This window comes from Populibacterium corticicola (assembly GCF_042683685.1).
Classification (GTDB): Bacteria; Actinomycetota; Actinomycetes; order Actinomycetales; family Cellulomonadaceae; genus Timonella; species Timonella corticicola.
In genome coordinates this window covers 288358-749730 of sequence record NZ_JBHUOP010000001.1, presented here as the reverse complement: position 1 = coordinate 749730, position 461373 = coordinate 288358, and the positions used below count along the sequence as shown (strand labels likewise).

The window sequence follows — 461373 nt, the reverse complement described above, 5'->3', positions numbered from 1 at the left end:
CCGTTGTGCACAGGCCATGCGCGCATCGGAACGTCCTGTGCTACGTTTACGCATTGAGCAAGTACTTTATGGTGGTGCTTTTATGCGACGTATGCTCTAGATACATCGATCGCATGGACTGATAATCGTGGTGTAACAGTTGGACAGAACAGGAGGAAGGGTGAGTACCGATTTTGGTGAGCAACTCGCTTTCTCCGGTTTGGAATCCGTCGGACGCAAGAAACGTAGTTCCCGCAATTCGACTGCGGGTGCCGTCAAGATCGCTGAGCAGTTGCCTGTCGCCTCGGTGGTCGTGGAGAGACTTCCCATCCACCTAGACCAATATTTTGACTATCTTGTGCCAGCGAAGTTTGCTGATGCAGCCGTGCCAGGCGCCTTGGTGAAGGTGCCGTTCGGAGGGCAGCAGCTTGACGGGTATATCGTCGCCCGCACCGAAAGTTCCAGTCACACCGGCAGGCTCATGCCTCTTAAATCCGTGGTATCGCGGGTTTCTCTGCTTTCCGACGATTCCCTGGCTTTCTATCGTCGGGTCGCCGACTATTATGGCGGGTCTTTGGCAGACGTTATCCGCCTTGCGATACCGCCGCGTCATGCCGCGACGGAGAAAGCCTTCATCGAACGCTTCCACGCTGATACTGAACCCGAAGGAGACGCTGAGGGGATCGTCGGCAATGAAGTAGACGCAGAGAACCCGGCCAGCAGTGACATAACAGATGAGTCAGAAACCGCGAGCGCCGCTGGCGCGACGAGCGGTGCGGGGCTTGTCGACTGGTCGGACCTGTGGGATGACTATCTGGCGGGGCGCGCCTATCTTGATCATTTGACGGCTGCGTGTGCGGTTCAGGCGGGCGACGGTGAGCCGGTGAGTGCGCCGCGGGCGGTGTGGACGTCGCTGCCGGGATGGGGTGCACCGGGCTTGGTGTCTGCCGCTGGGGTGGAGGAGATGGACCTGAGTTCCGTGCCGCATTGGGCGGCGGCGATTGCGTCGTTGGCGCTGCTAACACGGGCAGCCGGGAAGCGGATGCTCGTTGTGGTGCCGAGTGCGAAGGAGGTTAATCGGGTTTGTGATGCGCTGCTGCTTGCGGGTTTTGTGAGCGGTCATTCGCCTGAGGGTGCAGCCTCGTTTGTGACGTTGACGCATGAACTTTCGGCTGCGAAGCGTTACGGGAACTATCTGGTCGCTGGCGGTGGTTTGGTTGACGTGGTGGTTGGGACGCGTGCTGCTGCGTTTGCGCCGCTGCCTGAGGTCGGGTTGCTGGTGTGCTGGGATGATGGTGACGAGTCCCATCAGGACTTGCATGCTCCTTATCCTCATTCCCGTGAGGTGCTTTCGCTGCGGAGCGAGCAGTATGGCTCCGCGCTGGTTATTGGTGGTTTGGGTCGTACGCTGCATGCGCAGTCATTGCTTGCCTCGGGTTGGGCGGGGGAGATCGTTGCTCCGCGTGAGGTGTTGCGGGTTCGTGCGCCGCACGTCGTTGAGTTCGGTGAACACGAGATCGCGCAGGACAGCGGCGGTAAGAATGGTCGTTTGCCGCAGCGGGTGTGGCGGGATATTCGGGCCGGGCTGGATCGTGGGCCGGTACTGATTCAGGTGCCCCGCGCCGGATACGTGCCATATGTTGCGTGTGCTCGATGTCGAGAGGCCGCAAAGTGCACGCACTGTCACGGACCGTTGGGGCTTGACTCTGCTGGAGGTGCGCCACAGTGCCGCTGGTGCGGTGCACTCAGCGGCGCGTGGGAGTGCGATGCCTGTGGGTTTACCGGGTTGCGTGCGATGCGGATCGGGGCGGAGCGTACGGCTGAGGAACTTGGGCGTGCGTTCCCTGGTGTTCCGGTGATCTATTCTGCGGCTCGCGCTCGTGAAGGGGTGGTTGAGACGATTCGGTCGCGTCCTTCGCTTGTCATCGCTACACCGGGGGCGGAACCGTATGTTCCTGGTGGATACGTGCTCGGCGTTTTGTTGGATGCCCACGTGAGTTCCGCAGGCTCGGGTCTATATGCGCATCAGGAGGCGTTGGAGCGGTGGCAGCAGGCGGCAGGGCTCGTCCGGTCCCGTCATCAGGGTGGGCGGGTTTACCTTGTTGGTGTTGGCGCGGCCTTGCCCACGCAGGCTCTTGTACGGTGGGACGCTCCTGGTATGGCCGAGCGTGAACTCGCGGAACGTCAGGAACTCCATCTGCCGCCATCGTGGCGCGTTGCTTCGATCTCGGGGGATAGGCTTTCAGTTGCCCAATTCCTTGATGCGTTGACTTTGCCTGATGAAGCTGAGGTACTTGGCCCTGTTGTGGTGGATGACCCTGACGGTCAAACCCTAGATGACCTGCCATATGTTCGGGCGATCCTGCGCGTTCCCGTGCGACTCGGACGCGAACTTGCGCGGGCTATCAACGCCATGTCCCGCATAGCGAGCGCCAAACGCCTTGGCCAGCGAATCTCGATCGTGCTTGACCCGAAGGAACTCCTCTAACTGGAACTCCTCGTGCCGAAGGGGTGGGGAGCAATCGGTGCTACTGAGTCATAAACGGTTGGAACGCACCGTACGAAACAGCGGAACCTCGCGCGGCACGAGCAGTCGGGCGACGGCTACCGCTCGGGTTTGTGTGCGGCGTGCTGAGATGTGCTACCTGTGAAAGCCCAGCCTAGGGTATTGTTTTGGGGAGCAGTATCCATTTCTGAGCGGCTGTCGATGTCCATCTAGGGGCGAGGCTGTTCACGTGAGTGAGGTTTCCCATCGTGACTAAGGCGTCGCAGATTACACCTGCAAGTGGCAGTTCTTTGACTATCGCGCCAGGTTCGATTGTTTTGGTCCGTGATGAGGAGTGGCTGGTTACGGCAACGGAACCGACAGCATCCAACAAACTGCTGGTTCGGGTCCAGGGTTTGAGTGAGTTGGTCAGGGACACTACGGCGGTCTTTTATGAGTCTCTCGACGACATTGAGGTTGTCGATCCGCGAAAGACGCGGGTGATTGCGGATGGCTCGTCGCATTACAAGGACACGCGCTTGTGGTTGGAGGCGAACCGCCGTAAGACTCCGGTGCCGTTGGCTGATACTCGCTTGACTGTTTCGACACGGATGCTTGCGGACACCCTGAAGTATCAGGAAGCCGCAGTCCTTAGGGCGCTGGACCCGGATCTGCTGAAGCCGCGTATCTTGCTAGCTGACGCTGTTGGCCTTGGTAAGACGATCGAGATCGGGATGATCCTTTCGGAACTGGTGCGCCGTGGCCGTGGTGAGCGCGTTTTGGTGGTGACGCCGCGTCACGTGTTGGAGCAGATGCAGCATGAGTTGTGGTCTAGGTTCTCGTTGCCGTTTGTGCGCCTAGATTCGGTGGGTATTCAGAAGGTTCGCCAGAATCTTCCTGCTAACCGGAATCCGTTTACGTTTTATAAGCGGGCGATTATTTCGATTGATACGTTGAAGTCAGACCGGTATGTGACGGCGTTGCGTAAGCAGCGGTGGGATGCTGTGGTGATTGATGAGGCGCATAACCTGACAAACTCGGCCACATTAAATAACCGTCTCGCCCGTACCCTCGCACGCAACACTGATGCGCTGATTTTGGCTTCGGCGACCCCACACAATGGCCGTAAGGACTCGTTTGCGGAGATTGTTCGCTTGCTTGATCCGACGGCTGTTTCCGCTGATGGTGAGATTGATATGGAGCGGGCGCAGCGGCTGATTATTCGCCGGCACAGGCATTCACCTGAGGTTGCTGGGCAGGTTGGTGCGGAGTGGGCGGAGCGCAAAGAGCCTAACAACATTTTGGTCCCAGCGTCTCCGAGTGAGCGCGCCGTCTCACGCGAGTTGGCGCAGGTCTGGCTGGGTGCGGGGCAACCGCCGAGCGGTTCCAACGCGTTGTTCCCGTGGACGCTTGCCAAAGCGTTCCTTTCGTCTCCTGCCGCGCTTGAGGAGTCAATCGACAACCGCCTGAAACTCACCAAGTCCGAACCCGAACGCCAGTCACTGACAACACTGCGCGGACTTAATTCTCAGATTTTCGACGATTCGGCTAAGTATGACCGTCTGGTCACCTACCTGCGTGATGAGGTGGGTGTGGGTGGTACGAAAACTGAGCGTGCGGTTATTTTTGCGGAGCGCGTTCCAACGTTGCGTTGGCTTGCGGAGAAACTGCCTAAGGATTTGAAACTTAAGCCAGAGAACGTGGCTATTTTGCACGGCGGTTTAAGCGATGAGGAGCAGCAGCGAATTGTTGATTCCTTTAAGCAGGAACAATCGTCTCTTCGCGTTCTGGTAACGGGCGATGTGGCATCCGAAGGTGTGAACCTACACGCGCAGTGCCACAACCTCGTTCACTACGACATCCCATTCTCGCTCATCCGTATTGAGCAGCGTAATGGACGTATTGACCGCTACGGTCAGCGCACCCCACCGCAGATCACCACGCTCCTGCTGGATTCCGGGGAGGATGAGTTCTCCGGCGACATCCGTGTGCTCCAGATTCTTGTAGAGAAGGAGCATGAGGCGCACAAGGTCCTTGGCGAAGCGGGCAGCCTTATGGGCGAGTACCTTGAGACGCGCGAGGAGGACGCGATCCGTGACGTGCTCGCAGGCAAGAAGAAGCTCGACGACGTCGTGTCCACGCCCGAGCAGGTCCTCACGAGCAGCGACGACCCTGTGGCGGCTTTGTTGGCAAAGTTCGCGCTAGACGAGGACACGATTGGCACCCTCCTCGGCGGCAAGAACAGTGAAAATGGCAAAACCAGCCAAAATCCTGTAATAGCCAACAACACCGGGCAAGCACCAACCAACAGCACTCAAACACCCCAAGATCACACCGACCTGTTCGCTTCAGACATGGAGTTCTTGGATGAAGCGTTGACGTGCATCTACTCGCACCCGGAGCAAGCACCTAAGCATGGCGGTGGCGGTATTAGTTGGAGGAAGCACCCGGACTATGGGGTTGCGAGTTTTGTGCCGCCTAAGGATTTCCGCACGCGGTTGAATGTGCTGCCGCAGTCCTACCTTAAGGACCGCAGGGTGGCAGACGAGTTCGTCCTTGCTACAACAAAGCAGCGCGGCACCATGAGCCTGCGTGACGCGCTAGCGGACACCGAAGAAACCTCTTGGCCAGCGGCGCACTTCTTGGGTCCGCTGCATCCGGTGTTGGATTGGGCTTGTGACAATGTGATGTCTAAGTTGGACCGTTCGCAGGTGTTTGTGGCGCAGACGGGTGTTGATCAGCCGTTGGTGGCGTTGCATGGCCTGTTGACCAACCGTGCGGGGCAGGTTGTTTCTTCGATTTACGTGTCGGCGGAGTTCTTCTCTAAGGATGACGGCACGGTGAATCTGGATTTTTGCGCACCCACGGTCCATGAGTCGTTGTCGGATTTGCTGTCGCGTGCGGGCCTTGCCCAGCAGGTACCGAACTTGGGCGCACTACCCGAGGCACACAGGTTGTCTGCGTTGATGTCTCCGGCGATTGATCATGTTGAGCGTTCTGTTCAGATGGTTGTTGGTGCGGCGCATAAGGAAGCGCAGCGCAGGGTTGATGCGTGGGTTGGTCGTTTGGATTCGTGGCAGGCGAGTGCGGATGGTTTGGCCCGTCGCCGTGAGTTGACTGAGCGCCGGGAGGCGGTTGCGCAGGAGCGGGCGTTGGTTGAGCAGATGGCACCGGATCGGTTATTGGTGCGGCCGTTGTTTGTGGTGGTTCCGCAGGGTTTTGATTGTGTCGCGGCGGGATTGCCGACGATTACAACTGGTGAGCCCGCAACGTCACCTTCCGGAGTTGGAATGAATGTAGTTCGTAACAAAATAGAGTCTGGGGTGGCCTGATCATGGTGGCGCAGAATGTTTCGGACGCGATTGTTGTTGGCGAGGAATGGATTTCGGAGCATTTCTTCACGTCTGATGGTGTGAAGGGGACGTTCCAGGCTCTGGTGTTGGATCGCCGGAAGCAGTGGGACGCGGACGATAAGTCCGGTGTTGCCTCTCCACTGAAGCAGTTGACGGGTCAGCGCGCAGCGTTGGAGCAGCGGTTCACCGGTTTGTATCGGAGCGATGCCGGCGAGGAGAAACTCTCGGCGGAGCAGCAGATTGCCGACGCACGTGCCCTATACAACGATCTTGCCGCGATCCTAGGCTTCGGTTCGGCCGGACTCGAACTGCGCGCGGAAGGTCCGGTGACCTTCGCGAGCCACGCTGGCGTGCAGGGTGCTCCGCTGGCTCTGGTTTACGGTGTCGCGTGCGAGGCACTTGAAGACGTGCTGGCTAAGCGCTCCACAAGCCCCAACACCGCCAGCGCAACAAGCGCCACAACAAGTGCAGACACCCCAGAACCCGAATCCCACACCCTCCTCGAACCCTTCGTCACCGAGGACGCCGAGTTCTTCTCCATTGCCCGCACGCTCTCGTACCTATTTGCCCAGCCGGACGACGTTGCACCACGCTATGCTCTGGTGTTCGCGGGCCGTCACATGGTTGTGGCGGAGCGTGAGCGCTGGCCGTTGGGGCGCTACCTAGCGGTGGACGTCCAGGCAGTGCTGGAACGCAATAACGCCAAGAAGGGCGGCGAGATCGACAGGGCACTGACGTGTTTGTCGGCGCAGTCCTTGGCACCTAATGCTGATGGGTCGATCTGGTGGGATGAGGTTCTTGAAGCGTCGGTGAAGCACACGGTTGGCGTGTCGCAGGATTTACGTGATGGCGTGCGTGAATCCATTGAAATCATCGGTAACGAGGTTGTGGCCCGCCGCGCAGCGCAAGGCTTGGACCCGCTGCCGCAGGATCAGGCGCAGGTTTTGGCCAAGCAGGCACTGCGCTACCTGTACCGGATCTTGTTCCTGCTGTATTCGGAGGCGTCCCCTGAGTTGGGCGTGCTTCCGGTGGGGGCGCCCGAGTATGAGCAGGGGTACTCGTTGGACCGCTTACGCGAACTTTGTCAGGTGGAGCTGACCAGTCCACGGGCACTCGATGGTACGCACCTGTTTGATTCGTTGCAGGTTTTGTATGGCCTGGTTTCGGGCGCCCGCGCCACGGATCAAGCAAGCCAAGAAGCCACAGACCAAACACAAGCAGCCCAAACAACCACCGAAGCAGCAGACCACGGCCCAGCCTTCCTAGAGGAACTCACCTTCCAGGACTTGCGCGCTGACCTGTTCACTGCGCAGGCGACGGCCCAGATTGATGCGGTGAAGTTGGGTAACCAGTGTTTGCAGCAGGTGTTGCAGCGGTTGCTGCTGTCTAAGGCTGCTTCGGGTAGGGATCGTGGCTTTATCTCGTATGCGCAGTTGGGTATCAACCAGTTGGGTGCCGTATATGAGGGCCTGATGAGTTATTCGGGCTTCTTTGCGGAGACGGACCTGTTTGAGGTTGCTAAGGATGGCGATTCTTCGAAGGGTTCGTGGGTGGTTCCGGTGGACCGCGCGGCGGGTATTGCGGTGAAGGATTTTGTGCAGATTACCGACGCTTCTTCGGGGGAGCGTAGGCGGGTGCTGCACCAGCGTGGTTCGTTTGTGTTTAGGCTTTCGGGGCGTGCGCGCCAGCAGTCGGCGTCGTATTACACGCCTGAGGTTTTGACGCGGTTCACGGTGTCTCAGGCGCTTGAGGAACTGTTGGATCAGGACGGGCAGAGGACGTCGGCTCACGAGGTTTTGGGTTTGAGTGTATGTGAGCCTGCGCTTGGTTCGGGTGCGTTCGTGATTGAGGCTACGTCTCAGTTGGCGCAGGAGTATCTGGTGCGCCGGCAGGACGAACTGGGCGTGCGCATTGACCCCGACAGGTATGCGATCGAGTTACAGAAGGTGAAGGCGTACATTGCGCTGCACCAGGTGTATGGGGTGGACCTGAACGCTACTGCGGTGGAGCTTGCCGAGATTTCGCTGTGGTTGGACACGATGGTTGCGGGGCTTCAGGCTCCGTGGTTCGGTTTGCACTTGCGGCGCGGTAACTCGCTCATTGGTGCGCGCCGTTCGGTGTTTAGCCGCGCCGAGGTTGAGAAGAAGGCACACCTTTCGCAAACCCCAACGGACGTGCCGATGACCGTGCTCGCGCAGGAAATGGCGCAGGATAAGGTTGGCAATGCGACGGGTGGAAAAGTGTTCCACTTCCTGCTGCCGCACGAGGGTTGGGGCGCGGCTTCGGACTCGAAGGAAGCCAAGTCACTTGCTCCCGATGAGGCCAAGGCGCTCAAATTGTGGCGGAACTCGGTCAAGGGTAAACCGTCCAAGGCTCAGATCGACCGGCTCGTGAACCTCTCGAGGCGAGTCGAGGTGCTGTGGCAGTTCACGCTGCGCCGCCTCGAAATTGCTGAGCGTGGTATCCGCCGAAACATCAACGTGTGGGGCTTCAACGGAGCGCCCGAACAAGAGAACGAGCAGGCGGCCGATCAGTCACTTGACCAAGTATCTGACCAGGCAATTAACAAGGCGGTTGATCAGGTTCCGGGCCAGTCAGCACAGCAGGTCATCGATGATGCGGCCGTGCAGGCTGCCGAGGCTCTCCAGTTCGAGGGCGGCGTGGATCGCGCCCAGATCGAGGCGTACCTTGGCGACGCAAACAGTGCATACCTGCGCTTGCGCCTGGTCATGAACGCGTGGAACGCCCTGTGGTTCTGGCCGCTGGTAGGCGTTCCGGAGAACAGCGCGGGGGAGAGCATTACCCCGCCAAGCGTGGACCAGTGGATCGACGGCCTCGAGTCCATCCTCGGGGTGCACTCCGAATGGAAGTCAACAAAGAAACTCGACACGATACAGGACCAATCGTTTGTGTCTCTGGCCACGTGGAAGGAACTCGACGAGGCCGAGGAACTCGACCTGTCGTTCGCCGGAGCCGCCAAGGTTCAAAACGCGGCGGAGAAGCACGAGTGGCTGACCGTTGTGGAGCAGATCGCTAAAGAGCAGGGCTTCTTCCACTGGGAACTCGACTTCGCCACCGTGTTCGCGCGCGGCGGGTTCGACCTGCAGGTGGGTAACCCGCCGTGGGTCCGGCCAACGATTGACGAGCACGCTCTCCTTGCTGAGGGAGACCCGTGGTTCCAACTCGCTAACAAGCCTTCACAGAAAGACGTTGCGGAGAAGCGAGAAGCAGTGCTCGCACAGGAGGGCATGCTCGAACTGGTGGTAAAGGGCATCCAAGACGTGGTGTGTACGGCCGAGTTCGTGGGGTCGCGCGCCCAGTACCCCGCATTGCAAGGACTCCAACCCGATCTGTACCGGTGCTTCATGCAACGCGTGTGGCAGCACCAGTCCAAACGAGGCATGACCGGACTCATCCACCCAGAGTCACACTTTACGGACGAGAAAGCCGGACCGTTACGGCGCGTAACATATCCAAGGCTTCGCAGGCACTGGCAGTTCGTAAATGAGTTGTCCCTATTTGAAATTGCCCATCTCTTCCGATTCGGCGTACATGTTTACGGCAAGAACCGTGAATCCGTAGACTTTATCGGAGCAAACTCCATCTACCATCCGAACACCATTGAGCAGTCGTTTCTTCACGATGGAACAGGGCTGGCACCTTCATTTAAGACGGAGGCAGGGGGATGGGACCTGACGCCGCACGCAGCTAGACTTGTTCAAGTTGATGACGATACTCTCGCGCTCTGGCGAGAACTTCTTGATGATGAATGTGAAGTCCGCCAAACACGCATGGTGTATCTTCCAAACCGTAATCTTGATAGCGTTCTGGTGAAGATTGCAGGTAACAAAAGAGTTTCCGTTCTGCAACCTGAATTCTCTGCTGGATGGCACGAGAAGAGCGACCGAACGAAGGGCTTCTTTGAGGTTGGCTGGGGTAAGGCCGAGCAATGGAAGCAGGTCATCCTGCAGGGGCCGAATCTCCATGTTGGAGTTCCACTCTATAAGTCCCCAAACAAAGGATTAAAGAGCCACCTCGATTGGTCAAGCGTTGACCTCGAAACGTTGGCTGTAGATGAACTGCCGTACACGGCGTACAAGCCGGTTCCCGGTAAGGCTGACTACGATTCGGCGTACACCCACTGGGGTAACAGTGGCGAGATCCCAGCCCGCGATCACTACCGCATTGCGTGGCGGGCAATGGCTGCTAACCATGGTGAACGTACCTTGATTCCTACACTAATTCCGCCAGGAGCGGCTCACATTCATGGGGTCACCAGCATGGGGCTTCCTAGCCGACCCAGTTCCACATTGATAGCTATTGCTGGGTTTATGTCTTCGCTAATATCGGACTTCGCAATCCGAACGGCACCAAAAGCCGTCGTCTATGGCAGTGCAGTTTCACGACTGCCATTTATTGCCGAGCACCCGCTCTCACGCGAGTTAGAGTTGCGGGAGGCGCGGTTGAACTGCCTGACCGACGCTTACGCGGACCTCTGGAACGATGCCTTCGATGCGTCGTGGCAGGAGATGGAGTGGGCCCCGCACCGCGAGTACATCGGTAAGGTTGCGCTCGGCAACGTTGACCCTAAGTGGTCGGGTGCGTCGCCGCTGCGGAACGCGTTGGCGCGCAGGCAGGCCCTCGTGGAGATAGACGCCCTTGTCGCGCTCATGCTGGGACTGACCGCAGATGAGCTCTGCACGGTGTACCGCACCCAGTTCGCGGTGCTGTACGGGTACGAGAAGAAGAATCTGTATGACGCGCACGGCCGCCTCGTGCCCAACGAGGTCGCAGCGGCCTACCGAAAGAAGGGCGAGTCTCTTTCCGAGGAGGAGCGCACGTTCCCGCGCACCGAGGACGACTGCGACGAAGCGTTCGAGCGCACCGGCCACCGCCCTTCGCGCTACACGTATCACTTCCCGTTCCAGACCAACGACCGCGAGGCGGACATGCGCGCCGCCTACGCCTTCTTCGCCAATAAGCTCGCCCACCTCGAAGGAACGAACTGATGGATTGGTCTGATTTAGTTGTAAGCGTGATTACGCTGCTTTTGTCTGCGTTGATTGCGTTCTTGGTGAGCAAGGAAGAACAGCGGCGTGAAAAGCAGCGAGCTAGTCGACCGCTTTATCTCAACGCTTTGACTGCAGCCAAAGAGCATGTTGATTGGTATGACGAGTGTCTTCGCAGACATAAGGTGAGTGCAGCGCCTGTCGATGAGGATATTGCCAAAGAACGAAGCGCTAGGCTGCGAAGTGAGCTCCGTCTGCTTCTTCCAGAAGCGGAAGTTTTTATGTCGAAGCCTGCGTACGAAGCGTTCGGAAAGATATTTGATGGTAATCGTGAAGCCCTGACCCCTAACGGGCTAGAGAGTCTCAACAAGGATTACAGCGCGTTTCTAAACTGCGTTCGTAAAGAGCTGAAAGGGATTCGATGAGTCTGTGTCACAGTATCTTCAGCCGCTCGGAGGTCAGGATCTAGCATGGAATTTTGGATTGGATCAGTTGGCGTCCCTCTTATTGTCGGAGCGGTGGGTGCCGGGGCAGGAACTTGGGCTGAGCGGCGCAGGGTTAAGCATGATGTCGTAGAGGTTCGTCGTGACGTGTACGCACGCGCCATGAAAGTTGCAATCGAGGCTCGCTTATTAGTGATTGATCTGGAAGATGCCGGTGCAACTTCCAAATGGCAACGTGATGCAGATTTCTTTGTGGAACGCGCTGCTCGGACACATACGCGGTTAGCGGACATATATGCCGAGATCGAGCTTGTGGCAACGGCTAAGACTCGAAACTTATTTGATGACTTCTTTAAATTGTTCAGTCTCGGGATAGATGACTTTGGCAGGAAAAATGATGATCTCTATAAGCAGTTAGTTAAGAGTTTCAGAAAAGATCTTGGTAAGAGCTACAAGGGGTTGAAGTAGACCAATGGCGGAGTTGCTTCCCACGCTGCAGGCACGTGCGATTCGTGAATCAATTGCCGATTATCTGGCAACCACGTTTGCGCTCACCGACCCGGGTGCCCGGGTCAGCCTCGAAGAGTTCCTCAAGGACCGCGAGCGCGGCCTGTTCAAGGGCCCGTTTCTGCGGTTGCGCATGCCGTTTTCGGCGGCCGAGGCAGGCTGGGAAGACACCCTTGACCTGAGCCCAGAGTTTCCGCCGTATGGGCATCAGGCGCGGGCTTTTGCTCGTCTGACCACCAAACCCATTGGCTCGGGCTCGGACGATGGCGCCAACGACTTCGACGCCAATGACACAGGCGCGTCCCAGTGGCGCACTCCGCAGCCAACCTTGGTGGTCACGGGAACCGGTTCCGGTAAGACGGAGGCGTTCCTGTACCCGATCCTCGATCATGTGCGCAGGGTTCGGCTAAGCCAAGAATCCGGCAGCGAGACAGGAGATCGGGCTGGAAATGCTGCTGCACATGCTACCGGGAATGGCCGGGGGATCAAGGCGCTGATTCTGTACCCGATGAACGCCCTAGCTAATGACCAAGCCAAACGTATCGTGGAGATGGTGGCGAATACCCCAGCCCTTAAGGGCACAACAGTGGGCCTCTACACTGGCCAAGGTGCGGGTGCCGCGCAGAGCATTGCTGCGGGAACCACCGCGGGCGGCTTACTCATGACGGACCGGCACGATCTGCGGAAGAACCTGCCGGACATTCTGCTCACCAACTACAAGATGCTCGATCAGTTGCTGCTGCGCCCCGAGGACCAGGTGCTGTGGAAGGAATCGGCAGACTCGCTGCAGTATCTGGTGCTCGACGAATTCCACACGTACGACGGCGCTCAAGGAACCGACGTTGCCATGCTGCTGCGCAGGCTCGGCCTAGCGCTGAAGTCGTACAGCACGGACACCTTGGTTGGCCCAGACGGCATTGATGCCTCTGACAACTCGGACGGCTCTGGCAACGCAGACTCACCGTTTAAGGACAGCCCGCTGGGCAAGGTTGTTCCCGTGGCGACCTCGGCAACGCTGGGGGACAAGGGTGATCCCTCGCGGATGCTGTCGTTTGCGCGCACGGTGTTTGGTGTGGAGTTTGATGAAACCTCGGTAGTCACCGAATCGCGCACGGCCCTTTCCGAGTGGCACACGCCCGGATCCGTCACGCTCTCGGATGGGCACACGGCAACTGCTGTCCCTGTGAGCGAACTCGATCAGTGGGCGCTGTTCGACGACCTACACGAGTACTCCCGGCAAGCCGCCAGCAACACCGACTCAAGCAGTGCATCTGAGAACAGCGACAGCTCGACCACTAGCACCGACTCCTACACCCGTGAGTTGGCCGCGAGAGTCCTATCCCACCTGTTCACGCTCAGCGGGCCCACCGGAACGCTCGAACGCGACGACGCGGCCAGGGCCCTCGCCAGCGCGAGCGCCCCTCAGCTGCTGGCGCTTGAAAAAGCCAGCAGTATCGTCGCCAATTTGGCAGAACGCAGCGAAGCCGCAGCGTCCCTCGAAGACCTCGCCGATATCCTGCCACGCCCGCGGCCCCGCGGCGTAGAAGCCGCAACCCGGCGCACCCGCGACCAAATCTACTTAGCCGACCCGCGCACCGACATCCTCGAATACGTCATTGGCGCACTCAGCTACATCCGCGCCAACGCCGGACGTGGCGCTCTGACCGTAGAAGTGCACATGTGGGTGCGCGAACTCTCCCGCATCGAACGCATGGTGGCCATCCGCCCCGCATTTCGGTGGTTCGACGACGGCACCCTCCAAGCACCCGAGGACGACACCGAACCCGGATACTCACTACCCGCAATCTACTGTCGCCACTGCGGGCGATCCGGATGGATGGCCTCGCTAGCGCCCACCGGGACCGACCTTGACGCAGCCGACGAAAAAATCCGGGAACGGTATGCGCAGCGCGACAACCGCATCCGTGCGCTCATGTACGCGCAGCGGGAAGCCGACCTCGCCGCCGACCTTGCCGAAGCAGACTCCGGCGAAGAGGTCACCAACCTCCATTGGTTCCACACCGACGTACGCAGAATCTCGGCGCAAGTGCCCGACCCGGACGACCCCAAACTCAGCGAAGGCATCATCCTGCCCGTCCTCGCATTCATGGGCAACGACGCCTCCGAAAAAGCCGTGGACTACACGTGCCCGAACTGCGACCGCAAAGACGGCATCCGGCCACTCGGATCACGCATCGCCACACTCCTGTCGGTGACACTGTCCACCATGTTCGGTGACCAGTACATAGACGCCCTCGAAAAGAAAGCACTGATCTTCACCGACTCAGTGCAAGACGCCGCACACCGCGCAGGATTCGTCCAAGCACGATCCCACGCTCTGACCCTCCGCGCAGCGCTCAACCAGGCGATCACGCCTTCTGCGCAGACGCTTGAGGAACTCGTGGATCGGGTACTCTCCCAGGCGGAGGATTCTGCGCACGAACGCTACCGGCTCGTGCCGCCAGACTGCACCGAGCGCGCCGCATACGAACGCTACTGGAACGTGGCGCAGGGGAAGTCCGTGCCTTCGGGTGCGAGGGCTACCGTGCGCAAACGCCTGATTTTCGACGCATCCCTCGAGTTCGGTCTGCAACACACCCTTGGGCGGACCCTAGAACTCACGGCAACGGCGCAAGCACACGTTCGCGTGCCTGCTGGGGTATCCCTAGTAGAGATTGGCCGTGTGGCGTTGGAAGGGTACGGGCAGGTGCAAACCCTGTCTGAATCGTCTGCATCTTCTGCTGACTCCACCGCCGCTTTCAGTGACGAGCAGATCCTTAGGTGGATCACCGGGATCCTCGAACGCATGCGCTCTGAGGGAGCCATCTGGCATGACTGGCTGAGTAAGTACATTGCTAGCGACGGTATGCGCATCTGGATTTGGGGCAAGCGCAACAAGCAGCAGGGCATGCCAGCGTTCCCTCGCGGGCGTTCCGGCTTCGGGTTCCCGCGGGCTGGCTCACCTATTGCCGGTGAGACGGACTTTGTGTCCATTAACGCCGCGCAGGGCTGGTACGGGATCTGGACGTCGCGGGCGTTGAAGCTTGCCGGGGCCAACGCCGGAAACCTCGCCGCGAAACTGTTCAAGTTGCTGGCCCAACATGATGTGGTGCAATCGTGGGCGACCGATTCCGGTGGGACCGTGTACGGGCTGCGGCCTGAACAGATCATCATCAGTTCCATCACCGGTGCTGCTCTGACTGGCGAGCCGCGCTTTGCGCAGTGCGAGGTATGCAGCACGCTGATCCCGGGGACCGCTGAGGTTGTGTCGGTTCTAGCCGGTGGCCCGTGCTTCCTCGTGCGCTGCACCGGAACCCTGGCCGCGAGCGCCGGCAAGGACAACTTCTACCGCAACCTATATCAGTCGGCGGACATGCGCCGAATCATTGCGCGGGAGCACTCCTCAATGTTGGATGATGCGACCCGGTTGAAATATGAGAACGGGTTTAAGGCGTCGAGTTCGCGGGTAGGGGACCCGAACGTGCTTGTGGCTACGCCGACCCTCGAAATGGGTATCGATATTGGTGACCTGTCTGCCGTGATGTTGGCGTCGATGCCGCGCACGGTTGCCTCATACATTCAGCGGGTTGGTCGTGCTGGGCGTCAGACCGGTAATGCGTTGGACCTCGCGTACGTACGGGGTCGTGGTAATGATCTGGCCAAGCTTGAAGATCCGTTGAGCGTAATCAATGGTTCGGTGCGGGCGCCCGCCACGTATCTTGGCGCTGAAGAGATTTTGCGGCGCCAGTATTTGGCCAGCGTGATTGACCAGATTGCGCGCCAAGGCACGCTTGACATTCCGAACCTTGCGGAGACGGTGTTTGGAAGCTCCGCCTCGGGGCGTTCGTTCCTAACCTCGGTGGTGAGGTACGCCGAGAACAACGCTTCGCAGTTGATCGAGCAGTTCCTCGGACAGTTCGACGCCGAATCAATCCCACACTTTGAGCAGGCGGCCGAAGAACTCACCGCTTGGGCCACGCCAGCGCCAGATGGCTCTGCCCAAGCCGGGGCGGGCGAAGGTGAGGAGACCGCGCTTCGTGGGGGATTGTCGCAAATCAGGACACAGCCGGGGGCCGGCGAAGGTGAGGGGACAGCGATAGTGGGGGGAACGTCAGACCTCGCACGAGACGTGTACGGAGGCGCGGCGCGCTGGAAAGCGCGCAAAGACGCAATCAAACACCGGCTCGACGCCATCGCAGAGGTCAAGCCCGAGATCGAATACCGTTCCACGCTGCTCAACGCGAGCGAGGACGACGTTGCCGCGCACCGCTCGCTCATCGGTGAACAGATGCTGCTCATTCGCCAACGCGAGGACATGAGAACGCAGTACTGGATTGCCGCCCTCGAGGAATACGGGCTGCTGCCCAACTACACACTCATCGACGACTCCGTGGACCTCGACATCACGATTCGGTGGCGCGACGAAAACGATGGCTACCAGAGCGACGAACTAACTTTGACCCGAGGTGCATCGCGAGCGATCCGCGAGTTTGTGCCCGGCGCGCACTTCTACGCACGCGGGTACCACACCGAGATTCAAGCGATTGACCTCGGCTCGAACTCCAGCGAAGTGCACGAACACGCGTTCTGCGACAAGTGCGGATACAGCGAGCAGATCCTCGAAGGGGTAGCCAAAAGCCACACCTGCCCACGCTGCGGCTCCAGCGGAATCGGAGACACTGGGCAGATCCTCAAAACCATCGAACTCAAACGAGTGTCCGCCGAAATCTCCCGAGATGAAGCACTCATCTCCGACTCCACCGACGACCGCGAGCAACCGTTCTTTACCGTGCGCACCCTCGCAGACATCAACGCGAGCGCCGAGAACCTCGTCACCCAGTGGTACATCACCGACCACGAGTTTGGGGTGCGATACCTGCGGCGTATCACGTTGACCGAACTCAACCTTGGCCGGTCTGGACAGAACTCGCCGGAGATGGCACTCGGTGGAAACACCGAGCGGACGCCGCTGTTCTCGGTGTGCTCGTACTGCGGGAAGCTTGATCGGTCCGCCAACCGGAACAGCCCACGCGACCACCGGGCCTGGTGCATCCACCGCACCGCGCACGAGGAACACAACACCACGCTCGCAATCACACGGACCCTCAACACCCAGGGAATCGTGCTGCGCCTCCCACACGAGTACACGCACGCCGAAGACACCGCCGTGCCATCGCTCACCGCAGCCATACTGCTCGGGCTGCGCGAACACATCGGGGGAGAGCCCGATCACCTCGGCGTCATTGAAACCGTTGACCCGCACTACACCGACGGGTCCACGAACCGGCGGGCGCTGCTCGTGCACGACCTCGTGCCCGGTGGAACCGGGTATCTTGCGGATCTGGCCAACCCCGTGGTGCTTCGGTCTATTCTGCTCAAGGCGTATGACGTGCTTGTGGGATGCTCGTGCGACCCCAACCAGCTCATGGCCTGCGCGAACTGCCTGCTGCCATACACAACCCCGGCCTTTGCGCCGCGCACCTCGCGGGTTACTGCGCTGCGGCTGCTTCAGGACCTGCTCAACTCCACCACTGCCCAAACCAGTGACGAGCAACCTGATCCTTCGGCGCAATGGCAAGTCACCAAAGACATCACCATCAACACCACGCTCGAATCACACCTCGAAGGTCAGTTCCGCAAAAAGCTCAGTGACATGATCACCGGGCGTGGCGGCACAATCAGCGAATCGCACACCCCGGGCGGAACCCAACTCAACATCTCCCTGCCGGGAGCGAGTGTCACGTGGAAGCTCAAGCCACAGGTCAACCTCGGGTTCACCCAGCCTGACTTCGTGCTCGAATCGAACAACCCGAACATAAAAAAGATAGCCATCTACACTGACGGCTACGCGTTCCACGCGACTAGTTCACACAACAATCTGGCAGATGACGCGGCCAAGCGAAACAGCCTACGCGCTCTCGGCTTCCTTGTGCTGTCCGTGACCAGCAGCGACCTAGCTGATAAGCCTATGCCTTACCTGCCCGCCTGGTACGACGAGACTCGATTCTCACTCCTCTCTAGCCGAACCGGAGCCGAATCCCACGATTACAACGTGTTTAACGGTGGCGTGCTTGAGATGATCTGGCACTACATCGAAAAGGCACAGGCCAAGACCCTATCCGGAGCAGGGGCGACAGTACCTCTACTGCTTATGCTGGAGTCGCGCCAATACGCCGAAGCAGGCCTCGCAGTGCCCAGCGTGGAACACCTTGCGGCGTTCGCCAAAGCGCATGAAAATATCCAACTCACCAAAGAAACGTTCGAGGCCGCACTCGCCGAGGTTCAATTCGGGGCCGGAAACGACACCCTCATAGCGTTTCAAGAACAGGGCAACCTCTACCTCGCAGCGATCACACTTGACGGGCTGAAGCCCCTGAACAAGGTCCTCCTCGTGCACGACGACACCCCCGGCGGGCTCGCCCAAACCGGGCACCGCGAAGCATGGGAGGCGTGGCTGCGGGCAGCGAACATGTTGACCTGGGGCGATTTCAATGACGTCGAGTTTCAGTTCGCTACGGCCACAACCGTGCAGGACGCAGGTTCGGCTGGTGCTGCTTCTGGCTTCGCTGGGGCTGTCGGGTCCGGGATGCCGGGCTCACCCGTTGAGCAGCACTGGGACGCTGGAACCACCGGGAAGGGCACCGAAGGCTCCCCAGTCGAAACACACTGGGACCTCAGCTCAACCGACTACGAACCAGAAGAACGCAAGGTGCTGCTGGAACTGTGGGAGATCGTCGGCAATAAAGCAGGCCTTGCACAGGCCGTCCATGCTGAGTTTGAACTCGGGGCCGAAGAAGACGGCACACCAATCTCGCTCGCGTGGCCGAGCCTACGCATCGGCTACCTCATCGACGCGCAACCGGGCGACATAGGCGCCCTGCAAGCGGCCGGTTGGACTGTCTATTGTGGTCAGATTGATGAACTCGCAGGCGCGCTCGAAAACGCGCTAGCCAACTAACGCGAATAGGACGGATATGAACATGCAACCTATGGTTCAACTCGACAAAGACTGGCTTACCGGGATCGACGCCAGTAACCACAAGATCGCAAAAGACTTCCTTGGCAAACTGCTTTCGGACCCGACAGCGCCCGGGCTACACGTTGAGCCGATGAAAAACCCGATGGACTCGCGTGTGCGTACCGCGCGCGTGAATGATTCGCTGCGGGCCATCCTGTTTAAGGTCACCTCAGGTGATGCCATATTCTTCTACGTGTACCGCGTATACACGCATGACAAAGCCAACAGTATTGCGCCAAAGACCACGTTCGGCGTGAACTCCGTGACCGGTGTGCCCGAGTTTGCGCAGATCGATAAGACGGTGACGGAGCTGCCTGGTGTTGGTTCTGTTTCTGCTGGTTCTGGGGCTGGCGGCGCTGGTACTTCTGTTCCCGACGCGCCACCCTTCCTAGGTGCGTGGGGGAGCACGGCTGAGTTGTTGGTTGAGCAATTGGGTTTTGCCGCAGACACCGCCGCGCTCGCCATGAAATGCACTAGCGACGACGAGATCATCGACCTGGCCGCACTCATCTCGGGCGTGCACAGCGAGATGCTACTGACGCTTGCGACCGGGAAGCCAATTTCCGAGGTGCGGATCGAATACGGCCTTGATGAGGCCAAGAAATTCATTACTCAACTTGAGGAAGAATCAGAGACCGGGACTGTCGATCTTACGTCCGACGAGGTCATCGTTGAGGCAACTAAGCGTGCCCTCGCGAAAGCACAGTTCAAGCTCATCGACGGTCAAAAAGAGCTCCAAGAAATCCTCGAACAGGGCGACTTCGGGGCGTGGCGGACGTTCCTGCACCCGACGCAGCGCCGATATGTAGAGACCGACTACAACGGCTCCGGGCGTCTAAGTGGAGGTGCAGGAACAGGAAAGACCGTGGTGCTGCTGCACCGTGCGGCGCGTTTGGCTCGTGCTAACCCTTCCGCGCAGATTGTGTTGACTACGTTCAACAAGACCTTGGCGCAGAACCTGCGGGAAAACTTGGCGGTGCTTGATGGCTCGTTGGAGGTCCACGAGAAGCTCGGCGCACCTGGGGTTTACGTGCGGGGCGTGGATGCGCTTGCGGCCGCGATCCTGAAGAACGCTGACTCGGCTAAGTTGAACGAGGTTGCGCAGGGGTTGCTCGGGCGTAACTACACCACCGCCACTCAGTTCCAATCCGATAACACGTGGCAAATCGCCGCAGACGGCATGCCCGAAGGTACCGATCCGCGCGTAGCCAACCCCACATTCCTCAAAGCAGAATACGAAAACGTTATCCTGCCGCGCGGCATCACCAGCCAAGGCGAATACCGCAGCGTTAGGCGGCCCGGACGCGGCGTAGCGCTCAACCGTAACGGGCGCGACAACCTCTGGGGCGCGATCCAGGCGTACAAGGCCAACTCTGGCGAAAACCTCAGTTTCCCCGAACGAGTCGCGCTTGCAACGGCGTACTTGCGGTTGGGTTCGGCTGCCTCTGGTGTTGCCGGTTCTGGTGTAGCCGGGGCGGGCACCGCTGGTGGTGCGGCCGCCATGGAATCGGGCACCGCTGGAACTGGTGTGGCTGTTGGTGCTGGGGTGGGCGTCGTCGATCATATTCTTGTGGACGAGGGCCAGGACTTCTCCGCAGTGCACTGGGCGCTGATCCGCGCTTTGGCTGTGCCAAGCGCGAATGACATTTACATCGCCGAAGACGCCAACCAGCGTATTTACGCACCAAAGATCGTGCTCAGCCACCACGGCATCAACATCGTAGGACGCTCCCGCCGGCTCAACCTCAACTACCGGACCACCCAAGAAAACCTCACCTACGCGCTGGGCGTGCTTGAAGGTGGGGAGTACGAGGACCTCGAAGGTGGAGCGGTCGAGACCGGGCAGATCATTTCTGCCCGAAAGGGTCCAGTCCCGCAGATGTTCAAGGAAAGCCACCTGGGTGCGGCAGTGGAGAAGGTCGCATCAATTATTGGGCAGTGGCGCTTGGATGATGGGGAGAAACTTGCGTCCATCGCTGTACTTTTGCCTAAGAAGAACCTCGCCGACAAACTCGAAACCACGCTCGCCACCCACGGCATCGACGCCAAATACATCGACAACAACGCCGAAACCGACCCCAGCGTCGTCCAACTGATGACCATGCACCGATCCAAAGGCATGGAATTCTCGCGCGTCATCCTGTTTAGGCAAGGGGAGTCGCTATCTGCTCAGGCTTTGATGAGTAAGGGGCTTTCGCCCGAGGAAGAGAAAGAACAACTGTTGCGGAACCGGTCCCTCGTCTACGTGGCGTCCACTCGAGCGCGAGACGAGCTAGTGATCGTTGAATAACTCTTTGATTGGAGCATGATGACTGAGCAGCCAAATATCGACCCGGTAGAACCCAGCCGATAAGGTCACTGGGCTGGTTGTCTCATCGCAGAGGAATCGTCTTACCCTTGCCAGATCAGCACGTCTACGCGTGCGAAGGGCTTCATGCCCGATAGTACTCATGCCGATATTGGCAGCGACCGTGTAAGAGTCAAGAGAACAAGGTGGCATAACCGTGTGGGACGCATTAACAGCCATAGGCACCGTAGGGGCCGTGGTCGTAGCATTAACCTTGAACTTCAATGAACGCCATCAGCGTAACTTTCAATACATTAAAGGGCGGGGAGATCGCGTTCAGTTGGCCCGTGGGGAAAGCAACCCGTCGTTAGACAACCGTGTCACACAGTGGCTGAACATTTACAACCTGTCCGATCAGCCAATCTTCGAGGTCGAAGCGTACCGGAACGAGATCTCACAATACACACAGGACTATGCCGGCTACGAGTGGGTGACCGTGGTTCCAGTGATACCGCCGTACGGGTATGCACGTATCGACATTGACAACGGCGTCGGGAATATTGTGGACGAAGTCAGGTTCAAAGACTTTGAGGGCAGCGTCTGGGAAGTCGATTGGAAAGCATACAGGCCCGCCCTCAAAAGTAGAGGGATCTATTACGAGGACCGTCCTACTACTTTGACTCAGCGATTAGGAGCGCTTGTGAGTGCGTCCACACTTCGTAGCTGGGTAACGCTCCGCAATTTCAAGTCTCTTGGCGGCTTACTCGCGTTCTTTTTGGCTGCTGTCGCCCTGTTCTTTGCTGGGTTCCTCACAGGAAATGGCATCTGACTCAGGCTCCACACCATCCTCCGACTTTTTCGAGATGCACTCAGCAAACTCACTGCAGAAATGCTGGGCATCAACTACCTGCTGAACACGAGTGGAACTCCCTCAGAACACCTTATGCGAGTGCGACTCTACGAATACAAGTCGGGACGCCGAACCCGGCTCCCAAGCGACGTAAAGTGTGGAAGCTACTCGCAACCGCTTACGCATCCCGATAGCATCATTGCAGGGTACGGGCCTCATCACTTAACAAAGATCACCGGCATGCCGAAGAGAACACCCTTAAGCCCGAGACAAGGCGAACCCCTAACTGTGGAAGCACCTGAGGACGTTCGATGGGACGAGTACTTCACTCAAGAAACGATCCACCAATGGATGATGAACGGCGCAATCCCGGAGGCTGGTCTATAGCAGTGGAGACAGCATCTCAATCATGGCTAGTTAGCGGAGGCACCTGATGTCATAGAGTTCGTAAGTGATTCTCCGTGCGAGGACAGCCATACCCCTATTTAGGTAGATTTGCACCGTTCTTGATTACCGATCGCGCACGTTCATAACTGGAGTTATCTACATCTATGTCTGCGATCGGTTCGCGGGCAAAAACGCATTGGAGCGCATCAAAGACGGCCTCAATCGTGAAGGCAAGGTGACTGAAAGTGTAGGTCTCGAGTTGCACGTTTTGGTCCAAGCCCTCCAGTCCCATTGTGAACCGCGAGAGCGGTCGTTCGAGTACGTGCACTGATGCCGACAGGAACCGCCATTGGTTTAGCCCTTCTTCGCCTAAGGAAGGTAAGCAGGTGCGAACGTTGACGCGATCAAAAGCGTTGGTGCCTGGGCGAAACTTGTTTAAGTAAGCGCCCTTCTTTGTGGTGATCTGTTCCATTCCGGAAGCGACTGCTAGTTCTTTGGTAACCCGCGATTCGGAGAGGAGCTCGTTTACTGTCTCTTCACAACGAGCCAGCTCCTCCTGAAAGCTGATCTCCGTTGGGTCATTTTTCATCAGTGTTTTGGCAGAATGCAGGTCCCTTCGTGCGTCGACTAGTTGCTCATCGAGGTCGGCGAGTTTGATGTTCACGGCACGTGTTCGAAGAGTCTGGTAGTCCGTGTCGGTGTCGAGCAAATACACCACATGCGCTGCTGCATCTAGAACTATGCGAGCGTAGGCAAGTAGTGTCCTCCTGTGAACCTGCTCGTGTGTTGAGTCCATGCAATGCAGGAAGGTTCTGAGGTGATGTAGCAACGCGAACAGGTACGAGTGCTGCACTTCGAATGTAACTTTACGGTCGACTTTTCTTTGCGGCGCCGTGGATTTCTTCCTCCATAGGCCCACGTCTCGAGGGAGTCTCGGGTAGTTGAAACTACCCTCTGAAGGCATCGAATCGAGGTAACGCGACAACGCGGATTGCATGGGCAGTAGATGCGGAACTAGATCAGCGAGTTGAGGCCGTGCTTGCGCTTCCACTCGAGCTCTAGCCGCTCCCTCCCGTATGGACAGAACGATCTCTTCACCTGTCATTCCTTCAAAAATGTTCGTCATTTCCAAAGAATATGGCATTGGGTGCCCACTGGGTGTTATATCTATCGGCAAAATACAACGGGCGATCACGTGTGACAAGGTGCATCCCACCCTCTTGGCGGGGCATCCGATACGTCGGGGCATGAGTGCCTTTTGTATGAGTCCTTGCCGATGCTGGCCGACGTCCAAACTGGAACAATCTAGTAGCCTAAAGGGATGGTAACAGCAGCGGTGACGCCTGAATCACGGGTTCTAAAGGCGCTTCTGGAGGAACACTCCGATGGGTTCCACGCGCTCCTTACCAAGTACGCGGCAACAAATCCAAAACTCTTCGGCTCGGTTGCTCGCGGCACCGCTCACGCGGGTAGCGACATAGACATACTGGTCGAGATGGACCCTGCCGACGGCAACATTCTCATGCGCGCTTCAGGCCTTATGGAAGAAACTCGCGAACTCTTCGGCCGTGAAGACATTGATGTTTTCCCGATCCAACTCCTCAAGACGTCAATAGCTCAGTCCGTCCACCGCGATGCAGTTTCCCTATGAGCAGGAACCCCGAACAGCGGATTGTCCGGATCTGACCGCGGCACGGAGGCGTGGGACCTCACGTGAGGTCGGACTTAAGCCACGGAAGTATGGGCAAGCACACCATCAACCCAGTGCGCCTAACCTAAACAACCAAATAGAATGGTTCATATGCGTTTATTGTTTGCCGGTACCCCTGATGTAGCTGTCCCCGCGTTGCGGGCGCTTCACGAGTCTGACCACGAAGTTGTGGCCGTGCTGACGCGCGCTGACGCGAAGCAGGGAAGGGGCCGCAAACTTGTGCCCAGCCCGGTCAAACAGGCAGCCGAAGAACTCGGTATCCCCGTGATCACGGAACGCCCACGGTCCGAAGGATTCGTGGAACTGATCAAGGAACTCCAGGTTGATTGTGCGGCGGTGGTCGCATACGGCGAAATTCTGCCCAAGTCTGTTCTGGACGTGATCGAACACGGTTGGATCAACCTTCACTTCTCGCTCCTTCCCGCATGGCGCGGTGCAGCCCCAGTACAGCGGGCAATCATGGCCGGTGATGAGGTGACCGGTGCGTCAACGTTCCGCATCGAAGAGGGACTAGACACCGGCCCGGTCTACGGCACAATGACCGAGACAATCCGCCGTACCGATACTTCCGGTGAACTCCTCGGCCGACTTGCCGAATCTGGGTCCGGACTCCTCGTGGGAACAATGGACGCCATCGCAGACGGAAGCATCGTTCCAGTGCCACAACCCAATGACGGGGTCAGCCACGCAGCGAAGATTCTCGTAGCGGACGCACTCGTGGATTGGACTCGTCCGACCCACATTGTTGACCGCACGATTCGCGGCGCATCCCCAGCACCCGGCGCATGGACCATGCTCTCGGACGGTAGCCGCCTAGGCATCGGCCCACTCGCCAGCGCCCCACGCGGTGTTGAACTGCCGGAGAACCTAACGCCCGGCCAACTGTCAGTGACAAAGAAGCACGTTTTTGTGGGAACCGGCTCGGGCACAGCAGTCCTCAGCCAGGTCACCCCTGTGGGCAAGAAACCCATGAACGCAGCCGACTGGGCACGTGGTGCTCGCCTCGAACCAGATACGATCCTCGGGCAGTCTGACGGCAGCTCACACCAAGGAGAACAGTGAACGACAACTCCGCGCGCGGTGAGCGCCACAACCGTAACGACCGCGATCGCCCGCGCCAAGATCGCGCGAACCGCGACCGGCCAAACCAGGACCGTCGCAACGATTCCGGCAACGGTCGCTCTGGCTATGACCGTAACGACCGTGACAATGACCGGCGTAACCACAACGATCGTCGTAACGCTGAAGGTCGGGAACGCTCCGCGACTCGTGCCCGTGGCGAATACAACCGCACGGCACTGGCTCCGAGCGCACGCCGTAGGGGCGCGGACCTGCCACGCCAGATCGCCTTTGACGTGTTGCAGCAGGTAGCGGAATCTGACGCATACGCGAACCTCGTTCTACCTCCGGCGCTCAACAGGGCCGGAATACGGGGACGTGACGCAGGGTTCGCGACCGAACTCGCGTACGGCACGTTGCGTATGCAGGGCCGCTACGACGCGATCATCGCCCAGTGCACTGACCGTGGCCTCGACAAGATTGACCCACCGGTGTTGTCGCTGGCTCGGATGGGTGCGCACCAACTTTTGGGGATGCGCGTCCCGAGCCACGCCGCTGTTTCGGAGACGGTGGGTCTTGCCCGCCAAGAGGTTGGTGCCGGTGCAGCCCAGTTCCTGAACGCTATCCTGCGCCGCGTATCCGAGCGTCCCCTCGACGAATGGCTCGACCTCATCAGCGCCGAAGCCGAATCCCCAACGGCCGCCCTAGCCAAAATCCACTCCCACCCACTGTGGATCACCCGCGCCCTCAAGGAATCGCTCGTAGGTAACGGCCGCCCAGCGGAAGAAATCGAGTCTCTCCTCCAGGCCGATAACAAGGCACCCCGTGTGACTCTCGTGGCCCGCCCGGGCCTGTGCGATCGCGACCAACTCGCCAAGTATGAGCAGGGCGAGCCCGGGGACCTAACCCCAACGGCGTTCATCCTCGACGGCAGCGACCCAGCGAATATCCGCGAGGTTCGTGACGGCGAAGCAGGCGTTCAGGACGAAGGCTCGCAACTCGTCACCCTCGCTTTCGCTGACACACCGGTCGAAGGCAACGACAAACGTTGGCTCGACATGTGCGCCGGACCGGGCGGAAAGGCCGCCCTGCTGGGTGCCCTCGCTGCGCAGCGAGGTGCCCGACTCGTCGCCAATGAGGTGCAGCCACACCGCGCTGACCTGGTCGACAAATCCACCAAAGCCATCCCGGCCCGCGCGATTGAGCGCATCCAGGTGTGGGACGGACGCGAGATCGGTGATCTCGAACCGGACGCATACGACCGCGTGATGCTTGACGCTCCGTGCACCGGGCTCGGCGCGCTGCGCCGTCGCCCTGAATCACGCTGGCGCCGCACGGTCGCGGACCTCACGCAACTGACGGGACTGCAGCGCGAACTGCTTGCCTCGGCCCTCAAGACCGTGCGGGTTGGGGGAGTGGTCGGGTATGTGACCTGCTCACCGCACCTCGCGGAGACGCGGTTCATTGTCGACGATGTCCTCAAGTCGCTGCCCGAAGGTTCCGTCGAGCGCATTGATGCTCGCGAGCTCGTGCGCGATATTGCGGGCGAGTATGCCGAGTTTGATGGCGACCGGCTGGACGTTCAGTTGTGGCCGCACGTGCACGGCACGGACGCGATGCACCTGACGTTGCTGCGTCGGCTTGCGTAGATAGACGCGACACACGCCGCGCCCAGCCAAGAGCTCTGACGCACAGGTCACAAAGGCACAGCGCACAACGCGCGCCCAGCGTAGACTACACGCGACACCCCAACCCGAACCCGAAGAAGGATGAGCATGACCGCCCAGATCGCCCCCAGTATTCTCTCGGCTGACTTCACCAACCTCGAACGCGACCTCGGTAAGATCGCGACCGCGGATTGGGCGCATGTGGACGTCATGGACAACCACTTCGTGCCCAACCTGACCATCGGGTTGCCGGTTGTGGAGCGTATCCGTCAGGTGTCGCCGGTGCCGATTGACGTGCACCTCATGATCGAGGACCCGGACCGTTGGGCGCCGGGGTTTGCCGAGGTGGGGGCGCAGTCGGTGACGTTCCATGCGGAAGCCGCGACCGCTCCGGTGCGGTTGGCGCGCGAGTTGCGCCGCTTGGGTGCTCGCGCTGGGATGGCGTTGCGTCCGGCGACCCCGGTTGAGCCATACATTGACCTACTCAGCGAGATCGACATGCTGCTGATCATGACCGTGGAGCCGGGCTTTGGCGGGCAGTCGTTCATCGAGGGGACGCTCCCCAAGATTCAGCGTGCTCGCAAGGCGCTCAGCGAACAGAACCTTGACGTGTGGATTCAGGTCGATGGGGGAGTTTCGCGTTCCACGATTGAGCGTGCCGCCGAGGCTGGCGCGAACGTGTTCGTGGCCGGTTCCGCGGTGTATGGTGCCGACGACATTCCAAGCGAGATCGACGTGTTGCGGCAGATGGCGGCAGCGCATACGCACTGACGTTTTCCCTTGGATTTGCGACGAGCCGGGCCAGTTGGTTCGGCTCGTCCCGTGGGGGTCTGGCTGGCTGCGGATAGCCTCCGCAACTCGATGGGGCCTTTTTGGTCCGGATATATCTGATTTATCTGTGCACCCGGACTAAAAAGAGCCCATCGAGCGTGAGTAAGCCGTCATGTGGAATGAGTAGACACCTGCCAGCATGGGAACGTTCAAGAAATGGACGAGGAGCCCAGTAGATGAAACGCAACCGGTAGGATTATGCAGTGAAGTCATTTGAAGAGTTGTTTGAGGAACTCCAGCAAAAAGCCGTAGACCGCCCAGAGGGATCTGGCACGGTCAAGGAACTCGACGCCGGGGTTCACTTCATCGGGAAGAAAATCGTTGAAGAAGCTGCGGAGGTCTGGATGGCCTCCGAATACCAGTCGGACGAGGAAGCCGCGGAAGAGATCTCGCAACTGCTTTACCATACCCAGGTCATGATGGTCGCCAAGGGGATATCCCTGGCTGACGTGTACAAGTACCTCTGACCCGACGTAAAGACTGACAGGACCACTCATGCTACGCGTAGCAGTACCAAACAAGGGCTCACTTTCGGAGCCAGCAGTCGCGATGCTCAAGGAGGCGGGATACCGCCAGCGCCGCGATTCTCGTGAACTCGTTCTCTCCGACCCTGAGAACGGTGTTGAATTCTTCTTCCTGCGCCCACGCGATGTCGCCGTGTATGTGGGGGCCGGAACCGTGGACGCTGGAATCACCGGACGCGACCTACTCCTAGATTCGGGTGCGAACGCTGAGGAACATCTGGCGCTCGAGTTCGCTCGTTCGACGTTCCGGTTCGCCGCACCGAACGGCACCATCACCGACATCAAGAAGATCGGTGGTTTGCGGGTTGCGACCTCGTACAACACTCTCGTCGCGGACTACCTCGAAGCTCAGGGCGTTACCCCTGCTGCGGTCGTGCACCTTGACGGAGCGGTTGAATCGTCCGTGCAGCTTGGCGTTGCGGACATCATCGCGGACGTCGTCGAGACCGGGACCACGCTCAAGGCTGCTGGCCTTGCAGTGTTCGGTGAGCCGATTCTCGTGTCCGAGGCCGTGCTGATCCGACGTAAGGGCGTCGAGGTTCCCGTTGGTCTTGAGACCCTGACCCGTCGACTTCAAGGTGTGCTGACAGCGCACAAGTATGTGCTCATGGACTACGACGTTCCCGCTGCGCTCGTGCAAAAGGCTGTCGCTGTCACCCCGGGCCTTGAGTCACCAACGGTGTCACCACTGCACGACACCGAATGGGTTGCTGTCCGGGCGATGGTTCCAAAGAACCAGACCAACAAGGTGATGGACGAACTCTACGAGATCGGTGCCCGCGCGATTCTCGTCACCGGCATCATGGCGTGCCGCCTCTAACTGTTCTTTCAAGTCAGGGTACGGTTCCCTCTGCTTAACCTAGAAAGTTCTTAGGCTAACCAGAGAAAACCGTACTCTGAGAAACTAAAAAGGCTTGACCCGTCCTTTCGGACGGGCCAAGCCTTTTGTCGTTCTACTGCACCGATGCGGTTTAACAGCACCGAACACTGCTCAACTTAACTCGGCTACGTGTAGGCACCGACTGCTCAACGTGTAGGAATTACTTCACTGTGCGGCTAAGAGAACCGCACAGTGAAGTCAAAACCAACACATTCACTTCGAGCAGCCAGTGTTTGCCTGAGGATCAGCGGTTACCGCGACCACCAAAACGTGGCTTCGAACCACGGTCGTATCCGCCGCGACCACCGCGGTCTTCACCATAGCCACCGCGTCCGCCACGACGCTCATCGCCGTAACCTCCGCGACCTCCACGGTCATGTCCACCACGGCCAGCACGATCATTGTCGCGTCCACGACGGTCATCCCGTCCGCCACGGTCTTCGTAACGTCCGCCCGAGCGTGGTGCTGGACCGCCCTCGTCCTCACGGATACGCAGGGCACGTCCACCCACACGAGCGTTGGAGATGCGCTCGAGCGTGTCTGCGCTCAGGGGAGCGGTGATGTCCACGAGGGAGAAGGTGTTGAAGATGTCGATGCGACCTACGTCGCGGCCGGAAATACCACCCTCGTTGGCGAGTGCGCCAACGATTCCGCGTGGTTCAGCGCCATCCTTGTGGCCGACTGCGATACGGTAGCGGGTGCCTTCTGTTGGGCGGGAGGAGCGCTCACGGCGTTCTCCCCGTTCGAAGCGGTCGCCACGATCTCCGCGGTCACGGTCGCGTCCACCACGACGGTCGCCGCGGTCATCCTTGAAACGGGATTCGCGTTCTTCGCGGTTCTTCTTGGCACGGCGGTCTTCGGCTGCCTGCTGCTCGTACTCTTCCTGCTCTTGGCGAGCACGTGGCCCGTCGTCACCGACCGCGATCGCTGCGAGGGCGGAAGCCACAGCCACAGCGTCGGTTCCGGTGTTCTCAACGTATTCAGCAATGAGTTGGCTGTACATGTCGAGACGTCCAGCGGTGATGCGCTGTTCAAGGGACTCAAGCATCTTCTTGGTCTTGTGCTCGGACACGTCTGCTGGGGATGGGATCGCAACCTCTTCAAGCTTGGTGCGGATCGTGCGTTCGATGAACTTGAGCTTGTTGCGCTCGCTCGGAGTGATAAACGACAGTGCGCGGCCGGTACGACCTGCGCGGCCGGTACGACCAATACGGTGTACGTAGGCCTCAGGCTCACCGGGGATGTCAAAGTTCACGACCAGGCCGATGCGGTCCACGTCGAGACCACGTGCTGCAACGTCGGTTGCCACGAGGACATCGAGCTGACCCGAGCGCAGGCGCTCAACGATCTTCTCGCGGTCCTTTTGGGCAACGTCACCGGAGATGGTTGCTGCCGAGATACCGCGTTCAACGAGTGCGGAGCCAACCTCTTCCGCAGCACCACGGGTGCGGCAGAACACGATTGCGGCTTCGACGTCAGCGGTGGCGAGCACGCGGAAGAGCGAGCCTGCCTTGTGACGGAATGGCACGATTGCGTATTCCTGCGATACCGAGGTGACGGTCGAGGACTGGCGAGCCACGGCGATCTCAACTGGATCCTTGAGGTGCTGGTTGGCAACCCGACGGATCTGTGGTGGCATCGTCGCGGAGAAGAGTGCGACCTGACGCTCGGTGGGTGCTTCTGAGAAGACCCGTTCAACGTCCTCGGCGAAGCCCATGCGGAGCATTTCATCTGCTTCGTCGAGGACGAGGAAGCGGATGTTATTCAGGTCAAGGGTGCCTCGTTCGAGGTGGTCGATAACGCGGCCGGGCGTTCCCACGACAACCTGCACGCCGGACTTCAGGGCGCGGATCTGTGGTGGGTATGGGGAGCCACCGTATACGGCGAGTACCTCGAGGCCGTCGATGTGCTGTGCGAAGGATTCGATTGCTTCCGAGACCTGGATTGCGAGTTCGCGGGTTGGCGCAAGCACGAGCGCCTGAACGTTGCGTTCGCTTGGGTCGAGGGCTGCAAGCATGGGCAGACCAAAAGCAGCGGTCTTTCCGGTACCGGTCTGGGCGATGCCGGTGATGTCGCGGCCTGCGAGAAGTTCTGGGATTGCACGTTCCTGGATTGAGGAGGGAGTGACGAATCCGAGCGACTTAACGGCGGCGAGGAGGTTTTCGGGTAGTCCGAGGTCGTCGAAGGTGACGGTTGGCTCGGACGGGGTTTCTGAAGTTACATTCTCGTGTGCTTCAGCAGAAGTCATCTGTGGTTTTTACCATTCCTAAGTGCGGGCAGGGCTGAATAAGGGCACACAACACGTGGCTTGCCGTAGCAAGCCAACACACCTTTGCCTGACCTGGGTCATGCGACGTACAGATTTGCAGCGCCTTCTGCGCTGCCAGACGTCGCATCCCGAACACACACTGGGAAAGCTTCGCACCGGAACCTGTTGTCCGGCTGCCACTCCTGGTTGTGAGTAGGAGGAGTGGGGAAGTTTCGTAAACACACGCACAAGCGGGAGTTACGACGTTCTGCGTCGTTGTCCATTCTATTCGAGTGGGCAATCGAATGCGCGTTGCGTGGCGGTGAGTTCTAACACAGGTGGGAGGATAGGATATATGCAGGATAAACGTGTTGCGGCGGGCGTTTACCGCCACGGCCGATAAGTGTGCATGCAACACTCGGCGGATACGACAGGGGTGGAAGCGGTAGTGAAGCTGACCAAGGAGGATCTGACGATCCCGAATCTCATCAGTGCCTTCCGATTGCTGTTGATTCCGGTGTTCGCGGTCCTTGCGTCTTTAGAGCATGATCTGGCCGCGCTGATTGTTGTTGCTGTGTCTTCGATCTCCGACTGGGCTGACGGGTATATCGCTCGACGGTTCAATCAGGTGTCCGAACTCGGTAAGTCGCTTGACCCAATCGCCGACCGTTGCTTCATTCTCGTCACGTTTGTGGTTCTTGTGGTGCGCGAGGAGATTCCGATCTGGTTGCTGCTCCTTGTGGTGGGGCGTGATCTGGTGATGGCCATCTTGGTCTCGCTCGTTGCCCGCTCAGGACACCGTCCAATGGCTGTCACTTATGTGGGTAAGGCTGCGACACTGTGTTTGCTGGTTGCGATGCCGTTGTTCCTGCTTGCGACTCTGACGGCTGACGCCAGTACGTTCTCGGATGTTGCACGTGTGCTGGCGTGGATTTTCGCGCTGATCGGTGTCGTCCTGTATTGGGCCTCGGCCATCCAGTATTTACGTCGTGGCGTTACGTTGCTGCGTGTGCGGCCTGAAGTGGACAACGTTTGATGAACCTGAGGAAGACGCTCCGGGATCTGTTTGGAGAACATCCCGTGTCCAATGCCCCGAAAGACGCGTCCATGACGCTTCTCTACGAGGTGATGCATCGCCCGCTTGATCCCAGTTATGCGGCCGCGGCAGAGAAACGCCGACAGGTTGAGGCTGCCGGTGGGAGACTCGGGGCTTCGCCCCTGTGGCGGGTTACGTCTTTGTTGTTGGCAGTCGGGCTCGGATTCACGACGATCACCGGAGTCATGTCATTGCGTGGCCGTGCGGAGGTGGCAGCGGGAGCGCGTGTGCTGCTGCGGGACCAGATCGTTGAGCGCACGGAGCAGATGCACGCCTACGAACAGTCAATCGTTGAGAAATCTGACATGAGGGATCAACTGCAAGAGAGCCTGTTGCAGTACTCGTCGATAGAGAACGATGTGCGTGTGTTGCGTGACCGGGTGCGTACCGGGTCGGTCGCGGTTGAGGGACCCGGGTTGGTCGTCACCATCAAGGACGGGCCCAACGTTGAGTCCAGCCGAGACAACCGGGTACGAGATGTGGATGTTCGCGCAGTCGTGTCGGCACTGTGGGGGTCCGGTGCCGAATCCATTTCAGTGAATGGCAAGCGTCTGACCCCAACCAGCGCCATCCGAAGTGCTGGAGACGCGATTTTGGTGGATCTGACCGGTTTGTCGTCGCCGTACAGGATTGAGGCGATTGGCGATCCACAGCAGATGGAAACCGAGTTTGTGAAAAATCCGATTACCACGGACCTGCTGGAACTCGAGTCACGGTACGGCATCTCGACTCAGGTCGCGCGAGCCGATACGCTCAAACTCGCAGCAGGAAATGCCCGCACACTTATTTATGCACGTACCCTCGGGGACGATTCGTCACTGAGCTCAGATGAGAAAAGCCAAGGTAAGGGAATACGATGATTCCGGTTATAGGACTAGTTATTGGCATTGTGGCTGGCTTTCTGCTTGAACCCACCGTGCCCGTGTACCTTCAACCGTATCTACCGATTGCTGTTGTCGCTGCCCTCGACGCGCTATTTGGTGGCTTGCGCGCACTGCTTGACGGAATCTTCGACGACCGCGTCTTCCTCGTTTCATTTCTCTCGAACGTTCTCGTCGCCGGATTCATTGTGTTCCTGGGCGACCAGCTAGGCGTGGGCAGCCAACTGTCCACTGGAGTTGTGGTGGTACTCGGCATCCGTATCTTCTCGAACGTAGCCGCAATTCGGCGCCACATCTTCAAGGCGTGATGGCCACAGATGTCTAAAGAACAAGAGTCACACGAATCGGAATCCACGGTTCCTGAGCCTGTCGTCGAGCCAATTCCGCAGTTTGACACCGTGCCCTCCCACGGGCGACACACGCAGGAACTTGCGGACGCAGCAGACGAGTCACTGACGGACTCGAGCAGCAGTGGCCGTGCACGACACATCGCCCAGGATGCCTCACCAGACGATCCGCATTCCGTCCCAGAATATCCAGCAGCCTCGAACGAGAGCCTGGCTGAGCCTGACACTGCCACCACAGATGAACCGCAAGCGAGCCCAGTAACTGCTATGCCGGACGACACTGCGCCAGCGGTGGCAGAGCAGGATGAGAACCACGAAGTTGAGGAAACCCTCTCAACCCCGGTGCTCGTCGACAATGACGAACTGCCAGACACGCCACCACCCGCAGACGAGCGAGTCGGTCCGGCCCTCGCTGAGCCACGCCAGCGGGCGCTGACTCCAAAGCGACGCCTACTGATTGCGCTTACGCCCCGCCTGACACGTGCCCAGGTCCTGACCGCATTGTTACTTGGACTGCTCGGGTTTGCGATCGTCGTTCAGTTGCAACTGTCCCAGAAGGACGAACTGGCAGGGTTACGTCAATCGGAACTCATTAACCTTCTTGACGAGGTCACACGGCGAACAGACGTGCTCGAAACTGAGGAACGACGCCTGACCGACCTCGTGAACGAACTCCAAAGTGGACGCAACTCTCAGGAAACTGCTCAACGTGCCGCAGAACAAAATGCCGAGGTACAGGGAATTCTCTCTGGACGACTCCCTGCGGTAGGCCCGGGCGTACGCATCACAATCCACGAGGGCGACATGCCAGTGCGCTCCCAAGTGCTCTTCAACGTACTCGAGGAACTGCGCAACGCTGGAGCAGAGGCCATCGAAGTCAATGGTGTACGCCTGATCGCCTCCAGTTACTTCTCCGAGGACGGCGATCTGGTCCAAGTTGATGGTATTCTCATCACCTCCCCATTCGTCTGGGTGGCCATCGGAGATCCTGACACGATTCAACCCGCTCTGGAAATCCCCGGCGGGGCAATGCCTCAAGTACGTTCCGCAGACGCCACCGCAGAGGTTGAGCGGCTTGATGAAGCCGAAGTCGCTGCCACGACAGAGCCAAGCGAACCACGCTTCGCGCGCCCGGATACCAGCGACCAGTAGGGCAAACTACCCACGCCTATGTGACATTTTGGGTCCATAATCAGTATGCTAGGTTGTCAGTAATCCCAGCACTGCGCACTGCGTTCACCCGGGACGACAAATGCAGCGATAAACTGGCATTGAAACCTGTGGAGGTCATCATGAATGAGAACTTTGGCGACGCTAAGGTACCCGAAAACGCGGACAAGTTGACCGAGACCACGCTCACATTTGCTTCGCTCGCAGCACTCGACGAAGCCTACAATGTAGCCGCAGCCAGTCCTGAAGTCCGCGATGCAGTCAAGGCACTGCCACTTGGCTCCGCGCTGCTCGTTGTGCGACTCGGTTCAGGGGAGGGGGAACGCTTCCTCCTTGACGCAGAGCGCATCGTCGCGGGCCGCTCCGAGTACGCCGACGTGTTCCTCAACGATGTCACAGTGTCCCGCAAGCACGCCGAGTTCGCCCGCGTTGGCAACGACTACGAGGTGCGCGACCTCGGTTCGCTGAACGGCACCTACATCAACCGTGACCGGATCGACAGTTACGTCCTCAAGCCGGGTGATGAGATCCAAATCGGCAAGTACCGGATGATCTACTACCAGAGCCCACTGGCACGTCTTTCCTGACACGGACCCACACGAGTGAATCAACCCGTACGACACACTCCACGTTCTGATGGGTGCTCATCAGGACCGAGTTCGCAGGAACACCCTCGGTCGCCTTGGCCGCAGGGTGTTTCTCGTGTGCCCACCATGCGGATCTCCGATGTGCTCTCCGCACTCAAGACCGAGTTCCCGGCAATCACCCACTCAAAACTCCGGTTCCTTGAGGAACAGGGATTCATCCACCCCGTACGAACCAATTCGGGGTACCGTCAATACTGCGCCGCCGACCTTGAACGCCTACGCTATGTACTGACTGAGCAGCGTGATCGCTATCTTCCGCTCAAGGTCATCAAAACCCAACTTGATGATCTAGACAATGGCGCCTTGGAAAGTGACACCCCTCTTGGACCACGCGTCGCTACTCAGGATGGGTTCACGCCCGCACAGGCGATGCTGCGTCACCTGTCTGATATCGCCTCAGCCGCAAATGTTGAGTCGAAGTTCGTTGAAGAACTCTATGAGGCAGGAATCCTACGCGAACACATAGCGGCGAATACTGACGCAGACCGCGTCGCGTTCGCGGAACACGATGTTGAAATCGTGCGCTTGGCCTGCGCTCTAGCCGAGTTTGGCATCGACTGGCGGCACCTGCGATCAATGCGGGCCGGTGCCGACCGTGCCGTGGCGCTCGTCGATCAATCCGTGGCTCATCTCGCAGGGAGGTCCAGCTCAAGCTCACGCGCACAAGCAGCCAACGCACGTACGGAACTGGCGGAACTGCTTGCGCGGCTGCACACAGTATGGCTGCGGGACGGCATCGCCGAACTGAACTGAAACTTTAGGCTTCCTCAAGAGTTTCACCCGGCAGCGTAATGGGGAGAACTATCGATTTTGGTGCGACACGCACTCAAAAACCTCCCAGGGTCGTTGACCATAGGGGTCTTGGGTTCTAGCGTATTTAAAAGAAGCAGTTGCACCACCAGCCCTTGCAGTCCCAACTGCAAGGAGCGGCTTTCAGCCACAATAGGCAACCAACCCTAGGCGGAGGAATCCATGAGCGATCGCACACCAAGTGATGCGCGATTTGTAGCACCTTTGCGTTCCCAGGGAACCCTCTTTGGTGACGGCATCGAGGACCAGGATTCCCAGACTGGATACCGCGGACCCACCGCATGCCGCGCGGCAGGCATCACCTACCGTCAACTTGACTACTGGGCACGGACTGGCCTGGTCGCACCAACCATTCGACCAGCCACCGGATCAGGAACGCACCGTCTCTACAGTTTCCGTGACATCCTCGTGCTCAAGGTTGTCAAACGCCTGCTCGACACGGGCGTGTCACTGCAGCAGATCCGTACCGCCGTGGAGGCACTGCGCGAACGAGGTATTTCCGATCTCGCACAGATCACCCTTATGAGCGACGGCGCCTCAGTGTACGAGTGCACCTCCACGGATGAGGTCATCGACCTGGTACAGGGCGGACAAGGTGTGTTCGGTATAGCTGTTGGCCGCGTCTGGCGCGAAGTGGAAGGCACACTGGCCACCCTTCCAGCCGAACGAATCGACGCACTCGAAGAGGTACCGGCCGCACCGGAGGATGAACTGGCTCGGCGACGTCGCGCCCGCAACGCAGGCTGACATTAACTGCTTCAGGGTCGTGGGCAGGGGAGCAGAGTTCCCAATGCTCTGAACTTATAGTTGAGGGGCGGAACCAGATTGGTTCCGCCCCTCAACTGTAAGTTCGTCTATCGGTGCACACCGCATTATTGTTTTCGTTCAGAGTCCAACTCTGGCTGAAACTGCACAAATTCGTCACTGCCACCAAACGGCGCATTGCCGACCGGAGCCTGCGTCACCGGAATATCATCCACAACCGGGAAATCACCGATTGCTTCAGCCGTTGACTCGGGAACGGAGATATCTTCAACGACCGTTGGCTCTGACACCACGGAGTCGTCATCGTTTGACGGGCTGTCCTGTTCTTGAACGGCCTGCTGCCCCTCTTCGAAGGCACGCTTTAGCTCTTCGCCTTCAGCCTCCTCTTGAACGATCTCGTGATCACGAGCAATCGAACGCATCGCGCGTGCGAGAACCGCATCGAATCGATCTGCGAGATCACGGGCAGCACGGCTCGGCCAAGCATGGATAGGGGAGCCGGCCCCCTGCGCCTGCTGCAAGGCGGAACGCTCCGGAATGTAGGTCGACAGGATCAACGGCCCAAACATACCCGTCAGTTCCTCTTGCCGGTAAGCCTGCTCCGAAGAACGCGTACGAACACGGTTGACCAACACCCCAAGAGGTTTGAGTTGTGGGGCAGATTCACTCTTGATCTGGTCAATGGCCTGGAATGCGCGAGCGGCTGCCGTGACAGAGAACAGTCCAAGTTCAGTGACAACCAGCGCACGGTCACACGAGGTAAGCCCTTGCCGTGTTAACCCGCCCAACGAGGGTGGGCAATCGATCAAGATGACATCGTATCGGTCCTCCAAGAACTCCAGCGCATGCTTGAGCCTGGTAAGACGGTGCGAATACGACGGCCCATCATGGCGGGCAGACTCGTTGGAGCCCACAAGTACGTGTAGAAGTTCCGAATTCCACGGAGATGACGCGATCGCAGACTCGACAACGAAGGATGAAGGATTATCCAAGACCGCAGCCACATCGTTGTCGGCCGCGCCAGATACCCCCAAAGCCAAGGTCGTGTCCGCCTGCGGGTCGAGGTCCACAACGAGGGTACGCATTCCAGCGTAAATCGCCGCTGACGCTAAACCGAGCGTTACGGACGTCTTACCAACGCCACCTTTGAGACTACAGATACCTAGAATCGCCACACATCATACTTTAGCGGCATATTCACAGAACTTTTCACATATACGCCCATTTCGAGGCATCGAATTGCCCGAATTGTCCAGCATGGGAGAAGATCTCACCCTGGTTACAGTAGCGGCGACAGGGGAGCGAGGAGCACCTCGCCCACCTTATTGAGCAGGGGGCGATTCTCCCATTCGTCGAGGTCAAGACGCCGACAGTTGCTCAGGTCAGACTCGAATACCCGTTCCATCGTGGCAGCTAGATCGGTGTCATAGATAGACAGGTTGATCTCGTAGTTTCCCTGGAGTGAAAGGCGGTCGATATTGGCCGTGCCGATCGTGGTCCACACCCCATCAACCGTGCAGGTCTTGGCGTGCACCATCGCGTTTTTGAACAGCCAGATGGTGATTCCACCGCGCAGCATCTTGGAGTACTGTCCGCGTGAAAGCCAGTCGGTCAGCACGTGATTGGATGCCTCCGGAACGATGATGCGGACATCCACGCCACGAGCTGCCGCGGCAAGTAGCTCATCCAGGAACACTGCATCGGGAATGAAGTAGGCCTGCGTGAGATAAATGTGGTGGCTTGCGCGACGGAACGCCTCCAGATAGATGTTGCGTACCGGATAGACCTGACGGATCGGAGCATTGGCTGCGGTCTGGATGCGGGGGAGCCAATCTGGTGTGTGCACCGGCTCAATGTGGGGCAGGCGGCCCTTACGATTGTGATTCCAGAAGTTCACGAATGCACTCACCAGTTCCCACACCCCAGGACCTGTTACACGCATGTGCGTGTCGCGCCACTGAGTTGCATACGTGGAACCGATGTTGAATCCACCAACGAATCCGACTTCCTCATCCACCACGAGAATCTTGCGGTGGTCGCGTCCCGTGTACTTCAGGTCCAATGTCAGGATCTGTGGACGAAACAGGGGATAGGCAAGCACGTGGATCCCCTCAGGGAAGTCGAAGAACGACTTCTGCACCACGAGGTTCGCGAAAGAATCGTAAATCAGATAGACATCCACACCACGGTGATAGGCGTCGATCACAGCGTCCTTGAACCGCCGGCCGTACTCATCGCCCTTCCAGATGTAACTTTCAAGATAGACCGAGGACTTGGCGTTGTTGATCGCTTCGAGCATGTCCTTGAACACATCCTCGCCGTACGTGTACACAGTGGTACTCGTATTGCCGATCTCCACATGTTGAGGTTCAAGGTGAGGGAACTTCGTCTTACGCTGAATATTGCGCTTTTGATAGTGGTCGACGGCGACCACGGTCGCAGCGGCACTCAACGTGGTGGCGGCCCCCAGGAATACCGACCTGGTGAACAGTTTCTTGACGTCTTTGTATGCGCGGGATACGAGTTCATTCACAGGCCCAAGCCTATGTGTAACCGCGTGATCTTTCACGCAGGGGGAGCAGGAGTCTCGGGTGTAGTTTCGTTCGCCCGACGGGCCAGACGTTCCCTGATCTCGCGATTGGTCGTGTACACATGGACACAACTCAACCCGCCAACCACAGACAGCAGCAACAGGGCAAGCATCTTCCAGTGCCAAAAGACCGAATAGTGCTCCCATGAGTTAATGCCCGACTCCTGCCACGGAGCGAACGAGACACGTTGCGCCAGATAGACGACGATTCCAGGAAGCACACCGGAGAGGATGACGATGATGCGGGGTATGTAGCGTACCGAGAGTCGCTCTGTGCGCCAGTGTCTGTCACCCTGCATGAAGTAGACCACAAGGGCTGCGATCACCATAAGTGCCGCTAAACCGTAGCCGGTGCTGAAGCTTGCGAGGCCCTCGGGGATCGGGAAGCCACTGCTTTGGATGGCGTCCCATGTCTTCGCCGGAACAGTCGCGGGTGAATCCTCGGCTAGCTGGGGAAAATTTTCTACAAGTAGCCCGGGCGTTCGCAGCCGGATGAGTATTTCAGTGTCGGCTCGCAAGAATCCGTGGATCATGTACGCAATGACGACAACTGCTGACATGCCGAGTGTCCAGTAGGCCTTCGTATGGTTCTCGGGGTCATAAAGGTTGCGCGCCATTACGTCTGCCGATCTACTCAGCGAACTTCCGTTCGCAAAATCATGGTGTTACCGCGCATTTCATGCGGAGAAAGCGGTTCTGACTAGAGGATACATCCGGTCGCAGGGAAGTGGGATGAATCGCGGAGATCAGGCTCAATCTGATCTTATTTTGTCATAACGTACATTATCGGATTTTGTGATAAACAGCGAGAACCTGCCTTTTCGCGGTGAATCACTGTGCGAGCACGATCTTGAGGCGTTATGACTTAACGCTTGCTTCACTGCTGACCAACCCTGAATGCAGTCACCCCACCAACCTCGGGCGGTTTGTGGGTTTCCTCGCCATACTGTGCTCACTTGTTGCCACAGAGTGCCGGAGAAAACCACAGAACGATCCATGCAACCCACTCCAGCCATGCGTGAGCGCACGCTGAGTATGGCCAAGCGCCAGGCACATACCGGAACGTTGATATACATACTGGAGCGTTAGATTCGTAACTAAGTCACATCCAACGGGGAATCTCAGCCCGTGACGCCTAGTTATCTAGTAGAATCCAGTGGGAACAAACGCGCCCTGAAGCGCGTTTGTACAAAGACTTCCGGCGGTTTGGCTGCCGGATCGATTCATCAGATCGAGTTCCACGGCGCGGCCATGGAACATTTGGAGGCATACATGGCAGATCGTTCCCTTCGCGGAATGAGCATCGGCTCGAAGAGCATGGAAACCGACGAGAACGTCGATTTCGCTCCACGCCTCGAGACTCGCTACCAGTGCCCAAACGGCCACACCATCATCTTGCCATTCTCCACCGAGGCTGAGGTTCCGGTTGTCTGGGAATGCCGCTGTGGTGAAGAAGCGCTGCTGCAGGATGCCGAGAAGCCTGAAGAGGTTCCCGGAAAAGCCGTACGTACCCACTGGGACATGCTTCTAGAGCGCCGCACTGTCAAGGAACTTCAGGAGCTTCTCGACGAGCGTCTTGAGCTGCTGCGTTCGGGCCGCCTACGCCGTGGGTCGGGTTCATTCTGATTCGTTCACGCCGAGGCACTGACGTGGGGTGGCTCCCCTGCGTAGATGGCCTGGACGTAAATGCTGTTCAGTACAACTGTTGTGTACATGTTTGGATAGCGACCACGTTGAACATCTAGTGCGGGTGGCTGACAGTGAATAATGCACTGTCAGCCACCCGCACTTTTTGTTTGCACATACATATATGGATTGGCGCTTCATCGCGTGTACCTGACCAATCTTCTTGCGAGATATCTCGATGGGCTGTTTTTGTTCCGGGTGCATGATGTTTGGATGTGCACTCGGACGAACTTTGCCCCATCGGTTGGCGTGCGCACTCGTGGGTTAGCGGCGGAAGATCTGAGTGAGTTGGCGGCCACGCTTCTGGAAACCCCACACCGTGACGCGACCAAGAGCCTCTTTGACGATGGACCCGCTCATCTTGGAAACACCGTGAACCCGCTCAACAAAGGTGATGGGAACCTCAGCCACCACTCCCCCTGCCTCGATCACGTTTCGTGACATGTCCACCTGGAAGCAGTATCCGTGAGAGGCGACATTTCCCAGATCGAGCGCTTGAAGCATCCGGGAACGAAATGCACGGAACCCAGCGGTCGCATCATTGATACCGAGGCCGAGCATGACCTTGACGTAGATGTTTCCGCCACGGGATAGAAACTCACGGTGCTTTGGCCAATTCTCAACTGACCCTCCCGGAACCCAACGTGAGCCGATTGCGAGATCGATCGACTCGTCGTCAAGCGCCGCGAGCAACCGTGGAAAATCCTGTGGGCGGTGTGAACCATCAGCATCCATCTCACAAATGACGTCGTACCCGCGGGCTAAAGCCCAGTCGAACCCAGCAAGATACGCGGCGCCGAGGCCGTCCTTTGCGGTCCTGTGCAACACCTGTACTCGCTCATCGGAAGCAGACAGTTGCTCGGCCCACTCCCCTGTGCCGTCAGGGCTGTTGTCATCTACGACCAGCAACTCTACATCTGGGGCTGATTCAAAAAGACCCTTCACCGTGATGGGTAACGATTCGCGTTCGTTGTACGTGGGAATAACCACGAGCACGCGCCCAAGTGGGTGGGACGACGACATTGTGCCTCCGCTTAAGATACTTCGCGGCGATTACGCGAAAACAATCCAGTGACTAGCAGCAACACACTACCAGCCCACGAAATCCAGACGGGAATCTCGCCCAAGAATACCGCTGGCGTTCGGCTGTCGCGTAGGACCAGTTCCTGCATCATCTGTTCGGCTGAGAAGTGGCCGGTCCGTTCGAGTTCGGCACCTGTGGGCGTGTAGATCGCTGAGACACCAACCGTTGATACGTGCACCACGGCCCGACCGGTTTCGATGGCCCGAAGGCGTGACATCGCAAGTTGCTGGATTGACTCGTTTGTCGGGCCGAACGAGGCGTTGTTGGTCTGCACGAACAGGATCTCTGCTCCGTTTGTGATGGAGTCGTGGATGACCTGGTCGATTCCCACCTCGAAGCAGATGATGGGTCCCACTGTCACGTCGCGCTCGAGGCGAGCGATGGGCACGTCGAGTGCCGCAGGTTCAGTTCCGGCGAACATGTCCGTGCTGATGCGGTCCACGTCTGGGTAGAGCCTCCGGAAGAAGTTGCGATTCGGGATGTACTCGCCAAATGGTACGGGACGCTGCTTGGCATACGAGCCGATAACTCCCTGACCGTGTTGCCAGAGCAGTGAGAGGTTAATCCTGCCACCTGTCGCTGGGTATTCCTGGGCACCCACGAGGATTGGAGTTCCGACAGCCGCCGAGGCTGAGTCTATGAGAGCAGCGGCCGCTGCATCCACCTGCGGATCGATATCCGAGGCGTTTTCGGGCCAGACCACCACGTCGAGGAGATCGCTGTTTTCTCGCTCGGCCAGTGCAAGTGTTCCCGCGACGTGGTTGTCGAGCACCTCTTGCCGGTTGGCGAAGGCATCGGCGCCAGGCTTGGACACGTTTCCTTGAACCGCTCCAACGTGCAGTGTTCCCGTTTGAGCCTTGTTGCTGAGTGGGATGAATATCGCCGCAAGGATGACGACAACACCCACAAAAGCGCTAGAACCAAGCCGCCACATATCCAGTTGCAACAGGGCGAGTACAGCAACCGCTGTCAAAAAACCGATAAAGGCGACGATAAACGTTATGAGCGGTATTCCGGCAAGCCAGGCATACGATGCGAGAGGAGACGTCGACTGGGAGAACCCGAGTCTCCCCCAGGGGAACCCACCCCACGGAAAGTAGCCACGCAAGGATTCGGCGCCGAGCCATAACAGCGCGAAAGCAGCCGCAGAACGCAGTGAGTTTCGTGCAATCCAATCGTTGCGACGCACGATGCTCCATGCAGAGGCAAACAGGCCGATGAAGAGGGCTTGAAAGGCAGACAGGGCAATCCACGGCAGGTTACCGCCCACGGCGTACTGAGCCCACATGATGTGCGGGAGGAAGAATCCGAACCCCCAGACGGTCCCGACAAGGAAGTTCCACCAAGCTCCATCGCGCAGCGTCGCAAGGGACAGACCTGCGATTGCCACGAACGCGAGTGCCCAGACATCGGTCCCGGGAAATGCAAGTTCAAGGAGGACACCACTCGCTGCGGCGAGGATGACAGACAACCATCGAGGGATACGGCGGGAGTTCACCTGACCAAGGTTACCGTCATGTTCTGTAAGGTCAGTGAAGCGACTGCTGCGTGTGCCACACGCATAATAAAAGCCCACGTGTCCTTCGTACCGGTGCATTGCGTACCGTTTTCTACTGAACACGTGGGCTGCGCCCTGTTGGAGTATCTCCTTCGACAGCATGCTGCTTGTAGAAAGGGATGCTCAGCGATGCAGAGTTAGTGACTAACCTAACGCAAGATAACGAAAAGGTGAACGGGCCGTTGTCCACAAATTTGGTTTAAGTGGCGTGGTCTGCGCGAATAGGAGGAAATGGGTCGGGTGAAATGGGATGACCGTCCACTAAGAGAGATCATCCCATGTCAGCGTGAGTAATCCATTCAGTCCTCTTCACGTGCCGAACATGTCAAACCAGGGAAGCTAGAGAGTGTTGTACAGGAAGACACCCTCGCGGAGCGTGGCCACGCACTGTGGGCGTTGCCCACGAGAAATCGCCTCTTGTTCGAGGATGGGTAGCAGCGGTGAACCCGAACGGGCATCGGTGGTCCAACTTGAGCGGCCGTCATTCTCGGCCTGAACACCGAGTTCATCGGCGCGCCACAGGGCAAGGTGTGCGGGCGCTCCGACTCGTAACTCCCCCGCCATGAAGTTGGGTTCGCCGCCTACCCGCCATCCGCCACGCGTGTGAGCCTTGAACGCGGCGCGTGCGGAGATACGGAAATCGCGATTGTTGTGGAACAGTGCCGCGGCTACGGCACCCCATGGGTCGAGCGCCGTGACGGGGGTATCGGAACCAAAGGCCATCGGTACACCGGCCCTTGAAAAGTCTCGGATGGGGGTGGTGCGCGCCCGGCGGGACGCCCCCAGGCGCTGCTCGTACAGGTCGCCCTCGCCACCCCAGTAGGCATCAAATGCGGGTTGAACCGAGACTGCAAAGCCAAGTTCCACGAGCGCAGCAATACTCTCGGAATCAACGAGCTCCACATGTTCGAGCCGGTGTCCGCCACGACGCATTGCACTCAGCATGCCGGGCTCTGTAGCGAGTCTGCGCGCCGCAGCCAACACGGTGTCCAGCGCGCGATCCCCGATGACGTGGAAGCCAGCCGTGATGCCTTTTGAGGAACAGATCAACAGGTGAGTGTAGATCTGTTCCTCACTCAGATGTAGCGTTCCGCTAGTTGATGGAGCGTCAGCATAGGGTTCCCGCATGGCAGCGCTACGCGACCCAATGGAACCATCCGCAGAAAGATCTCCAGCCAGCCCACGCAGGCCCGGAACCTGCTGCTGAATCTGCGCCAACTCGTCGTCGGTGGACACCAACTCGCCGCGATACCCAACCACGAGTGGCAACCCGCTCGACGAATCGGTGGTGAGTTCGATCAGGCGGGCAAGGCCCTCGCGAGTGTCGATACCAATCGCGCTGTTTTCGTGAACCGCGACGAACCCGAGGCTCGCAGCCCGGGCCAGGATGCTGCGGTAGATGTCGTCGCGTTCTTCAGCCGACACATCGCGGATGTGGTCACGCACCGCAGTGTGGGACCGATTGATCAATCGTCCGTCAGACAGTGCGGACTCGTCGAGTCCTGCTGCCCGCAGCAATGCCGTTGAGCAGACCGCCGAGTGCAGATCGGCCCGGGGCACATACAGTGGCACGTCGCCGAACGTTGTGTCCAGATCGTGCACCGTCACGCCGGGTCCCGACCACCCCGAATCGTCGTATCCAGTCGTGCTCAGCGCGCGAGCCTGCCCCACACCACCGGCGGACAGCCGGTCTCGAATGAGGTCTAGGACGGCCTCGCGCGACGTACCACCGGCAGACGGTGACACGTCGACCGCCCGATACGCCAATTCGGTTTCCAGGAGGTGCACATGCGCATCCACGAAACCAGGCGCGATGAGTGCCCCGTCCACGTCGATGACTTTCTCAGCGCGGGAGGCGAAGCTGGTTGACGTGTCATCGTCGCCAATCCACGCGATCACGCCGTCCTCAATGAAGAGCGCGGTCGCGAACGGATCGGTTGGCGAGTGCACAAACCCGTTACGGAACAGAATCGAGTGTGGCGTGTCGGACACAGAAACTCCTGATGACGGCTGGTTTAGATGGATGAATAGGCGACGACGCCACGTTTGATTGCGTCGATTGCATTGGTCGCGGTTGTCCGCAGACGCTGGCTTGGGGCAACCCCAGCAATCTGGTCCAGGGCATCAAGGATCTGCTTCGCCCACCGCACGAAGTCACCGGCAGTCAAATCCGCATCGGAGAGGACCGAGTCGAGCGAACGCCCCCGGGTCCACTTGTGCACCGCCTCGATCAACCCGGTGTCGAGGTCGCCGGTCTCCTTGACCTTGTAGGCATCTTCGAGGTCGGTGAGCCGCGACCATTCACGAATCATCTCGTCAAGCACTCGCGCGAGTTTTCCTTGCGGCCCACCTGGGATGCGCGGATCGGGTTCATCATCGCGGCGCGACTGATAAACGACGAGCGACACAGCCGCCGCTAGCTGCGGCGCCTCGAGTTCGTCCCACAGTCCCTTTTCGATGCACCTGGCGACGAGCAGATCATTTTCTGCGTAGATGCGCGAGAGTGCGTGGCCGGGTTCGGTGACATGCAAGTCACCGTGTTCGTCTCGGTGCAGGTATTCGAGTTCGAGGAGGACCTTGCAGATCCGGTCGAACGTTTTACCGATGGACCCTGTGCGGTTGTTGATCTTGTGCAGAAGGGTCTCTTGCTCGCGCATGAGTTTGGTCCACCGCTCACCCCAGCGGGCGTGGGCCTCACGGTCTGGGCAGGCATGGCACGGATGTTCGCGCAGGTCCCGGCGTAGTTCCTGGAGTACGATATCGTCTGCTGAACTGCTGCGCCGTTTTGGACCCGAGTAGGGATTATCGGGCACAGGCGTCAGACCGTCACCGTTGCGGAGCGCGGCTCTCAACTTAGCGGTGAGGTCCTTGCGTTCTGCCGGTTTTCGCGGATTGAACTGCTGGCCAATCCGCAGTGAGCCGATCACCTCGAATCCGCCATGCAGGTCAGCGAGGGACACCATCCGAACCTTACCCTGCTCGGTGAGCACGGCGGGGCGCGGGCCGTCGGCACCCGTGTCCTTGCCCCGGTCAACGACCACCGCGTAGCCCGCCGAACGCCCGGAAGAAACCTCCACCACGTCGCCGCGGCGCAGTTTGGTCAGTCGATAGATCAGCTCGGTGCGTGCTGCGTTCTTGTTCTCCCCCGCAAGTTTGCGCTCTCGCTCCGAGATTTTGCGACGAAGTTGCATGTAACTCGGGAAATCACCGAGTTCGCACTGCATGGCCTGTTCATAGCCTTCTAGGGCTTCGCGATTCGCGCTTGCCGCACGGGCCAAGCCAACGACACCACGGTCGGCCTGGAACTGCGCGAACGAGGATTCAAGGATTTCCCTGGCCTGTTTTTGACCGTAGCCGTCTACGAGGTTGATGGCCATGTTGTAGGTTGGCTTGAAACTCGATTTGAGTGGGTACAGGCGTTTTGATGCTAGACCGGACAGAGCAACAGGGTCGAGTCCCGGGTGGTCAACGACCACCGCATGACCCTCGACGTCGATTCCGCGGCGTCCAGCACGTCCCGTTAACTGGGTGTACTCACCCGGTGTCAGGTCAACATGTGAGGTGCCATCCCATTTGACCAGTTTCTCCATGACCACCGTGCGGGCGGGCATGTTGATCCCAAGCGCAAGGGTTTCGGTGGCGAACACGGCTTTGATGAGTCCACGCGAGAACAGTTCCTCGACTGTTTCCTTGAACAGTGGCAGCATGCCCGCATGGTGCGCAGCGATACCTCGGGTCAGGCCCTCAATCCACGACCAGAACCCCAACACGTTGAGGTCCTCGGCTGGAACGTTGGTGCAGCGAGACTCCGCGATGATCCGAATCTGCTCGGCTTCCTGCTCCGTGGTCAAGCTAATGCCGGTGGCCAAACACTGTGCAACAGCGGCATCGCAGCCTGCGCGCGAGAAGATGAAGTAGATCGCGGGCAACAGGTTTGCCTCTTCAAGCTCCTTGATGACCGCGAACCGTGGCGGGCCACGCCGCCCGGTACGCTGCGAGGAACCGTGCTTACCACGGCCGCCCCATGACCCGCGGTTGTGTAGGGAGTCACTTCCACGCCGCATGACGTTGAGCAGGTCGGGGTTAATCGGTGGGTTCACGCCCGGGTCAGTCGGATCAACCGTGTGCGCATACAGGTCCAGAATGCCGCCGGGGTGGTCTCCCCTACCTTGAACGATGACATGCTGCCACAACGGTACGGGGCGGCGTTCGGAGACGATCACCTTGGTGTCACCACGTACGGCCTCCAACCAGTCGCCGAACTCTTCCGCGTTCGACACCGTTGCACTCAGCGACACGAGGCGCACCGACTGGTCCAAGTGGATGATGACTTCCTCCCACACCGCGCCCCGGAACCGGTCGGCCAGGTAGTGAACCTCGTCCATGACCACGTACCCGAGCGTGTCCAGGGTTGAGGACTGCGCATAGATCATGTTGCGCAATACCTCGGTGGTCATCACCACGATGGATGCTTCACCGTTGATGGTGGAGTCCCCGGTCAACAGGCCAACCGAATCGGCACCGTAGCGGCGCACGAGGTCATTGTATTTCTGGTTGGACAGCGCCTTGATAGGGGTCGTGTAGAAGGCCTTCTTACCAGTGGCAAGGGCCAAATGCGTGGCGAACTCCCCCACTATCGTCTTCCCGGCACCGGTGGGCGCCGCAACGAGAACGGAACTACCACCCTCAAGCGCTGCACAGGCCTCAAGTTGGAAGGGATCGAGTGGGAAATCGAAGTTCGCCTCGAACGCTTCAAGGTGTGGCGTATGGAGTGTGGCGCGTTCCTTGAAAGCCGCATACCTTTCGGCTGGTGATGGCTCTGTGCTCTGGGGGCGGGATGATGGAGAGGTGCGGAGCGCTGCGCGTTTCTGTTCGCGAACCCTCGAGCGTTTCGGAGACATGCCTTAAGCCTATCGAAGGACCCTGCCCAGCCCACGCTTATTTGCATCTACGGGAGAAACGTCACGTTACGGGGCGTTCCGCTCAACCAGAGGCCAGACTTGTTGCTCCTCGCTGACCTTGACGAAGAAGGAACGCCAATCATCGGCGCGATTTCCGAATCTGTGTTTCACATCGGTGCCTAATCACCGGGTAGGAGAAAAAACACTCAGGTGAGAACCCGCAGCACGCCTGGGTCCACCGTGATTCGCACAGGGACGGGACTGATGACCTCACCGTCAGCCATAGCAACTGGTGGGAACTGAGCCCTATCACTTGGACCAATGATGACCTCGGTGACTTCGCGAGTCGAGACAGCAGGCTCCTCCAGGTGTTTACCGGAGTAGAGTTTCGGAAAGATCCGCATGATCTGCGGGACACTCAAGGCGTCGGCGAGCATGAGATTGAGTTTGCCGTCGGTGAGGGAAGCGTGCGGGGCAATGGGGATACCGCCACCAAAGTAGGGAGCATTGCTGATTGCGGCGAGTGTGCCCGTCATCTCGATGGTCTCGCCCTCGATGGTGATGGAGTATCCGTACGGTTTGTACTTGTTGAGGCAAGAAACCACTGCGCGCAGGTATTTGAGGTGCCCTTTGGGCCACGAGTAGGTGTTTGCTTGGAGATTCACTGCGGCATCAAACCCTAGTGAGAGCGTTCCAGCGAACCAGCGTCGCGTGGACTGCGAATGGCGCACATCCTGAGGGGATTTCGCCCGCAATACGCGCGCTGGAGACAGTTCTTGCAGGTGTGGCTCTACAACGCCTGCATCGTAGGCGGTGATTGAACCCGCCTCAAGGGCTTGGGCAATGACCTCGATGGAGGCTCGGACATCGTTGATGGGGAGATTGATTGCGCGAGCGAAGTCGTTTCCAGAACCGACGGCGATGATACCGAGTGGAGTGGATGTTTTTGCGGTGGCGTTGACGCCGAGGTTGACCATGCCGTCACCACCAACCACGACGAGGGCGTCGAGGCCGTCGAGACTCGCAGCGCGTGCTTTTGCGTGCGCATCGATAGCCGAGGTGCCGGACAGGTCAGTGAAGTTGATGTTGTAGCGTGTGAACTCGCGTATGACCTGTTTTCCGGCGTGTTCTCCTTTGCCAAGCCCTGCGGTGGGATTGATGACGAGGCCGATATGGGGGTGGGTTTCGGATACGGCCATGTCAGTAGTCTTGTAGTTCCTTATCGAGTGCGTCCATGCGACGCTTTTCAAGCCGATCATGGATGCTTGCCACACCAACGGCGATGAAGTAGAGACCCACGATTGGCAGGGCAACCAGAATCATGGTCAGGGCGTCCGGGGTTGGCGTCATCATTGCGGAGAATGTAAAGGCAAGCACAACGGCCCAGCGCCAGCCCTTGAGCATTGTGTGTGCGGACATCATGCCGAGGAAATTCAATGCCACCAGGAGAACGGGCATCGCACAGGCCAGGCCGAACGCGATGAGTAGGCGCATGACGAAACTCAGGTAAACGTCTGCTGAAATCAGTTGCGAGGCAGTCTCTGGAACGAATCCCACCATGATGCGTACAGCTCGGGGCATAACCCACCAGGCGAAGTACGCTCCCCCGAGAAACAGCGGAATCGCTGCGCCAAGGAACCCGTAGGTGTAGGCGCGTTCTTTCTTGGTGAGGCCCGGTGTGATGAACGACCAGAACTGGAACATCCAGAACGGGCTGGAGATGAAGAAGCCGATGAAGAACGAAATCTTCAAACGGAAGTCAAGCCCGGTGGCGATACCCGCGAAGTTGATGTTCGCGTCGAGTCCGGTGTCTTTGGAAGCTTGGATGAGCGGTTCCTGGAGGGCGTTGAATACCGGCGTGAACAGGAACCATCCGCCGATGGCACAGGCAACGATAACGATGGCGGCATAGAAAAGCCGCCGCTTGAGTTCGTTGAAGTGTTCCAGGAGCGTCATTCGACTCCTGGCCTCACGTCGTTCTTGGGCGCGGCGGGCTTTCGTCGATCTGCGGATCTCTTTCGCCGAACGCTTTTTGTCGTTCGAGGAAGTTGACACGGTTATGCGTTGTCTTTGCGTTTCGTGTCGGCGGTGTCAGCGCTGGAAACCGATTCGGCGGGGTTTGACTGTGCGGGAGCATCGTCATCCGTGAGTTCCTTGATCTCCTTCTTGAAGATCTTCATCGACTGGCCAACGCTGCGGGCAATGTCTGGGAGTTTCTTCGACCCGAAGACCAACAGAATCACGACAATCAGCAGAACCCAGTGCCATACGCTTCTCATACCAGGCATTATTCAAACTCCAAACTTCGGTGCGTCATTACATCCTAAGCGTGTGCCGCGTCAGGTAAAAACCCGGCCTAGCCGCATGGAACTATCGAACCGCTTCGACGCCGGTTAGTCAACTACCCACACAGTCAAATGTGGCGACCTGTACGAAGTGATTGGTAGTTGGCGAACCGACTAGTCACCGTAGTACGCAGCCCACCGACGATACGTCTTCTCGCGTGATTCCTGCTTACGCTGTGCCCGGTCCGCAGCGCGATCCTGCCGTTCGCCGCGTAGTTGGGCGGCTCGTTCCGGTCCCCCATACACATCCGTGTCTCGCGGCTCGCTCAGCAGTCCGCGCTGCATCAGATCCTCGGCGCTGGGAGCCTGCGCCAACGCTGCACTGATCTGTTCCGTGGCACACGCCCCTGCACGCAGTGTGTTGCGGGCACGAAGCCACAGCAACCAGGTGAGACTCGCAAGCATCGCGAGTGCGCTAATGATCGCGACAGCCCAAAAGGCAACGTTCAACATGCTAGTCTCCTTGGCTTTCCTGTAGGTCACCGTACTGCACTAATGCGCGTGCCGCACTGTCCGCCACGAGGTTCGCGTACTCGGGTGGAGACACGCTCACCACATGTCCAGCATGTGCGAGCAAGAACTCCACAAGCCATTGTGGACGCGATACGTCCACGGTCAGTTCGACCAACCCGGAAGGCGCCTCTGACAACCGCTCGTGGGGAACCTCATCAACCAGCCAGCGCCCGTGTGGGTGAAGAGTCAGAACAACGGTGTTCCCAGAACGCGGAACTCGCGCCTGCCCTGGCTCGTGCCCCTTCTCGTGCTGGTACGAGTCTCCCGTCAGGAGAGTGGCCGATCCCATGCGGTCGAGTCGGAACACGCGTGGCCCATCCGCTGTGCGGCAGAACCCCTGAGCGTAGAGATGACCCGACTGGTTGAAGATTGACCACAGCTCAACCACGCGTTCGGCGGTTTCTCCTGAAGCATTCACGTAGGTGAATCGCACGGGCGTGCTTGTCTCAATGCCCCCTCGTAGCACCGCGAGCGCGGAGCCTGCCCCGTCACGGGAGAGTTGCACGTCGAGGGCTCGTGAGTTTTCGCCGAGGTTGAGTGTGAGTTTGGAGATGAGGCGTTCGACTGTGGTGGAGCTTGCGCCAAGGTCGCTTTCGTCTGAGGCGGTGATAATGCCTCGCAGTGCGTTGAGCGCGGCGAGTAGTGCGATTGATTCTTTGATGCCCAGTCGGAGGGGTTGTTCGAGTCCGCGCGCGGCGGTGAGTCGGACGACGCCTTGGTCGAGGGCGAATGCGTCGAAGTCGATGAGGTCGTCGGCCATGTATCCGGGGGTTCCGGTGACCCAGAGTAGGTCGATGTCTGCGCGGATCTGTTTGGCGGTGACGTTGAAGTGTGCTGCGAGTTCGTCGATTGTGGCTTCGCCGTTGTGGGAGAGGTATCCGACGAGTGCGAGGAGGCGTGCGGTGCGGGTTGCGGCTGTTTCGGGGGTGCGTTTTTTGCGCGCGGTGGGGGTTGGTTCAGTCATTGTGTGCCTCCTTCGTGGCTGAAGGGTTGCCTGTGCGTGGAGAGCTGTTGAGCGTGGCTGCGGCGCGTAGTCGTGCGATCACCTGGGTGCGTAGTTCGGGTGGTGCGCAGACCAGTACGGCGTCTGCTTGCCCGGCCAATTCGTCGGCAAGTTCCGTCAGGTCGTGGAAGGTGAGGGTTATGGCGTCGTAACCGCGCGGTACTACGTGGTTGGATTCGCGTCCGCGTAGGCGTAAGGCTCCGCCGCGTCCTGCTCGCAGGGCGAGCTGTGCGGTCTGTGTTTCTGTCTCGGTTGCTGCGAGTAGCGCGGAGAAATCGATGTCTTGTGGGATGTCGTATGCGGCTGGTGCGCCAATGCGTTTCACATTGCCGACGATCCGGTTGAGTTTGAAGGTTCGTTGCGCTTGGCGGGTGGTGTCCCAGGCGACGACGTACCAGCCGCTGCCGCGGGCGAGGACGGACCAGGGTTCGACTTCGCGGTTGGTTTGTTCGCCTGTGTGTCCTGTTCGGTAGTCGAACTGGACGCGTTGGCGCCCGGTTACCGCTTCGAGTAGGGGTTCGAGTGCTGGGCTGTCCGTCCCTACGCGTGGGTCAAACCCGATGAGTACGGAACTGTCCGTGGAGGCGGCCGTGGACTTGAGTTTGGTGAGTCCCAGTTGGGAGTCTGATTCGAGCGCGGTGTCGCGCCACAACTGCGTGGCGAGCGACAGTAGACCGATTTCGGCGGGGTCGAGTTCGAGTTCGCCGAGTGTGTACTGGTCTTTGTCGATTCGGTATCCGGTTTCCTCGGCGTGTGAGGTGGCGGATTCGACTGTCACGATGGGCACGCCAAGTTCCCGCAGTGTGTCCTTGTCGCGTTCGAACATGCGCTCGGCTGCTTTGGGGTCGCTGTTGCGGTCGTATCCGGCAACGGTTGCCTGTATTTCGCGCCGCGACATGGGGGTGGTCGCGTTCATGAGTGCGATCACCAGGTTGAGGAGGCGTTCTGCAGGGGGCGTGGCGTTTTTCATCACCTCCAACCCTATTCCAGTACCTTTGGTTATGTGATTACTTGGCGTGTAGGAAAAGTTGTGTCTCTTGGTCGGTCGTGGACGGGTGCGCAGGAACTTGAGGTGATTGGTGCTCCTGACTGGCAGGCGAAGGCACTCGCCTACCCGCAGTTGATCGGTGAGGTCGAGGTGGGCTCACTGGTCGTGTTGAACACGAGTGCGCTTGATCGTGGGCTTGGTACCGGTGGTTATGCGATGGTCGCAGCCGTGCTTCCCGACGATTCGACAGGTACCTCGGGGGCACCTGCGTCGGGGCCGGGTCATCTTGTGAAGGCGCGGTACACCCCTACTCAGGCGATGGTGCTAGGGGTTGATGAGCAGGAATCGCAGTTCCATTCGGTTCTTGAGGATGCGGACTCGATTGATGGCATGCCGGTCATTACCGCTGATCTGCATTCGTCGTTGCCCGCGATCTTGATTGGGCTCCGTGTTTCTGCCGCCGTGCTCGGGATGGGGGAACCCAAGGTTGCCTACGTCATGTCCGATGGTGGGGCGCTACCTGCGTGGTTCTCGATGTCTGTGGCGCAGATGCGCGATTCTGGCTGGCTTGCCGCTACGATCTCGGTTGGTCAGGCCTACGGCGGTGACTATGAGGCGGTCAACGTGTACTCGGGTCTGCTTGCCGCACGTCATGTCGTTAGGGCCGACATTGCAGTGGTGATCCAAGGCCCGGGAAATCTTGGCACGGGCACGAGGTGGGGTTTCTCCGGTGTCGCGGTTGGTGAGGCCATGAACGCGGCCTCGATTCTTGGCGGACGTGCCATCGGTTCGCTGCGCGTCTCCGGCTCGGACCACCGCGAACGCCACCAGGGAGTATCCCACCACTCGCGCACGGCTCTTGGCCGAGTCGCGACCTCCCCGGGAATTGTAGTGGCCCCCCAGTTCGATACCGCTCAAGGTTGGTTTGCTGACCTCGCCGTCCCTGAGGCGCTGGAAAGCAACGAGGGTCTGGCTGCGCTCATCTCGTCGCAAATCGACGACCTGCGTGTCAGCGCACCCTGGCATGAGTATGTGTCCGTTCCCGTCAGCGACCACCTGCACGGCGCGCTCGCCGCAAGCCCTGTGCGCCTGTCGACGATGGGGCGCGGCTACGACCGCGACCCCCTTGCCTTCCTGACCGCCGCTGCCGCTGGTGCGTATGCGGTCAGCCTGCTGCGATAGTTCGGGGACCCGATGAAAAACCTGGTGCCTTTCTCGTGGCGGTATGTGGCCCTGGCTGGCGTGTGCGTGCTGGTTGCGCTCATCGGGGTCACGGGTTATCGGGGCATTTCGGTGCAGTTGCCCGACCTGCAGGCAGACTTTGAGATGCTGACCTTTGAGGAGTCTGAGGGGGTAGTCGAGGAACAGTCTGCCCAACCCGATCTGCCTCCAAACCCTGAGGGCAACAACCTCGTGTACTTACTCATCACAGGGTTGCTGCTGTTCGTTCTGGTGTTGTTCTTGGCCACTGCGATCCGCACGGGAAAGAACTTCCTGGCAAACCGACGCCTCTACGAACCCGTTGAGCGAGCCGAGGCCGACAGCGACCCCGATGACGCGCTCACCGAAGTGCTCATCCCAGAGGTTACTCGGGCGCTCGATCACGCCTTGTCCGCCCTAGACGGCTCGCTACCACCTCGCAACGCCATCGTGGAAGCCTGGCGCAGTCTTGAACTCGCCGTCGAAGCAGTGGGCTTTGAACGTGTCAACTCGGATACCGCAACCGACTTCGTCACCAGAGCACTGCGCGATCTCCCCCTTGACTTCGCCGCACTCGACGGATTCCTGAGGCTCTATCACCTTGCCCGGTTCACAGAGCATGAGATGTTCCCCGAGCAAAAGAGGAAAGCTCACGGATACCTCACCACGTTGCGCGAGAACCTCGACAACATTCGCTACACGCACTCGCCCAACGCCCTCACCCAGTCACGTGTGCCCAGCCAGCCCAGTGCGGAGGTCTGACGCGTGAAAGCCTTCCTACTCTCAGGCTGGGTGCTACTCGCAGCCGCGTGCGTCATAGCCAGTTTTGCGCTCAGCGCAACCCGCATGATGCCGCTCTACGATGCGGTGACAGTTGTGGCGCTCATCTACGCATGCTTCGCGCTGTACAAACTGCTACCTGCGGGGTTCACACTAGCCTGGCCACGCAAATCCGCAGAGAGCCGCTCCGGCGCCCGCGATGAGATCTCACAGCTTGCCTGGCTCCTGTTTGGCCGCGACCGCAACGTGTCCTACGGAGGCATGAAGCACGTGCGCGAGTCAGCGGAAACGGTGTTCATGTCTGTGGGCATTGATCTGAACCGCGAAGCGGATCTTGCCTACGTACAGCAACGCGTGGGCGGCAAGACCGTTGCCGCCCTCACACGCATCGACCGCACCCTCAACCAAAGCGAGCTGCGCCGACTCGTGGAGTTTCTCGACGACATCGAAAACGTGCTGCAGCAACATCCGCTCCCCCACCGCCCAACCACCGCCGAACCTGCCCTCAGCTCACACCAAGGAGACAGCCCATGAGCGAAGCCACGACATCAACAACGCCCCAACCACTATCGGTCAAGGACATCTCGGGTCTTGCAGGACAGGTACTCGACTCCGTGGGCAAGGCTGTGGTTGGCATGCACGAACCACTGCGACTCGCAATGGCCGCGATCCTGAGCCAAGGCCACATCCTGTTCGAGGACGTGCCCGGTCTGGGAAAGACCCTTGCGGCTCGCTCACTTGCGCAGGCGCTTGGCCTCGACTTCGCTCGCCTCCAATGCACCCCTGACCTCTTGCCCGCAGACATCACCGGCTCGTCCATCTTCGACCCAGCCACCCGCACGTTTGAAGTCCGCAGGGGCCCGGTCTTCACCGGACTGTTCCTCGCCGACGAGATCAACCGCACCGCACCAAAAACCCAGTCCGCGCTCCTCGAGGCCATGGCGGAAGGACAGGTATCGATTGAGGGCGTCACCTACCCCCTGCCCACGCCATTCCACGTCATGGCCACCTCGAACCCCGTCGAGTTCGAGGGAACCTATCCCCTGCCAGAGGCTCAACTCGACCGATTCATGGTGCGACTCTCCGTTGGTTATCTGGACGCACCGGACGAGACGCAGGTACTCAAACGCCGCCTTGAACGGCAACGCGAATGGGCCTCAGTTCCGCAGATCACGACTGCCGAACAGGTGTACCAGATGCAGCGCGGCACAGAAGCGGTACACGTCGATGAAGACGTCGTGCGTTACTGCGTAGACCTGGCACACGCCACACGCCACCATGCATCCCTCGATGTGGGCGTCTCCCCACGCGGCACCCAGGCACTGCTGCTCCTTGCCCGCGCCTACGCAGTGATCGGTGGCCGCGACTATGTCCTCCCAGAAGACGTCAAAGCAGTCGCCATCGCTGCCCTCGCCCACCGCATCACGCTCACTCCAACCGCTTGGGCCTCAGGAATTGATCCGCGCCGGCTGATCGAGGAACTGCTCTCCGTCGTGCCCGCACCACAATCTGTGGCCCGCTAAACTCATGACGCTCAATCCCGAACACTCGCCAACTGTGCCTAGCGTGACAGGCGAAGGGAATCCAAGCGACAGCTCGCCACACGCCTGGCATCTACCGCTCGTGATTGTCTGCGCCTTTCTCATGCTGTTGGCCATCATGACGGGCAATCCATCACTCGCATTTCTTGCGCTGGCAGGACTCGTAACAACCGGTTTTGGATACGTGGCACGCCAGAGCGGCACGTTTCATTACCGGTTCGCAGTCCGCTCAGCAACAGGGCGCGCAGAACCAAACATCGCCTACGCAACAGCGATACTCACTCCGCCTGAGCATGGTGCACGCGCGATCGTTGAGGTGACCTTTCCCGGTACCACCCCGCTGTTGCTGCAGGTCGACGTTTCACGCAAGCGCGACATCGAGTTCTCGGTCAAGACATTGCGCACCGGGCCACGCCAACAGTTTGGGGTGCGAGTACTTCCGCTTGGGCCTAGCGGCGACTGGTTTGGCGTCTGGTCGCAGTCCACACTCCCCAACACGCTCGTGCTCGCTCCCACCACCGTCCTGACTCACATCCCCACCTCAACGGTCACCCGGGGCCTGACTGGGCCACGTACCGCCCGCAGAGCCGGAGAAGGAACCGAGTTCCGCGATCTCGGACCAATGAACTGGGGAGATTCACAGCGACGAATCGACTGGAAAGCCTCGGCCCGCGACACATCAGGGCTCGAACAACTCCAAGTCCGTCGAACCCACGCCCAGTCCGAGGCCACCACCATCGTCATCGTCGACTCACGTGACGAGATCGGCCCAGAGGTCATCACCTGGGGTGCGTTGAACGAGATCCGTGCGGACCACCACACCTCACTCGACCTGGCCCGCGCGGCAGCCGTCTCAATCGCACAGGCGGCAATCGCGAGCGGAGACCGCGTGGGATTTGAGGATCTGGCTCGTCCAAGACGTCCCATCAACCCAGGAACAGGCCCGCGGCACCTGCAACGGATTCGGCACGCCATTTCCCTGACAGCGCCGCAAGGTTCCGTCCCCGAACGAGTCCGCGCCCCGATGGTGCCGAGCGGAAGTTTCGTCTACCTCATATCGACCTTCCTCGATGACGCACCCTCCACAACGGCACTGTCTCTTGTCGCTCACGGACACCAGGTCATAGCGGTAGACGTACTGCCGCGACTCTCGCTCTGGGAACTCTCAGACCGCCAACGCCTCGCCCTGCGCCTGGTCATGGTCAAACGCGATGCCCGCCTCCGCATGGTCAAAGGTATGGGAATCGACGTGATGCAGTGGACATCCGAGAACGTCTCCCGCGCGCTGGCAGGGCGTGCGATCAGTGACCGGAGGAAACGATGAGCCGCTTCACCGACTGGACCACTGCTCGACAGCGCCACAGCGTGCCCAGAATCTCGTCCGAGGGAATCAGACACATCCACGCGCGCTGGATCTTGGGTGTACAGCTTGTCGTCGCCACCGCCTGTGTGCTCGTGGCAACCTTCGACATCTATCCACCTGCCTGGTGGGTGGTACTCATCGCAACCGTCATGTGCGCCGTGACGGTGGCACGCGGCTACTCACCGCTCATGGTGTACCTCGCCCTCACCGCGACAGCGCTGACGGCATTCGCCTTTGACCAAGATGGCGTCTCCCCCCTGACAATGGCCCTCACAGTCTGCGTGGTACTCCTGTTGCGCACCAATTCACTGCTGCTCTACTCCAAGCCAGCCACGCGCTTCGAACTCGCAATCATCGCCCGAGAACTGCTATGGGTGGCGATGATCTCCGCAGGCCTCGTACTCATCGCCATGATCGCCAACCTTGTCGAGGGTGCGGCTGAGGCAGCTTCACTCGCAGTCGCGACCCTCGCCACCATAGTGCTCGTAATGGCCGTGGCTCTGGGCGCTCGGAGCCCCGGCCAACCCGAACGCAAGAAGCTCAACACCGTAGAAACACTCGGACCGGTAGACGAATGACCACCTACCCATCCACAATCGCAGGCGGACTCTCCCACGAGATCGTCATCAAGAAGTCACGCTTCATCGCACATGCCCAGCACGTAAAAAGCATTGCCGAAGCAGACGCCTTCATCGCCAGCATCAAAACCCAGTACTGGGACGCACGCCACAACTGCACCGCACTGATCGTCGGTGAAACAGCCAATTCCCAACGCTCCAACGACGACGGCGAACCATCGGGAACAGCCGGGATCCCCATGCTCGAAGTACTTCGCCACCGCAACCTGACCGACCTGGCCGTTGTGGTCACCCGCTACTTCGGCGGGGTCCTCCTCGGTGCAGGAGGGCTGGTACGCGCCTACTCGTCGGCAGTCAGCGAAACCCTCGACCAGGCTCACATAGTCCACCGCAGACTACTCAACACCTACTCCATCTCGACCTTCTACGACGACGCAGGCCGAATAGAGCACTTCCTCCGCGACTGGCTCAGCCACAATGCCGGCGCATTCGGCGCACCCAACTACACCCACCGCGTCGAATTCCGAGTCAGCATCGAACCTCAGCAAGAAGCCGAACTCTCGGCAGGACTCGCAGCGCTCACCGCCGGAGCCTGCCAACTCAGGCTCGAAGGCTCCCACATCGTGGACGTGCCCGCCTAGCGTCCTGCTCCTTTTTCCGCGGGAGACATAGAATCAACGGCGCAGGACACTAGATGTACTCCCAACGCCCATGCACCCGCTGCAAAGTTTGAGCGCGAGTCACCTCAATAAACGACGAAATCTCATTGTGCGCCTGGGCGCTCGCGGTCCGGGCGTGGACGGGGTCATCTGCAGTAAAACGAAGAATCAGTTGCGGTACCCCGCGCGTGATCCTCAGGTCGAATGACTCCACGTTCACGTGCTTGCGCAGTGCATCGGCTGACCGAGGCAAGATCTGTTCGGGCGACACATCACCAAGCAGGTTAGCGACGCTGAGAATCAAACGATACGAAGGCATACGTTCTACACTAGCGGGATTTCGCTCGCCAATGGCTCAGGTTGCGAAGCCGAACCAGTGGGTTGCGGGCGAATACTGCACAGGTGGAAAGTTTCGGTTTCCCACTGTGAGCACCGACACGCGCGCAGCGGGAATGAAGCAGGCCTCCAGAAAGTTGTGCACAATAAGTACATGCAAATGCATTAAAAATGGAGGACTCATGCAGTTCGGAATCTTTACCGTCGGCGACGTGACAACCGACCCCACCAACGGCACCACCCCAACAGAGAACGAGCGTATCAAGGCGACCGTAGCCATCGCGAGCAAAGCCGAAGAGGTGGGACTCGATGTGTTCGCAACCGGTGAGCACCACAACCCACCATTCGCGGCACCCGCAAACCCGCCCGTGCTACTTGCCTACCTTGCAGCACAGACCGAGAAGATCGTGCTCTCGACCTCCACCACACTCATCACCACCAACGACCCAGTGCGCCTTGCTGAAGATTACGCATACCTCCAACACTTGGCCGATGGGCGCATGGACCTCATGCTTGGGCGAGGAAACACCGGCCCCGTCTATCCGTGGTTCGGTAAAGACATCCGCCAAGGCGTCGAACTCGCAGTCGAAAACTACGCGCTTCTACGCAAACTGTGGGATGAAGACGTTGTGAACTGGAAGGGAAATTTCCGTACCCCGCTCCAAGGCTTCACGTCCACCCCACGACCGCTCGATGGAGTCGCTCCCTTCGTCTGGCACGGTTCGATCCGCACCCCTGAGATTGCCGAACAGGCCGCCTATTACGGCGATGGGTTCTTCCACAACAATATCTTCTGGCCGATCAGCCACACCAAGCAGATGGTTGCTCTGTATCGCCGCCGCTTTGAGCACTACGGCCACGGTGCGGCAGACCAGGCGATTGTCGGGCTTGGTGGACAGGTGTTCATGGCGAAGAACTCCCAAGATGCAGTCCGCCAGTTCCGTCCCTACTTCGACAGTGCGCCTGTTTACGGACACGGCCCAACACTTGAGGACTTCACCGAGCAGACACCGTTGACCGTGGGCAGCCCACAGCAGGTCATCGACCGTTATGCCACAATGCGCGATCACGTGGGAGACTATCAGCGTCAACTGTTCCTCATGGACCACGCGGGTCTACCTCTGGGCACTGTGCTCGACCAGATTGAGATGCTGGGCAGCGAGGTCGTGCCGGTACTCCGCAAAGAGTTTGCAACCGGACGCCCAGCACATGTCCCAGATGCGCCAACACACGCGAACCGTGTCGCGGCGAAGGGTGGCAGCACAGACTCAACGGTCTACGCTGCAGCAGATGACGTAACCGGAGCCTCACCGACCCATTAACGGAGCACAGATGAGCGACCCCAAACATACCTCGATGGCGTGGGAGGCACTGTTCCGCGCTCAGGTAGAGATCATGCGCAGGCTTGAGGCCGATGACCTCATGCCCGACCTGACACTCAAGGAATACGATGTCCTCTACACCCTGCGCCTTGCAGGAGGTGACGGACTACGACTCAAGGAACTCAATAAAGGGGTCCTGATGCATCAGTCAGCGCTATCGCGGCTTGTCGAGCGTCTCGAACTTCGTGGACTCGTTGCACGGCGAACCGCCCCGGATGACCGCCGAGGCACGCTCATCACTCTGACCGCTGAGGGAATCCGACTACAGCGTGAAATGGGCCGCCGCCACGTCGCGCAGATCGATCACTACGTTGGCTCAGCGCTCAGCCCTCGCGAACTCGAACAACTGCGCGTTCTGACCGAAAAACTCAAGAACGCCCAAGAGGCCATCCCCCGCTTCAACACGCGTGAAGCACGTTGAAATTCTCGATCCCACAAGGACACTGACATGAAACTCATTGCTCTCTCCGCAGGCCTTAGCCAGCCCTCATCCACAAGACTCCTTGCAGATCGCATGAGCGCCGCAACAGGGGCAGCCTTGCGGTCCGCCGGACACGACATCGAGATCACGCCCGTCGAACTGCGCGACTATGCCCACGACATCGTGGACAACATGCTCACCGGGTTCGGTTCTCCTCGCCTTGAGGAACTCAAAGCCCAGCTTGTGGCCGCAGATGGAGTCGTGGCAACCACGCCGATCTTCTCCCAATCCTTTTCCGGGCTGTTCAAGTCCTTCCTGGACGTGATTGATCAGAAGTCACTGGTCAACAAACCCGTGTATCTTGGGGCGACGGCGGGAACGGCCCGACACTCGCTTGCGCTCGAGTTCGCGGTACGTCCCGTATTCGCCTATCTCAAGGCACTCGTCTCCCCTACCGCTGTGTTTGCGGCCTCCGAGGACTGGGGTGGGGCAGATGGGATTTCCGACGAGTTGGATGCGCGGATTGCCCGTGGTGCGCAAGAGTTCGCAACGCTTTTGGTGGGTTCCGCACTCGAAGCCACACGCGAACTCGATGACCTGCAGACACCCGATTTTGAGGACCTGCTTCGCGCGGGTGGCGTCGAGTTCTAGGGATTTTCCACGATCAGCAGCCCAACCACCAGAGGGAGAACTCACCAGTTCCGTGATGTGGTCTACATTTTCCCGGCCAACACGCACCATTTGGGACCAAAGGCCTTGGGTTTCGTCTCGTTAATTGAGATACTTGAGGTGCTTCCACACCCCAGGAAGTGCACAAGGTCAATGAGGATCGTGCTTGATGCGGCCCGTGACCTGAGCGACACAATTGCTCGATGAGAGGTAGGTGACGTGCCATGATCACATGGATGTATCGGGACGACAAATCACGCAAGTGGTGGGCGAATAGAGCTCATCGCCGCGACATGTTGTTCACGGAAGTCCGCACGCCGTTGATGCTGCGGTAAACCCTCTCTCGAGATTTCCTCCATAATGCGTCTAAGGGCCGGTAATTGCGTTTACCGGCCCTTTGTTTGCCCTGGCAACCGCCTCGATGGGCTGCTTTTAGTCCGAGTGCCCATAAAAAATTGGCGCATGCGGACTATTTTCGACCCATCGAATTCCAAGAAGTTGCCCTCGATCCGCAGTACCGACCCTGCTTGTTATTGGTGTGCATTACTGGTGCTAACTGCGCTTGAACAATGATGACTTCGCGATCCTCGCAATGTCCGCATCGATTGAGTACTTCGGCCCACCCTGAGGGGATTGAGTCAGTTGATCTGCTGCGCCATTGCCGCTCGAATCTTCAGGAAGAGCCCCATGTTCATCCCCGTGAGCACCGGTCTCAGGCTCTTCGCTGGAACGTGGTGCTCTCGCTGTGAGCGCAGCGGTGGACTGCGCTGGTTTAGTCTTCGTCCCCCATCCCTTGAGCCCGCTAAGTGCATCGCGCTCTCGTAGTCGACGGAGGCGATCTCCTTGCGATACCGCAGCACTTGGTGTCAAGTCTTCACTGTGAACCGATGATGCTGACGGTTGAACGGTGGTTCGTGCGGTGTCTGGTTGCGGTGCTGCAATGGTTGCCGGGTCGATGTATTCGCCGAGTTCAAGTTCAAGTACTTTGAGGATCGCAAAAGCATTTCCTAGCGAGACGTCGCTATGCCCCTGCTCAAAACGTGACAGCCACTGGCGCGTTGTCCCTGCGCGTTCGGCTACATCACTTTGGCTGAGACCAAGTTGCTGCCTGCGGGTGCGGACAAGCACTCCGAGTTCTTTAGGCTGAGTAATCTTCATTGCACTGCCTTCCGTGGGGCTTTTACGCAGTGTAACGTGAACGTTCCATCGTTGTACGGTTGTGGCACCCGCATGTCGCGTTGTTCATCCGCCCAATACGACGGGCTGCCGCACTGGAACTTAAGCGATCTGGCTTAACACGATCGCGAGTATGGCAACACCAAACACGAGGTTTGGCCGCTAGAACGCACCTTTTGTGGTGTCCAATACCTGTCATACTTTGAAGCATGGAAAAGACGCTGTATCAATCCCGCACCCATCCTAAGATGTTGCTTGGGGCCTTGATCATCCAGATCCTGCTGTTGGCCCTGCACGGCGCGGTGTGGGCCGTGTGGCCAGATGAGATTGGGTGGGCGTGGTTAAGCCAGTGGGGCGCCCCTATTGCGCATGGAATTATCGTGTGCCTTGAAATCTGGTTCTTTGTCATCCCACTCATTAAGTGGTGGAACACTAAATTCACCCTGACGAGCGAGCGGGTACGAGCCGAATGGGGCGTGTTCTATAAGCACTCCCGCGAAATCCGTTTGGATCGTATCTCTTCAGTGAGCGAAGAACGCGGCATAGTCGACCGCTTCTTTGGAGTGGGCACCCTGAACTTCTATGATGCTGCTGCTGGCGCCCAGCCTGAAACATCAGGCGCTTGGAACGAGCAAACCAGCAGTTACGGAGTCCGCTTCCGTGACGTTCCCCGGATACGCCAAGTACGTAAACTCATTGATGAAGTCCGCTACCCCACCCCTGATCTCGAAGCATAAATTCTGCACAAGAATAAGGAAAGCCCTCATGGTCGAGAAACTGGAGTGGCAGTCGGCAGGCATCATAAATGAGCCCGTGTTGTATTTTTAGTGGCCTGAAGAAGTTACTCGGAGTTTCCGAGCAACTGAATCTACAGGTATGCATGTACTTACCGTCAGCATAGCGCGCATACGGCTGCTCTAAACGAGGGTCAGAGGCGAAAACGTGTGGATGGGACTCGGGATTTGGGGCGCGTTCTAGCGGCTGTTGGGGTATTGGTATGCGCTGTCACTCTTAAGTGTGAAAAGTGCTGGTGACTCCACCCGTTGTGGGGTATGCAATGAAGTCCTAGTCAAAAAAGGTAAGACCAAGGCGGTAACCCAACGTTGGGTATGGCACCTGTGGTGCCTCAAGCGTGCGTAAGCGCCCTGATGTCACCTGAGCAGCACAACTAGACACCTTCATCGCGGGCATCTTGGTAACCGCACTCAGTGCGAACTCGACACGGGCAGCGGGCGAGGATTTCGACACAGTCACGCCTGGTGCTGGAAAGTTGAGCCAGTCTTCGGTATCACGGGTGAGGTCTACGACCAGATCCAACTTGATGAGACCTATCTTACTCAGGCAGGGGTTCGTCCCGCTGGTGTGGGTTCAAACGCTTCTTGGTGGTGGACCCACGATCGACTTGGTAAGGTCTATCAGCCCCACCCTCTACGACACCGGCCTCAACGCAGAAGAAGGACTCTGGGCGAGAAAAGGCTGGGCAGGACGCCCCCAATGACATGTCCGAACCATCCACACGTTTTCGTCGCTAACCCACTAGTTGACTGTGCACAATGGTGAAGTCATCATCGTCCTCAATGCAACAAGGAACCAATGAGACAAGAGAAAAGTCGGGACACCGTGATGATGTCCCGACTTTCCTTTGGTCGGGCTAGCGGGATTTGAACCCGCGACCTTCCGCCCCCCAGACGGACGCGCTACCAAGCTGCGCTATAGCCCGAAGTTCACCGCATATGGTGAACAACCTCAAAGATCTTACCCCAGATGAGGGTCCAAAATAAAAACGGCTAGTCTGCGATACCCGTTTCGGTCACGGTTGCGCCATCTGGTACGGGCACGTCTGAGCCTGATTCGGCGGAAAGACGCCCATCCCCCACGACACGCACGTCATGGCCAAACACCCACGGCCCATCAACCGTCAGCGAAGAAGCCTGCGACAGCAGTGGAGCGCCCGCAGGGAATCGCTCCTCGAAGTCACCGATGAGTTTGAAGTAGTCGGTGTCCAGGGTGATGAGTGGCTCGGCTCCCTGCGGCACGAGACGGTAGTCGTCGCTCAACTCGTACACGTCTGAGCGAAGCAACAGCAGGTCGTTCGTGGTCTTGACCGGAAGGAACCGGGTGCGGTCAATAACGAGGGCCTGAGCACCCTCGAACAGTTCAATGGCTGCACCCATCGCGAACTCAAGCTGCACAACCGCCGTAGAGTCAGGGTCCGATGGGTTCACGGTCTTGTGGTTCTGGATGAGTGGCAGCGGCAAAACACCCTCGTGCTTGACAAGGAGTTCTTTCAATGCGGAGATCCGGATCCAGAGGGTGTTTGCGTTGAAGTACTTGTGCTTCGAGATGTCCGCTGCGGCGTCCTCATCATCCGCGTGGGTTTGCGCAGTCTCGCGGAGGATCAACTGGCCATCGCGGACCACAACGTGGCCACCCTTACGGTCGGCAGGCGTACGCTGCACGGTCTCAGCAACAAACGGGGCACCAGACTGGGCGAACCATTCAGCAATATCCGCAGACGGGTAGGCTCCCAGGTTGTCCGCGTTGGAGATGTTCAGGAACTCATATCCAGCCGATTCAAGAGAATCCAGCACACCCGAGGTTTGCAGCACCGTATACACGTCACCGTGGCCAGGAGGACACCACTCAAGTTCTGGGTTCTCGGGATACTCCACCGGATGCAAATCGGAAACCCGAAGTTTCGGTTCCTGGTTCTGCACGACCGTCAACGGCAGGCCAGAGACAGGCAGATCCTCATACTTACTCAGAGCATCACGCGTGTCGCGATCGGTCCGGAAACTGTTCATGAACAGGATCGGCAGTGGAACCCCGTGCTCGGCACGGGCAGCACGAACCTGATGGGCAATGATGTCCAAGAATGACAGTCCATCACGCACGGGTAGCAGAGACTTCGCGGACTGCATCCCCATCGAGGTTCCGAGCCCACCATTGAGTTTGAGCATCGCGGTCCGCGCAAGCGCGGACTCCCCCACCCGACCATCGCCAGAACCGGAAGCCGATGAATCAGCCGCCGACTCGTCGGAAATCGAATCCAAATGAACTACGTCAACCAGCGGGTCAATCTCGGACTCGCGGATGAACGATTCCTTACCCTCAGCCACAATCCCGTAAAACCGGGTGAACACGTTGATCGCGACGTCTGGAACGCCAGCCGCACGCATCTTTTTTTGGGCGCTTAACAGTCCAGCAGGGGTGTTCACTATTGAGTCCTTATCTCAGATCAGCGGCGACGCTTCTCGCGCACGCGCACCGAAAGTTCGATGGGGGAACCTTCAAAACCAAACTCTTCGCGCAACCGGCGCTCGATGAAGCGGCGGTATCCGGCCTCAATAAAGCCTGTTGCGAAGATAACGAAACGCGGTGGACGAGTCGAAGCCTGGGTCGCAAACAAAATGCGCGGCTGCTTACCGGAACGCACGGGGTGCGGGTTCGCCGCGACCAACTCACCAAGGAACGAGTTCAAACGCCCGGTTGGGATACGGGTGTCCCACGACTCCAAGGCCCTTTCGAGCGCCGGAACCAACTTCTCCACGTGCCAACCGGTGCGCGCAGAAACGTTGACGCGTGGTGCCCAGGTCATCTGCTTGAGGTCCTTTTCGATCTCGCGCTCAAGGAACGGGCGGCGATCCTCATCCATGAGGTCCCACTTGTTGAATGCAATGACAACGGCACGTCCAGAGTCGATCACCTGAGAAACCACGCGCTGGTCCTGTTCGGTCAGCGTGGTCGAGGCATCAAGCAGAACCACGGCAACCTCCGACTTCTCGATAGCGGCGCGCGTGCGCAAAGATGCGTAGAAGTCAGCGCCCTTGGTCTGGTGCACTCGACGGCGAATACCCGCGGTGTCCACAAAGATCCACTGCCTGCCCTTGAGTTCAATCAACTCGTCAACAGGGTCGCGGGTGGTTCCCGCAAACTCATCAACAACCACGCGCTGTTCCCGAGCTACCTTGTTCAGCAGCGAGGACTTACCCACGTTTGGACGTCCCACCAGCGCAATACGGCGCGGACCGGTTGGACGCGCTACCCCATGCTCGGATTTCTCCGGCAGGATCTTCATCGCTGCTTCGAGCAGGTCACCCGTGCCACGTCCGTGCAATGCGGAAACAGGATACGGTTCGCCCAAACCAAGGCCCCACAGTTCGGAGGCTTCAAGTTCTTGGCGCTGCGAGTCAACCTTGTTGGCGCACAGGACAACCGGCTTCTTCGACTTACGGATAAGGCGGACAACCTGTTCATCGGTAGCGGTCGCGCCAACGGTTGCATCAACGACAAAGAGGATCGCGTCAGCGAGTTGGATTGCAAGTTCAGCCTGTTCCGCGACGCGGGCGTCAATACCCAGAACATCGGCTTCCCAACCACCGGTATCCACGAGGGTGAAGTCACGTCCGGCCCACTCGGCTGGATACGAGACGCGGTCACGGGTCACGCCAGGCTTGTCTTCAACGACAGCCTCGCGGCGACCAAGGATACGGTTCACGAGCGTGGATTTACCAACGTTCGGACGACCAATGATCGCCAGAACCGGCAGAGCCTCCTGAGGTGCGTTATCGAATCCGTCCTCGAATTCCCCGCTCAGGAGCGAAATGTCTTCGTCTGCGAGCTCGTAGTCCTCGAGACCCGCACGCAGGGCACGTTCGCGCTCTACATCCAAGTTGTCGTCGTGCTCGGGAAATTCAGAATTCGTCATAATCCTATTGTTCCAGTAGTTGCCGCGTTTTACCGGAAAATGAGGTACCTAAGTGGCAGATCACACGTTTGCGCTGTAGGAGCCCTCGGTACCATCGTCGGTGGGCATGACGATCCCGTACTTTTGCTGGGCCTCCATCAGCAGTTCACTCATCGCGGTGCGCACTCGGTCCGTCATATCCGCTATATCGCGGCGAGTGGGCTCACCATTACAGGAACTGGGCACAGTAACGGGAGCGCCGTAAAGAACCACGATCCGGGTTCGTAGTCGAGGCAATGCATGCACAGACTTGCCGGTCACTCGGGTACCCAGCACAGCAACGGGAACCACGGGCGCACCCGTGTGCAACGATAGCCACCCAACCCCGGGGTGTAGTCGAGCCACGTCTCCCCTGCCGCGCCTACCCTCAGGAAAGATACCGACGCAACCATCGCGCATCAGAACACCGCGACCGGCGGACAACGCGGAACGGCCACCACCAGGCAGCACTGGAATCTGACCGCAGGCGCGCAACACCCACCCAACGGGTCCCCTAAAGAACGCACCTTTCACAAGGAAATGGGTGGGGCGCGGCACGAAACCCATCATGAGCGGACCATCAATCAGCCCAGCGTGGTTTGCTGCCACGATAACCCGGCCATCAGCGGGTACGTTTTCCGCTCCGTATACCTCGACATGCCACAGTGTGCCGCACAGGATCCGGCCAACATGGCGCGCCCAGCGCGGAGTCCACGCAGCAGGCATCCAGTCCCCCGGTTCAGTGTGTGACAACGCTCAATCCTTAAGCAGTGGCCTGTTCGATTGCGGCGAGCACGGCACGAACGGTCTGTTCGAAATCAAGGTCAGAGGAGTCGATGGTGATCACGCCGTCTGAGGCAACCTGGAACTGGGAAACCGTGGAGTCGTCGGCGTCGCGGCGTAGGACCTCATCTTTGGTTGCCTCGACAGCGGCGGCGTCCGCTGTTCCGTGAACGTCCTTGGCGCGACGAGCGAGGCGCGCCTCCTCGCTTGCGGTCAGCAGGATGCGTGCGTCTGCGTCAGGGGCGACAACCGTTGTGATGTCACGGCCTTCCGCCACGATTCCGTTTCCGCCGGAGAACCCGCCGTTGCGTTCAGCATCAATCCGGCTACGCTGCAGGGCGCGCAGGATGTCGCGTACTTCCAGGTTTGTCGCCACCTGCGAGACCTTGGTCGAGATTGAGGATTCCCGGATGATTTCGGTGATGTCCACGTCGTCCATGCGGATGACCTGGTTGTCAGGGTCAACGCTCTGGGAAAGGGGCATCGTGTCCACAACAGCGGTCACTGAGTCAGCGTCAGCGAGGTCCACTCCCTCACGCAGGCACCACCAGGTTGCTGCACGGTACATCGCGCCGGTGTCAAGGTAAGCCAAACCCAGGCGGCGGGCGACCTCCTTGGACACAGAGGACTTACCGGAGCCCGATGGGCCATCAATGGCAATGGTCAGTGGCGTGGTGGTCACGAACTATCCTTTCAAACCTATTTTATGTATGCCCGTCCTTCAGAGGACCTGGCACGTGAGGGAGTACCGCTTGGACTACATTCCCACGATCTTCATGAGCGATCCGAGCTCGATCTTGCCGAGTACCCGGTAGCGTCCCTGCTTGAGGTCACCGATCTTGATGGGACCGATCTGGGTGCGCACAAGACGGGTCACCGGATGACCAACCTCCTCGAACATGCGGCGCACGATGCGGTTACGTCCGCTGTGCAACTGCACCTCGATGAGGGATTCCATTGGGGTGGAGTCGATGAGTTTGAAGCGATCGAGTTCCGCCCAACCGTCCTCAAGCTCGAAGCCCTTGAGCATCTTGGAGCCCACGCCGTTTGGCACGCGTCCCTTAACGGTGACCATGTAGGTCTTGGTGATCTCGAAGCGTGGGTGGGACAGACGGTTGGCCAACTCGCCATCGTTGGTGAGTAGGATGATGCCCTCGGACTCGTAGTCGAGCCGACCAACGTGGAACAGGCGCTCTGGCCGGTTCGACACGAGGTCCGCAAGGGTTCGACGCTCTTCGGGGTCGGTCATGGCCGAAACAACCTTTGCAGGCTTGTTCAGGACGAGCGTGATCTTGGACTTGTCCGTCTGGATGGGCAGGCCATCAACAGCGATTGAGTTGACCGCTGGATCCACGCGCACGCCGAGTTCCAGCACGATCTGTCCGTCAACCTCGACTCGGCCCTCGGCGATCAGGTTCTCGCACACGCGGCGCGAACCAACGCCTGCATCCGCGAGTACCTTTTGCAGGCGAATGCCGTCGGCGACGTGGACATCGTGGTTGGCCTGCTGCGGTGCGGCTTGTGGCCGCTTGCGTCCGCCGCGAGTGGAACCCATGGTTTCTCCTTGTACTACGTGTGAACTTCTGCCGTTCACGGTTGTTCTGGGGCCTGCCCTGGATCGTTACTCAACGGGTCTGCGACCGGTTCGCGCGGGCGCGATATCTGGTGCGACACGAGTTCTTCGAGCTCCGCTGACTCTTCGATCGGCGGTAGTGCAGGTGCGAGCAGAGGTAGGTCGTCGAGCGACTCAATGCCCATCCGCTCCATAAAGTATCGCGTAGTTTTGTACAGGGTGGCACCAGTTGGGCCGTCAAAACCGGTTTCTGTGATCAAATCGCGTGCCAGGAGGGTGCGGACAACGCCGTCAACGTTGACGCCACGGATCATGGCGATCTGACCGCGGGTCACTGGTTGGCGGTAGGCGATGACCGCGAGGGTTTCGAGTGCCGCCTGCGACAGTCGCGCCATTCGGCCCGCTGTGACGAATTTGCCGACGATCTGGTCGTGTTCGGGTGCACTATAGATGCGCCAGCCCGAGCCGGTTTCCCGTAGGACGAAGCCTCGCGTTCGACTACCGGTCTCGCCGCGGTAGTCTTTCACCAGTTCCTGCAACCCCTCTGCAACGTCAGACTCATCCAGTTCCAACGCGGTCGCGAGTTCGGTCACGGTGACCGGTTCGTCGACCACCATGAGCACGGCCTCGAGTTGCGCAAGCAACTCGTGCGATGTGCTCACTGCGTAACCGCCTCATCACGCGAGGCGGCAACGGCACCTGAGTACTCGTCGGAAAACCGTGGCACATAGCCGCTCTCCCCCACAAACCGCAGGTGCATGTCGCCGAGCGGGTCCGGCTGGGAGAACTCGAGAACTGCATCGCGGTAGAACTCGAGCATGATCAAGAATCGGATGACCACCTGTAGATTGTCAGTTGCGTCTGCGGTGAGGTCTTCGAACGTGGCGTCGGGCGTATGGCTGAAAAATTCCAGAACGTACGGGATTTCATCGGCCATCGAGATCCGCGGATTATGCAGGTGCGTTGTGCGCACCATGGGCGGCGCCACCGGCTCGGCGAGGCCGAGCGCCCGCTGTGCCAACGCGTGGAGTCTCGTAGGGGTCATGTTCCACACGAGCGGTGGCAGTACCTCCGCAAACCGCGGTTCCAGCGGAACCGCTCGCGGCACAAAACGCGTCTGTCGTTCCATGCGTGCTTCGAACACTGCGGCAAGTTCTTTGAACGCCCGGTATTGCAGGAGCTTTGCGAACAGCAGATCGCGCGCCTCAAGTAATTCGAGCGCATCTTCGTCATCGGTTTCCGGCTGGGGAAGCAGTCGAGCCGCCTTCAGATCCAGCAGCGTAGCAGCCACCAGCAGGAATTCGGACGCGATTCCCAAATTTTTCGACGAGTCCCCACCGATGTGGGCCTCTCCCGTGTCGTTGTCGTCCTGCGCTGCGCGCAGATACGCAATAAACTCGTCCGTGACCTGTGCTAAGGCGATCTCGGTGATATCGAGTTTATGTTTTGCGATCAGGGAAAGCAGTAGATCAAACGGGCCCGAGAAGTTTTCGAGGTGGACGTGGAAGCCATCACTTGACTCAATGTCGTGATCGCCCTCCGTGGAGGGTTCCCACAGTTCCGGCGGAGCCAGCGTCATGTCAGGCAGCGTCTCCGCGTGCAATGAGTTCGCGCGCAAGTTGTCGATAAGCTTGGGCGCCCGCGTGGGTCGGCGCGTAACTCGTGATCGGTTCCGCAGCGACTGAGGCATCTGGGAACTTCACCGTGCGGCCGATGATGGTGTGCATGAGGGTGTCGCCGAAAGCCTCGTACACACGGGCAATGACCTCACGCGAGTGGAGCGTGCGCGAGTCAAACATCGTGGCGACGATCCCATCGACCTCAAGGCGGGGATTCAATCGGTCGCGCACCTTCTCTATCGTTTCGACGAGCAGGGCGACACCGCGTAGCGCAAAGAACTCACATTCGAGCGGAATCAACACGCCGTGGGCAGCTGTCAAGGCGTTCACGGTGAGCAACCCGAGCGATGGCTGGCAGTCCACCAGAATCACGTCGTACTCGTCGATGACTGGGCGCAATACCCGGGCGAGGATCGACTCGCGTGCCACCTCACCGACGAGCTGTACCTCTGCCGCCGATAGGTCAATGTTCGCTGGCATGACGTCCAGGTTGGGCACCGAGGTGCCCACGATAACGTCGTGCACATCCACCGTGCGGTCGATGAGCGTGTTGTAGACCGTCAGCACGAGTTCGTGGGTAGGCACGCCCAAACCGACCGAAGCCGCACCCTGGGGGTCAAAGTCGACGATAAGCACCTTGCGGCCATACTCGGCGAGCGACGCGGCCAGGTTGATCGTTGTTGTGGTCTTGCCAACGCCACCCTTTTGATTGCACATGGCAATAATGCGGGCGGGACCGTGCACCGAAAGTGGCGCGGGTACGGGGAACTCCGGGATCTCTCGTCCCACGGGGTCCGTTTTCAGCTCGGTCGGGCCAATCCCAAACAACGAATCGTTAGTCACCGTTTCACGTTACAACATTCGCTGGTCAAAACCGCGCAACCATGCAGATCGTGCCGTGTGATTGTGAACCGTTTTCACCTGCGTTTAGTCCTACTGGCCATGCCCGTTGGTCACGAACTACGTTCGTTACGCTCCGGTAGGGGTCCGCTCCGCGAAACCCCTACACTCCGCTGCACTACTTTGTCCGTAGCAAGTGCGAGTTTGTGGCGCGCGGGTGCGAGGTCATGAACACTTCGCGCAGTGCATCCTGGGTGATGTGCGTGTAGATCTGGGTAGTGGTCACCGAGGCATGCCCGAGCAGTTCTTGAACCACGCGCACGTCAGCACCACCGTTCAGGAGATGGGTGGCGAATGAGTGACGTAGCGTGTGCGGGGAAATGTCGAAAACATTGGCCAATCCGCAACGCTCAGCCGACACTTTGATGATGCCGTAGGCGCTTTGCCGGGTAAGACGGCGACCGCGCGAGTTCACAAAGAGAGCTGGTGTTCCGCTTCCCCTCTCCATCAATACGGGGCGGGCACGCACGAGATAGGCGTCGATTGCTGATTGAGCGTACGTGCCAACCGGGACGATACGTTGCTTGTTGCCCTTGCCCAACAAGCGCACCACGGACTGCTCGCGAACATCCTGCATTGCATCCACATCGAGATCTATCACCTCGGAGACTCTGGCGCCCGTGGAGTAGAGCAGTTCGAGAAGTGCCCGGTCACGCATTCCGGCAGGGGTTTCTGGGTCGGGTGCCTCAAGAAGTTGTTGAACATGCTCAATGGTGAGCGTCTTGGGAAGCCGTTGCCCTGCTTTCGGCGGTTTGAGTCCAACTGTTGGATCGTCGTTGCGGACGCGTTCGTCCTCAAGGAACCGGTGGAAACCACGAATACTTGCAAGCAGTCGCGCCACCGAGGCAGGACTGAGCGGAGGTGCCTTCGGTTTCGTTGCAGGCTCACGCACCTGCGTCAACAGGCGTTCAACGTCCTGCCGTTGGACGCTCGTGACCGTGAGACCGGCACCTGCTAGGAACTCACCGTACCGAATGAGGTCACGCTCGTAGGAACTGACGGTATTGCGTGCGCGGCCTCGCTCGATGAGCAGGTGGTCCAGATAGGTGCGTAGATGGCGGGCGTACTCGCGATCTAACCCCTCCGGCGTAGACACTGGTCCAAGTCCTAGAACGGCAGGAAGACGTCTACTGCCAGCACTACGAACAGTAGCGTCAGATACGTGATTGAACCGTGGAACACCTTCATCTCACCGATCTTGCGGGTTTGCCCTGCGGCGGCCTTGCGGTACATCGCGATGATCGACCAGAGGAACCACACGCCCAAGACAAGTGCGGCAATCGGATAGATCGGGGTGAGTTTGTCCTGCTCGAAGAAGTACACGCCAAGGGAACTAGCAATCATGGCCACGGTGTAGAGAATCATCTCCACCGCAACACGCTTGTCGTTCGCAACAACAGGAAGCATCGGGACGCCAGCGTTTGCGTAGTCACGCTTGAACTTCATGGACAGCGGCCAGTAGTGCGGAGGGGTCCAGAAGAAGATGACGAGGAACAGCATGAGTGCGCCCCAACTCAATCCCTCAGTGACAGCTGACCAACCGATAAAGACCGGCATGCAACCTGCGAGGCCACCCCACACGATGTTCTGAGCAGTGCGACGCTTCAGAATGATTGTGTAACCGACAACGTAGATCGCAATCGCACCGGCGGTGAGTACCGCGGACTGCCAGTTCACGAGGAAATAGAACCAGGCCAGAGAAACGATCGATAGAACCCAACCGAAGACGAGCGCTTCACGGGGGGTCACGTCGCCAGTCACGAGCGGACGACGCTTGGTGCGGTTCATGACCTCATCGATGTCGCGGTCGATGTAGCAGTTCAGAACTCCAGCGCCGCCAGCCGCGATCGCTCCACCGATCATTGTGAGGAGCACAAGCAACAGGTCTGGAAGCCCACCCTGGGCGAGAACCATTGACGGGAAGGTGGTCACGAGGAGAAGTTCAATGACGCGTGGTTTAGTCAATGCGATATATGCACCGACCTTACGGCGTGTCTTCGCAAGCCGATTCTCGGTCGGTTTTCGCGATGCGCCCTCACGCGCATTCGCAGGGTCGGCGGCTCCTGCCATCTGCGAGTCCTCGATGGCTGGTTCAGTGTTTTGCACGCGTCCTGTGTTCCATTCTCAAACCTGTTCGGCCGGATGCCAGCGGCAGCGGACGGCAATCATCATGATCAACCATTGCGCGCGGCGCCACGAGTCGATCGGATGGTCGCTCACAAGAATGCCAATATTCTCGCGATGCGGCGGGGGGATCCGAACATCTGTCCACTACATCTTAGTTGCCGCGACTGAGAAGCGGCCGATGAACATGTGTGAGATTGGTCGAAAGTCCTATATGTGAGCGTTAACATTTCACAGTCTCTCGGGCTATCATGTAAGTGCGAGCACTTAGCGGTCGCACGGCAGCGCAGCCAGGGCTGAAATCCATTCAAGCGCTCGAACCGTGAGCACCGCCGCAGAATATAAAATCAGATTTGTTATTCTGGTGCCGTTGAAACGACTGAACTTGAAGGCCCTTGCGCACTAAGCGTTGCGGCTGGTTTACGCAATGAGTTCCGGCCTGTCGCCGGAAGGAATGAGGATCGGTGAACGCTTTCACCCCTGCAGTTAAGACATTCGAGTGGTCGGAGTTGGATGACCGCGCCGTAAAGTCCATCAAGGCTCTCGCCGCAGACGCAGTAGAGAAGGTCGGCAACGGCCACCCAGGAACCGCGATCTCGCTGGCACCCGCAGCCTACCTCCTGTTCCAGAAGGTCATGCGCCATGACCCAAGTGACCCAAACTGGGTAGGACGCGACCGATTCGTATTGTCGGCTGGACACTCCTCGCTGACCATCTACCTACAGTTGTTCCTCGCAGGTTACGGCCTCGAGATGGAAGACATCGCAGCGCTGCGTACGTGGGGTTCGAAGACTCCAGGTCACCCGGAGTTCGGGCACACCGCAGGTGTCGAAATCACGACCGGTCCCCTAGGCTCCGGTCTGGCGTCCGCAGTCGGTATGGCTATGGCAGCACGCCGTGAGCGCGGCCTGTTTGACCCAGAGACCGCTGACGGAGAATCTGTTTTCGACCACAACGTCTACGTGATCGCAGGCGACGGTGACCTCCAGGAGGGTGTCACCTCCGAGGCTTCCTCCCTCGCTGGCCACCAGGAACTTGGCAATCTTGTGGTCATCTACGACCAGAACCACATCTCAATCGAAGACGACACCGACGTGTCCTACTCAGAGGACGTTCTCAAGCGTTACGAGGCGTACGGCTGGCACGTACAACGCGTTGACTGGACCAATGGTGGCGCGCAATACTCCGAAGACGTAGAGGCTCTGCACGCGGCAATCCAGGCGGCAAACGAGGCCACAGACAAGCCTTCTATCATTGCGCTTCGCACCATCATCGGTTGGCCTTCGCCAAAGAAGCAGAACACCGGTGGTATCCACGGTTCTGCTCTGGGCGGCGAAGAGGTTGCTGGTCTGAAGGCTGCCCTTGGCCTCGACCCGGAGAAGTCCTTCGAGATTGACGCTGAGATCCTCGAATACACCCGCGCTGTTGCATCCCGTCAGGCTGAGGAACGTTCCGCCTGGGATGCCGCGTTCGAGGCATGGAAAGCCGCCAACCCAGATAACTTCGCACTGCTTGAGCGTATTACCAAGCGTGAGCTTCCAGAAGGCTGGGACTCGGTTCTCCCCGTGTTCGAGGCGGGCTCTGCTGTTGCGACTCGTGCTGCTTCCGGAAAGGTACTGGCTGCTCTCGCACCGGTACTTCCAGAACTCTGGGGTGGTTCGGCAGACCTTGCAGGTTCGAACAACACCACCATGGCCGGCGAGCCGTCGTTCATCCCTGAGCACCGCTCAACCGCAGTATGGAAGGGCAACAAGTACGGCCGTACCCTTCACTTCGGTATCCGCGAGCACGCCATGGGTGCGATCCTGAACGGAATCGTCCTGCACGGTGGCACTCGTGCCTACGGTGGAACGTTCCTCGTATTCTCGGACTACATGCGTCCGTCCGTTCGCTTGGCTGCGCTCATGGAGATCCCATCGATCTTCGTGTGGACGCACGACTCGATCGGTGTCGGTGAAGACGGTCCTACCCACCAGCCAATCGAACACCTTGTTGCGCTCCGTGCGATTCCCGGTCTCGATGTTGTCCGCCCAGGTGATGCTAACGAGGTTGCCCAGGCGTGGAAGACCATCATTGAAACCACGAACCGCCCAGCCGGTATCATCCTGACCCGTCAGAACATCCCAACATTCGAGCGTGGCGCAGGTGCTGCCACCGCCACCGAGTTCGCCTCTGCCGAGTTCGTGGCGAAGGGTGGTTACACCCTCATCGATGCTGATGGTACTCCAGATGTCATTCTGATCGGTACGGGTTCTGAGGTTCAGCTCGCAGTTGCTGCTCGTGAGCAGCTTGCTGCCGAGGGCATTCAGGCTCGTGTCGTCTCGATGCCTTCGGTTGAGTGGTTCAACGCTCAGTCCGACGAGTACAGGGAATCCGTGCTTCCTTCCGCTGTGAAGGCTCGTGTTTCCGTTGAGGCCGGGTTGGCGTTGGGTTGGCGTGAGTTTGTTGGTGACGCTGGTCGTTCGATCTCGATCGAGCACTACGGCGCATCGGCTGACGCAAACACGCTGTTCCGCGAGTTTGGCTTCACTGCCGAGGCTGTCGCCTCAGCGGCAAAGGACTCGATCGCGGCAGCTAAGGCCTGATAGGTCATCAGCTTCTCTTGACGACGAATAAACAGGGTGGGCCGGTTCGTAACCGAACCGGCCCACCCTGTTGTATATGACACGCCAGTCTTGATCGAAGAACTTTATGATGCATCCGCGGCGGAGCAAAATTCACCAGGCTCAGTTCTGGTCGGTTTTTACTTGTGGTTTCACCAGGAGTGGGATGGACTCGGCTATCGGCAACTGCTCGAAGGTCTCTGTCGTGGTGGCTGTCCCTGGGATCGTTTGCCAGGTAACTCCACCATCGGTTGAATAACGCCCTGTCCACGAGGTGGTCAACCCAATGTCGTAGTAGGTGGATTTCTTGTACGTGTAGTCCACCCTCCCGGAAAACCCTGGACGGGCGGCAGGTAATAGTGGACCACTGCTCTCCCCGTTACCGTAGTCCCACATATATGACGATGGGGTTGCCTCCACCAGTACGTGTGTACCTAGTATGTCGGTGGATAGCACTTGTGGTGTGTTCTCAGAGTAGAACCGGACCGGTAGGTTCACGTAGTAGTACTCCACATCGGGGTGGACCGTGATCCCTGAGCCCTTGAGGGGCAGGCGTTGGAAATCCTCAAGACTGACCGTAACTACTGGCGTATTGTTCTCGATGGGGTCTTGGGGGCAATACCCTGGCACATACCTACGCGATAACTCCTCACCGCTGGCAAGATCATAGGTGATCACGGTGTGGTTTTGAACCACAAAATCATCTGGACACGTTAACCGCATCGTTGCGATTTGGCCTTCACAACTGCCCGGTTCAAGTCCGGCAGGACACCCAGGAACCCGCTCAACCCGCGTCGTAGGCGACCTACTAGACTCGCTTGTGCTGACAGCATCTGGCCCGTTACTCGTATTTGTACGCGCAATGCTCTCTTGCACAGAACTGCTCACAGTAGCGCTTCCGCCCACGAACTGCGCCATCAGTTCAGTATCCGCGTTAGCTTCTGTTGTCGTGAGTACTACAAAAGTGACCAGTTCGAAAATCATATCCGGCTCATTTCGCCGAACTCTTCGACTAGCCAGTAGTTCCCAAGCCGATAGATGACTATCGCTCCGTTGAAGACAAGTGATTCGGTCTCTTTGACAAGACCGTCACGGTTCCACGTCTCATATTTATCCGCATGAAAATTGATATCAAATGCGAAGACCGCTCCTTCATTCTCTAGAAGAACTGGCTCATTCTCATATGTTGAATGGAATCCTAGGTGCCATTGGTTGAGTTCTTCAACCGTTGTAGTGGCTTCGATGAATCCTTGGCAGGCAGTGCATTCGGGGCCGGAGATGGTTTGTAGAAGTTCGGTGTTTCCGGTTGCTGCGGTGTAGTTCAGTACCTCGAGGAAGTAGTATGCGAACGCTCGTGCTCCGTTTTCGCTGAGTTCGTTAGCGGTAGAGGGTTGGATGGGTTGAGCGATCATGCGTGGGTCTGGGCGTTTAAGGACTTCGGGCTCGTCTTCCACAAGCTCGCCTGGCGTAACAGTGGTATCGGTGGCTGGTGGTGGAGTGAAGTACTCGACCGGCTCATTGGAGCATGCTGCTGTTGACGTCACCAAGGCCAGACCCAACAACACTGTGAGGAGTCGGCTGGGACGGGTGAGGCATTGCCGGTGCTGATGGCGTGAAGGCGTGGGGTGGTTGTTCGAGGTCACGTCCACTATCCCACCAATATCCACCCGTAGGTTGGAATGGGAGCATCTATCCTGTGGACAAACGTCACTGCCGTCCAGGCTGGTGTACTTGCGAGTGGGATGAGTTCCACTCACGGCAGAAGAAACTGAAGGACAAGGTGAGGTGGGGCTGGAAAATACAGGCTCGTCGGCAATATGTGCGAACTACACGCTGCTGGCCGCGAGTACTGTCCTGTGTGACAAGAAAAGCCAGATAGTTGCAGGTCGTAGAGATTTGGTGATGTGATTCTCATCAACTTGCAGTGCGGGAGATCACGAGCCGCCAATTCTCGCTACATAACCTGTGGCCGGAATATGACCACAGTCAACGTGCGTTATGCGAGGCGGATAAGATTCAACAGAGGTATGCCCGCAACCTGACGTGGCCTTGCATTCGTGCAGACCGCGCCTCATCTACCAAGAATGGTGACTACCAACGTGCCTTCATCGACGCATGGAACAGTGAAGAACCCGCTCCGGGATCCCCGCGACATCCGTCTCCCCCGTATTGCTGGGCCCAGTGGCCTCGTGATTTTCGGTGTGACCGGTGACCTCGCGAAGAAGAAACTCATTCCTGCGGTCTATGACCTCGCAAATCGCGGTCTGTTGCCTCCGGGATTCGCACTGACCGGGTTTGGCCGCCGTGACTGGAGCGATGAGGACTTCGCGCAGTACTGTCGCGATGCGGTCGAGCAGTTTGCGCGTACCAAGTTCCGTGAGTCTGTGTGGGCGGAGTTCTCCGGTGGCATCCGATTCGTCCAGGGTACGTTCGATGACCCTGAGGCATTCGCCCGCCTGTCCAAGACGGTCAAGGATCTCGACGAACACCGAGGAACCGGCGGTAACCACGCTTTCTACCTGTCCGTTCCCCCGAGCGCATTCCCCGTGGTGTGCAAGCAACTCGCAAACTCGGGTCTTTCCACATCCGAAGAGGGTGCTTGGCGTCGCGTGGTGATCGAGAAGCCGTTCGGACACAACCTGGAAAGCGCGCGCGAACTCAACGACGTGGTCTCCGAGGTGTTCCCTCCAGAATCCGTGTTCCGGATCGACCACTATCTGGGTAAGGAAACCGTTCAAAATATCCTGGCGTTACGTTTCGCCAACCAGATGTACGAACCCCTGTGGAACTCGAACTATGTAGATCACGTACAGATCACCATGGCCGAGGACATCGGTATCGGCTCGCGTGCCGGCTATTACGACGGCATTGGCGCGGCCCGCGATGTCATTCAAAACCACCTCCTGCAACTCCTCGCGTTCACTGCCATGGAAGAGCCTGCATCCTTCGCCGCAGAGCACCTGATCGCTGAGAAGATCAAGGTACTCTCCGCCGCACGCGTCCCTGATGACATCGACGCTCACACGGCACGCGGCCAGTATCTTGCAGGCTGGCAGGGCGGTGAGGAGGTCAACGGATATTTCGATGAGGACGGTATCTCCTCCGATTCAATCACTGAGACGTATGCGGCCATCCGTGTGGACATCGCAAACCGCCGATGGGCCGGTGTTCCGTTCTATCTGCGTGCCGGAAAGCGTCTGGGACGACGCGTCACGGAGATCGCGGTCGTGTTCAAGAAGGCACCCCACCTGCCATTCGAGACAACCGACACCTCCAAGCTCGGTCAAAATGCGGTAGTGATCCGGGTGCAGCCAGACGAGGGGGTCACCCTGCGGTTGGGGGCAAAGGTTCCCGGCACCGCGATGGAGGTTCGCGATGTCACGATGGACTTTGGATATGGTCACGCCTTCACCCAGTCCTCCCCCGAAGCCTACGAGCGACTCATTCTCGACGTGCTCCTCGGGGATCCACCGCTATTCCCACGGCACGAGGAAGTTGAGTTGTCCTGGCAAATCCTCGACCCGATCACCGAACACTGGGAATCCCACGGCAAGCCAGACACCTACCGCGCCGGTACCTGGGGTCCAGCAAGCGCTGACGAAATGCTCGCACGTGACGGCCGCACCTGGCGCCGTCCATAACCTTCGAGGAATGACGAACACATGATTATCGATATTCCAGACACCACAGCGAGCAAGGTTGCACGCAAACTGGTCAAGGTCCGCGAAGACGGTGGACAGATCGCACTGGGCCGTGTCCTCAACCTCGTGATTCTCGCCCAACCGGATGAGATCGAATCCTCGATCGAGGCAGCCAATGCGGCATCCGCGGAGCATCCGTGCCGCATCATCGTCGTCTCAGACGTCGGCGCATCAGATTCTGACGTGTTGAACGCCCAGATTCGCGTTGGCGGCGACGCAGGGGCCTCTGAGGTCATCGTGTTCAGCGCAGCAACCGAGGTCGTCGCACACACGGACACCCTGATTATGCCGTTGCTGCTGCCAGACGCACCGATCGTTGCCTGGTGGCCAAGCGTAGTGCCCGATTCCCCTGCCAATGAGCCCATCGGTTCCATGGCGCATACCCGCCTCACCGACTCGGTGAACTCAGACAACCCTCAGGCCAACATCCGCAAACTGAGGGAAAACCACGTTCCTGGCGACGTTGACCTGGCGTGGACTCGCGCAACTGTATGGCGTGGACTCGTGGCAACGGCCTTGGACCAGCCTCCGTTCGACCCTGTCACTGCGGTAGAGATTGCCGGGGACGCGGCTCACCCCTCACTCGATCTCCTTGGCGCCTGGCTTGCGAACGCCCTTGATGTGCCCGTGACACTCCAGCCGATTGAAGGCGCACTGGGTCTCACGAAGGTTCTACTCAAGCGTGACTCCGGGGACATCGAGTTCACCCGCAATGATGGCAAGCGCGCGACGCTCCGCCAGCCCAACATGCCTGAGCAGCACATCAATCTACCCATCCGTAGCCTTGAGGACTGCCTTGCCGAGGAACTACGCCGCCTGCACCCGGACATGTTCTACTCCGAGGTGCTTCTCAAGGGACTCCCTAAGGTCGTGATCGTGTGAGTGAACGTCTCGTAGTTGTGCACCCGACACCACAGATCCTTGCACAGGCTGTGGCGGTACGGCTCCTGACCGAAATTCTGGACCGCCAGTCCGTGTCCTCGCCCGTACATGTTGCCCTCACAGGCGGCACCGTGGGTATTGCCACGCTCGCGGAGGCTGCCAAATCGTCGCTGGTGGAAGCAATCGACTGGAGCAACGTCCACCTGTGGTGGGGCGATGAACGCTTCCTGCCGCAGGGCGACAAGGACCGCAACGAGGTCCAGGCACGTGACGCGTGGCTCGACTCACTCGACGGCCTGCCCGAGGAGAACATCCACTTCATGCCACGTGCAGTTGACGGGTACACCGTCGAGCAGGCCGCTGCTGATTACGCCCAGGAGTTGAAAGCACATGCATCCGAGGAGGCGGATGTACCGCACTTCGCTGTCGTGCTTCTCGGTATGGGACCAGACGCGCACATTGCCTCGCTGTTCCCACATCACGCTGACGCGGAGCAGAACGACGCTCCCGCGATTCCAGTTCGAAACTCCCCCAAGCCTCCTCCGCTACGGGTGTCGCTCACCTTTGACGCGATCCAGAGCGCTGACGAGGTCTGGGTTATCGCCGCGGGTGCTGAGAAGGCCCCAGCCGTTGCTCAAGGACTAGCTGGCGCTCCACGCTCTGAAGCCCCTGTAAGCGCCGCACAGGGGCGCTCACGGACCCTCTGGCTCCTCGATGCAGCCGCTGCCACCGTGTAGCGGGAACCCAAACAGCAAATGGCCCGATGTTCATGATGAACACCGGGCCATTTTCGTCCACATCGTCTCGATCCCTCAAAAGAGTCTACGACTGTACGACGAAAGTCTTATAGAACTACCTCAACCGCTTGGACAGGGTTACAGAACCTTTTGCAGCAAGCCCAAAAGGATCACTGCAGCACCCCATACGAGTGCCATGCCAATGGTCAACTTATTCAGGTTGCTCTGCGCGTTACCGGCGTTACCGATGGATGTCGAGACACCGCCACCAAACATGTCGGAAAGACCGCCACCCTTGCCCTTGTGCATGAGAATGAGCAGAACCAACAAGAGGCTCGTCACCACGAGGATTACTTGAAGGGTGATCTGGAGGATTACCACGAGTGTCATTCCTTAAGTGTTAGCCCCAAGAGTGTCGGGGCGTCGAAATCGTCAGCACACGAGTGCCAGCCATTAGATTAATCGAAAATAGCATGTAAACGCCACACGGCCCGCCGTCTACCAAGATGTAGACAGCGGGCGCGTGACTTTGAGATGCGTCAGGCGGCCGGGCCCTGGAAGTTCACGATCTTTGCGAACTCTTCTGGGTCGAGGCTTGCGCCACCGACGAGAGCGCCGTCGACGTCCTGTTCCGCCATGAGCTCGACGATCGAGGAGGACTTGACCGAGCCACCGTACAGAACGCGAACAGCATCCGCGACCTCCGCGGAGTACAGTTCAGCGAGGCGGGCACGGATTGCTGCTGCGACCTCCTGTGCGTCTGCGGGGGTTGCAACCTCACCGGTTCCGATAGCCCATACTGGCTCGTATGCGATGACGACCTTTGCCGCGTCCTCGGCCGAGATACCCTCAAGCGCACCGTCGACCTGTGCGAGGGTGAAGGGCACCTGCTCGCCGGCCTTACGAACCTCAAGCGGTTCGCCAACGCAGATCACTGGGACGACGCCGTGAGCGATTGCGTTCTTGGACTTGGCGTTGACGAGCGCGTCGTCCTCACCGTGGTACTGACGGCGCTCGGAGTGGCCGATCGCAACGTACTTCACGCCAAGGTTCGCGAGGAACACTGGGGAGATTTCTCCGGTGTATGCGCCCGAAACCTGTGCGGAGACGTCCTGCGCTCCGTACGAGATCGACAGTTTGTCCGAGTCCACGAGGGTCTGAACGGAACGGATGTCGGTGAACGGAACCAGCACGGTGGCCTCGACCGCGTCGAAGTCGTGCTTTGCGTCCTTGAGAGCCCATGCGAGCTTCTGAACGGTGTGAATTGCCTCGTTGTGGTCGAGGTTCATCTTCCAGTTACCCGCGATGAGCGGGGTACGTGCGTTTGCCACGTTGTCTACCTATCTGTGTCTTTGTTGCTCAGGCGTCGAGGACTGCGATGCCTGGGAGTTCCTTACCCTCAAGGAACTCGAGGCTTGCGCCACCACCGGTTGAGATGTGGCTGAAGCCAGCCTCGTCGAAGCCGAGGATGCGTACAGCGGCAGCGGAGTCGCCACCACCGACAACGGAGAAAGCACCGTTGGCCGTTGCGTCTACGATACCCTGTGCGACTGCGCGGGTTCCGGCGGAGAATGCCTCAAACTCGAACACACCGGCTGGGCCGTTCCAGACGATGGTCTTGGAGTCAGCAAGCTTGGAGGCGAAGAGCTTCTGGGATTCTGGTCCGATGTCGAGACCCATCTGGCCCTCTGGGATGGCGTCTGCGGCAACAACGGTTGCTGGTGCGTCTGCCTTGAACTCAGGCGCCACAACGATGTCGACTGGGAGAACGATTTCTACACCGTTCTTTTCAGCGGTCTCGAGGTAACCCTTAACGGTGTCGATCTGGTCTTCTTCGAGGAGCGAGTTACCTACCGAGTAGCCCTTTGCTGCAAGGAAGGTGAAGAGCATTCCGCCACCGATGAGCAGGCGGTCTGCCTTGCCTAGGAGGTTCCCAATGACGCCGAGCTTGTCGGAGACCTTGGAGCCACCGAGTACCACGGTGTATGGGCGTGCTGGGTTGTCGGTTGCCTTCTTGAGGGACTCGACCTCCTTGAGCACGAGGGTTCCAACTGCCGCAGGAACTGCCTTTGCGATGTCGTATACGGACGCCTGCTTGCGGTGGACAACGCCGAAGCCGTCGGAGACAAAGAAGTCAGCGAGCTCTGCAAGGTCTGCTGCGAGCGAGGCGCGCTCTTCGTCAACCTTGGAGGTCTCACGTGCGTCGAAGCGAATGTTTTCGAGGAGGGCTACTTCGCCGTCTCCGAGAGCGGCAACGGTTGCCTTTGCCGACTCGCCCACGGTGTCCTGCGCCAAGGTGACCTTGGCACCGAGCAGTTCTTCTAGGCGGGTTGCCACTGGTGCGAGTGAGTACTTGGCTTCTGGAGCACCCTTTGGACGTCCGAGGTGCGCGGTGATGATGATCTTGGCGCCAGCTTCTACCAAAACCTTGAGGGTTGGCAGTGCTGCACGGATGCGGCCGTCATCAGTGATGGTCTGGCCGTCGAGTGGAACGTTGAAGTCAGAGCGGACGAGTACGCGCTTGCCGCGAAGATCGCCGAGATCTGCAATGGTCTTCATAGGACTCTCCTGAAAAAGATGAGGTTTGTGGGCACAAGAACGCCCGCGTGTGTGACTCGCCGGGTTGGCTTATCACTCACGCGGGCGATCTCATGATGTTTTCGGGATCAACCCGTGATGTTCGCGGATGCGAACTCGATCAGAGGCTCTCGCCAACCTGAACGGTGAGGTCTACGAGACGCGAGGAGTATCCCCACTCGTTGTCGTACCACGAAACAACCTTGACCTGGTCGCCGATAACCTTGGTGAGGCCAGCGTCGAAGATCGAGGATGCTGGGTCGGTCACGATGTCCGAGGAAACGATTGGGTCCTCGGTGTACTTGAGGATGCCCTTGAGTGCGCCTTCAGCAGCTTCCTTGATTGCTGCGTTGACCTCTGCAACCGTTACCTCGCGGGAAGCGGTGAAGGTCAGGTCGGTTGCAGAACCGGTTGGGGTTGGAACGCGGAGTGCGTATCCGTCAAGCTTGCCCTTGAGCTGTGGCAGAACGAGGGAAACAGCCTTTGCAGCACCGGTCGAGGTAGGAACGATGTTGATTGCGGCTGCACGTGCGCGGCGGAGGTCCTTGTGTGGGCCGTCCTGCAGGTTCTGGTCACCGGTGTATGCGTGGATGGTGGTCATGAGGCCACGCTCGATGCCGAACTTCTCGTCCAGAACCTTAGCCATTGGTGCGAGGCAGTTGGTGGTGCAGGATGCGTTCGAGATGATGTGGTGCTTCGCTGGGTCGTACTGGTCGTTGTTCACGCCGACGACGAAGGTTGCGTCTTCGTTGCTTGCTGGTGCGGAGATGATGACCTTCTTCGCACCTGCATCGATGTGTGCCTGTGCCTTGGTTGCATCAGTGAAGAAACCAGTGGACTCGATGACGATGTCAGCGCCGAGCTCACCCCATGGGAGGTCTGCTGGGTTGCGCTCTGCGAGTGCGCGGATCTTCTTGCCGTCTACGGTGATCGAGTCGTCGTCGTACGATACTTCCTGCTTCAGGACACCGAGAACGGAGTCGTACTTGAGCAGGTGCGCAAGGGTCTTGTTGTCGGTAAGGTCGTTGACACCAACGATTTCGATGTCTGCGCCCGACTCCAGGATTGCGCGGAAGAAGTTACGGCCGATACGGCCGAAGCCGTTGATTCCGACGCGGGTGGTCACAATGCCCTCCTCTGGCGCGCCGGGTTCTCCGACGCACACTCATTTAGTGTTTTCTGGACGAGCCACACTCAGACCACTGTCAGTAATCTTCGTGGTGTGTGCTCGCGGCTTCTGATTCATCCCGCCGCATCAAACTGACGCGCAACGGTTCATCTGACAGGTAAAATCCTATACCGTTTTTCTGAGTTTCGTGAGGACGATGGTCCCTCAAAGCAGATTTTTTACGGACCGCGTCATAAAACTCCGAGATGGGGCGGAAAATGGTGGAGTTTTTGCCGTTTCTTCACCCATGTCAGGCTGTGAGACGCTGACCACAATGCCCAAATCGTGGCACGGCACATCGTGCTATATCCGCGTGAAACCATCGGGGCACTTCAGCCGCTGCTTGGCGCAGAATGCTCAGACGTCGAGCAGATCCGATGACAGTCCAGCCTCGGTGTCCGGGATGCCCAGTTCTTTTGCTTTTTTGTCTGCGGTGGCAAGGAGACGGCGGATCCGGCCAGCCACGGCGTCCTTGGTGAGTGGTGGGTCAGCGAGTTGGCCGAGTTCCTCCAGGGAGGCTTGCTTGTGAGCGAGGCGCAGTTCCCCTGCCTCACGCAAATGCTCAGGCAAGTCATCGCCAAGAATCTCAAAAGCGCGTTCGACGCGCGCACCAGCCGCAACGGCGGCGCGGGCGGAGCGGCGCAGGTTGGCGTCATCAAAATTGGCGAGCCGATTTGCCGTGCCGCGGACCTCGCGTCGCTGGCGTCGCTCCTCCCACACCTCGAGGACGTCCTTGGCACCGATACGCTGCAAGAGTTGGCTGATCGCCTCGCCGTCGCGGATGACCACACGGTCGACACCGCGCACTTCGCGCGCTTTCGCAGTGATTCCCAGGCGACGAGCAGCACCTACCAGCGCGAGGGCGGCCTCCGGTCCGGGGCAGGTTATCTCGATTGCCGACGAGCGGCCTGGCTCTGTGAGCGACCCGTGCGCGAGGAATGCCCCGCGCCAGGCAGCCTCCGCCTCGGCAACGCCCGCGGAGACGATCTGCGGTGGCAGGCCTCGTACCGGACGCCCACGTGAATCGAGGAGGCCTGTCTGGCGTGCCAGCGATTCACCATCCTTGACTACCCGCACAACGTACCGGGCACCGCGACGCAGGCCACCACCGGACACGGTGATGAGTTCGCTCTGGTGTCCATACACCTCGGCGATGGTGGTGCGTAGCCGGTTCGCGGCCACGGCCGTATCGAGTTCAGCCTCAATGACAATCCGGCCCGAGATGATGTGCAGCCCACCAGCGAACCTCAACATCGCAGAAACCTCAGCCTTGCGGCAGTTGGTCTTGTCCACTTTGAGGCGGGCCAGTTCATCTTTAACTTGAGCGGTAAGTGCCATACAGCAATCTTGCCACTGAAGTGGACATCGCGTGACGGGTTAGGACGAGATTAGTCCCACATCACCCAGGAAATCGTCAAAAACATCCCGATACGCGGCAGCCAGACGCAATGAGTCGTGCCGTGCCGTGCCGTCACCCACCCGGACCTGCCGGAACAGCACTCGTGCACCCAGCCTGCCCGCCTCGTCGACAAGCAGATCCGTATCGTCGACCGACGACGGATCAGCCAAGACCGCGTCGATTCGGAGGTTGGGTGCGTGACGGCGTAACGCGGACAGATGATCGGCGGCACTCATCCCGAGCGTCTCAGACACCGAGGTGCCCAGGTTCATCGTCACGCACTTACGCGCGCTCGTGTCATGCAGTGCGTGGGAGATCTCTGGGACCAAGAGGTGCGGCATCACGGAACTAAACCACGACCCAGGCCCCAACACGATCCAGTCAGCGTCCATGATCGCCTCCACCGCCTCCGGACAGGCAGGCGGATTGTGCGGGACCAAACGGAGCTGCTCAACATGGCCTGCTGTCGAAGCGACCAACGACTGACCATGCACGGTGAACTGCTGATCACCCACCAGCATGTCCGCCTCGATCTCAAGCGGAACAGCAGCCATCGGCAAGACCCTGCCGCGCGACCGCAGCAGGCGCCCGACCCAGTCGAGTCCGCTGACCTTGTCATCGAGAAGTTCCCACAACGCAACGATCAACAGATTGCCCACGGCATGGTTGTTCAAGCTGCCCTGCGAGGAAAACCGGTGTTGCAACAGGTCACGCCACGTGCGACCCCACTCCGAGTCATCACACAGAGCCGCTAGCGCCATACGCAGGTCACCCGGCGGCAGAACGTCCAGTTCCTGGCGCAATCTGCCCGATGAACCACCATCATCCGCTACCGTTACAACGGCAGTCAGATGCTCCGTCATCAACCGCAACGCGGAAAGGGACGCAGCCAGACCATGCCCGCCGCCCAACGCGACAACAGACGGATGCACGCTCACTCCTTACCCAGATCACGAGCCGCAACCGCAACCCGAAAACCACGTTCCCGCAGTCGACGCCCGATCTCCTCAGACACCGCGACCGACCGGTGTTTGCCACCAGTGCAGCCAACGGCAACCGTGGCATAGCGCTTCTCCTCATTCAGATAACCCGCAAACACCGGTTCAAGCGCAGCAATGTAGCGTTCGATGAACTCGTGTGCGCCCTCAAGTCCAAGCACATAGTCACTCACCGGTCTGTCACGCCCAGTCAGATGCCGCAACTCATCGATCCAATACGGGTTCTTCAACCAGCGCATGTCCACCACATGATCCGCGTCCAACGGAATCCCGTACTTGAAGCCGAACGAGATCACATTGATCCGTAGCGAGTCTTCCTGATCCGTCGTGATGGTCGCACGAACCTCACGCGCTAGGTCATGCACGTTCAAGTTCGAGGTGTCGATGAAATAGTCCGCACGAGCTCGAAGGACCGCGAGCTGTGACCGCTCCGTTATGATGCCGTCAAGAATACGGCCATCGCCCTGTAATGGGTGGGGCCTGCGCACCTGCTCGAATCGACGCACCAGGACCTCATCCGAGGCGTCCAGGAACAACACCCGGAAAACCACATTCGCCTGTTTGAAGTTCTGCAGCACATCGTATAGATCCTGGAAGAACTCCCGCCCACGCACATCGACGACGGCGGCCAGACGGTAGATCGTCGATCCGGTGTGCGTCATCATTCCAACAAGTGGGATAAGCATCTTGGGCGGCAGGTTATCGACCACATACCAGTCCAAGTCTTCCAGCACCTCAACGGCTTTCGACTTTCCCGCTCCAGACATGCCGGTAACGATCAGGACCTCGGAAAACTGCGATTGAGGTCCATGCGCTGCTGCGTCCACGGCCGGGATACCTTGCGGGACGGTAAAGGGGTTGGGCTCATGCGTCATGACACAAGCATGCCAAACTATCCGCCCTGTACTCCTGAGCAACGCTCGGCGCGGCTCAGGTTGCCCGAGGTTCAACCGCTCCTGCAAGGAGTTGAGTTGATATGGAATGCATCTCGGAGGAACTGGAGGGCTACTCGAGATCTGCGGCTTCGCTTGCTTCGGGGACGCTGTCTGCACCCACCGGAACAGGTTTGTCTTTCCCCACGTGCAGCGCGTCGAACACATTTTGCGCCGTTTTCTGCGCGAACCCTGGCACCGCGGCTATGTCTTGGACCGTGGCCTTCTTGAGGTTCTTGACCGAACCAAAATGCTTGAGCAGTGCCTTCTGCTTGGCTGGCCCCAAACCCTTAATGCCATCGAGCGCGGAGTTCACCATACCTGCGGAACGGCGTTTGCGGTGCGCGGTGATGGCAAAACGGTGTGCTTCATCGCGCAGGCGTTGAAGCATGTACAGGCCCTCCGAACTGCGTTTCAGGATCACCGGATAGTCATCGTCTGGTAGCCACACCTCTTCAAGGCGTTTCGCCAGACCGCACAGTGCCACATCCGTGATGCCGAGATCACCCAGTGCCCTGTGCGCCGCAGCAACCTGTGGCTGGCCACCGTCGACCACCACGAGACTGGGGGCGTAGGCGAACCGCTTCGGGTCCTGGGCCAGTGCCTCGTCCTCGTCCATGGAAATCTCGCCGCTGGATACGATCAGTTCGTCCTCTGAGGCCCGTTCCTGGTCTTTGAGGTAGCGCTTGAACCTGCGGTGGATGACCTCGTACATCGCTGCCGTGTCGTCGCGTGCTCCCTCCCCTTCAGGGCCGCGCACGTTGAACAGGCGGTACTGGTTCTTCTTGGCCAAGCCATCCTCGAAAACCACCATCGAGGCGCTCTGATAGGTGCCCTGATTGTGGGAGACGTCGTAACACTCGATACGTAGCGGCGCAGAGTCGAGTCCGAGGGCTTCCTGGATCTCTCTGAGGCCCTGCGAACGGGTGGTCAGATCCGATGACCGTCGCGTGCGATGCAAGGCCAGCGCCTGCTGCGCATTGGTCAAAACCGTTTTGGCGAGTTCGGCCTTCTCGCCGCGCTGCGGCACCTTCACGGTCACCGCGCTCCCCCGGATATCGGAAAGCCAGGTGGTGATCTCGGCGAGGTCTTCGGGGAGGACTGGTACCAGAACCTCACGTGGAACGGCTGATTGGCGCTGCTTCACATCCTCATGCTGCACGCCCGCGGGTGCCTCCGAATAGACCTGCTGCAACAGGCGCTCAACGAGTTCGGCATCGCTCAGGTCTTCGACCTTTTCTACGATCCAGCCACGTTGCCCTCGGATACGCCCACCGCGCACATGGAACACCTGCACGGCAGCTTCGAGCTCATCGGAGTGCAGCGCAAAGATATCGGCGTCGGTCGCATCTGACAGCACGACCGCGTTGCGCTCAAGTGTGCGCTTGAGCGCATTGACGTCGTCTCGAAGCCGAGCAGCCGTCTCGAAGTCGAGTTCCGCAGCCGCAGCGCGCATGCGCTCCTCGATCTTCTTGATGAAGCGTCCCGTGTCGCCTGCTACGAAGTCACAGAAGTCCTCCGCCAGTTGACGGTGGTCTTCCTCGCTGATCCGTCCGACGCACGGCGCGGAACACTTATCAATGTATCCGAGCAGACAGGGCCGTCCCGAACGTTGGGCGCGGTTGTACACGCCACTCGAACAAGTGCGTATAGGAAACACGCGTAACAGTTGATCCAGGGTCTCGCGGATCGCCCACGCATGCCCGAACGGGCCAAAATAGCGGTTGCCTGCCTTCTTGGCACCGCGCATCACCTGCGCCCGAGGCACCACCTCGGACATCGTGACCATGAGATACGGGTAGGACTTGTCATCCTTGTACTTGACGTTGAATCGCGGATCGAACTCCTTGATCCACGAGTACTCGAGCGAGAGCGCCTCAACCTCGGTGTTGACCACAGTCCACTCCACGGCGCTTGCCGTGGTGACCATGGTTTGTGTCCGTGGATGCAGCACAGAGAGGTCTTGGAAGTAATTGGACAGGCGCGAACGCAGGTTCTTGGCCTTGCCCACATAGATGACCCGACCGTCTTTGTCACGGAACCGATAGACGCCCGGGTTGGTTGGGATCTCCCCGGGCGCTGGACGGTAGGTTGACGGGTCTGCCATTTAGGATGCCTTCTTGACCCTGGTAGCACGAGATGAGGCCGTCTTTTTCTTCAGGGGACGCGCTGCTCCAACCTCTGGAACCATCTCGCCAAGCGGCACCACGCCATCCTTGTCCAGAATCTCCCTGAGGAACCTTCCCGTGTGCGAGGCGGCAACCTGGGCGACCTGTTCTGGAGTACCCTCGGCAACCACAGTCCCACCTCCGGAACCGCCCTCAGGCCCCATGTCGATGACCCAGTCGGAATTCTTGATGACATCGAGGTTGTGCTCGATAACGAGAACAGTGTTGCCCTTGTCCACGAGCCCTTGCAGGACCAGCAGCAACTTACGAATGTCCTCAAAGTGCAAGCCGGTCGTAGGCTCATCCAGCACGTAGATAGCCCGGCCAGAAGTACGCTTTTGCAGTTCTGACGCCAGTTTCACGCGCTGCGCCTCACCACCGGACAGGGTGGTGGCAGGTTGGCCAAGTTTCACGTATCCAAGACCGACGTCCACGAGGGTGTGGAGGTGACGTGCGATGCTTGGAACAGCGGAGAAGAACTCAGCTGCCTCCTCGATCGGCATTTCAAGGACTTCCTGGACGTTCTTGCCCTTGAAGTGCACCTCAAGCGTCTCGCGGTTGTAGCGTGCGCCGTGACAGACCTCGCAGGGAACATAAACGTCCGGCAGGAAGTTCATCTCAATCTTGAGGGTTCCATCACCAGAACATGCCTCGCAGCGTCCGCCCTTCACATTGAACGAGAAGCGGCCAGGCCCGTAACCGCGCACCTTTGCCTCGTTCGTCTCGGCAAACAGCTTACGGATGTTGTCCCACACGCCGGTGTAGGTGGCTGGGTTCGACCGTGGCGTACGACCAATGGGGCCTTGGTCAACGTGCACGACCTTATCGAGTTGCTCAAGTCCTTCCACGCGACGGTGGAGACCTGGGACCCGACGTGCGCCGTTGAGCTTGTTCGCCATGACCGTGTAGAGAATCGAGTTCACGAGCGTGGACTTACCGGAGCCCGAAACGCCGGTCACTGAGGTGAGTACACCCAATGGGAAGTCAACGGACACGTTTTGCAGGTTGTTTTCGCGCGCTTCGACAACCTTGACCTGGCGTGCAGGATTCACTTGTCGGCGAGCGTCTGGCAACTCGATCTTCCGAGCGCCAGTGATGTACTGACCGGTCAGAGATTCCTTGTTCTTTAACAGTTGCTTATACGTGCCGGAGTGGACCACCTTACCGCCGTGCTCTCCAGCGCCCGGGCCGATGTCAACGATCCAGTCTGCCGTGCGGATGGTGTCTTCATCGTGTTCAACCACGATGAGGGTGTTACCCAAGTCCCGCAAACGCGTGAGCGTATCGATCAGGCGGCGGTTGTCTCGCTGGTGCAGACCGATCGACGGCTCGTCCAGTACGTACAACACGCCAACGAGTCCCGAGCCGATCTGCGTGGCAAGGCGAATGCGCTGCGCCTCACCGCCGGACAGGGTTCCTGCTGCGCGTGACAGTGTCAGGTAGTCGAGTCCCACGTCGAGCAGGAAGCCCAGGCGGTCCTGGATTTCCTTGAGAACGGCGGCAGCGATCTTGGCCTCACGCTCGGTGAGTTCCAAGGCGTCAAGGAATGGCTTGCACTCCTTGATCGACATCTCCGAGATTTCCGCGATGGATTTGCCACCGACCTTCACCGCAAGCACCTCGGGCTTGAGGCGGGTGCCCTTACAGGTTGGGCATGGGACCTCGCGCATGAAGGCTTCGTACTTGTCCTTTGACCACTCCGAGTCGGTTTCCTCGTGACGCCGTTTGATCGTCGCGATGACACCCTCGAAGCCGGTTGTATAGGCGCGGTCACGCCCCCAACGGTTGCGATATTTGACCTGGACCTTAAAGTCCTTGCCGTGCAGGATGGCCTTTCGCACGTTGGCGGGCAGATCTTTCCACGGGGTGTTGAGAGAGAAGTCAAGTTCCTCAGCGAGTGCCATCAACACGCGGTCATAGTACTCCGAGGAGGAACCCGCCCACGGCGCGATGGCGCCCTCGTTGATCGACTTCTCATCGTCCGGGATGACCAGATCCGGATCCACCTCAAGGCGAACACCGATACCCGTGCACTGAGAGCAGGCACCGTAGGGTGCGTTGAAGGAGAACGTGCGTGGCTCGATCTCATCGAGTGTTAGTTCATGGTCGTTCGGGCAGGCACGCTTTTCTGAGAAGCGACGTTCCCGTTCAGGATCGTCGGCTGGAAGATCAACGAATTCAACTATAACGAGACCGTCCGCAGCGGTGAGAGCGGTTTCAATCGAGTCGGTCAGGCGCTGTTTGATCGTCGGTTTGATTGCCAGGCGGTCAACCACGACCTCAATGGTGTGCTTGATCTGCTTTTCGAGTGTCGGCGGGGACGACAACTGGTGGATCTCACCGTCAACGCGGGCCCGAGCGAATCCCTTGCTCTGTAGTTCGGCGAAGAGTTCCTGGTACTCCCCCTTGCGTCCGCGTACGACGGGTGCGAGAACCTGAAAGCGGGTGCCCTCCTCTAGCGCCATGAGGCGGTCCACGATTTGCTGCGGTGTCTGGGCGGTGATTCGCTCGTGACAGACGGGGCAGAACTGGGTTCCGGCACGTGCAAAGAGCAGACGCAGGTAGTCGTGTACCTCGGTGATGGTGCCCACGGTCGAGCGGGGGTTGCGGTTTGTGGACTTCTGGTCGATCGAAACCGCCGGCGAAAGCCCTTCGATGAAGTCCACATCCGGTTTATCCATCTGTCCAAGGAACTGTCTCGCGTACGCGGACAGGGATTCGACATAGCGTCGCTGCCCCTCAGCGAAGATGGTGTCAAAGGCGAGCGAGGATTTACCGGAGCCGGATAGGCCCGTGAACACGATCAGTTGGTCTCTCGGAAGATCAATACTGATGTTCTTCAGGTTGTGTTCGCGGGCACCCTGGACAATTAAGCGATCAGTCACCGTGTCATTCTATGCGACAACCGGCCATATCGTACATATGTTCGAAGCGTGTTGTGCGTTCGATTTTTAACACCACCCCTTGCCCAGCCACATACTCGTGCAGGTGGACGACGGATTTACGCCGATGGATCACGAGACGTTTCATCGTCAGGGAAGCGCTCTGTGGTTAGATTCACGTATGAACACCTACGCGATCACCTATGTTTACTCATCTGATACGGCGGCGCTTGACGAGCACCGCCCAGCACACCGTGCGTACCTCGGCGCTCTCGCTGTGGCTGGCTCGATTCTTGCCTCGGGGCCTGTGAGTCAAGGCGATATGTCGGGCGCCTTGATCATCGTGCGCGCTGAGAATACCGATGCGGCGCTTGAGTTGTTGTCACAGGATCCATTCTGGCTGCAAGGACTGGTAGTGGACCGCGCAGTGGTCGAGTGGAAGATTGTGATTGGCAAATGGGCGCAGTCTTAAACTGCCCGTAGTGCTTGATTGTGCGTCTCGGCTCGGTGTGCGTTTGCTTGGTGACGATCCGGCTACGTTCCAGCATCTAGCTGGTATGCGTAGATAGTCAGCGTGATGGACGGAGGGCTGGGTGAACTCGCGTGAAGCGATGTCACCCAGCCCTCCGTATCTATGGTGCCGAGAGCCTCTCTAGTTCTGAGATGCTTCTAGTGCCGCAGTACTGTGCGCCCACCAACGGCCCTATTCCCAACGACTGTAAGCCTCAGGAGTCGATGAGTTCTTTCTCCCGATCGTCCTTGCGTGACTTGATAAGGGATGCAATCGTGGTCACGATCAACGTTCCAAAGATGACGAGCATCGAGGTGGTCGTACTAATCTCTGGAGCGCCAAGAACAGGCTGACCACCGTTGATGAACGAGAGTTCGTTGACGTGCAGCGCGTGCAATACCAACTTGACTCCGATAAAGCCGAGGATCACGGCGAGACCGTAGTTGAGGTACACGAGTCGCTCGAGCAGGCCGTCCACGAGGAAGAATAGTTGACGCAGGCCAAGCAGCGAGAACGCGTTGGCGGCAAACACGATGTATGCGTCTTGGGTGATACCGAAGATTGCTGGGATCGAGTCGACGGCGAAGAGCAGGTCAGCAGAACCGATCGCTACCATCACGATCAGCATGGGCGTGACCATGCGGCGGCCGTCAACCTTCACGAAGACCTTGTCGCCCACGTAGTCATCGGTGAGTGGGAGTACCTTGCGCAGTTGGCGAATCAACGCGTTTTCCTTGTACTCCTCGTCTTCCTGCGGCATTGCCTGGTGAATCGCGGTCCAGATCAGGAATGCCCCGAAGATGTAGAACACCCACGAGTAGTTCTCGATAACCGCTGCGCCGAGCAGGATGAAGAAGGTGCGGAAGATCAGCGCGACGACGATTCCGAAGAGCAGGACCTTCTGTTGGTCCTCACGAGGCACCCGGAATGCGGTCATGATGAGGATGAACACGAAAAGGTTATCGAGTGACAACGACTTTTCGGTGACGTAGCCGGTGAAGTACTCGACTCCGGCGGTCGATCCCATGACGCCCCAGATGATAAATCCGAAGACGATCGCGATCGCAACGTAGACGGCAGACCAAATCCCAGCTTCTTTGAGGCTGGGAGCGTGTGGTTTGCGGACGTGACCGACAAAGTCGACGGTCAGCATGACGATGATAAGGGTTACTGTCACGATCCACAGGATCATGTGTTGGGTATCTAGCAATAGAACCTCCGGTACATAGTTCGGGCACCGAAGGTCTCTCCCGCCTTAACGCGCATACCGATTCACCGCGTGGTGATGGACTGTTAAGGCTTGCAATACCGGGTCAGTCGTCGGGACTGCCGTGATGACGGAGTTGCAATTGGTGGGATACTCCCCTTCAAACAAATTCAATTATCCAACACACAGCGCATAAACGTTATTCCGAATGGCTGTAATTGTGTGCGACCTCGGTCACTCCCATTCAAGGTCAGGCGGGAGTGACCGGAGACTACTTAGTGGCCTCGTTGATCTGACGCAGTTCCTTCTTCAGGTCTGAGATCTCATCGCGCAGGCGCCCTGCCAACTCGAACTGCAGTTCCGCAGCAGCCTCATGCATCTGCTCGGTCAACTGCTTGATGAGTTCACCGAGATCAGTGGTTGCGGACACAGTGAACGCCTTCTCAACCGCAGAATCGGCAGCTTTGCGGTCCAGCGCCTTTCGATATCCGCCGGACAGCAGTTCTTGGGTGTCGATGTCCTCGCGAGCCAGCATGTCCGTGACGTCTGCGATCTTCTTGCGCAGTGGCTGGGGGTCAATACCGCGTTCGGTGTTGTAGGCGATCTGCTTGTCGCGGCGGCGTTCAGTCTCCTCAATCGCTTGGGCCATCGCCGGGGTGATCGAGTCGGCGTACATGTGCACCTCACCGGAAACGTTACGTGCGGCACGGCCGATAGTCTGAATCAGGGAGCGCGGGGAACGGAGGAAGCCCTGCTTATCGGCATCAAGAATGGCTACGAGCGATACCTCTGGCAGGTCGAGCCCTTCGCGCAGCAGGTTGATTCCCACCAGTACGTCGTATTCGCCGAGGCGTAGTTCGCGCAGTAATTCCACCCGGCGCAGAGTGTCGATGTCTGAGTGTAGGTAGCGTACGCGCACTCCCTTGTCCAAGAAGTAGTCGGTCAGGTCCTCGGCCATCTTCTTGGTCAGGGTGGTCACCAGAACGCGTTCGTCCTTTTCAACGCGTGTGTTGATCTCGTGGAGCAGATCGTCGATCTGTCCTTTGGTGGGCTTCACGGTGACCTGTGGGTCCACGAGTCCGGTTGGCCGAATGATCTGTTCAACGGTTCCATCCGAAAGCGCGAGCTCGTAGTCTCCCGGGGTTGCCGACAGGTAGACGGTCTGACCGATACGTTCGACGAACTCCTCCCACCTCAGCGGACGGTTGTCCATCGCGCTTGGCAACCGGAACCCGTGTTCGACCAGGCTGCGCTTGCGGGACATGTCTCCCTCGAACATGGCTCCGATCTGGGGAACGGTCACGTGGGACTCGTCAATGATGAGCAGGAAGTCATCTGGGAAGTAGTCGAGCAGCGTGTGCGGGGCGGTGCCCGCATCACGGCCATCGATGTGACGGGAATAGTTCTCAATACCCGAGCAGGAACCAACCTGCCGCATCATTTCAATGTCGTAGGTGGTGCGCATGCGCAGACGCTGGGCTTCGAGGAGTTTGTTCTGGCGTTCGAGTTCAGCCAGGCGCTCTTGCAGTTCCGTCTCAATCGAGTTGATTGCGCGCTCCATGCGCTCTGGGCCTGCGACATAGTGGGTGGCCGGGAAGATATGGATCGTCTCAACCTGGGTGACTATCTCACCCGTCAGCGGGTGCAGCGTGTAGATCGCGTCAATCTCATCGCCAAAGAACTCCAGCCGGATGGCCAGTTCCTCGTACACGGGAATGATCTCGACGGTGTCCCCCTTGACGCGGAACGTCCCGCGGGTAAACGCCAGGTCATTGCGGCTGTACTGCATCATGACGAACTGACGGAGCAACTCGTCGCGGTCGATCTCGTCGCCCACATCGATCTGCACCATGCGCTCGACGTATTCCTGAGGGGTACCAAGACCGTAGATGCAGGACACCGATGCGACCACAACGACGTCGCGTCGGGTGAGCAGCGAGTTGGTGGCCGAGTGTCGCAACCGCTCGACCTCCTCATTGATTGAGGAGTCCTTCTCGATGTAGGTGTCCGTTTGCGCGATATACGCTTCGGGCTGGTAGTAGTCGTAATACGAGACGAAGTACTCAACGGCGTTGTTGGGCAGCAACTCGCGGAACTCGGTTGCCAGCTGCGCTGCAAGGGTCTTGTTGGGAGCCATGATCAGCGTTGGACGCTGCACCTCCTCGATCAGCCAGGCGCTGGTTGCCGATTTACCGGTACCGGTGGCACCGAGCAGCACGATGTCTTTTTCACCGGCACGCAGGCGTGCGGCCAGGTCCGCGATTGCGGTTGGCTGATCACCTGAGGGCTGGAATTCAGAAACAACTTCGAACTGGGTGTTTGCCCGCTGGATCTCTAAGTCAGGACGCATGTTTCTAAACTATCGCGCCCCACTGACATTTAGCGCATCGCGGATTGGGTTCAACTGGCTGCGCACTCCTACCCCACCTTGAGCATTTCCGGTGCGTGACATGGACGTAAAACCCTCGTATAGGACCCACATCTAGGACCTTTTTCACTACTTTTCTCGTTTTTATCCTGTTTAACTGTCCGTATGCCTCCGCTGATGCCTGCACAACACACACCGGGAAACACCCCTGAGTTGCGTCCCGACCAGTTTGAACGTTATGCACGGCATCTCACGCTGCCGCAGGTAGGTATTGCCGGTCAGCAGGATCTCCTTGCTTCTCGAGTGCTCGTGGTCGGTGCGGGTGGATTGGGCGCTCCGGTACTGACGTACTTGGCTGCTGCGGGGGTTGGCAGCATCACGGTCATTGACGACGACACCGTGTCGCTCTCCAACCTGCAGCGTCAGGTGTTGTTCACGACCGCTGATGTTGATCAGCCCAAGGCAGAGGTTGCACATCGGGCCTTGAGCACACAGAACCCGGATGTCACAGTGCGTGCGATCAACGAGCGCTTAACCGCCGCGAATGCCGATGAACTCGTTGCCGCCGCAGATATTGTGATCGATGGGACGGATAACTTCGACACGCGTTACCTCCTCAACGATGCCTGCGTTGCTGTAGGTGTTCCGTATGTATGGGCTGCGATCTATCAGTTCGACGCGCAGGTGTCCGTGTTCGGATACAACGATGGTCCCTGCTATCGCTGTCTGTTTCCTCGTCCACCGCTGCCCGGCACGGTTCCGTCGTGCGCCTCGGGCGGTGTCATCGGTGTTCTACCCGGCATGGTGGGCACGCTCCAGGCGATGGAAGCCGTCAAAATCCTATTGGGAATCGGCATGCCGCTCTCGGGCAGGATCGCTGTACTCGATGCGCTCTCCACGGGTTGGCAGTATCTGCCGCTGGCAAAGAACCCTGAATGCCCCACCTGCAGTGTTCCCATTGGCGACGAGTCAGATGCCTTCCAGCAGCCCGTCGCTGTGGGTGGATGTGCATCCAGCATCCGCGGTGCGGATGCGGACACTGAGCGCGACGGCATGGCGCTGGGTGGCGAGGTGGAAGATCCGCTTGACCGGGTCGTCGCCAATCTGCCTGAGAACACGCTCTTACTCGATGTCAGAACTCGAGCTGAGCATAGCGAATACGCCATTCCCGCATCGCTCAACATTCCCCTTGATGAACTCCTCGCGGAGCCCGCCAAGGTGCCGCAGGCACCGGCAACGTTGGTGTACTGCGCCTCGGGAAAGCGTTCCGCAATTGCGGTCGCCGCCCTGACAGCATCCAACAGAAAACAGGTAAGTCACCTCACAGGTGGTCTTGCCGCCCTCACAGAGAGAAATCACCAGTGAAAACCACTCGTATCATCAATGCGCGGCGCGTCGCTGTTGCCCTGCTCGTCGCGCTGACTCTGGGAGCCACCACAGTGGGGTGTTCCTCATCGGCCGATGAACCCAGGGAAATAACGGTCTTTGCCGCCGCATCCCTGCGCGCCTCATTTGAGGAACTGGGGCAGAGCTTTGAGACGAACGAGGGCGTCAAGGTCAACTTCAACTTCGGCAACTCGCACGCACTCGCCGTGGGCATCGCCGAGGGCAACGCGGGAGACGTGTTCGCCAGCGCGGATCTTGCCGCAATGGACGATGCAAACATCACCGACTTCGAACAATTCGCAACCAACGAACTCACCGTCGCGGTCCGCACCGACACCACAGATGCGCCCACGACCCGCGAGGAACTTGAGAGCGTGGGCATCGCCCAGTGCGTCGAAACCGCACCGTGTGGCATCCTCGCCCGCGAATTCGCCGCCACCAACAACCTCGACCTAGACATCCGCACCGAAGGGTCAGACGTATCGAACACCTTCGCGGCGCTGCTGACCGATCAGGTCGATGCCGCCCTCGTCTACTCAACCGATGCCACAGGCAATGTAGACACCGTGATCGCTGATATCCCTGACCTCACGTTCCCCGCGACCACATATGGAATCGCACCTACAAGCGACGTGGCCACGGCGCAAGAATTCGTCGACTTCGTGCTGAGCGCAGAGGGCCAGGCGGTTCTTGCCAACTACGGTTTCGGAGAAGCACAGAAGTAATGCGAACTGTGCCGCGCACCCCGAGCACGCCGCGCAGTAAAAACACGCGGCGTGGTTCGACCGCGCTGCCGCGCTGGGCAGGGCTCAGCGCGGCAGTCGCCTGCATGTTTCTCGCCGTACCGCTCCTCGCGCTGCTTGTCCGCGTACCGCTAGCACGAGTACCTCAGGTGCTCGCCCAACCGTCCGTGCGTGATGCGCTCACGCTTTCACTGACCACAGCCGTTACCGCGGCTCTGATCGCAACGGTGATTGGCGTGCCAACGGCCTGGTGGCTGGCGCACAATACGCGTCGAATCGGCGGTTTCGTGCGCACAGTCGTTTCCGTGCCGCTCGTGCTTCCCCCGGTCGTTACCGGGGTTGCGCTACTGTACACATTTGGCCGACGCTCCTGGATCGGTACCTGGTTCGAGGCCTTTGGCATACAGATTCCCTACAGCGTTGCGGCAATCGTGATAGCTCAGACATTTGTTGCCATGCCATTCCTGGTCACCAACATGGAATCCGCGTTCACAACGCTCGGTGGCAAACACTTCGAAGCCGCACTGACCTACGGAATGTCCCCGCTCCGGGCGTTCTTCTCGGTTGTGCTGCCAGCAGTCAAGCCCGCGGCGATCGCCTCCATCGCCCTTGGCTTCGCGCGCGCCCTCGGCGAGTTCGGGGCAACCCTCACCTTTGCCGGAGCCGTTAAGGGACACACCCAAACCCTGCCCACCGCCATCAATGAGTTTCTCGGATACGACCTCGACGCCGCGCTCACCGCATCCGCTACTATGCTGCTCATTTCCTGCATCATCCTTGGAGTATTGCGAATGCGCACAAGGGACCAGGCTCTATGACACTGAACTGCACAATCACCGGAAACGCCGCACGGAACCTCCCACTAGACATCTCCTTAAACGTGGAACCAGGAATGCGGGTCGCCCTCGTGGGCCCAAACGGTTGCGGAAAGACCTCGACCCTACGAATTCTCGCAGGATTGGATGCCGCTGAGCACGGCACCACCATCAGTCTCAACAACCGCACGCTCCTCACCGACACCGCACGAACCTCGGTTCACGCCTGGCAGCGCGGCATACCCATGGTGTTCCCAGAACCACGACTTGTTCCCTCATTTACCGTGCACCGCAGCGTCGAACAGGTCGCCAAACTCAAGCGCACGCGCACCGCAGCACACAACATCACACAGGAACTCCTACGCGCATTCGATATAGAACATCTGCGTGACCGCCGTGTTCGAACACTGTCATCTGGACAAACCGCACGCGTCTCACTCGCCCGCGCACTAGCCTGCGAAGGCGGAGCGCTCCTACTCGATGAACCGTTTGCGAATCTGGACAGTGGTTCCGCCTCAGAGTCTCGTCGCCTACTGAGCAGATATGCCACCGAGCACGACCTCCCCCTCATATTCACCAGCCACCAGGTGCTCGACGTATTTGCGCTTGCCACCCACATCGCGGTGCTGGAAGCGGGAGAACTAGTGCAGTTCGCATCAGTCAGTGAAGTCGCTTCTCTCCCCCGCTCACATTTTGCCGCAGAGTTCCTTGGACTCAACCTCATTCCAGTTGCCGCAAACACTGACTCTCACGCCGCGATCATTGCGATGGACGCCTCCGCCCCCACGCCATGCGAGGTGCACCTCGATTACGCACCCTCCGCCAGCCGGTTTGTGTCCTGCGCTCCCACCGACGTAACCCTTGAACTGCCCACCAGTTCACCATCCGATTTGGTCTCAACACGCAATCACTGGACCATGCAGGTCAGCCACATCGAGGTCATGGGTTCCCTCGCCAGAGTCGAACTCGAAGGTCTGTTCCCACTTCGTGCTGATATCACCACTCGGTCCGTTGCCCACCTTGCACTCCAGCCAGGAACAACGGTGAGGGCAAGCATCAAGGCAACTGCACTACGCCTCTACGGAGCCTAAATATGGCGCATCAACACATTCGCCCAACCATGGCCCTCATCGTCGTTGCAGGCGGGGCAAGCCAACGAATGGGAGGAACCGACAAAGCCCTCCTGCAGGTGGACGGAAAGTCCTACCTCCAACACGTCATCAGCGAGGCAGCACCACACTGCGTGGAGACCGTGATAGTTGGCCCGCGCCGTGACCTTGACCCAGGCAACGCGGTGAACTGGACCGTGGAGGACCCGCCGGGCTCAGGCCCACTCGCAGGACTCGCAGCCGGATTCGCCGCGCTTCGCAGCCAAGCCACGCACTGCGCTGTCTTAAGTTGCGATGCCCCATTTGCCGGTCGTGCACTGCCCAGGCTCCTTGCACACTTGATCTCCCTACGCGAGAAGAGAAAACCCTGCGATGCCGTTCTGGCGCAGGACGGTGCAGGCTACCCGCAACCCCTCATCGCCGTCTACGACCGACCCGCCGCCGACTACGCGCTGAAACGACTACGCGCTGACAACCGCATCGAGAACTCACCACTTCGATTGCTGAGACAATCACTGAGAACCGCCACACTCGAGATCAGTGACCTCGAAAGCCTGGATGTTGACACCACGGCGGACCGTGACACGCTCGAACGATTGCTCCACTCCCAAAACATGGAAACCCAACGCACACAGAAAGCAGGACAATGAACGTCACCGTAGCCCAGTGGGCGCAACGACTTGCCACCACCCTTGAACTCGGTACGGAAACAGCTCTCGAACCCGAAATCGTCGAGTTGCTAGACCTCACCCGCGAGGTCGCGCACAACGTCGCCCGCCCCGCCGGCCCAATCTCCACGTACTACGTCGGGCTTGCCGTTGGCCTGTCAGGCGGCGACAACAACAAGGCACGCGAGATCATCGCGGCGATCCGTGAACTCGTGCCAGCCCCAACAAGCGAGTCATGATGAACACCGGTCAATACACGGTGACGTTCACCTACTACGCTGCGGTACGGGCAGCGGCACAGGGAATCCACACCGAAACCTTCACGGCCGCCTCCATAGCCGACGCCCGGACACAGGCCATCAACCAGCACGGCTCCGAGTTCGAACAGGTTGTGGCACGCAGTTCCTACCTCTTGGACGGACTACGCCAAGACGGTCGAGACTTCGAACTTCCACTCACCAGGAACGTCGCCGTAGATGTTCTACCGCCATTCGCAGGTGGGTAGACACTGGCGGACAAAACGGCCTAACCGCCAATCGCAGACATGCCACGCTCCGGCTGAATAAAACCGGGATCGTTGATACCGTGCCCGGGCAGTTTGGCTGCCACAGCGACGCCAAGCATCCGGGCAAGATCCTCATCGGTGGCACCCGAACGGATCGCATCGCGCAGATCCAGTTCGTCACGGGCAAACAAACAGTTACGCACCTGCCCATCGGAGGTGAGCCGGATACGATCGCAGGCTCCGCAGAACGGGCGAGTCACAGAGGCGATGATCCCAACGGTTGCGGATGTGCCGTTCACGTACCATCGTTCAGCCGGAGCAGCTCCCCGCGCCGGAACCGGCTCAAGGGTGAAGTGCGCAGACAACTGAGTAAAGATTTCGTCAGCTGTGATCATGCGCTCGCGGGTCCACGTGTGTCCGGCGTCAAGTGGCATCTGCTCGATGAAACGCAGTTCGTAGCCCCGTTCGAGCGCAAAGTTAAGCAGTCGCGGAGCCTCGTCGTCGTTCACGTCCCGCATCAGCACCGTATTGATCTTCGTTCCCGTGAAACCTGCCGCATCGGCAGCATCAAGCCCACGCAGCACGTCACCTAACCGCGAGCGCCTGGTAAGTTCTGCGAATCGGGCATCGTCGAGGGTGTCGAGTGAGACATTGAGTCTGGTGAGCCCTGCGTCACGCAGTCCCCCCGCGAGTAGGTGTAGGCGTAGACCGTTTGTGGTCATTGAGATTTCGGGGGTGGCGTTAAGTGATGCTAGTCGTCGTGTTATTGCGAGCACGTCCTTGTGGAGCAGTGGTTCGCCTCCGGTGAGTCGGATCTCGTCGATTCCGTGTTCGGTTGCCACCCGGGCGATGCGTACGAGTTCGTCAACGGTGAGCTGTTGGGTTTTGGCGAGCCATTCCATGCCTTCTTCGGGCATGCAGTAGGTGCATCGTAGGTTGCATTTATCTGTCAGTGAGATGCGTAGGTCTCGGTGTCTGCGTCCGTAGGTGTCCACTAGTAGTTGGTCGCCGCGCACGCTAGGTGATGGCGCCGTGGTCATAGGGACCCTACCCATTCTTGGGTTCCGTCGTCGAAGAATTGGTTTTTCCAGATGGGTAGTCGGGTTTTGATTTCCTCGACGAGCTGAGCGCAGCAGCCGAAGGCTTCGGCGCGGTGGGCGGAGGCGACTGCTGCGGCCAGCGCGATGTGCCCGACTTCTAGGGCGCCGACCCGGTGGCTGACTGCGATCCGTACGCCGGGGAACTGTAGGGCCAGGTCGTCGGCAATCTCGGTGAGTGTCTTCGCGGCCTGCGGGTGTCCCTCGTATTCGAGTCTGGTTACTCCAGCGCGTGAGTCGTGGTTGCGAACGACACCACCGAATGAGACGACTGCGCCCATGCGCGGGTCCGCCACGAGGTTCTCGTGGTGGGTCACGTTCAGTTCGTCCGTGGTGATGGAGGTGAGGACCACGACGGATTCTTCAGTCATATAACGTTCCTTCAGTGATCGGTATCCGCCAGTTGGGCGTATAGGTGTTCTCGGACGGTGTCGAGTATGGCGAGGCCGTCGCGTACTGCGTTTGGGGAACCTGGCAGGGTGATGATGGCGGTGCGGCCCATGAGGCCGGCGATTGATCGGCTCAGCAGTGCCCCGGGCGCTGTTCCGGTTCCGCTGGCTTGGATGGCGTGCGTTAACGCTGGCAGGGTTGTGTCTAGCAGTGGGGCTACGGCTTGCGGGGTCATGTCACGGCTGGTGATTCCGGTTCCGCCGGTGGTGATGATCAGCCACGCGCCTGCGGCGCGTAGTTCGTTGATGGCGGTGCGTATGTGTGTGATGTCGTCTGGTGTCAGCAGATTTTCGACGAGGTGGCCCCATCGCTGCACGTGTTGCGTGATTGCGGGGCCAGTAAGGTCCTGGCGGGTGCCCGCGTAGGAACGGTCAGACACGGTCACCACGCCGACCAGTGGTGTGCTGGACGCTGGCAAGGCACTGGACATAGACGAGGTGCTGGAAGTGGGTGGGGTGTTGGAAGTCGCCGATTCGTCGGCAATGGGCACGCCATCATCTGAGCGCGTCCACGAACCCGAACGTCCGCCCGCCTTATGATCCACCCGCGCATATGCAATATGCGCGCCGCGATCGACTGCCTTAATCATGTCAACGATGTTGAGTGCCGCAGTTGTGGCTGCGGTGAGGGCTTCCATTTCGATTCCGGTGCGGTCGGTTGTGGTCACACGTGTTTGGGTGTGTACGCCCTCGTCTTGGACCGTGATGTCAACCTTCACGCCGGTGATGGAAATCGGGTGGCACAGTGGGATGAGGTCTGGGGTCTTTTTCACACTTGCGATTGCGGCGACGCGTGCCACTGCGAGAGCATCGCCTTTTTTGAGTTCACCGCTGCGTAGGAGTCGAACTGCTTCGGCGTTGCATGCCACGAAGGAACTCGCGTGAGCGATACGTTCCGTGATTTCTTTGCGGGCGACGTCAACCATGTGTACGTGTCCCGCAGTTGTCACGTGCGTGAGGCGATTGGAGGCGTTATCCAATTTACTTTTCTCCTCGTTCGTTGGCAGTATTGGTGATTGTGACAAGCGAATTTCCCCTCATCGAGCCTACGTGGCATATCGCTCATCAAACCGCACATACTGTTGCGGCTGCGTTACATTCGCGCCGTGTTCCGGTTGCAGATGGCGTGGGTCAGGTCTTAGCCACTGATGTGCGTTCACTCATTGATCTTCCTTACGACACTACATCGGCGATGGATGGTTGGGCGGTTGGCGGTAGTCAGGGGCCGTGGCGGGTGGTGGATGGGGCTGCTCTAGCGGGGCACGTCTCGCAGGTTACGCTCACACCTAAGGACGCTGTTCTCATCGCGACGGGCGGGGTTGTTCCTAGCGGGACGTTTGGTGTCATCCGCCGCGAGTTTACGGAGGTCTTTGGTGACGGTGCAGATAGTTTCGTGCGTGCCACCCACGAATCTGAGCCGTTCGCGAATTCTCATGTGCGTCCTTGTGGTGATGAGGCGCGGCGGGACGAGATTTTGGTGCCCGCTGGAACCCGTTTGTCTCCCGCTCATACCGCTCTTGCAGCTATGGCAGGCCATGACACTCTTGAAGTACGGTGCGCCGCCTCGTGTGAAATCCTTGTGCTTGGCGACGAAGTTCTACGGTCCGGTATTCCACGTTCCGGTCAGGTGCGTGATGCGTTTGAACCGCAGTTCGCGGCCTATGCCGCTCTGCTTGGTCTAGAGGTGAGCGGGTTCCGTTTTATCCCTGACACCCTCGAAGCCACAACGCAAGCGTTGGCCACTTCTTCCGCGAGGGTAGTTATTTCGACCGGTGGCACGGCCGCCGGTCCAAAAGATTTCCTCCACACTGCCCTTGAAACGGTTGGGGCGCAGATGGTTATCGACTCGATTGCTATGCGGCCGGGGCACCCTAATCTTCTTGCCAGACGAGGCGATCAGTTCTTTGTTGGCTTGCCAGGAAACCCCCTTTCTGCGTCTTTGGGTGGGATGCTCACGCTGGTTCGTCCTTTGGCCTGTGGACTGTTAGGGATGGAACTGCCGGAACTCACCAGCGCTTTAACCAGTACGTCGATCAAGGCTCCCGCGCACGACACCCGCCTAGTTCCTGTCACGAGTCAGAACCGGTCGGGGACGTTCTTCGTCACGGAGTTGCCCTGGTTGAACTCTGGGATGATGCGTGGACTGGCAAACGCCGACGCCGTTGCAGTCATTCCACCCGGTGGCGTTGGTGAACGAGAGGTGGTTGAGGTGCTGGCCCTTGCGTGGTAGGGCTGCACCTCAATCCAAGATCACCGCTTGACAGGCTGCTTAAGAGTCGGGGAGACATCCGGCTCAAACCTGCGGCGGTACACCACAAACGGTCGTGTCATATACATGATCGGGATCGACCACACGTGCACCAACCTGGTGAACGGCCACACCGCAAGCATCAGGCAGGCAAGCACGATGTGCAGTTGATACCAGAACGGTGCCCCCGAGACGAGTGAGCTGTCCGGTTGTAGGATGAACAACTGCCGGAACCACACCGAGATGGTTCCGCGATACTCATAGCCCTCGCCAAACACGTTGATGGCCACGGTCTGCCACATTCCCACAAAGATCTCCGCTGTGAGCAGGACATAGAGCACATAGTCCCATCCAGTGGTGACCACCTTGATGCGCTCTGAATACCAGAACCTACGAATCAACAAAATGACGAGCCCGACGCTCAAGAAGATTCCGGCAACTGTTCCGGCAGCAACGGCGACCACGTGATAGGTGTGATCGGAGATACCGACGAATCGGGTCCACGAGGGCGGGATCAACAACCCTCCGACGTGGCCGAGAATGGCGAACAGCGCTCCAAAGTGGAACAGCGGCGATCCCAGACGAAGCCACCGATTTTCGAGTACCTGGCTGGTACGCGTGGTCCATCCGTACTGGTCGTGGCGGTAGCGCCAGATATGGCCCACGATAAAGATGGCTAGGCACACGTACGGGAAAACAACATAGAGGAAAGTGTTCATTGGGGTTCTCGTCTCTCCGAGCAGGTGTAGGCAGGCGGACCAAACGGGACATTCGCATCGGCTTGGCCATATCCAGCAAGGGGTGATTCGAGGCCGATGGAATCCTGCGGTGGGCCAGCGCTGATCAGTTGCCTAGCCTCATCGAGTTGCTTCTGCGTAATTGGGCCGAGTAGCACATCCACCGCATCGAACAACAGCGAGTACGCGGTCTTCCGCTTGCGCAGTGCCGTACGGATCACCTCAAGCCCGCTGCGGTGCATACGGAGCAGCCCTTCCCCCACACCTGGACCCGTTGTTGCCGCGAATTCGAGAACCATCGGCAGATAGTCCGGGAGTTCGTTTTCTGGCGGTGTGAATCCGTAGGCACGGTATCGCTGCTTGAACATCAGCAACGACATGCCCCGTTGCCGGGTGTCTCCGTGCAGATAGTACGTCAGGAACAACGAGCAATTACGCCGCAGATCAAAGGTTTCCACATAGTGGCGGCGGGCCTCACTCGGCTCGACGTGGGAGAACTGCCCCCAAAATTTTTGAACCAACGTGGCTGCGGCAGACTGCGGAAGAGCAGCCACCGCTTGAGCCAGATCGGCGCGTAAACTATCGAACTCCTCATCCGGGTAGCCCAGCAAAACCGAGATGAGCGCAAGGACATCAGCGCGTCCCGGGACCTCCACCAGATCCCTGCGCTTCGAACGCCGAAACAGTGGGATAGCAACCGGTTTTCGCCCGGTAGTTGGTGCGCTCACTGTGGCCTCCTACGTTGCAGTGTGAGGGAAACCTTTCCGCCACGCGTAGCAGCCGCACTCATACCAGGTCCACCAGGACCGTCCAACGAGCAACCCGACGCCCACGAGGCCATTTCAGCAGCACGCTCGGTGTGAGCCTTCGGGATCACGTACCGATCACTCATCTTTGCGATGGCAAGAAGCCGATACATCTCTTCGATGTCTTCGCCGCTCATACCGATCTTCTCGATGATGTCGGTACTGATTTTCCCACCCACAGTCCGATTACGCATGTATGTACGCATTCCGGCCAACTTCATCAAGACACCGGCCACCACGTCAACGTCTCCGGCAGAGAAGATCGAGGCAAGATACTGCATCGGTATACGCAGGGAAGCAATCGTGTGGAACACCTCGTCGGCACTCGTGTTGTCAGACCCCAGTTCCTCGGTCACATCCAGCACGGGAGACAGCGGCGGCACATACCAGACCATCGGCATCGTGCGGTACTCAGGGTGCAACGGAAGCGCAATCTTGTACTTGTGGATGAGCTTGTAGATCGGCGATTCCTGAGCGGCTTTCAACCAGTCCTCCGGGATTCCCTCCGCCCGGGCCGCGGCCAGAACCTCCGGGTCAAACGGGTCGAGAATGATGTTGCGTTGAGCATCAAGCAGCTCCGAATCATCCTTCACTGAAGCCGCCGCCTCCACGCCATCCGCGTCATAGAGCACAATGCCGATGTAACGCAGTCGTCCCACGCAGGTCTCAGCGCACACCGTCGGCATGCCCGCCTCAATACGGGGGAAGCAGAAAGTACACTTTTCCGCTTTTCCAGTCTGGTGGTTGATGTACACCTTTTTGTACGGGCAGGCCGAGACACACATCCGCCAACCACGGCATTTGTCCTGGTCCACAAGGACGATACCGTCTTCAACCCGCTTGTACATTGCCGAGGACGGGCACGCAGAGACGCAGGCCGGATTCAGGCAGTGTTCGCAGATCCGCGGTAGGTGGAACATGAAGGTCTGCTCAAAGGACATCTTGACCTTGTCCGCCATCCCCTTGAGGTTCGGGTCCAAGTGAGCGATCTCTGGCGAACCGGCTAGGTCATCATCCCAGTTGGCACCCCACTCGATCTTCATATCCTTGCCCGTAATAGCTGACTTTGGACGGGCCACCGGAACATCATCACCCGCAGGGGCAGTAACCAACTGATCGAAATCGTAGGTGGCTGGCTCATAATAGTCATCGAGCGAAGGCAGATCAGGGTTCGCAAAGATATTCGCGAGCCTGCGCAGCCTACCACCAGAACGCAGCCGGAGTTTGCCCTTACGGTCAAGTTCCCAACCACCACGCCACCGGTCCTGATCCTCATACCCACGCGGGTAGCCCAGACCTGGCTTAGTTTCCACGTTGTTGAACCAGACGTACTCGACACCATCGCGGTTCGTCCACGTCTGCTTACACGTCACGGAACAGGTGTGACACCCAATGCACTTGTCGAGGTTCATGACCATCGCAACTTGACTCATGACACGCATCAGTACTGGACCTCCTGTGACCGGCGGCGGATAACGGTGAGTTCGTCACGCTGGTTACCCGTCGGGCCGTAGTAGTTGAACGCATAGGTGAACTGTCCATAGCCACCAAGGAAATGCGAGGGTTTCATCATGATCATGGTGAGCGCGTTGTGGATGCCTCCGCGCTTACCCGAGGTCTCGGTCTTGGGCACGTCAATGTTCCGGTCCTTGGAGTGGTACATGTACGCCGTGCCCTGCGGCATACGGTGACTGACCACCGCACGGCACGTCACGACACCGTTGCGGTTGACCGCCTCAATCCATTCGTTGTCCTTGATACCGGCCTCCGCCGCATCTTCGACAGACATCCAGATCACCGGACCACCGCGAGAGAGGCCAAGCATGTACGGGTTGTCCTGGTACTGCGAGTGAATGGACCACTTTGAGTGCGGGGTAAGATACCGGACGGTAACCCCCGTGCCCTTGCCGTCCGTGAATCCCTGATCACCGTAGTGGCGAGCCATGTCCAATGGCGGACGGTATACGGGCAGTTGCTCGCCGAGCGCCTGCATCCAGTCGTGATCGACAAAGTAGTGTTGACGGCCCGTGATGGTGTGCCACGGCTTTTCCTTTTCAAGGTTGATCGTGAACGGCGAGTACCTACGCCCACCCTTCTCCGAACCGGACCATTCATACGTGGTGAACACGGGCTGCGGCCCACTCAACGCCTGAGCAAACGTGATTTTACGTTCCTCGTTCTCCTCGGCAAGGTCATGCATCTTTTTGCCGACCCGCTTCTCCAACTCCTTGAACCCCGCAACAGAGACCTCACCGTTGGTTGCTCCGGACAGGGCGAGGATTGCCTCGCAGAAGTGATAGGCGGATTCAAGGCGCGGACGCCCCTTGGCTACGCCTTCACGCTGAACACCGTTGAGTTTAGCCAGATGTTCAATGGCCGACTCCGGCACTATCGTCACACCCTTGACTGTCGTGCCTGCAGTAGAGATCAGCGGACCGACGGCGCGCATCTTCTCACCGATCTTGGTGTAGTCGCGCTCAATCGTGACCAGACGCGGCATCGTCACACCCGGAATAGGGTCAACCTCACCGGTCTTCCAGTCCTGCACGACACCATGAGGTTGAGCCATCTCATCCGGAGTATCGTGCGTGAGCGGTGCAGCAACAACATCCGTGCGCGTCCCAAGGTGCACCTTGGACATCTCCGAAACCTTATCCGCAATCACAAGGAACGCGTCATAGTCAGTACGCGACTCCCACGCCGGAGTAATCGCCGCATTGAGCGCATGCACAAACGGGTGCATATCCGTAGTGGAAAGATCTTGTTTCTCATACCACGTGGCAGCAGGAAGAACGATGTCAGAGAACAACGCCGAACCGGTCATCCTAAAATCAATCGTGGTCAGAAGATCCAACTTCCCACGGGCTGCATTCTCCCGCCACGTAATGTCCTTGGGGCGCATCTCGTGCGGAGTTTCCATACCCCGCACGGCATCCGTTGTTCCAAGCAGGTGCCGCAAGAAGTACTCGTTACCCTTCGCCGAGTTGCCGATCAGGTTTGACCGCCACAGCGTGAGCACTCGCGGGAAGTTTTCAGGGGCGTCAGGGTCCTCAATCGCGAACTTCAGCTTGCCCTCGCGCAACTGATCCACCACATAGTCCGCAACGGGCTGACCCAACGCTGCCGCCTCGTCGCAAATCTGCAACGGATTACGGTCAAAACCGGGATGCCCCGGAGTCCAGCCAAGCCGCTGGGCCTGGGCAAGACAATCCGCAAACGACGTGCGCCCAAGCCGCTTGCCCGAAGCAGGAGACATCAGTTCGGCAGCGTCAAACCCGTCGTACCGCCACTGATCTGTGGCCACATACCAAAAAGCCGTACCAGCCATGTGGCGGGTTGGCCGCTGCCAGTCCAACGCAAAGGACATGTGCTGCTGCCCCGTCACCGGGCGCGCTTTTTCCTGTCCCACATAGTGCGCCCACCCGCCACCGTTCTTTCCCTGGCAGCCAGTCAACGTCAATAACGAAATGAACGTACGGTAGATCGTGTCCGAGTGGTACCAGTGATTCGTACCCGCACCCATGACGATCATCGAGCGTCCCTGCGTCAACTCCGCGTTACGAGCAAACTCCCGGGCGATACGCGCACACTGCTCCTGTGGCACCCCCGACATCTCCTCTTGCCATGCCGGAGTACCCACAACGCTTGCGTCATCATATCCAAGCGCCCACTGCCCAGGCAGCCCGTCGCGTCCTACCCCGTAGTTCGCGAGCATCAGGTCATACACGGTGGTGACCGTTATCCCAGCCACGTCCACGGCAGGCACACCGCGGTTCATGACCGTACCGCCCTCAGTCTCCCCCTCATCGAATCGAGGCAAAACAACCTCAACCCCACGAGATGCAACACCTTCGAAGCTGTCCTCATACAGGGAGAGAACCGGGTCCTGTCCCTCAAGGTCCAGGTTCCATCGGCCCTTACCCTCATCCGTCCAGCGGTCCGCAAGCGTCCCATTGGGCACCGTAATCTTGCCGGTAACCGAGTCAAGATACACCGGACGGAACTCTGATCGAGTACCCGTTGCACCGGTCACACCGGCCTCCGGCAGATCAGCGGCAGTCAGGAACTTCCCCACCGTGAACACGCCGTCTTCACCCGGCTCAAGGCGCACCAAGAACGGGAGGTCTGTGAACTGCTTCGAATACTGCTCAAAGTACGGCACGGTCCGGTCCCGGTAGAACTCCGCCAGGATGACGTGCCCCATTGCGAGCGCCAACGCGCCGTCAGTACCAGGAGCAGGTGCCAGCCAGTCATCCGCGAACTTCACGTTCTCCGCATAGTCCGGGGACACGGCAACAACCTTTGTGCCCTTGTACCTGGTCTCAGTTAAGAAGTGAGCATCCGGTGTGCGGGTAATCGGGATGTTTGACCCCCACATGATCATGTAACTGCTGTTCCACCAGTCCCCCGACTCCGGTACGTCAGTCTGATCACCCCAGATCTGCGGTGACGCGGGAGGTAGATCCGCATACCAGTCGTAGAAACTTAAGAGTGTGCCACCAATCATGGACAAGAATCGGGTTCCGACCCCGAACGAGGCCATCGACATCGCAGGGATAGGAGTGAAGCCAACACACCTATCTGGGCCGTACTTCTTGGTGGTGTACACGTGGGCGGCGGCAATCATCTCAGTCGCCAGTTCCCAATCGGCGCGGACAAACCCACCCTTACCGCGCGCCTGCTTGTACATGGTGGCCTTTAACGGGGACTCAACCAAGGACTCCCACGCATCAACCGGGTCGCTGTGTTCTCGCTTTGCTGCCTGGTACATCTCCAACAGCACTCCGCGAATGTAGGGGTACTTCACGCGCCCCGGCGAGTACGTGTACCACGAGAACGATGCACCACGCGGACAGCCGCGCGGCTCGTACTCTGGAGAATCAGGGCCGGTCGTTGGGTAGTCTGTACCCTGATGTTCCCACGTAATCAAGCCGTCCTTGACGTAAACATCCCAGGCGCATGAGCCCGTGCAGTTCACTCCGTGAGTTGAGCGGACAACCTTGTCATGGGACCAGCGATTACGGTAGAACTCATCCCATTCAGAAGAGTTGGTTTCAATGAGGGCGTGCGTGTTGTCGAAAACCTCGGTGTGTGGGAGCAGGCTGCGAGTCCGCATGAGTTTCTTCACGAGCGGTGTCATACCCTCTTGTTCAGAAGCATTCATGAGTTTGCTCTCCTTAAGTGGTTGCGGGCGAGTACGCGTACATGTCTACGCGCTTGGGGGCTGGGTCTTAGGTCCGGCATGTGTTTACCGAACCATGGCTAAGTTGGTCATAGAAACGAAAAATCTTGGGAGTAATCTCTGCCTGTGGTGCTCGCGCCATGCGGGATAATTCGCGCCAAAGGAGACAACGATGACTAACGCGCTGAACACCTACGGGTTTGACGGCACCACAGGAAAGAGCAACTATGGGGGTCGGCGCACCCACATCATTCAGTTGCTCCGGGACACCCGCGAACCGCTTACGGTCTCCGAAGTCGCCGCTGACGCAGGCGTGCACATCAACACGGCGCGGTTTCATCTGGAATCGCTTGTTGACGCGGGTTTGGCTGAACGTCGCCAGCAGCCACGTTCTACCCCTGGCCGCCCCAAAGTGCTGTACGTTGGGATCTTGCCCAACCAAACCCATGAGCGAGCGCAGGGCTTTCGGCTGCTCGCCGAAACCTTGACGTTCAGTTTTGCCAGCATGTGCGAACGGCCTGTACGCACCCTCCACGAAATCGGTATGGCCTGGGGTGTGCGTCTCGCCGCTCTGGGCACCGCCGAAAACCTCAGCGAACGAGACGCACTCAACGCGGTTATCGCTAAGCTCGATGCGCTGTGGTACGCACCCGAAATCTTGGTAGCAGACTCGCGCAGCAGGCTCACCAACCTGCACGGAGAACGCCCCACGGAGTTGCACGGCTACGATTTCGCGATGCGCGACAAACAGCGAGCGATCGTGCTCAATCATGCCCCTTTCGGCAGGACCAAAGACACGCACACAGTCAGTGTTGGGGCACTCAACGCAGGCATGATCAACGGGATGCTCCACCAGTTCAACGCGAGCATTCGGGTCGACACGTTCTTTCAGATCTACGGTAAAGACCATGGCGTTGCTCGCCTCCTTTCGGTGGATGTGGATATGTGGGTACCCGAACTCAAAGTTGAGGTGCTGGGTCAGTAACTAGCTTTTCGCTTCCGCACCAGGCCGTGCGTAGAAGTGCCACGAGGTTGCAGCACAAGCGAGTGCATAGATGATCACAATGGAGAAGACCATCTCGCGGGATAGATAGCTGAAGGCAATGGAGAACAGGAACGGGCCAAAAGCGGCAATACCCGCAGTCCACCCGATAACTCCCCCAGCTTGACGGGCGTTGAAAATCATAGGCATCTGCTTGAAGGTCGAAGCGTTTCCAATACCGGCGAAAAAGAAAATCATGAGCATACCGGTCATGAACACCGCGAAACTGGGACCATCCGCACCGGCACTAACCTGTCCATACAAGACCACGCCAGCGGATACGGCCATTCCTACGCCTGCCACAAACGTCCAGATACCGCCTCCAAAGCGGTCACACAGTGGACCCCACGACATTCGCACCAACGAGCCAACCAGAGCACCAAGGAACACCCACTTGATGTATTCAGGGCCGAACTGGGATTTGAGTAGCATGCCGAAAGTTCCAGCGAGACCGGAGAAAATACCGAAGGTCAGCACATACTGCATGGTCATAAGCCAGGTGTGCTTATTGTTGAAGATATCGAACTGCTGTTTGATGTTCGACTTCATAGGGACCGACTTCAACATGGTCCACGCAAGAATGAATCCGATGACAGCAAATGGGATGAAGATCAAACCTGGGTTTTGCAGCCATACTTCCTGCTCACCCGATGTCGTGCGGGAAATCTGACCGGCAATGCCGAACATCGAGAAGCCGATCGCCCACGGCACAACAAACTGCACGATTGAGACACCGAAGTTACCGATGCCCGCCTGCAGCCCCAGCGCCGTACCCTGCCTAGATTTCGGGAAGAAGTACGATGTCGATGGCATGTACCCCGAGAAGACGCCACCTCCGATACCTGCGGCCAGCGCGAGTGCCAGAAGCAGACCATAGGCTGGCTGCTGCGGCAGTGTAACCACCCAGGTCCATCCCAGGAATGGGATAAGCATGAGCAAGGTTGATAGGACGAGCATCTTCCTGGTGCCGACCATCGGTGGCAGAGTCATCCACACCAGTCGCAGGATTCCGCCCGACAGACCTGGCATCGCGAGCAGCCAGTACGACTGGGTGTCGCTGAGGTTCCACCCGGTCAAAGTGCCAAGGGTTGGCACCAGAGCACCTGGAAGGTACCAGATGATGAACGCAAGGACGAGGTTGAACGTTGTAACCCACAGGGTGGACCATGCGACTTTGCTGTTCCAACTGTGGGGGCAGTTTGGGTCCCAGTTCTCAAGATCTTTGCGGAATGCTTGTCGAAATCCAACGGGTGTAGTCGCGGTCGTATCAGTAGTGACCATTGTGCGGCTCCATAAATCAGTGCGAGTGATGTTGGAACTACACATTAGATCCGGCTTTTCCCACTGCACGGGGCCCTTGGTCCCAAGCCCCTGAACTGGGATTTTGCCACCAAAACGGCGTTTGTGGTTACCGAGATATTTGTTTTGATTTTATTGTTGAACCGGCTTGCACACCCTCTCAGAGGCACTAGTGTTTGCGGGATTCAACGTGCACTGTCAGAAAATTAGGACTACCTAAGCGCCCATATTTCTTGCGAATCTATGGCATGCGTTCACAGCGGATACGCGCACGCAGAAGTCATAAAAATTTTCTAGATTTCAGCCACAATCGCCTGCCATATCGTACGCACTGCCCGATCTAGGCCCTCAAGGGTGCCGTCGTTCACAACCAGATAATCGGCAATGGCTCGCCGTTCCTCATCACTGGCCTGCTTATCAATTCGAGCGAGGGCCTGCTCGCGAGTCATTCCCCGATGTTCAATCATGCGTGCGATTCTCTGTTCGAGCGGCGCCTCAACCACGATGACGGCATCGAAATCATGCTGTTGTGTTGTCTCTACCAACAACGGAATATCATGGACGACGATCCTGCCGCCTTCCTCCGCGCGGGCATCAGCTTCCAGCGCGAGCCGCCTGACCTCGGGATGTACGATCGAGTTCAACTGTTCGAGTTTCTGCGTGTCAGCAAAAACGATCGCACCGAGAGCCGTCCTATCAAGCGAGTCATCGTCGTCAATGACGCCACTGCCAAAGGCCGCCGCGATACGTTCCAAGCCAACGGAACCAGGCGCAACCGCCTCCCGCGCAAGCACATCATGATCAACCACGAGCGCGCCAAGGGATGAAAGTACCTCTGAAACCGCTGACTTCCCCGAGGCGATGCCACCTGTCAACCCAATTCGAATCATAGACTCCATACTGCTACTCCCAGACCTCACACGCAAAAACACTATCGTTGAACGCTATCTGGATGTTCAAAAGTAATCAGATCACCTATGTGATGCCATCTTTGCATAGCCATCTGGCCACGGATGCGAGTGTGCTTTCAAGGTTTCCGTCGCGTCCTTGTAGCTCAGCCTTCGCACCACCGCGATTGGTGACATTCCGGCATGAATGAGCTGAGATACGTCGAAAAGACTGAGATAGCTCGTGTCATCCGTTTCAAACGGCTAACAAAGAATCTCCCATTTCGCAGCCTGGTCACGCGCCCCTTTCCCAAGTACACCTCGTTGGTCGCAAGCCTCATGGTGTGGGTCTGGAGTTAGGGTGTGTCACGGGTGGGTGGAATCTCATCAAGAGAAAGCCCGTGAACTGGGCTATTCCATCTCCCCATACGACGATCCCGCACTTAAACCTCTAGTTCACCCGTCTACTGGTGGGCATACCTCACACCTTTCGGATATGTCTTATGTACACGGAAAGTCCTAGTGGAACAGGTGATAAAGGAACGTGATATCGCGTCAGGCTCTAGTGAGCATGTCGCGCTTTTGGACTGGCTGACGGCAGCCTAAACCGTGGAGTAATCAATGAAACTTGTACTGAAAATCACGGCCCTTATGGTCGCTGTATTGACGTTGATCTTGTTTGTGTGGCCCTCAGCCAGGTGGGCTGGCATAGTGATCATGGCAGTCATTTTCGTGGCGACAATTGCTGCTGTGTCGCTGCGTGGCAGGTGTGTTCCGTGGGAACGCTGTAAGACATGTCGGCAGTGGCGTGCCATGGGGTTTAAGTACTCTCACAAGCAGATTATCGCCGGAACAGACCGACTTCTTGACGAACTATTCAAGTAACAGTTCACGCCGAGCATGCCCCTCACCTAAATAATCAGATGACTAACACGAAGGGCCGTGTCACGCGAGCTAATCGAGACTCATCCCGTGCAGCACAAGCACTGCGTCGTAGCAAACGATTCATACACGAAACCCCAGATACACAACCGCCCATGATTAATCTGCCACGGTGTGCGATCTTATGTATGCACAAAAAAGGAGGGGCCAGCAACTGCTGGCCCCTCCGCCTTCCACCCTAACGGGCAGGCTCCCCGCGTTTCAAATACGCGAAATTCGCCAAAGCTATCAACGCCGAAACACCAACAGCCCCATACACAATCTTGGAACCAGTCGATCCTTCACCTAACACCGAATCGACAAGGTTGTAATCGAAGAAACCGACCAAACCCCAGTTCACGCCACCAACAATTGTCAAGACCGTGGCAACTCCTACAAGAGCACGCATGACATAACCTCCCTCCACGCTCACTCCAGACACCACAACATCTATGTGGTGGTGTCGCTAGCTTTGCGTTTGATCCACAACACCACCACCGTGATGGCGAACAAGACCAAACCGATGAACCCGAGCCACAAAAGCCCTTCGATCACAAACCCGAGGATCGAGAGCACAGCCCATGCAATGAGAAGAAAAACGATGAATCCGACCATGTCTTTGACGTTATGCGCCCCACAGTGTCCACGCATCTGGAACACAGAAAATCACCCAAAGCATGGCCTCCGCTCGCTAGCCTATTCTTGCCCGGCATCAGCCCCAGAAAATCCACCGCCATTGCACTCCTACATGGGTCTCATTGTGGACGCTACCGATCCGTCACAAGGCTTATTAAGTCTCCATAAACTGTGTCGTATGCGATTCTTTAGATGCGCCAGTTGGTGCAAAACGCCCCATTACGTGGTTTAAAAGCATATATAGAACTCGCAACCTTGCTAAGCGCAACATAGACTTCATAGCGCACCTTCGCGCCCACGAACCATCGACCCACAGGCCGTAGTCCCCCAAGGAGAGCACCCATGTCCATGAACGCCGGTGGCGGTGGCCGTGGAGGTGGTGGAAGCTACTTCCGCACCTTCCAGCAGGACTCCTCTGTCAAAGAGCACAAACTACGTGAGGGCACGGTCAAGCGTATCCTCACGTTTGCGAGACCCTACAAGGGGAAACTCACGGTGTTCCTGACGCTCATCGCGTTCGCGGCAGCCATTTCGGCTGCACAGCCGATGCTGTTCCGGCTCATTATCGACGATGGCATCACCGCAGCCAACCGCAACGTTGTCATCATGGTCGCGCTGGTAATCGCCGGACTTGCGCTCGTGAACGCTGCGCTGTCGATCTTTGAACGCCGGGTCTCCGCGCAGATCGGTGAGGGAATCATCTTCGATCTACGCACTGCGATCTTCGATCACGTGCAGTCGATGCCCATCGCGTTCTTCGCACGAACCAAGACCGGCGCGCTCGTACAGCGGCTCAATGGTGACGTTCTTGGTGCACAGCAGGCTTTCACCACCACGCTTTCGCAGGTTGTTTCCAACGTTTTGACCGTCACGTTCGTGCTCGTCGCCATGTTCACGATGTCCTGGAAACTTACGCTTCTGGCCCTCTTGCTCCTGCCAGCCTTCGTGTTCCCCGCGAAATGGATGGGACCACGACTTGCACACATCACGCGACAGAGTTACGACCTCAACGCCGACGCCGCACAGACCATGAACGAGCGGTTCAACGTCTCCGGCGCATACCTGGCAAAGACCTACGGAAACCCACAGGGCGAGCTCAAGAAATTTGCGAGCCAAGCCGGGCAGGTGCGCGACATCGGTGTGAAGACCGCGATGTACCAGGTGGTCTTCCGCGTCACCCTCACAACCATCTCGGCAATCGCCATTGCGGCCGTGTACGGGCTCGGTGGTCTTCAAGCGATCTCTGGGGAACTCTCCGTGGGTGTGGTGGTTGCGCTTGCCGCCTACCTTGGCCAACTCTACGCACCGCTGACCGCGCTCTCGAACGTACACGTCACCGTCATGACCGCACTCGTGTCGTTTGAGCGGGTACTTGAGGTCCTTGACCTTGATCCGATGATCAAGGAACTGCCACAGCCACGAGACCTGCACCCTGCTGTCCGGGCGAATGGGGCATCCATTGAGTTTGAAAACGTGACGTTCCGCTATCCTCGGGCCGCAGACGTATCGCTTGCCTCGCTCGAAAGTGTGTCCACCCTGGTCAACGATCCAGCAACGGACACGCTCAAGCACCTGAGCTTCACCATCCAGCCCAGGCATACCACGGCAATCGTGGGACCGTCTGGAGCAGGCAAGACCACGATCTCCCACCTTGTCACCCGCATGTACGACCCAACGCATGGTGTGGTCAGAGTTGCCGGGGTAGACCTGAAAACCGCTTCATTCGACTCGGTGCGCGCCACAATCGGTGTGGTTATGCAGGATGCGCATATGTTCCACGAGTCAATCGCCGACAATCTACGCTATGCCAAACCTGATGCCACCGACACGGAACTCATCACGGCACTTCGCTCCGCTCACATCTGGCCGATGGTCAGCACCCTGCCGGACGGAATGGACACCGTGATCGGCGACCGTGGGTATCGTATGTCCGGTGGTGAGCGCCAGCGCTTGGCTATCGCACGCTTGCTACTCAAATCCCCCGACGTGGTGGTGCTCGATGAGGCGACGGCCCACCTGGATTCCGAGTCTGAAGCCGCGATCGCCGCAGCATTCGATGAAGCGCTCTCGGGGCGTACGGCTATCGTCATTGCACACCGGCTCTCCACCATCCGTAATGCCGACAGCATCCTCGTGATCGAGGCGGGGGAGCTCGTGGAACAGGGCACGCACGAGGAGTTGTTGACGCGCGGCGGACTCTACGCTGAGTTGTATCGTACGCAGTTCGCCGAACAGCAGGAGGGCTAGTACTCGCGGCCCATCGCTGCGGCTTCTTCAAGGCTTAGTTCGGCCCTATCCCCGGTGCAGGTGAGTACAGCCGCTCGCAGGCCTGTTACAACGTCCTCCAGTGTCATCTTGGAGTCGACTGCGTACACATCCGGTACGTGAATGAACCCCGCCTGGGTCGAGCCGTCAGCGGTGACACGCAGCGCGTGGTACATGACCGCGTTGCACACGTAGGTTCCCGCGCTATAGGACAAGGAGGCCGCAACATCGGTGCCCCGGATCGCAGCGACGATCTCCTTGACGGGCAGAGTGCTGAAGTAGGCTGCTACCCCACCGGTCGCAAGTTCCTGATCGACTGGCTGCTCGCCACTGTTGTCGGCGATACGGGCATCGGCCAGATTGACCGCAACCCGTTCAACAGTAATGTCGTAGCGACCGGCGGCAAGACCAACGCTCAGCACAATGTCAGGTTGGATACGCGCTATGGCCGCACACACCAACTCCCCCGCACCCACGAACTCGACTGGTAATTCCAGTACCTCCAAGGAGATTCCCTCGATACCTTCCTGCGCTAGCGTGCGCACCGCATCTATTGAGGGGTTGTGGGCTGCTCCGTCGAAGGGTTCAAATCCGGTCAGCAGAACTTTATGGCGCATAGACACGATGATACGCCGAAGGCCGACTGGAAAATACAGTCGGCCTTCGAGTCAATCCACTAGCATCCGCACGGGATGCGGGTCAGATCAGTTTCCGGTGAGCTTCTCACGCAGTGCTGCGAGAGCCTCGTCGGATGCGAGGGTACCTTCAGCGGCGACCTCTTCAACCGGAGCGGACGAGTAGGAAGCTGGTGCTTCTTCCTCGGCTGCGTCGCCAGCGGCGGCTGCTGCTTCGGCGTCTGCCTTAGCGGCTTCTGCAACCTGCTTGCGGTGTGCTTCCCAGCGTGCGTGTGCCTTGGCGTATTCGTTCTCCCAAGCCTCGCGCTGTGCCTCGAAGCCCTCGAGCCACTCTTCGGTCTCTGGGTCGAAGCCCTCTGGGTACTTGTAGTTACCCTGCTCGTCGTACTCAGCGGCCATGCCGTAGAGTGCTGGGTCGAACTCTTCGGACTCTGGGTCAACACCCTCGTTTGCCTGCTTCAACGACAGCGAGATGCGGCGACGCTCAAGGTCGATGTCGATGACCTTGACGAATGCGTCGTCGCCAACGTTGACAACCTGCTCTGGCAGGTCAACGTGGCGAACAGCGAGTTCGGAGATGTGCACGAGACCCTCGATGCCGTCCTCAACGCGAACGAATGCACCGAATGGAACGAGCTTGGTGACCTTACCTGGTACAACCTGTCCGATCGCGTGGGTGCGAGCGAAGGTCTGCCATGGGTCTTCCTGGGTTGCCTTGAGGGACAGCGATACACGCTCGCGGTCGAAGTCAACGTCGAGAACCTCAACAGTAACTTCCTGACCAACCTCAACGACCTCACCTGGGTGGTCGATGTGCTTCCAGGAGAGCTCGGAAACGTGGACGAGACCGTCTACGCCGCCAAGGTCAACGAATGCACCGAAGTTGACGATGGAGGAAACAACACCTGGGCGTACCTGACCCTTTTGGAGGGTCTGGAGGAAGGTGGAGCGAACCTCGGACTGGGTCTGCTCGAGCCATGCGCGGCGGGACAGAACAACGTTGTTGCGGTTCTTGTCGAGCTCGATGATCTTGGCCTCGATCTCCTTGCCAACGTATGGCATGAGGTCGCGGACACGACGCATCTCCACGAGGGATGCTGGGAGGAAGCCGCGAAGACCGATGTCGAGGATAAGACCACCCTTGACAACCTCGATGACGGTACCGGTAACGACGCCGTCCTCTTCCTTGATCTTCTCGATGGTGCCCCAGGCGCGCTCGTACTGTGCGCGCTTCTTGGACAGGATCAGACGACCTTCCTTGTCCTCCTTCTGGAGAACGAGTGCCTCGACGGCGTCGCCTACGTTTACAACCTCGCCTGGGTCTACATCATGCTTGATGGAGAGTTCGCGAGATGGGATGACACCTTCGGTCTTGTAGCCGATGTCGAGGAGTACCTCGTCGCGGTCAACCTTGACAATGGTGCCCTCAACGATGTCGCCATCGTTGAAGTACTTGATGGTTGCGTCAACTGCAGCGAGGAATTCTTCCTCGGTACCAATGTCGTTGATAGCGACCTGAGGGGTGTTGTTGCTCATTGAGTCTAATGCTCCGATGCGGACAAAAAGTAGTGCGGATAGATGAATGATGTCGAGAAAAATGAGCGCGACAAACGCAAATTGAATCAAAACACCATGTTCTAGCCTACCTGCGCACCCGAAACAGGGTCAAACAGTTAAGGCCCTCGCGTGGGCGGATTGACTGTGAATCCGCCCACGTTCGAGGGCCTTCGTCCGCTTATGCGGGAGCGCCTGCGATTAAGCCAGCGCCTTCGCCACGCGAAGCAACTCGTCTGGGACGGTCTTGAGCTTGCCTGCGATTTCCTCAAGTGGCACAAGCACGATCTCGTCGTTACGGAGGGCGGTCATCACGTTGGTCTGTCCCTGGGTGATTGCGTCTACTGCGGCAACACCGAAGCGGGAACCGAGGATACGGTCGGTTGGGGTTGGCGTACCACCGCGCTGCACGTGTCCGAGAACGGTGAGGCGGGTGTCGAACCCGGTGCGTTCCTGGATTTCCTTCGATACCCGCTCACCGATGGCACCGGCGATGATCTCGCCGTACTGTCCGAGTTGGACCTCAAAGTCCATTGCGCTTCCCTTTGCGGGTGCGGCACCTTCCGCAACCACGATGATCGAGAAGTTTGCGTGAGCCTTGTGACGATGCCTCAGGAACTTCACGATCTTTTCGATGTCGAATGGCTCCTCAGGCGTCAGCACAACCTCGGCTCCACCGGCGATACCGGCAGCGGATGCGATCCATCCGGCGTGGCGCCCCATGACCTCCACAACCATGACGCGGTTGTGGGACTCCGCGGTGGTGTGGATGCGGTCGATGGCCTCGGTCGCGATGTTCACTGCCGTGTGGTAGCCGATGGAGAGGTCTGTTCCGTAGACGTCGTTGTCGATCGTCTTGGGGATCGCGACGATCTTGATGCCCTCCTCAGCGACCTTCTGCGCCGCGTTGAGGGTTCCGTCACCACCGATGCAGATGAGAGCCTCGATGCGCTCGGCCTCGAGGGTGGCCATAACCTGTTCCATACCGCCTGCGGAGTGCGGGTGGAAGCGTGCGGTTCCGAGCATGGTGCCACCCTGTGGCAGGATGTTGCGGATGTTGGCGCGGTCCAACTGGACCACATCACCATCAACCACGCCCTTCCAGCCATTACGGAAACCGATGATCTGGTGACCGTACTCGCCGAGTCCCTGCTTAACTACCGCTCGAATTGCGGCGTTGAGTCCTGGGCAGTCCCCTCCACCTGTGAGCAGGCCGATGCGCATTCATAACTCCCTGAGTAAGTGGCGCGGGCGCCACGTGAGACGTTTCGTACCGAAAATGAACCCTATCGGCGGATTCTTCCAGCGGTTTTACCTTACCTTCTCATCGTGAATGTCAGGTAAAACTTAAGTCCTGCTCACCTAGAATCGAAGCGACGAAGCGTTGATTCGCCCAGTGCGGACCCCACCTAAAACTTCCCAGGAGCACCCATGAGTCATGGACGAATTGGTTATGAGGATATTCCCGAACCCGCTGCATCTGCGGCTGCACAGTCGTGGTGGGATGCCAATGCCGCAGAGTACCTCGAAGAGAACGGGGATTTTCTGGGGGATGCCGAGTTCGTGTGGGGTCCCGAAGGACTACGCGAATCACAGGCGCAACTGCTTGGACCAACTGACCGACTCGTCGGAAAGCAGATTCTGGAAATTGGTTCCGGGGCAGGCCAGTGTTCGCGTTGGTTGGCGCGCCGCGGCGCGCGTGTCGTGGCGAGCGATCTGTCGCATGCGATGCTGGTGGCTGGTCGTCAGATAGACGAAACTGCTGGCACGCGGGTGCCAGTTGTCCAGTGTGATGCGCGGACATTGCCGTTCGCGGACAGAAGCTTCGATGCCGCGTTCACGTCATTTGGGGCGATTCCCTTTGTGCCCGACGCGCGTAGGATTCACACGGAGATCTTTCGCGTGCTTGCGCCAGGTGGGCGCTGGGTGTGTTCGGTGACCCACCCGGCGCGGTGGATGTTCCCCGATGACCCGACTCGCCACGGCACGACCATCACGCGTTCCTATTTCGCACGTGATCCGTACGTTGAGTTCGATGCCGCGGGCCGGGTTGAGTACGCCGAATATCACCGCACGATTGGCGATCACGTCCGAGATATTGCGGCATCGGGCCTGCGCATCGTTGATGTGGTTGAGCCGGAGTGGCCGCACGAGAACACGAACGTGTGGGGTGGCTGGGGGCCGGAGCGCGGAGCGCTCCTCCCTGGAACCGCCATTTTTGTGTGCGATAAGCCTGCCTAGTTTCCTGCTTGCCGACGATCCGATGGTGAACGTCGAAGCGCGCCGCACCCAGCGTGGGTGCGGCGCGCTTCGCGCTTCGCGCCTCAAGGCCTCTCCAGGACTCAGGGCGGGCTCAAGTTATCAGTGACCGGCCTCGTGCCAGTTCCTGCCCCGTCCCACGGACACAGAGAGCGGAACCGAGAGTTCCATCGCACCCGACATCTCCTCGCGCAGGATGGCCTCGACCTCTTCGATCTCGCCGGAGGCAGCCTCGATGAGGAGTTCGTCATGGATCTGTAGGAGTAGACGCGACTCGAGGTTCTCCTCACGCAGGCGCTTGTCCACCCGGATCATGGCGATCTTGATGATGTCGGCTGCGCTTCCCTGGATCGGTGCGTTGAGAGCAACGCGCTCGGCGTTCTCACGGCGTTGCCGGTTGTCGCTCGTCAGGTCGGGGAGGTAACGACGGCGTCCCAGAATCGTTTCGGTGTAGCCGTCCACCCGAGCCTGCTCGACCACCTCGTGAAGGTACCTGCTCACGCCCCCAAAGCGTTCGAAGTAGTCCTCCATGAGCGTGCGTGCTTCAGACACCGACACCTTGAGCTGTTTGGACAGTCCAAAATCTGTGAGGCCGTAGGCCAGGCCATAGCTCATCGCCTTGACCTTTGATCGCATCTCGGGTGTGACCTCGTCGGTGGACACGTTGAACACACGGGAGCCGACGTAGTTGTGCAGGTCCTCCCCAGCCTTGAAGGCCGCGATCAGACTGTCGTCACCAGACAGGTGCGCCATGATGCGCATTTCGATCTGCGAGTAGTCTGCCGTGATGAGGGTTTCATATCCCTCGCCCACGATGAATGCCTCACGGATACGGCGGCCCATCTCTGAACGCACGGGAATGTTCTGCAGGTTCGGATCAGTCGAGCTCAGACGACCCGTTGCCGCTACGGTCTGTTGGAAGGTCGTGTGTATACGGTCATCCGGCGTGACCGACTTCAGCAGAGTCTCAACGGTCTGCTTGAGTTTCGTGACGTCGCGGTACGACAGCAGATGCTTGAGGAATGGATGCTGGGTCTTCTCGAACAGGTCTGAGAGCGCCGCGGCGTCCGTGGTGTAACCGGTCTTCGTCTTCCTGGTCTTGGGCATGTCCAGTTGGTCGAACAGGACCTCTTGGAGTTGCTTCGGCGAACCAAGGTTGACCTTCCGGCCAATGGCCTCGTACGCCTCGTTTGCCGCTGTTTCTGCTTCCTGAGCGAAGAAGCCCTCCAAGCCACGCAGGTGCTGAGTGTCGATGGCAACGCCGTCGTGCTCCATCGAAGCCAGCACGTCCGCGAGCGGAAGTTCCAAGTCCTCGATCAGCGAGAGCGAATTACGTTCCCGCAGTTCAGTTCGCAGGAGCGCCTCAAGTTTCAACACTGCCGATGCCTGAAGAGCGAGCCGTTGGTTTTGGCTGTCGTCTTCAAGACCCAGATCGAACTCTCCCTGACCCGAAGTCTCGGTTGGAGCGAGAGAGGTGAAGAGGTAGCGCTCCGCAAGCACGTCAAGGCCATAGGTACGCTGGTCTGGGTGCGCCAGATAGGCGCCCAACTCCACATCGAACCGGACGCCCCTGATTCCACCGGAAAAGCGGTTCAAGGCGTGCCATACGCCCTTCACGTTGTGGACGACCTTGGGAGCCTGTTGGTTGGCGAGCCAGTCACGCAGCGCAACCGTGTTGGCGTCCGAGAGTTCATCGAGCCGTGCAACGCCCACACGATCTCCAGTGCTTCCGAGCGCGACGGTCCAGGCCGACCCGCCGTACGGGGTCTGCGTGCCCTCAACCACGACGGACACGGGGTCAGGTCCAGCCGCGTCGAGCCAGTCCAACACAGTGTGCTCAGAGTCAAAGATTGTGACATCGAGTTCGATATCGGGCGTCTGAACCGCTGAGCCCTCAACCTCACCAGCGGGCATCAACTTGAACAGGCGCTCACGTAGCGTGCGAAACTCGAGGACGTCGAAGATCTCGTTCATCGCCTCGCGGTCCCACGGAGCCATGCCCAGGTCCAGCACCCCGATTGCCAAATCAACGTCGGTCAGCAGTCGGTTGATCTGACGATTGCGGCGAACCTGATCAAGGTGCGCGCGAAGATTGTCGCCAACCTTGCCCTTGATCGTGTCGGCACCATCCAGGATCGCCTCAAGCGAACCGAACTGAGTGATCCACTTAGCGGCGGTCTTGGGGCCGACGCCGGGGACTCCGGGAATGTTGTCTGCGGTCTCCCCCGTCAGCGCTGCAAGGTCAGGATAGTTCTCTGGTCTAACCCCGTATTTCTCCTCAACCGCTTCCGGTGTGTAACGCTTGAGTTCCGAAACGCCCTTGACCGGATAGAGCACGGTCACATGTTCGTTGACCAACTGGAATGCGTCGCGGTCGCCGGAACACACGAGAACCTCCATGTCGTTCGCGGTCGCCTCGGCAGCCCAGGTTGCAAGGATGTCGTCGGCCTCGAACATGTCCTTGTCGAGGAACTTGATGTTCATAGACGCAAGCACATCCTTGAGGAGCGGCACCTGTCCCTTGAACTCCTCAGGGGTGGCGTCTCGACCACCCTTGTATTCGGGATATTCATCGGTCCTGAAGGTATGCGAACCAGCGTCGAAAGCCACACCGATATGGGTTGGCTTCTCCTGCGTGATCAGAGAGACAAGCATATTGATGAAACCGTGCACCGCATTGGTGTGAGCGCCACCTGACGTGACAAATTTGTCCGCCGGCAGCGCGAAAAAGGCTCGGAAGGCCATCGAATGGCCATCGATAATTAAGAGACGGGGTCGCGCAAACTCGTTCACACCTGCAAACCTATCTTGTATGGAATCAAACGACACGTTGAACACTGCCGGTTTTTCACTTCAGGGTACGCTCATTGAGCGCATGGGGATCGAACTAACCAAGGTTACCCCTGCCCTCACCACAGGTCGCATGCCCGTTGAGGGCAATACGCAGCCTGCTGGCCTGCTGCATGGAGGCGCGAGCGTGGTCCTCGCTGAAACATTGGGGTCCATTGCCGCGCAAGCGCATGCCGGCCCGGGAAAGGCTGCTGTGGGAATCGAGATCAATGCAACACATCACGCAGGCATCCGAGAAGGGGTTGTGTATGGGGAATCGCGGGCGATTCACCTTGGCCGTAGCACTGCCAGTTTCGAAATCATCATTTCCGACGAGTCGGGCCGTCGCATCTGCACCTCACGCCTCACCTGCATGATTATCGAGGCACGCTAGACGCGATTTCTACTCTCCGGCTGCAGCTTGCGCTGGCTGCTGGCGTTGCTCATCGACGGCAACTCTGTCAGCCGCGTAGGCAGCTTGGAAGGCACGCAGGTCGAGTGGGCCGCTGTTGGTTTCAATGCGTGCGCGACGACGACGTGCAATCAGGTCATCAAGCATCCGACTACCAGAACGGCGCTTCGAACGCTTGAACTCGGAATCAACATTGCGCACAAGGGCCGCCACCGAGACAACGCGGTGAGCACCCGCAGGAGCGAAGCCCAAACGCACCAAGAAGCGTTGCAGGCCACGGGAACCCGGTAGCGGAAGCGAATAGACCTCGACGGCACCAGTCTCAACTGCTTTGTGTGCCACGGCGTTGAGGAGGTGGTGACCTACACCTCGACGGCGGGCTTTCTCGGCAACGTAGATCGCTTCAAGATAAACCGTGGGAACCTCGACGAATGGGCCCGGTGTCACCGTACGAATGAGGGCGAATCCCGCAATCTCGTCGTCGATCTGTGCCACCAAGACGTGACCCTCAGGAAGTTGCGCGTATACGCCAAGGTGACGCTCAAGCCGGTCGGACTCTCCCACACAGATCTGCGTGCCCAATGCGGACTCATCACGGGCGCGGGCGCACAGTTCAGCGACTTCCTTGAGGTCGGCAGGAACGACGTCGCGAACATCAACGTGAATAAGCATGCTCACTCCCTTATGCAGCAGAAATCTGCGGAAAAATTCCGAGTTGTGCTCCCCCACGCTATACCCCGATGAAAGAGGTACTGAGGATCATCAAACCTCGAATTTCCCGCACACGCAAGAGCCGATTCGTTATCAAACCGAAACATTACCCAAAGTTGGAGAATGTTTGGCTAAACGACAGCCGCTAGCGCCGCTGACTACTTGTCGCCCACCTGGTCGATAACCGCGTCAGCAACCTCACGCATGGTGAGACGACGATCCATCGAGGTCTTCTGAATCCAACGGAACGACTCAGGCTCCGACAGACCCATCTTTGACATCAGCAGACCCTTTGCACGGTCCACACGTTTACGGGTCTCAAAACGCTCAGCAAGGTCCGCGACCTCGGATTCAAGGGCAGTGATCTGCTTGTACCGTGAGATTGCAATCTCCACTGCCGGCAGAAGATCTGCTGGGCTGAACGGCTTCACAACATAGGCCATTGCACCTGCATCGCGTGCGCGCTCAACCAACTCAGTCTGCGAGAAAGCCGTCAGAAGCACCACAGGGGCAACATGAGCCTTACCGATTCGCTCCGCCGCGCTGATACCGTCCAACTCAGGCATCTTCACGTCCATGACGACGACATCTGGCTTTAACTCAACAGCAAGCTTGACCGCGGTCTCGCCGTCACCGGCCTCGCCGACAACGTCATATCCCGCCTCACGCAGAGTCTCCACAACGTCCATGCGGATCAGCGCTTCGTCTTCAGCGACAACCGCACGGCGCACTGGGCGGGCCTTGGTTTCCTCTTGCTCGGCAGGGATATCAGTCATATCGCTCAGGTCGATAGCACCTGAAACACCATCGGCTGCAGCGTCGTTCTCTTCTGGCTTCTCGTTCATCTTGGTCACGACCTCATTCTAGTGGGTTCACATGAACTTTCGCCCACATTTCCCTCCAAGTATGCCGGTTGAAACACAGGTCACACCTTCGACATGGAGAATCAATTTCGCGCGACGTGGGATGACGTGTAATCTATTTCTCGGACGAAACGCATGTTCCATGCACGTTATGTGCGCTGAACATGGGCTTCGGGTCTGGCCCCTGTGGTGGAATTGGCAGACACGCTTGACTCAAAATCAAGTGCCGAGAGGCGTGTGGGTTCGAGTCCCACCGGGGGCACCACCTCAAAACCCTCCATGAACCGCATGACGTTGCGGATCATGGAGGGTTTTGCTTTGCCCAAAATCGGCTTCTAGGAGCATTCTAGAAGCAGAAGGTTCGTAACTGACAGAAGCTTTCAAGCATCCGCTGTTGCCGTTCTGTCGGCGGTGTTACGGTCTTTTATCGCAACACCGCCGACAGGGGCGCAACATTGTTACCCCAACCCCGAACGCTGGGACTGGTCGTAACAGCGCAAAACAGCCATATCGTCGTAAATCCTCCGCGAAACTGACCAACACGGGTCACCAATGCGACCATCGGCGCTCCAGTGTGCCCCACATCTACAGTCACATCGCACCGCCTATGGTCACATTCATAACCGAGGGCATAAAAAGTCAGGGCCGCTCCCCTTCGCGGGAGTGGCCCTGACTGACGTTCAGTGAAGAACTAGACTCAGATGTCGTCACCGATACGGTGTACGAGGATCGAGTTGGTGGTACCGGAAACGCCTACTGGAGCACCGGAGACAACGACCACGAGGTCGCCGGTCTCTGCGAGACCCTGTGCCTGGAGCTGAGCGTCAACGATGCGTACCATCTCATCGGTCGAGGCAACCGAGTCAACCTGTTGCGCAGTGATGCCCCATGCGAGAGCGAGCTGCTTCTCAACAGCGGTGCTTGGAGTCATCGCGATGTGCGACAACGGGGAACGCAGGCGGGAGAAGCGGCGAGCCGAGTCACCGGACTGGGTGAAGGTCACGACGTACTTAACACCGAGGGTTTCACCGATCTCAGCAGCCGCACGGGTGATTGCACCACCGCGGGTGTGAGGGGTCGAACCGAGAGGTGCAATACGCTCGCGGCCGAGTTCCTCGGTGGCCTCAACGATCTTGGCCATGGTCTCAACGGCCTCGATAGCGAAGTCACCAACGGAGGTCTCACCGGAGAGCATAACTGCGTCAGCACCATCAAGGATTGCGTTGGCGCAGTCCGAAGCCTCTGCACGGGTTGGGCGTGGGCTGGTGATCATGGACTCGAGCACCTGGGTTGCCACGATGACTGGCTTAGCGTTACGGCGAGCAAGCTCAACTGCACGCTTCTGAACCAGTGGCACCTGCTCAAGTGGAAGCTCGACACCAAGGTCGCCACGGGCAACCATGATTGCGTCGAATGCGTCAACGATCTCAGCGAGGTTCTCGACGGCCTGTGGCTTCTCGACCTTTGCAACGACTGGAAGGATACGTCCCTCTTCCTCCATGACGCGGCGTACGTCGTCGTAGTCCTTAGCGGTACGAACGAACGACAACGCGATGATGTCGGCGCCGAGCTTGACTGCCCAGCGGAGGTCTGCCTCGTCCTTGTCGGACATTGCAGGAACGGAAACGTTTGCACCTGGCAGGTTCAGACCCTTGTTGTTCGAGATTGGGCCAGGAACCTCACACTTGGTGACAACCTTGGTGTCGGTAACCTCGATAACGCGAACGGTGACCTTACCGTCGTCGATCAGGATTGCGTCGCCAACCTTGGCGTCGTTTGGCAGGCCCTTGTGGGTGGTGGAGCAGATCTCCTGGTTACCCTTGATGTCATCGGTGGTGATGGTGAAGACGTCACCAACCTCGAGGAAGTACTTGCGGTCTTCCTCGAACTTGCCAAGACGGATCTTTGGTCCCTGGAGGTCTACGAGGACTGCAACGTTGCGCCCAGCGTCCTTGGCCGCCTGACGGATGTTACGGTAAACGGCCTCGTGTTCTTCGAATCCACCGTGGGAACGGTTGATTCGTGCGACATCCATACCAGCGGCAACGAGACGTGCCATGTTTTCTGGTGAGGAGGTCGACGGTCCGATGGTGCAAACGATCTTTGCTTTGCGCATAGCTCCAGCCTATTGCTTGTCTGATTACAGCTCTGGGGACAAAATGATCCCTGTCATTCCCATTGTATCCATCTATCTGACAGGAACATATGGGACCTAGGGGCGCAAGGCGTTGGTGTTGGCCGTCACAGGGCGCGGCAACTGGGTTGTGTCCTGCAAATAGGCATCGACACTCGCGGCTGCGGCGCGCCCTTCAGCGATCGCCCATACGATGAGGGACTGACCGCGTCCGGCATCTCCTGCCACAAAAACCCCTGGCAACTGCGTGGAAAAGTCGTCGCGGCGCGCGAACGCACCACGATTCGTGATTTCCGCGCCGCTTTGCGTGGTCAGGGCTGATGTCTCTGGACCGACAAACCCCATTGCGATGAGTACGAGGTCTGCGGCGATCTCGCGTTCCGTGCCTTGCTGAGGAACACGCCGACCGTCTGGCAGGTACTCGGTAGTCGCAACCTTGAGAGCTTTGACGCGACCGGAATCATCGCCAACAAACTCAACAGTTGAGGCTAGGTAGGCCCGTTCCCCTCCTTCGGCGTGCGAACTCGACACCTCGAAGAGAACCGGGTGAGTTGGCCAAGGCTGATTCTCTGGCCGCTCAAGTGGGGGTTGCTTACCAATGGCAAGAGTCGTGACACTTGCTGCCTGCTGCCTCAGAGCTGTTCCAACGCAGTCCGAGCCAGTGTCACCACCACCGATAACAATAACGTGTTTTCCGTCCGCAAGTATCTGATTCTCGGGCGCGTCTCCGTTTGAGGCGTGGTTCGCTTGGGTGAGATAGTCCATCGCGTAGTGGACGCCATCAAGTTCACGTCCAGGGATGGGCAGGCCACGGGGCACGGTGGCACCGGTTGCCACAACGACAGCATCGAATCGTGAGCGTAGCTCTTCCCAGGTGATGTCCTCACCGATGCTGACACCGGTGCGGAAACGGGTGCCCTCGGCCTGCATTTGTTCGATACGGCGGTCGATGTGCCACTTCTCGAGTTTGAAGTCTGGGATGCCGAAGCGCAGGAGCCCACCGATCAGGGGGTCGCGCTCGTATACGACCACGGTGTGACCGGCGCGAGTCAGTTGCTGGGCGGCGGCGAGACCTGCTGGGCCGGAACCTACGACAGCCACGGTCTTGTCGGTGAGACGTTCGGGTACCTGTGGGACAACGTATCCACGGTCGAATGCCTCGTCGATAATCGAGACCTCGATGTTCTTGATGGTGACGGCAGGTTGGTTGATGCCGAGCACACAGCTGGTCTCACAGGGCGCCGGGCATACACGTCCGGTGAACTCAGGGAAGTTGTTGGTCGCATGCAGACGCTGGGCTGCGAGCTGCCACTGGTCTTTGTAGACCAGGTCGTTCCAGTCTGGGATCAGGTTACCGAGTGGGCAGCCCTGGTTGCAGAATGGGATACCGCAGTCCATGCAACGCGAGGCCTGGACCTTGACGTAGGCGGAGCCTGCAACACGTTGCTCTTGGACGTCTTTGAAGTCAAGGAGTCGAACCTCCACTGGGCGATACTTGGGGAGTTCCCGTTCACGCACCTTCAAGAATCCGCGTGGATCAGCCACGTGACACCTCCAAAATCTGTTCCCAAGCACCTGGCGTTGCCAGGTCGATTCCTTGTTCCTCTGCGTCGTGCAGTGCTGCCCTGATGCGCGCGTATTCGGCGGGTAGAACGCGTGTGAAGCGTGCGAGTGCTGCCGGGATGTCTGCAAGCAATGACCTTGCGGTGTATGAACCGGTTGCGTCCGCATGGCGCTGGAGCAACTCGGTCACTCGGGCGATATCCTGCTCGTCGAGTCCTGCGAGCAGGAACTCGCCAGCATCCATCGAGTCGGTGTTGATCGCCTTGTGGTCCAGGTCGAGCACATAGGCGACACCACCCGACATGCCCGCCGCGAAATTGCGTCCGGTCGGCCCGATGATCAGGACCTCTCCCCCGGTCATGTATTCGAGTGCGTGGTCTCCAACGCCTTCGACTACGAGGGTTGCGCCCGAGTTACGAACGGCGAAACGTTCTCCGGCTTTACCGGAGAGCAGAATCTCCCCGGAGGTCGCGCCGTATCCGATCACGTTTCCTGCGATCACGTTCTCGTGCGGGTCGAACTGAGTGTTCACGTATGGCCGTACGGTGATTCGTCCACCCGACAGCCCCTTGCCCACGTAGTCGTTGGCATCGCCGGTCAGGTTCAGGGCAATACCGCGTGGGATGAATGCTCCGAACGAGTTTCCTGCGGTTCCCGTCAGGTTCACGGTGATGGTGTCATCTGGTAGGCCTTCGCCACGGTACCTCTTGGTCACCTCATATCCGAGCATCGTTCCAACCGTGCGGTTGACGTTGCGGATCGGGGTGTCGATGACGACCGGGGTGCCGGATTCGAGTGCAGGCTGCGCTGCTGTGATCAGCGAGTTATCGAGTGCCTTTTCAAGTCCGTGCTGCTGCCCCTTGGCCCTCTTGACATCGGAGCCTGGAACCGGCGAGATCTGCTCAAGCACATGCTTGAGGTCAATGCCCTGCGCCTTCCAGTGGTCAACTGCCTTGCGGGCGTTGAGCACTTCAACATGCCCGATGGCTTCCTCAAGCGTGCGGAACCCAAGTTCCGCCAAGTACTCGCGGACCTCCTGCGCGATGAACTCGAAGAAGTTGACCACGAACTCGGGCTTCCCGGTGAAGCGGGAGCGCAGTTCCGGGTTCTGGGTCGCGACGCCCACCGGGCATGTGTCGAGGTGGCAGACCCGCATCATGATGCAGCCTGAGACCACCATTGGGGCGGTTGCGAAACCAAACTCCTCTGCACCGAGTAGCGCACCGATGACAACGTCTCGGCCGGTCTTGAGTTGACCATCTACCTGCACGGTGATGCGGTCGCGCAGGTCGTTGAGGATCAGGGTCTGTTGGGTTTCGGCAAGCCCGATCTCCCACGGGGTTCCAGCGTGCTTGAGTGAGTTCAGCGGGCTTGCTCCGGTTCCACCGTCGTGTCCCGAGATCAGGACCACGTCGGCGTGTGCCTTCGACACACCTGCGGCGACTGTTCCCACACCGAACTCGGACACGAGCTTGACGTGGATACGTGCGCGTGGGTTTGAGTTCTTGGCATCATGGATGAGCTGCGCCAGGTCCTCAATCGAATAGATGTCGTGGTGCGGCGGTGGCGAGATCAGGCCAACGCCCGGGGTTGAGTGTCGGGTCTGCGCGATCCACGGGTACATCTTGTGTCCCGGGAGTTGACCACCCTCACCGGGCTTGGCGCCCTGCGCGAGTTTGATCTGGATGTCGTCTGCATTCACGAGGTATTCGGAGGTGACACCAAAGCGACCAGACGCAATCTGCTTGACCTTGGAGCGGCGCTCAGGGTCGTACAGACGCTCCGGCAGCTCGCCACCCTCACCGGTGTTGGAACGGCCACCCAGACGGTTCATCGCAATGGCAAGGGTCTCGTGGGTCTCCTGCGAGATCGATCCGTATGACATTGCGCCGGTGTTGAACCGCTTCACGATCTCGGAGATCGGCTCGACCTCATCGATGCTGATGGGTTCGCGTCCCGAGTCGAATTCGAGTAGTCCGCGCAGGGTCATCAGGCGCTGCGACTGATCGTTGACGCGCTGGGTGTACTGGCGGAAGATGTCGAACCGGCGGGTCCGGGTGGAGTGCTGCAGTTTGAACACGGTTTCTGGGTCGAAGAGGTGTTCCTCGCCATCACGACGCCACTTGTATTCACCGCCGCTTGGCAGCGGCTGGTCCTGAAGCAGATTGCCGGAGATCGGGTACGCGTCGAGGTGGCGTGCCGCCACCTCCTGAGCGATAACGTCCAGGTCCACACCGTCGAGCCGGCTCGTGGTTCCGGTGAAGTACTTTTCGACGAGTCCCCGGCTCAGCCCCAGCGCCTCGAATACCTGTGCACCTCGGTAGGAGGACAGCGTGGAGATACCCATCTTGCTCATGATCTTGAGCACGCCCTTGCCGAGCGCCTTGATGAGGTTGCTGACCGCCTTCTCGGGGCTGACGGACACCAGCCCCTTGTGGGCCAGGTCCTCAACCGTCTCCATTGCCAGGTAAGGGTTGACTGCAGCCGCACCGTAACCGACGAGCAGTGCAACGTGGTGCACCTCGCGCACGTCGCCAGCCTCGACAACGAGCGAGACCTGGGTGCGAGTGTGCTTGCGCAGTAGGTGCTGGTGCACGGCAGAGAGCAGGAGGAGCGATGGGATCGGGGCATACTCGGAGTATGAGTTGCGGTCCGAGAGGATGATGAAGCTCGTGCCGTTGGAGATCGCTTCGTCGACCTCGTGGAAGATTTCACTGAGGCGTTCTTCAAGGGCCTGTGCCCCACGGTCAACCCGGTACAGACCGCGGATCACGATGGACTTGAACTTGACCTCGTTCGGGGAGATCTTGTCGATGTGCACGATCTTGGCAAGTTCATCGTTCGACAGAACCGGGAAGTCCAACACAACCTTACGGGCGTGGTCTGGGGTATCGAGAAGAAGGTTCGGTTCAGGACCGATTGCCCCACCGATAGAGGTGACCAGGCGTTCACGAATCGAGTCCAGTGGTGGGTTTGTCACCTGCGCGAACATCTGCGTGAAGTAGTCGAACATGAGCTTCGGACGGTTCGACAGCACCGCGATAGGGGTGTCGGTGCCCATCGCGCCGATTGGTTCGGCACCTTCCTCGGCCATTGGGCCGAGCAGCATCTTGAGTTCTTCCTCGGTGTATCCGAAGGCACGCTGACGGCGCTCAACCGACGCGGACGAGTGGGTGATGTGTTCACGATCAGGGAGTTCCGACAGGTATACGGAATTGTCGCGAACCCACTGTTCATAGGGCTGCGCGTTTGCGAGGGACTGCTTGACCTCATCATCTGAGATCAACCGCTGGTTCTCGGTGTCCACGAGGAACATCTTGCCCGGTTCAAGGCGGCCCTTCTGGACAACCTTCTCAGGGGCGATGTCGAGCACACCAGCCTCGGAGCCTAGAACCACTAGGCCGTCATCGGTCACCCAGTAGCGGCCTGGGCGTAGACCGTTGCGGTCAAGCACGGCGCCGATCAACGACCCATCGGTGAAGGTGAGGCACGCTGGACCGTCCCACGGTTCGATGAGGTTTGCGTGGTACTCGTAGAACGCCTTCTTGGCAGGCGACATCGTGGCATGGTTCTCCCATGCCTCGGGAACCATCATCATGACTGCGTGTGGCAGTTCACGACCCGACAAGTGCAGCAGTTCAAGAACCTCATCGAGCGAGGCGGAGTCGGACGCACCCTGCGAGCAGATCGGCAGCAGCGGACCGAAGTCGCCGATCAGTTCGGACTCAAGTTTGCCCTGGCGTGCAGCCATCCAGTTCCGGTTACCGCGAACAGTGTTGATCTCACCGTTGTGCGCGATCATACGGAACGGCTGAGCCAGCGGCCACGACGGGAAGGTGTTCGTGGAGAATCGGGAGTGAACGAGGGCGATCCTGGAGGTGAAACCCTCTTGCGAAAGGTCAGGGAAGAATGGACGCAACTGCTCAACCGTGAGCATGCCCTTATAGGTGATCGTGCGCGATGACAGCGATGCGAAGAAGAGTTCCAACTCGTTCTCGGCACGCTTCCGCAGACGGTAGGTCAAGCGGTCAAGTTCGATACCCGCACGCGACTCATCGGCGCTTGCCACAAACAGTTGTTCAAAGCGGGGCATCGCAGCCTCGGCAGAAGGCCCAACCAAACCACGGGTGATGGGAAGTTCACGCCAGCCGAGAACCTTGAGGCCCTCCTGTTCAGCGATCTCGCTGACTCGCTGCCTGGCCGACTCATATTCGTCATCAGCAACCGGGAGGAACGCGATACCAGCGGCGTATCGGCCAGCCACAGGCAGAGAGAACGAAACCTGCGAGCGGAAGAACTCGTCGGGAATCTGCACCAAAATACCGGCTCCATCACCGGTGTTCTCCTCAGCGCCCACCGCTCCACGGTGGTCAAGGTTCACAAGAGCGGTGAGCCCAGCCTCCACAATGTCGTGACCTGGCGTTCCACGCAGCGTCGCCACGAACGCGACACCACACGCGTCGTGCTCGGACTTTGGGTCGTACAGGCCGACTGCGTCAGGCCGGGTACCCCACAGCGATGAAACCATCGGTAGGTCACGGGACATTGGAGCGTCCATGGCGGCTGCCTTTCTCTCACGTTCACAGCGCCAAGCCACCAGTGGGTCTCGAATCTCCCCGTCGGTCAAGCGTGGAGAGAACCGTTGCGGGCTCAGCGCACACCACTGGAACTGTTCCCAGTGGTTATATGAGATTAGGCCTCTCGTGTATCACTCAAGTTACGCACAATTCCGCTATTTTTCGCCCAAGTTTTTTCTATGTTTCGGGAGTTTTACGTGATTATGGTGTTGCGAAAATCTTTGCTCCCGACATAGCCCGCAAAAAAGGCGGGTTACCACGCAAAACGCGTGGCAACCCGCCCATGTTGAGGCGTGATCAGGCCTCAGCGTCGAGGGGCTCTTGTGTTTCGTCCTCGTGCTTCTCGTTAATCTGATTGTTACGTTTTCCGGCGACTACGAAGCCCACCAGACCGACGATGAAGATGATGATCGAGGTCCAGATGTTCAAACGCAGACCCAAGATCAACTCCGCGTCATCGATACGCAGCGCCTCGATCCACAGCCTACCCATCGTGTACAGCATGACGTACAGCCACATGACCTGACCCGGCTTGAAATCGCGCTTCTTGTCGAGCCACAGGATTACCGCGGCCGCAGCAAGGCACCAGAGCAGTTCGTAGAGGAAGGTCGGGTGGAACAGAGTGCCGGACTCGAAGCCAGCGGGCAGGTGACGGTCATCGATCTCGAGGCCCCACGGCAACGTGGTTGGACCACCAAAGAGCTCCTGGTTGAACCAGTTGCCAAGGCGTCCGATTGCCTGTGCGATGAGCAGTCCGGGGGCGATGGCGTCCGCGTAGGCGGAGAAACGCAGCCCAACACGCTTACAGCCAATCCAGGCACCCACAGCACCCAGAGCAATGGCCCCCCAGATGCCGAGGCCACCCTCCCAGATGTACAGGGCCTTGATGGGGTCCCCACCCTCGCCGAAGTATGCGCGCGGGCTAGAGATGACGTGATACAGACGGCCACCGATGATACCGAAGATCACGGCGATGAACGATACATCGAACACCTGTTCCGCCGTACCGCCACGGTGGACGATCCGCTTGGCAGTGAGCCAACCCGCGACCACGATACCGAGGATGATGCACAGGGCATATGCCCTCAGTGGGAATGGACCGAGGTACCACACGCTCTGGGAAGGGCTGGGAATCGAGGCCCATACCGTAGGGTTCAACAACTTAAACTGCCTTACTTATCGTGCTTCGCGGATACCGGCGGAAAGCGAACGGGCAACGTCCTGCATCGCGGTGATGCGGTCATCGAGTGGGCCATCCTGTGACAGTGGGCGCACGAAGGCCGATCCCACGATCACTCCATCAGCGTAACGTCCGACATCGCGTGCTTGTTCCGGTTTGGAAACGCCAAGCCCAACGCATACATACGGTGCGCCAGCGGCGCGGGTGCGCTCAACGAGTACCTCTGCGGCCTCGCCGAGTGACGTACGTTCGCCAGTCACGCCCATGGTTGACGCCGCGTACACAAACCCACGCGACGCATCAGCGGTAAGTTTCAAACGGGCATCCGTTGATGAGGGCGCTACGAGGAAGACCTTGTCCAACTCGAACTCGTCAGCAACGTCGATCCACTCCTGCGCCGCATCGGGCGTCAGGTCCGGCGTGATCAGACCAGCGCCACCAGCCGCTTTAAGGTCACGGGCAAACTCACGCAAACCGTAACGGTAGATCGGGTTGAAATACGTCATCACAAGAATTGGCGCACCAAGATCGCGGATCGCCTCAATCACCGTGAACACGTCACGAGTACGCACGCCATTTTCAAGTGCTTCTTGAACAGCCACCTGGATGGTCTCGCCGTCCATGACCGGGTCCGAGTACGGGATACCTAGTTCAAGGATATCCGCGCCCGCCTCGATCAGAGCGCGGGCAGCAGCGATAGATCCCTCAACCGAGGGATAGCCCACCGGCAGATACCCAATCAACGCTGCGCGGTTTTCCGTCTCGCGCAACTCCAGGAGCTTGTCCGATACCGCACTCATCCGATTGCCCCTTCCGAACCCAAATCTGCATCAGCATCCACCAGATCGAACCAGCGAGCAGCCGTAGCCACATCCTTGTCGCCACGGCCTGACAGGTTCACCAGGATGACCTCATCGGCACGTCCAGCCTCAGCGGCCTCACGTCCGAGTTGCAGCGCGCCAGCCAAAGCGTGCGCCGACTCAATCGCCGGAATGATGCCCTCAGTACGCGACAGCAGGCGCAGCGCCTCCATCGCCTCGGCATCGGTGATCCCGCGATACTCCGCACGACCGATCGCAGCCAAGTGAGCGTGCTGCGGCCCCACTCCCGGATAGTCCAGACCAGCCGAGATCGAGTGCGACTCAACTGTTTGACCATCCTCGTCCTGAAGCAGGTAGGACCGAGTTCCGTGTAGAACACCAGGGGCTCCACCGGTAATCGTGGAAGCGTGCCGACCGGTCTCGATCCCGTCGCCACCGGCCTCCAAACCGACCAACCGGACCGACTCGTCGTCAAGGAAGGCGTCAAAGATGCCGATCGCATTCGAGCCGCCACCAACGCACGCGGCAACCACATCCGGTAGACGTCCGATCTCAGCGAGCATCTGCTCGCGCGCCTCGACGCCGATGATGCGCTGGAAGTCACGCACCATCGCTGGGAACGGGTGTGGTCCAGCGGCGGTTCCGAACACGTAGTTGGTGGTCTCAACGTTTGTGACCCAGTCGCGCAGGGCCTCGTTGATTGCGTCCTTGAGCGTACGCGATCCCGTGGTCACCGGAATGACCTCTGCGCCGAGCAGGCGCATGCGCGCGACATTCAACGCCTGACGTTTGGTGTCTTCCTCACCCATGTACACGACACAGTCAAGATCGAACAGCGCAGCGGCAGTCGCCGTGGCAACGCCATGCTGGCCAGCCCCAGTCTCCGCGATGACTCGCCTCTTGCCCACGAGTTTGGTCAGCAGTGCTTGTCCAAGCACGTTGTTGATCTTGTGCGAGCCCGTGTGGTTGAGGTCCTCGCGTTTCAAGAAGATGCGTGCTCCCCCGGCATGCTCCGCAAACCGTGGTGCCTCGGTGATGATTGATGGGCGCCCCGAGTAGGACTTGTGCAACCGCAGCAACTCCTCGTTGAACGCGGGGTCGACCTTAGCCGCGTTGTAGGTCGCCTCGAGCTCGTCGAGCGCCGCGATGAGCGCCTCCGGCATGTAGCGGCCACCGAACTCACCGAAGAATGGTCCGGGTAGGCTCTGCAGCGAAGCTGTCATTGCACACTCCAAATGGTTGTAACTCTTGTCTTGCTTGTCCGCGCTGTGGCGGGTGGCAAACTCATCCGGTTGAGGTTGAGCAAGCGATGACACCGTGCGTCACTGGTGACGGAAAGATCGAAGGGATGGATGAGAGCCAGCCGCTACCAGGTCAGCGACCGCCGAACGCGGCTCGGTTCCCGTCACGAGGGCCTCACCGACGAGCACCGCGTCCGCGCCATGCCGAACATACTCGACCACATCGTGTGGACCACGCACACCGGACTCCGCCACGCGCACGCACCCTGCAGGGATGGACGGCGCAACCTCAGCGAAGGTGTCGCGGTTAACCTCAAGGGTCTTGAGGTTGCGGGAATTGATACCGATCAACTTGGCACCGGCAGCCACGGCCCGCTCGACCTCCTGGACCGTGTGAACCTCAACGAGTGCGGTCATGCCAAGGGATTCAATGCGTTCGATGAGCGATTCCAGAACAGTCTGCTCAAGCGCCGCAACGATCAGCAGCACCACATCGGCACCGTACGCACGGGCCTCCCACACCTGGTACGGGGTGACCACGAAGTCCTTGCGGAGAATCGGAATGTCCACGGCGGCGCGAACGGCCTTGAGGTCGGCGAGACTACCGCCAAACCGACGTTCCTCCGTCAAAACCGACACAACGGCCGCGCCGCCCAGTTCGTATTCGCGAGCCAGCACCGCCGGGTCTGGAATGTCGGCCAACTCACCCTTGCTCGGGCTCTTGCGCTTGACCTCTGCGATAACGCCGATCGCCTCCGGGTCGCTCAGCCGCCCCATGCACTCCTTGGCGCTTGGCTGACGTGCCGCCATCTCCTTGAGTTCAGCCAACGACGTGCGGGCCTCACGCACTGCCAGGTCTTCGCGCACCCCGGCAATGATGTCGTCTAGCACGGTCATACGTGTTTAACCTCCAGGAAATGAGCGCGTTTGGTTCCCACCGCTCATAAGCTTTTTCTTACGTGTCCTAGGCCATAGTAGACAGGTTCCACATGGCAAGAAGTTCGGCTGCCGCCCCTTGAGACACCTGCGGCGACATAGGTTGAGACGATTTCTGTGCCGCTTCACCGCGCACTGCCCGAAGAACTCCACACACAATAAAACAAAATGCCTCCGACAACGGTTGTCGAAGGCATTCGTTCGGCTACATCAACGGCGCAACGCCGCGTGCGGTTGCCCCTTGCCTGCAAGCGACAGGACCAGACCGCCAACAGCGCCGATCACGACGACGGCGACTCCGACGATGATGAGTGCGGTTGACTCCAACGGCATGCCCACACCGATCAGGATGCTTCCGACCATTCCGAAAATGGTCAGGAACCAGGCAGCGGTTGTGTGACCGTGGTTGTGCGGTGGCGCATTGTCTGGAAGCTCTACGCCCTGTGGCGCAAGGATGCTTGGAGCGTTTGCCGCGTCCTTAGCTGACATGATTCTCCCTTTCGAAGGTCGTTCCACACCTAGCGTACAAGGTTTTTGCACGACATACGGACTTTCGACCCATGTCTCGCGCGTGATGTCTGCTGTACAAGATGCTTTGCTGACGCTATCGGTCGGTTGGGTCAATTCCCTCGGTCAGGGAGTCCCACAGTACGCGCTCATCGGTGAGTTCCTCCCCCGCGGGCCGCCCTGCTTGGGGTGTGGTCTGCGGTGCATGTGCATCCGTATCCGTTGCACTCCCGCGAGCCGGTGCGTCATATTTGGTGCTCCCCTGTGCCCAGTTGCCCGCCTGGGTCAGAGCGAACACCCCACTGACGACGAGCAGTACGCCACCGGCGATGGTCGCGTAGGGCCACGGCAGGGTGATGAGGTTCTCGGGAACCGCATCAGCGCCCGTCGCCTCCGCATACACGCCCGCAAAGCGGGCAATGGGGTCAGCCAGCACCAAGATCGCCGCGAAGGCAATCAACGCCCCGGCTAGCATGGTTGCGCTCAGCGCGATGTAACTGCCGATTCGTTTGCTGATGCTGAGGAACAGTGCCGAGGCTATCGCAACCAGTCCCGCAGCGGTGAGACCCGGCGACATGCCCTGACCAGAGGCTTGAACACTTATCTCCTGCGCCAATACTGACTGCGTGGACACCTGAAACCAGGTGAGGTTCGCAGTCGAAATGACGATGATCGCCAGCACAAGGATCGACAGGACCACGTGCCTGCGACCGATGCTCCGACGCGTGGCAGTTACGGATGCGTTCATAGAGTCAGTCTACTTACGTCGCGCAGAGAGCTTGTGAGCCGTCGCAATTGCCCGGAGCACGGCGGCCGCTTTGTTGCGGGTCTCCCAGTATTCCGGCTCCTCCTGCGAATCGGCCACGATACCGCCGCCCGCCTGAACGCTCGCGCGGCCGTTCTTCATGTATGCGGTACGAATCGCGATGGCCATGTCCATGTTTCCATCGAAGCCAAAGTACCCAAGAGTTCCACCGTACACACCACGCGACGCCTGCTCATACTCGTCGATGAGGGCAACCGCACGGTTCTTGGGAGCGCCCGACAGGGTTCCTGCAGGGAAGGTTGCGGTGAACACGTCAAGCGCGGTCTTGCCCTGACGCAGTCTCCCGATAACGGTCGAACACATGTGCATGATGTGGCTGAAGCGTTTGATCGCCATGAACTCAACCACCTCAACGCTGCCCGGTTCGCATACCTTGACCAGGTCATTGCGGGAAAGGTCCACGAGCATGATGTGCTCTGCGACTTCCTTTGGGTCCTCACGCACGTCCTTACCGTTGAGAATGTCCTCTTCGAGGGTCTCTCCGCGTGGGCGCGAGCCTGCGATCGGATAGGTCGTGACTTTGCCCTCCACGATCTTGACCAGGGTTTCCGGGCTTGAGCCGACCACCGAGTAGCCTTCGCCCTTGTGGTCGGTCAGTTCGAAGTAGTACATGTACGGGCTTGGATTGACTGTGCGTAGCACGCGGTACACATCGAGCGGGGTGGCGTGCGTTTCCACATCGAATCGCTGGGACAGTACGATCTGGAAGACCTCCCCGTTACGGATCGCTTCCTTGCCCCGCGCAATCATCTCGGAGTACTGCTCACGGGTAGTCCGGAACTCAATGTCCGGTTCTGCCACCGAGTCGTCGAGAATCCGCGGTACTGAACCAAATCCGGCCGCTATACCCGCTTCAAGTGTCTCTTCCATTGCGTCAAGACGGACAACGGCATCCGCATACGCTTCGTCAACGTGCTCGTCAGTGTTGTTGAAGTTGATGGCATTTGCGATCAACCAGATCGACCCATCAACGTGGTCCACAACGGCCAGGTCGGATGCCAGGCACAGGCTCATGTCCGGGGCATCAATCTCAATGGGGGCATTCGATGGCAGGGTTGGCTCCCACTGCCTAATGATGTCCCAGCCCATCGAACCGACGAGGCCACCCGTGAAGGGAGGCAAGCCCTCGATGGCCTCGGTGTGCAGTGCACGCAACGCGGCATCGAGCACTTCAAGCGGCTTGCCCGAGGTTGGAATACCCGCAGGTACGTCACCGTGCCAGACTACGTCATCGTCTACGGCGGTAAGCGTCGCACGAGAGTTCACGCCGATGAATGAGTACCGCGACCATGTTCCATCGATCTCAGCGGATTCAAGGAGAAAGGTGCCGCGTCGACCTCCCGCAAGTGCCCGATAGATTCCCAGGGGGGTGACATCGTCGGCGAGGATCTTACGCACAACCGGGACGACACGGCGCTGGGCAGCGATTTCACGGAAGTTTTCCAGCGCAGGCCAGGTCTTGCCCCACGAGAACTGCGATCCACCACTTGGCAGCTTGGTCTGCATCTCGATGGTCATACCTACGCCTCGCTTTCGTGTGCTGCGGCGTCAACTGCGCCGGTGAAGTGTTCTTCGATGACATGCGCTGGAAGTGTGCCGCCGGTGTCAAAGCAGGTCCGCTCTCCCGTGTGGCAGGCGGCACCAACCTGATCGACCTTGATCAGCAGCGCATCGCCATCGCAGTCGATGGCCACTTCCTTAACAAACTGATAGTGACCGGAGGTGTCGCCCTTACGCCAGTATTCCTGCCGGGATCTTGAGTAGAAGGTGACACGGCCTTCCGCCAGGGTGCGGCGCAACGCCTCGTCGTCCATGAAGCCAAGCATGAGCACGTCTTTGGTGTCGTGCTGCTGGATGATTGCGGCAAACAGCCCGTTGACATCCCGTTTGAGTCGCTGAGCGATCTGCGGGTCAAGGGATGGAGCCAAGGATTCGTTCGTACCAGTCACGCAGATATTTTCCCATGGTGGACAGCCAACAAGACAATCTGTCCACCGTGCGACCCAACACGCCTCGTACTCTATGTGGTGGTGGGTCCAGCCTGTGCGGGTTGGACCCGCCACCACATCCGCGCGGTCACACCTGCGAATTGGTTTGAGCGAGCCATGCGGAGAACATCGCGGCGTAGCGTCCCTCCCGAGCGATCAGGTCATCATGAGACCCAAGTTCAACGACGCGACCTCGATCCATGACCACCACCACATCACTGTTTTGTGCAGTCGAGAGCCTGTGCGCGATCGTCACGGTGGATTTGTTCTCCATGAGAGCATCGAGTGCCCGCGAGATAGCGACCTCGGTTGCCGGGTCAACGGCGGACGTGACCTCATCCATCACAAGCAGATCCGCTTCGCACACATACGCTCGAGCCAGCGCAACAAGTTGACGCTCGCCAGCCGAAAGCCTCTCGCCTCGTTGCCCCACCTCGGAATCGAGGCCTGCCGGGAAGTTGGCCAGCCACGGATCAAGGCCGAGTGCGCTCACGGCGCCCTCAACCCTCGTGGCGATCTCCGCCTCGCTGTACTCCCCCGACGCAATGAGCGGGTAGGAGATGTTTGCCCGTAGTGAGGTCGCGAACAGGAACCCCTCCTGTGGCACGAGCAAGACTCGCCGACGCAGGTCATGTTCGCTGTGGTCACGCAGGTCGATGCCATCAAGCAGCACGCGTCCCTGGACTGGGTCGACAAACCGAGTAATCAGTTTGGCCAGCGTGGTCTTACCGGAGCCAGTCTCGCCCACGACCGCAACGCGCTGGCCGGGAGCAATATTCAGGTCCACGCTATCGAGCACCTTTGGACCGCCAGGATAGTTGTAGTCCAGCTTCTCGACGACCAGATGGGACGGTCCCGAAGGAATCGTCGTGGTGGACGCGTCTTTGAAGGGAACGTCAATCTCGGTCTCCAGAATCGCAAGCACGCGACGCCATCCGGCCACCGCGTTCTGCATTTCGTTGAGGACCTCGGTTGCCAACTGGACCGGGCCAGTGAACAACTGGACCAGGAACAGGAACGCGACGAGTTGTCCCGGGGTGATCTCTCCCGCCACCCCAAGATATGCGCCACCGATGACAACGACCACAAGCACGAGGTTCGCCGCGAAGACTCCGGCTGAAAAGGAGATCGCGACCTTCTTCATCGCATCGATGCCGCTGACGCGGTGTTCTTCCACGGCAGTGTTGATCTTCGCCTCGGTGCGCGGACCGATGCCGTAGGCCGTCACGGTGGAAGCGCCGACAACGGACTCCGACACGGCTCCGAGCAGGGCACCCATCTTGGCGCGCACCGCTGTAAAGCCACGGTTCACGGCACGCTGCGCGGGCTGCAACAGGATCACAAACGGGATGAACGTAACCCACACCAGGAGGGTGAGCTGCCACGAGAACCAGAACATCACCACTGTTGCCGCAACGAGTTGGAGAATCGAGGTGAGCAGCATGATGCCACCCCACTGCACGAACATCGAGATCGTGTCGACGTCCGAGGTCACACGGGAGACCAACGAACCCTTGCGTTCGGAGTTCTGGGTGAGCACGGTCAACTGGTGGATGTGCGAGAAAGCCCGTTCACGCAACCGCGCAAGACCAGTCTCGGCGGCTTTGATCAGACGGACGTTCATGAATGCAGTGCATAGCCCTGACGCAAGAACAGCGCCCAACGCAACCAAACACACAAGCAGGATGCGCTCGAGGTTGATTCCAGCGGGGTCAACCGCGGTGTCAACAGCCTGCTGTACCGCGAGGGGAACCGTGATCTTGCCCGCCGCTGCGAGCACGGCGAACAGCAGCGTCCACCCAATCCCCTGCACGATCTCAGGTGTGACCTGAACACCCCGCCGAATCGTCGCAAATACGCCCAGATCGGAAGCTGACTGAATCTGAGTTTCCCTATCAGCCATCAATCTCCTCCTGATCGTAGGCATTCACCACATCGGCGTAGGTGGGCAGGGCCGCAAGCAGTTGTTCGTGCGTGCCTTCCCCGGTAATGCGACCGTCCTCGAGGAACACGATGCGATCCGCAAGGATCGCCGTGGCAGCTCGATATGCAACCATCACCACGGTCGTGGCACCCGAGCGCGCGATACCCGCCAAGATTGCCTGCTCTACCTGTGGGTCGAGCGCCGAGGTCGCGTCATCGAGGACCAGAACACTTGGCTTTCGGATAACCGCACGTGCAATCGCAAGGCGCTGACGCTGTCCGCCGGAAAGATTCGAACCCTGCTCCCCCAAACGCGTGTCAAGGCCATCGGGAAGGTCGCGCACGAAAACCTCGAGTTGCGCAACCCGCAACGCCTCCCACACGTCCTCATCGCCAAAGCGCGGGTCATCTAGGTCAGTGAGCGTGACATTGGCGCGAACCGTGTCCTCAAACACGAATGACCCCTGCGACACAAACGCAACCGAATCGCTCAGTTCCTGACGCGTCAGCGTGCGTACGTCATCCTGTCCGATCAGCACACGGCCACTCGTCGGGTCCCACAAGCGCGCAATCATAGACACGAGTGAGGTCTTTCCCGAACCAGTACGCCCCATCAGCACTGTGGTCTGACCCGTTGGCGCAGTGAAGCTTACGCCGCGGGCAATCTCCACGCTTTGGTCCTCATCCGCAACCGAGTAGGTGACGTTGTCGAATCGGACCGATGACTCGCCTGAGGTTCGTACGCCGTTGCCGGGGGTGAGGGAGCTACGCAAGTCAACCACGTCCGCCACGCGGCTGTACCCGACCACACTGCGCGGCATATCAGCCAACACCCAACCAAACGAACGAGCCGGAACGGACAGCAAGGTCAGCAGATACGATGCCGTCACGACGTCCCCTGCAGTCACGTCACCGGATTGCAGCCGCATGATGCCCACGGCGATAACCAGGAGCGTCCCAATACTTGGAAGCGCGTCGATCACGGGGTCGAAAACCGCTCGGATCAGACCAACGCGAGCATTCGCGTTCTGCAGAGCCGTCGTACTGCGAGTGAAACGACGCACCTCCTCGTCACGAGAGCCAAGCGCCTTGACCAAAGTCGCGCCCTCGAAGCTCTCGTGTGCGACGTTTGACACCTCGCCACGCAGTTCCTGCGAAAGCGTCACCGCGGGGGTCATGTAGTTCTGGAAGAACAGGTTCGCGATGATCATGATCGGCAGAATCACGAACGCCGCGAGTGCAAGCCACGGGTCGACCAGGACCAGCATTATCCCGGACACGATGAACATCACGACCGAGCCAAGCATGTACGGCATCGGATTGAACACGGTCGTGGCCGCTTCCGCATCCGAGCTCACGTTGGACAGCAACTCACCAGTTGAGTGTTGCTTGTGCCAGGACGGCGCGAGCGTGGTGAACTTGTGGCTCAATGCCCTGCGGTGATGCCCCTGCAACCCGTACGTGCCATAGGCAGCGAAAATCCGACGCCCGGCAACTGATACCGCTAGGCCAAGCACGATGAGAAAAAGCACGAGTGCACCGATCCAGATATCACGCACATTGCGTGATCCCTCAAGGATCGGGATGATGTAGTCCCCTGTGAGCCAGCCAATCACACGGGAGATGCCCACGGTGAGCGCACCGAAGAGGGCGGAAGAACAAATTGCCAAAGTATAGATCTTTGGCTCTGCCTTCAAACTGCGGCCAACCATCGCAAGCGACTTGCGCAGTTGGCCACCAGGTAGTGCATAGGTTTCGTTCTCCCCAAGAAATGCCTTGGAGGATCCAGTCACTATTGTCTAACCTCTATTCCCTGCGCCGCCATGTCTTCCTTGACCTGCGCAATTGTTAACTTTCCAAAGTGAAACACGCTCGCTGCCAGTACGGCATCGGCTCCGGCCTTGGCCGCAGCGGTGAAGTCCCCTGCAACGCTCGCGCCCCCTGATGCGATCAGCGGGATCGTCACCTCACGGCGCACGGCACCGAACATTTCAAGGTCGTAGCCGTTATAGGTACCGTCTGCGTCCATCGAGTTGAGCAGGATTTCTCCCGCCCCGAGTTGCTGAGCCTTGACCGCCCACTCGACCGCGTCGATTCCAGTGCCTCGCTTGCCACCGTGAGTCGTGATCTCGTAACCGGACGGAGTGTGGGTGTCTCCTGTGACTCTACGGGCATCCACTGACAAAACAAGAACCTGGGATCCAAAACGCTCCGCGATCTCATTGATCAGTTCCGGGCGGGCGATTGCCGCCGTGTTGACTCCGACCTTGTCTGCCCCCGCACGTAGTAGCCGGTCCACATCGTCAGTGGTGCGCACCCCTCCGCCAACCGTCAACGGAATGAACACTTCCTCGGCTGTCCGGCGTACCACGTCATACGTGGTCTCTCGGTTTCCCGATGAAGCAGTCACGTCAAGGAAGGTGAGTTCATCCGCACCCTGCTGACCGTAGCGTCGAGCCAGTTCAACCGGGTCGCCCGCATCCCTGAGATTCTCAAAGTTGACGCCTTTAACCACTCGGCCTGCATCAACATCAAGGCATGGAATAACGCGGACTGCGACAGACATCTGGGGAATCCTTCACGTTGAGATAGCGACGCCAACACCCGTGCACCACGGCGTTGGAGGTCTAGGAGTTTCGGTATACACGTACCGTACCGGTGATGACGCATACGTGCTGGCTTGTCCATGCCGGCTTAGCGCAGGGCGGAATTCCACGGCCAGGTCAAGCCTTCGGATTGATCGCCTTGCTTTCTTGGGAGATGTCTATGCCTTCGGACTTGAGGCCGCCACAATATCCACCACGTAGACGAGGGTGGTCTTGGCGAGTTTGTGTTCCGAGTCCGCGAATCCAAGTTCCGGCGGCACGATCACCAGCAGTTGTGATCCAATGGGCGCTCCGATGAGCGCTTGTTCAAGCCCCGTGATGATCTGTTCAGCGCCTAGTTTGACGGTCACAGGTCCCACGTCCTCGACCCAGGTGGAGTCGAACACCTCGGCATCTTTCCACTTTGCGGCCGTGTATTGCAGAACCACCTGTGAGTTGGCGTCGACCTGTTCAGAGGAACCCGAGCGAAGCTGCTGCACAACGAGTTGGGTTGGCTTTATCACGTCTTCGCCGATAGCGACCTCGGGTTCACCAGACCGTCCATAGGAGACCGAAGGGTACTCTTCGGACTGCTCGCGAGGTTCCCCGGTCGACTGCGCAGGCAGAACGTCAATCACGATAACGCTGGTCTGGTTGTCTTCCTGAGTGACCTGCAAGAGCCTGGAACCGGTCGGTTTGTTGACAATCAGTGAGTACAGTTCGGGGCCAAGGCTCGCCGCTTCCACCCGATATGGCACGGGTACCGCTTCAAAGTCGTTGCGCAGAACATCCCCCTTGACAGGATCTTCGGCATAGAAACGCAGAAGAACCCAGTCACCGTCCTCGACCATGTCCCCGCTGCCCTCCCACACAGCCTCGGAATGAGGTTCGATGTACACGAACGGCGTATCGTATTCAACCGTTGGGGCCTCGTCGGCGGTTCCCGTGACGGTAACGTGCGTCGCTTCAAGACTTGTCACCTCATCGACCGGATCGCCTGCGCAGCCCGCGAGTACGAGAGCGCTCACAAGCGCCACAACGAATACGCGTGCCTTGGTCGGGGAGTGATGCATGAAGTTGTGAGACATTCGGGTCCGTTCACATGGAGGCGATGAGTGCTTCTACTCGTTCATCAACGTTCGCGAACGGGTCCTTGCACAGGAGCGTGCGCTGCGACTGGTCGTTGAGTTTGAGGTGCACCCAGTCCACCGTGTAGTCGCGTTTCTTCTCTTGGGCAGCTCGCACAAAATCGCCGCGGAGTTTGGCGCGGGTGGTTTGCGGTGGGTTCTGCTCGGAGAAGGTTATCGCATCTTCGGTGACAACGGTTTTGACCAAGCCGCGCTGTTCCAGCTTGGTCATGAGCCCATCCGTCCGCGAAACATCATGGTAGGCAAGGTTGAGTCGCGCGATCCGAGGATCGTCGAGCCCGCAATCCAACTTGTTTTGGTAGCGCTGGATGAGTCTGAGTTTGATAGCCCAGTCGAGTTCGGTGTCGATGCCGGAGAGGTCCTGCGTGTCAACCGCGGTGATGGCTCGTTCCCACAGGTCGAATACCTGATCATCGTGCGGCCCCTTGCGATCGCTGTTCTCCACGAAGGCGCGTGCCTTCGCAAGGTATTCGCTTTGGAGTTGTGCAGCGGTCAGTGTGCGGCCGTTGGACAGCGTCACTGTCGCTTTGCCCGTGATGTCGTGGCTGACTTCCCGGATTGCCCGCATCGGGTTGTCCAGCATGAAGTCACGGATCGGGATTCCAGCTTCGATCATGCGCAACACGATGTCGGTGGCACCAACCTTCAACAGGTTGGTGGGTTGTGCCATCGAGGAGTCTCCGACGATAACGTGCAGTCGGCGGTAGTACTCGGCGTCCGCATGCGGTTCATCGCGGGTATTGATGATGGGCCGGGATCGGGTTGTCGCGCTTGAGACGGCTTCCCACATGTGGTCGGCTCGCTGCGAGAAGCAGTATTTGGGGCCGCCGCTGGTCTCCATGATGTGTCCCGCCCCCACCATGACTTGGCGGGTGATCAGGAACGGAACGAGGATGTCAGCGAGGCGATTGAAGTCGCCCTTGCGCCGCACCAGGTAGTTTTCGTGGCAGCCGAATGAGTTGCCCTCCGAGTCCACGTTGTTCTTGAACAGGTGGATCTTTCCCTCGGTACCCTCCTCGTCGAGTCGCCGTTGGGCGTCGATGACGAGGTCCTCAACGATGCGTTCGCCGCCCTTGTCGAAGGCGATGAGTTGAAGCACGTCGTCGCATTCGGCGGTCGCGTACTCGGGGTGAGATCCCACGTCCAGGTACAACCGCGACCCGTTACGCAGGAACACGTTGGAGGAACGCCCCCATGCGACGACCTTCTTGAACAGGGCACGCGCGATCTCGTCCGCAGAGATGCCTTCGCCGTCCGGGGTTGCGCAGGTGATTCCAAATTCAGTTTCGAGCCCAAAGATACGGCGGGTGCTCACGTATTAACCCCTAGCAACTGGTTGATTGAGGATGGCGTCAGACGGCGGAATTTTCGGCGTGGGCGCGCGCGGTCAAGGACCGCTGCTTCTAGGTCCAGGCCTGTCAGCCGCTTGGTTTCAGGTTTTATTGCCGACGAGTCGGTGGGCGCTCCTGCTGCGTCCGGCTGCTGGGTGGTTGCGCTCAGGTGGTTTTCCTGAGCGAGAACCTCCGTCATGAGCTGGAAGACCTCGGCAAGGCTCATGTGGGAACGCCAGTTCTCCTCCATGGCCTCCCGCAGCACTGCAGCGTTACCGCCGATCACGATGTATCCGGGAAGTTCCACGACAGAGCCGTCGAATGTAAGGCGATACAGTAGGTCCTCTTCCTCACTGGCTCCGACCTCTGCGACGACAAGTTCGACCTCAAAGGGTTTTGACTCGTTCGTGAACGCGGTACCAAGCGTCTGCGCGTAGGCGTTTGCAAGCCCGCGGGCTGTCACGTCCGAGCGGTCATAGGTGTACCCGCGCATATCCGCGTAGCGAATCCCCGCGACCCTTAGGCTCTCAAACTCGTTGTACTTCCCCACCGCGGCAAACCCGATACGGTCGTAGATTTCGGAGAACTTGTGCAGTGCGCGTGACGGGTTCTCTGTCACGAAGGCGATTCCACCGTCATACTGTGCTACGAGTACTGAACGACCGCGCGCGATGCCCTTACGTGCAAAGTCTGCGCGGTCCGCCATGAGTTGCTCTGGCGAAACATAGAACGGTTGCACAGCCATCATTCATCACCGCCGCGTGAGTCCGAATCATTACGCGGCCCTGCCGTGTTCCCGGTGGATCGCTCCCCTGGCTCAAGCACCACAATCGACTTCAATTCGTTAGACCGCTGAGAAATCACCGCATCCGCATGAGCGGTCAGTTCCTGAGCGCTCACGTACTCGAATCCCTGTTCGCTCACTCGCGCCACGATGGGCCAGATCTTACGCACGGAGTCGGGTCCAGAAGTCGCTGAGTCATCGTCTGCGGCATCCCACAGTGCCTCAACGCTCACCCGGACAGCCTCAGAGGCCGTTAGGTCAGGACGCCACAACTTTTTGAGTGCCCCGCGCGCAAACACGGAACCGGAACCGACACAGTGATACGCGGTCTCCTCATAGCGTCCGCCTGTCACGTCATACGAGAAGATCCGCCCCTGCTGCTTTGCGTGGTCGAAACCGACGAACAGTGGCAACACCGTCAGACCCTGCATCGCCATTGGCAGATTTCCGCGCAACATGGACCCGAGCCGATTCGCTTTCCCGTCAAGGGAAAGCGAATCGCCCTCGATCTTCTCGTAGTGTTCCAACTCAAGTTGAAACAAGCGCACCAACTCAATAGCAAGGCCAGCCGTACCCGCAATACCAATCGCGGACGACTCGTCGGCAGGAAAGACCTTCTCCATCTGCCGCGATGCGATCATGGATCCGACGGTCGCCCGACGGTCGCCAGCCATAACCACGCCGCCCGGGAACTGCACGGCGACAATCGTGGTTCCGTGCGGAATCTGCGGCATGGTTCCAGCCTCACCCAGTCTCAGATCGAGTATGTGTGGAGCGCTGGCGCGTACGTGTTCAAGGAACGAGGTATCCGTTCCAGAGATGCTATGTGGACCGCTCAGCGGTGGCATAACCTACTGTCCGCCCTTTTGAACGAAACCCTTCACAAAGCTCTCGGCGTTCACCTCAAGTACGTCATCAATCTCATCGAGGAGGTCGTCCACCGCAAAGTCCTGAGCCTGCGCGGAAGTTGGGGTGTCTGGTGTCGGCGTCTCTTCCTCAACCTCGTTGGACGTCGCATGCTGCTGCTCTTGGCCTGGCATAATTCCTCCTTAAGTTTTGCCGAGGCTATCCGGTCTTCCCATCAGCCCAGCACTACTCTGCTAGTTCAATCTAACCTCACCGTGCGCTGCTATGCGTCACAATCTGCGCACATAGAAGCTAAAATCCACAAAATCCGCCATCGGCGAAGCAGTTCGTTACCTTCCCGCAATCGTCTGACTCTCGAAACACCCATGACGAGAAGAGGCGTGGTCGCTCACTCGCCGAGGAGAGAACTCAAGAATCCTTCGGGATCATCTTGGTGGCGTTCGAACAACTCGCCTACATGACCCTGTGTGCCCTTCCACGGATCGAGCATGGAGATGCGCTGCAACGTTGGCCGTCCGGGAATATCAAAAATCACCGAGTCCCAACTCGCACCGGTCACATGTGGCCCGAACAACGCCATTGCCTCGCCCCGGAAATAGGCCCTCGTGTCAGCGGGTGGATGCGCAACAGCATTTGTGATCTCGTGTTCTCCCACAAGACGGTCAATCACACCGGCATCAAGCAGTTTCCGGCTCAGCGAGCGTTCTGGACGAACGTCTGACCACTGAATATCCATCGCCACGAGCTTTGGATGGTCCCACGCGATCTGGTGCCTGTTGCGCATCGATTCCAGTAGTCGGTACTTGGCCACCCATTCAACGTCCCGTGCACACGACATCGGATCGCGTTCAAGCCGGTTCAATACGTCCTCCCAGCGCGCCAGCACATCCTGCGTCTGCTCTGGAATGGGATCGACCTCAGCTACGCGGGCCTGCATCTCACGCACGACAGCAAGGTACTCGCGCTGAATGCTGATCGCGGTCATCTCACCGTTCAGGATGGTCCAGATCGGTTCGGAGCATGTAAGATCGCGGCTGACTGCGCTCACCTCGGCAACCGGGTCGCCGAGCATCAGCAGTTCCAGGCGCTCTGCCAAGTCTGGGTGGTCCTCAAGATGTTCCACAACCCATAGCACCAGGTTCGTGGTACCGATCTTGAGGTATGTCGTGGTCTCCATGAGGTTCGCATCGCCGATGATGACGTGTAGTCGACGCCACCTCTCACGCGTGGCGTGCGGTTCATCGCGGGTGTTGATGATCGGGCGACGCAACGTGGTTTCAAGACCGACCTCAGCCTCCATGAAGTCTGCACGCTGCGAGATCTGGAAGCCTGACTGCTGGCTGTGCTGCCCAAGGCCCACCCGCCCCGAACCGGTGAATATCTGGCGGGTCACGAAGAATGGCGTCAGCACAGTCACGAGCGTTGAAAACGGTACTTTCCGCTTGACCAGATAGTTCTCATGCGTTCCATAGCTTGAGCCCTTTGAATCCGTGTTGTTCTTGTACAACTGGATGTCGAGACCCATCGTGCGTTGTAGTTCGCGGTGCGCGGTGAGCATGACCCGTTCTCCCGCAACATCCCAGATCACTGCATCGCGCGGATTCGTGACCTCGGGTGATGAGTACTCCGGGTGCGCGTGGTCTACGTAAAGACGTGCACCGTTGGTCAGAATCGCATTCGCGGCGCTTGGGTCGTCGTAGACTGGGCCGTCTGGACGGGTGACATCCTGCGCATCAAGCGTGGGCTCATCGCCCGAAGGCGCTGGAACGTTCGGGTTATCGGTCAGCAGGGATGGGTGCGCCGAGGCGCGCTCCAACTTGAAACCACGCGCATCGTTGAGTGGATCCTCGTCAAGGTAATCCCAGCGGGCGTTTCCCCGCGCGTTCGCACTGATCGCACGGTAGGCCGTCACGACCTGGCTCGACATGAGCATTGGGTTTGCTCGCGGGTTGCCGTTCTGCAGGACCCCGTATTCGGTTTCAATTCCAACGATGCGCTGTACAGTCACATCTCTACCCTATGTGCTGCACCGATACGGTCGCAGGAACGTTTACGGTGTGGACTACAGGTAGGGGCCGGTGTTTGGTGCGGTGCTGATCGCCTTGACCGGGTCTGCTGAGGAGTTCGATGATTTGGTCTGAACGATCGTGCGGATAAACACGATGCGTTCGCCCTTCTTACCGGAGATACGCGCCCAGTCGTCGGGATTGGTCGTGTTGGGCAGATCTTCGTTTTCCTTGAACTCGTCGTTGCATGCCGCGATCAGGTGTTCGACTCGCAGGCCCCTGTTGCCTGTGGTCAGCAGGTCCTTGATCGCCTGCTTCTTGGCTCGGTCCACGATGTTCTGGATCATCGCGCCGGAGTTGAAGTCCTTGAAGTACAGGATCTCCTTGTCACCGGAGGCGTAGGTGACCTCAAGGAACTGGTTCTCCTCGCCCGTTGCATACATGTGCTCGACGGTCGCCTGGATCATCGCGTCAAGGGTCGCCTGCACATTTCCATCATGCTGTTTGAGGTCGTCCGCATGGATCGGCAGGTTGGCGGTCAGGTACTTGCCAAAGATCTCCCTGGCCCCCTCGGCGTCGGGGCGCTCAACCTTGATCTTCACGTCGAGTCGCCCTGGTCGCAGGATAGCCGGGTCAATCATGTCCTCACGGTTTGAGGCACCGATGATGATCACGTTGTCGAGTTTCTCAACGCCATCGATCTCGGCAAGAAGTTGAGGCACGATCGTGGTCTCCACGTCTGATGACAGTCCCGTACCACGAGTGCGGAAAAGGGACTCCATCTCGTCAAAGAAAACAACGACCGGGTTGCCCTGCGCTGCCTTCTCGCGTGCACGTCCGAAGATCAGGCGGATGTGACGCTCCGTCTCACCGACAAACTTGTTCAGCAGTTCTGGACCCTTGATATTCAGGAAGTAGCTCTTGGCGTCCTTGGCGTCTAGCCCGCCACGCACTGCTGCAGCCTCGGCGAGCGAGTTGGCGACAGCCTTCGCGATGAGTGTCTTTCCACAGCCCGGAGGACCATAGAGCAGGATGCCCTTCGGTGCTTTGAGACCATGCTCGCGGTACAGCTCGGGGTGCGAAAACGGAAGCTCGATTGCGTCCTTTATGTGCTCGATCTGAGAACTCAGCCCACCAATGTCTTCGTATCTGACATCGGGAACCTCCTCAAGGACCAGTTCCGAGACCTCAGACTTCTCGATCCGTTCGAACGCAAAGCCTGCCTTGAGATCGATGAGAACCGTATCGCCCACGCGCACGTTCGGCGTGCCATCCTCAAGAAGCGAACTCGCCAGGCGCAGTACGCGCTCATCATCGCCCTTACCGGTGATAAGGACGCGGTCATCGTCAACGAACTCCTTGATAGCCGCAAGTTCACCTGTGCGCTCGAATCCAACGACCTCGACGATCGCCATAGCCTCGTTGAGCCGCACCTCTTGGCCGGGCTGGGCACGGTGCAGTTTGGCGGTTTCGAGTGAGGTCAAGCGCAGTTTCCGGCCCGCGGCCATGACCTCTGCGGTGCCATCGTCAAACTTCTTGAGGAAGATCGCGTAGGTGCTTGGCGGCTTAGCGAGGTCCTCGAGTTGTTTCTGCAGTTCAACGATCTTGCCGCGGGCGTCCATGAGGATCTGGGCAAGCCGCTCATTTTGGGCGGAAAGGGTGGCGATCTGCTTCTGCTCCGGGCTTGGTGTGCCGTGCGGTGGGCCACCTGCTGGATTGTGGATTGGATCGGAAGACATCGAACTCCCCTTTCCTGCGCGTTTACTTGAGTTTAGGTTTTCATACTTCACGCATTCATGCCCGCATAGCACGCCACATGGACACGTATCCAACCCCATCGTTTGCTAGGGCACGGAGGCGCACCCTCGTTCAATGCTGGAAGATGACGCACGCTGGAACGCAACCGACTCGTCGCCAACCTCAATCAAATCCGTCCAACTCGGTGGGCTGAAAAACGTCCGGCAGCGTGTAAAAAAGTCATGCACCCGGAACGAAAACACCCCACCGACATTCCAACCGGAACTGCCTGGACACGACGAAACAGGCTGGGCCAGTTGGAAATCCAACCGACCCAGCCTGACATAACACGACTAGAGACTAAGCGTCATCATCCTGGCCGGAATCCTCGCCAGTATGCTCAACCAACTCATCGCGATGGGCGGTCACATCACGACGGACCTTGCGAACCTTCTTATCCGATGGGATGCGCTCCCCCAGGTCCTCTTCAGACCACTGCTCGTCCACGGGGTAGGCGCCCTTCGCGGGACGACGCTTTCGCACAATCGCCTCAACGCCGTCCGCAAGGCGGCGGGTCATGATGAGGAAGCCGGTGTGGCCAACCATGCGGTGCTGGGGACGAACCGCAAGCCCTTCGAGGTGCCAGTTACGGACCAACTGCTCCCACGCGACCGGCTCTGTGAAACGACCATCCTCGCGCAGGTCCTCGGCAACCCGCGAAAGCTGCGTTGCCGTCGCAACATAACAGATCAGCACGCCACCTGGAGTGAGTGCCTTGGCGACCGCATCAATGTTCTCCCACGGTGCGAGCATGTCCAGCACAACGCGATCCACCGAACCAGGCTCGGCAACCGTTGGCAGCACATCCGCGAGATCGCCAATCGACAGGTCCCACGAGGGGTGCGGTCCACCGAAGAAGATCTCGATGTTCGCACGCGCAATATCCGCAAAGTCCTCGCGACGCTCGATCGAGTGCACCTGGCCCTGGTCGCCCACGGCCTGGAGGAGTGAAAGAGTCAGAGCACCCGAACCGACGCCAGCCTCGATCACACGCGCACCCGGGAAGATGTCCGCCATCGCGACGATCTGAGCGGCGTCCTTCGGATACACCACAGCGGCACCACGCGGCATCGACAGCACGTAGTCGTGCATGAGCGGGCGCATCAACTGATACTCGATGCCCGAGCTCGTGACAATGTTCGTGCCCTCGGGCTTACCGATGATGTCGTTGTGGCGATAGAAGCCGCGGTGCGTGTGGAACTCCTCGCCTGGCGTCAAGGTGATGGTGTGGAGGCGTCCCCGGTTATCGGTCAGTTGGACACGGTCACCCTCGCGGAAAGGTCCACGGCGCCTATACGCACCGGTCGGTTCAGCAGACTCGGCCGATTCTGGCAGATGTTGATTCACGGATCTCGATTTCTTAACTTGTGTCACGGCGTTTTGTTAACGCTCTAGTGTATGTGGTCCAGGCGAACTGGCTGTTCCCCAACTTGTTGCTTGACTATCCAAGACCTGAGGCGCGCACGAGCTCCGCAGTCCAGACAACGCCCTTGAGACCGGACTGATCTGCGAGCACGTAGAGTCTGCGGACGCCATGCGGAGTGCGCAGTTCCTCGAAGAGATGCTGCGCACTCACGTCTGTCGGTTGGATCGTTCCCTCGGGGAACGGCACGATCACGCTAGCCAGTTGGGTCTGTTCTACGACCGCCGCCGGTACCGCGTAGAGTGCCTCAGGGTCGGCGTATGCATAAGGGCGGCCAGAGTCATCAGCGACGAGTACCGCTGCGTTGGTGCGCACCAGTTCAGGACCGATCTGCGCAAGCGTGGTATCCGCCGATGTGACAAGGGCAGGCCGAACAAGTTCGGCAAGGTTCACGCGTTCGACCTGTTCGAGGTGTCGCGCGTACTGAAGTGCACCACGAGCACCAGACCAGACCACCCATACGAGCAGAACCGACCACATCAGGTATATCGTCTGCGGGGTGCGACCTTGGAGCATTGGCCAGCCGATCGTGTACAGGGCAAAGCCGATTGCCACGATCTGGCCACTGCGCGCCGCAATCTTCATACCCGTGACACGTTTCTTGCTGAACTGCCACACGATCGCGGACAGCGCATTGCCACCATCGAGCGGGAGGCCCGGTACCAGGTTGAACAGTCCAAGGAACAGGTTCATCATTCCCGCGTTCTTGACCACCACGTACGCAAGGGCAGCGCTAGAGGAGGACACGGGGATCAGTTCGGCGCCGAACCACATCGCGAAGTAGAGCGCAATGTTGGCGAGAGGCCCAGCAACCGATACCAGGAAGGAATGCCACGGCTGGCGGAACTCGTTCTTGAACCCGGCGTGACCGCCCAGAAAGGTCAGGCCGATTTCACGCGCCTCAACCTTGAACCTGCGAGCCACCACAACGTGTGCGACCTCGTGCAGGAACACCGAGATCACGAGCAATACCGCAAGGGTCACCGAGCACAGCACGGCAACCGGGAAAGAACCCGCATAGGTCTGGAACGAGCTGAAGTACAGTGCACTAAACACCGCAATGAGCACGAGCACGCCGGGACGCACATTGATGGGCGCACCTGCGATGCGGCCGATTGTCCATGACGTGGGTTCCATGGGTGCTACCTTACCGTTTCGTATTCTCTTGGCACGTCCCGAAGTCCTGGGACAGCCCTCGCTGCGGTCCACGCCACAGCATTTTCTTCCCGTCCGGGCACAGTGGTCACCTAGGCTTAAGGTATGTCCTCGACTCGCCGCGCCCCCGCATTGTCGCCGTCCCGTGCGAACGACTATTCGCAGTGCCCGCTCATGTTTCGGTTCCGCACGATCGATAGGTTGCCGGAGCCACCCAGCAAGGCGGCTACCAAGGGAACGCTCGTGCACTGGGTGCTGGAACACCTGTACAACGCACCGATTGGCCGCCGTTCTCCCGAGGCCGCGCACGCGCTTGTACCAAACGCGCTCACCGCGGTTCAGGCCCGTACGCCCGATCTGGACACGATGTTCGAATCTGAGGCAGACAAGAAGCAGTGGCTCGCTGAGGCCGGAAAACTGATTGACCGCTATTTCACGCTCGAGGATCCCAACCGCCTTGAGCCGGCAGAACGTGAGGTCAATATCTCCGCGCTGCTCGACGGCACGATGCGTATCAAGGGAATCATTGACCGTGTTGACATAGCTCCGAGCGGAGCGGTCCGACTGGTCGACTACAAGACCGGCAAGGCTCCCCGCCCGCAGTATTCCGCGTCCGCGGCGTTCCAGATGCGCTTTTACGCGGTTGCAATGCGTGAGGCACGAGGTGTTACCCCCGCGATGCTGCAATTGAACTACCTCGGCGACAGTCAAGTGCTCCGCAACGAACCAACCGAGGCGGACCTCGATCAGGCGAAAGGCAAAATCATTTCCATCTGGGATGACATCCGCCGCAACGCCGAACGCGATGAGTGGCGTCCTAGAACATCGAAGTTGTGCGGATGGTGCTCGTTTCAGAGCATCTGCCCGTCGTTCGGCGGCACGCCGCCCGAACTCGAGCAGGGTGCTAGCGCGAAGGTTTGGTTGGAACCGCCCACGCTTTTTGATCGCTCGATGAGCGAGATTGCCGACGATCCGGCCAGTTAGCCCCGCCACCTACGTCCCGGTTCGTCAGGATTCGGTGTCGAGAATCCATCATGTATTCGGCCGTTGGCAGCACTTAAGCGCTAAGTGTTACCAACGAGGGTTGGCTGGTATCACTTAGCGCACTCCTCGAGAGTAGTGAGCGCTTCTCAGCCCACCCCGGCTACCCACGTCGTGGAACCGGGCAGGTGGGGAGAGACTCGTCGGCAATCAGAGATTCAGGAGTTGAAGTCGACCAAGCCACCGCGCATAACGACATCCAACACAAACGGCGTGAGTTGGTCCAGCGACTTGATCCGACTCAAGCCGGGCGCAGACTCGACCGGCGTGATCGCTTCAATGCCAATCGTGCGCGCACCCGAGGCAAGAGCCGCGGTGATCCCTGTTCTGGAGTCTTCCACCGCAATGCACTGGGTGGCATCCACGCCAAGTGCACGGGCTGCCTGAAGATAAGGGTCAGGGTGCGGTTTGCCGCGTTCGACCACATCGCCGGAGACCACGACCTCGAACGTACCGGGAGCTGCCGTATCTGCGAATGCGTGAGCCACAGGACCATACGAGCTGGTCACAAGCGCACATGGAATACCCAATGCCCGCACCCACGCAAGCGTCTCCGCAGCATGTTCCCGCCACGGCACCTCCCTGCGCAACTGCGTACTCACTCGTTCCACCAAAAACGCCACGACGTCTTCAGGACTGCCTGGGGCACCGGCAGCGATCAACACGTGCGCCGCGTCCATCAGATCGAATCCCACGAGAGTCAGCGCCTGCTCGTGGGTCCAGATGCCTCCGCCGGACTCGACAACCTCGTATTCCGCAGCCTGCCAAAACGGCTCGGAATCAATCAACGTGCCATCCATATCAAACAGGATCGCTTGAGGTAGATGGAGTTTTTCTTCCCTGTAAGGCATAGATGACATAACCGAAGCTTTCTAGGAGAACCAACCACCCATATTACGGAGCCATGTCATCTTGGGCTAAATTCGGTGCCGTTTATCAGCGCTCGGTGAACGTCCGGCACAAGCTCTCCCCCGGAGACTAGGCTTAAAGGATGGATATGCCCCGTCACCCCGACTCACCGAACACTGAACCAACTGAAGTCGCTCAACGCTTCGACGAAGGCACCGTCATGATCGCAGCGTTCGCGGGATGGAACGATGCGGGTAGTGCGGCAACGAATGCTCTCCAGCACATCTCAGACACTTTTGACGCGCGCCTGTACGACGAGATCGACCCAGAACCCTACGTAGACTTTCAGGTGAATCGTCCCTCGGTCGTGGCTACCGAAGCGGGTAGGCACATTCTGTGGCCGGCAACCCGCGTTGAGGTAATCACTCACTCCACGCTGCGCCGAAAACTGGTACTTGTGCACGGGATTGAACCCAACATGCGCTGGCGCACCTACTATCAGGAGATCCTGCGTATCGCCGATGAACTGGATTGCAGCGGTATCGTGTTGCTCGGTGCTCTTCTCGCGGATGTTCCACACACCTCGAAGGCCCCAGCCACCGTGACCAGTTCCAACACATTCATGCAAGAGCATCTGGGGGTCGAGGAAAGCGATTACGAAGGCCCTGCAGGTATCACGAGCGTGCTTGGACACTACGCTGAGCTTGATGGCGTCCCTGCGGTGAGCGCCTGGGCATTCGTTCCTCATTATGTGCCGCATCCTCCTGCGATTCCTGCGGAGATTGCTCTGCTGGATGCCGTTGAGGACATCGTTGGCGAGGCAATCCCGCGCGGTGAGTTGGAAGACGAGATGTCCGCCTGGCTACGTGGCGTTGATGCTTTTGTTGAGTCTGAGCCAGATCTGGCCGAATACATTCAACAACTCGTGACGGACGATACGATCACTGAGATTTCCGGGGAGAAGATCGCGCAGGAGTTTGAGAGGTTTCTGCGGCGTCGCGGTCCAGGTTCCACCGGTTCTGCCGGTTCTCCCGGCGATCTGGGCTGATTGCCGACGACACCCTCGTTCGTATAGCCCGTTACGCATGGTTGTCTGGCGGGTTGGTAGGCCACTTTGATGGCCTGTTTCGGTGAGTAGTTCGCCTCTGGGTAGAGGAGAGGGGCCATGCACTGTTGCGCTTGGCCCCTCTCTCATCTAGATGATGGTTACATGCGGATACCGAGGAGAGCGTTCACGGCACGCGACATCACGCCCGGTGCCCCCTCAACGAATTCGGTGCTCTCTTCGCCTTCGAGAGTCAAGCGTGACCACTCATCCACCGCACCAAGCGCCTCAGGGGTGTTCAAGTCCTCGCGTAGCGCAGCACGCATTGCCCTCAACGTGTCGTCATAGGCAGGGCCACCATTTCCTGAGAACGCCTCAAGCCACAGTTCGAACCGTTCCTGCGCCTGCCGGAGTAGTTCATCGGTCCACTCCCATTCGCTGCGGTAATGCTGTGATAGCAACGCCAACCTGATCACCATGGGTTCGACGCCCCGTTTGATCAGCTCTGAGACCAGCACGAGGTTACCGAGCGATTTGCTCATCTTCTCGCCCTGATACGACACAAGGCCAGCATGTACAGCAAGACGAGGTCCCGCCTGGCTGTCCCCCGTCAGAACACGCGTATGGGAGGCGCTCATCTCGTGGTGCGGGAACAGCAGATCCGCACCGCCACCGACAACGGAACATCGCGCTCCAAGCGCCTCTACTGCGATGACCGCACATTCAATATGCCAGCCTGGACGTCCCTGACCAATCGAACCGCCATCCCAAGCAGGTTCACCGTGCCGGGCCGCACGCCACAGCAACGGGTCCAGAGGGCTTCGCTTGCCCTCACGTTCGGGATCGCCCCCACGCTCAGCAAAGAACGCGAGCCGCTCCTCCGGGCTGATTGGCGCGAGAGAACCAAACCTTGAGTCGACAGACAGGTCTGCATACACGTCTGCTGCCGAGTCGCTGACAGCAGAACCATCGGTGACCGGCACCAGGTAGGCGCCATCCTCTGCCAGCATTCTTTGGACCGCGGCGGTAACCTGCGGGATCGTCTCCACAGCACCGAGATAGGTTTCTGGAGGGATTACCCCCAAAGCAGTCATATCCCGCGCGAACAGGTTGATCTGTGAGGCCGCAAGTTCCTGCCAGTCCGTACCCGTGGCGTTGGCTCGCTCAAGTAGAGGGTCATCCACATCGGTCACGTTGGAGGCATAGGAAACGGTCTTCCCCGCATCCCGCAAAGCACGATTCAGCAGGTCAAAAGCAACATAGGTTGCGGCATGGCCGATATGGGTCGCGTCGTATGGAGTAATACCGCACACGTACAGCGAGGCGTTCTGCCCGAACGTGACCTCCACGTTCTGCCGCGTCGTCGAGTCAAATACCCGAACCGTGTCGAGCGAACCAGGAATCTGCGGGATTTGGGGGGCTGGCCAAGTAATCACAACTCAACGATAGCCAAGATCAGCCGCATATCCGAACCGAGATGTTCCCTGTGCTCGACCCAGATCAGACAGATGGACCCATCGGTTGAAGTACGCCAGCAAGGAGCAGCATGACCACTGCCCCAGCCAAGAACAGTCGATACATCACAAACGGCTTGTAGCTGAAGGTCGAAACGATCTTGAGGAATGCGATGATTACGAAGTATCCGACGACAAACGCAACGAGCGTGGCAATGAGGGTCGGCCACATGCCTGCCGCGCCTTCAGCCGCTGGCTTACTCACGGAACCGTACAGCTTGTAGAAGCCCGAACCCATCACGGCAGGGATCGCCAACAGGAAGGAGTACCTGGCTGCAGCCTCACGGGTGTAGCCCAAGAGCAGTCCTGCGGTGATCGTGCCACCGGAACGGGACACACCTGGAATCAGGGCCATGGCCTGAGCGAAACCGAAGATGACCGCATCCTTGACGGACAGTTCGTTGAGCGGCTTCTTGTGCGCGCCACGTTTATCAGCCCAACCGAGCAGCAGCGCGAAGACAGCGAGCATGAGCGCCGTCAGATAGAGGTTACGGAACACGGACTCGATGCGGTCCTCAAGTAGCAGCCCCAACACCACGATGGGGATAGACCCCAGAGCGATGAACCAGGCCATCGCCGCATCACGGTCGTGTGCACCCATGCGGGCTTTCCAGTCAGTCCCGTGCGCTCCGCGCAGCGATTGCCACCACTTGATACAGATGTTTTTGATGTCTCTGCGGAAATATAGAAGCACAGCCGCTTCCGTACCGATCTGGGTAATGGCGGTGAACGCGGCACCCGGGTCTGCGTTGCCGATCAACTCGCCGACTATTCGCAGGTGTGCGGAGGAGGAAATCGGGAGGAACTCTGTCAAACCCTGCACGAGACCAAGGATTATTGCTTCGAATGCGTTCACAGATCAGTAGCCTACCCGCATTGCAGCGCTGATGGTGGGTTCCCGTATGGGGTGTTCGAGCTTTTCACCAAACAAACACGCAGAGAAGACGATGGGGTTCGAAGCATCTGCTTCGAACCCCATCGATATTTCCTAAACTTTATGTGACGAGAGGATCAGTCCTCGAACTCCTCGTCGTCGTCCTCATCATCCTCACCATCAAAATCATCGTCATCTTCGATGTTGGAGAATGGCAAGAGCTCTCCGTGGGTCATGGCGAGCGCCTCGTCGTACACCTCGAAGGCGTCATCGAGGATGTCAAAAGCATCATCGACCTTTGGGTCATCGTCGCCACGGCGGGTGACCACAGCCGAGTAGTGGGCTTCAAGAGCAGCGATGAAGCGGTCTAGCGCTGCACGAGGATCTACAGTCATGCCTCAAACGTTATCGCTCTTCCAACGATTTTGCACCATCATTTGGTCCCCAGATTTTCAGCCCTAGGGAAACGAACCCTACAATCCGGACAATTGCGCTGAAACCTCGCCCCAGATAGGAGTAATGTGTTGGTTCACACGTGAGCGGCCCCACACGATCACGTGCAGCACAACCCACGCGAAGGGAAGATTCACTCAATGCCAGCACACAGCCTAGAAGCCCGCCGCGCGGCAGACCTTCACTATCTCAAGGCCCGACGCAAGCGGGAACCACACTACGAATATCGCACGGTTGTTGTACCTCGAGGCACCTCGAAAACGCAGACCCGTGCGCTGCTCGTGCAGGAGGCGGAGGTTGGCAAGTGGGAATTGGCACGTACCGTGATCTATGAGGGCGGGACAACCAAGTATTGGCTGCGCCGCCGCATCATAGCTGTGGGTGTCTAGTTTTTATTTCACGTCCTGGTCCCTCGACCGTGAGAGTGCTCAGGCGTTTGCCAGCAGGCGATCAAGCACTTTAACGCCAAAGAGCAAAGCCGAGACGGGCACGCGCTCGTCAACGCCGTGGAACATTGCTGGGAAGTCCATGTCAGCAGGTAGTTGCAGCGGTGCGAAGCCGTAGCCTGCGATCCCCAGCACTGACAGCGATTTGTTGTCCGTTCCGCCCGACAACATGTATGGCAAAACCTTTGCTCCTGGGTCTTCAGCGAGTACCGCCGCTGACATTTTGTCCACGAGGGTGCCACTGAACGGAACCTCAAGGGCGGGTGCCACATGGATCGGCTCGATGCGCACACCGGGACCGGCCAGTTCGTCCAGAGTGGCCCGGCCCTCGGCCTCGTATCCGGGGAGGAACCTCGCGTCAATGACTCCCTCGGCAACGCGCGGAATCACGTTTGCCTTGTAACCCGCGGCAAGTTGAGTGGGGTTCGTTGAGTTACGTACCGTTGCGCCCACGAAGCGGGCTGCAGGCCCCATCGCGTCGATCAGGGCGTCAATGAGTTCAGGGTTCTCCGGCTCGTACGGCAACCCGGTCATCTCCGAGACACCTCGGAGCAGGGCATCCACTGTCGGTGTGGTCTGGTAGGGCCACTTGTGCTGACCAATGCGTGCGATAGCGGCAGCGACCTTGGTGACTGCATTGTCCTCGGCCACCTGGGAACCGTGGCCAGCCCTACCCTCTGCGATCAACCTGAGCCACGATAGCGACTTCTCTGCGGTTTGCAGCAGGTATGCACGCTGACCGTTGATCATCGTGGAGTAGCCGCCCACCTCGGAGATGGCCTCGGTTGCGCCGTCAAAGATCTCGCGCATGTTGCTGACCGCATAGTGAGCACCATACTCACCGCCCGCCTCCTCATCGGCGAAGAAGGCAACGATCACGTCACGTGCTGGTTTGCGTCCCTCTCGGACCATCTGGCGCACGACCGCGAGCATCATCGCGACCATGTCCTTCATGTCAACCGCGCCACGACCCCACAACATGCCGTCGATGAGTTCACCTGCGAACGGGTCAACCGACCATTCATCGGCCTGTGCCGGAACAACGTCGAGGTGTCCGTGCAGCACGAGCGCATCACGGGTCGGGTCAGTTCCTTCCAACCGCACCACAACGTTTGCGCGCCCCGGAGCCGACTCGAAGTATTGCGGGTCCAGCCCAACTTCAGTGAGCAGTTCCATCACATACTCGGCAGCCTTACGCTCCCCCGGCCCCTCGTTGTTGCCGAAGTTCGAGGTGTCAAAACGCAGCAACTCCTGGCAGATCTTGGCTACCTCATCGGCTGCGGTGATGGTGTTGTGTTCCGTGCTCATGTTGGTTCCCTTACCCGAATTACCTGCCACCCAACGGTGACGTCAGTTCTAACCTACCCCGGTGCGTGCGGGTGGACGTATATGCGTCCACCCGCACGCCACCCAGCGTCCGCACCTGAAAAGGTGAGGCGCTGGGCATACTCGCCTGCTCGTCGGCAATAAAAACCGTCGGCCAGCGGAGCCTACTATCAGACCGCCACGTTCAAACCACGCCGTGCGATAAGCGGCTCGATAATCTGCGGGCGACCGCGGAACTGCTCAAACACCTTGAGCGAATCCGCGCTGCCACCACGGCTGAGCAAAGTGCGCCGGAAATAGTCGCCGTTCTCCCGCTTCAAACCGCCGTTCTCCTCGAACCACGTGACCGTGTCGGCGTCAAGCACCTCGGACCAGATGTACGAGTAGTACCCGGCCGAGTAGCCGCCACCGAAAATGTGGTTGTAGTAGGTGGTGCGGTAGCGCGGCGGCACGACATCCAGGTCAACCCCTGCGCGAGCAAGCGCGGCCTGCTCAAATGCAACGACCTCGTCCACGCTCGACGGGACCTCGTCCTCGGTGATCTGGTGCCACGCCTGGTCGAGCAGGGCAGCAGACAGATACTCGGTGGTCGAGAAACCCTCATTGAACTGGCGCGAGGCGTTCAGCGTGTCGATCCACTGCGTTGGCATCGGCTCGCCTGTCTGGAAGTGAACCGCGTACTGCGCAAGGATCTGCGGCTCCCACGCCCACATCTCATTGACCTGGCTTGGGAACTCCACGAAGTCGCGCGCGACCTCGGTGCCCGAGTGCGATGGGTAGTGCACGTGCGAGAACAGGCCGTGCAAGGCGTGCCCGAACTCGTGGAACAGGGTAATGACCTCATCCCAGGTCAGCAGCGTTGGCTGGCCCTCGGGTGCCTTCGGGATGTTGAGGTTGTTCACCACAACCGCGCGGTATCCCGTCAGACCCGACTGGTCCACCAGGTTGTTCATCCACGCTCCACCGCGCTTCGACTCACGCGTGAAGAAGTCAGCCAGGAACAGGCCGAGACCCGACCCGTCCTCGTTGAACACCTCGAACACGCGCACGTCATCGTGGTAGCCCTTGAGCTCTGGGCGTTCCACGAACGAGATGCCGTACAGTTTGTTCGCGGCAGCGAAAATACCCTCGTTCACCACGCGCTCGAGTTCAAGGTATGGGCGCAGCAGCGAATCGTCGAGCGAGTACTTTTCGAGGCGCACCTTCTCCGCGTAGTACTGCCAGTCCCACGGCTCAAGTTTCGCGGTGTCACCGCCAAGGTCTTGGCGCAGCGCGCGCTCCAGTTCGACGGCCTCCGCGCGTGCATTCGCTACTGCGGCAGGAGTCAGATCAGCGAGAATCTTGTTCACTGCCTCGGTGGTCTTAGCGGTCGCGTCCTCCGCGATATACGCGGCGTGGTGTTCGTAACCGAGCAGTTTCGCGGCACGGGCACGCAACTTCACCGTCTCAAGGATGGTTGCCCGGGTATCGTTCTCGCCGCCCGTTGCACCACGGTTGATCGAGGAGTTGTACACCCGTTCGCGCACGTCACGTCGTGCGAAGCCTGAAAGCGCTGCCTGTTGGGTTGGCAGTTGCAGTTCCACGAGGTATTCACCCTCGCGGCCACGGTTCTTGGCGGCCGCCGCTGCGGCATCAATCGCGTCCTGCGGCAAACCTTCAAGGTCATCTGCGTTGGCGAAGAAAACACTCGCCTCGTTCGCGCCCGCCAGCAACTTACGACCAAACTGCGATTCCAGTTCAGTCAGGCGGGCGTTGATGGTGCGCAGTTCCTCCTGCGCCGCATCATCCAAGTCGATACCTGCGCGCTTGAAGTCCTTGAGTAGATTGGTCAACAGCCAACGGGATGCCTCGTCCGCCGGTTCCTCGCCCGCATCGATCCGCTGTTGCAACGACACAAATCGCTCGTAGAGTGCCTTGTTCATGAAGATCGCGTCGTGGTGCGCGGCGAGTTCTGGGGACAACTCCTCATCGATGTCCTCAAGTTCACTCGAAGCATCAGAGCTGATCTTGTTGTAGAAAACCGTGAGTGCTCGCCCAAGGACCTCGCCGCCAAGATCGAACGGCACAAGGGTGTTCGCCACCGACGCAGGCGCGTCATTGGCGATGATCGCGTCGATTTCCGCGAGTTCCTGCGCCATTCCAAAGCGGATAGCAGGCAGGTAGTGCTCGTTTGTGATGAGCGAAAAGTCGGGAAGGAAGTACGGAAGGGTGGAGGCTTGCGCAAATGGGTTGTTTGCGCCAAGCTCTGGTTGCACGTTTGACATGACTTCATTCATATCGCACATTTGCGGTTTGTCCACGGTAAAACACTTTTGTGGTTGCGCTCCCCACCGCTATCGGGCTTTGGAGGCGGGTTAGGTGTGGTCTGGGTTATCGCACTTCTATTGCACTGATTGGCGACGATCCCTCACGCCGCGATCTCAATCTCACGTTCCGTGTCCCACGGCTGGGTCCAGCCCGCCTGATCAAACACCGAATTGAGCAGGAGCCCAGTGAAACCCCACACGATACGCTCCCGGCCGAAAGTGTTGAACCGGAAGGCTGGGCCTTTGAACGTTATGCCCGCACGATGCATGACCGTGACACCGCGTGCGAGTGGATCGAGCAGTTGCGCGACGGGAACTCGGTACACCTCGGTCGTTTCCTGAAGATCGGCGACAGGGTCTTGCGGGGTGTGCCACCAGCCGAGCACCGGAGTCACCAGGTTGTTGGATACCGGAAGCGCGAGTTGCTGGAGAGAGCCGAGCACCTCGACTCCCCCGATGTCGATTCCCGTTTCTTCTGCGGTTTCACGCAGGGCTGCCGCTTCTGGTCCACGATCGGTTGGGTCAATCCCGCCGCCTGGGAAAGCGATTTGTCCAGGATGGTGGCGCAAGGTGTCGGAACGCTTGGTCAGTAGTACCTCAAGCCCTTGACCGCGATTTGACTCGTGTCCTTCGATTCCATTGAACAGGATCATGACCGCTGATTTACGTTGCCCTGTTGTGCGGGCTTCGCGGGTTGGGTCGTCGAGGTTTAAATTGAGCCCGGCCTTGAGTACCCGCTCAAGATCCTGCTTCGCTTCCATACCTGTCCAGTTCCTAACACTCTTGGCTTCTCACACGAGCACCTACAACGATGCTCCGTTATGTTCTCTTCCCATCAGTATGGCAGCGGTGTAGATCACAGCCTGGCGTGAGCGAACCACCTTGCTGATCAAGTACTATGGATGAGTTGCCACGGCACAAGCCAACACAACACCTGTCCGGGTGGCGGAATGGCAGACGCGCTAGCTTGAGGTGCTAGTGCCCGCATTAGGGCGTGGGGGTTCAAGTCCCCCTCCGGACACCACAACACATAAAGGCTCCCCACCAAACGGTCGGGAGCCTTTTACCTACCCCAAATCGTGCATCTCTAATCATTCGGCACATTCCCTCCACCGCCCCTATCTCCATCTTCGCTCTTTGCACCGGTCCGTGGGTTTTTCGTGGGTCTGTAGCAACAGATGACACATGCCCACGAAAAACCCACGGAGCGAAAGCCCTCCAGCAGACACAACACTGTCCGCTCATCGCCCGCATCCTGGGGCGTAGATCACAGCCTGGTGTGAGCGAACCACCTTGCTGATCAAGTACTATGGATGAGTTGCCACGGCATAACGCCGATACAACACCTGTCCGGGTGGCGGAATGGCAGACGCGCTAGCTTGAGGTGCTAGTGCCCGTATTAGGGCGTGGGGGTTCAAGTCCCCCTCCGGACACCACACAACAAAGGCTCCCCACCAAACGGTCGGGAGCCTTTTATTTGCTTTCGTGCGCCCACCACGCGAACTACAAGCCAGGGGCCATAATTACTTCACTCCAACACCTCACGAAGAGGCAACATGGTAATGTTCCGGAGTTAGGGCGTTTTTCTTAGGTATTAATTCCGGAAAATCACCATGTTGTGTTTGACGACGAGTTAGCCGCTTCCCACTCCCCTACTCGGTGGGCTGTTTTTGTTCCGGATGCATGGTATTTAGATGTGCACCCGGACGTTTTTCGGCCCATCGAGCACGAGGGCAACCCTAAACATATGGTCAACTGCACAGTTTGCGTCCCTTGCGTCGCCAAATGAACCGCCGGAACGCAAGAAATGCAGGGACCCGAGGACTCGTCGCCAATAATGAAAGTCAACCAACATTGACCACAGATCAGAAGTCAACTAAAGTTGACGTCATGGAAAATGTTACTCGTACCGCAATTGACGCGGATGGAACAGGCGTTCCACTCGCCGAACTGCGTCAAATCCGAGAACGACAGCGAGAACTCGCCCGAGAAGAGGCACGGTTGGTTCGCACTGCACGCGCCCAAAACTACTCATGGGTAGCAATCGCGGCTGCCCTTGAGGTCTCCAAGCAGGCCGTGCACAAGAAGTACGGTAGAAAATGAGTCAGAAAGGAATGAATCAGCCTGCTGACCCATCCATTGAGTGGCATGATTGCGCGGCATAAACAATAGATTTCATGGCAGTTCCCACGGCGCACAAGGCAAGCGGCACAGATCACAGCCTGGCGTGAGCGAACCACCTTGCTGATCAAGTACTATGGATGAGTTGCCACGGCATAACGCCGATACAACACCTGTCCGGGTGGCGGAATGGCAGACGCGCTAGCTTGAGGTGCTAGTGCCCGTATTAGGGCGTGGGGGTTCAAGTCCCCCTCCGGACACCACACAACAAAGGCTCCCCACCAAACGGTCGGGAGCCTTTCGCATGTCGGTCAAAGGATATCCGCGACCCTGGTAGCGATCGGGGAACTCGGGAATCCGCGGCGCGAGAACCACACGATCACGGCGGTGACGGCAAACAGGGCGGCCGCAAGCAGCGGAACAAATTCGAGCCCTGCACCAGCCAACACCCAGCCACCGATGATCGCACCAACGCTGATACCAATGTTGGAGGTTGCATTCACCCAGGCGCCAGTCATGTCCGGGGAGACCACCGCAGTGCGCACTCCACCGGTGGAGAAGAACGGCGGTGCCCCACCAAATGCCGCAGTCCATAGGAGCGCGAAGAACAGGGCGAGCCATAGGTTATTGATAGCAAGTGCAAAACCAACCAGGCCAACAATGAACACGACAAGGGTGACAAGCAGTGCGGCACGCGGGCGCACATCAAGGAATCGTCCAACAACAGCCAGTCCGATAAGCCCCGCACCTCCGAAGATGAGCAGTACAAGCGAGACGTACTCTTTGGCGACAGCTGCATGTTCGAGCAGCGGATTGATGTAGGTGTAGGCCGAATAATGCGCCAAGAAGACGGCCAGGTTAACCACGAGCACAGAAATGAATGGAACAGATCTATTCCACTTTTCCGCACGGCCAGAACTAGTAGTTTCCTGGGTGCCAACCTTCGTTTGAGCACTTCCAAACGACATCACATTCGGCACACTCGGCAGCCAGCGCCACACCGCCAAGGTCAACACCACCGCGACCGCGGCAACGATGCCAAATGACACCCGCCAGCTAAACGCGACCCCCAAAGCCGTGGCTGCAGGGACGCCAAGAACAAATCCCAGCGATACACCCGACGTCACAATCGCCATACCTTTGCCAAGGTCTGCGGGACGCAACAACCGCGCTGGATAGCCAATGGCAACAGCAAAGAACAAGGCATGCGCCGCCCCACCAAGAGCCCGGCCCACTGCCACAAGCCAAAAGTAAGGCGAGACGCTCACCACGATGCTCGATAGCGTGAAGGCCGCGAGGGTTGCCAACAGCACCGTCTTTCGTTCAAAACGTTTGGTCAAGATCGTCAACGGAACCGACAGGACTGCAACCATCGTGGCGTAGACCGTCACGATGATTCCCACCTCCGCGACTGACTTGCCAAAGTCTTCGGCCAGAAGAAGCAACAGACCAACAGGCATAAGCTCAGTGGTGATAGCAATGAAAATTGAGACTCCCAGCGCCACAAGAGCGGGTAGGACTTCGCGCAAAGGCCGTCCTTCTGGGGCCTGAGCAGGGGTGTTGCTCATGCGCTCAGTTGTCCATATTCGCTCAGTACCGCTTGGCTGAATAGCGGCCAGGCATCAACGGCCCATTCGCCAAAGTTCCGGTCAGTCAGTGCGACACACGCTAGTGCGGCGTCCGGGTCAACCCACAGGAATGTGCCGGACTGACCAAAGTGCCCGAATGTTTTGGGGCTATTGCCAGAAGCGGTCCAGTGCGGGGTCTTGGAGTCTTTGATCTCGAATCCAAGGCCCCAGTCGTTTGGCTTCTGCCGCCCGTAACCAGGGAGCAGCCCATCTACTCCAGGGAACTGCACCGACGTTGCCTCGTTCCAGGTGCTTGAGTGAACAAGCGTTGGCTTAAGCATCTCTGTGGCAAACAGGCCAAGGTCGTGTGCTGTCGAACGTCCGCCAGCCGCAGCGCTTGCGCTGATGTCCGTATTGGTCATGCCCAATGGTTCAAAAACTGCCTCGCGGGCGTATTGACCAAATTCGATCCCAGAGGCCTGCGCCACGTGATCCGCTAGTACCTCGAATCCAGTGTTGGAATACATGCGGCGCTGGCCTGGATTCCCACGAGTGACGTGCGAGTCGAACTCATAGCCCGCAGTGTGCGCAAGGAGATGTCTCACCGTGCTGCTCTGTGGTCCGGCGGGTTCATCGAGGTCTATCGCGCCTTCTTCGATTGCGATCAGCACCGCATATGCGGCGAGTGGTTTGGTCACCGAGGCGAGCGCATACTGCCGGTGCAGATCACCGTACTGCGTAAGGACACCGGACGGAGCGATGACTGCTGCGCTTGCGTTGTCTACAGGCCACTGAGCGAAGAGTTCTTGTGCACGCATACCTAGACACTACGACAACAGTGCTCTAGTTGGTGGGGCGTGCCCGCCGTGGAACATAGTTACTTCCGTCACCAGCAGGGTTAGGCGATACCTGGTCCGAGGGTGCGTCCTGTGCTCGTGTCGGAATCGGTGCGGTGATCCGCTCTAGGTTCACCCGCGTCTGATCGATTTCGGGGTCACCGGTGAGCAGAATGTTCTGGGCTGCCCGCGCCAGGTCGGAACGGTTTGCCTCATTGTAGAGGCGAGCCTTGGCGGACACTCGCGTAGGCGAGGTGGGTGTTGGTCCGGTTGCGTTTCTGCTTGGCGACGACCCTTCAAACGACCCCGTTGGTGGGACCGGCTGAGCGGCGGCGTTTGCCGCGCGCGTGGCACGCGTCTCCTGCACTGGCTGCTGGTGCGACTCGGTGTGCGTGGGTTGTCCGGGAACGGGGAGGCTTCCAAGGTTCACGGTCGGCGCGGGAGGGCCTGCATTGAAACCGGTAGCGGCTGTTCCCTCAGCCTCATCATAGATGTGCGAGTGTGGTGTCCTAGAGCGTCGAGTTGACTGTCCGCTGCCTGCTGCCGCGACCGCACCGTTTCCGGTTGAGGATGCAGACGGAGCGGACAACGCGGAACGGGTTGACACTGCAGAAACAGCAGATGCTGCGGTCAAGGCACGGATCGCAGCCCTGGTCTGTGGTTGATCGGCTGAGGGATGGGAGGCAGTGTACTCGACAGTGATCCCCGATGGTTCTCTCACTATCGCTGCAGGAGCCGCCTGAGGTGAAGATATGGAACGCCTTGAGGCAGCGGGCGCCTGATAACGTTCCAGGTCGCGTAGGGTGGGCGGATCGGACTCCACGACAGCGTTCTGCACTGCAGCGATTCCACCGATTTCGATCTGCTCCTGCAATGAGCGCAGGGACCGTTCAACGGATTGCAACGCAAGTTGCACCAGGCCTTGGACGGCTGGCGGCAATGGGCGAAGTGGCTGCGGCAGGTCACCGATGTCCAGTCCACGCAGTTGCGAGATTGTGTGGGTGACACGGATGCCCCCGTACTGGGTCATGATGACGGTGAGTGGATTGAGTGCGCTTTGCATGTGGTCTGCGAAAACGGCGATGTCCCTGTCACTGCGTCCAGCTACTGCCGCTTGAGCGAGTTCAACGCAGATGGAGGGCAAGACTCCAGCAAGGGCGGAGTGCCAGGTGTTCCCACCGTGACCAAGCACAAGGGAACCCTTGGTCTCGCCGGAGAATCCCCAGTTGAACGTTGTTGCCTTTTCGGCTGGCAGTGCGTTGTTGATGTGCTCGATGCGGTGTTTGATCTCCGCTGCATTTGCAGCCCTGTCTTTGAATCCCACAACGTTATCGAATGTGGCAATCGTGGCGAGTTCGTTGATGCTGAACACGTGGCGTGTGGTTGCCGGATTGTTGTAGACCCACAACGGAATCGGGGTCGCGATGCTTGCCTGCTCATAGAGGTAAAGCACCTCGTGTGAAAGCAGCGGCTGATAGGCCATGGGTTGCAGCAGTGCTCCAGCGGCTCCAGCGGCAGCGGCCTCCTCAAGGTTCATGGCGATCTCTGCGGTGGTGAGTGCACCCACCCCAGCGATGATGGGGATTCGATTCCCTGTTATCTGTGCAGCCGTGGCAATGACGCGTTTTCGCATGGATCGCGGCATGTAGGCTGCGCCGCCCACTGATCCGAGGACGGCTACCGCGTCGACTCCGGCGTTCACGGCGTTGTCAACGAGCGTTTCTAGCGTGCCTTCAAGAAGGCGTCCGGAAGCGCTACGTGGGGTTTGCACGTAGGCAACAAGTGGTCCTAGCACTGGCATTCGTCCAGACTACTCGCGTTTTGATTGGCTACAGAAGGCGACCCGTGGGGCATCAGTGAAAATCCCGTGAAGTCGTTTTTACTTGGAGGGATAGGGCGGAGAAATGCTCTGCCACAAGGTTTGTCGCGCCGTCTGCCTGCTCCACTCTACCGCGTACTATGGCCGCTGGCACTGTTCGTAGCAGTCTTCGATATTTATTCCACAATCCGACGGAGCACACGACGTTGACTATTCCTGTCTCATCCTCAAGGGACAGAAAGGTAATGCCCTGAGCGGTTCCGGGGCGTTGGCGGTGGGTGATAACACCAGCAGTGGTTATTCGTCGTTCCTTTTCACCGGTATTGACTTGGTAAGCGCTGAGAATGTTTTGCGAAGTCAACTGCTCGCGTACGAGTTCGGTGGGATAGATCCCGGGGTTGATTCCGGTGGACCATTGGTCAGCTTTGGCGCGTTCGACAACGCTCATTTCAGGTAGTGGTGGTGCTTCTACACCCAGGGACAGTCCTTCGAGTGTGTCTGGTTTTTCTTGGGTGAGGACTCCTGCCGCCCACAGTGCTTCCCTGCGGCTCACCCCGAGGACATCGAAAGCGCCAGCTGTTGCGAGCGCTTCAAACTGTTCGGCTCGCAGTTCGGTGCGACGGGCAAAGTCACGCAGGTCCGTGAACGGCCGTGCAGCCAAGATTTTTTCGGCTTCTTTCTCCCCTATTGTCCGCACGCTTGTCAGGCCAAGTCTGACGGCCAGATGCGTGGGCACAGGGACAGGAACCCCGTGTCGCGGCTTAGCCGATTCCTTTTTATTACCGACGATTCGATCGTTCTCCCCCACCTCACCTTGCGTATTGTCTGGGTTGGGTTCGACGGATGCATGGACTTCAGATACGTGAATACAGACTGGGAGGATGTTAAGCCCGTGTCGACGAGCATCGTTCATGAGGCTTTGCGGTGAATAGAAACCCATCGGTTGCGCGCCGAGCAGGCCTGCGAAGAAGGCTGCCGGGTGATAGGCCTTCAGCCAGGAACTTGCGTATACGAGCATCGCAAAGGAGAAAGCGTGAGATTCGGGGAACCCAAAATCAGAGAATGACTCAAGCTTTTGGTAGATTTCTTGAGCTACCTCCCTGCTGATTCCGTTGGCTGCCATACCATCGAAGAGTCGATCTCGCAGGGCTCGCATGCGTTCCCTTGAACGTTTGGCTCCCATGGCTCGGCGAAGTTGATCTGCCTCTGCCGCCGTGAAGCTTGCGGTGTCGATGGCCATTTGCATGAGTTGCTCTTGGAACAGTGGCACACCCAGGGTTTTACTCAGCGATTTTTCGAGTAGCGGATGTAAGTAGGTGACTTCCTGGATGCCACGTTTGCGCTGAATGTAGGGGTGCACCGAGCCACCTTGGATTGGTCCGGGGCGGATGAGCGCTACTTCCACAACTATGTCGTAGAACTCTTCAGGTTTGAGCCGGGGCAAAGTGGCGATCTGGGCTCGTGATTCCACTTGGAACACCCCGACCGTGTCTGCTGCTTGCAGTAGCTCATACACTTTTGGGTCTTCTTGAGGGATGGTGTGCAGCGTATGGGTTTGGCCTTCAACCCGTTCGATGTGCTCGAAGGCGAGCCGGAGTGCAGTGAGCATCCCAAGACCTAGCAGGTCGAACTTGACGAGTCCGGCATCTGCGCAGTCGTCTTTGTCCCATTGCAGGACCGTACGACCTTCCATGCGAGCCCATTCCACTGGACACACTTCGATGACTGGGCGGTCACACAACACCATGCCTCCGGGGTGAATGCCTAGATGACGCGGTAGTTTCCGTAACTGTTCCGCAAGGCTCAGTACATCGTGCGGGATATCGTCGCGACCATCACGTGGAAAGTTTTCAAGTTCCTTGGCAGTTGGTGAGAATCCATCCCTGCGCGCCTCTGTGTCCACGTCCGTTTCCATCTCGCTCAAGGAATTGTGTTCTGACGTTTCTTCTTCCGCCCGATCACCGTCAGACACTCTAGAACCTTGCGAATCCGGGGCTGAAGAGTTCGGCAGGCCTGGTACGCGGTGTTCGGTCAGTGAGCCCCACCGGTCCATGCCCTTCGACCAAGCATTCTGCTGACCCACGTCGTATCCGAGGACTCGCGCAGCGTCACGCACGGCAGAACGGGACCTGTACGAGATAACGTTTGCGACCAGAGCTGCATGCTCGCGGTCATAGCGTTCGTAAACGTATTGGATGGCTTCTTCGCGCCTACGTGATTCGATGTCCACGTCAATGTCCGGTGGCCCGTCTCGTTCGGGTGCCAGGAATCGCTCGAACAATAGTCCATGTCGAACCGCGTCCACAGCGGTGATGCCGAGTGCGTAGCAGACTGCAGAGTTGGCTGCTGATCCTCTCCCCTGCGCGAGGATTCCGTTGCGTCGGCAAAAGTCCACGATGTCGTAGACGATGAGGAAGTATCCGGGAAAGTTGAGGCCTTCGATGATCCGTAACTCGTGCGTGATCTTCTCGTAGGCTTCACGACTGTTCGGGTCGTCCGGGCTGCCATACCGTTCACGTGCTCCACGCATGGTCAGTTCACGCAGCCAGGTTGCTTCCGTATGACCGTCTGGGACTGGATACGGCGGCAGGTTTGGTGCCACGAGCGCGAGGTCGAACGCGTATTCACGTCCGAGATCCGCAGCCATTGTTACGGCGTGTGGGTGGGCGCGATGCAAATACATCATCTCTTGACCGGAACGCAGGTGACGTGCCGAGGTTGCTTCGAGCCATCCATCCATTTCTTCCAGCGTGCAGTTAGCTCGTAGTGCTGCGAGCGCTTGTCCGAGTGGTGCTGAGGCGGGCGTGGCGTAGTGGGCGTTTGTGGTGGCTACGAGTGGGATGTTAAGTGTGCTGGCGATGAGGGCTAGGCGTTCGTTCCTTTCGTCGCAGTGGGATGTTCCTTCCCAGGTGATCTCTATGGCGATGTTGTCTTTTCCGAAGATTTCTTTGAGCTGGCACGCGTAGGCGTGTGCAGCTTTGTGGCCTTTGGTTTCCAGGAGCGTGCGAAGGCGTCCCTTGCGACATCCGGTGAGGATGTGCCAGTTGTTTTTGGCTGCTGCTGCGAGGCTTTCGAGGGTGTGGTTGGCTTTGCCTTTTTCTCCGGTCTCTAGGTGTGCGCGGGCGATGGTTGCGGAGAGCGCTCGATAGCCTGTGGGGTTTTTGGTGAGGATGATGAGGTGGTCGCTTTGTGGGTCTTTGGTTCCGATTGGTTGTTCTAGGGTGCCGTGGGTTGTCGGTAGGTGGAGTTCGGCTCCGAAGTTGGTGGCCAGTCCGACTGTGCGGGCGGCTCGGGCGTAGTCGACGACTCCGTAGAGGCCATTGTGGTCTGTGAGTGCGAGTGAGGTGAGTTCTAGGCGCGCTGCTTCTGTTGCGAGTTCGGTGGGGGTGCTGGCTCCGTCGAGGAAGCTGAAGGCTGAGTGGGCGTGGAGTTCACTGTATGGGGGTGGGTTAGTCATAGATTCCCTCGCAGTACCATGTGCCGTTTGTGTAGGTGACGAGGAGTGGTTTGTGGTGTTCGGGGATGAGTTGGAGGTAGATGGATCGTTGTGGGGTGCGGCGCCACCATCCTGTGGTGATGGGCCAGGGGCCTGCCCAGTCGTGGATGTGCAGTGGTTGGGTTTGCGTGTCACTCCAGATGAGTGTGTGGGGTGGTTCGGACATTGTGGTGCGGTTGGTGAAGGTGATGTCGTGTCCGCTTGGGCCGTGCAGTTCGATGTGGCATGGCGGGTTGAGCAGCAGGGTGGGTGCTGGTGATGGGAGTGCGCCGGGCCAGGGTGCGGGTTCTGGTGGGGTTACGCGCGTTTCTTGTTCTTCCCAAGGTCGGTGTGTGGTGCGCCCAGTGTAGGTGCGTCCGCCGGTGTGTTCGATGGTGTGGACGTGTTGGGGGCCGATGAGGCTGGCGATGCGTTCTGCTGCGCGCTGGGCACGGAGGTCCCCTCCGGAGGATGTGCCCCAGAGGGATTCTTGGTGGGTGGCTGCTCCGATGATGTCGTGTGCGGTGAGTTGCAGCCGGGTGAGGGCGCTGGTGCGTTTGGTTGCGGTGTCGTCGTATTGTTCGGGTTCTGTGTGTGGTTCGTCCCGGGCTTGAGCACCTTCTCCTATCTGTCCGTTTCGGGAGGAGGAACCCGGTCCATGAAGTAACTCGCGCTCAGCTTGTTGGGCGCGTCGTTTGCGTACTGCTGCTTGTTCGCGCAGTGCACTGTTGGTGAGCCATCCTTCGAGTTGCCAGCGCACACGTTGGGTGAGTCGTTCTGGGCTCATGGCACCGAGTGCCGTGTCATCCATGCGCCAGTTTCGGCTGAGTTCGGTTCCGTCGCTCATGCGGGCTTCGATGGTGATGCGCCCGCAGGTTGCGGACGCGTTGATGAGTTCGTTGTGGATCTGTTCTGCTAGGCGACGAGCATAGAAGGCGGCTTCGTCGACTCGCGTTGCCGGATGGTCGAGTGAGGTGTGCACTGTGATCTCGGGGATATTGCGTGTATCTAGTGGAGTGTAGAGGTCTTTGCCGTGTGCGAGTTCGTGGATTCGTAGCCCGTCCGCTCCGAATCGGGTGTGTACGAGGTCGCGTGGGAGCTTCGCGATATCCCCGAAGGTTCGGATGCCCAGTCTGTCCCACAGTGCTACGAGTTCACGGATACGAGTGCGTTCGCTCGTGGATGCGAGTGCGTGGAGTGCATCGATGAGGGGTCGGGCTGACAGGAATGTTTGGCTCTCCCCCGCAGGGATCGGACGCATGGCTCGTGCGGACAAGATTGCGGCTAGTAGTCCTTCGGCAAAACCGACGTGAGCTTCGCATTGGGCTTGTTCTGCGATGAGGTCAACGATTTTGTCTGCGAGCGCGTCTTCGCTTGTGAAGTAGCGGGTGGGCCCTGTTGCGCCGAAGGTGATGAGTCCTGGGCGCAGGATGTCGAGGTATGGGATGAGGGTTTCGACCTCGTGGGCGATGTATTCGAATTCTTTGGCTTCGAGTGGTTCGTTGGCGTGGAGGACTTCTATGTCTGGGAGGAGTTCTTGGGCGTGGCGTAGGGGCATTCCGGTGCGAATGCCTGCTGTGCGGGCATAGCCGGATGCGACATGGACGCGTTTGTTGGCGATGAGGATGGCGGGTGTGGTTGCGGGGAGTTTGTTGACTGCGAGGGCAACGACGAGTGGCCAGTCTGGGATCCAGATGGTTCCGGTTCGGCTGCTCATATTACGTGTTCCAGGGGTGTGGTGTGGAGGGTGAGTTTCGGTGCGTGACTGATGCCTGGCGTTGGGTCTGTTGCAGCACTGCCAATGGAGGTGCTGCTGCCAGAGGCGTTGGCGTTGGCGCCGACGAACCTGCCGTTATGGGTGGTGAGCGTTGCAGTGGTGTTGCCATACTTGTTGGCGGCGTCCACGTTGTAGGTGCAGGAGGTGAGTCGGCCTAACCCATTTTTGGTTCCGGCCCATTGCTCGCGTGTGGTGTCGACGTAGGTGCGTGCGCCGGGCCAAGGACGCCCCGTGATGATGTGGGTTCCACGTTCTTTGGCTCGGGCAGCAAGCGTGCGTTGTTCTGCCGGGGTGAGGATTGTGTGCGGCCCGAGCAGGATGAGGTCGGTTCCGTCGATGAGCGTGGCGATGATCTGTGGGGTGTGGTCCGCGGGGTGTGGCACGACGAGTAGTTTGCTGAGGTCTACGCCAAGGTCGTGTGCTGCACTGTAGTTGAGCTCTGGTGCACCGACGATTCCAGCCCAGCCTCCTGCTTGAGTGTGTTGCACGAGTAGGGCTAGTGCCGTGTGGGTTGAGCCATGAGCTACGGTGATCGCACCTCGGTGTAGGCCGTTCGGGAAGAGCGCTGTGAGTGTTGGGTGCACAGGAATGGGTATGCGGTCTTCACGGGTCATGACCCGACCTGCGCTTGGATACTCTTCACTAACGTCCACGGAGTTCGACTGATTCAGTGCATGCTGGCTGTTCCCCGGGGCCAGGAACTCACGGTCCTGCGCGCGAGTGACGGCACGCAGTCCCTGTTTGGTTTCAGCTGCTGCGAGCGCCGCTTTGGCGGCGCGCAGCCGATCTCCATGTGCCCCTGGCCCTAGGGGGTGATTCTTCTGGGACGTGCCTGATCGTCGCGAATCAGCAAGGTTTTCTTCAGTGCGCGAGGCGTCTATTTCCACCGATATTGGGAGACTCATTTCAGACACCGCTTTTCGAACATGTGTTCGATTCTAATGATGCGTGGGGTGTCTGACAAACCTAGGGATAACGGTGCCAGGTCAGCACGAAATCGGGCCGCACGCTTCTCGACACCACTGCAGACCAGGAGCCTCCACCCGCGGTAACCAGCGCTTCCCCTAATCCACCGGGTCACGATGTGAATAGGTTCGTCGCTCCTGGACAACCGGCACTAGGGTGGTTTTATGTCTTTCGCAACACCTTCTTTGTCGCTTGGTCAGGTTCGTTGGGTGGGTGCGCTTGAGCATCCTGAGTTGCTCGGCCCGGTTGTGCATGAGCAATTACGCGCGTGGCAGACGGAGCACCCGAAACTGGTCCAACAGGTCATGGCCTGCGAGATTGATCCTGAGCTTTCGGATACCGCCGTCATGTCGGAGCATTACGACATTCCCATGGACACCTCGGTGAACTGTGTACTCGTTGCGGGTAAACGCGAGGGTGTGGAGCGCACCGCAGCCGTTGCGGTTCGGGCAAGCACCCGTGCGGACATCAACGGCACGATCAAACGCATGTTGGATGTGCGGAAGGCCTCGTTCGTCCCGATGGATCGCGCGGTTGAGGAATCATCGATGGAATATGGTGGCATCACCCCCATCGGCTTGCCCGAGAACTGGCGTTTTGTGGTGGATGGTTCGATTGATTCCGATGCGTGGATCGTGATCGGTTCGGGTATCCGCGCCTCAAAGATCGCGGTTCCGGGATCCGTTTTGGTGGCACTGACTGGCGCTGAGGTCATTGAAGGGCTTGGCCGATGATTACCGTACGTCCTGCACTGCCTGGCGACGAGTCGGCAATCGCCTATCTCGCCGCCCGCACATTCCCGCTCGCAAGCCCCGCTGGCACGAGCCAGGAGGACATTGATGCGTTTATCGTCGGTAATCTGAGCGCCGCGCATTTCGCGGCGCATATAGCCGCGCCAGCCACGCACGTTATTGTGGCGGTACGTGAGCTGATTGCCGACGATTCCCCAGCTTCCAGCCCCGTATCGCCCACAGCGGTGGCCGGGTTGAGCCCTGACCTTGCTGTTGTTGAACGCGATGGCAGGTTGGAGGAAGTTGTGGGGTACGGGCTGCTTGCGGGCGGCGATCACGGTGTGCCGGACGAGTCGTTTGGGGTTCAGGGTTCGCCGAGTATTTATCTGTCCAAGTTTTATGTGGATGCTCAGATGCACGGCGGGAGTGTCTCTGCGCCGCTCATGGAGGCCGTGCGCGCTGCCGTGCAGCAGGAGTTCTCAGCCTCAAGCGTGTGGCTTGCGGTGAACCAACTCAATGTTCGCGCCGCCAAGTTCTACGAGAAGTCTGGATTCCAGAGGGTTGGCACCAAAACCATGCAGGTTGGTTCACGCCTGTTCGCTGACTATGTCTATGAACTAACCCTGTAGTTGCCGTTCGCAAGGGTATACACTGCTGGAAATCAGAGAGGTCTACCATGAAGAACTGGTCCCCCAAACGCATGCTCCGCTTCGGTATCGCAGGCATTATCGTTGGACTCGCGATGTTCTTACTCGGCGTATTCCAGCCATGGGTGACCTGCCCCGACGAGCCTCTGCCTGTGGGATGCCCAGCACCCACCGAATCAGCAGTTCTCATGATCGTTGGCTTTCTCATTGCAGCACCCAGTTTCTTCGCCGCTGCAATCATTGCCCTACGCAAGCCACACAACAGTGAATAAAACTTGGATCCACAGGTATCACCTGATCATTTGTAGGTGAGGGGTGGAAGTTTCTCGCCCCTCGTTTTCTTGGCGATGAAGGCGAGGATGTGGTCTGCCTGTGACATGAACGGGTTATCTGTGACCATGTACGTCCAGGTGGATGATGGCCTACGCAGCCCAAGGTCAGCAAGCGAATCTGCGTTTGCTGGCGCAGCGTCCAATACCTCCCGAACAGCATCGCGTGCACGCGCCCCAAGCGTCAAAAAATCCTGGATTGCCACACGGTTGAACTCGTCCAACGGATTCAGTCGGCCCAGCACGCGCAAATGGATGCCCTCAAGCGTCGCAGTCAACAGATTCACGTGCCCCGACCATGCTCGGTCTAACTGGTGCAGTACAACCTCGACAGCAAGTGTCCGGTCCGGCTCATCGCGCCAACGAGCACCCTGTTCAGGACCGTTCAGCCACACCTGATCCAAATACTCGTCAAACGCCTCTTCCTCAACCAAGATGCGTTCGCGGGTCTTCAAGAAAATCTCACTGTGCGCATCAACAATCTTGTTGTATTTACGAGTCGTGCGATGCAACTGCGATAACTTACCCTCGGCGACACGCTGCGCATGCCCGTACAGATGCAGGAACCTCGGGTCAGTTATCCGCCCATCGTCTGCAACACTGATCGGCGGCTCATTGATCTCGATGTGCCGAGAAACAACCGCATCCTCAAGACTCGTGAAAAACACAGAAGTACCAGGATCACCCTGACGCCCAGAACGACCACGCAATTGCCGATCCAACCGAGTCGATTCGTACCTACTCAACCCCACAACCAGCAGACCACCCGCGTCACGGGCCTGCTGATCGAGTTGAATGTCCACGCCACGGCCAGCCATCTGCGTCGACACAGTCACCGCACCAAAACGACCAGCACGCGCAATGACCTCAGCTTCCTGCGCATCATTCCTAGCATTCAACACCGAAGCAGTCACGCCCCGCTCAGCAAGCAATTGGGCGAAACGTTCCGACTCCCCCACGTTCGCAGTGCCAACCAGCACGGGACGACCCACCTGATGAGCCGCACAAACAAACTCGGCTGCCGACTCGTCGCGAAGCACAACCGTTGAGAATAATCGGTCCGGCTCATCAACACGAACACACCGGCGATGCGTGGGAACCATCCCGGTACGCAACTGCAGGTCATCATGGAGGCGCTCCGCCGCCTCGCGGGCGGTACCACTCATACCCGTGAGTGACAGATAACTGCGAGCGACGCTCTCCACCAAGATCTGATCCAACACCTCAGACTGTCGTGTGACCACCAAACCTTCTTTGCGCTCAACGGCCGCGTGCAAGCCGTCGGGCCAACGCTGCCGGTCGGAGACCCGGCCACGAGCGTCGTTAATCAGTTGAATCTGGCCATCCACAATGATGTAGTGCACGTCCCGTTCAACCAAGGCTCGAGCATGCAGGGCAACATTCGCTGCGGTCAACAACTCAAACCGCTCCGGCGCATACAGGTCAGACACACCCAACGTCTGCTCAACCTTGGCGAGCCCTCCGTCCGTGAACGAAACGCCACGACGTTCACCGTCCACCTCAAAGTCAGCGCCCTCAACGAGTTCACCAACCACGGCGGTCAGTGCTGCCTCTTCTGGAGCAGGATCGGCCTCACCAGCCAGGACCAGAGGCACCATCGCATCGTCTAGAAGCACCGCGTCGATCTCATCAAACACTGCCGCGTCCAATTGAGGGAGCATCCGCGAAGTGCCCGGTGTGCGCTGACGATCCCGCAACATGTCGAACCCCACCTGATGGACCGTTGCATACACAACGTCACAGCCATACACCTGGGTCCGCTCACTCCGCGACATAGACTCAGCAACCGCGCCCGACTGCATATCGAACACCTCGAAGAAAACCGACCCATGGGCCGCATCCCTCGCTGCGAGATATTCGTTCGCAGACAACACGTGGACCTGGCGTCCCATTACGCCGAGACCCGCAGCAACGATGAACCCGACAAGGGTTTTCCCCTCACCGGTCGCCATATCCACAACCCTGCCACGTAGCATGCTCGCCGCTGCAAGTAGTTGCTCCTCGAAGGGGTCAAGACCAAGAGTTCGATATGCTGCCTCGCTAGCAAGCGCGAGATACCTCACCAGATCCCTGTCTTTTTCCAGGCTCGTTGAGGTGAGACTGGTTGCGGCTTGCTGAAGTTTCCTGTCGCTCAGTGCACGGAACTGCTCACGAGTCTTCATTGCTTCGTGAACTAATGGAACAAAACGCCGTAAGTTCTCCGCGCCTGGTTCCTGCCGTATCTGCTGAGCCCACAACACTGGACGTTCCCACCACGACACGGATTTCATCTTCAAAACTCCTGACCAGGATGATCGGCACCTTGGCTCCAGCCTATGACGAAATGGGAGGGTATCCGCGTTGTTACACATATCCAAGGTGGTGTGGCGGCTCAAGTCTCACGCGCGGGCTGAACCGGTACGCTTGAATACACTGATGTCCGGTTCTCTTGCCGCGCTACTCGCCCGTGCTGGTCGATCACAACGGAAGGTCCCCATGTCCCGCGATGAAGCAAACTTTTGGAATCTGATCCATGCCGAACGACGGAGACTGCTCGCACTACTCGAAACCCTCACCGATGATCAGTGGGCATATCCCTCACTCTGTGGCCGCTGGACCGTTGAGCAGGTCACCGCACACCTGACCGCAGCAGCCCACACAGGGACACTTGCGTGGATTTTCAGCATCGTTCGAGCAGGGTTCAACCCGGCGAAACACAATGATCGTTTACTCTCTCGCTACCTCGGGGAGACACCGGATCACACCCTGAACGAATACCGCGCAAGCGTTGAACTCACCGTGTCCCCTACCAAGGATTATGCGGCGTTCCTTGGCGAAACCATCGTGCACGGCCAAGACATCGCACAACCCTTAGGGCTCAATCTAACTCCTGATCCAACAGCTCTACTTGAGGTCGCACAGTTCTTCGCCGCTAAAGACTTTGCAGTGAACAGTAAAACCCTCGTCTCAGGATTGCGCCTTCACGCGACGGATGCAGATTTTATGACCGGCACCGGACCCTTAGTCGAAGGACCGCTACTAGCGCTTGTCATGGTCATGGCTGGACGCGAACGGTACCTAGATCACTTAACAGGAGACGGACTCAGTGAGCTGGGTGCGAGGCTGCGCAAGTAGAGGCACACGCGCGTCACATGCGAGTTGCGTAGAAAACCACGGCACTCGCTGCGGCCACGTTCAGAGAGTCGACTCCCCCGGCCATCGGAATCTTCACGACTCGCTGAGCGGCCTTGATCGCTCGCTCGGAGAGGCCGTGCCCCTCATTTCCGAAGATCACAGCCATTTTCTCGTGCTCCTCAGCCACAAAATCATCGAGTGTGATCGCATTGTCAGACAGCGCAAGAGCACCCGACACATACCCTGCATCGTGCAGCGGCCCGAGGGCTTCTGGCAGATTACCGATCCGCGTCCACGGAACCTGGAACACCGTCCCCATCGACACGCGCACCGCGCGCCGGTATAGCGGGTCCGCTGATGTCGGCGTGATCAGCACCGCGTCAACGCCGAGTCCCGCAGCGCCACGGAAGGCCGCTCCGATGTTCGTGTGGTCAACCACACCATCGAAGATTGCAACACGTCGGGCGCCTTGGCCGTCTCGCAGCGAGGCGAGCAGTTCACGCGCATCGGGCAGAGGCGGGCGGTGCATCGAGGCCAACGAGCCGCGGTGCACGTTGAATCCGGTGAGTTCTTCCAGCAGTGCGTCAGTGCCCGCAAATACGGGCACGTCAGGGAACTGCTCGATTACGTCGCTCAGCGATTCGACCCATTTGTGCGAGACCAGCAGCGACCGCGGCGTGTGTCCTGCGGCGATGGCCCGCCGCAGCACGATCGCGGATTCCGCGATATACAGCCCTTTTTCGGGTTCGCTTTTGGACCGCAGTTTCACGTCTGTGAGGTTGGTGTAGTCCGTGAGCCGGTCGTCGCTGAGGTCAGTTATCTCGATGAGCACGCTATATTCTCTCAAACCCCGTGCCTATTTCCGACGAGCCGGTCAGTCCCAGCCCACCTCACGCCTTGTTCACCCCCAGCTCACTTTGTTTACAGACGATCTGTTTCTTCCCACCCCTAACCCACGTATGCTCGGCCGGATCAGGTTCCAATGTTTCGGTGCTGTCGGCACTGTCCCCATTATTTATGGCAACACCGCCGACACAGCCGCAACATCGCCTCTGTATCCGGCGGTGTTGGTTTCGTCGCCAAGCCAGAAAAACTACGCCCTATCAGGCGTTCGCAGCAACTAGCCCATCCACTTCCCTGCTAACGCTAGGCAGCACAACGTCGGCCGCATACGCCTGATCGAAGAAATCACGCTCGTACTCGCACGAGGCCAGGAACGCATCGTACATGCGTGCGATCAGCCCTTCGTCGCCTCGCATGGCAGCCCGTTCAACATGGTGGGCCACGATCGCGCGGGCAGACAAGGTCGAGGTTTCAAATCTCGGGTCGCTGTATGCGGCCAACCAGTTGCGATACGGGTGATCCACTCGATTGTGTTCACGGTTCAGCCGGTCTCCCACGTCCTGATACACCCAGTAGCACGGCAGTACTGCGGCGATAAGCTCCTCGTATCGTCTGGCTCGCCCCGCGTTGAGGAAGTGTCTGGTATATGCCCGCGTGATCGCGGATGGCTCGATGTCTTCCACCTCAACTCCACGGGACACTAACCATGAGTCGTGTAGTTGTCGTTCCGCAATGAGGCAGGTATGCGCGCCCTGCATCCAGAATCGTTGCTCGGTGAGTGTCGGGGCAAGGTCTGCGGCCAACGCAAGCGCTTTTGAATATTCCCTCAGGTAGAGTGCGTCCTGTTGGAGGTAGTAGGCAAACCGTTCATCTGGGAGCGTACCCGTACCGAGTTCCATCACGAAACGCAATTCATCGATTTGAGCGCGCACACGAGTGCTGGCTTCCCACCACCCGGCGAGCGTTTGCCGAGGGTCGCGCCCTGCCAGCAATATCCGGGCAGGAGCGGTGACCGCTTCGTCGGTAATGTGTGCCGTGTGGTGGATCGGGCCGTTGCCCTTGCCAAAGGCAAGGGCATCCGCCTGTGCAATTGTGTGTTGCAGCCATGCGCGCGCTTCGGTGAAGGCTGCACCGAGTCCTGCCGGCTGGAAGGCCAGTTTTGTCGCGATTGCCGACGATAGGGCGCAGCCCGTCCCATGAGTTCGGTGGGTGGGTACTCGCGTGTGACTGGTGCGCTCGATGATAGTTCCGGATGACGAAATGATGGCGTCTTGTACGGGGTTCTCACCTAGGTGCCCACCTTTGACCACGACGTGTACGTCCAGTTCCTTTGCGAGATGGAGGCCCTGTTCAATAGCTTCAGCAAAGGTGTTGGCTTCCGGCTGCGCTGTGAGTGTGGCAAGCTCACTCGTGTTGGGGGTGACCACTGTGGCGAGTTTGATGAGGTTTTTAAGCGCATCTAGAGCACGTGGGTCAAAGAGTGAATCGCCGCTCGTAGCAACCATGACTGGGTCGATCACGATAGGCGGTTGGCAGGAAGGATCAAATTCTTCGATCCAGGAGTGAACGGTTTCGATAGCCGTGGTGGAACCAAGCATGCCGATTTTGATCGCGTTGATATGCGTGTCGTTGCGAACGGAATCTAGTTGAGCGCACAGAAGTTGGGCGTCCACCTGCTCGAAGGTACTGACGCCCTGGGTGTTTTGTGCGACCACGGCGGTGATTGCTGAGACGGCATAGCCGCCGAGTGTCGTGATGGTTTTGCAGTCGGCTTGCAGTCCAGCGCCCGAGGTTGGGTCGGTTCCTGCAATGGTGAGAACTACTGGAAATGTCATGGGGTACTCCATGCGGTCTGAAGTTCACGGGCGGCTAGGAATGGGTTGGATGCGGCGCAAATTGCTGAGACAATCGCCATTCCTGCGGCTCCGGCGCGTTTGATGGGTGAGGTGTCGCCAGCAGCGAGTCCACCAATCGCGACAACGGGTATGCGGCTGTGCGCGGTGAGTTCGGCTAGGCGGTCAAAACCGATTCCGGGTGGCGCATCATGCTTGGTTGAGGTGTCGTGGACGGGGCCAATGCCAAAGTAGTCAGCGGCGTGTTGCAGACGCTCGATGGTCTGTTTCTCCCTGGCTGAAACACCGATGATCGCTGTGGGGCCAAGCCTGTCCCTCAGCTCGATGGGGTCTGCGTCATGCAGGCCGACGTGTACTCCGGCAACGTGCAAGCCTGTCGCCAGCGCCTGTTCAAACACATCGACCCGGTCATTGATGATGAGGGGAACTCTGCGACCAATCGCCATATACACGGATTCGATCTCACGCAGGAACTCAGAATCGGTTGCATCCTTCATACGCAGTTGAACGCACGTAGCTCCGCCGCACACTGCATCCGATACCGTCTGGGCAACCGACCGTCCCGCTCGTTGGCACTGCTCACGATCGGTCACCAAATACGTTGCCAACTGTCGGGCGTCGATCCGCGGAGTGAGGGTCGCTGTCATGAGTTCTCTGGGTTTTTGGCTGCCATATCATCTGCGACGGTCACCCGTCCGTGCGCGGCGAAGGCCCCTCCATCGGCTGCAGCAAGCGCATCAACAAAGTGCACCGCGAAAGTCCCTGGCCCTGATGCCTGACGTTCGGCGTATTCGGCAGCCACTCCATACACACTGTGGGCAAGCACGGCGGCAAGGAACGGGTCTGTTCGAAGAATGCCAAGGTATGCGGCCACGACAGCTCCGAGGGCGCAACCTCCTCCCGTCACCTTCGTCAGCAGTTCGGAGCCGTTGTCCACGCATACGACCCGGTCAGTCCTCGGAGTCCCCACCTGTGCGATGCTCTCAGAATGCCCAGCCTGAACAATCAAGTCCCGTTCCCCCGACACGCACACAACTGCACCAGTATGTCGGCTCAACGAGAGGGCAGCATCAAAGGCCTCCTCGATATGCGCGGTTGAATCAGTTCCACGTCCGCCAACGCCTTGACCAGCCAGCGCCACGATTTCGGAGGCGTTGCCTCGGATTGCAGTTGGCCGGAACTCAAGCAGGTCACTGGCAAGAGCTGTACGAACCGGAAGGGCACCAACCGCTACCGGGTCGAGCACCCACGGTGTTCCACCCTGTTGAGCAGAGTGCGCAGCCTCAACCATCGCTTCGCGTCGGTTAGCGTACGGCGTCCCCACATTAATCAACACGCCGCTGGCGATCCGGGCGAACGGTCCCGCCTCGTCGGCAATGTCAACCATTGCCGGGGAACCGCCCGCAGCCAGGACAACGTTTGCGGTGAACTGCATGACCACGGCGTTGGTCAAGCATTGGACCAGCGGTGTTTTTGCGCGGACGGTATCAACCATGCCGCTCAGGGTGCTGATTTCGGGTAGGACAAAGTCAGGTAAAAGTATGCGCGGCATCTTCGCGACATCCCTTCGCTAGTACTAACTAGAGCAGGTTCAACGGGTGTGATCTCAGCCCAGTGCGGGCACCCCGTGTCAACGCCTCCACCCTAACGCTGCCCGCTCCCCAAAAGCGAGCGTCGTTTTGAACTGCGAGACTCATGGGGACATCTGCCTCACCTGATCCATGCCGCGCGCTTCTCTCCTCCTCCCCCCCCCGAGCACACCTACTCTGATCGGATGTTGCGCCGAACTCAGCCTTTTACCCACGAACTCAGCTCGGAGCGGGCTGAGTTCGTGGGTAAAAGGCTGAGTTCGATCCCGATGTGGATCAGGAAACTTTCTGCGACTCGTACCCATCGCGGCGTCGCCGGAACTCGCGTTCCTGCAGATTCGCGCCACCCGAACAAAAAAGGGACCGAACACCATTGGTGTTCGGTCCCTTGGAGCTAGAGACTAGCTAAACGTCACTGCTGCGTTGGCGGCAGATCTGCTGGTGGTTCCTGATAGACAGGTGGGTGCGGAGGCAGTGGAGCCTGCCCGGCAACAGCACCTGGATCTGCTGGAACGCCGGAACGAGTACCCGCGGAACTGGCGTCTGCGGATGCAGCCTCAGCCTGACGACGAGCCTCGGCAAGAGCCTCAGTCGGGTCAGTCAAACCTGCGGAACGCTCCATGCGCTCACGACGCTCACGACGGCTTTCTGCTGCCTCCTTGCTTGCGGCAAGAGCATCGAGGTCAACGCTCGGTGGCTGAACACCGGTGAAACCGCTGGCAATACCGCTGAGTGCAGCGGTGAATTCCGCTGGAACAACCCACATCTTCGACGACGATCCGTTTGCGATCTCTGGAAGCATCTGTAGGTACTGGTATGCGAGGAGCTTCGGGTCAGCGTCACCCTCGTGGATTGCGTCGAAGACCTGGAGGATAGCGCGTGCTTCACCTTCAGCCTTGAGGATCGCGGACTGTGCCTCACCTTCAGCGCGAAGGATCTGTGCCTGCTTCTCACCTTCAGCGGTAAGAATCTGGGACTGCTTGACACCCTCAGCGGTCAGGATAGCCGCACGACGGTCACGCTCTGCACGCATCTGCTGTTCCATCGAACCCTGAACCGATGCCGGTGGGTCAATCGCCTTGAGTTCGACACGGTTGACGCGGATACCCCAACGACCGGTGGCCTCATCGAGAACACCACGAAGCTGACCGTTGATCTGGTCACGCGAGGTCAGAGTCTGCTCAAGGTCCATCGAACCGATGACGTTACGCAGGGTGGTAACGGTCAACTGCTCGATAGCGGTGATGTAGTTCGCGATCTCGTAGACTGCGGACTTCGGGTCGGTGACCTGGAAGTAGATAACCGAGTCGATCGACACCACGAGGTTGTCGGAGGTGATCACCGGTTGTGGCGGGAAGGAGACGACCTGCTCACGAAGGTCCACTCCAGCGCGTACACGGTCCACGAATGGAACGAGGAAGTGCATACCTGCGTCCATGGTGCGCGAGTAGCGACCCAGACGCTCAACGATGAGTGCAACCGTTTGAGGAACAATACGAACGGACTTGAACAGCAACGTGATCACGAAGATCGCCAGGACGGCAATCACGATCACGATCAGGATGGTTCCACCATCCACAGTTGTTTCATTAGGCACTATAAGCCTCTCTTTCTCTTGGTTGCGAGATCCCGCGCCTTGCCGGCACGAGTGTTAAGCAATTAGACGCCGGGGGCCGGATCAACGACCGCAGTCGCGCCGTCAATCTGGACGACAACTACGTTCGCGCCTTCCACGATAGGCGCGCCGGACAGGGAACGCGCAGTCCACACTTCACCGTTGAACTTCACGCGGCCTGAGACTCCGTCAACGTGGGTGACGGCGATACCGGATTGTCCGACATAGCTGGCAGCGTTCGTCTCCGATCCACTTTGCCAGAAACGTAACTTCTCCAACGCCCATTTTCGGACGAAAACCAGCAACAGTATGGAGACAACAGCCCATATAAGAACTTGTGACAGAATCGATTCAACACCCAGCGCTGCAGCGATGCCTGCGGCCAGAGCACCACCGGCAAGCATGAGGAGCACGAGGTCGAGCGTCACGATTTGAACGATGACGAGCACAATCGCAATGATTAGCCAGATCCACCAAGCCATTAAAAGCTCCTTAAAGATTTGGGTTTGTTTGTGTCAATTTACCTGAAATGCGGGCAATAGCCTAGTGATTTTTCCGGCCAGCCTCGAACAGTTTGAGACATCACCCACTTGCTTCGTCCACGCTGGTGCGACTGTCATAAAAAGTGCCCCGAACCTACAGATCCGGGGCACTTCACAAACATCAGGTCATCCTCGCGGTACGTTTAGGCGCGCTGCGGCGCGTGCACTCCAGCGGTCACTGTCCTTGGTTACCTTCAACGGCAGTCCAAAGGCACCAGACAGGTTCTCGTCCGTGAGAGTTTCATCGATTGGCCCTGCGGCGTATGCGCCACCGTCCTTCAGAAGCAGCAGGTGCGTAAACCCTGGGGGGATTTCCTCCACGTGGTGGGTGACAAGCACGAGAACAGGCGCGGCCTCATACTCGGCAAGTTCGCTGAGCGCTGCGATCAGTTCCTCACGTCCACCAAGGTCGAGTCCGGCACCTGGCTCATCAAGCAGAAGAAGTTCCGGGTCAGTCATAAGTGCGCGGGCGATCTGCGTCCGCTTGCGTTCGCCTTCAGACAGGGTGCCGTAGTGGCGGTTCTTCAATTCCGATACGCCGAACGCAGCCATGAGGTCTTGAGCACGCTCAACGTCGAAGTCATCGTACTCTTCGTTCCAACGTCCGGTGCGCCCGTATGCTGCGGTCAACACGACATCCTGAACACGCTCATCACCGGGGATGCGTTCGGCCAGTGCGGCGCTTGCCAGTCCGACGCGCGGACGTAGTTCGAACACGTCCACTTTGCCCATTTGCTCGCCGAGTACCTTAACGGTTCCGCTGGTGGGGTGCATACGCGTGGATGCCAGTTGCATCAGCGTCGTCTTTCCCGCACCGTTACGCCCGAGGACGATCCAGCGCTCCCCTTCCTCAACCCGCCACGACAGGTCGTTCACAATGTTTTTCGTTCCGCGGCGAACATTTACATTTTCGAGGTCAAGCACCGAAGTCATGTCATAAACTCTAATCCGATTTGTTGTCCCGTGGCACCTGCCGCACGGACCTAATGAAGGTTTGAGTTTGTGAGTTCTTCCACAGGCGGCTTGCCCCGCCCGTTTCGTAGCAGCGATCCACGCGCGATCCTGCCCCGTTCCGTGTCATTGGCGCTCTGGCTGCCTCGCGCTGCAGGTGGGTATTGCTCCCCTGAAGTCGCTGTCGCACGTGTCCAACACGAGGATGAGCCGCACACCGTGAGCGTTCAGATCGATTCCGAGGAGAAGGTCATCTCGCTCATCGAGTTTGTGCGTTCACTGTCCGGTTCACTCATTTCCGCGGGGTGCGCTTTCCCTGTGCCTGGTGACATCGCCTCAGCTCCATATTTCGCCGCCCACGAAGGCGTTGAGGCCGAAGAGCTTGTGCTGCTGCGGTTACGGGAACGCGATGGAACCCAGCGGAATATTGCGCTGATTCCACAGATTGACCGGTTTGGGAACCACATCGAGGAAGGTTACCTTGTGCGCTGGCGACGCGTGGAGGTCAGCTCGTGGGAGTACCAAATCCTTGCAAGCGCCGGTTCAATCGCCGAGGCATCCCGTGAGGTCCGCAGTGGGCTCATCACCATCGCCGAGGAACTGATGAACCTGGACGTCGCAAAACCGTCCGATCGGTACGGTGATCTGGTCGATCTGCTCCGAGACTCCGTGGACATCACCACATTTGTTCCCGACGACACCCCAGCCCGTGTGGTCAGTCTCCTTGAGTTGTCGGCTAGGCTACGCGCGATAGTTGATATTGCGCGCTTCGATGACGGCGGCGCACTCTCCAGCGCAGTCGCTGACCGGCGGCTGGCGCTGCTGCGACAGGTGGACGCGACCGCTCGCCGTGCAATGGAAGCGGCCGCGCTCACCTCGCCACTCGTCACCGACTAGGAACATACCCCTGCCCTATCTACTTGGTGGCAGTTGATGCTTCTAAACTTTGAGCGGTGTGTGGGTTTACTCGCCAAAATGTGCCTAAACCCGCCACACGTTGGCGAGTAAACCCACACACTGGCGGAGAAAACTCGGCAGGAACTCGCTACACCACGCCCCTGCCTACGCTTCTCTACCCTGTTCTCTGCCCAGGGCTTTGAGACCCACGGTGCATCCAACAATCCCCACCAGGAACAGGATCTTGAGTGGGCTTGCTGTTTCGGTTCCAGTGATGATCGCGTAGGTCACCGTGAGCACGGCACCTAGCCCAGTCCACACCGCGTAGGCGGTACCAATCGAAATCTCATGCATCGCGATGGCCAGTCCGATCATCGAGACAGCAACGGCGAGAATAAACACAATGGTCGGTGCTGGTTTGGTAAATCCGTCTGACAGTCCAAGCGCAGTAGCCCAGACCGCCTCGAACACGGCGCTGACAATCAGGACAGCCCATGCAGCATTCGGGCTCATACGCGCATCCTGCAGGTTCTTGAGGCCGATCATGCGACCACCTTCAAGCCAATGACGCAGGCGACAATGCCCAGCAGGAGAAGTATCCGCGCAGTTGTAGCCTTTTCCTCGCCGCGAATCATCGCAATGGCGACCGTGAGCACCGCCCCGATTCCCACCCAGACCGCATATGCGGTTCCCGTGGGAATCTCTCGCATCGCATAGGCAAGCCCGGCCATCGAGGCAATCATCGCGATAAAGAACACGATGGTGGGAGCAGTTTTCTTGAATTTCTCTGATGCGCCCAATGCGGTGGCCCACACAGCCTCCAGCATTCCCGACGCAATGAGCACTAGCCAGTGCATGTTGGGTTCCTTTGGCCAGTCTTTTCGCTCACCGGGTACTGATCCGTCGTCCGGGGCCTCGTGTTGAGTGCCTACGTTCAAGGCTAGCAACGAATCTGAATCCCTGCCGGTGACCTTGACCACCACGTATGGCAGATCGATACAGCACGCGCCGCGAGCAGGATGTCTTCCTGCTCGCGGCGCGGTGGACTAACTACGCTGGAAGGCGGCTAACGGTCAGGACGCCGCAGACTCGTCGAGAATCTGGCGATACAAGGCCATCGTGCGCTCCCCGATCGCCTCCCACGAGAAGTGGTCCTCAACTCGCTTGCGTGCGGCGAGGCCCATCTCGGCTGCGCGTGCCGGATCGGCTAGAACCCTGTTCAGGGTGTCAGACAGATCGGCAACAAACTTGTCGGGGTCAATCGGGGTTCCGGTGCCGTCCTGAACCTGCTCGATGGGCACAAGATAACCGGTGACGCCATCGTCGATCACCTCGGGGATGCCACCGGTTGCGCTGCCAACGACTGGCAGGCCACAGGCCATAGCCTCAAGGTTGACGATGCCGAGAGGTTCGTAAATCGATGGGCAGACAAACACCGTCGAGGCAGCGAGAACGGCCACGAGTTCCTCCCGTGGAAGCATCTCCTCAATCCAGATGACACCACTGCGACGTTTACCCAACTCGGCAAAGGCGTCAGAAACTTCCTTGGCGATCTCTGGGGTGTCTGGGGCGCCCGCGCACATGATGAGTTGCACGTCCGCGGGCAGGTTCTCTGCTGCACGCAACAGGTACGGCAAACCCTTTTGGCGGGTGATTCGGCCAACAAAAACGACAGCGCGGCGCTCGGGGTCAATGCCAAGCCTGCGCACCACACCGTCCGCGGTCTCAGCCGCCTTGCCCATAGGACGCTGCCAACCCGACAGGTCGATACCGTTGTGGATCACATGAACCTTTGCCGGGTCCACGTTTGGGTACGAACGCAAGATGTCATCCCGCATACCACCCGAAACCGCGATAATGCCCGCAGCGGCCTCGTATGCGGTCTTCTCAATCCAACTCGAGACCGCATAGCCGCCGCCAAGTTGCTCCGCCTTCCACGGACGGAGCGGTTCAAGTGAATGCGCGGACAGCACATGCGGGACACCGTGCAGCAGCGAGGCAACATGACCGGCGAAGTTCGCGTACCACGTGTGCGAGTGCACCACATCGGCACCAGCAACCTTGTCCGCGATCTGCAGGTCCACGCCCATCGTCGCGAGCGTCGGATTTGCGCCTGCGAGTTCACTCGGAATGGAGTATCCCGTTACGCCCTCCATGCCCAGGTCATCTCGCGGCCCGTCAAAGCAATGTACCCGCACATCAGCGTGCTCACGCAGCACTGCAGAAAGCTCAGCGGCATGAACACCGGCACCCCCGTAGATAAACGGTGGGTATTCTCTAGTCAAAAGATCGATTCGCACACAGACACGGTACAACTTTTTATGCGAATTGCGTCACAACGACATAGAGTTCAGTCATGGCTAATCCAAAAGTTCTCGCGATTGTCCTCGCCGGTGGTGAAGGTAAGCGCCTGATGCCTCTCACGAAGCATCGCGCTAAGCCGGCTGTGCCTTTCGGTGGCATCTACCGCCTCGTTGACTTCGCCCTATCGAATCTCGTCAACTCGAACTACCTGCACATCGTCGTGCTCACGCAATACAAATCCCACTCGCTGGACCGTCACATCTCAAAGACCTGGCGCATGTCACCTCTGCTCGGTAATTTCGTGTCCTCGGTGCCTGCGCAACAGCGTGTGGGTAAGCGGTGGTATCTCGGTTCCGCGGACGCAATCTACCAGTGCCTGAACATCATTGAGGATGAACGTCCTGACATCGTGGTTGTGGTCGGCGCTGACCACGTCTACCGCATGGACTTCTCCCAGATGGTGGACGCACACATAGCATCCGGCGCCGAGATCACAGTCGCCGGTATCCGCCAGCCCATTGAACTCGCGCCGGAGTTCGGTGTCATAGACATCGACTCTGAGAATCCGAACCGAATCCGCGCGTTCCTAGAGAAGCCACAGAATCCTGTCGGTCTTCCGGATGCCCCACACGAGGTTCTCGCTTCAATGGGTAACTACGTCATGAACACGGACGCACTGGTGGAGGCCGTGTCCAGGGATGCTGACAACGATGATTCCAAGCACGACATGGGTGGGGACATCGTCCCTTACTTCGTGAACCGTGGAACCGCTGGCTTCTACGATTTCAAGGACAACGATGTCCCAGGATCGACCGACCGTGACCGTAACTACTGGCGCGACGTGGGTACCATCGAGTCCTACTATGAGGCAAACAAGGACCTTATCGCGGTCAACCCCGTGTTCAACATGTACAACGACGAGTGGCCACTGTACACGGGTTACACCGGTTTACCGCCTGCCAAGTTCGTGCACGCTGGTCCGGGTCGTCTCGGTCACGCCGCTGACTCGATTGTTTCACCCGGCGTAGTGATTTCTGGGGCGACCGTGGTTGGTTCGATTCTGTCTCCGGGTGTGCGGTTGCACTCGTGGTCGTCTGTGTCTGACTCTGTGCTCATGGATGACGTGGTTGTACACCGGCACGCGCAGGTGCACCGCGCAATCCTGGACAAGAACGTTGTGGTCAAAGAACGCGCCCGCATTGGAATTGATTCCGACGAGGATCGCCGCCGCGGTTTCACCGTCACTGAAGAGGGAATCACCGTGGTCCCGAAGGGCACCATCGTCGAGTAGGTTGCAGTAATCACTCCAAAAACGGGTGGGCACTCCAATATGGAGTGCCCACCCGTTTTTTCGCGCCATCCAGATGATCCTGCAAATTGCCGACGATACGGTTTACTCCTGTCTGCTCCGCGTCTTCCAGCACGGTTCAGTGAGGCGTATTTGCGCCCAGCATCTTCCAGCGGCATCGAACAAGAAAGAGTGCGTTTTCGGGAACTCAGGTTCAACTTCAACGAGAGCGCATTGTGAGCAAGGTTCTAGTCGCTCTCGCCCTGGCTACAGAGCCTGCTCGATGATGCGCTGACCCAAATACTCACCCTCGCGGCAACCCGGTAGGATCGCGCACACTGCCGAACCAATGGGAACCGTCCATTCGTTGAGCGCGTCAAGGTCAGCCAACCGCTGCTGGATCGGCATGTACTGATCCACGATACTTGCCTGGTACGACAAGAACACCAGACCGGTATTGTGCGCCTGACCAGACTCGGGAGCATTGTCATAGTTGTATGACCTTCGAAATATTCGCTCATTCGAGTTTTCCGAACGCGCCCGGCGCACATGCGAGTACGGTGCAATCTTCTCGAAGCCCAGCGGACCGCGCGCATCGAAGTCCGGTTCATCATGCTCATGGACTCCAGAAAGCGGCGCACCTGAGTCGATCCTGCGCCCTATCACGTCTTCGCGGGCCACACGGTCAACCTCTTCCCAGGTGTCCAGGATCATCATAATTCGTCTGATGACGAGCGTACTTCCGCCATTCCACACGCCTGCGTTCTCCATGAACACCTGGGGGTTGTCCTGGGTGACCGCCGGATTGACCGTGCCATCCACCTGCCCCATCAGATTGCGCGGAGTCTCACCCTCAGGCCGTGAATGCCGTGCCCCACTGAATCCGTCCTGCAGCCAGCGCAGGCTGGCCCACGAGCGTAGTTGACTCACGAACAACCTGCGGGAGTTGGACAGCGCAATCTGGTCGTCTCCGCAGATCTGGATGATCAGGTCTCCCCCGCACCAACGTTCCTGCAGTTGGTCAATCCGATATGCAGGCAGATCCTGTAACCAGTGGGGTTTTCGCTCAGGCATGCCGAACCGATCAAAGAAATGCGGTCCAACACCGACCGTCACGGTCAGTCCCGCTGGATACTGCGCGAGTTCTCGATCGTTATCCGCCAAGCCACCTTTCCCGGCCATGAGGCGTTCCGCGTCCTGCGTCAGCACCCGAAGCATACGTTGTGCGTCTTGTGGAGTTTGGCCCTCACGAACAGTGAAAGCCATCATGAGTAGATTAGCTTGGTGCCGGGACACAATCCCCGGCTGGACTACGCCATGGAACTCCGCAGTCTCAGAGCCAAACACGTTGAACGTGGGTTTCGCCTCCTGCACGCTTGGCGCGGCAGTGCGCCGCTCGGTCAGAAAACCGAGCGACGCACCCACTGCGGTGGTGGCTCCTACGATCAGCCCTGATTTCAGAAGCATCCGCCGCCCAACGAGAACATCGCGTGAGGCATCTTGCGGGTCATTGGGCTGTGGATCAGTGGTCGGAGTCATGATCCTCATGACCGTGTTCTCCCTGCTTCGCGGTTTCCTCGTGCGCGTATTCCTCCTGCGCACCAGAGAACTCCCGCACGGTCGCTGGAACCACGAGTTCCTCACCCGAAGCGAAACCGAGCGTGATGTCAACGACATCGCCCGCGACGAAGTCCGCGGACAACTCCATGAGCATGATGTGTTCTCCGCCCGGTTCCAGGATGCGTTCGCCCTGCGCGGGGATCTCGAATCCGCCATCTACCTTGCGCATGATCGTTGCTCCGTGGTCATCGGCAACGGTCTCGTGCAACTCGATCAGTTCAGCGCCTTCCACAGTCGCTGAAACCAATTCCACTGGGTCGTCCGTGCTGTTTTTGAGCGTCATGAACGCTGCCGTCATAGCATGCGTGTCGCCTGCGCCTGCGGCCTTGATCCAAGGATCAACCGCAGTGATTGCCTGACCGCGACTGGCCTCTCTGTGGGTTTCCTGGCTCGAAGCGTTGTCTTTGGCAGCTTCTGTGTTGCCGCCGCAGGCAGTCGCAGTGAAGGCCAGTGTCGCGGCACACAGGATCATGCCAGCGAGTCGTACGGAGTTGCGCATGGGCGCGCCAAAGTTGGTTGTGATGTTCATTTTTCCTCTGTGTGTGAGTTGTCGAAGGCTCGTGAGCGCGGCGCGGCTTACGGGCGCGCACGCGTAGCCCTACCTATTGATAGGAGGGCTGGGAACCGGAATTTCAGACGAATAGAGGAAGAGGTGGCCCGCGGCGTGGATGGAAACGGGAGAACAGACGCGAGCACAAGGAGGAAACGACGGTCGTGCCGCTGCGCATAGGCCGATATATTGGCACGACGGCGATGAGTTGCTGCGGTACGAATACCACCAGGAGACCGCTGAGGGCGCTCAGGAAATCATCGATCCGATGCAGAATCATGCTGAGTGCGATCGCAGATACGATGTGAGTTGCGAGCATTGCAGGAGTCAGATGGCCATGCACGCTGGCTTGGCCAATCTGCATCAGACCTGCGGACTCAAGATGGACCTGGTGAGCACCATGTAGGTCACCGCTCAGCGTGAAACTGGGAACCCCGAGTGAAAAGTGTGCGATGGCCTGGGCCATCACCGCAACGCCGATGGTCACGATGCGGCGATTCAACCGCGCTGCAACCGCCGCACATGGCATCAGGAGGACTACGGTGACAAGAAGCCCTGTAAGCGTGGGCAGGCTCTGCGCCACAAGTGCATGAGCGCTCATGGCGAGCGTGGCCAAGACTAGCCACATCGCTGCAAAACGCTGAATCATGCCTCTACCCTAGCGTGTTGTCGCCCTAGCGATGCGCGTCGATCACTTCAAGCGCACGCAGCATTGATCCGGTCACTGCGTAGTCGGCTTGTTCAGCCACGATGGGCTTGGCGTTGAAGGCGATGCCTATTCCAGCGGCATGGATCATGTCGAGGTCATTTGCTCCATCGCCGAGAGCTACGGTTCGGTTCATTGGGATTGCGAGCTTCGCCGCATTGGAGCGCAGAAACTGTTCTTTAAACGCCCGATCCACGACCTGCCCACTGGTGCGTCCGGTCAGGACACCGTTGTCCACCTCGAGAGCGTTGGCGTGGAAGCGAGTGACGTTGACCTCGGCGGCGAGTCCAGCGACGATCTCCTCAAATCCTCCGGAGACAAGGGCTACCTCCCAGCCGCGTTCTTGACAGGCACCAATGAATTCCTGGGCACCGTCAGAGAACGTTATTCGCGAGCGCACGGATTGGAGTTGCTCGGTGGTAACGCCTTTGAGAGTTGCCACGCGTTGCTCAAGTGACTGCGCGAAGTCGAGTTCCCCTCTCATCGCGGCCTCGGTGACCGCTGCAACCTGCTCCAGTGTCCCGGCATGCTGAGCTATCAGTTCGATGACTTCCTGCTGGATCAGGGTCGAGTCGACATCCATGACGATCAGTCTGCGTGCGGCGGGATCAGTTGTGTATGCAGTCACCGGAATAGGTTATCGCGCTAGGTGGTGGCTCGAGCGCGCGTCCACACCCTGAACCCTGCCCCAAGACGACAGGCACAAAACTATTGAGATGCCTCGTACAGTTCGTCTTCTGAGGGTTGCGGGCCGCGCGCGTCAAAGTGTGCGCAGATGATGGTGGCCACGCACAGGCCGATACCGATAATCCCCATGGGGTTGGAGAAACCGATGGCCAGACCGATCTGTCCTGGCGTGTCCCCTGTCGCCACGGCGTGCAGGGTACCGTCGATCCGGTCAGGAATCAGGAATCCAAGCAGAGTGAAGCACAACCAGGCACCGCTCATCACGATGAGGGTCCTGGGCTGTGTTGGATGGCCGCTGCGCGTGGTCCGTGAGATATTGCGTGCGATCAGAAGATGCAGTGTGATGATGGGCAGACCCAGTAGCAAAATGTACAGCCCTGTGAACGACCCGAGCAGACCAAACAGTCCACGGCCAAAGACAACCCACGCGGCAGACAACAGGCCAGCACCGCCGAACAGCAGATACGGATGCTTGATGTTCATGACCTGGAATGGAACCCTAGACCTGCGGGCGAGCGCTCAGCGTCAGACGCGCGGTTGCCTCAGCCCAGGCGCTCCAAGGCAGTGTGGATTCGAGGACGGCGAAGGCGCTGGTCTGTAGCCCGAAGCGAACTTTGTTGTATGCCTCTAGGTCCGAATCAGGCCCGCCAAGGTGTGCGGCGAGACCGGACATGGTGGGCTCGTGTCCCACGATCAAGGCGGTGGAACACGAGCCGTCAAGTTCACCGATCATGGACAGGACGTCCTGTGGATGCGCCAGATACAACGCATCGGTGATCTCAGCGAATGAAGCCTCTACGTCAAGACCGTTAGAAAGCAGTTCCCAGGTCTGTCGGGTGCGTAACGCTCCCGATACCATGACTCGATCTGGGGTCACGCCCAGTTCGACCAGGAGTGGCCCGGCGGCGTTCGCCTGCCTACGCCCGTTAAGGGCTAGGGGCCGCATCTCGTCTGACACGGAGCCTGCTGGCTCGGCCTTTGCATGCCGCATAAGCACGAGTCGGCGCGTTTCATTCGCTGAATTCACATCACTGTCCCATCGCGTGGACGCCTCCGTCCACGTGGACGATTTCGGCGGTCGTTGCTGGGAACCAGTCTGACAGCAGGGCGGCTACCGCGCGAGCGGCAGGCTCTGGATCAGTCTGATCCCACCCGAGCGGGGCGCGCTCAGGCCAGGACCCCTCCATCTGTTCGAAGCCTGGAATGGACTTCGCAGCGGTGGTTCGGATTGGTCCCGCAGATACGAGGTTAACCCGAATCTTGTCTGGACCGAGATCACGGGCGAGATAACGCGCCGTGGATTCGAATGCGGCCTTTGCCACACCCATCCAGTCATAAACAGGCCATGCGAACTGTGCATCGAAGGTCAGACCAACCACCGAACCACCGTTCCTCATGAGTGGTTTTGTGGCTACTGCCAGCGACTTTAGCGAGAACGCGGAGACTTCGAGAGCAGTCGCGACATCTGCCCATTCGCCGGCCAGGAAGTTGCCGCCCATAACGGACTGAGGGGCGAATCCGATGGAGTGAACTACCCCATCGAGAGAATCAACGTGTTCCAAGACACGTGCTTCCAACTGTGCGAGGTCGTCCTCGTTGGTGACGTCCAGTTGCAGAACCTCGGGGGTAACGGGCAAACGCTTGGCGATGGCTGCGGTCAATCGAGCCTGGCGGCCAAACGAGGTCAGGATGACCTGAGCGCCTTCCTGCTGCGCGAGTTTTGCAACGTGAAATGCGATTGAGCCATCGGTGAGCACACCGGTGACGAGGATTTTCTTGCCTTCGAGCAGACCCATGCTGTTTTCCTTAAGTCTTTTACAGGGAGATGGATAGAGATTGTGAGGCTCAGTGGCCCATGCCGAGTCCGCCATCAACGGGCACGACAGCACCTGAGATGTATCCGGACTCGTTGGATGCAAGGAATGCGACCGCGGCTGCCACTTCTTCAGGCTGCGCGAAGCGAGCAGCGGGGATGGATGCCTTGTACTTCTTTTGCGTGTCCTCTGGGAGCGCAGCAGTCATTGCGGTCTCGATGAAGCCTGGCGCAACGACGTTCGCGGTGATGCCTCGTGCACCGATCTCACGGGTGATGGAGCGGGCGAGGCCAACGAGTCCCGCCTTGGAGGCAGCGTAGTTGGCCTGGCCCGGACCGCCGTACAGGCCAATGACGGAGGAGATCATGACGATGCGACCAAAGCGAGCCTTGATCATGCCTTTGGATGCGCGGCGCACGCAGCGAAACGTTCCGCCCAGGTTGACGTCGAGAACGGACTCGAACTCATCATCGCTCATGCGCATGAGCAACTGGTCCTTGGTGATTCCTGCGTTTGCCACGAGCACCTCCACCGGACCGAGTTCCGCTTCGATCCTGCTGAATGCCTCATCGACTTGCTCGGTTGAGGTCATGTCACCGTGGACACCGAATACGCCATCGGGCAGGTCTCCACTGCGGTAGATTGTGGCGACTCTGTCGCCCTGGGCCACGAATCGCTCGGCGATAGCGCGCCCAATCCCCCGGTTCGCTCCGGTTACTAGAACAACTCGTCCGGTTGTCTCTGCCACAGTTACGCCTCTTTCGTCTTTCACCGTTAACCAGCGTCTCGCGTACAACTACGCCTCGCTCAAGCCAGCCCCGGCGCGCATGTATCTCCATCATCGCGTTCCGGGCATAAGCACGCCAGTTTCAACAGGCTATAGGATGAATCCCACTACGACATCACACGAATCGCCCTCCACTACCCCGCCAGATTTGTGAGATGCCTACAAACTTCACTTGAAGTCTCCACCTCGTATTGGACCGCTGCGGCCCCGTTCCCATCCACCAAGTGCGCAGAACGCAGCCCGGCCACCCACACACTTCACGGGAACCTGACAACTGGCCGGATCGTCGTCAATGAGTAGGGCGCGCATAGCGCCCACCCATCGTTATCGCACCGAAACACGGCGGCGGCGTAGACTGGATGAGGAAATTTCGCCGCGATCACTGGAGATATTTGTGATTGACCTGCTCGCCACGCCAGACCCCGTGGACTCACTGATCTGTTCGGGCAAGGGATGCCGGGCTGACGCCGCGTGGGGGCTGCTGTGGAACAACCCGAAGATCCACACCCCGCAGCGCCGGAAGGTGTGGCTTGCCTGCGATGACCACCTCGACCATCTGAACACGTTCCTCAGCGCGCGCGGTTTCCTCAAGGATGTCGTGCCAGTCTCAGAACTCGAAACCAAGGACGTGTAAGTGGGCATCGTGCCAAACGAGCAGATGCCGGAACTGCGCCAACCTACATCGGATGCTGCAGACCGTAAGCCACTCAGCACGCTTCAGTGGATCGGTGTCGCACTACTCGTAGCGCTGGCCGTAGTCGGATGCATCACAGCCGGTCGCTGGCAGTTTTCACGGTATGAACACCGTGAGGAGGCCATCAACACGGTCAAAGCAAACTACGAATCTGTTCCCGTCCCACTGGAGGCGCTCCTCTCGAGCCCAGATGCGGAACTCGAGCCAAGCCAGCCCTGGACCCGTGTGGAAGCCACAGGACGCTATGCCCCGCAGTACACTGCGCTGCTCCGTAACCGGCCGATCAACTCAACGCCCAGCGTCCATGTTCTCGTACCATTCGTGACCAACTCAGGGCACACGCTGCTGGTAAATCGTGGGTGGAGTGCACAGGACACGGACTTTGAACGTCCTTCCGTGCTACCTGATCCACCTGCCGGTGAGGTCACGATTGTTGTCCACCTGCGTCCATCAGAACCGAAACCCACGCGCGGCGCTCCGGTTGGGCAGGTGCAGATGATCCACGTTCCAGACGCGTTTGCGGCAGGACTCGAGTGGGGTTCCGGTACGGCTGGCGACCTGCCTGGGCAATACGAGAACGTGTACGGTTCACTCGATTCAGAATCCCCTGCGGCAACCGATTTCATCAATCCTCCGCCACGTCCCTCCACCGACCCCAAGAACCATCTGAGTTACGCACTGCAATGGTGGGTGTTTGCGATCGGCGCAGTCGCAGGGTTTGGTGTGCTGATCATTCGGGAGACCCGGTCGCGGCGTGCTCCGAACGCACAGAGTAATCCATTTGCGGAGCTCAATCGTCTTGAGCGCTCGTCCGGTGAGGGATCTTCCGCGACCTCCCGGCGCAGGAAGCAGGAACCAACCGAGGAGGACTACGAGGACTCGCTGTTCGAATAGTTCCCAGACTGGCGACGATTCCCCTGCCTGATCCGTCATCTCACGCTGTTGGGCCAGGCACTTTAGATGCGGCACATGGCCAGCCGGTAACCTTAAGCGAGCGTGATCAGATCACGGTAGTCATCCGACCACAGGTCCTCGTCACCGTCCGGCAGCAGAAGCACACGATCTGGGTGCAGGGCTTCCACCGCCCCCTCGTCGTGGGTGACCATGATGACCGCACCCTCATAGGTGGATAGTGCACCAAGGATCTCCGCGCGTGAAGCGGGGTCGAGGTTATTGGTTGGTTCGTCGAGCAGCAGCACGTTGGCGGAGGACACCACGAGCGTTGCGAGCGCGAGACGGGTCTTCTCACCACCAGACAGCACATGCGTGGGCTTGTCCGCGTCCTCCCCCGAGAACAGGAACGAGCCGAGGGTGGAACGCACCTCTGTATCCGTGAGGTCCGGTGCCGCGTGACGTAGATTCTCAACCACCGTGACCGATAGATCGAGTGTGTCGTGTTCCTGCGCATAGTAGCCAAGTTTGAGTCCGTGCCCTGGAACGACCTCGCCAGAGTCCGCCGATTCCACTCCGGCGAGTAGCCGCAGCAGCGTGGTCTTGCCCGCGCCGTTGAATCCGAGGATCACAACGCGTGCGCCACGGTCGATCGCGAGGTCCACACCAATGAACACCTCTTGCGACCCATACGACTTGGACAGCCCGTTGGCGGTGAGCGGAACCTTGCCACACGGAGCTGGCGTTGGGAAACGCAACTTCGCAACCTTCTCGGCTACACGTGGCCCTTCAAGTCCTTCGAGCATCTTCTCGGCACGCTTGATCATGTTTTGCGCGGCCACTGCTTTGCTCGCCTTGGCACGCATCTTGTCGGCCTGAGCCATGAGGGCCGATGCCTTCTTCTCGGCATTGGCGCGTTCCCTGCGGCGACGCTTCTCATCAGTTTCACGTTGCAGCAGATAGTCATCCCAGCCAAGGTTGTACTGGTCCATCTCGCCCCGGGTGGCATCGAGGAAGTACACCTTGTTCACGATGGCGCGCATGAACTCGTTGTCGTGCGAGATCACGATCAGCCCACCCTCGTAGGCACGTAGGTAGTCGCGCAGCCATGCGATCGAGTCAACGTCAAGGTGGTTTGTCGGCTCGTCGAGCATCAGGGTCTCCCCACCCGAGAACAGGATGCGCGCTAGCTCTACCCGACGGCGCTGGCCACCGGAGAGTTCACCGAGTTTGTGATCGAGCACATCCTTGTCCAACCCAAGGTTTGCCGCGATCCTCAGCGCTTCCGCTTCGGCACCATATCCTCCGGCAGCAATGAAACGCGCCTCGACCTTTGGGTAGCGTTCAAGTGCCCGCTCCATAACCTTCATGTCTTCCGAAGCCATCTCCGCTTCGGTCTTCGCCATGAGCTTGGCGAGTTTGTCGAGTTCCCGGATCGACAGGATGTGGTCCTTCGCGCTCATCTGTGGGTCTGATGGGCGTGGATCCTGCGGCAGATACCCCAGGATGCCCGAGACCGAAGTTGTGCCTGCGGTCGGTAGTGTTTCTCCTGCCAACACCTTGGTCAAGGTGGTTTTCCCCGCGCCGTTACGGCCCACGAGACCAATCCTGTCGCCCTTGCCAACCTTGAATGAGACGGGGTTGAGCAGAGTGCGTGCGCCGATTCGAATTTCGACACCCTGAGCGCTAATCAATGTGATTCCTTAGTGCAAGCCATACAAATCTGCGGGGAAAAGTTCTCGGCAGACACAAACGGGTTCAAGTTTACCGGTGGCCTAGGCTCAAAGTCTCCGTATTTTGTCCACTTAGGTCAGCATCACGTGTGAGAACGCACGCATCCACCTCACCCGTTGCAGCCTACCTACCCTTAGGGAAACCCGTGAACTCTACTGTGCCCACTGAAGATGCCGCCCCTGTTTCGACGGTTGGCCCGCGCCGCGCCACCGCTTCAGCAGGCAGGCTTGGCCAGGATATTGCTCTCGTTGCCTCGTTCGCCGCTCTGATCGCCGTGTGTGCCCTCATGCCCGCAATCATGGTTGCCGGTGTTCCCACTCCGATCACGCTGCAGACCTTCGGGGTCATGCTTGCGGGACTGGTCTTAGGATCACGACGCGGTGCGCTGGCCGTGCTGCTGTACCTGGCTATCGGTGCTGCGGGCGCTCCCGTCTTCGCGTCAGGTGCCAGCGGACTCGCTCCCTTCGTGGGTCCGACCTCCGGCTACCTGATCGGTTTCCCTCTGCTCGCATTCGGGGTTGGCTGGGGTGTACGGGCTATTCTTGCCCTTGGTGAGCAGGGTGCTGCGCTCAAAGGCTTCCGAATTGTGGTGACCGTTTCCCTGTCGCTACTGATTTCCTTGGTCACCGTGCACGCTCTGGGTATCACGGGTATGGCACTGCGGGTGCCGATGGCGCTTCAGGACGCCTTCATCGCGGACCTGATCTTCCTACCGGGAGACATCATCAAAACCACTGCCGCAGTGCTGGTAGCCAGCGCGGTTCTGCGAGCTTTCCCGGTTCTGCGAGAACTGCGCTAGTTCGCGTGCGCATTGAGTTTGATGGGGTTGTCGTTGAAGCCGATGGAACCCGAATTCTAGGGCCGCTTTCACTGACGCTCTCAGAGCGGAGGGTTGCGGTCCTCGGCGAGAACGGCTCTGGAAAGTCAACGTTCTTACGCTGTCTCAACGGGTTGGTAACCCCGTCTTACGGGTTTGTACGGGTGGGCGGTTTCGATACTGTCGACGAGCCGGCCACGATCCGTTCCCACGTCTCGTTGGTCCTGGCGAACCCCGATTCGCAGATCTTGATGCCCACAATCGGTGAGGATATTGACCTGTCATTGGCTACCGCACACAGGCTGCGTCACAAGAGACCGGACAGCAGGCCCATTCCCCGCGATGCGCGGCAAGTTCTCGGCGACTTCGGCATCCGCCTTGAACCTGATAGGGCTGTTTCCACACTTTCCGGAGGGCAAAAACAACTGGTAGGCATCGCCTCCGTGCTGGCGACCAAACCTCAGTTACTGCTGTGTGACGAGCCGACAACCCGCCTTGATCTGGGGTGGCGCGCGGCGATCTCGCGGTTGCTCCTCGAATTGCCTGTCCCCACGGTTATCGCTACGCATGACCTGGAGCTAGCCAGCCAGTGCGAACGTGCGCTCGTCATCCATGATGGTGTTGTCGCCTGGGATGGCAACCCCGCTGAGGCCATCGATTTCTATTCCGACCTGATGTCCCGGCGCAGAACAGTGCAGTATGGCTGAGCCTGCGCAACCGTACTTGGGTGCGGGGACATATCGAGGTACTTCACCAGGCTCTTCCACAGCAGTGATTGGCGCATATCTTCAACGTCCAACCTGGTTGCATCGGATACCAGTGGCGGTCAAGCTGTTCGTGCTGCTCTCCGTGTCGTTGACAGTGTCGCTGCTACGGGTCTGGCCTGTCTCAGGTGTGGCACTCTTGCTTGGCGCTCTTGCGCTGTGCACGTTACGCCCCACAAGGCCCGCCGTACAGGGACTTCTCACCGCCTGTTGCGTTGTTGTTCCCATGTTTGGCTACCACCTGTTCACCGGGAACATTGCGGCAGCAGTGGTATCTGCTCTGACGTTTCCCACGCTGATCGTGTGGGCAACGCTCGTATCGGCGACAACTACCGTGACCCAGGTGATGGGGCTCCTCGAGAGAATGCTGAGTAGGTGCGGTCTTCGCCGATATGCGGCACGGTGTGCCCTGTGCGTGGGCATCACACTGCGGTCGATACCCATCGTCCACGAGGTAGTGCAAGAAACAATCGATGTGTTGCGCAGTCGGTCCGTCCGACCATACCCGTGGCGAGTGTTCCTTCCCGCCTGCATCGGCGTAGTACGCTGCGCCCTCGAAACCGGTGAGGCGATTACCGCCCGTGGCTTGCTCGACGCTCCAGCACTATCCGGTGGTCCAATCCTCGACGACTCTCCGCTTCACGATTCTTCTGCAGGGACTCACGGCCCTACGTCCAACATCGACACCAACTAGTCTGCGTGAGACTCGGGAACCTGCGGGCGAGTATCTTCTGAGGGTTCTGTGGAGGCTTCGGGTGTCTTTCTACGGAACAAGACCATCCTGAGACTAGGCGCGCACCCGCAGGTTATCTCGCGTTATTCTGCTCGTATGACTTTTCAAGACGGTGGCAATTTCGAGTCTGGACGCATCAAGCGCCGTTCGGGTGGCGGCAAGGCGGTGGCCGGTGGTGGTTTGGGACTCATCGTGCTGTTCCTGATCAGCCAGTGGGCTGGCGTGGATCTCACCCAACTCGCTCCCCTGTTAGACGGTGGTTCCTCCACGTCAACGCAGGAGGAGGTGGCGGTTACCGGATGTGACACGGCCTCAGACGCCAACGAAAACGATCTGTGCCGTTATGACTGGACCGTGCAGTCGCTCGATGCTTTCTGGAGCCAGGAACTCGAACGCCAGACCGGTACCACGTTCACCGAACCAGGTGCGGCCACATTCTCCGGCACCGTGTCCACCGGTTGTGGCAGCGCCTCCTCGGCTTCGGGACCGTTCTACTGCCCAGCCGACCAGACCATCTACATCGACACTGGCTTCTACAAGACCCTGCGCACCGACTTCAACACAACGGGTGGTCCGCTTGCGCAGATGTATATCACCGCGCACGAGTACGGCCACCACATTGAGAACATCACAGGTGTTCTCGGCTCAGCCAACCGTCGAGATTCGGGTGCGGACTCCGATTCCGTCAAGGTGGAGCTCATGGCCGATTGTCTGGCCGGAATGTGGGCAGGTAACGCTGCTACCACGCCAAACCCTGCTACGGGTCAGCCGGATCTGAAACCGATCACTAAGGCACAGCTCAAGGATGCTCTCGATGCCGCGGCTGCCGTGGGCGATGACCGGATTCAGGAGGCCGCCTACGGCGAGGTGGATGAGCACTCGTTTACGCACGGCTCCTCAGAGCAACGCCAAGAGTGGTTCCTCACCGGATATAACGGCGGGGACTTCAACGCCTGCAACACCTTCACCACTGGGAACTAGGGAGTGTAGTGGAGGGTTGGGAACCTCGCGAAGCAGGTACCTACCGTAACGAAGCGGGTGCATCTTCCCTACGGCCAACCTGAGAGTCCAAGCCCCCTGCCTCACGCCATGCCTCTTTAACCCCTTTAAGTCGGTGGAACTTTTTTGTTCCGGGTACGCAACTATTGTGGGTGCAGGTGGATCAAAAAGGCCCCATCGACCACCAACTAAACGCAACAAAGGCGGTGGGCCCGAAACATGTGTTTCGGGCCCACCGCCTTCATTCATACTGATCGACGCCTCATCGGACGCTCAGATCAGGACTCCTTCTTGGGCTTGAAGTCAACGCCAGCTTCCTTGCGTTGCTCCGGGGTAATTGGAGCCGGAGCCTGCGTGAGCGGATCGAAACCGCCGCCGGACTTCGGGAACGCAATGACGTCGCGAATCGACTCGGACTTCGACAGCAGCGAGACGATACGGTCCCAACCGAACGCGATTCCACCGTGAGGTGGCGCACCGAACTTGAAGGCGTCAAGCAGGAAGCCGAACTTCTCCTGCGCTTCTTCCTCGCCGATACCCATGACCTTGAAGACACGCTCCTGCACGTCACGGCGATGGATACGGATCGATCCGCCACCGATCTCGTTACCGTTGCACACGATGTCGTATGCATAAGCGAGGGCTTCGCCGGGGTTCTCTTCGAAGTTGTCGAGCCACTCCGGGGTTGGACTCGTGAATGCATGGTGCACTGCGGTCCACGCCGAGTTTCCGAGGTCAACGTCGTCGTCCTGGCCAGTTGGCTTGAACAGCGGTGCGTCAACGACCCACACGAACGACCAGGCGTCCTCGTCGATCAGACCCGCGCGAGCACCGATCTCGTTACGCACGGCGCCAAGCAGTCCACGGCACTCATCGGTCTTGCCGGCAGCGAAGAAGATGCAGTCACCAGGTTGAGCCCCGGTTGCCGCGGCAAGTCCGTCGCGCTCAGCATCGGTGATGTTCTTGGCAACAGGGCCGCCAAGCTCGCCGGTCTCCGAGATCGTGACATATGCCAGACCCTTAGCGCCACGCTGCTTAGCCCAGTCCTGCCACGCATCGAATGCGCGACGTGGCTGCGAAGCACCGCCAGGCATGACGATCGCGCCAACGTACTCGTTCTGGAACACGCGGAATGGAGTGTCCTTGAAGTACTCTGCGAGCTCGGTGATTTCGAGGTCAAAGCGCAGGTCTGGCTTGTCCGAACCGTACTTGCGCATCGAATCCGCGTAGGTGATCCGCTGGATTGGTCCTTCGAGGTCCACGTCGATCAGCTTCCAGATCGCCTTGAGCAACTGCTCGGAAAGAGCGATCACATCGTCCTGCTCCACAAAGCTCATCTCGATGTCGAGCTGGGTGAACTCAGGCTGACGGTCCGCGCGGAAGTCCTCATCGCGGTAGCAGCGAGCCATCTGGTAGTAACGCTCCATGCCCGAAACCATCAGCAACTGCTTGAACAACTGCGGAGACTGCGGGAGTGCGTACCACGAACCCGGTGCCAGACGCGCTGGGACGAGGAAGTCACGCGCCCCTTCAGGGGTTGAACGGGTCAGCGTTGGAGTTTCAATCTCCACGAAGTCGTTGTCTTCCAGCACGGCACGAGCCGCCTGGGAAACCTTGGAACGCAACCGGATGGTCGACGCAGGCTTCGGACGACGCAGGTCCAAGTAACGGTGCTTCAGGCGAGCTTCCTCACCGATAACCTCGGTACCGTCCAACGCGGTAGACACCTGGAACGGCAGCGGAGCCGACTCGTTCAGGACTACAACCTCGGAGGTGATAACTTCGATCGCACCAGTGGCAAGGTTCGCATTGTCGTTACCGTCAGGGCGTGCTGCAACTTCTCCAGTCACCTGAAGAACGAACTCGGAGCGCAGCGGGTGCGCAACTTCCTCATCGCGGATAACGACCTGAGCAATACCGGAGGCATCGCGCAAGTCGATAAAGGCAACTCCACCGTGATCACGGCGGCGGTCTACCCATCCGGTCAGAGTTACAGTCTGGCCGATGTGCTCAGCTCGCAAAGAGCCGGCGTTGTGAGTGCGCAGCACGGTCTTCCCTTCTACGTGTCGCAAGTTTTTGTCTACCGAACGCTTATGTCCGCTAGACGCACTTCGTTCAAGTCTAGTCGTTAAACAGTGCGCAGATCGCCTAAATTACGCCTGCGCGAAAACCGTGGGTGTGAGGTCTGCGGCATCCTGAGGAACCCACGCGTTCGGATCGGCATCGACCTGCTCCCCCGAACGAATGTCCTTGACTTGGTGAGCAACAAACTCGCCGGCCTGGTTAGTACCCTCTGGGAACCACACGAACGGGATGCCTCGACGATCAGCGAACTTGATCTGCTTCCCAAACTTCGCTGCACTCGGAGCCACATCCGTGGCGATACCGCGAGCCCGCAAGGCCGCAGCGACGCGATCCGACGCGGCACGGTGTTCCTCGTCCAAGACGGCCACCAACACTGCGGTGGGAACCGAACGCGACGCAGTCACGATTCCCTTCGAGAGCAGCCGCGAGACCAAACGCGATACACCGATGGACAGGCCAACGCCCGGGTAGGTGTTCTTACCGTCCGAGGCTAGCGTGTCATAGCGTCCACCAGAACATATCGACCCCAAGTCCTCGTGCCCGATCAAGACCGACTCGTACACGCAGCCCGTGTAGTAGTCCAGACCACGCGCGATCTTCAGGTTCGCCTCAATCGTTCCGGGAGCCCGTACCGCAGCCGCATTCAACAGGGCCTCGAGTTCGTTCAACCCCTGCTCCAGCAACTCGTGCGCCACACCGTTACCTTCAGCAAGCGCACGGACCTGTCCGATCACGGAAGCATCGGTACCCGAAATCCCAGCGAGATCCAGACACAACTGAGCCTGCTGCTGGGACGCGCCCGTCTCGTCGACAAGCAATTCGCGGACCTTGTCCGCGCCAATCTTGTCCAACTTGTCGATATTGCGCAGAACACCCTCAATGTCATTCAGGCCAAGCCCACGGTAGAAGCCCTCGGACACCCGGCGATTGTTCACCAGAATCTTGAACTCCGGCACGCCCAGCGAACGCAGTCTGCCGAACGCCTCAGCCATCACCAACGGCAACTCGACCTCAAAGTGATACGGGAGCTCCCCCGCACCAACCACATCGATGTCCGCCTGATAGAACTCGCGGAACCGGCCATCCTGAGGGCGCTCACCGCGCCACACCTTCTGAATCTGATACCGCTTGAAAGGGAAAGCAAGGTGACCCGCGTTCTCCAGAACATACCGGGCAAACGGAACCGTCAGGTCAAAGTGCAGGCCCAACTGCTTGTCCCGCGACTGCTCCTCGCCCTCCGCCGCCTGCAAGCGGTTCAGCAGATAAACCTCCTTGGAGGTCTCCCCCTTGCTCAGCAACTGCTCCAACGGCTCGACCGCGCGCGTCTCAATGCTTGCAAACCCATGAAGTTCAAAGGTCTCCTGGACGATCTTGAGGATCTGCTGCTCCACAATGCGTTGCGCCGGGAGCCATTCTGGGAAGCCTGAAAGAGGAGTTGGTTTAGCCATAACTCAGTATTTTTCCACGAAGTGCGCGCGGGACCCGCATCAAAAAGAGTTTTGTTCACCACGTGACACGTTAAACCCACGCAAACCCAGACGTCTGTGAGTTTCCTGCCCATAATCGCTTCCAAAATGACCATGAGCGGGCGAAATTTCACCCATAAGGCAAAAATATGATTTCGATTCGGCAATATTGTGATGAAACAGCGGTCTCCGCCTCCGTTTGGCTCTACAGTTAGTAGAGTCGCGCCAACACGCGCATGAGCGCTTGCAACGAACACTTCGCCGCAAGCAGTCGCTGACGGATACCTTCACGCACTTGGGTATCCGCCACTACCTATAAGGAGTTAAGTGCCAATGACTGAGAACCCACAACCACAAGCCGCCGCCAACGATGGCGACGCAGAGGTTGCAGCAGAGCAGACAAACGTAGTGGAGTCCGCCGCACCGGAGCAGTCCGCGGCACCAACTCCGGTAAAGCCAAAGCCAACGGCGATCAAGCCCGCGGCTCCGGTGGCACCGGCTCCCGTACCCACCGCAGCCGAAGCCGCAGCAATCGCCGCTGCCTCGGCGTTTGGTCGCGTTGACGCAGACGGAACCGTTTACGTCACCGATGGTGGGACAGAACGCGTGGTCGGGCAGTTCCCAGACGCAACGGCAGAAGAGGCACTTAACCTCTACATTCGCCGCTACCTTGACCTCGATGCAAAGATCGGCCTGTTCGAGACCCGTCTGACCACGACCGAACTGCCAATCAAGGAAATCGACTCAACGCTCAAGAAGCTACAGGAGGAGACCTCAGAACCAGCCGCAGTCGGCGACCTCCCTCTCCTGCGCAACCGAGTCGCAGCACTAGAAGAGGTAGCCAAGACCCGGCGCGCTGAAATCGAGCAGGCCCGTGTCGCTGCCAAGGCTGTGGCACTTGAGTCACGGACCGCAATCGTTGAGGCGGCAGAGAAGATCGCGGCAACCGACCCGCAGAAGATCCAGTGGCGTCCAGCCGGTGAAGAACTACGGGGCCTGCTCGAGAAGTGGAAGGAAGCGCAACGCTCAGGACCACGGCTCGACAAGCCAGTCGAAGACGCACTGTGGAAGCGATTCAGCCACGCTCGCACGACTTTTGACCGCGAGCGTCGCCACTTCTTCGCTGAACTTGAGAAGCAGAATGCGGCGGCCAAAGCTGCCAAAGAAGCCCTCGTTGCAGAGGCCGAGGCCCTTTCGACCTCGACCGACTGGGGTGCGACCGCAGCAGCTTACCGAGACCTCATGGCGCGTTGGAAGCAGGCAGGCCGCGCAAACCGCAAGGATGACGATGCTCTATGGACACGTTTCCGTGGCGCACAGGATGTGTTCTTTGCTGCCCGCGAGCAGGCAAACGCCGCTGTGGATGCCGAGTACGCGGCAAACCTCACCATCAAGGAACAACTGGCCGCAAAGGCTGAGGCGATCCTCCCGGTGACCGACATCGTGGCGGCAAAGAACGCTCTGCGCGAGATCCAAGACGAATGGGAACAGGTCGGACACGTTCCACGTAACGACATGAACCGCATTGAGGGTCGCCTGCGGGCAGTCGAGAACGCTATCCGCGACGCCGAGCAGGAGAAGTGGGAGCGCACAAACCCAGAGACCCGTGCACGCGCTGAAGGTGCACTCGCCCAGCTCGAGGCCGCAATCGAGGGACTTGAGTCGGAACTCGCTGCCGCTCAGTCAGCAGGCAACGACCGCAAGGCCAAGGAACTCACCGAGTCCATCGCGGCACGCCGTGCCTGGCTCGAACAGGTCGCCAAGGCTGCTGAAGAAGCCCGAGGCTGATTCCTTCCCAGGAGGCGATGGCACCAGTTATCCACAGTTGGTGCCATCGCCTCCTTTTTGCTGCTCAATTACGGAAGACTTAGAGAACGCCAGTTAACCCACTGGTCCAGACCTGCACAGCGCCAGACACACTTCCGCGAGAGAACAATGAGCAGCATCTTCCACCTTGATACCAGCCTTCGGCCACTCCCCTGGAGCATCAGACATCCCGGTGCCGAGAAATCATGGGCTCAGATCAAAAAATGCATGAGCGTGAATACCTCGGGTGCACGCGAGCCAGAAAGTTGGGAGGTTCCGCTCTACACGCCAGAGGATGTCGGTGGGCGCATCAACTACCGTGCCATGATCGCACGTACCGAACTACGCGAGGTGGCATCAGGGCTTGCCTGCGCCCACGAAGAACCGGACTCATTCGAACTGCGGATCGCAATCGCGCTACAGCGCACCCGAGGCATGGGAGTAGTCGCACGTGAGGGCGCACGCTGGGTTTACGAAGGTGGACCACAACCCACTCGCTTCACGGTGTACTACCAGCGCTACGAACCTCGTCCACAGGGAAAACACCTTCGTGGACTCGTACGCCGAGTACACCCAAAGCAGGTCCTACACTACGGAAGGCTGCGGATCACCAGCCCAGAATACACATCAGAGGATCTTGGACTGAACTATCCGATCTTGGTGCCGGTAATACGGTAGACATCGAAGACACCCTCAATACGACGTACCGCATTGAGTACCGACTGAAGATGCGATGGCTCTGCCATCTCGAACGCGAAACGTGAGATAGCCAAACGATCCGAGGATGTGGACACGCTCGCCGACAGGATGTTCACGTGCGAATCCGAAAGGACGCGCGTTACATCCGATAGCAGTCGAGCACGGTCAATCGCCTCAACCTGAATCTGCACGAGGAACATTGTGTTGGCGCCGCTGGTCCACTCCACCTCGACCATGCGTTCCGGCTGCTGACGCAACTGTTCAACATTGATGCAGTCCTCTTGGTGCACAGAGACACCCTGACCGCGGGTAATGAAACCAACAATCTTGTCGCCTGGAACCGGCGTACAGCACTTGGCGAGTTTGACCCAGATGTCGTCGACGCCCTTGACTACTACGCCGGGGTCCCCGGAGCGGGTACGTCGCGGACTCTTGCCAGGTAGCGCGACCTCAGCGAGGTCTTCCTGATTGGCATCGGAGCCACCCATCGTCTGCACAAGCTTTGAGACAACGTTGGCCGCGGAGACCTGTCCCTCGCCCACAGCGGCATACAGTGCCGAGACATCGGCATAGCGCATGTCATTGGCTGTTGCGAGAATAGCCTCCTGCGAAAGCAGGCGTTGAAACGGCAGGTTCTGCTTACGCATAGCCTTGGCGATCTGCTCGCGACCCGTTTCAATTGCCTCCTCACGGCGTTCCTTCTGGAACCACTGACGGATCTTGTTCCGGGCGCGGCCGCTCTTGACAAAGGCGAGCCAGTCACGCGAAGGACCAGCAGATTGCGCCTTTGAGGTCAGAATGTCAACGACGTCGCCGTTTTCGAGTTTTGAGTCGAGCGGCACCAAACGTCCGTTGACGCGAGCGCCCATCGTACGGTGGCCAACCTCGGTGTGCACTGAGTACGCGAAGTCAACGGGGGTTGAGCCTTGAGGTAGTGCCTGCACATCACCCTTGGGAGTGAACACGAAGACCTCGTTGCCGCCGATCTCGTATCGCAGAGAGTCCAAGAACTCTGATGGATCCGAGGTCTCGCGCTGCCATTCAACCAGTTGGCGCAGCCACTGCATGTCATTGGCACCACCGGAAGGAGCGCTTGGTCCTTCCTTATACTTCCAGTGCGCCGCGACACCGTACTCTGCTCGGCGGTGCATCGCGTGGGTACGGATCTGGATCTCGACGGGTTTTCCGTTGGGACCGATGACGGTAGTGTGCAGGGACTGGTACATGTTGAACTTGGGCATCGCGATGTAGTCCTTGATGCGCCCAGGCACCGGATTCCAGCGCGAATGGATCGCACCAAGAACCGAGTAACAGTCTCCAACCGTATCCACCAGAATGCGGGTACCCACCAGGTCGTAGATGTCCGCGAACTCATGACCACGCACGATCATCTTCTGGTAGATCGAGTAGTAGTGCTTTGGCCGGCCCGTCACCGTCGCTTTGATCCTCGCCGCCTTCAGGTCAGCAATGATCTGCTCACGAACAACGCTCAAGAACTCTTCACGGGCGGGAGCGCGCTCCGCGACGAGATGAACGATCTCCTCATACACCTTCGGGTAAAGGGTTTGAAACGAGAGATCCTCGAGTTCCCACTTGATGGTGTTCATGCCGAGACGGTGAGCGAGTGGAGCGTAAATCTCAAGGGTCTCGCGAGCCTTCTTAGAGGCAGAGGCCTGCGGCACGAATTTCCAGGTGCGTGCGTTGTGCAGGCGGTCAGCAAGTTTGATCATGAGCACGCGGATGTCTTTGGCCATCGCGATGACCATCTTGCGGACGGTCTCTGACTGGGCAGCGTCCCCGTACTGGACCTTGTCCAATTTGGTGACCCCATCGACCAACAGGGCGATCTCCTCACCGTAGTCTTTGGTGAGTTGCGCAAGCGAATACGGGGTGTCCTCAACCGTGTCGTGCAGCAGTGCAGCCGCTAGGGTTGGAGGCGTCATGCCCAGTTCGGCAAGGATCGTGGCGACAGCCACCGGGTGGGTGATGTATGGATCGCCGCTTTTGCGCATCTGCCCACGGTGCGCTCGCTCCGCTGTGGAGTAAGCGCGCTCGATAATCGCGACATCGGCCTTGGGATGGTTCTTCTTCAGCGCGGAGAGAAGCGGTTCAAGCGCGGGAGTACCCACCGCGTGACGTGCCCCAAATCTTCCGAAGCGAGAACGCACACGTCCAGCACCGCTGACCGGGACGGTTGAAGAGTCAACGGTTTCAGTCACCGATGGAACAGGCGTCGATTCGGGAGTCTGAGTGGCCGTAGCACCCCCGGACGTGCTTGAGGGAGGCACCGCTGTCTTCTCGTTTTCCCCAGACATAAGTGCCTCCCTCAATCAAGATCTTTCAAGTTCACAGGCCAACACCTTACAGCCCGCGAATATTCCTAGGATCCCAATTCTAGGACTATACGGCCAGCAACGCTGACACGGCTCGCCCTTCCAGAACCTTTCGCCCACCCAGGCCATCAAGTTCCATCACAAAGATTAGGTCGGTGACCTGCGCTCCGTTATGTTCAAGAAGAGCTGCACCGGCCTGCGCGGTACCTCCGGTTGCGAGCACGTCATCGAGCAGAACCACCCGCGATCCTTCCGGCACAGTGCCGTCCCGAAGTTCAACGGTCGCCTGTCCATATTCCAGATCGTAGGTGTAGGACTTCACGGGTGGGGGAAGTTTTCCCGCCTTCCGGATTGGAACAAATCCAATTCCGAGATGGTGTGCGAGTGCCGCACCGAACATGAAACCGCGCGCCTCCATCCCGGCGATGAAGTCAGTATCGTCCGGCACCAAACCGGCCAGCCCTTCGATCGTGCGACTGAAGGCTGTCGGGTCGGCAAGCAACGGCGTGATGTCCCGGAACGTGATACCCGAGCTCGGATAGTCGGGTAGATCCCGAATGAACGGACGGATCTCAGCGGCCAAGGTGCTCGACTCTTGCGAGGTCATGTCAGTCTCCGCTCCTACTTGCGCTTCCGCTTCGGCTGCGCCCGATTGCCAAGATGCTGACCCGCCGTTACCTTACCGGTCGCTACCGCAACCTGAGCTGGGGTCTGCGGATCCGAGCCGACTGGGGTGGTGTGGCCGCTCGCACGGATGGCAAGGACTTCCTCGGTGTGCTGCGCGATTTTTGGATCACGCATGCGTAGCGACACTTCAAGCGGTGTGGCCAGGAAGATGGAGGACAGGGCGCCCACCGCCATACCGATAAACAGGGATAGCGCGATGTCACGCAGCGTGCCTGCTCCGAGCAGGAAGGCACCGATGAACAGAATTCCACCAACCGGCAATAGGCTCGTCAGCGACGTGGTGATCGAGCGAACCAGGGTCTGGTTCACCGCCAGGTTCGCCTGTTCACCGTAGGTGTGCAGGTGCTGCTCCGTGATGTTTTCGGTGTTCTCACGGACCTTGTCAAACACCACGACAGTGTCATAGATCGAGTACCCGAGAATGGTCAGCAGGCCGATCACGGTTGCCGGTGAGACTTCCCAGCCGACCAGCGCGTACAACCCGACCGTCACAATCAGATCGTGGAACAGCGCGATGATTGCAGCGGCTGCCATACGCCACGCACGGAAGTACAGCGACATCACGACCATGACGATCAGTAGGAAGACGACTAGACCGGTGGCTGCCTTCTTCGATACGTCCTGGCCCCAGGTCGGCCCGACGAAGGAGCTTGCAACGTCATCATCACTGACGTCGTAGGCATCGGCGAGGGCAGCGCGAGCCGCTGTCACCTCCTCATCGTTCAACTGTGCAGTCTGCACACGGATGCTAGATGATCCAAGCGCTGACACGCGGGGCACCTCGTCCGCCTTCACAGACTGAATCGCATCGATTGCGGGGTGCTGGTCAGTTGTCGAGGCGTTGGTCACGGTGAACTGCGATCCGCCACGGAACTCAATACCGAGGTTGATGCCTCGCACACCGATGACCGCGATACTCAGCACAACCGCAACAAGCGCGATGATGTAGTACCGACGGCGTCCACCAACGATGTTGTAGGACTTGTCGCCCGTGTAGAGGTCGTGCCCCCACTTTGCCCAGTTCCTTGCCATCAGGCTTCTCCATCCTTGCGCGCGGACTGCGATGCGGTCTCGGTGTTGGCGGCGGCGCGTTCGGCTGCCTTACGCTGTGCGAGCGTCATGCGTGTGCCGTCCTCGTTGTACTGGACTGGGGCTGACTTCTTTGCGGGAACAGCCACACGTCCGCGGCCCACATACCGCGGACCGTCGAGTCCAAGGCTGGAGTGGTGGAACCCGGACCACTTGTGGGCCTGGCCGAAGAACTTCGTGCGTGCAAGCAGACGCATGACCGGGTAGGTGAAGAAGAACACGACAACCAGGTCAATCAATGTGGTCAGACCCAGTGTGAACGCGAATCCACGCACGCCACCAACTGCCAAGAAGTACAGTACGACGGCGGCAATGATGTTCACTGCATCGGATGCAAGGATTGTCCGTCGTGCGCGATCCCAACCAACCTCGACCGCGCTTTCAAGGTTTCGGCCATCACGTAATTCATCGCGAATACGTTCGAAGTAGACGATGAACGAGTCCGCGGTGATACCGATAGCGACGATGATACCGGCGACACCGGGTAGCGAGAGCCTATAGCCCTGCAGCCAGGACAGCAGCATGAGCGACAGCAGCGTGAGAGCGGCGGCGATGGCAAGGGATGCAACGGTCACTGTGCCGAGGAAACGGTAGAGCACAAACATCGAGACCACGACGAGCAGCAGACCGATCAAACCGGCCAACAGGCCCTTCGCCAACTGCTCGGAACCGAGGGTTGCGGAGATTGTCTCCTCGCTCTGAACCTCGAAGGTCAGCGGCAGAGCACCGAAGTTCAACTGCGAGGCCAACTGATTGGCGGACTCGTTTGTGAAGTTTCCAGAGATCTCTGCCTGTCCATCAAGGATTGGGTTGCTCACGCTTGGTGCGGAGATGACAAGGTTGTCGAGCACCATCGCGAACATGTTCGGCGCGCTGGCCGTTGGGTTGGACAACCACGTGCTGTAGTCGGGAAGACTGGAGAGACGGGTGGTCACTTCCGCGAACCTGTCGCCACCCTCCTTGTTGAACTTGAGGTCGACCTTCCAGCCACCGATTGGCTGTCCCTGCTGGTTAAGTTGCATACCCGACGAGGCTGATGCGATGTCAGAGCCGGGAATTTCCATTGGACCGAGGATGTACTTGGCCTCACCATCCATGTCACAGGCGATGACGGGATTCTCTGGGTCTTTGAGACCACCGCCGCCGGTAAGGTTAGCAGGGTCGGTGCAGTCGAGTGCATAGAACTCTTCGAGCAACTCATCGGTGATCCAGGCTAAATCGGAGGCGTCCTGGGGTTCTGACTGTTCAACGGCGTCTTGGGTGTCCGTTCCGTCCTGTTCCTCTGCCGAGGCGTCTTCGGTCTCTACCGCGTCAGAGGTGGATTCGTCTTCAGCGTTTCCGCTTTCTTCAACTGAGTTGTCGTCTGATGGTGCCGAGTCTTCGCCTTCTGGCGATGTAGCCTCATCGGTTGGCTCTTCTACATCAACGTCAGCATCGCTCTCGGGGTCTTCAATATCCACTGCTTCTGGGGAGTCAAAGTAGAGAACGGGACGGAACTGCATTTGCGCGGCTTCACGGACAAGGTCGAGCGTGGCTTGGCTTGGTCGACCGGGTAGGGCGACAACGATGTTTTGACCGCCCTGGCTGGTGATCTCCGCCTCCGCAACACCAGAGGAGTCGACGCGCTGGCGAATGATCTCGATCGCCTGATTGATGTCCTCTGCGCTGACAGACTCGTTGTTGGTGGTGACCGCCTGGAGGATGACCTGTGTTCCACCCTCGAGGTCAAGGGCGAGTTTCGGGGTCCAGGTGGCGTCTGACCACTTGGTTCCCGCAAAGACCGATCCGAGCATGACCAGCATGACAACGAATAGACCGATGAGCGAGCGCCAACGGCCTCGTGTCTTCGTGTTGGTGGTAGCCAACTTTGTCTCTTCTCATAAATGTGGCCCTCAGTTGGAGGGCCACGGTCCGTAAAGTTCCGTACATGCGCAACGCGCCACAGAAATGCTACCTCTGTCGCGCGCTGCATTCATATTCCGAGAGCCGGTTTACTTGTTTTCGTCGGTTTTGTCTTCCCTGGTGGACTTCGAGTCGTTGAAGCCTGCTGCCGGGTCGTCACCTGGTTTGGTGATGAGCGAGGAAATGTTGTCAGGAACCACAAAGCCGGTTGTGGCAGATCCCTGAGGGGCATCCTCGGGGCTTGCCGCAGTCTCCACTGTTCCAACTGCAGGGCTTGCCTCGTATGGCTTGGCAATCGCGGCGGCTACCCACTTGGTGCGTGCGCCATCCTCTGATTCGAGGGTGACCAGGTCGCCGTCAACCGATACGACGGTTCCCACGTACCCCGATGCAGTCATGACCTGCAGCCCTGGCTGAAGAGATTCACGCAGGTCAGCCATCTCTTTCTGGCGTTTGCGCGCATTGCGCCCGGTGAACCAGAACATACCGACGACCAGGACCAGCATGATAATCAAAATCGGATCTGGCATTAAAACACACCTAACTTTCTGTCTGAGGACCTTTAGCGTGAACGTGCAGGAGGACGCGCAAGTTCCCATTATCGCGCAAACCCTGAGAACCGCGCAGTGAGGTCAGAGCCGCTGAGACTCCTGTGTCAGAAAACTTAGGTGGTCGTATCCGCCGGTGGTACGAGCCCAAGGTGTCGCCACGTTTCAAGAGTCGCAACACGGCCCCGTGGAGTTCGACCCATCAATCCCTCGCGGACAAGGAAGGGTTCGGCGACTGTCTCAACGGTCTCGGGTTCCTCACCCACCGTGATGGCCAGGGTGGACAACCCGACCGGTCCTCCCCCGAACCGGGTGCACAGTGCGGTGAGGACGGCGCGGTCAAGGCGGTCAAGGCCGCGTGGGTCCACCTCGTACACCTCAAGTGCGGCACGTGCGGCGGCGAGGTTGAGTTTGCCGTCTCCACGAACTTGCGCCCAGTCACGGACACGGCGCAGTAGACGGTTGGCGATGCGGGGTGTGCCGCGGGAACGCGAGGCGATCTCTGAGGCGGCTTCCGGCTCGATGTCCACCCCAAGCAGACCAGCCGATCGTGTCACGACCCGCACGAGATCGGTTGCCTCGTAGAAATCGAGGTGTCCGGTGAACCCGAAGCGATCGCGGAGCGGTGCGGGCAACAGCCCTGCACGGGTGGTCGCTCCCACTGCGGTGAAGCGTGGCAAAGACAACGGAATCGCGCTGGCACCCGCGCCCTTGCCCACAACTACATCGACACGAAAATCCTCCATGGCAACGTAGAGAAGTTCCTCGGCGGGACGGGCAAGACGGTGAATCTCATCAATGAACAGCACCTCGCCCTCGTCAAGCGACGAGAGCACGGCAGCGAGGTCACCGGCGTGTTGAATCGCGGGTCCAGAGGTCACGCGCAGTGATACGCCGAGTTCGGCGGCGATAATCATCGCGAGTGTTGTCTTCCCAAGTCCGGGTGGACCAGAGAGCAGCACGTGATCCGGTGCTGCGCCGCGACCTTTCGCCGCGTCGAGCACGAGCGAGAGTTGGTCTCGCACGACCCGTTGACCCACGAAGTCATCGAGTGATCGAGGGCGCAATGCGGCTTCGGCGGCCCGCTCGATGTCGGAAGCACCTGAGGAGGTCAGTCGGTCAAACCCGGATGCATCGAACTCCGAGGAGCCAACCGCGTATCCCTCGGCCCCGGTCTGCTCTGGGTCGAGCTGATCAGCCATGTTGTCCACCTAGCACTTTAAGAGCGCCACGCAGGGTTGCGGGCACAGCGGTTGCGACAACAACCGTCTCGCCACGATCCTTGAGCACAACGGCGACGGCGTCTTCTGCGGCTTTGACGCTCCACCCCAATGACACGAGAGCCTCGATGACCTGTGCGCGTTCATCAGTGACAGCCTCCGGAGCAGGCCCTCCCACATCGGCTATGGTGACCGGTGCGTGCATTTTTCCCTGCAGTTCCAGCAGGATACGCTGCGCGACCTTGGGTCCGATACCAGGGACGCGGGTCAGAACATTCACGTCCTGTGAGTTCACGGCAGAGCGAATGGTGTCGGCTGAGTGAGCGGCGAGCATGGCGAGGGCGAGACGTGGTCCAACGCCCGAAACCGTGGTGACGATCTCAAAGACCTCGCGCTCATCGGCGTCTTTGAAGCCGTAAAGCGTCATAGAGTCTTCGCGCACGACCATCTGCGTTGCAAGAGTCGCCTTCTCCCCGGTCCGCAGACTCATAAGCGTGTTCGGGGTCGCATGGACAAGGTATCCCACGCCGTTGACGTCGAGTACCGCGGAGTTGAGCCGTACCGTCGCAACGGTTCCGGTGAGCGAAGCAATCATCTAATGAACTCGAATCAGCCTTTTAGAACGTTTGTACGAATGACACTATCAAGTTTCCCGCTGGTTCTTGCGGCACGCCACACGCTATTCCAGCCGCCCTTCCAAGGCGTCCATTTCCGACGAACAGTCCAGTTCGTCGTCAATCAAACGTCCCAGCCGTCCCCAGCCACGTAATGCCGCACGAGAACTAGCGGACGCCGCGCGCCTTGCGCGCCGCCTGCTCGGCGGCTGCCCACTGCCGTTGAGCGGGCGTCATCTGGTAGCGTTCGGCCTTGTCGAGCATTCCGGCAGGCCGCCATAGCTGCGTGATGGCGATGGCCAGGGCATCTGCGGCATCCGCTGGCTTTGGGAGCTCGCCCAGGCCAAGGATGTTCGCCACCATCTTCTGTACCTGAGCCTTTTCAGCACCGCCGCTCCCGGTGACTGCTGCTTTGACCTCGGATGGCGTGTGCATCGCGACGGGCAGACCCCGCTTCGCTGCCGCGACCATCGCCAGTCCGGCGACTTGGGCGGTACCCATCACGGTCGAGACGTTGTTCTGCGCGAACACCCGCTCGATTGCGACAACGTCAGGGACATGGGCATCGAGCCACTGGTCGAGTTCCTGTGAAATCGTGAGTAGCCGCATGTCAACGGTGAGTTCTGGCGAGGAACGCAGGACGCCGACAGCCACGAGCGATGCGCGTCGACCGGGTGCGGAATCGACAATGCCGATTCCGCACCGGGTCAATCCCGGGTCTACCCCCAGTACGCGCATGGGTATTTCTTAGTCTTCTGCTTCGAGCTGAGTGGCAACGTCCTGCGGCACGTTGTAGTTTGCGTAGACGTTCTGGACATCATCGGAATCTTCAAGTGCGTCAATCAGGCGGAACACCTTCTTCGCGCCGTCAACGTCAACGTCGATTCGAGTCGCGGGATACCAGATAGACTCGTCGTCGTTTTCGATACCGGCTTCCCTGAGGGCTTCGCGTACTGCCACAGTGTCGCTTGGCTCGCAGATGATCTCGAAGCTCTCACCCTCATCGGTGATCTCTTCAGCGCCTGCGTCAAGCACGACCATCATGAGGTCGTCCTCGGTCATATCGCCCTTTGGCACGATGAACTGGCCTTTGCGGGAGAACATGTATGCGACCGAACCTGGGTCTGCCATCTGTCCGCCGGAACGGGTGAAGGCAACACGTACGTCTGCGGCGGAACGGTTCTTGTTGTCGGTGAGGCACTCTACGAGTACGGCGATTCCGCCCGGTGCGTAGCCCTCGTACATGATGGTCTGATAATCAGCGCCACCCTCAATGAGTCCAGCGCCACGCTTGATCGCCCGGTCGATATTGTCGTTGGGAACCGAAGTCTTCTTGGCCTTGGTAACAGCAAGATCGAGGGCTGGGTTTCCGCTGATGTCAGCACCGCCCAAACGCGCCGCTACTTCAATGTTCTTGATGAGCTTGGCAAAGGATTTGGCACGCTTTGCGTCGATTGCCGCTTTCTTGTGCTTGGTAGTGGCCCATTTGGAGTGACCTGACATGGACGTGGACTCCTTGTTGTGTTGACGTCGGTGGCTGGTGTGGGCGGTCTAACACCGGTCCAGTTTTAGGCTCGCCCCAACCCCATTTGGTTCAAGGGGCTGTTGAGCTTCGGCATGTCCCGCCAACACAATTGCTTAGAATTTTACCGGTTCTTGGGGCGTGCGGTTGCACTTTAGGCTCGCGGCTCACTGTGATGCGTGTGTGCTTGCACTTAATCTTGAGCCAAACTGGCCTGATCAACCTCAAGTCCCAGAGTGATAAGAGTGCCATCCCAGCCATTTTTTAGGTTGGCGACGAGCCGAGCCAATTCGCGCGGGAAAACCTCAATCTCAGCGTGATCGAGTTCGTCGATGGTGAGCCAACGCAGGTCGTCGACGAAGCTCTTCTCGAGTTCCGTCCAGCCAGCGCGTGACAGGGCTGCGCTTGAATGGATGCGCGCGAGATAGAACTCCTCGTGCTGCAGCACATGCTCAGCGTCAAAGTCGAAGATGGCTGAACGTTGCAGGACCGGACCGATGAGAGCCGACGGATGGATATTGAGGCCCGTTTCTTCACATGCTTCTCGTGCCGCAGCGGTGCGCGAGGTCTCACCGGGCTCTAAACCACCACCAATGGTGAACCACCACTGACGTTCCGGGCGATCAGCATCATGACCTTTGACAAGCAGAATACGGTCTAACTCATCAAGGATAAGAACCCGTGCTGCATGCCGTTCACGTGGCCGAGGGCTCACGATACGCCGCCCAGCGGAAGGGTCGCGTTCGGTTGCTTGAGCCCTGCGGGCCATCCGTCATCGAATTCGACGGTGTGCGGCATGGGTGCATAACCCGCGATCCGGAACAGACGAATCCAACGCTTCGAACGCACACGCTGTGCCTGCAGGACTGATTCGTTGTGGAATCGCCGCGCAATCTGCACTCGATACCAGGCACCAGAGATCGCCTCGAGCAGTTCGGCTGCGTAGGGGTCTTGATAGAGTCCCGCAGTATCCTCTGGTGACTCTAGGATCTCCTCCACGACTGCGGTCAGAGCACTCTCGCGCGCCTCGCGTTCAGTCCCAAGGCCCGCATCGAGCGCCTGCAAGACGGCAAGCCGGGGCGCTGGTTCGGAGGCCGTGCGCTGCCTGTGCGCGACAACGAGTTCCGAGAGATCTGGCACAGCGGTGAGCAGTTCCTGATCGCCGTCTGCGTCGGTTCCCATGACCGCCTTTGAGGTCTCCGCAAGTAGAACAGAACTCACGGGATCAAGCACGGCCGAGCTCGCGAGTTCGTGAGTGGCCGAGGCGCGGCGCAACAACTGTGAGTCGAGCGCTAGACGAGAGGAGACCACCTTGCGGTGGAGCCGGTCAAGTCGGCGCGCTGTCACGAGCGCGAACCATACGACGAGGGCGACGACGGCAATGACGATGATGGCGACTTCAGACCACAGCATCAGCTGGCCTCCCTGACCTGTTGGGACGAATCCACTTCGACCTGTCCAAGCGCGGCAGAGGCAGAGAGAACCATCTCGTACACGGTCAAAACCTTAGCCGTCACCTGCGACCAGTCGAACTGCTGCACAAACTCGGTTGCGGCAGCAGCCTTTGCAGCGCGCGCTTCGGGGTTCTCAAGGGCGAGAATGATCTGACGTGCCAGATCGTCGCCGTCACCGTTGGTGAACATGAAGCCTGCACGCCCGTAGTCGAGCACCCGTTCAAAGGCACCAAGATTGGATGCCACGACGACTGCCCCAGCGCTCATCGCTTCAACGAGCACGATACCAAAGCTCTCACCGCCCGTTTGCGGAGCTATGTACAGGTCAACGGAAGAGAGCAGCGCGGCCTTCTCCTCGTCGGAAATCCCACCCAGGAACTCCACGCTGGACGCCAACTCACCGAGCGTTTCGAGGGCGAGGGCCTTGCCCTCATCCCCCCGTCCCGCGACAAGGAAGCGAGCTCCAGGGAATCGTTTGAGCACACCCGGTATTGCGGCTGTGAGAACCTGCAACCCCTTGCGCGGTTCGTCAAGACGACCGAGGAACGCGATCGTGGGTGCTTCTTTGGTTCCCGTCCAACGGTCATCAGGTTGCGCAGACGCGAAAGCGTCCACATACACGCCGTTGGGGATGACAATTGCATCGCCGCCGAGGTGATCGATCAGCGTGCGGCGCGCATCCTCGGAGACAGCGATGCGGGCGGAAAACTTCTCAAGCGACGGACGAACCATCGGATACACAAACTGCAGGGCCCGCGAGCGAATCAAGGCGGTATGAAAAGTGCCCACAATCGGACCGCGGGCGTTCCACAGCGCAAGCATCGACAGCGATGGCGTCATCGGCTCGTGAAGGTGCAGGATATCGAATTGCCCCTCCTTGAGCCAGCGACGTACTCGCCCGGCTGCACGGGGACCAAAGGTCAGCCGCGCAACCGAACCGTTGTACTTAATGGGCAGCGCCTTGCCACCGGAAGTGATGTAATCGGGAATCTCAGTGCCCTCGTCGGCTGGCGCGAGCACAGACACGTGATGCCCCTGCTCCATGAGCGCTTCAGCCAGGTCGCGGATATGGAACTGCACACCGCCCGGTGCGTCGAATGAGTACGGGCAGACGATTCCAACGCGCAGTTTGCGCCTATCCATGAGATTCCTTCGCTAGCGTGCGGGCATAACGTTCTGGGTCGAGGTCTTCTATGAAAACCTTTTGCAGCATGTGCCAGTCCTGTGGGTGAGCGTGAATGGTCTGCGCGAGTGCATCGACCCAGCCCTGCGTTGCGGCCGCGACCTGCTCGGTTTTTGGAAGCGTCCGGTCTACCTCCACCTCAGGATGGAAAGTGATGACGATACCCCACGGGCTACCTGCATGTCTGCGCCGCTCCCCCGTGATTCTCTCGTAGTGAATGCTCGCCGGGATGAGCGGGGTCTTCGAGCCGACAGCGAGAGCAGCAGGACCAGCGGCGACCCGAGCTCGACGTCCAAACAGGTCAACCTCGATACCGGAAGCCGAGAGATCACGGTCCGCGAGAAGACAGATCAAGCGTCCCGGCCCATTGGCGGCCCTCAGCAGTTCCCGAAACACGCCAGAGTCACCAGCCGCAAGAATGGTCATGCCGAGAGCTTCCCGGAAGGTAACGAAGTCTTGGAACACCTCTTCCGGCTTAAGCCGTTCAGCCACGGTCAACACCGGGTTGAGGTGAGCGGAGGCCCACACCCCAGCGAGGTCCCAGTTACCCTGATGCGACAGTGCAAGGACAGGGCTCTTACCCGCCGCGATTGCAGCGACGACAGGCCCGTCATTCACGGCTCTCACGCGATGTCTCACCTGTTCCTCACTGGCGTGGGTGAGTACGAAGGCCTCACCGAAATAGCGCAGATAGGAACGCATTGCAGGACGCGAGAGGGCACGTACCTGCTTTGGTGTGAGGTCTGGACGGACCCGCTGGAGGTTCTTTTCCAGTTGGTGCACGCCACCGTTATGCAACAGCCAGGTCACATCGGCCGCAACGTTGAGCAAGCCTCGCAGGATAGGGCCAGGGATCTTATAGGCGTGCTTCCATGCAAAGCCGAACGCGTTGAAGGCCATCAGTTTGCCCCTTTGGATGCAACGTATGACTGCTTGCGCACATGCAGCATCCGCTGAACGAACGTGGCGAACGAACCGGCAACGACCAGCCACAGCGCAATGATCAGGATCAGGTCCTGGGCGAACAAACCTGCCGCACAGGTAGCGAGCAGGCCAATCAGGAGACGCTCGGAGCGTTCGACAAAGCCGACGTTCCCGTCAAGGCCAAGGCCTTCGGCCCGCGCGCGGGCGTACGAAACAAAGAAAGCGAAACTCAACGTTGCCAGGGCTGCCAATAGCCCCGCAGTGGAATTCGGGCCATCAACCTGGAAGACAAAGTAAAGTGCGAGCCCCCCGAAGATCGCGGCATCAGCGAGGCGGTCGAGCGTCGAGTCAAGATAGGCCCCCCACACCCCCTCGCGCCCCTGCATACGGGCCATCGTTCCGTCGAGTGAATCAGTGAAGACGAACAGACCGATAAGCAGCGACCCTGTCACGAGGTGTCCGGTTGGGAAGGCCCACAGAGCAGCGACCACAACCGCGATCGTCCCTGCGATGGTCACAGCGTCCGGGCCGACTCCGATTTTCAGCAGGAATCTCGCGAGCGGAGAAAACAACTTCCCCATTGCTCCACGCAGGTGACTGAGCACTACCGTCTCTCCCATCGATCGCGTGCCGGACTCGGCACCACTCTATCTTGCCTTATCCCACTGACGCCGAAACGCAAAGGACAGCCCAGCGCCCCAATTTCAGGGTTGAAAACGGCCAAAATCATTCTGTGGGATGACACCGCGGCATGGAGTTCACGGCGATGGTTGCACGCCCACACCCACCCAACCACGATGGGGCTGGGTTCTCATTGAACCCAGCCCCATCGTCGTCAATAAAGAGCCCCGGATCGACGACGTTCCCTCGGCACCCTGCGCCAACACGGTTACTCCCACACGTCCGCGAGTTGCACCCTCGTATTCGCAAGCAGCGCAGGCATGGCCTTGGTCTGCCCGATGATCGGAAAGAAGTTCGAGTCCCCGATCCATCGCGGAACCACATGCTGGTGCAGGTGCGCGGCGATTCCAGCACCACCGGCCTCGCCCTGATTCATACCGATGTTGAAACCACTCGGACTCATAGCGCGTTGCAAGGCGTGCATGGCCCGCTGCGTCAACTCCCCCATCTCCACCATGACCGCGTTCGAGATCTCGCTGTACATCGAGACATGCTCGAAGGGCACAATCATCAGATGCCCCGAGTTGTAGGGGTAGAGGTTCAACACAACATAGGCGAGATCACCCCGCGCAACCACGAGTCCGTCCTCGTCGCTCTTGGATGGGATGACACAGAACGGACACTGATCCTGCGAGGAGTCCTTGGGCTTGTTCTCGCCGCCCACATAGGCCATGCGGTGAGGTGTCCACAGGCGGTTTAGTCCATCCGGCTCGCCAACGTATCGTCCCGATTCCTGCACACCGTCCACGTGGGCCTCCTTGCTTGCTGCTTGTTGAGCGTCTCTTCAATTGTCGCAGGGTGTGACTCACTTCTGCGGCACTTTCTTGCCTCTACTTCCGGCGGGGAACAGATTCCCCAACATGATGCCGTTACCCACCCGAAAACTGACGTAATCACCCATCTTTTATCGCTAGTTTCGTCGGTTTTTGGGTGGGTAGCCTCAAGATAGTCGTCAGTTTTCAGGTGGGAAGCAAAAAGGTGGGGTCCGGCGTATGCCGAACCCCACCTGATGTACGACTAGACCTGTTCGCGCGTTTCGATCGCCTTCACGATCCGTGCGATGGCATCCGCAACCGGAATGCCGTTCTCCTGGCTTCCGTCACGGAAGCGGAACGATACCGCACCGGCTTCCGCATCCTCGCCACCAGCGATGATAGTGAATGGAACCTTGGACTTCGAAGCGTTACGGATCTTCTTGGGGAAACGCTCCGATCCGTCATCCAACTGAGCACGCACGCCCGCAGCCTTGAGTTGACGCACAACGTCAGCGAGGTAGTCGTTGAACGGCTCTGCAACCGGAATAGCAGTCACCTGGACCGGCGCGAGCCACACCGGGAAGTTGCCCGCGTAGTGCTCCACCAGGATGCCGAAGAACCGTTCGATCGAACCGAACAGTGCGCGGTGAATCATGACTGGACGCTGACGCGAACCATCAGCGGCGGTGTACTCGAGTTCGAACAGCTCTGGCTCGAAGAAGTCCAACTGGATGGTCGAGAGTTGCCAGGTACGGCCGATCGCATCCTTCGCCTGAACCGAGATCTTAGGGCCATAGAACGCAGCACCACCTGGATCGGCTATCAAATCAAGGCCAGATTCGGTGGCGACTTGACGCAGCACCTCGGTAGCCTCTTCCCAGGTTTCGTCGTCACCCACGGATTTCTCCGGGTCACGAGTCGACAGTTCAAGGTAGAAGTCGTTCAGACCGTAATCGCGCAGCAGATCAAGCACGAACGTGAGCAATGAACTCAGTTCCTCACGCATCTGCTCGCGAGTGGTGTAAATGTGGGCGTCGTCCTGAGTGAACCCGCGCGCACGGGTCAAGCCATGGACCACACCGGACTTCTCGTAGCGATACACAGTACCGAACTCGAACAAACGCAGCGGCAGTTCACGGTATGAGCGACCGCGGGAACGATACACCAGGTTGTGCATCGGGCAGTTCATCGGCTTGAGGTAGTAATCCTGGCCCGCACGCTTGATGTTGCCATCCTCGTCGCGTTCCTCGTCAAGGTGCATTGGAGGGTACATTCCGTCCGCATACCAGTCGAGGTGGCGCGAGGTCTCAAACAGGTTCTTCTTGGTGATGTGCGGGGTCGACACAAACGAATACCCGGCCTGGACGTGGCGCTTGCGCGAGTACTCTTCCATCTCCATACGAACCATCGCACCGTTCGGGTGGAACACCGGCAGGCCCGAACCGAGTTCATCTGGAAACGAGAACAGGTCCATCTCCGCACCAAGGCGACGGTGGTCACGGCGCTCCGCCTCAGCCAGACGATCAAGGTGAGCAGTCAGTTCGTCCTTGGTTGGCCACGCCGTACCGTACACACGCTGCAGCATCGGGTTCTTCTCGCTGCCACGCCAATACGCAGCAGCCGAACGCATGAGCTTGAAGCCATTACCGATCAGCTTGGTGCTCGGCAGGTGTGGACCGCGGCAAAGATCCTGCCACGCCACCTCGCCGTTTCGCTTCACGTTCTCGTAAATGGTGAGTTCACCCGCACCAACCTCGACCGAAGCGCCTTCGCCAGCGTTCTCCGAGTTGCCCTTCAAGCCAATGAGTTCGATCTTGTACGGCTCGTGCGCGAGTTCCTGTTGACCCTGCTCATCGGTGATGACGCGGCGACGGAAGGTCTGCCCCTCCTTGATGATGCGCATCATCTGCTTTTCAAGGTTCTTCAGGTCTTCTGGGGTGAAGGGATTCTCAACGTCGAAATCGTAGTAGAAGCCGTCACGGATTGGCGGGCCAATGCCCAATTTCGCGTCTGGGTTGACGTTCTGCACCGCCTGAGCAAGAACGTGCGCCGCAGAGTGACGCAACACGTCAAGGCCGTCTGGCTCGGAGATGAGCACGCCCTCAACGACATCGCCGTCTTCGGGTACGTGGAACAGGTCCTTGAGTTCACCGTTGACGCGAAGAACCACAACATCGCGCTGCTGCGAGAACAACTCGGTGCCGGTAGTTCCCTGCGTCACCGTAGTCTCCTGTCCATCCAGGCTGAATGTGACTTGCGGTGGCGATACAGAGACGTCCGACACGATCGTGTCCTCCTATGAGAAGTAGAAAAGGGAATGTCGCCTGATGCGACATTCCCTTATTCTATCGACTCATTCATGTTTTCCAGGCACACCAGCCGTGAGTTGCACCAACAACCCCGACCTGCCGGTTATCTCACCGAAGGGTGAGAAGCGGACAGTCATGCACCCAAGGCGCGCCGACAGCAAAACCTGGAAGAATCGTCGAAAAGCAGATTAGTCGTTGAGTTTCTTAGCCTGCTCCGCGAGTTGATCGACCTTCTCATCAATATTGTCCGGGGTGACCTTCTTGATGGCGTCAGCGACCTGATCGATACGCTCGTCGGTCAACTGCTCTTTTGCCTTCTCAATAAGGCCATCTTTGTCGTTGCCGCCAAGAGCGTCTTTTGCCTTGTTAACGAGGTCGTCGAGTCCCATGTGTTTCTCCATTCAGTCCAAGGTGCACGCAACACGTATGCACCACCAAAAGTTATCTCACTCCGTACGCGATTTCGGCAGGTCAGTGAGGTGAATTTTGCGATGTGCTCAGGTTCAACTTCCCAACTCGATCGACATCTTGAGGCACGTGCGTAGATACAGGAGGCCCATTCTGTGCCGCAACTCACAACAATGGGGGGATCTCCCCAAAGCCTTCGGTTGCCCTGCGGACTTTCGTTAGTAAGTATTACTTATGTAAGTGTAAGTATTACTTACTCCAGGATTGAGTCACTTACCTCGAGCTGGTTTTGCCACCCCCACCGTCTCAATGATGAGCGGAGGCACGTGACTAAGAACATTGAAGCAATCAACGTTCTTCCTTTGACGGTCATACCGGTCGCTCTCTCTGCGAGGGCTCCAGACCGGTTGTCAACGCGATCTACGTCCGTAGCGCCCGCGCTACTCACAACAGAAAGCAGTAACCCGTGAACATCAAATCCATGAAGTCCGCTGTGGCGGCAACCGCAGGCCTGCTCATCGCAGCGCCTCTGTTCCTGGCTGCACCAGCAGCCGCACACGGGTGGGTCACCGACCCACCAAGCCGCCAGGACAACTGTGCCAAGGGCGCCACATCCTTCGACTGTGGCTCCATCAAGTACGAGCCGCAGAGCGTTGAGGCACCCAAGGGCTCGCTCCAGTGCTCCGGTGGCTCCGGCTTCGACATTCTCGATGACGAGTCTCGTCCATGGCCAACGAAACAGGTCGGTTCATCCGTCAACATCCAGTGGAAACTCACCGCCGCGCACAACACCAGCACGTGGGAGTACTTCGTCGACGGACAACTCCACCAGGTCTACGAGCAGAACGGCCGTCCAGCGTCCGACATCTCGCACACTCTCACCAATCTCCCTGCGGGCAAGCACACTATCCTCGCTCGCTGGAACGTTGCCGACACTCCGATGGCGTTCTACAACTGCATCGACGTCCAGGTCGGCCCTGGCGGCGGTGACAACGGTGGAGGTGACGACGGCAACCCAGGTGGCGGCGACGACAACACCGGCGTTCCAGCCTACGATCCAGCAGCGGTCTACCTCGGCGGAGACCGTGTGACACACAACGGACGCCTGTGGGAAGCCAAGTGGTGGACCCAGGGTGCCGCACCGGGAACCACTGGCGAATGGGGACAGTGGGCTGATCTAGGTCCACTCAACTAACAGGCCAACATCTCGGTAAGTCCTGAGAGGTTGGGCCCGCTTCGGCGGGTCCAACCTCTTTCTCTTGCCACCCGGGAGGCCAGCCATCCAATGAACACTGCACCGCCACAGACGGGTACCTTAACCCACACAGTCTCTTTCCCCAGAGTGCACAAACCTCATGGGTAGATTGCATCCACACAACAGTTTGCCAGCGTAAACATCGGAAAAAGGGGAGACGAACGGCACGATAAGTCTCCTCAACCCGGTACCAACTACCCGCTTCACACTGTTGCGCTGAATGCTTTTTGTTAGCAAGCATTACTAACCGAAGTGCTCTCGTCTTCCCCTCCCTCACAGATGCCCGTCTCCCCCACCGGCTTCGCGCCGGACAGGCACAGCAATGGCAGTCCGCAAGGTCAACCCGTTGCACGACATCACTATGCCGTTCGAACCAGCACGGCATAAACGATCGTCGGCCACAAGCCGACAATGCGATCTACATCAGTAGCACTCGTGCTACACACACTAGAAAGCAGTAAGTATCTGTGAACATCACATCCAAGAAGTCCATTCTGGCGGCACTGACAGGATTCCTCATCGCCGCCCCGATGATCATTGCTGCCCCCGCAGCCGCGCATGGCTGGGTCACCGACCCACCAAGCCGCCAGGACAACTGCGCCAAGGGTGCCACTTCCTTCGACTGTGGCGACATCAAGTACGAGCCGCAGAGCGTTGAAGCACCCAAGGGCTCGCTCCAGTGCTCCGGCGGCTCCGGCTACGACATCCTGGACGACGACACAAAGCCATGGCCTGCCAAGAACGTAGGCTCGTCGATCAACGTGCAGTGGAAGCTCACCGCCGCGCACAACACCAGCACGTGGGAGTACTTCGTTGACGGACAACTCCACCAAACATACGAACAGAACGGCCGTCCAGCGTCCGACATCTCGCACACTCTCACCAACTTGCCTGCAGGAAAGCACACTATCCTCGCTCGCTGGAACGTTGCCGACACTCCGATGGCGTTCTACAACTGCATCGACATCAATGTAACCGGCGGAAACGACGGTGACACCACCCCGGGTGATGGTGACAACGGATCAACTCCCGGCAATGACGACACCAACCCAGGTGGAGACAACGGCTCCACCCCTGGTGACGGCGACAGCGGCAGCGCTACGTGCGCACCGGCATACGACCCGGCAGCGGTCTACACCTCTGGAGACCAGGTGAGCTACAAGGGTCACCTATGGCAGGCCAAATGGTGGACCCAGGGTGCCGCTCCCGACACGACAGGCCCGTGGGGCCAGTGGGTTGACCTTGGACCATGCGAAGACTCACCGACGACTCCCGGGGACGGTGACACCACTCCGGGTGATGGTGACAACGGATCAACTCCCGGCGATGACGACACCAACCCAGGTGGAGACAACGGCTCCACCCCTGGAGCAACCGAAGATCGCATTGTCGGCTACTTCACCAACTGGGGTGTTTACCAGCGTAACTACCATGTGAAGAACATCAAGACCTCCGGTTCGGCCGACAAGCTCACGCACATCCTCTACGCATTCGGTAACGTAAAGAACGGTGAGTGCGTCATTGGTGACGCATATGCTGACTATGAGAAGGCATACACGGCTGCCGAGTCGATTGACGGAGTTGCCGACACCTGGGACCAACCACTCCGTGGAAACTTCAACCAACTTCGCAAGTTGAAGGCCGAATACCCCAACATCAAGGTTCTGTGGTCGTTCGGTGGCTGGACTTGGTCCGGTGGTTTCAGTGAGGCCTCAAAGAACCCCGAGAAATTCGCGAAGTCCTGCCGCGACCTCGTTGAGGACCCACGCTGGTCCGATGTATTCGATGGCATCGACATCGACTGGGAGTACCCAAACGCTTGCGGTGAAACTTGCGACGACTCTGGTTTCGACTCGTACCGCAAACTCCTCCAAGCACTCCGCGCTGAGTTCGGCGACGACATTGTCACCTCGGCCATCGCGGCTGACGCAACCCCTGGTGGAAAGATCGAAGCCGCGGACTACGCGGGCGGTGCAGAGTATCTCGACTTCATCATGCCCATGACGTACGACTACTTCGGCGCGTGGAACAAGAATGGCCCGACAGCACCGCACTCGCCGCTGACCGGGTATGACGGAATCCCTCAACAGGGCTTTGACACCACGACCACCATCAACAAGCTGACTTCGTTGGGTATCCCATCCGAGAAGATCCTGCTTGGCGTTGGATTCTATGGACGCGGTTGGACGGGCGTAACCCAGGCTGCTCCAGGCGGTAGCGCCACTGGAGCCGCCCAGGGTTCCGATGAGGCCGGCATTGAGGACTATAAGGTTCTCAAGACCAAGTGCCCTGTTACCGGCTCCATTGCCGGAACGTCTTACGGCTTCTGCAACGGTGAGTGGTGGAACTATGACACGCCTGCTGACATCACCAACAAGGCGAAGTTCGCAAGCGACAAGAACCTTGGTGGAGCATTCTTCTGGGAACTCTCGGGAGACACTGCGAATGGTGAACTCATCAGCGCAATCCACAATGGTCTCAAGTGACATCTGAAACCGTCTGAAGGCTTGTTGTCCACGCATGCGTGGACAACAAGCCTTCTGTTCTATCCGGAGACCGACAAACGGAACGAGTCTGGGCGGATGGGGTTTCGTCGCCAATCAGCAAAAAGACCAAGACCCACATCGCTGGGGCGCAAACCACACAGATCGTTGGGAATCTGCCGCAGGTCTGGATCATCCACATGCTCTAGGCCATGTTCATCCCAGATATGGAAAAGGCCCGTGTATTAATGCACGGGCCTTTTAACTGGAGCGGATGACGGGATTCGAACCCGCGACCCTCACCTTGGCAAGGTGATGCTCTACCCCTGAGCCACATCCGCAGACTGCGCTTCAAACGCCTCAATCAATCTACTAGGTTTCGGACACCAGTCCAAAACACAAGCACCTGGCAAGATGCCTGCAAGGCATCATTTCAACGCACAAACCGCTATTTTCCGCTGGTCTTGAACACTACAGATTGACATGGTGACCTCCATCACCGAGGCACTATTGAGAACTCTTCTCATTATGATGTAAGGTCGTATCGATCGTGTCGGACATTCTTGTCCCTCACTAACGATAATGATTCCTATTCTACAAGGGAGAGTTGTGGGAAAGAAAAACACCACTCGTCGCGCAGGCTCCGCCTTGGCCGTCCTCATCGCAATCGCCTTGAGCGCCTCCGCCTGCTCCGGCACCAGCCCTGAACAAGTCGAAGCCAACACCAACGACCCGGCACCAACCACTACCGAGCCTGCACCGGAACAAACCACCACCGCTCGAGAAGAATCGGCAACCCTCAAGGCCAGACTCGCAGTCACCTATGACGGCGGCATCAAGATCTACGACGCCGCAACCCTCGACGAGGTCGCGGACATCGAGGCCGCAGGTTTCCTTCGGCTCAACGACACGGGGACAGGGCGGCACCTAGCCGTCTCAGGCCCACAGGGCTTCTCAACGCTCGACCTTGGGACCTGGGCAGAAGCACACGGCGATCACTCCCACTATTACGTTCAGGAACCCAGTCTCAGCGATGTCGTGCTTGAGGCAGGTGCGCCTGGACACGTGATCAACCATGCTGGACTCGTCGCCTTCTTCGATGACGCGAGCGGAACGACAACCGCATTCGAACCGTCAGAATTTGGTGACGGCGACCCTGAGTTCACCTACACCGCTGCTGCACCGCACCACGGCCTCACCGTGCCCCTAGGCGGTGGGCGCATCGTCACCACTGAAGGCACCTCTGACCAGCGCAACACCGTCAAGGTCGCAACCATTGACGGCGAGACCCTCGCAGAGACCAACGAATGCCCCAATGTTCACGGAGAAGCAACCGCCGCAGATGACATCGTGAGCGTTGGCTGTGGTGACGGGACAGTCATTCTCAACGGCACCGACATCACGAAGGTGAAAAGCCCCGATGTGGACGGACGAATCGGCACCCAGAGCGGTTCACACGCGTCACACATCGTTCTTGGCGACTACAAGACCGAAGCTGAAGCAGAATCTGGAGAAGTGAAGCGCGTCAGCCTTCTCGACACCGTTTCCAAGTCGCTCAAGATCGTTGAGTTGCCTGCGAGTTACACCTTCCGATCCTTCGCTCGTGACGCCGATAGCACTCCCCTTGTTCTGGGCACTGACGGAGCAATCCACGTACTCGATATCGAGTCTGGAACGGTGGCGAAGTCCATTCCGGTAATACCAGCATGGGAGGCACCCGAGGATTGGCAGGCACCACGTCCAACCATCTTCGCGCTCGACGGCTCCGTCTACGTCACCTCGCCGGGCGAAAAGAAGATCTATGCGGTCGACATCGAAACCGAGCGCGTGTGGAAGGAAGCCGAGATTGATGTCGTGCCGAATGAACTGAGCGGTGTCTCCGGTCAGGCAGCGGACAGCGAGGACGCGGACCACGGTCATGATCACTCAGAGGAAGAGGGCGACGACCACGACCACGACCACGACCACGACCACGACCACGACCACGACCACGACCACGACCACGACCACGACCACGACCACGACCACGACCACGACCACGAGGATGATAACGAGTAGGGTCCTAACCATCCCTCTGAACGGCGGTTTCACCGTTCCAGTTGCGTCCTTCCGTCAGGATTGAAAAGGTTGAAAGCAGCCCCTCGGGGCTGCTTTTGATCATCCGGTACAGGAGGAAAGATGACGGCACCACACGAGCACGACAGTGTCTCTGACCCCGCACACAGCGACGAGACTGGACACGATTGGTCCGATGAGGGTGGAGCGCTTCCCGATGGTCCCGCAACACTGGGAGCCCATACTCGCGGAGGGCCTCACCCACCGAACCGCAATCATGTGCACGGAGGACTCGTCGACCCGCGGACGGCATTTCCCAAAATCGAACCTCCCGAGCAACAACAGCCAGAACCGGGTCTCGATCAGAAACTCGAACCACGGGCCTACCGAGGCGAACACACCTATCGAGGTTCCGGCAGGCTACGTGGGCGCAACGCACTAATCACCGGTGCCGACTCTGGGATTGGCGCTGCTGTGGCCATCGCATTCGCACGTGAGGGCGCCAACGTTGCGTTGGCGTACCTACCCGCTGAGCAACCCGATGCAGTGGAGATCGACAAGATCCTGGACGAGACAGGCGTAAAGGTCCTACATCTTCCCGGTGACCTCGCGGATGTCTCCTACCGCAACACACTCGTGCACAAAACGCTTGGGGCATTTGGCGGTCTCGACATCCTCGTAAACAATGCGGGGAAGCAGTTGAGTGTTGAGGACATAGACGAACTGTCTGATGAGCAGATTGAGCAGACGTTCGCGGTGAACGTGTTTGCGACCTTTGCACTGTCAAGGGATGCGGCTCGCGTGATGGAGCCAGGTTCAACGATCATCAACACCACGTCGATTCAGGCGTATTCACCGTCGCCGCACCTGTTGGATTACGCCTCCACGAAGGCCGCGATCAACAATTTCACCAAGGGCCTTGCCGCGCAGTTGGGTCCGAAGGGTATTCGCGTGAACGCCGTGGCGCCGGGACCGATTTGGACGCCGTTGCAACCTTCGCACGGTCAGCCGCCGGAGAAGTTGACGTCATTCGGTCACGACACCTGGCTTGGCCGCGCAGGCCAGCCTGCCGAGTTGGCACCGACTTACGTGTTCCTGGCATCGAACGAGTCCAGTTATATTCTCGGCGAGACCTTGAACGTCAACGGCGGTCGCGCAACTCCGTAGCGTTCTTATGCTTGTGGCCCCATCGCTTGAGCGGTGGGGCCACTTTTTGTACGTTTTCATTGACGACGACACCGCAGCTAGGACACGCCCTCACCTACCAGCGCGAGGACTCGTGAAACTACCGTTCCCCTATGCCCGCTGAATCAATCGTCGAACGGTGCTAGGCAAGTTCATTCAGCGTGGCACGCGATGCTCTGAGCCACTCGTCAAGTTCGTCTGTTTCCTCCCATAACTCATAGAGTTCGGAGTGTTCTGCATCTGAGAGTGTGCGTTGCACCTGCTCGCGTATGAATCCAATTGCCTCTGGTGTGAAGTGTTGCGCAACGGTCGAGAGTTCAAGTTCTTCAACCGGCGATGGTTGACCCTTGCGAATCGCCACGGCTATTTCAGCCAGCGCCAACGCCATCTGTCCGCCGTCTACTTCTAGGTAGTTTTTGTCTTCGAAAGCCCACTGGATTTCGTCAAAACTGAAGTTTCCGTGTCGTAGGTCTGCGATCAGATCCAATGCGCCGTCATTCTCGAATGCACCGTTTCCCCATGCTCCCATAAGCAGAAGTTACCACGTCTCATTTCCCTCTGAACATGGGTCGCGCTCATCTCGGTGGTGCCAAAAGAGCCCGGGTGCGCGCACAAAAACTAGGTACCCGGAACAATTCCACCCCACCGATAGGTGGTGAGGTTCTCGCGACAGCACGCCGCAAATCATATTAGGGCCTGACAGTTGTCGCAGAAACACAGAAAACCCCTGAATCATCAGGGGTTTTACTCTGTGCGCGATACTGGGATCGAACCAGTGACCTCTTCCGTGTCAGGGAAGCGCGCTACCGCTGCGCCAATCGCGCAAGAACTTGAGTGAAGTTCTTGGAGGTGGAAACGGGATTCGAACCCGTGTGGACGGCTTTGCAGGCCGCTGCCTATCCTCTCGGCCATTCCACCGTGAGAGATGAACTGGCCTACCAGTGTTTCTCCGAGCGGATGACGGGATTCGAACCCGCGACCCTCACCTTGGCAAGGTGATGCTCTACCCCTGAGCCACATCCGCATGTGTTGTGTAGGAGAACCTACACGGCAAACAAAAGGCACTCTGTGAAGAGCGCCAAGGCACGTTTGCCTGTGCGCGATACTGGGATCGAACCAGTGACCTCTTCCGTGTCAGGGAAGCGCGCTACCGCTGCGCCAATCGCGCAAGAACTCATAAAAGATCTGTGAGTCTTGGAGGTGGAGACGGGATTCGAACCCGTGTGGACGGCTTTGCAGGCCGCTGCCTATCCTCTCGGCCACTCCACCATGAGGCTGGAACTGAGTGTTCAGCACCTTGTCTCCGAGCGGATGACGGGATTCGAACCCGCGACCCTCACCTTGGCAAGGTGATGCTCTACCCCTGAGCCACATCCGCATTTCGCTGCCGAGCCATACAGGATTAACCCGTTGCTCGCGGCGACATGTAAAACCTTAATACGACTGACCTCGTATTTCCAAATCGCGTTGAACCGCTCTGGACCGTATAACTGCTCGAGGTATGAGGCAGTTACAACCGTTCGGTGCCCCAATCACCTCGCCCACTCCCTACCCACAAAACAGTTTCAACGCTCAAGCACTTGCGTGTGGACACCGGCTATGGTTGATGCCACTTGTTGGGTAGTTTTGTATGCGTGCATGGTGAGGTTCAGTTTCGTGGGTTGAGCAGTGGGTCGGTCGCGGAGTTCGCTTCGGGCTCGGCGCTGCTGTCCCGTCTGCAGGCTGGCGGTCAGTGGTTTGTGATTGCGGATTTTGAGGGGCGGCTACGCGGCTGGCGCTTTGAGGACGTGACCTCAGCACCGCGAGATCTCCCAGCCACACCGGCATGGCGCGGCCCAGACGCTGATGCCTGGGTTTCCTCGCACACCGCCGAACAGTATCAACAGGCAGTGGCGCGCACGCGTGAGCATGTTGCTGATGGCACGGTCTATCAGGCGAATATCTGCAGGGTCCTGAGTGCTTCACTGGACAAACCGCACAGCCCTGCGGCTCTCACGGACATTTTTGCGCACGGCAATCCGGCACCGTTCCTCGGGTACATCCGAGTCACGAGCACCGTCCCGGAAGAACAGGTCTGGCTGGCTTCTGCCTCACCTGAACTGTTCATTCGCATTTCGCCTGACGCGGGCGGCGCACTGATCGAGTCAAGCCCCATCAAGGGCACGGCGGTGAATCGTGATGGCCTCACGGACAAGGACACCGCCGAGAACGTCATGATCACTGACCTTGTCCGCAACGATGTGTCGCCCGTCTGCGAGCCTGGGACGGTCGCGGTAAGGAACTTCCTCAATGTCGAAGAGCATCCGGGTCTCGTGCATCTTGTCTCAACGGTTGAGGGGCGTGTCTCCCCCGAAACGTTCGCGTCTGACGATTTCTGGCAGCGAGTATTCGACGCCACATTCCCGCCGGGTTCTGTGTCCGGAGCACCCAAGTCGAGTGCGCTGCGCATCATCTCCGAGTTGGAGTCTCATCCGCGTGGCCCGTACTGCGGCGGTTTCGGCTGGGTCGATGGCGACACCGGTCGGGCAGAGTTGGCGGTTGGTATCCGTTCGTTCTGGTGGGAACGGCACTGCGCGTCGTGCGGCGGCCCCGCCCTACATTTCGGCACGGGCGCTGGCATCACATGGGGTTCTGACCCCGTACGCGAGTGGGAGGAAACGCAGTTGAAGGCTTCGCGCTTGATCGCGCTCGCTTCGGGAGGTTCCGTATGACAGTCACGTGGGTTGATGGTTTCATTGCCGACGAGCCCTCACCATCCCCCTCGCCTCTCGACCCAGGGCTGCTGGTTGGGGACGGACTGTTTGAGACGCTCGCTGTTTATGGCGGTGTCCCCTTTGCGCTCACCGAACATGTGGAGCGGCTGGAATCGTCGATGGCTGCGCTCGGGTTCGAAAGTCTTGACCGCAAGCACGTCAGCGAAGGTATTGCGGCGGTTGTTGCACGCGCGGGTGATTCGATCACAGGTGTTGGGCGACTGCGCATAACCGTGTGGCGGACTGGACGTGCGCTGGGTGGTGGGGGCTCGTCGCCAATGTCGATGTCTGTGACATTGTCCGCAGGAAGCGGCCCCGCGCTGGGTCTTGTGAATACGAGCGAAGCGACCGTGTTGACGTCGCGGTTTGTGCGTAATGAGCGTTCGGCGCTTACCGGGCATAAGTCGACGTCCTATGCCGAGAACGCGTATGCACTGCGCGAGGCTGTCGCGGTGGGAGCAACCGAGGCGTTGCTGTTCAATACCTCGGGCGATGTGGCGGAGGGAACCATGACCAATGTCGTGGTTGACCTTGGCGATGGGCTGGTCACTCCTGCCCTATCCTCGGGGTGTTTGCCAGGTGTGACGCGGCGCCTCGTACTTGACTGGGCCGCCGAGGCGGGACTTGCGCTGCGCGAAGCCGAACCAGGCGAACTGACTCGGGGTATCGTCGGCAAGCCAATCGCGCTGCTCGGAACGCTGCGGAACGTGCAGCAGGTGAGCCGCTGGGACGGAATCAACCTGCCACACAGCGAGGCATTGCTGGAGCTTGCCCGCGTCTTTGCGGGCAACATGCACCACGCACTGAGGGCATAATCACGCAGTCTGGCATCACCTTGACCGCACTTGAGAAATTGGAGAACCCCGATGACGCACACAGCGATAGTGGTTGGCGGCGGTATCGCCGGTTTAGCGGCAGCGGCATCGTTAGCCCAGCAGGGCTGGCAGGTGACCGTTCTCGAACAAGCACCTGAACTCAAAGAAGTCGGTGCAGGTGTCTCCATGTCCCGCAATGCCGTAGCGGCGTTCTGCGGTCTTGGTTTCACCGAAGATCAACTACTGTCTCTCGGGTTTCAAACACGTGCCGCGGGAACCTGGACCTCCACCGGGCAGCCGATTCTCACGATCCCCGACTCTTCATCGACCACGACAAACATCAGCCTCATTGGAATCCATCGTGGCAGGCTCCACGCAGCGCTCCTACAACGTTGCCGTGACCTCGATGTAGAGATTGTCACCGGAACCCCAGTGAACTCAGTAGAACCTGGAGAGCCCGACGGAGCCCTCGCGGTGGTGGCAGGTCGCACCGCTGACCTCGTCGTTGGGGCAGACGGAATGCGCAGTGCGTTGCGGAATGTCTTGTCCCCACAGTCCCGTACCCTCTATAGCGGGTATTCCAGTTGGCGCGCGATAATCCCACGCCTCCCGGGAGAAACCACACTGCAACAGTTCTGGGGACCCCACGCCGAGTTCGGTGTGATGCCCGTGTCCGAGGAACAAACCTACTGGTACGGATACATCAAACTGCCGGAAGGAACCACTTTCCTTGACGAACTGGCAGCGGCCCGTAGGCGATTCGCGGGATGGGCACCATCCGTTCAAGGGTTGCTTGAACGCACGGATCCCTCCGCGCTGATGCGTCACGATGTCCATCGTCTCCCAGGTGGCTTGCCCAGTTACGCGAGTGGTCGAGTTGTCATGATTGGCGACGCCGCCCACGGTTTTCTGCCCACGATGGGCCAGGGTGCGGCAACAGCTTTGGAAGACGGTCTGTGTGTCGGTTTGCTGGTTGGCCATCCCGTTGCCGCAGGAGGCTCCCTTCGGCTAGCGCTTGACCAGTTTGATCGGGAGCGCCGTCCACGCTGCCGCACTCTTGGTCGCGCGGCATTCATGTCTGGGCAAGCCGGAGCACACTTGGGTGGAGGCTGGCTACAAACCGTGCGTAACTCGCTCATGCGTCTAACGCCTGCCAGCCTTGTCAGCCGGGGCGCAGACGCCGCAATGGGCTGGACGCCTCCCGCTCCGGCCGCACCACGCAACTAGCTTAGCTTTGGAGATATCCATGACGGCACTCATCACCTACATCGACGCTTGGGTAGCGAACGACGTGGAGCGAATCACGAACGCGGTCAACTCCGATTGCGTCATCATAGAGTGCTACGGCCCGCGCTATGTGGGCCGTGAGCGGGTCAAACAGTGGGCTGAGACTTGGCTTGACGCGGGTGGAATCGTGCACCAGTAGGAAGTGCACGACCACATCGTTACAGGTGACCGGGAGGTGTCCACGTGGACTTTCGAATGCACGTGGCAAGGAGTCCGGTCCTCATTTGATGGCGTTACTGTCGCTCGAGTATGCAACGGTCGAATCATTGAACTCCGCGAGTATCAGACCAATGGTGACATCTACGACTGGACGGGCACCTGGCGCTAACCCACGCTAATTCAGTCTCGTTGATGAGTGGAGCGCCACGATGCCGCCACCCCGCAAACGAGCCGACAGTACCGGAACCTAGGCGATGTTGCGGTTGTTTATCGTCACGCCGCCGACATCAGCGCAAGACTGAGCGCCGCCCTCTGAGGCGTCCTTGAGTGACGGTGCTGGATAGTCAAGAAATGGTAAAAACAGCCGCACGTGTGCACCTAGTCGATTTTCGCAAGCAGCACTTGAGGGAAATACATCTTGAACAGTATGTTTACTGTGGGCGATGCGGGTATCGAACCCACGACCTCTTCCGTGTGAAGGAAGCGCGCTACCACTGCGCCAATCGCCCGTTAGGCCATAATCACCACGATCATATGAGGTGGCGTGGCCGATATTTAAGAATACTACTCCCCACTGACACGTAAGCCTAATGCTTAAGTCCCATCTCGTCGAAAAACGGGAAGCTGTTCAGAAAACAACCGGACAAAACTAGTGGATTGACGTATCTGGGCTACCTACCCGCCATCCATAGAATGGCACTTCTAACCCAGCATGAGTTGGCCCACATACAAAGGGACCTGCAGTTACACCGTCTTGTTCGGTCAGCGGCAGGACGCGCAGTAGTTGCCAGTCAGTGCCGGTTCGCCGAGCCCGGAAAGTCAAGGCATCGTTCCTCCAACTAACTCGAATACTGACGCGGGTGTTGCCCCATTCTGGAGCTTGTGCGGAAGACCAGTCGGAGGTTCCGCGGGTGACAACGGCCCCAAGTTGTGGGGCACCGTCAGCAAACTCGACACCAGCCTTCACCCAGTGTTCGTTCGATACCCGTACGTAAAGGCCAGCTTGATCGAATTCGCCCGTGAAGTTGGTACCGAAATCAACTTCCATGGATGTTCCTGGGGCGAAAGTAACACCCAACGCATGTTCGCTTTCGTGCACAAACCCGTAGGCCGTATGCCGCCATGCGTCGCTACCTTCAACTGCGGTGACATGCAAAACTCCATCATCGGTGATGTGCGTGATCGCAGGCTCATTAGTCCATGTTCCTTCAGACCAGTTAATGCGTGTGTTTTGTAGTTCAGGATCGTTCATACGCTCGATCATATCCTCGCTTCACATAAATAACGTGCGCTGCCCCACGCTCCTTCCCTACTGTTGACGAGCACAGAAAGGAAGGAAAATGGTTTTCCCAGTGACTCTTTCGGGCACATCCACGCTGATGTGGGCCCGTGAGAGTGAAATCGAGCCAGAAGCACTGGCTCAGTTGCGTAACATTTCGGCGCTGCCGTGGGTACATGGCGTTCGCGTGATGCCGGATGTGCACCTCGGAAAGGGCGCAACCATCGGATCGGTAATCGCGATGAAGGACGCCGTCTCCCCAAACGCAGTGGGCGTGGACATCGGCTGCGGCATGATAGGTGTGCTCACATCGTTGACTGCAACAGATCTTCCCGACGATTTGGCCGGGTTGCGTCACGACATCGAGCGGGCAATCCCCACCGGATGGCATGGACACCGCGACCCGCTCGACGCGGGTGCTGACCTGTGGCAGGAATTTGATTCGCTGCACGCAGGCGTGCAGCGCAATGAGTCGAAGATCCGTAAGCAACTAGGTTCGCTTGGCGGTGGCAACCACTTTGTTGAGGTGTGCCTCGACGACAATGACCGGGTGTGGCTGCAGCTTCACTCAGGTTCGCGTGCAGTGGGCAAGATGATCGCCGAATGGCACGTGTCCAAGGCTAAGGACCTCGAGCACAACCTCACCCTGCCGGACCGTGACCTGGCTGTGTTCTTGTCTGGAACGTCCGAGATGGATGCGTACATGCATGACCTTCAGTGGGCGCAACGTTATGCGGCACAGTCTCGTGCCCAGATGATGCGTTTGCTTCAGGATGTAGTGCGCCGCCACTTCGCGGACTTGGACCCGACGTTTGAGCAAGTCGCTAACGTGCACCACAACTATGTTCAGCACGAGAACGTCGATGGCCAAGACCTGATTGTCACGCGTAAGGGAGCGATCCGCGCAACTGAAGGAATGTACGGCCTGATCCCAGGTTCTATGGGAACGGGTTCGTACATTGTGAAGGGACTGGGAAACCCGTTGTCCTACTACTCCGCATCCCACGGCGCTGGCCGAAAGATGTCGCGTAACGCTGCGAAGCGCACGTACACCACGGCTGACCTTGCGGCTCAGACTGCCGGTGTTGAATGCCGTAAGGACGAGGGCGTGCTCGACGAAATCCCAGGTGCGTACAAGAACCTGGAGGACGTGATTGCCGCGCAAACGGACCTCATTGAGGTCGTGGTGCGACTGCGCACGATCCTGTGCGTCAAGGGCTGAGCGTACTGTTTCGTCGCTACGCTCAGTAGACCTGACGCACGCTTATAGGGCGTGACCCGAACCTGGTGTTTCATCCACCATTGGTTCAGATCACGCCCTACACTTATGCTCAGAACTGCTCCACAGACTCGCCCGCTGACAAGACAACGAGGTCACGATGTCAAAGAAACCTAAGAAGTCAAAGAAATCCGCGAAACTCAACAAGAAGTCCGCTGCGGGCAAGGCAGCGAAGAACACCAAGAAGCTCAAGCACGCCCAGAAAACCGCAGGACGTGCCACGAAGTTCAAAGAGACGATCCAAGAAACCACCGTGTTCACGCAGGGTGTGGCGCTCGCGGACATTGATGCTTCGAGCACACCCGGTTGGAAGCACGGACGTAAGGAGGCCGAATCTCTTCTCGCTGAGACGGGTCGCCAGCTCTCCGAACTTCAGGAACGTTTGTTCGCGGATGGTCGCAGCGGTGGGTCTCGTTCTATTCTGCTGATCTTGCAGGGCATGGATACGGCCGGAAAGGGCGGGATCGTACGCCACGTGATCGGGCTCGTGGACCCGCAGGGCGTACAGCATGCTTCATTTGGCAAACCCACTGCCGAGGAACTTGAACACCACTTCCTCTGGCGCATCAAGAACAAAACTCCACGTCCGGGACACATTGGCGTGTTCGATCGCTCCCACTATGAGGACGTGCTCGTTGCGCGAGTCAACGAACTAGCCCCGCTGGAGGAGATTGAAGGTCGCTACGACGACATCCTCCAGTTCGAACGCGAACTCGCCGATTCTGGCACCACGATCATCAAGGTGCTGCTACACATCAACCCTGATGAGCAGAAAGCCCGGCTTGGTGAACGCCTAAGCCGTCCCGATAAGTACTGGAAGTACGATCCGAGCGACATTGATGGGCGTCTTATGTGGCCGGATTATCAAGAAGCTTTCGAGATCATGCTGGAACGCACCTCAACTGAGACTGCGCCGTGGCATATCATTCCCGCAAACAACAAGTGGTTTGCTCGCCTCGCGGTCTCCCAACTGCTGTTGCATGCCCTCGAAGACCTCAATCTCGAATGGCCTCCGCCTAGTTTCGACATCGAGGAAGAAAAACGTCGGCTCGCAGAGGCCTGACGCATCCCCGCATAGTGGTGTTCCGGAGTCAACAACCACAAAAAACCACCCTCACACCGGAAAACCACCATGAGAGGGCATCGATTGGATACTTCAGTGAACACCGCACCCGAGTTACCGGTCTGGTCTCAAACAACCTCCGAGGGCTTTCGCCGCACCGAGGTTTCCACCGTCATTGGCCACGGCGAACAGTGCTGGGAGCAGGCAACTCACGATGTGTTGCGCTGGGCGATCAAGACTCGTAGCGGCTTTCAGGTGAGCAACTCAAGCAAGGTTTCACCAGGAACGCAGTTGACGGTGACGGCACGAGTCGCAGGTATCACGGTCGTCGAACCAATCACGGTGGTTCGAGTTGTTGAAGAACCTGACCGTGTTGGATTCTCGTACCGCACCCGTCCCGGGCATCCGGTCACTGGTGAAGAGGCGTTCATCGTGCACAGGACGGACACTGATGTGATCCTCACAGTCCGTTCGCTCACGGCACCGTCAGACACCCAACCGTGGCGTGCGATCTATCCTTTTCTGCGCATCGTCCAGATTGTTGCTCGTAACCGGTATCTTCGCGCCCTACGTTAAGGCCAACCGCCTACAGCGAGTCAGTTGTTAGGGCGCTACGAGCCAAGCGCCCGAATCAGCGGCACAGCCAACGCTCTCGTAGTCAACCCCCATAGCTGATCCACCGCCAATCAAAATGGTGCCCAGCGAATAGGTTTCACCCGCAGTGACGCTAGCAGAACCCGGCATTGTGCTGGGAGCCGGGGAATCGTCGGCAATCAGAACAGAAAAACCTACGCGACCTCGCGGCCTACGAGCAGACGGCCCTCCTGAGCCAGCGCACCCAAACGCGACAGCGCCCGGAAGTACTTCTTGCGATACCCGCCGTTGAGCATCGTCTCGGAGAACAAGCAGTCCAGGCCCGAACCGCCCAAAAGCACCGGAACCTCACGGTCATACAGGCGGTCCACAAGCACCACGAAACGCAAGCCTGTGGACTGGTCCTCAATCGGATGCACGCCGGTCAACCCAACCAGGGCAATGCCGTCGAGCATCGCACCGTACTGGCTCGGGTGCACGAACGCCAGATGACGCAGCACCTCATCGAACCCATCAACCGTGGTCAGGCCGTCAACCGAAACGCCCTCGGCCAGATCGAGCACATCTTCATCGGGCAGGCCAGGCATGGAACTTGGAACCGAACGACGCCGGTAGTCCTCGCCATCAACGCGCAGCACCTCAAACCGGGCTGCGAGCGCCTGGATTTCGCGCAGGAAGTCTTCGGCAGCGAACCTGCCTTCACCGAGGGAGTCGGGCAGGGTGTTCGAGGTCGCGGCGATCGCCACTCCCCTGTCTGCGAGCTCACGCAGGAGCCGGGACATCAGGACAGTGTCACCCGGATCGTCGAGCTCGAACTCGTCGATACATACGAGTACTTTTTCGGCGAGCGCCTCAACCGTTTTGGCGAATCCTAGCGCGCCGACCAGGTTGGTGTATTCGACGAATGTTCCGTACGCGGTGCGTTCGATTCCAACCTCGTGTGCGAGGGATGCGAGGAGGTGGGTTTTTCCGACTCCGAAGCCGCCATCCATGTAGATGGCTGGGGCTTTTTTGGAGTTTTGGAGGAATTTGGTGAGCCAGCCTTTTGAGCCGCTGATCTGCTTGGCGGCTTCGCGCAGGCGCTCGCGGGTGGTTTCTTGGCTGGGGTATTGCGAGTTGGCACGGTAGGTGTCGAATCGCGCTGTGTGGAAGTGTCGTGGGGGCACGAACTCTGCGAGCAGACGGTCGGCGGAGACGTGCGGTGTGATGTCGGCCAGTTGTTGTGCGTGGCCGATGCGGGACTTGGGACTCACAAGCCACCATCTTACAGCGGGTTGGGTGGTCTGATTATTTGGTGATAATTACGGCTTCGAGTCTTGGGGCTCCAAAACCTGTGTCGATGATTTCGAAGGTTCCGTCGGTATAGCAGACGACTTCACCAGCGAAGTCGAGTTCTTTGAAGGTTGGGTCGCATTCTGTGATCGCGACTGGTTCGGGCGCTTTGATGTGGTCCACAAAGAACACGCTGATGGTTGCGGCACCTGCGGTGACCGCGAGTATGGCGGCAATCAGGAGGCGCGCTTTGGTGGGCATGCGGTTTTCTGCTTTCCGACGAGCTGGGTCGTTATTCCGTCATCTTACGCTCTGCTACTGGTCAGGGACGGATACAGTTCATGTTTAGCCGGTGACGATGTTGATTTCGGTGCTGGCTGCTGCGTCTTGAACTGATCCGAGGTCGATGACGTTGGTGATTCCTGCATCTTCCATGAGTTGTTTGGATTGGGCGGATCGGTTGCCGGAGCGGCAGTACACGGCATACTGCGTATTCTGGTCGAGGCTGTCGAGTTCAGCGGCGAGTTGTCCGGCGTTGTAGTCGAGTAGCGTTGCGCCTTCGAGGTGTCCTTCGGCATATTCTGCTGGCGTGCGGACGTCTATGATGATCGTGTCTTCGGTGAGGGCCACGTTCTGGGTGGGATCGTTTGAGCATCCCGTGAATGCGAGAAGTGTGAGTGCCGCGAGTGCGGCAATGGTGGCTTTACGCATGTGGTGTGTCCTTGTGGGTGTGGTTGATTGGGCAGACCTCGCCCGGGCAGTGTTGCGGTGCTGTCCTACTGAAAAGTCGTTGTAGTTGGCATCCCGCGCAGATACCGAACGAGGCTTCGATAAACAGCAGGGTGAGGCACACTCCGCACAGCGCCATGACGGCTGCGAGCGGCAGGTTGAGCGTTCCCATGGCGAGGCAACTGGTGACCGCAAGGACGATACCCAGCCCCCAGGCGAATCCCTTTTGCGGTGCACCGACCCATTCGGGGGCTTGGCCGCGCACGATGAGTCCACCAAGGGCCAGCGACGGTGACCAGCGGTCACTGACAATCACTCGGATAAGCATGTCGATCAGGAAGAACATTCCAAAGGGTCGCAGTGGCACGCTCGAGCCAGTGTTGAAGGCGGACACTGCCGCGAATGCCCCTCCGAGAAACAGTAGGCCCGCGGCTGCACGTACCGTCCGTTCGTTGATGACTGGGACACCGTATCCGTCCCGCCACTCGCCTATCGTTGGGCGTTCTTGCGCCCGGTTAACGCTCAGTTGATTCATGAGCAGGTGCAGCGATCCGTCTCAGCCACGCCGTACAGGGCGTCCTCGATGTGCTGGCCGCAGCCGGTCCAGGTCGCCTTTCCACAGTTACCGCAGGTTACTCGAGCGCACATGGCGTGGTCCTTTCCTTGAGGGTAGGTGAGCCTGCCGCTCACAACCTCAAGAATAATACCCCTGGGGGTATATTTCAAACCAAACTATCCGTCGCTGGATGGGTAGATATTTTCAGTGGTGGCTGTTAGGCGCGAACAGGGTAACCAGCATGCTCGATCGTGGCTCGAACAAGTTCGTCCATCGAGTCGAGGAATGGCTCCTCATCAAGGAGATCATGGTCAACAGCGGCAACAGATAGTTCTGTGCATCCCAATACAACAACCGATGCCCCACGGTCCACGAGACGAGCCGCCACCCTACGCAATGCATCGGGATCAGCCGGCAGGCCAGCCTTTACCTGCTCATAGATCACGGAGTTCACAACAGCCTGGTCCTCATCGTCCGGCGTGATGATGTCAACCCCATGCGCACCGAACGCATCGTGATAGACGTGAGACTGGGCAGTTCCCTCGGTTGCGAGCAAACCAACTCTGCCAGCGTGTGGGGCTCGGCGCAGGGCAGCGGAAACGGTGACGTCAATGATCGATAGAAAATCACCGTCAATCGCATCGATCACCTGCTGCGTGAAGAAGTGCGCTGTATTGCATGGCATGACCAGAAAGGACACACCGAATTTCTCGAGTTTCTTGGCGTCCGCCGCAAGAACTGGACCAGGATCCTCGGTGGATCTCCCCAAAATATAGTCAGTTCGATCCGGGATGGTCGAGTGATTCAGCACGACGAGGTCTAGGTGGTCTTGATCCCGTTCAGCAGCGGTTCTCTGCACAACACGTTGTAGAAAATATGCGGTCGCCAGCGGTCCAACGCCGCCGATAACGCCTACAGGTAAACCAGTATCTCCGTGCTTCACATCCACCATCCTATTCCCACCGCCCCACCAGATGCCCAAGCACCACGAGGTCTTTACACAAAACGTCAAAACACGCCGGACTGGAGCGGTAACATGGCGAGCGGACTTGAGCATCAGCGCCGTCCACCACCACAACGAAGGGAATTGCGGCATCATGCCATTCGCGGATCAGGACTTCATCCCGGTTGTCTTGGGTACAGGACTCAACGCATACGGGATCGCCCGTTCCCTGCACGAGGCCTTCGGCGTACGCACCCTCGCGTTGGGTAGGTTTCCCCTCCCCGAAACCTCGCACTCCGCGATCATCGAGGTACGCACCTCCCCCAAACTCGATGATGAACACCTTGTTGCCGCACTCACGGAAGTCGCCGCACAATACCCCGGCAAGAAGCTCCTGCTCCTACCCACCATCGAGGCGTACACCAACGCAGTCATCCGCCACCGCGTCGAGCTGGAACGTTCCTTCATCATCCCTGTTGTCGATTCGCAACTCGCGCAGGAATTGGTGAACAAGGCTGAGTTCTATCAGACCTGCGCACGCCTGGGCATCGATCACCCTCGATCCGTCATCATTGATGAATCAGGCGCTCAGGATGCTCACCTTGGCGAGAACCTGCCGTTCACCTACCCGGTCATTCTCAAGCCCTCAGACACCGAACTGTATCCGAGCCTAAAGTTCGAAGGCCAGAAAAAGATCTACCTGGTCAGCAGTCCCGCCGAGGTTCGGCAGACCGCGCAGTTGATTTACGCAGGCGGTTACACCGGCGATCTGATCCTTCAGGAATACCTGGCCGGGGACGAGAGGGTCATGCGAGTCGCCAACACATACAGCGACCACCGAGGAAATACCCGATTCGTCTCGATCGCGCAGATCGTGTTGGGTGAACACAACCCCAAACTCGTAGGCAATATGAACGCCGTGGTCACGATTGATGAGCCGGAGTTAGCCGCGACGCTCACCCGCCTACTCGACTCGCTTGGATATGTGGGAGCCGCAAACTTCGACATCATGTTCGACCGCGCCACGCAGTCCAACAAACTCCTTGAACTCAATGTGCGCCAGGGAGCAGCCAGTTACTACGCGACTGCGAGTGGCCACAATCTTCCCGCACAGTACGTGCGTGACCTCATTTACGGTGAAGAACTCCCCTACACGGTCACGACCACACCAGTCTTGTGGCGAAACGCCCCGCTATCAGTGATCCGTCGATTCGTCCCCACACCGCTCAGGGGTCTGGTCAAGACCGGCCGCCGCAATCGCACCGCACACACCCTGTGGTACCGCAAGGACCTAAACCCCAAGCGGATCATCGCGAACCTCAAGCATGAACTGCGCACTGGCCGCAACGTGATCGCAAACGAGAAGTTCCGCATCAACAAGTAGTCCACCCGGAACGCTGTGTAACTGTGTAGGTTTTACTTCAGGGCGCGAGTGAAAACTCGCGCCCTGAAGCACTTTCGGACGCGTTCACTTCATGGTCCGATTGACGACGAGTTGGTTGCGCTGGCCCGACAACGTCACATTGGCCTAGTAGCCTGTGCGCGGTGACGAGCTAGCGGTGTTGACCCGTATGGCAGCCACCAGATGGTGGGTTCAGGAAGCCAGGAACCGGCGCACGAGTTGCACGATCTCCAGCGCACGCTGCTCAGAAACGTTGGTCGGCAGATTCACGACCCTCGCAATAGCGTCCTCTGACACTCGTAGCTCCGAAGAGCCAGGCGCATAGTTGTATGCCTGCGGATCGTGGGCACCAGGGAACAACGCCGGACGATACCACCGTCCCGCTGGAACTCCCGCACGGCTCAGATCGGTGATCATCTCCTCTGCCTGCTGGGCGCTCGACACATAGAACGGGAATCGCACGAATGCCCCACCCCGAGAAACCGCTGCAGGAATGGTGACGACACCCTCAAGTTCCCGGACATACACCTGAACCGCACTCTCGCGCTGAGATTCGATGTCAGCCACCGACTCCAACGCCGCGACGGCCTGCTGCGCCACCCACGGCGATATACCGACCGGTTGCCCCTGCCGCCCACGGCTCTCCTGTTCGGAGATCGGTGGATCAAACAACCCAGCGTTCACGAGCATCGTGCGCAACCCACGCCCAAGGCCCCCCGGGACTCTGGTGAGGATACGCAACTGGTTCCGGTAACTCTTCGCGGCGAACGCCTGCTTACCGCTAGGCGCGGGTAGACCAGTCAGCGCCGAAACCATCGCGGCGCGCACTTCAGTGGTGTATCCCTCATCGCGGGTATGTGGGTTCAGCCAGATCGCACCACCAAACTTTGTGGGTAAAAGCTTCTCCACCCCAAACGAGTGCACCGACACATCGGCCACAGGCCGACCGTCCACACCGCGAGCAAACCGCCCAACGGCGTGTGCGGAATCCTCGACGACAATCAGCCCATTGGTACGCGCAACCTCGCCGAGAACCCTGGCAGACTCGTCGTCAATCACACCGAATGTGTTCTGAATGACCGCGGCGCGGTCATCGACCCCCACACCAAACGCCGTGGGCGCGAGCGCAAACGTATCGGGGTCGATCTCGCTATAGCGGGGCGTCAACCCCGCGGCCAAAATCGGGTTGACCGCAGTCGCACACGTGAAGATCTGGGTCGCCACATTTCCCGGACCCACGGTAGCCCGCACCGCAGAGAACACTGCTTCCATGCCATACCGGGCCTTAAACACAAGGAACCAGTCCTCAGCCGACGTACCAGAACGGCTCGCCAGAAGATCCTTCAGGGCAGCGGACGCGCTCACGAACACACCTCTCAGTTGAGAAACAACCTTCGCGCAGAACAGGACGTCACAGCGCGTCGAACGTCTCGCAGGTCTCAAAACGGTAATGTCGCGCGAGTCGCCCTCCTCAGACTACCAATGCTGGTTAATCTAGCCATATGACCAGCCCGCACGTAGAGCTCCCTGCCGCCTTCCATGCGGCATTGCGTGCGCTACGCCCAGACGTCATCCCCCGCCACCTCACCCTTGAGGAGATCCGGGCACCGCGCTCGCTTACCCCGTATTCCGCAGCGCTGGCGGGAGAAATCACGCAATCACGCAATGAACCTGGCATCCTCGCGGACGGTTCGTTGACGCTGCTGTACACCGAGGAATTTCAGAAAGACTGGGGCGGACACTTCCGATTCGCAGTGATCGTGCGCACAACCATCGATGAGGTCATGGGACAAGACCCTCTCATCTATGAGGTGACCCGTGCTTGGGTCCGTGACTCACTGTCAAGCACCAACGCCCAGTACAGTCACCTGCGAGGAACCGTCACCGTGCTCAACCAGGAGTCGTTCGACGAGACCACCAACTCCGAAGCCACGAGCACACTTGAGTTGCGCGCATCGTGGACCCCAGATGCGCTCGATCCCGACGCGATATACTTGGAATTCAAACGCCACCTCGAGTCCTGGATGAATCTGCTGTTTACCACCGCAGGTTCGCCAATGCTGTTTGTCCAGCGATAACCGCCATGGGCACAACGGCAGGTACACGAACTCGGGACACCTGAACCAGAACGTACATGAGTATCAGTCCTCCCACCGACATCACCATGCTCACTGAGCCACGCGACGGAGCCGCACAACTCGTCGCCAATCAGATGGGCTACCATAACGCACTTGTGCGGCTCGCCCAGGGCACCGGGGCTTTCGCTGTCGACGCGGAACGCGCGTCGGGCTTTCGGTACGGCAACCGCAACTACCTGGTGCAGGTGCGGCGCGAAGGCGCCGGGACGTTCCTGTTCGACCCCACGGGGATCGAAGACTTCACGGAACTCAACGCCATCATGCAATCCGATACCTGGATTTTTCACGCCGCGACGCAGGATCTCATCCCGCTGGCCGACCAGGGTTTAACTCCTCCGGCAATCTTCGACACCGAAGTCGCGGCGCGCCTGCTCGGTATTGAGCGCGTGAACCTTGCCAACGTCACCTCGCACTTCCTCGGGTTGACCCTCGCCAAGGAGCATTCCCACCAGGACTGGTCCACCCGGCCGCTTCCCGATAGCTGGTTGACGTATGCCGCGCTCGACGTGGAACTGCTTACTGAACTCGCTGAGCACGAAATCGAACAGCTCAAGGAGGAGGGCAAGTACGAATGGGCGCTTGAGGAGTTTGAGCACCTGCGTGTGGCCCCCGTTACGGTCCGCGTTGATCCGTGGCGCCGTACCTCCGGAATCCAGACGATCCGGGACCGCCGCAAACTCGCTGTTCTACGGGAGTTGTGGAGCGAGCGGGAGAAGATCGCCCGAGCTCGGGACATCTCCCCTTCGCGTATTCTTCCTGATCGCGGTATTGTTCAGGCGGCGACCGTTGTGCCTCGTTCTGTTGGGGCATTACTGTCGTTGCACGACTTCGGTGGAACCACCAACCGTAGGCGTGCCCACCAGTGGGAGCGCGCAATCCAACGCGCGCTCGCGCTACCCGCTGAGGAACTGCCCCCACTGCGGCTCCCCACCGCGCCGAAGGCTCCACCCATCAACCGGTGGGAGGAGAAGTCCCCCCTCGCTCTCAAGCGCTACGAACCCGCCAAGGAATTTGTGGACTCGCTTGCCGAGCGGTTCAACATGCCGGTCGAGAACGTGCTGCAGCCCAAACTGCTGCGCCAACTGGTGTGGGACTCCACGAATCGTGCAATCAATGTGCGGCAGTACCTGAGCGAGAACGGTGCCCGCGAGTGGCAGATCACACTCGTGGACAAGCACCTGCAAGAACTCATAACTCCTTAAGGACAGGAACCACTTCGTGTACACGATCACCCCAGTTACGCAGTCGCTCACCTGGAACGAACAGGTTGAAAGCCTCGGCGGACACCCGCTACAAAAGTGGGGTTGGGGTGAACTCAAGTCCGCACACAACTGGTCCGCCACGAGGCTCACGGTCACGATTGACGACGAGTTGGTTGCGCTGGCACAGGTCCTGCACCGTTCGTTGCCCGCACCCTTCAAGTCTCTGTCGCATGTTCCGCGTGGCCCGGTCTTTGCCGCTTCCCTCGATGCGGCTGGCCGCACGGCGGCCACCGACGCGATTGTGGCGTGGGTGAAGAAGAACGTCGGTGGTGTGGGAATCACCATTGAAACCGACCTCGATGCGGTTGATTCGGTTGCTGTGACTGGAGCGAAGCCCAGCCCTAATCCGATTTTGTACCCGACAACGCTCATCTTGGACACCCGCCTGCCTGCTGACGAACTGCTGGGTGCCTGCTCGAAGAGCACCCGCTACGACATCCGTAAGGGCGCGAAGAACAACCTGGACATTCGCCGGGTAGTGACCGATGAAGAACTTGAACAGGTGCTGCGCACCTATCGTGAGAATGCGGCGCGGGCCGGTTTTGCGATCCACTCCGATGGCTACTACCGCGACATCCACCACCTACTCGGTGAGGACTCGTTCATCGCCGCGTGCTTTGCAGACGGGGAAGTCGCATCGTTTGTGTGGCTCGCTCGTTCTGGACAAACCTGGTTTGAACTATATGCCTCGGCGAACGACACCGGACGCAGACTGCGTGCAAACGCACCCGTGAAGTGGTTCGCAATCCAGGCCGCCAAGGAGGCCGGAGCGCCGCGCTACGACATGAACGGTCTGCTCAACGACGGCATCTCCGAGTTCAAGCGGTCGTTTTCGAAGCACGAGAACCAGTTGCAGCCATCGGTTGACGTAGCGTTCTCATTCCTGCACGGAGCATGGAACACATTGCTTCCATCTGCGAAGGCTGTGCTGCGTAAGCTCCGCCGCTAGTCGTCGTCTTCAGCGCGTTTACGCTGGTGCGCGCGAAACTTCAAGACAATAAATACAGCAACGATGCCGACAATCACTCCAGCAATCATTCCGATACTTTCACTGGTCGTGTCCGGAGTGACTTGAATGACCCCGTAGTCTCCGAATACCGGGTGGCCCATGCGCAGTTGATAAAATCTCGCGCCTAGGAGAACCGCGACCGTAGCAAGGTAGCCGATCAGAGAAGCAATCTTGCGGTTGCGTGCACTACGATCCGTAAGTCCATAGATCGAAACGCCATGTGCAGCCGCATAGCCAATCGTCAGATAGCTTTGCAAGCCCCCAAGTAGGATCGCACCGAGGGCCACGTACCAAAAACCGAACAGTGCGAAACCGGCTCCAGCAATCGTGAGTGTGCCCGAACTGACGACAAGCGCAAATGTGTGACCCTTCATGATGACGTTGGCTTCTCGCTCATCGCCCATCGAAGGGTCGTCGAACCCCGAGACTCGATCAGCAAAAGCGATCATCAGGTCTTTCAAACTCTTATCCGACATGATTTAGCCGTCCCCCTGCTTCAGCGGGAAAAGATGCTCCACGGTATCCTCCAGTTCGCGGGCGATGCGCAATGCGAGATAGACGCTCGGTGCGTAGTCGCCTCGCTCAATCGAGATAATCGTCTGACGCGACACGCCCACCGCCTTGGCGAGTTCCGCCTGGGTAAGGCCGCGCGACTTACGGGTTTCGCGCACTTGCACGACCCCTGCGAGCGCGTCAGCCATACGACCTCCAGATCCAGCGAAAACGAACCCTACCAATGTAAAGGTTTGTTGACACTTTGCGCCAGTGCCACGCGCACGAACTGAAACCAAAACAGAACTTCCCACAGTGCGCGATTTACTAGAACCGCCAGTATCATGTAACTTGTATGACGTTGATCACCCGCAGATCATGAGGACGACGCTGTCCTCAATTCAAGGAGCAGTTCATGACCACACGCTCGTCGCACTACTCAACCCGGAACGTAGTGTTTGTCGATGGGGTACGCACCCCCTTTGGTAAAGCCAAACCAGATGGCTACTACGCCCACACCAGAGCAGATGACCTCGCAGTCAAAACGCTGCGCGAACTTCTGCGCCGCTACCCCGAGCTTCCACCAGAACGAATCGACGACGTTGCAATCGCCGCCACCACCCAGCAGGGCGATCAGGGTCTGACGCTTGGCCGTACTGTGGCACTTCTGGCTGGACTTCCCCAGTCCGTTCCCGGTTTTGCGATAGACCGCATGTGCGCCGGAGCGATGACAGCAGTCACCACGGCTGCGGGATCCATCGGCATCGGCCAGCAGGACATCGTCGCCGCTGGAGGCGTCGAACACATGGGTGGTCACCCGATGGGATTCGACGCTGACCCCAACCCTCGTTTCCTGTCCGAGAAGATCGTGGCTCCTGACGCACTCAACATGGGAGTCACCGCAGAAAACCTACACGACCGTCTTCCTCACCTGACCAAAGAGCGAGCAGACGCCTACGCAGTGGCTTCACAGAACAAGTACGCGCAGGCCCTCGCGGATGGCAATATTTCACCAGACCTTGTTCCGGTTGCCACCCGGAACCCTGAATCTGGATGGGGCCTGGCAACCACCGATGAACTCGCCCGTCCGGGCACCACGGTGGAGGGCATCGCCAACCTCAAGACTCCGTTCCGCCCAGGTGGCCGCGTCACCGCTGGTAACGCCTCCCCGCTCACCGATGGCGCGACCATGTCCCTCATCGCGGGCGAAGACACCGCTCGGGAACTTGGACTACCCATTGGGATGCGCTTGGTCTCGTTCGCTTATGCGGGCGTCGAGCCCGAGATCATGGGATACGGTCCCGTCCCCTCCACGCAAAAGGCTCTCGAACGAGCAGGCCTCAGCATCGACGATATCGGCCTGTTTGAAATCAACGAAGCGTTTGCCGTGCAGGTGCTGTCCTTCCTCGACTTCTTCGGAATCGCCGATGACGATCCTCGTGTCAATCAGTACGGTGGCGCCATCGCGATGGGACACCCACTCGCGTCCTCCGGTGTTCGCCTCATGATCCAACTCGCCCGCCAGTTCGCTGCCAACCCGCAGGTCCGTTACGGCATGACCACGATGTGCATCGGCTTGGGTATGGGCGGCACCGTGATCTGGGAGAACCCACACCACCCCGATTTCGCACCATCCCCATCGCACCCAGTTGGAGCAGACGCATGAGCACCTTTGAAGAAGTAGTGACCCAGGCGTACGTCAACGACGTCACCCTGCCCGACGGCAAGATTCTCGCACTGGTCACGATTGATAACGGCTTCGACCACACCAAGCCAACAACGCTTGGGCCGAAGTCCATGGCGAACATCGAGGCGGCGCTGCGGGAGGTTTCTGAGCGTGCAGATCGTGGTGAGATCGTCGCCGCCGCTGTGACCGGTAAGCCGTACTACCTTGCGGCGGGGGCCGACCTCAAGGCCGTCACCACGGTCTCGAACAACGAACAGGCTCGTGAGCTCGGAGTTTCGGGACACCGCACCTATGCGCTCCTCGCGGACATGTCGGTGCCAACCTTTGGTTTCATCAACGGTGCCGCCATTGGCGGTGGCTTCGAGATCGCTCTGAACTGCACGTACCGCACCATCGCCTCGGATGCGAACGCTGCTGCGCTGCCGGAGGTTTCCCTCGGCTTGATTCCTGGCTGGGGCGGCGCCTACTGGGTGCCACGGCTTGCAGGCTTGCAAGCAGCGATCGATGTCATGCTGACACGCCCTGCAGCGAATAAGCCGTTCAAGCCTGCTGAGATAGCAAAACTTGGCCTAGCCGACGTACTGCTTGATTCGGCTGACTTCCTTGAGCAGTCCATCGTGTGGGCCGCTCAGGTTTTGGCAGGTGAAGTATCCGTGTCCCGGCCAGAACTTCCATCGTCCAGCGAATGGCAGGCCACTGTTGCTGCGGCACGCAGGCAGGTTGACGCCCTCGTACACGGCTCGCGCCCAGCACCGTACAAGCTCCTTGAGTTGCTTGAACTAGGACCGGATGTCACCCGCGACGAAGCGTTTGCGGCGGAAGACCAAGCACTCGAAGAACTCATCATGTCCGAGGAGTTCCGGGCATCGATCTACACATTCCACGCAGTCAACGCGGCCAAGCGTCCGACCGGTGCTCCAGACCCTAAGTTGGCTCAGCCAGTGACTCGCGTGGGAATCATCGGTGCTGGACTCATGGCCGCGCAGATGGCTCTGCTGTTCAGCCAGCGCCTCGGCGTTCCCGTCATCATGCGCGATCTTGACCAAGAGCGTGTGGACAAGGGCTTGGAGTACGTGCGCACGACAGTTGAGAAACTGGTGAGTGCGGGCAAGATCTCTCAGCCTGCTGCGGCGAAGATCCTCGGTGGCATTCATGGCACCACGGACCTGGATGACTTCGCTGGCTGCGACTTCGTGATCGAGGCGGTCACTGAGATCCTTGGCCTCAAGAAGAAGGTGTTCGCGGAGGTTGAGGCCGTCATCGATCCATCGACTGTCCTCGCCACGAACACCTCCGCGCTGTCCATCACGGATATGGCTGCCGACCTCAAGCATCCAGAACGCGTGGTCGGGTTGCACTTCTTCAACCCTGTCGCGCAGATGCCGCTCGTCGAGGTCATCCACGCGGAGAAGACATCCACGGAGGCCCTTGCCACGGCGTTCAAGGTTGCTAAGAACCTGCGTAAAACCGCGGTTCTGTCCGCAGACCGTCCTGGGTTTGTGGTCAACCGTCTCCTCATTTTGCTCATGGGCAAGGTGGTCGAGGCCATCGAAAAGGGTACCGACCCGGTTGTCGCCGACCGCGCGTTGCGCCCACTCGGACTCCCGATGGGTCCGTTCGCGCTGTTCGACCTGGTTGGTCCGGCGGTGGGTCTGCACGTGCTGACCTCGCTGCGCGAGGATCTCGGTGACAGGTTCCCGCAATCCCCTGGTTTGCAGCAGATTGTCGACGAGTCGGTCAAGGTTTCGCTGCCACCTGCGGCTAAGGGCATCCCGGCTGAGGTGGACCCTGGGATCGCGAAGTATTTTGGTTCGCAGACCCCGCAGGATCAAAAGGTCGCACTCACCGAGGCCGAGGTTCTTGATGAGGTGCTGACTGCTCTGACCACTGAAATCGGCCTGATGCTCGATGAAAAGGTTGTGGAAACCGCAACCCAAATCGATGTGTGCATGATTCTCGGTGCGGGCTGGGCTTTCGCCGCGGGCGGCATCACACCGTATCTCGACCGGACCGGCTACTCCGAGAAGGTTCTCGGCAAACGGTTCCATGCTTTGGGCGTCGCCAACGTTCCCGCCTAAACCCGCTCCCCACCTGAAAACTGACGAGACCACCCACTTTTTGTGGGTGGTCTCGTCAGTTTTCAGGTGGGGAGCAAAATGCCTAGTCACAAGATCTGACCGTCCCCTATGATCAGGGAGGACAAACCATACAAGAAGGAGTAAAACATGGCTGATATAGCCGGCGTATTAGTTGGATTGATCTGGGTCGCCATTGCCGTCGGTGGTCTCGTACTGTTCATCTGGGCACTCGTAGACGTACTCAAAACCAACTTCCGCAACGACACCCACAAGATCCTCTGGATCCTCGTGGTTCTCCTCGCAACGTTCATTGGCCCGGTCCTGTGGCTGGTCTGGGGACGCAAGAACGCCTGACCCGCACGTAGCGAAAGTGACCTGTCATGCTCAACGTAAATCTTGAAGACGTCTTCGCTGGGGACCTTGGAATCTTCCTCTTCATCATCCCAATAGTCTGTTTCCTCCTCATGGTGGCAGCACTGGTCTCTATCGCAAAGGCCCCGATCACCGTGCCCAACGCACGATTACTCTGGTTCCTCATAGTGCTCGTGGCTAACTTCATCGGCGCGATCCTCTGGTTCGTGTGGGGTCATTCACACCCCAACGATCTGGCACCCCAGCAGCACCAGCCGCGTAACGACTAGTTCGGGGACTTCCGATAAGAACGTACAAAAGCGTGGGACCCACAACTTAGTTGTGGGTCCCACGCCCTTTCCCAACCCGGACACGCAGAGGAATGCGATGACAGATCACCTGCCGGATCGTCGGAAATCTAAGAACTACTAGTAGACGTCGAGACCCTTCTCACGGAACTGGTCGCGCACCCGCTCAACGACCTCCTTCGACGGAGGCTGGACATCGTCGAGCTCGTACTTCATACCCAAGTTGGCCCACTTGTCACGCCCCATCTGATGGAACGGAAGCACCTCGACACGGGCCACGGCACCCTTCCAGCGAGCAACGATGTTTGCCACATTGGCCACGTTCTCAACCGAGTCCGTCAGGCCTGGCACGACCACGAAACGGATCCAGATCTCTTTGCCCTTAGCCGCGAGCCGGTCACCGAAATCGATCGTGGGTTGCAGAACTCGGCCCGTGACCTTCTTGTAGGTCTGCTCATCACCCGACTTCACATCAAGCAGAACCATGTCGATGTCATCGAGCATCTCATCGGTGCACGAAGCACCCAAGAAACCGGAGGTGTCGATGCAGGTGTGAATACCCATCTCCTTGGCACCGTGCAGGATACGCGCAGCGAACTTCGGTTGCATGAGCACCTCACCACCCGAAAGAGTGAGACCGCCTCCCGAGGCCTTGAAGACCGTGCGGTACCGCCTGATCTTCTTTAAGATCTCGTCCGAGGTGACGGGTTCGCCGTCCTTCATCTTCATGGTGTCGGGGTTGTGGCAGTACAGGCACCGCAGCGGACATCCGGCCAAGAACACCGTCATTCGGGTTCCAGGACCATCCACCGCCGTCACAAGTTCCCACGAGTGGACGGAACCGAGTGTGCCCTGGCGCATCTGCTCAATACGCTCGGAGTGGGTCACATCAGCCTCAACGACACCCGAAAGACCAGCACCCTTCGTGCGATTCTCAGGAGCCTCGAACCCGGTGTCTCCGACTACATCGTCTTCGTTGGCCGCGCGGCACGTCAGCACCGGCATCCCTAGTTCAATCGTGTTGCTCATGATTCCTTTATCCCCTCTGGTGTATCCACCGCTGTCGCGTGACCCATTGCTCTGTGGGTGATGCGGCAAAATGTTGATGCAGGGTCGTCGGCAGCACGACTACCAGGCGCAACGCCGACGGCCCGACATCGTAGCCGAGTCAGGCAGACTCGTGGAAGGTGCGGGACAGCACGTCAAGCTGCTGCTCGCGGGTCAGACGGACGAAGTTCACGGCGTAACCGGAAACACGAACCGTCAGGTTTGGGTAGTTCTCTGGGTTCTCCATGGCATCTACAAGGGTGTCCTTGTTGAGAACGTTGACGTTGGCGTGGAAGAGACCCTTCTCTCCACCCTGGCTCTCCTTCGAGGCCAGCATTGCCTGGCGACGCTCTTCAAAGGTCTGTGCGCTCATTGTTCTTCCTTCGATCGTTGTCTAAAAACCTGTGTTGTGTGTCCTGCGGGGCCTCAAGACTCAAAAGCCCCGCAGGTTCACGCTGCGTTACCGTGACTCAGCCGCGGAAGCCGAATCCGGAGTCCAGAACACCAACCAGGTTGGTGACCTGCTCATCCTTTGTGCGTCCCATACCCGAAGGGGTGATGGTGTTGGTCAGCGAGATACCGTCCAGTGCGGAGTCGTATGGCAGCTTTGCTACCGACAGCATTGATGCGACCATGCCGTGCGTGTCGCGGCCATTCTCAGGGTTTGCACCCGGAGCGAATGGGGTTCCGGCCTGGTGTCCGCATGGGAACGATCCGGTTGCCTTGCCGTAGACCACGTTGGAGGTGATGGTCAGAACCGACTGGGTTGGCACTGCGTCGCGGTACATCGGGATGGCCTTGATCTTCTCCATCACGGTGTGGACAACGGTTGCTGCGATCTCGTCAACGCTGTCGTCGTCGTTTCCGTAGAGCGGGAACTCGCCTTCGGTGATGTAGTCGACGATCAGTCCGGTCTCGTCGCGTACCGGGGTGACCTTCGCGTACTTGATCGCGGAGAGCGAGTCAGCCACGATCGACAGACCGGCGATTCCACAACCCATCGTGCGAACGATCTCTGGGTCGTGCAGCGCCATCTCGACCGACTCGTAGGCGTACTTGTCGTGTGCGTAGTGGATGATGTTGAGCGCTTCAACATAGGTTCCCACCACCCAGTCGAGCATGTTCTCGTACTTTTCCCAGACCTCGTCGAAGTCCAGTGGGCCGTCGCCCTCAACGGGTGCGTAGCCGTTCACGATCTGCTTGCCGGACATTTCGTCGCGGCCACCGTTGAGCGCGTACAGCAGAGCCTTGGCGGAGTTGACGCGAGCTCCGAAGAACTGCATCTGCTTGCCCACCTTCATTGGGGACACGCAGCAGGCGATTGCCGCGTCGTCACCCCAGTGGTCACGGATCTGTTCATCGGACTCGTACTGGATCGAGGAGGTTTCGATCGAGATTGCCGCGCACAAGTCCTTGTATCCCTGTGGCAGGTTCTCATCCCAGAAGATCGTGATGTTTGGCTCGGGTGCTGGACCAAGATTGCGCAACGTCTGCAGGAGTCGGTGCGAGGTCTTGGTGACTAGGGTGCGGCCGTCTTCACCGATTCCAGCGTCGGACCAGGTTGCCCAGTATGGGTCACCGGAGAAGATCTGGTCGTAGTCGATGGTGCGCAGGAAGCGAACGATACGCAGTTTGATCACGAGGTGGTCGATGATCTCCTGCGCCTCTGTCTCAGTGAGGGTGCCTTCCGCGAAGTCACGCTCCGAGTAGATGTCGAAGAACGAGGACAACCGGCCAATCGACATTGCCGCGCCGTCCTGCGACTTCACCGATGCAAGGTAACCGAAGTAGGTCCACTGTACGGCTTCCTTGAAGTTACCGGCGGGGCGGGACAGGTCGAATCCGTAGAACTCACCGAGGCGCTTGAGCTTCTTGAGCGACTTGATCTGTTCCGAGTGCTCCTCACGGAAACGTGCCCAGTGCTCGGTGAATGGCTGGTCAGCAACCGAGTCCTTGTCCTTCATCTTCTCGGCGATGAGGAAGTCCAGTCCGTAGAGCGCCACGCGACGGTAGTCACCGATGATGCGGCCGCGACCGTAAGCGTCCGGCAGGCCGGTGATGATGTGGCTCGAACGTGCCGCACGGATACGTGGGGTGTAGATGTCGAAGACCGCGTCGTTGTGGGTCTTGCGGTACTGGGTGAAGATCCGCTTGACCTCGGGGTCTGGCTCCTTGCCGGCTTCCTTGATTGCGGTCTCCACCATGCGCCATCCGCCATTCGGCATCATTGCGCGCTTGAGCGGAACGTCGGTTTGGAGGCCAACGCAGACATCGTCGTCCCCGCTAATGTATCCGGCTGGGAATGCGTCGATGTCGGCTGGGATCTTGGTGTCCACGTCGTAGACGCGCTGCTTGCGCTCTACCGACAGGTACTCCTTCTCGAGGGTGTCCCAGACCCGCAACGTCTTTTCGGTCGGGCCCGCCAGGAAGCTCGCGTCCCCTTCGTAAGGGGTGTAGTTGCGCTGGATGAAGTCGCGCACGTCGACGGCCTCGGTCCATGGGCCGGTTTCAAAACCACGCCATTGTTGGGTGGTGGCGTTCTCGGTGGTAGTCATCGCCATTTCCTCTTTTTCTGATCTGTTTCGATCTTGGTTCAAGCCTAGAAAAGAAATGATGGGATGAGTTGGGACCTCGGTCCCGAAGGGGGATTTTGGAGCGTCTACTGGGTCACATCTTTAGTTTTTACCTGCTTTAAAGCAGGTTTTATTGTCGACGAGTCGGACAGCACCAGCCGCCGCTCGCGCAACATGAACTTCTGTTAGCGCAGATAGCAGTCCAAGTTGAACTTACTTTTCCCTTTGAACCCAATAAACCTTCATGACATTTTTGGGAATTTGTTCAGCATGAAAAATTGGTTCTGGAATTCCGGGTGAAAACACATCCCTCGTGTCGCAGGATGCCTTGAAGTCCAGAATCTTGACATCAAGATTCATGCGACAAAAGTCCCTAGATTCCCATCCTTAACTATGCATACCACGCCCTCACCCCACCGCCTCCCGCTCGATGGGCCGAAATCGGTCCGGATACACACGCAAACACTATGCATCCGGACCAATTTCAACCCATCGACTTTAGGTGCGCGACGTGACTTGGCCGAACGTCTGGGTGTCACGCAACGGTGGCTGTCCGAACTCGAGGCAGGCAAGGGAAAGCAAGCCAACGAACGATACTTCAAGGTTCTACACCTACTCGGCGTACGGGTGATGGGGATAGTCGATGACCACTGAAGCGCTCGAAGTCCGCCTCTCAGTGGTAGAGATTGGCAGCCTCACAACAGGCGGTGGGCTCTCTTGGCACTTCCCCGTCACTGGCTGAGTTCCTGGTCAATCAGGCCATCACCTGTTACGCGGTGCTCCCGACTGGGTGGGGCCGCTGCCACCAGCGCTCACCTACCGCAAGTAAACTCGCGTACTCGACGCAGCAACCTGCGTTCGAGGACTCAGCGTTCGAGAACGGAGTGCGCAATCTGCTCGGCGGTCAAACCGTACTCTTCTACGACCTGGGCACGTGATGCGTGGTCGAGGAATTCGGTGGGCAGACCAAAGGTTTGCACCGGAACGTGGTGTCCCACGGATGCAAGGTCCTCAGCAAGAAGCGCACCAACGCCGCCCTTAGCCAAGCCATCCTCTAGGGTGACAATACGGTCGTACGCGCCCGCCTCGTCGACAAGCGACTGCGAGGTGGGGAGCACCCACACCGGCGAGACAACGGTGACGCGGAAGCCCTGCCCGGCGACTTTCTCGGCTGCGGTCAGCGCGGTCGGAACCATAGCGCCAACAGCAACGAACAGGATGCTCTGCGCGCTCTCATTCTCAACCCCGAACCGGCCCACAACATCGAGATCGCCAACGGTTTCGAGAGCCGGGATCGGCTCCCCCATCGCGCCCTTCGGATAGCGGACAACGGTCGGGGCGTCAGAGACTTCAACGGCTTCGTTGAGCGCTTGGCGCAGGGTGTCCTCGTCGCGCGGTGCCGCAAGCTGCAGCCCTGGCACGATTCGCATGAGCGCCATGTCCCACATACCGTTGTGGCTCGCGCCGTCGTCACCGGTGATACCTGCGCGGTCGAGCATGAACGTGACGCCCGCCTTGTGCAGGGCAACATCCATGAGGACCTGGTCGAAGGCTCGGTTCAGGAAGGTGGCATAGAGCGCCACCACGGGGTGTAACCCGGAGAATGCCATACCCGCCGCAGAGGTTGCAGCGTGCTGCTCCGCGATACCCACGTCAAAGGTCCGGTGCGGGAATGCCCGCTGGAACGGTGCCAACCCAACAGGCTCGAGCATCGCCGCCGTGATGGCCACGACATCGTGACGCTTGCGACCGATCTTCACAATCTCGTCAGCGAAAACAGAGGTCCAACCAAAACGAGAGGGAGCCACTGGCAAGCCAGTCTCGGGATGGATCTGTCCCACTGCATGGAAGCGGTCTGCGATGTCCTGCTCGGCGGGTTTGTATCCGCGGCCCTTCTCCGTGATCGCATGTACGAGGACTGGGCCGTTGAACTGCTTCGCCAGGTTGAGAGCATGCTCGACCTGCTCAAGGTCATGCCCGTCCACGGGGCCGATGTACTTGATGCCAAGATCCTCAAACCAGCCTTGTGGGCGGATGATGTTCTTGACGCCCTTCTTGAAGCCGTGCAGTCCGTCATAGAGCATTTGTCCGGGGACGCCGAACCTCGGGAGCGTCTTCTTGCCCCACGAAAGCATGCCCTCATATTGACGGGACGTGCGCAGAGCGTCAAGGTGCCGCGCCAACCCGCCGATGGTTGGCGAATACGAACGTCCGTTGTCGTTCACAATCACCACGAGACGGCGATCATCGTTCTCCGACACGTTGTTCAGCGCTTCCCAGGCCATGCCGCCGGTCAGCGCACCGTCTCCGATCACGGCGACCGCGTGGCGGTCATCCGCTCCCTGAAGCGCGTTGGCTTTGGCGATTCCATCCGCCCACGAGATCGCGGTCGACGCGTGCGAGTTTTCGACGACATCGTGTTCAGACTCAGTGCGTGACGGGTAGCCAGACAGGCCACCCTTCTTGCGCAGGTCGGTGAAGTCAGTGCGCCCGGTCAGGAGTTTGTGCACATAGGACTGGTGTCCGGTGTCGAAGATGAAGGTGTCTTTAGGCGAGTTGAACACGCGATGCATCGCGATGCTGAGTTCGACGACTCCCAGATTCGGCCCGAGGTGCCCGCCTGTCTTGGACACGGAGTGTACGAGGTACTCGCGAATCTCCTGGGCAAGCTGCACTGCCTGCTCACGAGATAGCTTTTTCACGTCCTCTGGGGAGTTCACGTGCTCAAGCAAGCTCAAAATCCTGCCCCTCTCAAAGCGCACCGTTGCTGGTACACCCTTGTGCACCGAAACCCTTAACACTCAACTTTAGGATGCTGCACCCTCAAGTGACGAACCGAACGTACCGCCTCACCCAACTCGTTGCGCAAAATCGCTTTACTTCACACAACTCTCCCCCATTTAGACATGCTCCGCACTCGCTGAGCCTCTGCCCGAGCGCCTTTTGACGGCCCGCGTTAGTCTCGGATCAGAACGTACAGCTTGATGAGAGGAATCGGTTATGACAGGTTCACACCGCGGTGATGCCCTTCGACCTTCTGTTCTGGCACAGGTGGGAGTGCTGGTGTTGCTGGTCGCGATACCTTTGGGCATTGGGTTTGCGGGGTCGATGGTCACTGTCGATAACGTGGACGGCTGGTATGCGAACGCAGACAAAGCGCCGTGGACCCCTCCGAACGAGGTGTTTGGCCCCACGTGGAGTGCCCTCTACATCATCATGGGCGTTGCGTCATGGCTGGTATGGCGTTTGTATCGTAGCGAAGAGGTCCGTAGGCCGCTGGGCCTGTATGCAACTCAGTTGATTCTCAATGGGCTGTGGACTCCGGTGTTCTTTGGCCTGTATCCATCGCTTGGTTCAGCAGCGCTGTGGGTTGCATGCGCGATTATGGCGGCTTTGATTGTTGCCCTATTGGCGACGATCCGGTCCTTTAAGCCCGTATCTTCCGTTGCTGCATGGCTGCTTGTGCCCTATCTGCTCTGGCTGGTGTATGCCTCGACACTGAACGTGTACGCGGCAATCTTCAATTGAACGGTTTCGTTTATCTGGGGTGTTGTAGGCGCTGCATAGCATGGTCGGTGTGAGCACGGTAGCCACTAGACTTGTCGGGTGCCTCGAACCTTCCTGATCTCCCACTCGGACCTGCCCGAAATCTCCGCTGCGATAGCCGAGCAGTTCCCTGACCTACCCCGCGAGTATTCGGTTGAGGGGTTCGGTTGGGACAACCTCATGGTTCGTGTTGGTACCGATCATGTTGCTCGGCTACCCAGACGCCCTGAAGCGATCAGCGCAATAGAGTTCGAGTTGGCGTGGCTTGAACAGGCTGCACAGTCACTGACCGTTCCGGTGCCTCATATCGTAGGAAAGGGCTCGCCATTTTCTGATTATTCAGTGCCCTGGACCATTAACACGTGGACTGCGGGGATTCGCGGTTTGAGTGTGCCGCCTGAACAGCGTCGATCTTCCGCTGCGGAACTGGGCCGACAGTTGGCTCTCCTACATCGCCCTGCCCCACGCGATGCACCGGAGAAACCTCATCGAGGCGGCACCTTGGCGCAGCGCACCTATCTGACGCAGCCACAGATTGAACGCCTACCCGGGCAATATTCTGCGGTTGTTCCAGTCTGGGAACAAGGGCTTGCGACACGACCCTATGGCGGCACTCCCCTGTGGCTGCACGGGGACATTCACCCGGGAAACTACCTCTTGCAGGATGACCACACGCTTGCGGGAATCATTGACTTCGGCGACGTATGTCAGGGTGATCCAGCCTTTGATCTAGCGACAGCTTGGGTGTCGTTCGATGCCGCTGGCCGCGAAGATTTCTTCGGAGCCTACTTTGAGTCCTGCCGCGAAGAAACACGCCTAGACCAAGACCTCGTACCTCGCGCAAAGGGTTGGGCCGCATCCGCCTACGTTATTGCCGTACTCAGTTCAGATCTCTCCACGCCGGACTTTGTCGACATGGCGCAGTGGACAATGGGCCAGCTGCTTCACGAGCCCTAACCACTCATTAAGACGCCACTCCAAGCCACATCTGCGGTGAACGTGTAGAAAATTTCTTGTGTGTGAGTATCAGCAACCCTCACACACAAGTGATTTCTACACACTCAGACCTCAGCACTGCCAGAAACGCGCCGCGTTCTCAGCGGACTAGAACCTCAACGGGCGTCGAGGTGTTCCTTGGTAAACCGATACGACTTCTCGATGATCTGACGCAGCACATCCACATCAACGTCCGCGAGCTTATTGATGTACAGGCACGCCTTGGACAGCTTGTGCTTGCCCAAGTTTGCGATCAGATCATCAAACCCCTCGAACTCATCCGTGTTGTAGACGACCAGATTGGCGGAACGCGGCGAAAACGCAGCAGCAGGGGCATCGCCCTCGCGACCTGAGGCGTACACGTAATGGTAGGAATCGAAGCCAATGATGCTCGGACCCCACATCACGGGTTCGTGCCCGGTGATCTCCTTGAACAGGTCGAGTAGCACCCAAGCGTCTTCGCGTCGGCGGGCGTTGGCCACCTGTTCGATGAATGCTTCGGCGGACACATCGGTAGGTTGCATCTTGTTCTCGCTCATGCGTCACACAGTAACACCGGCCATTCCCACACGACTGGCAAGCCAAGGACAACAGTCCTGACCGTGTCCTGGCACCGCACACGCACACTGCACCACCCGGGCACGCGGGATGCGACTGGCGGGTAACCGTATCGTCGGCAAGCAGCTCTCTTGCCTACTACATCATTCGGACGAGAGCCGCCGCTGCCGCACCCACCAACAGGACAACCAAGAACGGCGCCCGCAACATCAGTGCGATCAGTGCCGCAACGAGCGCGGCAAGGCGTGCATCTATTGCGAGAGAACCTGAGTCTGCAAAAGTATTTGTTGCCACGAGCGCCGCAAGCATCCCGATCGTCACGAAGTTGGCCGTTGTCACGACCTTGGGATTGTCAAAGATGGATTCGGGTAGCAGATAGCCCAGCAACTTCACCCCAAATGAAATGACGCTGGCGAGAATGACCCACATCCACAAATCGGTACTCAACACGTCACCCACGCCATTCGGCCCGAACCTTGCTCCACGACGCCCTCACACTCCACACTGCTCACGATTCAGTGCCCTCCTCCGGCTTCGAGGCACGGCCAGAAAGATGACGTGAGGCTAGCCGCCACCCCGCAACGGCAGACACACCCGCCGCAATAATGATCGGAACACCCGCTGGAACGATCGGTATCAAAAGCACAGTCACCAGTGCGCCAAGCACGGCAATAGCTGCGTGATCTCGTGTCTTCAGCCGCGGCCACAGCAACGCTGCAAAAGCCGCGACCGCTGCCCCATCCAGACCCCACGCCGCCGGATCGAGTGTGGCACCCAACTGTGTGCCGACAAACGTGAAAAGGTTCCACAGCAGTAAAATCGCCAGGCCTGTCACCCAGAAGGCGCGACGCTGCTCCGCTGGGTCTGACTGCAGCGAGGCCATCCCTGCCGACTCGTCGATAGTCACCTGCGCAGCAACATACTTGCGCACACCACCCGGCCCGATCAGCGCATTCATTTGCGCGCCGTAAATTCCGTTACGTACGAACAGCAAAGAAGCAGCGGCAGTAGCCGCCGCTCCCGTACCTCCGGTTGCGATCACGCCGATGAAAGCGAACTGCGAGCCACCCGAGAACATCACCAGACTCAACACCATCGCCTGCCATGTGTTCAGCCCTGAAGCAACGGCGAGCGCACCAAACGAAATCCCGTACAGACCAGTGGCAAACGATAACGACAAACTCGTCACTACCGCCGGGGTGAATCTGTCTCGCATGTCTCGACCATAACTCACCGTGCGATGCCACAGCCGAACCGTCCACCCCAGCGGACATTCAACCAAAGGAGAGCCCCGCACCTTTTGGTGCAGGGCTCTCCGATCGTTCTTGCTTCAGTGGCTAAACAGCAACTGACAAACAGTGGTTAACCGATCTCAGTCAACGAGCGAACGAAGCACGTACTGCAGGATTCCACCGTTGCGGTAGTAGTCTGCTTCACCCGGGGTGTCGATGCGGACGACAGCATCGAACGCAACGATCGATCCGTCGGCCTTGGTCGCGGTGACCTTGACTGTTGATGGGGTGGTTCCCTCGTTCAACTCGGTGATGCCTTCGATATCGAACACCTCGGTGCCGTCCAGGCCGAGCGAGTCAGCGGACTCACCCTGTGGGAACTGGAGTGGCAGCACGCCCATGCCGATCAGGTTTGAACGGTGGATACGCTCGAAGGACTCAGTGATGACGGCCTTCACGCCGAGCAGTGCGGTTCCCTTTGCCGCCCAGTCACGGGACGAACCTGAACCGTATTCCTTACCACCAAGAACAACCAGTGGGATTCCAGCGTTCTGGTAGTCCTGCGACGCATCGTAGATAAACGACTGCTCGCCAGTCAGGAAGTTGAAGGTGTAGCCACCCTCAACGTCTTCCAGGAGTTGGTTACGCAGGCGAATGTTCGCGAAGGTTCCGCGGATCATGACCTCGTGGTTTCCACGGCGCGAACCGTAGGAGTTGAAGTCGCGGCGCTCTACACCGTTTTCGGTGAGGTACTGAGCGGCTGGGGTGCCTGGCTTGATCGCACCAGCGGGGCTGATGTGGTCGGTTGTGACCGAGTCGCCGAGCTTGGCGAGTACGCGTGCACCGTTGATGTCACCCACTGGTGCTGGGGTGAGGCCCATGCCTTCGAAGTATGGGGGCTTACGCACGTAGGTGGATTCGCCGTCCCACGAGAAGGTGTTTCCAACGGGGGTTGGCAGTTCCTGCCAGCGCTTGTCACCAGCGAATACGTCCGCATAGTCGGCCTCGAACATCTCGCGGTCGATGGTGGCATCGATGGTTTCCTGGACCTCGTCTGGTGTTGGCCAGATGTCCTTGAGGAATACGTCGTTCCCCTCGGAGTCGGTTCCGAGTGGCTCGGTGTCAAAGTCGAACTCCATGGTCCCGGCGAGCGCGTAGGCCACAACGAGTGGCGGCGATGCCAGGTAGTTCATCTTGACGTCAGGGTTGATACGACCCTCGAAGTTACGGTTACCGGAGAGCACCGAGACTACGGAGAGGTCGTACTCGTTGACGGCAGCCGAGACCTTCTCATCGAGAGGACCGGAGTTACCGATACAGGTTGCGCAACCATATCCGACGAGGTGGAATCCTAGGTCCTCAAGGTATGGCCACAGGCCAGCCTTCTCGTAGTAGTTGGTGACGACCTGGGAGCCTGGTGCCATCGAGGTCTTGACCCATGGCTTTGCCCTGAGGCCCTTTTCGGATGCCTTCTTGGCCAGGATACCTGCGGCCATCATGACCGATGGGTTCGAGGTGTTGGTGCATGAGGTGATCGAGGCGATTGCGACAGCACCGTTGAACAGCTCGAACTCTTTACCTTCGGTATCGGTCACTGCAACGCGCTCGCGCGAGTCGGCGTTACCCGATACGTAGTTCTTGAGGTCGTGCTCGAACTGGCTCTTTGCGTTGCCGAGCTCAATGCGGTCCTGTGGACGCTTTGGTCCGGCGATGGACGGCACGACGGTCGCGAGGTCGAGTTCGAGGTATTCGGAGAACGAGGGCTCGAAGGTTGGGTCAAGCCACAGACCCTGTTCCTTGGCGTATGCCTCGACGAGTGCGAGCTGGTCTTCGGAGCGACCGGTCAGACGCAGGTAGTCGATCGTGACAGAGTCGATTGGGAAGATCGCCGCGGTCGAACCGAACTCTGGGCTCATGTTACCGATGGTGGCACGGTTTGCCAGTGGCACCGAGGCAACACCTTCACCGTAGAACTCAACGAACTTTCCAACGACACCATGCTGACGGAGCATCTGGGTGATGGTCAACACGACGTCGGTTGCGGTCACGCCGGATGGGATCGAACCCTTGAGCTTGAAACCGACAACGCGTGGGATGAGCATCGACACTGGCTGGCCGAGCATTGCTGCTTCTGCCTCGATACCACCAACACCCCAACCGAGTACACCGAGGCCGTTGACCATGGTGGTGTGGGAGTCGGTTCCAACACAGGTGTCTGGGTATGCACGCACGACACCGCCTACCTCGCGGGTCATCACAGTGCGGGCAAGGTATTCAATATTGACCTGGTGGACGATACCGGTTCCCGGTGGGACTACCTTGAAGTCGTCGAATGCGGTCTGGCCCCAGCGGAGGAACTGGTACCGCTCGCGGTTGCGCTCGTATTCGAGTTCCACGTTGCGCTCGAATGCGTCGCGGCGTCCTGCCACGTCGATTTGCACGGAGTGGTCGATAACGAGTTCGGCTGGTGCGAGCGGGTTGATACGCTCTGGATCTCCGCCGAGTTCTGCGACTGCTTCACGCATGGTGGCAAGGTCTACAACACAGGGCACACCGGTGAAGTCCTGCATGATGACACGGGCCGGGGTGAACTGGATTTCAGTGTTGGGCTGGGCGTTTGGGTCCCAGTTGGCGAGAGCCTGAATGTGCTCTTCGGTGATGTTCGCACCATCTTCGGTACGCAGCAGGTTCTCTGCAAGAACCTTGAGGCTGTATGGAAGCTTCTCTAGACCTGGCACTGCCGAAAGGCGGAAGATCTCGTACGAGGTACCGTTGACCTCGAGGTTTCCCTTCGCACCAAACGTGTCGACGTTGCTCACGGACACTCCTTATCGTGTTGGCGAGTTGCTGGCTTGTCGGCTTGTGTCACCGAGAACCACTGCTGGGGGCGAGACTCGCGCACCGCGCAAGCCTCGTGTCGCTGACCCCCTCGTCGCCCCGTCAAGAGGCCGGGATCAGTTTTCACATTCACACCCATCATACACTAAGTATCTTGACGTCAAGATAAATCACGGACGCGTTGCGTAAAGCCCAGTCACGATAGCGGGCGCAGTAGCGCCCGAGGTCACAGCATTTATTCGTGGCGATAGTTGGTGAAGGCTTGGATGGTTTCCCAGGCGTGTGGCGCATATGACTTAAACACTGTGATACGCCCGTTGGTGGTCAGGTGCACACTGAGCACGCCGTGGTTGAGGTCGTAGCCCCAGCGCGAGCCGTTCGCCGCGATGTCCGGGTCGAATGGCTCGTAGAAGCATTCGATCAGATCGTCAGGCCGCACGACTTTGAACATCTGAATCTGTGGTCCGTCCGGCAGCGCGCCTTTGAACAGGGTGGGCATACCCACTTCGGGGTCGATTCCGTAGGTGCGGACTTCGGGTTGCTCTGCGTGCGTCACGATTATGCCCCTATTTCTGCTTGGCGACGATCCGGCAAGCCCCAGCCTCGGCGCACCTTCCGTCCACCTTACGCAAGGCGGACCCTGCGCCCACCGCCCTTTAGTCCCGACTCTCAATAGTGGAACAGACCCAACGCCACCGATCCAGATTAGGGGTATAGGTTTTGTCTGGTGTGTGAGTGGTCTGGCCACTCACACACCAGACAAAACCTATACCCCTAACCACTAAAGAGTGAAGTCTAGCGGGTCAGCAGCGCCACGCACTCCACATGGTGGGTCATTGGGAACATAGCACCCAGATATAGGCGCTGATTAGGGGTTATTTTCTGGAATTTGGTGGCCTGCTGTGCGCCACTGATGCGCCAAGCCTTCCCACGCGCCACGCACAGGATCATGCAGTTCAGGAGACAAATGCGCGTACCGTTCCGTTGTCTGAATACTCGCGTGCCGCAGTTGGCGCTTGACCTCATACAACGGTACACCGGCTTGAACGAGCCACGACGCGCACGTATGCCGACACACGTGCGGATGATAGGGAGAAACCTTTGCTGCTAGCAGAACGTCATCCCAATCACGCCGCCAGTTTCCACCAGACAGATTCCGTGCCTGGCGCCGAGTGGTGAAGAGCCTGCCGGTGGTCCTCTCCCCTACGAGCTCACGAATCTCTGCGATGACCCACGATGGGCATGGAACCTCACCGACAGATGCATCATTCTTGGGGTAGTCCTTATCCTTGCCGCCCTGTGTCAGCGTGTGAGTGATTGATACGGTGTTGCGGTCGAAGTCGATGTCCTCGATGTTCAATGCGGCGGCTTCACCCCAGCGCAGGCCACTCCACACCATGACACTAGTCATTACTGCCATGGCTTCCCAGCCACGCTTGCGCATCTCTTTGACTATCGCGACGACCTCGTGCGGTTCGAACCATTCCGGCGGGCCGTTGACCCCTGCTGGTGGTTGAACCTTGCGTGCGACGTTTTTGTCCACATACTCGTTGTCTACCGCGGCTTCGATACCTGCCTTAAGTAGGTTGAGTGCGCGGCGGATCGCGGCATGGCCGATGCCCGCGTCGATGCGTTCTTTCACCCACGCCTCAACCTCCACCTTTGTGAGGTCGTCGAGTTCGATGTCTTGGAAGGTGTTTTTGAGGTGGAGCCGCCACGAGCCTTCATTGGCCCGTTCTGTTTCTGCTTCCACGCGGTGGACTGGCAGCCAGGTGTCGAACCACTGCCCTACCGTCATATGGGTTTTGCGTGGGTCTCGCCATTTACCGCGTGCGATAGCGGCTTCGGTGTCTGTCGCCCATTTCTTGACAACGGTTTTGAGTGGGTCTGTTCGAGTGATTTTGCGCCCGTCAGTGGTACGGACTGTTGCCTGCCATTTACCTGATGGGAGTTTACGGAAGTATGCCATCAGATCGCTTCCTGCCTGCCGATGAGTTGGAGATATGGCGTCGGCGGTGCAGTCTTCCATGCGTCGATGATGTAAGAGGCGACACCGAGTTCTTTGGCGAGGGCTCCGGTGTGGTGTCCGACGAGTTGTTCAGCGACAGCGTATTCGAGTGGGCTGATGAGCAGGCGTGCAGCGTACAGGTTGGCGCGTTCTTCACGCAGCTGCTTGATGTGTGGGTTATCGGTCCAGGCGTCCCCGTGGTGTGCGTGGCCGAGTTCGTGTGCAAGCGTGGAGCGTTGCAGCACCTCGGACATGCGGGGGTTGAGTCTGATGAGGCGTGCACCATGCACGTATTCGCCTCGACGTTTACCGAGATTACGCCATACGACTCGCACGTCTTCGTTGTGTGCGAGTGCTAGAAGTCTGTCCAATAGAGTCCATCCGAGTCTGCTGTGCCGCGGCAGTTCTGATGGGGACTATTACACATCAACACTCTGACATTGCTACGCGTTCTTCTTCGAGTCACCGTTGTCTTTATCTTTACTTCTATCTTTTTGGGGAAACAGTGACCGTGTGATCACCACGAGTATGCCAATAACTTCGATGACGCAGGCAGATAGCCACGCGATCATGACTTCAGGATGGATACTGAAGTCCCGACCATCTAGGTACCTCCAGAAAAAGTAATTTGAACAGGCAAGTTGCAATACAACGAAGAAGATCGCCCACTTTGCGACCGTACGTCGTAATTGCAAGATCTGACTACGCTTAGCCAAGCGAAGTTGCTCAAGCCTTTCGCCCTCAGTTAGTTCAGTTTCGAAACTGAAAGCGAGCGGATCTTTCCTGTTAACGGCACCTAAAGCGCGCCTTTTCGAGGCCTTCCACAACTGAACGAGAAATAATCCATGCCACCATTTGGCGAGTTTCTGCCGCTTGGTAAGTTTTGCCGGCTGCTTATGCAGAGCGGTGCTCCTGGCCCAACGACGTGCAGCCTCATCAGCGTTCGCTCTAACGAGCTTATAAACGACGCGGAGCGAATCCGGGTCGTTCTCAACCACAACAGGCTCGTCGGCAGGTTCTGTTGCTTCAGACTCTTTGGTCTCTTCCGTCAATTAGGAAGCCCCAGGTTTGAGAGTCTATATGACATTGCAGCCTCCGAGACATCGAACGTGCTAGCCAATTCGGGCAGTGTTTCGCCCTGGGCAACTAGAGTCTGAAGTGGTCCACCAGGCATAAGTAACGCTGCTGCGAACTTATTTGCCCACCGCTCCTTAGGATCGGTACCCAGATTAGCATGTCCATCTTCACGGTTAAGCGAATCGAAGCACTCGTTCCCTTGAAGCGTTTCGTAGAAGTAATGCCCCAGTTCGTGAGCCAGCGTGAAGCGCTGGCGCACCGGACTGTGCCGATGATTGATGTAAACCTTTGCCTGATCGTCAGGAGTCTTCTTCTCAATGAATCCTGATTTTTTGTCAGGCATGACAGCGAGATAGACATCGATGCCCATTTGCTCAGCGATGTCGTACGGGTCGATGGGAGGGACAAACGCACCTTCATCATCGACTATGAGGGTTTTTAGGATTGCTTCGGCTGCACGTGTAGCTGAAGCGATTCGCCGTGGGACTGCGGGTGTTTTGGCTACTGTTGGAGTTTCTACCTTGACCAAGATGTCACCTCCTGAATTATGGGGTGCAGTGAGACTGCATGTAGTGGAGTCACTACTAACGCTACTAGTTAAAGTACTTGTACTCATAGTACATACTCCATCGGCATGCGTACGGTAGTTATTCAGTCCGCGAACTGTGTTTCCGATGACTTTGTTAAACGATCGTCTAGAACGGATCGTTACGGTGGAGGGAAATATTCCACAAGAGCACGTTCAGATGCGTTTGCGCTGTTCAGGGCGGTTGTGAAAGTCGTCAATCATCGTAGGTTGACGATACCCGTACGGGTTTGCGGTTTCGCATGGGGAGAAGTCTCTTTGGATGGACGCAAAAGTTAACCCCATAGGGTTGATTACAGTAAATCAACCCTATGGGGTTAACAAGTGCTCGTACGCTGATTTCATTGCCGGTCCCAGACGCCGCATCCCTGCGTACGGAAATCCTGGCCGGTCTTCAACACCACCGATGGACGGATTACCGCTTCTGGGCTTTCTTCGCTTTCGCGTTCGCAGCTTTGAGTGCGCTCTTCGCTGCCTTCTTCTTCGCGGCAGCCTTGGCCTTCTTCTTAGCCTGAGCGTTCGCTTTCTTCTTCACCGACTTGGTGAGCTTCTTCTCCGCAAGCTGCTTAGCTTTGGCTTTTGCTTCCTTGCGTTCGCTCTTGATGGCCTGGGTTAGTGCCGCACTTTGTGCTGCATCCTGCGCATTCTCCTGCGCATCTTCTCGAGCAAGTTCTAGCGTCCAGCCTGTGCCCGAAGCGGTGCGTGTTGCAGATGCTGTCGCCTCATAGTCGCGCACCGTCACGGTCTTCTTCACCGTGTGAGTCGCGGTAGCCTTCGCAGACCGCTTCGCACTGAACTTACGTTTGCTCTTCTTCACCGTCTTCTTAACGGTGGCCTTCTGCGTGGACTTCGCAGTGTACCTAGCCGTATAAGAGGCGTCTACCCCATAACTGTATTCAGTGGCTTTTGCCGTTGCTGAAGCAGTGTACTTGTAAGGGGCCGCGACTACCTTGGAGCCAGACCACTTGAATTTGTAATCACGCTGGTCACTGTACCCTTTGAACCATCTACAACCGTCAGAGAAGTACACTGAGCACTTCCATTGGCTTACCTCGCCGACTGTTACCGTAAGTGTGTACTCGCCATGCGGAAGGTTGGTTGGAGTACGCGCTGTAACGTTTATGTTCCAGGCTCCAGCGTTGGCTTTGACGATGCTGTCCAACTGCTTCTCGCCGCCAGGACCACGCAGTGAAAGTTCTAGATTGTCGGTGCCTTCTAGTGTGTCTTTTTTGTCGTAGTGGTCGCTGAGAGCAATGTGCAGACCAGGCCCACAGAATTCTGGATCCTCCCACTCCTCGCATGCTTGAGGTGCGACGGTGAGCTTCATGTCACCAGTGGCAGCGGCGGCAGGACCACCAACAGCAATCATCGTTGACGAGGCTAGGGCCACAGAAACCAGAATCCCAATCCATCGCCTCATTGCAGATGTTCCTCTACTCACGGTTCCATCTCCCGTTGTTCGTCTTCGTCCTCGTGTGACCAGCCGTCTGCGTCGTCGGCTACGAGGTCGTACTCATCTTGGGAGCCGTAGTGTTCGTCCTCTGGCTGCTCAAACTCTATATCGGCAGCCTCGAACCCAGGCATGAGCGTCTCAGCGCGCTGATCTGTGGTTTTTTCAGCTAGGAGTGCGTCGGCAGTCTCGACTCGCTTTCTGAGCTCGTTGACACGCAACTGAATACCAGAGACAAGTTGCTCCGTTGACTCCGAGCTGACTTCTAACTGTGCACGTGCGTCCCGCTCGGATTCTTCTTGCAGTCGCGACGACTTCACCATCTTTTGTTGTTCAACAAGCGTCGCTTGCCCTCCTCCAAGCAAGGCGTAAAGACTTTGGCTGCCCCAACCAAGAGCTTTTTCCAGGTTGACCAAGGTTGCAGGTCCATAGTTCGTACGGCGCCCATTCTCTAAGTCCCCTATGACGCGCGGAGTGACACCGACCGCTTCTGCTAGATCTTTCGCAGTGAGATAGCCACAGGCGATTCGCCTGCGAACAATCTCTTGTCCTAGGCGCTTCCAGTCATCTTCCGTATATACGTTCACACCTTCAATGGTTACAGGAACTTGCAGGAACGACAACATTCACCCAGTTCCCGTTTCACCTGCATCAAGCGGAAACACAGCATTGAAATTACGTTCCTGTGCTTCTCTCCTCACCTGCACAAACGAACTGATTCCGCTCTGTTTCCTATCAAGGCTTGACATGGTTCCTTTTTGTTTCCTATTGTTGTCACATGAGAACGAAACAAGGAGAAATGAAGCGGATCGGCGCGACGATTCGCGCTCTACGTGAAGCACATGGTTGGCGGTTAGGAAAGTTCGCTACCGCTATCGAGGTGTCGCATTCCTACCTCGCGAACATCGAAGCGGGACGCAAGCCGCTGACTCCAGAACTGGCGCGACGTGTTGCAGACAGGTTGCAGGTTCCACTGGCCGCGATCACGACCGAGTACACGCTCGAGGAGATCGCGGGATGAGCCAGACAGCGCAGCACAGTGAACTGCTGTCAGTCGTGAAGGTCGCGGAGATTTTGGGCTGCTCGAAGTCCCACGTCTACCGCCTCATCGCAGACAGGCAACTACCCAGTCTGAACATCGGGCTTGGCACACGAGCGAAAACCCGTATCCCCCGCGTCAACGTCGAGAAGTACATCGACGAACGCCTCACTACCCCAACAAAAAAGTGAAGGCCCTCGCCTGCAAGCAACAGAGCCTTCACTTCACAAAGAACACAACGTCCTTGAAAGGAAACCTTACCAAATGACCACCCCAACACACCCGAAAAGCCCAGTCGACGAACTCATCGATGAGCTCGACCTGCTCGCCGTCGCAATCAGCGTCGGAGTCCTTTCCACCACCAGACCAGAACCCGCCGGCAGGCACCGCGGCGACCGCGTACCCACCGTCCACAACACGCTCATCCTCATCACCCGTCTGCACGGACACGACTGCCATCTGCCAGCGGTCTACAACGAGACCGTGGGCAGCTACCAAATCCTTGTAGACCGTGCCAACAGCATCGACGGCTGCCACTGGGTAGGCCCAGACGAAATCCAGGCATTCACGCCCGCACAGGTGGTGCCCGCATGAGCACCTACACCCTGTATCCCACAAACGTCCACATCGACGCGAAAACCGGGCAGCAAGTCGCCGCAAACGGAACCCGCTCACACATCAAGCTCATCGGCTTCCACGACGGCACCGACCCGTTGCACAGCCCTGTTGTGCTGACGTTCCCGCAATTCCAAGCAGCACCTTCTCTCGCCATCGGTTTGTTCCCGGTCTTCCAAGACGGGTACGGCGACAAGTCCACCCAGTCGGCACCCGTCAGCGACGTGCGACAGCCAACACCACCGCACATCGTGCACATCACCAACCCGCGAGTACCCATCACCAAACTCGCCAAAGGCTACGAGGCCCGCTGCCACCACTGCGAATGGACCATGGCGGGCACGATCCGCGCCTACCTCGATGAGCAGGCCAAGTATCACCGTCACCAGCATCGAACAGCCCCAGCCCATGCAGCCAGCCACTCGTGACCTGTTTGAGGACATCGACTGGATGCTCGAGACCGGTGAAGCACCACACCGCATCGCTGACCGTGTAGGCCGCAACCCCGAAGCAATCGCACGGCTTGCGGCCCGTCACGGGCGAACCGACATCGCCCGCACATTTCAAGCTCTCTACGAATCCATCAGGCGCCACGCCACACCAGCAAGGAAGAAGGAACCAGCATGACCACCCCAACCGCAACAGAGCAGGCTCCAGAAGCATCGGAAGCGACTATTCGCCGCGAACAACTCGTGCGTGAAGCCGTCAAACTCCAAGCCGAGCAAGAAGCGATCAAGGAACGCCTTGACACGATCAAGACGATCCTCGTCACCGATCTTGGCTCCGGAACCCACGAGGTCGGTGAGCACAAGGTGCAAGTGCGTGAAGGCACCCGCCGACTGTCCTCCACACGGCTCACCAAAGCCTACCCAGCAGATCAGTACCCGCAGTTGTACAAGACCGCCATTGACACCGCAGCGGTGAAAGCGAACTTCGCTCCCGTCGCGCTCGAGGACTTCTACGACGTGGGTGCAGCGACGGTGACGTTTAAGTGAGCCGCACCTTCACGCCTGAGTACATCCATCGCACCCATGCCCCTTTCTTGGGCTTGGATCCGGTGGCGTCACTCAAGCAGGCACGCCACGTCATCGAACATGCGATCACCCACCAGCCCCGCTCTCTACAAAAGCGCATCGGCCCCAGCGAACTGGGCACGCCGTGCGATCACTGTCTGGCAGCGAAGCTCGCGGGATGGCAGCAAACCGAACGTGGCGTGCCATGGCTCCCCTACATCGGAACCTCTGTGCACGAAAAGTTGGAGGCCGTCTTCGTTGAACGCAACTTCCAGCTCGAAGCAGAAGGCAAACCCCTGCGATACCTCATGGAACAGAAAACCATGGTCGGCACAGTTGGCGGGCAAGAGATTTGGGGATCCACAGACCTCGTGGACCTTGAAGCCGGGATGACCGTGGACTGGAAGATCGTCGGAGCGTCCACCCTCAAGCAAGCCAAATCTGGGCCGTCCCCGGTCTACCACGCTCAAGCGGACCTGTACGCCAAGGGCTGGAACGACGCCGGGATCCGCATCGACCACGTCGCTATCGCCTACCTGCCCAGGAACGCCGTCTCACTCGATCAAGCGGTCTGGTGGACTGCCCCTCACGACCGAGCCCGCGCCGAACACGTCCTTCAGCGGGCAAACAACCTCGCACTCAACCTCACGGTCCTCGAATCCATCTCAATTGAGGCCCGCGACACCTGGATCACCGCACTCACGCGTGACTCCCACTGCTATGACTGCGCCCGCTTTCCGGACGCACCACCTGCAAGGCCGAGGGACACATTCTTCGACCTTCCCACCCAGTAAAGGAACAAGATACCATGACCGCTTTCAACGACATCGACGCCCTCTTCGCGTCCGGTGCACCCTCGTTCTTCACCAAGGAAACTCCAGTAGGTGGCTCCATCTCTGGACCTATCGTCTCCGCGTCACCGATCCAAGCCACCGACTTCGCCACCAAGCAACTAGAGACGTGGGACGACGGACGACCCAAGATGCTCCTAGCTGTCACCGTTGCCTCGAATCTGCACACCACACCAGATGACAACGGCCACCGCACGATCTACATCAAGACGTGGGGTGAACAGGCTAAAGCGTTCAAGATGGCTGTACAAAACGCGTGCGGCCCTACTGCATCAGCATCCCAAGCCCTGGCAGTCGGGAACCTTTTCGCAGCCCAGTACACCGGTGAGATTCCGTCCCAGAAGGGCTCTCCCACGAAGTTGTACGCCTACCAGATCCAGCCGGTCAACGCTGGTATCGACCAGAGCTTTGGTGGGCAGCAGCAGTACACCCAGCCGCCCGTCCAGCAGCAGCCGCAGCAGTTTGGGCAGAACCAGGGTCCAGCGCCCTCGTGGGCGACCGGACAGCCACAGCAGCCGACACCACCAGCCCCATCGGCTCCGCAGCAGGGCTACCCACAACAGCCGGGACAGTTCCAACAGGTACCTGCCGCTCCTGCACCCATCCAGCAGGCTCCATTACCCCAAGCGCCACAGCCTGCCCAGCCAGTCCAGCAGGCGCCGGTCGCTCAGCCAGTCCAGCAGCAGCCAGCACCAGCCCCACCGCAGCAGGCAGCTGCGAACCCGGCTGACGTAGCCCGCAGCCTCATCGCAGTCGGCCAGCCAGACGAGCTGATCGCACAAGCAACCGGCCTTGACGTGGCTGTCATCGCCCAACTACGGGCAGCAGCCTAACCCCAAACCGTGGTGGGGACACGCTTCCCTGGTGTCCCCACTCAACAAAGTCCACGCCACCATGCGGTGCAGCCCGATCACGTCAGGGCCGTGGGCACCATCCCAAACCACCAGACACATCACCTGAAGGGAAGCACGTTGTCACACCGCCCGAACAACCTCAGCTTTATCAATCCAACGTGCCAACAAACTAAAAGCGGCCAACTGCTCCAATGCCTCGTTTTCAGTGAGTTCTGGGAGAACGTCGTGGTTCGACGGATTCCTAATTCCACGAAAAAGACCTTGGGCCAGGAAGCCAGCTCCTTCGTGGAGGTTTTTGAAGGTATCCCCTCCATCATCCGGTGTAAGTCGGAGTCTAGGTTTGCGTTCTTCTGGATGTTTCAGAGAAAAGCTCTCTTGGATGAGGTTCCATTCACTCTTATCTCTACGATCCACCTTTTGTTGGGTCCTGTTACTCACCACACGAGCCGCAGCGCTGACCGCATCGCGGAAATGTCCACTCGCCCATTGGCTTCTGGCCGCGTCCCAGACCCACTGATGCAACGTACTCGCAGAGAGTTGCGGGGCTTCTGGTTCCAACAATCTTTCAATCATTTCCTGTTTCTCAAGCCATTTAATGGCTCTCCGACAACCACGGCGTTGCAGTTCAAACGGTGGCGAGTTGGAGTCGGTCAATTCCCCCTTTTGCCAAGACGGCAGCGCACGGTCAAGCAACAACTCTACGATCTGAACTTCTGCTTCGATTTCTTCGTAGTCGAACTGGAAGAACCAATCTCCTCCATCACCCCATTCGTCCTCCATCCACTTAGATTTGCTTATCTCCAGAAACTCTTTGAGTTCCTTAACAATTCCTTGTTTCCGCTGGTCTTCCACGGAAAAACCTCCTGTTTCTTCCCTTCAGTCTTGCACCCATTTGGAGTTTACCGGTGACCCGCACTGCTTTCGACACAGCCCTCGAACTCCACGCACACGGCTATTCCGTCCTACCTATCCGCACTGACGGCTCCAAAGCCCCAGCCATCAGCACCTGGAAGCAGTACACCCAGCACGCCGCAGACGAAACCACCCTCCAGGCATGGTTCACCGACCCCGCCGGCTACGACCTCGGCATCGTCCAAGGCACCGTCTCCGGACACGCGGAACTCACCGAGATTGAAGGCCGCGCCTCCGACCACATGCCCGAACTGCGCGACCTCGCCATCGCATCCGGACTCGAAAACATCTGGACCAAAGTCACCACCGGATGGGTCGAACAATCGCCCTCTGGTGGCTTGCACTTCCACTACCGCCTCACGGGCATGGACGTGCCCGGAAACACCAAACTCGCACGCCGTCCATCGACGCCAGAAGAACTCGCAGCCAACCCCAAAACGAAAATCCAAGTTCTTGCCGAGACCCGCGGCGAAGGCGGACAAGTCGTCGCCTGGCCCTCACGCCACCACACCAGCGGCAAACCTTGGGTGCGCATCCTCGGCGGCCCAGCAACCGCACCAGTCTTGACCCCGGAAGAACGCGACGCCTTCCACTCCGTCCTACGCACCCTCGACACACCCGCCATCAAACCCGCCCCACAGCCCATCCAGGCACCCACCGACAGCGAATGGATCGGCGGCGTCACCCCCGGCGACGACTTCGAAGCGAAAACCTCCTGGGCAGACATCCTCACACCCGCAGGCTGGACATTCCTGTACACAGACGGATCCGGAACAAGCTACTGGCGCCGCCCCGGCAAAAACCAAGGCATCTCCGCCACCACCGGACACGCAGACGACCGCAACCGCCTCTACGTCTTCACAAGCTCAACCGAGTTCGACCAGGAAGTGCCCTACACCAAACTCGGCGCCCACGCACTCCTCAACTTTGGCGGCGACCACAGTGCTGCCGCCAAAGCGCTCTACGCCAAAGGCTACGGACAACGAGCCGAACAACAACGCATCACCGGCCCAGACCCCATCTTCGACGACATCTTGAACGGAACACACTCATGGACGACTTCAACGAACCCTGCTGCACCCACTGCACAATCTGCGACCACCGCACCATCGACACAGAATGCTGCCAATACTGCATCTACTGCGAACACTGTCGCCGCGATCACAACCTATGAGCGCGGACCAGCCACCTACACCGAAACCGACGACGGCAACGCCCTACGCTTCATCGACACCCACAAAGAACACATCCGCTACGTCCCACAACGCGGCGAATGGCTCACCTGGAACGGCCACACCTGGCAATGGGACGAAGCAGGCCACGTCTTCGAACTCGCCCGCGACATAGCCCGCAACCTCCCCACACACGACAAAGAAGCCACCAAACACCGCAAAGGCTCCCTCTCCGCATCAGGACTCGGAGCCATGGTCAAAATCGCACGCTCAGACGCCCGCACCGTCGCACACCTCACCGACCTAGACGCCAACCCCTACGAACTCAACACCCCCAGTGGTGTCGTCAACCTACGCACCGGACAGATCACCCCACCATCCCCAAAACTCCTACACACCCGCACCACCACCGTCCCCATCGACCCCACACTCCCAACACCACGCTGGACCAGCTTCCTCGCAGACACCTTCGCCGGCGACCCAGAACTAACCACCTACATCCAACGACTCCTCGGCGTCTCCCTCGTCGGAAAAGTCCTCGAACAAATGCTGCCATTCGCCTTCGGATCCGGAGCCAACGGTAAAAGTGTCCTGTTCGAAACCGTCCAGAAAATCGCAGGCATCGGCCCCAACGGCTACGCCGCCACCATCCCAGCAGACCTCCTCGTCCAACGAGCCCGCGAAGACCACCCAGCCACCATCGCCCAACTCTCCGGAGTCCGCATCGCCATCGGCGGAGAACTCGAACAAGGCGCACGATTCGCCGAAGCCAAAGTCAAAGCCCTCACCGGTGGAGACCCCATCAACGCCCGCTTCATGGCCCAAAACCCCTTCACATTCGTCCCAACCCACACCCTGTGGCTCCACGCCAACCACCGCCCCGAGGTCAAAGCAGGAGGCCCCGCATTCTGGCGGCGAATCAAACAGATCCCATTCATCCACACCGTCCCCGAAGACAAGCGCATCGAAGGACTCGAAGACATCCTGCTCACCGAAGAAGGCCCCGGCATTCTCGCCTGGCTCGTCCACGGCGCAGCAGACTACTTCACCCTCGGCCTGACAACACCCGCCTCGGTCGTCGCAGCCACCGAAGAGTACAAGCAGGAGACCGACACCATCGCCCAATTCGTTGAAGACAGATGCGAACTCGGTTCCCCGAACGCACAACACATGCATGTGCAGATCGCGAAACTCCGGGCAGTCTACGAGTCCTGGTGCCGTGAAGAGGGTGTCGAGCCGGCCACTGCTAAGGCTCTGTCCATGCAATTGAAATCCCGATTCGGTATCGAAACAAGCCGCTCAATGAATGCTCGGTTTTACGACGGAATCAGGCTCGTAGATATGACAGATAGCGGAAACGATCTGTCATCGGACTCATCAGATCTGTCATTACCGGAACCGCCAGCGGACGAAGAATGGTGGCAATCATGACCGATCAGCTAACTGACCTAGCACAGGCGAGAACCTGTCACACAATCTGTCATGGATGTAACCGCAGGTCAGAGCAATGCCATGACAGGTATGACAGATATGACAGATTTTTACACCCTACGCGCACACGCGCCCGTGCATGCGCGCACATGCACACGCACAAAACCACAAGGTCGCAAAAACCTGTCATATCTGTCATTGCGTCATTTCGAGGAACCAGACCCCAACCATGAACACACTCTTCGACCACCCATCCACGCCATTCTGGCTCCAACTCATCGAAATCAAGTTGGGTGCCAACCCAGCACTCTCCACTCACCTACGCCCCACCCGCTGCCGCACCTGCCACGCCTGGACCCTCGAAGGCTACGACTCACACACCCTCGCCGCACACGTCCACATTCATCCAGCCCTGTGCACCACACACGACGAAACCGCCGCAATCATCTTGAACATCCCCACCTACAAGCTGACCGGCACACCCGGCAACTGGCAGCTCACACCCCGCTACCATCCCGGCCTCGGCGTCGAAGCCCCAACAGCAAACGCCGACACCACACCGGTAGTCCACGCACACCGATGCGGCCTACCAATCGCACAAAAACCACTCCCACAACCAGCCATCCGCACAACCGACTTCAACCAACCACCACCCTTCTAAGGAGCCCGACATGCCACGTATCGCCTACGAGGACTGGAACCCCTCGCAACAATCACTCAACATCGTCCAAATCGCTAGCGCTATCTGCGCCGAATACGCCCAACAGGGCTACGACCTCACCCTGCGCCAGCTCTACTACCAGTTCGTCGCCCGCGACTACCTACCAAACAACCAGCGCAGCTACAAAAACCTTGGCGCAGTCATCGACCGTGCTCGCAAAGCCGGGCTGCTCGACTGGGACTACATCACCGATCGCACCCGCAACCTCAGCGGCCTGTACACCTACACCGACCCATCAGACCTCATCGAGCAATCGGTCAACGACTACCACGTTGACCTTTGGCAACACCAAGACCAACGCATCGAGGTATGGGTCGAAAAAGAAGCACTCGCCGGAGTAATCGCCCGTTCCGCACTCAAGTTGGGTGTCAACTACTTCTCCTGCCGCGGCTACGTCTCCCAATCCGAACTCCACCAAGCCGCCCTACGCCACCGTGCATACGAAGACTCTGGACAGGAAGTCACGGTCATTCACCTCGGGGACCACGACCCGAGCGGTATCGACATGACCCGCGACATCGCGGATCGCCTAGCACTGTTCGGGGCCTCAACAACGGTCAAACGAATTGCCCTCAACCGCGACCAGATAGACGAGTTCAACCCGCCACCAAACCCTGCAAAACTCACCGATTCACGAGCACGTAACTACATCAACGAGTTCGGGAAATCCTCGTGGGAACTCGACGCACTCAACCCCGACACCCTGGCTGGTCTCATCGAAAACGAGATCCTCACACACATGGATGCTGACCTGTTCAACCTTCGCACCAGGTATCGAGAAGAGGGACGCAACGCCCTGCAGGCGGTCTCAGACAACTGGCACACAGTCAAAGACTTCGCGGAAGGAATCTAAGTCCATGTTCGAAATACTCGCTCTCGCAGCACTCCTCCACCTCGGCGGATCAGACGCCCCAACCCCATACACCGTCGATCCCTCAGGTATCACACTGCCCGCAGGCCGCACATTCGACGCCTACGACGTACAAGACGCCAACATTCGCACCACCACAGGCGACACCATCAACATCCACTTCGAACCAGGAAAATCCCACGCCCTCGCAGGATCCACCACCATCACGTGGACTCAGTTAGGCCTCCAGCCCGGTGACTGCATCGCCTGGATTCAACTCCACGGCTTCAACGAGCACTACGGCGAAGGCGGACAGGAACCCGTCTGCATCCCCACGCCCGAACCAGAACCGTGGGAACCACCCTACGAATGCCCCCTCAACGAAGACGGCATCCCGCTATCGCCTCGCGGTTGCGACTGGCCCATCGAAATCTGCAACTGGGACAACTGCACCGGCGTCGAACCACCCGAACCCGAAACAACCGAAACTCCCGAAGACTCCGACACCCCTGAAATCCCTGAACAACCCGTGATCGACATCCACACCCCACACACCACCGAACAACCTGTCCTCGAAGTCGCCACAGACACCATCACCATCCAAGAACCACCAACAAGCGAACTAGCCAACACCGGCACCACAACGAGCGCCCTCGCCATCCTCATGGCCGCCAGCATCACCACAGGACTCACCCTCACCACCCACAACCACAGGAGCCAGAAATGAAGATACTGGCCATCGACCCCGGCAACACCCACTCCGGCTGGGTCATCATCGACGCCAAAACCCACCAGCCACTCCAATTCGGCAAAAGCCCCAACCACGAAGTACTCAACCACTGCTACGGCGACCTCAACTGGGATCTCGCCGTCATCGAAATGATCGCCAGCTACGGCATGGCAGTCGGCCGAGAAGTCTTCGACACCTGCGTCTGGATCGGACGCTACCTCCAGGCCATCCACGACACCACAAAAGGCCTACCCACCCTCACCTACCGTCGCGAAGTAAAACTCCACCACTGCCACACCAGCAAAGCCAAAGACGCCAACATCACCCAAGCCCTCATCGACCGCTACGCCTACGGACAACCCAACCGCGGCAAAGGCACCAAAGCATCCCCCGGCTGGTTCCACGGCTTCCACGCCGACATCTGGCAAGCCTACGCACTCGCCACCCACCACGCCGACACCCTCAACGCACAGTTCACCGCGGACACTCTCGCGGACGTCCAGCCAGTTGTCCACGCGCAGGAGACGCGGACCGCCTAAGGGTGAGTCCGAATCAACAACGAATTGAAGGAGTAGACCATGAGCGCAGAGAAGTTTAACCGCCTGAAGGACCGTCTAATTGCGGCTACAGGGAGTCCCGGGCTCACGTCATACCACGACAATGCCGTGCATATGACGCTTGGGGAGTGGGAGCGGTTGATAACCCGCATCGAAGAACTCGAAGCCACAATCCAGCGGGTACAGCACCTACACAAGCCTGCTCCGCCGTATCTACTCAACGTCCCCGCAGTGTGCGCTGAATGCTCTGACGACGAGCACGAAGTGCCATACCCCTGCCCACCCATCCAAGCTCTCGGATATCCGTCGTGAATGTCCTGAGCACATACAGGTGATACAGACCGGGTAACAAACCGCGGTCTAGGAGTTATCGGAACAGTGAAGCCGCAAAAGCGCCGACGCTCATCACAGCAACGAGAAAGGAGCCTGCGACTAATGATGTCCACGCAGTGAGCAACCGGTCAGCACGCTGATAGGCGGCCAACTCCGCAGGTGACTCGTCAAGCATCTGGGCTACGAGCTTGCGTTGACGACGACGCTTGAAAAAACGCCATTCCGGATGCTCAGTAAGCAACTCGTCAATCATCCAGTAAGTGTCCGCATCTTGGGTTTCACGGAAATCTCGAGCAACGATCCGCCACTGCCCCCACGAACCGTACGCGACCATCCACGCACCCGCGCAACCTGAAATTCCAACAACGATGTCAAAAGCGTTCATGGCGTCAACGTACAGCCTGCATACGACACACGAAAAAGGCGGGCTGTGATGCGCCAACATCACAACCCGCCCCAGCGTCAATCCCCACAAGCGTGAACAACCGACACCTTTTCTCACTTTGGAATCTACCACGCCAGCAGGGAGCCAACCATGAAACAGCCCGCAACCGAAACCCTCTACCAAGCCGCGAAAGAACTGACCAACCTGTACCCGCGCCTGTCCGCGCTCGTCCTCGAAACCCACACCAACCCCATAGACCACGACACAAAAACACCGCACAAACGCGCCTACCTCGAACCCTGGAACACACCCGCCGGCGAACTCAAACACGACATCCACACCCAAGCCCGCCGCTACGAAACCGCCCTCAACATCGCCCTCTTCAACAAAGCCACCTATCGTGGCGCTAGTGACGAGCTCACAATCGCGGCGTTCAACCGCCTCGCAGTCCTCATCGACCACGCCCACGCTCAAAACCACGCATCCCTTGATGTCACCGACGCCGCTAAGCTACTCACTACGTGGCCACGCAAGATCAGGCTCGCCCTCGACGAACCACTCCCCGGTGAAGAACCCTGGACCAAAGCGCCCGGCAACCTGCTCTGCCCACACTGCGACAACCGTCTCGAACTCCAACCAGGATGGAAAGACCACCCAGACACCGCCGACGTAATCTGCCGCCACTGCAAGGATGACAATGGTGAATGGTTGAGGTGGAAGCCAGACACATGGGTAGGCATACTCCAAGACGCCTAGCGCGTTAACGCAGGTAGTGAGTACGATAAGCGCATGTTCAAGTCTTGGTATTGCTGGTTTCCTGTTTCGCCAGATGTATGTGTTGGTTGGCCGCGCACAACTGGTGACTGGACAGTCACGTGGGAATTCATTGCGGCACTCAGCGCTGCGATAGCGCTTTTCTTGGGGACCAACATCGCTAACATCATCGTTTACCAGAAGTATGGGAGCAGCCTGTTCAAAATCGTAATCCGATGGAAAAAAATTGGGTCCATTGGAGGTCGCCGTGAGAACAACGCCACCGTTTACTCGAATGGACGTGCTTTCCGGATTGTAAACAATCAAGATGCTGACCTATACGTCACCTTCACCATGAAACAAGGAGGCGAAACAAATACTCACGTTCGAGTCTTTCGGCATTCTGTTTGGGTTGTTGACTTGGATAAGGACAACTTTGTGATCACTGCTATTAGCCTCTACTCAGAAGGCGATGGTCCCGGTCGGAGAAAACTGGAGTTCACAATTTCGATTGACCCTGAGACTCGAAGGCCTCCCAAGGACGACTAGCTCTCGTGAGAGTGATGTGGTTTAATAGAAGCACTTGAACGCTGCCCGAAAACAGGCAGACGCAGAAAGCCACGATGACACTCTGTCTCGTGGCTTTTCTCATGCCCCAAAACACCCACGGCCAGGTGCCCACGGTAGACAACACACGCACTAGGCAGGTGACATCATGCCACCCGCCAACAAACGCTGGACCGACATCCACGACAGCGAACTCGCCACCCTCCACGCCGAAAATCTCGGCGTCCGCGCCATCGCCGAACGCATGGGCTTCGGCCGCACCACAATCTCCACAAACGCCAAACGCCTCGGACTCACCTTCGACCGCCGCCAAACCAGAGCAGCCACCGCAGCCATCCAAGCCGACGCAAAAGCCAAACGAGCCGCCCTCGAACTCAAACTCCTCGAAGACGCCGAACGCCTCCGCTCCCAACTCTGGCAACCACACACCTACATCGACCACGGCGGCAAAGACTACGTCAAAGTCACCTGGACTCAAGAAGAACCCTCTCCGTCGGACAAACTCAAACTCATGCAAGCCGCGTCCGCCGCCCTCGACCGGTCCATCAAGATCACGCAACTCGACTCTGATAACGGTGCAGCCGGAGCAATCAGCATGCTTGAAGGCCTCGCCAAGCAACTCGGCGTCACCGGGCCGCAAGACGACGAGACACCGTAACCCACAACCAAGGAAGCATCATGCAGACACCCAGCATCGGACGCATCGTCCACTACCACTCTTACGGCACGCCAAACGGCGAATACTTGCCAGAACCACGAGCCGCAATCATCACCGCAGTCTACGAAGACACTCCAGACCTCACCGACCCTGACGTGCTGCATGTAGGCCTCGCAGTACTCAACCCAACCGGGATGTTCTTCAACCAGCTCGTGCCGTACTCGGAGACCCCGAAGCCTGGACACTGGTCCTGGCCACCCCGCGTCTAGCACCATCCGCAGGAGGCCCTGATGACCGCCGCCACAGGGCTCTCCGAGAAGCAACTCACGTTCATGCGGGAATCCAACGCCCGCGTCAACATCCTCGAAGGCGCGATCCGTAGCGGAAAAACCATCGTCTCCCTGCTCAGATGGTTCATCTTCCTCGCCACCGCACCCTACGGCGGCGAACTGGTCATGGTCGGACGCACCCGTGACGCCCTGTTCCGCAACGTCATCAAACCCATGCAAGACCCAGCACTTTTCGGGCCACTCGCGGACCTCGTGATCTACACCAACGGCGCACCCACCGCTAACATCCTCGGCCGCACCGTCCACATCATCGGAGCCTCCGACGCGAAAGCCGAGAAGATCATTCGCGGTATGACCGTTGCGGGTGCGTACGTTGATGAGATCACCGTCATCCCAGAAGAGTTCTTCACACAGTTATTGGGGCGCATGTCCGTCAAGGGCGCCCAACTGTTCGGGTCCACAAACCCCGACAGCCCAGCACACTGGCTGAAAAAGAAGTTCCTGGACAAGATCGGCAAACGCAAGAACGGACGCCTCGTCCTTCCAGGCTGGAAACGCTGGTCATTCACCCTTGATGACAACCCGTCACTGTCTGAGGACTACAAAAACTCGATCAAGGCCGAGTTCACGGGCTTGTGGTACCGCCGCTTCATCCAAGGCCACTGGGTCGCTGCAGAAGGCTCCATCTACGATTCGTGGAACCCAGAACAACACGTCCTACCCGCCGACCAGTTGCCGCCCATCGCAGACCTTGTCGCTGTCGGCCTGGACTACGGAACCACCAACCCAACCCACGCCATCGCTCTGGCGATCACCGCAGAACCAGTGCCACGTCTCCTCGTCATCGATGAATGGCGGTACGTCGCGGGTGAAGGTGGAGCCCGCTGGACAGACGCCCAACTCTCCAAGGGCCTACGTGACTGGCTCCAAGAGCTACGAGCCACAACCCACCTGGAGCCACGCTGGATCTTCCTCGACCCAGCCGCAGCCAGTTTCCGGACACAACTCATCCACGACAAAGTCCGAGGCATCACCAACGCCGACAACACAGTCGGCTACGGCATCCGCACCATCGCATCACTCCTGTCTACAGGCCGTCTCATCATCTCGTCCTCATGCGAACACCTCATCGATGAGATTCCGGGCTATGCCTGGGACCCCAAAGCCACCGAGAAGGGCGAGGACAAGCCCATCAAGGTCGCAGATCATGGGCTCGACGGGCTTCGCTACGCCATCACCACGTCTGAACGCTACTGGCGCTCACAACTCGCACTCGCCGCATAACCACATAAGGAGGCACGACTCATGGCTGTTTGGCCTCCCAAACCCTTCGACCAGATGCTCGCCAACATCGAAGAACACGACCTGTGGTACGTCGGAGACCCTGACAAGCTTGCAGCCTACTACCAAGGCAGCAGGGCTTCGCACCGGGTGCGCCCATCCCAGCATGCCGGTGGCGTTGTCGGTGCGGTCGCACGCTTCTTTTGGGGACGGCCTACGCCCGCCGGTCAGCAGCGCACCCGCAAACACATTCCACTCGCCGCAGATATTGCCACCGCATCCGCAGACTTGCTGTTCTCTGAGCCGCCGCGCATCCTGCTCCCTAAAACGAGCGAGGACACCGAGCACCCAGCACAGGCGCGCCTGGAGGAGATCATCAACTCCCCTGCGGTCCATGCCGGCCTGTTGGAAGCCGCCGAGTATGCCAGCCCTCACGGTGGCGTGTACTTGCGGATTGTGTGGGACAAAGACGTGGCCGAGCATCCGTTTTGGACGGCTGTCGCTGCCGATGGTGCGATCCCGCGGTTCCGGTTCGGTCGCCTGCGTGAAGTCACCTTCTGGACGGTCATCAAAACTGAAGGCCAACAGGTTTGGCGACACCTTGAAACCCACACACCTGGTTTCATCCGCCACGAAGTGTTCGAAGGCTCCGCCACCGAACTCGGGCAGCCGCGCCCTCTCGCTGACTTCGACGCCACAGCGTGGGCCGTCGATCTCGTGGATGCTGATTCACGCATCGCAACCGGAACCGACCTGCTCACGGCAGCGTATGTACCGAACATGCTGCCGCAACGCAGATGGCGCAAAATCCTTGAACTCGCGCCACTCGGACGCTCCGACTACGACGGCATTCACGACCTGTTCGACGCCCTCGACGAGACATGGTCGTCATGGATGCGCGATATCCGTCTCGCCAAAGCCCGCGTGTTCGTCGATCAGAACTACCTCGAGAACAACGGCCCGGGCCAAGGCGCTTCCTTCGACGACGACCAAGAACTGTTCACCGCAATCCCACCAGGCGCAGGCTCCTACGCCAGCGACAAGCCACTCGACCTGAACCAGTTCGATATCCGCGTCGAAGAACACAATCAAACCATCCACGACATCACACGCCTCATCCTCCGCGCTGCCGGAATCTCGCCAGCCTCGTTTGGTGACGAAACCGTTGGTGAGCGCGGGCAAGAGACCGCGACGCAGGTCAAGTCCAAGCAGCAGCTCTCGAAGCGGACGCGGGACAAGAAGATCCGGTACTGGAAGGCTGCCCTCACACCCCTCATTCAAGCCCTTCTTGAGGTCGATAACGTTGTGTTTGGGCCAAACAAGTACGACGGCAAGCGCCCGGAAGTGCGGTTCACGGAAGACCCTCAAGTCGATATTCGTGAACTCGCCGAGACCGTGCAACTCCTGCACAACGCGAACGCGATCTCCACGGAGTTGAAGGTTCGGATGCTGCACCCTGACTGGGACAAAACCAAGGTCGATGAGGAAGTCGAGCGCATCCAGGCGGAAGCCGCGTTTGCAGATCCTTTCATTGATCGCGGATAACAACGATGAGTGCCGTTGACCGTGACCTCATCGAACAGGTGCTTGCGATCATCCGGGCTGCTGAGCTCGCGATCTTCCGCCGGATTTCCCAACGCCTGACACCTGTTGAGGAGAGCACGGATTGGGCGGTCGAGAAGCTCGCACAACTGGGCATATTGCAGCGTGAGATTACTAGCGAGTTGAACGCGATGAACGCCGACCTCGCAGTCGCAGTACGACAAGCGGTCACGGACGCCTACACTGCCGGTGGTGCAGCAATCAACCCGTCGGTGCCGCTCATTCCCTCACAGCCGGCAGCCCTCACCGCCTTGGCTCACGACATCGTCGGCAAAACCGTTGCACTCTCCCCTGTTGTGCTCCGCTCCACGGTGGACGCCTACCGGCAAGCAGCATCCGCACACCTCGGCAAACTGATCCTTAGTGTCCAGACCCGCCGTGAAACCTCCCAAGACATCCTCAACACCCTTCTAGGACAGGGTGTCACTGGTTTCACCGACAAAAGCGGACGCAACTGGCGGCTCGACTCCTACGTAGAGATGGCAACCCGTTCAGGACTAGGCAACGCCTACCTGAACGGACGCGTAGACACCCTCCAGGCAGGCGGCTACGACCTGGTCTACGTCATCCCCGGGCCGACAGCCTGCCCTAGCTGTGACATGTGGATCGGGAAGATACTGTCCCTGTCCGGTGACACACCTTCCACGGATGAGATACCCGTTGCGGCGTCGTTGGCTGAGGCGCGTTCATCCGGGCACCTGTTCGGCCCAAACTGCCGGTGTGTACTGGCTGCCTACCAGCACGGCCACACAGACCTGCCAACCGAACATGCGGACCCTGCCGGATATATCGCGGAGCAGAAGCAGCGGCGCTTAGAGCGGGCTGTGCGGGATGCGAAGCGTGAGGAAGCCCTCGCGCTGACTCCCGCAGCCAAGCGTGCCGCACATAGGGCAGTCATGGACAGACAAGCCGCAGTTCGTGCACATATCGCAGACAACCCGGTCCTCAAACGTCAGTACGCCCGCGAACAACTCGCGATCACACCTGAACGGCCTCGCGCCGTGGTGCCGCCCTACACCGATCGTGAAGCGTGGAAGAAACGCCAGCAGGCCATCACGAGCGTGGACTTCCACGGCGAAGTACTCGAACCCCACGAGGTCCGGTTTGTGGAACGTATGCAGGCTCGTGGAGAGCGTCTGACATGGATTCCACGACCACCCGCAACAACTGGCGGGTTTGCATCATCCAACGACTTCATTTGGGATTCACACGAAGCCTTGGTCATGGAACTCAAAGGCACTAAGCCCAAATACCAGTCAGTGAAGAACAACATCCGAACGGCAGTACTCAAAGCGCAAAAGCACTCAGTGGTGAAAGAGAACTTCATCATCGACATTGGCGATGAAACGCTACCGGACAAGGTCCGTGGCCAGTTGGCTGACTACAACCGCCTCGTGGAAACCGCTCAGATCAAGAGCCTGTGGGTGCTTTCCGAAGACGGCACGAAACTCGAGCAGATTACGCTCCGGTGACGCAACGATGGGACCCTCGGCCCGGATGTTCTACCGGCCTGTTATTTCAAGGCTGATCCAGGATTAGGTCCCATCTGCTCACCAGTCTACGCCGTAAGTCGTCGGCGCACCAGAGAACAAGACCTCCGGAAACGCTGTGCAGCGTACTTGGAGTCGAAGCTGCAATAGTTACCGCGAAAAGAGCAGCAAAGCGCACTAGTTTCGCTCCTTGATCGTTTTTTCCAAGGCTGTTGCAATCCGGTTGAGCGGAGAATTGTTTTCCCTGAGACCTTTAACCGCTCTTTCCACGTCAGCGAGTGATCCTTCTTTCGCGAAGACGGCCTCTTTAAAGTCCAGCGAACTGAGGTTGTATTCCACCGGTTTTTCAGGCCCGAAAGGTCCATCATAGGAGATCTTTATCTTATGTTGTGCCAGTTTTCCCTCGGCATACAACTCTGATCCGACACCTACAAACCACCTCATCTCTCGGCCCGGTGGCATCGAAGTTACACCACTGGAGAACAAGGGTATTTCGTCTGTGCCGTCATGCTGAGAGGCTCGTTTTGTTCGTCTCATTTGAGGCTCACACTCTACGCGGATGTTCTCAGCAATCGTTGGACCCTCGTTCTTGAGAACTAACTGAACTGCCTGCCCATTTTGCGGGTTGACACGGAAATCCACCCAGACAAACGGGCGCTGAGCGTCTTTCTGTATCTCTGCTTGAAGTCTTGTCTGTTCTCGTTGAATCTTGGTTTGCTGCTTCATTGATTTGACTTGCAGGAAAGCCGGGATTAGCCCACCTAGCGATATCGACGCAGCAACTACTGCCACCCATGCCGTGGCATCCATCTCTCACCTCCACCTTCGTACAGGTCCTCTTTGCGGCCTGCATAAACACACCCAACCACGACCCACTGACATTCAAACGCAGTGGGTCTTTTTGATACCCATCACCCGATAACGCCCAGGAGGCTGAATCATGCACCTCGCACAACCACACACGACCACGATCACTCCCGGCTACGAGCACCCACGCTGGTCTCGCATCCGCTTCAACGGCGCCGCGCCAGCCGCAGACGGCACCACCACACCACCTGCTGGCGGTACTGGCACAGAAGTACAACAGCCAACGCCGCCTGCGCCGTCTCCAGCGACTGTCGCCGCACAGCAGGCCAAGCAGGAAAGCAAGGATCTGTGGGACGATCCCGCGAAGGCAAAAGCCGAGATTGAACGTCTCCGCGCCGAGAACGCCAAAGACCGCACCACCGCGAAGCAGAACGCCGCTACTGAAGCGAAGAACGGTCTCATCCAAGAACTTGGCAAGGCGTTGGGTCTCGTCAAGGACGGCGACACCACGCCCACTCCTGAAGAGCTGACTGCACAGCTTGCGGAAAAGACCAGTGAAGCGACCGCGACGCAGCGTGAACTCGCCGTCTACCGCACAGCCGGACAGGTTCCCGGCGCGGACGTGAACGCACTCCTGGACTCACGTACCTTCCTTGACTCCATCAAGGACATCAAGCCAGACGACACCGCAGCTTTGAAGGCTGCTGTCGAGAAGGCGATCACAGACAATCCACGACTCAAGACCGCCCAGGCGGCGGGAAAGAGTGGTGGCGACCTGACCGGCGGGACCGGAGAAGGCACCGTCACGGCCGAGCAATTCAAGGCCATGACACCCACAGAGAAGAACACACTGTTCACCTCAAATCCAACCCTCTACCGCCAACTAGCCGGACGATAACCGGCAGATAGAAAGGGCAACCTCATGGCAACAACCCTGCGGGCCGACCTCTACGCCCCAGAAGTATGGGAAGACGTTGCACACGCGTCTTTCGAAGACAAAGCAATCATCGGCTCTTCCGATGCTGTCGTCGCAAACGACGAACTCGTTGGCGAACCCGGTGAAACCGTCACCTTCCCGAAGTGGATGGCGCTCTCCGAGATGGAAGACATCGCGGAAACTGACGCCATCGTTCCAGAAAAGCTCACACAGAGCTCATCCGAGGCGACCATCAAGGAAGCTGCAAAGGGTGTAGAAATCAGCGACAAGGCAAAGCTTGTCGGTTTTGGAAACGCTCAGGACGAAGCGATCACCCAGTTCGGTATCCTCTCAGCACGAAAGGTCGATAAGGACCTCATCAACGCGGCTGTCACCACCGTTGCAGGTGGCATCACTCGTGCAGACGGCGGTGCCGCCCAGGACTCCAAGCCATTCGAACACACCATCACAGGCGGCAAGATCACCTGGGATGGACTTGTGGACGGCATCGAGAAGTTCGGTGACGACTTCGAACCATCGGAGTTCTCCGGCTTGTACATCCGAGCTGAACAGCGTTCTCAGATCATGAAGGATGACACGTTCATCCGCGCATCCGAACTTGCTTCTGGTGGCGCAGGCACTGTTGTGCGGCGCGGATTCATTGGTGAGGTTGCTGGCCTGCCTGTGTACGTGACGAACCGTCTCGCGCTGGGCAAGTCCTTGATCTTGAAGAAGCGTGCCTTGGGTCTGCTCCACAAGCGCCGCCCCATCGTTGAGCAGGACCGCGACATCCTCGCTCGTACGACCGTGGTCACCACGAACATGCACTACGCGGTCAAGCGCCTCAACGACAAGGGTGTCCTTGTCGTCACCATCGAGGCGTGACCTGTGGGCATGTTGATGCGTCGGCACCACAAGAAGGCAGAGCCTGACACTTTGCCGGTCCCGACCAAATCGTCTTCCAAGAAAGAGTGGACAGCGTACGCGCTGGCTTCTGGTCTGAGTGAGGAAGACATCAAGGGCCTGAACAAGGACGAGTTGATTGCTCTGGTTCAGGATCGTGTTGGCGCTTCGGACGAGGAGTCGCCTGACACCACAGGTGAGAGTTTGCCTGAGTAAGTGCAGCCTCACCCCACAGTGACCACACACCTGTGGGGTGAGGACCACTACCTGATTCTTTGGGTGAGGGCGTCAACCAACGCCGCCACGCGAGGTCCACATTCCCGTTGGAAGGCCGTTCGGCTGGGCAAAACACACTTTGGCGGGACTCCTCCGGCTGCCATGAACGCGACCTGCGCCCTCACCCACACCCCTGCGACTTGGAGACACTATGCGCGCTTACGCCACAGCCAACGACCTCAACGGGCCACCCTGGAACGCAGGCGTTACAGACGGTGAAGCGGCCATGCTGATCATGCGGGCCACGCCCTTGCTCGAGGACCTCACTAAAACCGCCTGCTATGCCACCGACAGCGACGGATACCCCACAGATCCTTTCATCAAAGCCGCGTTCAATGATGCCGCGTGCGCCCAAGCAGCCTGGTTTCTCGATACCGGTGATGTGTCTGGAGCGTCTGGACGCTTCAATTCGCTTGGCCTCGGTAGTTTCCGGGCATCTGGTGGCGGTGTCGGCTCCGCAAACAACCAGTCCGCAGAACTCGACCGGTACGCACCCGAAGCCGTACTGATCTTGTTCAACGCTGGCCTGATCGGGAAGGCGCCCGGATCATGACCCAGCTACCACGCCTGCTCACCCCACACACGGTGCTCTTCCAAGAACACGGCGGCGAGAGCGCCTACGGGGACATCTACGAGCCTGAGCGAGCGTTGCAGTGGGTGAAGGTTGACGAGAAAACCCAACTGGTGCGCTCTGCGACCGGTGAGGAAGCCGTCTCGTCCGCGCAAGTGTACTGCCGCCCGAAACACGCCCCACTACCAGTGAAGTCACTTGTTACCCTGCCGTCCGGGCGCACCTCGAAGGTCATCCGTGTGGACCATCTCGATCATCGTCCAGCACCAGAGCATTATGTGCTCTACCTCGAATAGGAGACAGAAATGAGTGTCCAGTTTGAGTGGGATGACAGCGCGTTAACCGGCCTCATCAAAGCGGGCGAGCAGGGCCTGAATGCCGCTGGTGAGCACATCCTCGCAGAGTCCCTCAAGGTGGTCCCACGCGAGGAATCCACTTTGGCACGCTCCGGACAAGTCAGCCAAGACGGCCTAGACGTGGCCGTCTCCTACGACACCGTCTATGCAGCACGCCAGCACGAAGAACTCGACTGGCAACACCGCCCAGGACAACAAGCGAAGTACCTCGAGCAGCCACTCCAGCAGAACGCCGAGAAAGCCGTCCAGATCATCGGTGACACGATCAGCAAGGCACTGTCATGATTCCGGCCACCGACATCTATGAAGCCGTTGCGTTCGTCCTCGATGCCGCTGGAGCAGGTGTGTGGAAGCCTGACGGCGCATACGTAAAGACCGAGACCGGCATCGTCCTTAAGAAGATGCCCACCGCACCGGACAATGCCATCGTGCTCACACTCTATGGTCGCGACACGAATCCGAGTCCTGCGCTCACGCACGAAATCATCAACCTGCAAGTGCGTGTACGTACCGCTAAAGGCAGACCAGACAGCGTGGATACCCTCGCCGAACGCCTCACCGCCGCACTTGAAGGCGATCATCTGACCTGGTCTGGCATCACCATTACCAAATGTCATCGCATCTCCTACCTTCCATTGGGCTTCGATGCGAGCGACCGCCCGGAAATCTCCTTGAATTTCCAACTCATCCTTCCCCGCTAGACGCGAGGCAAGAACACACTCTCACCAGCCCACGCTCGAGGCCGGTGAAACCCATCCACCCATGAAAGGGCATGACAATCATGACCGTAACCACTGACCTCGGGCTGTCTTACGAGCTCGACATCGACATCAACCTTGCCGGAGCAGGCGTACGCCCTGAAATCTGGCAGCAGATCCGTTTCACCTCCGCAATCGCACCAGCGCACGCTGCCGTTATGGCTGATGCTCAAACCTACGACGACGAGGGCGCACAAAACCAAGCCAAGATCGGTGAAACCGGCTCGGTCGCGTTCACCATCCAGGCGCAACGCAACCCGGATGGCACGTTCCTGCCAGAAGTCCAAGCAATCTTGGACGCGGCGAAGCCTGGAACTCGCGGTAACGCTGCCCTCGTGGAGGTGCGCTACTACGACTCGAACGGCGCAGATTACGCCTTCCAGGGCGTGTTCTCCGTCGATGTGGCACGCCAGACCACCGGTAACCAGGAAATCGCGGGCTGGTCAATCACTCTCACTTCGAAGGGACCGATCCAGGTCATCGAGAACCCTGTGCTCTCTGGCGGTGGCACGCCAGCAGCTGCACCGATCATCACCTCTGCCACCCCATCTGGTGCTGGTGAGGGTGACCAAGTCAAGATCACTGGTTCCGGTTTCACCGGCGTCACCGCGGTCACCGTGGATGGAGATCCTGTTGAGCAGTACCTGACTGTTGGTGACAACGTCCTGGTCATCATCCTGCCTGAAGGTGACCCTGGCGATGTGCCGATCATCGTCACGAACGCGACCGGCCCATCACAGCCGTTCGACTACACCCGCACCCTGTAACCACCTCTCACCGGGTAGGGCGCCCACCGTGGGTGCCCTACCCCTCCCATTGGATTCACACTCACACCTCGCACACGAAAGGCCACGATCATGGCGTTCAAAGACCTCAAGCAGTACCTCGTCAAAGACCTCGAAATCCCGCTCGGCGGGAAAACCTACCTCGTGCCACCACCCACGAAGGAAAACGGGCTCATCCTCGCGTCCTTCATCGCTCTCGGTATCAACGCTGCCCGTGGCGCAGACAGCTCAGAAGAGGACATCGCCCGCGTCCAAGAGAACACCGACACCAACCTCGCCACCATCTCGCTTGGCGGCGAGGTTCACGCCCAAATGCTCGCTGACGGTGTTCCAGAGGCACACATCGACCAGGCCGCAATCTACGCCATGTACTACTGGACGATGGGCGAAGAATCCGCCGATGCCGCCTTCGAAACCCTGTACGCAGTTGTGGCGGATGGTGAGGTCCCAAAAGCCTTACTGCCCCTGAAGACTGGGCAGACTACGGCATTGGCGAACCTGACGAAAACGGCATCTACTCCCGGTACCGGGTCCCGCCCCGCGACATCCGACCACAAGCCCCCAACAAGCAAGAACGCAGCGGGTTCACGTGGCGTCAAGCAATCGAAAACTGGCCGTACGTCATCCAAGACCTCGCCCAGTACTACGGCGTCCACTGGAGCACAACAGCCCTCGACTGGCCAGCCATCCGAGACCTCGTCTTAGGCCTGCTGCACATTGAGTCCTCGCGAGTCCACCGGCTCGCCACCCACAAGTAAATAACACTCCACACGGCCCACCTGGCCGACCCCTAGTATGCAAGGAAGGCCAGGTGCGTCGTGGCTCTTACCGTTGGCAAACTCGTCGCGTACCTCTCCGTTGACACCGGAGACAGTGCCAAAGCGCTGTCCCAGGTCCGCTCCGAGATGGACAAGGTCCAAGCGTCTGCTCTCAAAACGGAGAAAGCGGAGGTTGCTCTCGCTCAAGCCCAAAACCGTCTGGAAACAGCGGCTGCACGTACCGCGAAAGCAGAACAAACTCTCGCGTCCATGCGTGCATCAGGTAAGGCCAGCGCCGAGCAGATCACGAAGGCTGAGCAGAACCTCACTCAAGCGAAGAACGCCGAACAGGCTGCATCCCTGCGGGTCAAATCCGCGCAGATTGCCGCCACCCAAGCGCACGAGAAAGCCAAAGCAGCCACTGAGGCGCTGGCAAAATCGACCGACAAGTCCACCGAGTCCACGGGCAAACTGTCTAAAGCGTTGGAACACATCGGCAAGCACGAGGCCGAGTTCTCGCTCCTGACGAACAATGCGGGGAAGTTCGGTCTCGCGCTCACAGCTGCCGCGACGGCTGCTGTCGCGGTGTCTGCGAACTTCGACAAGGGCATGTCGAAGGTGAAGTCCACCGGTGAGGACGCCCGCAACAACATTGACCAGTTGCGTGCTGCCGCTCGTGAAGCAGGCGCCGACACCGCATTCTCGGCGACAGAAGCAGCGGGCGCTATCGAGGAACTCTCCAAAGCTGGCGTGTCCGCGTCTGATGTTCTTTCTGGTGCTCTCGCAGGATCACTAGACCTCGCTGCTGCTGGTGAACTGGGTGTCGCGGATGCTGCTGGTATCGCGTCGGTCGCGATGACGCAGTTCAAATTGTCCGGTGAGCAAGTCCCACACGTGGCGGACCTCCTGGCTGCTGGTGCCGGTAAAGCCATGGGTGGTGTTGAGGACCTCGGTCAAGCCCTCAACCAGGGTGGTTTGGTCGCCTCACAGTACGGCCTGTCGATTGAAGAAGCCGTTGGTGGCCTCAGTGCTTTCGCGAATGCTGGTCTACTCGGATCAGACGCGGGCACGTCCTTTAAGACGATGCTGCAACGCCTGACACCGATCTCGAAGGAATCGAAAGCGCAGTTCGATGCGCTCGGTATTTCAGCGTTCGACTCACAAGGCCAGTTTGTTGGACTAGCGAACTTCGCAGGCCAACTGCAAGAGTCCATGCGCGACCTGTCACCAGAAGCACGCAACGCCGCCATGGCCGTGATGTTCGGGTCAGATGCGGTACGTGCCGCGAACGTCCTGTACGACAACGGTGCAGACGGCATCCAAAACTGGATCAACGCCGTTAATGATTCCGGTTATGCCGCAAAGACCGCGTCAACGATGACCGACAACCTTGCCGGCGACCTCGAACGCCTCGGCGGCAGTTTCGAAGACCTCCTCATCGGTATGGGTGAGGACGCCGCCGATGGTCTACGGTTCGCGACGCAGGCCGCGACAGGGCTTGTGGACATGCTGGGCCAAATCCCAGCACCAGTGCAAACCATCGGCACACTTCTTGCTGGTTCAGCCGGCGTGACTGGCTTGATGATCTCTGGGTTTGGCAAAGCAACTACGTCTGTTCGCGCTACTAAAGACGCACTCGTGGCGATGAAGATTTCAGCGCAGGCGGCAACGCTCACAATCAGCCTCGCTACTGCGGCACTATCCGTCGCAGCAATGGGTGTGATTGTCTGGGCTCAACGCCAACAAGAAGCAAAAGCAGAAGCGGAAGCCTTCGCTCAGTCAATAGACAAAGTCACTGGTGCAGTCACTAACTACACTCGCGAAGTAGCTATCCAACAGCTCCAGGAAGAACGCGGCTTCTTCCACACCCGCCGCGGGCGTTCTGCTTTTGACGAAGCAGAGAAGATGGGTATCGCCCTCGACCTCGTCACTGACGCGGCTATGGGCAATGCAGCAGCTTTCGAGGAAGTTAAGCGTCAAGCAGAGGCGTACCGCCAAGAGTTCGAAAAGAGCGGTATCTACTCAGGTGAAGAAAACCTCGTTCAAGCGCGCCGCGCTGAGGTCCATCTCCTTGAGGCTATTGAGGACCGTCAAGCCGCGTTGGGCAAAGGTCGCGAGCAGCAGGAAGCAGCTAACCGTGCCATAGGCGAAGGCACTGAGGCTACCGATGAGCAGGCCACCGCTACGGCTCGTGCAGCAGAAATTCAAGAGCAAGCAGCAGCAACTGTTAGTGAAGCTGCGCAGAAGTGGATCGAGAGTATCCACGAAATCGCCGCATCGAACGTCAACCTGCTGAGCGCATTCGATGAAGTTGTCGAAGCGAACAAGGAACAGGCTGAGTCTGCCGCCGCCGCGTCGAAGGATACCAAGGATTCGTGGGAAGACTTCTACGACGGCGTCACCGTCTCAGCGAAAGAGTGGATCAAGCAGCTCGAGCAACAGATCGCCGCATATGAAAACTGGGGAACCAACCTTGTAACTGTTCAAGAGCGCATCACGAAGAAACTCCCTGAGAGCATGCAGGCCGCAGGTGCGGCACTCGTTGATGAGCTTATGGAGGCTGGTCCTCAATCGGCAGCGGCTGTCCAAGCTCTTGTTGATGCGTCAGATGACGAACTGCAGAAACTTGTCGCGCTGTCGAAACAACGTGCGGGAGCTGCGGCCGACGAGTTTGCACAGGAGATCAACAACGCGCGCCCACCAGAGTTCCAACTTGATATTGGGCCAGCAGCAGAGGCCAGTCGAACGCTCCAGGACATTATCAAAAATGCTGGGCAAGCCCTCACTGATTGGCAGATCAGCGCGGATGGCACGCTTGCAATCAATACCGCCAACGCGACGGCGCTGGAGATTGACCAAAAAACTGGAACGCTGACCGTCGCTGGTAATTCTGACGCTGCACTCCAAGCAGCGGCTGACACCATCTCAACCATTGATTCCAGTATCGGCACCGTCAAAATCAACGCAAGCACAGATGCTGCCGACCGAGCACTAGCGAACTTCCGTGCCAAGGTCCAGACCGCGCTTAGCATTCCGATCAATGCTGCCGGTGTCGCGGGCAACCATGCGCTTGCTCGCGCTACGGGCGGTGCTATCCACGGTCCTGGCACAGGCACCTCGGATGATATTCCAGCCTTGCTGTCTAACGGCGAGCATGTTGTAACCGCTCGTGAAGTCCAGGCTATGGGCGGACACATGGGCGTCGAACGGTGGCGCCGCGCCGCATTGTCAGGTGACCTACCCGCCTTCGCGGCGGGTGGACGTGTCGGTTGGGCTGTCACCCAGCAGCAAAATGCACAAGCCGCTGTGGTTGCGGAAAAGAAAAACCTCGAGGACATCGAGAAACAGAAAACAGTCGTTCGTACTGCTCGTAAGAACGTTAAATCGGCAGAAAAGGCACTGGAATCTGCTCAAAACGAATCCACACGTGCACAGCGTCGCAGTGCGGATACATCCTCGAAGGATCCGGCAGCCAAAGCCGCTGCGAAGAAAGCCGCTCGTGATGCACAAGACGCGGTAAAGGATGCCCGCAAGGAACTGAATGCGCAGAAGAAAGCGCTCAAGGATGCTGAGAAAGAGCTAGCGGATCTGCGTAAGGCACGTGAAGACCGCCTCAAGGATCTGCGTGAGACCCGTGATAACGCATCAGACCGCGTGGATCGTCTTAAGGATCTGCGTACTGACACGGTCATTTCGTCTCGCCGCGGTGAAACCCAAGACCAGTTCACGTCCGGGCTGTCTGGTGCGCTGGGGGTCACTGATGATCTGCGTGACATGTCGAAGAACACTGACTTGTCCAAGAAGCAGCGCAAGAACCTTGCTGACAAGGCGTGGGAGATTGAGAAGGCTGTCACCAAGGCCTACGGGCAGGCAGAGAAACTTGAGGGTGAACTTGCTCAGGCGAAGACGGATCTCTCCGATCTCGCAAGCATCCAGGCAGGTGTCAAGTCAGTACTCGGCGGGGAGTTCAGGCTTTCAGACTCGATCAAAGCCGCCACGGAAGAAACCGAAAAGCTTGTTCAGCGGACCAACAGTGTCGGCGGAATATGGCATGAGAAGGTCACTACTCCGGGCACTAAAGCATCGGTCACCGCAAAAGACATCCTCGCGAACGCACAAGCGAAAGCCACCGCCTTCAAAACGTTCACGGGGAAACTTGACCGTCTCGCTGCCCTGGGTATCTCTGGCGTCATCCTTGCCGAGATAGCGAACGAGGGACTCGAAGGCGGCACCCTGCTAGCGGACGCACTACTCGCAGATCCCGCCACAGCGAAGAAACTCAACGGCGCCTACGAGTCGATCGATTACTGGACAACCAAAGCAGGAGCATCAGCGACAAAAAACACCACCGTCAACGGCACGTTCTATGCCGGTGGAGTAACTGCCGCCGAAGCACAGGTCGCGGGCATTGAGAAGGCCCTGGACAAGGTGTATGACACCATCGAGAAACTCGCGACCAGCGCCGATAACGCAATCTTGTCAGCACTTGGACTCAAGAAGGACAAGAACGGCAAGATCGTCGCGAAAGCCAAGGGCGGACCTATCGAAGGCCCTGGTACGGGCACGTCTGATGAGATACCTGCGATGCTCTCCAACGGTGAGCACGTGTGGACTGCCGCTGAGGTCCAGGCCGCGGGCGGACATGGAAACGTGGCGCAACTACGCCGCCAAGCACTCCTGAACGACCTGCCTCAATTCAAGGACGGTGGACAGGTCAGCCGTCACCCAGTCCTCACCACACCGCATGTTCAACCTCAAGCTGTGGCCGCACCCGCCCCACACGTAAGCGTGAACGTGCCTGATATTTACGTGCAAAACCCGTTCACTGGCGAGTACATGAAGGCCGAAATGCGGTCTGTGGCAGACAAGCAAATCAAAGTGGCCGTGAACACGGCCAGGAAGGGGTACTGACAGATGGCTGTGACAGACCCAGACGGCATCGTCACCGCAGATTTCGACACACGATGGGCGTCCGTGCGATTCACGATCCTCGGCACCGCATGGCCCTCGGAGGTCTCACGGATCACTATCCACCGTAGTGAAGGCCGAGCGCCCGTACGGATCCGTGGCGGTGATAAGCGTGCGGTGGGTGGCTTCCTCGTCATCTCCGATAACGAAGCACCTTTGGATTCCGTGGTCTCGTACACGATACGCGGCTACTCTCCTTCCGACGTGCTCGTGAAGACGATAACGCTGAGCGTTCCCACGACGGGCGCGGAGCCTGGAATCTGGCTCAAGCTCGCAGGCGATCCGAATGCGACCAGCCACGCCAACCAGAAAACCATCTCTGACGTTATCTCTGCGACGCAGGGAGGTATCTATCAGGTTGCCGGTGGACAGGGCGTGGGCGTCGGCGTGGAAGGTGGTCGCGACGCAACCGAGTTCGGCCTCACACTCCAAGTGTTGACCACGGACAAGGACGCGGCGATTGCCAACACGTTCCGTAAAGGCCGCATCGTGCTCCTCCAGCACGTCTCGAAGATCGCGCCGTTCGATGCCGGCTGGTACTTCGTCAAGCAAGTCTCACGGGCTTTGTTCGCTCAAGCTGACGGCGTGGAGGGTGCCATCTGGTCTATCGAGGTGGCCGCGACCACTCGTCCGTCTGGAGACTCCGCGGGTGTCGCTGGTGTCAGCTACGCACTGCTCAAGGCCCGCTATCCCACGTACGCGGACTTGAAAGCCACTGGTCTGACGTACTTCGAGCTAGCGCAAGGACTCTAACTCCATGTATCCAGTCTCAACGCAGTATCTCGAAACGATCCCTACACCGCACTCGGTGACCACACAGATACGAGTTACTAAGGGTGGCCAGCCAGTCCACGCGAACCTTCCGTTTACCGATGGAACGGTCACCGTGGATTTCGCGTCTCCGGTTAGGCGCAAACTCACTCTGACGCTGCCGCCCATTGTGCAGGGTGCCGACTACACCGACCATGATCTGCGTGACTTGGTCGGCACGAGCGGTCACCAGGTGCATGTGAGGCAAGGGCTGGTGTTTCCGGACAAAACGATTGAGTGGGTGCCGCTTGGTGTGTTCCGCGTCGATGAAGTACCCGATGTGAGCGCGACAGGCGCAGAGGTGACGATCACTGGCGCTTCTCGAGAAGCGTTCGTGGTCGATGATACGTTCCTGTACCCGCGCACCATTCAAGGGCCTTCGGCTATCGCGCTCATCAGCACGCTTGTTCGAGAGACTCTGCCACAGGCTGAAATCAGCGTCGAAACGAGAAAGAACGCTCGCGTTCCAGCGTTCGTGGAAGACCGCGACCGGTGGGGAGCTATCGAGAAAATCGCGCAGGCCATCTCCTGCGTCGTCTACTGCGACGGCGAGGGCCGCTTCATCATCACAGACGCACCGTCTCTGACTTCCTCGCCAGTGTGGACGATCAAAGCCGGTCCAGGAGGCACCCTCACCGATGGAGCCTCTTCCCAATCGCGTGAAGGAGTCACTAACGCGATAGTCGTGCAAAGCGGCTCCCCGTCGAGCGACTACATCCCACTATGGGATGCCGTGTACGACACCGATCCGACATCGCTGACACGCTGGGGTGATCCAGACGCGGGCGCCTACGGGAAGATCACCGAGTACATCGACAACCCCACGATTACGACCCTCGCGCAAGCTCGCGCCGTAGGGCAGACCGAACTTGCTAAACGCGTCGGCATCTCCGCTGGCATGGACTTGTCCACCATCCCCAACCCAGCACTTGAAGCAGGAGACACCGTGCTCGTCGTCCCCGATCTCACGCCCGCGGCAGCCAACGCACGCCAACACATCATCGACTCGCTGAGCATCCCTCTGCGTGCCGGTGGGGCATTTACTCTACGTACCAGGGATGTGAGAGCCAATGTCTGATCTGGTCCAAGCGATCGGCACAGTCGCCGGGAAACAAGCCGCACTGTCTCTGCTCGGCGTGGTCACTGCCATTGATACGGGCGCGAAATCCCTGACCGTGGATATTAATCCCGGCAATCCGAACGAACCGATCCTGCTGCACGGAATTCGTTGGTTCGACACCTACACGCCACAAGTCGATGACTTTGTCGGCCTGATCGCCATTGGGTCCGGCTGGTGGGTACTAGGACGCAACTCCCTGGATCTACGTGAGCGTCCTCGTGCTTACGGCGAAGCCACCGTGAACGCTGGCCGCATGTGGGAATGCGAAGCGATAGAGCGTGACTCGATCTACTCGTGGACTCAAATAGCGTCTACCGGGCAATCTCGCGTGGGGTTATGGACCGACGTGCCAGGCATGCCGTCCATGTACAAGCACTTCTACACTGCCGTGGAGATTCCACGCGTCAGCGACATCCCCTCCGGAGCAACCATCGAGTCAGGCTATCTCACTATCTCTGCGTCGCTCAGTTTGAATTGGGAGCCCTTCACCGGCCTCGACATCGGTGCACACAGTTACACGTCGCTGCCTAGTGGTCCGCCCTCCTCGTGGGCGGACGACAGCGCCGACATGTATATCGATGCCCAGCCACGCTACTACCAAGTCCCAATCAACTCCGACATCGCACTCGGCTTGGCCGCTGGCACCGCAAAAGGCGTCCTGCTTTCACCCTGGTACGCGTACGCTCTCGCCCACGTCAGCAGCATCCAAGCCACCCTCACCTACTCTGTACCAATCTAAGGAGGACCCATGACAACCAGCGAAGACCCCGATTCTCTACCCGAAGAGACACCAGATGAATCGAGCGAAAGCCCACCTGATATTCCGGTGGGCTTTTCCTTTGCCCGAATCTGCGAGGAACTCGGCTACAACCCCGAAACGGTAAAGGCTCTGACCTTGACCGAAACCGCTGTCTACGCGACCGGCGTGGACTATCCAGAACCACCCAGAGAGGCCACCGACCATGGCACAAACTGACCTGCAAGGTTTCCCTATCCCAGAGCCTGATGAGGCTAACGACATTCCCGAAGATTTGATGACCCTGGTTAACGAGATCGAGAAGACCGTCGTCCAGCGTTATGCGACGCTCGCGGCACGCAACGCAGCTAATCCATCGCCTAATGATGGTGAGGTCTGCTACGTCGAATCCGAGAATGCATATTATGTACGACTCAACGGAGCCTGGAGAATCGCATACTCAGACACCGGATGGCTAACCTCTGGGATTGCTATTGCTGCTCAGACAGGGTGGAGCATCAGTTCTTACCGGCTGAAGCGTGAAGGAAATCGTGTCCATGGTGTGGTCGTGTGTGAGCGTACCGGGGATGACATCGTTCCCAACGCTGCCGGTAATTTCACGGACTCAATCGCGTTCTCCATGCCCGAGGGATGGCGCAATGGCTCTGGGGTCACCCAGCAGTTTGCAATTGTCCAGACAGGTGTAAAAACGGCGTTCGCGCGTGCTGATGCCAACCTCAGCACAGGGAATGTGACCGTCACCCACGGTATTCCTGGCGTGACGGTTGACAAGTCCCAGGCATGGTTTTTCCCGCTTGACTACTCGTTGTCGTAAGCCTCATGCACGTTTGAATCGGATGCCGCTCAACGGCATATATGAACTGGTGGCGTTGATGAAGAACACTTCAATTACTCCATTGGTGCTTACGCGAATGCCAGATCCTGCCTGGTTAGATGCCCCGGCGACGTTCCCTGGATAGTACTGGTATTTCGCGGGACGCATATCAGTGTCTAGTGTCGCGATTGGTGTCCACGCATTAGCAGCGATGGCCACGGTGCCCGCCATTCCAACTGCTCCGTCCAGGCTCACGAACTGGCCTTCTAGGTAGGCGGTAGGTGTGTAGTAGCCCGTACCCGCCACGATTGTTAGGGCTGATGACTTAGCGGAAAACGCCATTCTCCAGGCTCCGTTGAGTCGTACATAATATGCATTCTCGGCAAACCTTCCTACCTGCACAAACATGAAAGGAGGCGATATGAGCGATGACAACCTCCTTCCAAAATGGGCAGTGGACCTCACCGTGCAGATCGCTGAACTCAACGCCAAGCTCTCACCACACATTGACTGGGTGGAGCGCAACGTCAAAGACCACGAAATCCGTTTAAGGTCCCTCGAACGCGATCACGTGCCCCGCGATGACTACGAGAAACTCGCTGCCAAGGTCGATGAGATCGATGCTGAGAACGACGCGAACGCATGGCTCCCCAAAATCGTGTGGGCCGTGATCGGCGCCGCAATACCGATCCTCATAACCTTCATCCTCAAATAACCCGTCACTAGGTAGTGACGGGTTTTTTCATGCCCTGACACAGAAAGGCACGCCATGTCTATCCTCAACGGGCGACTCATCCAGTCGCTCTTGTCTAAGACCTCAAACGGTCACACCCTGCGTAAAGCCGCACGCAACTCTTATGAGCGCCTCAACGCCGCGTTCACACGCGAATTCGGGTACGAACTACGTCTCACCCAGGGCTACCGTACCTACGCCCAGCAAGAATCGATCTTCCTCGCCCGCTACGACTTCACTCCACGTTCCGGCAACACCTACGCCAACGGCGGCATCAAGACTTGGAACGGTAAGACCTGGCACAAGAAACTCGGCGTCGCCGTGGCAGCGCAACCGGGCTATTCCAACCACGGCCTTGGCCTGGCGATCGATGTCAACACCACGATTGGTTTCGGTAGTTTCACTTCCGCTCAGTACACGTGGCTTGCACAGCATGGACCTGCCTACGGCTGGACCAACACCGAGGGCCGCAGCGTCAACGAGCCCTGGCATTGGGTGTACAACTCATCTGCTGACCGGATGAAGACCAGCAAGCTCAAGGTCAACGGCACACTGGACAAGCCAACCTGCACTCAGTGGCAGATCCAGTTAGGTGTCCTCGATCCGGACGGTGATTTTGCCGCCAAGTCCTGCACCCGTTTGCAGTACCGACTCAATGGCAAGAACGGGAAGGGCGGCTTCAAGCTCAAGCGCCCACTCGACCTGACCGCTCGTCTGGATAAGCGCACGGTCATGGCGCTCCAAAAGCTGCTCAACGTGTGGCACGCACGCACGAGCGGTGCTGCCGCGAAGTTTGTCCTCAAGGACGGTCCACTCAAGGTGGATGGCGTTCTTGGTCCGCGCACTATCAAGGCGCTACAGAAGTCCCTCAACCTCAACCTCTGGAAGTAGGCACATCATGAAATCATCGAAATTCGCGTCCAAGGCGTTCTGGGTGGATACCGCAGACCGTGCGATATCCTCGCTCGCTCAAGGCATCCTCGGTAGCGCAGCGCTCGACACGACCGGCATCGTGGATGTCGGCTGGGGTGGAGTGCTCTCGCTGGCGGGCTCGTACGCGCTACTGTCGGTGCTCACCTCGGTGGCGGTCCGTGGTGGTGCTACCAACCACGAGTGAAAATCGCTGGTGAAAATATGCCAGGAAACATACCAGCCCCAACCTTTCGGGACACCGGAAGGTTGGGGCTGATTTTGTGCGCCGCTGATGCGCCACGAGCGTTCAAAACCATCCGTATGCGCCGAATATGCGCCACAAATTGAAACCGCCCTGAGACTCAAGCGACATACTGACACTCAAACAGAATCAGCATAACCACAGTTCACAAGCCTATTGAAGCGCAGAGCGACGTAATGGAACCTACCGCGTCAGCAGCGCCACGCACTCCACGTGATGGGTCATTGGGAAAACATCGTAGGCGCGCAGATCGGTGAGTGAGTATCCGTGCTCAGCGAAGTAGGAGATGTCACGAGCCAATGCTGCGGGGTCGCAGGCAACGTAGATAACGCGGTCAGCACCGAGATCGGCAACCTGGTCTACAACCTTCTTGCCCGCTCCGGCACGAGGTGGATCCATGACGACAACGTCAGCCCCTGCCATCGCACCGTGGTCACGGTCGGCCAGAACCTGTGCGACATCACCGACATGTACCTCAGCCTGTTCGTGTGCGTGCAGATTACGCCGTGCATCACGGCAGGCTCGCTCATCGCCTTCGATAGCAACGACACGGCCAACCTGTCCGACTGCGTGTGCGAGCGGAAGCGAGAACAGCCCAGCACCGGAGTACAGGTCAACTACGGTCGCGTCTTCAAGATCGAAACCGTCGTGGCGGGCAAGATCCAAAACGGTCTGTGCGAGCAAGGCTGGCGCTTCGCGGTGTACCTGCCAGAACCCTGCAGCGGTGACCCGGTATTCATGCCCAACACCATCAACGCTCACCGTTTCGGTGACGTTCCGCTTCGCGTTTGGGCGCGGGTCAGCGTAACCCTTACGTTCTGGCTCGCCATCGATCAGCACCACACCGGTGCTTCCGTTCGCCGGTTGGACCACTTCGAGGCGGGTTCCTGGCTGCCACTGGCGGTCAAACACCCGGTGTTCTGCAGCGAGTTCGAGCGCCTCGGGCGTTGCGAGGGGCATCGTTGTCAGCGGCTTGATGTCATGCGAACGGAAGGCGCGCATGCCAGCGCGACCAGACTCGTCGACAATCAGATCGAACCGGGTGCGATATCCGAGGCCACCTCGCTCCTCGTCGCCAGGCGCGGCCTCTACCGTGACCGACCGTTCGATCTTGGCGAGGCGCTGCAACTGCTCCTCAACGACCGCGGCCTTCCAGGCGCGCTGTCCCGCGAGGGAAACGTGCGACAGTTCACCGCCGCCGACTCCCCCGGCTCCAGCCTCGCGCCAGGTTGGCGCAACGCGGTCGGGTGAAGCTACAAGCACACAAACGGCATCGGCCCGCCAAAACTTTGCGGACTCACCAGAGTCCGTCAGCCGCGCCAGCACCTTCTCCCCCGGCAGGGCATGGCGTACGAACACGACACGGCCATCGTGCCGTGCAACGCAGTGGCCACCGTGCGCTACGGGACCCACTTCAAGCTCGATGAGATCGGATGGACGTGCGGCAGGTTCTGGCGTCGTGTTCACTCCACCATTATCTCAGGTTACGCTGGCCTGCGGCGGGCCCGCAGGCGTGCGTTAACGCACATCCCTATTGCCGACGAGTCCCCCCGTCAGCTGGTCGGGTGGCCATATCAGGGCCATTGGTCGATAACGTCGTCCGCTACGGTGCGACAGGAACCCGCTCCGCGAGATTCCCACACTCCGTTACGCTCACTGTCGCTATCTCCGGCGCCGATCTTCGATGGCGCGCGGCTGCCCAGACTGTTCGAAGTAGGTTGTTTCAACGCCCTGGTTTTCCGCCGACGAGAGTTGCCACGGAACCGAGGAAACGACCACGCCGGGAGTGAACAGGAGACGCGACTTGAGGCGCGCCGCTGATTGGTTGTGCAGCAACTGCTCCCACCAGTGTCCGACCACGTACTCGGGAATGTAAACGACCACCAGATCACGCGGGCTTTGACGGCGAATGGAACGCACGTATGACAATACGGGACGGGTAATCTCCCGGTACGGCGAGTTCAGCACCCGCAATGGCACCGGAATCTCAAGCGCTTCCCATCGCTTGCGCAGCCTGACCGTGTCCTCGGCATCAACGGCGACGGTGAGGGCCTCAAGGGTCGAGGGTCTGGTGGCTCGCGCATAGGACACGGCGCGCATCGCGGGTTTGTGGATTTGCGAGAGCAGAACGATCGCGTGAACCCGCGAGGGCAAGGCTCGGGCACCCGCTATATCCTCGCCCAGATCCAGTTCTTCTGCGACCGAGTCGTAGTGTTTCCTGATCCCACCCATGACGATGTAGAGCACGGCCATCACCAGAAGAGTAATCCAGGCACCGTGCGTGAACTTGGTGATCAGAACCACCACCAACACAACCCCGGTCATGACAAAGCCTGCGGCGTTGACGACCCGCGAGCGCCGCATCCGCCGACGTTGTATTGGATCCGTGGCTTTGCGAAGTTTGCCGGTCCAGTGTTTGACCATGCCGAGCTGGGACAACGTGAACGAGACGAATACACCGACGATGTAGAGCTGGATGAGTCGGGTGACTTGGGCGTCGAAGATCCAGACCAGCACGACCGCTCCTGCGGCAAGCGTCATGATGCCGTTGGAGAACGCTAGGCGGTCGCCACGATTATGCATCTGACGTGGTAGGTAGCCGTCTCTGGCCAGGATTGAGCCGAGGATCGGGAACCCGTTGAACGCGGTGTTCGCGGCGAACATCAGGATGATGCCGGTAACTGCGGAAACAATGAAAACCAGCCACGGGGTGCCGGAGAATACGACCTCTGCAAGTTGTGCGATGACCGGATGCTGAATGTAGCCCTGGTCAACGGGGGCTCCGTTGAGGGTCAGTTGGGTTGCCGGGTCCTCCACGAACTTCACGCCGGTGGCCTGCGCGAGCAACAGGATCGTTGCGAACATGAACGTCGAGATGAGGCCGAGCAGGAGCAGCGTTGTTGCGGCATTTTTGGATTTGGGTTTCTTGAACGACGGCACACCGTTCGAGATCGCTTCGACACCGGTGAGTGCGGCGCTTCCCGAGGCGAAGGCACGTGCGATGAGGAGCGCTCCCCCAAGCCCAGTCAGGCCTTGGTCGAACGCCTCCTGTGGGACCAGCGTGAAGTCGGCGCTGTGTGCCGTTCCGAGTGTTCCGCTGAGGTACTGGAAGAATCCGGCCATGGCAAGTGTGCCTATCGCAGCCATGAACAGGTAGACGGGGATGGCGAACGCTCGCCCGGCTTCCCGCACGCCCCGCAGGTTTATGACGGTGAGTACGATGATGATGCCGATTGCCAGTATGGTCTCGTGTCCGCGCAAAGCGCTGATGGCTGATGCCGCGTACTGGGAGGCCGACGAGATCGAGACGGCCACGGTCAGCACATAATCCACGAGTAGTGCACTCGCTACGCTCAACCCTGCCTTCTTGCCCAGGTTCTCGGTCGTGACCTCGTAGTCGCCGCCACCGTTGGGGTAGGCGTAGACGTTTTGGCGGTAGGAAGCGACAACAGTCAACAGAACGAGAAGAACAACGGCGCCGATCCACGGAGACCAGATCAGTGCACTCGTGCCTGCGAGGGCGAGGGTCAACAGAATTTCGTCTGGCGCGTAGGCAACCGAGGACAGCGCATCCGAGGAGAACACCGGGAGCGCTATACGCTTTGGCAGCACAGCCTGATTAACAAACTCGCTACTCACGGGACGGCCAAGCAGAAGCCGCTTGGCCGCATCAGTAATGTCCGACACGTTTAGCAATGCTATGCCTGTTTTCGCGTTTCCGTTACCTCTGCGAGCAGTTTGCGGTAGCGTTTGGGCTGTGCACTTCATCATCATGGGATGCGGGCGCGTTGGTGCCACGCTCGCGCAGTCACTCGAAAGTTACGGCCACTCAGTTGCGGTGGTCGACCACAATCCTGATTCCTTCCGCAGGTTGCATCCCGAGTTCGGAGGTAAGAAGGTCACCGGAGTCGGTTTTGACCGAGACACACTGATTCAGGCGGGCATCGAGGACTGCTACGCGTTTGCTGCCGTGTCCGATGGCGACAACTCCAATATCCTCGCGGCTCGAGTAGCACGTGAGAAGTTCGGGGTCGAGCACGTGGTGGCGCGTATCTACGACACTCAGCGCGCCGAGATCTTCCAACGGCTGGGGATCTCCACGGTCGCGACGGTCCGGTGGACCTCCGACCAGGTGTTACGTCGGATGTTGCCGCTCGGTGCGACTGACGAGTACCGTGACCCGTCCGGAAACGTGCGCCTGTGTCAGTTCGACGTGCACCCCGACTGGTACGGCGTCTCCATCACCAAGCTCGATTCCGTGACGGGTGCGCGCACCGCGTTTGTCTCACGCTACGGAACCGGGCAGATCGTGGACTCGACAACCGTGCTCCAAGAAGGCGATATTCTACACGTTCTGGTGCATGCAGCCGACGTCACCACGGTCGAACGTATCCTCACCCACGCACCGGAAGCCGAACAGTCATGAAGGTTGTTGTTGCAGGAGCAGGTTCTGTTGGCCTGTCGATCTCCCGCGAATTGGTAGCTAACACACACGACATCACCATCATCGATCGCAATCCGGCCGCGATGCGCATGGCTCAGGTGCCTGACGCCGAATGGCTTCTTGCGGACGCGTGTGAACTCTCCACCCTCGACGAGGCACAGGTCGGCACCTGCGATGTGATCGTCGCCGCCACCGGTGATGACAAGGCAAACCTTGTGATCTCCCTGCTCGCCAAAACCGAGTATGGTGTCCCGCGCGTGGTTGCCCGCGTGAACAACCCGAAGAACGAGTGGATGTTCGATGAGTCGTGGGGCGTGGACGTTGCCGTCTCAACGCCACGCATCATGACGGCGATGGTTGAAGAAGCAGTTGCCGTGGGCGACCTGGTGAACATCTTTACGTTCCACCAGTCCGGCGCAGGAATCTTCGAGTTCACGGTGCCGGTGGATGCCCGGTTTGTGGGTAAGACCGTGTACGAAATGCAGTGGCCCGCAGACACGGTCTTAGCCGCGATCGTACGCGGTGACCAGCCATTGGCACCTCAGCCAGACGATACGCTCGAGGCTGGCGATGAACTGCTGTTCGTTGCTGGAAACACCGTCAAACTTGAGGATTTGCAGAGTGCGTTGACTGGCGGATAATCCGCCACGAAAGCCACAGCACGAGCGCGAACAGCGGTACACCCATGACCAGACGGGCGGTGCCCAGTGCCGCGATATAGTCTTCGCCCGCAAGATACAGCGGCAGTTGCACTATGATACGAGCCGCGAACATCCCAATCCACATCCACGTGACCGTGGTGTACGCGGCATAGAGCTTCTTGTCTTTGCGCCAAGCGGTCGGAAACACAACCTGCTCGGTGTTCTTCTGCTCCTCTGGCGTGTGCTCTTCTTGGCTGTCCACAACGGAGGGCGAGGTCGCGCTGGCAGCTGCCGAATCGTCGGCGATCTTTGAGGTGCCCTGGGCGCCGAGACCCGAACGCAACACCTCGACCAGGACGCCGACCCCGGGCCAGCGAATCAAGATCGTAACGAGCATGCCGAGCAGATACGCGGCGTTGACCAGTAGACCCCACACGTAGAAGTCCTGAGCATCGCCCGATTTCCATGCAACATATAGGCCGATTGCCACTCCGAAGATACCCGAGAACGCCATCGTGACGGGTGTGCGTTGAATCAACCGCGCGATCACCATGACCGCGGCAATCGACAGGGAGCCGATCAACGCGACCGTCAGATCACGGGTTGCAATAAACAGGACCAAATACGCAAGCCCTGGTAGCACGGACTCCACGAGCCCGCGAATGCCACCGACCGAATCAAGCGCATTGAACTCATCCGATGTCAGCGCACGCACACCGCGCGACCTCTTGTTTTCGGAGCTTTCCGGCCATTCCGTTGGCTGACGCTTGGTCCATACCGCAGGTGTGTCGGGATTCTGGTCGGCTGGGTTCACTTGGCTAGTCTCCAGTTTTCGCTTTGAGTTCGTATCGAGGGTTGTACATAACCGGCCGACCATTGACCATGGTGACCATTCCAGTCACGGTCATTCGAGTCCCAGGCGCGATCCCGGCGATCCGTCGCCGACCAAGCCACACAAGCGCCAGGGCGCCGGACCCGTCATACAACTCTGCCTCCAGGCGAACCCTGCTCAGTTCGGGATTGAACACCACTGACCGCACCACGCCATAATAGGTAGCGCGAGTACGATCATGGGCGTTCTCGATGAGGGTAGCGGACCGCTCCCGTGCGGCAGTAAGCCGCTCCTGAGCAGCGTCAACCTGCTCAGCCGACGCAAACAGTTCACGTACGAGCCGCATTGCCCCTAACTAGCCAATCTGCGTGATCTCCGGGCCGCGCTTGAGCGGGTTCAAATCCGCCTCAGGCGTCGCGGGAACCGGAACGGGACGTTGTCCTGGGAGAGTCAGCGTCAACAGGTCGCGTGGTGGGCGAGGCTCGCTGCCACGGACTACAACGACGTTGCGGAAGATCCATTCGAGATCCTTCGCCGCCTCTAGGTCGAATGCGGCACGGCCAGAGAACACGCCGCGCAAGAACCAACGCGGTCCGTCAAAGCCAACAAACCGAGCAGGCTGGATCCCCGGGTTTCCGTCCTTCATCTTCACCGGAAGCTTTACCAGGAGTTCGCGCCCCAACTTGCCGGGCACTTCATCCACCTGCCCGCCTTGGTTTGCGATGGACTTCGCGATTTCCTCGCGGATCTCATCCCAAATACCCAACGTCTTAGGTGCTGCGAAAGCCTGCAGTTGCAGAATCGAACCGTTGAGTGCGATAGCCACTCCCGTGACCCGCTGAGTACGTTGATCAACCTCCATGCGGAGTTCCGCGCCCTCGCGACCGGGAAGCCAGATCGCGCCCAAGTCTAGGCGTTCCCCGCGTTCAGGAACGTCTGCCGCGTCAAAGGGGCCACTCACGGTTGCCTTTGCCTCTTTGGTGGGCTGAGGTGCAGGTGCCTGCTCGACAGTTGGTTCTGCGGGAACAGAATTCTTGTTACGTCGAAACAACGCCACTGGGTTACTCCTTTGGATCACGTCCGGCGAGACAGCCGATGACTCTGCATAGCCTATCTGGTTTCGTGACCTTTTCGTAATACGTGCCACGAGTTCGCTGGTGGGAAAATTTGTCGCGCCGTTACTGCGCGTTGGCCTTCCAGCCACCGGAGGAGCCGAATCCGCCGTCACCGCGGTGTGAACCAGGCAGGGAATCCGCTTGTAGGAACCTTGCCCGAGAAACCTGTTGAATCACGAGCTGGGCAATCCGGTCACCGCGCTTCAACACAATTGGGGTGCGCGGATCGCTGTTGTACAGGGAGACCTTGATCTCTCCGCGGTATCCAGCATCCACGGTTCCTGGGGCATTCACAATGGTCAGGCCCTGCTTGGCGGCGAGGCCGGAACGCGGATGGACGAATGCGGCGTATCCATTGGGCAGAGCGATCGCGATACCGGTGCCCACGAGTTTGCGCTCAAATGGAGCGAGTTCCACATCCTCAGTTGTCACGAGGTCCGCGCCGGCATCGCCAGGGTGGGCGTATGCGGGGATGTCCGCGGCATCGTCGAGCAGGGTTACGAGCACTTCAGGTTGGTCTACAGTCACAAACCATTACTCTACCGCGATGCCGAACTGCGGAAGTCTCACGGAAACAAAAAACTTGTGGCCGAAACCTAAAAGGTTTCGGCCACAAACGAGTTAAGACGTGCGAAAGGTGGAGTGTCAGCCGTGGCTCACTCGCACTCGGTGCAGATCTGCATACCGTTCTTCTCGTAGGCGAGTTGGGAGCGGTGGTGCACAAGGAAGCATGATCCACAGGTGAACTCGTCAGCCTGACGTGGGATCACACGAACCGCGAGTTCTTCGCCCGACAGGTCCGCTCCGGGTAGTTCATACCCCTCGGCTGCATCCGCTTCATCTTCGTCTACAACGCCAGAACTCTTGTCCGAACGACGTGCCTTGAGCTCCTCGATCGAGTCCTCGCTGATGTCTTCTTCATTCTTACGAGGGGCATCGTAGTCAGTTGCCATGTGTGGGTTCACACTCCGTTGCATTTGCTGTGTTTGGTCGCCCAAGGTTCTGGACGCTCCGCCGAAGAACTACGCATGAGCGCCCGGTTTTATTCCCCCGGAATTGCAAATGGTAGCGATGGGATTTTCCAACATTTTTCCCCCTAATGCACCCCTGTTCAGAGGTGATCCCGAGCACAATACGATTAATCCCGCATTAACGTGCGCTTTACGCTCTGCGCGAACTGCCCGTAAAGGACGTAACGGCACGTTATGAGCCAAGATGGTACGAAGCGCCCACACATGCGGCACACCGACCCAAATGCGCAGGGTTTCGCGGCTTGTCGGGGGAAAATGTTAGGGCACGACGAAAGGTGGAGAGGGACATGCACAATAATTTCGCTGGGGACCTCAAATTCATTGGGCTCAGTGAGGACAGCGAACAACTCATTGTCGTAGCACCCAACGGCGAGCACTATCGCTTGAGAATCACACCTATGCTTCGCGCAGCGATCCGTCTCGACCGCGCGGGGATGGAGGCCGCCAAGGCCGATCACGAAGGGGCCCTTCCCCCGCGTGAAATTCAAGCCCGAATCCGTTCCGGCATGACAGCCCAGGAAATCGCCGCCAAGTCCAACGTCCCGCTTGAGTATGTGCACCGCTACGAAGGGCCGGTTCTCGCCGAACGTCAGTTTGTCGCGGAGAACGCACAGAAGGTACGACTCAGCCCAGAATCAGATTCCCCCACGCTCGGGCAGATCGTGATTGATCGACTTGCCTCGCGCAAGGTCAACACCATGGACCTCGCATGGGATGCTTACAAGAGCGCCGGTCACGGTTGGATTGTCACCGTCACCTTTGACATGGACAACGACATTCGCGTGGCCCGTTGGATGTACAAGTCCTCCTCCAAGTCGGTCACGGCTATCGATGAGGACTCCAAGTGGCTTTCGGAGACCCGCATCTCTGACGAACCGATTCCTCGTCGTCACCTGGCCGCTGTGCAGGAGGCTGTGTTCGACTTCGAAGCAGTCGCTCCACGTCCATTCACGCCAAGTGCTGCGAGCCCATCCGGTGCCACCGAGGATCTTCTCGACCGGCTTGACAGCGTTCGAGGGACCCGCACACCAATCGCATTCGACGGTAACGCCGTAGAGCCCACTCCGCTGCGCCACACGGAGGGGAAGTTGTATTCCCTGCCGCACACCCCGGATCGCACTCCAGGCGGTTCGGATGTGGTCTACGATCAGGTGATAGAGCAGGACGCCACCCCCGCGTCAGCCCATTCGGCGGTGTCTTCACTTTCGGCGCTCAGCGCGCCGGATGTTGCTGATACCGCCAGCCCGTTGAGACGTGATATCACGCCGAGCGAAGAAACCGTACGGCGAGACTCGTCTCCCTGGGCGCCTCAGGACCGCACTCCGATGACAAGCGCCTTGAGTGCCCTAAGTTCCGCGGAACCGTCGAACGCACCAGCATTGCTCTCAGACGATCAAGGGTCTGGACCGTCCACCCGCACGGATGAACCTGCCGCTGCGGATGACCGAGATCTACTCGGAGAGCAAATCGATACCAAACATCTCTCAGCGACAGCCAAGAAGTCCAAGAGCAAAGGCCGGTCCCCCATGCCCACCTGGGACGAGATCATGTTTGGGGCCAAGCCCGAGTAGAGCCGGTCTCAGGCCACATGGATGACGGCGGGGACTGTCACTTCAGTTTCCGTGAGAGAGCCATGAACGCCCCTGAGTCCGATTGCAGAAGGACTCATGGTTTCACTGTCGATTACGGTTGCCCGCTTCTTCGCGATCACGATCAAGTGTCCGATCCAGTCGCGCACGTGGGACGCCACCTCACCAAACAACCCGAGATCGATGGCTTGATCTCGGGTAAGCACCACTCCGTGTTCACCTATGGTGCCCTGCCACGCAGGCAGGGCCTTGTCAGCGGCTCCCGGGGAGTTGAAGTAAGCGTGCGTGAGCCGTGGTTCCCCACCTAGTCCGCGCAATCCTCGCGCGAGCGCGAAGTGTTGCGCCACATCGATTCGTTGCGCGAGGTCCACATTGATCATGCCGTGGTCGGCTGTGAGCACCAACTGGGTTTCAGTGGGGAGATTGGCGACGAATCGGGCGAGTTCGCGGTCAAAGTCACGCAGCGCTTGACGCCATTCAGGCGAGCCAACACCGTAGTGGTGACCCACCTTGTCTATGTCGGCCCAGTATAGGTGCGTCAGTCCTGGTGACACACAGTGTAGGAGAGCGCGCTCGAAGTGGTCTTGCAGTGAGATCGCCTCCTCGTACTCAGGACCACGCAGGGTAGCGAGGGTCATCCCAGATCCGTTGTAGCGTGCCAGGCCGATCGAACGTACGCGTAGGCCGCTCTGGACGATCTTTTCCAGCAGGACCGGTTTGCGTTGGATCTCGTGCGGGGCGGGCAGGTTCCGCCAAGCAACGAAGTTTGCGTTCTCGCCAGTTGCCGGGTTCATCGCCGAGTATCCGACGATGCCGGTCCTGCCCGTCTCGCTGCCAGTTCCGATGATGCTCATAGAGGTGGCCGTGGTGCTGGGAAATCCTGTGCTCGCCGTCGCGGCATCAGTTGCCAGTTCGTTGAGGAACGGGGCGTCGGCGGAGAACTCGGCTAGGTTGAGTGCTCCCAGCCCGTCCACCACGATCAGGCACACGTGCCGAGTTGGTCTGATCCCCCACCCATCGGCCTCCATTGAGTCTTCAGAGATCACACCGAGACTCTGGGCGATGGAGGGCATGAGCGTGGCCAGGCTCCGTCCCGTGTAAGACGGGGCAACGAGACCGTGTTCCGCAAGGAACTCCTGCATTGAAGCGCCCGTCTGAGGCTGTGTCATCGACCGGTGACCGCCGTCAGTGCCTGTGCAAAGGAGACGAGGTCGTTCACAGCCTGCGTTCCCTCTGCTTCAGCACTCACGCGAAGCATGACATCATCTGAGGTCAGTTGACCGGTCAGGCCATGGTCTGCCTCGCAGTGCGGGTCACCGCAGGCCGCCGGTTCGAGATCGATGCGCGAAACTGCACCCCAACCGATGGCCAGTGAAACCTCAAGTGGTGCATCGCCTGCGTGGTAGTTCTCTGGGTTCGCAACCGCGTGTGTGAGCACTACCGAGCGTACTGCGGACAGAACAACGGACTCAGTGGTTGCAGCGGCCATCGATTGCGGTTCACCGCGTTGACCGTCCCCCGCATGGTCGTCGACGTGCGCGATGATGAGCCTGCGCTCGGTAAGCACCAACACGGTGACGTGCCTGCGCACTTCTGGCCCAGCGAACGTCGTTTCCACGTGCACATAGTGAGCAGCAATCGAATCTCCTGCGAGCGCGGTCTGCACAACGCTGGAGACGAGTGCCGGGTAGTATCCTGCGCGGTCGAGGGAGGCGTTGAGCGCACTGCGCTGATCAGTAAAAGTCACCCATCAATTCTACGTCGGTGCCGCGGTTGTCCTGAAACTGTCCACAGGAAACGAAGAGCCACTAGCAAAAACCGCTGGGCGCAATTGCTCCGGGTGCACACACTTGTTCTGCATACGCGGGGCGATTGCGCCCCAATGACCATAAAGGCTACCGAGTGATCGCGTAACCATCCTCGAAAGAGGTAACGCCCTTGAGGTTCCTTATCTTCACCGGTTTGGTGTAGATGGACACGCCACTCTCGCTATTTACCCCCTCAGGGTTGCTTGGACCCCACTGCCACAGGACCCCCTTCTCCGTGAGCGCATAGGAGAGGCCCTCATGGCTCATGTAGATGTCGACAACACCTGAAAGTCGTTTCACTTTCACTGGCTTCGTCCGAGTCTTATATGTCCCATCGCCCAGGCGACCATGGTAGTTATCTCCCCAGGCGCGCACGGTGCCATTGCTCTTTAGAGCGAAAACTGACTCGCCTAGCGTGTAGACATCTGTGACCCCGGAAAGCCCCTTCACACGTTTAGGCACAGATCTAGTCTGTTTAGTACCGTCACCAAGTTGTCCGGAGTGGTTCATACCCCAGGCCCAGACCGTTCCATCGGCTTTCACAGCGTATGCGGCGTTGCCAGCAGCATAGATGTGCGCAATGTTGAAGAGCCCTTCAATCTGTGTGGGAGTGGGCTGGTTTTGTCCATTCCCGTGGCCAAGTTGCCCCCAAGAGTTTTGGCCCCAGGACCATACGGTCTTGTCAGTCCTCAATGCATAGATTGAGGCCCCGTAAGCTCGAATGTCCGCAACGTTGGAAAGAGCCTTGACCTGCACGGGCTGCAGACGGTTCTTCGTTGTACCGTCCCCTAACTGGCCGTGAGAATTGGAGCCCCAGGCCCACACGTTCCGCTTCTTGTCGAGTGCGTAAACTGCAGATTCAGTGATCTCGAGCGTCTTGATCCCAGATAGCCCCTCGATCTTCGCTGGCTTGTAATGCTTGCCCTTCTTCTTGCCGTTTCCAAGTTGGTTCTCTCCCCAGGCCCACACAGTCCCGTCTTTCTTCAGGGCATAAACACTGGAGTAGCTGAAGAACAGTGTTTTGACGTTCGAAAGCCCTTTAATCCGCGCGGGTTTCGAACGGTTCTTTCTCGTGCCGTCGCCAAGCAGCCCGTACGTGTTCTTTCCCCACGCCCATACTCTGCCGTCCTTGCTGAGTGCATAGGCTGTCCCACCGCGCAGATAGAGAGCCTTGATCTTGGGCAATCCCTTGACCTTAGCGGGTTTTCGGGTGTCCCTCTTCGTGCCGTTACCTAGTTGTCCGAAGTCGTTGGCGCCCCACGCCAAGAGGCTGCCGTTTTTCTTGAGCGCGTAGACAGTTCCTCCGCTTTGGTGGACCGATCGGACCTGAGAAACCCCTTTGACCCTAGCGGCAGAGTTTCGGCTCTTCGTTGTGCCTTTTTTCACCTTCCCGTGGTAACTTGCATCCCACATCCAAACCTCGCCCCGATCCTTAGGCTCTTTTTTGGTGTGCACCTTTGTGCTTACCTGTCCAGTCACAGGATCTGAGGCCGCCAGAGGGACGGCGACCGCACTGGTGGCTCCCAATACGACCGCGAGCAGTGTCACCACAGCACTCAACGCCGCAGAACGTTTCTTCCGTGTCTTTGAGATCATCGAATATCACTTTCCAATAGAGGCGTTCCACAACATCTGAGTACCGCTTACACACAGTATCCGTTCAGGGGAATGTAGAACGCCAGTGATACCGCGGTTCTCAACACGCTAGTTGGCCGAGGTCATGGCCCTGCGCAGACCGTCCTTACGTTGTCCTTCACCGAGGGTCAATCTGGCGCTGACAACGGCGGCACCGGAATCCGCGACGATCACCGGGTAGAGTTCCAGTTCTCGAATCCGTGGATGATTGTCTGACAGCAGCGAGACGCGGGCGATCAGTTCCTCAAGCGAGGCAACGTCAGCAAGCGGCAGCCCTTTGTACCCAAAGAGTTTCGGGGATGCCTTGACGCTGCGCACCATCTGGGAGATGTCGGTGGCGGTGAGAGGCGGTATGCCATAGGCGACGTCATCGAGTAGGTCGAATGCGTCTCCTGACAGACCGAAAGCGATCACGGGGCCGTAGAGCGGGTCTTCCTGTGAGCGGACAACGCATGGAACCCCGGAAGGGGCCATTGCCTGTATGTCAAAGCCCTGGGAGATCACATATTCACGCGAACCAAGGTGTCGTTCGAGATCGTTGACCATCTCATCGAAGTCTTGAACCAGTTCCTCGGAACTGGCGATATTGAGTCGTACACCGCCCAGATCGTACCTGTGGCGCAGGGCCGCAGCCGTTGACTTGAGCGCGATTGGATAACCAAACTGCTCCGCGAGCGCGCATGCCTCCTCCGGGGTATGTGCTCGCCCAACGGGCCACAGTTTGATTCCGTAGGCAGCAAGGACTGTTGCCGTGTCCTCTTGGTTCAGGAGTCCGTTGGGCGCGTCTTTGAGTAGATCCTCGACCCGATGCTTGTCAATTCCATCAAAGTACACGACCGAACCGTGGTCTTCCTCCAACCAGGCCACATACCCGGTCACGTGCTCAAGGGCGCGTACTGCGTCCTCGGGCGTCGAGTACGCGGGGACGGAGAACGCCCGCGTGCCCCTGCTGGAAGTTGTGGTGTCGTTGGAACCGCCCGGCTCGTCGGAAATGGGAATCGTGAGTTCTGGCGCGATGCCATGCAATCCGAGTACTGAGGCGACCGTTGGGATCTGTGACTGTGCGGCTGCGAGAGCAACCTGGGTTGCGGCTTCAATCGGGAACTCTCCCAGAGTGGGGACATGCGCGATGAGCGCGATGTCGCACTGTCCCGAACTGTAGAGCGATTCCAGGGCGCCTTGCAGGTTGTTCTCGATGTCCATGGAACGCACCACATGTACCTGGTCGGTTACGGTGAGCCCTGCGGACTGGGCTGCCTCGGCTGCGATCGCCGCGAGTGCCTCGGAACTTGCGAGGATCCCAAGCCTACGCCCCTGTGGGATCGGCTGGTAGGCGAAGAACTGCAGGACATCGGCCATCTCGTGCATGTTGCGGGCGCGAATGACTCCCGACTGCTTCAGCATCTGTTCAAGGGTCTTCTTCGGTGCTTCCGTGGGGCTGACTGCATGTCCGCGTGGTACGACATAGCCTGACTTCCCTGCCGTCACCACTACGATCGGCTTGCGGCGTGACAGGCGGCGGGCGATGCGCGAGAACTTACGCGGGTTGCCAATCGACTCAAGGTACAGGCCCACCGATGTCGACTCATTGTCGGTCAACCAGAACTGCATCATGTCGTTGCCGGACACATCGGCGCGGTTACCCGCCGCCAGGAAGTTTGAGATACCCAGACGTCGGCGATTCGCGATGCTCAGCAGCGCAACGGCAATGGCTGTCGACTGGGTGAACAGACCGATCGTTCCGCTCTCAGGTCGTGTGGGCGCCAGCGATGCGTTGAATGGCGGCTGCGCCGCATTTGAGAACAGGCCATAACTCGCAGGGCCGATAATCCTGATCCCTGAGGAGTGAGCGATCCTGATCGCCTCGCGCTGTAGGGCCAATCCGTGCTGCCCAGTCTCTGCGAAACCAGAGGCAAGTAGCACGACCCCGTGCACACCAATCTCACTCAACTCGCTCAGTAACGGAGCAACAGCCGTGTCGCTGACAGCGAGAATTGCGATGTCAAAGGTCAATCCGCTGTCCAGCAACTGTTCGAGCGAAGCAAAGTGGACGAAGTTGTCGTGTAGGCCATGCCGTTCCTGCGCATCGCGGATCTGCACAGGCGACATACCAAGCACATAGACCGGTTCATCGCCCTTGACGCCGATCCCTGATGCCAGAGCACCTTTGGCAAGACGCAATTCCTCAGGCGTTGGTTCATCGGTCAGTGAGGCGACCACCAAGATGCGTTGCGGTGAGAAGAGCCGACGCATCGACACCGACTCCGCCCGGTGTTCACGTTCCGCCATCACCCGTAACGAGTGCTCCGTGGGGTCGAGGTCTACGGTGACCTCGACAATCCCGTCCTCCTCATGCTGGACTTGCCTGTAGCCAGCCTCTCGGAATACCGAGAGCATACGTCCGTTTTGCGGCAACACATCGGCGAAGAACCGGCGGATGCCCCGCTCCCGGGCGGCTGCTGCGATGTGCTCGAGCAACACCGATCCCAGGCCCCGCCCCTGAGCTGAATCCGAGATGTTGAACGCGACCTCTGCCTCATCGTGTTCCAAACGATCAAAGCGTGCCACACCGATGATCGCTTCGGCGCCATCCCTCATGGTCGTTGCGACCACAGCGACTCGGTCCACCATGTCCACCTGCGTGAAACGGGTCAGGTCGCTCTCAGAGAGTCGTTCCATTGCCGCAAAGAACCGCATGTACGTCGAACGCTCGGACTGACCCATGTGGAAGTTCTGCAGAGCGTCACGATCAGTTGGACGAATCGGGCGCACGTGCGTCGTGGTACCGTCACGCAACACCACATCGGCTTCCCAGTGCGCCGGATACGATGTCTCATCTACCGGGTCATTAGCGCTCATGCCTCTTAGCGTATCGTCAGGGCCTACAAAGCAGCGGTGATTTGGATGTCAGTGGTGCGTGTTTTACTGGGCGGGTACCGTTGCGTTGTTGCCAACTCACGCGCGGGGTTCGCGTGCGCCCAAGAAATGTGAGCATTTCGTGTGCGCGCCACACTGTCCTCTACGCCCAATGCAGTGGACAATATGACATGTCACTTGCCCATTCACCTCTGGAGTCACCACCATAATGGCCCGCAAGACAGTGAGCGCCGAGCTCGACGAAGACTTCACCGAGAACATCGTGGACATCGATGTCACGGCGGAGATGGAGAGTTCATTCCTTGAGTACGCCTACTCGGTGATCTACGCGCGAGCGCTTCCAGATGCCCGTGACGGTCTCAAGCCAGTCCAGCGCCGAATTCTCTACATGATGTCTGACATGGGACTTCGCCCAGATCGCGCACACGTCAAGTGCTCCCGCGTGGTTGGCGAGGTCATGGGTAAGCTCCACCCGCACGGCGACAGCGCGATCTACGATGCCCTCGTGCGTTTGGCACAGCCATTTGCGCTGCGCCTGCCACTTGTGGACGGTCACGGAAACTTCGGTTCGCTTGATGACGGCCCGGCAGCACCGCGTTACACCGAGGCCCGACTTGCGGCTGCGGCGATGGCGATGACCGCGGATCTCGACGAGGAAACCGTGAACTTCGTCCCCAACTACGACAACAAGCTCGAACAGCCCGAGGTGCTTCCCTCCGCCATTCCTAATCTCCTTGTCAACGGGGCCTCAGGAATCGCCGTGGGCATGGCCACAAACCTTGCCCCACACAATCTGGTTGAGGTAATCGCTGCGGCACGGCACCTGCTCAAGCACCCGGACGCCTCGCTCGAGGACCTCATGCGGTTTGTTCCCGGTCCTGACCTGCCGGGCGGCGGACGTATCGTTGGACTCGAGGGCATCCGCGACGCCTACCGCACAGGTCGTGGAACCTTCCGCACCCGTGCGACCGCCAAGGTTGAGAACATCACCCCTCGCCGCAAGGGCATTGTGGTGACCGAACTTCCGTACATGGTCGGTCCAGAAAAGGTCATCGAAAAGATCAAGGATGGCGTTCAGTCCAAGAAGCTGACCGGCATCTCGGCGGTTACCGACCTCACGGACCGCAAGAACGGCCTCAAACTCGTCATTGAGATCAAGACCGGGTTCAACCCCGACGCCGTTCTGGAAACTCTCTACAAGCACACACCACTCGAAGACTCGTTCGGTATCAACAACGTCGCTCTCGTCGATGGTCAACCGCAGACCCTCGGTCTCAAAGAGATGCTGCGGGTATGGGTTGATCACCGAGTTGATGTGGTGCGCCGCCGCTCAAAGTACCGCCTACGCAAGCGCGAAGAACGCAAACACCTCGTAGAGGGCTTACTCCTCGCGATAGTAGACATCGATGAGGTTATCCAGGTCATCCGCACCTCCGAGGACTCCGAGACCGCCCGAACCCGGCTGATGCAGGTATTCGACCTGACCACACCACAGGCCGAGTACATCCTGGAGTTGCGTCTTCGCCGCCTGACCAAGTTCTCCCAGATCGAACTCGAGAAGGAAAACGAACAACTCGCCGCGGAGATCGCGCAGTTGCAGGAGATTCTGTCCAACGACACCGTGTTGCGCGCGCTGGTCGGCAAGGAAATGGCAGACGTGGCCAAGACCTATGGCACCCCACGTCGCACGGTTCTGCTTGACTCCGCCGGTGGTGAGGCCGCCGGGTCGGAGGCTGTTTCGCCAAGCGCTCGTCGTAAAGGCGCAGCCACTCCCCTCGAGATCGAGGACACCCCCTGCTGGGTCATGCTCTCTGCAACCGGCCTGATCGCCCGCAGCGCGGACGACAGCAAGCCAGTCATCTGGGATGAGCGCAACACCAACGACGTGCTACGCAACGTGATCCCGGCTTCCGGTCGTGCTGAGATCGGTCTGGTCACAAACCAGGGCCGCCTCGTACGAGCGTCCGTGCTCGAGTTGCCCACACTGCCTCCCACCCAGGGCGCTCCCTCACTCAGCGGAGGCATCGAGGCATCTCAGCTCGTTGAGTTGGGCAAAGATGAGCGGGTCGTCGGTATCGCATCGCTCACTGAGGACGCCCCAACCCTGAGCATCGGAACCCGTCAGGGAGTTGTTAAGCGAGTCGTTCAGGGCGACCAGTCCAAGGCAAGCGAATGGGAAGTCATCTCGCTCAAGCCAGGCGACGAGGTTGTTGCGGTCACCCACGTGGACGACAGTGACGAACTCGTGTTCATGACCTCTGACGCGTCCCTTCTTCACTTCTCTGCATCCAACGTCCGACCACAGGGCCGTAGCGCGGGTGGCATGTCCGGCATCAAACTTGGTGCAGGCGCTTCCGTCGTGTTCTTTGGCGCGCTCAACCCTGACGAAGACTGTGTTGTGGTAACGGTGGCCGGAAGCTCCACTGCTCTTCCTGGAACAGAGAACGGCTCCGTGAAGGTCTCCCCCTTCGACGTGTTCCCGGCCAAGGGCCGCGCTACCGGAGGCGTTCGAGCCCAACGATTCCTCAAGGGAGAAGACACCCTCCTCCTCGGTTGGGCAGGTACTGCCCCAGCTCGCGCATGCGGTCAGTTGGGTGCTCCCATTCCGCTGCCTGAGATTGACCCACGCCGCGATGGTTCTGGAACACCCGCCGAAAAACCTATATTCGCAATCGGATAACTGCTCTGACGCATAGACGAAGGTGGGGAACGCTGATATAGCATGCCCCACCTTCGTCTCGACGCTCTCAGTACGACCGGGCTAGAGGTAATGCCTAGCGAGATTATCTAGAACTCAAGCGAGAACATTCGCGACCCCGTCGTGACCTCGAAGCCCAGATTCGTATAGATTCCGAATGCTCCACTGGGGTTCTCCGAGTCCACATCGAGTTCCGCATACTCGATACCGTTCTCGTGCAGGAGTCTCATCGCCTCTGTGATAAGCGCCAGGGCGATCTTCTGCCCCCGATAGTCCCTGCGCACACCAAGCAACTCAATGTAGCCGCTTGAATAGCCTGCGACTTCCCAGTCGTGCTCATATTTGCCAACGTGGATGTACCCTGCCACCATTGGGTGGCCCTCAACGGTCTGCGCGGTCTCGTCCAGCACGATGAAACTCCACTCAGGCTTAAACATCGAACGGCCTTGGACCCAGGCTTCCGGTGTGCGCGGCTGGGAACCCCAGTGATCGCGGAATGCGTCGTTGTGCGCCAAACGTACTGCTTCATCCAAGGCCCGGTCGTAGCCCACCACTTTGAGGTGGCTTCCAATCGAGATCGGTTCAATCGGTTTGGACAGGTCCCGGCGCAGCGTCTTGTAGAACCGTCGTGCCTCGTAGCCTGCCTTCTCGAACAGCGTCCAGTTATGCGGGGCGTTGTCCTGGACGTAAGCCGCGATTCGTGCTGGTAGACGTGTACCAGTCTCTCGAAGCATCTGCTGGCCCCGGGCCGTCAGCCAATCCACCAGGGACTGCCCAATGCCCACTTCACGAGCTGTGGGATGCACGCCACCGTCAAGGAACACGCGTGTGAGGGTGTCATCCCCCGGGTAGATGTGGAGCAGCCCATACGCGAGAAACTCGCCCTTGGCGTTCACCGCGACGATCGTGTCCGTGTCGAAGTTCTTCCAGTCTCCCTCAAAGAGTTCAACTGTCTCCTCGTAGGAGGTACGGAACGGTGACGCATCGGTTTCCTCAATGATTGCGATCAGGTCGGCAAGCTGCCGGGCGTCCTCTCTTGTGAGGGGACGCCACGCAAGTCCGAGGTCGCGAGGGAGTTCCGGCAGTGATACCTCTGGAACGCGTTGAGACAGGGGCGGCAGTTCTTCGATGCTGTCCATACCTAAAGTCTATGCACAGTTTTCTTAAAATTTTGGAAAACTGACTGCAGTGTGATCTGTTTCCTTCGATACCGCAGGGATTTTGCGTCCTTGAAACACAAACCGGCCGGACTGCAGACCTCGGCTAGGCGTCGATCCGGGAACGGTCCAACGCGCTTGCACCAGCAACGATGAAGTCCTTGCGCGGAGCCACGTCTGAACCCATGAGAAGCTCAAAGATCTCCTCGGCCCGCTGTGCATGTTCAGCCGTCACGCGGCGCAGCATCCTGTGGCGTGGATCCATCGTGGTTTCCGCAAGCTGATCAGCATCCATCTCACCGAGACCCTTGTACCGCTGGATGTCGTCTTTGTAGCGTTTGCCCGCCTTGCGGAGCTTGGCCAGAGTGGACTGTAGTTCGGCCTCGGAATAGGTGTAGATGTACTCGTTCTTCCGCGATCCTGCGCCGATGACCTCAACGCGGTGCAGCGGGGGAACCGCCGCATACACTCGTCCGGCATCAATCATCGGGCGCATGTACCGGAAGAACAGTGTGAGCAGAAGGGTCCGGATGTGTGCCCCGTCCACATCCGCATCGGTCATGAGCACGATCTTTCCGTAGCGCGCAGCATCAAGGTCGAATGACCGACCCGAGCCGGCCCCGATCACCTGAATGATCGCGCCACACTCCGCGTTGCGTAGCATGTCGGAGACGGATGCCTTTTGAACGTTCAGGATCTTTCCACGAATCGGCAGGAGTGCCTGGAAATCGGAACTCCGGGCCAGTTTTGCAGTGCCGAGGGCAGAGTCACCCTCAACGATGAACAGTTCAGACTTTTGAACATCGTTGGTACGGCAGTCCGCCAGTTTGGCGGGCAGTGACGAGGTCTCGAGTGCGTTCTTGCGCCGCGAGATTTCCTTTTGTTTGCGGGCGGAAACACGCGCACGCATTTCCGAGACGATCTTCTCGAGAAGCAGAGAGGTTTGAGTTTTATCGTCGCGCTTCGGGGAGGAGAATAGGTCCTTGAAACTGGATTCAACCACGCGAGAGACGATCGCACGGACCGGTGCGGTACCAAGCACCTCCTTTGTCTGCCCCTCAAACTGCGGCTCAGCCAAACGCACGGTGAGCACCGCGGACAGACCGGCAAGAACGTCGTCCTTCTCGATTCGTTCCGCGCCGTCCTTCGACGAGATTTTCAGTCTGCGGGCGTTGGTTTCAACGGCCTTGCGCATCACCTTGAGCAAACCGGCTTCGAACCCTGATAGGTGGCTTCCGCCCTTCGGGGTGGAGATGATGTTCACGAAGGTGCGTACGGTCGTGTCGTAGCCAGTGCCCCAGCGCAGCGCGATGTCCACCTCACAGGTGCGTTCCACTTCCTGCGACACCAGGTGGCCCTTGTCATCGAGAACTGGGACGGTCTCCTTAAAGGAACCGGTTCCGGTGAAGTGCCAGGTGTTCGTGACCGGGGCGTCTGGCGCGAGGAAGTCAACGAAGTCAACCGATCCACCGGTTGCCAGGTACGTTTCCTCGTGCGGTCCGTTCTCCCCTGGTGTTCCCGGGATGCCGCGTTCGTCGCGCAGCGTGATCTCCAAGCCGGGGACGAGGAAGGTGGTCTGGCGGATGCGCGCAACCAACTCGTCGTAACTGAAGACCGCGCTCTTGGGGAATACCTGACGGTCTGCCCAGTACCGTACCTTGGTACCCGTCAGGCCACGCTTGGCCTTACCCACGATACGTAGTTCAGAACGGTCCACAAACGGAGCGAAGTCGGACTCTGGGGAGGGGCCCGTCTTCGGGTCGTCGAACACGCCTGGTTCACCACGCCGGAACGACATCGCATGGACCTTGGACGTACGCGTTACCTCGACGTCGAGGCGCGACGACAGCGCATTCACCACGGATGCACCCACACCGTGTAGACCACCGGATGCGTTGTATGAGCCACCGCCAAACTTACCGCCAGCGTGGAGTTTGGTGTACACGACCTCGACACCGCTCAGCCCAGTCTTTGGCTCGATGTCCACGGGGATACCGCGCCCATTGTCCTCCACCGACACGGAGTTGTCCGCGTACAGCACGATGGAGATCTTGTCGCAGTAGCCGGCCAGCGCCTCATCAACCGAGTTGTCAATGATTTCCCACACGCAGTGCATGAGACCGCGCGAATCGGTAGAACCGATATACATGCCCGGACGTTTGCGTACGGCCTCGAGGCCTTCGAGAACCGAGAGGTGGCGCGCCGAATAGTTGGATTCTGATGCAGGTGTGGTCACGAGGATCAATCTTAGTGCGCTCCACCGACATTTGAAGCCGAAACGCCCGGGGTGGGACGTGAGATTGGGTGCGGGAAAATGTGACTTCGTGTGTTTTCGTACGCCTGCGGCGAAAGAGCCATTTTAGGGGGTCCCTTTCCACGCTCAAGATGGTTTGATGTAGGCATGGAAGAAACCACAAGCACCACCCCGACCGTTACGTTGACTGCCGCGGACCGCTGCGACCGCTGCGGCGCTCAGGCTTACGTGCGCGTTGTCCTTCAGGCTGGCGAACTCCTGTTCTGCGCGCATCATGCTCGCGCTCACTCGGACAAGTTCGCCGCGATTGCCACTGAGATTCACGACGAGACCGAGCGTTTGTTCGCCGAGCACGGCTCCGGCGCAAAGGCTGCCGTATAGGGCCGTCCATGAGTTTCGTTTCACGATAGCTCACCAAAAACTGTCAACGGGGTTGCGTTTCCCAGGGAAACGCAACCCCGTTTGTTTTGCTTATATTGCCGACAACGTCTCGGACAACGTTGCTCAGGTTTGGGCATGCACTCGCACGCCTTCTCTCACGTTGAGAGTTACCAAGTATGCACTCTCACGCGCTGAGAGTGCAGAAAAGCGCACTCTCAAATCGAGAGAGACAGTGCGAGTACGCACAAAAGGAGGGCGTGGCCATGGGCCACACCCTCCTTATCAAGTGCTTGTCGACGAGCCAATCAGTCGAGGTAGTCGCGCAAGACTTGGGAACGGCTTGGGTGACGCAGTTTCGACATCGTCTTGGACTCAATCTGACGGATGCGCTCACGGGTGACCCCGTAAACCTTTCCAATCTCGTCAAGGGTCTTTGGCTGACCGTCGCTCAGACCGAAACGCATCGAGACAACGCCCGCTTCGCGCTCAGACAGGGTGTCGAGCACCTGGTGCAGTTGCTCTTGGAGAAGAGTGAACGACACCGCATCGGCTGGGACAACGGCCTCAGAGTCCTCGATGAGGTCACCGAACTCAGAGTCGCCGTCTTCACCAAGTGGTGTGTGCAGAGAGATCGGTTCACGACCGTACTTCTGGACCTCAACGACCTTTTCAGGGGTCATGTCGAGTTCCTTGGCCAACTCTTCTGGGGTTGGTTCACGTCCAAGGTCTTGGAGCATCTGACGCTGCACGCGTGCAAGCTTGTTGATGACCTCGACCATGTGGACTGGAATACGGATGGTGCGGGCCTGGTCAGCCATTGCGCGGGTGATCGCCTGACGGATCCACCACGTTGCATAGGTCGAGAACTTGTAACCCTTGGTGTAGTCGAACTTCTCTACCGCACGGATCAGACCGAGGTTACCTTCCTGGATGAGGTCCAAGAAGAGCATGCCGCGTCCGGTGTAACGCTTAGCGAGCGAGACAACGAGGCGAAGGTTCGCCTCAAGTAGGTGATTCTTCGCGCGACGTCCGTCGTGCGAGATCGCCTTGAGTTCACGCTCGTACTTGCGCTCGAGTTCCTCGTCGCCGTTGAGCAACTCTTCCGCATAGAGGCCCGCTTCGATACGCTTGGCAAGCTCGACTTCCTGCTCGGCGTTCAGCAGCGCGACTTTACCGATCTGCTTGAGGTAGTCCTTCACAGGGTCTGCGGTAGCACCGGCAGTGACAACCTGCTGGGCTGGAGCGTCATCGTCGTCGGCGTCAGAGTAGACGAATCCGCCTGCTTCTTCGACCTCGGGCTTAGCGTCGACCTTCTCGGCTGCAGCCTCGTCGTCCTCGGGAACCTCTTCGCTGTCCGAGTTCACGGCCTCGTCAACGGGGTCCACCTTTTTCTTGCGGCCACGCTTGGCTGGTGCTTTTGCAGGCGCAGCCTTTTTGGCGGCAGGCTGCGGAGCAGCCGCATCGCCATCGCTGGTTTCGGCGGCGTCAGAACTATCCGCGGGAGCAGACTTCTTCACCGCGCGCGCAGTTGCGCTGGTTGACCGGGTGCTGGTTGCAGCCGCAACCTTCGCCCCAGGTCCGGACATCTCTACTTCAATTCCGGCAAGAACAAGTGCCTTAAAGACTGCTTTGAGTCGCTTAGGGTCACCGATTTCCGCCTGCTCGCACGCAACACGGAAGACTTCAGAGTCGACCTTGCCGGTTGCGGATCCAGCGTGGATCAATGCTTGCATGGAAGGGTGTTCGAATTCGCGTGGGAGCGCGTTGTTTGTCGAGGTGAGCGCCACGAAAAACCTTTCGGCATCTTGGACAGGCGAGTGAGGGGTTCGGCCGGAGAGCAAAACCCACGAACCTATATTGTACTTGGTTCCGCAAGCTTGTCTCGCACTTTTAAGTGTGACAACACCTAAATGCGCGATAAGGAAACTTCTCTTGTTTGTCGTTTACGGGTGGCAGTGCTGGTTCGCTGCCCTTGCGCCGTCACAACACTGGGTTGGTCACATTTATTCCGTGCGGTGTGTCCATCCCCTTATATGTTCTGGGTTGGTGCTGAGTTTCAGCGCCCGCGCTCAGTCTTTACTGCAAGCACTGGACATGGGCTGTCGAGCAGAATTCGCTGTGCATTCGATCCAAGGATGAGCTTGCCCACGGGTGAGCGTCTGCGCAGGCCGATCACGATGACCTCGGCTTCCGTCTCGGTGGCGACTGCAACGAGATCCTCGGCCACATCGTGGCGCTGCGAGAGCACGCGCACATCAAGATCGATCGATCGCCCTCGTGCGTCTTGAGCGATTTCGTCGAGTTCCCGTTGCCGCTGCGCCAAAGCCTCAGGTGCAAGCCCACCCGCTTTCTCGCTCACGACGATGGTGACCGGGCTATTGCGCCGTACGGCCTCGTCGAGAGCGCTCGCTATACCCTGCCTACCCTCTTTGGTTGCTAGATAGCCAACGACAATCATCCCTTACCCTCCCTATTGATACGCTCAAATCATCGTAGTGGCTTGAACCACTAGTTCTGTCCCACGACACTTGGAAACCTAGGCCACGTTCTGCTGACGACACCATCCCGGTGCAAGACCAGCGTCGACTGCGGATGCGATGAGATCAGCAAGACCATAGGTTCCGGGGTGCAGTCCGGCCTCTTCAAGGTGTCTCTGGGCAAGCGTCAAGTTGCCCTGCCACCAGGCAAGAAGCGCCAGAAGGGTGCGCGCTGGGGTATGGCGTTCCGGCGGCGTCAAGGACACGAGCTCACTGAGCACCTTGCGCACGGCCTCGGTGTGTTCGATATCCGGACGCCGGGCGATACTCGGGTCCGTGATCTCCCCTATTGCACGGCGCGCGATGCTATCCACCTTTCGCTGCTCAGGGTTCGCGTCAACGTACTGTGCAAGAAATTCACGGGCACCGTGAGCGCCAAGAGACGTGCAGCTGATGAGAACGGCATCGCGCAGAGGAATACGCTCGAGCGCGCAGGTCAACATCCCAGCCTGGGACAGGCTTAACGGGACTGGTTTCACCGGGTGGATCGCATTCAACCAGATCTCCAGCGCCTCGTCCTGCCAGTCGAAGCCTTTTTCAGTTGTTTGTTCGACGAGGCTTTGTTCGTACGCTTCGCGTACTTGCGCCCGTGAGTCCTGGGCTGCGGGTGCTATCTTTCCAAGGCTTTCGCGTGAGCGGTCAGTCCTGCACCCCTCGAAGACCATGTGTGCGGCCACTGCGGTCTGTCCGAGGCGCTCAATGGGATGGGCGTGCTCTTGACACACCTCAATCGTGGGCCAGTCTTCACGGTGACCCGCGCCAGCCCGTTTCTCGAGGATCCCTTCAACCGCAGCGTGTACCTCCTCTAGTGAGACTCCGAGATAGTCGGCATACGCTTTTGGCTCGTTCAACGCGATTCGGTGCAGAACTTCCGCGACTCCACTGGAATAGATGTCTTCGCCATCCCGGACACACTCGCCGTCCACTCTGAAGTGGCCGAACTGCGCATTGGTGACCACCCAGCATTCGACGACCGGCACGCGGCCAGCCGCCATGGTCGCCAGGCACCCCATCGCGTCATACAGCCAGTAAAACTGCGACCCGGGTCCATCGCCCAACGGATTCTCCTCCCTGCTGTAGCCGACCACCACGAGCGCGGAAGCATCGTCGGCAATCGCGTGGTTGATCAACTCCGCTGCGCACTGCTCCTTATGGGGGCCCGACAGATCACCGACATCGACTCGCGCCACCACTCCAACTCGTTTGCGTGGTCCACGCAACGAGACCAGAACGACGGAGTCAGCGGGTTCAAAGCCAAGTTGATACGGGATAAGGGACAGAAGTTCGGATGGGTCAGAGACTCTCAGCGTTTTTGTCATGTCTCCATCCTGCGCGGCAGGTGCAGGATGGAGGCGCCCGGAACCTGCCACACCTGTCAGAACTGTGGACAATAACGGACCTCGAAGTGTGTGGATACACACTAATCCCCGTAATCACAGCCACTAGAGCAAAGAAACTACGTAGGATGGCTGGAGCTAAGAACTTTGCTCAAAGGATGGCACATGACCAACACCGCTCCTCCGAACGCACACGCGACAGCCACCGGCAGCGCCCTTGTAGACGTCGACAATCTACGCTCCGGAGTCGAAGACCGACTGCGCAACATCCTGCACGAGCAAGGCGACACCTTTGCCACCCTCAGCGCTGACGCTTCCAGCCTCATCGACGCGTGGAAGGTCCTTCTACTGGGCGGCAAGCGCTTGCGTGCCGCTTTTTGTTACTGGGGCTATCGAGTCGCCCATGAGGGCGACATTGATCAAACCACTCGAAACCAGCTCTACCGCATCGGTGCAGCCCTCGAGTTGTTCCAGGCCGCCGCTCTCTTCCACGACGATGTCATGGACCGCTCCAACACTCGTCGCGGCAACCCTACAGCGCACGTGTCCTTCACCGAGGAGCACCGAACTCGCGGTTACGTCGGTGACGCCGACCAGTATGGGATTTCCGCGGCGATTTTACTCGGAGATCTCAGTCTCGTGGCCGCAGAGAACGAGTTCCGCACCGCGAGTTACCATTTCCCCGAGGCAGGTCGCCTGACAGCACATGGTTTTTTCGACCGGATGCGCACCGTCGTCTCAGTCGGCCAGTTCATGGATATTCACGCCCAGGTCCTGCCGTGGAGCGATGACCTCGAAGCCGCAAAACAGCGGGCACTCGCGATCATCGCCACCAAAACGTCCACCTACACGGTCACCTACCCACTGCTGACGGGTGCCGCGTTGGCTGGAGCGAGCGCCGAGACCCTCACCCGGCTTGAGCGGTTTGCGCAACCTATCGGCGTCGCCTATCAACTTCTTGATGATCTGCTTGGGACCTTCGGGGACTCGGCGACCACCGGTAAGCCGTCGGGCGATGACCTGCGTGAGGGGAAACGCACCGTCCTTGTGATCGAGGCGCTGTCGCGGCTTGATGGCGCTCATCGCGCGCAGTTGCAAGACGCTCTCGGCAACCCGAACCTCACCGATGCCCAGATCGTCGAGTTGGTCGAACTCATCTCATCCAGTGGAGCGGTTGCCGCCGCCCAGGAACTGGTGGAGACCCTCAGCGCAGAGGGACTCGCACACCTTGAGGGTCCGGGCCTTAACCCGGTTGGTGTGGACATGCTGCGCAGGATCACGGCTTACTCGCTCAAACGCGACTTCTGACGACGCAGACGGGTGGGGCCGGAACTTCTAAGTTCCGGCCCCACCCGTTTGTTGGATTGGCGACGCCCCCTCACCCGCGTTGGCATGTCACCTCGGGTGCATGATCGCCGTCACGCGCCTACCAGAGCAACGACTGAGTCGCGCGGCGCACCGCGCTTTTGTTACCGGCCTTGAGAACGTCGATCGGACGCTCGCCCAACGAGTCCTCAACCGAAAACAGCCATTCGATGATCTGAGCGTCATCGAGTTGGGCGTCACGCAAAGCAATCACGGTTCCGCGCAGAGACGGCAGGATGATCTGCTTGCCGCTTCCATCGTCAGCCTTCTGATCGGCTGGGTTTGCCATGTACCAGGGAATGAGGAAATCCTGAGGAATCATGAGTACCTTCGGCTTGCCACGTTTGATCCCGACAACACGGTCATCAGCGAGAGCGGACCGCACGACCTTCGGGGTGGTCCCAAGAACTTCCGCAAAATCAGGCCCGGTCAGCCACGCTTCGACGAGGTTCTCAACGTTTGCCTCGATGTTGGATTCTTCAGTATTCACGTCCACCACTCTACCGCGCCCTGGATTACCCATCTGAAGCATGGTCTCACTCGCTGTATGGGATACTCGTCACGCTAGGTGAAAGTCCCCATGGCGTTTAAGGATTCGCCCGTCATGGGGAGCGAGCGGCTGGATCGGCTCGCGGGACGCACCAGATCTCCAACGTTTTGCGGCTCTATCTGCGGTGAGGCAGTCTACTCAGCCCTCGGGTGCCGCACCCGTGCGACACAGGATATGACTCTATCTCCACCATTCCTGCGCGGATCGGTGGCAAACAATCCGAAGATTTACGTGTTGTCTCCCCTAAACTGTTCTCTGTGGCTACTACTGTAAACGACCCGCTGATCGGCCAACTTGTTGATGGCCGCTATTTGGTGCGCAGTCGGGTGGCCCGAGGAGGTATGGCGACGGTCTACTGCGCCACTGACAGGCGGCTGGACCGTGTGGTCGCGCTCAAGATCATGCACCCACATCTCGCTGAGGGAACGTCGGGGCAGGCCTTCGTCGCTCGGTTTCGCCGCGAAGCCCGTGCGGCCGCACGCGTCACGCACCCTGGCCTCGTAGCTGTCTACGACCAGGGGGTTGACGGCGAGGTCTCCTACCTCACCCTCGAGTTTGTTGAGGGTAGCGATCTGCGCCAACTCCTCCAGTTGAAACGCACTCTGACGCTCGCTGAGGCGCTGGCCATCACCGAGGACATCCTTGATGCCCTCGCGGCTGCACACCGCAACCAACTCGTGCACCGTGACGTCAAACCTGAGAACGTACTGCTGTCCAAGGACAACGAGGTCAAACTGACCGACTTCGGTTTGGCACGCGCCGTCACCGAGGTGACATCCACCACGACAGGAACCGTGCTCGGCACCGTGGCCTACCTGGCGCCGGAACTGGTGACCCACGGTGTGGGAGACACCCGAACCGATATCTACTCAGTCGGCATCATGCTCTACGAGATGTTGACTGGACGACAGCCCTTCACCGGGGACTCCCCCATACACATCGCATTCCAACACATCAACACGGTCGTACCACGAGTTTCCAATACCCTTGCGTGGATTCCCGAGCCGGTCGATGACCTCGTGGCGAGATTCGCGGCGAAGGACCCGAACCAGCGACCCACCAACGCATCCGAAGCACTACGCGAACTGCGTAGGGTACAGACTCAGCTCAAGCCGGCACTGCTCGCGAAGCGTGCAATGCCTCCCGTACCGCTGCCCGACAAACTTGCCGAGCCTATCGCCGCCACCAATGCATATGAGGACCTGACAGGTGTCGAGACCGCTGCCATGCCAGCCGTTGAGGCATACGAGGATCTGACCGGTTTTGAAACCGCCGCGATGCCTGCGGTGAGTGGGGACACAGGCGAGTTACCCCAACAAGTGGACGAGTCGGATGACTCAGTGCTGTACGAGCACGAGGATTCCTCACGTAACTTCCAGGCCGTACAGCAACCACACCATGCCTTACCACCTTCACCGGATGAAGACCTCGGCGCGCTCATAGCTGCCACGTCATCCTCGTCATCTCCATCTCCATCGTCACCGAGTGAGGTGTCCACCGAGACGGTGCCACTTTCAGTGCGCGGAACCACCATCGCACTCCCCATCGGCCAGACCGCCTACGTACGTTCCGGAACCACACCGGAAGAACCACCGTCAACGAGTCTGATGGTTCCCGAGGAACCGCCCCGCAGGCGTCGTCGCGGGTTGAGAATCGTCGTGACCCTACTCGTGCTCCTCGGTCTAGGTGGTGCATCCTATGGAGGATGGTACTGGTGGGAGAACGTCGGTCCAGGTTCCTACACCGTTGTTCCCGCACGCATCGAGGCTGTTCCCGAACAAGATGCTCTGGACAAGATCAGGACTGTGGAGTTGGAGCCGCGGGTATTCAAGGAACACCATGACACGGTGCCAGCCGGCGATGTCATCTCGGCTGAGCCTGCCAGCGGCGAACGTGTGAAGAAGAACAGCCAGGTCACGCTTACCGTCTCGCTCGGCATCAAGGAGATCGAGGTTCCCAAGGAACTGGTGGGTGAGAACGCGGGCGCGGTCAAGGAGACTCTCAGCGAGGCCGGGTTCACCAACGTTTCCGATGATCTGGTCTATGACACCAAGATCAAGAAGGACACCGTCATGGAGCTCTCGGTGAAGGAGGGCACTGTCCTCGCCCACAACACCGCAATCGTCCTGACCGTGTCCAACGGTCCAGAACCGATCTCGATTCCACAGGTCGTGTCAAAGACCGAGAAGGAAGCACTGAGCATCCTCAAGGACGAGGAACTGAAGCGCGATGTCACCGAGGCGTTCTCAGACACAGTTCCCCAGGGAACGGTGATCTCTCAGGATCCCGCTCAAGGAACGCAGGGACACCGCGGTGACAAGGTATCGATCGTCGTGTCAAAGGGCCCTGAACTCGTCGCCGTCCCCAACGTTGTCGGAGAGGACACCGCAGCAGCCGAGGAAATACTTGGAAACCTGGGCTTCAAGGTCAAAATCAACAAGTACATGGGCGGATTCTTCGGAAAGATCCGACTCCAGGATGTCGAGGCAGACACCGAGATCCCCAAGGGCTCCACAATTACACTCACCGAGTTCTAGGCAGAACTCACCTATCCGCTCTCGTCTTCCCGCCCAGCGCCGCGATGACCGTGTGATGGCGCTCGACCTGTGCATAAACGCGTGAGGGGTGACCGCCATATGGCGGTCACCCCTCACTGACGTGATTGGTTTAAGAAGCCTTGAGCTTCTTCAGCATCTCGGCGACCTGGAACGCCATCTCCAGAGACTGCTGGTGATTGAGACGGGGATCAACGAGCGTCTCGTAGCGCAGCGCAAGCCCCTCGTCGTCGATCTCCTCCGAACCGCCCAACACCTCGGTGACATCGTCACCGGTCAATTCAACGTGCAAGCCGCCCGGAACCGAACCGATGGCCTCGTGCACTTCGAAGAAGCCGCGGACCTCATCCAAGACATCGTCAAAGCGACGGGTCTTGTAACCGGTTGCCGAGGTGATCGTATTACCGTGCATCGGATCGGTCACCCACGTGACAGGCGAACCCTCAGCGTGCACCTTCTCAACGATCGACGGCAAAACACCACGGATGTTTCCCGCACCCATACGCGTGATGAAGGTCAAACGCCCAGGCGTACCCTCCGGGTTCAACTTCTCCTGGAGCGCCAAAGCATCATCCGCAGTTGTCGTTGGCCCGAGCTTCACACCAATGGGGTTCGATACCCGTGATAGGAAATCGACGTGTGCGCCATCGATCTTGCGGGTACGCTCCCCAATCCACAGGAAGTGGCCTGAGGCATCATATGGCGTACCTGAAATCGGGTTCATACGAACCATTGCACGCTCGTAATCAAGCAGGAGCGCCTCGTGCGACACAAAGAACGACACCGTGCGCAGTTGGTCGAAATCAGCTCCACATGCGTCCATGAACTTGATCGCGCGATCAATCTCAGCGGCGGTGGCCTCGTAGCGCTTGTACGCCGGGTTCTCCATGAAACCACGGTTCCACTCGTGCACCTGGCGAAGATCCGCGTATCCACCCGTGGTGAATGCACGAACGATATTCGTGGTTGCGGCGGCTATCTGGTAGCCCTGCATCAACCGCTCAGGGTTGGGTGTACGGGTGTTCTCGGTGAACTCAAAAGAGTTCACCATGTCCCCTCGGTAGCACGGCAGAGTAACGCCGTCACGAGTCTCCGTGTTCGATGAACGTGGCTTAGCGTATTGGCCAGCCATACGCCCCATCTTGACGATCGGCATCGACGCGCCATGCGTCAGCACAACTGCCATCTGCAGGATCGTGCGGATCTTGTTGCGGATGCGATCCGCATTGGCTTCAGCGAAGGTTTCAGCACAGTCGCCGCCTTGGAGCAGAAACGCCTCACCACGCCCAGCGGCAGCCAGGCGCTGGGTGAGGGTTTCCGTCTCCTGTGGAATGACGAGCGGCGCCACTTGACCGAGTGCGCTTGTCACCTGGTTGAGTTTCTGCTCATCTGGCCAGACGGGTTGCTGATCAGCCTGCAACGACCGGAAGTTGTCCAGTCCACTCAGAAGCCGTTCGTCATTCACGAGGGTCATGTCAGGCGGTTACCTTCGACTGTCCGATGCCAGCGAGCAGTTCGTCGAACCATGCCTGGTTCACATCGAATGCCTTGCCACCGGCAATGCGTGGGAACTCGATCGCGCGCAGGCGGTCGCCCTGCTCCTCGTCGTGGCCGATAACGCCTGCCTCTCCGCGAAGTGCGCATTCAACAGCAAGGTCGGTCATCGACTTGATCAGGCGCAGATCCTCAGCGTTTGCCGCGGCAGCACGCGAGTAGTAGCCCGACTTCTGGACCATGACCTTCTCGGCACCCAGTTTCTCGGCGAACTGCTTGGCAAACCACTGGCCGGGGTTGATGGTGTCGAGCTTGACGTGGCCGAAGGGGTCGCGCTCGACGGTCTGACCAGCAGCCTCAAGCTGCTCAACGATCTCGTGCATGCCCGCGCCCTCGGAGAGGAAGATGTTGACGTTGCCCTTGGAGTCCATCACTGCCTTGAGGCGCTCAGCCTCAGCATCGATGTCGAGCTTGAGTTCCGGAAGGAACACAGCGTCCACGTCCCAGCGTTCACGGGTCAAGCCCAAGGCTGGAGCCCATTCCAGCGTGTCAAGGAACTTGCGGTACTCAGCGGCAGCAGCGGCGGTCAGCCAGCCACAGTGGCGTCCCATAACCTCGTGCACGATCAGCATGCGTGGACCGGAGCGGTGCTCTCCGATGACATTGAACGCGAACTGAGCGGCCTCTTCAGCAGCGGTCCAGGCGCCTAGCGACTGACGGATCGGCACAACGTCGTTGTCGATGGTCTTTGGAAGGCCCACAACGGTCAAGCCGTAGTCGTTCTCAGCGAGGTATGCAGCCAGGTCCGCGGCGGTCGTGTTGGTGTCGTCGCCGCCGATGGTGTGGAGCACATCAACGCCATCGGACTTGAGTTGCTGGGCAGCAACGGTCAGTGGGTTCTCACCCTCCTTGACAAGCCCTCGCTTGACGCAGTCAGCAGCGTTGGTGAGCTTGACGCGCGAGTTGCCAATTGGCGAACCACCGAAGCGGTGCAGAATACCCGCCTGCTTGCGGGCCTCTTCGTCAATAACGATCTTGTTGCCGGTGAGCAGGCCATGATAGCCGTACTGGTAGGCAATGATCTCGACCTCTGGTGCGATCTCGGTGTAACGCTCGATCAGACCGCCCACTGCGGACGAGAGACATGGTGCGAATCCACCTGCAGTGAGCAGGGCGACGCGACGTACCGTCATCCTTACAACCTCTTCCTTGAGTCGCCGATTTCAAGGCGACACTGTTCGTGACATGAGTGACCCGGCATGCTCGTGTAGTTCACGGATTCCTGCCTTTTGGCAGGCTCATGCAGGGTTATGTGCGGTTCGCACCGCGTGCGGTGCAATCAGCAAAAATCCAAAACCTAGTCTACTGGCGTTCCGCTTCCTGTTTCCGGGGGTTCCGGCACCTGAACCTCGGGTACCGGACGACCACCTGGGGCTGCGGGGCCCTTAGGTTCTGAATCTTGGGGAACACCTGCTGCAATGCGCGCCTTTGCCGTTGCAGCGTAAATGTCTACATATTCCTGGCCGGAAATGCTCATGAGGGAGTACATGATCTCGTCGGTGACGGATCTCAGGATGAAGCGGTCGCTTTCCATGCCCTTGTAGCGTGAAAAGTCCATCGGCTCGCCGATGATGACGCCGATTCGTACGGGTTTCGGGATGCGGCGACCAATCGGCTGTGCGACATCTGTGCCGATCATGGCAACGGGTATGACCGGTGCCCCTGATTCGAGTGCGAGACGGGCGACTCCGGTTTTGCCACGATAAAGCCGTCCATCTGGTGATCGGGTGCCCTCTGGGTAGATCCCGAACAGCCCACCCTCTTCGAGTCGGCGTAGACCGGTACGCAGTGCGGCCTCAGACGCACGTCCACCGGAGCGATCAACTGGAATTGTGCCGACCCGCTTCATAAAGCCAGCGACCATACGTCCGCGGAGGCCTTTTCCATTGAAATAGTCGGACTTACCGATGAAGACGATCTCGCGGTCGAGCACAAGCGGCAGTACGAACGAGTCGATCACCGCAAGGTGGTTACCCGCGATGATCGCGGCGCCCTGCTCTGGGATGTTCTCCAAGCCCTTGACCCAGGGACGGAACATCAGTTTGAGGATGGGGCCCACGAACACTCGTTTCATCAACCAGTAAAACAAAGGGCCTCCTCAGACACGCTCGTGCATGCCCACACCAACTAGAGTAGTAACTATGGCGAATCGTGAACCCCAGATACCAGGCGGGCAAGAACCCGATGAGGCCGAGGGTCAATCCTTCCGTAGTTCAGATTACTTCAACGATCCTGAACTGACAGCGCAGGTGTTCGATGAAATAGTTTCTGAACTATCTGATCTTTCCACGGAATCCGCCGATGATAAAACCGCACGCACCGTGAGCAACCAAGATGACCTCAATTTCCCGCGTGCTCCATGGGTTGATTCGGCGGCATGGTCAGGACGGGACACGACGTCAGATGAGATGTCGGCAGGGTCTGTAGCCGCTGGCACACCTCGGGATTGGGCTGACGATGACGTGATCCTCGACGAGTTGGATGCGTTCCAGCAGCCGGACCCTGCTTTTGAGTTGAGCCGTGATCCTGCCCGCAATCTTGGCTGGTTCTTGACACTGTTTGGCATCGTTGGCCTGTTCATCACCTATTTATTCACCGGTACCCAATTGCGTCTTGCGATCATCGCATTGGCGGTCATGTTCGTTGGTGGCGTTGCGCTGCTCATCTGGCGAATGCCTACCGAACGATCTTCCTTGGACTCCGATGGAGGAGCCCAGGTCTGACAGTTTGGATGCTTGATGGGGACAGGTGCCACGTGGCACCTGTCCCATTTGGCATTAACGTCGCGCGAGATCCGCAGCGCCGACGATGCCGGCAGAGTTGCCCATCTGCGCAATCGCGAACTCCGCTTCGGCACGGTGTCCGCGCGCTGGCAGGGCTTCCAGGAAGGCCTCGCGAGCGGGCTTGAGCAGAAGTTCGCCCGCTGCGGCCACTCCCCCGCCAAGCACGATGATCTCTGGGTCGAGTAGGGCCGCAACGGATGCCGCGCCCTCACCGATCCAACGGCCAAGTTCCGAAAGCAGATGAAGTGAGAGTTCGTCACCGTCCTGCGCGGCTGCAGTCACAATCGGCCCGTTGATCTGGCTGACATCCCCACCGGCCCGCTCGATCAATGATGCGGCGACGGCAGGCTCTTTGATAGCGGCGGCACGGGCCTCGCGCACAAGTGCGGAACCCGAGGAGTACTGCTCCCAGCAACCCTCATGCCCACAGCCGCACAGATGACCATTGGGCACAACGCGCATGTGTCCGACCTCAGCGCCAACCCCAAAGCCACCGCGCACGAGCTGTCCATCAATGACGATTGCGCCACCGAGACCGGTTCCCACGGTCAGGGTCAACATGTTGGAGACGTGGCGTGCGGCTCCAAACTGGAACTCGGCCCAGCCTGCTGCGTTCGCGTCGTTCTCAACGACGATGGGGATATCGGTTCCGATGAGTTCGCGCACGTTTGCCGCGATGGGATAGTCACGCCAGGTGATGTTAGGGGCAAACTGCACGCTCGAACGGTCAGGGCTGCAGAACCCAGCAGCCGCAAGCCCAATGGCGCCGATAGTGTATTCCTGCGACAATTCCTTACAGACCGCTGCAATCGAGGCATCAATGCTGGCCGGGTCATCCGCTACGGTCGCAATACGGGTTTGGGCGAGGATGTTTCCATGCTCATCAACCACACCCGCAGCTATCTTGGTACCGCCGATGTCAACGCCAATGGCGTGCATAATCTATCCCTAATGTGACTAGTTTTTGTTCGGAAGTGACAGTGACATAACTCGCAAGGGTTAGGTACTGTCTTAACTGCGTAAAAGCAACAGTGCGATAAGCCTACTCAGGTTCTACCACTCAATGCACATCGCACCAGTTTCATGTCACCGCGCATATCGCCCGCTGCCAAAGGAGCCAGAATGGACGAATTCTCAACACCGCTGCTCGTAACCGTCGACCGAGGAAAGAATCTCAACGATCTCCTCGCGAAACGCGTTTCCTCAGCGCCCCATGGAGCCCTCATGGAACGCCAGGGAGCCGACGGCCAATGGGTCAAAATCACAGCTGCTGAGTTCAACAAGGAAGTTGAGGCTGTCGCCAAGGGCATTATTGCGAGCGGCATCGGCCCGGGCGAACGCGTTGGAATCATGTCTCGTACCAGTTACGAGTGGTCCCTCCTTGACTGGGCGATCTGGGCAGCCGGCGCCGTCAGCGTCCCGCTGTATGAGACCTCCTCCGCTGAGCAGGTGGAGTGGATCGTCAACGACTCGCAAGTAAAGTTGATTTTTGCCGAAACTCAAGCACTTGCCGACGTCATCGCCGAAGCGAGGCCATCCACGCCCTCTCTCGAAGAAACTCTCGTTATCGACAATGATGCCCTTGCAACCATCTCGGCGCGTGGGACCCAGGTCCCTGACTTCGATCTGACTGAACGGCGTGGCGCTGCGAATCTCGATTCTCTTGCCACCATCATCTACACCTCGGGAACCACCGGACGCCCAAAGGGTGCCGAGTTGATCCACGGTAACTTCTATGAGCTCTCGGAAAACGCCTCTGAGCGCATGAAGGAACTCCTTGAGTACGGTTCACGCCGCACCCTGATGTTCATGCCTCTCGCACACGTCTTCGCACGTTTCATCCACGTGCTGGTTGTGCCCGGTGGATCGGTTCTCGGGCACGTCTCGAACGTGGCCGATCTCCTTCCGGCGCTCGCTACGTTCAAACCGTCGTACCTGTTGTCTGTTCCGCGCGTGTTCGAGAAGGTGTACAACTCGTCGGAGCAGAAGGCAGTCGCAGGCGGCAAGGGCAAGATCTTCCACTGGGCAGCCCGCGTTGCGATCTCGTACTCCCGAGCACTCGATGAGCCCAAGGGTCCCGGCCTCGCGATCTCGCTGCAGCACAAGATCGCCGATGCCTTGGTGTTGAAGAAGATCCGTGCGGCTCTGGGAGGCGACTGCAAGTATGCCGTCTCTGGGGGTGCAGCGCTTGGTGAGCGTCTTGGACACTTCTTCCGCGGCGTTGGCCTCGTCGTCCTCGAAGGCTACGGCCTGACTGAGACAACTGCTCCGGTCACCGTCAACATTCCAGAGAACATCAAGATCGGTACCGTTGGCCCACCGCTTCCTGGCACCGCTGTAAAAATCGCAGAGGACGGTGAGATCCTGGTCAAGGGGCACAACGTCTTCGTGCGGTACCGCAACAACGAGGAAGCCACCAAGGAAGCATTTGCCGATGGCTGGTTCCGCACCGGTGACATTGGTTCACTTGATGACGAGGGTTTCCTGCGCATCACTGGCCGTAAGAAGGAAATCATCGTGACCGCCGGCGGCAAGAACGTCGCTCCGGCTGTCCTTGAGGATCGGGTGCGCTCGCACCCTCTCGTCAGCCAAGTTGTCGTTGTGGGTGACGCACAACCATTCATCGCAGCCCTCATCACCATCGACATGGAGGCGCTACCGAACTGGCTCTCCGCACGTGGCCTTGAATCGCTCACACTGGAACAGGCAAAGACCAACCCTGATGTACTCGCCGCACTCGATCAGGCAGTCGCCCGCGCGAATCGCGCAGTATCTCGGGCCGAGTCGATCCGTAAGTTCTCAATCCTTGACACCGACTTCACCGTCGCTAACGACTACCTCACCCCGTCGCTCAAGGTGAAGCGCAACCTCGTGCTGAAGGACTTCGCACACGAGGTGGATGAACTCTACAAGGATGTGCAGCGCATCGACTAAAGAGCACGCCGCGTGGCCATGGACGCCACCGCTCGGCCCGATCTCCAGTGTGGGAAACAGACAGATATGTCCCATGGAAGGTGTCGTGGCCGAACGGTGGCGTTTATCGCGGTTAGAGTGGGTTTGATGCACCACCCATCCACCGCACACTGCGAAGGAGCACCATGCCAACCGCTATCGTCATGATCGACACCGAACAGGCGTTGATCCCAGAAGTCGCCACGCAGATCGCTGAGGTAAATGGCGTGTCGGAGGTGTACTCGGTGACCGGTGAAGTGGACCTCATCGCGATCGTCAAGGTTCCCGACCACCATGACTTTGCGGATGTCATCGCCGACAAGATCTCGAAGATCGCTGGCGTACAGCGCACCCGGACCTACCTGGCCTTCCGCGAGTTCTCCAGCAGGGACCTCGACGAGGCCTTCGACATAGGGGTCTAGCCTGCGGACCACGTCACCCCTCTCGTTGAGAGTTACGTGATCCACACCCGCGGTACATGTGGATGCGCTTTTGCGCACGCTGAAACCGAAGTCGCCACTGTGAGTGCACTTTGGCGGATGCCGACTCTGCCCTCTTCATTGACGACGATCACCGCGCTCAGGCTGTTCCTCTCAGCTTCCGGCGCGCTCGCGTACGCAGAACATCCGTGCGTGCTGGGAGATGTGGGCTCGTCGCCAAGCAGAACGAAAAACCAGGCAACACTCACAAAACGTTGGGGAGCAGTTCCACTGAACTGCTCCCCAACGCATATCTGACCCCAGACGGGATTACGCGCTCGCCACCTCGCGCCAGCGCTCAAGGACCCGAAGGGCCCGGCCCGAGTCAATCGCGTCGGCGGCGTAGTCCATCGCCTTTTTGAGGTTCTGGGACAGCGAACCGTCACGCACGCCCGCAAGAGTACCGTCGGCGACAATCGCCGCGGCGGCGTTCAATAGAACGGTGTCGCGAACGGCTCCTGGTGCGCCACCAAAGAACTCCAACGCCACTTGTGCGTTGTACTGCGCAGATGCGCCCTTGATGTCATCAACGGAAATCTCGGGCAGCCCAAGATCGGCCACGGGATCAATCCTGTGCTGTTCGACCTCCCCGTCGAAGACAGTCCAGATATCCACGGGACCGATCGCCGCGAGCTCATCGAGGCCGAGCGCACCACGGAACACGAGAGCCTCCGTCTTGCGGCGCGCGAAAACACCGGCAACCAGCGGTGCCATGTGAGCATCGGCGACGCCCACGGCAACAGCCCTTGGGTGGGCCGGATTGGTGAGCGGCCCGATGAAGTTAAACGCTGTTGGCAGACCCAACTCCTTGCGCGTTGGACCTGCGAACCGCATTGCAGGATGGAAAGTCTGCGCGAAGCAGAAGGTGATACCCACTTCCCGACCGATCTCAGCGATGCGTGCGGGGCTGTGATCCAGCGGGATCCCCAACGCCTCCAGAACGTCTGCGGACCCGGATGAGGACGAGGAGGCTCGATTACCGTGCTTGACCACCTTGATACCCGTCGCAGCGATGACGAGCGAGGCCATCGTCGAGATGTTCACCGTGTGCAGTCGGTCGCCGCCTGAGCCAACGATGTCCACAGCCGATGCCGCCGACTCGAGGTCAGGATAGGGAACAGCATTCTCAATCATCGCCGCGGCGAGACCTTCCATCTCCTCAACGGTTTCCCCCTTCGACCGAAGAGCAATCAGAAAGCCTGCGAGTTGGACAGGGCTTGCCTGACCGGCCATCATCGTGGACATAGCCCATCCAGTGGCATCAGCAGACAGGTCTTCATGACGGAGTAACGCAGCCGTCAACTCCGGCCACGTGAATGTTCCCTCAGTCATCAGCGTTCCGCGACAACCACATCTTGTGTGAGCAGCGAACGCACAGCATCCTGCAACTCAAACGCGTCAAGTGGACGCGGAACAGCCCCATCGGCCAACGACCACGACGCGAGCCATGCATCCTGGGCGCGCCCAGTCAGCAGCAGGATTGGCGGGCAGTCATATACGGAGTTCTTCAACTCGCGAGCAACTCCCATACCGCCGACCTTGTGCGTTTCACCGTCGAGAATGATCAGGTCAAACCTCTGGTTCTTCACAAGTTCGTCAAGCGCACCGAAGGTCGCAGTATCCTGCCATCGAATCTCCACCCCGTCTACGTCGTCGCCCAGCGCATTACGCACATGCGCGCGCACATCTGAGTCGTTCGAGTACAGCAGGACAGAAAGGGGACCTTTAGCCCCGGGGGTGCTGGTCATTGCAACCTCACGTTCACTTATCGAGGGGTCAGCGCGAGCGGCGCTGCTACCAATATCACTATCTCAGATGCTGGCGCTCAGCAAGGACTGAAGCCCACAACCCGGTCAAGTTTAGTGACACTTGTTTTTGATTCGTCACAAGGAGCGGCGAGTTTTATCAAAACGTTGCAGATTGTGAGATTCAACCCGCGAAATACTGGGTCTTTGGACCCACCCAGAGCCAAACATCAGCCATAATTGACCTTGTGTCGACTGTAACTGCTTCTCCAAAAGCACAACATCACGTAACTGTGAACCGTCCGAACCCAGTGTCGGTTGGAACCATCGTGTGGCTCTCGAGCGAACTCATGTTCTTCGCGGGTCTCTTCGCGATGTACTTCACCATCCGTGCCACGATTCCGGCTGAGCAGTGGAGCGAGGGCGTAAGCCACCTGAACGTGCCGTTCGCCGCCGTGAACACGCTCATCCTGGTTGCCTCATCCTTCGTCTGCGAAGCAGGCGTCAAGGCGGCGGAGCGCTTCCAGCCAGTGCGTTCTGGCTCGCTCTTCCAGGTCACCAAGTGGGGCATGAACGAGTGGATCACTCTGACCTTCATCATGGGTAGCGTCTTCATCGCACTCCAAGTCTTCGAATACGCAGAGCTCGTGTCCCACGGCCTGACCATCTCGAACAACCCATTCGGATCCGTATTCTTCTTGGCCACAGGCTTCCACGGACTCCACGTCCTCGGCGGACTGTTCGCATTCCTGTTCCTTCTTGGCCGTTCGTTCTCCGCGAAGAAGTTCGGACACCATGAAGCAACCACCTCCATCGTCATGTCCTACTACTGGCACTTTGTCGATGTTGTGTGGGTTGGCCTATTCATCGCCATCTACATCCTGCAGTAGCAGGAACAAGCACTGGAGCGCATAGCAGCACTCGAGTGCTCAACCGCACTAACCACTCATCCCCCCCATAGCGAGACGAGGATCGATTCGTGAAGGCACTCGCTGCCCGCCGACACCACCGCTTCATGCCGGTGGTGCTCGTTATGTTCGCGCTGCTTGTTGTCGGCGCTGCTTACGCAGCGTTCGCACCAAGCTCGGCCAGCGCGGATACTGCGACAACTCAAGATATTGAAGAGGGTCGAAAGCTCTTCTTGGCCAACTGCGCAACCTGCCACGGACCAGACGCAGAAGGAACCGATACCGTTCCTTCGCTGATCGGTGTCGGTGCTGCAGCCGTTGACTTCCAGGTAGGCACCGGACGCATGCCCATGCAGTCCACTGCGCCTCAGGCGCCGGCCAAGCCAGTACAGATGGACGAAACCCAGACACGTCAGTTGTCCGCGTATGTGGCTTCTCTCGGCCCTGGCCCCTCCATTCCATCCGCAGACGCCGTTGACCCAGAACTCGGTGACGCAGCAAGCGGTGCCGCGCTGTTCGCAACCAACTGCGCGATGTGCCACAACGCTGTCGGTGCCGGTGGTGCGCTTTCCGAGGGAAAGTTCGCTCCTGCCCTCTGGGACACCACTCCAACCCACCTCTACGAGGCGATGCTCACTGGCCCTCAGTCGATGCCGGTCTTCAACGACGCGACGCTGACCCCAGAAGAGAAGCGCGACATCATCGCCTACGTCGTAGAGCAGCGTGACGGATCCGCCGGTGGACTCGGCCTCGGCTCGCTCGGACCAGTTTCCGAGGGTGTCTGGGTATGGGTCGTCGGAATGGGCGTGCTCATCGGATTCGCCGTATGGATTGGAGCTAAATCCTCATGAGTGAACAGAACAAGAGCCACGTCGACTCAGGGGTAGACCTCCTCGCAGACCGCTTTGTTGACCCGGGCCTACCTGAGCACAAAGAGCGGATGAGCGACAAGGATCCGAAGGCCGCCAAGCGCGCTGAACTTCAGGTCTCGATCCTCTTCCTGATCTCGATCATCGGTACGATCGCCTCGATCGTGGTTTTCTTCGCAATCCGTCCAGAGGGCACCACCGAGTCTGTACGCAACGCCAATCTCGCGCTCGGACTCTCCATCGGTTTCGCGCTGCTCGGCATCGGTACCGCAGCAGTTCACTGGGCCAAGGCCCTCATGTCCGACCATGAGGTCGTGGATGAGCGTCACCCCCTTGAGTCCACGCCTGAAGACCGCGAAGCAGCAGTTGCAGAGCTGACCCAGGGTGTCAAGGACGCAAACATTGAGCGCCGTACCGTTCTGAAGGGAACGATGATCACGGCACTCGCCCTGTTCCCACTGACCATCGCCGTGCCACTGGTTTCCTCGGTGGGTGGAGACTGGGATGTGTCCAAGTTCCGTCACACCATCTGGAAGCGGGGCACGCGTCTGACCACGGACCCGAACGGACGCCCACTCAAGGCCTCCGATGTCACTCTCGGTTCCGTTGTGCACATCATTCCTGAGGCAACCGAAGAAGAGCGTTCGTCCCACCACTGGATCACCGAGAAGGCAAAGGCCGTTGTCCTCCTCGTGCGCCTCGACCCCAAAGACCTCAAGGAAACAGAGGAGCGCAAGTCCTGGAGCTACGACGGAATCGTCGCCTACTCCAAGATCTGCACCCACGTTGGCTGCCCCGTGGCTCTCTACGAGCAACAGACACACCACCTTCTGTGCCCATGCCACCAGTCCACGTTCGACGTAGCTGACGGCGCAAAGGTTGTGTTCGGTCCGGCAAAGCGTGCACTGCCTCAGTTGCCAATCACCGTCGATGACGAGGGCTACCTGATCGCACAGGACGACTTCAATGAACCTATCGGTCCTAGCTACTGGGAGCGTCTCAAGTGACAACACCTACCGCCAAGAAGGCAGCCGCTGCCGGAGACTACCTAGACCAGCGGACCAACATTGCAGTAGCGGTCAAGGGATTTGCTCGTAAGGTTTTCCCTGACCACTGGTCATTCCTCCTGGGTGAGATAGCGCTGTACTCGTTCATCGTGCTGCTCGTCTCGGGATTCTTCCTGACCATGTTCTTCGTTCCGTCGATGAGCCTTGTCACCTACCACGGCCCTATCGCATCGATGGACGGGCGCCTCATGTCCGAGGCCTTCGCATCCACTCTGTACACCTCCTACGAGGTGCCAGGTGGACTCCTGATGCGTCAGGTACACCACTGGGCCGCACTGCTGTTCATGGCTTCCATCGTGACCCACATGATGCGCGTCTTCTTCACCGGTGCGTTCCGCAAGCCACGTGAGCTCAACTGGATGGTCGGCTTCCTGCTGATGATCCTGGGCCTCCTGGCAGGCTTCACCGGTTACTCGCTGCCAGATGATGTTCTGTCCGGTAACGGTCTGCGTATCACCGACGGTGTTGTGAAGTCGATTCCGATCATCGGGTCATACATGTCCTACTTCATCTTCGGTGGAGAATTCCCAGGCGAGCACATCATCCCTCGTCTGTTCTCTCTGCACGTGATGGTTGTGCCTGCACTGATCATTTCACTGATCGCACTGCACCTGTTGTTCGTGGTCCTCCACAAGCACACCCAGTACCCGGGTGGTGGCCGTACCGACAAGAACGTCGTGGGTTTCCCATTGTTCCCTGTCTACGTTGCGAAGGCCGGTGGATTCTTCTTCATCGTCTTCGGCGTTCTCGCCCTCATGGGTGGAACCATGGCAATCAACAACGTGTGGAACTACGGCCCCTACGACCCGTCCCCTGTCTCCGCGGGCGCGCAACCTGACTGGTACATGCTGTTCCTCGAAGGCTCCCTGCGACTGATGCCCGGTCAGACCGAGTACGTCATCGCTGGCTACACCCTTTCGTTGAACATCCTGATTCCTGCGGTGGTCGTACCAGGTCTGCTGTTTACGTTCCTCGCCGTTTATCCGTTCGTTGAAGCACGTGTAACCAACGACAAGCGCGAGCACCACGTATTGGATCGTCCACGTAACGTGCCGACCCGTACGGCTCTCGGCGTGGCATTCCTGTCCGCATTCATAGTTCTTGCGGTGGCAGGTTCCAATGACCTCGTTGCAACCCACTTCCACATGTCGCTGAACTCGATCACGTGGGCGCTGCGTATCCTATTGTTCGTCCTCCCAGTGGTGACGTTCTGGATCACCAAGCGCATCTGCTTGTCGCTACAGCGCAAGGACCGCGAACTCGTGCTGCACGGACACGAATCCGGTAACGTCTACCAGTTTGCAAGTGGTGAGACCATTGAGGTTCACACCCCGCTCAACGAGCAGGAGCGCTGGCTGCGCGTCAACTACGACGCCCACGCGCCACTTGAGATTGAACCAGCCGAAGACTCGCGCGGCGTCCGCCGTAAGGGATACAAGGCTGATCGTCGCTGGCAGAAACTCTCGAGGTTCTTCTACGAGGACCGCGTTGAGCCAGTACGTCCATCCGAACTCTCGGACGACCACCACGAGGGTGGCCACTAACATGCGGCGTTATGTTAGCCATTAGGTTAATAAACGCTCGAACGTTGGACGCGACCGACGCCTTCAAGTAGTTTGGAGGCAAGGTTGCCAGGAGGCCCGCGATCCAGTTTCTTACGAATTTCGTGGGAATGGATCGCGGGCCTCCTTGTTGTAACTAAAGATCGTTCGATCAACCGATCGAAGACACCACTAGTTGGAGGTACAGGGTATGGCTGTGTACACGCTGCCAGAACTTTCTTACGATTACGGCGCTCTTGAGCCACACATCTCCGGTCGCATCATGGAGTTGCACCACTCGAAGCACCACAACGCATATGTCACCGGTGCCAACACCGCACTCGAGCAACTCGAGGAAGCACGTGAAAAGAGTGACTTCTCGGCGATCAACCAGATCGAAAAGAACCTCGCCTTCAACCTTGGTGGACACGTAAACCACACCGCGTTCTGGGCGAACCTCTCCCCTGAGGGTGGCGAGCCTGAGGGCGACTTGGCGGCTGCAATCGATGAGCAGTTCGGCTCCTTCGAGGCCTTTAAGAAGCACTTCGCTGCTGTTGCCGCGGGCGTTCAGGGTTCCGGCTGGGCAATCCTCGCATGGGACTCCGTAGGCTCGAGGCTCATCATCGTCCAGTTGTACGACCAGCAGGGAAACATCCCACTGGGCCTGACCCCAATCGTCCTTCTTGACGTATGGGAGCACGCGTACTACCTCGACTACCAGAACGTGCGTGCAGACTATGTCACCGCATGGTGGAACATCGTTAACTGGAAGGATGCAGGCGAACGTTTCGCCCGTGCACGCACCCAGACCGCTGGGCTTATCCTTCCTGCGTGATGACGCGCGCATAAACGCCTGCCTGAGAGGGTTTATCGGCCAGAAATGACCCTAACAGAAGCGCCTAGAGGGCTCCTGAAACCATTCAGGGGCCCTCTTTCGTTTCTCCTAGGTATCGGTTAGAGGGCTTTCCACATACTTGCCCGCTTAACGTTCCCTGTCTTCTGGGCTCACTGTGCATCTAAGTTCCTACTCCGGCCCGGGCTCACGACCAATGCCCCGACGTTGCGGCTGTGTCGGCGATATCGCCAGAAAATGTCGCAACGTCGAAGCCTGGTTTTGGTAGAGCTAGAGGCATAGAGCTTGATCTGGGAACAGTTCCCGCAGGCCATGTGTAGTGGACGCGCGTGAACTTTCGAAGTAGAGGCTAACGGCCAAAACGTGTGGATGAGCTTGGTTGTAGACCTTGGGTGGTAAGGGCTGCGGGGACACGTCTGCCCCTAGTCCGACCAGCCGCCAAAAGGAAATAGAGATGGGAGGGCCTCCCCGGAAACGTCCGGGGAGGCCCTCCCATCTGTCGAGTGTGAAAGCGGCCTCAGATCAGTGCGAGTGGATTCCGCGTGAGTACTCGAATACCCAGCCCACCAGAGCGATAACCCCCAGTACGGCGCCGACTCCGAAGATCCACCAGCCGATCGCAACACCAAGGAAGCAGATCGATGCTGCACCGGCGAGAACGATTGGCCACCAACTCCAAGGTGAGAAGAAGCCGTAGGGCCCTGCACCTTGAGCGATTTCGCCTTCGGGGTCATCGGATGGACGTGGGTCAATCCGACGAGCTACGAGTGAGAGATACACACCCACCATGAACACAAGACCGGCGGTGAGGATCAAACAGGTGAAACCAACCCATTCGTTCCAATCGGTCATGAACCCGTAGATCACTGCGATCACGATGAAGAACGGGATCAGAAGGTTAAAGAGGTTTGCCTCGATCTTCATGCTCAGTTCTCCTTTCCACTGTCGTCATTCGACTCGGGGTTCTGGTCCAGAACTTCTTCCTGGCCCGTACGCTCTGCCTCACCATAGATGTGGTCCAGTGGCGTTTGCGGCGCTACTGGGTGGTCCATCGCTGCAACCTCTGGGTGGTGCAGGTCGTAGGCTGGGCGTTCGGAACGGATGCGTGGAAGGGATACGAAGTTGTGGCGTGGTGGTGGGCATGAGGTTGCCCATTCGAGTGATCCACCGAAGCCCCATGGATCATCCACCTCTACCTTTGGCGCGTTACGCCAGGTGATGTAGACGTTCCACAGGAATGGAAGGGTGGATGCCGCGAGGACGAAAGATCCTACGGTGGATACCTGGTTCAGGAATGTGAACCCGTCTTCCTGCAGGTAGTCCGCGTAACGGCGTGGCATGCCTTCGACGCCGAGCACGTGCTGCACAAGGAAGGTCGCGTGGAAGCCGAAGAACAGCAGCCAGAAGTGAACCTTTCCAAGGCGTTCGTTGAGCATGCGTCCGGTGAACTTCGGCCACCAGAAGTAGAAGCCCGCGAACATTGCGAACACAACGGTTCCGAAGACCACGTAGTGGAAGTGCGCCACCACGAAGTAGGAGTCGGAGAGTTGGAAGTCCATCGCTGGGCTCGAAAGGATCACACCGGTCAGACCACCGAAGAGGAAGGTCACGAGGAATCCGATTGACCAGAGCATCGGCGTCTCGAACGTGAGCTTTCCACGCCACATGGTTCCGATCCAGTTGAAGAACTTCACGCCCGTTGGTACCGCGATGAGCATGGTCATGAACGCGAAGAAGTCGAGCATGACCGCACCGGTGACGTACATGTGGTGAGCCCACACGGTAACGGAGAGCGCTGCGATGGCGATTGTCGCGTAGATCAGACCCTTGTAACCGAAGATCGGTTTACGCGAGAAGACTGGGAAGATCTCAGAGACGATGCCGAAGAACGGTAGCGCGATGATGTACACCTCGGGGTGTCCGAAGAACCAGAAGAGGTGCTGCCACAGGATCGACCCACCGTTTTCGGGGAGGAAGATCTGCGAGCCGAGACGACGATCCGAGCCGAGTGCAAACAGCGCGGATGCGAGCGGTGGGAACGCCATGATGATGAGCATCGAGGTGACGAGGGTGTTCCACGTGAAGATTGGCATGCGGAACATCGTCATACCTGGTGCACGCATCGTGATGATCGTGGTGATGAAGTTGACACCACCAAGGATCGTACCGAAACCACCGAGTGCCAGACCAAAGACCCAGAGGTCCCCACCCGAGCCAGGGCTGTAGGTGGTGGATGACAGTGGCGTGTATGCGAACCAGCCGAAGGAGGCTGCACCTTCACGGGTGAAGAAGCCTGCGCTTGCGATGAGTCCTCCGAAGAGGAACAGCCAGAACGCGAAGGCGTTGAGGCGTGGGAACGCGACGTCTGGGGCACCGATTTGCAGTGGTACGAGGAAGTTGGCAAATCCGGCGAACAGCGGTGTTGCGAAGAGCAACAGCATGATCGTTCCATGCATGGTGAACAGTTGGTTGTACTGTTCGAGGCTTTGAACGATCTGGATGCCTGGCTCAAAGAGTTCTGCGCGGATGACAAGAGCCATCAGGCCACCGATGCAGAAGAAGATGAACGATGCGATCAGGTACATGTACCCGATCGTCTTGTGGTCAGTTGACGTGATCCACTTGACGATAGTACGGCCAAGGGTTTGGCGATCGTTACGCAGACCTGGAACGTGTTCTGGGGTTGTAGCGCCCATCAGTGCTCACTCCCCTCAGATTGTGCGTCATAGTGCTTGTAACGGTTGAGTTCTTCCCCGAGGCGACCAACGTTGCCCTGCTCGCGCAGTTCGTCCATCTTTGCCTCGTACTCTTCCTCGCTGACGACAGCGACCTGGAAGAGCATTCCGGAGTGGTATTCACCGCACAGTTCCGCGCACTTTCCGGCGTAGTATCCCTCGCGCAGTGGGATGACCTGCCAGGTATTGGAGCGGCCCGGAATCATGTCCATCTTGTCCAGGAACGCGGGGATCCAGAACGAGTGGTTCACGTCGCGTGAGACAAGGGTGAACTCAACGGTCTTGTTGACCGGTAGGTACAGGGTTGGGAGCGATTCATGGGTGCCGCGTTCTCCGAGGCTGCCCTCAAGCTCACCGACGTTGGCCACGTGAGTGCCCGAGAAGTAGACGTCATCGTCCAGGTAGTTGAAGTCCCAGCTCCATTGCTTACCGTAGACCTCGATGCTGATGTCTGGGGTGGCGTCGGTGGCACGGATTGCGGCCATGTCGCGTTGCGTGTAGAAGAACAGCACGCCGACCATGACGATGGGAACCACCGTATAAAGGATCTCGAGTGGCAGGTGGTATCGGGTTTGCACTGGCAACTTGTTGTCGCCCTTACGCTTCCGGTATACGACGACACACCAGATTGTCAGGCCCCATACGAGTACACCAACGATGAGCGCCGCAATCCATGAACCAACCCAGAGGTTGGTGATGCGTTCGGTCATGTTGGTGACGGGGCCGTCTTCGTAGCCTGGCATCCAGCCACGCTGCGCCTCGGGGGAACACCCTGAGACTGTCAGCACGAGAAGGCCTGTTGCACCTAGCAACAAGCCTTTCATGCGAGCACTGCTTTTATTATTTTGCGAGCGCAAAGGGGGGCCTTTCACTTCACGTCCCTGTGCCGTCGCCTGGGCGGGTCAACACGGGACCTTCGTCCTCGACAGTGTTAGCGTATCGTGCAAACACGCTAGTGGAACAATCAAACCCCCGGTTTCCGTGTGAGAATTACCGCAAGGGACAAAGTTCGCCACAGATTCCACCGAGGTGTCATTATCCGGTGGATGTTCTGACTGTCTCTCCCGAATCTTCACTTTATTGTGAAGTCGCACGAAACCTACGGTTCACCATGTGGACAACGCGTTGGCCCTTCGGCCGACAGGCCTCCTGAGACCGCATAAGGAAAGAAAACCAGCATGACTCCCTCCGTGTTCGATAACGCAGACTCGTCCACTCATGGCTCGCACTCTGAGACCATTGCGGCGCGTGCAAACTTCGATGCGGGGGGAAACGCGCGCATCTCTGAATTGGGACGTTCTGCCTACCTGCAGGCGCTTGAGGACGGTTGGGCGGATCACCGTCGACTGCATACGGAAGGTCGCAGGGCCCGTTCTCTGTTCGATGCGTCTCGCGAGACGATTGCAGCGGTGCTCGGAGCGCGTACCGATGAGATCCATGTCGCCCCCTCGGCAACATCCGCTCTACACACTGCCGTCGCTGCACTCTGTGCGGGTCGGGCGCGTGTCTCGAACATGACGGTTATGGGTGCGGTTGAACGTTCCGCTCTCATCAACGCGACGATGTTCCATGGGGAGCACACGCTCATTGAGGTCGATTCACGGGGACGTGTGGAGGTGGATGGCTTCGCGCACGCTCTCAAGGAACAACCGACCGCGTTCGCGGCTCTCCAACAGGCGAACCATGAGGTGGGTACCATTCAACCCGTTGGTGAAATCGCGGAGCTTGCCCGCACAGCTCAGGTTCCCCTGCTCGTGGATGCCTCGGCGTCCATCGGTCACATTGCTGCCCCAGCGCGCACCGATTGGGATGCTCTCGTGGCCAATCCAGCAGATTGGGGTGCGGGTTCAGGCATCGGCATCCTCGCACTCAAGCCACGCACACGTACACGTCGCACCTGGCCAGAAGATCAGGATGCTTGGTTTCCCGGCGGCGCGAGCCTGCCGGCACTGTTTGCGGCGGCAGTGACGCTCTCGGAGACTGAACGGCTACGGCAGGTCCGCGCCAACCAACACCGGGCATGGATCGACCAGATCCGAGCAGCGGCAGCGCACATCCCAGATGCTGAGGTCGTGGGTGACCCGCATGATAGGCTCCCGCATCTCGCAACGTTCTCGTTCCTGTACGTGGACGGTGAAGCAATCACATCGGAACTCGACAAGCACGGTTTCGCGGTCGGTTCCGGTTCCGCGTGCACCTCAGCCACCCTGAATCCAAGCCACGTGCTGGCTGCGATGGGCGTGCTGACGCACGGCAATGTCCGGGTAGCGCTCGATTGGGACGTCACGCAACAGGACGTGGACCGTTTTATTGAGGTACTCCCCCGCGCGGTACGTTCGGTGCGCTCTCTCATGGGAGCGGAGGATCTATGACCACCCACGTCCTCGACACGATCGGGCTGCGCTGTCCCATACCGATCATCAAGATGGCCAAAATGGCGGCCACGCTACAGCCGGGCGATGACATCGACATCGTCTCGTCGGACCCAGCAGCCGAGTACGACATCGTCTCATGGGCCCGCATGAAGGGACACAGGTGCTCCGACCCGGTGTTCACGGATGATCCGTGGAGCGTCCGTTACACGGTGACCATCACACGTACCTGAAAACAAAAGTGGGCTGCTCCCAGAGATCTGAGAGCAGCCCACATGCTTTTGGGGATTCGATCAGGCGAACGAACCACCGCACGCGCAGCCTTCGCCTGCGTTCGGGTTGTCGATTGTGAAGCCCTGCTTCTCGATCGTGTCGGCAAAGTCGATGGTCGCGCCCTCGAGGTAGGGAACGCTCATCTTGTCCACGACCACCTCAACGCCATCGAAGTCGCGTACGTGGTCACCATCGAGCAGACGCTCGTCGAAGTAGAGCTGGTAGATCAGTCCGGAGCAACCACCTGGCTGAACTGCAACACGAAGACGGAGGTCATCGCGACCCTCCTGCTCGAGGAGGCTCTTGATCTTGCCAGCAGCAAAGTCGGTCAGCAGCACGCCGTGTGTTGCGATGTCAGTCGTTTCGCTCATCTTTTTCTCCGTTGTGCTTGCGAAAAGGTCGGATGCAGTTCCGCGTGGTTTACCCATATCACCGATGTGTCGTTCAATACATTAGGTTCCAACTTCACAGCGGGCGCGGTTATTCCTGCGTCGAGAAACATTGTAGTGCGGTTGAGGCCTTCTCTGGATACTAAGCGAGGTATATCACCGTTTCAGCGGTTGGGTGTCCACGATATGGCCAGCCGTGCGGCGGTTTCGTTGAGTTGAGTGTCGTCGCACACGTAACTGCCGGAGATACCTGCGGCGGCGAGTTCGCGAGTGCTCATGATCTGTTCCCGAGTGATCGCGACGACTGGCAGCGCATGCTGCGCTGCCAGTTCCGTTGCAATGCCGAGGGTCGAGTTTGCGTGGGTACGTCCGTCGAGGACTTCCTGATTGACGACGACAAGGTCGCTGGCGGCGACGTGTTGCGGTAGGTCGAACTGTGCGGCCAGGACGCGGCTGAGCGGCAGCGCTCGGGCTCCAGCCGCGAGCAACGCGAAGCCTGCACCGCCTGCCGCTCCTGCGGCATCGTGTCGTGCGAGGCCTTTGTAGTTCTCGGTTGAGGGTGCACCGCCAACCAGTAGCGACGGTTCATGGGTATGTAACGGCTGCCCTATCTTCCCCAACCCGAACAACAACGATGAGTTGATGCGCTCGCGCTCTTGCGCTTCGCTGCTCTCAAGGTCGCCCAGCAGAGCGGCCGTGCCCGACATGCCATGCATGCCCGTCAACGGAACGTTCTCGGTGTAGGTCACGATCACGTCCATATCCGCCAGGAACTCAGCCACGGCATATACAGACGAATCGTAGAGTTCGGGGTCCGCGAGTATTTCGCTGGCAGGCAACACCATCGCACCGATCCGGTCAATCAGCTTTGACAGCAACCCTGCCCCGCTGTCGGGATAGGCATACCGCGGTAACGCGACCACAACCCGAGAGCAACCCGAGCGCACCGCCGTGACCAACTCGTCGGCAAGCAAGGTCTGCCAGCGCGACATCCCCGGGTAGGCGATCACCAACGCGGTCTGAGTGAAGCCGCCACGCGTCGCGGCGTGATGCTGCCACACGGCACGCACAGCCGCAGTGTCAGAGGCAAACGGAAGCCCGAACACTTGGGTGTGCAGGGCGGCATCCTGCCACGAGGAAACGAGTTGAGAGGTGACAAACTGCCCCGACTGGTCGACTGGTTCGTCGGCGATGATGAGAACCCGCATGTGAAAAACCATAACGCCTCGGCTCACGCCCTGCGGAATCGTGATGCAACTGCGCCCATCCGCTTATCGGGTCCTAGTCCACATATGGGATGATGGTTGGGTGAGTACATTGCTAGGCACCACGTTCCAAGAGCCCACCAAGTCGCCCGCCCTGCTCCTCCTGGGGCAGAACCGCGACCTCGTTTCCGAACGCGGCGTTGAGTGCGCCGGTGGCCTGCCCGCAGCGAGTGATCCCGACCTGGTCGAACGCGCTCGCGTGGCCCGCGCTGCCCTCGGCGACCGCGCCTTCATCCTTGGTCACCACTATCAGCGCGACGAGGTCATCGATTTCGCCGATGTGACCGGTGACTCCTTCAAGCTTGCCCGCGAGGCGGCCGCCCGCCCCGAGGCTGAATACATCATCTTCTGTGGCGTGCACTTCATGGCGGAAAGCGCGGACATCCTCACCTCAGACTTCCAGAAGGTCATCCTTCCCGACCTCGCTGCCGGTTGCTCGATGGCGGACATGGCAGCGATCAACCAGGTTGAGGATGCATGGGACGACCTTGTGGCCGCCGGAATCGCCGAGCAGACGATCCCCGTGACCTACATGAACTCGACCGCCGCAATCAAGGCCTTCACCGGTCGCCACGGCGGAACCGTGTGCACGTCATCCAACGCCGAGGTCGCCCTACGCTGGGCGTTCGATCAGGTCGGCGGAGTCGAAGGCACCGGAAAGGTCCTCTTCCTGCCAGACCAGCACCTCGGCCGCAACACCGCCGTGCTGAAACTGGGTCTCTCGCTCGACGACTGCGTGGTCTACGATCCACGCAAGCCAAACGGCGGACTCACCCAGGAGGAACTCAACCGTGCCCGCATGATCCTGTGGCGTGGACACTGCTCCGTACACGGGCGTTTCTCGCTCAAGAACATCGAGGACATGCGCGCCGCCGTTCCAGGCGTAAACATTTTGTCTCACCCCGAGTGCAAGCACGAGGTCATCGCTGCATCCGACTACGTTGGGTCAACCGAGTACATCATCAAGACGCTGGAAGCAGCCGAGCCAGGATCCTCGTGGGCGATCGGAACCGAACTCAACCTCGTGCGCCGTCTCGCAAACGCGCACAGCGACAAGAACATCCACTTCCTCGATGACACCGTGTGCTTCTGCTCCACCATGAACCGGATTGACCTCCCGCACCTCGTGTGGGCGATGGAATCCCTCGTGGCAGGACAGGAAATCAACCAGATCGTCGTGGATGAGGACGACGCCCACTGGGCACGAGTCGCCCTCGACCAGATGCTGGCACTGCCAGGGCTGTAATAACCTAATACGCGTGACCCGCAACATTGATCTCGCCCTCGCAACATATCTCCCCCGCAAACCAATCCCCGGATTCGGCGTTCTAGACATCTCAATCACCAATGTGCGTGCACGCCTTGGTGACATCGACATCTACATGCACGTCAACAACTCCAAGTACTTGGCGATGATGGACGCCGCCCGGTCAAACATGATCGCGGACATGGGTGGGATGAAGACCCTGAACACACTCGGCTGGTACCCAGTCGTTGCCGCCTCCTCCGTCAAATACAGGGCATCGTTGAGACTTGGGCAGAAAGCTCACATCGAAACGCGAGTTGTTGGCTGGGATCAGCGCATCTGCTACGTCTCGCAGGTCATCAAACGCGACGATGTGGTCTACACCGAAGCCTGGATCGCAGCGCGGTTCCTCGCCCGTAAGGGGCCGAAGCCCTCTCCTGCGCAGGTACTCGAGGCGCTCGGCTCCACGATGGATTCTCCCCCGCTAGCTGACGATATGAGGTTGTGGGCGGATGCCGCTGGCGTCCTGTTTCGCGAGAAGAACTAGTTCCACAACTCAAAAGAGCGACGGTACCCGGTGATGGGTGCCGTCGCTCTTTCTTTTCGAACGCTGTAGTTACTTAGTCACGTTTGAGGCCCGCGAGCAGGAGAGCTTCAGCCAGGACAACCTTCTGCAACTCTGCAAGGTCAACGGACTCGTTCGCTCCATGTGCACGCGAGTCTGGGTCTTCAACACCGGTGACGAGGATTTCGGCATCCGGGTAGACCTCAAGTAGGTCCGCAATAAATGGGATGGAGCCACCGATTCCGGTGTCCACCGGCTCAACACCCCACGCCTGTTCGAACGCGTTACGGGCAGCCACCATAGCTGGGGTGTCTTCCGGTGCCAAGAACGGCTTGCCGACCTCACCATCATGCACCGTGACCTTCGCACCGAATGGCGCATGGCCCTCTAGGTGGTCCCGCAATGCCACGAGCGCCGCATCCGGGTCTTGTCCCGGGGCGATACGCATGGAGATCTTGGCGCTCGCCTTAGGTTGAATCGTGTTCGACGACAGCGCTACGGTTGGCGCATCGATACCGATGATCGAAATAGCCGGTTTGGTCCATAAACGAGCGGTGATCGGGCCGGTACCAGCGAGTTGGAAGTCTGGAAGCACACCGGCGTCAGCACGAAAATCAACCTCATCGTAGTCAACGCTGGGCTGCGCGGCGTGGGTTAGACCCGCAACCGCAACATCGCCCTCATCGTTGTGCAGAGTGGCGATCAGACGTGACAGCAGGGTCAACGAGTCGAGAACCGGTCCACCAAACATGCCGGAGTGGACGGCGTGAGTTGTCACCTCAACGTCAACCACGCAATCTACGAGGCCCCGCAGCGATGTGGTCAGTGCTGGCACGCCGACCTTCCAGTTGGCGGAGTCAGCGACCACGATTGCGTCCGCGCGAAGTTCGTCGCGGAACTCGGTCAGGAACTGAGTGAAGTACGGAGAACCAATCTCCTCTTCGCCCTCAATGAACAGGGTCACACCAACGCCCAGGTCGGAGCCGAGCGTCCGGAGCGCGCCGAGGTGCGCAATGATTCCAGCCTTGTCGTCCGCTGCACCGCGACCGTACAGACGACCATTGCGCTCTGTTGGCTCGAATGGATCGGTCTCCCACGTAGCCGAGTCCCCGGGAGGCTGCACATCGTGGTGCGCGTACAGCAGCACGGTTGGCTGTCCCTGCGGCGCTGGAATACGTGCGATGACCGCCGGACGGCTCTGCCCGGCCGTCACGACCCGGACATCGTCAATCCCTTCGGCGCGCAACAGACCTGCTACGGCCTCGGCGCTACGTGCGACATGTTCCTGATCGAAGGCATCCGCCGAGACGCTAGGGATTCGCACGAGGTTTTCGAGATCTGCACGCAGGGCTGGAAAGAGTTCTTGGACTTTGGTTTCATACTGTTGCTTTTGGCTCACCACACCAGATTACTCCGTGCCACACACCCAACTCAGTTCCTGTGAAGGCAGTCCCCTCGCTATGTTCGCGATGAGCGTGACTTCATTGAAAGGTGAGATTCGTTTAGCCGTGCCCGCTCACATAAGATATGGGGGTGAGTTCCCCAAAGAAGCAATCGAAGCCCGAGCCAGCTATCACCGAATCCTCATCCGTTCAGGAGGCGTTGGACAAGGCCAACCACAGGTCCGGTGGTAAGGGCCGCCCCACGCCGAGCCGTGCAGAGGCGGAGGCCGCCAAGCGTCGCCCGCTTGTGCCGTCTGATCGCCGCGCTGCCGCGAAGGCTCAGCGTGTCAAGGAACGCGCTGCTCGAGATGTCGAATATGCTGCGCTCAAGAGCGGGGACGAGGCAAATATGCCGTACCGCGACCGCGGCCCAGTCAAGCGTTACATTCGTGATTTCGTGGATGCTCGCCGTGGCATCGGCGAATACTTCCTGTATGCAGCGCTCGTATTCCTTGTGATGACGTTGCTGTCCAACCTCTCGCCGTGGATTGCGATCGTCGGCCTCGTGCTCATGTATCTCACGGTTATCCTCGCGGTCGTGGATGCGTTCGTCCTGTGGCGTCAACTCAAGAAGCGCCTAGTGAACAAGTTTGGGGATCAGGTTCTGAACACCCGCGGCCTTATGATGTACGCCGTTACCCGTGCATTCCAGTTCCGTCGCGGACGGCTTCCTAAGCCAGTGGTGAAACACGGCGAATACCCAGCCTGATTTTCAACCCAAGTTCGATGTAGTGGCATAGGCTAAAGACCATGCAATACAAATACCTCGGAAACTCCGGCCTCAAGATCTCGGAGTTCATCTACGGCAACTGGCTCACCCACGGTTCACAGGTTGAAAACGAAACCGCAACCAAGTGTGTGCATGCTGCACTCGACGCGGGAATCTCAACCTTCGACACCGCTGACGTGTACGCCAACACTGTTGCTGAAACGGTTCTCGGTGATGCCCTCAAGGGTCAACGCCGCGAATCGCTCGAAATCCTCACCAAGGTCTACTGGCCAACAGGTCCAGGCGGACACAACGACACAGGCCTATCCCGTAAGCACATCATGGAATCGATCAACGGTTCTCTGAAGCGACTCGGCACGGACTACGTAGACCTCTATCAGGCACACCGCTACGATGCCTCGACCCCACTCGAAGAGACGATGCTCGCGTTCGCGGACATCGTGCGTCAGGGTAAGGCACTGTACATCGGTGTCTCCGAGTGGACCGCTGACCAGATCCGTGCAGCGCACAAGTACTCAAAGGAACTCGGGTTCCAACTGATCTCCTCGCAGCCCCAGTACAACATGCTGTGGCGCGTCATCGAGGACGAGGTTGTCCCAACCTCTAAAGAACTCGGCCTCTCCCAGATCGTGTGGAGCCCACTGGCTGAAGGGCTCCTCACTGGAAAGTACCTTCCAGGTCAAGAGGCTCCTGCTGGATCTCGCGCGGCTAGTGAGAGTGTTTCGCGTTTCATCCGTTCCAAGATGAACGACGATCTGCTTGCTCGCATCCAGAATCTGAAGCCTGTCGCAGAGGAGTTGGAACTCACCCTTCCACAACTTGGCCTCGCGTGGGTCCTGCAGAACAAGAATGTCGCAGCGCCAATCATTGGTGCTTCGCGTCCGCAGCAGATCGCAGAGAACGTCAAGGCTGGCGGCGTCGAGATTCCTGCCGAGCTGATGGCCAAGATCGATGAGATCCTCGGCGACCATGTGAACCGTGACCCGAAGCAGACCCTCGCTGATCAGCCAGGGGAACGATGAGGTAACACCTTTAAAACGGGCAATGGGATGGAAACGCATTTGCGTTTCCATCCCATTGCCCGTTTAAGGCGCCTATCTACAGCCAGTCATGCTCGCGCGCATACCGTGCGGCGTCGTGGCGATTCGTCGTGTGGGTTTTGCCGATCGCGCTCGACAGGTAGTTGCGGATAGTTCCTGGTGCAAGGTGCAGGATCTGGGCCATGGCGGAAACAGAATAACCCTCGCCGGCAACGCGCAGCACATCGCGTTCGCGCTCCGTGAGCGGACAGTCCTCTATGAGAGCCTGCGCGGAGATCGCAGCATCAACGTATCGTCCACCTGCTGCGACCTCAGCCGCGACTTTGGCGATCAGGGACGGATCAGCGTCTTTACCGAGGAACCCTCGGACACCCAACCGAAGAGCCGTGCGCAGCACACCTGGGCGGGCATGTCGGGTGAGGATAACCACCGCATGACCCGGTGAACTGGTGAGGATGTGCTTGGCGACGTCGAGTCCATTCTTCTCGGGCATCTCCAGGTCCAAGAGTGCGACATCTGGCTGCAACTCATCAAACCTCTGAATCGCCTCAGACCCATCACTCGCCTCGGCAAGGATCTCCAGGTCACCCTCAAGCGGCAACAGAGTGGCGAGCGCTGTACGGATGAGCCCTTCATCATCGGCCAAAAGAACGGTGATCGTCATTCTGCCTCCTCCTCGAAGACCGCACGAAGGCAGAAGGTCGTGTCATCCGATTCAATCAGGAGTGTGCCACCAGCGTCTCTCATCCGCTGCTGCAAGGTGGCCAGCCCACGTAACGGTCTCAGCTGACTCGGCGTAATTCCATCGTTGCGTACGACGAGCACATCTGGGCCAACCATGATCACGACTCGCGCTGGTCTAGCGTGACGCAGAATGTTCGTGGTCGCCTCACGCAGGACCAGTGCAAGCGAACCCTGGTTCTCACCAGAACCCACATGCAGTTCATCGTCAAGGTATTCCACCTGAGTATCGATGCCCGCAGCGGTGAGCAGTTCGCGCGCATTGTTCAGTTCCGCGCTCAGCACGAGTTGATGCATCGAGTTGGCGAGGTCACGGGCCTGTTCGATTGTCTCAGCGGTGAGACGTCCAATATCTTCCAGTTCCCGTGCGGTTCGTTCCGGGTCTGCATGCTGGAGTCGTGCCGCCACCGCAGCCTTCAGCTTGATGACGTGCAGTGTATGACCTTGGACATCATGTAGGTCTGCTGCGAACCGGTTGCGTTCACGCAGAATTGACGCCTCGCGTTCAGCGTCCTTTGTACGTTCCAGTAGGTCAAACAGTCTGCGCTGATCGTCGCTCTCCACAATCGCGCTCGCCCAGGCAATCGCCACGACGCTCATCACGGAAATGGATTGGAGTTCCGCTCCGACATCGGGGAGTTGCGCCATGAGAAGTACCGAAATGACGAGAGCACATAGAGCAATGACCTGCAGTTGACCCCGGACTCGTCGGTAAGTGACCCACATGGCACCAGTGATCGTGATGCCCACAGCACCCATGAGGTTCGCGTGGGTAAATGCCGTCCACACAAGGGTTCCAGCACCAACGACTCCTGAGGCGAGCATGAGGTTTTGATGTGCAGGTTGAGCCCACCCGGTCAGCAACACCATGAAAGACAGTGCCAGACTCGGCGCTACTGCAAGTGCGGCAAACCAACTATCGGCGCCGACGAAACCTGCAGCCGCAGTCACACCTGCGGCGATCATATAGCTGCGCGTTGTTCTCCGATTCAATGTGCTACGCGCCTCATGCATGAGTGCATCGGAGCGGTTCATATATCCATCCAATTCAAACAATTCACGTCTAGGTATGCTCTCCGATGCCGCATAAGACTTCAGCGGTAGACGACCTCAATGATTCTGTCCATGCTCCTAGACGTCACGGTGCCATGGTAGTGACATGGCGTCATATATCTCCATGACACAAGGTCACTACGGCCAAGAGGTCTTCTCCTTCACGATTGAAAGCAGTGGCCGCACCACAAGGGTTCGGCTTTACCCGCACACAACGAGATGGAGAACCCCGTGAACCTCGACTTCGTAACAGACATTTTCACCTGGCTGGCACAGACGGCGGCCAGCGCCGACCCATGGCAGCAAGGAGGTGTGCTACTCCTCGCCGGGGCGATTCCATTCATCGAGTCCTACCTGGGTAGCTTTCTCGGCGTCATCGTCGGTGTGCCACCCGCACTTGCCGTTGCCGCGGCAGTGGTGGGCAACATCATCAGCACGTTCCTCGTGATAGCCACCGCAAGCGGTATCCGTGATGCGGCAACCAAGAACCGCGCCAGTAAGAGAGAACTCACACCGCGGCAACAGAAGATAGAGAAGTACCTCAATCGTTTCGGAGTTCCTGGCGTGTGCCTGCTAGGCCCGCTGGTTGTGGCAAGCCAGATCACGGCGCCAGCGCTCGTGGCCCTCGGTGCCAAGAGATCAAGCGTGTATCTGTTCCAAACCATCTCAATCATCGCGTGGGGCATACTCTTCGGGTTCTTCGGCGATGTGGTCGTGAACTGGTTCATGTAGATGGCCAGGAGAACACTCTAGTGGCTCACACTTGGGCCCAAGCGCAAGGACTCTCGTGTGAAATCCTCACACGAGAGTCCTCGACGCTTCACTCTGGTTGGCGGCTCCCAGACAAGAGCATGTTTCCATGCACTCTCCCTAACAAAAGTGCGCGAAAGTGCACTCTCGCTGAAAACGCCTACAGGCCAAGAAGCGCCCGGTTGATCTTACGAGCCCACAGTGGACCGTTGTAGATGAATCCGGTGTACCCCTGAACCAGGTTCGCACCCGCGTCAAGATAACGCCGCGCATCCTGAGCCGTGGAGATGCCACCCGAACCAATGATGACGTGCTCCGGGTTGAGGTTCTGACGTAGAATCCGCACAACCTCAAGCCCACGCTCAAGCTCGGGCTTACCTGATAACCCACCGGGACCAAGCTCATGGTTGATGGTCGTATTGACTGCGCCAACGCCGGCGAGCCCCAGTTCCTTGGCCAACTGAGCCACCGCACGAACATCGTCATCCGCAAGGTCGGGAGCGATCTTCACCAAGAGTGGCACCCGAGCCTTGTTGACAGCATCGGTCGCCGCGTCTGCGGCCTCACGCACGGCGGACAGAATAGGACGCAACGCGTCAACGTTCTGGAGATCCCGCAGCCCAGGCGTATTCGGAGAGGACACGTTCACCACGAGATAGTCCGCATACGGGGCAAGAAGCCGGGCGCTGTACGCGTAATCCTCCGCCGCCTCCTCTGCTGGAGTCAGCTTGGTCTTGCCGATGTTGACACCCACAAAGATCGAACGACCCTTCGGCGTCGACCGAAGCCGATGCAACTGAGCAGCCGCAACATCAGCGCCCTCATTGTTGAAACCCATACGGTTACGCAGCGCCTGCATCTCAATCTCACGCCACATACGAGGCTTCTCATTGCCCGGCTGAGCCTGCGCAGTGATCGTACCGATCTCAACAAAACCGAAACCCAGCATGTTCAAGCCACGCACGGCCTTCGCGTCCTTGTCGAACCCACCCGCCAGACCGAACGGTGCAGGAACCCTCCGCCCAAACACCCGCACGCCCTCACCACGGGTCAAATACGGGGCAAAGGCACCCTCGATCACACCCGCGAGAATCGGAGTCCTACCAACAACCGTGATCCCCGTATGCACCAGGTGGTGTGCCTTCTCCGGGTCCATCTTCGAGAACACATGCTTGAAAATCTGCTGGTAAATCACAAGAACCTTTTCAGTAGTAACGGGTGTCCTCGCACCAACTCGCTACGCTTCGTCAATGCCTACGGATTGACATCCAGCGGAAGTCATCAGTACTCATCGGTCAGATTCACGCCTACCGTCAACCTCCGCCACCAACTCGCTACGCTTCGTCAATGCCTACGGATTGGCGTCCGGCGGAAGTCATCAGTACTCATCGGTCAGATTCACGCCTACCGTCAACCTCCGCCACCAACTCGCTACGCTTCGTCAGTACCTACGGATTGACGTCCGGCGGAAGTCTTCCATAACCAGAATATGCCAACAAACGGCAGCACGAGCGGAATGTATCCGTATCCCTGACCAAAGTTGGACCATACCGTCTTATCAGGGAAAGCATCACTCGACACAAGAGTCGAAATACCCACAGCCAGCACGCCGACAGCCTCGAAAACCACCGCACCCCAGGCCACACGACGCCACACGCCACTGCCCTTTGCGAGTGCAACAGTCGCCACGATGTAGATGATTCCAGCGAGCAGTGACAGGGAGTAGGCCAGCGGAGCCTCATGACCGTGATCAATCAACTGCCACGCACCACGCGCCGTCGCCGCGATCGCCAAAATGGCATACACCGCCACGAGAATGCGTCCGAAACCACGGCCAGTCGATCCCACCCCGGACTCACGCCCCGAACTAGCATCCAACCGGTCGTTCAACCGTTCCTCAAGCGATTTCTTACCCTGCGGCTCATCCGAACCACTATCACTACTCGCACCGCTCAGCGACATAATCCTCTTTGGTCCCCTAGCTCAAACACCCGCATACACTCACAGTGCACGCAGGCAACAAACAACAAACCTGCCAACCACCCAGCGTACGCCTATCTAGAGGAACGCAACCGGATCGTCGGCAATAAGAAAATCAACCCCACAGCACAATCAGGCGGTACTGCAGGAAAATCACCGTGATGGCAGCCACAGCCAACACCACCGAACTCCACTTGGTACGTTCAGCGAAGGCCCACGCGGCAGCGCCTGGCAAGATGATCAAAATCGTGAAGACGTAACCCCAGAACTCCCACGTCTCAAGATCGCGATGCGAGGTCATGAGCACAATCGCACAGGTCACGGTCTGCACGAGCAAAACCGCCTCAACCACGCCTGCCGCAAACAACTGCTTCAAGATGACCGGCCGGTCCTTGGCCACAAACCACAGCGCCCACCCGAGCACAAGGGCCGCAGAGATGAAAACTAACGCGCTCAATACAGGAAACACACCTCGAGGTTACCGGAGCGAACCCGGCGAACCCAAAGACAACAGCTAGGATTGGGGGGTGGCTGAACTTACTTTTACAAACAAAGACCCAAAAGGACTGAAAGTCGAAGCCGTTGTACTCGGCGTTGATTCGGTCGATTCCACCCCAACCATCGTGGGACCAGCAAACGTTGACCTGAAGGCGTTCAACGACCTGAACCTCAAGGCACTCGGCGTCTCCGCGAAGGCAGACAGCGTATCGCGCGTTCCAGCGCCTGCAGGCTACGGTGCGGCGGCTGTCGTGCTCGTGGGCCTCGGCGAGAACCACAGCGGACGCGAGGAGCAGTTGCGCCGTGCGGCAGGTTCCGCGGCACGCACGCTAACTGACGTGGCGTCTGCGGCATTCGCCCTGCCTGCCGAAGAGGAAACCGAAGTTCTCGCTATCGCCGAGGGCGCGCAGTTCGGCGCATACGCATACCGCACCTACCGCACCGGTGAAGCCGCAACCTCGGGCACACCAGTCGGCTCGGTCCAGGTTGTCACTCCCCTCGCAGGCCAGGCGGCAGTGAAGAAGGGCTTGGCTCGCACCCAGGTCATCACACAGGCTGTGCACGGCACCCGCGACCTCGTGAATGCGGCACCAAACGACCTGTTCCCGGCTGCTTTCGCAGACATCGCGAAGACTGCGGCAAAGGGCACCGGCGTCAAGGTCACGGTTCTTGACGAGAAGGCACTGACCGCTGGCGGCTACGGCGGCCTGCTTGGCGTAGGCAAGGGCTCCACCCGCGGCCCGCGCCTCGTCAAGGTCACGTACTCCCCCTCCAAGGCGAAGCGCAAGATCGCGCTCGTTGGTAAGGGCATAACCTTCGACTCAGGTGGAATCTCGATCAAGCCAGCCGCTGGCATGGAGGAGATGAAGTCCGACATGGCCGGTGCAGCAGCAGTCCTGCACACTGTGCTCGCCGCCGCAAAGCTCGGCCTGAACGTATCGGTCACCGGCTACCTCTGCCTCGCAGAGAACATGCCGTCCGGAAGTGCAACCCGCCCATCCGACGTCATCACCATCCGCGGTGGAAAAACCGTCGAGGTGTTGAACACCGATGCTGAGGGTCGCCTGGTCCTCGCTGATGGTCTCGTCACCGCAGTCGAGGACGGCGCCGACACCATCCTCGACATCGCAACCCTCACCGGCGCGCAGATGATGGCACTCGGAAACCGGGTCTCCGCGGTCATGGGCTCCGACGGCACGGTCTCCGACGTCCTCGACGCCGCCCAGAACGCGGGGGAATCCTTCTGGGCGATGCCACTGCCCGAGGAATTGCGCCCGACACTCGACTCGCAGGTAGCGGACCTGGCGAACATGGGCCAGCGCTGGGGTGGCATGCTCGTGGCCGCTCACTTCCTCAAGGAGTTCACGGACGGGCGCCCGTGGGCTCACCTCGACATCGCCGGCCCCGCCTACAACAGCGGCGGTGCCTATGGTTACACCGCCAAGGGCGGCACCGGACACGGCGTGCGCACGATGCTGAAATTCCTTGAGAACGCATCGTAATCGCTAGGTTCAACAATGGCTGGGCGGCCTCGGAACTCCGAGGCCGCCCAGCCATTCTTTACGTCTGATCCGAGCACCTGCTCGCGGCGGACCGTGTGCTGGTAGGAGGGAATCGTCGTCAATTGGCGACGAATTCTCACCTATCCCGACTCGGCTCACCCACCGGTGCTTGTTGGTCAGACTCACACCTACCGTCAACCTCCGCCACCAACTCGCTAGGCTCGTCAATAGCTCCAGACTGACATCCGGCGGAAGTCTTCCAGTTACCGGTTTTTCTTGGCGGCGCGTTGCGCCGTATTCCAATCCCGCATGCGCTGCGGATAGCCCGTGAAGTTCACGTCATAGATGGGGATACCCAGTTCCTTCGCAAGCGTGTACCCCTCTTTGGGGTTGGGGATACGGCGACGTGTCCACTCCCCTGTGGTCGCGATGAGAAGCAACGAGGTCGGCTCGTTCGGGTTCGCAGGCTCCAGATACGCCTCAACGCCAACACGCGACGCATGGAACTGCGCGAAATGCTGGTACACGGCACGCTTGTAGTCGCCATCCGCCGGAGCATCCGGGGTGGACGTTGGTCCCGCCGTCCTAGACGAACCACCAAAAAGCCTCGAGAAAAAACCCATGCAAGGAAGGATACCCCTGTCCGCCCCATACGGGAGCGAACCAGCGATTATGCCCGTAGAGAAGGTCCCCTGGAAAGAAAAACACGGCACAGACACGAGAAATTCTGCCTATGTCTCAAGAATCACACGTGAAGTGGGACGAAAGGCAGTGGTTTGCGCTTTAGCAACCGCCCGGATAATGCAAAGATGGGACAGTACCCATATCTCTTGTGCTTAAGGAGCATAACGTGGCCGAAACTCACGGCACCGACTTCGACATTGTCGTCCTGGGCGGAGGAAGTGGTGGTTACGCCACCGCACTTCGTGCTGCACAGCTCGGACAGAACGTTGCACTCATCGAAGCAGACAAGCTCGGTGGAACCTGCCTCCACTACGGTTGCGTTCCCACCAAGGCTCTCCTTCACGCAGCCGAAGTTGCCGACAACGTACGCGAAGGACACCAGTTCGGTGTCAACGCGACCCTCAACGGAATCGACATGGCTGGCGTCAACAGCTACAAGTCGGGCGTTATCTCCGGTCTCTACAAGGGTCTTCAGGGCCTCGTGAAATCCCGCAAGATCACCCTCATCGAGGGCTACGGAAAGCTCGTGGCCCAGGATGCAGTCGAGGTCAACGGACAGCGCATCACCGGTAAGCACATCGTGCTCGCAACCGGTTCCTACTCGCGTACTCTTCCAGGCCTCACCATCGAAGGCCGCGTCATGACCTCCGAGCACGCGCTGGCCATGGAGCACGTGCCAGGTTCCGCAATCATCCTCGGCGGTGGCGTTATCGGTTCCGAGTTCGCATCCGTGTGGAAGTCCTTCGGCGCAGACGTCACGATCATTGAGGGCCTGCCACACCTCGTGCCAAACGAGGACGAGGCAATCTCGAAGAACCTTGAGCGTGCCTTCCGCAAGCGCGGCATTAACTTCAACCTCGGCGACCGCTTCGCAAACGTCACCCAGGATGCGAACGGCGTACACGTCACACTCGAATCCGGCAAGACCTTCGATGCCGAATACCTCCTCGTCGCAATCGGCCGTGGCCCACGCACCGCAGACCTCGGCTACGAGGCACAGGGCGTCACCCTCGACCGCGGTTTCGTCATCACCGACGAAAAGCTCCACACCGGCGTTGGCAACATCTGGGCAGTCGGAGACATCGTCCCAGGCCTCCAGCTCGCACACCGCGGATTCCAGCAGGGAATCTTCGTAGCCGAGCAGATCCTGGGCCTCAACCCTGCACCGATCGTTGAGTCCGGCATCCCACGCGTGACCTACTCCGAGCCAGAAATCGGTTCCGTGGGTATCACCGAGGCACAGGCCAAGGAACAGTACGGCGCAGACAACGTTGAGTCGATCGAGTACAACCTTGCCGGTAACGGTAAGTCCAAGATCCTCAACACCCAAGGTTTCATCAAGCTCGTCCGCAAGAAGGACGGCCCGGTCGTTGGTGTTCACATGATCGGTGCACGCGTTGGTGAACTCATCGGTGAAGGCCAGCTCATCGTCAACTGGGAGGCATACCCAGAGGACGTGGCACCGCTCATCCACGCACACCCAACGCAGAACGAGGCACTCGGCGAGGCATTCCTATCCCTCGCAGGCAAGCCTCTCCACGCGCACAACTGATCGCATCGCACTGCTAGAAATTTGGAGAGGTAATGTCCAACAACGTTGAACTTCCTGCTCTCGGTGAATCGGTTACCGAAGGTACCGTGACCCGTTGGCTGAAGAACGTCGGCGACACCGTGTCCGTTGACGAGCCACTACTCGAGGTATCGACAGACAAGGTCGACACCGAGGTTCCATCCCCATTCGAGGGTGTTCTTGAGCAGATCCTTGTTCAAGAAGACGAAGATGCAGAGGTCGGTCAGGTACTCGCGGTTATCGGCGATGGCTCCGGTTCCGGCGCTACAGCTCCTGCCGCTGAGCCTGCACCGGCACCCGCCGCCGAGTCTGCTCCTGTAGCGGAGACCCCAGCACCGGCCGCTGCTCCAGCAGCACCCACCGAAGGTGGCACACAGGGCGGCGAGGAAATCACTCTTCCAGCCCTAGGTGAATCAGTCACCGAAGGAACCATCACCCGCTGGCTCAAGAACGTCGGCGACACCGTCGAGGTAGACGAACCACTCGTTGAGGTCTCCACCGACAAGGTCGACACCGAGGTTCCATCCCCGGTAGCCGGTGTCATCACCGCGATCCTCGTCCAAGAAGACGAAGACGCAGAGGTCGGCCAGGTACTCGCAGTCGTTGGAGGCTCCGCAGCAACACCTGCCGCGCAAACTCCAGCAGCACCAGTCGAAGAGACCTCAGCACCAGCCGCAACACCCGCTCCTGTAGCGGAGACCCCAGCACCGGCCGCTGCTCCAGCAGCACCCGCCGAAGGTGGCACACAGGGCGGCGAGGAAATCACTCTTCCAGCCCTAGGTGAATCAGTCACCGAAGGAACCATCACCCGCTGGCTCAAGAACGTCGGCGACACCGTCGAGGTAGACGAACCACTCGTTGAGGTCTCCACCGACAAGGTCGACACCGAGGTTCCATCCCCGGTAGCCGGTGTCATCACCGCGATCCTCGTCCAAGAAGACGAAGACGCAGAGGTCGGCCAGGTACTCGCAGTCGTTGGAGGCTCCGCAGCAACACCTGCCGCGCAAACTCCAGCAGCCGCAGCATCACCAGCCCCTGCCGCTGAGCCTGCACCAGCACCAGCACCACCTACCCCGGCTCCTGCGCCAGCCGCTGTATCTGCACCAGCAGTTCCAGCGCCTTCCGCTGCGCCGCAGTCTGGTGGGGTTGTCACTCCGCTCGTGCGCAAGCTTGCAGCCGAAAAGGGTGTTGACCTGTCCACGGTAACCGCTACCGGTGAGGGAGGACGTATCCGCAAGGAAGACGTCCTCGCAGCCGCTCCAGCATCGAACGAAGAATCATCGGCATCTGAGGCAGTCAAGAAGAGTGGCTACGTCACCCCTGTTGTTCGCAAGCTCGCTGCCGAGAACAACGTTGACCTGTCCACTCTGTCCGGAACCGGTGTTGGTGGACGCATCCGCAAGGAAGACGTCCTCGCTGCAGCAGAGGCTTCCAAGGCCCCTGCCGCTGCACCAGCAACTGCTTCCGCTCCTGCGGCTCCAGCAGCGGCGTCGACCATCCTGCCAGTTTCGCCACTGCGTGGAACCACGGAGAAGGCAAGCCGCCTGCGTCAGATCATCGCCGAGCGTATGGTCGAAGCGCTGCAGACCCAGGCTCAGCTGACCACGGTGTTCGAGGTTGACATCACGAACATCGTGAACCTGCGCACCAAGGTCAAGGAAGCATTCAAGGCGAAGCACAACGCTAACCTCACCTTCCTGTCCTTCTACTCGCTTGCTGCGACTGAAGCGCTCAAGGCATACCCAAAGATCAACGGTGTGCTTGAGGACAAGACCATCACCTACCCTGGTTCCGAGAACATCGGTATCGCGGTAGACACCGAGCGTGGTCTGCTTGTTCCAGTTATCAAGGAAGCTGGTGAACTCGACCTCGTTGGTTTCGCTCAGTCGATCGCTGACCTCGGCGCTCGTACCCGTGACAACAAGGTCAAGCCAGACGAGTTGTCGGGTGCAACGTTCACCATCACGAACACCGGTTCGGGTGGCGCACTGTTTGACACCCCGATCGTTCCTATCGGTACCTCTGCAATCTTGGGCACCGGCACGATGGTGAAGCGCCCAGCTGTTGTTAAGGGTGCGGATGGTTCGGACGTTATCGCAATCCGTTACTTCACGCACCTGTCGATCTCGTACGACCACCGTCTCGTTGATGGTGCGGACGCTTCCCGCTTCCTGTCGGCTGTTAAGGCCCGCATCGAAGAGGGCAAGTTCGAGGACAAGCTCGGCCTGTGACGCCAGTTGCTGCTTGATGGAATAGTGCTTCCGTAAAACTTTGGGCGGTGAACCTTCGGGTTCACCGCCCAAAGTCGTTTCTGTGCGGGAGTTTTTATTCCAAACGTTGCGCTCACCATGCGATCTGCTGTGAGCCACGTATGATCGAAAGATGCCACACACACCCCACGTAGTTGTTTCCGGCGCCACAGGTCTTATTGGTTCGAAGGTTGTAGACGCACTTCTTGATGCGGGTTATGACGTGATCCGTCTGGTGCGTAGCGCCAAAACCGAACCGAATCCGCGGGTCATTGACTCGCTGTGGGATCCGAGTGCTGGGGTTATCGATTCCACTGTAATTGATGGCGCGTATGGGGTCATTAACCTGGCTGGGGCAGGCATTGGTGATCGTCGGTGGGATCGGATTGTAAAACGCGAGATCCTCGCGTCTCGAGTCGGCGCCACAACCACGCTGGTTAAAGCAATCACGAGTGTCCCAACCCCGCCGCAGGTGCTTGTATCGGGTTCAGCTACCGGATACTACGGTTTTCCGGATCAGATTGTCGACGAGACCTCACCTTCGGGTGACACCTTTCTGGCTGGCGTGTGCACGGCTTGGGAGCGCGCGGCTTCTGGCGCGATGACTGCGGGTACGCGGGTCGCGTATGCGCGCACTGGATTGGTGATGAGCCCCGAGGGCGGCGCACTGAAGAAACTGTTGCTCCCGTTGAAGTTTGGGGTCGGTGGACCACTTGGCTCGGGTGAGCAGCTGTGGTCGTGGATTTCGCTTGAGGACGAGGTTCGGGCGCTGGTGTTCCTTCTCGAGCACGATAAGGCGTGGGGGCCAGTGAACCTTGTTGCGCCGCAGACTGTCCCGCACCGCGAGCTTGTGGCGAAGGTTGCTGGTGAGATTCATCGTCCGCATGCTCTCAAGGTTCCGGCGTTTGCGCTGCGGGCAGTGGTTGGTGAGTTCGCTCAAGAGATAGTGAACGGCGTGCATGTCGAACCGACCGTGCTGGAGTCGTTGGGATTCGAGTACTCTCATCCTCGCGTTGATGCCCTTGCTCGTTGGATTTCCCAGCAGGTCTAGCGCTCCCCCATTTGTTTAGTCCGTGTCCGGTGCGGGTGTTGCGGAGTTGATACGCCACCCGGCGTCAGTGGCGTGCAGTTCCAGGGTGGTCCGCTCTGTTTCCGTGAGTTGTTCATTACGTTCCGCCGTGGCTATCGCATAGCTCATGTCGTACGACACCATGACCGTGCGGATTGAATCGTTATCACCTGACGCGGGATGCGTTTCGGCTTCGGTGACTGTGAGTTCTGACCCCGTGATCGTGATTCCGGACTCGCGCAGGTGTTGGATTCGGGACTGTTCCTCACGCTCGGCTTCGCTGCCCAGGATGTAGAGATGTGAAAGATCGACGGGTTCATCTGTACCGCTGGCCACGGCGATGGTTGCGAGGCGTTCAGTGAGCAGTTCCTCGATGGTGAGAACATCGAGTGGTGTGCTTTGCACATTGGAGGTCTCAGCGGCGTTCTGTTCTGCGACTGGCCCCTGCTCGGGTTGTTGCGCGAGCATCTGGTGGGATTGAACTGTCGATGTGAACTCGCTTTGTCGCGGGTTCTCTGGGTTGCCGCTGCTCGCCACCGCATTGGCGGCCAATGAGATGATCGCTGCGCAGACGAGGCTAATTGCCACAGCGACACCCGTCTTACGCCGACTCTCGCTGCGCTGTCGTTGCGTCTCCAAGGCAAGCTGACGTGACCAGGTTCCAGACGACCTGCTCTCCGCGCTTGTTGAGTCCGTTGGCCGCGGCATCTCGATGTGTGCACTCAATGCAAGCACGAAGTCACCAAGTCCAGTCCGTCCATCAGGTTGTTCGGCGACTGCGTTGAGGATTCCCCTCAGAACCGTGAGTTGATGGGTGAGCGTCGAGAGATGTTGGCCGATACAGTCGAGGTAGTTGCTGACGAGTTGGAATCCGCTCGGGTAACTACCGTGTTCCTGTACTTGGCCAAATGACAGGTCCGCCATTGCGGAGAGTTCAAGTTGTCCGTGCTCTCCGATCAGTACATGCCGTTCATCAAGTTCGAGTGGGTGTACCCCGGCGGTGGCAAGCCGAAGAATCACGGTACATAGTTCGCGTGTTCTGAGCGTGACTTCGATAACCGGGTCCTGTGCTTCTGCGAGATGCTCGACAAGGCTTCGGGCGGGCGTTACTGCGAGAGCACACAGGTCCTCGAGATCAACGCTCTGCCGAATCTGCTGAACACCGATATGTGGGGTGTGTGCCCCAACGGTTTCGATCATGTTCTGCCAGTGCTCACGTTGGGCATCTGCTTGCGTACCTGACCCCAGCCAAGCGAAGTGCACGTGTGCCGCTTCCTGTCTGCTGGTCAGGGCGTCAAACACGGGAATTGAACTGTCCCTCATGAAGGTTGGCCGCTGTAGCGGCACGCCAAGTTCCACACCTGACTGAATCAGCAGTTCAAGATCATCTTGAGTAAGGTTTCGCACGCATCCCACTCCACCTGAAATCTCGCTCATGTTGACCGTTGTCCACAGGGGCGCTCTACCCATGCCTAGGTGTCAGACAACGAACCGGAGCGGCACTCAATCTCCGCAATAGTCACGCTAAACCTTCAGCTCTAGACACGGCACGAATCCAAGACTGAAAAGGAGAAATGGTTACGCTGGGACAGTGAAGACCATGAACACGGCAGCGACCCTCTCAGGGATAACCGTTGCGCTCATCCTGTCTGGTTGCAGTGACTCCTACGCCGACGGCCTTATAGCGGAGGCCAAATCCAATTCAGAGATTTCCTTAGCAGCACCCAACGGCGCCGATTGGAGCAGTGGAATCATCGTCTGTCCGTATACCCCGCTGAACCAGATCCCCGAAGCCTACAGAACACGGTTCTCAGATGAACCTCTCCTTTCCGAAGGTTCGCAGTGGCTCGGGTTCACCACCACGCAGGGCATCGAAGTTGTCACGCTCTCAAGGTCAGAGCTCGACTTTTGCTGGTTCGACAATGCGATGGACTTCGGTCCCGGACATCAATGGGAGATCACAACAGATACAGACGGACGTCTAGTTGCGAGCGACAAACAACAGACTCAGTAGGAAGCCAGGGGTCTTGCTACTGCAGCATCCTTGACCGGAGGCCACCGTGTTCGCGAATGCACTCGTTCACTCATGACTTCAATCCCTCCTTAACGCAGGGATACGGTGATCCACATCGTGATACTCCTTGATCGGCATTAATCGGGCACAGTACGGTCGAATGGTGGAGATGATCTCGCTCGGACTAGGCACAACGCTGACCGCCTTCGGCGATGCGCTGGACCTCCAACGGCGCGTTCACAGCGAGGTCGCACACGGAAGTCGACCGCCAACGCTCATCCTCGTGGAACACGAACCGGTCTATACGGCTGGCCGCAGAACGCGCGCTATCGAATACCCGCAGCCACCTCTGACCGCCGTCGACGTGGATCGCGGTGGAAAGATCACCTGGCACGGCCCCGGACAACTCGTGATCTATCCCATCGTTCCACTCCCGCAACCACTCGATGTCATCGCCTACGTTAGAGCGCTCGAACAGTCCGTCATCGAAACGTGCGCTAACTTTGGTGTGACAGCACAGCAGGTGGCAGGACGATCCGGCGTCTGGCATCAGCCAAACCCTCAGATATCCTCGCCCAACAAACTCTGCGCAATCGGAGTGCGCGTCGCTCAGGACACCACGCTCCATGGGCTCGCGCTCAACTGCAACAATGACCTCACGCCGTTTACCCATATCACCCCGTGTGGTATCAGCGATGCTGGCGTCACCACGCTCAGCCACGCAGCGGGCACAACCATCACACCCACGATGGTGAGTGAACCACTGACGGACCGACTCGTCGTCAATTTCAAAGAACTTGGAATCCACTGAAGGAGAGCACCATGGTAGCCAACCCCGACGGACGAAGGTTACTGCGAATTGAAGCGCGCAACTCGGCCGTACCAATAGAGAAAAAGCCTGACTGGATTAAGACCCGCGCAGTCGTGGGACCAGAATACTCAGAGCTCAAGGGGCTTGTGCGTGGTGGGAATCTCCACACCGTCTGCGAAGAAGCGGGCTGCCCCAACATCTACGAGTGCTGGGAAGACCGCGAGGCCACCTTCCTCATTGGCGGTTCCCAGTGCACGCGGCGCTGCGACTTCTGCCAGATAGACACCGGTAAACCTGCCGAGTTCGACCGTGGCGAGCCGCTGCGCGTCGCCGAATCCGTGCAGCAGATGGGCCTTAAATACTCGACCATCACCGGGGTTGCGCGTGATGACCTAGTCGACGGCGGCGCCTGGCTCTATGCCGAAACCGTGCGCGAGATCCATAGGCTCAACCCAACCACCGGCGTAGAACTACTCATCCCTGACTTCAACGCCATCCCAGAACTACTCGATCAGGTAAACGAGTCACGACCCGAAGTGCTGGCCCACAACGTCGAAACAGTGCCACGTATCTTCAAACGCATCAGGCCAGCCTTCCGCTTCGAGCGTTCCCTGTCGGTACTCACGCGCGCAAGCGAAGCGGGGCTGGTGACCAAGTCAAACCTGATCCTTGGTATGGGCGAAACGCACGAGGAGATCCTTGAGGCGCTCGAGGCACTCCACGATGCCCGCTGCGACATCATCACCATCACCCAGTACCTCCGTCCAACGCCACGCCACCTGCCTGTGGAACGCTGGGTCAAGCCCGAAGAGTTCATGGATCTGGCTGAGGCCGCCGAGGAGATCGGTTTCCTCGGTGTCATGTCCGGGCCACTCGTGCGATCCTCGTATCGTGCCGGACGGTTGTGGGCTCAGGCAATGACCAAACATGGACGAGTCATCCCTGAGACACTGGAGCACCTCGCAAAAGAGGGCTCAGCCCGGCAGGAAGCATCGGCCCTTCTGGCAGGACGTGCGCAATAACACCCGTCGGTCTCTAAGCCCACGGGGAACATGGCCAAAGCCCTGCCGCAAACCGTTTAGAATGTGACTATGGCCCGAAAGAACACTCCAGGCGACGAGAACGTCGCACCTGCTGCCAAGCAAAAGAAGCCGAAGAAGCAACGCTGGTACCACCAGGTCCTCCAGGTCTACAAGATGACCGTCCAGAACGAGCCAAACGCTCGCTGGGCAATCTGGGGTGCCGCTCTCGGTGTCTTTGTGCTGTTCATCGCTATCGGGCTTGCATTCCAGTCCGTGGGCATGACCATCTACCTCGGAATCATCGGTCTGATGTTCGGTCTGCTTGCCGCCATGTTCGTACTCGCGCGCAAGGCTGAGCGCATCCAGTACGGGCTCATCGAGGGTGAACCGGGTGCCTCGCGAGCCGCACTTGGAACACTCCGCCGCGGCTGGACCATTCCAGAAGAGCCGATCGCGATCGATGCGAAGACTCAGAGTTACGTCTTCCGGGCAGTCGGTCGAGTTGGTGTTGTGCTCGTGACTGAGGGCCAGCCAAAGGCCACCGCCAAACTCGCCGCCGGTGAAGAGCGGAAACTCAACCGCATCCTGCCAGGCGTTCCAGTGCACACCCTGCACGTCGGTCACAACGAGGACCAGGTTCGTCTGCCAAAGCTCACACGTGAGATCAACCGCCTCAAGGGCAAGAAACTCAACCGTGGCGAACTCGCTGAGGTCAACAAGCGTCTCAATGCTCTCGGCCAGGTGAAACTCCCGATTCCAAAGGGAATCGATCCGATGCGTGCCCGCCCAGACCGTCGTGGCATGCGTTGATCCACTAGGTTTTCTTATACGTGTGGCCCGTTCCCTTGTGGGAGCGGGCCACACGCGTATGTTCCTTGGTCAGTAGTCTGGCGGGCGGCTAGAGAGGCCGCCGCACCCGCTCTTCTGGTGGAAACCGATGTTGCGGTTGTGTCGGCACCGTTACCGAGATTTATAGCAACACCGCCAACAGAACCGAAACATCGAACCGCCCTGTTACGGGAGGCGACCGAACGTTCGGGTCAGCGACGCACGATGATCGTCCGCGCTGCCTTGTCGTGCAGGCCTCTCCCCTGTGCATCCCATACCGCCGCGGGAATGACCAGACACAGGAGGAGCGTGCGTAGGAATCCGGAAACGAAACCGACAAACGCCATATCAGTCCCCTCCGGTTTGACCCGTAACCCGAACAGCCTATGTCCGATGGTGAAACCAAGAGTCGAGACAAACAGGAAGTGCGCACCAGCAAACACAGCGAGCGTCGCCATAGGAGCGTAATCGAAGAAAAGCCAGGAAATGGCCGAGGCAGCACCCCAGTCCACGATAAGCGCACCGATACGTCGCGACAGCGGAGCCAGCGACCCCGAACCGGAAACCGGAATTTCGAGGGCACGTGCGCGCTCGTCAGATGTAGGTGAGTTGCCCTGCGGGGTTCCCTCAAGCCAGGAACCAAAGTCTTTACGCCTCGTCACTCCTCGATATTACGAGATTTACATCCAAGAAACCGGGAAAGGGTCCGCTCAGTCTGCGAGATATTACCGGGTAGTAACGCAACTCACATAGTGTTGGAATGCGCCTGTAATCGCTGCCAATTTACTTACTGGTCTCATGAGTCTCACTATGTAACACAGGCGAAACAATCGGTACACCCCAAGGAAACTACAACCTCTTATTGTTTTAATCAGCCTAAAAATTTGGCTCCCCCGATCAAGGAGACTCGGATGTTTAAGACCGCCGAAGAGGCAATCGCCTACGTCAACGAAGAAGGCGTCGAATTCGTTGACGTCCGCTTCTGCGACTTGCCAGGTCAGATGCAGCACTTCAATGTGCCCATTGCTCAGTTCGACGAAGCAGCATTCACCGATGGCATGATGTTTGATGGCTCGTCGATTCGTGGATTCCAGGCAATCCACGAGTCGGACATGAAGCTCGTCCCAGACGTTACCAGCGCCTTCATTGACCCGTTCCGCAAGCGCAAGACGCTCGTGGTGAACTTCTCCATCGTCGACCCGTTCACCTCTGAGCCCTACTCACGCGACCCACGCACTGTTGCCGCAAAGGCTGAGGCATACCTGAAGTCGACCGGTATCGCCGACACCGCGTTCTTCGCGCCTGAGGCTGAGTTCTACGCGTTCGACGGCATCCGCTACCAGACCACTCCAGGCTCAACCTTCTACAACATCGATGCCAGCACCGCAGCATGGAACATGGGCGCCGAGGAAGAGGGCGGTAACCGCGGCTACAAGACCCGCATCAAGGGTGGATACTTCCCAGTCTCACCAAACGACCAGTTCGCAGACTTCCGTGACGAGATCTGCGCACGTCTCGCTGAGGTTGGCCTCGAGGTCGAGCGCGCTCACCACGAGGTGGGCACCGCTGGACAGCAGGAGATCAACTACCGCTTCTCCACCCTCACCTCCGCTGGTGATGACCTGATGAAGTTCAAGTACACGGTCAAGAACTCGGCGTGGGAGCAGGGCAAGACCGTCACCTTCATGCCAAAGCCAATCTTCGGTGACAACGGTTCCGGTATGCACTGCCACCAGTCGCTGTGGAAGGACGGCAAGCCACTGTTCTTCGACGAGAAGGGCTATGGCGGACTGTCCGACATCGCTCGCTGGTACATCGGTGGTCTGCTGAAGCACGCTCCAGCCGTACTCGCGTTCACCAACCCGTCCGTGAACTCCTACCGCCGTCTCGTCCCTGGCTACGAGGCTCCAGTGAACCTCGTGTACTCGGCTCGTAACCGTTCTGCCTGCATCCGTATCCCAATCACGGGTTCCAACGCCAAGGCAAAGCGCATCGAGTTCCGCGTGCCAGACCCAACGGCCAACCCTTACCTTGCGTTCGCGGCTCAGCTCATGGCGGGTCTCGACGGTATCAAGAACCGCATCGAGCCACCAGAGCCAGTGGACAAGGACCTCTACGAGCTGCCGCCGGAGGAGCACGCTCTCATCGAGCAGGTTCCCGCATCGCTCGATGCTGCTCTCGACGCTCTTGAGGCTGACCACGACTTCCTGACCGTTGGCGATGTGTTCCCCGAGGACCTCATCGAGACGTGGATCTCGTACAAGCGTGCCAACGAGGTTGATGCCCTGCGTCTACGTCCGCACCCTTATGAGTTCGAGCTCTACTACGACGTGTGATCGGGCCTGTCTGTATCGGTTGAAGTGCCCAATCGCTAGTGCTGATTGGCGACGAGTTGGCCTGTAGGTTGGTCAACCTCGCCTTGGGCAGAAAGCCGGAGGACTGTTTTTGGTCCGGGTGCACATACTTTGTATGTGCACCCGGACCTTTTTTGGCCCTTCGATGTAGTGAGTGGTGGCAGGCCAAGGCCCCATTATTGGATTAGCCTTGCTATGTGAGCTTTTTACGTTCACCTATGTCACGGTTCAGGGAGTCATCGTGCGTTTTCCTAAGTTGTTCCAGTCCACACCTTCCCCCGATCCGAAAAAGGGTTCGGGAAGGGCTGAGGCTGCGGGTCGTAAGTCTTCCGCCGCGGAGAGCACACAGCGTCACACAGAGGCGAATCAAGACCTCGCGGAGGCAGACGAGCACATTGAGGTTCGCACCAAGCGCGCCTACGCACAGCATGATCCATCCGATCTACCCGCATGGTTCACCTCACCACGTCCACCACGATGGTTTGGCCGCGCCCTGATGCTCACAGTGTTGACCGTGTTCGTCGCGATCTTCCTGTGGCGCGCAATGGGTTCTGTCACCGGAGTGTTCGTGAACCTTGTGATCGCGTTCTTCCTGGCACTCGTCATGGAACCAATGGTCCTGTGGCTGGTAAAACGCGGTTGGAAACGTGGGTTGGCAACAATGACGGTGCTCCTGAGCATGCTCATTGGCTCCATTGTGCTCATGGCGGTGTTTGGTCAGATGTTCGTTGAACAGACTGCGCAACTCATCGGTTCGCTGCCAGACCTGTACGAGACCTCAGCGAAGTGGATCGAGGGCAGGATTGATGTCGAGATCCCAGCGATGAACGACCTGCAAAAGCAACTGATCAACGAGTACGGTCAGAACGCAGCCGGTCAGGTTCTCGCCATCGGTGCTGGACTTGTCTCGTTCCTGTTCAACACCTCGGTCGTGTTACTCGTGGCATACTATCTGGCGGCGGCAGGTCCTCGTTTCCGGGCCTCGATCTGCGCGTGGGTAACCCCCAACCGCCAGGAGGAGTTCCTGCGCCTGTGGGAGATCACGCAACGTAAGGTGTCGGACTACATCAACTCACGTTTGATTCTGGCAGCGGTGTCATCGGTCTTCACGTACATCTTCTTGGAGATCATCAACATCCCGTATGCCCTGCCGCTCGCGATCTTCACCGGTGTGGTCTCTCAGTTCGTACCCACAATCGGTACCTACATCGGTGGCGCATTGCCGATCGTCTTCGCGTTGACCAGTGGAAACATCACCGGCGCGATCTTGATCCTGGTGTTCATCATCCTCTACCAGCAGGTTGAGAACCTGTGGCTGTCGCCGAAGATCTCCTCGATGGCACTCTCGCTCAACCCGGCGGTTGCGTTCATAGTGGTGTTGAGTTTTGGAGCCGTGTTCGGTGCGCTCGGAGCATTCTTGGCGCTACCTGTTGCGGCGACGGTTCAGGCAATCGCCTCCACCTACATGCAGCGCCACGAACTCATCGACTCCGAATTGCTCCGTGACCCAAGGCGGACCTCTGCTGGCAATACGTTGGCTGGGGACTAGTTTTCCTCGCCATAGAACAAACGCTCCATGACTTTCCGTGCTCTGCGAGCGGCGCGCAGGTATTCTTCTTCAACCGTTGACGCCTCGCCCACCGGATATTTGAGCACGCGGCCAACACCAGAGAGCGTTGCGCGATCCGCCGGCAAGACATCGGTGTGGGCTCCCTTGGTACGCCCTGTAAAGAGGACAAGGGCATCGCGCAGGTTTGAGGCAAACTGCCAGGCGCACTTGAGGATGTAGGTGTCTTCCGAGTCGATGACAGCCGCAGCCTCAGCCGCCTCGAGTCCGGCGATCGTCTCCGTGGTACGCAGTTCGGGGAACACGGCACCGTATTGGAGTTGCAGTAGTTGGACCAGCCATTCCACGTCGGAGATCGCGCCTCGTCCGAGTTTCAGGTGGCGGCTCGGGTGTACGCCGCGCGGCAGGCGTTCCGACTCGACTCGCGCTTTGATTCGTCGGATCTCACGCACATCGGATTGCTCCACCCCACCCGCGGGGTATCGCAGCGGATCGATCAACGACACGAACTTCGCACCCAGTTCGGTATCGCCTGCCACAGGGCGCGCCCGCAGGAGTGCCTGGCTCTCCCAGGCCACAGACCATCTGCCGTAGTACTCCGCATAGGAGTCAAATGACCGAACGAGGGGGCCGTTTCGCCCTTCTGGACGAAGGTCAGCATCCACCTCGAGCGGAGGTTCGGGGTTCGTCTCCGTCAGTAGTTTACGAACCATGACAGCGAGTTCCTGGACGTACGATCCAGCCTCTGCCTCTGTATAGCCCGGACGGGTCTCGTAGACGAACATGACGTCAGCATCGGACCCGTATCCCATTTCGCGACCACCCATGCGACCCATCGCGATGATCGCGAAGGCGGCAGGTTCGTCGTCAATGACACGGCCCAATTGGCCGAGCACCTGAAAGCGTGCGATCCGCAGCGCGCCGACGAGAAGCAGATCCGCGGCGTCAGTGATGCCGTGTGCGGCATCGCGTGGCGCAATATCCATGAGCAGCGAGGCGCAGGCAATGCGTGCAAGCTCACGACGGCGCACTCCCCTGATCGCGGTGATTGCCTGCTGTGGCTCATCCGAACGCGTGAGAATCGCGTCCATCTCAATTTCAAGCCGTTCCTTCGAGCGGATTGCGAGGTCTGCGTCGTCATCAAACCACGTGATTGCCTGTGGTGACGCACTGATCGCCTCGGCGACGTACGCCGAGGTCGACAGCACGAAGGCGAGGCGCTGCGCAGCAGAGCCAGAGTCACGCAGTAATTTGAGATACCAGTGCGTACTGCCCAACTCGTCGGACAGTTTACGGAATGCAAGCAACCCGGCGTCAGGGTTCGCCCCCTCAGCGAACCAGCCGATCATGACGGGCAGCAGTTGTCGTTGAATCGCGGCTCGGCGAGAGACTCCCTCGGTCAATGCCGTGATGTGGCGCAGAGCGCCGTTCGGATCACGATAGCCAACCGCAGCCAGACGTTCGGCCGCTGCCTCCGGGGCCAAGGCAGCCTCCTCGGCAGACAACTGCGCTGTCGCGGGGAGCAGGGGACGGTAGTACAGCGCCTCGTGTAGGGAACGAACCTCACGTTTCGTTGCCTTCCAGCGGGTCACCAACTCTTCGCTGCCAGCTCGGCGAATCCCGAGCGCACGCGCCATGACCTCCAGTTCGCTCTCGGAAGTAGGCATCAAGTGCGTCCGATGCAGTTTTCGCAACTGAATGCGGTGTTCCAGGGAGCGCAGGAAACGGTAGCAGGTCGCCAGGTGGGCAGCATGTTCGCGGCCCACATACCCGGCGGCGGCAAGGCTCGACAGTGCGGTAAGCGTGTTTGCGGAGCGGATCGTGTCGTCCATGCGCCCGTGGACCAGTTGCAGCAACTGAACGGTGAACTCGACGTCACGCAGTCCACCCTTGCCAAGTTTGATCTGGCGTTCGGCCTCCGCGGGCTTGACATGGTTCTCCACACGGCGGCGCATGGCCTGAGCATCCTCAACGAAGTTCTCGCGGGTCACGGCCTGCCACACCATCGGACTGATGCGTTCAAGATAGGCCGCGCTCAGTGCCGCATCGCCCGCGACGTGGCGTGCTTTCAACAAAGCCTGGAACTCCCAGGTCTTGGCCCACCGCTCGTAGTACTGCACATGCGACGCGAGAGTGCGAACCAGTGGCCCCTGCTTGCCCTCTGGACGCAGTGCCGGGTCGACCTGCCACAGGGCAGGCTCATTGGCGGGTCCAGCGCAGATAGCCTGGAGATCCATCGCGAGTTGGGCACCAACCGCGAGCGCCTCGGATTCATCTGTGTCACCGACAGGTTCGGCAACGTAGATGACATCCACATCGGAGATGTAGTTCAGTTCGCAGCCGCCGGTCTTGCCCATGCCCAGCACAGACACCCGTACCTCGCGGCCCTGTGTTGGGTGCTTTGCACGAGCGATGGCCAGAGCTGCCTCAAGCGCAGCGGCAGCAAGATCTGCCAATGCCTGTGCCACGCGTGGCATCACCTCCAGTGGGTCGTCCTGGCTGAGGTCGAACGCGGCGATGCGTAGCAGTTGGGTGCGGTATTCGCGGCGCATGGCGCACACGTACTCGGTGATGTCCTGTTCGCTGCGTTCTTGGTCGGGTCCCGCGACGGGGGCGAGATAGGTGCCTGCGACTGGTGTCCCTTCCGTGTGTCCGTCTGACGCCTCGGTATCTGAACTCGTACCTGCCGTGGACGACGCAGCACCCACGGCTTCCAGCAGACTCGACCGCAGACTCTCCGCGTCTGGGAGGTCGTTCGCTGAACTGATATCCACCAAATCCGCAACGAGTTCCGGACGCCGCACCACCTCGTCGAGAAGCGCGGTCGAATGACCGATCACTGAGAAGAACCGGCGCAGAGCGAGAACTCGTCCGTCGCTGGCCTGCGAGACGACGGGCACGCGGGCGGAGGCTCCAAGAACGGGCTGGGATGCCAGTGGTCCTTCGAGCAGCGAACGCAACTGCCCAAGCACTGCCCCGGTCGAGGTGCCTCCCGATGAGAGGGATTCAAGCACTCGGATTACGCCCAGGAGTCCTTGATCCGGGTCGGAGCAGAAGGCCAAGGCGTCGAGCAGTGCATGATCCGCTGAGATCTCGCCCAGTTCCGCCACGAGTGCCTTGTCTTCGCACAGGCGTCTGGCGCGAGTGACGTCCTTGATCCCGGCGCGGATGAGTCGGCCTGAAAGGGATTGGCTTCTCGCTTGGCGTGATGGGTCGGTCATGTGTGCCTTACATCGGTGGGAAGAATCTGTCGCCTGCTTGGTCGATTCGGGTGGACTTGGAGTCACCCGCCACCACAGGGGCGGAGAACACGTAAGGCGCCGGTTGTCCGGCGCCTTACGTGAGGGAACAGCTACAGCACCTGTAGGAGGCGCTTGAGTTCATATGGAGTGACCTGGTTTTGGTACTCCCTCCATTCCTGCCACTTGTTCTTCAGGAAGTAGTCGAACACGTGCTCTCCGAGTGTTTCCGCAACGAGTTCGGAGCCCTCCATGATCTGAAGCGCGGCATCAAGATCCTGTGGGAGCGGGCGGATGCCCAGTGCGCGGCGTTCGGCGTCGGTGAGGTTCCAGACGTCGTCCTCGGTTGCGTCGGGTAGCTCGTAGCCCTCTTCGATACCCTTGAGCCCCGCCGCGAGGGTAAGCGCGTAGGCGAGATACGGGTTGGCCGCGGTGTCGATCGCACGGTATTCGATGCGCGAGGAGTTGGACTTGCCCGGCTTGTACATCGGGACACGTACAAGCGCGGAGCGGTTGTTGTGGCCCCAGCACACGTAGCTTGGTGCTTCGGCTCCGCCCCACAGACGCTTGTACGAGTTGACGTACTGGTTGGTCACCGCGGTGATCTCGGCGGCATGGTGCAGCAGGCCTGCAATGAACTGACGCCCGATCTTGGACAGTTCATACTGCGCGCCCGGCTCGTGGAAGGCGTTGCGGTCACCCTCGAAGAGGGAGAAGTGGGTGTGCATGCCGGAGCCTGGGTGCTCAGTCATCGGCTTTGGCATGAAGGAGGCGAATACGCCCTGTTCCAGTGCGACTTCCTTGACCACTGTGCGGAAGGTCATGAGGTTGTCTGCGGTGTTGAGCGCGTCCGCGTAGCGTAGGTCGATCTCGTTCTGCCCTGGTCCGGCCTCGTGGTGTGAGAACTCCACGGAGATACCCATCGATTCAAGCATCGTGATGACCTGGCGGCGGAAGTCGTGTCCGGCTGGTCGGGCAACGTGGTCGAAGTATCCGCCGTGGTCGATGGGCACGAGCTTGTTGGTGTCAATCGGCTGCTCGAACAGGTAGAACTCGACCTCAGGGTGCGTGTAGAACGTGAACCCCTTGTCGCTGGCCTTCGCCATCGCACGCTTGAGCACGTTACGGGAGTCTGCGAGCGAGGGGGTACCGTCAGGGTTGAGGATGTCGCAGAACATGCGAGCGGTCCCCTGGGTGTCGCCGCGCCACGGCAACAGGGAGAAAGTGGTGGGGTCGGGGCGCGCGACCATGTCGGCCTCGTAGACTCGGGTGAGTCCCTCGATGGCGCTTCCGTCGAAGCCGATGCCTTCATCAAACGCCGATTCGAGTTCGGCCGGCGCGATTGCAACGGACTTGAGCATGCCCAAGACGTCGGCAAACCACAGGCGAACAAATCGGACGTCTCGCTCTTCTACCGTGCGTAGCACGAATTCCTGTTGCCTATCCATATGGTTAATCTTGCCTGATACTTGGCCTGTGTCACGAGTGGGCGCGCTAAATGTCTCAAAAAAGAGCACTGTTCCGGGCAAAGTAGTGCAGCGCAGTGTAGGGGTGTCGCGAAGCAAACCCCTACCGGAGCGGAACGAATGTAAGTTCGTAACCAAAAAGCATATGGTTATCTCTATGGCTGAGCTATGTATCGCGATTGCGCAGATTGACACGTGCGTTGGTGACATTGACGGGAACACGGCAAAGATCCTTGACTGGTCCCGCAAGGCCGCGCGTGAGGGCGCCGACGTGGTCCTGTTCCCCGAGATGACCGTGACCGGTTACCCCATTGAAGACCTGGCGTTGCGTGCGTCGTTCCAGCGCGCAGCGGAGCGCGCACTGAGCACTGTTGCGAGGCAGCTTGCCGACGAGTCCCTGGGTTCGCTGTCCGTCATCGTTGGATCGCTGGGGGCGTTGGGTCTTACGGATCGCGAGCCTCTTGCGCGGCCCACTAACCGTGCCGTCGTGTTGCGTCACGGCTCGATTGACGTCGCCTACGACAAGCATCACCTGCCCAACTACGGCGTTTTTGACGAGTTCCGCATCTTCTCCTCGGGCGATAGGCCAGCGATCCTTGAGGTCAAGGGCCGTCGTCTGGCGCTGGCCGTGTGCGAGGACATCTGGCAGGACGGCGGACCGGTGGCGACGTACGCGGCTGAGGACATCTCCGCGCTGTTGGTGCTCAATGGTTCTCCGTTTGAGGAGGGCAAGTGGGCCACCCGGCTCGATCTTGCTCAGCGCCGTGCGAAGGCGGTGGGTGCTCCCCTCGTGTACGCGAACATGGTGGGTGGACAGGATGACCTGGTGTTCGACGGCGGGTCGTTCGTGGTGTCCCCACACGGAGACGTGCTCGCTACCGCACCGAAGTTCGAAGAGCACCTCCTGCTGTGGACCCTCGCGGAGGACGACTCCGAACCTCACCGCGGGCCCATTGCGCCACCGCTCGAAAACGACCACGAGGTGTACCAGGCAATCGTGACCGGCCTGCGTGGCTACTTCACCAAGAACGGCTTCAAGTCCGTCACCCTGGGACTCTCGGGCGGAATCGACTCGGCCCTCGTTGCAGTCGTGGCGGCAGACGCAATTGGCGGAGAGAACGTGTATGGCGTATCCATGCCCTCTGTGTACTCTTCAGAGCACTCGAAGGACGATGCCGCTGATTTGGCTGCGCGCATCGGCGCACACTACCGCGTGCAGTCCATCGCCCCCATGGTCGATGCCTTCCAGAACGAGTTGGACCTGACCGGAGTCGCTGAGGAGAACCTTCAGGCGCGCATGCGCGGTGTCACCCTTATGGCGCTGTCGAACTCCGAGGGTCATCTCGTCCTGGCAACCGGGAACAAGACCGAGATCGCAGTCGGCTACTCCACCATCTACGGCGATGCTGTGGGTGGGTACGCTCCGATCAAGGACCTGGACAAGTCCCGCGTGTGGGAGTTGTCTCGCTGGCGCAACAACTACGCGATCGACAACGGCGATATCCCACCGATCCCAGAGTCCTCGATCACCAAGCCGCCGTCAGCAGAACTCCGCCCCGGTCAGGTTGACCAGGACTCCCTGCCACCCTACGACGTGCTGGATGCCGTGCTCGACGCGCACATCGAACACGCCGAAGGCCGTGAGGAACTACTGGACCGCGGCTTCGACGCGGCAGTCGTTGACCGTGCGTTGTCCCTCGTCGACCGGGCGGAATGGAAGCGTCGGCAGTATCCGCTTGGACCGAAGATCACCGCTCTCGCATTCGGACGTGACCGTCGCGTTCCCATCACGTCGAAGTGGCGTGAACAGCAGGGGTAACGCCCCACACAAGGGGCGTCGCAACACACCGGCGAACGCCCCATACCCCAGCCAATTCAACATCAAAGAGGCGAATAGATGACTCAGCCAGCCAACTCCCCGCAGTCGAACCGCAAGCGTTTCAGGGTTCAGGACTTTGCTCGTGCAAAGGAGGAGGGACGCAAACTCACGATGCTCACCGCATATGACGGGGTGACTGCGCGCATCTTCGACCACGCAGGGATGGATGTGTTGCTTGTCGGTGATTCAATTGGCAACAACATGCTCGGTCACGAGAACACGATCCCCGTGACGCTCGATGAGATGGTTGTCGCCACCCGTTCCGTCAGCCGTGCGACGACCTACGCAATGGTGGTTGCCGATCTCCCGTTCGGCTCTTATGAGGCCTCCCCACGCGATGCGTTCGTTTCCGCGGCACGCCTCCTGAAGGAGGGCGGCGCACATGCGGTCAAACTCGAGGGCGGGGCACGCATTCACGATCATGTACGTCTGTTGACCGAGTCGGGTATCCCTGTGGTCGGACACCTCGGGCTCACTCCGCAGTCCGAGAACATGCTTGGTGGCATGCGCGTGCAGGGCCGTGGCGATGCTGCGGCTGAGAGGCTGTGTCAGGATGCACTCTCACTCCAGGACGCCGGTGCAAGCGCAATCGTGCTCGAGGCGGTTCCCACCCCGGTCGCAGCCCGGGTCACGGAGATTCTTGCGATTCCGACGATCGGCATCGGGGCAGGTTCGCAGTGCGACGGACAGGTGCTCGTGTGGACCGATATGGCCGGAATGAATGACTGGTCGCCGTCCTTCGTGCGGACGTTCGGCGAGGTGGGTAAGGCACTTGAGGACGCGACCCGCGCCTATATCGCCGCGGTCCGCGACGTGTCGTTCCCTGACGAGGATCATTCCTTCGCCCGGTAGTCCTGCTTATTCCTTCGCCGCGATTGGACTCTTTCCCACTCGCGGTGGGCGGATACTTGACGACGATATAACTGTTCACGTTCAAGGCTCATCTCCCAGCGTCATCCGCTGGGAGATGAGCCTTTGTTGCGACTGACCGACTCGTCGCCAATCAGCGTTTCCATACCGATCTGTGGGTTTCCTCGCTGCTGTGTGCCTAAGTTCACCACGCAACGACTTCGCCACGCAACGACGAACAAACCCACACACCGGGATGAGGTGCTCGGGATCAGTCGTCGTTGTCCTCGAACTCTTCGGTCTGCTCATCCCATGCCTGCGTGCGCTGACGCGCGATATCGAGCGCACGCGCCGCCTCCTGTGGCGTGTCGTATGGACCCATTTTGTTCCACCAACTGAACAAGCCACCCTTCACAACCTGCCCGGTCTTGGTGTTGAAATAGTACTTAGCCACCTCAAAACCTCCCATATGCGCACCAGATACCGCTGGTTCGATCCTAGGGCTAATACACAGTACTTGCCTGTTACAAACTTTCATCCGTTACCGTTCCGGCAGGGGCCCGCTACGCGAGACCCCTACACTCCACTTCACTACTTTGTCCGCAACTACTGCTGGGGCAATTAGAATGGTGGGCATGTCTGTTCAGCGCACCACAACCGCCTCTCTCACTCCCGGTAGAGTCTCCCCACAACTCCCCGTTCCCCCACACATCGCACGACCCGAATACGTGGGCAAGCCAGGACCCTCCCGGTACACAGGAAACGATGTGGTCGCCCCCGAGGTCATCGAGAAGATTCGCGTTGCCGGGAAAATCGCCGCGCAGGCCCTCCAAGAGGTGGGGAAAGCCGTCGCACCAGGTGTGACGACAGACGAACTCGACCGCATCGGACACGAGTTCCTGCTCGATCACAATGCCTACCCGTCAACGCTCGGATACCGCGGATTCCCCAAGTCGCTGTGCGCGTCCATCAATGAGGTCATCTGCCATGGAATCCCGGACGACACGGTGCTCGTCGAAGGCGACATCGTCAACATCGACATCACCGCCTACATCCACGGTGTCCATGGGGACAACAACGCGACCTTCGGGGTCGGCGAGATCGACGAGGAATCTCACCTCCTGATCGAGCGCACCCGAGAAGCACTCAACCGCGGTATCAAAGCAGTCAAGCCGGGCCGCGAGGTCAACGTGATTGGTCGTGTCATCGAGAAGTACGCGGCCCGCTTCGGATACGGTTCGGTGCGCGACTACACCGGGCATGGCGTGGGCGAGGCCTTCCACACCGGACTCATCATTCCGCACTTTGATGCCGCGCCACTTTATGACACGATCATCGAGCCGGGTATGGTCTTTACCATCGAACCCATGCTGACCCTTGGCACCTACGAGGGCGAGGTATGGGATGACGGCTGGACAGTGGTCACCCGTGACCGCAAACGCACGGCTCAGTTCGAGCACACAATGGTAGTAACGGAAACTGGTGTGGAGGTATTGACCCTGCCATGAGCAAGCACAGCAAGATTGCGTTCGGAATCGACATCGGCGGAAGCGGCATCAAAGGCGCCCCAGTTGACCTCGAGACTGGTGAGTTCATCGCTGAACGCGTTCGTATCCCCACGCCAGAGGCGTCCACTCCCGAGGCGGTCTGCGAGGTCATCGCTGAACTCGTTGACGAGTTCGACCTAGCTCCAGATGTCCCAATCGGTGTTGCGTTCCCTGCGCCCCTCTATCACGGCGTGATCCGACACATCGCCAATCTCGATCAATCATGGAAGGGCGTCAACCTCGAAGAGGTCGTCTCCGCCCGCATAGGACGTCCAGTCATCGCTGTGAACGACGCCGACGCAGCCGGATTCGGAGAAGTCGCCTACGGTGCGGCCAAGGGCGCTGAAGGCGTTGTCCTACTGGCAACGCTTGGTACCGGAATCGGGTCGGCGATCATCGTGGACGGCGTTCTCCTGCCAAACACGGAACTTGGACACCTAGAACTTGACGGGCACGACGCCGAGACCCGGGCAGCAGACTCAGCCCGAGACCGTGAAAACCTTGACTGGGATGAGTGGGCCGCACGTCTGCAACGCTACTTCTCCCATGTTGAGATGTTGCTGGCACCAGACCTCATCGTAATCGGTGGAGGCGTGTCCAAGCACCACCAGAAGTTCCTGCCACTCCTCAACCTGCACGCCAAGGTTATCCCCGCCGAGTTGCGCAACGCGGCCGGAATCTCTGGGGCAGCCGCTTACGCCGCACAACGCACGCACTGACACAGACCCGACTCACACCGAACCTAAGAGCCACACAAAACGATGACACGAATTCTCCTGCGAGCAGGCAAGTCCCCTTTCACCCAACTCTCCCCTGAAGTCTCACTCGAAGGATTCTCCTCCGGCGTGTGGGGCTCGAACGTCGGAAACTTCATCTTCAGCGATTCAGTTCACCGTCTGCTGGCCACACCCGACACCGAAATCCGCACCAACGCGTTCCTGACCGAGCGCATCGAGGTTCCAGGCTCCTACATCAAACGGATCAACAACGAGTTCGATCATTTTGTGATCCCCATGGCCAATGCGTTTCGCGGTTCGTTCCTCAACAACCTCAAGCGCCTCACCAACGTCATCGAGCAACTCGACATCCCGGTCACGGTTGTCGGCGTGGGTGTAACCGGTGGGAAGGGAACCCTGAACGACCCGATCCCCCACGTCGAGGGAGAACTCGCCGACGAGGTCAACAGGTTCATGCGTGCGGTGCTGGCACGAAGCGCCTCAATCGGCGTGCGCGGAAACTACACTGCGGAGTTTCTGAGCAAACTCGGATACGGGGACGATGTCGTCAGGATTATTGGCTGCCCATCGCTGTTCAAGTTTGGCCCAGAGCACCAGGTCAACAAAAAGGTTGAGACCATCACTGCGGATTCCGCGGTCACGATGAACCTGACCCCGTATGTTCCTGAGATGGGTCCAATCTCGTTACACCACGCCAAGCACTACAACGATCTGACCTACATCCCACAGGTCTCAAACGACCTCGCGATGATGATGTGGGGCAAGGCGAACCCTCAGTACAAGAACCCCAAGCTCCCCATACACGTTCAACATCCGCTCTATCTTGAAGACAAGATGCGGTTCTTTGTGGACAGCCACTCGTGGACAAACTATCTGGCAACGCGTGACTTCGCCTTCGGAACCCGAATCCACGGCAATATCGCAGCGCTCATCTCCGGTACCCCGGCATTCGTCCTCGCCCACGATTCACGTACCCACGAACTCGCGGAGTATCACGACATCCCGCACATCAAGGTTCCCGATCTGGCTGGACGCAAAGACGCCGCCGAGTTCTACGAGGAGGCGGACTACACCGCCTTCAACAGGAATCAGGCCGCTAATTTCGAGCGTTTCGCTGCGTTTCTCACAGAAAATGGGCTGTCTCATGTTTATGAGGAGGGCAAGGCGAACCCGGAATACGACGCACGTATCGAGGAACTCAACCTCATTGAACCCGTACGATCACTCGCAGCCCGTGACCCCGAGGCTCAGAGCCAGGCATACAGTCGGGTGCAACGCCTGCGCAATCCTGAGTTCCAGGCCAAGACCGCGAAGAAGGCGCTTGCATCTCATGAGTTCCCCCTGACGGTTGACGGGAAACTCGAGAGAAAGCGAAAGTCAGCACTCCGCCGAGTCGCACGCAAACTCGAGAGCCTCGCCGAGTAGTGGTTCACGACAGTCCTGCCGCCTTGCACTTGAGCCAGTCGGCAGGACTGTTTGTTACGTTGAGCAGATTCAGTCGGTCTTTGCCTGGGCCTTTGCAAACCGCCACACGGTGATCGAGAAGACGAACGGGATCAAGGCGCACAACAGCAACGCCGTACGCAGTCCAGACCCACCGTCATCAGGAAGAGCCTCAGCGATTGGGGCGAACGCCGTGTGGGCTTGCTCCGCAATACCACCGGCAAGTGCTGGCCCAAGTGATGCACCGCCGTCACCAGCGAGCGCCAGTATCGCAAACATTGCGGCACCACCGTATGGGAACTTCGCGGAGGTGAGCGACATCGTTCCCGGCCACAGCAGTGCAATCATCGCACCGCACACCGCGCAGGCCAGGAGGCTGATGAGTGGGACATTCGAGGTCGCGGCGACGATGTAACTGATCCCCGCACCGACACCGGACCAGCCGAGTAGTTTGGGCAGCGAGAGATTCTCACCCCACATGCCATAGGCGAACCGGACGATCCCCATCAGCAGTGCAAAGAGTCCAACGCCCAGTAGGTCTCCCACCTCCTTGGAAACGCCCACGCCCCGCTCGGCGAAGAACGACGCCCACTGCACCATCGTGAGTTCCGCTGCCCCACCGGTCATCATCAGCACGAGGGCGGCGAGGAAGAGAGGAGTTCCGAGGAGAGAACGAATCGACATGCGCTCATCGGCTGACACGGTATCCGGCAGCGGGACGCGGGTAAAGGCGATTGCGTTGATGACAGGGATGACCGCCCACATGATTGGCAGCGTCCACCACAGGTCACGCCCCAATACCGACACGAGCAGTGTGGTGGCGACGACCACGAGGAGTTGACCCCAGCAGTAGAAGGAGTGCAGGAAGGCCATGGCGGACGCCTTTTTGTGTGCCGGGGTCGGCAGGTGCTCGATGATCGGGCTTGCCAGCACCTCGAGTAGTCCGCCACCTACCGCGTAGATCGCAACCGCCAAGCACAGGGCGAGGAAGGTGCTGTCCATAAGGAGAGGGAAGACACCGAGTCCTGCGAGCCCCACGGCCGACAAGGCATTGGCCCACACCATCGGCGCCCTATATCCGATCCGGTCCACAAAGAACATCGCAACAAAGTCAGTTGCGAACTGCACGCCAAAGTTCAATGCGGCAAGCAACCCCAACTGTGCGATTGGTATGTCGAACTGGACGTGGAAGATGATGAAGAACAGCGGTGCGATGTTGTTGTTGATCGCCAAGACGATGGTTGAGGAGTAGCTGGCCCGCTTTGTCCCCGCAAAGCGGGCGATCTCATCAACTGCGGCAGGGGTGGACATGGCGCGAGTACCTTTGCTTGTTAGTTACGAACTACGTCCTTTGCGCTCCGGCAGGAGTTTGCTCCACGAAACCCCTACACTGCGCTGCACTACTTTGTCCGTAACGAGTTCGTGATTCGGCGTAGACTCATGCAAGGATATCGAATCGTTTCGACTCATCAAGTATCACGCGCGGGAGATTCCCCACCTTCCGTCATCACCACCAGCTCACAACAAGACAAACACAAAATAAGATTCACTATTTGACCAAGAACAGGCAATAATTAACGTCAGTGGGAGAAGACTGTTCTCACGACCCGCTCCCGGGTGGGTTCCGGTCTACGGTAATCAGGAGATTCACATGGGCTTCATCAAGGCAGCCATCGACTCGATCGGTGGCACGTTTGCCGACCAGTGGCTAGATTTCATCACCGTTCCAGACAACATCACCCCAACCTCAGCGATCTTCCCAGGTCAAATGAAGGGGCAGAACGCTGGACGCGGGTCGAACACAAAGGGTTCGGACAACATCATTACGAACGGCACGCGCATCTTCGTGCCGGAGGGATACTCGCTCATCACGATGGAGGGTGGCGCATTCACCGGCTTCATCGCGGAACCAGGTGGTTACGAATGGCGGTCAAACGACCCTGCCTCCCAGTCGATCTTCGCAGGCAACGGAATCGTCAGCCCGCTCATCACCGCCTCATGGGAGCGCTTCAAGTTCGGTGGGCAGCCGGGCGCTCAACAGGCAGTGTTCTACGTGAACCTCAAGGAAATCCCGAACAACCGGTTTGGCACCCAGTCCGAGATCTACTGGGATGACGCCTATCTTGGCGCCCAGGTCGGTGCGATCACCCGCGGAACCTACACGCTTCGGATCGTGGACCCGCTGCTGTTCACCAAGCAGTTCGTACCAGCCGCATACCTGCAGCCGAACTCCCCACACTTTGACTTCTCAGACTTCGACAACCCAGCCGGAGCGCAACTGTTCAACGAGGTTGTCTCTTCGCTTTCGGCAGCGTTCTCGCACTACACAAACGACCCGTCCAAGGGAAACCGCATCACGCGCATCCAAGGCGATGCCATCGGGTTTGCCCAATCGCTCAGCGCAGCAGTGGAAGAGGGATACAACTGGACCACCGATCGTGGTCTGACAATCGTCAAGGTCGCTCTCCAGGCCATCGAATACGACGAGGACACCCGTGCGCTGCTGTCCGATGTCAAGAAGGCAGACGCCCTGTCCGGAAACCGTGGGAACTCCTTCATGCAGCAAAGCGTCGCACGCGGTATGCAAGCTGCCGGTGAAAGCGGTGGCGGAGCAGCAGGATTGGCATTCATGGGCATGGGCATGAATGCTGCAGGCGGTGTCATGGGCGGAACGCAACAGCCGCAAGGCCAGCAGACCTACCAGCAGGTACCTCCGCAACAACCAAGCCCACAACAGGCAGCACCAGCCGAGCAGCCACCAGCGCAGGGTGCAGGCGGCGATGATCTCGTCGCCAAGCTCACCCAACTCAAGACACTTGCCGATCAGGGAATCATCTCCCAAGAGGAATTCGAGGCGGCAAAAGCCAAGGCACTTGGACTGTAAGGGACCAACGTGACTCAGCCAACCAACGGCGGCGTGCCGCAACCCCCGCACGGGGATGCGGCCGCCGCGGGGCAGCCCTACCAGCAGCCTGCCCCCTATGGACACGATGACTATGCACCTCAGGCTCCAGCGGAGCCGAACAAGGAGGATTTCAAAGACGCGACCTGGGACCAGGTAAAAGAAACACGCAGGCAGGAGTCTGAGGCCGGATATGCCCCGGGCGAGGCACCTGAGATCGTTTACGAGGAACACGACGGCCCATCAGTCATCGAAACCCAAACCGGTGGCAAGGACGGACTCGTCCGCTGCGCGAAGTGTGGCTCCACGGACATCGGCTTCTCAGTCGCCAAAGCAAGTCTGTACTGCAATTTCTGTCGGTTCGAGTGGCAATCTGAGAGCGCGGTCGACGCCTACAACCTCAACACCCCCGTACACGAACTGCGTGGAATCCACATCGGATCAGGTTCAGCCGAGATCATCCCGGATGTCTCGCAGATCGTGTCGTTCAAGTGTTCCGCATGCGGCGCAGAGGTCGTCATCGACACCGAGCACGCCATGCAGGCACGCTGCCACTGGTGCAGGCACACCCTGTCCGTTCAGGAGCAGATCCCAAACGGCGCTGTTCCCGATGCGGTTCTTCCCTTCTCATTGCCCAAAGAGGTGGCGATGCAGAACATCCAGAAGTTCGTGGACTCCCGGAAGTTCTTCGCACTGCGCAAGTTCAAGCAGGAGTTCAAGGCAGAGAACGTCATGGGCGTGTACCTGCCGTACATGATCGTTGACGTCAACGCCCGCATGCACCTACAGGGCGTCGGCGAGGAGGAGATCCGCCGCTACACGGTCGGAACAGACGACAACAAACGCACCGTCTACGACGTGGACGTGTACTCCGTTGCCCGCCAGTTCGATGTTCAGGTTGATGATCTGACCCTCGAGTCCTCCTCCGAGAAGGGGAACATCGACAACTCGAAGAACACCAACAACATCATCAACTCGATCATGCCGTTCGATACCAAGAACATCGTCCGGTTCAACCCGAACTATCTGTCCGGATTCAGCTCGCAAAAGCGTGACACCAACATCGATGGACTCGCCGAGCTGGCACACCTCCAGTCCGCAGACATCGGGCGTCACCTCGTGCGGCCGTCACTCAAGAAGTACGACCGCGGGGTGCGATGGGACCAGGAGAACCTCGACGTCATCGGTGAACGGTGGATCAGCGCGTACCTTCCCGTGTGGCTCTACAGCTACTACGAGAAGAAGTCGAACGGCAACGAACTGCTGCACTACATCGCAGTCAATGGGCGAACGGGTGAGACCATGGGCTCGATCCCGGTCAACATGGGACGCCTGTTTGCTGCGGCCTGCGTCGCCGAGGTGTTCGGCATCATCGCAACGATTCTGGTCTGGTAGGAGGAGATCATGTCTATTCTGTTTGACCTTGCTACCGTGGCGGACTCGGTACTCGCTGTCGGGGATGCTGCGAACCTTGCTGCTTCCATCAATATTGAGGAGGGAGACGGCCAATGGCTCAAACTCATCTTCCTGCTCTCTGGCCCCGCATACTTCATGTTCATGTATGCGCGTTACCGTAACCAGAGTGCCCGGCACTATCACGAGAAGGAAACCGAGGCTCAGATCACCAATCTCACTGGTGATGACCGTAAGGTCCGCCGGATCACCGGTACGAGTTCTTCGTCGCTGTCGGGTGCGAACGCTCACAAGGTGCGCGGCAGTCGCAACTAACACTCACTGACACCGGGCGGGTCGGCTCCCAGGATTCTGGAGCCGACCCACCCTTCATCTTTCACGAGCTCCCGGCCTCTCAGCACGTCCAACATAGGTCAGTGTGTACCCACGAGGCCTTTCGCATGTGAAGATGTGACTATGAGAATTGCAGTGACCGGGTCATCCGGAAAACTCGGCACGGTTGTCGTGCGCGAACTTGAGGCCGCCGGTTACGAGGTGATCGGCATGGACAGGGTCGGCCAGCGCGGGTTTGGCTTTGTTCAGGTGGATTTCACCGATTATGGCCAGGTGGTCGATGCTTTCACGGCGGTTGGTGATCGACACGATGGTATTGATGCTGTCGTTCACCTGGCTGCCATTCCGGCCCCGGGCATTCAAAGTGACGTGTCAACGTTCCACAACAACATTGCCGCGACGTTCAATGTCTTCTGGGCGGCGACCCGTCTTGGAATTCGCAACATTGTCGCGGCATCGAGCGAGACGGTTCAGGGCCTTCCCTTCGATACTCCCCCGCCATATATCCCAGTAGACGAGGCATACCCTCCGCGTCCAGAATCCACCTATTCGTTGGTGAAGGTACTGGAGGAGCGCATGGCCGTGGAACTTGTCCGCTGGTTCCCCGATCTGTCGTTGACCGCGCTCAGGTTCTCCAATGTTATGTGGCCCGAGGACTATGCGGAGTTTCCCTCGTTCAATGATGACGCCACATTGCGTAAGTGGAATCTCTGGTCCTACATTGATGCCCGCGATGGTGCACAAGCGGTCCAGAAAGCTCTGGAGAAGAGGATCCTTGGGTTCAATCACTTCCTGATCGCGAATGCAGACACGGTGATGACCCGTCCGAACGCGGAACTCATTGCGGAGGTCTTCCCTGACACTCCGATCACCGGAGGTTTCGGGGACAACGAAACGTTGTTCTCCATTGACAAGGCCCGCGAGTTGCTCGGCTTTGAACCTCAACATTCATGGCGCGACCACGTGTAGTGCTCTCATTGCCGACGAGTCCCCGGCCACCAGCACATCCTCACCGAGTTCTGGTGGCCGGGTTGTGTTGTCGGTTGCTTCCTACGATCACTGGGGAGGTTCCAACTATCGGCTATCCCGACTGGTCAACGTCGATGGGCTGAAATTGGTCCAGATACGCATGGTTTTTCCATGCACTTGGACCAATTTCAGCCCATCGAGCCTATAACCTTACGATCCGGTTTCAAGGGTTCCGCGAGTTTGACGCAAATACTCGATGATCTGCGTGTACTCCCCGTCGGGAAATAGTTCTTCTGGTCCGCTCATGGCTGGATCGGTGAATGGTTCTTCCCACAGGCGTTTGGGTTCCATGACTCCGTTGGCGCTTAACTCATCGATGACGTGTTCCACGAATCGGATCTGGTTGGCGTTGAAATGCGTGCGGTCTAGGAACTGGGCAAATTGTTTCGCTATTGCAGAGCGTTCAAGTCCAACGATTGACCGCACAAATAGTGCAAGCCCTCCGTTCTGCTGGGCGAGTTCCGCGATTGTGTCGACGGAAACACCTCCGGCGTCAGCTAAGACGAGTTCGAGCCCGTGCAGGTCGCTCGTGGTGAGCGGCTCGTTGTAGCGCAGTTTGAGGATGGCGGGGTGTGCTTCGTGTTCGTTGAGGAACGCCAGCACCTTTGCCCGAAAGCGTACTTTGTTGACGTTCATGCTGATTCCGGGGAGCCTCACGGAAACACCGCCACCTATTGCATCTTCAAAGTCTGTGTACACGATCTTGCGTCTCGCTGGTTCCACAAGGCGTAGTAGGCCGCGCATGCGTTTGCGCACCAGCTCAAGCATTGGGAGGGTCACGCTAACCCACCAGTCGTCACTCACTACTTGTTCTAGAAGTTCAGCTTGTTCTGCGACTGCCGGGATGTTTGTTTTTGTAAGCAGGTTTGCTGCGAGGTCTTGGACTGTAATGCGGATCTTCTCTGCTTGGACATTGTCCCCCGTTAGCTGGGCGTGTTGCCGACGTAGGATAAGCAGGTCGAATCGTTTGGCGTCTGAGTCTCCAAGTTGCACGGCTGATGGGAGACCCGAGAGTTCTTTTGCTTGTTCCGCTGCTTCTTGCGGGTCTATTGATTCTTCACCAATGTTGCTTCCGTTTTCCGCTCCGGCTCCACCAACGAGCGCACTCCACGCGGTGCGCGCTTTGAATCGGTCAAATATGGGAAGTTTTGGACGGACAAGGAAGTTCTCGGGAGCGATCCCTTCAACGAAACTGTGTAGATCGTCGAGAATCCCGTTGCGCAGTTCACGAATCTCGGGATCTTTCATCTCAACGTTGAGTTGACCGGCACCGAGCGCAAACGCTAAGTCAATCCGAAATTCTACAATCTTCTGAGTCAGTGATTTCGGTACGGTCCCCGTTGCTCCGGGCAGGGTTTGGGAGAAGTATTCGAGGTTTCCGCAGTAGTCGAACACTTTGAAGTCGGTTTTATCGAGTCCGGGGCCGTAAAGGTCTGGCCGTAGGCGAGTGCCGCGTCCGATCATCTGCCAGAATTTCACTTTGGATCGGACCTGTTTGAAGAACACGAGGTTGACTACTTCGGGCACGTCGATCCCGGTGTCAAGCATGTCTACGGAGATAGCGATGTGTGGGTTTTTGTCTTCGGCTTTGAAGTCATCGATGAGGGTGTGTGCGTATGAGGATTGGTAGGTGATTACTCGTGCGAACTTACCTGCGTAGTGTGGGTATTGAACGTTGAATCGCTCTTGGATGAACTCGGCGTGAAGCTGGTTCTTGGCGAAGATGATGGTCTTACCGAGTCGTTCGCCGCCCGCAACTTTGTACCCTTCGCTCATGAGTTGGGCGAGTACGAGGTCGATGGTGTCTTTGTTGAACAGGAAGCGGTTGAGTTCTTCGGAGGTGATCTCGTCTGGGGCTTCTTCGGTCCCCCAGTCGATGGTGTCCCATTCGTCGCGTTCTTCGGGCGTGAGGTCATCGTATTTGATGCCGTTGGATAGGAATTTGGTGGTTACTGCCATTCCGAGTGATGGCACAAGGTATTTGTCGTCTACGGCTTGGTCTAGGGAGTATTCGTCGGTGGGGTTGCCGCTTTCGAGTTCGAACAGGTTGTAGGTGTTGTGATCGACTTCGTCTTTGGGTGTTGCGGTTAGTCCCACTAGGTAGGAGTCGAACCAGTCGAAGATGGCACCGAATTTTGCGTAGACGGAACGGTGGGCTTCGTCGATGATGACGAGGTCAAAGTAGTTGGGGCCGAACCTGCGCTCTCCGGTGGGTGTGAACTCGTTGATACGGTTCATCATGGTTTGGTAGGTGGCCGCGTAGATCCGCCCTGTGCCGCTTGCGTCACCGGATAGGTTGACGGTGGGTTCGCTGGGGAGTTGGTCTTTGAATGCGCTCACGGCTTGGGTGACGAGCGCGGTTCGGTCTGCAAGGAAGAGGACGTTTTTGACCCATCCGGCTTTAAGGAGTCGCTCGACGAGGGCGATGACGGTTCGGGTTTTCCCCGATCCGGTGGCCATGACGAGCAGTGCTTTGCGCCGCTGCCCTGCCAGTGCGTCACTGACCGCTTCGATGGCGCGGGTTTGGTAGTACCGTCCAGCGATGTCGGGGTTGATGTCGATAGTGTGGAGCGGTTTCCTGGCGGTGCGGCGCGCCACCATGAGTTCGAGTTGGTCGCGGGTTGCGTACCCTTGGACTCGGCGTGGCGGGTATCCGCTTGCTTTGTCCCACAGGTAGGTTTCGGAGCCGTTGGCGTAGTAGATGACGGGTTCGCGCCCGTATTTTTGTCCGAGTGCTTGGGCGTAGAGGCTGGCTTGTTGTTGGGCTGCTGCCGCGGATTTTGCTAGTCGTTTCGCTTCGATGACGGCTAGTGGCCGTTTGTCTGCACCCCACAGCACGTAGTCGATTTTTCCTACTCCGGCGTAGTTTGGCATGTTGTCGACCGGGTATTCGCGCACCTGGGCGGCGTCTACGTTCCAGCCTGATTCGCGCAGTTGGAGGTCGATGATCCATTTACGGGTTTCGGCTTCGTTGTAGTCGTGCTCTGGCAGGTTGGCGAGTTTGGTAGCGGCTTGCTTGATTTGTGCACGTAGTTGCGCGATCTCTGCTTCTTGTTCTTGGGTACGTAGCGTGTGTTCGCGTAGTTGCTGTTCGAGTTTGTTCTGTTGGGCTTCAAAATTGGCGACGAGCTGGTTTCGTTGCGCCGGCGATAGTGCGGCTGCTTCTTGGGCGAGGTTGGCATCGAACTTTTTGCCGCTTGGTGCTTGCTCGGGGCTAGGTGTGTGATGCCGGGTTGCCCAAACAAGCACGTGGAAGAGTTCAGAAACGACACCGAGTGCTTCGCTGCGTGAGATCCGCGAGTCATCGTGTACGGCCTTGTTGCCGGTTCTACGAATGATGTTGAGTTTGTCTACGACTAGACTGCCCGCGAGTTGCCTAAATGGGTCGGCATTCATGAGCGCTGAGATGTCTTGCCGGTATGGCAGAGGTAGGTTCTCGAGCTGGTAGATGTAGTTGACAAGCCCTTCGACGCTACGGCGTGCGTAAATAATCGACGTGCGAGGGTCGGAGTGGACGTAACTTTCTGCGCGGGCACAGTCTTGGTAGAGCCCGGGCAGTGCTGTATTCACGAACTCGAAGTTACTCATCCGCTGCCCTCTCCGCCTACATCGCATATTCCCTGATGCCACCCATAGTCCCCCGCTGTCACCCGTAGTCAACGGTGCAGGTACACAGGGTTGGTGCAGGTGGCTTCTTGATCATACGATGACCCACTGACAAAGCAAGGAAGACATTACGCTGGCCTACCATTTCACCTAGTCAAAGCGGTCCTTAGTAACTCTTGCTGCCGTCCTAGCCCCTCCCAATCGCTGAAGGTAGATGCGATGTTGCTGCCCTGTCGACACTGTCCCCATTGTTTATGGCAACACCGCCGACACGACCGCAACATCGGATCAGGGTTGGCGTGATCGTGAAAGGTGTGGGTGTTGATGAGGAGAAGTGAAGGGGTGTGCAGGTTAGAGTTCGCCTCGGAATGCCTTCGCCTGCAACGCAGCAAAGACATCGCTATCTAGGCTCAATTGTTGCTGCACTAAGTTCTGGTACTCATTAACTAACGCGATCCTACGCACGAATAATTTTTGTTCACTCGGTTCCGGGACTGCCACTGGCAAACCGCGAAGTTGCGTCATGTTGATGGATGCTATACCTGTCGTCTGTTTCGCAGACCTCAAGAAGTACTTTCGACAGTCTGGGCTGTCAAGGAAGGCTGCAAAAAAATCCGGCAAAATTCTACTATCGTCTTGGAACCTAACTCTAAATACGTGATTCTGGTGAATACATACAGGAATCTGTGATCGCCAAACGGTTCCTCGACCTAATTTGTCGGGGTCGCCACCCTCTGTAAGGACCACGTCACCTTCGCGAAGCATATATCGTTGTATTTCCATTTCACTCGCAGCGATGGTCTTAACAACGTCAAGTTTAAGGTGACCTGCTTGCACATTTGAAACCGCAAGATAAGGCACCTCAACCAGTTCACTTGTGCTTTTACGCCCTTTTGTGATCCCTGAACTAACAACTGCTAATTCACCAAGCGTCGCCACCATTTCAGCATTCGCGAACATGTCGTGGAAGATAGCCTGCGGGAGGGTGTCGAGGTGGTCGAGCATCTGTTGGCGCTTCGCACGAACCTCGTCGGCTTTGTCCAAGATCGCCGCGATTCGCCGCTGCTCCTCCAACTCCGGCAATCTCAGTTGCAAGTTTTTAACCACATCCCGGGTAACACCCTTAATAGTTGCACCGCGACTCTGCACTTTTAGATTTTCTGCTTGACTATGCAGAAAGTGAACTAAGTATCTAGTATCAACAGACTCAGCAGACTTGAGCGCAGTGACATCTTGACTAAACGCCAACGGCCGGTCTGCGACTACGACCTTTCCCACTGCGGTTCGGGTTACCAGTAAAACTGTCCCTGCTTCTACGACAGAAGCAGCGCTCCGCGCCACCGCTTCCGTAGTGATGAAGTGCCTAGGGTGAATCCAACCGTCAGTCGAAAGATCAGCGCCAGTAACCCAAGGGATATCTCCTCCATAAAAGTCCAGATTCTTCTTTGAAGGAGTACCACCGCTGATAAATGAACAGACGTCGCCGAGTTTGACCATCCTCATGAGAGCATCGCCTTGAGTTCGGCGGTGGCGGTCGCGATTTCGGTTTGGAGTGCTTCGATGTCGGCGATGATATCGAGCGGAGCGCGATGCTCAACCTCTTCGTGCACGATCTCCTTGTACCGGTTGATCGACAAGTCATAACCCTGGGCAACGATGTCGGCCTTAGGTACGCAGAAACTACGTTCCGTACGGGCACGTTCGAGTTCGCTGCCGTCACGCTGCTTCCAACGGGCCAGAACATCAGGTAGATCGTTGGCTTCGATGGGATTACGCTTGTCATCAAGCGAGAACCCGTCTGCCTGAACGTCGTAAAACCACACATGATCCGTACCGCCAGACTCGGTCCGGGTAAAGAACAAGATCGCGGTCGAAACACCCGCATACGGCTTAAACACACCCGACGGAAGTTTCACCACACCATCAAGCTTCTGGTCCTCAACCAGTGCCTTCCGTAAATCCTTGTGCGCCTTCGACGACCCAAACAGCACACCATCGGGCACGACAACCGCGGCACGGCCACCAATCTTGAGTGCTTTCAAAAACAAGGCCAAAAACAGCAGTTCAGTCTTCTTCGTCTTCGCCACAGCAAGCAGATCATTCGCCGTCGCCTCATAATCGAGCGACCCAGCAAACGGAGGGTTCGCCAAAATCAGCGAATACCTGCCACGGTCCGCCGCCGCATCATTCGACAACGAATCACGATACGAAATGTTCGCGTTCTGCACACCGTGCATCTGCATGTTCATCGAACCGATACGCAACATCGTGTTATCGAAGTCGTACCCGTTAAACATCGCATGATGAAAATGACGCAACGCCTTCGGATCGCGCGCAAACTCTGGGTAGTGTTCACGAACATGAGTGCTGGCCTCCACCAAGAACCCAGCCGTACCCGCCGCAGGATCACAGATCACGTCCCCCGGCTGTGGGTCCATCATCTGCACCATCAACTCAATGACATGCCGCGGCGTACGGAACTGACCATTAACACCCGCCGAAGCAATCTTCGACAACATATACTCATACAGGTCACCGTTCACGTCAGAATTACCCAACGGGATCGTATCCAACACATCCACAACCTTGGCCAGCAACGCCGAGGTCGGAATCGTGTACCGGGCATCACGCATATGCCTCGCATACGTGGACGCATCCCCGCGGAACGTACGCAGGAACGGAAAAACCTCGTCGCCAATCAGTGCGTGCATCTCAGCCGCACTCAAATCCTTCAACCGACTCCACCGCAGATGCTGCTGCTCCGGCAGAAAAACCGGGTTCTCAATCGGCTCACCCAAGGCGTTCGCTTTGCTCTCCGCACGCGTCTGCTCAATATCCAACCGGCGCATATACAGCAGATACGTGATCTGCTCGATAACTTCCAACGGGTTGCTGATACCGCCCGACCAAAACGCATCCCAGACGCGATCGACCTTGGACTTAAGTTCACCTGTAATCACCCAAAGATCTTAGCCGACCTCGCTTAATACCCAAGAATCCAGATGTGAGATCTCACATCCGAAACGGCTGCGGTGGGCCCAACGCTGGAAGCCCCCATCAATCAACCATCAAGGGCCACCATACGAGACAATACCGCACCCAATTTGCCCCGCCAAAGTACGGAACGTGTAAGGTCCGAGCCATCCGACAGAAAGAAACTCCAACTATGACCGATAACGTAGACCAAGTCTTCGAGCGGAGTTTTCAAGAACTCAGCGAAGCCGTGCTCATTCAAACCATCAACTGGAATCTCTGGGTGCACCGTAGAATCGATGTGTTCCGTCCCGCTTCAGGTGCACGAGGAAACATGCGTTCCTCGCTCGATTGCACCCCGCCGCGCACCGGTACTTCACTCCACGGGACACAAATAATGCCCGGGCTTGGAACAAAAGCCGAGCCGACGAGCATCGTGCCACTAGCGCTCTTCAAAAAGGACCCTCTACGTGGTTTCAGTGCCAGATTCGATGATGGATAATCAATCCCCATTCTCGGAAAGGGTCAGAGTTCAGAGATTACGGCTCACGCGCTATACGCCGTACTAGAGTTTTTTGAGGTGACATTCTTGTCAGAGCCCGAGGAGATACTCCGCGTTCTGAAACAACTAGCCGCCGCAGACCCAGACGATGCGCTGTGGCTCGCCCAACAACTGATCGATCACGGGTGTGACGCAGACCACCAACTTTGGGAACCGAACACGCTGCCAGAAAACTGCCAGACACTACTCAAGCAATTTGCAAGTGAGTTTCTTGTGCTCGCTGTTGTACCAGAGAACCGCTTAGGCACACGCCAAATCATCAAACTTGACTATCACCTGCGAGTCGACACGACAACCCATTCCATCCTCGACCAGTTTGCAATGGCGTTAGGTTACCGCGAACTCATCTTCGATATTCCGATGCTTACCCCCTACGCTGCGCAGTCATACCATCTGGAGTTTCACACCCCCACTACCCTCTCATGTGTCACGCTGGCCATCCCCGACGGAGATATATTCAACGGTTCTTCAATTGATTTCTCTCAAGATCCAATAGCGCATGTCCATGCGGCGTACGTTGAAGCTGGCCCACAAGTGGGAGAGGCTCACGTTCGAGTACCTCTCGCGGGACCGTGGTTCTCGATGGCCCTCACCACGCTGCTTGGACTTGTTGTCTCGGTTCTCGCCTTCGCGCTACCAGGCAGCGTTGAGATGCTGCGAACTAATACGGAGTACTCTGCCGCACTGTTCTTCGGCCTAGCACTCGCGGCCCTAGGGCTCCTCATCAGTACCCGCGAAAATGCGTTAGAGACGTATCTTCACCGTCCTCTTCGGGCCATCCTACTGATGAATGCACTACTGCTCTTCGTCCAAGGGACCTCGTACGCGGGCAACCTGCGTACCCCTGAATTCTGGCTCATAGTCAACGGGATTTTGTTCAGTTACGGACTGCTGACAGTTGTGGTCATTGCGCCACGTCTTCCCGAAATTTGGGCACGATTCACATCATCCGAGCCCTTCGTACGGTAAGTTTGGTAGACAAGAAGAAACTGAGGTACGACATGGAGAAGAAGCCGACAGCCCAGGAAATAGTTGCTGCACGACGCCGCAAAGGTGTGGTCGTCCGGGTCAACACGCTGGCGTCCGGGCAATCTGTCCTTGGATCAAAGTCGCTTGACTTGTCTCGATTCGTCGAGAATGCAGCCCAGAACTTACAACACACTCGCCCTGCATCAGGGCGCTAAACCACAGCGTGTGGCCCCAATTCCTCCCCTGGAACTGGGGCCACACGCGTTTGCGGACGGATGTCGGTGGGGTCTGTTACATTTATGCCACCGTTTAGGCTCGTCAAAGGAACACACGTGTCAGATACCCGCATTGAACTCAACTTTTACCTACCAGACGATGGTTCGCTCTCCCCCACCCAAATCGTCGAGGGGCTAGCTCAGGCAGGATTCTTGGGTGCGGTAAACCGCGCCGCCACCGATGTGCATTCGGTCGAGGTGGTGCTGCTGGCCAAGTTCAGTGAACGTGGTGTGGTGGTGCCTCGTCGGAACGGCGAGTCGGTGGTTCTGGCCAGCCAGACAAACCTTGAAGCATTCGTCCAGGAACTCGCCCACTCGTCTGGTGCTTCCGTTTCCGGCCTCTTGAACGCATTGGATGCCGCCTGCTATGCCGAAGGCCCACACACAGAGAGCGCACCACTGGATGATGACGCGAAAGTAGATGAGCCCGAGGGCACGGAACTTCGGCGCATAGTCTTCGCTACCTATGGCGAAGACCGCTACCCCGCCCTATCTGCACAAGACCAGCTCACACCGCTCGCTCACGAGATTTCTTTACACATTGGCGCTCCCGTCACGGCAGTTAACGCGACCGCCACGGGTGCGGAGCTTGATCCAACTCTCGTATTTGCGGAGGGGGTTCTAACGGCTACACGCGTGTTCGCAAACTATCGTCCCATCGTTGAGGTTGAATACGATGGCGGTATCTTCCTTCGGTGGTACTCCGCCGATCGTGCTACAGGTTCCGTGAGGCAGAAACTCCTCGATATAGCCGCCGAGCGCAATGGTTGGTATTTGCCGTCCGAATCTTTCAACGGTGAACCGTTCGTGCCACTGGCACAACCACATCGCGCAGAATCTGACACCACTGTTCCCGCACTGTTTGACGCGCAAACACAGTTGATCGCCCAACTCAACGCCGAGAATCTCGATCCAAACCCTGACCTCTTTGAGGTGCTCGAACTGACGCGTGCGATCGGACTACCCGACACGAGCGGTCACAAACTCGCTGAACTACTGAGCATCCGTGACCGCATAGTCGAGGTCTCCGAGGTGTGCGCGACTCTTCATTTCCCTGATTATGTTGCCGAGGTCCTCAAAGGTAGGAGTAACCCGAAGGCTTTACCGGGCGCAGTTCACGTCGAGCAGGGAACCGCTGCCGGTTCCGCTAACTTCAAGGCACTCCTTGAACGGCCCGAGGGCACGTCAGTCACGGACAGGATGCGCCAACTAGATTTTGACCGACCTGCCCTTGCCCTCCTGATTGAGGTTGGCATGGTCGCTGCAGGTATCGCGCTCATCGTTCTCGGCATCATGGATGTTGGACCATTTGGACAGACGTGGATCGCTATCGTCGGCTATTTGTTGGGCGCTTGGCTCTTCCTCGACGGCGTCGCCTCTCTCTTCATGTGGGCGAAAATCCGTCGACAAAACAAAAACTAGTGAGCAAAGTAGCCTACGGATTCTTCAACCGAGTTTCCTGGCTTCCAGCAAACGCAAGGTGATGCTGGAAGCCAGAGGATCGTCGGAAATCTGAGGTTTATAGCCCCATCACTGCTCGGGCAATCGTGAAGTAAACGAGCAGGCCGGTTGCGTCGCAGAAGGTTGAGATAAACGGTGTGGAGAACACCGCGGGATCGACTTTGCAGGCCCGCGCAACCAGTGGAATCACACCACCCACGGTAGCCGCGATTGGACAGTTGACCAGTAGCGTCAGACCGATGGTCAGGCCGATCTCGATGCCATAGAACGGCGAGGCGATTCCACATGCGAGTAGCGCGAGCACGACCCCCAGCAAAGCACCCGTGCGCAGTTCTTTGAATGCCACCCGAAGGACATCGCGGGTGACCACGTCGCCCAGTCCGATAGCACGAGTGACCGTGGTCGCGGCCTGCGAACCCGTGTTTCCACCGATTCCGGTGAGCAGCGGAACGAACAGGGCGAGTGCGACAACCTGATCCAGGGTGGCCTCGAAGATCTCAAGCACATGCACCGTGAGCACAGCAGACACAGCCAGCACCAGAAGCCAGACGATTCGCGAGCGCGCAACGTTGAACACCGAACTGAGCAGGTAGGGGCGGCGCAGTGGTTCCGCACCACCCTGGCGTGCTTGATCTTCGGCCACAGCCTCGCGGTCAATGCGAGCAGCATCGGCGATGGGCATGATGCCAACGAGCCGGTCCTCTGCGTCAACGATCGGCACCACGAACGCTCCCTCATCGAGGGCATCGCGGGCCACGATCTCCGCATTGTCGGTGGTGTGCGCGACAGGGCTTTCAGTATTGATGATCTCGCTGATCAGTGCCTGTGGCACCTCTGCCTGGCGTTGCATGAGTTCAAGCAGGGTGACGGTTCCAAGTAGCCTCCGGGACCGGGAGATCACCGGGACGACCGCCAACCGGTCGAGGTCTGCAGTGCTGTTACGGATGCGTGCGCACACTCGGTCCACGGTCTCATCCGGGTGGGCGGTCACGGCTTGAGGGCTCATGCGCCGTCCGGCTGAGCCCGAGGGGTATCCAAGTAGGCTGCTTGCACGGGCCAGTTGCTGTGGTGAAAGCTCGCTTTGGATCTGCTTGGCAACCTTGGCGGGAACCTCGTCAAGCAACCAGGCCTGTTCCTCAGGGTCGAGTGCACCGAAGAAATCAGCGACCTCTTGGGCACCCAGGCTTTCAATGAGCGCGGTCTGCGATCCAGTGTCGAGGTCGTCGAAGACCTCAACCGCGACGGTTTTGTCGAGCAGCCTAAACGCGACGGTTGCGTCCATGATGGGCAACTCGTCGAGCAGATCGGCGACCTCGGTCGGTGTCATGGCTCGAAGAACTGCGTCGAGGGACACGAGATTGCGGTCGCTGATGATTTCTTGGATGTCAGCGGTGTTGTATGTGGTGTGCATGGCACCTCCCGATAAGTTCTCAGGAGCACTCGCCCGTCGTGAAGGCGGCGGGCAACGATAACCTGCCTCTGGCTTGGTGAGACTCGAGGTTCACAGGGCACCGTGGATGCAGTGCTCATTGGCCTTGAGCTGGTCCATCACAGGTAGATGTCCAGCAGGGCATGCGAACAACCGGTCTACAGACCAGATTTCATGACATGGGAAGGAGTGCGTACGCGCCTTCTGAGGACGCCGGTGCACGTAAAGATGGGCGCGCTAGAACTTTACGGAGGCGTTGGATGATCGACTGTGACTGTCAGACATCAGAAACCACCTCCGTAGGCTAGGTTGCCCCGCAATCTGTGGGCAAGACGCGAATTACCGTCCATTCCCGCACAACTATGAAAGGGTGCAGGAGGGGCGCATCGGGACGGAACATGTGGATACTGTGCCGCATCCATGTAACATCATGCTCCTGCTGGTCCAAGAAAGCCAATCATGGGACAGGTTACTTCCCTCACATCTATTGCCGTTCCCACAGGTACTCGCGCAACGTGATGCCCCGGTCCCGGATCTCCTGCGCGGCTTCCTTACCCACATATCGGTAGTGCCACGGCTCATAGCCGTAGCAGGTCTCTTTGGTCCTTCCGGCTGGGTAAGACATGACGAAGCCATATTTCCAGGCGTTCTTCTTCATCCACGCACCGGACATGGTTGTGCCCCAATCCCCCACCCACGGTGCAGTGCGGGCGCCCTTGGTGTTGAAATCGAGCGCGGTGCCGAGTTGGTGTTCGCTGTGTCCTGGCCGAGCGCTGACTCGCAGAGCGCGCTCCTTGCCGTTCACGCGTACCCAGTGTTTGAAGGTTGACTGCTGGGTTGCGTAGCTGCGGTAGGCAGAGCGCACTGTGATGGGTGCGCCAGCCTTGCTGGCTGCTTTGGTCATTGCCTTGAGGTCTTTGATCACGATCTTGCGGATGGATCCGGAACCGCTGATTCCAGCCCTGGATACTGGCACGAGATCCTTGGGTCTATACGATTTGGGCAGTTTGTACTCGTGGTCCACGAGGGTCCGCGCCCAGTCGGACTGCCTGCGATGCTTGGTGTTGACGTCGCGTACTGCGCACTGCGGCAGTTTCCTCGCGGCGTTCCCGATGCCCACGGAAACTATTTTCGATGTGGCCGGGCGATACGTCTTGGTTCCCGCGAATGTGGCCCTGAACTGAGTTTTCTTGGTCAGTTTCTTAGATGTGAAGGTGATCGTGCCCTTGTTGGAGGTTCGCTTTACGTCAAGGGTGACCCATTTTTTGCTACCGTGAGCCCGGTACTGCAGCTGAATCTTCTTGTTCGCGTAGGCCTTGCCTGAGCGGGCCAGTTTTGCGGTGAGTTTGACGGACTTGTTCTTTGCCACCGAGGTTTCGGCACTCGAGATGGTTAGCGTGGTGGCCTTCCGTTTGTCCTTCTCGCTGGTCGAAGGGTCAGAGGCGGAACTGGCTCCATGCACCAAGCCACCCCTCTGCTGAACTGCAGCGGCCGGTGAGAGCGCCAGAACAGAACCCGGGGCCGAGATCGGAGCAACTGCGGCGATAGCCACACTGCCGGTACCCGCGCTTCCTGCCATATGTCCCGGAGCCGCTGCGGCAGGCATCTGTACCGTACCAAGGAACACCCCTGCGCAGACCAAGGTCGCCGTCAGTCGCGTTGCAGTGGAACTCACAGTAGTTCTCCCAGGGTCGCCGAATCGCTCCCAGCATCGTATCCAGTCCGATACCCGGTACGCCAAGAGTCGAGGTCAGGACACCCCGTAGTCGTACCTCTCGACTCGCCACACCCCGTTATTTCGATGCAACTCGACCCAGTTCGCGTGATGCAGATAGCCGAAGATCTGGGGTTCCTCGGGCAGGCCGAGTAGTCTGCGTAGCCCTGTCGCTATTGCGGAACCATGACTCGCAAACACAAGCACCGGCGACTTTTGGGCTGCGTCCGTCGCGCCGGTCGCGCCTGGATTCTTGCTCGCAGCAGCGAGCAACGCACCATCCTGCACCCGCATGCCGGGCTCGGGAGGCGAGGGCTCGTCGCCAAGCAGGATTCCCGACTCGAGCCGCGACAAAACCGAGGCGCACTGCGCTTCGATCGCACCGGCGACTCTGCGCCCAACCTGATCGCTTGTCTCCCACCCGGGGATGTCGGGGTCGCCTCCGGCGTCGCGTACCGCCAGTTCATCTGGATATTCGCGGGCAACCTGCGTGATCGTCATGCCTTCCCAAACACCGTAACTGCGCTGGTTTACCCCAGGTTCCACCTCAACCGGATAACCGAGCAGCTCTGCGGTTGCGACCGCACGCCGCAACGGTGAGGAATACACGGCAGTTGGCGTGCCGTACAGGTCAAGCAGCCGCCGTGCGGCCACGCGCCCAAGCGCGAGGCCCTCTGCACCCGGTTCAGTATCCGCTTGCCCCTGCAACTGCCCCGCCGCATTCGCAGGGGTTGGCGCATGGCGCCATAGCACAACGGTCACGTTACTCACCCGACCCAGTGTAGTGCCGCCTCGTACCAGCGCCGTGGGACCTTCCATTTCCGACGAGCCGGTCGCGTCCCCCTCCACCCGTTGCGTTGCTCGCGTGCTCACTTCACAATCGAACTCAGCCTTTTACCCACGAGATCATTGCGATGCGGACTGAGTTCTTGGGTAAAAGGCTGAGTTCGAAGTGAGGGTGGAGTTCCATCCCCTAGCATCCAGTTGTGTGTTGGTGAGGTGATCAGTAGGGTCAAAGGGGCGAGATGACTAGATCAACGAGCATGAGTGTCAGCGTTCTGACTTCAAAGGAAGAGACTCACGTGAAAACGACTGTGGGAAAGAGCTTGCTTACAATAGGTGGAGCCGGACTCATCGGCCTTGGTGCACTGCATCTCGCATGGGGCGCTGGACTCAACTGGCCATATAGGTCACGCACCGAACTCGCCTCCAAGGTGATCGGAGCCACGGACTTCCCCAGCCCTCTTGCGTGTGGGGTTGTCGCCGCTCCCCTGTTGACCGCGGGGGTCTACTCAGTTGCCGGGGCCATGCCTGACTCGCAATACGACGATGCCACCGCAACGGAGGATCTTCCCATCGACCGCTCTCATCTGGGACTCGACACTCTTGCGCCACTGCTCGTGGGGACGGCTCTGTTCGCGAGAGGGGTGATGGGCGGAAAGCTCGCATGCAAAATTGTGGGGCTGCCCGAACCCAACGCCCAGTTCCTTGATCTGGACCGCCGCGTCTACCAGCCACTTTGTCTCGGAATAGGCGGAAGCGTTCTACTTGGAAAAATACTGACCCGCCGGTAAAGAAAAACTCAGCCGTTGCGCCCACAAGATCAGCCTGAATCTGGCGGATCTCGTAGGCAAACGACTGAGTTCGGTAATAGGGAAAGATCAGTCCGCAGCGAGCGCCGACTTCGGCTCTGGGACCCGGACTAGGATTCGTCCGCATTCCTCGCAGCGCACAACCTTGTCCTGCGGCGCGGCGAGAACCGCGGCCAGGTCTCCAGGGTTGAGTTCGAGACGGCAACCACCGCAGCGCTTACCCACGAGGGCAGCCGCACCAACGCCACCGGATTGTTCCTTGACCTTCTTGTACAGTGCGAGCAGCGACTGCTCACCGATCTTCGCAGCGGCTGCATCACGCTCGACGACAAGCGCTTTGCCTTGCTCAACCACTGCGGCATCGGCTGTCGCCAAAGCAGACCGAGCCGCCTCAAGTTCGCCCTGCATCGCGGAGTTGGCGGATTCAAGTTTGCCGAGCGCATCCTGGTGTGCGTCCAAGCGGTCCATGATCTCGAGTTGAATCTCCTCGAGTTCCCCCATACGCCCGGTCAGTTTCTCGATCTCACTCATCAAAGCGGTCGCATCCTTAGCGGAAACCGACCCGGAATCCAGTCGGCCCTGGTCCTTCTTGAGCCGGGTCTCAACCTGCTCGACATCAGCCTCAGCCTTGGACAGTTCGCGCTTAAGGTCTGAGGCTGCGGTGCGCGAGGCGATCAACGCGCCGGAGAGGTCCGCAATACGACTCTCCACCTCGGCGACTGCCTCAATCTCTGGGAGGTTCTTACGCTGGTGCACGAGTTGTGCGAGCTTTGTATCCAGAGCCTGAAGCTCAAGAAGTTGAAGCTGGTCTGCAAATGAAGCGTTAGCCATAATGGCCTCCCGAAAACTATTGATCTATTGGGTTTGACTCTAGCAACCCAGCGCCACTTTGGCGTACAGGGAACATGGGGTGGCGTGCCTGAACATCTGATCTACTGAGCAAACGTCCACGGATCCGTGCTCAGGTCACTGACCATCACGTCGACCTCAAAGCCTGCCCCAGCCAGTACGCCTTGAACTGCGCGCGCAGCAGTCGCGAGCCACGGCGACTCCGATGCGAAGTGGGCAACGTCCACGACAGCCATCGTGCGTTCATCTACTTCCTCGCGCGAGGCCCCAGCGATCACATGGGCGTTACGTTGCGCTTCAAGGAAGTCGACTAGATCGTGGTGTTTCAGGTCGCTCGTCACGTACACGTCCGCCCCGGTTTTCACGGCCTCGTTCAGCATCGAACCACCTGATCCACCAAGTACGGCAACTCGCGAAATCTCTTTTGTCGGGTCGCCCGCGACCCGCACACCCTGAGCCGTTTCCGGCAGGGCGCGTGCGACGTCCTCCGCGAACTCACGCAAAGTTACAGGTGCTGGCAGGTCACCGACTCTGCCCAAACCGAGGGTATCGTCGTCAATTAACGGCACAATTGGCGTGGTTCCGCGCACGCCGAGGGCGAGCGCAAGCACGTCGTTGACTCCCCCGCGTGCGGCATCACCGTTGGTGTGGGCCGAGAATACGGCACAGTCTCCACGGATCAGGCGGTGCACGTTGTGGCCACGGTCCGTCGTGGTGGCGACCGCATCGAGCGGACTGAACAGGAACGGATGGTGCGTGAACATCAGATCGGCACCCCAGTCGAGCGCTTCAGTGATCGTTTCCGTGACCGCATCGAGCGCAAAGTAAATCTTGCGCACGGGTGTACCCACGTCTCCCACGGAAAGCCCCACCTTGTCCCATTCCTCCGCCAGCCGCGGTGGGTACAGTTCATTCAGGTGTGCGATCACCTGCGCGAGGGTCGCGGTTTTGTTGCTTGACGACGATTCGGGCACAGATGCGGTCATGTCACCACTGTAGTCGTCTCGGTGAGGTTGTTGAGAACGCACACATGCGTCAAAGTGCTGCTGTTCGGGGTTGTTGGTCCATTGTGCGGCATCTGCAAACGTGATCTAGATTGCACCGGCTCAGTTGGGAAATTGATGCCACCGTCAGGTATTGTTTTATCCGTTGCAGCGAGCGGTTAGTCGTTCGATTCGCACGGGCCTATAGCTCAGTTGGCTAGAGCGCCACGTTTACACCGTGGATGTCGGGGGTTCGAGTCCCTCTGGGCCCACTGAACGCGTAAGTGTTCGGTGAGTTATCTGGTTTCATCCAGTCTCACAACCCGTTAGGGCCTATAGCTCAGTTGGCTAGAGCGCCACGTTTACACCGTGGATGTCGGGGGTTCGAGTCCCTCTGGGCCCACCAGTTCAAGAAGGTCGCCGAAAGGTGGCCTTTTTGCATTTCCTGATTCTTCCTCCGCCGCGTTTAGGCGGTTCCGGCTGTTCGTGCTCGATGCCGACGAACCGCCGCACGGTTCGCACACCGAACGGAACAGTACCTCTGACGCCCATTGCGAGTGATGTCAACGACGACTGCTGCACACGGATCGCCCGGGGTTTCCCCTGCCGCGCATCGGTGCAGGCGATGCATCCCGCGAGTGGTCAGATGCAGCGCAGTCCCAACACTGACAACCGCGAACAACACATGCGGTAACGAACGCGCGTCGTTGTCGCGGTAGTGCAGATGCCAGCCCTCATCATTGTGGTCAGTCAACCGAGGGTAGGCAGCGGCACTTGCCATGTGCCTGTTCAGAAGATGAGCGCGCTCGTGGGGATCGGACGTGTCAACCACGACAAGCCAGTCATCAATGACACGCCGGACACGATCATAGTCGTCTGCCTCCTCGGGGAAATCAACCGTCATGCCGAGTTCCCGGGTGCGGGCAACGATTCCCTGCCTGTCAGCGGGCCAATCGTTCGCAAGCGATGCAGCCAACAGAACCGCATATTCACCGTAAGGGTTGAGATGCATAAGACCATTACATCACAATCGAGTCATGATCAACACCGGCAGAACCTCACCGCAACGACACCCAACTCCTACCAGCGCACACGAACACGCCTGGCACACCGAGTCGAAGCACCTGACCTCCGCAGGCCACATCCTCTATGTACGTTGCGGAACATGCAGGGCACGGAGGGTGGATGTTCAACCGCATGCCGATCTACCTCCTACAGCACTCAGCGTCGAAATACGATAGCCACAGGCCCATGCCCTGACATGAAAGAGAACACCCAGCAGCAGGTCGCAGTGATTGCTATAGACGATCCCCTTTTCTCAACGCCCAGGCGGCCAGGCGGACAGGCAGGGCGATCATCGCTGAAGTTACGGCGCAAGTAGAAACCACCAACCCAATAACTGTACGTTCGTACACAAAAGGTTGTACGATCGTACACGTCATTGTTATTTGTGTACCCGAACTGCACTGAACGGAAACGCCGTGTACTCCCTGCTCCTCTCGATCATCTACTTCGCGTTTATCAGCCTCGGCCTCCCCGACTCCCTCGTCGGAGCAGGCTGGCCAGTCATGCATGACGATCTTGGCGTACCTATCGCCTACGCTGGAATCATCACGATGATCATCGCAAGCGGCACAATCGTGTCGAGCCTGATGTCGGATCGCCTGACCCGCAAGCTCGGCACCGGACTGGTCACGGCGCTGAGCGTTGCCCTGACTGCGGCAGCGCTTATCGGATTCTCAACCTCTGGCTCTTTCTGGCTGCTCTGCTTGTGGGCCGTCCCCTACGGTCTCGGAGCAGGGGCAGTGGATGCTGCGCTCAACAACTACGTCGCGCTGCACTATTCATCGCGGCATATGAGTTGGCTTCACGCCTTCTGGGGCGTTGGCGCCTCAATCAGTCCTTTCATCATGAGTTACGCACTCACCGAAGGCCTCGGCTGGGCTTCCGGGTACCGCATCGTTGGGATCATCCAGATAGCACTGACGGTACTGCTGTTCATTGCGATACCGCTGTGGCGGAAGGTAAACCCCGGTATCCCGCAGGACCATGACGCACAAGAGGGTGCGCCCATCACCAAACCATTGAGCCTTCGCGGCGCACTCCGTATTCCTGGTGTTCCACTGATCCTTCTGGCGTTCCTGGCGTACTGCGCCTTGGAAAGCACAGCGATGATCTGGTCCGCCACGTATCTCGTGCAGGATCGCGGCGTAACCGTCGAAACCGCAGCAGCTTTCGCATCGTTCTTCCTGCTCGGCATCACGGCTGGCCGTTTCTTGAGCGGTGTCATCGCGGACAGGCTCGGTGACCGTCAGTTGATCCGATACGGTTTCCTGCTCATCGGAGTCGGCGCACTGATGATTGCGCTGCCACTCGAGACTAGCGTTTTCGCTTTGGCTGGGCTGGTCTTCGCGGGTTTTGGCGCGGCACCGGTCTACCCCGCGATCATTCACTCCACACCAGAGAACTTTGGGCGCCACAACTCTCAGGCCATCATCGGTATTCAGATGGCAGCAGCCTACACGGGGTCCACGCTCATGCCACCGTTGTTCGGGGTACTCGGCACCTGGCTGGGAATGTGGATCTTCCCGTTCTACATCATCGTGTTTGTCATACTTGGTCTCGTCATGACTGAACGCCTCAACGGCCTGGTCGCGCGGCGTAAGACCGAATCCGCCGCATAGCGCACCAGAACTAGACGCATAGGGTTCGGTGTTTCGGTTCTGTCGGCGGTGTTCCCACGTTTGATGGTGATACCGCCGACAGAACCGAAACACCGGATATATTGAGGGCCGGTACGGAACGATCCGTACCGGCCCAGCCTTCATGTCACCTAGGACACCACGATTTCGAGGACGGAGGCGTTGCCTTTACCGGGGATCAGATTCGCCTCAAGGAAGTCCGGGCACTCACGTGCGGCAACCAATAGTTCTTCGGCACACTGGGGCTGAGCACCGGTTCGGGTCAGCAGATGCCGCGCCAACACCCCGCGCGTGTGCTTCGCGTTATGGGAGACAACCGAACGCCTACCGTTCAGTTCCCGAAGCACCTTAACCGAAACCCAATCCGTTTCTAGTCGAGCAACGGGCTTCCACGCGGCGACATAGGTTGCGCTTCGGCAATCTACCACCACGCCGCCCTCAGCGAGCGGTGCCAGTTCCGCGTCCAAGACCTTACGCCACGCGGCAGCAACCTTCCCCACGCTCCGCGCAACGCCGACACCTGCACCTGCACCTGCACCTGCACCTGCACCTGCACCTGCACCTGCACATGCACCTGCACCTGCACCTGCACCTGCGTCAAGGTTCACGCCCATCGACAGCCGATACGCAGGAATCCGATCACTCGGAGCAACAAGCCCCCACACAGCAGACACAATACGAACCGACTCATCCGCGAGCGCCAACTGCCCCTCACTCAACGAGCCAAAACCCAGCGCATCGTAGAGAACGCCAGAGTAAATCTCCCGCGCAGGTCCAGCAGGCTCCTGCCACAAGGTGATATTCCGGGAAACCTCGGCAGCCAACGAGGCACCCACCCCAAGCACCTCCATGGCGTGAGGGGCGGACGAAACCTTAGCCAACTCGTCGACAATCAGGCAACGCATAGCGTTCAAACTGGGGTGCGACAGCGCATCCAGGTCGACGGGAGCGCCCGAGCCGGGCGTTTTACCTTCAGATGGCGGCAGCAAAATAAGCACGCCAAAAGCCTACCCACTCCCTTGGCGCGAGCAGGCACATAAACGCTGCCACGAGGCAGATCTCACACCCACGCCCCCTCGCGCGAGTGATGGGGCGCGTATCCTTGAAAGGCGGAAGAGACAACCGGGCAACCGCGGGCCGTATACGGCACGAGGAACGTCCGGGCTCCACAGAGCAGGGTGGTGGGTAACGCCCACCCGGGGTGACCCGCGGGACAGTGCCACAGAAAACAGACCGCCAGCCGCGAGCTGGTAAGGGTGAAACGGTGGTGTAAGAGACCACCAGCTCCCCAGGTGACTGGGGAGGCTAGGTAAACCCCACCCGGAGCAAGGCCAGACAGGACACGGTGAGGCTGCTCGCTGAGTGTTCGGGTAGGCTGCTTGAGCCCATCGGCAACGGTGGGCCTAGATGGATGGTTGCCACTCGCGTCCGAGTAATCGGTGCGGGCACAAAACCCGGCGTATAGGTTGTCTCTTCCGCTTTTGCGCGCCTGCTTTTCTTGCGCCCTGTGGGCGCCGTGTTGCTGATTTCCGACGATTCCCCAGCCCACTCCCCTGCGTCACGCTGGGCGGATGAGGACTTCCCACTACCCAATCCCCTGTATCGCGTTGAGCGGATGACGGCTTCCCACTGACCACCCCAAAACCGACGAAACTAGCGATAGAAGATGGGTGGTTACGTCGGTTTTTGGGTGGGTAGTGCACACTTGCCAGAGCAAGCGCTTGGGGTGCCCTCTCGGCCTCGCACGAGAGAGGCCATCCAGGCTGGCAAAATGGTGGGCATGAGTTCTGCAAACCTCACTCGAGAAGAAACTGCGCTGCGCGCGCAACAGGTCAGTGTCTCCACAATCGCCGTTGACCTGGACCTGACCGGCGCTCCTAACCCGGACGTGACGGGCTTCCCCACCACCACGACGCTCACGTTTACGGCCACGACCGATCAGACGTGGATTGATTTCATTGGCGAATCTGTCCTGTCCGTGACCCTGAATGGTCACGATCAGCCGGTCGTGTGGGATGGTGCCCGCATCAGCGTCGCTGGGCTGACAGCGGACAACATCCTCACGATCAAGGCCGTTGGAACGTATTCGCGGTCGGGCGAGGGCATGCATCGGTACGTGGACCCGGCCGATGGTGCGACCTACCTGTACACGCAGTACGAGCCGGCTGATTCACGGCGAGTCATGGCATGTTTTGAGCAGCCGGACATGAAGGCGCGGTATTCGTTTACGGTGTCGGCTCCGGCTGGCTGGCAGGTGCTCTCGAATGGTGCGGCGCTCTCGATCACCGAGTTCACCACTGGCACCGAGTCGGCCGAAATGGCGTCAGGCGCGGTGGCGGGTACAACCGCAGACCCCACGGCACAGGGCGCAACCGGCCCCGGCGTGACCGCGCAGCGGGTCGAGTTCGCCGAGACCCTCCCACTGTCGAGCTACATCACGTGCGTCTGCGCGGGTCCGTATCACCGCGTGGATGCGGTGTGGACTGGCCAGGAACCTGCCGTCGCGTTGGGCGTGCTGTGCCGTGCATCGCTTGCGGAACATTTGGATGCGGACGAAATCATCGAGGTTACTCAACATGGACTGGACTTCTTTACCGCTCACTTCGGTTTCGAGTATCCGTGGGGTAAGTACGACCAGATTTTCGTGCCTGAGTACAATCTCGGAGCAATGGAGAATCCGGGGTTGGTGACCTTTACGGAAGCCTACGTGTTCCGTGGCGCGTCCACCTCCGCGCAGCATGAGGGCCGCGCGAACACGATTCTGCACGAGATGGCGCACATGTGGTTTGGCGATCTGGTCACGATGAAGTGGTGGGACGACCTGTGGCTCAAGGAGTCGTTCGCGGATTACATGGGGTCGCATGCTTCGGTGGCTGCAACGAAGTTCACGGATGCGTGGGTGACGTTCGCGAATCGTCGTAAGGCGTGGGCCTACCAGCAGGATCAGCTTCCCACGACGCACCCGATTGTTGCGAATATTCCTGACCTTGAGGCCGCGAAGTTGAACTTCGACGGCATCACGTACGCTAAGGGCGCTTCGGTGCTCAAGCAGTTGGTGGCGTTTGTGGGCGAGGAGGCGTTCTTTGAGTCGGCACGCCGCTATTTTGCTCGGCACGCGTACGGCAACACGACCCTCGATGATCTGTTGACGGTTCTTACGGAGGTGTCCGGTAAGGACGTTCACGCGTGGTCGCGGGCGTGGTTGGAGACGACAGGCATGAGCACGTTGACTCTCTCCGTGTCCGGCGACGACGTGACGATCAGTCAGGATGTGGCGCGCCCGCACAGCCTTCAGGTGGGCTTGTATGGCTGGCAGGATGACGCGCTGGTCGCGCAGTCCCTAGTCCCGGTGACGATCACCGAGTCGGATACGACCGTCACGATTCCGGGCGCTGGTGACGCCGCGTTGGTGGTCCTGAACGAGGGGGATTGGACGTATGCGAAAGCCCGCCTCGATGAGGCTGGCATTGCGGCGGTGTCCGCCGGATTGTCGACGATTCAGTCACCCTTGTCCCGCGCGCTCGTGTGGTCCTCGCTCTGGAATGCAGTACGTGACGCCCAACTTGGCGCTGACACGTATCTGACCATCGTGTCCAAGCATGCGGTGAACGAGTCGAACATTGCGTTGCAGTCCGGTGTGCTCGCGAACGCCTTCTACGCGATTGAACACTACGCACCAATATCTGTTCGTGATGATCTGCGTGCTGCCTGGCTGGACACTACGTGGGATGCGCTGTGGCAGGCGGAGGCGGGTTCGGATGCTCAGTTGGCGTGGGCTCGCGCTGTGGGCGAGGTCGCTAGCGTACGCTCCGACCGATCCGCGGACCTGCAAGCACTGTTGAACGGCGACGCCAAACCACCGTCCGGTCTCACTTTGGATACCGACCTGCGCTGGCACTGGCTGTCTTCGCTCATCGCTGTGGGTGCGGTCGAGGGGAGCGCTGCTGATAGCGAACTCGAACGCGACAACACCGGAAGCGGACGCACCGCATACGTGCACGCTACCGCCTGTGTTCCAACCGTCGAGGTACGCGGCGAGGATTGGCATCGAGCGTGGGAGGATACATCGCTCTCGAACGAACACCTAAGCGCCGTGATCTCGGGCTTCACGTCGGGCAACTCGGAGACGTTCACAAGCCCGTATGCGGATGAATACTTCGAGCGGATTCTTGCCGCATGGCAGACTCGCTCAATTGAGATCGCTCGCCGACTCGTGGTGGGCCTGTTCCCATCGGCCGATGAAACAGATCGGGCCGGTGCTTGGCTCGATGCCAACTCAGATGCTCCAGGGGCACTGCGCCGCCTAGTCATTGAGCAACGGGACCATGCGCTGCGCGCGGCCCGTGCCCGCTCGGCAACTCACGCCTAACGCACCCACAACTCAGACGAGTCGGCCACCGAAAGGTGACCGACTCGTCGTCAATCTAAGTCAAAATGCAGAGCAAAAGTCCACACTGGAACGCGCATCCAGATCAAACTGAAGCGCTGCAAACGCGAGACTACAAAGCCGCGAGCGCCTCGCGGTACCTTGCGAAGTCGCGGGCTTGGCCGCGCCCATTCACTACCGCCCAGCGGACAACGCCTTCCTCGTCGATAAGGAAGGAGCCACGGATCGAAAGACCGTTGTCCTCGTCGAACACCCCGTACTCGCGGGCCACCGCGCCATGCGGCCAAAAGTCCGACAGCAGATCAAACGAGTAGTTCTCCTGCTCGGCCCACGCCTTCTGTGTGAACATCGGGTCGCATGAGACTGCGAGTAGGGTGACGTCGTCGCGCTCGAACAGTGAGATGTTGTCGCGTAGTTCGCACAACTCCCCCGTGCAGATGCCGGAGAACGCGAATGGGAAGAACACCACCAAAACCCTGCTCCCCCGCAGCTCGCTCAGGCGAACTGGGGTGCCGTGGTTGTTCTTGAGTTCAAAATCTGGCGCGACGGAGCCAACCGCAACGGACATTACTTGCCGCGTCCACGATAGGAGAGCTTGGTTGCGGACCAGTCGTCGGCGATCGAGAAGGTCGAGGTCGCGTTCATGCCTGCGAGTTGAGCCGCTTCCTGGATCTCGTTGTGGTCCACGTGGCCGTCACGGCCTGGCTTCGGGAAGAACACCCAGATAGCCGCACCGTCTTCGAGAGCCGCCTGCACGTCGACAAGGAGGTCAACTAGGTCGCCGTCCTCGTCGCGGTACCAGACGATGGCGCCATCGGTGACATCGTCAAAGTCCTCGTCAGCCAACTCGTTGTCGGTGAGATCCTCAATGGCCTCACGCAGATCGTCATCGACGTCATCTGCCCAACCGAACTCTTGTACTACGAACCCAGGTTGAAACCCAAGACGGTCGATAACCTGCGAGTCAGCATTCGCTGCCACTGTGATGCAATTCCTTTCACATACGACCAAGGACGATCCTTGGAGGCGCCTAGACGCAAACCTAACTTAAGAATCGGCCATCGGCAGGGATTGTGGCAAGAAAACACGGCAAATGTCGCATAAATTATTTCCGACGAGTCGTTTTGGTTCGGCGGTGACGCCCAGCCCTCTCCTCATCGAACTCGACCGTTTGTGCTCCAACTCGACCGCGCCACGGTTGAGTTGGGGCACAAACGGTTGAGTTCGGCGCTGAAAGGTGAGCCACCTCAAGCCCAAAGGTGGGACATGTACCGTGCGCACAGTCAGAAAAACCTGCCCAGTAATCTAGGCCAAAAACCGCAGGATTCTGCGGGTGTCACGAATGTCACGTCATATTTCCCGGCCACAAAGTGGAAATGAGGGGGAAGTGTGACAAGAATGAAAGAAACCGGCGGCGGGAGCGGCGACACTGACATCCGAGTCGCACCCGCGCAAAGGGCCGGAAAGACGAGCAATGGGGCACCCCCTGTAGCTCCACGAGTAGTGAGGATGGCTGTGGCTGCGTACGAAGAATCCGGGCCGCTAATTAACGGTCTTCTTAGCCAGGTCCCAGACATTGACCCTGCGGAAACCGCTGAGTGGGTTGAGTCGCTGGACGGGCTGATTGATGAAGCAGGTGGACCTCGAGCCCGATACATCCTGCTTAACCTGTTGAAGCGTGCACGTGAACGTAGCGTTTCCATTCCAAACCCCGTCACCACCCCGTACGTCAACACGATCGGTGTGCACGACGAGCCTTACTACCCTGGCGACGAGAACGTTGAGCGTAAGTATCGCTCGTGGATCCGCTGGAATGCCGCGGTGCTCGTGACCCGCGCACAGCGCCCGGGCGTCGGCGTCGGTGGACACATCTCCTCCTACGCCTCGGTTGCCACCCTCTACGAAATCGGCTTGAACCACTTCTTCCGCGGTAAGGATCACCCAGGCGGCGGTGACTCGATCTACTTCCAGGGTCACGCATCCCCCGGTGTCTACGCTCGCGCCTTCCTTGAGGGCCGCTTGAGCGCGGACCAGCTCGATGGTTTCCGCCAGGAGCACTCGCACGGCGGTCTCGGTCACGGGCTGCCCTCCTACCCACACCCACGCCAGCTCCCTGACTTCTGGGAGTTCCCAACCGTGTCGATGGGTCTTGGCCCGGCCTCGGCGATCTACCAGGCGTGGACCAACAAGTACCTGCACAACCGCGGTGTCAAGGACACCTCGCAGCAGGACGTTTGGGCGTTCCTCGGCGACGGTGAGATGGACGAGCCAGAGTCACGCGGTATGCTCCAACTTGCCGCTCAACAGCAGCTCGACAACCTGACCTTCGTGGTGAACTGCAACCTCCAGCGCTTGGACGGCCCGGTTCGCGGTAACGGCAAGATCATCCAGGAACTCGAGGCGTTCTTCAAGGGTGCTGGCTGGAACGTCATCAAGGTCATCTGGGGCCGCGAGTGGGATGTCCTGCTCAACGCTGACAAGGACCGTGCTCTTGTCAACCTCATGAACGTCACCCCAGACGGCGACTACCAGACCTACAAGGCAAACGATGGCGCGTTTGTCCGCGAGAACTTCTTCAACCGTGACCCACGGACCAAGAAGCTCGTGGAAAACATGACCGATGACGAGATCTGGGCTCTCAAGCGCGGTGGACACGACTACCGCAAGATCTATGCCGCGTACACCGCTGCCCGTAACCACACCGGTCAGCCAACGGCGATCCTCGCCAAGACCATCAAGGGCTACAAGCTCGGCTCCGCATTCACTGGTCGTAACGCAACCCACCAGAAGAAGAAGGTTGCGCTCGACGAGCTCAAGACCTTGCGTGACACCCTGCACATTCCAATCTCTGACGAGGTCTTGGAAGCAAACCCATACGAGCCTCCGTACTACCACCCGGGCATGGACGCGCCAGAAATCCAGTACATGCTGGAACGCCGCCGCCAACTCGGTGGTTTCGTCCCGGAGCGTCGCGCAAACCCTGAACCGCTGAAACTTCCAGAGGCCAAGTCCTACGAGGTTCTCAAGCGCGGTTCGGGCAACCAGGAAGTCGCCTCGACGATGGCGTTCGTCCGTCTACTCAAGGACCTCATCAAGGACAAGGAGTTCGGTCCACGTATCGTTCCGATCATCCCGGATGAGGCCCGCACCTTTGGTCTGGACTCGATCTTCCCATCGGCGAAGATCTTCAACACGCTCGGCCAGAACTACATGGCTGTGGACCGCGACCTCATGCTCTCCTACAAGGAGTCCGAGGCTGGCCAGATCATGCACACGGGTATCAACGAGGCCGGCTCGGCTGCGGCGTTCCAGGCTGTCGGCACCTCGTACGCCACGCACGGTCAGCACCTCGTGCCGTTCTACATCTTCTACTCGATGTTCGGTTTCCAGCGCACAGGCGACCAGTTCTGGGCCGCCGGTGACCAGTTGACCCGCGGTTTCATCATCGGTGCAACTGCTGGCCGCACCACCCTAACCGGTGAGGGCCTGCAGCACGCTGATGGTCACTCACCACTGATCGCTGGTACGAACACCGCAATCGTTCAGTACGACCCCGCCTATGGCTACGAGATCCGCCACATCGTGCGCGATGGCATCGAGCGCATGTATGGTGACGGTTCGGATGGCCGCGACCAGAACGTCATGTACTACCTGACCGTGTACAACGAGCCGATGGTCCAGCCTGCTGAGCCTGAGGACGTAGACGTTGAGGGTATCCTCCGCGGTATCCACCGCATCTCGGTCGGCGAGGGTGATGGCCCACGTGCCAACCTCCTGGCCTCTGGTGTCGGTGTGCCATGGGCTCTCGAGGCCCAGAAGTTGCTGCGCGAAGACTGGAACGTATCTGCTGACGTTTATTCAGTCACCTCATGGAACGAGTTGCGCCGTGACGGTATCGCTGCGGACCAGCACAACTTCCTGCACCCGGAGCAGCCTGCTCGCGAGGCATACCTGACCACCAAGTTGAAGGATGCTCAGGGTCCATTCCTTGCAACCTCTGACTACGACCACCTCGTACAGGATCAAATCCGCAAGTGGGTTCCTGGCGACTACGCTGTGCTCGGTGCTGACGGTTTCGGTTTCTCCGACACCCGTGCCGCAGCTCGCCGCTACTTCAAGATCGATGGTCCATCGCTCGTGGTGCGTACGCTTCAGGAACTTGCCCGTCGCGGCGAGGTCTCAGCGGACGCTCACGTGCAGGCTATCGCGAAGTACGACCTGCACAACGTGAACGCAGGCACCTCCGGCAACGCCGGCGGCGAGGCCTGATAGGCATCCCTCCAGGGAACAAGGGAGCCCCACACAGCCATCAGGCTGTGTGGGGCTTTTTGTGTGTGGGCTTTTGTCTGCACGCGCTCACACTGGCAGTGTGGATTTGCGGGTGTGGAGACGCACTCTCAAGTATTGCGAGTGCTGGTTCGTCCGCAAACGAGATGCGGTTTGCGAGCCAAGCAGGATTCACAGATGCCGTCTTGGATGGGCAAGGCCGTCGACACACCTGCTTCCAGGATTGGCGACGAGCAGTCACCGCCCAGCGCACACTCAGGGCAGGTGTGTTCCCTGCTAGGAGCGATGTACTCCGCGCACCTCATCGATCAGTTCTGGATCGATCTCGCTGATCTCTGCAGCAGATGCGTGACCCAGGAGTTCGGTCAGGGCGGCTTCCGCTTCCATGCGCTTGTCGCTGAGAAGAGCAGCACGTACGACTGCGACTCCGGCCGCTGGTATGTGTTCGCGTGACTTCCAATGCCCCATTGCCAGGTTGTACGCCTCATGACTGCGATCAGTCTCAGCAAGCAGTTTCACCGCAACAGCGAGAGCCTCACCGTGTGGGTCCCTGGCGATGGCTGCTGTGAGACGCCTGATGGCCTCATCTGGATCAACATCGATTGAGAGGCGCGCAAGCTCGGTAAGTGGGAACCAGGCCTTGGGGTGTCCGGAGAATTCCTCCGCGAGCGCCCACGCACTCATGGTGCGCTTTTCAGCGTAACTTGCTTCGTCTTGAAGTGCGTTGAGGGGATCTTCGTTTTCCGATCCCTCGTCCGCACAGTTGCGCACGACCAGTTCAAGGAGTGCGTTGAATGCCAGTTGATTGTTGGGGTCGTCTGCAAGTTGTGCGCGCAGCGCGTCCTCCTGCACAACATCCGCATTGTGGGTGTGTGGCGACTCTCTGCGCAATCCGACCGTTGATGCCGAGGAAGAACGCGAGAGCAGTTTTCTGATTCGGGGCATGATGGCCATACTTAGACAATACTCTCTCTTTGGCGTTTCTTGGAGGAAATTGAGGGGGCCAACTCACCTAGTGATACAAATTCCTCGCGCCTTTGTCGGTTCTCCACAACTTCACCGTATGCTTAGGCCATGAATAACCGCGATACCACCAACGGGTCTGTAGCAACTGACAGTCTTGCGGAAGATCAGCAGCGGGTGAAGGATGGCTCCGGCCTACTCACCTCAGCAGCCCTCAAGAAACTCGATGAGGCGCTCCCCTGGTATCGTGCACTCCCCAAGGACGACCGCAGCTGGGTCGGACGAGTTGCCGAGGCCGGTATCACCTCGTTCATCAACTGGTACACACATCCCGAACTCGGTATCCAGAGCGCTGGTGAGATGTTTGCCGCCGCGCCACCAGACCTCACCCGCTCGATTTCGTTGCAGCACACGCTCCAGATCGTGCGGTGCGTTGTGGAGGTCGTAGAGGTGTATTCCGACCGACTCGCCGTTCCCGGTAATGAGCAGACCCTCAAGGAGGCGGTTCTGCGCTACTCGCGCGAGGTTGCCTTCGAGGCGGCCGAGGTATATGCACGGGCCGCTGAAGTACGAGGCGCCTGGGATGCTCGGCTCGAAGCGCTTGTCGTTGACGCAATCGTCCGCGGAGATCGGGATCGCTCCCTACGATCGCGGGTTTCGGCCCTCGGCTGGAGTGGGGTCGGCAAGGCCATCGTGATCGTGGGCACGACTCCCCCAGGTTTCGACGATCTACGTGCCGCCGATCTGCGCCGCGCAGCCCGCCGCCTCGTGCAGGACGTACTCGTGGGCATCCAGGGTGACCGCATCGTTCTCGTACTCGGGGGAGATGGCGACCTCTTCTCTGCCGCAGGCCTGCTTGAGGGACGATTCGGACAGGGCCCGATCATCATTGGACCCGTTGTGGCCGGACTCGACGATGCCCCTCGCTCTGCATCCGCTGCTCTCGCAGGGTTGGAGGCGGTGCCAGCCTGGCCTGGCGCACCACGCCCAGTCGCCGCGGACGAACTACTTCCCGAACGCATGTTGATCGGCGATCCCCTGGCCCGGTCCTCACTCGTCGCCCAGGCATTCGAACCGCTACAGCAATCCGGCGGCGCGCTGCTTGAGACCCTTTCGGCATATCTTGGAACCGGACGCTCCCTTGAAGGAGCGGCACGCGACCTGTACGTCCACCCCAACACTGTCCGCTATCGCCTTCGCAAGGTCGCCGAACTAACGGGCTGGGATCCCCTCGATGCCCGTGAATCATTCGTCTTGCAGGTGGCCCTCGCCGCTGGAAGGCTGCCTGTCGACCTGTAGGCAGGGACTCGTCGAGAATTAGGATTTTGCGCCTTGTCACAAAACCTGAGGCGCACTAGCATCGAAGCAGCGGTCTTTTAGCCTGTGAATATATCCGACCACCCCATGCTTTTGTGGGGTACATACAAAACATTGGGTGAGGCTTGTGCGCGTCGGTACCTCGCAAAATTGCCTCGCGTACGGCAAAGTTGAAACGTGCTTGCAGTAGTTTGCCCGGGACAGGGCTCCCAGACCCCAGGAATGCTCGTACCGTGGCTTGAACTGCCTGCGGTGCGCGAACAACTCGAAGAGTTCTCGACCCGCAGCGGCATCGATCTCGTGGCGCATGGAACCGAATCAGACGCGGACACCATCCGCGACACTTCGGTAGCCCAGCCACTCATCGTCGCTTCTTCCCTCATTGCGCTCCGCGCAATCGTTGGTGACGCAACCCAAACAACGCAGAGCGTTGCGGTCACCGCTGGACACTCGGTCGGTGAGTTCGCGGCGGCAGCAGTCGCTGGAGTCGTCGAAGACGCATCCGCAGTGGACCTCGTCTCACACCGTGCACGTTTCATGGCTGAGGCTGCGGCAGCCACTCCGACCGGCATGTCCGCTGTTGTCGGCGGTGTGGCCGAGGAAGTCCTCGCAGCAATCGAAGCCGCTGGACTCACCCCTGCAAACGTCAACGCAGCCGGGCAGATCGTCGCCGCAGGATCCCTCGAAGGACTTGAGACCCTCGCGCAGAACGCTCCAGCCCGTGCCCGCGTCATGCCCCTCAAGGTGGCCGGTGCATTCCACACCCACTACATGAACGGCGCATTCGAACGGTTCTCCCCGGTCGCAGCCGACTGGGCCGCGAATGACCCCCAGATTGCGCTCCTGTCCAATCGGGACGGCAAAGCCTTCACCAGCGGGACGCATGGACACGGCACCGCACGCGAGGTGCTGAACGCCTTGGCCAACCAGATCATCTCTCCCGTGCGTTGGGACCTGTGCCAAGAGGAGCTCAAGGCGCTCGGCGTCACCGGAATCCTCGAACTTGCGCCCGGTGGAGTCCTCACCGGAATCGCCAAGCGTTCCCTGCCGGACATCGAACGCTTCGCCGTGAAGTCGGCGGGGGACGTTGAAGAAGCACGTGCCTTTGTGGCCGCACACGGAACGGGAAACTGAACATGGCTACCATCACCCCAAGCATCGGATCGGCCTACTCGCGCATCGTCTCCTACGGTGTTGATCGCGGAGTCAACGTTGTCACCAATGACGAGATCGCAGAACCAATCAACTCCTCCGACGAGTGGATTCAACAGCGTACCGGCATCATCACGCGTCGCCGGGCAACTGCCGAGGAAACCGTGGTTGACCTCGCTGAACGCGCCGCCAAGCAGGCGATCGAGCGTTCTGGACTAGACCCACAAGAAATCGGTGCGGTCATCATGTCGACAGTCACCTATTTCGCGCAGACCCCATCCGCGGCGGCAATCGTCGCAGACCGCGTGGGAGCCAACCCAGCCGCCGCATTCGACATCTCCGCCGCATGCGCCGGGTACACCTACGGCATCGCGCAGGCCGACGCACTGGTCCGATCAGGAGCAGCCAAATACGTACTTGTCATCGGCGCGGAGAAGATGAGCGACTTCATCGATCCAACCGACCGTTCGATCTCATTCCTCCTCGGAGACGGCGCGGGAGCAGTCATCGTCGGCCCATCCGACACCCCCGGCATCGGCCCAACCGTTTGGGGATCGGACGGATCACGCGCCGAGGCAATCTCGCAAACGCACGAGTGGAGCGAGTTGCGCAAAAACCCAGAGGTAGGCTGGCCCACCCTCCGACAGGATGGTCCATCCGTTTTCAAGTGGGCAAGTTTTAAGATGGCACCAGTCGCCCTTGAGGCGATCGAAGCCGCGGGGCTCACCCCCGACGACATCGACGTATTCGTGCCTCACCAAGCAAACATGCGGATCATCGACCAATTGATCAAGCAAATCAAACTTCCCGAGTCTGTCGTTGTGGGACGCGACATCGCTGATACCGGAAACACGTCAGCGGCATCCATCCCACTAGCTACCGACCGTCTTCTCCAAGAGGGTCAAGCGAAATCAGGCGACATCTGCCTGCAGATCGGTTTTGGTGCTGGCCTTGTTTATGCCGCACAGGTAGTCGTCCTCCCATAGGGCATTACCATTTCACCTGAAGTAAAAGAAACCCAAGGAGCAATCATGGCTTACACCGAACAGGACGTCCTAGCTGGCCTCGCAGAGATCGTTGCAGAAGAGACCGGCCTTCCAGTAGACAACATCACCGCTGACAAGTCGTTCGTCGATGACCTGGACATTGACTCGCTGTCGATCATGACCATCGTGACCCACGCAGAGGACAAGTTCGAGGTCACCATCCCAGACGACGCTGCGAAGGACTTCGTTACCGTCGGCGACGCTGTTAACTTCATCGTCTCGGCAGCAGCCTGACGTAACTGATGGGAGCGGAGCATCTCCGCTCCCATCTTTGTAAGCACTGCCCCACACACATTCAAGGAGATGAACATGTCCTCCGTTCCAGAAGTCGTTGTCACCGGACTGGGCGCCACCACGCCACTCGGCGGAGACGTGGCATCAACTTGGGCTTCAGCTTTGGCCGGTCAGTCGGGTGCCCGCACCTTCGACAACGACTGGGCTGAAAAGTACGGCATGCCCGTCAACTTCGCTGCAACCATCGCGGTCAACCCTGAAGAGGTTCTGACCCGCCCCGAGATCAAGCGCATGGACCCGTCCACGCAGTACGCGATCATCGCGGCCCGCGAGGCTTGGAAGGATGCTGGCGCGCCGGAGATCGACGGTACCCGCCTTGGAACCGTTGTGTCCTCCGGCATCGGTGGAATCTGGACGACCCTCGACGCATGGGACACCCTGCGTGAGAAGGGCGCACGCCGCGTTCTCCCAATGACCGTTCCCATGCTTATGCCGAATTCCCCAACCGGCTTTGTATCACTCGAGTTTGGTGCCAAGGCTGGCGCACACGCTCTCGTATCCGCCTGCGCATCCGGTGCTGAGGCGATCGGCTACGGTGTCGAGATGATCCGTTCCGGCCGCGCTGACGTGGTCATCGCCGGTGGAACCGAAGCGACCATCCACCCGATGCCTATCTCCGCGTTCGCTGCGTCCCGTACGCTTTCGCTACGCAACGACGACCCAACCGGTGCATCGCGCCCCTACGACATCAACCGCGACGGCTTCGTCATCGGTGAGGGTTCCGGAATCGTTGTCCTTGAGTCTGCCGAGCACGCTGCAGCTCGCGGTGCCAAGGTGTACGCCAAGATCGGCGGCGTTGGTCTGAGCGCTGACGGATACCACATCACCTCACCTGAGCCTTCCGGTGACGGCCAGATCCGTGCCATGAAGGACGCTCTCGCTGATGCAGGAGTATCTGCCACAGATATTGTTCACGTCAACGCACACGCGACCTCGACCACTGTCGGCGACCTCATTGAGGCCCGCTCGATCCGCGGCGTTCTCGGCGATGACGCGGACCACGTGGCACTCTCGGCAACCAAGTCGATGACCGGTCACCTGCTCGGCGGCGCTGGCGCCCTCGAAACGATCTTCACGGTCCTCGCGGTATCCGAACGCACCGCTCCCCCAACGATCAATGTGTCGGACCCAGACCCAGAGCTGACGCTCGACCTGGTTCGGGACACCCCTCGCGCACTGCGGGACGGCGACATCGCCGCGGTCAACAACTCGTTTGGTTTCGGTGGACACAACGTTGCGTTGGTGGTCCAGAACGCGTGAGTCCTTGCGGGCGCTCACCCAAGCCTCTGCTTGGGTGAGCGCTTTGCTGTATGCGCTGTCAGCCAATGCGTGGGTGGAAAATCACCGCTCACAGCCCCATTGGCGAGCGTTCAGCAAGCACCAATATTGACGACGAGCGGGTCGACACCCATGATGGGTGTCGACCCGCTCGTCGTCAATTGAGATGTCAGCGATGCACCAATTCCGCGCTATCAGGCCGCGAACTAGTCATCCAATCAGCCGACCTGGTGCAACCAGCGTACTGGCGCGCCATCCCCTGCGTAGCGGAACGGTTCGAGTTCCTCATCCCATGCGGTTCCCAGAGCAAGATCAAGCTCACGTCGCATACGGTACGCATCGTGGGAGTGTTCCATCGCGGCCCGGATACGGGCCTCGGAAACCACGATATTGCCGTGCATGTCCATGTTGGCGTGGAAGATGCCGAGAGACGGCGTGTGGCTCCAGCGAGAGCCGTCAGCACCGAAAGAAGGGTCCTCAGTGATCTCAAAGCGCAAGTGATCCCATCCTCGCAACGCCGAGACAATCTTGGAACCACTGCCCTGCTTGCCCTGCCACGAAAACTCGGTGCGCACCATGCCAGGCGCGGCTGGCTGATCAATCCAGTCAAAATGTGCGGGCGCGCCAAGAACCTGCTCCACAGCCCACTCCACATGTGGACACATTGCTCGAGGAGCAGAGTGCACGAAGAAAACACCGCGCGTCAAAACACCCGTCATATGTTCCTCCTTGGTTGAGGGCCGTCTTCCCCTACGTCCTCGCACCACATGGATTCATATAACCGGTTAGCCAACGTTACCTAGTTGAGACCTCGCATCTTCCCCTATGGGGCCCCGCAAAGATCACGATTAAATAACCCTGCCACCTATGATGCCTCACTTGGCGCAGAAGCGCCAGATCAATCTAACTGGTGGATATTTCCCCTAGAGCGATTCGCGCAGGTCACGCATAGCCTTACGGCGCACGGCCCGTTCCAGCCTATCGAGGTACAGCATGCCCTCAAGATGATCCACCTCATGCTGCAGGCAGCGGGCCATGAGGTCAGTTCCCTCAACGACAAGCGTCTTGCCATCGAGGTCCATTCCCTCGACACGGGCATACCATGCACGCTTGGTTGGATACCACAGAGTCGGAACAGAGAGGCACCCCTCGTCGCCCTCCTGGAAGCGGTCCTCGGAAAGCTCCACGATCCGCGGGTTCAGGATATAGCCGATTTCATCGTCGATGTTCCATGAAAATGCCCGCAGGTTCACGCCAATTTGGTTGGCGGCGAGACCAGCGCGACCTTCCATATCCACAGTTTCGAGGAGATCTTCAACTAGACCCTTGACCCGAGCATCGATGGTGGTGATTTCTTCGCATTTGGTACGAAGGACCGGGTCCGGAACAGTTCTAATCTCTCTAATCGCCATGCGCACCATTGTCCCACGAAACAGGTCCCATCGTGGACAAGCTGGTCTCTTCGAAACAGGTGATTCCTGAAAGCCATATGACAACTCGCTGGGTAAAACAAAACCCGAGTGAAGCACTCGGGTCTTGATTGCTCCCGCGACTGGATTCGAACCAGTGACCGTCCGATTAACAGTCGGATGCTCTGCCGCTGAGCTACGCGGGATCGTATGTGATACGACTATTCAGTTATATCGCTCCCGCGACTGGATTCGAACCAGTGACCGTCCGATTAACAGTCGGATGCTCTGCCGCTGAGCTACGCGGGAATACGCCCTTCACTTTACCGAATCGGTGCATGAAACCGAAATCCACAAAGACCCCAGTAACCGCTCCTCACCGGCCACACGGACACCAGATCCATGCCGCGCGAAAAGCAACAGATAAAACTGTAGCAGGTTTTTCAGCGCGCACCGGACACTTCACGTAGCCGCGCAACGACAGGCGCCACCTTCTTCATCACAACAGGGTGGTTCGGATCGATTCCGTCATCATAGAGCACCTCCACGAAGATATCTCCGACCTCATCACGACGCACAGCAACCCGCACGTTTTCCGCAGAAGTAAGCGCAATCGTCTCGCTCAACACAACCGAGTTCTCCACCCTGTCACGCAGAATCGACAGGAACTCCATGGGAAGGTCAACTCCAACCTGCAGGATGAGCTCCTCATCTGCTGTGGTGAATGACACCCTGATGATTCGCTCTTCGGCGACCCAAAACGCACGGTCAATCTCATGCCACCAGAAACCCTCAACGGAACCAGATTCCCCACCCACGCCAGAGGCCACAGCGATCAACCGCCTAGCCGTGGCCGCCACGGTTACCGTGTCATCGCCGACAACGTATTCGAGCGTCTCAGCCGGAGAATCCTCGACTGTGGCACGTACAACATTCGCCGATTCCTCGTCCTCATCGATGAGGCTTGCACGCTGTCCCTGCGCCCATGCGAGCACCCGTTCCGTTGTAATCTCGCGGATTTGGCGACGAACAGGATCTGGCAGGGCTGCTTTTCTACGAAACATACTTTCCACGTTAGTGCGAGATGCTGACAAACAACAGTTGCAAAAGGCGCTAACCTATACATGCACCACGAACGATCACTTGATCCGCTGGCCATGGTGCACGCCCCAATAGCTCAGTTGGTTAGAGCAGGGAACTCATAATTCCTTGGTCGCGGGTTCAAGTCCTGCTTGGGGCACCCAATAAGCGATGTTGTAACCCGGGCCTGAAGAAAAAGGTCCTGGGTTACAACATCGCTCTTCTCATTGCTAGCGTTGCGCTGCTCTGCCCAAGCGATCGCTTGCTGCTTGGTGGTCTCGTCGAGGATCGTCTCGAACGGTGCTGCGGTGTCAGCGACGAGGTTGTCGTTCTCGTTCAGGTAGATACGGGTGAAGAACGTCTGGTTCGCGAGGCGCTTGTTCTGGTCATCGCAGCGCTCGTGGACAGCTGCGAAATCTCGAGCGAGGTCTAAGGCACCGTCGATGAGGTCGCGTGCACCCTGATAGTCGTTGTGGTGTTCAGCGATCTGCGCTTCGATGCCGTCGAGCTCGGCGCGCAGTCTGGTCTGGAACTTCTTCAACTGCTCGAGCGTGAGCGCGTCAGCAAGGTGAGCCTCCAAGAGCTTGTCTTGCTCGATGGGGATCTGCTTGCGACGGTCGATCAGGTCGCGGATGGACTGGCTTGTGCCCGCGGTGAGCTGATCGAACTCGTGCATGAGCATTCCTCGTAGCGCGTCACTCATTGCGGGGGTAAGGGTGATGCGCTGGTAGTAGTCGGTAACGAGTTTCTCGACCCGGTCAACGGGTGCGTAGGGCATGTCGCAGGTGGTGCGCTTGTTGTTACGGCCCAGGCAGATGAAATACGGGTAGATGTTGCCATGCCGATTCTTGGCGTGGATGATCGTCATCCGCTGCCTGCACCTGCCGCAGTACAGTGAGCCCTTCAGGTAGTGGTCGTGTTTTTGGGTGCGAACCCCGGACTGGGCGTGGGAACGCAGCACGGCCTGCACCTGGTACCAAACCTCTGGTTCCACGAGCCGTTCGTGTGCCCCGTCATAGCGCACACCCCGGTAAACGACATCGCCCTTGTAGTAGGGATTTTGCAACATTCGATGCACGCTCGACAGACCCAAAGGACGCGCGGAGCGTTTCGGAGTCGGAACACTACGAAGACCTTTGTTCGTCAGTTCGGTGCGCAGCTTCGCGATGCTGTAGTTCCCGGACGCGTACGCGGTGAATGCCCATTTGACCAGGAGCGCCCGCTCGGGGTCTTGCTTGATTCCGCGCACTTCGCGGCCGAGCTCGTCCCGGTGCAAGGTGTTGAGGTAACCGATCGGGGCACGCATTGGGGTGCCACCTGTCGAGGCCTTCTGCACGAGGCCTTTCATCACCTCATTGGCGAGGTTAACGGAGTAGAACTCCGCGTTCGAAGACATGATGCCGTGCAGCAGCATCCCAGACGGGGTCTCGTCGATGTTCTCGGTCGCCGACACCAGCATGACCCCTGCCTTGCGGAGGGCCATGTGGATCTCGACGTCGTCGGCACGGTTGCGGGCGAGCCGGTCGACCTTATGGACGATGCAGTAGGCGACCTTGTGACGTTTGACGTAGGAGATCATCTCCCGAAGCGCTGGCCGGTCAGCCTTCTTCGCCGACTCACCCGCGTCAACGAACTCCTTGATGATCGCCGCTCCCAGCGATTCGGCTTTGGAGTGATTCGCGGCTCGCTGCGCGGGGATCGAGAACCCCTCGTCCCGACCGCCCTTGGTGGCCTGTTCCTTGGTAGACACCCGAAGATATGTCACGGCCGGAGCAAGCATGCTCTGGGCGGCAGCGGATACGGGGGCGAAGTCGTCGAGTACAGATGTCATGGCGGGGCCTCTTTCGATGTTCTTCCCGCCACCACCTATTGTGGGCGGGTTGTGATGTTACCTTCCTTCACCGGTGCGGTCCCAGTCTCCGACCGGCTTCAGCACCTCGGGACGAGTCGTCACGGGCGCGGCCTCAGAGGCACGGCGTGCGTTTGCTTCGGCCAGGGTGAACCGGACGAACAACTCGGTTAGCGCGGTCATGTTCGGGCGATCTCGATGGGCGACCCGGACTTCGAATGAACGCTCCGACGCCGGAGGTTTACGCCGCGAGGTAGCGTCACCCATCACGGCCTAGCTGTTCATCAGCGAGGACCTGACGGATCACGGCATCCTGCTCGGCAGTCCTCGCCTGGACTTGCTCTTCGACGAACGCCAGGAAATCCTTCGTCCGTTCCACTACCGGCACCTCTGCTGTGGAGGGTTGGGTCCAGCCTTCTGCTTCGCCTCCTGGCCAGGCCGTGGTGCGTGTGGGGCGGTCACGGTCCAGGCGCGTGCCGGAGATCGTGACCCAGTCGCGCAGCCGTTCACGGGTGATAGCGAAGTCGTGATGCCATGCGAGCGCTTGGTTGCCTTTTGCTTGCGGGTCGAAGCAGAACAACCAGTGCTGCTTCAAAGCGGAAAGCTCCCACAGGAGCTCGGGGTGGCGGTGCCACATCAGTGGCACGACCTGGGCGGGCAGCCCGTAGGTGTGGCGAAGCCAGTCGACCCACGCGTTCAGCTCAAGGAGCTCGTGCTCGAGGTCTGCTGGGGGGCAGGTTGCGCCAGTTGATCGGGCGCGGCACCTGCCCGAGCGCCGCCGCAAGATCGTTCACATAGGCCTGCTTCGCGAACTCCCGAGTCTCCTCCTCCACGCCTGGAGGGAGATCATCGAGGTTCACGTCATCGACGTCCGGCCCCGGCATGTCCGGAGGTATCTGGTCAGTCATGGGTTACTCCTGAAAGAGTGCACGCCACTTCCGCGACGTAACAAGAATCTGGGCGGGTGCGGCGACGAGGCTGAGCCCGTGCCGCCGCACCCACGTTGAGGAGTTCAGCGGGCAACGACTTCACGCTGAACCTGACCGGTGCTGGTTGCTGAGGGTGGTTCGGAGCCGAGGTCTGCTTCGCGCTGCGCGAGCGCCTGCTGCACCTGCTCCCGGCCCGGGGCCTCATGCTGCGGTGTCTCGCGCTCGGGGCTGCGGCGATCGACGGTGTAGCGGGTGATGTTGTTGTCGTGCCCGATCCGGGAAGCGACGAACTGTTCCCGCTCGGTGCCGTCGTCCCCGGTATAGGTGCGGGTTTCACCTTCGGCGATGAAGTTGTCGCCCTTGCGGAACTGCTCGTGCGCGAGCTCGGCGGACTTGCGGAACATCACTAGGTCAGTGAATTCCGGATCGAGCTGCGTGAACGTCCCGTCCTCCTCGAACCGGGCCTGGGGCTGCCCGAAACGCATGTAGACGCGGGCGTCACCCTTGCTCGTGAACGTCAGCTCCGGGTCCGTGGCGACGAATCCTGCGAGGGACTCTTTCGTGCGGATACTCATCAGCAGGTACTCCTATCGGTCTCACACTCCGCAACTGCGGGGATCACCGGACAGGTACGGTCACTGGTCCGCGCTGACTGGACAGCCTCGCTTTATGATTGCTAAAGTGCTTGCATGAGTGAAAACACGTTCTCTGTTGATGATGCAACTCGGATTGTCGCAGCAGGTGAGCAGGCAGCCCTGCATGCGAAGCGTGCGACGCGCTGGTTCAAGGTGTTCGTGCTTTTGCAGGCGGCGTATGCGTTGGCGTTCACCGTGTCGGTCGATGTGGCAGGGGTGGGTTACTGGAAGGCGTTCGCGCCGTTCGTGCTCGCCACGCTGTGTATCTGGATGATCGCGTTCCGGTACCGGCAGTCCGTGCCCCGGCATGGGCTGCGGAACATGGGGATCGCGGTCGCGACCTGGTTCGCGCTGTATACGCTCATGCTCGACCCGGCTCTGCAGTTGTTTCAGTTGTCGTCGCCGTGGTGGTGGGTGCTCGCCGGGGTCATCGCGGTGACGCCGGTCGTGGCGTGCTTGTTCGCGAGTTCCCGCCGATGAGTCATCCGCGCAAGAGCATCGACAGTCTCATCCACTCGCCGGTGCGGTTCTCACTCCTGGCGGCGCTGCGGAACTTGGAGGATGTGGACTTCCGGTTCCTCGCAGACCTGCTCGAGGTGAGCGATTCCACGCTCTCGCAGACGCTCACCGTGCTGGAAGAAGCGAAGCTCGTGGCCGTGCGGAAGGAGCCGGTCGGTAGGCGTACGCGCACGTGGGTCGGGATCACGAAGACCGGCCGCGACGCATTCGAGCAGCACCTTGCGACCCTGCAGGCCATCGTCGAATCAGGTACACCCAACGATATTCAGGAGACGACATGACCCTCGTGCGGCACGCGCGACCTGCTGATCTGGCGGCTGCAGCAGACACCCTCACGGCAGCGTTCAAGCACTACCCGTGGACACGGCACGTGCTCCCGGAGCGCGACTACCTGGCCCGCTTGCGCGCGCTACAACACCTCTACCTGGGGTATGCGCGCGAGCACGGGATCGTGGCCGTTACCGGGGACAGCGATGGGGTGATCGCGCTCCTGCCGCCGCATGCGCCAGACCCAGCACCGGCCATGGTGGAAGAGGTGGTCGCGTTGCACGGCGACCGCATCGACCGCCTCGATCAGGCCCCGCCACCGGAGGGAGCGTGGCGACTGGAGACCCTCGGCGTGCGCCCCGAGCACCAAGGGTGCGGGATCGCCTCCGCGCTCATTCACTTTGCACTCTCGGAGGTCAGAGCCCGTGGGGGTCGTGCTGTCGCGCTCGATACCTCGGACCCGCGCAACGTGCGCCTGTACGAGCGTCACGGCTTTGGTGTCACCGCCCACACTGACTCCGGTGATGGCCCACCGGTGTGGAAGATGTTCGCATCCCTTGAGATTCAACACGGTGAAGTGGCTGCGGCGCAGAGTGCTGCTGCAGCGCTGGAGGCGTACTTGGCTGCGACGAACACACACAACTTCGACCACGTCGAACGCGTGCTCGCACCCGATGCGGTCTACTTCTTCGGTGACGCGACCTGCATCGGCGTCAGTGAGGTTCGAGGGTATTTCGAGCGGACCTGGGCGATGATCCCCGACGAGACCTACTGGGCGGAAGATATCGAATGGGTCGCCCTCTCCGAGGACGCCGCAGTGGCGACCTACACCTACCACTGGAGCGGCACCATCGATGGGCAGGAACGCTCCGGTGCTGGGCGCGCCACCAACGTCTTCACGCGCAGCCCACACGGCTGGCGGCTCACCCACGAACACCTGAGCTCGCTGCCGTCTAGGCAAGTCAGCGAGCAGGAGGGTGAAGGGATCGCATGAGGACGCTCTACGTCGTGACGCACCCCGAAGCAACCCATCACGTAGAGGGGCGCGTCGGGGGCTGGTACGGCTCCGAACTCACTCCTAAGGGCCTGAAGGCCGCGGATCAGGTCGGTGCTGCCTTGGCAGCGAGAATCCCCCGCTCAGAAAGTATCGAACTGTTCTCGTCGGACCTTCGGCGCACCACGCAAACGGCGGCAGCGATCAGTACACACCTGGGTATCGAGCCCGTGTTCGATCCGCGCCTTCGAGAGAAGTCCTACGGCGTTGCCGAAGGGAAACCCCAAGCCTGGCTCGATGAACGCTTCCGCACCCCACCCCCGGTGGGTAAGCGCCTTCGCCACGACGAGGGCATTGACGGGGCGGAGACGATGCACGTCTTCGCAACTCGCATCTACGAGAGCATGGAGGAGATCCTCGAACGGCAATGCTCGCACCAGATCATCTCCACCCACGGCGGGGTACTCACCTTCGCTGCCGCAGCCTTCCTGCGCCTGCCTATCGACGCGCTCGGACACATGCGGCTTCGGGCGCGGCCGGGAACCATCACGGTGCTGAGAGAAGACGACTACTTCCACAACCGCAGCCTCATCGAACTAGGCACCATCCCGCAGTGAGGCGCGAGCACCTCAGGTTGAGGTGCCGCTGAGCGCCTGCTCGACAACGCCCCGATCCTCACGGAGCTGTGTCGCGTCTGGGCGTGCTGGCCAGGGCCGGAGTGTGGTGATGATGGGGCGTGCGGTGCGGAGCATCACCACCCCAGTCCCGAACGGCAGGGTCCGCAGTACGTCGGGTGGGAGGGTCGGGACGCGGCGGATCGAGCGTTGGCTGGAGTGCGCACCGTACGCGTCGGTGGTGACGGAGTCAGTGGTTTCGTCGCGGTCGCCGATGAGGGTGGCGAGGTCTTGGAGGTCGCGACTGTTGGATGCGCCGCCGAGGACGATCTTCACGATCGAGGCACCCCAGATCGCGTTCGCTTGGTTCTCACCCCACTTCTCGCGCGCCTGTGCGAGTGACTGCAGTACCGGGAGGGGTGTGATGCCGGTGCCGCCGCCTTCTGCCATCAACGTTGGCAGCGATAGGAGCGGGGCAAGGTTCCCATCTCATCCAAAGCCAGCAGCAAAGGAGGGTCCATCCGTGCGCCCGGTGAACGGGCAGCGATCTGCCTCGCGGTCTCGACGAGATCTTCGATGAACGCCGCCACCAGCGCAGATGACGCGCCCGCCCCGGCACCGGTAGCAAGAAGGTAGAGCGTCCCGTCCCCGAGGAGGAACGTCTCAGGGTCGAACTCTTCACCCGGTGCAGGACTGACGTCGTCGAGGACGACCCTTTGGCCGATGAAAGCGTGCCGGTCGAGACCCGGCAGCGAGACCTCCTGCGGGTAGTCCTGCTCGGTACATACCGAACAGTTGACGGAACACGGACCAACACATTCAAAAGAGGTGCGGACAGTTATCCCCTTGTAGATTCGCTTTGCTGGGTTCTGGAAGGACCCAACCTGCAGAAGCTCATGGGCTTGCTGTCCCAGCAGCTCGAACCAGAGAAACGGCTGCAACTGGGAACATTCGTGGCTGATCCGACCGCAAAAGCGGTTGCCGACGGTGATCGTCTCTTTCAGCGCCATGCAGCATTATTGGGCAGCACAGGATCAGGCAAGAGCTGGTCGGTGGCTCTCATCTTGGAACGCGCTCGCGCACTAGCCCACCCCAACTTGATCGTCTTCGACATGCATGGGGAGTATACTCCCCTCACGGCCGGAGAAGATGCGGTTGCCAAGGGCTTCCGAATTGCCGGACCTGCTGAGAGCATAGGCGAGGACGGCACATTGTTCCTGCCGTGGTGGCTTTTGAACCAGGAAGAAATGCAAGCTCTCCTCCTTGACCGATCTGAAGCAAATGCTCCCAATCAGGCCGCAAGACTACTACATCACGTCCGTGCACTAAAGCACGAACAGCTGGTTGCAGACGGTAGAACCGATCTTGCTCAGCGATTCACAGTCGATAGTCCGGTACCTTTCAGCCTCGATGAACTCCTCGCGCGACTGGAAGCTGATGACATCGAGATGGTGCCAGGGTCAACTTCGAGGGGTGCTGCTGGACCGTTCAAAGGCAAACTAACTCGATTCATTGCGAGACTTCGCTCCCGAGTCGAGGACCGTCGCTACGGGTTCATGTTCGCGCCGCCGCAATCAGACGTTGGATACGAGTGGCTTCACGAGCTGGCAAAAAAGCTCCTCGGCACCAAGCCTGGTATCAAAGTCATAGACTTCAGCGAAGTACCGAGCGACGTACTGCCTGTTGTCGTTGGCGTACTCGCGAGGGTGCTCTATGAAATCCACTTCTGGACTGACGAGGACGTAAGAACTCCTGTGACCTTCGTATGCGATGAGGCACATCTCTACCTCCCCGCATCGGCCCCCGACCCCGCTGAACAGAGAGCACTCGAATCTTTTGAACGAATCGCCAAAGAGGGGCGCAAGTACGGAATCTCACTTCTCGTAGTAAGCCAGCGCCCGTCTGATGTCAGTCGGACAGTTCTCTCGCAGTGCAACAACTTCGTTGTATTACGTCTTACTAACGATCAAGACCAAGCTGTTGTTAAGCGTTTAATGCCCGACAGTATGGAGGGAATCGCTGCTGCCTTGCCACTTCTTGATGTAGGCGAAGCCCTGCTTCTTGGAGACGCGATCATTCTCCCGACCAGAATCCGCCTTGACGCACCCAAAGTGAAGCCTGCGAGTGCAACTCGTAACTTCTGGACGGAGTGGAATGAGACGAGCGTCGAGGACTCGGATCTTGTCGCTGCCGTTGAGTCGATGAGAGCTCAAACGCGAACCAAGGCTTAGATCAGGGTCGGGCACGGGAATTAGTTGAATAACTGTCTCCAAGTCGTGTAAACCAGTGACGCACGGAGCGCGCAAATGCAATAAGAACTCCAGTTCTGACGGGATGTTTACCCCACTTACACTGCCGCCTGGGAATGAAAAACTGTAGCGACTGGATGTGATTAGTCAATAGAACAGCGAGGTGTGGCGTTTCTTGGCAATACGCCACACCGGAGGCTTCAGATTTCGCTCTCGCTTTACGTCACTTCGATCTCGGTCGTTGAGATTGAGAACGCAGTTTTACTCCAGCCTTCTTGAGGTCTCTCCACACTATTGAGTGCCCTACACCCACCTCGATGGCAATCTCACGAATGGTGAGGCCCTCCCTATACCTTCGAACAGCATGAGCCACCTGCTCATCGTCTAGACCCTGTCGACGGATTCGAACACCAGCATCCTTCAAAAGATCCCTCACCTTCTCCTTGCCTAGCCGGTGCTCGCGAGCAATTGATATCAACGGGGCCCCCGATTCGTATGCCGAAACCATTCCTTCGATCATCTCCGGTGTGACAGGGGTTACAGCTGTCCCAGTCGGCGTCACCACGCGACCCCGGCATCGGTCCGCTGCGTAGATAGACTAGAATCTTCAATATCGCACCCTTCGCTAGATCCGCGATAAATCAACGATTTCAGCGCCTTGAACGCTGTTACAGTTTTCTCCACGTTGGGGCACCAGTAAACAAGCCGATCTTGCCGAAAACCGAGATTGGCACTCTAGCCAGACCAAACAAGTCCGGCCCACCCTTTCGGGTGGGCCGGACTTGTTTGCGTTCAGGGCTAGTTAGTGAAAACAACGCTTCTCTCGTCAAACGAG

413 protein-coding genes, 18 tRNA genes, 1 other RNA gene, 2 pseudogenes and 2 riboswitches (1 of these 436 only partly in view) are annotated in these 461373 nt (G+C 58.9%); of the genes and pseudogenes, 196 read left to right on the top strand and 238 right to left on the bottom strand.

Annotated elements, in window-relative coordinates; translation table 11 throughout:
• Positions 1–160 precede the first annotated feature (160 nt).
• The 8 genes from ACFSYH_RS03405 (at position 161) to ACFSYH_RS03370 (ending at position 21910) form a co-directional block, all read left to right on the top strand.
• Entirely contained in the window at positions 161–2467 is a 2307-nt protein-coding gene (locus ACFSYH_RS03405) for a primosomal protein N' family DNA-binding protein (protein ID WP_377465101.1), read from the top strand.
• 266 nt (positions 2468–2733) lie between these two features.
• Positions 2734–5796: a DEAD/DEAH box helicase gene (locus ACFSYH_RS03400; RefSeq protein WP_377465100.1), complete on the top strand. Its 3063-nt coding sequence runs from the start codon at positions 2734–2736 to the stop codon at positions 5794–5796.
• A gap of 2 nt (positions 5797–5798) precedes the next feature.
• Entirely contained in the window at positions 5799–10826 is a 5028-nt protein-coding gene (locus ACFSYH_RS03395; RefSeq protein WP_377465099.1) for an Eco57I restriction-modification methylase domain-containing protein, read from the top strand.
• Positions 10826–11251 (top strand): hypothetical protein, encoded by a 426-nt coding sequence (locus tag ACFSYH_RS03390; RefSeq protein WP_377465098.1) that lies wholly within the window; start codon positions 10826–10828, stop codon positions 11249–11251. The genes ACFSYH_RS03395 and ACFSYH_RS03390 overlap by 1 nt, the downstream gene beginning before the upstream one ends.
• A gap of 45 nt (positions 11252–11296) precedes the next feature.
• Positions 11297–11737, top strand: coding sequence for a hypothetical protein (locus ACFSYH_RS03385; protein WP_377465097.1), 441 nt, complete (start codon positions 11297–11299; stop codon positions 11735–11737).
• Positions 11738–11741: 4 nt separating this feature from the next.
• Positions 11742–18734, top strand: coding sequence for a DEAD/DEAH box helicase (locus tag ACFSYH_RS03380; protein WP_377465096.1), 6993 nt, complete (start codon positions 11742–11744; stop codon positions 18732–18734).
• A gap of 16 nt (positions 18735–18750) precedes the next feature.
• Positions 18751–21084, top strand: coding sequence for a 3'-5' exonuclease (locus tag ACFSYH_RS03375; protein ID WP_377465095.1), 2334 nt, complete (start codon positions 18751–18753; stop codon positions 21082–21084).
• A gap of 214 nt (positions 21085–21298) precedes the next feature.
• Positions 21299–21910, top strand: coding sequence for a hypothetical protein (locus tag ACFSYH_RS03370; RefSeq protein ID WP_377465094.1), 612 nt, complete (start codon positions 21299–21301; stop codon positions 21908–21910).
• A gap of 502 nt (positions 21911–22412) precedes the next feature.
• Here the strand turns inward: ACFSYH_RS03370 and ACFSYH_RS03365 are convergent.
• Positions 22413–23444 (bottom strand): hypothetical protein, encoded by a 1032-nt coding sequence (locus tag ACFSYH_RS03365; protein WP_377465093.1) that lies wholly within the window; start codon positions 23442–23444, stop codon positions 22413–22415.
• A gap of 195 nt (positions 23445–23639) precedes the next feature.
• On the opposite strand from ACFSYH_RS03365, the gene ACFSYH_RS03360 reads away from it, so the two are divergent.
• The 6 genes from ACFSYH_RS03360 (at position 23640) to hisG (ending at position 28930) form a co-directional block, all read left to right on the top strand.
• Positions 23640–23969 carry a nucleotidyltransferase family protein gene (locus ACFSYH_RS03360; RefSeq protein ID WP_377465092.1) on the top strand — a complete coding sequence of 110 codons (330 nt, stop codon included), beginning with the start codon at positions 23640–23642 and terminating at the stop codon, positions 23967–23969.
• A 150-nt stretch (positions 23970–24119) separates the two neighbouring features.
• Complete coding sequence (fmt, locus tag ACFSYH_RS03355) at positions 24120–25091, top strand: methionyl-tRNA formyltransferase (protein ID WP_377465091.1); 972 nt, start codon at positions 24120–24122, stop codon at positions 25089–25091.
• Positions 25088–26737, top strand: coding sequence for an RsmB/NOP family class I SAM-dependent RNA methyltransferase (locus ACFSYH_RS03350; RefSeq protein ID WP_377465090.1), 1650 nt, complete (start codon positions 25088–25090; stop codon positions 26735–26737). Before fmt ends, ACFSYH_RS03350 begins: the two co-directional genes overlap by 4 nt.
• A 126-nt stretch (positions 26738–26863) precedes the next feature.
• Entirely contained in the window at positions 26864–27526 is a 663-nt protein-coding gene (gene rpe / locus ACFSYH_RS03345; RefSeq protein WP_377465089.1) for a ribulose-phosphate 3-epimerase, read from the top strand.
• 263 nt (positions 27527–27789) lie between these two features.
• Positions 27790–28053: a phosphoribosyl-ATP diphosphatase gene (locus tag ACFSYH_RS03340; RefSeq protein ID WP_377465087.1), complete on the top strand. Its 264-nt coding sequence runs from the start codon at positions 27790–27792 to the stop codon at positions 28051–28053.
• A 28-nt stretch (positions 28054–28081) separates the two neighbouring features.
• The gene (gene hisG, locus ACFSYH_RS03335) at positions 28082–28930 is read left to right on the top strand and encodes an ATP phosphoribosyltransferase (protein ID WP_377465085.1); all 849 of its coding nucleotides are present in this window, start codon (positions 28082–28084) and stop codon (positions 28928–28930) included.
• A gap of 304 nt (positions 28931–29234) precedes the next feature.
• On the opposite strand, the gene ACFSYH_RS03330 is transcribed toward hisG, so the two are convergent.
• Positions 29235–31238, bottom strand: coding sequence for a DEAD/DEAH box helicase (locus ACFSYH_RS03330; protein WP_377465084.1), 2004 nt, complete (start codon positions 31236–31238; stop codon positions 29235–29237).
• A gap of 448 nt (positions 31239–31686) precedes the next feature.
• Between ACFSYH_RS03330 and ACFSYH_RS03325 the strand changes: the two genes are divergently transcribed.
• The 7 genes from ACFSYH_RS03325 to ACFSYH_RS03295 all read left to right on the top strand — a co-directional run bounded on the left by ACFSYH_RS03325 (position 31687) and on the right by ACFSYH_RS03295 (position 36936).
• Entirely contained in the window at positions 31687–32274 is a 588-nt protein-coding gene (locus ACFSYH_RS03325; RefSeq protein WP_377465083.1) for a CDP-alcohol phosphatidyltransferase family protein, read from the top strand.
• A gap of 44 nt (positions 32275–32318) precedes the next feature.
• Positions 32319–33194 carry a DUF881 domain-containing protein gene (locus ACFSYH_RS03320; RefSeq protein WP_377465082.1) on the top strand — a complete coding sequence of 292 codons (876 nt, stop codon included), beginning with the start codon at positions 32319–32321 and terminating at the stop codon, positions 33192–33194.
• Positions 33191–33523 (top strand): small basic family protein, encoded by a 333-nt coding sequence (locus tag ACFSYH_RS03315; RefSeq protein ID WP_377465080.1) that lies wholly within the window; start codon positions 33191–33193, stop codon positions 33521–33523. The genes ACFSYH_RS03320 and ACFSYH_RS03315 overlap by 4 nt, the downstream gene beginning before the upstream one ends.
• A gap of 9 nt (positions 33524–33532) precedes the next feature.
• Positions 33533–34714, top strand: a complete 1182-nt coding sequence (locus ACFSYH_RS03310) for a DUF881 domain-containing protein (RefSeq protein ID WP_377465079.1) — start codon at positions 33533–33535, stop codon at positions 34712–34714.
• A 140-nt stretch (positions 34715–34854) separates the two neighbouring features.
• Positions 34855–35319 (top strand): FHA domain-containing protein, encoded by a 465-nt coding sequence (locus tag ACFSYH_RS03305; protein ID WP_377465077.1) that lies wholly within the window; start codon positions 34855–34857, stop codon positions 35317–35319.
• Positions 35320–35445: 126 nt separating this feature from the next.
• Positions 35446–36132 (top strand): transcriptional regulator FtsR, encoded by a 687-nt coding sequence (ftsR, locus tag ACFSYH_RS03300; RefSeq protein ID WP_377465238.1) that lies wholly within the window; start codon positions 35446–35448, stop codon positions 36130–36132.
• A 219-nt stretch (positions 36133–36351) separates the two neighbouring features.
• Positions 36352–36936, top strand: a complete 585-nt coding sequence (locus ACFSYH_RS03295) for a MerR family transcriptional regulator (protein WP_377465076.1) — start codon at positions 36352–36354, stop codon at positions 36934–36936.
• A 125-nt stretch (positions 36937–37061) separates the two neighbouring features.
• On the opposite strand, the gene ACFSYH_RS03290 is transcribed toward ACFSYH_RS03295, so the two are convergent.
• From ACFSYH_RS03290 to ACFSYH_RS03280, 3 genes are all read right to left on the bottom strand, one after another.
• Positions 37062–38129 carry a ParA family protein gene (locus ACFSYH_RS03290; protein ID WP_377465075.1) on the bottom strand — a complete coding sequence of 356 codons (1068 nt, stop codon included), beginning with the start codon at positions 38127–38129 and terminating at the stop codon, positions 37062–37064.
• 104 nt (positions 38130–38233) lie between these two features.
• Complete coding sequence (locus ACFSYH_RS03285) at positions 38234–39487, bottom strand: phospholipase D-like domain-containing protein (RefSeq protein ID WP_377465074.1); 1254 nt, start codon at positions 39485–39487, stop codon at positions 38234–38236.
• A gap of 32 nt (positions 39488–39519) precedes the next feature.
• A complete protein-coding gene (locus tag ACFSYH_RS03280; protein WP_377465073.1) occupies positions 39520–40161 on the bottom strand; it encodes a hypothetical protein in 642 nt (213 codons plus the stop codon).
• 655 nt (positions 40162–40816) lie between these two features.
• Here ACFSYH_RS03280 and ACFSYH_RS03275 point away from each other — a divergent pair.
• Positions 40817–41170: an RNA polymerase-binding protein RbpA gene (locus tag ACFSYH_RS03275; RefSeq protein ID WP_377465072.1), complete on the top strand. Its 354-nt coding sequence runs from the start codon at positions 40817–40819 to the stop codon at positions 41168–41170.
• A gap of 324 nt (positions 41171–41494) precedes the next feature.
• Here ACFSYH_RS03275 and ACFSYH_RS03270 read toward each other — a convergent pair whose 3' ends face one another.
• The 10 genes from ACFSYH_RS03270 to ACFSYH_RS03225 all read right to left on the bottom strand — a co-directional run bounded on the left by ACFSYH_RS03270 (position 41495) and on the right by ACFSYH_RS03225 (position 53604).
• Positions 41495–42253 carry a polyprenol monophosphomannose synthase gene (locus ACFSYH_RS03270; RefSeq protein WP_377465071.1) on the bottom strand — a complete coding sequence of 253 codons (759 nt, stop codon included), beginning with the start codon at positions 42251–42253 and terminating at the stop codon, positions 41495–41497.
• Between the two features lie 11 nt (positions 42254–42264).
• The gene (gene lnt, locus ACFSYH_RS03265) at positions 42265–43812 is read right to left on the bottom strand and encodes an apolipoprotein N-acyltransferase (RefSeq protein ID WP_377465070.1); all 1548 of its coding nucleotides are present in this window, start codon (positions 43810–43812) and stop codon (positions 42265–42267) included.
• A gap of 399 nt (positions 43813–44211) precedes the next feature.
• Positions 44212–45864 (bottom strand): amidohydrolase, encoded by a 1653-nt coding sequence (locus ACFSYH_RS03260; protein ID WP_377465069.1) that lies wholly within the window; start codon positions 45862–45864, stop codon positions 44212–44214.
• 23 nt (positions 45865–45887) lie between these two features.
• Entirely contained in the window at positions 45888–48773 is a 2886-nt protein-coding gene (locus tag ACFSYH_RS03255; RefSeq protein ID WP_377465068.1) for a DEAD/DEAH box helicase, read from the bottom strand.
• A gap of 206 nt (positions 48774–48979) precedes the next feature.
• Positions 48980–49972: a diacylglycerol/lipid kinase family protein gene (locus ACFSYH_RS03250; RefSeq protein ID WP_377465067.1), complete on the bottom strand. Its 993-nt coding sequence runs from the start codon at positions 49970–49972 to the stop codon at positions 48980–48982.
• 1 nt (position 49973) lies between these two features.
• On the bottom strand, positions 49974–50729 hold the full coding sequence (gene tatC / locus ACFSYH_RS03245) for a twin-arginine translocase subunit TatC (RefSeq protein ID WP_377465066.1): 756 nt from the start codon (positions 50727–50729) through the stop codon (positions 49974–49976).
• Positions 50730–50830: 101 nt separating this feature from the next.
• A complete protein-coding gene (gene tatA, locus ACFSYH_RS03240) occupies positions 50831–51052 on the bottom strand; it encodes a Sec-independent protein translocase subunit TatA (RefSeq protein ID WP_377465065.1) in 222 nt (73 codons plus the stop codon).
• Between the two features lie 180 nt (positions 51053–51232).
• Positions 51233–51571, bottom strand: a complete 339-nt coding sequence (locus ACFSYH_RS03235) for a hypothetical protein (RefSeq protein WP_377465064.1) — start codon at positions 51569–51571, stop codon at positions 51233–51235.
• Between the two features lies 1 nt (position 51572).
• Positions 51573–52595 (bottom strand): helix-turn-helix transcriptional regulator, encoded by a 1023-nt coding sequence (locus ACFSYH_RS03230; protein ID WP_377465062.1) that lies wholly within the window; start codon positions 52593–52595, stop codon positions 51573–51575.
• The gene (locus tag ACFSYH_RS03225) at positions 52588–53604 is read right to left on the bottom strand and encodes a helix-turn-helix transcriptional regulator (protein ID WP_377465061.1); all 1017 of its coding nucleotides are present in this window, start codon (positions 53602–53604) and stop codon (positions 52588–52590) included. The genes ACFSYH_RS03230 and ACFSYH_RS03225 overlap by 8 nt, the downstream gene beginning before the upstream one ends.
• A 60-nt stretch (positions 53605–53664) precedes the next feature.
• Here ACFSYH_RS03225 and ACFSYH_RS03220 point away from each other — a divergent pair, with 60 nt between their 5' ends.
• Genes ACFSYH_RS03220 through ACFSYH_RS03190 form a run of 7 tightly spaced genes read left to right on the top strand, consistent with a single transcriptional unit; the run spans position 53665 to position 59725 of the window.
• A complete protein-coding gene (locus ACFSYH_RS03220; protein ID WP_377465059.1) occupies positions 53665–54804 on the top strand; it encodes a DUF3866 family protein in 1140 nt (379 codons plus the stop codon).
• A 12-nt stretch (positions 54805–54816) separates the two neighbouring features.
• A complete protein-coding gene (locus tag ACFSYH_RS03215; RefSeq protein ID WP_377465058.1) occupies positions 54817–55584 on the top strand; it encodes a DUF4129 domain-containing protein in 768 nt (255 codons plus the stop codon).
• Positions 55585–55587: 3 nt separating this feature from the next.
• Positions 55588–56136, top strand: a complete 549-nt coding sequence (locus ACFSYH_RS03210) for a hypothetical protein (RefSeq protein ID WP_377465056.1) — start codon at positions 55588–55590, stop codon at positions 56134–56136.
• The gene (locus ACFSYH_RS03205) at positions 56133–57125 is read left to right on the top strand and encodes an AAA family ATPase (protein ID WP_377465055.1); all 993 of its coding nucleotides are present in this window, start codon (positions 56133–56135) and stop codon (positions 57123–57125) included. The genes ACFSYH_RS03210 and ACFSYH_RS03205 overlap by 4 nt, the downstream gene beginning before the upstream one ends.
• 43 nt (positions 57126–57168) lie before the next feature.
• Positions 57169–58467, top strand: a complete 1299-nt coding sequence (locus ACFSYH_RS03200) for a DUF58 domain-containing protein (protein WP_377465053.1) — start codon at positions 57169–57171, stop codon at positions 58465–58467.
• On the top strand, positions 58464–59084 hold the full coding sequence (locus ACFSYH_RS03195) for a hypothetical protein (protein ID WP_377465052.1): 621 nt from the start codon (positions 58464–58466) through the stop codon (positions 59082–59084). The genes ACFSYH_RS03200 and ACFSYH_RS03195 overlap by 4 nt, the downstream gene beginning before the upstream one ends.
• The gene (locus ACFSYH_RS03190; RefSeq protein WP_377465050.1) at positions 59081–59725 is read left to right on the top strand and encodes a YigZ family protein; all 645 of its coding nucleotides are present in this window, start codon (positions 59081–59083) and stop codon (positions 59723–59725) included. Before ACFSYH_RS03195 ends, ACFSYH_RS03190 begins: the two co-directional genes overlap by 4 nt.
• 49 nt (positions 59726–59774) lie before the next feature.
• Here the strand turns inward: ACFSYH_RS03190 and ACFSYH_RS03185 are convergent, their stop codons facing one another.
• Positions 59775–60062 (bottom strand): hypothetical protein, encoded by a 288-nt coding sequence (locus tag ACFSYH_RS03185; RefSeq protein ID WP_377465048.1) that lies wholly within the window; start codon positions 60060–60062, stop codon positions 59775–59777.
• Positions 60063–60261: 199 nt separating this feature from the next.
• On the opposite strand from ACFSYH_RS03185, the gene ACFSYH_RS03180 reads away from it, so the two are divergent.
• The 3 genes from ACFSYH_RS03180 to ACFSYH_RS03170 are packed head-to-tail and all read left to right on the top strand — an operon-like array spanning position 60262 to position 62533.
• Positions 60262–61401, top strand: a complete 1140-nt coding sequence (locus ACFSYH_RS03180; RefSeq protein ID WP_377465046.1) for an LLM class flavin-dependent oxidoreductase — start codon at positions 60262–60264, stop codon at positions 61399–61401.
• A gap of 10 nt (positions 61402–61411) precedes the next feature.
• The gene (locus ACFSYH_RS03175) at positions 61412–61882 is read left to right on the top strand and encodes a MarR family winged helix-turn-helix transcriptional regulator (protein WP_377465045.1); all 471 of its coding nucleotides are present in this window, start codon (positions 61412–61414) and stop codon (positions 61880–61882) included.
• Between the two features lie 27 nt (positions 61883–61909).
• The gene (locus tag ACFSYH_RS03170; RefSeq protein ID WP_377465044.1) at positions 61910–62533 is read left to right on the top strand and encodes a CE1759 family FMN reductase; all 624 of its coding nucleotides are present in this window, start codon (positions 61910–61912) and stop codon (positions 62531–62533) included.
• Positions 62534–63103: 570 nt separating this feature from the next.
• Here ACFSYH_RS03170 and ACFSYH_RS03165 read toward each other — a convergent pair.
• A complete protein-coding gene (locus tag ACFSYH_RS03165) occupies positions 63104–63709 on the bottom strand; it encodes a helix-turn-helix domain-containing protein (protein ID WP_377465043.1) in 606 nt (201 codons plus the stop codon).
• Positions 63710–63936: 227 nt separating this feature from the next.
• Here ACFSYH_RS03165 and ACFSYH_RS03160 point away from each other — a divergent pair, with 227 nt between their 5' ends.
• A complete protein-coding gene (locus ACFSYH_RS03160; protein WP_377465042.1) occupies positions 63937–64464 on the top strand; it encodes a PH domain-containing protein in 528 nt (175 codons plus the stop codon).
• Between the two features lie 906 nt (positions 64465–65370).
• Here ACFSYH_RS03160 and ACFSYH_RS03155 read toward each other — a convergent pair.
• The 11 genes from ACFSYH_RS03155 to ACFSYH_RS03105 all read right to left on the bottom strand — a co-directional run bounded on the left by ACFSYH_RS03155 (position 65371) and on the right by ACFSYH_RS03105 (position 75434).
• Positions 65371–65447 (bottom strand) — tRNA-Pro (locus ACFSYH_RS03155).
• 67 nt (positions 65448–65514) lie between these two features.
• Positions 65515–66945 carry a UTP--glucose-1-phosphate uridylyltransferase gene (locus ACFSYH_RS03150; protein WP_377465040.1) on the bottom strand — a complete coding sequence of 477 codons (1431 nt, stop codon included), beginning with the start codon at positions 66943–66945 and terminating at the stop codon, positions 65515–65517.
• 20 nt (positions 66946–66965) lie between these two features.
• Positions 66966–68435 (bottom strand): ribosome biogenesis GTPase Der, encoded by a 1470-nt coding sequence (gene der / locus ACFSYH_RS03145; RefSeq protein ID WP_377465039.1) that lies wholly within the window; start codon positions 68433–68435, stop codon positions 66966–66968.
• A gap of 60 nt (positions 68436–68495) precedes the next feature.
• The gene (locus ACFSYH_RS03140) at positions 68496–69206 is read right to left on the bottom strand and encodes a lysophospholipid acyltransferase family protein (protein ID WP_377465038.1); all 711 of its coding nucleotides are present in this window, start codon (positions 69204–69206) and stop codon (positions 68496–68498) included.
• 10 nt (positions 69207–69216) lie between these two features.
• A complete protein-coding gene (gene cmk, locus ACFSYH_RS03135) occupies positions 69217–69918 on the bottom strand; it encodes a (d)CMP kinase (protein ID WP_377465037.1) in 702 nt (233 codons plus the stop codon).
• A gap of 75 nt (positions 69919–69993) precedes the next feature.
• Positions 69994–70791, bottom strand: coding sequence for a pseudouridine synthase (locus ACFSYH_RS03130; protein WP_377465036.1), 798 nt, complete (start codon positions 70789–70791; stop codon positions 69994–69996).
• A 35-nt stretch (positions 70792–70826) separates the two neighbouring features.
• Positions 70827–71471: an SMC-Scp complex subunit ScpB gene (scpB, locus tag ACFSYH_RS03125; RefSeq protein WP_377465035.1), complete on the bottom strand. Its 645-nt coding sequence runs from the start codon at positions 71469–71471 to the stop codon at positions 70827–70829.
• Positions 71468–72388, bottom strand: a complete 921-nt coding sequence (locus ACFSYH_RS03120; protein ID WP_377465034.1) for a segregation and condensation protein A — start codon at positions 72386–72388, stop codon at positions 71468–71470. Before ACFSYH_RS03120 ends, scpB begins: the two co-directional genes overlap by 4 nt.
• 1 nt (position 72389) lies before the next feature.
• Positions 72390–73271 carry a ParA family protein gene (locus ACFSYH_RS03115; RefSeq protein WP_377465033.1) on the bottom strand — a complete coding sequence of 294 codons (882 nt, stop codon included), beginning with the start codon at positions 73269–73271 and terminating at the stop codon, positions 72390–72392.
• Between the two features lie 175 nt (positions 73272–73446).
• A complete protein-coding gene (gene xerD, locus ACFSYH_RS03110) occupies positions 73447–74424 on the bottom strand; it encodes a site-specific tyrosine recombinase XerD (protein ID WP_377465032.1) in 978 nt (325 codons plus the stop codon).
• 11 nt (positions 74425–74435) lie between these two features.
• A complete protein-coding gene (locus tag ACFSYH_RS03105) occupies positions 74436–75434 on the bottom strand; it encodes a heme o synthase (protein ID WP_377465031.1) in 999 nt (332 codons plus the stop codon).
• A 482-nt stretch (positions 75435–75916) separates the two neighbouring features.
• Here ACFSYH_RS03105 and tkt point away from each other — a divergent pair, with 482 nt between their 5' ends.
• On the top strand, positions 75917–78037 hold the full coding sequence (gene tkt, locus ACFSYH_RS03100; protein ID WP_377465030.1) for a transketolase: 2121 nt from the start codon (positions 75917–75919) through the stop codon (positions 78035–78037).
• 141 nt (positions 78038–78178) lie between these two features.
• Here tkt and ACFSYH_RS03095 read toward each other — a convergent pair whose 3' ends face one another.
• Positions 78179–78733 carry a hypothetical protein gene (locus tag ACFSYH_RS03095; protein ID WP_377465029.1) on the bottom strand — a complete coding sequence of 185 codons (555 nt, stop codon included), beginning with the start codon at positions 78731–78733 and terminating at the stop codon, positions 78179–78181.
• 302 nt (positions 78734–79035) lie between these two features.
• The gene (locus tag ACFSYH_RS03090; RefSeq protein WP_377465028.1) at positions 79036–79698 is read right to left on the bottom strand and encodes a DUF6318 family protein; all 663 of its coding nucleotides are present in this window, start codon (positions 79696–79698) and stop codon (positions 79036–79038) included.
• A gap of 441 nt (positions 79699–80139) precedes the next feature.
• Here ACFSYH_RS03090 and zwf point away from each other — a divergent pair, with 441 nt between their 5' ends.
• The 3 genes from zwf to pgl are packed head-to-tail and all read left to right on the top strand — an operon-like array spanning position 80140 to position 83375.
• Positions 80140–81696: a glucose-6-phosphate dehydrogenase gene (zwf, locus tag ACFSYH_RS03085; protein ID WP_377465027.1), complete on the top strand. Its 1557-nt coding sequence runs from the start codon at positions 80140–80142 to the stop codon at positions 81694–81696.
• Positions 81697–81717: 21 nt separating this feature from the next.
• Positions 81718–82638 (top strand): glucose-6-phosphate dehydrogenase assembly protein OpcA, encoded by a 921-nt coding sequence (locus ACFSYH_RS03080; protein ID WP_377465026.1) that lies wholly within the window; start codon positions 81718–81720, stop codon positions 82636–82638.
• Positions 82635–83375, top strand: coding sequence for a 6-phosphogluconolactonase (pgl, locus tag ACFSYH_RS03075; RefSeq protein ID WP_377465025.1), 741 nt, complete (start codon positions 82635–82637; stop codon positions 83373–83375). Before ACFSYH_RS03080 ends, pgl begins: the two co-directional genes overlap by 4 nt.
• 138 nt (positions 83376–83513) lie before the next feature.
• Here pgl and secG read toward each other — a convergent pair whose 3' ends face one another.
• The 9 genes from secG to uvrA form a co-directional block, all read right to left on the bottom strand.
• Positions 83514–83765: a preprotein translocase subunit SecG gene (gene secG, locus ACFSYH_RS03070; RefSeq protein ID WP_377465024.1), complete on the bottom strand. Its 252-nt coding sequence runs from the start codon at positions 83763–83765 to the stop codon at positions 83514–83516.
• A gap of 149 nt (positions 83766–83914) precedes the next feature.
• Positions 83915–84706, bottom strand: coding sequence for a triose-phosphate isomerase (gene tpiA, locus ACFSYH_RS03065; RefSeq protein ID WP_377465023.1), 792 nt, complete (start codon positions 84704–84706; stop codon positions 83915–83917).
• A gap of 28 nt (positions 84707–84734) precedes the next feature.
• The gene (locus ACFSYH_RS03060) at positions 84735–85934 is read right to left on the bottom strand and encodes a phosphoglycerate kinase (protein ID WP_377465022.1); all 1200 of its coding nucleotides are present in this window, start codon (positions 85932–85934) and stop codon (positions 84735–84737) included.
• Between the two features lie 139 nt (positions 85935–86073).
• Positions 86074–87078 carry a type I glyceraldehyde-3-phosphate dehydrogenase gene (gene gap / locus ACFSYH_RS03055; RefSeq protein WP_377465021.1) on the bottom strand — a complete coding sequence of 335 codons (1005 nt, stop codon included), beginning with the start codon at positions 87076–87078 and terminating at the stop codon, positions 86074–86076.
• 399 nt (positions 87079–87477) lie between these two features.
• On the bottom strand, positions 87478–88458 hold the full coding sequence (gene whiA / locus ACFSYH_RS03050) for a DNA-binding protein WhiA (protein ID WP_377465020.1): 981 nt from the start codon (positions 88456–88458) through the stop codon (positions 87478–87480).
• Between the two features lie 39 nt (positions 88459–88497).
• Positions 88498–89451 carry a gluconeogenesis factor YvcK family protein gene (locus ACFSYH_RS03045; protein ID WP_377465019.1) on the bottom strand — a complete coding sequence of 318 codons (954 nt, stop codon included), beginning with the start codon at positions 89449–89451 and terminating at the stop codon, positions 88498–88500.
• A gap of 2 nt (positions 89452–89453) precedes the next feature.
• Positions 89454–90392, bottom strand: coding sequence for an RNase adapter RapZ (gene rapZ / locus ACFSYH_RS03040; protein ID WP_377465018.1), 939 nt, complete (start codon positions 90390–90392; stop codon positions 89454–89456).
• 130 nt (positions 90393–90522) lie between these two features.
• The gene (gene uvrC, locus ACFSYH_RS03035) at positions 90523–92556 is read right to left on the bottom strand and encodes an excinuclease ABC subunit UvrC (protein ID WP_377465017.1); all 2034 of its coding nucleotides are present in this window, start codon (positions 92554–92556) and stop codon (positions 90523–90525) included.
• Positions 92557–95502, bottom strand: coding sequence for an excinuclease ABC subunit UvrA (gene uvrA, locus ACFSYH_RS03030; protein ID WP_377465016.1), 2946 nt, complete (start codon positions 95500–95502; stop codon positions 92557–92559).
• A gap of 178 nt (positions 95503–95680) precedes the next feature.
• Here uvrA and ACFSYH_RS03025 point away from each other — a divergent pair, with 178 nt between their 5' ends.
• On the top strand, positions 95681–95971 hold the full coding sequence (locus tag ACFSYH_RS03025) for a YciI family protein (protein WP_377465015.1): 291 nt from the start codon (positions 95681–95683) through the stop codon (positions 95969–95971).
• Between the two features lie 253 nt (positions 95972–96224).
• Here the strand turns inward: ACFSYH_RS03025 and ACFSYH_RS03020 are convergent, their stop codons facing one another.
• Positions 96225–97202 (bottom strand): TerC family protein, encoded by a 978-nt coding sequence (locus tag ACFSYH_RS03020; protein ID WP_377465014.1) that lies wholly within the window; start codon positions 97200–97202, stop codon positions 96225–96227.
• A 286-nt stretch (positions 97203–97488) separates the two neighbouring features.
• Positions 97489–99567, bottom strand: coding sequence for an excinuclease ABC subunit UvrB (gene uvrB / locus ACFSYH_RS03015; RefSeq protein WP_377465013.1), 2079 nt, complete (start codon positions 99565–99567; stop codon positions 97489–97491).
• Between the two features lie 195 nt (positions 99568–99762).
• Here uvrB and moeB point away from each other — a divergent pair, with 195 nt between their 5' ends.
• The 7 genes from moeB to ACFSYH_RS02980 are packed head-to-tail and all read left to right on the top strand — an operon-like array spanning position 99763 to position 104811.
• A complete protein-coding gene (moeB, locus tag ACFSYH_RS03010) occupies positions 99763–100950 on the top strand; it encodes a molybdopterin-synthase adenylyltransferase MoeB (RefSeq protein WP_377465012.1) in 1188 nt (395 codons plus the stop codon).
• Positions 100947–101696: a molybdate ABC transporter substrate-binding protein gene (gene modA, locus ACFSYH_RS03005; protein WP_377465011.1), complete on the top strand. Its 750-nt coding sequence runs from the start codon at positions 100947–100949 to the stop codon at positions 101694–101696. The genes moeB and modA overlap by 4 nt, the downstream gene beginning before the upstream one ends.
• Entirely contained in the window at positions 101696–102532 is an 837-nt protein-coding gene (modB, locus tag ACFSYH_RS03000) for a molybdate ABC transporter permease subunit (protein WP_377465010.1), read from the top strand. Before modA ends, modB begins: the two co-directional genes overlap by 1 nt.
• The gene (locus ACFSYH_RS02995; protein WP_377465009.1) at positions 102529–103620 is read left to right on the top strand and encodes a sulfate/molybdate ABC transporter ATP-binding protein; all 1092 of its coding nucleotides are present in this window, start codon (positions 102529–102531) and stop codon (positions 103618–103620) included. Before modB ends, ACFSYH_RS02995 begins: the two co-directional genes overlap by 4 nt.
• Before the next feature lie 2 nt (positions 103621–103622).
• Positions 103623–104288 (top strand): molybdenum cofactor guanylyltransferase, encoded by a 666-nt coding sequence (gene mobA, locus ACFSYH_RS02990; protein ID WP_377465008.1) that lies wholly within the window; start codon positions 103623–103625, stop codon positions 104286–104288.
• Positions 104285–104545, top strand: coding sequence for a DUF6457 domain-containing protein (locus tag ACFSYH_RS02985; RefSeq protein WP_377465007.1), 261 nt, complete (start codon positions 104285–104287; stop codon positions 104543–104545). The genes mobA and ACFSYH_RS02985 overlap by 4 nt, the downstream gene beginning before the upstream one ends.
• Entirely contained in the window at positions 104542–104811 is a 270-nt protein-coding gene (locus ACFSYH_RS02980; RefSeq protein ID WP_377465006.1) for a MoaD/ThiS family protein, read from the top strand. Before ACFSYH_RS02985 ends, ACFSYH_RS02980 begins: the two co-directional genes overlap by 4 nt.
• Before the next feature lie 20 nt (positions 104812–104831).
• On the opposite strand, the gene moaA is transcribed toward ACFSYH_RS02980, so the two are convergent.
• The 3 genes from moaA to moaCB are packed head-to-tail and all read right to left on the bottom strand — an operon-like array spanning position 104832 to position 107337.
• The gene (moaA, locus tag ACFSYH_RS02975) at positions 104832–105851 is read right to left on the bottom strand and encodes a GTP 3',8-cyclase MoaA (protein ID WP_377465005.1); all 1020 of its coding nucleotides are present in this window, start codon (positions 105849–105851) and stop codon (positions 104832–104834) included.
• On the bottom strand, positions 105848–106279 hold the full coding sequence (locus ACFSYH_RS02970) for a molybdenum cofactor biosynthesis protein MoaE (RefSeq protein ID WP_377465004.1): 432 nt from the start codon (positions 106277–106279) through the stop codon (positions 105848–105850). The genes moaA and ACFSYH_RS02970 overlap by 4 nt, the downstream gene beginning before the upstream one ends.
• 11 nt (positions 106280–106290) lie before the next feature.
• Positions 106291–107337 carry a bifunctional molybdenum cofactor biosynthesis protein MoaC/MoaB gene (gene moaCB / locus ACFSYH_RS02965; protein ID WP_377465002.1) on the bottom strand — a complete coding sequence of 349 codons (1047 nt, stop codon included), beginning with the start codon at positions 107335–107337 and terminating at the stop codon, positions 106291–106293.
• Between the two features lie 38 nt (positions 107338–107375).
• Here moaCB and ACFSYH_RS02960 point away from each other — a divergent pair, with 38 nt between their 5' ends.
• Complete coding sequence (locus tag ACFSYH_RS02960) at positions 107376–108587, top strand: molybdopterin molybdotransferase MoeA (protein WP_377465001.1); 1212 nt, start codon at positions 107376–107378, stop codon at positions 108585–108587.
• Between the two features lie 20 nt (positions 108588–108607).
• Here the strand turns inward: ACFSYH_RS02960 and narI are convergent, their stop codons facing one another.
• The 4 genes from narI to ACFSYH_RS02940 are packed head-to-tail and all read right to left on the bottom strand — an operon-like array spanning position 108608 to position 115312.
• On the bottom strand, positions 108608–109324 hold the full coding sequence (gene narI, locus ACFSYH_RS02955) for a respiratory nitrate reductase subunit gamma (protein ID WP_377464999.1): 717 nt from the start codon (positions 109322–109324) through the stop codon (positions 108608–108610).
• Positions 109321–110070: a nitrate reductase molybdenum cofactor assembly chaperone gene (gene narJ / locus ACFSYH_RS02950; protein ID WP_377464997.1), complete on the bottom strand. Its 750-nt coding sequence runs from the start codon at positions 110068–110070 to the stop codon at positions 109321–109323. Before narJ ends, narI begins: the two co-directional genes overlap by 4 nt.
• Positions 110067–111590, bottom strand: a complete 1524-nt coding sequence (narH, locus tag ACFSYH_RS02945; protein ID WP_377464996.1) for a nitrate reductase subunit beta — start codon at positions 111588–111590, stop codon at positions 110067–110069. The genes narJ and narH overlap by 4 nt, the downstream gene beginning before the upstream one ends.
• On the bottom strand, positions 111590–115312 hold the full coding sequence (locus ACFSYH_RS02940; protein ID WP_377464995.1) for a nitrate reductase subunit alpha: 3723 nt from the start codon (positions 115310–115312) through the stop codon (positions 111590–111592). The genes narH and ACFSYH_RS02940 overlap by 1 nt, the downstream gene beginning before the upstream one ends.
• Positions 115313–115502: 190 nt before the next feature.
• On the opposite strand from ACFSYH_RS02940, the gene ACFSYH_RS02935 reads away from it, so the two are divergent.
• Positions 115503–116315 (top strand): helix-turn-helix transcriptional regulator, encoded by an 813-nt coding sequence (locus tag ACFSYH_RS02935; RefSeq protein ID WP_377464994.1) that lies wholly within the window; start codon positions 115503–115505, stop codon positions 116313–116315.
• Here the strand turns inward: ACFSYH_RS02935 and ACFSYH_RS02930 are convergent, their stop codons facing one another.
• The 4 genes from ACFSYH_RS02930 to ACFSYH_RS02915 form a co-directional block, all read right to left on the bottom strand.
• A complete protein-coding gene (locus ACFSYH_RS02930; RefSeq protein ID WP_377464993.1) occupies positions 116316–117653 on the bottom strand; it encodes an MFS transporter in 1338 nt (445 codons plus the stop codon).
• 311 nt (positions 117654–117964) lie between these two features.
• Positions 117965–118570, bottom strand: a complete 606-nt coding sequence (gene coaE, locus ACFSYH_RS02925; protein WP_377464992.1) for a dephospho-CoA kinase — start codon at positions 118568–118570, stop codon at positions 117965–117967.
• 1108 nt (positions 118571–119678) lie between these two features.
• On the bottom strand, positions 119679–119888 hold the full coding sequence (locus tag ACFSYH_RS02920; RefSeq protein ID WP_377464991.1) for a DUF378 domain-containing protein: 210 nt from the start codon (positions 119886–119888) through the stop codon (positions 119679–119681).
• Between the two features lie 41 nt (positions 119889–119929).
• Positions 119930–120094, bottom strand: coding sequence for a hypothetical protein (locus ACFSYH_RS02915; RefSeq protein WP_377464990.1), 165 nt, complete (start codon positions 120092–120094; stop codon positions 119930–119932).
• 363 nt (positions 120095–120457) lie between these two features.
• On the opposite strand from ACFSYH_RS02915, the gene ACFSYH_RS02910 reads away from it, so the two are divergent.
• Entirely contained in the window at positions 120458–122362 is a 1905-nt protein-coding gene (locus ACFSYH_RS02910; RefSeq protein WP_377464989.1) for an ABC transporter ATP-binding protein, read from the top strand.
• Here ACFSYH_RS02910 and pcp read toward each other — a convergent pair.
• From pcp to ACFSYH_RS02895, 3 genes are all read right to left on the bottom strand, one after another.
• Positions 122359–122997 carry a pyroglutamyl-peptidase I gene (pcp, locus tag ACFSYH_RS02905; RefSeq protein WP_377464988.1) on the bottom strand — a complete coding sequence of 213 codons (639 nt, stop codon included), beginning with the start codon at positions 122995–122997 and terminating at the stop codon, positions 122359–122361. The two genes, ACFSYH_RS02910 and pcp, sit on opposite strands and share 4 nt — an antisense overlap.
• Positions 122998–123084: 87 nt before the next feature.
• Positions 123085–124551, bottom strand: coding sequence for a 30S ribosomal protein S1 (gene rpsA, locus ACFSYH_RS02900; protein WP_377464987.1), 1467 nt, complete (start codon positions 124549–124551; stop codon positions 123085–123087).
• A gap of 219 nt (positions 124552–124770) precedes the next feature.
• On the bottom strand, positions 124771–125793 hold the full coding sequence (locus tag ACFSYH_RS02895; protein ID WP_377464986.1) for a 6-phosphofructokinase: 1023 nt from the start codon (positions 125791–125793) through the stop codon (positions 124771–124773).
• A 207-nt stretch (positions 125794–126000) separates the two neighbouring features.
• Here ACFSYH_RS02895 and ACFSYH_RS02890 point away from each other — a divergent pair, with 207 nt between their 5' ends.
• Complete coding sequence (locus ACFSYH_RS02890; RefSeq protein ID WP_377464985.1) at positions 126001–126810, top strand: class I SAM-dependent methyltransferase; 810 nt, start codon at positions 126001–126003, stop codon at positions 126808–126810.
• 120 nt (positions 126811–126930) lie between these two features.
• Here ACFSYH_RS02890 and polA read toward each other — a convergent pair whose 3' ends face one another.
• Complete coding sequence (polA, locus tag ACFSYH_RS02885; protein ID WP_377464984.1) at positions 126931–129621, bottom strand: DNA polymerase I; 2691 nt, start codon at positions 129619–129621, stop codon at positions 126931–126933.
• 19 nt (positions 129622–129640) lie between these two features.
• Between polA and ACFSYH_RS02880 the strand changes: the two genes are divergently transcribed.
• Positions 129641–130051 carry a hotdog fold thioesterase gene (locus ACFSYH_RS02880; RefSeq protein WP_377464983.1) on the top strand — a complete coding sequence of 137 codons (411 nt, stop codon included), beginning with the start codon at positions 129641–129643 and terminating at the stop codon, positions 130049–130051.
• 9 nt (positions 130052–130060) lie between these two features.
• On the opposite strand, the gene ACFSYH_RS02875 is transcribed toward ACFSYH_RS02880, so the two are convergent.
• Both ACFSYH_RS02875 and ACFSYH_RS02870 read right to left on the bottom strand, forming a co-directional pair.
• Positions 130061–130741: a GNAT family N-acetyltransferase gene (locus ACFSYH_RS02875; RefSeq protein WP_377464981.1), complete on the bottom strand. Its 681-nt coding sequence runs from the start codon at positions 130739–130741 to the stop codon at positions 130061–130063.
• A gap of 197 nt (positions 130742–130938) precedes the next feature.
• A complete protein-coding gene (locus ACFSYH_RS02870; RefSeq protein ID WP_377465237.1) occupies positions 130939–131556 on the bottom strand; it encodes an ANTAR domain-containing response regulator in 618 nt (205 codons plus the stop codon).
• Positions 131557–131823: 267 nt separating this feature from the next.
• Between ACFSYH_RS02870 and ACFSYH_RS02865 the strand changes: the two genes are divergently transcribed.
• A tRNA-Leu gene (locus ACFSYH_RS02865) sits at positions 131824–131908 on the top strand.
• A gap of 432 nt (positions 131909–132340) precedes the next feature.
• Here the strand turns inward: ACFSYH_RS02865 and pyk are convergent.
• The 23 genes from pyk to ACFSYH_RS02750 all read right to left on the bottom strand — a co-directional run bounded on the left by pyk (position 132341) and on the right by ACFSYH_RS02750 (position 162417).
• The gene (pyk, locus tag ACFSYH_RS02860) at positions 132341–133759 is read right to left on the bottom strand and encodes a pyruvate kinase (RefSeq protein ID WP_377464980.1); all 1419 of its coding nucleotides are present in this window, start codon (positions 133757–133759) and stop codon (positions 132341–132343) included.
• 96 nt (positions 133760–133855) lie between these two features.
• Positions 133856–135322 carry a glutamate synthase subunit beta gene (locus ACFSYH_RS02855; RefSeq protein WP_377464979.1) on the bottom strand — a complete coding sequence of 489 codons (1467 nt, stop codon included), beginning with the start codon at positions 135320–135322 and terminating at the stop codon, positions 133856–133858.
• Entirely contained in the window at positions 135315–139886 is a 4572-nt protein-coding gene (gene gltB, locus ACFSYH_RS02850) for a glutamate synthase large subunit (RefSeq protein ID WP_377465235.1), read from the bottom strand. Before gltB ends, ACFSYH_RS02855 begins: the two co-directional genes overlap by 8 nt.
• Positions 139887–140214: 328 nt before the next feature.
• A complete protein-coding gene (gene lgt / locus ACFSYH_RS02845; protein WP_377465233.1) occupies positions 140215–141075 on the bottom strand; it encodes a prolipoprotein diacylglyceryl transferase in 861 nt (286 codons plus the stop codon).
• An 18-nt stretch (positions 141076–141093) separates the two neighbouring features.
• Entirely contained in the window at positions 141094–141897 is an 804-nt protein-coding gene (gene trpA, locus ACFSYH_RS02840) for a tryptophan synthase subunit alpha (protein WP_377464978.1), read from the bottom strand.
• The gene (trpB, locus tag ACFSYH_RS02835; RefSeq protein ID WP_377464977.1) at positions 141894–143141 is read right to left on the bottom strand and encodes a tryptophan synthase subunit beta; all 1248 of its coding nucleotides are present in this window, start codon (positions 143139–143141) and stop codon (positions 141894–141896) included. Before trpB ends, trpA begins: the two co-directional genes overlap by 4 nt.
• A gap of 99 nt (positions 143142–143240) precedes the next feature.
• Positions 143241–144056 carry an indole-3-glycerol phosphate synthase TrpC gene (trpC, locus tag ACFSYH_RS02830; RefSeq protein ID WP_377464975.1) on the bottom strand — a complete coding sequence of 272 codons (816 nt, stop codon included), beginning with the start codon at positions 144054–144056 and terminating at the stop codon, positions 143241–143243.
• 249 nt (positions 144057–144305) lie between these two features.
• Complete coding sequence (locus ACFSYH_RS02825; RefSeq protein WP_377464974.1) at positions 144306–144584, bottom strand: HGxxPAAW family protein; 279 nt, start codon at positions 144582–144584, stop codon at positions 144306–144308.
• 115 nt (positions 144585–144699) lie between these two features.
• On the bottom strand, positions 144700–145350 hold the full coding sequence (locus ACFSYH_RS02820; protein WP_377464973.1) for a Trp biosynthesis-associated membrane protein: 651 nt from the start codon (positions 145348–145350) through the stop codon (positions 144700–144702).
• A gap of 9 nt (positions 145351–145359) precedes the next feature.
• Positions 145360–146946: an anthranilate synthase component I gene (locus tag ACFSYH_RS02815; RefSeq protein WP_377464971.1), complete on the bottom strand. Its 1587-nt coding sequence runs from the start codon at positions 146944–146946 to the stop codon at positions 145360–145362.
• 2 nt (positions 146947–146948) lie between these two features.
• The gene (hisI, locus tag ACFSYH_RS02810; RefSeq protein WP_377464970.1) at positions 146949–147377 is read right to left on the bottom strand and encodes a phosphoribosyl-AMP cyclohydrolase; all 429 of its coding nucleotides are present in this window, start codon (positions 147375–147377) and stop codon (positions 146949–146951) included.
• 127 nt (positions 147378–147504) lie between these two features.
• Positions 147505–149319, bottom strand: a complete 1815-nt coding sequence (locus ACFSYH_RS02805; RefSeq protein WP_377464968.1) for an ABC transporter ATP-binding protein — start codon at positions 149317–149319, stop codon at positions 147505–147507.
• Positions 149312–151132, bottom strand: a complete 1821-nt coding sequence (locus ACFSYH_RS02800) for an ABC transporter ATP-binding protein (RefSeq protein WP_377464966.1) — start codon at positions 151130–151132, stop codon at positions 149312–149314. The genes ACFSYH_RS02805 and ACFSYH_RS02800 overlap by 8 nt, the downstream gene beginning before the upstream one ends.
• Positions 151132–151905 (bottom strand): imidazole glycerol phosphate synthase subunit HisF, encoded by a 774-nt coding sequence (gene hisF / locus ACFSYH_RS02795; RefSeq protein WP_377464965.1) that lies wholly within the window; start codon positions 151903–151905, stop codon positions 151132–151134. Before hisF ends, ACFSYH_RS02800 begins: the two co-directional genes overlap by 1 nt.
• A gap of 198 nt (positions 151906–152103) precedes the next feature.
• On the bottom strand, positions 152104–153012 hold the full coding sequence (locus ACFSYH_RS02790) for an FKBP-type peptidyl-prolyl cis-trans isomerase (protein WP_377464964.1): 909 nt from the start codon (positions 153010–153012) through the stop codon (positions 152104–152106).
• 10 nt (positions 153013–153022) lie between these two features.
• Positions 153023–154387, bottom strand: coding sequence for a Pup--protein ligase (pafA, locus tag ACFSYH_RS02785; protein ID WP_377464963.1), 1365 nt, complete (start codon positions 154385–154387; stop codon positions 153023–153025).
• On the bottom strand, positions 154384–155148 hold the full coding sequence (prcA, locus tag ACFSYH_RS02780; RefSeq protein ID WP_377464962.1) for a proteasome subunit alpha: 765 nt from the start codon (positions 155146–155148) through the stop codon (positions 154384–154386). The genes pafA and prcA overlap by 4 nt, the downstream gene beginning before the upstream one ends.
• Positions 155148–156035, bottom strand: coding sequence for a proteasome subunit beta (prcB, locus tag ACFSYH_RS02775; RefSeq protein WP_377464961.1), 888 nt, complete (start codon positions 156033–156035; stop codon positions 155148–155150). The genes prcA and prcB overlap by 1 nt, the downstream gene beginning before the upstream one ends.
• Before the next feature lie 3 nt (positions 156036–156038).
• Positions 156039–156227 carry a ubiquitin-like protein Pup gene (locus tag ACFSYH_RS02770; RefSeq protein WP_377464960.1) on the bottom strand — a complete coding sequence of 63 codons (189 nt, stop codon included), beginning with the start codon at positions 156225–156227 and terminating at the stop codon, positions 156039–156041.
• A gap of 215 nt (positions 156228–156442) precedes the next feature.
• Positions 156443–158062, bottom strand: coding sequence for a depupylase/deamidase Dop (gene dop / locus ACFSYH_RS02765; protein WP_377464959.1), 1620 nt, complete (start codon positions 158060–158062; stop codon positions 156443–156445).
• 54 nt (positions 158063–158116) lie between these two features.
• Positions 158117–159799 (bottom strand): proteasome ATPase, encoded by a 1683-nt coding sequence (gene arc, locus ACFSYH_RS02760; protein WP_377464958.1) that lies wholly within the window; start codon positions 159797–159799, stop codon positions 158117–158119.
• Positions 159800–160157: 358 nt separating this feature from the next.
• Entirely contained in the window at positions 160158–161204 is a 1047-nt protein-coding gene (locus ACFSYH_RS02755) for a tRNA (adenine-N1)-methyltransferase (RefSeq protein ID WP_377464957.1), read from the bottom strand.
• A gap of 94 nt (positions 161205–161298) precedes the next feature.
• Complete coding sequence (locus ACFSYH_RS02750) at positions 161299–162417, bottom strand: site-2 protease family protein (protein WP_377464956.1); 1119 nt, start codon at positions 162415–162417, stop codon at positions 161299–161301.
• A gap of 123 nt (positions 162418–162540) precedes the next feature.
• On the opposite strand from ACFSYH_RS02750, the gene ACFSYH_RS02745 reads away from it, so the two are divergent.
• Positions 162541–163419: a RecB family exonuclease gene (locus tag ACFSYH_RS02745; RefSeq protein WP_377464955.1), complete on the top strand. Its 879-nt coding sequence runs from the start codon at positions 162541–162543 to the stop codon at positions 163417–163419.
• 215 nt (positions 163420–163634) lie between these two features.
• On the opposite strand, the gene ACFSYH_RS02740 is transcribed toward ACFSYH_RS02745, so the two are convergent.
• Entirely contained in the window at positions 163635–164336 is a 702-nt protein-coding gene (locus tag ACFSYH_RS02740) for an HAD family hydrolase (RefSeq protein ID WP_377464954.1), read from the bottom strand.
• 137 nt (positions 164337–164473) lie between these two features.
• Between ACFSYH_RS02740 and ACFSYH_RS02735 the strand changes: the two genes are divergently transcribed.
• Positions 164474–165373 (top strand): PAC2 family protein, encoded by a 900-nt coding sequence (locus ACFSYH_RS02735; protein ID WP_377464953.1) that lies wholly within the window; start codon positions 164474–164476, stop codon positions 165371–165373.
• A gap of 158 nt (positions 165374–165531) precedes the next feature.
• On the opposite strand, the gene mshC is transcribed toward ACFSYH_RS02735, so the two are convergent.
• The 3 genes from mshC to ACFSYH_RS02720 all read right to left on the bottom strand — a co-directional run bounded on the left by mshC (position 165532) and on the right by ACFSYH_RS02720 (position 168153).
• Entirely contained in the window at positions 165532–166806 is a 1275-nt protein-coding gene (gene mshC / locus ACFSYH_RS02730; protein ID WP_377464952.1) for a cysteine--1-D-myo-inosityl 2-amino-2-deoxy-alpha-D-glucopyranoside ligase, read from the bottom strand.
• Between the two features lie 64 nt (positions 166807–166870).
• A complete protein-coding gene (locus tag ACFSYH_RS02725) occupies positions 166871–167740 on the bottom strand; it encodes an undecaprenyl-diphosphate phosphatase (RefSeq protein ID WP_377464951.1) in 870 nt (289 codons plus the stop codon).
• Between the two features lie 155 nt (positions 167741–167895).
• Positions 167896–168153 carry a primosomal protein gene (locus tag ACFSYH_RS02720; protein ID WP_377464950.1) on the bottom strand — a complete coding sequence of 86 codons (258 nt, stop codon included), beginning with the start codon at positions 168151–168153 and terminating at the stop codon, positions 167896–167898.
• A 198-nt stretch (positions 168154–168351) separates the two neighbouring features.
• On the opposite strand from ACFSYH_RS02720, the gene ACFSYH_RS02715 reads away from it, so the two are divergent.
• Positions 168352–168600: a DUF5703 family protein gene (locus ACFSYH_RS02715; RefSeq protein ID WP_377464949.1), complete on the top strand. Its 249-nt coding sequence runs from the start codon at positions 168352–168354 to the stop codon at positions 168598–168600.
• A 39-nt stretch (positions 168601–168639) separates the two neighbouring features.
• On the opposite strand, the gene ACFSYH_RS02710 is transcribed toward ACFSYH_RS02715, so the two are convergent.
• From ACFSYH_RS02710 to ACFSYH_RS02700, 3 genes are all read right to left on the bottom strand, one after another.
• Positions 168640–169965 carry a M20/M25/M40 family metallo-hydrolase gene (locus ACFSYH_RS02710; protein ID WP_377464948.1) on the bottom strand — a complete coding sequence of 442 codons (1326 nt, stop codon included), beginning with the start codon at positions 169963–169965 and terminating at the stop codon, positions 168640–168642.
• Positions 169966–170153: 188 nt separating this feature from the next.
• Positions 170154–172247 (bottom strand): M3 family metallopeptidase, encoded by a 2094-nt coding sequence (locus tag ACFSYH_RS02705; RefSeq protein WP_377464947.1) that lies wholly within the window; start codon positions 172245–172247, stop codon positions 170154–170156.
• Between the two features lie 143 nt (positions 172248–172390).
• On the bottom strand, positions 172391–173050 hold the full coding sequence (locus tag ACFSYH_RS02700) for an NUDIX hydrolase (protein WP_377464946.1): 660 nt from the start codon (positions 173048–173050) through the stop codon (positions 172391–172393).
• A 175-nt stretch (positions 173051–173225) separates the two neighbouring features.
• On the opposite strand from ACFSYH_RS02700, the gene ACFSYH_RS02695 reads away from it, so the two are divergent.
• The 4 genes from ACFSYH_RS02695 to ACFSYH_RS02680 all read left to right on the top strand — a co-directional run bounded on the left by ACFSYH_RS02695 (position 173226) and on the right by ACFSYH_RS02680 (position 174673).
• A tRNA-Leu gene (locus ACFSYH_RS02695) sits at positions 173226–173313 on the top strand.
• Between the two features lie 324 nt (positions 173314–173637).
• A tRNA-Leu gene (locus ACFSYH_RS02690) sits at positions 173638–173725 on the top strand.
• A gap of 454 nt (positions 173726–174179) precedes the next feature.
• The gene (locus ACFSYH_RS02685; protein WP_377464945.1) at positions 174180–174392 is read left to right on the top strand and encodes an AsnC family protein; all 213 of its coding nucleotides are present in this window, start codon (positions 174180–174182) and stop codon (positions 174390–174392) included.
• Between the two features lie 193 nt (positions 174393–174585).
• Positions 174586–174673: transfer RNA gene (locus tag ACFSYH_RS02680), tRNA-Leu, on the top strand.
• Between the two features lie 48 nt (positions 174674–174721).
• Here the strand turns inward: ACFSYH_RS02680 and ACFSYH_RS02675 are convergent.
• From ACFSYH_RS02675 to ACFSYH_RS02650, 6 genes are read right to left on the bottom strand one after another with little or no spacing between them, the layout of a single operon-like run.
• The gene (locus ACFSYH_RS02675; RefSeq protein ID WP_377464944.1) at positions 174722–175978 is read right to left on the bottom strand and encodes an MFS transporter; all 1257 of its coding nucleotides are present in this window, start codon (positions 175976–175978) and stop codon (positions 174722–174724) included.
• On the bottom strand, positions 175975–176796 hold the full coding sequence (locus ACFSYH_RS02670; protein WP_377464943.1) for a serine hydrolase domain-containing protein: 822 nt from the start codon (positions 176794–176796) through the stop codon (positions 175975–175977). Before ACFSYH_RS02670 ends, ACFSYH_RS02675 begins: the two co-directional genes overlap by 4 nt.
• A 25-nt stretch (positions 176797–176821) precedes the next feature.
• Positions 176822–178615, bottom strand: coding sequence for a dihydrodipicolinate synthase family protein (locus ACFSYH_RS02665; protein WP_377464941.1), 1794 nt, complete (start codon positions 178613–178615; stop codon positions 176822–176824).
• 52 nt (positions 178616–178667) lie between these two features.
• Positions 178668–182090 carry an error-prone DNA polymerase gene (locus ACFSYH_RS02660; protein WP_377464939.1) on the bottom strand — a complete coding sequence of 1141 codons (3423 nt, stop codon included), beginning with the start codon at positions 182088–182090 and terminating at the stop codon, positions 178668–178670.
• On the bottom strand, positions 182083–183825 hold the full coding sequence (locus ACFSYH_RS02655; RefSeq protein ID WP_377464938.1) for a DNA polymerase Y family protein: 1743 nt from the start codon (positions 183823–183825) through the stop codon (positions 182083–182085). The genes ACFSYH_RS02660 and ACFSYH_RS02655 overlap by 8 nt, the downstream gene beginning before the upstream one ends.
• Positions 183822–184790 (bottom strand): hypothetical protein, encoded by a 969-nt coding sequence (locus ACFSYH_RS02650; RefSeq protein WP_377464937.1) that lies wholly within the window; start codon positions 184788–184790, stop codon positions 183822–183824. Before ACFSYH_RS02650 ends, ACFSYH_RS02655 begins: the two co-directional genes overlap by 4 nt.
• Positions 184791–185015: 225 nt before the next feature.
• On the opposite strand from ACFSYH_RS02650, the gene ACFSYH_RS02645 reads away from it, so the two are divergent.
• From ACFSYH_RS02645 to ACFSYH_RS02635, 3 genes are read left to right on the top strand one after another with little or no spacing between them, the layout of a single operon-like run.
• Positions 185016–185585 carry a YbaK/EbsC family protein gene (locus ACFSYH_RS02645; protein WP_377464936.1) on the top strand — a complete coding sequence of 190 codons (570 nt, stop codon included), beginning with the start codon at positions 185016–185018 and terminating at the stop codon, positions 185583–185585.
• The gene (locus ACFSYH_RS02640) at positions 185582–186211 is read left to right on the top strand and encodes a GNAT family N-acetyltransferase (protein ID WP_377464935.1); all 630 of its coding nucleotides are present in this window, start codon (positions 185582–185584) and stop codon (positions 186209–186211) included. Before ACFSYH_RS02645 ends, ACFSYH_RS02640 begins: the two co-directional genes overlap by 4 nt.
• 47 nt (positions 186212–186258) lie before the next feature.
• Positions 186259–186501 (top strand): hypothetical protein, encoded by a 243-nt coding sequence (locus ACFSYH_RS02635; RefSeq protein WP_377464934.1) that lies wholly within the window; start codon positions 186259–186261, stop codon positions 186499–186501.
• A 26-nt stretch (positions 186502–186527) separates the two neighbouring features.
• On the opposite strand, the gene secA2 is transcribed toward ACFSYH_RS02635, so the two are convergent.
• Positions 186528–188849 (bottom strand): accessory Sec system translocase SecA2, encoded by a 2322-nt coding sequence (gene secA2, locus ACFSYH_RS02630; protein WP_377464932.1) that lies wholly within the window; start codon positions 188847–188849, stop codon positions 186528–186530.
• Between the two features lie 145 nt (positions 188850–188994).
• Here secA2 and ACFSYH_RS02625 point away from each other — a divergent pair, with 145 nt between their 5' ends.
• On the top strand, positions 188995–189693 hold the full coding sequence (locus ACFSYH_RS02625; protein WP_377464931.1) for a maleylpyruvate isomerase family mycothiol-dependent enzyme: 699 nt from the start codon (positions 188995–188997) through the stop codon (positions 189691–189693).
• 13 nt (positions 189694–189706) lie between these two features.
• Here ACFSYH_RS02625 and ACFSYH_RS02620 read toward each other — a convergent pair whose 3' ends face one another.
• From ACFSYH_RS02620 to ACFSYH_RS02590, 7 genes are all read right to left on the bottom strand, one after another.
• On the bottom strand, positions 189707–190525 hold the full coding sequence (locus tag ACFSYH_RS02620) for a TrmH family RNA methyltransferase (RefSeq protein ID WP_377464930.1): 819 nt from the start codon (positions 190523–190525) through the stop codon (positions 189707–189709).
• A gap of 271 nt (positions 190526–190796) precedes the next feature.
• A complete protein-coding gene (locus ACFSYH_RS02615) occupies positions 190797–192371 on the bottom strand; it encodes a bifunctional hydroxymethylpyrimidine kinase/phosphomethylpyrimidine kinase (protein ID WP_377464928.1) in 1575 nt (524 codons plus the stop codon).
• Entirely contained in the window at positions 192368–193036 is a 669-nt protein-coding gene (gene thiE, locus ACFSYH_RS02610; RefSeq protein WP_377464927.1) for a thiamine phosphate synthase, read from the bottom strand. Before thiE ends, ACFSYH_RS02615 begins: the two co-directional genes overlap by 4 nt.
• Complete coding sequence (thiM, locus tag ACFSYH_RS02605) at positions 193033–193941, bottom strand: hydroxyethylthiazole kinase (protein WP_377464926.1); 909 nt, start codon at positions 193939–193941, stop codon at positions 193033–193035. The genes thiE and thiM overlap by 4 nt, the downstream gene beginning before the upstream one ends.
• Positions 193935–194027: riboswitch (TPP riboswitch) on the bottom strand. It overlaps the preceding gene by 7 nt.
• Before the next feature lie 363 nt (positions 194028–194390).
• Positions 194391–195542 (bottom strand): SPFH domain-containing protein, encoded by a 1152-nt coding sequence (locus tag ACFSYH_RS02600; protein WP_377465231.1) that lies wholly within the window; start codon positions 195540–195542, stop codon positions 194391–194393.
• 95 nt (positions 195543–195637) lie between these two features.
• The gene (locus ACFSYH_RS02595) at positions 195638–196075 is read right to left on the bottom strand and encodes an NfeD family protein (protein ID WP_377464925.1); all 438 of its coding nucleotides are present in this window, start codon (positions 196073–196075) and stop codon (positions 195638–195640) included.
• Between the two features lie 186 nt (positions 196076–196261).
• The gene (locus ACFSYH_RS02590; RefSeq protein WP_377464924.1) at positions 196262–197068 is read right to left on the bottom strand and encodes an ABC transporter ATP-binding protein; all 807 of its coding nucleotides are present in this window, start codon (positions 197066–197068) and stop codon (positions 196262–196264) included.
• 69 nt (positions 197069–197137) lie between these two features.
• On the opposite strand from ACFSYH_RS02590, the gene ACFSYH_RS02585 reads away from it, so the two are divergent.
• Positions 197138–197983 (top strand): hypothetical protein, encoded by an 846-nt coding sequence (locus ACFSYH_RS02585; protein ID WP_377464923.1) that lies wholly within the window; start codon positions 197138–197140, stop codon positions 197981–197983.
• A gap of 165 nt (positions 197984–198148) precedes the next feature.
• Here ACFSYH_RS02585 and ACFSYH_RS02580 read toward each other — a convergent pair whose 3' ends face one another.
• The 3 genes from ACFSYH_RS02580 to glgA all read right to left on the bottom strand — a co-directional run bounded on the left by ACFSYH_RS02580 (position 198149) and on the right by glgA (position 200283).
• On the bottom strand, positions 198149–198529 hold the full coding sequence (locus ACFSYH_RS02580) for a DMT family transporter (RefSeq protein ID WP_377464922.1): 381 nt from the start codon (positions 198527–198529) through the stop codon (positions 198149–198151).
• Positions 198526–198840 carry a DMT family transporter gene (locus tag ACFSYH_RS02575; protein ID WP_377464920.1) on the bottom strand — a complete coding sequence of 105 codons (315 nt, stop codon included), beginning with the start codon at positions 198838–198840 and terminating at the stop codon, positions 198526–198528. Before ACFSYH_RS02575 ends, ACFSYH_RS02580 begins: the two co-directional genes overlap by 4 nt.
• A 10-nt stretch (positions 198841–198850) precedes the next feature.
• Positions 198851–198914, bottom strand: a riboswitch (guanidine-III (ykkC-III) riboswitch).
• A gap of 142 nt (positions 198915–199056) precedes the next feature.
• Entirely contained in the window at positions 199057–200283 is a 1227-nt protein-coding gene (gene glgA, locus ACFSYH_RS02570; protein ID WP_377464919.1) for a glycogen synthase, read from the bottom strand.
• Between the two features lie 56 nt (positions 200284–200339).
• Between glgA and glgC the strand changes: the two genes are divergently transcribed.
• Complete coding sequence (gene glgC, locus ACFSYH_RS02565) at positions 200340–201578, top strand: glucose-1-phosphate adenylyltransferase (RefSeq protein WP_377464918.1); 1239 nt, start codon at positions 200340–200342, stop codon at positions 201576–201578.
• A gap of 264 nt (positions 201579–201842) precedes the next feature.
• Here glgC and ACFSYH_RS02560 read toward each other — a convergent pair whose 3' ends face one another.
• From ACFSYH_RS02560 to ACFSYH_RS02525, 8 genes are all read right to left on the bottom strand, one after another.
• On the bottom strand, positions 201843–203114 hold the full coding sequence (locus tag ACFSYH_RS02560; RefSeq protein WP_377464917.1) for a Dyp-type peroxidase: 1272 nt from the start codon (positions 203112–203114) through the stop codon (positions 201843–201845).
• Entirely contained in the window at positions 203098–203724 is a 627-nt protein-coding gene (locus ACFSYH_RS02555) for a copper chaperone PCu(A)C (protein ID WP_377464916.1), read from the bottom strand. The genes ACFSYH_RS02560 and ACFSYH_RS02555 overlap by 17 nt, the downstream gene beginning before the upstream one ends.
• Positions 203725–203827: 103 nt before the next feature.
• A complete protein-coding gene (locus ACFSYH_RS02550) occupies positions 203828–204394 on the bottom strand; it encodes a hypothetical protein (RefSeq protein ID WP_377464915.1) in 567 nt (188 codons plus the stop codon).
• A gap of 25 nt (positions 204395–204419) precedes the next feature.
• Positions 204420–205079: a phosphoserine phosphatase SerB gene (gene serB / locus ACFSYH_RS02545; protein WP_377464914.1), complete on the bottom strand. Its 660-nt coding sequence runs from the start codon at positions 205077–205079 to the stop codon at positions 204420–204422.
• A gap of 80 nt (positions 205080–205159) precedes the next feature.
• The gene (locus ACFSYH_RS02540) at positions 205160–205621 is read right to left on the bottom strand and encodes a hypothetical protein (RefSeq protein WP_377464913.1); all 462 of its coding nucleotides are present in this window, start codon (positions 205619–205621) and stop codon (positions 205160–205162) included.
• A 16-nt stretch (positions 205622–205637) separates the two neighbouring features.
• Positions 205638–206165 carry a SixA phosphatase family protein gene (locus tag ACFSYH_RS02535; RefSeq protein WP_377464912.1) on the bottom strand — a complete coding sequence of 176 codons (528 nt, stop codon included), beginning with the start codon at positions 206163–206165 and terminating at the stop codon, positions 205638–205640.
• Position 206166: 1 nt separating this feature from the next.
• Positions 206167–206934 carry an enoyl-ACP reductase FabI gene (gene fabI / locus ACFSYH_RS02530; RefSeq protein ID WP_377464911.1) on the bottom strand — a complete coding sequence of 256 codons (768 nt, stop codon included), beginning with the start codon at positions 206932–206934 and terminating at the stop codon, positions 206167–206169.
• A gap of 49 nt (positions 206935–206983) precedes the next feature.
• On the bottom strand, positions 206984–207700 hold the full coding sequence (locus ACFSYH_RS02525) for a beta-ketoacyl-ACP reductase (RefSeq protein WP_377464910.1): 717 nt from the start codon (positions 207698–207700) through the stop codon (positions 206984–206986).
• 433 nt (positions 207701–208133) lie between these two features.
• On the opposite strand from ACFSYH_RS02525, the gene ACFSYH_RS02520 reads away from it, so the two are divergent.
• Entirely contained in the window at positions 208134–208373 is a 240-nt protein-coding gene (locus tag ACFSYH_RS02520) for a hypothetical protein (protein WP_377464909.1), read from the top strand.
• Positions 208374–209327, top strand: a complete 954-nt coding sequence (locus ACFSYH_RS02515; RefSeq protein WP_377464908.1) for an SURF1 family cytochrome oxidase biogenesis protein — start codon at positions 208374–208376, stop codon at positions 209325–209327. It begins immediately after the preceding gene.
• 92 nt (positions 209328–209419) lie between these two features.
• On the opposite strand, the gene ACFSYH_RS02510 is transcribed toward ACFSYH_RS02515, so the two are convergent.
• Positions 209420–211018: an ABC-F family ATP-binding cassette domain-containing protein gene (locus tag ACFSYH_RS02510; RefSeq protein ID WP_377464907.1), complete on the bottom strand. Its 1599-nt coding sequence runs from the start codon at positions 211016–211018 to the stop codon at positions 209420–209422.
• A 185-nt stretch (positions 211019–211203) separates the two neighbouring features.
• Here ACFSYH_RS02510 and ACFSYH_RS02505 point away from each other — a divergent pair, with 185 nt between their 5' ends.
• From ACFSYH_RS02505 to ypfJ, 4 genes are all read left to right on the top strand, one after another.
• Positions 211204–211857, top strand: coding sequence for a biotin transporter BioY (locus ACFSYH_RS02505; protein WP_377464906.1), 654 nt, complete (start codon positions 211204–211206; stop codon positions 211855–211857).
• Between the two features lie 5 nt (positions 211858–211862).
• Positions 211863–212582 carry an energy-coupling factor ABC transporter ATP-binding protein gene (locus ACFSYH_RS02500; protein ID WP_377464905.1) on the top strand — a complete coding sequence of 240 codons (720 nt, stop codon included), beginning with the start codon at positions 211863–211865 and terminating at the stop codon, positions 212580–212582.
• 112 nt (positions 212583–212694) lie between these two features.
• Complete coding sequence (locus tag ACFSYH_RS02495) at positions 212695–213333, top strand: hypothetical protein (RefSeq protein WP_377464904.1); 639 nt, start codon at positions 212695–212697, stop codon at positions 213331–213333.
• Positions 213334–213468: 135 nt separating this feature from the next.
• The gene (gene ypfJ, locus ACFSYH_RS02490; RefSeq protein ID WP_377464903.1) at positions 213469–214353 is read left to right on the top strand and encodes a KPN_02809 family neutral zinc metallopeptidase; all 885 of its coding nucleotides are present in this window, start codon (positions 213469–213471) and stop codon (positions 214351–214353) included.
• 296 nt (positions 214354–214649) lie between these two features.
• Here the strand turns inward: ypfJ and aspS are convergent, their stop codons facing one another.
• Together aspS and hisS are read right to left on the bottom strand one after the other, a co-directional pair.
• On the bottom strand, positions 214650–216419 hold the full coding sequence (gene aspS / locus ACFSYH_RS02485; RefSeq protein WP_377464902.1) for an aspartate--tRNA ligase: 1770 nt from the start codon (positions 216417–216419) through the stop codon (positions 214650–214652).
• A gap of 105 nt (positions 216420–216524) precedes the next feature.
• Complete coding sequence (gene hisS, locus ACFSYH_RS02480) at positions 216525–217904, bottom strand: histidine--tRNA ligase (protein ID WP_377464901.1); 1380 nt, start codon at positions 217902–217904, stop codon at positions 216525–216527.
• Positions 217905–218255: 351 nt separating this feature from the next.
• Between hisS and ACFSYH_RS02475 the strand changes: the two genes are divergently transcribed.
• Positions 218256–219710, top strand: coding sequence for a DUF349 domain-containing protein (locus ACFSYH_RS02475; protein ID WP_377464900.1), 1455 nt, complete (start codon positions 218256–218258; stop codon positions 219708–219710).
• Between the two features lie 246 nt (positions 219711–219956).
• Entirely contained in the window at positions 219957–220406 is a 450-nt protein-coding gene (locus tag ACFSYH_RS02470) for a hypothetical protein (protein ID WP_377464899.1), read from the top strand.
• Here ACFSYH_RS02470 and ACFSYH_RS02465 read toward each other — a convergent pair.
• From ACFSYH_RS02465 to ACFSYH_RS02380, 18 genes are all read right to left on the bottom strand, one after another.
• Positions 220376–222742 (bottom strand): RelA/SpoT family protein, encoded by a 2367-nt coding sequence (locus ACFSYH_RS02465; protein ID WP_377464898.1) that lies wholly within the window; start codon positions 222740–222742, stop codon positions 220376–220378. The genes ACFSYH_RS02470 and ACFSYH_RS02465 overlap by 31 nt on opposite strands.
• A gap of 15 nt (positions 222743–222757) precedes the next feature.
• Positions 222758–222889 carry a zinc finger domain-containing protein gene (locus ACFSYH_RS02460; RefSeq protein WP_377464897.1) on the bottom strand — a complete coding sequence of 44 codons (132 nt, stop codon included), beginning with the start codon at positions 222887–222889 and terminating at the stop codon, positions 222758–222760.
• Positions 222828–223367, bottom strand: coding sequence for an adenine phosphoribosyltransferase (locus ACFSYH_RS02455; protein WP_377464896.1), 540 nt, complete (start codon positions 223365–223367; stop codon positions 222828–222830). The genes ACFSYH_RS02460 and ACFSYH_RS02455 overlap by 62 nt, the downstream gene beginning before the upstream one ends.
• Before the next feature lie 14 nt (positions 223368–223381).
• Positions 223382–224479, bottom strand: a complete 1098-nt coding sequence (secF, locus tag ACFSYH_RS02450) for a protein translocase subunit SecF (RefSeq protein ID WP_377464895.1) — start codon at positions 224477–224479, stop codon at positions 223382–223384.
• Positions 224479–226401, bottom strand: a complete 1923-nt coding sequence (gene secD, locus ACFSYH_RS02445) for a protein translocase subunit SecD (protein WP_377464894.1) — start codon at positions 226399–226401, stop codon at positions 224479–224481. The genes secF and secD overlap by 1 nt, the downstream gene beginning before the upstream one ends.
• Positions 226402–226527: 126 nt before the next feature.
• Positions 226528–226968 (bottom strand): preprotein translocase subunit YajC, encoded by a 441-nt coding sequence (yajC, locus tag ACFSYH_RS02440; RefSeq protein ID WP_377464893.1) that lies wholly within the window; start codon positions 226966–226968, stop codon positions 226528–226530.
• 134 nt (positions 226969–227102) lie between these two features.
• On the bottom strand, positions 227103–228188 hold the full coding sequence (gene ruvB, locus ACFSYH_RS02435) for a Holliday junction branch migration DNA helicase RuvB (protein WP_377464892.1): 1086 nt from the start codon (positions 228186–228188) through the stop codon (positions 227103–227105).
• Positions 228181–228801 carry a Holliday junction branch migration protein RuvA gene (gene ruvA, locus ACFSYH_RS02430; RefSeq protein ID WP_377464891.1) on the bottom strand — a complete coding sequence of 207 codons (621 nt, stop codon included), beginning with the start codon at positions 228799–228801 and terminating at the stop codon, positions 228181–228183. Before ruvA ends, ruvB begins: the two co-directional genes overlap by 8 nt.
• A 187-nt stretch (positions 228802–228988) precedes the next feature.
• Positions 228989–229558, bottom strand: coding sequence for a crossover junction endodeoxyribonuclease RuvC (gene ruvC, locus ACFSYH_RS02425; protein ID WP_377464889.1), 570 nt, complete (start codon positions 229556–229558; stop codon positions 228989–228991).
• Between the two features lie 9 nt (positions 229559–229567).
• Positions 229568–230323 carry a YebC/PmpR family DNA-binding transcriptional regulator gene (locus tag ACFSYH_RS02420; protein ID WP_377464887.1) on the bottom strand — a complete coding sequence of 252 codons (756 nt, stop codon included), beginning with the start codon at positions 230321–230323 and terminating at the stop codon, positions 229568–229570.
• 212 nt (positions 230324–230535) lie between these two features.
• Positions 230536–231057 carry an NUDIX hydrolase gene (locus tag ACFSYH_RS02415; protein ID WP_377464886.1) on the bottom strand — a complete coding sequence of 174 codons (522 nt, stop codon included), beginning with the start codon at positions 231055–231057 and terminating at the stop codon, positions 230536–230538.
• Positions 231054–231755 (bottom strand): hypothetical protein, encoded by a 702-nt coding sequence (locus ACFSYH_RS02410; RefSeq protein ID WP_377464885.1) that lies wholly within the window; start codon positions 231753–231755, stop codon positions 231054–231056. The genes ACFSYH_RS02415 and ACFSYH_RS02410 overlap by 4 nt, the downstream gene beginning before the upstream one ends.
• Positions 231755–232939, bottom strand: coding sequence for a glycosyltransferase family 4 protein (locus ACFSYH_RS02405; protein WP_377464884.1), 1185 nt, complete (start codon positions 232937–232939; stop codon positions 231755–231757). Before ACFSYH_RS02405 ends, ACFSYH_RS02410 begins: the two co-directional genes overlap by 1 nt.
• The gene (locus ACFSYH_RS02400) at positions 232932–233879 is read right to left on the bottom strand and encodes a phosphatidylinositol mannoside acyltransferase (RefSeq protein ID WP_377464883.1); all 948 of its coding nucleotides are present in this window, start codon (positions 233877–233879) and stop codon (positions 232932–232934) included. Before ACFSYH_RS02400 ends, ACFSYH_RS02405 begins: the two co-directional genes overlap by 8 nt.
• Complete coding sequence (gene pgsA, locus ACFSYH_RS02395; protein WP_377464882.1) at positions 233879–234523, bottom strand: phosphatidylinositol phosphate synthase; 645 nt, start codon at positions 234521–234523, stop codon at positions 233879–233881. The genes ACFSYH_RS02400 and pgsA overlap by 1 nt, the downstream gene beginning before the upstream one ends.
• A 269-nt stretch (positions 234524–234792) precedes the next feature.
• Positions 234793–235332, bottom strand: a complete 540-nt coding sequence (locus tag ACFSYH_RS02390; RefSeq protein ID WP_377464881.1) for an HIT family protein — start codon at positions 235330–235332, stop codon at positions 234793–234795.
• A 269-nt stretch (positions 235333–235601) separates the two neighbouring features.
• Positions 235602–237560, bottom strand: a complete 1959-nt coding sequence (gene thrS, locus ACFSYH_RS02385) for a threonine--tRNA ligase (RefSeq protein WP_377464880.1) — start codon at positions 237558–237560, stop codon at positions 235602–235604.
• A gap of 276 nt (positions 237561–237836) precedes the next feature.
• On the bottom strand, positions 237837–238037 hold the full coding sequence (locus tag ACFSYH_RS02380; protein WP_377464879.1) for a hypothetical protein: 201 nt from the start codon (positions 238035–238037) through the stop codon (positions 237837–237839).
• Between the two features lie 485 nt (positions 238038–238522).
• Between ACFSYH_RS02380 and ACFSYH_RS02375 the strand changes: the two genes are divergently transcribed.
• Together ACFSYH_RS02375 and ACFSYH_RS02370 are read left to right on the top strand one after the other, a co-directional pair.
• Positions 238523–239251, top strand: a complete 729-nt coding sequence (locus tag ACFSYH_RS02375; protein WP_377464878.1) for a lytic polysaccharide monooxygenase — start codon at positions 238523–238525, stop codon at positions 239249–239251.
• 527 nt (positions 239252–239778) lie between these two features.
• Positions 239779–241797 (top strand): glycosyl hydrolase family 18 protein, encoded by a 2019-nt coding sequence (locus ACFSYH_RS02370; RefSeq protein WP_377464877.1) that lies wholly within the window; start codon positions 239779–239781, stop codon positions 241795–241797.
• A 263-nt stretch (positions 241798–242060) separates the two neighbouring features.
• On the opposite strand, the gene ACFSYH_RS02365 is transcribed toward ACFSYH_RS02370, so the two are convergent.
• Positions 242061–242135, bottom strand: a tRNA-Gly gene (locus ACFSYH_RS02365).
• 268 nt (positions 242136–242403) lie between these two features.
• On the opposite strand from ACFSYH_RS02365, the gene ACFSYH_RS02360 reads away from it, so the two are divergent.
• Together ACFSYH_RS02360 and ACFSYH_RS02355 are read left to right on the top strand one after the other, a co-directional pair.
• Positions 242404–243852: a hypothetical protein gene (locus tag ACFSYH_RS02360; protein ID WP_377464876.1), complete on the top strand. Its 1449-nt coding sequence runs from the start codon at positions 242404–242406 to the stop codon at positions 243850–243852.
• A gap of 120 nt (positions 243853–243972) precedes the next feature.
• Complete coding sequence (locus tag ACFSYH_RS02355) at positions 243973–245016, top strand: SDR family oxidoreductase (RefSeq protein ID WP_377464875.1); 1044 nt, start codon at positions 243973–243975, stop codon at positions 245014–245016.
• Between the two features lie 160 nt (positions 245017–245176).
• Here ACFSYH_RS02355 and ACFSYH_RS02350 read toward each other — a convergent pair whose 3' ends face one another.
• From ACFSYH_RS02350 to ACFSYH_RS02320, 7 genes are all read right to left on the bottom strand, one after another.
• Positions 245177–245563, bottom strand: a complete 387-nt coding sequence (locus ACFSYH_RS02350) for a DUF4259 domain-containing protein (RefSeq protein ID WP_377464873.1) — start codon at positions 245561–245563, stop codon at positions 245177–245179.
• Between the two features lie 223 nt (positions 245564–245786).
• Positions 245787–245858, bottom strand: a tRNA-Val gene (locus ACFSYH_RS02345).
• 20 nt (positions 245859–245878) lie between these two features.
• Positions 245879–245952 (bottom strand) — tRNA-Cys (locus tag ACFSYH_RS02340).
• A 34-nt stretch (positions 245953–245986) separates the two neighbouring features.
• Positions 245987–246058 (bottom strand) — tRNA-Gly (locus ACFSYH_RS02335).
• Between the two features lie 72 nt (positions 246059–246130).
• Positions 246131–246202 (bottom strand) — tRNA-Val (locus tag ACFSYH_RS02330).
• Between the two features lie 27 nt (positions 246203–246229).
• A tRNA-Cys gene (locus ACFSYH_RS02325) sits at positions 246230–246303 on the bottom strand.
• A gap of 37 nt (positions 246304–246340) precedes the next feature.
• A tRNA-Gly gene (locus ACFSYH_RS02320) sits at positions 246341–246412 on the bottom strand.
• A gap of 283 nt (positions 246413–246695) precedes the next feature.
• Here ACFSYH_RS02320 and ACFSYH_RS02315 point away from each other — a divergent pair.
• The 4 genes from ACFSYH_RS02315 to ACFSYH_RS02300 are packed head-to-tail and all read left to right on the top strand — an operon-like array spanning position 246696 to position 250028.
• A complete protein-coding gene (locus ACFSYH_RS02315) occupies positions 246696–247745 on the top strand; it encodes a chorismate-binding protein (RefSeq protein ID WP_377464871.1) in 1050 nt (349 codons plus the stop codon).
• The gene (locus ACFSYH_RS02310) at positions 247742–248602 is read left to right on the top strand and encodes an aminotransferase class IV (RefSeq protein WP_377464870.1); all 861 of its coding nucleotides are present in this window, start codon (positions 247742–247744) and stop codon (positions 248600–248602) included. Before ACFSYH_RS02315 ends, ACFSYH_RS02310 begins: the two co-directional genes overlap by 4 nt.
• A 51-nt stretch (positions 248603–248653) precedes the next feature.
• Positions 248654–249829: an FAD-dependent oxidoreductase gene (locus tag ACFSYH_RS02305; RefSeq protein WP_377464869.1), complete on the top strand. Its 1176-nt coding sequence runs from the start codon at positions 248654–248656 to the stop codon at positions 249827–249829.
• A gap of 19 nt (positions 249830–249848) precedes the next feature.
• Positions 249849–250028: a hypothetical protein gene (locus ACFSYH_RS02300; RefSeq protein ID WP_377464867.1), complete on the top strand. Its 180-nt coding sequence runs from the start codon at positions 249849–249851 to the stop codon at positions 250026–250028.
• Between the two features lie 457 nt (positions 250029–250485).
• Here ACFSYH_RS02300 and ACFSYH_RS02295 read toward each other — a convergent pair.
• Both ACFSYH_RS02295 and ACFSYH_RS02290 read right to left on the bottom strand, forming a co-directional pair.
• Positions 250486–250557 (bottom strand) — tRNA-Val (locus ACFSYH_RS02295).
• A gap of 140 nt (positions 250558–250697) precedes the next feature.
• Positions 250698–251300, bottom strand: coding sequence for a DUF1349 domain-containing protein (locus tag ACFSYH_RS02290; protein WP_377464866.1), 603 nt, complete (start codon positions 251298–251300; stop codon positions 250698–250700).
• An 88-nt stretch (positions 251301–251388) separates the two neighbouring features.
• On the opposite strand from ACFSYH_RS02290, the gene ACFSYH_RS02285 reads away from it, so the two are divergent.
• The 3 genes from ACFSYH_RS02285 to ACFSYH_RS02275 all read left to right on the top strand — a co-directional run bounded on the left by ACFSYH_RS02285 (position 251389) and on the right by ACFSYH_RS02275 (position 254245).
• Positions 251389–252549, top strand: a complete 1161-nt coding sequence (locus tag ACFSYH_RS02285; RefSeq protein ID WP_377464865.1) for an RtcB family protein — start codon at positions 251389–251391, stop codon at positions 252547–252549.
• Positions 252550–252706: 157 nt separating this feature from the next.
• Complete coding sequence (locus ACFSYH_RS02280; protein WP_377464864.1) at positions 252707–253669, top strand: PPK2 family polyphosphate kinase; 963 nt, start codon at positions 252707–252709, stop codon at positions 253667–253669.
• Positions 253670–253765: 96 nt separating this feature from the next.
• Positions 253766–254245, top strand: a complete 480-nt coding sequence (locus ACFSYH_RS02275) for a DUF1990 family protein (protein ID WP_377464863.1) — start codon at positions 253766–253768, stop codon at positions 254243–254245.
• Positions 254246–254457: 212 nt separating this feature from the next.
• Here ACFSYH_RS02275 and zapE read toward each other — a convergent pair whose 3' ends face one another.
• The 5 genes from zapE to ACFSYH_RS02250 form a co-directional block, all read right to left on the bottom strand.
• Positions 254458–255516, bottom strand: coding sequence for a cell division protein ZapE (gene zapE, locus ACFSYH_RS02270; RefSeq protein WP_377464862.1), 1059 nt, complete (start codon positions 255514–255516; stop codon positions 254458–254460).
• A 34-nt stretch (positions 255517–255550) separates the two neighbouring features.
• Entirely contained in the window at positions 255551–255796 is a 246-nt protein-coding gene (locus tag ACFSYH_RS02265) for a hypothetical protein (protein WP_377464860.1), read from the bottom strand.
• Positions 255797–255880: 84 nt separating this feature from the next.
• Positions 255881–256246, bottom strand: a complete 366-nt coding sequence (locus ACFSYH_RS02260) for a rhodanese-like domain-containing protein (RefSeq protein WP_377464859.1) — start codon at positions 256244–256246, stop codon at positions 255881–255883.
• Complete coding sequence (locus ACFSYH_RS02255; protein WP_377464858.1) at positions 256239–256799, bottom strand: DUF4395 domain-containing protein; 561 nt, start codon at positions 256797–256799, stop codon at positions 256239–256241. Before ACFSYH_RS02255 ends, ACFSYH_RS02260 begins: the two co-directional genes overlap by 8 nt.
• A gap of 238 nt (positions 256800–257037) precedes the next feature.
• The gene (locus tag ACFSYH_RS02250) at positions 257038–257763 is read right to left on the bottom strand and encodes an aspartate/glutamate racemase family protein (protein ID WP_377464857.1); all 726 of its coding nucleotides are present in this window, start codon (positions 257761–257763) and stop codon (positions 257038–257040) included.
• A 154-nt stretch (positions 257764–257917) separates the two neighbouring features.
• Between ACFSYH_RS02250 and ACFSYH_RS02245 the strand changes: the two genes are divergently transcribed.
• Positions 257918–259147 (top strand): carboxylate--amine ligase, encoded by a 1230-nt coding sequence (locus tag ACFSYH_RS02245; RefSeq protein ID WP_377464856.1) that lies wholly within the window; start codon positions 257918–257920, stop codon positions 259145–259147.
• A 210-nt stretch (positions 259148–259357) separates the two neighbouring features.
• Here ACFSYH_RS02245 and ACFSYH_RS02240 read toward each other — a convergent pair whose 3' ends face one another.
• Positions 259358–260530, bottom strand: coding sequence for a DegT/DnrJ/EryC1/StrS family aminotransferase (locus ACFSYH_RS02240; protein ID WP_377464855.1), 1173 nt, complete (start codon positions 260528–260530; stop codon positions 259358–259360).
• Between the two features lie 137 nt (positions 260531–260667).
• On the opposite strand from ACFSYH_RS02240, the gene ACFSYH_RS02235 reads away from it, so the two are divergent.
• Genes ACFSYH_RS02235 through ACFSYH_RS02225 form a run of 3 tightly spaced genes read left to right on the top strand, consistent with a single transcriptional unit; the run spans position 260668 to position 263514 of the window.
• Complete coding sequence (locus ACFSYH_RS02235) at positions 260668–261243, top strand: DUF3000 family protein (RefSeq protein ID WP_377464854.1); 576 nt, start codon at positions 260668–260670, stop codon at positions 261241–261243.
• 56 nt (positions 261244–261299) lie between these two features.
• A complete protein-coding gene (locus ACFSYH_RS02230) occupies positions 261300–262505 on the top strand; it encodes an HRDC domain-containing protein (RefSeq protein WP_377464853.1) in 1206 nt (401 codons plus the stop codon).
• 16 nt (positions 262506–262521) lie between these two features.
• Complete coding sequence (locus tag ACFSYH_RS02225) at positions 262522–263514, top strand: lipid II:glycine glycyltransferase FemX (RefSeq protein WP_377464852.1); 993 nt, start codon at positions 262522–262524, stop codon at positions 263512–263514.
• Here ACFSYH_RS02225 and ACFSYH_RS02220 read toward each other — a convergent pair.
• Positions 263511–264050 carry a hypothetical protein gene (locus ACFSYH_RS02220; RefSeq protein ID WP_377464851.1) on the bottom strand — a complete coding sequence of 180 codons (540 nt, stop codon included), beginning with the start codon at positions 264048–264050 and terminating at the stop codon, positions 263511–263513. The genes ACFSYH_RS02225 and ACFSYH_RS02220 overlap by 4 nt on opposite strands.
• Before the next feature lie 3 nt (positions 264051–264053).
• Positions 264054–264275, bottom strand: a complete 222-nt coding sequence (locus ACFSYH_RS02215) for a helix-turn-helix transcriptional regulator (RefSeq protein ID WP_377464849.1) — start codon at positions 264273–264275, stop codon at positions 264054–264056.
• 206 nt (positions 264276–264481) lie between these two features.
• On the opposite strand from ACFSYH_RS02215, the gene ACFSYH_RS02210 reads away from it, so the two are divergent.
• The 4 genes from ACFSYH_RS02210 (at position 264482) to ACFSYH_RS02195 (ending at position 268472) form a co-directional block, all read left to right on the top strand.
• Positions 264482–265732, top strand: a complete 1251-nt coding sequence (locus ACFSYH_RS02210) for a thiolase family protein (protein ID WP_377464848.1) — start codon at positions 264482–264484, stop codon at positions 265730–265732.
• On the top strand, positions 265729–267831 hold the full coding sequence (locus tag ACFSYH_RS02205) for a 3-hydroxyacyl-CoA dehydrogenase NAD-binding domain-containing protein (RefSeq protein ID WP_377464846.1): 2103 nt from the start codon (positions 265729–265731) through the stop codon (positions 267829–267831). Before ACFSYH_RS02210 ends, ACFSYH_RS02205 begins: the two co-directional genes overlap by 4 nt.
• A gap of 147 nt (positions 267832–267978) precedes the next feature.
• Positions 267979–268185, top strand: coding sequence for a PLDc N-terminal domain-containing protein (locus ACFSYH_RS02200; protein WP_377464845.1), 207 nt, complete (start codon positions 267979–267981; stop codon positions 268183–268185).
• Positions 268186–268211: 26 nt separating this feature from the next.
• Entirely contained in the window at positions 268212–268472 is a 261-nt protein-coding gene (locus tag ACFSYH_RS02195; RefSeq protein WP_377464844.1) for a PLD nuclease N-terminal domain-containing protein, read from the top strand.
• Positions 268473–268610: 138 nt separating this feature from the next.
• On the opposite strand, the gene pflA is transcribed toward ACFSYH_RS02195, so the two are convergent.
• The 3 genes from pflA to ACFSYH_RS02180 all read right to left on the bottom strand — a co-directional run bounded on the left by pflA (position 268611) and on the right by ACFSYH_RS02180 (position 272092).
• Positions 268611–269519: a pyruvate formate-lyase-activating protein gene (pflA, locus tag ACFSYH_RS02190; protein WP_377464843.1), complete on the bottom strand. Its 909-nt coding sequence runs from the start codon at positions 269517–269519 to the stop codon at positions 268611–268613.
• A gap of 139 nt (positions 269520–269658) precedes the next feature.
• A complete protein-coding gene (gene grcA2, locus ACFSYH_RS02185; protein WP_377464842.1) occupies positions 269659–269910 on the bottom strand; it encodes an autonomous glycyl radical cofactor GrcA2 in 252 nt (83 codons plus the stop codon).
• 97 nt (positions 269911–270007) lie between these two features.
• Positions 270008–272092 carry a pyruvate formate lyase family protein gene (locus tag ACFSYH_RS02180; RefSeq protein ID WP_377464841.1) on the bottom strand — a complete coding sequence of 695 codons (2085 nt, stop codon included), beginning with the start codon at positions 272090–272092 and terminating at the stop codon, positions 270008–270010.
• Positions 272093–272626: 534 nt separating this feature from the next.
• Here ACFSYH_RS02180 and ACFSYH_RS02175 point away from each other — a divergent pair.
• Positions 272627–272764 carry a helix-turn-helix domain-containing protein gene (locus tag ACFSYH_RS02175; protein ID WP_377464840.1) on the top strand — a complete coding sequence of 46 codons (138 nt, stop codon included), beginning with the start codon at positions 272627–272629 and terminating at the stop codon, positions 272762–272764.
• A gap of 212 nt (positions 272765–272976) precedes the next feature.
• On the opposite strand, the gene dxs is transcribed toward ACFSYH_RS02175, so the two are convergent.
• Positions 272977–274848 carry a 1-deoxy-D-xylulose-5-phosphate synthase gene (gene dxs / locus ACFSYH_RS02170; RefSeq protein WP_377464838.1) on the bottom strand — a complete coding sequence of 624 codons (1872 nt, stop codon included), beginning with the start codon at positions 274846–274848 and terminating at the stop codon, positions 272977–272979.
• 262 nt (positions 274849–275110) lie between these two features.
• Here dxs and ACFSYH_RS02165 point away from each other — a divergent pair, with 262 nt between their 5' ends.
• Positions 275111–275638, top strand: a complete 528-nt coding sequence (locus ACFSYH_RS02165) for a TspO/MBR family protein (protein WP_377464836.1) — start codon at positions 275111–275113, stop codon at positions 275636–275638.
• Positions 275639–275716: 78 nt separating this feature from the next.
• Complete coding sequence (locus ACFSYH_RS02160) at positions 275717–276613, top strand: phosphotransferase (RefSeq protein ID WP_377464834.1); 897 nt, start codon at positions 275717–275719, stop codon at positions 276611–276613.
• A 155-nt stretch (positions 276614–276768) separates the two neighbouring features.
• Here the strand turns inward: ACFSYH_RS02160 and ACFSYH_RS02155 are convergent, their stop codons facing one another.
• The 11 genes from ACFSYH_RS02155 to ACFSYH_RS02105 all read right to left on the bottom strand — a co-directional run bounded on the left by ACFSYH_RS02155 (position 276769) and on the right by ACFSYH_RS02105 (position 286988).
• Entirely contained in the window at positions 276769–277191 is a 423-nt protein-coding gene (locus ACFSYH_RS02155) for a DUF1801 domain-containing protein (protein WP_377464833.1), read from the bottom strand.
• A gap of 157 nt (positions 277192–277348) precedes the next feature.
• Complete coding sequence (locus ACFSYH_RS02150; RefSeq protein WP_377464832.1) at positions 277349–277657, bottom strand: AzlD domain-containing protein; 309 nt, start codon at positions 277655–277657, stop codon at positions 277349–277351.
• Positions 277658–277718: 61 nt separating this feature from the next.
• Positions 277719–278426, bottom strand: a complete 708-nt coding sequence (locus ACFSYH_RS02145) for an AzlC family ABC transporter permease (RefSeq protein ID WP_377464831.1) — start codon at positions 278424–278426, stop codon at positions 277719–277721.
• 156 nt (positions 278427–278582) lie between these two features.
• Positions 278583–281261: an aconitate hydratase AcnA gene (gene acnA, locus ACFSYH_RS02140; RefSeq protein WP_377464830.1), complete on the bottom strand. Its 2679-nt coding sequence runs from the start codon at positions 281259–281261 to the stop codon at positions 278583–278585.
• Between the two features lie 254 nt (positions 281262–281515).
• Positions 281516–281836: a hypothetical protein gene (locus ACFSYH_RS02135; RefSeq protein ID WP_377464828.1), complete on the bottom strand. Its 321-nt coding sequence runs from the start codon at positions 281834–281836 to the stop codon at positions 281516–281518.
• A 312-nt stretch (positions 281837–282148) separates the two neighbouring features.
• Positions 282149–283249, bottom strand: a complete 1101-nt coding sequence (locus ACFSYH_RS02130; protein WP_377464827.1) for a tyrosine-type recombinase/integrase — start codon at positions 283247–283249, stop codon at positions 282149–282151.
• Positions 283249–283659, bottom strand: a complete 411-nt coding sequence (locus tag ACFSYH_RS02125) for an ImmA/IrrE family metallo-endopeptidase (RefSeq protein WP_377464825.1) — start codon at positions 283657–283659, stop codon at positions 283249–283251. The genes ACFSYH_RS02130 and ACFSYH_RS02125 overlap by 1 nt, the downstream gene beginning before the upstream one ends.
• Positions 283660–283731: 72 nt before the next feature.
• Positions 283732–284340, bottom strand: a complete 609-nt coding sequence (locus tag ACFSYH_RS02120) for a hypothetical protein (RefSeq protein WP_377464823.1) — start codon at positions 284338–284340, stop codon at positions 283732–283734.
• Complete coding sequence (locus ACFSYH_RS02115) at positions 284337–284894, bottom strand: ImmA/IrrE family metallo-endopeptidase (protein WP_377464822.1); 558 nt, start codon at positions 284892–284894, stop codon at positions 284337–284339. The genes ACFSYH_RS02120 and ACFSYH_RS02115 overlap by 4 nt, the downstream gene beginning before the upstream one ends.
• Before the next feature lie 472 nt (positions 284895–285366).
• Positions 285367–286371 carry a hypothetical protein gene (locus ACFSYH_RS02110; protein WP_377464820.1) on the bottom strand — a complete coding sequence of 335 codons (1005 nt, stop codon included), beginning with the start codon at positions 286369–286371 and terminating at the stop codon, positions 285367–285369.
• Positions 286372–286388: 17 nt separating this feature from the next.
• Positions 286389–286988: a helix-turn-helix domain-containing protein gene (locus ACFSYH_RS02105; protein WP_377464819.1), complete on the bottom strand. Its 600-nt coding sequence runs from the start codon at positions 286986–286988 to the stop codon at positions 286389–286391.
• A 191-nt stretch (positions 286989–287179) separates the two neighbouring features.
• Between ACFSYH_RS02105 and ACFSYH_RS02100 the strand changes: the two genes are divergently transcribed.
• The 8 genes from ACFSYH_RS02100 to ACFSYH_RS02065 all read left to right on the top strand — a co-directional run bounded on the left by ACFSYH_RS02100 (position 287180) and on the right by ACFSYH_RS02065 (position 290752).
• The gene (locus ACFSYH_RS02100; RefSeq protein ID WP_377464818.1) at positions 287180–287422 is read left to right on the top strand and encodes a helix-turn-helix domain-containing protein; all 243 of its coding nucleotides are present in this window, start codon (positions 287180–287182) and stop codon (positions 287420–287422) included.
• Positions 287419–287631 carry a helix-turn-helix domain-containing protein gene (locus tag ACFSYH_RS02095; protein ID WP_377464817.1) on the top strand — a complete coding sequence of 71 codons (213 nt, stop codon included), beginning with the start codon at positions 287419–287421 and terminating at the stop codon, positions 287629–287631. Before ACFSYH_RS02100 ends, ACFSYH_RS02095 begins: the two co-directional genes overlap by 4 nt.
• 73 nt (positions 287632–287704) lie before the next feature.
• Positions 287705–288034: a hypothetical protein gene (locus ACFSYH_RS02090; RefSeq protein WP_377464815.1), complete on the top strand. Its 330-nt coding sequence runs from the start codon at positions 287705–287707 to the stop codon at positions 288032–288034.
• Positions 288031–288483, top strand: a complete 453-nt coding sequence (locus tag ACFSYH_RS02085; RefSeq protein ID WP_377464814.1) for a hypothetical protein — start codon at positions 288031–288033, stop codon at positions 288481–288483. The genes ACFSYH_RS02090 and ACFSYH_RS02085 overlap by 4 nt, the downstream gene beginning before the upstream one ends.
• Entirely contained in the window at positions 288464–288682 is a 219-nt protein-coding gene (locus tag ACFSYH_RS02080; RefSeq protein ID WP_377464813.1) for a hypothetical protein, read from the top strand. Before ACFSYH_RS02085 ends, ACFSYH_RS02080 begins: the two co-directional genes overlap by 20 nt.
• On the top strand, positions 288679–289050 hold the full coding sequence (locus ACFSYH_RS02075) for a hypothetical protein (RefSeq protein WP_377464811.1): 372 nt from the start codon (positions 288679–288681) through the stop codon (positions 289048–289050). Before ACFSYH_RS02080 ends, ACFSYH_RS02075 begins: the two co-directional genes overlap by 4 nt.
• Complete coding sequence (locus ACFSYH_RS02070) at positions 289047–289862, top strand: hypothetical protein (RefSeq protein WP_377464809.1); 816 nt, start codon at positions 289047–289049, stop codon at positions 289860–289862. Before ACFSYH_RS02075 ends, ACFSYH_RS02070 begins: the two co-directional genes overlap by 4 nt.
• A 14-nt stretch (positions 289863–289876) precedes the next feature.
• Positions 289877–290752, top strand: coding sequence for a hypothetical protein (locus tag ACFSYH_RS02065; RefSeq protein WP_377464808.1), 876 nt, complete (start codon positions 289877–289879; stop codon positions 290750–290752).
• Between the two features lie 141 nt (positions 290753–290893).
• Here the strand turns inward: ACFSYH_RS02065 and ACFSYH_RS02060 are convergent, their stop codons facing one another.
• A complete protein-coding gene (locus tag ACFSYH_RS02060) occupies positions 290894–291625 on the bottom strand; it encodes a TIGR02391 family protein (RefSeq protein WP_377464807.1) in 732 nt (243 codons plus the stop codon).
• A 53-nt stretch (positions 291626–291678) separates the two neighbouring features.
• On the opposite strand from ACFSYH_RS02060, the gene ACFSYH_RS02055 reads away from it, so the two are divergent.
• The 6 genes from ACFSYH_RS02055 (at position 291679) to ACFSYH_RS02030 (ending at position 297458) form a co-directional block, all read left to right on the top strand.
• On the top strand, positions 291679–294288 hold the full coding sequence (locus ACFSYH_RS02055; RefSeq protein ID WP_377464806.1) for a phage/plasmid primase, P4 family: 2610 nt from the start codon (positions 291679–291681) through the stop codon (positions 294286–294288).
• 229 nt (positions 294289–294517) lie between these two features.
• Positions 294518–294949 (top strand): hypothetical protein, encoded by a 432-nt coding sequence (locus tag ACFSYH_RS02050; protein ID WP_377464805.1) that lies wholly within the window; start codon positions 294518–294520, stop codon positions 294947–294949.
• A gap of 10 nt (positions 294950–294959) precedes the next feature.
• Complete coding sequence (locus ACFSYH_RS02045) at positions 294960–295862, top strand: hypothetical protein (protein ID WP_377464804.1); 903 nt, start codon at positions 294960–294962, stop codon at positions 295860–295862.
• A 4-nt stretch (positions 295863–295866) separates the two neighbouring features.
• Entirely contained in the window at positions 295867–296586 is a 720-nt protein-coding gene (locus ACFSYH_RS02040) for a hypothetical protein (protein ID WP_377464803.1), read from the top strand.
• Entirely contained in the window at positions 296583–297128 is a 546-nt protein-coding gene (locus tag ACFSYH_RS02035) for a hypothetical protein (protein ID WP_377464802.1), read from the top strand. Before ACFSYH_RS02040 ends, ACFSYH_RS02035 begins: the two co-directional genes overlap by 4 nt.
• 39 nt (positions 297129–297167) lie before the next feature.
• Entirely contained in the window at positions 297168–297458 is a 291-nt protein-coding gene (locus ACFSYH_RS02030; RefSeq protein ID WP_377464801.1) for a hypothetical protein, read from the top strand.
• Between the two features lie 55 nt (positions 297459–297513).
• Here ACFSYH_RS02030 and ACFSYH_RS02025 read toward each other — a convergent pair whose 3' ends face one another.
• Positions 297514–297864, bottom strand: a complete 351-nt coding sequence (locus tag ACFSYH_RS02025; protein WP_377464800.1) for a hypothetical protein — start codon at positions 297862–297864, stop codon at positions 297514–297516.
• A 150-nt stretch (positions 297865–298014) separates the two neighbouring features.
• Between ACFSYH_RS02025 and ACFSYH_RS02020 the strand changes: the two genes are divergently transcribed.
• The 6 genes from ACFSYH_RS02020 (at position 298015) to ACFSYH_RS01995 (ending at position 304487) form a co-directional block, all read left to right on the top strand.
• On the top strand, positions 298015–298620 hold the full coding sequence (locus ACFSYH_RS02020; RefSeq protein WP_377464799.1) for a hypothetical protein: 606 nt from the start codon (positions 298015–298017) through the stop codon (positions 298618–298620).
• A gap of 712 nt (positions 298621–299332) precedes the next feature.
• Positions 299333–299842 (top strand): helix-turn-helix domain-containing protein, encoded by a 510-nt coding sequence (locus tag ACFSYH_RS02015; RefSeq protein ID WP_377464798.1) that lies wholly within the window; start codon positions 299333–299335, stop codon positions 299840–299842.
• Positions 299843–299862: 20 nt separating this feature from the next.
• Positions 299863–300111 (top strand): hypothetical protein, encoded by a 249-nt coding sequence (locus tag ACFSYH_RS02010; protein ID WP_377464796.1) that lies wholly within the window; start codon positions 299863–299865, stop codon positions 300109–300111.
• A 21-nt stretch (positions 300112–300132) separates the two neighbouring features.
• Positions 300133–301416, top strand: a complete 1284-nt coding sequence (locus ACFSYH_RS02005; RefSeq protein WP_377464795.1) for a PBSX family phage terminase large subunit — start codon at positions 300133–300135, stop codon at positions 301414–301416.
• Between the two features lie 21 nt (positions 301417–301437).
• Positions 301438–302958 carry a phage portal protein gene (locus tag ACFSYH_RS02000; protein WP_377464794.1) on the top strand — a complete coding sequence of 507 codons (1521 nt, stop codon included), beginning with the start codon at positions 301438–301440 and terminating at the stop codon, positions 302956–302958.
• Positions 302959–302963: 5 nt separating this feature from the next.
• On the top strand, positions 302964–304487 hold the full coding sequence (locus ACFSYH_RS01995; RefSeq protein WP_377464793.1) for a phage minor capsid protein: 1524 nt from the start codon (positions 302964–302966) through the stop codon (positions 304485–304487).
• Between the two features lie 195 nt (positions 304488–304682).
• On the opposite strand, the gene ACFSYH_RS01990 is transcribed toward ACFSYH_RS01995, so the two are convergent.
• Positions 304683–305315 (bottom strand): hypothetical protein, encoded by a 633-nt coding sequence (locus ACFSYH_RS01990; RefSeq protein WP_377464792.1) that lies wholly within the window; start codon positions 305313–305315, stop codon positions 304683–304685.
• Positions 305316–305445: 130 nt separating this feature from the next.
• On the opposite strand from ACFSYH_RS01990, the gene ACFSYH_RS01985 reads away from it, so the two are divergent.
• The 15 genes from ACFSYH_RS01985 (at position 305446) to ACFSYH_RS01915 (ending at position 319104) form a co-directional block, all read left to right on the top strand.
• Positions 305446–306210 carry a hypothetical protein gene (locus tag ACFSYH_RS01985; protein ID WP_377464791.1) on the top strand — a complete coding sequence of 255 codons (765 nt, stop codon included), beginning with the start codon at positions 305446–305448 and terminating at the stop codon, positions 306208–306210.
• A gap of 24 nt (positions 306211–306234) precedes the next feature.
• The gene (locus ACFSYH_RS01980; protein WP_377464790.1) at positions 306235–307113 is read left to right on the top strand and encodes a major capsid protein; all 879 of its coding nucleotides are present in this window, start codon (positions 306235–306237) and stop codon (positions 307111–307113) included.
• A gap of 9 nt (positions 307114–307122) precedes the next feature.
• Positions 307123–307347 (top strand): hypothetical protein, encoded by a 225-nt coding sequence (locus ACFSYH_RS01975; protein WP_377464789.1) that lies wholly within the window; start codon positions 307123–307125, stop codon positions 307345–307347.
• Between the two features lie 211 nt (positions 307348–307558).
• Entirely contained in the window at positions 307559–307960 is a 402-nt protein-coding gene (locus ACFSYH_RS01970) for a hypothetical protein (protein WP_377464788.1), read from the top strand.
• Positions 307957–308274 (top strand): hypothetical protein, encoded by a 318-nt coding sequence (locus tag ACFSYH_RS01965; protein WP_377464786.1) that lies wholly within the window; start codon positions 307957–307959, stop codon positions 308272–308274. Before ACFSYH_RS01970 ends, ACFSYH_RS01965 begins: the two co-directional genes overlap by 4 nt.
• 9 nt (positions 308275–308283) lie before the next feature.
• Positions 308284–308619: a hypothetical protein gene (locus ACFSYH_RS01960; protein ID WP_377464785.1), complete on the top strand. Its 336-nt coding sequence runs from the start codon at positions 308284–308286 to the stop codon at positions 308617–308619.
• Positions 308616–309035 (top strand): minor capsid protein, encoded by a 420-nt coding sequence (locus ACFSYH_RS01955; protein ID WP_377464784.1) that lies wholly within the window; start codon positions 308616–308618, stop codon positions 309033–309035. Before ACFSYH_RS01960 ends, ACFSYH_RS01955 begins: the two co-directional genes overlap by 4 nt.
• Before the next feature lie 80 nt (positions 309036–309115).
• Positions 309116–309859, top strand: coding sequence for a phage tail tube protein (locus ACFSYH_RS01950; RefSeq protein WP_377464783.1), 744 nt, complete (start codon positions 309116–309118; stop codon positions 309857–309859).
• A gap of 90 nt (positions 309860–309949) precedes the next feature.
• The gene (locus tag ACFSYH_RS01945) at positions 309950–310582 is read left to right on the top strand and encodes a DUF7426 family protein (protein ID WP_377464782.1); all 633 of its coding nucleotides are present in this window, start codon (positions 309950–309952) and stop codon (positions 310580–310582) included.
• Between the two features lie 113 nt (positions 310583–310695).
• Positions 310696–315546, top strand: a complete 4851-nt coding sequence (locus ACFSYH_RS01940) for a phage tail tape measure protein (RefSeq protein ID WP_377464781.1) — start codon at positions 310696–310698, stop codon at positions 315544–315546.
• 3 nt (positions 315547–315549) lie between these two features.
• On the top strand, positions 315550–316356 hold the full coding sequence (locus tag ACFSYH_RS01935) for a hypothetical protein (RefSeq protein WP_377464780.1): 807 nt from the start codon (positions 315550–315552) through the stop codon (positions 316354–316356).
• Between the two features lie 4 nt (positions 316357–316360).
• Positions 316361–317491, top strand: coding sequence for a DUF5047 domain-containing protein (locus ACFSYH_RS01930; protein ID WP_377464779.1), 1131 nt, complete (start codon positions 316361–316363; stop codon positions 317489–317491).
• A complete protein-coding gene (locus ACFSYH_RS01925) occupies positions 317484–318272 on the top strand; it encodes a hypothetical protein (protein WP_377464778.1) in 789 nt (262 codons plus the stop codon). The genes ACFSYH_RS01930 and ACFSYH_RS01925 overlap by 8 nt, the downstream gene beginning before the upstream one ends.
• 9 nt (positions 318273–318281) lie before the next feature.
• A complete protein-coding gene (locus ACFSYH_RS01920) occupies positions 318282–318509 on the top strand; it encodes a hypothetical protein (RefSeq protein WP_377464777.1) in 228 nt (75 codons plus the stop codon).
• Positions 318496–319104, top strand: a complete 609-nt coding sequence (locus ACFSYH_RS01915; protein ID WP_377464776.1) for a hypothetical protein — start codon at positions 318496–318498, stop codon at positions 319102–319104. Before ACFSYH_RS01920 ends, ACFSYH_RS01915 begins: the two co-directional genes overlap by 14 nt.
• A 3-nt stretch (positions 319105–319107) precedes the next feature.
• On the opposite strand, the gene ACFSYH_RS01910 is transcribed toward ACFSYH_RS01915, so the two are convergent.
• Positions 319108–319446 carry a hypothetical protein gene (locus tag ACFSYH_RS01910; RefSeq protein ID WP_377464775.1) on the bottom strand — a complete coding sequence of 113 codons (339 nt, stop codon included), beginning with the start codon at positions 319444–319446 and terminating at the stop codon, positions 319108–319110.
• A 79-nt stretch (positions 319447–319525) separates the two neighbouring features.
• Here ACFSYH_RS01910 and ACFSYH_RS01905 point away from each other — a divergent pair, with 79 nt between their 5' ends.
• From ACFSYH_RS01905 to ACFSYH_RS01895, 3 genes are read left to right on the top strand one after another with little or no spacing between them, the layout of a single operon-like run.
• Positions 319526–319819 carry a hypothetical protein gene (locus ACFSYH_RS01905; RefSeq protein WP_377464774.1) on the top strand — a complete coding sequence of 98 codons (294 nt, stop codon included), beginning with the start codon at positions 319526–319528 and terminating at the stop codon, positions 319817–319819.
• 54 nt (positions 319820–319873) lie between these two features.
• Positions 319874–320728, top strand: coding sequence for a M15 family metallopeptidase (locus ACFSYH_RS01900; RefSeq protein WP_377464773.1), 855 nt, complete (start codon positions 319874–319876; stop codon positions 320726–320728).
• 7 nt (positions 320729–320735) lie between these two features.
• Positions 320736–320954, top strand: a complete 219-nt coding sequence (locus tag ACFSYH_RS01895; protein ID WP_377464772.1) for a holin — start codon at positions 320736–320738, stop codon at positions 320952–320954.
• Positions 320955–321194: 240 nt separating this feature from the next.
• On the opposite strand, the gene ACFSYH_RS01890 is transcribed toward ACFSYH_RS01895, so the two are convergent.
• Positions 321195–322478: a class I SAM-dependent RNA methyltransferase gene (locus ACFSYH_RS01890; RefSeq protein ID WP_377464771.1), complete on the bottom strand. Its 1284-nt coding sequence runs from the start codon at positions 322476–322478 to the stop codon at positions 321195–321197.
• A 195-nt stretch (positions 322479–322673) separates the two neighbouring features.
• A complete protein-coding gene (locus tag ACFSYH_RS01885) occupies positions 322674–324698 on the bottom strand; it encodes an APC family permease (RefSeq protein ID WP_377464770.1) in 2025 nt (674 codons plus the stop codon).
• A gap of 85 nt (positions 324699–324783) precedes the next feature.
• Here ACFSYH_RS01885 and ACFSYH_RS01880 point away from each other — a divergent pair, with 85 nt between their 5' ends.
• Positions 324784–325437: a potassium channel family protein gene (locus tag ACFSYH_RS01880; protein ID WP_377465229.1), complete on the top strand. Its 654-nt coding sequence runs from the start codon at positions 324784–324786 to the stop codon at positions 325435–325437.
• Positions 325434–326096: a potassium channel family protein gene (locus ACFSYH_RS01875; RefSeq protein WP_377464769.1), complete on the top strand. Its 663-nt coding sequence runs from the start codon at positions 325434–325436 to the stop codon at positions 326094–326096. Before ACFSYH_RS01880 ends, ACFSYH_RS01875 begins: the two co-directional genes overlap by 4 nt.
• On the opposite strand, the gene ACFSYH_RS01870 is transcribed toward ACFSYH_RS01875, so the two are convergent.
• The 5 genes from ACFSYH_RS01870 to ACFSYH_RS01850 all read right to left on the bottom strand — a co-directional run bounded on the left by ACFSYH_RS01870 (position 326056) and on the right by ACFSYH_RS01850 (position 328996).
• Positions 326056–326910, bottom strand: coding sequence for a DUF3159 domain-containing protein (locus ACFSYH_RS01870; protein ID WP_377464768.1), 855 nt, complete (start codon positions 326908–326910; stop codon positions 326056–326058). The genes ACFSYH_RS01875 and ACFSYH_RS01870 overlap by 41 nt on opposite strands.
• A gap of 4 nt (positions 326911–326914) precedes the next feature.
• Positions 326915–327274 carry an OB-fold nucleic acid binding domain-containing protein gene (locus ACFSYH_RS01865; protein ID WP_377464767.1) on the bottom strand — a complete coding sequence of 120 codons (360 nt, stop codon included), beginning with the start codon at positions 327272–327274 and terminating at the stop codon, positions 326915–326917.
• A 9-nt stretch (positions 327275–327283) separates the two neighbouring features.
• Entirely contained in the window at positions 327284–327985 is a 702-nt protein-coding gene (locus ACFSYH_RS01860; RefSeq protein ID WP_377464766.1) for a DUF3710 domain-containing protein, read from the bottom strand.
• Between the two features lie 121 nt (positions 327986–328106).
• Positions 328107–328571, bottom strand: coding sequence for a dUTP diphosphatase (gene dut, locus ACFSYH_RS01855; RefSeq protein ID WP_377464765.1), 465 nt, complete (start codon positions 328569–328571; stop codon positions 328107–328109).
• Positions 328572–328699: 128 nt separating this feature from the next.
• Complete coding sequence (locus ACFSYH_RS01850) at positions 328700–328996, bottom strand: DUF4193 domain-containing protein (protein WP_377464764.1); 297 nt, start codon at positions 328994–328996, stop codon at positions 328700–328702.
• Between the two features lie 365 nt (positions 328997–329361).
• Between ACFSYH_RS01850 and sepH the strand changes: the two genes are divergently transcribed.
• Positions 329362–330645, top strand: coding sequence for a septation protein SepH (gene sepH / locus ACFSYH_RS01845; protein WP_377464763.1), 1284 nt, complete (start codon positions 329362–329364; stop codon positions 330643–330645).
• 8 nt (positions 330646–330653) lie between these two features.
• Here the strand turns inward: sepH and ACFSYH_RS01840 are convergent, their stop codons facing one another.
• The 4 genes from ACFSYH_RS01840 to ACFSYH_RS01825 form a co-directional block, all read right to left on the bottom strand.
• Positions 330654–331832, bottom strand: a complete 1179-nt coding sequence (locus ACFSYH_RS01840) for an alkaline phosphatase family protein (RefSeq protein WP_377464762.1) — start codon at positions 331830–331832, stop codon at positions 330654–330656.
• Positions 331829–332410 carry a DUF5998 family protein gene (locus ACFSYH_RS01835; RefSeq protein ID WP_377464761.1) on the bottom strand — a complete coding sequence of 194 codons (582 nt, stop codon included), beginning with the start codon at positions 332408–332410 and terminating at the stop codon, positions 331829–331831. Before ACFSYH_RS01835 ends, ACFSYH_RS01840 begins: the two co-directional genes overlap by 4 nt.
• A gap of 148 nt (positions 332411–332558) precedes the next feature.
• Positions 332559–334019 carry an RCC1 domain-containing protein gene (locus ACFSYH_RS01830; RefSeq protein WP_377464760.1) on the bottom strand — a complete coding sequence of 487 codons (1461 nt, stop codon included), beginning with the start codon at positions 334017–334019 and terminating at the stop codon, positions 332559–332561.
• Positions 334020–334175: 156 nt separating this feature from the next.
• Positions 334176–336965, bottom strand: a complete 2790-nt coding sequence (locus ACFSYH_RS01825) for a GNAT family N-acetyltransferase (RefSeq protein WP_377464759.1) — start codon at positions 336963–336965, stop codon at positions 334176–334178.
• Between the two features lie 226 nt (positions 336966–337191).
• Here ACFSYH_RS01825 and ACFSYH_RS01820 point away from each other — a divergent pair, with 226 nt between their 5' ends.
• Entirely contained in the window at positions 337192–339663 is a 2472-nt protein-coding gene (locus ACFSYH_RS01820) for a DNA gyrase/topoisomerase IV subunit A (protein WP_377464757.1), read from the top strand.
• 107 nt (positions 339664–339770) lie between these two features.
• Here ACFSYH_RS01820 and ACFSYH_RS01815 read toward each other — a convergent pair whose 3' ends face one another.
• Positions 339771–340820 (bottom strand): GNAT family N-acetyltransferase, encoded by a 1050-nt coding sequence (locus ACFSYH_RS01815; RefSeq protein ID WP_377464755.1) that lies wholly within the window; start codon positions 340818–340820, stop codon positions 339771–339773.
• Positions 340821–340944: 124 nt separating this feature from the next.
• Positions 340945–343074, bottom strand: a complete 2130-nt coding sequence (locus ACFSYH_RS01810) for a DNA gyrase/topoisomerase IV subunit B (protein ID WP_377464754.1) — start codon at positions 343072–343074, stop codon at positions 340945–340947.
• A 165-nt stretch (positions 343075–343239) separates the two neighbouring features.
• On the opposite strand from ACFSYH_RS01810, the gene ACFSYH_RS01805 reads away from it, so the two are divergent.
• Positions 343240–343473, top strand: coding sequence for a DUF7455 domain-containing protein (locus ACFSYH_RS01805; RefSeq protein ID WP_377464753.1), 234 nt, complete (start codon positions 343240–343242; stop codon positions 343471–343473).
• A 305-nt stretch (positions 343474–343778) separates the two neighbouring features.
• Here the strand turns inward: ACFSYH_RS01805 and ACFSYH_RS01800 are convergent, their stop codons facing one another.
• From ACFSYH_RS01800 to ACFSYH_RS01790, 3 genes are all read right to left on the bottom strand, one after another.
• Entirely contained in the window at positions 343779–345206 is a 1428-nt protein-coding gene (locus tag ACFSYH_RS01800) for an RNA polymerase sigma factor (protein WP_377464752.1), read from the bottom strand.
• 323 nt (positions 345207–345529) lie between these two features.
• Positions 345530–345931, bottom strand: a complete 402-nt coding sequence (locus ACFSYH_RS01795) for a universal stress protein (protein WP_377464751.1) — start codon at positions 345929–345931, stop codon at positions 345530–345532.
• Between the two features lie 78 nt (positions 345932–346009).
• Positions 346010–347329 carry a DUF4192 family protein gene (locus ACFSYH_RS01790; protein ID WP_377464749.1) on the bottom strand — a complete coding sequence of 440 codons (1320 nt, stop codon included), beginning with the start codon at positions 347327–347329 and terminating at the stop codon, positions 346010–346012.
• A gap of 183 nt (positions 347330–347512) precedes the next feature.
• Here ACFSYH_RS01790 and ACFSYH_RS01785 point away from each other — a divergent pair, with 183 nt between their 5' ends.
• Positions 347513–348655 (top strand): polyprenyl synthetase family protein, encoded by a 1143-nt coding sequence (locus ACFSYH_RS01785; RefSeq protein ID WP_377464747.1) that lies wholly within the window; start codon positions 347513–347515, stop codon positions 348653–348655.
• A 118-nt stretch (positions 348656–348773) separates the two neighbouring features.
• On the opposite strand, the gene ACFSYH_RS01780 is transcribed toward ACFSYH_RS01785, so the two are convergent.
• A complete protein-coding gene (locus ACFSYH_RS01780) occupies positions 348774–349202 on the bottom strand; it encodes an Rv2175c family DNA-binding protein (RefSeq protein ID WP_377464746.1) in 429 nt (142 codons plus the stop codon).
• 317 nt (positions 349203–349519) lie between these two features.
• Here ACFSYH_RS01780 and ACFSYH_RS01775 point away from each other — a divergent pair, with 317 nt between their 5' ends.
• Positions 349520–351799: a Stk1 family PASTA domain-containing Ser/Thr kinase gene (locus tag ACFSYH_RS01775; protein ID WP_377464745.1), complete on the top strand. Its 2280-nt coding sequence runs from the start codon at positions 349520–349522 to the stop codon at positions 351797–351799.
• A gap of 130 nt (positions 351800–351929) precedes the next feature.
• Here ACFSYH_RS01775 and ACFSYH_RS01770 read toward each other — a convergent pair whose 3' ends face one another.
• The 3 genes from ACFSYH_RS01770 to ACFSYH_RS01760 form a co-directional block, all read right to left on the bottom strand.
• Positions 351930–353291, bottom strand: coding sequence for a class II 3-deoxy-7-phosphoheptulonate synthase (locus ACFSYH_RS01770; RefSeq protein ID WP_377464744.1), 1362 nt, complete (start codon positions 353289–353291; stop codon positions 351930–351932).
• Position 353292: 1 nt separating this feature from the next.
• Complete coding sequence (locus ACFSYH_RS01765; RefSeq protein ID WP_377464743.1) at positions 353293–354504, bottom strand: pyrophosphate--fructose-6-phosphate 1-phosphotransferase; 1212 nt, start codon at positions 354502–354504, stop codon at positions 353293–353295.
• A gap of 164 nt (positions 354505–354668) precedes the next feature.
• Positions 354669–355445 (bottom strand): lysophospholipid acyltransferase family protein, encoded by a 777-nt coding sequence (locus tag ACFSYH_RS01760; RefSeq protein ID WP_377465227.1) that lies wholly within the window; start codon positions 355443–355445, stop codon positions 354669–354671.
• Positions 355446–355512: 67 nt separating this feature from the next.
• Between ACFSYH_RS01760 and ACFSYH_RS01755 the strand changes: the two genes are divergently transcribed.
• Positions 355513–356094, top strand: a complete 582-nt coding sequence (locus ACFSYH_RS01755) for a hypothetical protein (RefSeq protein ID WP_377464742.1) — start codon at positions 355513–355515, stop codon at positions 356092–356094.
• Between the two features lie 54 nt (positions 356095–356148).
• Here the strand turns inward: ACFSYH_RS01755 and ACFSYH_RS01750 are convergent, their stop codons facing one another.
• A complete protein-coding gene (locus ACFSYH_RS01750; RefSeq protein WP_377464741.1) occupies positions 356149–357093 on the bottom strand; it encodes an ROK family glucokinase in 945 nt (314 codons plus the stop codon).
• 183 nt (positions 357094–357276) lie between these two features.
• On the opposite strand from ACFSYH_RS01750, the gene ACFSYH_RS01745 reads away from it, so the two are divergent.
• Together ACFSYH_RS01745 and ACFSYH_RS01740 are read left to right on the top strand one after the other, a co-directional pair.
• Positions 357277–359088, top strand: a complete 1812-nt coding sequence (locus ACFSYH_RS01745; RefSeq protein WP_377464740.1) for an AMP-dependent synthetase/ligase — start codon at positions 357277–357279, stop codon at positions 359086–359088.
• 164 nt (positions 359089–359252) lie between these two features.
• On the top strand, positions 359253–359528 hold the full coding sequence (locus tag ACFSYH_RS01740; protein ID WP_377464738.1) for an Lrp/AsnC family transcriptional regulator: 276 nt from the start codon (positions 359253–359255) through the stop codon (positions 359526–359528).
• Positions 359529–359855: 327 nt separating this feature from the next.
• Here the strand turns inward: ACFSYH_RS01740 and trpD are convergent, their stop codons facing one another.
• Positions 359856–360917 (bottom strand): anthranilate phosphoribosyltransferase, encoded by a 1062-nt coding sequence (gene trpD, locus ACFSYH_RS01735; protein WP_377464736.1) that lies wholly within the window; start codon positions 360915–360917, stop codon positions 359856–359858.
• Positions 360917–361333, bottom strand: coding sequence for a hypothetical protein (locus tag ACFSYH_RS01730; RefSeq protein ID WP_377464735.1), 417 nt, complete (start codon positions 361331–361333; stop codon positions 360917–360919). The genes trpD and ACFSYH_RS01730 overlap by 1 nt, the downstream gene beginning before the upstream one ends.
• Before the next feature lie 245 nt (positions 361334–361578).
• On the opposite strand from ACFSYH_RS01730, the gene ctaE reads away from it, so the two are divergent.
• From ctaE to ACFSYH_RS01705, 5 genes are all read left to right on the top strand, one after another.
• Positions 361579–362220 (top strand): aa3-type cytochrome oxidase subunit III, encoded by a 642-nt coding sequence (gene ctaE / locus ACFSYH_RS01725; RefSeq protein WP_377464734.1) that lies wholly within the window; start codon positions 361579–361581, stop codon positions 362218–362220.
• Positions 362221–362309: 89 nt separating this feature from the next.
• Positions 362310–363089, top strand: coding sequence for a cytochrome bc1 complex diheme cytochrome c subunit (gene qcrC / locus ACFSYH_RS01720; protein ID WP_377464733.1), 780 nt, complete (start codon positions 362310–362312; stop codon positions 363087–363089).
• On the top strand, positions 363086–364114 hold the full coding sequence (gene qcrA, locus ACFSYH_RS01715) for a cytochrome bc1 complex Rieske iron-sulfur subunit (protein WP_377464732.1): 1029 nt from the start codon (positions 363086–363088) through the stop codon (positions 364112–364114). Before qcrC ends, qcrA begins: the two co-directional genes overlap by 4 nt.
• The gene (gene qcrB, locus ACFSYH_RS01710) at positions 364111–365718 is read left to right on the top strand and encodes a cytochrome bc1 complex cytochrome b subunit (protein WP_377464731.1); all 1608 of its coding nucleotides are present in this window, start codon (positions 364111–364113) and stop codon (positions 365716–365718) included. The genes qcrA and qcrB overlap by 4 nt, the downstream gene beginning before the upstream one ends.
• A 208-nt stretch (positions 365719–365926) precedes the next feature.
• Positions 365927–366550, top strand: a complete 624-nt coding sequence (locus ACFSYH_RS01705; RefSeq protein ID WP_377464730.1) for a superoxide dismutase — start codon at positions 365927–365929, stop codon at positions 366548–366550.
• 540 nt (positions 366551–367090) lie between these two features.
• On the opposite strand, the gene ACFSYH_RS01700 is transcribed toward ACFSYH_RS01705, so the two are convergent.
• From ACFSYH_RS01700 to ctaC, 3 genes are read right to left on the bottom strand one after another with little or no spacing between them, the layout of a single operon-like run.
• Complete coding sequence (locus tag ACFSYH_RS01700; protein ID WP_377464729.1) at positions 367091–367492, bottom strand: cytochrome c oxidase subunit 4; 402 nt, start codon at positions 367490–367492, stop codon at positions 367091–367093.
• A 2-nt stretch (positions 367493–367494) separates the two neighbouring features.
• Positions 367495–369264, bottom strand: a complete 1770-nt coding sequence (ctaD, locus tag ACFSYH_RS01695) for an aa3-type cytochrome oxidase subunit I (protein ID WP_377464728.1) — start codon at positions 369262–369264, stop codon at positions 367495–367497.
• Complete coding sequence (gene ctaC / locus ACFSYH_RS01690; protein ID WP_377464726.1) at positions 369264–370127, bottom strand: aa3-type cytochrome oxidase subunit II; 864 nt, start codon at positions 370125–370127, stop codon at positions 369264–369266. Before ctaC ends, ctaD begins: the two co-directional genes overlap by 1 nt.
• Positions 370128–370481: 354 nt before the next feature.
• Between ctaC and ACFSYH_RS01685 the strand changes: the two genes are divergently transcribed.
• Together ACFSYH_RS01685 and ACFSYH_RS01680 are read left to right on the top strand one after the other, a co-directional pair.
• On the top strand, positions 370482–371675 hold the full coding sequence (locus tag ACFSYH_RS01685) for a cysteine desulfurase family protein (RefSeq protein WP_377464725.1): 1194 nt from the start codon (positions 370482–370484) through the stop codon (positions 371673–371675).
• Positions 371672–371908 carry a sulfurtransferase TusA family protein gene (locus ACFSYH_RS01680; RefSeq protein ID WP_377464724.1) on the top strand — a complete coding sequence of 79 codons (237 nt, stop codon included), beginning with the start codon at positions 371672–371674 and terminating at the stop codon, positions 371906–371908. Before ACFSYH_RS01685 ends, ACFSYH_RS01680 begins: the two co-directional genes overlap by 4 nt.
• A gap of 60 nt (positions 371909–371968) precedes the next feature.
• Here the strand turns inward: ACFSYH_RS01680 and ACFSYH_RS01675 are convergent, their stop codons facing one another.
• Together ACFSYH_RS01675 and ACFSYH_RS01670 are read right to left on the bottom strand one after the other, a co-directional pair.
• Positions 371969–372319, bottom strand: a complete 351-nt coding sequence (locus ACFSYH_RS01675) for a HesB/IscA family protein (protein WP_377464723.1) — start codon at positions 372317–372319, stop codon at positions 371969–371971.
• Positions 372320–372501: 182 nt separating this feature from the next.
• Entirely contained in the window at positions 372502–373545 is a 1044-nt protein-coding gene (locus ACFSYH_RS01670) for a glycerate kinase (protein ID WP_377464722.1), read from the bottom strand.
• Between the two features lie 100 nt (positions 373546–373645).
• Between ACFSYH_RS01670 and nadA the strand changes: the two genes are divergently transcribed.
• Both nadA and ACFSYH_RS01660 read left to right on the top strand, forming a co-directional pair.
• On the top strand, positions 373646–374848 hold the full coding sequence (nadA, locus tag ACFSYH_RS01665; protein ID WP_377464720.1) for a quinolinate synthase NadA: 1203 nt from the start codon (positions 373646–373648) through the stop codon (positions 374846–374848).
• A gap of 13 nt (positions 374849–374861) precedes the next feature.
• Complete coding sequence (locus tag ACFSYH_RS01660; RefSeq protein WP_377464719.1) at positions 374862–375395, top strand: acyl-CoA thioesterase; 534 nt, start codon at positions 374862–374864, stop codon at positions 375393–375395.
• A 73-nt stretch (positions 375396–375468) separates the two neighbouring features.
• Here the strand turns inward: ACFSYH_RS01660 and ACFSYH_RS01655 are convergent, their stop codons facing one another.
• The gene (locus tag ACFSYH_RS01655; RefSeq protein WP_377464718.1) at positions 375469–376812 is read right to left on the bottom strand and encodes a dipeptidase; all 1344 of its coding nucleotides are present in this window, start codon (positions 376810–376812) and stop codon (positions 375469–375471) included.
• A gap of 134 nt (positions 376813–376946) precedes the next feature.
• Between ACFSYH_RS01655 and ACFSYH_RS01650 the strand changes: the two genes are divergently transcribed.
• Positions 376947–377564: a DUF3043 domain-containing protein gene (locus tag ACFSYH_RS01650; protein ID WP_377464716.1), complete on the top strand. Its 618-nt coding sequence runs from the start codon at positions 376947–376949 to the stop codon at positions 377562–377564.
• A 41-nt stretch (positions 377565–377605) separates the two neighbouring features.
• Positions 377606–378607 carry an aldo/keto reductase family protein gene (locus ACFSYH_RS01645; protein WP_377464714.1) on the top strand — a complete coding sequence of 334 codons (1002 nt, stop codon included), beginning with the start codon at positions 377606–377608 and terminating at the stop codon, positions 378605–378607.
• Positions 378608–378683: 76 nt separating this feature from the next.
• On the opposite strand, the gene ACFSYH_RS01640 is transcribed toward ACFSYH_RS01645, so the two are convergent.
• Together ACFSYH_RS01640 and ACFSYH_RS01635 are read right to left on the bottom strand one after the other, a co-directional pair.
• A complete protein-coding gene (locus ACFSYH_RS01640) occupies positions 378684–379289 on the bottom strand; it encodes a response regulator transcription factor (protein ID WP_377464712.1) in 606 nt (201 codons plus the stop codon).
• The gene (locus ACFSYH_RS01635; protein WP_377464711.1) at positions 379286–380401 is read right to left on the bottom strand and encodes a sensor histidine kinase; all 1116 of its coding nucleotides are present in this window, start codon (positions 380399–380401) and stop codon (positions 379286–379288) included. The genes ACFSYH_RS01640 and ACFSYH_RS01635 overlap by 4 nt, the downstream gene beginning before the upstream one ends.
• A gap of 249 nt (positions 380402–380650) precedes the next feature.
• Here ACFSYH_RS01635 and ACFSYH_RS01630 point away from each other — a divergent pair, with 249 nt between their 5' ends.
• Positions 380651–381151 (top strand): hypothetical protein, encoded by a 501-nt coding sequence (locus ACFSYH_RS01630; RefSeq protein WP_377464710.1) that lies wholly within the window; start codon positions 380651–380653, stop codon positions 381149–381151.
• 178 nt (positions 381152–381329) lie between these two features.
• Here the strand turns inward: ACFSYH_RS01630 and ACFSYH_RS01625 are convergent, their stop codons facing one another.
• The 3 genes from ACFSYH_RS01625 to ACFSYH_RS01615 all read right to left on the bottom strand — a co-directional run bounded on the left by ACFSYH_RS01625 (position 381330) and on the right by ACFSYH_RS01615 (position 383606).
• A complete protein-coding gene (locus ACFSYH_RS01625) occupies positions 381330–382361 on the bottom strand; it encodes a quinone-dependent dihydroorotate dehydrogenase (RefSeq protein WP_377465226.1) in 1032 nt (343 codons plus the stop codon).
• 239 nt (positions 382362–382600) lie between these two features.
• Entirely contained in the window at positions 382601–383131 is a 531-nt protein-coding gene (locus ACFSYH_RS01620) for a hypothetical protein (protein WP_377464708.1), read from the bottom strand.
• A 133-nt stretch (positions 383132–383264) separates the two neighbouring features.
• The gene (locus ACFSYH_RS01615; protein ID WP_377464707.1) at positions 383265–383606 is read right to left on the bottom strand and encodes a hypothetical protein; all 342 of its coding nucleotides are present in this window, start codon (positions 383604–383606) and stop codon (positions 383265–383267) included.
• A 70-nt stretch (positions 383607–383676) separates the two neighbouring features.
• On the opposite strand from ACFSYH_RS01615, the gene ACFSYH_RS01610 reads away from it, so the two are divergent.
• Positions 383677–385149, top strand: a complete 1473-nt coding sequence (locus tag ACFSYH_RS01610; RefSeq protein WP_377464706.1) for a leucyl aminopeptidase — start codon at positions 383677–383679, stop codon at positions 385147–385149.
• 263 nt (positions 385150–385412) lie between these two features.
• On the opposite strand, the gene ACFSYH_RS01605 is transcribed toward ACFSYH_RS01610, so the two are convergent.
• Positions 385413–385772, bottom strand: a complete 360-nt coding sequence (locus tag ACFSYH_RS01605) for an oxidoreductase (protein ID WP_377464705.1) — start codon at positions 385770–385772, stop codon at positions 385413–385415.
• A 227-nt stretch (positions 385773–385999) separates the two neighbouring features.
• On the opposite strand from ACFSYH_RS01605, the gene lpdA reads away from it, so the two are divergent.
• The 3 genes from lpdA to ACFSYH_RS01590 all read left to right on the top strand — a co-directional run bounded on the left by lpdA (position 386000) and on the right by ACFSYH_RS01590 (position 390703).
• Entirely contained in the window at positions 386000–387385 is a 1386-nt protein-coding gene (gene lpdA, locus ACFSYH_RS01600) for a dihydrolipoyl dehydrogenase (protein ID WP_377464704.1), read from the top strand.
• A gap of 32 nt (positions 387386–387417) precedes the next feature.
• Entirely contained in the window at positions 387418–389634 is a 2217-nt protein-coding gene (sucB, locus tag ACFSYH_RS01595; RefSeq protein WP_377464703.1) for a 2-oxoglutarate dehydrogenase, E2 component, dihydrolipoamide succinyltransferase, read from the top strand.
• A gap of 151 nt (positions 389635–389785) precedes the next feature.
• The gene (locus ACFSYH_RS01590) at positions 389786–390703 is read left to right on the top strand and encodes a TIGR01777 family oxidoreductase (protein WP_377464702.1); all 918 of its coding nucleotides are present in this window, start codon (positions 389786–389788) and stop codon (positions 390701–390703) included.
• A 15-nt stretch (positions 390704–390718) separates the two neighbouring features.
• Here the strand turns inward: ACFSYH_RS01590 and ACFSYH_RS01585 are convergent, their stop codons facing one another.
• A complete protein-coding gene (locus ACFSYH_RS01585) occupies positions 390719–392128 on the bottom strand; it encodes a hypothetical protein (RefSeq protein ID WP_377464701.1) in 1410 nt (469 codons plus the stop codon).
• Positions 392129–392321: 193 nt separating this feature from the next.
• On the opposite strand from ACFSYH_RS01585, the gene ACFSYH_RS01580 reads away from it, so the two are divergent.
• From ACFSYH_RS01580 to ACFSYH_RS01565, 4 genes are all read left to right on the top strand, one after another.
• Positions 392322–392735, top strand: coding sequence for a hypothetical protein (locus tag ACFSYH_RS01580; protein WP_377464700.1), 414 nt, complete (start codon positions 392322–392324; stop codon positions 392733–392735).
• 127 nt (positions 392736–392862) lie between these two features.
• Positions 392863–393546, top strand: coding sequence for a lipoyl(octanoyl) transferase LipB (gene lipB / locus ACFSYH_RS01575; protein WP_377464698.1), 684 nt, complete (start codon positions 392863–392865; stop codon positions 393544–393546).
• 11 nt (positions 393547–393557) lie between these two features.
• Positions 393558–394568, top strand: coding sequence for a lipoyl synthase (gene lipA / locus ACFSYH_RS01570; RefSeq protein WP_377464697.1), 1011 nt, complete (start codon positions 393558–393560; stop codon positions 394566–394568).
• Between the two features lie 69 nt (positions 394569–394637).
• Complete coding sequence (locus ACFSYH_RS01565) at positions 394638–395378, top strand: DUF4191 domain-containing protein (protein WP_377464696.1); 741 nt, start codon at positions 394638–394640, stop codon at positions 395376–395378.
• Between the two features lie 230 nt (positions 395379–395608).
• On the opposite strand, the gene ACFSYH_RS01560 is transcribed toward ACFSYH_RS01565, so the two are convergent.
• Positions 395609–396058 (bottom strand): RDD family protein, encoded by a 450-nt coding sequence (locus tag ACFSYH_RS01560; protein WP_377464695.1) that lies wholly within the window; start codon positions 396056–396058, stop codon positions 395609–395611.
• Positions 396059–396307: 249 nt separating this feature from the next.
• On the opposite strand from ACFSYH_RS01560, the gene glnA (ACFSYH_RS01555) reads away from it, so the two are divergent.
• On the top strand, positions 396308–397732 hold the full coding sequence (glnA, locus tag ACFSYH_RS01555) for a type I glutamate--ammonia ligase (RefSeq protein WP_377464693.1): 1425 nt from the start codon (positions 396308–396310) through the stop codon (positions 397730–397732).
• A gap of 259 nt (positions 397733–397991) precedes the next feature.
• On the top strand, positions 397992–399299 hold the full coding sequence (locus ACFSYH_RS01550; protein WP_377464692.1) for an AI-2E family transporter: 1308 nt from the start codon (positions 397992–397994) through the stop codon (positions 399297–399299).
• Here ACFSYH_RS01550 and ACFSYH_RS01545 read toward each other — a convergent pair.
• Positions 399296–402538, bottom strand: a complete 3243-nt coding sequence (locus ACFSYH_RS01545) for a bifunctional [glutamine synthetase] adenylyltransferase/[glutamine synthetase]-adenylyl-L-tyrosine phosphorylase (RefSeq protein WP_377464691.1) — start codon at positions 402536–402538, stop codon at positions 399296–399298. The genes ACFSYH_RS01550 and ACFSYH_RS01545 overlap by 4 nt on opposite strands.
• A 131-nt stretch (positions 402539–402669) precedes the next feature.
• Positions 402670–404004, bottom strand: a complete 1335-nt coding sequence (glnA, locus tag ACFSYH_RS01540) for a type I glutamate--ammonia ligase (protein ID WP_377464690.1) — start codon at positions 404002–404004, stop codon at positions 402670–402672.
• A gap of 175 nt (positions 404005–404179) precedes the next feature.
• Here glnA (ACFSYH_RS01540) and ACFSYH_RS01535 point away from each other — a divergent pair, with 175 nt between their 5' ends.
• A complete protein-coding gene (locus ACFSYH_RS01535; RefSeq protein WP_377464689.1) occupies positions 404180–405841 on the top strand; it encodes an NAD+ synthase in 1662 nt (553 codons plus the stop codon).
• Positions 405842–405919: 78 nt separating this feature from the next.
• On the top strand, positions 405920–406753 hold the full coding sequence (gene panB, locus ACFSYH_RS01530) for a 3-methyl-2-oxobutanoate hydroxymethyltransferase (protein WP_377464687.1): 834 nt from the start codon (positions 405920–405922) through the stop codon (positions 406751–406753).
• A 268-nt stretch (positions 406754–407021) separates the two neighbouring features.
• On the opposite strand, the gene ACFSYH_RS01525 is transcribed toward panB, so the two are convergent.
• Positions 407022–407204 carry a hypothetical protein gene (locus tag ACFSYH_RS01525; protein WP_377464686.1) on the bottom strand — a complete coding sequence of 61 codons (183 nt, stop codon included), beginning with the start codon at positions 407202–407204 and terminating at the stop codon, positions 407022–407024.
• Positions 407205–407385: 181 nt separating this feature from the next.
• Here ACFSYH_RS01525 and map point away from each other — a divergent pair, with 181 nt between their 5' ends.
• Genes map through ACFSYH_RS01510 form a run of 3 tightly spaced genes read left to right on the top strand, consistent with a single transcriptional unit; the run spans position 407386 to position 410459 of the window.
• On the top strand, positions 407386–408258 hold the full coding sequence (map, locus tag ACFSYH_RS01520) for a type I methionyl aminopeptidase (protein ID WP_377464685.1): 873 nt from the start codon (positions 407386–407388) through the stop codon (positions 408256–408258).
• On the top strand, positions 408255–409016 hold the full coding sequence (gene ppgK / locus ACFSYH_RS01515) for a polyphosphate--glucose phosphotransferase (RefSeq protein ID WP_377464684.1): 762 nt from the start codon (positions 408255–408257) through the stop codon (positions 409014–409016). The genes map and ppgK overlap by 4 nt, the downstream gene beginning before the upstream one ends.
• Positions 409017–409058: 42 nt before the next feature.
• The gene (locus ACFSYH_RS01510; RefSeq protein ID WP_377464683.1) at positions 409059–410459 is read left to right on the top strand and encodes a polysaccharide pyruvyl transferase family protein; all 1401 of its coding nucleotides are present in this window, start codon (positions 409059–409061) and stop codon (positions 410457–410459) included.
• A gap of 69 nt (positions 410460–410528) precedes the next feature.
• On the opposite strand, the gene ACFSYH_RS01505 is transcribed toward ACFSYH_RS01510, so the two are convergent.
• Positions 410529–411788 carry an MFS transporter gene (locus tag ACFSYH_RS01505; protein ID WP_377464682.1) on the bottom strand — a complete coding sequence of 420 codons (1260 nt, stop codon included), beginning with the start codon at positions 411786–411788 and terminating at the stop codon, positions 410529–410531.
• A 340-nt stretch (positions 411789–412128) separates the two neighbouring features.
• Between ACFSYH_RS01505 and ACFSYH_RS01500 the strand changes: the two genes are divergently transcribed.
• The 4 genes from ACFSYH_RS01500 (at position 412129) to ACFSYH_RS01485 (ending at position 416094) form a co-directional block, all read left to right on the top strand.
• Complete coding sequence (locus tag ACFSYH_RS01500; protein WP_377464681.1) at positions 412129–413361, top strand: SHOCT domain-containing protein; 1233 nt, start codon at positions 412129–412131, stop codon at positions 413359–413361.
• Positions 413362–413370: 9 nt separating this feature from the next.
• Complete coding sequence (locus ACFSYH_RS01495; protein WP_377464680.1) at positions 413371–414774, top strand: TFIIB-type zinc ribbon-containing protein; 1404 nt, start codon at positions 413371–413373, stop codon at positions 414772–414774.
• Positions 414775–414783: 9 nt separating this feature from the next.
• Entirely contained in the window at positions 414784–415107 is a 324-nt protein-coding gene (locus ACFSYH_RS01490; RefSeq protein WP_377464679.1) for a hypothetical protein, read from the top strand.
• A gap of 141 nt (positions 415108–415248) precedes the next feature.
• Positions 415249–416094 (top strand): NAD-dependent epimerase/dehydratase family protein, encoded by an 846-nt coding sequence (locus ACFSYH_RS01485; protein ID WP_377464678.1) that lies wholly within the window; start codon positions 415249–415251, stop codon positions 416092–416094.
• A gap of 210 nt (positions 416095–416304) precedes the next feature.
• Here ACFSYH_RS01485 and ACFSYH_RS01480 read toward each other — a convergent pair whose 3' ends face one another.
• The 3 genes from ACFSYH_RS01480 to ACFSYH_RS01470 form a co-directional block, all read right to left on the bottom strand.
• On the bottom strand, positions 416305–419742 hold the full coding sequence (locus tag ACFSYH_RS01480) for a DEAD/DEAH box helicase family protein (RefSeq protein WP_377464677.1): 3438 nt from the start codon (positions 419740–419742) through the stop codon (positions 416305–416307).
• Between the two features lie 369 nt (positions 419743–420111).
• A complete protein-coding gene (locus tag ACFSYH_RS01475; RefSeq protein WP_377464676.1) occupies positions 420112–421257 on the bottom strand; it encodes a restriction endonuclease subunit S in 1146 nt (381 codons plus the stop codon).
• Positions 421258–421259: 2 nt separating this feature from the next.
• A complete protein-coding gene (locus tag ACFSYH_RS01470) occupies positions 421260–422720 on the bottom strand; it encodes a type I restriction-modification system subunit M (RefSeq protein WP_377464675.1) in 1461 nt (486 codons plus the stop codon).
• A 206-nt stretch (positions 422721–422926) separates the two neighbouring features.
• Between ACFSYH_RS01470 and ACFSYH_RS01465 the strand changes: the two genes are divergently transcribed.
• The 3 genes from ACFSYH_RS01465 (at position 422927) to ACFSYH_RS01455 (ending at position 425961) form a co-directional block, all read left to right on the top strand.
• A complete protein-coding gene (locus ACFSYH_RS01465) occupies positions 422927–423235 on the top strand; it encodes a hypothetical protein (RefSeq protein WP_377464673.1) in 309 nt (102 codons plus the stop codon).
• A 78-nt stretch (positions 423236–423313) separates the two neighbouring features.
• Positions 423314–424264, top strand: a complete 951-nt coding sequence (locus ACFSYH_RS01460; protein ID WP_377464672.1) for a hypothetical protein — start codon at positions 423314–423316, stop codon at positions 424262–424264.
• 332 nt (positions 424265–424596) lie between these two features.
• Entirely contained in the window at positions 424597–425961 is a 1365-nt protein-coding gene (locus tag ACFSYH_RS01455; RefSeq protein ID WP_377464670.1) for a hypothetical protein, read from the top strand.
• 97 nt (positions 425962–426058) lie between these two features.
• Here the strand turns inward: ACFSYH_RS01455 and mgtE are convergent, their stop codons facing one another.
• The 3 genes from mgtE to ACFSYH_RS01440 all read right to left on the bottom strand — a co-directional run bounded on the left by mgtE (position 426059) and on the right by ACFSYH_RS01440 (position 429914).
• Entirely contained in the window at positions 426059–427411 is a 1353-nt protein-coding gene (gene mgtE / locus ACFSYH_RS01450) for a magnesium transporter (RefSeq protein WP_377464669.1), read from the bottom strand.
• 502 nt (positions 427412–427913) lie between these two features.
• Positions 427914–429104 (bottom strand): M15 family metallopeptidase, encoded by a 1191-nt coding sequence (locus ACFSYH_RS01445; RefSeq protein WP_377464668.1) that lies wholly within the window; start codon positions 429102–429104, stop codon positions 427914–427916.
• Positions 429105–429179: 75 nt separating this feature from the next.
• On the bottom strand, positions 429180–429914 hold the full coding sequence (locus ACFSYH_RS01440) for a histidine phosphatase family protein (RefSeq protein WP_377464667.1): 735 nt from the start codon (positions 429912–429914) through the stop codon (positions 429180–429182).
• Positions 429915–430249: 335 nt separating this feature from the next.
• On the opposite strand from ACFSYH_RS01440, the gene ACFSYH_RS01435 reads away from it, so the two are divergent.
• On the top strand, positions 430250–430717 hold the full coding sequence (locus tag ACFSYH_RS01435; RefSeq protein WP_377464666.1) for a DUF3995 domain-containing protein: 468 nt from the start codon (positions 430250–430252) through the stop codon (positions 430715–430717).
• Between the two features lie 87 nt (positions 430718–430804).
• On the opposite strand, the gene ACFSYH_RS01430 is transcribed toward ACFSYH_RS01435, so the two are convergent.
• Positions 430805–431566: a zinc ribbon domain-containing protein gene (locus ACFSYH_RS01430; protein WP_377464665.1), complete on the bottom strand. Its 762-nt coding sequence runs from the start codon at positions 431564–431566 to the stop codon at positions 430805–430807.
• 101 nt (positions 431567–431667) lie between these two features.
• Positions 431668–432570 carry a Nif3-like dinuclear metal center hexameric protein gene (locus ACFSYH_RS01425; protein WP_377464664.1) on the bottom strand — a complete coding sequence of 301 codons (903 nt, stop codon included), beginning with the start codon at positions 432568–432570 and terminating at the stop codon, positions 431668–431670.
• 195 nt (positions 432571–432765) lie between these two features.
• On the opposite strand from ACFSYH_RS01425, the gene ACFSYH_RS01420 reads away from it, so the two are divergent.
• Positions 432766–432839: transfer RNA gene (locus ACFSYH_RS01420), tRNA-Val, on the top strand.
• 57 nt (positions 432840–432896) lie between these two features.
• A tRNA-Val gene (locus ACFSYH_RS01415) sits at positions 432897–432973 on the top strand.
• Between the two features lie 60 nt (positions 432974–433033).
• On the opposite strand, the gene ACFSYH_RS01410 is transcribed toward ACFSYH_RS01415, so the two are convergent.
• A complete protein-coding gene (locus ACFSYH_RS01410; RefSeq protein ID WP_377464663.1) occupies positions 433034–433579 on the bottom strand; it encodes a CGNR zinc finger domain-containing protein in 546 nt (181 codons plus the stop codon).
• 469 nt (positions 433580–434048) lie between these two features.
• Here ACFSYH_RS01410 and ACFSYH_RS01405 point away from each other — a divergent pair, with 469 nt between their 5' ends.
• Positions 434049–435251 (top strand): MFS transporter, encoded by a 1203-nt coding sequence (locus ACFSYH_RS01405; protein ID WP_377464661.1) that lies wholly within the window; start codon positions 434049–434051, stop codon positions 435249–435251.
• 149 nt (positions 435252–435400) lie between these two features.
• Here ACFSYH_RS01405 and ACFSYH_RS01400 read toward each other — a convergent pair whose 3' ends face one another.
• A complete protein-coding gene (locus ACFSYH_RS01400; protein ID WP_377464660.1) occupies positions 435401–436267 on the bottom strand; it encodes a YaaA family protein in 867 nt (288 codons plus the stop codon).
• Positions 436268–436383: 116 nt separating this feature from the next.
• On the opposite strand from ACFSYH_RS01400, the gene rnpB reads away from it, so the two are divergent.
• Both rnpB and pepN read left to right on the top strand, forming a co-directional pair.
• An RNA gene (gene rnpB / locus ACFSYH_RS01395) (RNase P RNA component class A) lies at positions 436384–436747 on the top strand.
• 302 nt (positions 436748–437049) lie between these two features.
• Complete coding sequence (gene pepN / locus ACFSYH_RS01390) at positions 437050–439638, top strand: aminopeptidase N (protein ID WP_377464659.1); 2589 nt, start codon at positions 437050–437052, stop codon at positions 439636–439638.
• 130 nt (positions 439639–439768) lie between these two features.
• Here the strand turns inward: pepN and ACFSYH_RS01385 are convergent, their stop codons facing one another.
• A complete protein-coding gene (locus ACFSYH_RS01385) occupies positions 439769–440224 on the bottom strand; it encodes a peroxiredoxin (protein ID WP_377464658.1) in 456 nt (151 codons plus the stop codon).
• Complete coding sequence (locus ACFSYH_RS01380) at positions 440224–440637, bottom strand: DUF3052 domain-containing protein (protein WP_377464657.1); 414 nt, start codon at positions 440635–440637, stop codon at positions 440224–440226. Before ACFSYH_RS01380 ends, ACFSYH_RS01385 begins: the two co-directional genes overlap by 1 nt.
• A gap of 534 nt (positions 440638–441171) precedes the next feature.
• On the opposite strand from ACFSYH_RS01380, the gene aceE reads away from it, so the two are divergent.
• Positions 441172–443925 carry a pyruvate dehydrogenase (acetyl-transferring), homodimeric type gene (gene aceE, locus ACFSYH_RS01375; RefSeq protein ID WP_377464656.1) on the top strand — a complete coding sequence of 918 codons (2754 nt, stop codon included), beginning with the start codon at positions 441172–441174 and terminating at the stop codon, positions 443923–443925.
• A gap of 294 nt (positions 443926–444219) precedes the next feature.
• Here the strand turns inward: aceE and ACFSYH_RS01370 are convergent, their stop codons facing one another.
• Positions 444220–444888, bottom strand: coding sequence for a hypothetical protein (locus ACFSYH_RS01370; RefSeq protein ID WP_377464655.1), 669 nt, complete (start codon positions 444886–444888; stop codon positions 444220–444222).
• 129 nt (positions 444889–445017) lie between these two features.
• Between ACFSYH_RS01370 and ACFSYH_RS01365 the strand changes: the two genes are divergently transcribed.
• The 5 genes from ACFSYH_RS01365 (at position 445018) to ACFSYH_RS01345 (ending at position 449975) form a co-directional block, all read left to right on the top strand.
• Positions 445018–446205, top strand: a complete 1188-nt coding sequence (locus ACFSYH_RS01365; protein WP_377464653.1) for a PucR family transcriptional regulator — start codon at positions 445018–445020, stop codon at positions 446203–446205.
• A gap of 195 nt (positions 446206–446400) precedes the next feature.
• Positions 446401–447357 carry an ACP S-malonyltransferase gene (locus tag ACFSYH_RS01360; RefSeq protein ID WP_377464652.1) on the top strand — a complete coding sequence of 319 codons (957 nt, stop codon included), beginning with the start codon at positions 446401–446403 and terminating at the stop codon, positions 447355–447357.
• Between the two features lie 2 nt (positions 447358–447359).
• Positions 447360–448361 (top strand): beta-ketoacyl-ACP synthase III, encoded by a 1002-nt coding sequence (locus tag ACFSYH_RS01355; RefSeq protein ID WP_377464651.1) that lies wholly within the window; start codon positions 447360–447362, stop codon positions 448359–448361.
• Positions 448362–448406: 45 nt separating this feature from the next.
• Entirely contained in the window at positions 448407–448655 is a 249-nt protein-coding gene (locus ACFSYH_RS01350) for an acyl carrier protein (protein ID WP_377464649.1), read from the top strand.
• 75 nt (positions 448656–448730) lie between these two features.
• Complete coding sequence (locus ACFSYH_RS01345) at positions 448731–449975, top strand: beta-ketoacyl-[acyl-carrier-protein] synthase family protein (RefSeq protein WP_377464647.1); 1245 nt, start codon at positions 448731–448733, stop codon at positions 449973–449975.
• Positions 449976–450211: 236 nt separating this feature from the next.
• On the opposite strand, the gene ACFSYH_RS01340 is transcribed toward ACFSYH_RS01345, so the two are convergent.
• The 5 genes from ACFSYH_RS01340 to ACFSYH_RS01320 form a co-directional block, all read right to left on the bottom strand.
• On the bottom strand, positions 450212–450712 hold the full coding sequence (locus ACFSYH_RS01340; protein ID WP_377464646.1) for a DUF3145 domain-containing protein: 501 nt from the start codon (positions 450710–450712) through the stop codon (positions 450212–450214).
• 204 nt (positions 450713–450916) lie between these two features.
• A complete protein-coding gene (gene def, locus ACFSYH_RS01335) occupies positions 450917–451405 on the bottom strand; it encodes a peptide deformylase (RefSeq protein WP_377464645.1) in 489 nt (162 codons plus the stop codon).
• 131 nt (positions 451406–451536) lie between these two features.
• A tRNA-Asn gene (locus tag ACFSYH_RS01330) sits at positions 451537–451608 on the bottom strand.
• Positions 451609–451639: 31 nt separating this feature from the next.
• Positions 451640–451711: transfer RNA gene (locus tag ACFSYH_RS01325), tRNA-Asn, on the bottom strand.
• 134 nt (positions 451712–451845) lie between these two features.
• Positions 451846–452466: a hypothetical protein gene (locus tag ACFSYH_RS01320; protein WP_377464644.1), complete on the bottom strand. Its 621-nt coding sequence runs from the start codon at positions 452464–452466 to the stop codon at positions 451846–451848.
• A gap of 102 nt (positions 452467–452568) precedes the next feature.
• On the opposite strand from ACFSYH_RS01320, the gene ACFSYH_RS01315 reads away from it, so the two are divergent.
• From ACFSYH_RS01315 to ACFSYH_RS01305, 3 genes are all read left to right on the top strand, one after another.
• Positions 452569–452642: transfer RNA gene (locus tag ACFSYH_RS01315), tRNA-Ile, on the top strand.
• Positions 452643–452744: 102 nt separating this feature from the next.
• Entirely contained in the window at positions 452745–452915 is a 171-nt protein-coding gene (locus ACFSYH_RS01310) for a hypothetical protein (protein WP_377464643.1), read from the top strand.
• Between the two features lie 42 nt (positions 452916–452957).
• Complete coding sequence (locus tag ACFSYH_RS01305; protein ID WP_377464642.1) at positions 452958–453173, top strand: hypothetical protein; 216 nt, start codon at positions 452958–452960, stop codon at positions 453171–453173.
• 48 nt (positions 453174–453221) lie between these two features.
• Here ACFSYH_RS01305 and ACFSYH_RS01300 read toward each other — a convergent pair.
• From ACFSYH_RS01300 to ACFSYH_RS01280, 5 genes and pseudogenes are all read right to left on the bottom strand, one after another.
• Positions 453222–454262: pseudogene (locus ACFSYH_RS01300) on the bottom strand (recombinase family protein); the annotation flags it as partial.
• Positions 454263–454370: 108 nt separating this feature from the next.
• The gene (locus ACFSYH_RS01295) at positions 454371–454514 is read right to left on the bottom strand and encodes a hypothetical protein (RefSeq protein WP_377464641.1); all 144 of its coding nucleotides are present in this window, start codon (positions 454512–454514) and stop codon (positions 454371–454373) included.
• Between the two features lie 76 nt (positions 454515–454590).
• Entirely contained in the window at positions 454591–454926 is a 336-nt protein-coding gene (locus ACFSYH_RS01290; protein WP_377464640.1) for a hypothetical protein, read from the bottom strand.
• 106 nt (positions 454927–455032) lie between these two features.
• A complete protein-coding gene (locus tag ACFSYH_RS01285; protein ID WP_377464639.1) occupies positions 455033–455239 on the bottom strand; it encodes a hypothetical protein in 207 nt (68 codons plus the stop codon).
• Between the two features lie 104 nt (positions 455240–455343).
• Positions 455344–455835 carry a single-stranded DNA-binding protein gene (locus tag ACFSYH_RS01280; RefSeq protein WP_377464638.1) on the bottom strand — a complete coding sequence of 164 codons (492 nt, stop codon included), beginning with the start codon at positions 455833–455835 and terminating at the stop codon, positions 455344–455346.
• Between the two features lie 114 nt (positions 455836–455949).
• Here ACFSYH_RS01280 and ACFSYH_RS01275 point away from each other — a divergent pair, with 114 nt between their 5' ends.
• Genes ACFSYH_RS01275 through ACFSYH_RS01260 form a run of 4 tightly spaced genes read left to right on the top strand, consistent with a single transcriptional unit; the run spans position 455950 to position 458292 of the window.
• Positions 455950–456375 carry a hypothetical protein gene (locus tag ACFSYH_RS01275; RefSeq protein ID WP_377464637.1) on the top strand — a complete coding sequence of 142 codons (426 nt, stop codon included), beginning with the start codon at positions 455950–455952 and terminating at the stop codon, positions 456373–456375.
• Positions 456372–456695, top strand: a complete 324-nt coding sequence (locus ACFSYH_RS01270) for a transcriptional regulator (RefSeq protein WP_377464636.1) — start codon at positions 456372–456374, stop codon at positions 456693–456695. The genes ACFSYH_RS01275 and ACFSYH_RS01270 overlap by 4 nt, the downstream gene beginning before the upstream one ends.
• A complete protein-coding gene (locus ACFSYH_RS01265; protein WP_377464635.1) occupies positions 456692–457675 on the top strand; it encodes a GNAT family N-acetyltransferase in 984 nt (327 codons plus the stop codon). The genes ACFSYH_RS01270 and ACFSYH_RS01265 overlap by 4 nt, the downstream gene beginning before the upstream one ends.
• The gene (locus ACFSYH_RS01260) at positions 457672–458292 is read left to right on the top strand and encodes a histidine phosphatase family protein (RefSeq protein WP_377464634.1); all 621 of its coding nucleotides are present in this window, start codon (positions 457672–457674) and stop codon (positions 458290–458292) included. Before ACFSYH_RS01265 ends, ACFSYH_RS01260 begins: the two co-directional genes overlap by 4 nt.
• Before the next feature lie 12 nt (positions 458293–458304).
• On the opposite strand, the pseudogene ACFSYH_RS01255 reads toward ACFSYH_RS01260, so the two are convergent.
• A pseudogene (locus tag ACFSYH_RS01255) lies at positions 458305–458999 on the bottom strand (type IV secretory system conjugative DNA transfer family protein); the annotation flags it as partial.
• Positions 459000–459185: 186 nt separating this feature from the next.
• Here ACFSYH_RS01255 and ACFSYH_RS01250 point away from each other — a divergent pair.
• Positions 459186–460520, top strand: a complete 1335-nt coding sequence (locus ACFSYH_RS01250; RefSeq protein ID WP_377464632.1) for an ATP-binding protein — start codon at positions 459186–459188, stop codon at positions 460518–460520.
• A gap of 241 nt (positions 460521–460761) precedes the next feature.
• Here ACFSYH_RS01250 and ACFSYH_RS01245 read toward each other — a convergent pair whose 3' ends face one another.
• Complete coding sequence (locus ACFSYH_RS01245; protein WP_377465225.1) at positions 460762–461046, bottom strand: helix-turn-helix domain-containing protein; 285 nt, start codon at positions 461044–461046, stop codon at positions 460762–460764.
• Positions 461047–461336: 290 nt separating this feature from the next.
• Positions 461337–461373: the end of a hypothetical protein gene (locus ACFSYH_RS01240; protein ID WP_377464631.1), read on the bottom strand. 821 nt of this gene lie beyond the right edge of the window; 37 of the gene's 858 nt are visible here — the last part of the coding sequence; its start codon lies off the right edge, out of view — the gene reads right to left on this strand; its stop codon occupies positions 461337–461339.

Bases quoted from the DNA above. Each gene is read 5' to 3' on its own strand.
- ACFSYH_RS02010 (WP_377464796.1), top strand. From the start codon at position 299,863: ATGCAGACACCCAGCATCGGACGCATCGTCCACTACCACTCTTACGGC.
- mobA (WP_377465008.1), top strand. From the start codon at position 103,623: ATGGCGCATCAACACATTCGCCCAACCATGGCCCTCATCGTCGTTGCA.
- ACFSYH_RS01955 (WP_377464784.1), top strand. From the start codon at position 308,616: ATGATTCCGGCCACCGACATCTATGAAGCCGTTGCGTTCGTCCTCGAT.
- ACFSYH_RS02650 (WP_377464937.1), bottom strand. From the start codon at position 184,790: ATGAGTCTCCCAATATCGGTGGAAATAGACGCCTCGCGCACTGAAGAA.
- ACFSYH_RS02265 (WP_377464860.1), bottom strand. From the start codon at position 255,796: ATGCCCACCAAAGCGCGCCTCCTGATTGCCGCCATACTCGCGGTCACC.
- ACFSYH_RS02095 (WP_377464817.1), top strand. From the start codon at position 287,419: ATGAGCCAGACAGCGCAGCACAGTGAACTGCTGTCAGTCGTGAAGGTC.
- ACFSYH_RS01875 (WP_377464769.1), top strand. From the start codon at position 325,434: ATGAAGGTTGTTGTTGCAGGAGCAGGTTCTGTTGGCCTGTCGATCTCC.
- ACFSYH_RS01350 (WP_377464649.1), top strand. From the start codon at position 448,407: ATGGCTTACACCGAACAGGACGTCCTAGCTGGCCTCGCAGAGATCGTT.
- map (WP_377464685.1), top strand. From the start codon at position 407,386: ATGTCTGTTCAGCGCACCACAACCGCCTCTCTCACTCCCGGTAGAGTC.
- ACFSYH_RS02245 (WP_377464856.1), top strand. From the start codon at position 257,918: ATGCCATTCGCGGATCAGGACTTCATCCCGGTTGTCTTGGGTACAGGA.
- ACFSYH_RS01805 (WP_377464753.1), top strand. From the start codon at position 343,240: ATGGAAGAAACCACAAGCACCACCCCGACCGTTACGTTGACTGCCGCG.
- ACFSYH_RS03195 (WP_377465052.1), top strand. From the start codon at position 58,464: ATGAGCCGCTTCACCGACTGGACCACTGCTCGACAGCGCCACAGCGTG.
- ACFSYH_RS01680 (WP_377464724.1), top strand. From the start codon at position 371,672: ATGACCACCCACGTCCTCGACACGATCGGGCTGCGCTGTCCCATACCG.
- ACFSYH_RS02665 (WP_377464941.1), bottom strand. From the start codon at position 178,615: ATGCCAGTGCTAGGACCACTTGTTGCCTACGTGCAAACCCCACGTAGC.
- ACFSYH_RS02155 (WP_377464833.1), bottom strand. From the start codon at position 277,191: ATGAGCGAGAACAAGATGCAACCTACCGATGTGTCCGCCGAAGCATTC.
- ACFSYH_RS01295 (WP_377464641.1), bottom strand. From the start codon at position 454,514: ATGACCGCGCTAACCGAGTTGTTCGTCCGGTTCACCCTGGCCGAAGCA.
- ACFSYH_RS01320 (WP_377464644.1), bottom strand. From the start codon at position 452,466: ATGTTTCGTAGAAAAGCAGCCCTGCCAGATCCTGTTCGTCGCCAAATC.
- ACFSYH_RS01590 (WP_377464702.1), top strand. From the start codon at position 389,786: ATGCCACACACACCCCACGTAGTTGTTTCCGGCGCCACAGGTCTTATT.
- ACFSYH_RS03230 (WP_377465062.1), bottom strand. From the start codon at position 52,595: ATGACTGAACCAACCCCCACCGCGCGCAAAAAACGCACCCCCGAAACA.
- ACFSYH_RS02825 (WP_377464974.1), bottom strand. From the start codon at position 144,584: ATGTCAGCTAAGGACGCGGCAAACGCTCCAAGCATCCTTGCGCCACAG.
- ACFSYH_RS02290 (WP_377464866.1), bottom strand. From the start codon at position 251,300: ATGAACGATCCTGAACTACAAAACACACGCATTAACTGGTCTGAAGGA.
- rpe (WP_377465089.1), top strand. From the start codon at position 26,864: ATGACCGCCCAGATCGCCCCCAGTATTCTCTCGGCTGACTTCACCAAC.
- sucB (WP_377464703.1), top strand. From the start codon at position 387,418: ATGTCCAACAACGTTGAACTTCCTGCTCTCGGTGAATCGGTTACCGAA.
- ACFSYH_RS01475 (WP_377464676.1), bottom strand. From the start codon at position 421,257: ATGGTCAAACTCGGCGACGTCTGTTCATTTATCAGCGGTGGTACTCCT.
- ACFSYH_RS03380 (WP_377465096.1), top strand. From the start codon at position 11,742: ATGGCGGAGTTGCTTCCCACGCTGCAGGCACGTGCGATTCGTGAATCA.
- ACFSYH_RS01960 (WP_377464785.1), top strand. From the start codon at position 308,284: ATGAGTGTCCAGTTTGAGTGGGATGACAGCGCGTTAACCGGCCTCATC.
- ACFSYH_RS01700 (WP_377464729.1), bottom strand. From the start codon at position 367,492: ATGAAGATCGAGGCAAACCTCTTTAACCTTCTGATCCCGTTCTTCATC.
- ACFSYH_RS02740 (WP_377464954.1), bottom strand. From the start codon at position 164,336: ATGTCATCTATGCCTTACAGGGAAGAAAAACTCCATCTACCTCAAGCG.
- ACFSYH_RS01640 (WP_377464712.1), bottom strand. From the start codon at position 379,289: ATGACGATCACCGTTCTTTTGGCCGATGATGAAGGGCTCATCCGTACA.
- ACFSYH_RS01975 (WP_377464789.1), top strand. From the start codon at position 307,123: ATGTTGATGCGTCGGCACCACAAGAAGGCAGAGCCTGACACTTTGCCG.
- ACFSYH_RS01925 (WP_377464778.1), top strand. From the start codon at position 317,484: ATGTCTGATCTGGTCCAAGCGATCGGCACAGTCGCCGGGAAACAAGCC.
- ppgK (WP_377464684.1), top strand. From the start codon at position 408,255: ATGAGCAAGCACAGCAAGATTGCGTTCGGAATCGACATCGGCGGAAGC.
- ACFSYH_RS02770 (WP_377464960.1), bottom strand. From the start codon at position 156,227: ATGCCAGGCCAAGAGCAGCAGCATGCGACGTCCAACGAGGTTGAGGAA.
- ACFSYH_RS01490 (WP_377464679.1), top strand. From the start codon at position 414,784: ATGTCTATTCTGTTTGACCTTGCTACCGTGGCGGACTCGGTACTCGCT.
- ACFSYH_RS03160 (WP_377465042.1), top strand. From the start codon at position 63,937: ATGGAAAAGACGCTGTATCAATCCCGCACCCATCCTAAGATGTTGCTT.
- mgtE (WP_377464669.1), bottom strand. From the start codon at position 427,411: ATGCACACCACATACAACACCGCTGACATCCAAGAAATCATCAGCGAC.
- ACFSYH_RS02065 (WP_377464808.1), top strand. From the start codon at position 289,877: ATGACCGCTTTCAACGACATCGACGCCCTCTTCGCGTCCGGTGCACCC.
- ACFSYH_RS02130 (WP_377464827.1), bottom strand. From the start codon at position 283,249: ATGGCATACTTCCGTAAACTCCCATCAGGTAAATGGCAGGCAACAGTC.
- ACFSYH_RS02420 (WP_377464887.1), bottom strand. From the start codon at position 230,323: ATGTCAGGTCACTCCAAATGGGCCACTACCAAGCACAAGAAAGCGGCA.
- ACFSYH_RS02455 (WP_377464896.1), bottom strand. From the start codon at position 223,367: ATGACCTCGCAAGAGTCGAGCACCTTGGCCGCTGAGATCCGTCCGTTC.
- thiE (WP_377464927.1), bottom strand. From the start codon at position 193,036: ATGACAGCGACCCTCACTCCGCGGATCGACGCCCGACAGTTGGCAACG.
- ACFSYH_RS03250 (WP_377465067.1), bottom strand. From the start codon at position 49,972: ATGGCCGTATCCGAAACCCACCCCCATATCGGCCTCGTCATCAATCCC.
- ACFSYH_RS02895 (WP_377464986.1), bottom strand. From the start codon at position 125,793: ATGCGCATCGGCCTGCTCACAGGTGGAGGGGACTGCCCAGGACTCAAC.
- ACFSYH_RS02575 (WP_377464920.1), bottom strand. From the start codon at position 198,840: ATGCACTGGCTAGTGCTCATTGCGTCGGGAATGCTGGAGGCTGTGTGG.
- ACFSYH_RS01935 (WP_377464780.1), top strand. From the start codon at position 315,550: ATGGCTGTGACAGACCCAGACGGCATCGTCACCGCAGATTTCGACACA.
- ACFSYH_RS02555 (WP_377464916.1), bottom strand. From the start codon at position 203,724: ATGAACATCACAACCAACTTTGGCGCGCCCATGCGCAACTCCGTACGA.
- ACFSYH_RS02875 (WP_377464981.1), bottom strand. From the start codon at position 130,741: ATGCTTATTCACGTTGATGTTCGCGACGTCGTTCCTGCCGACCTCAAG.
- ACFSYH_RS01795 (WP_377464751.1), bottom strand. From the start codon at position 345,931: ATGATTGTCGTTGGCTATCTAGCAACCAAAGAGGGTAGGCAGGGTATA.
- ACFSYH_RS01820 (WP_377464757.1), top strand. From the start codon at position 337,192: ATGGCCCGCAAGACAGTGAGCGCCGAGCTCGACGAAGACTTCACCGAG.
- ACFSYH_RS01910 (WP_377464775.1), bottom strand. From the start codon at position 319,446: ATGGCGTTTTCCGCTAAGTCATCAGCCCTAACAATCGTGGCGGGTACG.
- ACFSYH_RS01785 (WP_377464747.1), top strand. From the start codon at position 347,513: ATGACCAACACCGCTCCTCCGAACGCACACGCGACAGCCACCGGCAGC.
- ACFSYH_RS03270 (WP_377465071.1), bottom strand. From the start codon at position 42,253: ATGTCGTCGTCCCACCCACTTGGGCGCGTGCTCGTGGTTATTCCCACG.
- ACFSYH_RS01990 (WP_377464792.1), bottom strand. From the start codon at position 305,315: ATGGATGCCACGGCATGGGTGGCAGTAGTTGCTGCGTCGATATCGCTA.
- ACFSYH_RS03165 (WP_377465043.1), bottom strand. From the start codon at position 63,709: ATGAAGATTACTCAGCCTAAAGAACTCGGAGTGCTTGTCCGCACCCGC.
- ACFSYH_RS01355 (WP_377464651.1), top strand. From the start codon at position 447,360: ATGGCTACCATCACCCCAAGCATCGGATCGGCCTACTCGCGCATCGTC.
- ACFSYH_RS02230 (WP_377464853.1), top strand. From the start codon at position 261,300: ATGAGTATCAGTCCTCCCACCGACATCACCATGCTCACTGAGCCACGC.
- ACFSYH_RS03025 (WP_377465015.1), top strand. From the start codon at position 95,681: ATGAACACCTACGCGATCACCTATGTTTACTCATCTGATACGGCGGCG.
- ACFSYH_RS01365 (WP_377464653.1), top strand. From the start codon at position 445,018: ATGAATAACCGCGATACCACCAACGGGTCTGTAGCAACTGACAGTCTT.
- ACFSYH_RS02380 (WP_377464879.1), bottom strand. From the start codon at position 238,037: ATGGGACTCGACGACCTCGTTAACAAGGCAAAAGACGCTCTTGGCGGC.
- ACFSYH_RS01620 (WP_377464708.1), bottom strand. From the start codon at position 383,131: ATGTCGCTGAGCGGTGCGAGTAGTGATAGTGGTTCGGATGAGCCGCAG.
- ACFSYH_RS01850 (WP_377464764.1), bottom strand. From the start codon at position 328,996: ATGGCAACTGACTACGATGCCCCTCGTAAGAATGAAGAAGACATCAGC.
- ACFSYH_RS03305 (WP_377465077.1), top strand. From the start codon at position 34,855: ATGAATGAGAACTTTGGCGACGCTAAGGTACCCGAAAACGCGGACAAG.
- ACFSYH_RS02400 (WP_377464883.1), bottom strand. From the start codon at position 233,879: ATGGCCTTCAACGCGTTCGGCTTTGCATGGAAGCACGCCTATAAGATC.
- panB (WP_377464687.1), top strand. From the start codon at position 405,920: ATGACTCAGCCAGCCAACTCCCCGCAGTCGAACCGCAAGCGTTTCAGG.
- glnA (WP_377464690.1), bottom strand. From the start codon at position 404,004: ATGGATAGGCAACAGGAATTCGTGCTACGCACGGTAGAAGAGCGAGAC.
- narI (WP_377464999.1), bottom strand. From the start codon at position 109,324: ATGAACACTTTCCTCTATGTTGTTTTCCCGTACGTGTGCCTAGCCATC.
- prcB (WP_377464961.1), bottom strand. From the start codon at position 156,035: ATGCCACCGCTGAGCGGTCCACATAGCATCTCTGGAACGGATACCTCG.
- ACFSYH_RS01675 (WP_377464723.1), bottom strand. From the start codon at position 372,319: ATGAGCGAAACGACTGACATCGCAACACACGGCGTGCTGCTGACCGAC.
- ACFSYH_RS01980 (WP_377464790.1), top strand. From the start codon at position 306,235: ATGGCAACAACCCTGCGGGCCGACCTCTACGCCCCAGAAGTATGGGAA.
- ACFSYH_RS01430 (WP_377464665.1), bottom strand. From the start codon at position 431,566: ATGGCTAACGCTTCATTTGCAGACCAGCTTCAACTTCTTGAGCTTCAG.
- ACFSYH_RS02460 (WP_377464897.1), bottom strand. From the start codon at position 222,889: ATGGCCTGGGTGGGCGAAAGGTTCTGGAAGGGCGAGCCGTGTCAGCGT.
- ruvA (WP_377464891.1), bottom strand. From the start codon at position 228,801: ATGATTGCTTCGCTCACCGGAACCGTTGCGACGGTACGGCTCAACTCC.
- ACFSYH_RS02355 (WP_377464875.1), top strand. From the start codon at position 243,973: ATGACGGCACCACACGAGCACGACAGTGTCTCTGACCCCGCACACAGC.
- ACFSYH_RS01535 (WP_377464689.1), top strand. From the start codon at position 404,180: ATGGCTGAGCTATGTATCGCGATTGCGCAGATTGACACGTGCGTTGGT.
- ACFSYH_RS03205 (WP_377465055.1), top strand. From the start codon at position 56,133: ATGAGCGAAGCCACGACATCAACAACGCCCCAACCACTATCGGTCAAG.
- ACFSYH_RS01995 (WP_377464793.1), top strand. From the start codon at position 302,964: ATGAGTGCCGTTGACCGTGACCTCATCGAACAGGTGCTTGCGATCATC.
- grcA2 (WP_377464842.1), bottom strand. From the start codon at position 269,910: ATGAGCGCACAGACCTTTGAAGAGCGTCGCCAGGCAATGCTGGCCTCG.
- ACFSYH_RS01465 (WP_377464673.1), top strand. From the start codon at position 422,927: ATGACCGATAACGTAGACCAAGTCTTCGAGCGGAGTTTTCAAGAACTC.
- ACFSYH_RS01270 (WP_377464636.1), top strand. From the start codon at position 456,372: ATGAGTCATCCGCGCAAGAGCATCGACAGTCTCATCCACTCGCCGGTG.
- ACFSYH_RS02910 (WP_377464989.1), top strand. From the start codon at position 120,458: ATGTCCATGAACGCCGGTGGCGGTGGCCGTGGAGGTGGTGGAAGCTAC.
- ACFSYH_RS02675 (WP_377464944.1), bottom strand. From the start codon at position 175,978: ATGAGCAACACCCCTGCTCAGGCCCCAGAAGGACGGCCTTTGCGCGAA.
- ACFSYH_RS01410 (WP_377464663.1), bottom strand. From the start codon at position 433,579: ATGCATCTCAACCCTTACGGTGAATATGCGGTTCTGTTGGCTGCATCG.
- ACFSYH_RS01770 (WP_377464744.1), bottom strand. From the start codon at position 353,291: ATGACCCTCGTGAATGACGAACGGCTTCTGAGTGGACTGGACAACTTC.
- hisS (WP_377464901.1), bottom strand. From the start codon at position 217,904: ATGGCTAAACCAACTCCTCTTTCAGGCTTCCCAGAATGGCTCCCGGCG.
- ftsR (WP_377465238.1), top strand. From the start codon at position 35,446: ATGCGGATCTCCGATGTGCTCTCCGCACTCAAGACCGAGTTCCCGGCA.
- ACFSYH_RS01880 (WP_377465229.1), top strand. From the start codon at position 324,784: ATGGGATGCGGGCGCGTTGGTGCCACGCTCGCGCAGTCACTCGAAAGT.
- ACFSYH_RS03215 (WP_377465058.1), top strand. From the start codon at position 54,817: ATGAAAAACCTGGTGCCTTTCTCGTGGCGGTATGTGGCCCTGGCTGGC.
- pcp (WP_377464988.1), bottom strand. From the start codon at position 122,997: ATGCGCCATAAAGTTCTGCTGACCGGATTTGAACCCTTCGACGGAGCA.
- ACFSYH_RS03180 (WP_377465046.1), top strand. From the start codon at position 60,262: ATGCAGTTCGGAATCTTTACCGTCGGCGACGTGACAACCGACCCCACC.
- ACFSYH_RS03175 (WP_377465045.1), top strand. From the start codon at position 61,412: ATGAGCGACCCCAAACATACCTCGATGGCGTGGGAGGCACTGTTCCGC.
- ACFSYH_RS01920 (WP_377464777.1), top strand. From the start codon at position 318,282: ATGACAACCAGCGAAGACCCCGATTCTCTACCCGAAGAGACACCAGAT.
- ACFSYH_RS01505 (WP_377464682.1), bottom strand. From the start codon at position 411,788: ATGTCCACCCCTGCCGCAGTTGATGAGATCGCCCGCTTTGCGGGGACA.
- tatA (WP_377465065.1), bottom strand. From the start codon at position 51,052: ATGAGAAGCGTATGGCACTGGGTTCTGCTGATTGTCGTGATTCTGTTG.
- prcA (WP_377464962.1), bottom strand. From the start codon at position 155,148: ATGGCTGTGCAACCGTTCTATGTTTCGCCAGAGCAACTCATGGCGGAC.
- ACFSYH_RS02465 (WP_377464898.1), bottom strand. From the start codon at position 222,742: ATGTCTGGGGAAAACGAGAAGACAGCGGTGCCTCCCTCAAGCACGTCC.
- ACFSYH_RS02110 (WP_377464820.1), bottom strand. From the start codon at position 286,371: ATGAGGCGATGGATTGGGATTCTGGTTTCTGTGGCCCTAGCCTCGTCA.
- trpC (WP_377464975.1), bottom strand. From the start codon at position 144,056: ATGACCGTGCTAGACGACATCATTGCCGGGGTGCGCGAAGACCTGGCA.
- ACFSYH_RS01580 (WP_377464700.1), top strand. From the start codon at position 392,322: ATGAACACGGCAGCGACCCTCTCAGGGATAACCGTTGCGCTCATCCTG.
- ACFSYH_RS01985 (WP_377464791.1), top strand. From the start codon at position 305,446: ATGCACCTCGCACAACCACACACGACCACGATCACTCCCGGCTACGAG.
- ACFSYH_RS02625 (WP_377464931.1), top strand. From the start codon at position 188,995: ATGTCCGGTTCTCTTGCCGCGCTACTCGCCCGTGCTGGTCGATCACAA.
- uvrC (WP_377465017.1), bottom strand. From the start codon at position 92,556: ATGGCAGACCCGTCAACCTACCGTCCAGCGCCCGGGGAGATCCCAACC.
- ACFSYH_RS02970 (WP_377465004.1), bottom strand. From the start codon at position 106,279: ATGACTGAAGAATCCGTCGTGGTCCTCACCTCCATCACCACGGACGAA.
- ACFSYH_RS03235 (WP_377465064.1), bottom strand. From the start codon at position 51,571: ATGTTGAACGTTGCCTTTTGGGCTGTCGCGATCATTAGCGCACTCGCG.
- ACFSYH_RS02645 (WP_377464936.1), top strand. From the start codon at position 185,016: ATGTCTTTCGCAACACCTTCTTTGTCGCTTGGTCAGGTTCGTTGGGTG.
- ACFSYH_RS03295 (WP_377465076.1), top strand. From the start codon at position 36,352: ATGAGCGATCGCACACCAAGTGATGCGCGATTTGTAGCACCTTTGCGT.
- ACFSYH_RS02310 (WP_377464870.1), top strand. From the start codon at position 247,742: ATGACAGTCACGTGGGTTGATGGTTTCATTGCCGACGAGCCCTCACCA.
- ACFSYH_RS01670 (WP_377464722.1), bottom strand. From the start codon at position 373,545: ATGCGGGTTCTCATCATCGCCGACGAACCAGTCGACCAGTCGGGGCAG.
- ACFSYH_RS02615 (WP_377464928.1), bottom strand. From the start codon at position 192,371: ATGACATTTCCAGTAGTTCTCACCATTGCAGGAACCGACCCAACCTCG.
- ACFSYH_RS02540 (WP_377464913.1), bottom strand. From the start codon at position 205,621: ATGAACATCAAGCATCCGTATCTGCTGTTCGGCGGTGCTGGCCTGTTG.
- ACFSYH_RS02220 (WP_377464851.1), bottom strand. From the start codon at position 264,050: ATGTCGGATAAGAGTTTGAAAGACCTGATGATCGCTTTTGCTGATCGA.
- ACFSYH_RS01740 (WP_377464738.1), top strand. From the start codon at position 359,253: ATGCCAACCGCTATCGTCATGATCGACACCGAACAGGCGTTGATCCCA.
- ACFSYH_RS01950 (WP_377464783.1), top strand. From the start codon at position 309,116: ATGACCGTAACCACTGACCTCGGGCTGTCTTACGAGCTCGACATCGAC.
- ACFSYH_RS03315 (WP_377465080.1), top strand. From the start codon at position 33,191: ATGATTCCGGTTATAGGACTAGTTATTGGCATTGTGGCTGGCTTTCTG.
- ACFSYH_RS02995 (WP_377465009.1), top strand. From the start codon at position 102,529: ATGACACTGAACTGCACAATCACCGGAAACGCCGCACGGAACCTCCCA.
- ruvB (WP_377464892.1), bottom strand. From the start codon at position 228,188: ATGGCTGATCAGCTCGACCCAGAGCAGACCGGGGCCGAGGGATACGCG.
- ACFSYH_RS02735 (WP_377464953.1), top strand. From the start codon at position 164,474: ATGCCCCGTCACCCCGACTCACCGAACACTGAACCAACTGAAGTCGCT.
- glnA (WP_377464693.1), top strand. From the start codon at position 396,308: ATGTTTAAGACCGCCGAAGAGGCAATCGCCTACGTCAACGAAGAAGGC.
- ACFSYH_RS01825 (WP_377464759.1), bottom strand. From the start codon at position 336,965: ATGAGCGCTAATGACCCGGTAGATGAGACATCGTATCCGGCGCACTGG.
- sepH (WP_377464763.1), top strand. From the start codon at position 329,362: ATGCACAATAATTTCGCTGGGGACCTCAAATTCATTGGGCTCAGTGAG.
- ACFSYH_RS03170 (WP_377465044.1), top strand. From the start codon at position 61,910: ATGAAACTCATTGCTCTCTCCGCAGGCCTTAGCCAGCCCTCATCCACA.
- ACFSYH_RS01750 (WP_377464741.1), bottom strand. From the start codon at position 357,093: ATGCACGCCATTGGCGTTGACATCGGCGGTACCAAGATAGCTGCGGGT.
- ACFSYH_RS02165 (WP_377464836.1), top strand. From the start codon at position 275,111: ATGACAGGTTCACACCGCGGTGATGCCCTTCGACCTTCTGTTCTGGCA.
- uvrB (WP_377465013.1), bottom strand. From the start codon at position 99,567: ATGCGTCCTGACTTAGAGATCCAGCGGGCAAACACCCAGTTCGAAGTT.
- ACFSYH_RS02640 (WP_377464935.1), top strand. From the start codon at position 185,582: ATGATTACCGTACGTCCTGCACTGCCTGGCGACGAGTCGGCAATCGCC.
- ACFSYH_RS02215 (WP_377464849.1), bottom strand. From the start codon at position 264,275: ATGGCTGACGCGCTCGCAGGGGTCGTGCAAGTGCGCGAAACCCGTAAG.
- fabI (WP_377464911.1), bottom strand. From the start codon at position 206,934: ATGGGTCTGCTCGAAGGCAAGAAAATCCTCGTCACCGGTGTGCTCACC.
- ACFSYH_RS01865 (WP_377464767.1), bottom strand. From the start codon at position 327,274: ATGCGGCTCGTACGTGAACTGTTTGCGTCGGCTGAGCAGGTTGACGCT.
- ctaC (WP_377464726.1), bottom strand. From the start codon at position 370,127: ATGAAAGGCTTGTTGCTAGGTGCAACAGGCCTTCTCGTGCTGACAGTC.
- ACFSYH_RS02005 (WP_377464795.1), top strand. From the start codon at position 300,133: ATGACCGCCGCCACAGGGCTCTCCGAGAAGCAACTCACGTTCATGCGG.
- ACFSYH_RS01370 (WP_377464655.1), bottom strand. From the start codon at position 444,888: ATGCCCCGAATCAGAAAACTGCTCTCGCGTTCTTCCTCGGCATCAACG.
- ACFSYH_RS01260 (WP_377464634.1), top strand. From the start codon at position 457,672: ATGAGGACGCTCTACGTCGTGACGCACCCCGAAGCAACCCATCACGTA.
- ACFSYH_RS03130 (WP_377465036.1), bottom strand. From the start codon at position 70,791: ATGGGTTCCACTCGCGGCGGACGCAAGCGGCCACAAGCCGCACCGCAG.
- moeB (WP_377465012.1), top strand. From the start codon at position 99,763: ATGCCTGCACAACACACACCGGGAAACACCCCTGAGTTGCGTCCCGAC.
- ACFSYH_RS02470 (WP_377464899.1), top strand. From the start codon at position 219,957: ATGAGCGTGAATACCTCGGGTGCACGCGAGCCAGAAAGTTGGGAGGTT.
- ACFSYH_RS02260 (WP_377464859.1), bottom strand. From the start codon at position 256,246: ATGCGTAAAGCCACCATTGCCGCACTCGCGGCACTCACACTTCTCGCA.
- ACFSYH_RS03020 (WP_377465014.1), bottom strand. From the start codon at position 97,202: ATGATCCTGTGGATCGTGACAGTAACCCTTATCATCGTCATGCTGACC.
- ACFSYH_RS02280 (WP_377464864.1), top strand. From the start codon at position 252,707: ATGTCAAAGAAACCTAAGAAGTCAAAGAAATCCGCGAAACTCAACAAG.
- ACFSYH_RS02820 (WP_377464973.1), bottom strand. From the start codon at position 145,350: ATGAACGCATCCGTAACTGCCACGCGTCGGAGCATCGGTCGCAGGCAC.
- ACFSYH_RS02255 (WP_377464858.1), bottom strand. From the start codon at position 256,799: ATGAATCAACTGAGCGTTAACCGGGCGCAAGAACGCCCAACGATAGGC.
- ACFSYH_RS03310 (WP_377465079.1), top strand. From the start codon at position 33,533: ATGTCTAAAGAACAAGAGTCACACGAATCGGAATCCACGGTTCCTGAG.
- ACFSYH_RS01485 (WP_377464678.1), top strand. From the start codon at position 415,249: ATGAGAATTGCAGTGACCGGGTCATCCGGAAAACTCGGCACGGTTGTC.
- rpsA (WP_377464987.1), bottom strand. From the start codon at position 124,551: ATGAGCAACAACACCCCTCAGGTCGCTATCAACGACATTGGTACCGAG.
- ACFSYH_RS02805 (WP_377464968.1), bottom strand. From the start codon at position 149,319: ATGGCTGATAGGGAAACTCAGATTCAGTCAGCTTCCGATCTGGGCGTA.
- ACFSYH_RS01765 (WP_377464743.1), bottom strand. From the start codon at position 354,504: ATGACGGTACGTCGCGTCGCCCTGCTCACTGCAGGTGGATTCGCACCA.
- whiA (WP_377465020.1), bottom strand. From the start codon at position 88,458: ATGGCACTTACCGCTCAAGTTAAAGATGAACTGGCCCGCCTCAAAGTG.
- ACFSYH_RS02595 (WP_377464925.1), bottom strand. From the start codon at position 196,075: ATGGCTTGGTGGATCTGGCTAATCATTGCGATTGTGCTCGTCATCGTT.
- ACFSYH_RS02890 (WP_377464985.1), top strand. From the start codon at position 126,001: ATGAGTCATGGACGAATTGGTTATGAGGATATTCCCGAACCCGCTGCA.
- modB (WP_377465010.1), top strand. From the start codon at position 101,696: ATGCGAACTGTGCCGCGCACCCCGAGCACGCCGCGCAGTAAAAACACG.
- ACFSYH_RS02655 (WP_377464938.1), bottom strand. From the start codon at position 183,825: ATGAGCAGCCGAACCGGAACCATCTGGATCCCAGACTGGCCACTCGTC.
- trpA (WP_377464978.1), bottom strand. From the start codon at position 141,897: ATGAGTGCGGTATCGGACAAGCTCCTGGAGTTGCGCGAGACGGAAAAC.
- qcrA (WP_377464732.1), top strand. From the start codon at position 363,086: ATGAGTGAACAGAACAAGAGCCACGTCGACTCAGGGGTAGACCTCCTC.
- ACFSYH_RS03330 (WP_377465084.1), bottom strand. From the start codon at position 31,238: ATGACTTCTGCTGAAGCACACGAGAATGTAACTTCAGAAACCCCGTCC.
- ACFSYH_RS02980 (WP_377465006.1), top strand. From the start codon at position 104,542: ATGATGAACACCGGTCAATACACGGTGACGTTCACCTACTACGCTGCG.
- ACFSYH_RS01945 (WP_377464782.1), top strand. From the start codon at position 309,950: ATGGCGTTCAAAGACCTCAAGCAGTACCTCGTCAAAGACCTCGAAATC.
- ACFSYH_RS02020 (WP_377464799.1), top strand. From the start codon at position 298,015: ATGAAACAGCCCGCAACCGAAACCCTCTACCAAGCCGCGAAAGAACTG.
- gltB (WP_377465235.1), bottom strand. From the start codon at position 139,886: ATGTCCCGTGACCTACCGATGGTTTCATCGCTGTGGGGTACCCGGCCT.
- ACFSYH_RS01265 (WP_377464635.1), top strand. From the start codon at position 456,692: ATGACCCTCGTGCGGCACGCGCGACCTGCTGATCTGGCGGCTGCAGCA.
- ACFSYH_RS02040 (WP_377464803.1), top strand. From the start codon at position 295,867: ATGTTCGAAATACTCGCTCTCGCAGCACTCCTCCACCTCGGCGGATCA.
- narH (WP_377464996.1), bottom strand. From the start codon at position 111,590: ATGCGTGTCATGAGTCAAGTTGCGATGGTCATGAACCTCGACAAGTGC.
- ACFSYH_RS02790 (WP_377464964.1), bottom strand. From the start codon at position 153,012: ATGTCTCACAACTTCATGCATCACTCCCCGACCAAGGCACGCGTATTC.
- ACFSYH_RS02660 (WP_377464939.1), bottom strand. From the start codon at position 182,090: ATGACTAACCCACCCCCATACAGTGAACTCCACGCCCACTCAGCCTTC.
- ACFSYH_RS02940 (WP_377464995.1), bottom strand. From the start codon at position 115,312: ATGAATGCTTCTGAACAAGAGGGTATGACACCGCTCGTGAAGAAACTC.
- tatC (WP_377465066.1), bottom strand. From the start codon at position 50,729: ATGACGCTCCTGGAACACTTCAACGAACTCAAGCGGCGGCTTTTCTAT.
- ACFSYH_RS01275 (WP_377464637.1), top strand. From the start codon at position 455,950: ATGAGTGAAAACACGTTCTCTGTTGATGATGCAACTCGGATTGTCGCA.
- ACFSYH_RS02705 (WP_377464947.1), bottom strand. From the start codon at position 172,247: ATGTCAAACGTGCAACCAGAGCTTGGCGCAAACAACCCATTTGCGCAA.
- ACFSYH_RS03120 (WP_377465034.1), bottom strand. From the start codon at position 72,388: ATGACGCTGGCTCCGCCGGAACTGTGGGAACCCTCCACGGAGGGCGAT.
- ACFSYH_RS02305 (WP_377464869.1), top strand. From the start codon at position 248,654: ATGACGCACACAGCGATAGTGGTTGGCGGCGGTATCGCCGGTTTAGCG.
- ACFSYH_RS02090 (WP_377464815.1), top strand. From the start codon at position 287,705: ATGACCACCCCAACACACCCGAAAAGCCCAGTCGACGAACTCATCGAT.
- ACFSYH_RS02030 (WP_377464801.1), top strand. From the start codon at position 297,168: ATGAGCGCAGAGAAGTTTAACCGCCTGAAGGACCGTCTAATTGCGGCT.
- ACFSYH_RS02815 (WP_377464971.1), bottom strand. From the start codon at position 146,946: ATGACCATCGAGATGCAGACCAAGCTGCCAAGTGGTGGATCGCAGTTC.
- ACFSYH_RS01545 (WP_377464691.1), bottom strand. From the start codon at position 402,538: ATGACCGACCCATCACGCCAAGCGAGAAGCCAATCCCTTTCAGGCCGA.
- ACFSYH_RS02285 (WP_377464865.1), top strand. From the start codon at position 251,389: ATGGTTTTCCCAGTGACTCTTTCGGGCACATCCACGCTGATGTGGGCC.
- ACFSYH_RS02405 (WP_377464884.1), bottom strand. From the start codon at position 232,939: ATGGATAGGCGCAAACTGCGCGTTGGAATCGTCTGCCCGTACTCATTC.
- ACFSYH_RS02550 (WP_377464915.1), bottom strand. From the start codon at position 204,394: ATGATTCAGCGTTTTGCAGCGATGTGGCTAGTCTTGGCCACGCTCGCC.
- ACFSYH_RS02050 (WP_377464805.1), top strand. From the start codon at position 294,518: ATGAACACACTCTTCGACCACCCATCCACGCCATTCTGGCTCCAACTC.
- ACFSYH_RS03225 (WP_377465061.1), bottom strand. From the start codon at position 53,604: ATGAAAAACGCCACGCCCCCTGCAGAACGCCTCCTCAACCTGGTGATC.
- pepN (WP_377464659.1), top strand. From the start codon at position 437,050: ATGAGTTCTGCAAACCTCACTCGAGAAGAAACTGCGCTGCGCGCGCAA.
- ACFSYH_RS02710 (WP_377464948.1), bottom strand. From the start codon at position 169,965: ATGAGCACGGAACACAACACCATCACCGCAGCCGATGAGGTAGCCAAG.
- ACFSYH_RS01500 (WP_377464681.1), top strand. From the start codon at position 412,129: ATGGGCTTCATCAAGGCAGCCATCGACTCGATCGGTGGCACGTTTGCC.
- ACFSYH_RS01250 (WP_377464632.1), top strand. From the start codon at position 459,186: ATGGGCTTGCTGTCCCAGCAGCTCGAACCAGAGAAACGGCTGCAACTG.
- secA2 (WP_377464932.1), bottom strand. From the start codon at position 188,849: ATGAAATCCGTGTCGTGGTGGGAACGTCCAGTGTTGTGGGCTCAGCAG.
- ACFSYH_RS02205 (WP_377464846.1), top strand. From the start codon at position 265,729: ATGAGCACCTTTGAAGAAGTAGTGACCCAGGCGTACGTCAACGACGTC.
- hisG (WP_377465085.1), top strand. From the start codon at position 28,082: ATGCTACGCGTAGCAGTACCAAACAAGGGCTCACTTTCGGAGCCAGCA.
- ACFSYH_RS01280 (WP_377464638.1), bottom strand. From the start codon at position 455,835: ATGAGTATCCGCACGAAAGAGTCCCTCGCAGGATTCGTCGCCACGGAC.
- ACFSYH_RS02670 (WP_377464943.1), bottom strand. From the start codon at position 176,796: ATGCGTGCACAAGAACTCTTCGCTCAGTGGCCTGTAGACAACGCAAGC.
- ACFSYH_RS02685 (WP_377464945.1), top strand. From the start codon at position 174,180: ATGGAAAATGTTACTCGTACCGCAATTGACGCGGATGGAACAGGCGTT.
- ACFSYH_RS02985 (WP_377465007.1), top strand. From the start codon at position 104,285: ATGAACGTCACCGTAGCCCAGTGGGCGCAACGACTTGCCACCACCCTT.
- ACFSYH_RS01685 (WP_377464725.1), top strand. From the start codon at position 370,482: ATGACTCCCTCCGTGTTCGATAACGCAGACTCGTCCACTCATGGCTCG.
- ACFSYH_RS02180 (WP_377464841.1), bottom strand. From the start codon at position 272,092: ATGACTACCACCGAGAACGCCACCACCCAACAATGGCGTGGTTTTGAA.
- ACFSYH_RS02720 (WP_377464950.1), bottom strand. From the start codon at position 168,153: ATGACTGTAGATCCTCGTGCAGCGCTAGACCGCTTCATCGCTGCTCTT.
- ACFSYH_RS02930 (WP_377464993.1), bottom strand. From the start codon at position 117,653: ATGGTCACTACTGATACGACCGCGACTACACCCGTTGGATTTCGACAA.
- ACFSYH_RS03365 (WP_377465093.1), bottom strand. From the start codon at position 23,444: ATGACGAACATTTTTGAAGGAATGACAGGTGAAGAGATCGTTCTGTCC.
- ACFSYH_RS01915 (WP_377464776.1), top strand. From the start codon at position 318,496: ATGGCACAAACTGACCTGCAAGGTTTCCCTATCCCAGAGCCTGATGAG.
- ACFSYH_RS01245 (WP_377465225.1), bottom strand. From the start codon at position 461,046: ATGGTTTCGGCATACGAATCGGGGGCCCCGTTGATATCAATTGCTCGC.
- ACFSYH_RS02580 (WP_377464922.1), bottom strand. From the start codon at position 198,529: ATGATCGGCCTCAAGAACCTGCAGGATGCGCGTATGAGCCCGAATGCT.
- ACFSYH_RS02100 (WP_377464818.1), top strand. From the start codon at position 287,180: ATGAGAACGAAACAAGGAGAAATGAAGCGGATCGGCGCGACGATTCGC.
- coaE (WP_377464992.1), bottom strand. From the start codon at position 118,570: ATGGAGTCTATGATTCGAATTGGGTTGACAGGTGGCATCGCCTCGGGG.
- yajC (WP_377464893.1), bottom strand. From the start codon at position 226,968: ATGCCAGATCCGATTTTGATTATCATGCTGGTCCTGGTCGTCGGTATG.
- ACFSYH_RS01905 (WP_377464774.1), top strand. From the start codon at position 319,526: ATGAGCGATGACAACCTCCTTCCAAAATGGGCAGTGGACCTCACCGTG.
- ACFSYH_RS03255 (WP_377465068.1), bottom strand. From the start codon at position 48,773: ATGTCTCCGAAACGCTCGAGGGTTCGCGAACAGAAACGCGCAGCGCTC.
- ACFSYH_RS03395 (WP_377465099.1), top strand. From the start codon at position 5,799: ATGGTGGCGCAGAATGTTTCGGACGCGATTGTTGTTGGCGAGGAATGG.
- trpB (WP_377464977.1), bottom strand. From the start codon at position 143,141: ATGACAGCTTCGCTGCAGAGCCTACCCGGACCATTCTTCGGTGAGTTC.
- ACFSYH_RS02560 (WP_377464917.1), bottom strand. From the start codon at position 203,114: ATGACTCCGACCACTGATCCACAGCCCAATGACCCGCAAGATGCCTCA.
- ctaD (WP_377464728.1), bottom strand. From the start codon at position 369,264: ATGGGCGCTACAACCCCAGAACACGTTCCAGGTCTGCGTAACGATCGC.
- secF (WP_377464895.1), bottom strand. From the start codon at position 224,479: ATGGCAAGGAACTGGGCAAAGTGGGGGCACGACCTCTACACGGGCGAC.
- ACFSYH_RS02045 (WP_377464804.1), top strand. From the start codon at position 294,960: ATGCCACGTATCGCCTACGAGGACTGGAACCCCTCGCAACAATCACTC.
- ACFSYH_RS01510 (WP_377464683.1), top strand. From the start codon at position 409,059: ATGACACGAATTCTCCTGCGAGCAGGCAAGTCCCCTTTCACCCAACTC.
- glgC (WP_377464918.1), top strand. From the start codon at position 200,340: ATGGCTAATCCAAAAGTTCTCGCGATTGTCCTCGCCGGTGGTGAAGGT.
- ACFSYH_RS02075 (WP_377464811.1), top strand. From the start codon at position 288,679: ATGACCACCCCAACCGCAACAGAGCAGGCTCCAGAAGCATCGGAAGCG.
- ACFSYH_RS02635 (WP_377464934.1), top strand. From the start codon at position 186,259: ATGAAGAACTGGTCCCCCAAACGCATGCTCCGCTTCGGTATCGCAGGC.
- lipA (WP_377464697.1), top strand. From the start codon at position 393,558: ATGGTAGCCAACCCCGACGGACGAAGGTTACTGCGAATTGAAGCGCGC.
- ACFSYH_RS02145 (WP_377464831.1), bottom strand. From the start codon at position 278,426: ATGCGAGACAGATTCACCCCGGCGGTAGTGACGAGTTTGTCGTTATCG.
- ACFSYH_RS01705 (WP_377464730.1), top strand. From the start codon at position 365,927: ATGGCTGTGTACACGCTGCCAGAACTTTCTTACGATTACGGCGCTCTT.
- ACFSYH_RS01900 (WP_377464773.1), top strand. From the start codon at position 319,874: ATGTCTATCCTCAACGGGCGACTCATCCAGTCGCTCTTGTCTAAGACC.
- thiM (WP_377464926.1), bottom strand. From the start codon at position 193,941: ATGCCGCGCATACTTTTACCTGACTTTGTCCTACCCGAAATCAGCACC.
- ACFSYH_RS03190 (WP_377465050.1), top strand. From the start codon at position 59,081: ATGACCACCTACCCATCCACAATCGCAGGCGGACTCTCCCACGAGATC.
- rapZ (WP_377465018.1), bottom strand. From the start codon at position 90,392: ATGACGCATGAGCCCAACCCCTTTACCGTCCCGCAAGGTATCCCGGCC.
- ACFSYH_RS01480 (WP_377464677.1), bottom strand. From the start codon at position 419,742: ATGAGTAACTTCGAGTTCGTGAATACAGCACTGCCCGGGCTCTACCAA.
- der (WP_377465039.1), bottom strand. From the start codon at position 68,435: ATGACGAATTCTGAATTTCCCGAGCACGACGACAACTTGGATGTAGAG.
- pgsA (WP_377464882.1), bottom strand. From the start codon at position 234,523: ATGGGAGAGACGGTAGTGCTCAGTCACCTGCGTGGAGCAATGGGGAAG.
- ACFSYH_RS01815 (WP_377464755.1), bottom strand. From the start codon at position 340,820: ATGGACAGCATCGAAGAACTGCCGCCCCTGTCTCAACGCGTTCCAGAG.
- ACFSYH_RS01730 (WP_377464735.1), bottom strand. From the start codon at position 361,333: ATGACCAGCACCCCCGGGGCTAAAGGTCCCCTTTCTGTCCTGCTGTAC.
- ACFSYH_RS01965 (WP_377464786.1), top strand. From the start codon at position 307,957: ATGACCCAGCTACCACGCCTGCTCACCCCACACACGGTGCTCTTCCAA.
- ACFSYH_RS02300 (WP_377464867.1), top strand. From the start codon at position 249,849: ATGACGGCACTCATCACCTACATCGACGCTTGGGTAGCGAACGACGTG.
- pyk (WP_377464980.1), bottom strand. From the start codon at position 133,759: ATGCGCAAAGCAAAGATCGTTTGCACCATCGGACCGTCGACCTCCTCA.
- ACFSYH_RS01745 (WP_377464740.1), top strand. From the start codon at position 357,277: ATGGACGAATTCTCAACACCGCTGCTCGTAACCGTCGACCGAGGAAAG.
- ACFSYH_RS02475 (WP_377464900.1), top strand. From the start codon at position 218,256: ATGACTGAGAACCCACAACCACAAGCCGCCGCCAACGATGGCGACGCA.
- ACFSYH_RS02750 (WP_377464956.1), bottom strand. From the start codon at position 162,417: ATGGAACCCACGTCATGGACAATCGGCCGCATCGCAGGTGCGCCCATC.
- pflA (WP_377464843.1), bottom strand. From the start codon at position 269,519: ATGAGCAACACGATTGAACTAGGGATGCCGGTGCTGACGTGCCGCGCG.
- def (WP_377464645.1), bottom strand. From the start codon at position 451,405: ATGGCGATTAGAGAGATTAGAACTGTTCCGGACCCGGTCCTTCGTACC.
- ACFSYH_RS02350 (WP_377464873.1), bottom strand. From the start codon at position 245,563: ATGGGAGCATGGGGAAACGGTGCATTCGAGAATGACGGCGCATTGGAT.
- ACFSYH_RS01840 (WP_377464762.1), bottom strand. From the start codon at position 331,832: ATGACACAGCCTCAGACGGGCGCTTCAATGCAGGAGTTCCTTGCGGAA.
- ACFSYH_RS02210 (WP_377464848.1), top strand. From the start codon at position 264,482: ATGACCACACGCTCGTCGCACTACTCAACCCGGAACGTAGTGTTTGTC.
- ACFSYH_RS02410 (WP_377464885.1), bottom strand. From the start codon at position 231,755: ATGCTGTGGTCTGAAGTCGCCATCATCGTCATTGCCGTCGTCGCCCTC.
- ACFSYH_RS02000 (WP_377464794.1), top strand. From the start codon at position 301,438: ATGGCTGTTTGGCCTCCCAAACCCTTCGACCAGATGCTCGCCAACATC.
- ACFSYH_RS03060 (WP_377465022.1), bottom strand. From the start codon at position 85,934: ATGAAGACCATTGCAGATCTCGGCGATCTTCGCGGCAAGCGCGTACTC.
- ACFSYH_RS02035 (WP_377464802.1), top strand. From the start codon at position 296,583: ATGAAGATACTGGCCATCGACCCCGGCAACACCCACTCCGGCTGGGTC.
- ACFSYH_RS01345 (WP_377464647.1), top strand. From the start codon at position 448,731: ATGTCCTCCGTTCCAGAAGTCGTTGTCACCGGACTGGGCGCCACCACG.
- secG (WP_377465024.1), bottom strand. From the start codon at position 83,765: ATGACACTCGTGGTAATCCTCCAGATCACCCTTCAAGTAATCCTCGTG.
- ACFSYH_RS02200 (WP_377464845.1), top strand. From the start codon at position 267,979: ATGGCTGATATAGCCGGCGTATTAGTTGGATTGATCTGGGTCGCCATT.
- ACFSYH_RS01385 (WP_377464658.1), bottom strand. From the start codon at position 440,224: ATGTCCGTTGCGGTTGGCTCCGTCGCGCCAGATTTTGAACTCAAGAAC.
- ACFSYH_RS01645 (WP_377464714.1), top strand. From the start codon at position 377,606: ATGCAATACAAATACCTCGGAAACTCCGGCCTCAAGATCTCGGAGTTC.
- ACFSYH_RS02915 (WP_377464990.1), bottom strand. From the start codon at position 120,094: ATGGTCGGATTCATCGTTTTTCTTCTCATTGCATGGGCTGTGCTCTCG.
- ACFSYH_RS03390 (WP_377465098.1), top strand. From the start codon at position 10,826: ATGGATTGGTCTGATTTAGTTGTAAGCGTGATTACGCTGCTTTTGTCT.
- ACFSYH_RS02880 (WP_377464983.1), top strand. From the start codon at position 129,641: ATGGAATCAAACGACACGTTGAACACTGCCGGTTTTTCACTTCAGGGT.
- ACFSYH_RS02080 (WP_377464813.1), top strand. From the start codon at position 288,464: ATGCAGCCAGCCACTCGTGACCTGTTTGAGGACATCGACTGGATGCTC.
- ACFSYH_RS01285 (WP_377464639.1), bottom strand. From the start codon at position 455,239: ATGACTGACCAGATACCTCCGGACATGCCGGGGCCGGACGTCGATGAC.
- moaA (WP_377465005.1), bottom strand. From the start codon at position 105,851: ATGACCACGGCGCCATCACCTAGCGTGCGCGGCGACCAACTACTAGTG.
- ACFSYH_RS03280 (WP_377465073.1), bottom strand. From the start codon at position 40,161: ATGGCGCGCAACCTTTATGACCCCGAGAACCATACGAAGGCCTACTGG.
- ACFSYH_RS03185 (WP_377465048.1), bottom strand. From the start codon at position 60,062: ATGCCTTCGTATCGTTTGATTCTCAGCGTCGCTAACCTGCTTGGTGAT.
- ACFSYH_RS01565 (WP_377464696.1), top strand. From the start codon at position 394,638: ATGGCCCGAAAGAACACTCCAGGCGACGAGAACGTCGCACCTGCTGCC.
- ACFSYH_RS02715 (WP_377464949.1), top strand. From the start codon at position 168,352: ATGCCAGCACACAGCCTAGAAGCCCGCCGCGCGGCAGACCTTCACTAT.
- ACFSYH_RS02025 (WP_377464800.1), bottom strand. From the start codon at position 297,864: ATGAACGCTTTTGACATCGTTGTTGGAATTTCAGGTTGCGCGGGTGCG.
- ACFSYH_RS02085 (WP_377464814.1), top strand. From the start codon at position 288,031: ATGAGCACCTACACCCTGTATCCCACAAACGTCCACATCGACGCGAAA.
- ACFSYH_RS01895 (WP_377464772.1), top strand. From the start codon at position 320,736: ATGAAATCATCGAAATTCGCGTCCAAGGCGTTCTGGGTGGATACCGCA.
- ACFSYH_RS01790 (WP_377464749.1), bottom strand. From the start codon at position 347,329: ATGACAAAAACGCTGAGAGTCTCTGACCCATCCGAACTTCTGTCCCTT.
- ACFSYH_RS02015 (WP_377464798.1), top strand. From the start codon at position 299,333: ATGCCACCCGCCAACAAACGCTGGACCGACATCCACGACAGCGAACTC.
- ACFSYH_RS01425 (WP_377464664.1), bottom strand. From the start codon at position 432,570: ATGACCGCATCTGTGCCCGAATCGTCGTCAAGCAACAAAACCGCGACC.
- ypfJ (WP_377464903.1), top strand. From the start codon at position 213,469: ATGACTTTTCAAGACGGTGGCAATTTCGAGTCTGGACGCATCAAGCGC.
- ACFSYH_RS02745 (WP_377464955.1), top strand. From the start codon at position 162,541: ATGTCCTCGACTCGCCGCGCCCCCGCATTGTCGCCGTCCCGTGCGAAC.
- ACFSYH_RS02920 (WP_377464991.1), bottom strand. From the start codon at position 119,888: ATGCGTGCTCTTGTAGGAGTTGCCACGGTCTTGACAATTGTTGGTGGC.
- ACFSYH_RS02700 (WP_377464946.1), bottom strand. From the start codon at position 173,050: ATGGAAGCGAAGCAGGATCTTGAGCGGGTACTCAAGGCCGGGCTCAAT.
- ACFSYH_RS03375 (WP_377465095.1), top strand. From the start codon at position 18,751: ATGAACATGCAACCTATGGTTCAACTCGACAAAGACTGGCTTACCGGG.
- ACFSYH_RS01970 (WP_377464788.1), top strand. From the start codon at position 307,559: ATGCGCGCTTACGCCACAGCCAACGACCTCAACGGGCCACCCTGGAAC.
- ACFSYH_RS02935 (WP_377464994.1), top strand. From the start codon at position 115,503: ATGACTAACGCGCTGAACACCTACGGGTTTGACGGCACCACAGGAAAG.
- hisF (WP_377464965.1), bottom strand. From the start codon at position 151,905: ATGTCTGTCGCAGTCCGCGTTATTCCATGCCTTGATGTTGATGCAGGC.
- ACFSYH_RS01930 (WP_377464779.1), top strand. From the start codon at position 316,361: ATGTATCCAGTCTCAACGCAGTATCTCGAAACGATCCCTACACCGCAC.
- ACFSYH_RS03080 (WP_377465026.1), top strand. From the start codon at position 81,718: ATGATTATCGATATTCCAGACACCACAGCGAGCAAGGTTGCACGCAAA.
- arc (WP_377464958.1), bottom strand. From the start codon at position 159,799: ATGTCTTCCGATCCAATCCACAATCCAGCAGGTGGCCCACCGCACGGC.
- zwf (WP_377465027.1), top strand. From the start codon at position 80,140: ATGGTGACTACCAACGTGCCTTCATCGACGCATGGAACAGTGAAGAAC.
- ACFSYH_RS01635 (WP_377464711.1), bottom strand. From the start codon at position 380,401: ATGAACCGCTCCGATGCACTCATGCATGAGGCGCGTAGCACATTGAAT.
- ACFSYH_RS01605 (WP_377464705.1), bottom strand. From the start codon at position 385,772: ATGGGTTTTTTCTCGAGGCTTTTTGGTGGTTCGTCTAGGACGGCGGGA.
- trpD (WP_377464736.1), bottom strand. From the start codon at position 360,917: ATGACTGAGGGAACATTCACGTGGCCGGAGTTGACGGCTGCGTTACTC.
- ACFSYH_RS02870 (WP_377465237.1), bottom strand. From the start codon at position 131,556: ATGACTGATATCCCTGCCGAGCAAGAGGAAACCAAGGCCCGCCCAGTG.
- ACFSYH_RS01755 (WP_377464742.1), top strand. From the start codon at position 355,513: ATGGCGAATCGTGAACCCCAGATACCAGGCGGGCAAGAACCCGATGAG.
- ACFSYH_RS02195 (WP_377464844.1), top strand. From the start codon at position 268,212: ATGCTCAACGTAAATCTTGAAGACGTCTTCGCTGGGGACCTTGGAATC.
- ACFSYH_RS01800 (WP_377464752.1), bottom strand. From the start codon at position 345,206: ATGCAAGCATTGATCCACGCTGGATCCGCAACCGGCAAGGTCGACTCT.
- fmt (WP_377465091.1), top strand. From the start codon at position 24,120: ATGCGTTTATTGTTTGCCGGTACCCCTGATGTAGCTGTCCCCGCGTTG.
- ACFSYH_RS03275 (WP_377465072.1), top strand. From the start codon at position 40,817: ATGGCAGATCGTTCCCTTCGCGGAATGAGCATCGGCTCGAAGAGCATG.
- ACFSYH_RS01340 (WP_377464646.1), bottom strand. From the start codon at position 450,712: ATGACGGGTGTTTTGACGCGCGGTGTTTTCTTCGTGCACTCTGCTCCT.
- ruvC (WP_377464889.1), bottom strand. From the start codon at position 229,558: ATGCGCGTACTGGGGGTAGACCCGGGATTGACCCGGTGCGGAATCGGC.
- ACFSYH_RS01760 (WP_377465227.1), bottom strand. From the start codon at position 355,445: ATGAAACGAGTGTTCGTGGGCCCCATCCTCAAACTGATGTTCCGTCCC.
- ACFSYH_RS02235 (WP_377464854.1), top strand. From the start codon at position 260,668: ATGACCAGCCCGCACGTAGAGCTCCCTGCCGCCTTCCATGCGGCATTG.
- ACFSYH_RS02590 (WP_377464924.1), bottom strand. From the start codon at position 197,068: ATGACTTCGGTGCTTGACCTCGAAAATGTAAATGTTCGCCGCGGAACG.
- ACFSYH_RS03385 (WP_377465097.1), top strand. From the start codon at position 11,297: ATGGAATTTTGGATTGGATCAGTTGGCGTCCCTCTTATTGTCGGAGCG.
- ACFSYH_RS03360 (WP_377465092.1), top strand. From the start codon at position 23,640: ATGGTAACAGCAGCGGTGACGCCTGAATCACGGGTTCTAAAGGCGCTT.